The 461373-nt window shown below is 46.8% G+C and carries 375 protein-coding genes, 28 tRNA genes, 7 rRNA genes, 3 riboswitches and 1 other annotated feature; of the genes, 335 read left to right on the top strand and 75 right to left on the bottom strand.

The window, feature by feature from the left end:
• Positions 1-3: 3 nt before the first annotated feature.
• The 41 genes from rpoB to rpsI all read left to right on the top strand — a co-directional run bounded on the left by rpoB (position 4) and on the right by rpsI (position 30026).
• Positions 4-3549: a DNA-directed RNA polymerase subunit beta gene (rpoB, locus tag MHI48_RS27155; RefSeq protein ID WP_036607171.1), complete on the top strand. Its 3546-nt coding sequence runs from the start codon at positions 4-6 to the stop codon at positions 3547-3549.
• A gap of 113 nt (positions 3550-3662) precedes the next feature.
• The gene (gene rpoC, locus MHI48_RS27150; protein WP_036607173.1) at positions 3663-7277 is read left to right on the top strand and encodes a DNA-directed RNA polymerase subunit beta'; all 3615 of its coding nucleotides are present in this window, start codon (positions 3663-3665) and stop codon (positions 7275-7277) included.
• Between the two features lie 204 nt (positions 7278-7481).
• Positions 7482-7733 (top strand): ribosomal L7Ae/L30e/S12e/Gadd45 family protein, encoded by a 252-nt coding sequence (locus MHI48_RS27145; protein ID WP_036607175.1) that lies wholly within the window; start codon positions 7482-7484, stop codon positions 7731-7733.
• A 150-nt stretch (positions 7734-7883) separates the two neighbouring features.
• Positions 7884-8306, top strand: a complete 423-nt coding sequence (gene rpsL / locus MHI48_RS27140) for a 30S ribosomal protein S12 (RefSeq protein WP_017692070.1) — start codon at positions 7884-7886, stop codon at positions 8304-8306.
• A gap of 87 nt (positions 8307-8393) precedes the next feature.
• Complete coding sequence (gene rpsG / locus MHI48_RS27135) at positions 8394-8864, top strand: 30S ribosomal protein S7 (RefSeq protein ID WP_017692071.1); 471 nt, start codon at positions 8394-8396, stop codon at positions 8862-8864.
• Between the two features lie 49 nt (positions 8865-8913).
• Positions 8914-10992: an elongation factor G gene (fusA, locus tag MHI48_RS27130; RefSeq protein WP_036607177.1), complete on the top strand. Its 2079-nt coding sequence runs from the start codon at positions 8914-8916 to the stop codon at positions 10990-10992.
• Between the two features lie 95 nt (positions 10993-11087).
• Positions 11088-12278 carry an elongation factor Tu gene (tuf, locus tag MHI48_RS27125; protein WP_017692073.1) on the top strand — a complete coding sequence of 397 codons (1191 nt, stop codon included), beginning with the start codon at positions 11088-11090 and terminating at the stop codon, positions 12276-12278.
• Between the two features lie 436 nt (positions 12279-12714).
• On the top strand, positions 12715-13023 hold the full coding sequence (gene rpsJ, locus MHI48_RS27120) for a 30S ribosomal protein S10 (protein WP_017692074.1): 309 nt from the start codon (positions 12715-12717) through the stop codon (positions 13021-13023).
• Positions 13024-13069: 46 nt separating this feature from the next.
• A complete protein-coding gene (gene rplC / locus MHI48_RS27115; protein ID WP_017692075.1) occupies positions 13070-13693 on the top strand; it encodes a 50S ribosomal protein L3 in 624 nt (207 codons plus the stop codon).
• A 25-nt stretch (positions 13694-13718) separates the two neighbouring features.
• Positions 13719-14342 carry a 50S ribosomal protein L4 gene (gene rplD, locus MHI48_RS27110; RefSeq protein ID WP_017692076.1) on the top strand — a complete coding sequence of 208 codons (624 nt, stop codon included), beginning with the start codon at positions 13719-13721 and terminating at the stop codon, positions 14340-14342.
• The gene (rplW, locus tag MHI48_RS27105; protein WP_017692077.1) at positions 14342-14632 is read left to right on the top strand and encodes a 50S ribosomal protein L23; all 291 of its coding nucleotides are present in this window, start codon (positions 14342-14344) and stop codon (positions 14630-14632) included. Before rplD ends, rplW begins: the two co-directional genes overlap by 1 nt.
• Before the next feature lie 30 nt (positions 14633-14662).
• Positions 14663-15493, top strand: coding sequence for a 50S ribosomal protein L2 (rplB, locus tag MHI48_RS27100; protein WP_017692078.1), 831 nt, complete (start codon positions 14663-14665; stop codon positions 15491-15493).
• A gap of 71 nt (positions 15494-15564) precedes the next feature.
• Positions 15565-15843, top strand: coding sequence for a 30S ribosomal protein S19 (gene rpsS / locus MHI48_RS27095; RefSeq protein ID WP_017692079.1), 279 nt, complete (start codon positions 15565-15567; stop codon positions 15841-15843).
• 35 nt (positions 15844-15878) lie between these two features.
• Complete coding sequence (rplV, locus tag MHI48_RS27090) at positions 15879-16211, top strand: 50S ribosomal protein L22 (RefSeq protein ID WP_036607180.1); 333 nt, start codon at positions 15879-15881, stop codon at positions 16209-16211.
• Between the two features lie 15 nt (positions 16212-16226).
• Positions 16227-16892, top strand: a complete 666-nt coding sequence (gene rpsC / locus MHI48_RS27085; RefSeq protein ID WP_036607182.1) for a 30S ribosomal protein S3 — start codon at positions 16227-16229, stop codon at positions 16890-16892.
• 2 nt (positions 16893-16894) lie between these two features.
• Positions 16895-17329, top strand: coding sequence for a 50S ribosomal protein L16 (gene rplP, locus MHI48_RS27080; RefSeq protein WP_017692082.1), 435 nt, complete (start codon positions 16895-16897; stop codon positions 17327-17329).
• Positions 17319-17516, top strand: a complete 198-nt coding sequence (gene rpmC / locus MHI48_RS27075; protein WP_017692083.1) for a 50S ribosomal protein L29 — start codon at positions 17319-17321, stop codon at positions 17514-17516. Before rplP ends, rpmC begins: the two co-directional genes overlap by 11 nt.
• Positions 17517-17564: 48 nt before the next feature.
• Positions 17565-17831 carry a 30S ribosomal protein S17 gene (gene rpsQ / locus MHI48_RS27070; protein ID WP_017692084.1) on the top strand — a complete coding sequence of 89 codons (267 nt, stop codon included), beginning with the start codon at positions 17565-17567 and terminating at the stop codon, positions 17829-17831.
• 35 nt (positions 17832-17866) lie between these two features.
• On the top strand, positions 17867-18235 hold the full coding sequence (gene rplN, locus MHI48_RS27065) for a 50S ribosomal protein L14 (protein WP_017692085.1): 369 nt from the start codon (positions 17867-17869) through the stop codon (positions 18233-18235).
• A 39-nt stretch (positions 18236-18274) separates the two neighbouring features.
• A complete protein-coding gene (rplX, locus tag MHI48_RS27060) occupies positions 18275-18628 on the top strand; it encodes a 50S ribosomal protein L24 (RefSeq protein WP_017692086.1) in 354 nt (117 codons plus the stop codon).
• A 32-nt stretch (positions 18629-18660) separates the two neighbouring features.
• Positions 18661-19203 (top strand): 50S ribosomal protein L5, encoded by a 543-nt coding sequence (gene rplE, locus MHI48_RS27055; RefSeq protein WP_017692087.1) that lies wholly within the window; start codon positions 18661-18663, stop codon positions 19201-19203.
• 73 nt (positions 19204-19276) lie between these two features.
• The gene (locus tag MHI48_RS27050) at positions 19277-19462 is read left to right on the top strand and encodes a type Z 30S ribosomal protein S14 (RefSeq protein WP_013312154.1); all 186 of its coding nucleotides are present in this window, start codon (positions 19277-19279) and stop codon (positions 19460-19462) included.
• A gap of 32 nt (positions 19463-19494) precedes the next feature.
• Positions 19495-19893, top strand: coding sequence for a 30S ribosomal protein S8 (gene rpsH / locus MHI48_RS27045; RefSeq protein ID WP_017692088.1), 399 nt, complete (start codon positions 19495-19497; stop codon positions 19891-19893).
• Between the two features lie 30 nt (positions 19894-19923).
• Positions 19924-20466, top strand: a complete 543-nt coding sequence (gene rplF / locus MHI48_RS27040; protein WP_017692089.1) for a 50S ribosomal protein L6 — start codon at positions 19924-19926, stop codon at positions 20464-20466.
• Between the two features lie 117 nt (positions 20467-20583).
• On the top strand, positions 20584-20952 hold the full coding sequence (gene rplR / locus MHI48_RS27035; protein WP_017692090.1) for a 50S ribosomal protein L18: 369 nt from the start codon (positions 20584-20586) through the stop codon (positions 20950-20952).
• Positions 20953-20979: 27 nt separating this feature from the next.
• On the top strand, positions 20980-21477 hold the full coding sequence (gene rpsE / locus MHI48_RS27030) for a 30S ribosomal protein S5 (RefSeq protein WP_017692091.1): 498 nt from the start codon (positions 20980-20982) through the stop codon (positions 21475-21477).
• 13 nt (positions 21478-21490) lie between these two features.
• Positions 21491-21676, top strand: coding sequence for a 50S ribosomal protein L30 (gene rpmD, locus MHI48_RS27025; RefSeq protein ID WP_017692092.1), 186 nt, complete (start codon positions 21491-21493; stop codon positions 21674-21676).
• Between the two features lie 43 nt (positions 21677-21719).
• Positions 21720-22160 carry a 50S ribosomal protein L15 gene (rplO, locus tag MHI48_RS27020; RefSeq protein WP_017692093.1) on the top strand — a complete coding sequence of 147 codons (441 nt, stop codon included), beginning with the start codon at positions 21720-21722 and terminating at the stop codon, positions 22158-22160.
• Positions 22160-23458: a preprotein translocase subunit SecY gene (gene secY / locus MHI48_RS27015; RefSeq protein WP_017692094.1), complete on the top strand. Its 1299-nt coding sequence runs from the start codon at positions 22160-22162 to the stop codon at positions 23456-23458. The genes rplO and secY overlap by 1 nt, the downstream gene beginning before the upstream one ends.
• A 90-nt stretch (positions 23459-23548) precedes the next feature.
• Entirely contained in the window at positions 23549-24193 is a 645-nt protein-coding gene (locus MHI48_RS27010; RefSeq protein WP_036607188.1) for an adenylate kinase, read from the top strand.
• Positions 24194-24196: 3 nt separating this feature from the next.
• Positions 24197-24949 carry a type I methionyl aminopeptidase gene (map, locus tag MHI48_RS27005; RefSeq protein ID WP_036607191.1) on the top strand — a complete coding sequence of 251 codons (753 nt, stop codon included), beginning with the start codon at positions 24197-24199 and terminating at the stop codon, positions 24947-24949.
• Positions 24950-24959: 10 nt separating this feature from the next.
• Complete coding sequence (locus MHI48_RS27000; RefSeq protein ID WP_036607194.1) at positions 24960-25268, top strand: KOW domain-containing RNA-binding protein; 309 nt, start codon at positions 24960-24962, stop codon at positions 25266-25268.
• 3 nt (positions 25269-25271) lie between these two features.
• The gene (gene infA / locus MHI48_RS26995; RefSeq protein WP_017692098.1) at positions 25272-25487 is read left to right on the top strand and encodes a translation initiation factor IF-1; all 216 of its coding nucleotides are present in this window, start codon (positions 25272-25274) and stop codon (positions 25485-25487) included.
• Positions 25488-25639: 152 nt separating this feature from the next.
• Complete coding sequence (gene rpmJ, locus MHI48_RS26990) at positions 25640-25753, top strand: 50S ribosomal protein L36 (RefSeq protein WP_003333770.1); 114 nt, start codon at positions 25640-25642, stop codon at positions 25751-25753.
• A gap of 20 nt (positions 25754-25773) precedes the next feature.
• Positions 25774-26142, top strand: coding sequence for a 30S ribosomal protein S13 (rpsM, locus tag MHI48_RS26985; RefSeq protein WP_036607200.1), 369 nt, complete (start codon positions 25774-25776; stop codon positions 26140-26142).
• Positions 26143-26161: 19 nt separating this feature from the next.
• A complete protein-coding gene (rpsK, locus tag MHI48_RS26980; RefSeq protein WP_017692100.1) occupies positions 26162-26557 on the top strand; it encodes a 30S ribosomal protein S11 in 396 nt (131 codons plus the stop codon).
• 136 nt (positions 26558-26693) lie between these two features.
• Entirely contained in the window at positions 26694-27638 is a 945-nt protein-coding gene (locus tag MHI48_RS26975; RefSeq protein ID WP_017692101.1) for a DNA-directed RNA polymerase subunit alpha, read from the top strand.
• Between the two features lie 34 nt (positions 27639-27672).
• Entirely contained in the window at positions 27673-28038 is a 366-nt protein-coding gene (gene rplQ, locus MHI48_RS26970; RefSeq protein WP_017692102.1) for a 50S ribosomal protein L17, read from the top strand.
• A gap of 159 nt (positions 28039-28197) precedes the next feature.
• Complete coding sequence (gene truA / locus MHI48_RS26965; protein ID WP_017692103.1) at positions 28198-28971, top strand: tRNA pseudouridine(38-40) synthase TruA; 774 nt, start codon at positions 28198-28200, stop codon at positions 28969-28971.
• A gap of 205 nt (positions 28972-29176) precedes the next feature.
• Positions 29177-29614: a 50S ribosomal protein L13 gene (rplM, locus tag MHI48_RS26960; protein WP_024633564.1), complete on the top strand. Its 438-nt coding sequence runs from the start codon at positions 29177-29179 to the stop codon at positions 29612-29614.
• Between the two features lie 19 nt (positions 29615-29633).
• Positions 29634-30026: a 30S ribosomal protein S9 gene (gene rpsI / locus MHI48_RS26955; protein ID WP_017692105.1), complete on the top strand. Its 393-nt coding sequence runs from the start codon at positions 29634-29636 to the stop codon at positions 30024-30026.
• 420 nt (positions 30027-30446) lie between these two features.
• Here rpsI and MHI48_RS26950 read toward each other — a convergent pair whose 3' ends face one another.
• Positions 30447-30680: a hypothetical protein gene (locus MHI48_RS26950; RefSeq protein WP_235193841.1), complete on the bottom strand. Its 234-nt coding sequence runs from the start codon at positions 30678-30680 to the stop codon at positions 30447-30449.
• 161 nt (positions 30681-30841) lie between these two features.
• On the opposite strand from MHI48_RS26950, the gene MHI48_RS26945 reads away from it, so the two are divergent.
• From MHI48_RS26945 to MHI48_RS26930, 4 genes are all read left to right on the top strand, one after another.
• Positions 30842-31534: a phosphoadenylyl-sulfate reductase gene (locus MHI48_RS26945; RefSeq protein WP_036607207.1), complete on the top strand. Its 693-nt coding sequence runs from the start codon at positions 30842-30844 to the stop codon at positions 31532-31534.
• A gap of 23 nt (positions 31535-31557) precedes the next feature.
• The gene (sat, locus tag MHI48_RS26940; RefSeq protein WP_036607210.1) at positions 31558-32727 is read left to right on the top strand and encodes a sulfate adenylyltransferase; all 1170 of its coding nucleotides are present in this window, start codon (positions 31558-31560) and stop codon (positions 32725-32727) included.
• Between the two features lie 68 nt (positions 32728-32795).
• Complete coding sequence (cwlD, locus tag MHI48_RS26935) at positions 32796-33551, top strand: N-acetylmuramoyl-L-alanine amidase CwlD (RefSeq protein ID WP_036607212.1); 756 nt, start codon at positions 32796-32798, stop codon at positions 33549-33551.
• A gap of 79 nt (positions 33552-33630) precedes the next feature.
• Entirely contained in the window at positions 33631-34731 is a 1101-nt protein-coding gene (locus MHI48_RS26930; protein ID WP_036607214.1) for an Mrp/NBP35 family ATP-binding protein, read from the top strand.
• Positions 34732-34819: 88 nt separating this feature from the next.
• Here MHI48_RS26930 and gerD read toward each other — a convergent pair whose 3' ends face one another.
• Positions 34820-35569 (bottom strand): spore germination lipoprotein GerD, encoded by a 750-nt coding sequence (gene gerD, locus MHI48_RS26925; protein WP_036607216.1) that lies wholly within the window; start codon positions 35567-35569, stop codon positions 34820-34822.
• A 125-nt stretch (positions 35570-35694) separates the two neighbouring features.
• Here gerD and MHI48_RS26920 point away from each other — a divergent pair, with 125 nt between their 5' ends.
• A complete protein-coding gene (locus MHI48_RS26920) occupies positions 35695-36327 on the top strand; it encodes a KinB-signaling pathway activation protein (protein ID WP_405142258.1) in 633 nt (210 codons plus the stop codon).
• Positions 36328-36427: 100 nt separating this feature from the next.
• On the opposite strand, the gene pdaB is transcribed toward MHI48_RS26920, so the two are convergent.
• A complete protein-coding gene (gene pdaB / locus MHI48_RS26915; protein WP_036607219.1) occupies positions 36428-37204 on the bottom strand; it encodes a polysaccharide deacetylase family sporulation protein PdaB in 777 nt (258 codons plus the stop codon).
• Positions 37205-37326: 122 nt separating this feature from the next.
• Here pdaB and MHI48_RS26910 point away from each other — a divergent pair, with 122 nt between their 5' ends.
• The 19 genes from MHI48_RS26910 (at position 37327) to MHI48_RS26820 (ending at position 45161) form a co-directional block, all read left to right on the top strand.
• Positions 37327-37944: a stage II sporulation protein M gene (locus MHI48_RS26910; protein WP_036607221.1), complete on the top strand. Its 618-nt coding sequence runs from the start codon at positions 37327-37329 to the stop codon at positions 37942-37944.
• Positions 37945-38100: 156 nt separating this feature from the next.
• On the top strand, positions 38101-38331 hold the full coding sequence (locus MHI48_RS26905; protein ID WP_017692114.1) for a hypothetical protein: 231 nt from the start codon (positions 38101-38103) through the stop codon (positions 38329-38331).
• A 467-nt stretch (positions 38332-38798) separates the two neighbouring features.
• Positions 38799-40351, top strand: a 16S ribosomal RNA gene (locus MHI48_RS26900).
• A 158-nt stretch (positions 40352-40509) separates the two neighbouring features.
• A 5S ribosomal RNA gene (rrf, locus tag MHI48_RS26895) occupies positions 40510-40626 on the top strand.
• Positions 40627-40662: 36 nt separating this feature from the next.
• Positions 40663-40739 (top strand) — tRNA-Ile (locus MHI48_RS26890).
• A gap of 21 nt (positions 40740-40760) precedes the next feature.
• A tRNA-Ala gene (locus MHI48_RS26885) sits at positions 40761-40836 on the top strand.
• Between the two features lie 206 nt (positions 40837-41042).
• Positions 41043-43968, top strand: a 23S ribosomal RNA gene (locus MHI48_RS26880).
• A gap of 79 nt (positions 43969-44047) precedes the next feature.
• Positions 44048-44164, top strand: a 5S ribosomal RNA gene (gene rrf, locus MHI48_RS26875).
• The 16S, 23S and 5S rRNA genes sit together here with 13 tRNA genes alongside, the layout of an rRNA operon.
• Before the next feature lie 84 nt (positions 44165-44248).
• Positions 44249-44324: transfer RNA gene (locus tag MHI48_RS26870), tRNA-Asn, on the top strand.
• A gap of 3 nt (positions 44325-44327) precedes the next feature.
• Positions 44328-44400, top strand: a tRNA-Thr gene (locus MHI48_RS26865).
• 10 nt (positions 44401-44410) lie between these two features.
• Positions 44411-44482 (top strand) — tRNA-Glu (locus MHI48_RS26860).
• Between the two features lie 7 nt (positions 44483-44489).
• Positions 44490-44565: transfer RNA gene (locus MHI48_RS26855), tRNA-Val, on the top strand.
• Between the two features lie 9 nt (positions 44566-44574).
• Positions 44575-44649 (top strand) — tRNA-Gln (locus MHI48_RS26850).
• Between the two features lie 9 nt (positions 44650-44658).
• A tRNA-Lys gene (locus MHI48_RS26845) sits at positions 44659-44734 on the top strand.
• A gap of 6 nt (positions 44735-44740) precedes the next feature.
• Positions 44741-44821: transfer RNA gene (locus MHI48_RS26840), tRNA-Leu, on the top strand.
• A 10-nt stretch (positions 44822-44831) separates the two neighbouring features.
• Positions 44832-44906: transfer RNA gene (locus MHI48_RS26835), tRNA-Gly, on the top strand.
• A gap of 8 nt (positions 44907-44914) precedes the next feature.
• Positions 44915-44991, top strand: a tRNA-Arg gene (locus MHI48_RS26830).
• Between the two features lie 14 nt (positions 44992-45005).
• A tRNA-Pro gene (locus tag MHI48_RS26825) sits at positions 45006-45079 on the top strand.
• Positions 45080-45090: 11 nt separating this feature from the next.
• Positions 45091-45161 (top strand) — tRNA-Gly (locus MHI48_RS26820).
• 234 nt (positions 45162-45395) lie between these two features.
• Here MHI48_RS26820 and MHI48_RS26815 read toward each other — a convergent pair.
• Positions 45396-45743 (bottom strand): WGxxGxxG family protein, encoded by a 348-nt coding sequence (locus MHI48_RS26815; protein ID WP_339195711.1) that lies wholly within the window; start codon positions 45741-45743, stop codon positions 45396-45398.
• Positions 45744-46320: 577 nt separating this feature from the next.
• Between MHI48_RS26815 and ppc the strand changes: the two genes are divergently transcribed.
• The 13 genes from ppc (at position 46321) to MHI48_RS26750 (ending at position 101636) form a co-directional block, all read left to right on the top strand.
• Positions 46321-49113, top strand: coding sequence for a phosphoenolpyruvate carboxylase (gene ppc, locus MHI48_RS26810; protein WP_036668150.1), 2793 nt, complete (start codon positions 46321-46323; stop codon positions 49111-49113).
• A gap of 260 nt (positions 49114-49373) precedes the next feature.
• Positions 49374-49940: an RNA polymerase sigma factor SigW gene (gene sigW / locus MHI48_RS26805; protein WP_036614044.1), complete on the top strand. Its 567-nt coding sequence runs from the start codon at positions 49374-49376 to the stop codon at positions 49938-49940.
• Positions 49941-50076: 136 nt separating this feature from the next.
• Positions 50077-50691: a zf-HC2 domain-containing protein gene (locus tag MHI48_RS26800; RefSeq protein ID WP_036614042.1), complete on the top strand. Its 615-nt coding sequence runs from the start codon at positions 50077-50079 to the stop codon at positions 50689-50691.
• A gap of 315 nt (positions 50692-51006) precedes the next feature.
• A complete protein-coding gene (cdaA, locus tag MHI48_RS26795) occupies positions 51007-51843 on the top strand; it encodes a diadenylate cyclase CdaA (RefSeq protein WP_017692119.1) in 837 nt (278 codons plus the stop codon).
• On the top strand, positions 51836-53326 hold the full coding sequence (locus MHI48_RS26790) for a YbbR-like domain-containing protein (RefSeq protein ID WP_405142254.1): 1491 nt from the start codon (positions 51836-51838) through the stop codon (positions 53324-53326). The genes cdaA and MHI48_RS26790 overlap by 8 nt, the downstream gene beginning before the upstream one ends.
• Positions 53327-53398: 72 nt before the next feature.
• Positions 53399-54739 (top strand): phosphoglucosamine mutase, encoded by a 1341-nt coding sequence (glmM, locus tag MHI48_RS26785; protein ID WP_405142252.1) that lies wholly within the window; start codon positions 53399-53401, stop codon positions 54737-54739.
• A 922-nt stretch (positions 54740-55661) separates the two neighbouring features.
• Complete coding sequence (gene glmS, locus MHI48_RS26780; RefSeq protein WP_036668148.1) at positions 55662-57494, top strand: glutamine--fructose-6-phosphate transaminase (isomerizing); 1833 nt, start codon at positions 55662-55664, stop codon at positions 57492-57494.
• 1196 nt (positions 57495-58690) lie between these two features.
• Positions 58691-59974, top strand: a complete 1284-nt coding sequence (gene ectB / locus MHI48_RS26775) for a diaminobutyrate--2-oxoglutarate transaminase (RefSeq protein WP_047841662.1) — start codon at positions 58691-58693, stop codon at positions 59972-59974.
• A gap of 706 nt (positions 59975-60680) precedes the next feature.
• Positions 60681-75689, top strand: coding sequence for an amino acid adenylation domain-containing protein (locus MHI48_RS26770; protein ID WP_405144741.1), 15009 nt, complete (start codon positions 60681-60683; stop codon positions 75687-75689).
• A 152-nt stretch (positions 75690-75841) separates the two neighbouring features.
• Complete coding sequence (locus MHI48_RS26765; RefSeq protein WP_036668146.1) at positions 75842-79120, top strand: non-ribosomal peptide synthetase; 3279 nt, start codon at positions 75842-75844, stop codon at positions 79118-79120.
• On the top strand, positions 79110-80936 hold the full coding sequence (locus MHI48_RS26760; RefSeq protein ID WP_036668145.1) for an ABC transporter ATP-binding protein: 1827 nt from the start codon (positions 79110-79112) through the stop codon (positions 80934-80936). Before MHI48_RS26765 ends, MHI48_RS26760 begins: the two co-directional genes overlap by 11 nt.
• The gene (locus tag MHI48_RS26755) at positions 80933-82666 is read left to right on the top strand and encodes an ABC transporter ATP-binding protein (protein WP_405142249.1); all 1734 of its coding nucleotides are present in this window, start codon (positions 80933-80935) and stop codon (positions 82664-82666) included. The genes MHI48_RS26760 and MHI48_RS26755 overlap by 4 nt, the downstream gene beginning before the upstream one ends.
• Before the next feature lie 85 nt (positions 82667-82751).
• Entirely contained in the window at positions 82752-101636 is an 18885-nt protein-coding gene (locus MHI48_RS26750; RefSeq protein WP_405142247.1) for a non-ribosomal peptide synthase/polyketide synthase, read from the top strand.
• Positions 101637-101748: 112 nt separating this feature from the next.
• Here the strand turns inward: MHI48_RS26750 and MHI48_RS26745 are convergent, their stop codons facing one another.
• Both MHI48_RS26745 and MHI48_RS26740 read right to left on the bottom strand, forming a co-directional pair.
• Positions 101749-102423, bottom strand: coding sequence for a VOC family protein (locus MHI48_RS26745; protein WP_076328836.1), 675 nt, complete (start codon positions 102421-102423; stop codon positions 101749-101751).
• A 21-nt stretch (positions 102424-102444) separates the two neighbouring features.
• Positions 102445-103326: a LysR family transcriptional regulator gene (locus MHI48_RS26740; protein WP_083677463.1), complete on the bottom strand. Its 882-nt coding sequence runs from the start codon at positions 103324-103326 to the stop codon at positions 102445-102447.
• 169 nt (positions 103327-103495) lie between these two features.
• Here MHI48_RS26740 and MHI48_RS26735 point away from each other — a divergent pair, with 169 nt between their 5' ends.
• Positions 103496-104677 carry a CynX/NimT family MFS transporter gene (locus tag MHI48_RS26735; protein ID WP_405142244.1) on the top strand — a complete coding sequence of 394 codons (1182 nt, stop codon included), beginning with the start codon at positions 103496-103498 and terminating at the stop codon, positions 104675-104677.
• 38 nt (positions 104678-104715) lie between these two features.
• On the opposite strand, the gene MHI48_RS26730 is transcribed toward MHI48_RS26735, so the two are convergent.
• Positions 104716-105684, bottom strand: coding sequence for a YafY family protein (locus MHI48_RS26730; protein WP_076328838.1), 969 nt, complete (start codon positions 105682-105684; stop codon positions 104716-104718).
• An 87-nt stretch (positions 105685-105771) separates the two neighbouring features.
• Here MHI48_RS26730 and MHI48_RS26725 point away from each other — a divergent pair, with 87 nt between their 5' ends.
• The 8 genes from MHI48_RS26725 (at position 105772) to mmuM (ending at position 115286) form a co-directional block, all read left to right on the top strand.
• Positions 105772-106215, top strand: a complete 444-nt coding sequence (locus MHI48_RS26725) for a VOC family protein (protein ID WP_076328839.1) — start codon at positions 105772-105774, stop codon at positions 106213-106215.
• Positions 106216-106443: 228 nt separating this feature from the next.
• Positions 106444-106968: a VOC family protein gene (locus MHI48_RS26720; RefSeq protein ID WP_179086536.1), complete on the top strand. Its 525-nt coding sequence runs from the start codon at positions 106444-106446 to the stop codon at positions 106966-106968.
• Between the two features lie 490 nt (positions 106969-107458).
• Positions 107459-108364 carry a PAS domain-containing methyl-accepting chemotaxis protein gene (locus MHI48_RS26715; protein ID WP_076328924.1) on the top strand — a complete coding sequence of 302 codons (906 nt, stop codon included), beginning with the start codon at positions 107459-107461 and terminating at the stop codon, positions 108362-108364.
• A 148-nt stretch (positions 108365-108512) separates the two neighbouring features.
• Complete coding sequence (locus tag MHI48_RS26710; RefSeq protein ID WP_036668138.1) at positions 108513-110225, top strand: spore germination protein; 1713 nt, start codon at positions 108513-108515, stop codon at positions 110223-110225.
• Positions 110226-110264: 39 nt separating this feature from the next.
• Positions 110265-111365, top strand: a complete 1101-nt coding sequence (locus MHI48_RS26705; protein WP_047841650.1) for a spore germination protein — start codon at positions 110265-110267, stop codon at positions 111363-111365.
• Complete coding sequence (locus MHI48_RS26700) at positions 111362-112564, top strand: Ger(x)C family spore germination protein (protein ID WP_051447013.1); 1203 nt, start codon at positions 111362-111364, stop codon at positions 112562-112564. The genes MHI48_RS26705 and MHI48_RS26700 overlap by 4 nt, the downstream gene beginning before the upstream one ends.
• Before the next feature lie 70 nt (positions 112565-112634).
• A riboswitch (SAM riboswitch) is annotated at positions 112635-112736 on the top strand.
• A gap of 92 nt (positions 112737-112828) precedes the next feature.
• Entirely contained in the window at positions 112829-114241 is a 1413-nt protein-coding gene (gene mmuP / locus MHI48_RS26695; protein ID WP_076253521.1) for an S-methylmethionine permease, read from the top strand.
• The gene (mmuM, locus tag MHI48_RS26690) at positions 114219-115286 is read left to right on the top strand and encodes a homocysteine S-methyltransferase (protein WP_076328840.1); all 1068 of its coding nucleotides are present in this window, start codon (positions 114219-114221) and stop codon (positions 115284-115286) included. Before mmuP ends, mmuM begins: the two co-directional genes overlap by 23 nt.
• Positions 115287-115369: 83 nt before the next feature.
• Here the strand turns inward: mmuM and MHI48_RS26685 are convergent, their stop codons facing one another.
• From MHI48_RS26685 to MHI48_RS26665, 5 genes are all read right to left on the bottom strand, one after another.
• Positions 115370-117772 (bottom strand): ABC transporter permease, encoded by a 2403-nt coding sequence (locus MHI48_RS26685; protein ID WP_076328841.1) that lies wholly within the window; start codon positions 117770-117772, stop codon positions 115370-115372.
• A 2-nt stretch (positions 117773-117774) separates the two neighbouring features.
• Positions 117775-118533 (bottom strand): ABC transporter ATP-binding protein, encoded by a 759-nt coding sequence (locus MHI48_RS26680; RefSeq protein ID WP_076328842.1) that lies wholly within the window; start codon positions 118531-118533, stop codon positions 117775-117777.
• A gap of 103 nt (positions 118534-118636) precedes the next feature.
• Entirely contained in the window at positions 118637-120079 is a 1443-nt protein-coding gene (locus MHI48_RS26675) for a HAMP domain-containing sensor histidine kinase (protein ID WP_076328843.1), read from the bottom strand.
• 20 nt (positions 120080-120099) lie between these two features.
• A complete protein-coding gene (locus MHI48_RS26670) occupies positions 120100-120801 on the bottom strand; it encodes a response regulator transcription factor (RefSeq protein ID WP_076328844.1) in 702 nt (233 codons plus the stop codon).
• Between the two features lie 236 nt (positions 120802-121037).
• Positions 121038-121868: an AraC family transcriptional regulator gene (locus MHI48_RS26665; protein WP_036668130.1), complete on the bottom strand. Its 831-nt coding sequence runs from the start codon at positions 121866-121868 to the stop codon at positions 121038-121040.
• 198 nt (positions 121869-122066) lie between these two features.
• Here MHI48_RS26665 and MHI48_RS26660 point away from each other — a divergent pair, with 198 nt between their 5' ends.
• Both MHI48_RS26660 and MHI48_RS26655 read left to right on the top strand, forming a co-directional pair.
• On the top strand, positions 122067-122843 hold the full coding sequence (locus tag MHI48_RS26660) for a sugar phosphate isomerase/epimerase (RefSeq protein ID WP_036606781.1): 777 nt from the start codon (positions 122067-122069) through the stop codon (positions 122841-122843).
• 55 nt (positions 122844-122898) lie between these two features.
• Positions 122899-123918, top strand: coding sequence for a Gfo/Idh/MocA family protein (locus MHI48_RS26655; protein WP_036668128.1), 1020 nt, complete (start codon positions 122899-122901; stop codon positions 123916-123918).
• Between the two features lie 127 nt (positions 123919-124045).
• On the opposite strand, the gene MHI48_RS26650 is transcribed toward MHI48_RS26655, so the two are convergent.
• Together MHI48_RS26650 and MHI48_RS26645 are read right to left on the bottom strand one after the other, a co-directional pair.
• Entirely contained in the window at positions 124046-124993 is a 948-nt protein-coding gene (locus tag MHI48_RS26650; RefSeq protein WP_076328845.1) for an aldo/keto reductase, read from the bottom strand.
• A 20-nt stretch (positions 124994-125013) separates the two neighbouring features.
• Entirely contained in the window at positions 125014-126018 is a 1005-nt protein-coding gene (locus MHI48_RS26645) for a Gfo/Idh/MocA family protein (RefSeq protein WP_076328846.1), read from the bottom strand.
• Positions 126019-126136: 118 nt separating this feature from the next.
• On the opposite strand from MHI48_RS26645, the gene MHI48_RS26640 reads away from it, so the two are divergent.
• From MHI48_RS26640 to MHI48_RS26530, 23 genes are all read left to right on the top strand, one after another.
• Complete coding sequence (locus MHI48_RS26640) at positions 126137-126976, top strand: AraC family transcriptional regulator (RefSeq protein ID WP_076328847.1); 840 nt, start codon at positions 126137-126139, stop codon at positions 126974-126976.
• Between the two features lie 106 nt (positions 126977-127082).
• A complete protein-coding gene (locus MHI48_RS26635) occupies positions 127083-127490 on the top strand; it encodes an Rrf2 family transcriptional regulator (protein WP_017692155.1) in 408 nt (135 codons plus the stop codon).
• Between the two features lie 213 nt (positions 127491-127703).
• The gene (locus MHI48_RS26630) at positions 127704-128153 is read left to right on the top strand and encodes a nuclear transport factor 2 family protein (protein ID WP_074096526.1); all 450 of its coding nucleotides are present in this window, start codon (positions 127704-127706) and stop codon (positions 128151-128153) included.
• 302 nt (positions 128154-128455) lie between these two features.
• The gene (loaP, locus tag MHI48_RS26625) at positions 128456-128974 is read left to right on the top strand and encodes an antiterminator LoaP (protein WP_076328848.1); all 519 of its coding nucleotides are present in this window, start codon (positions 128456-128458) and stop codon (positions 128972-128974) included.
• Positions 128975-129275: 301 nt separating this feature from the next.
• On the top strand, positions 129276-130271 hold the full coding sequence (locus tag MHI48_RS26620; protein WP_036668122.1) for a 3-oxoacyl-ACP synthase III family protein: 996 nt from the start codon (positions 129276-129278) through the stop codon (positions 130269-130271).
• A gap of 16 nt (positions 130272-130287) precedes the next feature.
• Positions 130288-131004, top strand: coding sequence for a thioesterase II family protein (locus MHI48_RS26615; RefSeq protein WP_051449553.1), 717 nt, complete (start codon positions 130288-130290; stop codon positions 131002-131004).
• 25 nt (positions 131005-131029) lie between these two features.
• Complete coding sequence (locus MHI48_RS26610) at positions 131030-131899, top strand: acyl carrier protein (RefSeq protein WP_036668121.1); 870 nt, start codon at positions 131030-131032, stop codon at positions 131897-131899.
• 3 nt (positions 131900-131902) lie between these two features.
• Entirely contained in the window at positions 131903-135691 is a 3789-nt protein-coding gene (locus MHI48_RS26605; protein ID WP_076328849.1) for a type I polyketide synthase, read from the top strand.
• A 19-nt stretch (positions 135692-135710) separates the two neighbouring features.
• Positions 135711-143417, top strand: a complete 7707-nt coding sequence (locus MHI48_RS26600) for an SDR family NAD(P)-dependent oxidoreductase (protein WP_076328850.1) — start codon at positions 135711-135713, stop codon at positions 143415-143417.
• A gap of 13 nt (positions 143418-143430) precedes the next feature.
• Complete coding sequence (locus MHI48_RS26595; RefSeq protein ID WP_076328851.1) at positions 143431-147462, top strand: type I polyketide synthase; 4032 nt, start codon at positions 143431-143433, stop codon at positions 147460-147462.
• Between the two features lie 14 nt (positions 147463-147476).
• Positions 147477-156593 (top strand): SDR family NAD(P)-dependent oxidoreductase, encoded by a 9117-nt coding sequence (locus MHI48_RS26590; RefSeq protein ID WP_076328852.1) that lies wholly within the window; start codon positions 147477-147479, stop codon positions 156591-156593.
• 47 nt (positions 156594-156640) lie between these two features.
• Positions 156641-157486: a 3-hydroxyacyl-CoA dehydrogenase family protein gene (locus MHI48_RS26585; protein ID WP_036668119.1), complete on the top strand. Its 846-nt coding sequence runs from the start codon at positions 156641-156643 to the stop codon at positions 157484-157486.
• Between the two features lie 84 nt (positions 157487-157570).
• On the top strand, positions 157571-157813 hold the full coding sequence (locus MHI48_RS26580; protein WP_036668118.1) for an acyl carrier protein: 243 nt from the start codon (positions 157571-157573) through the stop codon (positions 157811-157813).
• 77 nt (positions 157814-157890) lie between these two features.
• Positions 157891-159048, top strand: coding sequence for an acyl-CoA dehydrogenase family protein (locus tag MHI48_RS26575; RefSeq protein WP_235193722.1), 1158 nt, complete (start codon positions 157891-157893; stop codon positions 159046-159048).
• Positions 159045-160070 (top strand): HAD family hydrolase, encoded by a 1026-nt coding sequence (locus tag MHI48_RS26570; RefSeq protein ID WP_076328853.1) that lies wholly within the window; start codon positions 159045-159047, stop codon positions 160068-160070. The genes MHI48_RS26575 and MHI48_RS26570 overlap by 4 nt, the downstream gene beginning before the upstream one ends.
• 30 nt (positions 160071-160100) lie before the next feature.
• Positions 160101-161360, top strand: a complete 1260-nt coding sequence (gene fabD, locus MHI48_RS26565; RefSeq protein ID WP_036668114.1) for an ACP S-malonyltransferase — start codon at positions 160101-160103, stop codon at positions 161358-161360.
• A gap of 108 nt (positions 161361-161468) precedes the next feature.
• Entirely contained in the window at positions 161469-165104 is a 3636-nt protein-coding gene (locus MHI48_RS26560; RefSeq protein WP_218641004.1) for a non-ribosomal peptide synthetase, read from the top strand.
• Entirely contained in the window at positions 165105-165374 is a 270-nt protein-coding gene (locus MHI48_RS26555; protein WP_051449549.1) for a phosphopantetheine-binding protein, read from the top strand.
• Positions 165361-165834, top strand: coding sequence for a hypothetical protein (locus MHI48_RS26550; protein ID WP_036668112.1), 474 nt, complete (start codon positions 165361-165363; stop codon positions 165832-165834). Before MHI48_RS26555 ends, MHI48_RS26550 begins: the two co-directional genes overlap by 14 nt.
• An 11-nt stretch (positions 165835-165845) precedes the next feature.
• The gene (locus MHI48_RS26545; protein ID WP_036668111.1) at positions 165846-167591 is read left to right on the top strand and encodes an ABC transporter ATP-binding protein; all 1746 of its coding nucleotides are present in this window, start codon (positions 165846-165848) and stop codon (positions 167589-167591) included.
• The gene (locus MHI48_RS26540) at positions 167588-169354 is read left to right on the top strand and encodes an ABC transporter ATP-binding protein (protein ID WP_051449548.1); all 1767 of its coding nucleotides are present in this window, start codon (positions 167588-167590) and stop codon (positions 169352-169354) included. The genes MHI48_RS26545 and MHI48_RS26540 overlap by 4 nt, the downstream gene beginning before the upstream one ends.
• Before the next feature lie 32 nt (positions 169355-169386).
• Positions 169387-169950: a hypothetical protein gene (locus MHI48_RS26535; RefSeq protein WP_036668110.1), complete on the top strand. Its 564-nt coding sequence runs from the start codon at positions 169387-169389 to the stop codon at positions 169948-169950.
• Positions 169947-170969, top strand: a complete 1023-nt coding sequence (locus MHI48_RS26530; protein WP_076328854.1) for a BtrH N-terminal domain-containing protein — start codon at positions 169947-169949, stop codon at positions 170967-170969. Before MHI48_RS26535 ends, MHI48_RS26530 begins: the two co-directional genes overlap by 4 nt.
• A gap of 85 nt (positions 170970-171054) precedes the next feature.
• Here MHI48_RS26530 and MHI48_RS26525 read toward each other — a convergent pair whose 3' ends face one another.
• The gene (locus MHI48_RS26525; protein ID WP_076319698.1) at positions 171055-172422 is read right to left on the bottom strand and encodes an MFS transporter; all 1368 of its coding nucleotides are present in this window, start codon (positions 172420-172422) and stop codon (positions 171055-171057) included.
• A gap of 206 nt (positions 172423-172628) precedes the next feature.
• Here MHI48_RS26525 and MHI48_RS26520 point away from each other — a divergent pair, with 206 nt between their 5' ends.
• The 6 genes from MHI48_RS26520 (at position 172629) to MHI48_RS26495 (ending at position 176801) form a co-directional block, all read left to right on the top strand.
• A complete protein-coding gene (locus MHI48_RS26520; RefSeq protein WP_036606795.1) occupies positions 172629-172952 on the top strand; it encodes a helix-turn-helix transcriptional regulator in 324 nt (107 codons plus the stop codon).
• Between the two features lie 142 nt (positions 172953-173094).
• Positions 173095-173283, top strand: a complete 189-nt coding sequence (locus tag MHI48_RS26515) for a hypothetical protein (protein WP_074096524.1) — start codon at positions 173095-173097, stop codon at positions 173281-173283.
• 83 nt (positions 173284-173366) lie between these two features.
• Positions 173367-174287 (top strand): YafY family protein, encoded by a 921-nt coding sequence (locus MHI48_RS26510; protein ID WP_076328855.1) that lies wholly within the window; start codon positions 173367-173369, stop codon positions 174285-174287.
• Between the two features lie 28 nt (positions 174288-174315).
• On the top strand, positions 174316-175314 hold the full coding sequence (locus MHI48_RS26505; RefSeq protein WP_405142228.1) for a hypothetical protein: 999 nt from the start codon (positions 174316-174318) through the stop codon (positions 175312-175314).
• A 24-nt stretch (positions 175315-175338) separates the two neighbouring features.
• On the top strand, positions 175339-176361 hold the full coding sequence (locus MHI48_RS26500; RefSeq protein ID WP_076328856.1) for a hypothetical protein: 1023 nt from the start codon (positions 175339-175341) through the stop codon (positions 176359-176361).
• Positions 176362-176609: 248 nt separating this feature from the next.
• On the top strand, positions 176610-176801 hold the full coding sequence (locus tag MHI48_RS26495) for an aspartyl-phosphate phosphatase Spo0E family protein (protein ID WP_076328857.1): 192 nt from the start codon (positions 176610-176612) through the stop codon (positions 176799-176801).
• Between the two features lie 45 nt (positions 176802-176846).
• On the opposite strand, the gene MHI48_RS26490 is transcribed toward MHI48_RS26495, so the two are convergent.
• On the bottom strand, positions 176847-177725 hold the full coding sequence (locus MHI48_RS26490) for a carbohydrate ABC transporter permease (RefSeq protein ID WP_036606808.1): 879 nt from the start codon (positions 177723-177725) through the stop codon (positions 176847-176849).
• 132 nt (positions 177726-177857) lie between these two features.
• Positions 177858-178778, bottom strand: coding sequence for a sugar ABC transporter permease (locus MHI48_RS26485; protein WP_036668173.1), 921 nt, complete (start codon positions 178776-178778; stop codon positions 177858-177860).
• Between the two features lie 319 nt (positions 178779-179097).
• Between MHI48_RS26485 and MHI48_RS26480 the strand changes: the two genes are divergently transcribed.
• The 3 genes from MHI48_RS26480 to MHI48_RS26470 all read left to right on the top strand — a co-directional run bounded on the left by MHI48_RS26480 (position 179098) and on the right by MHI48_RS26470 (position 184317).
• Positions 179098-180858, top strand: a complete 1761-nt coding sequence (locus MHI48_RS26480) for a sensor histidine kinase (protein WP_076328858.1) — start codon at positions 179098-179100, stop codon at positions 180856-180858.
• Complete coding sequence (locus MHI48_RS26475; protein WP_076328859.1) at positions 180833-182425, top strand: response regulator; 1593 nt, start codon at positions 180833-180835, stop codon at positions 182423-182425. Before MHI48_RS26480 ends, MHI48_RS26475 begins: the two co-directional genes overlap by 26 nt.
• A 239-nt stretch (positions 182426-182664) precedes the next feature.
• A complete protein-coding gene (locus MHI48_RS26470; RefSeq protein WP_076328860.1) occupies positions 182665-184317 on the top strand; it encodes an extracellular solute-binding protein in 1653 nt (550 codons plus the stop codon).
• Positions 184318-184439: 122 nt separating this feature from the next.
• Here the strand turns inward: MHI48_RS26470 and MHI48_RS26465 are convergent, their stop codons facing one another.
• Positions 184440-184682, bottom strand: coding sequence for a hypothetical protein (locus MHI48_RS26465; protein WP_036606815.1), 243 nt, complete (start codon positions 184680-184682; stop codon positions 184440-184442).
• A 293-nt stretch (positions 184683-184975) separates the two neighbouring features.
• On the opposite strand from MHI48_RS26465, the gene MHI48_RS26460 reads away from it, so the two are divergent.
• The 3 genes from MHI48_RS26460 to MHI48_RS26450 all read left to right on the top strand — a co-directional run bounded on the left by MHI48_RS26460 (position 184976) and on the right by MHI48_RS26450 (position 190012).
• A complete protein-coding gene (locus tag MHI48_RS26460; protein ID WP_076328861.1) occupies positions 184976-186694 on the top strand; it encodes a DUF6138 family protein in 1719 nt (572 codons plus the stop codon).
• Positions 186695-186779: 85 nt separating this feature from the next.
• A complete protein-coding gene (locus MHI48_RS26455) occupies positions 186780-187832 on the top strand; it encodes a hypothetical protein (RefSeq protein ID WP_076328862.1) in 1053 nt (350 codons plus the stop codon).
• Positions 187833-188053: 221 nt separating this feature from the next.
• Positions 188054-190012 (top strand): hypothetical protein, encoded by a 1959-nt coding sequence (locus MHI48_RS26450; protein WP_076328863.1) that lies wholly within the window; start codon positions 188054-188056, stop codon positions 190010-190012.
• Positions 190013-190086: 74 nt separating this feature from the next.
• Here MHI48_RS26450 and MHI48_RS26445 read toward each other — a convergent pair whose 3' ends face one another.
• Positions 190087-191196, bottom strand: coding sequence for a stalk domain-containing protein (locus MHI48_RS26445; protein ID WP_245838362.1), 1110 nt, complete (start codon positions 191194-191196; stop codon positions 190087-190089).
• Positions 191197-191386: 190 nt separating this feature from the next.
• Between MHI48_RS26445 and MHI48_RS26440 the strand changes: the two genes are divergently transcribed.
• A complete protein-coding gene (locus tag MHI48_RS26440; RefSeq protein WP_076328865.1) occupies positions 191387-192277 on the top strand; it encodes a phosphotransferase in 891 nt (296 codons plus the stop codon).
• On the opposite strand, the gene MHI48_RS26435 is transcribed toward MHI48_RS26440, so the two are convergent.
• Complete coding sequence (locus tag MHI48_RS26435) at positions 192274-192480, bottom strand: hypothetical protein (protein WP_017692174.1); 207 nt, start codon at positions 192478-192480, stop codon at positions 192274-192276. The genes MHI48_RS26440 and MHI48_RS26435 overlap by 4 nt on opposite strands.
• Positions 192481-192811: 331 nt before the next feature.
• On the opposite strand from MHI48_RS26435, the gene MHI48_RS26430 reads away from it, so the two are divergent.
• The 11 genes from MHI48_RS26430 to MHI48_RS26380 all read left to right on the top strand — a co-directional run bounded on the left by MHI48_RS26430 (position 192812) and on the right by MHI48_RS26380 (position 204778).
• Positions 192812-194440 carry a copper amine oxidase N-terminal domain-containing protein gene (locus MHI48_RS26430; protein ID WP_342744278.1) on the top strand — a complete coding sequence of 543 codons (1629 nt, stop codon included), beginning with the start codon at positions 192812-192814 and terminating at the stop codon, positions 194438-194440.
• Positions 194441-194628: 188 nt separating this feature from the next.
• Complete coding sequence (locus MHI48_RS26425) at positions 194629-195078, top strand: disulfide oxidoreductase (protein WP_076328866.1); 450 nt, start codon at positions 194629-194631, stop codon at positions 195076-195078.
• 19 nt (positions 195079-195097) lie between these two features.
• Entirely contained in the window at positions 195098-195541 is a 444-nt protein-coding gene (locus tag MHI48_RS26420; protein WP_076253541.1) for a FixH family protein, read from the top strand.
• 92 nt (positions 195542-195633) lie between these two features.
• Positions 195634-196614, top strand: coding sequence for a LacI family DNA-binding transcriptional regulator (locus MHI48_RS26415; RefSeq protein WP_036607071.1), 981 nt, complete (start codon positions 195634-195636; stop codon positions 196612-196614).
• A 162-nt stretch (positions 196615-196776) separates the two neighbouring features.
• Entirely contained in the window at positions 196777-198102 is a 1326-nt protein-coding gene (locus tag MHI48_RS26410; protein WP_081745855.1) for an ABC transporter substrate-binding protein, read from the top strand.
• A gap of 147 nt (positions 198103-198249) precedes the next feature.
• Entirely contained in the window at positions 198250-199134 is an 885-nt protein-coding gene (locus MHI48_RS26405) for a carbohydrate ABC transporter permease (protein ID WP_036606829.1), read from the top strand.
• Positions 199134-199961 carry a carbohydrate ABC transporter permease gene (locus MHI48_RS26400; RefSeq protein WP_036607075.1) on the top strand — a complete coding sequence of 276 codons (828 nt, stop codon included), beginning with the start codon at positions 199134-199136 and terminating at the stop codon, positions 199959-199961. The genes MHI48_RS26405 and MHI48_RS26400 overlap by 1 nt, the downstream gene beginning before the upstream one ends.
• A gap of 42 nt (positions 199962-200003) precedes the next feature.
• On the top strand, positions 200004-201566 hold the full coding sequence (locus MHI48_RS26395) for a glycoside hydrolase family 32 protein (protein WP_083677467.1): 1563 nt from the start codon (positions 200004-200006) through the stop codon (positions 201564-201566).
• Between the two features lie 84 nt (positions 201567-201650).
• Positions 201651-203129, top strand: a complete 1479-nt coding sequence (locus tag MHI48_RS26390) for a prolyl oligopeptidase family serine peptidase (protein WP_036606831.1) — start codon at positions 201651-201653, stop codon at positions 203127-203129.
• Positions 203130-203154: 25 nt separating this feature from the next.
• On the top strand, positions 203155-203556 hold the full coding sequence (locus tag MHI48_RS26385; RefSeq protein ID WP_036606833.1) for a MerR family transcriptional regulator: 402 nt from the start codon (positions 203155-203157) through the stop codon (positions 203554-203556).
• A 166-nt stretch (positions 203557-203722) separates the two neighbouring features.
• Complete coding sequence (locus MHI48_RS26380) at positions 203723-204778, top strand: serine hydrolase (RefSeq protein WP_036606834.1); 1056 nt, start codon at positions 203723-203725, stop codon at positions 204776-204778.
• Positions 204779-204864: 86 nt separating this feature from the next.
• Here the strand turns inward: MHI48_RS26380 and MHI48_RS26375 are convergent, their stop codons facing one another.
• The 4 genes from MHI48_RS26375 to MHI48_RS26360 form a co-directional block, all read right to left on the bottom strand.
• Positions 204865-205542, bottom strand: coding sequence for a succinylglutamate desuccinylase/aspartoacylase family protein (locus MHI48_RS26375; protein WP_036606836.1), 678 nt, complete (start codon positions 205540-205542; stop codon positions 204865-204867).
• Between the two features lie 96 nt (positions 205543-205638).
• Entirely contained in the window at positions 205639-206607 is a 969-nt protein-coding gene (locus tag MHI48_RS26370) for an ATP-binding cassette domain-containing protein (protein WP_036607080.1), read from the bottom strand.
• Between the two features lie 22 nt (positions 206608-206629).
• On the bottom strand, positions 206630-207430 hold the full coding sequence (locus MHI48_RS26365) for an ABC transporter permease (protein ID WP_036606837.1): 801 nt from the start codon (positions 207428-207430) through the stop codon (positions 206630-206632).
• Entirely contained in the window at positions 207427-208203 is a 777-nt protein-coding gene (locus tag MHI48_RS26360) for an ABC-2 family transporter protein (RefSeq protein WP_036606839.1), read from the bottom strand. Before MHI48_RS26360 ends, MHI48_RS26365 begins: the two co-directional genes overlap by 4 nt.
• A 305-nt stretch (positions 208204-208508) precedes the next feature.
• Here MHI48_RS26360 and MHI48_RS26355 point away from each other — a divergent pair, with 305 nt between their 5' ends.
• From MHI48_RS26355 to MHI48_RS26310, 10 genes are all read left to right on the top strand, one after another.
• Entirely contained in the window at positions 208509-209360 is an 852-nt protein-coding gene (locus MHI48_RS26355; protein ID WP_036606840.1) for a DegV family protein, read from the top strand.
• 204 nt (positions 209361-209564) lie between these two features.
• Complete coding sequence (locus tag MHI48_RS26350; protein ID WP_051447024.1) at positions 209565-210230, top strand: response regulator transcription factor; 666 nt, start codon at positions 209565-209567, stop codon at positions 210228-210230.
• Positions 210227-211159, top strand: a complete 933-nt coding sequence (locus MHI48_RS26345) for a sensor histidine kinase KdpD (RefSeq protein WP_076328867.1) — start codon at positions 210227-210229, stop codon at positions 211157-211159. The genes MHI48_RS26350 and MHI48_RS26345 overlap by 4 nt, the downstream gene beginning before the upstream one ends.
• Positions 211160-211285: 126 nt before the next feature.
• Positions 211286-212209, top strand: coding sequence for an ABC transporter ATP-binding protein (locus MHI48_RS26340; protein ID WP_036606847.1), 924 nt, complete (start codon positions 211286-211288; stop codon positions 212207-212209).
• Positions 212202-212900, top strand: coding sequence for an ABC transporter permease (locus MHI48_RS26335; protein ID WP_076328868.1), 699 nt, complete (start codon positions 212202-212204; stop codon positions 212898-212900). Before MHI48_RS26340 ends, MHI48_RS26335 begins: the two co-directional genes overlap by 8 nt.
• A gap of 105 nt (positions 212901-213005) precedes the next feature.
• Complete coding sequence (thiD, locus tag MHI48_RS26330; RefSeq protein ID WP_017692191.1) at positions 213006-213818, top strand: bifunctional hydroxymethylpyrimidine kinase/phosphomethylpyrimidine kinase; 813 nt, start codon at positions 213006-213008, stop codon at positions 213816-213818.
• Between the two features lie 249 nt (positions 213819-214067).
• Positions 214068-214748 (top strand): response regulator transcription factor, encoded by a 681-nt coding sequence (locus MHI48_RS26325; RefSeq protein ID WP_036606855.1) that lies wholly within the window; start codon positions 214068-214070, stop codon positions 214746-214748.
• A complete protein-coding gene (locus tag MHI48_RS26320) occupies positions 214745-216493 on the top strand; it encodes a cell wall metabolism sensor histidine kinase WalK (RefSeq protein WP_036606856.1) in 1749 nt (582 codons plus the stop codon). The genes MHI48_RS26325 and MHI48_RS26320 overlap by 4 nt, the downstream gene beginning before the upstream one ends.
• 21 nt (positions 216494-216514) lie before the next feature.
• Positions 216515-217060: a CDP-diacylglycerol--serine O-phosphatidyltransferase gene (gene pssA / locus MHI48_RS26315; RefSeq protein WP_036606859.1), complete on the top strand. Its 546-nt coding sequence runs from the start codon at positions 216515-216517 to the stop codon at positions 217058-217060.
• Positions 217061-217073: 13 nt separating this feature from the next.
• Entirely contained in the window at positions 217074-217559 is a 486-nt protein-coding gene (locus MHI48_RS26310) for a DedA family protein (RefSeq protein WP_036606861.1), read from the top strand.
• A 496-nt stretch (positions 217560-218055) separates the two neighbouring features.
• Here MHI48_RS26310 and MHI48_RS26305 read toward each other — a convergent pair whose 3' ends face one another.
• Together MHI48_RS26305 and MHI48_RS26300 are read right to left on the bottom strand one after the other, a co-directional pair.
• Positions 218056-218709 (bottom strand): transcriptional regulator, encoded by a 654-nt coding sequence (locus MHI48_RS26305; RefSeq protein WP_076328870.1) that lies wholly within the window; start codon positions 218707-218709, stop codon positions 218056-218058.
• Positions 218710-219623: 914 nt separating this feature from the next.
• A complete protein-coding gene (locus MHI48_RS26300) occupies positions 219624-220814 on the bottom strand; it encodes a cation:proton antiporter (RefSeq protein ID WP_076328871.1) in 1191 nt (396 codons plus the stop codon).
• A gap of 375 nt (positions 220815-221189) precedes the next feature.
• Here MHI48_RS26300 and MHI48_RS26295 point away from each other — a divergent pair, with 375 nt between their 5' ends.
• The 6 genes from MHI48_RS26295 to MHI48_RS26270 all read left to right on the top strand — a co-directional run bounded on the left by MHI48_RS26295 (position 221190) and on the right by MHI48_RS26270 (position 224872).
• Positions 221190-221762 (top strand): DUF420 domain-containing protein, encoded by a 573-nt coding sequence (locus tag MHI48_RS26295; protein ID WP_074096493.1) that lies wholly within the window; start codon positions 221190-221192, stop codon positions 221760-221762.
• A 73-nt stretch (positions 221763-221835) separates the two neighbouring features.
• On the top strand, positions 221836-222579 hold the full coding sequence (gene gpmA, locus MHI48_RS26290) for a 2,3-diphosphoglycerate-dependent phosphoglycerate mutase (protein ID WP_076328872.1): 744 nt from the start codon (positions 221836-221838) through the stop codon (positions 222577-222579).
• Positions 222580-222795: 216 nt separating this feature from the next.
• Complete coding sequence (locus tag MHI48_RS26285) at positions 222796-222966, top strand: hypothetical protein (RefSeq protein ID WP_017692200.1); 171 nt, start codon at positions 222796-222798, stop codon at positions 222964-222966.
• A 180-nt stretch (positions 222967-223146) separates the two neighbouring features.
• On the top strand, positions 223147-224055 hold the full coding sequence (locus MHI48_RS26280) for an aldo/keto reductase (RefSeq protein WP_076328873.1): 909 nt from the start codon (positions 223147-223149) through the stop codon (positions 224053-224055).
• A gap of 85 nt (positions 224056-224140) precedes the next feature.
• Positions 224141-224467, top strand: coding sequence for a thioredoxin family protein (locus tag MHI48_RS26275; protein ID WP_017692202.1), 327 nt, complete (start codon positions 224141-224143; stop codon positions 224465-224467).
• 222 nt (positions 224468-224689) lie between these two features.
• Positions 224690-224872 (top strand): hypothetical protein, encoded by a 183-nt coding sequence (locus tag MHI48_RS26270; RefSeq protein ID WP_036606873.1) that lies wholly within the window; start codon positions 224690-224692, stop codon positions 224870-224872.
• Positions 224873-225153: 281 nt separating this feature from the next.
• Here the strand turns inward: MHI48_RS26270 and bacA are convergent, their stop codons facing one another.
• Complete coding sequence (gene bacA / locus MHI48_RS26265; RefSeq protein ID WP_017692204.1) at positions 225154-225963, bottom strand: undecaprenyl-diphosphate phosphatase; 810 nt, start codon at positions 225961-225963, stop codon at positions 225154-225156.
• A 214-nt stretch (positions 225964-226177) separates the two neighbouring features.
• On the opposite strand from bacA, the gene MHI48_RS26260 reads away from it, so the two are divergent.
• The 33 genes from MHI48_RS26260 to MHI48_RS26100 all read left to right on the top strand — a co-directional run bounded on the left by MHI48_RS26260 (position 226178) and on the right by MHI48_RS26100 (position 268166).
• Positions 226178-226810, top strand: coding sequence for a TetR/AcrR family transcriptional regulator (locus MHI48_RS26260; RefSeq protein ID WP_036606875.1), 633 nt, complete (start codon positions 226178-226180; stop codon positions 226808-226810).
• 114 nt (positions 226811-226924) lie between these two features.
• The gene (locus MHI48_RS26255) at positions 226925-227776 is read left to right on the top strand and encodes an ABC transporter substrate-binding protein (RefSeq protein WP_036606877.1); all 852 of its coding nucleotides are present in this window, start codon (positions 226925-226927) and stop codon (positions 227774-227776) included.
• A gap of 32 nt (positions 227777-227808) precedes the next feature.
• The gene (locus MHI48_RS26250; protein WP_017692207.1) at positions 227809-228453 is read left to right on the top strand and encodes an amino acid ABC transporter permease; all 645 of its coding nucleotides are present in this window, start codon (positions 227809-227811) and stop codon (positions 228451-228453) included.
• A gap of 16 nt (positions 228454-228469) precedes the next feature.
• On the top strand, positions 228470-229216 hold the full coding sequence (locus MHI48_RS26245; protein WP_036606880.1) for an amino acid ABC transporter ATP-binding protein: 747 nt from the start codon (positions 228470-228472) through the stop codon (positions 229214-229216).
• Between the two features lie 230 nt (positions 229217-229446).
• The gene (locus MHI48_RS26240) at positions 229447-229869 is read left to right on the top strand and encodes an OsmC family protein (RefSeq protein WP_036606882.1); all 423 of its coding nucleotides are present in this window, start codon (positions 229447-229449) and stop codon (positions 229867-229869) included.
• A 325-nt stretch (positions 229870-230194) separates the two neighbouring features.
• A complete protein-coding gene (locus tag MHI48_RS26235; RefSeq protein ID WP_076328874.1) occupies positions 230195-231985 on the top strand; it encodes a sensor histidine kinase in 1791 nt (596 codons plus the stop codon).
• Positions 231978-233576 carry a response regulator transcription factor gene (locus MHI48_RS26230; protein ID WP_036606887.1) on the top strand — a complete coding sequence of 533 codons (1599 nt, stop codon included), beginning with the start codon at positions 231978-231980 and terminating at the stop codon, positions 233574-233576. Before MHI48_RS26235 ends, MHI48_RS26230 begins: the two co-directional genes overlap by 8 nt.
• Positions 233577-233751: 175 nt before the next feature.
• Positions 233752-236661, top strand: coding sequence for a glycoside hydrolase family 2 protein (locus tag MHI48_RS26225; protein ID WP_036606889.1), 2910 nt, complete (start codon positions 233752-233754; stop codon positions 236659-236661).
• A 278-nt stretch (positions 236662-236939) separates the two neighbouring features.
• Positions 236940-237923 (top strand): sugar ABC transporter permease, encoded by a 984-nt coding sequence (locus MHI48_RS26220; protein WP_036606891.1) that lies wholly within the window; start codon positions 236940-236942, stop codon positions 237921-237923.
• 15 nt (positions 237924-237938) lie between these two features.
• Positions 237939-238841 carry a carbohydrate ABC transporter permease gene (locus MHI48_RS26215; protein WP_036606894.1) on the top strand — a complete coding sequence of 301 codons (903 nt, stop codon included), beginning with the start codon at positions 237939-237941 and terminating at the stop codon, positions 238839-238841.
• 187 nt (positions 238842-239028) lie between these two features.
• Entirely contained in the window at positions 239029-240717 is a 1689-nt protein-coding gene (locus MHI48_RS26210; protein WP_076328875.1) for an ABC transporter substrate-binding protein, read from the top strand.
• Between the two features lie 374 nt (positions 240718-241091).
• The gene (locus MHI48_RS26205) at positions 241092-242795 is read left to right on the top strand and encodes an ABC transporter substrate-binding protein (protein WP_036606898.1); all 1704 of its coding nucleotides are present in this window, start codon (positions 241092-241094) and stop codon (positions 242793-242795) included.
• A 321-nt stretch (positions 242796-243116) separates the two neighbouring features.
• A complete protein-coding gene (locus MHI48_RS26200) occupies positions 243117-244814 on the top strand; it encodes an ABC transporter substrate-binding protein (protein ID WP_405142209.1) in 1698 nt (565 codons plus the stop codon).
• A gap of 189 nt (positions 244815-245003) precedes the next feature.
• Positions 245004-247385 (top strand): glycosyl hydrolase family 95 catalytic domain-containing protein, encoded by a 2382-nt coding sequence (locus tag MHI48_RS26195; protein ID WP_405142207.1) that lies wholly within the window; start codon positions 245004-245006, stop codon positions 247383-247385.
• Positions 247386-247401: 16 nt separating this feature from the next.
• The gene (locus tag MHI48_RS26190) at positions 247402-248763 is read left to right on the top strand and encodes a GH1 family beta-glucosidase (protein WP_036606902.1); all 1362 of its coding nucleotides are present in this window, start codon (positions 247402-247404) and stop codon (positions 248761-248763) included.
• Between the two features lie 361 nt (positions 248764-249124).
• Positions 249125-249388, top strand: a complete 264-nt coding sequence (locus MHI48_RS26185) for a hypothetical protein (RefSeq protein ID WP_036606904.1) — start codon at positions 249125-249127, stop codon at positions 249386-249388.
• Between the two features lie 318 nt (positions 249389-249706).
• Positions 249707-250681 carry a ubiquinol oxidase subunit II gene (gene cyoA, locus MHI48_RS26180; RefSeq protein WP_076253565.1) on the top strand — a complete coding sequence of 325 codons (975 nt, stop codon included), beginning with the start codon at positions 249707-249709 and terminating at the stop codon, positions 250679-250681.
• Positions 250682-250702: 21 nt separating this feature from the next.
• Positions 250703-252673, top strand: a complete 1971-nt coding sequence (locus MHI48_RS26175; RefSeq protein WP_036606909.1) for a cbb3-type cytochrome c oxidase subunit I — start codon at positions 250703-250705, stop codon at positions 252671-252673.
• The gene (gene cyoC / locus MHI48_RS26170; RefSeq protein ID WP_036606911.1) at positions 252674-253294 is read left to right on the top strand and encodes a cytochrome o ubiquinol oxidase subunit III; all 621 of its coding nucleotides are present in this window, start codon (positions 252674-252676) and stop codon (positions 253292-253294) included.
• Positions 253295-253624, top strand: a complete 330-nt coding sequence (gene cyoD / locus MHI48_RS26165; RefSeq protein WP_076328878.1) for a cytochrome o ubiquinol oxidase subunit IV — start codon at positions 253295-253297, stop codon at positions 253622-253624. It begins immediately after the preceding gene.
• Between the two features lie 224 nt (positions 253625-253848).
• Positions 253849-254832: a zinc-dependent alcohol dehydrogenase family protein gene (locus MHI48_RS26160; RefSeq protein WP_076328879.1), complete on the top strand. Its 984-nt coding sequence runs from the start codon at positions 253849-253851 to the stop codon at positions 254830-254832.
• Between the two features lie 70 nt (positions 254833-254902).
• On the top strand, positions 254903-255475 hold the full coding sequence (locus MHI48_RS26155; protein WP_340018540.1) for a biotin transporter BioY: 573 nt from the start codon (positions 254903-254905) through the stop codon (positions 255473-255475).
• Positions 255476-255553: 78 nt separating this feature from the next.
• Complete coding sequence (locus MHI48_RS26150) at positions 255554-256363, top strand: energy-coupling factor transporter ATPase (RefSeq protein WP_076328881.1); 810 nt, start codon at positions 255554-255556, stop codon at positions 256361-256363.
• On the top strand, positions 256348-257211 hold the full coding sequence (locus MHI48_RS26145; RefSeq protein WP_036668054.1) for an energy-coupling factor transporter ATPase: 864 nt from the start codon (positions 256348-256350) through the stop codon (positions 257209-257211). Before MHI48_RS26150 ends, MHI48_RS26145 begins: the two co-directional genes overlap by 16 nt.
• Positions 257212-257213: 2 nt before the next feature.
• Positions 257214-258017: an energy-coupling factor transporter transmembrane protein EcfT gene (locus MHI48_RS26140; RefSeq protein WP_076328882.1), complete on the top strand. Its 804-nt coding sequence runs from the start codon at positions 257214-257216 to the stop codon at positions 258015-258017.
• Between the two features lie 83 nt (positions 258018-258100).
• On the top strand, positions 258101-259765 hold the full coding sequence (locus MHI48_RS26135; protein ID WP_179086540.1) for an adenine deaminase C-terminal domain-containing protein: 1665 nt from the start codon (positions 258101-258103) through the stop codon (positions 259763-259765).
• A complete protein-coding gene (locus MHI48_RS26130; protein WP_083677470.1) occupies positions 259762-261267 on the top strand; it encodes an AMP-binding protein in 1506 nt (501 codons plus the stop codon). Before MHI48_RS26135 ends, MHI48_RS26130 begins: the two co-directional genes overlap by 4 nt.
• Positions 261264-262442 (top strand): thiolase family protein, encoded by a 1179-nt coding sequence (locus MHI48_RS26125; RefSeq protein ID WP_405142202.1) that lies wholly within the window; start codon positions 261264-261266, stop codon positions 262440-262442. Before MHI48_RS26130 ends, MHI48_RS26125 begins: the two co-directional genes overlap by 4 nt.
• Before the next feature lie 13 nt (positions 262443-262455).
• The gene (locus MHI48_RS26120; protein ID WP_076328884.1) at positions 262456-263313 is read left to right on the top strand and encodes an SDR family NAD(P)-dependent oxidoreductase; all 858 of its coding nucleotides are present in this window, start codon (positions 262456-262458) and stop codon (positions 263311-263313) included.
• Positions 263314-263353: 40 nt separating this feature from the next.
• Entirely contained in the window at positions 263354-264562 is a 1209-nt protein-coding gene (locus tag MHI48_RS26115) for a glycosyltransferase (RefSeq protein ID WP_405142201.1), read from the top strand.
• An 18-nt stretch (positions 264563-264580) separates the two neighbouring features.
• Positions 264581-265813: a sugar efflux transporter gene (locus tag MHI48_RS26110; RefSeq protein WP_036668049.1), complete on the top strand. Its 1233-nt coding sequence runs from the start codon at positions 264581-264583 to the stop codon at positions 265811-265813.
• Positions 265803-266939 (top strand): glycosyltransferase family 2 protein, encoded by a 1137-nt coding sequence (locus MHI48_RS26105; protein ID WP_076319657.1) that lies wholly within the window; start codon positions 265803-265805, stop codon positions 266937-266939. The genes MHI48_RS26110 and MHI48_RS26105 overlap by 11 nt, the downstream gene beginning before the upstream one ends.
• Before the next feature lie 54 nt (positions 266940-266993).
• The gene (locus MHI48_RS26100; RefSeq protein ID WP_076328887.1) at positions 266994-268166 is read left to right on the top strand and encodes an acyl-CoA dehydrogenase family protein; all 1173 of its coding nucleotides are present in this window, start codon (positions 266994-266996) and stop codon (positions 268164-268166) included.
• Here MHI48_RS26100 and MHI48_RS26095 read toward each other — a convergent pair.
• Positions 268163-269011 carry a MaoC family dehydratase gene (locus MHI48_RS26095; protein ID WP_405144737.1) on the bottom strand — a complete coding sequence of 283 codons (849 nt, stop codon included), beginning with the start codon at positions 269009-269011 and terminating at the stop codon, positions 268163-268165. The genes MHI48_RS26100 and MHI48_RS26095 overlap by 4 nt on opposite strands.
• A 241-nt stretch (positions 269012-269252) precedes the next feature.
• On the opposite strand from MHI48_RS26095, the gene kduI reads away from it, so the two are divergent.
• The 7 genes from kduI to MHI48_RS26060 all read left to right on the top strand — a co-directional run bounded on the left by kduI (position 269253) and on the right by MHI48_RS26060 (position 277578).
• Positions 269253-270092 carry a 5-dehydro-4-deoxy-D-glucuronate isomerase gene (kduI, locus tag MHI48_RS26090; protein ID WP_076319655.1) on the top strand — a complete coding sequence of 280 codons (840 nt, stop codon included), beginning with the start codon at positions 269253-269255 and terminating at the stop codon, positions 270090-270092.
• An 87-nt stretch (positions 270093-270179) separates the two neighbouring features.
• A complete protein-coding gene (locus MHI48_RS26085) occupies positions 270180-270938 on the top strand; it encodes a DeoR/GlpR family DNA-binding transcription regulator (protein WP_076328930.1) in 759 nt (252 codons plus the stop codon).
• A gap of 77 nt (positions 270939-271015) precedes the next feature.
• On the top strand, positions 271016-271768 hold the full coding sequence (kduD, locus tag MHI48_RS26080) for a 2-dehydro-3-deoxy-D-gluconate 5-dehydrogenase KduD (protein WP_036606921.1): 753 nt from the start codon (positions 271016-271018) through the stop codon (positions 271766-271768).
• Positions 271769-271805: 37 nt separating this feature from the next.
• Positions 271806-272651 (top strand): sugar phosphate isomerase/epimerase, encoded by an 846-nt coding sequence (locus MHI48_RS26075; protein WP_076328889.1) that lies wholly within the window; start codon positions 271806-271808, stop codon positions 272649-272651.
• A gap of 239 nt (positions 272652-272890) precedes the next feature.
• Positions 272891-274198 carry a homocysteine synthase gene (locus tag MHI48_RS26070; protein WP_036606925.1) on the top strand — a complete coding sequence of 436 codons (1308 nt, stop codon included), beginning with the start codon at positions 272891-272893 and terminating at the stop codon, positions 274196-274198.
• 422 nt (positions 274199-274620) lie between these two features.
• Positions 274621-276636 (top strand): heavy metal translocating P-type ATPase, encoded by a 2016-nt coding sequence (locus tag MHI48_RS26065; protein WP_076328891.1) that lies wholly within the window; start codon positions 274621-274623, stop codon positions 276634-276636.
• Positions 276637-276768: 132 nt separating this feature from the next.
• A complete protein-coding gene (locus MHI48_RS26060) occupies positions 276769-277578 on the top strand; it encodes an alpha/beta fold hydrolase (RefSeq protein ID WP_076328892.1) in 810 nt (269 codons plus the stop codon).
• Between the two features lie 122 nt (positions 277579-277700).
• Here MHI48_RS26060 and MHI48_RS26055 read toward each other — a convergent pair whose 3' ends face one another.
• Positions 277701-278432 carry a ZIP family metal transporter gene (locus tag MHI48_RS26055; protein WP_036606933.1) on the bottom strand — a complete coding sequence of 244 codons (732 nt, stop codon included), beginning with the start codon at positions 278430-278432 and terminating at the stop codon, positions 277701-277703.
• Positions 278433-278688: 256 nt separating this feature from the next.
• Here MHI48_RS26055 and trxB point away from each other — a divergent pair, with 256 nt between their 5' ends.
• Both trxB and MHI48_RS26045 read left to right on the top strand, forming a co-directional pair.
• A complete protein-coding gene (gene trxB / locus MHI48_RS26050; RefSeq protein ID WP_036606934.1) occupies positions 278689-279630 on the top strand; it encodes a thioredoxin-disulfide reductase in 942 nt (313 codons plus the stop codon).
• Between the two features lie 61 nt (positions 279631-279691).
• Positions 279692-279922, top strand: coding sequence for a glutaredoxin family protein (locus MHI48_RS26045; protein ID WP_036668031.1), 231 nt, complete (start codon positions 279692-279694; stop codon positions 279920-279922).
• A 1023-nt stretch (positions 279923-280945) separates the two neighbouring features.
• Here MHI48_RS26045 and MHI48_RS26040 read toward each other — a convergent pair.
• Together MHI48_RS26040 and MHI48_RS26035 are read right to left on the bottom strand one after the other, a co-directional pair.
• Positions 280946-281143 (bottom strand): hypothetical protein, encoded by a 198-nt coding sequence (locus tag MHI48_RS26040; protein ID WP_017692236.1) that lies wholly within the window; start codon positions 281141-281143, stop codon positions 280946-280948.
• A 147-nt stretch (positions 281144-281290) separates the two neighbouring features.
• Entirely contained in the window at positions 281291-282457 is a 1167-nt protein-coding gene (locus MHI48_RS26035) for an ROK family protein (RefSeq protein ID WP_076328894.1), read from the bottom strand.
• Positions 282458-282655: 198 nt separating this feature from the next.
• Between MHI48_RS26035 and xylA the strand changes: the two genes are divergently transcribed.
• The 11 genes from xylA to MHI48_RS25980 all read left to right on the top strand — a co-directional run bounded on the left by xylA (position 282656) and on the right by MHI48_RS25980 (position 301341).
• Complete coding sequence (gene xylA / locus MHI48_RS26030; RefSeq protein WP_036606941.1) at positions 282656-283972, top strand: xylose isomerase; 1317 nt, start codon at positions 282656-282658, stop codon at positions 283970-283972.
• A 435-nt stretch (positions 283973-284407) separates the two neighbouring features.
• Complete coding sequence (xylB, locus tag MHI48_RS26025) at positions 284408-285901, top strand: xylulokinase (RefSeq protein ID WP_076328895.1); 1494 nt, start codon at positions 284408-284410, stop codon at positions 285899-285901.
• A 221-nt stretch (positions 285902-286122) separates the two neighbouring features.
• Positions 286123-286839 carry a glycosyltransferase family 2 protein gene (locus MHI48_RS26020; RefSeq protein ID WP_243391505.1) on the top strand — a complete coding sequence of 239 codons (717 nt, stop codon included), beginning with the start codon at positions 286123-286125 and terminating at the stop codon, positions 286837-286839.
• A gap of 1070 nt (positions 286840-287909) precedes the next feature.
• Entirely contained in the window at positions 287910-288980 is a 1071-nt protein-coding gene (locus MHI48_RS26015) for a glycosyltransferase family 2 protein (protein WP_036607090.1), read from the top strand.
• Between the two features lie 183 nt (positions 288981-289163).
• The gene (locus MHI48_RS26010) at positions 289164-289562 is read left to right on the top strand and encodes an Rrf2 family transcriptional regulator (RefSeq protein WP_036607093.1); all 399 of its coding nucleotides are present in this window, start codon (positions 289164-289166) and stop codon (positions 289560-289562) included.
• Between the two features lie 117 nt (positions 289563-289679).
• A complete protein-coding gene (locus MHI48_RS26005; RefSeq protein ID WP_036606945.1) occupies positions 289680-290831 on the top strand; it encodes an MFS transporter in 1152 nt (383 codons plus the stop codon).
• 151 nt (positions 290832-290982) lie between these two features.
• Positions 290983-291609 (top strand): bifunctional 4-hydroxy-2-oxoglutarate aldolase/2-dehydro-3-deoxy-phosphogluconate aldolase, encoded by a 627-nt coding sequence (locus MHI48_RS26000; protein WP_047841586.1) that lies wholly within the window; start codon positions 290983-290985, stop codon positions 291607-291609.
• A 169-nt stretch (positions 291610-291778) separates the two neighbouring features.
• Positions 291779-292705, top strand: coding sequence for an alpha/beta hydrolase (locus tag MHI48_RS25995; protein ID WP_245838369.1), 927 nt, complete (start codon positions 291779-291781; stop codon positions 292703-292705).
• 227 nt (positions 292706-292932) lie between these two features.
• The gene (locus MHI48_RS25990; RefSeq protein WP_076328897.1) at positions 292933-295326 is read left to right on the top strand and encodes an S-layer homology domain-containing protein; all 2394 of its coding nucleotides are present in this window, start codon (positions 292933-292935) and stop codon (positions 295324-295326) included.
• Positions 295327-295526: 200 nt separating this feature from the next.
• Positions 295527-296654 carry a transglutaminase domain-containing protein gene (locus MHI48_RS25985; protein WP_076328898.1) on the top strand — a complete coding sequence of 376 codons (1128 nt, stop codon included), beginning with the start codon at positions 295527-295529 and terminating at the stop codon, positions 296652-296654.
• Between the two features lie 175 nt (positions 296655-296829).
• Positions 296830-301341, top strand: coding sequence for a collagen binding domain-containing protein (locus tag MHI48_RS25980; RefSeq protein WP_405142192.1), 4512 nt, complete (start codon positions 296830-296832; stop codon positions 301339-301341).
• Between the two features lie 126 nt (positions 301342-301467).
• Here the strand turns inward: MHI48_RS25980 and MHI48_RS25975 are convergent, their stop codons facing one another.
• The 3 genes from MHI48_RS25975 to MHI48_RS25965 form a co-directional block, all read right to left on the bottom strand.
• Complete coding sequence (locus MHI48_RS25975; protein ID WP_047841584.1) at positions 301468-302109, bottom strand: class D sortase; 642 nt, start codon at positions 302107-302109, stop codon at positions 301468-301470.
• A 195-nt stretch (positions 302110-302304) separates the two neighbouring features.
• Positions 302305-303783 carry an amino acid permease gene (locus tag MHI48_RS25970; RefSeq protein ID WP_076328900.1) on the bottom strand — a complete coding sequence of 493 codons (1479 nt, stop codon included), beginning with the start codon at positions 303781-303783 and terminating at the stop codon, positions 302305-302307.
• Positions 303784-303902: 119 nt separating this feature from the next.
• Positions 303903-304117: riboswitch (Lysine riboswitch) on the bottom strand.
• A gap of 147 nt (positions 304118-304264) precedes the next feature.
• Positions 304265-305407: a virulence factor gene (locus tag MHI48_RS25965; RefSeq protein WP_076328901.1), complete on the bottom strand. Its 1143-nt coding sequence runs from the start codon at positions 305405-305407 to the stop codon at positions 304265-304267.
• A 241-nt stretch (positions 305408-305648) separates the two neighbouring features.
• On the opposite strand from MHI48_RS25965, the gene MHI48_RS25960 reads away from it, so the two are divergent.
• Positions 305649-306068, top strand: coding sequence for a hypothetical protein (locus MHI48_RS25960; RefSeq protein ID WP_076328902.1), 420 nt, complete (start codon positions 305649-305651; stop codon positions 306066-306068).
• A gap of 48 nt (positions 306069-306116) precedes the next feature.
• Here the strand turns inward: MHI48_RS25960 and MHI48_RS25955 are convergent, their stop codons facing one another.
• Complete coding sequence (locus tag MHI48_RS25955; protein ID WP_017692253.1) at positions 306117-306815, bottom strand: response regulator transcription factor; 699 nt, start codon at positions 306813-306815, stop codon at positions 306117-306119.
• 344 nt (positions 306816-307159) lie between these two features.
• On the opposite strand from MHI48_RS25955, the gene MHI48_RS25950 reads away from it, so the two are divergent.
• The 6 genes from MHI48_RS25950 (at position 307160) to MHI48_RS25925 (ending at position 315892) form a co-directional block, all read left to right on the top strand.
• The gene (locus MHI48_RS25950; RefSeq protein ID WP_076328903.1) at positions 307160-310006 is read left to right on the top strand and encodes an ATP-binding protein; all 2847 of its coding nucleotides are present in this window, start codon (positions 307160-307162) and stop codon (positions 310004-310006) included.
• A 385-nt stretch (positions 310007-310391) separates the two neighbouring features.
• Entirely contained in the window at positions 310392-311738 is a 1347-nt protein-coding gene (locus MHI48_RS25945; RefSeq protein WP_036606964.1) for a cytochrome ubiquinol oxidase subunit I, read from the top strand.
• Positions 311735-312769, top strand: coding sequence for a cytochrome d ubiquinol oxidase subunit II (locus MHI48_RS25940; protein WP_076328904.1), 1035 nt, complete (start codon positions 311735-311737; stop codon positions 312767-312769). Before MHI48_RS25945 ends, MHI48_RS25940 begins: the two co-directional genes overlap by 4 nt.
• A gap of 8 nt (positions 312770-312777) precedes the next feature.
• Positions 312778-312933: a cytochrome bd oxidase small subunit CydS gene (gene cydS, locus MHI48_RS25935; protein WP_165790098.1), complete on the top strand. Its 156-nt coding sequence runs from the start codon at positions 312778-312780 to the stop codon at positions 312931-312933.
• A gap of 71 nt (positions 312934-313004) precedes the next feature.
• Entirely contained in the window at positions 313005-314051 is a 1047-nt protein-coding gene (locus tag MHI48_RS25930; RefSeq protein WP_076328905.1) for an MBL fold metallo-hydrolase, read from the top strand.
• A gap of 215 nt (positions 314052-314266) precedes the next feature.
• A complete protein-coding gene (locus MHI48_RS25925; RefSeq protein ID WP_036606972.1) occupies positions 314267-315892 on the top strand; it encodes an ABC-F family ATP-binding cassette domain-containing protein in 1626 nt (541 codons plus the stop codon).
• 113 nt (positions 315893-316005) lie between these two features.
• Here the strand turns inward: MHI48_RS25925 and MHI48_RS25920 are convergent, their stop codons facing one another.
• The gene (locus MHI48_RS25920; protein WP_017692261.1) at positions 316006-316194 is read right to left on the bottom strand and encodes a hypothetical protein; all 189 of its coding nucleotides are present in this window, start codon (positions 316192-316194) and stop codon (positions 316006-316008) included.
• 290 nt (positions 316195-316484) lie between these two features.
• On the opposite strand from MHI48_RS25920, the gene MHI48_RS25915 reads away from it, so the two are divergent.
• Positions 316485-317372, top strand: coding sequence for a cation diffusion facilitator family transporter (locus MHI48_RS25915; RefSeq protein ID WP_036606974.1), 888 nt, complete (start codon positions 316485-316487; stop codon positions 317370-317372).
• A gap of 91 nt (positions 317373-317463) precedes the next feature.
• On the opposite strand, the gene MHI48_RS25910 is transcribed toward MHI48_RS25915, so the two are convergent.
• Both MHI48_RS25910 and MHI48_RS25905 read right to left on the bottom strand, forming a co-directional pair.
• Positions 317464-317982 carry a hypothetical protein gene (locus MHI48_RS25910; protein WP_143781127.1) on the bottom strand — a complete coding sequence of 173 codons (519 nt, stop codon included), beginning with the start codon at positions 317980-317982 and terminating at the stop codon, positions 317464-317466.
• Positions 317983-318355: 373 nt separating this feature from the next.
• Entirely contained in the window at positions 318356-318520 is a 165-nt protein-coding gene (locus tag MHI48_RS25905) for a DUF1328 domain-containing protein (RefSeq protein ID WP_017692264.1), read from the bottom strand.
• A gap of 220 nt (positions 318521-318740) precedes the next feature.
• Between MHI48_RS25905 and MHI48_RS25900 the strand changes: the two genes are divergently transcribed.
• The 11 genes from MHI48_RS25900 (at position 318741) to MHI48_RS25850 (ending at position 331010) form a co-directional block, all read left to right on the top strand.
• Complete coding sequence (locus tag MHI48_RS25900; RefSeq protein WP_036606976.1) at positions 318741-319250, top strand: DUF948 domain-containing protein; 510 nt, start codon at positions 318741-318743, stop codon at positions 319248-319250.
• Between the two features lie 68 nt (positions 319251-319318).
• Positions 319319-319852, top strand: a complete 534-nt coding sequence (locus MHI48_RS25895; protein ID WP_076328906.1) for a hypothetical protein — start codon at positions 319319-319321, stop codon at positions 319850-319852.
• Between the two features lie 94 nt (positions 319853-319946).
• A complete protein-coding gene (locus MHI48_RS25890) occupies positions 319947-320291 on the top strand; it encodes a general stress protein (protein WP_017692267.1) in 345 nt (114 codons plus the stop codon).
• Positions 320292-320632: 341 nt separating this feature from the next.
• Positions 320633-321802, top strand: coding sequence for a PP2C family protein-serine/threonine phosphatase (locus tag MHI48_RS25885; RefSeq protein WP_036606980.1), 1170 nt, complete (start codon positions 320633-320635; stop codon positions 321800-321802).
• A complete protein-coding gene (locus MHI48_RS25880) occupies positions 321799-325524 on the top strand; it encodes a response regulator (RefSeq protein WP_405142185.1) in 3726 nt (1241 codons plus the stop codon). The genes MHI48_RS25885 and MHI48_RS25880 overlap by 4 nt, the downstream gene beginning before the upstream one ends.
• An 86-nt stretch (positions 325525-325610) precedes the next feature.
• Positions 325611-326483 (top strand): protein-glutamate O-methyltransferase CheR, encoded by an 873-nt coding sequence (locus tag MHI48_RS25875; RefSeq protein ID WP_036606984.1) that lies wholly within the window; start codon positions 325611-325613, stop codon positions 326481-326483.
• A gap of 16 nt (positions 326484-326499) precedes the next feature.
• Positions 326500-328176: a response regulator gene (locus MHI48_RS25870; protein WP_076328907.1), complete on the top strand. Its 1677-nt coding sequence runs from the start codon at positions 326500-326502 to the stop codon at positions 328174-328176.
• A gap of 86 nt (positions 328177-328262) precedes the next feature.
• Positions 328263-328601 (top strand): STAS domain-containing protein, encoded by a 339-nt coding sequence (locus tag MHI48_RS25865; protein ID WP_036606989.1) that lies wholly within the window; start codon positions 328263-328265, stop codon positions 328599-328601.
• An 18-nt stretch (positions 328602-328619) separates the two neighbouring features.
• The gene (gene rsbW / locus MHI48_RS25860; protein ID WP_036606993.1) at positions 328620-329072 is read left to right on the top strand and encodes an anti-sigma B factor RsbW; all 453 of its coding nucleotides are present in this window, start codon (positions 328620-328622) and stop codon (positions 329070-329072) included.
• Entirely contained in the window at positions 329069-329842 is a 774-nt protein-coding gene (locus MHI48_RS25855; RefSeq protein ID WP_036606995.1) for a sigma-70 family RNA polymerase sigma factor, read from the top strand. Before rsbW ends, MHI48_RS25855 begins: the two co-directional genes overlap by 4 nt.
• 133 nt (positions 329843-329975) lie before the next feature.
• The gene (locus MHI48_RS25850; RefSeq protein WP_076328908.1) at positions 329976-331010 is read left to right on the top strand and encodes a magnesium transporter CorA family protein; all 1035 of its coding nucleotides are present in this window, start codon (positions 329976-329978) and stop codon (positions 331008-331010) included.
• Positions 331011-331027: 17 nt separating this feature from the next.
• On the opposite strand, the gene MHI48_RS25845 is transcribed toward MHI48_RS25850, so the two are convergent.
• The 4 genes from MHI48_RS25845 to MHI48_RS25830 form a co-directional block, all read right to left on the bottom strand.
• A complete protein-coding gene (locus MHI48_RS25845; protein ID WP_017692276.1) occupies positions 331028-331393 on the bottom strand; it encodes a DUF5665 domain-containing protein in 366 nt (121 codons plus the stop codon).
• Between the two features lie 84 nt (positions 331394-331477).
• The gene (locus MHI48_RS25840; RefSeq protein ID WP_076319638.1) at positions 331478-331885 is read right to left on the bottom strand and encodes a YtxH domain-containing protein; all 408 of its coding nucleotides are present in this window, start codon (positions 331883-331885) and stop codon (positions 331478-331480) included.
• Between the two features lie 64 nt (positions 331886-331949).
• Positions 331950-332207 (bottom strand): GlsB/YeaQ/YmgE family stress response membrane protein, encoded by a 258-nt coding sequence (locus MHI48_RS25835; RefSeq protein ID WP_017692278.1) that lies wholly within the window; start codon positions 332205-332207, stop codon positions 331950-331952.
• 134 nt (positions 332208-332341) lie between these two features.
• Entirely contained in the window at positions 332342-333043 is a 702-nt protein-coding gene (locus MHI48_RS25830) for a phosphatase PAP2 family protein (protein ID WP_076253597.1), read from the bottom strand.
• A 177-nt stretch (positions 333044-333220) separates the two neighbouring features.
• Here MHI48_RS25830 and MHI48_RS25825 point away from each other — a divergent pair, with 177 nt between their 5' ends.
• On the top strand, positions 333221-334240 hold the full coding sequence (locus MHI48_RS25825; RefSeq protein ID WP_036606999.1) for an asparaginase: 1020 nt from the start codon (positions 333221-333223) through the stop codon (positions 334238-334240).
• Between the two features lie 139 nt (positions 334241-334379).
• Positions 334380-335105, top strand: a complete 726-nt coding sequence (locus MHI48_RS25820; RefSeq protein ID WP_076328909.1) for a pirin family protein — start codon at positions 334380-334382, stop codon at positions 335103-335105.
• A 97-nt stretch (positions 335106-335202) separates the two neighbouring features.
• Here the strand turns inward: MHI48_RS25820 and MHI48_RS25815 are convergent, their stop codons facing one another.
• A complete protein-coding gene (locus MHI48_RS25815; protein ID WP_036607002.1) occupies positions 335203-335427 on the bottom strand; it encodes a DUF1128 domain-containing protein in 225 nt (74 codons plus the stop codon).
• Positions 335428-335585: 158 nt separating this feature from the next.
• Between MHI48_RS25815 and yyaC the strand changes: the two genes are divergently transcribed.
• The 5 genes from yyaC to MHI48_RS25790 all read left to right on the top strand — a co-directional run bounded on the left by yyaC (position 335586) and on the right by MHI48_RS25790 (position 342131).
• Positions 335586-336143: a spore protease YyaC gene (gene yyaC, locus MHI48_RS25810; protein ID WP_083677477.1), complete on the top strand. Its 558-nt coding sequence runs from the start codon at positions 335586-335588 to the stop codon at positions 336141-336143.
• A gap of 60 nt (positions 336144-336203) precedes the next feature.
• Positions 336204-336995: an alpha/beta fold hydrolase gene (locus MHI48_RS25805; protein ID WP_036607004.1), complete on the top strand. Its 792-nt coding sequence runs from the start codon at positions 336204-336206 to the stop codon at positions 336993-336995.
• Positions 336996-337266: 271 nt separating this feature from the next.
• Entirely contained in the window at positions 337267-337971 is a 705-nt protein-coding gene (locus MHI48_RS25800) for a DUF6483 family protein (protein ID WP_076328910.1), read from the top strand.
• A 96-nt stretch (positions 337972-338067) separates the two neighbouring features.
• The gene (locus MHI48_RS25795) at positions 338068-339315 is read left to right on the top strand and encodes an SAM-dependent methyltransferase (protein WP_051447021.1); all 1248 of its coding nucleotides are present in this window, start codon (positions 338068-338070) and stop codon (positions 339313-339315) included.
• Between the two features lie 191 nt (positions 339316-339506).
• On the top strand, positions 339507-342131 hold the full coding sequence (locus MHI48_RS25790) for an O-antigen ligase family protein (RefSeq protein WP_076328911.1): 2625 nt from the start codon (positions 339507-339509) through the stop codon (positions 342129-342131).
• A 666-nt stretch (positions 342132-342797) separates the two neighbouring features.
• Here the strand turns inward: MHI48_RS25790 and MHI48_RS25785 are convergent.
• Positions 342798-343145 (bottom strand): dehydrogenase, encoded by a 348-nt coding sequence (locus MHI48_RS25785; protein WP_076328912.1) that lies wholly within the window; start codon positions 343143-343145, stop codon positions 342798-342800.
• A 160-nt stretch (positions 343146-343305) separates the two neighbouring features.
• Between MHI48_RS25785 and MHI48_RS25780 the strand changes: the two genes are divergently transcribed.
• The 17 genes from MHI48_RS25780 to MHI48_RS25700 all read left to right on the top strand — a co-directional run bounded on the left by MHI48_RS25780 (position 343306) and on the right by MHI48_RS25700 (position 356800).
• A complete protein-coding gene (locus MHI48_RS25780) occupies positions 343306-343920 on the top strand; it encodes a DedA family protein (protein WP_036607012.1) in 615 nt (204 codons plus the stop codon).
• A gap of 2 nt (positions 343921-343922) precedes the next feature.
• A complete protein-coding gene (locus tag MHI48_RS25775; RefSeq protein ID WP_017692292.1) occupies positions 343923-344492 on the top strand; it encodes a thioredoxin family protein in 570 nt (189 codons plus the stop codon).
• Between the two features lie 6 nt (positions 344493-344498).
• A complete protein-coding gene (locus MHI48_RS25770; protein ID WP_036607016.1) occupies positions 344499-345131 on the top strand; it encodes an MBL fold metallo-hydrolase in 633 nt (210 codons plus the stop codon).
• A gap of 329 nt (positions 345132-345460) precedes the next feature.
• Positions 345461-345706: a hypothetical protein gene (locus MHI48_RS25765; protein ID WP_179086543.1), complete on the top strand. Its 246-nt coding sequence runs from the start codon at positions 345461-345463 to the stop codon at positions 345704-345706.
• Between the two features lie 103 nt (positions 345707-345809).
• Positions 345810-346340, top strand: a complete 531-nt coding sequence (sigY, locus tag MHI48_RS25760; protein ID WP_076328914.1) for an RNA polymerase sigma factor SigY — start codon at positions 345810-345812, stop codon at positions 346338-346340.
• A 2-nt stretch (positions 346341-346342) separates the two neighbouring features.
• The gene (locus MHI48_RS25755) at positions 346343-346678 is read left to right on the top strand and encodes a YxlC family protein (RefSeq protein ID WP_076328915.1); all 336 of its coding nucleotides are present in this window, start codon (positions 346343-346345) and stop codon (positions 346676-346678) included.
• Positions 346671-346901: a hypothetical protein gene (locus MHI48_RS25750; RefSeq protein WP_174806499.1), complete on the top strand. Its 231-nt coding sequence runs from the start codon at positions 346671-346673 to the stop codon at positions 346899-346901. Before MHI48_RS25755 ends, MHI48_RS25750 begins: the two co-directional genes overlap by 8 nt.
• 131 nt (positions 346902-347032) lie before the next feature.
• Positions 347033-347416, top strand: coding sequence for a hypothetical protein (locus MHI48_RS25745; protein ID WP_024631336.1), 384 nt, complete (start codon positions 347033-347035; stop codon positions 347414-347416).
• A 205-nt stretch (positions 347417-347621) separates the two neighbouring features.
• Positions 347622-347909, top strand: a complete 288-nt coding sequence (gene gatC / locus MHI48_RS25740) for an Asp-tRNA(Asn)/Glu-tRNA(Gln) amidotransferase subunit GatC (RefSeq protein ID WP_036607033.1) — start codon at positions 347622-347624, stop codon at positions 347907-347909.
• Positions 347910-347936: 27 nt separating this feature from the next.
• Entirely contained in the window at positions 347937-349394 is a 1458-nt protein-coding gene (gene gatA / locus MHI48_RS25735) for an Asp-tRNA(Asn)/Glu-tRNA(Gln) amidotransferase subunit GatA (protein ID WP_036667997.1), read from the top strand.
• Positions 349395-349420: 26 nt separating this feature from the next.
• Entirely contained in the window at positions 349421-350860 is a 1440-nt protein-coding gene (gene gatB, locus MHI48_RS25730; RefSeq protein WP_036667996.1) for an Asp-tRNA(Asn)/Glu-tRNA(Gln) amidotransferase subunit GatB, read from the top strand.
• A 96-nt stretch (positions 350861-350956) separates the two neighbouring features.
• Complete coding sequence (locus MHI48_RS25725; RefSeq protein WP_036607041.1) at positions 350957-351421, top strand: GNAT family N-acetyltransferase; 465 nt, start codon at positions 350957-350959, stop codon at positions 351419-351421.
• A gap of 32 nt (positions 351422-351453) precedes the next feature.
• Entirely contained in the window at positions 351454-352164 is a 711-nt protein-coding gene (locus tag MHI48_RS25720; protein ID WP_017692302.1) for an MgtC/SapB family protein, read from the top strand.
• Between the two features lie 146 nt (positions 352165-352310).
• A complete protein-coding gene (locus tag MHI48_RS25715) occupies positions 352311-352904 on the top strand; it encodes a hypothetical protein (protein WP_076328916.1) in 594 nt (197 codons plus the stop codon).
• A 26-nt stretch (positions 352905-352930) separates the two neighbouring features.
• Entirely contained in the window at positions 352931-354319 is a 1389-nt protein-coding gene (locus MHI48_RS25710; protein ID WP_036607044.1) for a DUF4097 family beta strand repeat-containing protein, read from the top strand.
• A 188-nt stretch (positions 354320-354507) separates the two neighbouring features.
• The gene (gene perR, locus MHI48_RS25705) at positions 354508-354930 is read left to right on the top strand and encodes a peroxide-responsive transcriptional repressor PerR (protein ID WP_026081471.1); all 423 of its coding nucleotides are present in this window, start codon (positions 354508-354510) and stop codon (positions 354928-354930) included.
• Between the two features lie 139 nt (positions 354931-355069).
• Positions 355070-356800, top strand: a complete 1731-nt coding sequence (locus tag MHI48_RS25700) for a glycosyl hydrolase family 18 protein (protein ID WP_083677479.1) — start codon at positions 355070-355072, stop codon at positions 356798-356800.
• A 263-nt stretch (positions 356801-357063) separates the two neighbouring features.
• Here MHI48_RS25700 and MHI48_RS25695 read toward each other — a convergent pair whose 3' ends face one another.
• Complete coding sequence (locus MHI48_RS25695) at positions 357064-357444, bottom strand: DUF2614 family zinc ribbon-containing protein (protein WP_017692307.1); 381 nt, start codon at positions 357442-357444, stop codon at positions 357064-357066.
• Between the two features lie 122 nt (positions 357445-357566).
• On the opposite strand from MHI48_RS25695, the gene MHI48_RS25690 reads away from it, so the two are divergent.
• The 20 genes from MHI48_RS25690 to MHI48_RS25595 all read left to right on the top strand — a co-directional run bounded on the left by MHI48_RS25690 (position 357567) and on the right by MHI48_RS25595 (position 366825).
• Positions 357567-358445 (top strand): nucleotidyltransferase-like protein, encoded by an 879-nt coding sequence (locus tag MHI48_RS25690; protein WP_036667991.1) that lies wholly within the window; start codon positions 357567-357569, stop codon positions 358443-358445.
• A gap of 459 nt (positions 358446-358904) precedes the next feature.
• A 16S ribosomal RNA gene (locus MHI48_RS25685) occupies positions 358905-360457 on the top strand.
• 310 nt (positions 360458-360767) lie between these two features.
• Positions 360768-363693 (top strand): 23S ribosomal RNA (locus MHI48_RS25680).
• Positions 363694-363771: 78 nt separating this feature from the next.
• Positions 363772-363888, top strand: a 5S ribosomal RNA gene (gene rrf, locus MHI48_RS25675).
• 83 nt (positions 363889-363971) lie between these two features.
• Positions 363972-364047: transfer RNA gene (locus MHI48_RS25670), tRNA-Asn, on the top strand.
• 4 nt (positions 364048-364051) lie between these two features.
• Positions 364052-364123, top strand: a tRNA-Glu gene (locus MHI48_RS25665).
• Positions 364124-364129: 6 nt separating this feature from the next.
• Positions 364130-364205 (top strand) — tRNA-Val (locus MHI48_RS25660).
• A 17-nt stretch (positions 364206-364222) separates the two neighbouring features.
• Positions 364223-364296, top strand: a tRNA-Met gene (locus MHI48_RS25655).
• A 27-nt stretch (positions 364297-364323) separates the two neighbouring features.
• Positions 364324-364401, top strand: a tRNA-Asp gene (locus MHI48_RS25650).
• Positions 364402-364496: 95 nt separating this feature from the next.
• Positions 364497-364572: transfer RNA gene (locus tag MHI48_RS25645), tRNA-Phe, on the top strand.
• A gap of 20 nt (positions 364573-364592) precedes the next feature.
• A tRNA-Thr gene (locus MHI48_RS25640) sits at positions 364593-364668 on the top strand.
• 9 nt (positions 364669-364677) lie between these two features.
• Positions 364678-364763, top strand: a tRNA-Tyr gene (locus MHI48_RS25635).
• Between the two features lie 6 nt (positions 364764-364769).
• Positions 364770-364843, top strand: a tRNA-Trp gene (locus tag MHI48_RS25630).
• A gap of 29 nt (positions 364844-364872) precedes the next feature.
• Positions 364873-364945, top strand: a tRNA-His gene (locus tag MHI48_RS25625).
• A gap of 22 nt (positions 364946-364967) precedes the next feature.
• Positions 364968-365042: transfer RNA gene (locus MHI48_RS25620), tRNA-Gln, on the top strand.
• Positions 365043-365046: 4 nt separating this feature from the next.
• Positions 365047-365121 (top strand) — tRNA-Gly (locus MHI48_RS25615).
• Between the two features lie 6 nt (positions 365122-365127).
• Positions 365128-365201: transfer RNA gene (locus tag MHI48_RS25610), tRNA-Cys, on the top strand.
• A gap of 6 nt (positions 365202-365207) precedes the next feature.
• Positions 365208-365286, top strand: a tRNA-Leu gene (locus MHI48_RS25605).
• Between the two features lie 183 nt (positions 365287-365469).
• A complete protein-coding gene (locus tag MHI48_RS25600) occupies positions 365470-366396 on the top strand; it encodes a bifunctional 2-polyprenyl-6-hydroxyphenol methylase/3-demethylubiquinol 3-O-methyltransferase UbiG (protein WP_083677482.1) in 927 nt (308 codons plus the stop codon).
• Positions 366397-366744: 348 nt separating this feature from the next.
• Positions 366745-366825, top strand: a tRNA-Asn gene (locus MHI48_RS25595).
• 56 nt (positions 366826-366881) lie between these two features.
• Here the strand turns inward: MHI48_RS25595 and MHI48_RS25590 are convergent.
• Positions 366882-369272, bottom strand: a complete 2391-nt coding sequence (locus tag MHI48_RS25590) for a helix-turn-helix domain-containing protein (RefSeq protein WP_076328934.1) — start codon at positions 369270-369272, stop codon at positions 366882-366884.
• Between the two features lie 556 nt (positions 369273-369828).
• Between MHI48_RS25590 and MHI48_RS25585 the strand changes: the two genes are divergently transcribed.
• The 12 genes from MHI48_RS25585 to MHI48_RS25530 all read left to right on the top strand — a co-directional run bounded on the left by MHI48_RS25585 (position 369829) and on the right by MHI48_RS25530 (position 380508).
• Positions 369829-370137, top strand: coding sequence for a LiaF transmembrane domain-containing protein (locus tag MHI48_RS25585; protein WP_017692311.1), 309 nt, complete (start codon positions 369829-369831; stop codon positions 370135-370137).
• Positions 370138-370172: 35 nt separating this feature from the next.
• Positions 370173-370844: a PspA/IM30 family protein gene (locus MHI48_RS25580; RefSeq protein ID WP_017692312.1), complete on the top strand. Its 672-nt coding sequence runs from the start codon at positions 370173-370175 to the stop codon at positions 370842-370844.
• 5 nt (positions 370845-370849) lie between these two features.
• Positions 370850-371083 (top strand): PspC domain-containing protein, encoded by a 234-nt coding sequence (locus MHI48_RS25575; RefSeq protein WP_036673255.1) that lies wholly within the window; start codon positions 370850-370852, stop codon positions 371081-371083.
• 17 nt (positions 371084-371100) lie between these two features.
• A complete protein-coding gene (locus tag MHI48_RS25570) occupies positions 371101-371610 on the top strand; it encodes a PspC domain-containing protein (RefSeq protein ID WP_017692314.1) in 510 nt (169 codons plus the stop codon).
• A 1-nt stretch (position 371611) separates the two neighbouring features.
• Positions 371612-372319, top strand: a complete 708-nt coding sequence (locus tag MHI48_RS25565) for a PspA/IM30 family protein (RefSeq protein ID WP_017692315.1) — start codon at positions 371612-371614, stop codon at positions 372317-372319.
• Between the two features lie 150 nt (positions 372320-372469).
• Positions 372470-373117 carry a cell wall-active antibiotics response protein LiaF gene (liaF, locus tag MHI48_RS25560; RefSeq protein WP_036605686.1) on the top strand — a complete coding sequence of 216 codons (648 nt, stop codon included), beginning with the start codon at positions 372470-372472 and terminating at the stop codon, positions 373115-373117.
• A 31-nt stretch (positions 373118-373148) separates the two neighbouring features.
• The gene (locus MHI48_RS25555) at positions 373149-374264 is read left to right on the top strand and encodes a sensor histidine kinase (protein WP_036605687.1); all 1116 of its coding nucleotides are present in this window, start codon (positions 373149-373151) and stop codon (positions 374262-374264) included.
• Complete coding sequence (locus MHI48_RS25550; protein ID WP_091020933.1) at positions 374206-374874, top strand: response regulator transcription factor; 669 nt, start codon at positions 374206-374208, stop codon at positions 374872-374874. Before MHI48_RS25555 ends, MHI48_RS25550 begins: the two co-directional genes overlap by 59 nt.
• A 407-nt stretch (positions 374875-375281) precedes the next feature.
• Positions 375282-376031 carry a YwmB family TATA-box binding protein gene (locus MHI48_RS25545; protein WP_405142173.1) on the top strand — a complete coding sequence of 250 codons (750 nt, stop codon included), beginning with the start codon at positions 375282-375284 and terminating at the stop codon, positions 376029-376031.
• 215 nt (positions 376032-376246) lie between these two features.
• Positions 376247-377797, top strand: a complete 1551-nt coding sequence (zwf, locus tag MHI48_RS25540; RefSeq protein ID WP_076328936.1) for a glucose-6-phosphate dehydrogenase — start codon at positions 376247-376249, stop codon at positions 377795-377797.
• 377 nt (positions 377798-378174) lie between these two features.
• Positions 378175-378573 carry a DoxX family protein gene (locus MHI48_RS25535; RefSeq protein WP_024634146.1) on the top strand — a complete coding sequence of 133 codons (399 nt, stop codon included), beginning with the start codon at positions 378175-378177 and terminating at the stop codon, positions 378571-378573.
• Between the two features lie 351 nt (positions 378574-378924).
• Positions 378925-380508 (top strand): peptide chain release factor 3, encoded by a 1584-nt coding sequence (locus MHI48_RS25530; RefSeq protein WP_237178507.1) that lies wholly within the window; start codon positions 378925-378927, stop codon positions 380506-380508.
• 228 nt (positions 380509-380736) lie between these two features.
• Here MHI48_RS25530 and sspI read toward each other — a convergent pair whose 3' ends face one another.
• On the bottom strand, positions 380737-380970 hold the full coding sequence (gene sspI / locus MHI48_RS25525; RefSeq protein WP_017692323.1) for a small acid-soluble spore protein SspI: 234 nt from the start codon (positions 380968-380970) through the stop codon (positions 380737-380739).
• 128 nt (positions 380971-381098) lie between these two features.
• Between sspI and MHI48_RS25520 the strand changes: the two genes are divergently transcribed.
• From MHI48_RS25520 to MHI48_RS25485, 8 genes are all read left to right on the top strand, one after another.
• The gene (locus MHI48_RS25520) at positions 381099-381800 is read left to right on the top strand and encodes a TrkA family potassium uptake protein (RefSeq protein WP_076254620.1); all 702 of its coding nucleotides are present in this window, start codon (positions 381099-381101) and stop codon (positions 381798-381800) included.
• A gap of 26 nt (positions 381801-381826) precedes the next feature.
• Positions 381827-382621, top strand: coding sequence for a TrmH family RNA methyltransferase (locus MHI48_RS25515; RefSeq protein WP_405142170.1), 795 nt, complete (start codon positions 381827-381829; stop codon positions 382619-382621).
• 217 nt (positions 382622-382838) lie between these two features.
• Positions 382839-383342, top strand: a complete 504-nt coding sequence (locus MHI48_RS25510; RefSeq protein WP_405144733.1) for an SMI1/KNR4 family protein — start codon at positions 382839-382841, stop codon at positions 383340-383342.
• Positions 383343-383673: 331 nt separating this feature from the next.
• Entirely contained in the window at positions 383674-384432 is a 759-nt protein-coding gene (locus tag MHI48_RS25505) for an SDR family NAD(P)-dependent oxidoreductase (protein WP_405144731.1), read from the top strand.
• 60 nt (positions 384433-384492) lie between these two features.
• On the top strand, positions 384493-385578 hold the full coding sequence (locus tag MHI48_RS25500) for an alkene reductase (protein WP_405142168.1): 1086 nt from the start codon (positions 384493-384495) through the stop codon (positions 385576-385578).
• 175 nt (positions 385579-385753) lie between these two features.
• Positions 385754-386752, top strand: a complete 999-nt coding sequence (locus MHI48_RS25495) for an NADP-dependent oxidoreductase (protein ID WP_405144729.1) — start codon at positions 385754-385756, stop codon at positions 386750-386752.
• A 61-nt stretch (positions 386753-386813) separates the two neighbouring features.
• Positions 386814-387392 (top strand): TetR/AcrR family transcriptional regulator, encoded by a 579-nt coding sequence (locus MHI48_RS25490; RefSeq protein ID WP_405142166.1) that lies wholly within the window; start codon positions 386814-386816, stop codon positions 387390-387392.
• An 89-nt stretch (positions 387393-387481) separates the two neighbouring features.
• Positions 387482-388264: an SDR family oxidoreductase gene (locus tag MHI48_RS25485; protein WP_076328956.1), complete on the top strand. Its 783-nt coding sequence runs from the start codon at positions 387482-387484 to the stop codon at positions 388262-388264.
• 18 nt (positions 388265-388282) lie between these two features.
• Here MHI48_RS25485 and MHI48_RS25480 read toward each other — a convergent pair whose 3' ends face one another.
• The 5 genes from MHI48_RS25480 to MHI48_RS25460 are packed head-to-tail and all read right to left on the bottom strand — an operon-like array spanning position 388283 to position 391858.
• The gene (locus tag MHI48_RS25480; protein WP_076328957.1) at positions 388283-388882 is read right to left on the bottom strand and encodes a class I SAM-dependent methyltransferase; all 600 of its coding nucleotides are present in this window, start codon (positions 388880-388882) and stop codon (positions 388283-388285) included.
• 34 nt (positions 388883-388916) lie between these two features.
• On the bottom strand, positions 388917-389960 hold the full coding sequence (locus tag MHI48_RS25475; RefSeq protein ID WP_083677496.1) for a cell wall metabolism sensor histidine kinase WalK: 1044 nt from the start codon (positions 389958-389960) through the stop codon (positions 388917-388919).
• A gap of 49 nt (positions 389961-390009) precedes the next feature.
• Positions 390010-390690 carry a response regulator gene (locus tag MHI48_RS25470; RefSeq protein ID WP_405142163.1) on the bottom strand — a complete coding sequence of 227 codons (681 nt, stop codon included), beginning with the start codon at positions 390688-390690 and terminating at the stop codon, positions 390010-390012.
• A gap of 57 nt (positions 390691-390747) precedes the next feature.
• Complete coding sequence (locus MHI48_RS25465) at positions 390748-391314, bottom strand: class I SAM-dependent methyltransferase (protein WP_405142161.1); 567 nt, start codon at positions 391312-391314, stop codon at positions 390748-390750.
• 40 nt (positions 391315-391354) lie between these two features.
• On the bottom strand, positions 391355-391858 hold the full coding sequence (locus MHI48_RS25460) for a DedA family protein (protein WP_405142159.1): 504 nt from the start codon (positions 391856-391858) through the stop codon (positions 391355-391357).
• A gap of 868 nt (positions 391859-392726) precedes the next feature.
• Here MHI48_RS25460 and MHI48_RS25455 point away from each other — a divergent pair.
• Together MHI48_RS25455 and MHI48_RS25450 are read left to right on the top strand one after the other, a co-directional pair.
• Positions 392727-393314, top strand: coding sequence for a sigma-70 family RNA polymerase sigma factor (locus tag MHI48_RS25455; RefSeq protein WP_076328962.1), 588 nt, complete (start codon positions 392727-392729; stop codon positions 393312-393314).
• Entirely contained in the window at positions 393301-394065 is a 765-nt protein-coding gene (locus tag MHI48_RS25450; protein WP_076328963.1) for a DUF3600 domain-containing protein, read from the top strand. Before MHI48_RS25455 ends, MHI48_RS25450 begins: the two co-directional genes overlap by 14 nt.
• Positions 394066-394123: 58 nt before the next feature.
• On the opposite strand, the gene MHI48_RS25445 is transcribed toward MHI48_RS25450, so the two are convergent.
• The gene (locus MHI48_RS25445; RefSeq protein ID WP_405142157.1) at positions 394124-394999 is read right to left on the bottom strand and encodes an AraC family transcriptional regulator; all 876 of its coding nucleotides are present in this window, start codon (positions 394997-394999) and stop codon (positions 394124-394126) included.
• A gap of 108 nt (positions 395000-395107) precedes the next feature.
• Between MHI48_RS25445 and MHI48_RS25440 the strand changes: the two genes are divergently transcribed.
• A complete protein-coding gene (locus MHI48_RS25440) occupies positions 395108-396265 on the top strand; it encodes a Gfo/Idh/MocA family protein (RefSeq protein WP_076328965.1) in 1158 nt (385 codons plus the stop codon).
• Between the two features lie 238 nt (positions 396266-396503).
• On the top strand, positions 396504-396635 hold the full coding sequence (locus tag MHI48_RS25435; protein WP_245838400.1) for an AraC family transcriptional regulator: 132 nt from the start codon (positions 396504-396506) through the stop codon (positions 396633-396635).
• A gap of 356 nt (positions 396636-396991) precedes the next feature.
• Here the strand turns inward: MHI48_RS25435 and MHI48_RS25430 are convergent, their stop codons facing one another.
• Positions 396992-397312 (bottom strand): helix-turn-helix domain-containing protein, encoded by a 321-nt coding sequence (locus MHI48_RS25430; protein WP_036605715.1) that lies wholly within the window; start codon positions 397310-397312, stop codon positions 396992-396994.
• Between the two features lie 415 nt (positions 397313-397727).
• Here MHI48_RS25430 and zwf (MHI48_RS25425) point away from each other — a divergent pair, with 415 nt between their 5' ends.
• The 4 genes from zwf (MHI48_RS25425) (at position 397728) to yunB (ending at position 402485) form a co-directional block, all read left to right on the top strand.
• A complete protein-coding gene (gene zwf / locus MHI48_RS25425) occupies positions 397728-399182 on the top strand; it encodes a glucose-6-phosphate dehydrogenase (RefSeq protein ID WP_076328966.1) in 1455 nt (484 codons plus the stop codon).
• A 535-nt stretch (positions 399183-399717) separates the two neighbouring features.
• Positions 399718-400611: a phosphogluconate dehydrogenase (NAD(+)-dependent, decarboxylating) gene (gene gnd, locus MHI48_RS25420; protein WP_017692367.1), complete on the top strand. Its 894-nt coding sequence runs from the start codon at positions 399718-399720 to the stop codon at positions 400609-400611.
• A gap of 86 nt (positions 400612-400697) precedes the next feature.
• Positions 400698-401342, top strand: coding sequence for a fructose-6-phosphate aldolase (fsa, locus tag MHI48_RS25415; protein WP_036605718.1), 645 nt, complete (start codon positions 400698-400700; stop codon positions 401340-401342).
• 264 nt (positions 401343-401606) lie between these two features.
• Positions 401607-402485, top strand: a complete 879-nt coding sequence (gene yunB, locus MHI48_RS25410) for a sporulation protein YunB (protein ID WP_076328967.1) — start codon at positions 401607-401609, stop codon at positions 402483-402485.
• 88 nt (positions 402486-402573) lie between these two features.
• Here the strand turns inward: yunB and MHI48_RS25405 are convergent, their stop codons facing one another.
• Entirely contained in the window at positions 402574-403644 is a 1071-nt protein-coding gene (locus tag MHI48_RS25405) for a M23 family metallopeptidase (RefSeq protein ID WP_076328968.1), read from the bottom strand.
• A gap of 242 nt (positions 403645-403886) precedes the next feature.
• Here MHI48_RS25405 and lipA point away from each other — a divergent pair, with 242 nt between their 5' ends.
• Positions 403887-404786, top strand: coding sequence for a lipoyl synthase (gene lipA / locus MHI48_RS25400; RefSeq protein WP_017692371.1), 900 nt, complete (start codon positions 403887-403889; stop codon positions 404784-404786).
• A 14-nt stretch (positions 404787-404800) separates the two neighbouring features.
• Entirely contained in the window at positions 404801-405220 is a 420-nt protein-coding gene (locus MHI48_RS25395; protein WP_245838390.1) for a YutD family protein, read from the top strand.
• A gap of 28 nt (positions 405221-405248) precedes the next feature.
• Here the strand turns inward: MHI48_RS25395 and MHI48_RS25390 are convergent, their stop codons facing one another.
• The gene (locus MHI48_RS25390) at positions 405249-406052 is read right to left on the bottom strand and encodes an NAD kinase (RefSeq protein ID WP_036673293.1); all 804 of its coding nucleotides are present in this window, start codon (positions 406050-406052) and stop codon (positions 405249-405251) included.
• Between the two features lie 104 nt (positions 406053-406156).
• Complete coding sequence (gene ylbJ, locus MHI48_RS25385) at positions 406157-407410, bottom strand: sporulation integral membrane protein YlbJ (RefSeq protein WP_076328969.1); 1254 nt, start codon at positions 407408-407410, stop codon at positions 406157-406159.
• 152 nt (positions 407411-407562) lie between these two features.
• On the opposite strand from ylbJ, the gene MHI48_RS25380 reads away from it, so the two are divergent.
• From MHI48_RS25380 to MHI48_RS25370, 3 genes are all read left to right on the top strand, one after another.
• Positions 407563-407727, top strand: a complete 165-nt coding sequence (locus tag MHI48_RS25380; protein ID WP_155984997.1) for a hypothetical protein — start codon at positions 407563-407565, stop codon at positions 407725-407727.
• Between the two features lie 244 nt (positions 407728-407971).
• Complete coding sequence (locus tag MHI48_RS25375; protein WP_036605723.1) at positions 407972-408349, top strand: globin; 378 nt, start codon at positions 407972-407974, stop codon at positions 408347-408349.
• 43 nt (positions 408350-408392) lie between these two features.
• Positions 408393-409124 carry a DUF2225 domain-containing protein gene (locus MHI48_RS25370; protein ID WP_036605724.1) on the top strand — a complete coding sequence of 244 codons (732 nt, stop codon included), beginning with the start codon at positions 408393-408395 and terminating at the stop codon, positions 409122-409124.
• Positions 409125-409136: 12 nt separating this feature from the next.
• Here the strand turns inward: MHI48_RS25370 and MHI48_RS25365 are convergent, their stop codons facing one another.
• Positions 409137-409370 carry a hypothetical protein gene (locus MHI48_RS25365; RefSeq protein ID WP_017692378.1) on the bottom strand — a complete coding sequence of 78 codons (234 nt, stop codon included), beginning with the start codon at positions 409368-409370 and terminating at the stop codon, positions 409137-409139.
• Entirely contained in the window at positions 409367-409537 is a 171-nt protein-coding gene (locus MHI48_RS25360; RefSeq protein ID WP_017692379.1) for a YycC family protein, read from the bottom strand. Before MHI48_RS25360 ends, MHI48_RS25365 begins: the two co-directional genes overlap by 4 nt.
• Positions 409538-409655: 118 nt before the next feature.
• Between MHI48_RS25360 and MHI48_RS25355 the strand changes: the two genes are divergently transcribed.
• Together MHI48_RS25355 and MHI48_RS25350 are read left to right on the top strand one after the other, a co-directional pair.
• Positions 409656-411455, top strand: a complete 1800-nt coding sequence (locus tag MHI48_RS25355) for a M3 family oligoendopeptidase (protein ID WP_405142151.1) — start codon at positions 409656-409658, stop codon at positions 411453-411455.
• Positions 411456-411730: 275 nt separating this feature from the next.
• Entirely contained in the window at positions 411731-412141 is a 411-nt protein-coding gene (locus tag MHI48_RS25350; protein ID WP_282320259.1) for an O-methyltransferase, read from the top strand.
• Between the two features lie 85 nt (positions 412142-412226).
• Here the strand turns inward: MHI48_RS25350 and MHI48_RS25345 are convergent, their stop codons facing one another.
• Together MHI48_RS25345 and MHI48_RS25340 are read right to left on the bottom strand one after the other, a co-directional pair.
• A complete protein-coding gene (locus tag MHI48_RS25345; RefSeq protein ID WP_047841310.1) occupies positions 412227-412460 on the bottom strand; it encodes an alpha/beta-type small acid-soluble spore protein in 234 nt (77 codons plus the stop codon).
• A 205-nt stretch (positions 412461-412665) separates the two neighbouring features.
• Positions 412666-413640: an aldose 1-epimerase gene (locus MHI48_RS25340; protein WP_036673298.1), complete on the bottom strand. Its 975-nt coding sequence runs from the start codon at positions 413638-413640 to the stop codon at positions 412666-412668.
• A 245-nt stretch (positions 413641-413885) separates the two neighbouring features.
• Positions 413886-414154, top strand: a binding site (T-box leader).
• Positions 414155-414226: 72 nt separating this feature from the next.
• Between MHI48_RS25340 and trpS the strand changes: the two genes are divergently transcribed.
• Entirely contained in the window at positions 414227-415219 is a 993-nt protein-coding gene (trpS, locus tag MHI48_RS25335) for a tryptophan--tRNA ligase (RefSeq protein WP_036605729.1), read from the top strand.
• 115 nt (positions 415220-415334) lie between these two features.
• Here the strand turns inward: trpS and MHI48_RS25330 are convergent, their stop codons facing one another.
• Positions 415335-415535 (bottom strand): hypothetical protein, encoded by a 201-nt coding sequence (locus MHI48_RS25330; RefSeq protein WP_017692385.1) that lies wholly within the window; start codon positions 415533-415535, stop codon positions 415335-415337.
• A 120-nt stretch (positions 415536-415655) separates the two neighbouring features.
• Here MHI48_RS25330 and MHI48_RS25325 point away from each other — a divergent pair, with 120 nt between their 5' ends.
• Entirely contained in the window at positions 415656-415874 is a 219-nt protein-coding gene (locus MHI48_RS25325) for an alpha/beta-type small acid-soluble spore protein (protein ID WP_017692386.1), read from the top strand.
• Between the two features lie 116 nt (positions 415875-415990).
• On the opposite strand, the gene MHI48_RS25320 is transcribed toward MHI48_RS25325, so the two are convergent.
• On the bottom strand, positions 415991-416971 hold the full coding sequence (locus MHI48_RS25320; protein WP_036605731.1) for a metal-dependent hydrolase: 981 nt from the start codon (positions 416969-416971) through the stop codon (positions 415991-415993).
• A 424-nt stretch (positions 416972-417395) separates the two neighbouring features.
• Here MHI48_RS25320 and MHI48_RS25315 point away from each other — a divergent pair, with 424 nt between their 5' ends.
• A complete protein-coding gene (locus MHI48_RS25315; RefSeq protein WP_405142147.1) occupies positions 417396-418007 on the top strand; it encodes an SCO family protein in 612 nt (203 codons plus the stop codon).
• 71 nt (positions 418008-418078) lie between these two features.
• Here the strand turns inward: MHI48_RS25315 and MHI48_RS25310 are convergent, their stop codons facing one another.
• Both MHI48_RS25310 and MHI48_RS25305 read right to left on the bottom strand, forming a co-directional pair.
• Positions 418079-418426 (bottom strand): toprim domain-containing protein, encoded by a 348-nt coding sequence (locus MHI48_RS25310; protein ID WP_405144726.1) that lies wholly within the window; start codon positions 418424-418426, stop codon positions 418079-418081.
• Positions 418427-418952: 526 nt separating this feature from the next.
• Positions 418953-420128 (bottom strand): MFS transporter, encoded by a 1176-nt coding sequence (locus MHI48_RS25305; RefSeq protein ID WP_047841308.1) that lies wholly within the window; start codon positions 420126-420128, stop codon positions 418953-418955.
• A gap of 190 nt (positions 420129-420318) precedes the next feature.
• Between MHI48_RS25305 and MHI48_RS25300 the strand changes: the two genes are divergently transcribed.
• The 11 genes from MHI48_RS25300 (at position 420319) to MHI48_RS25250 (ending at position 433572) form a co-directional block, all read left to right on the top strand.
• Positions 420319-420801, top strand: coding sequence for an ATPase (locus tag MHI48_RS25300; protein WP_174806458.1), 483 nt, complete (start codon positions 420319-420321; stop codon positions 420799-420801).
• Positions 420802-420819: 18 nt separating this feature from the next.
• The gene (locus MHI48_RS25295) at positions 420820-421965 is read left to right on the top strand and encodes a transglutaminase domain-containing protein (protein ID WP_036605735.1); all 1146 of its coding nucleotides are present in this window, start codon (positions 420820-420822) and stop codon (positions 421963-421965) included.
• A 105-nt stretch (positions 421966-422070) separates the two neighbouring features.
• The gene (locus MHI48_RS25290; protein ID WP_405144724.1) at positions 422071-424110 is read left to right on the top strand and encodes a peptidoglycan D,D-transpeptidase FtsI family protein; all 2040 of its coding nucleotides are present in this window, start codon (positions 422071-422073) and stop codon (positions 424108-424110) included.
• Positions 424111-424506: 396 nt separating this feature from the next.
• The gene (locus tag MHI48_RS25285) at positions 424507-426456 is read left to right on the top strand and encodes a peptidoglycan D,D-transpeptidase FtsI family protein (protein WP_405142144.1); all 1950 of its coding nucleotides are present in this window, start codon (positions 424507-424509) and stop codon (positions 426454-426456) included.
• A gap of 237 nt (positions 426457-426693) precedes the next feature.
• Positions 426694-427638 carry a metal ABC transporter solute-binding protein, Zn/Mn family gene (locus tag MHI48_RS25280; protein WP_405144722.1) on the top strand — a complete coding sequence of 315 codons (945 nt, stop codon included), beginning with the start codon at positions 426694-426696 and terminating at the stop codon, positions 427636-427638.
• Positions 427639-427669: 31 nt separating this feature from the next.
• Positions 427670-428491 carry a metal ABC transporter ATP-binding protein gene (locus MHI48_RS25275; protein ID WP_338588493.1) on the top strand — a complete coding sequence of 274 codons (822 nt, stop codon included), beginning with the start codon at positions 427670-427672 and terminating at the stop codon, positions 428489-428491.
• Positions 428492-428494: 3 nt separating this feature from the next.
• The gene (locus MHI48_RS25270) at positions 428495-429454 is read left to right on the top strand and encodes a metal ABC transporter permease (protein WP_017692397.1); all 960 of its coding nucleotides are present in this window, start codon (positions 428495-428497) and stop codon (positions 429452-429454) included.
• Positions 429454-430326 carry a metal ABC transporter permease gene (locus tag MHI48_RS25265; protein WP_405142141.1) on the top strand — a complete coding sequence of 291 codons (873 nt, stop codon included), beginning with the start codon at positions 429454-429456 and terminating at the stop codon, positions 430324-430326. Before MHI48_RS25270 ends, MHI48_RS25265 begins: the two co-directional genes overlap by 1 nt.
• Positions 430327-430637: 311 nt before the next feature.
• Entirely contained in the window at positions 430638-431387 is a 750-nt protein-coding gene (locus MHI48_RS25260; protein WP_036605740.1) for a Cof-type HAD-IIB family hydrolase, read from the top strand.
• Between the two features lie 54 nt (positions 431388-431441).
• Positions 431442-431882 carry a DUF456 domain-containing protein gene (locus tag MHI48_RS25255; RefSeq protein ID WP_047841365.1) on the top strand — a complete coding sequence of 147 codons (441 nt, stop codon included), beginning with the start codon at positions 431442-431444 and terminating at the stop codon, positions 431880-431882.
• 61 nt (positions 431883-431943) lie between these two features.
• Positions 431944-433572, top strand: a complete 1629-nt coding sequence (locus tag MHI48_RS25250) for a polysaccharide biosynthesis C-terminal domain-containing protein (protein WP_405142139.1) — start codon at positions 431944-431946, stop codon at positions 433570-433572.
• Between the two features lie 201 nt (positions 433573-433773).
• Here the strand turns inward: MHI48_RS25250 and MHI48_RS25245 are convergent, their stop codons facing one another.
• On the bottom strand, positions 433774-435060 hold the full coding sequence (locus tag MHI48_RS25245; RefSeq protein WP_405142137.1) for a DUF2515 family protein: 1287 nt from the start codon (positions 435058-435060) through the stop codon (positions 433774-433776).
• 141 nt (positions 435061-435201) lie between these two features.
• On the opposite strand from MHI48_RS25245, the gene MHI48_RS25240 reads away from it, so the two are divergent.
• The 6 genes from MHI48_RS25240 (at position 435202) to MHI48_RS25215 (ending at position 440671) form a co-directional block, all read left to right on the top strand.
• Entirely contained in the window at positions 435202-435546 is a 345-nt protein-coding gene (locus MHI48_RS25240; RefSeq protein ID WP_017692403.1) for a thioredoxin family protein, read from the top strand.
• A 299-nt stretch (positions 435547-435845) separates the two neighbouring features.
• Complete coding sequence (locus MHI48_RS25235; RefSeq protein WP_036605745.1) at positions 435846-436784, top strand: heme A synthase; 939 nt, start codon at positions 435846-435848, stop codon at positions 436782-436784.
• Positions 436785-436947: 163 nt separating this feature from the next.
• Positions 436948-437664 (top strand): Cthe_2314 family HEPN domain-containing protein, encoded by a 717-nt coding sequence (locus tag MHI48_RS25230; protein WP_047841300.1) that lies wholly within the window; start codon positions 436948-436950, stop codon positions 437662-437664.
• A gap of 129 nt (positions 437665-437793) precedes the next feature.
• A riboswitch (SAM riboswitch) is annotated at positions 437794-437937 on the top strand.
• A 125-nt stretch (positions 437938-438062) separates the two neighbouring features.
• Positions 438063-439097 carry a methionine ABC transporter ATP-binding protein gene (locus tag MHI48_RS25225; RefSeq protein WP_405142134.1) on the top strand — a complete coding sequence of 345 codons (1035 nt, stop codon included), beginning with the start codon at positions 438063-438065 and terminating at the stop codon, positions 439095-439097.
• Positions 439098-439757, top strand: coding sequence for a methionine ABC transporter permease (locus tag MHI48_RS25220; protein ID WP_036673326.1), 660 nt, complete (start codon positions 439098-439100; stop codon positions 439755-439757).
• A gap of 74 nt (positions 439758-439831) precedes the next feature.
• A complete protein-coding gene (locus tag MHI48_RS25215) occupies positions 439832-440671 on the top strand; it encodes a MetQ/NlpA family ABC transporter substrate-binding protein (protein WP_076319818.1) in 840 nt (279 codons plus the stop codon).
• 118 nt (positions 440672-440789) lie between these two features.
• Here MHI48_RS25215 and MHI48_RS25210 read toward each other — a convergent pair whose 3' ends face one another.
• Positions 440790-441749, bottom strand: a complete 960-nt coding sequence (locus MHI48_RS25210) for a DUF2167 domain-containing protein (protein WP_405142131.1) — start codon at positions 441747-441749, stop codon at positions 440790-440792.
• 212 nt (positions 441750-441961) lie between these two features.
• Between MHI48_RS25210 and MHI48_RS25205 the strand changes: the two genes are divergently transcribed.
• Entirely contained in the window at positions 441962-442741 is a 780-nt protein-coding gene (locus tag MHI48_RS25205; protein ID WP_036605749.1) for an SDR family oxidoreductase, read from the top strand.
• 138 nt (positions 442742-442879) lie between these two features.
• Here the strand turns inward: MHI48_RS25205 and MHI48_RS25200 are convergent, their stop codons facing one another.
• Positions 442880-443125 carry a NifU family protein gene (locus MHI48_RS25200; protein WP_017692412.1) on the bottom strand — a complete coding sequence of 82 codons (246 nt, stop codon included), beginning with the start codon at positions 443123-443125 and terminating at the stop codon, positions 442880-442882.
• A 78-nt stretch (positions 443126-443203) separates the two neighbouring features.
• On the opposite strand from MHI48_RS25200, the gene MHI48_RS25195 reads away from it, so the two are divergent.
• The gene (locus MHI48_RS25195; RefSeq protein ID WP_036605750.1) at positions 443204-443458 is read left to right on the top strand and encodes a YuzB family protein; all 255 of its coding nucleotides are present in this window, start codon (positions 443204-443206) and stop codon (positions 443456-443458) included.
• On the opposite strand, the gene MHI48_RS25190 is transcribed toward MHI48_RS25195, so the two are convergent.
• Both MHI48_RS25190 and mqnE read right to left on the bottom strand, forming a co-directional pair.
• On the bottom strand, positions 443455-444516 hold the full coding sequence (locus MHI48_RS25190; protein ID WP_036605751.1) for an NAD(P)/FAD-dependent oxidoreductase: 1062 nt from the start codon (positions 444514-444516) through the stop codon (positions 443455-443457). The two genes, MHI48_RS25195 and MHI48_RS25190, sit on opposite strands and share 4 nt — an antisense overlap.
• Positions 444517-444752: 236 nt before the next feature.
• Positions 444753-445859 (bottom strand): aminofutalosine synthase MqnE, encoded by a 1107-nt coding sequence (gene mqnE / locus MHI48_RS25185; protein ID WP_047841294.1) that lies wholly within the window; start codon positions 445857-445859, stop codon positions 444753-444755.
• 630 nt (positions 445860-446489) lie between these two features.
• On the opposite strand from mqnE, the gene MHI48_RS25180 reads away from it, so the two are divergent.
• From MHI48_RS25180 to rarD, 8 genes are all read left to right on the top strand, one after another.
• Entirely contained in the window at positions 446490-446846 is a 357-nt protein-coding gene (locus MHI48_RS25180) for an iron-sulfur cluster assembly accessory protein (protein ID WP_036605753.1), read from the top strand.
• 223 nt (positions 446847-447069) lie between these two features.
• Positions 447070-447711, top strand: a complete 642-nt coding sequence (locus MHI48_RS25175; protein WP_076319814.1) for an NAD(P)-dependent oxidoreductase — start codon at positions 447070-447072, stop codon at positions 447709-447711.
• A gap of 303 nt (positions 447712-448014) precedes the next feature.
• Positions 448015-448362: a hypothetical protein gene (locus MHI48_RS25170; protein ID WP_143781132.1), complete on the top strand. Its 348-nt coding sequence runs from the start codon at positions 448015-448017 to the stop codon at positions 448360-448362.
• A 99-nt stretch (positions 448363-448461) separates the two neighbouring features.
• Positions 448462-449001, top strand: coding sequence for a 2'-5' RNA ligase family protein (locus MHI48_RS25165; protein ID WP_405142128.1), 540 nt, complete (start codon positions 448462-448464; stop codon positions 448999-449001).
• Positions 449002-449161: 160 nt separating this feature from the next.
• Positions 449162-449683 carry a hypothetical protein gene (locus MHI48_RS25160; RefSeq protein ID WP_340907015.1) on the top strand — a complete coding sequence of 174 codons (522 nt, stop codon included), beginning with the start codon at positions 449162-449164 and terminating at the stop codon, positions 449681-449683.
• Positions 449684-449812: 129 nt separating this feature from the next.
• A complete protein-coding gene (locus MHI48_RS25155; RefSeq protein ID WP_339195412.1) occupies positions 449813-450697 on the top strand; it encodes an AraC family transcriptional regulator in 885 nt (294 codons plus the stop codon).
• 173 nt (positions 450698-450870) lie between these two features.
• Positions 450871-451449, top strand: coding sequence for a hypothetical protein (locus tag MHI48_RS25150; RefSeq protein WP_405142125.1), 579 nt, complete (start codon positions 450871-450873; stop codon positions 451447-451449).
• 151 nt (positions 451450-451600) lie between these two features.
• Positions 451601-452479 carry an EamA family transporter RarD gene (gene rarD / locus MHI48_RS25145; RefSeq protein WP_017692421.1) on the top strand — a complete coding sequence of 293 codons (879 nt, stop codon included), beginning with the start codon at positions 451601-451603 and terminating at the stop codon, positions 452477-452479.
• A gap of 545 nt (positions 452480-453024) precedes the next feature.
• On the opposite strand, the gene MHI48_RS25140 is transcribed toward rarD, so the two are convergent.
• From MHI48_RS25140 to MHI48_RS25130, 3 genes are all read right to left on the bottom strand, one after another.
• Positions 453025-453480 (bottom strand): hypothetical protein, encoded by a 456-nt coding sequence (locus MHI48_RS25140; RefSeq protein ID WP_221823564.1) that lies wholly within the window; start codon positions 453478-453480, stop codon positions 453025-453027.
• A gap of 1019 nt (positions 453481-454499) precedes the next feature.
• On the bottom strand, positions 454500-455549 hold the full coding sequence (locus tag MHI48_RS25135) for an arabinogalactan endo-beta-1,4-galactanase (RefSeq protein ID WP_405142123.1): 1050 nt from the start codon (positions 455547-455549) through the stop codon (positions 454500-454502).
• A gap of 347 nt (positions 455550-455896) precedes the next feature.
• A complete protein-coding gene (locus tag MHI48_RS25130; protein WP_017692425.1) occupies positions 455897-456124 on the bottom strand; it encodes a hypothetical protein in 228 nt (75 codons plus the stop codon).
• Between the two features lie 248 nt (positions 456125-456372).
• On the opposite strand from MHI48_RS25130, the gene ppk1 reads away from it, so the two are divergent.
• Complete coding sequence (gene ppk1 / locus MHI48_RS25125; protein WP_076328987.1) at positions 456373-458454, top strand: polyphosphate kinase 1; 2082 nt, start codon at positions 456373-456375, stop codon at positions 458452-458454.
• On the opposite strand, the gene MHI48_RS25120 is transcribed toward ppk1, so the two are convergent.
• Both MHI48_RS25120 and MHI48_RS25115 read right to left on the bottom strand, forming a co-directional pair.
• The gene (locus tag MHI48_RS25120; RefSeq protein ID WP_076328988.1) at positions 458414-459943 is read right to left on the bottom strand and encodes a Ppx/GppA phosphatase family protein; all 1530 of its coding nucleotides are present in this window, start codon (positions 459941-459943) and stop codon (positions 458414-458416) included. The genes ppk1 and MHI48_RS25120 overlap by 41 nt on opposite strands.
• Before the next feature lie 26 nt (positions 459944-459969).
• Positions 459970-460224 carry a hypothetical protein gene (locus MHI48_RS25115; protein ID WP_017692428.1) on the bottom strand — a complete coding sequence of 85 codons (255 nt, stop codon included), beginning with the start codon at positions 460222-460224 and terminating at the stop codon, positions 459970-459972.
• Between the two features lie 238 nt (positions 460225-460462).
• Between MHI48_RS25115 and MHI48_RS25110 the strand changes: the two genes are divergently transcribed.
• A complete protein-coding gene (locus MHI48_RS25110) occupies positions 460463-461122 on the top strand; it encodes a YheC/YheD family protein (RefSeq protein WP_076328989.1) in 660 nt (219 codons plus the stop codon).
• The last annotated feature ends 251 nt before the right edge of the window (positions 461123-461373 follow it).

Below are 461373 nucleotides of genomic sequence, written 5' to 3'. Positions count from 1 at the left end.
AAGTTGGCAGGACATCTTGTTCAATATGGTCGACGCACTCGGCGCAGTTATGCACGAATTAACGAGATACTCGAAGTTCCGAACCTGATTGAAATCCAACAAAAATCCTATGATTGGTTTTTGGAGGAAGGGTTGCGCGAAATGTTCCAGGATATCTCGCCGATCCAGGATTTTACAGGTAACTTGATTTTGGAATTTATCGATTACAGTCTCGGTGAACCGAAGTATACAGTAGACGACGCAAAAGAGCGTGACGTTACGTATGCAGCACCGCTTCGGGTCAAAGTCCGGCTCATTAATAAGGAAACCGGCGAAGTCAAAGAGCAGGAAGTATTCATGGGAGATTTCCCGCTGATGACCAACACGGGCACATTTATTATTAATGGTGCGGAACGGGTTATTGTCAGCCAGTTGGTTCGCTCTCCTAGCGTTTACTTCAGTACCAAAGTAGATAAAAACGCCAAAAAAACGTATACCGCTACAGTTATTCCTAACCGCGGCGCTTGGTTGGAACTGGAGATGGACGCGAAGGATGTTGTTTATGTCCGGATCGACCGTACACGTAAAATACCGGTTACGGTTCTCCTGCGTTCACTTGGTTTTGGCACAGATGCTGAGATTCTGGATCTGCTCGGTAATGACGAATATATCCGCAACACACTGGACAAAGACAACACGGATTCCACGGAGAAAGCACTCATTGAGATCTATGAGCGTCTTCGTCCGGGCGAGCCGCCAACGCTGGATAATGCGAAAAGCTTGCTCGTAGCACGTTTCTTTGATCCAAAACGTTATGACCTGGCTAATGTAGGTCGTTACAAAATGAACAAAAAGCTTCACATCAAAAACCGTTTGTTTAACCAGCGTTTGGCTGAATCACTTGTTGACGCTGAAACAGGCGAGATTATTGCTGAAGCAGGTCAAATGGTGGATCGTCGCTTGTTGGATGAAATCATGCCGTATCTGGAGAAGAGCGTTGGTTTCCGCACGTATCACGTGGGTAACGGTGTTCTGGATGCTAATGATGTTCCTATGCAAACGATCGATGTATTTTCACCAACAGAAGATGGTAAAGTAGTCAAACTGATTGCCAATGGAATCATTGACAAGTCCGTTAAAAACGTGACGCCGGCGGATATCATTTCGTCCATCAGTTATTTCCTTAACCTTCTGCAGGGAATTGGTAGCACGGATGATATTGACCATCTGGGTAACCGTCGTTTGCGTTCGGTGGGTGAACTCCTGCAGAATCAGTTCCGTATCGGTTTGTCCCGTATGGAGCGTGTGGTTCGTGAGAGAATGTCCATTCAGGATGCTAACGTAATTACACCACAGGCATTGATCAACATACGTCCTGTTATTGCATCGATTAAAGAGTTCTTTGGTAGCTCTCAGTTGTCACAATTTATGGATCAAACGAACCCGCTGGGTGAGTTGACACATAAACGTCGTTTGTCCGCACTCGGACCCGGTGGTTTGACACGTGAGCGCGCAGGTATGGAAGTGCGTGACGTCCATCCATCCCACTATGGCCGTATGTGTCCAATCGAGACGCCAGAGGGACCAAACATCGGTTTGATCAACTCCTTGTCTACGTTCGCCCGTGTGAATGAATATGGCTTCATTGAAGCTCCATATCGTTGGGTTGATCCGAAGACAGGTATTGTAACCGAGCAAATTGATTACCTGACAGCGGACGAAGAGGACAACTATGTTATCGCGCAAGCGAATGCGAAGCTGAATGAAGATAGTACATTTGAAGAAGAAGCGATCATTGTACGTTATAACAAACAGTCGGATAACATCCTTACGATGCCGAGTGAGCGCGTTGACTACATGGACGTATCTCCTAAGCAAGTTGTATCCGTCGCTACAGCGCTTATTCCGTTCCTTGAGAACGATGACTCCAACCGTGCGCTCATGGGATCAAACATGCAGCGGCAGGCCGTTCCACTTTTGATTCCTAAAGCACCTCTTGTGGGAACAGGTATGGAACACAAAGCCGCGAAAGATTCCGGTGTATGTATTGTCTCCGATTATGACGGAATTATTGAACGATCTACTGCGAACGAGATTTGGGTCCGTCGTGTTGAAGAAGTGGACGGTCAGGAAGTTAAAGGCGATATCGTTAAATATAAATTACACAAATTTATGCGTTCGAACCAAGGAACATGCATTAACCAACGTCCGATTGTCAAAAGAGGTGTCGCTGTCAAAGCTGGTGATATCCTCGCTGATGGTCCTTCAACGGAAATGGGTGAATTGGCTCTGGGACGTAACGTTGTTGTTGCCTTCATGACTTGGGAAGGTTACAACTACGAGGATGCGATCTTGCTCAGTGAAAAACTCGTTAAGGAAGATGTATATACATCCATCCATATCGAGGAGTATGAGTCAGAAGCACGTGATACCAAGCTTGGACCTGAAGAGATCACACGTGATATCCCTAACGTTGGGGAAGAAGCGTTGCGTAACTTGGATGAGCGCGGTATTATCCGCATCGGTGCTGAGATCAGTGCTGGCGACATTCTGGTTGGTAAAGTAACACCTAAGGGTGTAACAGAGCTGACAGCAGAAGAACGTCTCTTGCATGCGATCTTTGGTGAGAAAGCACGTGAAGTACGTGATACTTCCTTGCGTGTACCACATGGTACTGACGGTATCGTAGTAGACGTGAAAGTATTTACCCGTGAAAACGGTGATGAGCTGCCTCCAGGTGTTAACCAACTCGTTCGTGTATATATCGCTCAAAAACGGAAAATTTCCGAGGGTGATAAAATGGCCGGACGTCACGGTAACAAAGGGGTCGTGGCCCGCATCTTGCCGGAAGAAGATATGCCTTTCCTGCCAGACGGTACACCGGTTCAGATCGTTCTTAACCCACTGGGCGTACCTTCCCGGATGAATATTGGTCAAGTACTCGAGGTTCACTTGGGTATGGCGGCGATGCAACTGGGTATTCACGTAGCAACTCCTGTATTCGACGGAGCGAAGGAGTATGACGTCTTCGATACGATGGAAGAAGCGGGTATGCAACGTAATGGTAAAACTGTCCTGTATGATGGTCGTACAGGTGAAGAGTTTGAACGTGAAGTTACCGTAGGTGTCATGCACATGATCAAACTGGCACACATGGTTGATGATAAGATCCATGCCCGTTCTACAGGTCCTTACTCACTTGTTACGCAACAACCATTGGGTGGTAAAGCTCAATTCGGTGGACAGCGTTTCGGGGAGATGGAAGTATGGGCGCTTGAGGCATACGGTGCTGCTTATACACTGCAAGAAATCTTGACTGTTAAATCCGATGACGTTGTTGGTCGGGTTAAAACGTATGAATCCATTGTCAAAGGTGAGAATGTTCCGGAACCAGGTGTTCCTGAATCATTCAAAGTATTGATCAAAGAGCTGCAAAGCTTGGGTATGGACGTTAAGATTTTGAGTGAAGATGAGCAAGAGATTGAAATGAGAGAAATGGACGATGAAGATGACGCTGCGAGCGATAAGCTCAGCCTCAACCTTGAGGGTACAGAGGTCGGAGCGGAATAAACCGCTTCGAGCGCATGATGACCGGCGTTTTTCATCAGGCTCACGTCTTGCTCCGGCTTCGGCCGGAGTGGGCGTAACCTAGATTACAGGAATTGGTTAAGGAGGGTTGCTCCTTGTTGGACGTCAACAATTTCGAATACATGAAGATCGGGCTTGCTTCCCCAGAGAAAATTCGTTCTTGGTCCCGCGGAGAAGTGAAAAAACCGGAAACGATCAACTATCGTACGTTGAAACCGGAAAAAGAAGGGCTGTTCTGCGAAAAGATTTTTGGCCCTACAAAAGACTGGGAATGTCATTGCGGTAAATACAAACGCGTCCGTTATAAAGGCGTTGTCTGTGATCGTTGTGGCGTTGAAGTAACACGTGCGAAAGTACGCCGCGAACGGATGGGCCACATTGAGCTCGCTGCTCCGGTATCGCATATCTGGTACTTCAAAGGTATTCCGAGCCGTATGGGTCTTGCTCTGGATATGTCTCCAAGATCTCTTGAAGAGATTATTTATTTTGCATCATATGTTGTAACTGATCCAGGAGAAACTCCACTGGAGAAAAAACAGCTGTTGTCCGAGAAAGAATACCGCAGCTACCGTGAAAAATACGGCTATGGTTTCCATGCTGGCATGGGCGCAGAAGCGGTTAAAAAATTACTTCAAGACCTTGACATAGACAAAGAGCTCGAGTTCCTGAAAGAAGAGCTCCGGACTGCGCAAGGACAACGTCGTAATCGTGCAATCAAACGTCTGGAAGTTATCGAAGCATTCCGCAACTCCGGCAACAAGCCAGAGTGGATGATCATGGATGTACTTCCTGTTATCCCGCCGGAACTTCGTCCAATGGTACAGTTGGATGGTGGACGTTTTGCAACGTCTGACCTGAATGACTTGTACCGTCGTGTAATCAACCGGAATAACCGTCTGAAACGTCTGCTTGATCTGGGCGCGCCAGATATTATCGTGCAAAATGAAAAACGGATGTTGCAGGAAGCTGTTGACGCATTGATCGATAATGGTCGTCGTGGACGCCCGGTAACGGGTCCTGGTAACCGTCCATTGAAATCTCTCAGCCACATGCTGAAAGGTAAACAAGGACGTTTCCGTCAAAACTTGCTCGGTAAACGGGTTGACTATTCTGGTCGTTCCGTTATCGTTGTTGGACCTTACCTGAAAATGTATCAGTGTGGTCTGCCAAAAGATATGGCACTTGAATTGTTCAAGCCTTTTGTTATGAAAGAGCTTGTAAATAAAGGGCTTGCCCACAACATCAAGAGCGCAAAACGTAAAGTTGAGCGTGTAAGTCCTGAAGTATGGGATGTTCTTGAAGAAGTAATCAAGGAGCATCCGGTTCTGTTGAACCGTGCCCCTACGCTTCACAGACTCGGTATTCAAGCATTTGAACCGATTCTCGTTGAAGGTAAAGCAATTCGTCTTCACCCGCTCGTATGTACGGCATACAATGCCGACTTTGACGGTGACCAAATGGCCGTGCACGTTCCCTTGTCCGCTGAAGCTCAAGCGGAAGCACGTATCCTGATGCTTGCATCGGGTAACATTTTGAACCCTAAAGACGGTAAACCGGTTGTTACTCCTTCCCAGGATATGGTGCTTGGTTCTTACTACCTTACTATGGATAACAAGGAAGAAAAGGGCACAGGTATGATCTTGCGTACAGTTAACGAAGCTGTATCGGCATACCAACGTGGTACTGCTGGTCTGCATGCGCGTGTAGCTATTCCGGTTAAGGCGCTTGGTAAAACAAGCTTCACGGAAGAACAACAAGAAGGAATGTTGCTGACAACTGTCGGTAAAATTATCTTCAATGAAATTTTCCCGGCAAGCTTCCCGTATATCAATGACGCGACTCGTGCTAACCTGTACCAAGGTACTGCAGATCACTCATTTGTATATGAAAAAGGTGCTGATCTCAGAGAAGCTATTATGAATGCTCCTCTGGCTGGCGGTGTCGGTAAAGAATACCTCGGCTCCATCATTGCACGTTGTTTTGAAATTTATCACACAACGGAAACAGCCGTTATTTTGGATAAAATCAAACAACTTGGTTTCACATACTCTACACGTGCCGGTATTACGGTTGCGGTATCTGATGTTATCGTTCCACCTGAGAAGTTTGAAATTCTTAGACAATCTGAGGAAAAAGCACAAATCGTTACGAATCAGTACCGTCGTGGTCTGATTACGAATGAGGAGCGCTATGACCGTATCATTGATATCTGGTCAAAATCCAAAGATGACATCACTGAGATTCTGATGAAGTCCATGGATCGTTACAACTCGATCATGATGATGGTAGACTCCAAAGCACGGGGTAACAAATCGCAAATCACCCAATTGGGCGGTATGCGTGGTCTGATGGCCAACCCATCCGGTCGAATTATCGAACTCCCAATCAAATCGAACTTCCGTGAAGGTCTGACGGTACTCGAGTACTTTATCTCCACTCACGGAGCGCGTAAAGGTTTGGCGGATACAGCCCTGCGTACAGCCGATTCAGGTTACCTGACTCGTCGTCTCGTAGACGTAGCCCAAGACGTAATCGTGCGTGATGATGATTGTGGTACAGATAAAGGCTTTACGGTAAGTCGTATCCAGGATGGTAAAGAGGTTATCGAAGATCTCTACGACCGTATTGAAGGCAGATACTGCTTCGAGACACTTCGTCATCCGGAAACGAAAGAAATCATTGTAGGTCGCAATGAATTAATTGACTCCGATAAAGCAGAAGCGATTATCAAAGCAGGTATTACTAAACTGCAAATCCGCTCCGTCCTCAGCTGCCGTGCAAGTCATGGTGTCTGCAAGAAGTGTTATGGTCGCAACCTCGCGACTGGTAAACACGTGGAGATTGGTGAAGCAGTTGGTATTATCGCAGCACAGTCCATTGGTGAGCCAGGAACACAGCTTACAATGCGTACGTTCCATACCGGTGGTGTAGCCGGAGACGATATTACGCAAGGTTTGCCACGTATCCAGGAGTTGTTCGAAGCTCGTAATCCTAAGGGTCAAGCAACGATCAGTGAAATCGATGGTGTGGTTAAAGAGATTCGCGAAGCGAAAGATCGTCGTGAAATCGAAATTCAAGGTGAAGCGGAATCCAAAGTATACGCCGTTACCTACGGTTCCCGTGTGCGCGTAAGCGAAGGCGCGGAAGTTGAAGCGGGTGACGAGTTGACAGACGGTTCCATTGATCCAAAAGAGATGTTACGGATTAAAGGTATACGTGGTGTACAAAACTACATTCTGCAGGAAGTACAACGCGTATATCGTAACCAAGGCGTAGAAATTAACGATAAGCACGTTGAAGTTATGATCCGTCAAATGCTGCGTAAAATCCGTATCGTAGATGCAGGAGATACAACGCTGTTGCCAGGATCGTTCGTGGATATGCATGAGTACGAAAGAGCTAACAAAATTGCGATTCTTAGTGATAAAGAGCCGGCGGTTGCTAAACCAATCCTGCTCGGTATTACGAAAGCATCTCTGGAAACAGACTCCTTCCTCTCGGCGGCTTCGTTCCAAGAAACTACACGTGTATTGACAGATGCAGCGATCAAAGGTAAAGTCGATCAGTTGCTCGGTCTGAAGGAAAATGTAATCATCGGTAAATTGATTCCTGCAGGTACAGGTATGCACCGTTACCGCAGCATCAAATTTGCTGAGCCAGAAGATGGCCAATCTTCAGTAGAAGAACTTGAGCCAGTTTCGGTTGATTAAATATATTTCTCCTCATTAGAGGAGAGTGAAAGTTTTGTGCGTCAGGAGACGGACGTTTGTATGATACAGGCGGACGAATCCTGATGTACGTAAACTTTTAAAAAATGTTTTAGGATTAGCATTGACAATGCTTGCGCTAGATGCTAATATATCAAAGGTGCGTGGGCAGCTGATTGTACATGGTTCTATTCGGAGGAATACACAATGTCTAATGAAAAAGCCTTGCAAGATGCTCATGTCAAAATAGGTACCAAACAGACCATGCGGATGGTGCAGACAGGTATGGCTTCTGAAGTCTATGTCGCAGAAGATAGTGATCCGCAGCTTACTTCCAAAATCATTGCTTTGTGTGAACAACACAATGTAAAATGCACGAAAGTGGATACAATGAAAAATCTCGGCAAGGCTTGCGGGATTGGAGTAGGAGCAGCTATGGCTGCTGTCGTAAAATCATAGGGTAAGGAACGTTTTTGTCCGAGAACTTTTAAGGATTCTCCAAGGCAAAAACTTTTCATTTGTCTTTTTATGAACCGCCTGGGTCTGTGGACTTAGTGCAAAGAGGTTTGTAAAGAAACATGAATATTTGAGGAAGGGGGTGGCAATCACATGCCAACTATTAACCAACTGGTTCGTAAAGGACGTCAAGCAAAAGTTGAGAAGTCAAAATCTCCAGCTTTGCAAAAAGGATTCAACGCTTTGAAACGTGAATCTACTAACATCAGTGCCCCACAAAAACGTGGTGTCTGCACTCGTGTAGGTACAATGACTCCACGTAAACCAAACTCTGCACTTCGTAAGTATGCCCGTGTTCGTTTGACGAACCGTCTCGAGGTTACTGCTTATATCCCGGGAATCGGACATAACCTTCAAGAGCACAGTGTGGTATTGATCCGCGGAGGTAAAGTTAAAGACCTTGCAGGAGTTCGTTATCACATCGTTCGTGGAGCTCTCGATACTGCTGGTGTAAACAACCGTATGCAAGCTCGTTCGAAATACGGCGCTAAGCGTCCAAAAGCTAAAAAAGCCTAAACTATTATAGGCAGATAGCCTGAAAGCCTTCTGGTCTAAGTCTGGAAGGTACAGGATCTGCTGAACAAGAAAGAAAGGGGGATATCCATGCCACGCAAAGGTCCAGTTACGAAAAGAGACGTTCTGCCTGATCCGTTATATAACAGCAAGTTGGTTACTCGTTTAATCAACCGCATCATGATCGGCGGAAAACGCGGTGTTGCTCAAAGCATTCTGTATAATGCGTTCAAGTTGATTCAAGAACGTACGGGTAATGACCCTATGGAAGTATTTGAAGCAGCAATCAAGAACATCATGCCAGTCCTGGAAGTTAAAGCTCGCCGTGTCGGCGGTGCCAACTACCAAGTACCAATCGAGGTGAAACCAGAGAGACGTACTGCTCTGGGATTACGTTGGCTCGTGAACTACTCCCGCAACCGCGGTGAGAAAACAATGGAAGAGCGTTTGGCGGCTGAGATCATCGACGCTTCCAACAACACAGGTGCTTCCGTTAAAAAACGTGAAGATACGCACAAAATGGCTGAAGCGAACAAAGCGTTTGCTCACTACCGTTGGTAGGATTCAGTTCACAATAAAAAAACTTCAATTTTGAAGGGAGACCCATTTCATGGCTAGAGAGTTCTCCTTAAAAAATACACGTAATATCGGGATCATGGCTCATATTGATGCGGGTAAAACCACGACAACTGAGCGGATCCTGTTTTACACAGGACGTACGCACAAAATCGGTGAAGTACACGAAGGCGCTGCGACAATGGACTGGATGGAACAGGAACAGGAGCGCGGAATTACGATTACTTCCGCTGCAACTACCGCTGCTTGGAAAGGCCACCGCGTTAATATTATTGATACCCCGGGACACGTTGACTTCACTGTTGAAGTTGAACGTTCCCTTCGTGTATTGGACGGAGCAGTTGGTGTATTCAGTGCGAAAGAAGGCGTTGAGCCTCAGTCCGAAACCGTATGGAGACAGGCTGACAAGTACGGCGTACCTCGTATCGCATATGTAAACAAAATGGATATCATCGGTGCTGACTTCCTGAACGTTGTATCTGACATGCGTGATCGCCTTCAAGCGAACGCTGTTGCGATTCAACTTCCAATCGGCGCTGAAAATGATTTCAAAGGTATCATCGATATCGTTGCACAAAGAGCTCATATGTACAAAGATGACCTTGGTCAAGATATCGAAGAAACCGACATTCCTGCAGAGTTTGCAGATCAAGTTGAAGAACTTCGCAACGAGTTGATTGAGCGCGTTGCTGAACTGGATGAAGATTTGACAATGAAATACCTGGAAGGCGAAGAGATCACAATTGATGAGATCAAAACCGTACTCCGTAAAGGTGTTGTAGATGTTAAGATCTTCCCAGTTATCTGTGGATCCTCATATCGTAACAAAGGTGTTCAACTGATGTTGGATGCTGTTATCGACTACTTGCCAGCTCCAACAGATGTTGCATCGATCACGGGACATCTTGAAGATGGAACTGAAGCAATTCGTAAGTCATCCGATGAAGAGCCATTCTCCGCATTGGCATTCAAAATTATGACTGACCCTTACGTTGGTAAATTGACATTCTTCCGCGTATACTCTGGTGTTCTTCAATCCGGATCATATGTATTGAATGCCACTAAAAACAAACGTGAGCGTATCGGTCGTATCCTTCAAATGCATGCGAACAGCCGTCAAGAAATCACTGTAGTTTACTCCGGTGATATTGCAGCTGCCGTAGGTTTGAAAGATACAGGTACAGGTGATACACTATGTGATGAGAAAAATCCGGTTATCCTGGAGTCAATGAACTTCCCTGATCCGGTTATCGAAATCGCTGTTGAACCTAAAACCAAAGCTGACCAGGATAAACTGGGTGTTGCTCTCGGTAAGTTGACTGAAGAGGATCCAACTCTTCGTGCTCATACTGACGAAGAAACAGGCCAAACGATCTTGGCAGGTATGGGTGAGCTTCACCTTGATATCATCATCGACCGTATGCGTCGTGAGTTCAAGGTTGAAACTACTGTGGGTAAACCACAAGTAGCTTACCGTGAAACATTCCGTGCTCCAGCGCGCGTTGAAGGTAAATTCGTACGTCAATCCGGTGGTCGTGGTCAATACGGTCACGTATGGGTTGAATTCGAACCTCTCGAGCCGGGTACAGGCAGCCAGTTCGAAAGTAAGGTTGTCGGTGGTTCCGTACCAAGAGAATACATTCAACCTGCACTGTCAGGGATTGAAGAGCAAATGAAAAACGGCGTTATTGCAGGCTTCCCGCTTGTTGACGTTAAGGCTACAATCGTAGACGGATCTTACCATGATGTCGATTCCAATGAGATGGCATTTAAAATTGCCGGATCTATGGCGCTTAAAGCGGCTAAAGACAAGTGTAAACCAGTTCTGCTTGAGCCTATCATGAAAGTAGAAGTAACTGTTCCAGAAGAGTACATGGGTGACGTAATGGGTATGTTGAACTCCCGTCGTGGCCGCATCGAAGGTATGGATTCCCGTAGTGGAGCTCAAATCATCCGTGCTAAGGTACCTCTGTCTGAAATGTTTGGTTACTCTACAACTCTTCGTTCCGGTACTCAAGGACGCGGCGTATTCTCCATGGAACTCTCTCACTATGAAGAAGTTCCTAAGAGCATCGCTGAAGAAATCGTTGCCAAAACAAAAGGCACCGAGTAGTTTTCTCACACTGGATGCAAGTGCATAAGAATTAAATTCGGAGCACTTCATTCAGTGAAAACATAAAATTATAATTTTAAGGAGGCCACGTTCAAATGGCAAAGGCTAAATACGAACGTAATAAACCCCACGTTAACATCGGTACTATTGGTCACGTCGATCACGGTAAAACAACTCTGACTGCTGCAATCACAACTGTATTGTCCAAAACTTACGGTGGTGCTGCAATTGCATTCGACCAAATCGACAAAGCTCCAGAAGAGCGCGAACGCGGTATCACAATCTCCACATCACACGTTGAGTACGAAACTGACACTCGTCACTACGCTCACGTTGACTGCCCAGGTCACGCCGACTATGTTAAAAACATGATCACTGGCGCGGCTCAAATGGATGGAGCTATCTTGGTAGTATCCGCAGCAGACGGCCCAATGCCACAAACTCGTGAGCACATCTTGCTCTCCCGTCAAGTAGGCGTACCTTACATTGTTGTATTCTTGAACAAATGTGACATGGTTGAAGACGAAGAGTTGTTGGAATTGGTTGAGATGGAAGTTCGCGACCTTCTTAACGAATATGAGTTCCCAGGTGACGATACTCCAATCACTCGTGGATCCGCTCGTGAAGCTCTGGCAAACCCAGATGGCGAATGGGCTCAAAAAATCGTTGAGATGTTCAAAGAGATCGACACTTACATCCCACTGCCTGAGCGTCAAACTGACAAGCCTTTCTTGATGCCTGTCGAGGACGTATTCTCCATCACTGGTCGTGGTACTGTTGCTACTGGCCGTGTAGAGCGTGGTACTGTTAAAGTCGGCGAAGAGATCGAAATCGTTGGTATCACTGAAGAAACTAAAAAATCCGTTGTAACAGGCGTTGAGATGTTCCGTAAATTGTTGGATTCCGCTCAAGCGGGTGACAACATCGGTGCATTGTTGCGTGGTGTTGACCGTACTCAAATCGAGCGTGGTCAAGTACTTGCAAAACCAGGTTCTGTTAAGCCACACACAGAATTCACAGCTCAAATCTACGTTCTGACTAAAGAAGAGGGCGGACGTCACAAACCATTCTTCACTGGTTACCGTCCACAGTTCTACTTCCGTACAACTGACGTAACAGGCATCATCAACTTGCCTGAAGGTACTGAAATGGTAATGCCTGGTGATAACATCACTGTTACTGTTTCCCTGATCTCCCCAATCGCGATTGAAGAAGGAACTAAATTCTCCATTCGTGAAGGCGGACGTACAGTAGGTGCCGGTTCCGTAGCATCTATCCAAAAATAATTCGGCTTAACGCTGAATAAAGCATATGTAACAGTGTACTGGAACGAGTAACATTGTATTGTAACGAAGCTTCGGAAGAGTTCTTTATCCGACATCGGATAGAGAACTCTTTTATTATGTTTAAAGTTCGGAACCTGCGTCATACGAAATGAACATCATTTACGTGTTTAGAAGGATTGGCAAGGCAGCCTGGATATTGAAGATTAACACTGCAATAAACGAAGTCATTTCATCAGAAAAGATAAGTTTAAATGTTTTTCTTAAATATGCTTGCAATACGCCTATCTTTTCTATATAATAATGAATGTTGTTCTGTGACGTTGCGATGATGTGAGAGGTTACTGGCACACCCGGCCCCTTTGCCATGGGAGAGTGGCTAGAAAATTTTCACGGAGTATGTCCGATAAAAAATTGGGCGATAGAAGGAGGGACTAAAATGGCAAAGCAAAAAATTCGTATTCGTTTGAAAGCTTACGACCACAGAATTCTTGATCAATCCGCGGAGAAAATTGTTGAAACAGCAAAACGTTCGGGTGCTGGTGTATCCGGTCCGATTCCGCTTCCTACTGAAAAACAAATCATTACTATTCTTCGTGCGGTGCACAAGTACAAGGATTCTCGGGAACAATTCGAACAACGTACACATAAACGTTTGATCGACATCGTTAACCCGACTCCACAAACTGTGGATGCCTTGATGCGCTTGGATCTGCCGTCCGGTGTAGATATCGAAATTAAATTGTAATATAAGCTACAACAAAGACCATGTATAAAGGAAAAGAGGTGTCAACATGAAAGCAATCTTAGGAAAAAAACTCGGAATGACTCAAGTATTTACTCCTGAAGGTAACGTCGTTCCAGTAACGGTTATCGAAGCAGGCCCTTGTGTTGTTTTGCAAAAGAAAGACATTGAGAACGATGGCTACGAAGCAATTCAAATCGGTTACTCCGATAAGAAAGAGAAAAATGCTAACAAGCCAGAAGCAGGTCACGCTAAAAAAGCGAACACTGCCCCTAAGCGCTACGTTCGTGAAGTTCGCGGTATCAACATCGCAGAATATGAAGTTGGCCAAGAACTGAAAGCTGACATTTTCGCTGAAGGCGAATTCGTTGACGTAACGGGTATTTCTAAAGGTAAAGGTTTTGCCGGCGTTATCAAACGTTGGGGACAAAGCACTGGACCTATGTCACACGGTTCGCGTTACCACCGTGGCCCTGGTTCAATGGGTTCGATCCAAGCTAACCGCGTTCCTAAAGGCAAACGCCTGCCAGGACACATGGGACATGACACTATTACAATTCAACGTCTTGAAGTAGTTAAAGTAGACGCTGAGCGTAACGTGTTGCTCGTGAAAGGTTCCATTCCTGGACCGAAAAACAGTCTCATTAGAGTTAAAGAAACGGTGAAAAAATAACCACTGAAGAAAGGAGGAACACAAAATGCCAAAAGTATCAGTTTACAATGTAGATGGTAGCCAAGTAGGCGAAGTTGAATTGAATGATGCGGTTTTCGGAATTGAGCCGAACCAACACGTTCTGTACGATGCAGTTCTTATGCAACGCGCTTCCCTTCGTCAAGGTACCCACAAAGTAAAAGGACGTTCTGAAGTTCGTGGCGGTGGACGTAAGCCTTGGAAACAAAAAGGTACAGGTCGCGCTCGTCAAGGTTCAATTCGTTCACCACAATGGAAAGGCGGCGGTATCGTATTTGGTCCAACACCACGGAGCTATGCGTATAAACTGCCTAAAAAAGTTCGTCGCTTGGCGATCAAATCAGCCCTTTCATCCAAAGTGCTTGACAATGACATTATCGTTTTGGACGCTCTCACGTTGAGTACGCCTAAAACTAAAGAATTTGCAGCCATCTTGAGTAACCTCAAAGTGGGACGTAAAGCTTTGATCGTAGCTCCTAGCTATGATGATAATGTAGCTCTTTCCGCACGGAATATTCCAGGCGTGAAATTCGTAGCTGCTGACGGTATTAATGTTCTTGACGTGCTCTCGCACGACAAATTGATCATTACGAAAGAAGCAGTTCAGAAGGTAGAGGAGGTGCTCGCGTAATGAAGGATCCTCGTGATATTGTAAAACGTCCGATTATTACGGAACGTACTGCTGACATGATGAACGACTTGAAATATGTATTTGAAGTCGATATCCGTGCAAACAAAACCGAGATCAAAAAGGCAGTAGAAGCTATTTTCAATGTAAAAGTGAAAAACGTGAACACGCTTCGTGTTCCAGCTAAGCCGAAACGGTACGGACGTTATTCCGGATATACTAGCGAATGGAAAAAAGCGTTTGTAACGTTGACAAAAGACAGCAAAACGCTTGAGTTCTTTGAAACTGTATAATTGAATTTTTGAAGTAAGGAGGGAAACCCAGTGCCAATCAAAAAGTATAAACCAACATCCCCGGCAAGACGGAACATGTCCGTTTCTACATTTGAGGAAATCACCACAAATCAGCCGGAGAAATCGTTGTTGGCCCCGTTGAGCAAACAAGCAGGCCGCAACAACCAAGGTAAAATTACAGTTCGTCACCATGGTGGTGGACACAAACGTAAATACCGTATCATTGACTTCAAACGTACTAAAGATGGAATACCGGGCCGCGTTGCTACGATTGAGTATGACCCGAACCGTACATCCAACATCGCTCTGATTCACTATGCTGATGGTGAAAAGCGTTATATCATCGCTCCTAAAGGTTTGAAAGTTGGAGATCAAGTGTTCTCCGGACCTGAATCAGACATCAAAATCGGTAACGCACTGCCACTCGAAAACATTCCAGTAGGTACCGTTATCCACAACATCGAGTTGAAACCAGGTAAAGGCGGACAATTGGTTCGTGCTGCTGGTACAGAAGCTCAATTGCTTGGTAAAGAAGAAAAATACGTTTCCGTTCGTCTCTCTTCCGGAGAAGTTCGTCGTATTTTGAAAGTTTGCCGCGCGACAATCGGATCTGTAGGTAACCAAGACCACGAGCTCATCAAAATCGGTAAAGCCGGTCGTAGCCGTTGGTTGGGTAAACGTCCTGAGGTTCGTGGTGTAGTAATGAACCCTAACGATCACCCACACGGTGGTGGTGAAGGTCGTGCTCCAATCGGACGTAAATCGCCAATGTCACCATGGGGTAAACCTACACTTGGTTACAAAACGCGTAAGAAAAATAAAGCTTCTGATAAATACATCATTCGCCGCCGCACGAAGTAATACACACTGTGCATAACTTCGTGAGGCATCTGCGGATGCATAATAGCTATGTTTGAAGGGAGGATCTCCACATGGGTCGCAGTTTGAAAAAAGGGCCATTCATTGATGGCTACATGCTTAAAAAGGTAGAAGAGATGGAAGCTTCAGGTAAGAAGAATGTGATCAAAACCTGGTCCCGTCGTTCTACAATTTTCCCGCAATTCATCGGACACACATTTGGCGTTTACGATGGTCGTAAACACGTGCCAGTGTATGTAACTGAGGACATGGTCGGACACAAACTGGGTGAGTTCGCTCCAACCCGTACGTACAAAGGCCATACTGCTGATGATAAGAAAACAAGAAGATAAATGAATATCTTTAATGTTTGAAAGGAGGTTACACAATGGAAGCAAAAGCACATGCTAAGTTTATCCGGATTGCTCCTCGTAAAGCTCAACTCGTTGTTGACTTGATTCGTGGCAAGCAAGTAGGTGAGGCGGTTGCCATTCTCCGTCACACTCCGAAATCTGCTTCTCCAATCGTTGAGAAGTTGCTTAACTCCGCTATTGCGAATGCGGAACATAACTATTCTTTGGATGTTAACAAATTGGTTATCTCGCAAGCTTACGTGAACCAAGGACCGACAATGAAACGTTTCCGCCCTCGTGCAATGGGACGTGCAAGTCGTATTAACAAACGTACTAGCCACATTACTTTGGTGGTATCTGAGAAGTAGAAGGAGGGGAAATGTGTGGGCCAAAAGGTAAATCCAGTCGGACTCCGTGTCGGAATTATCCGTGACTGGGAATCTAAGTGGTATGCAGGCAAAGACTTCGGTGATCTTTTGATGGAAGACGTGAGAATTCGTGAATTCCTGAAAAATAAATTGAAAGACTCCGCTTTATCTCGTGTAGAAATTGAGAGAGCGGCTAACCGCGTAAACGTAACGATTCACACTGCTAAACCAGGTATGGTTATTGGTAAGGGTGGTTCGGAAGTTGAAAATCTTCGTAACCAAATTACGAAAATTGCTGGCGGTAAAAAAGTACACATCAACATTTCTGAAATTAAGAACCAAGATTTGGACGCTGTTCTTGTAGCTGAAAGCATTGCACAACAATTGGAACGTCGTGTTTCTTTCCGTCGTGCTCTGAAACAAGCAATTCAAAGAACTATGCGCTCCGGTGCTAAAGGTATCAAAACTCAAGTAGGCGGACGTCTTGGCGGTGCTGAGATCGCACGTTCTGAAGGCTACAGCGAAGGAACTGTTCCACTGCACACACTGCGTGCTGACATTGACTACGGTACAGCAGAGGCTCATACTACTTACGGACTTATCGGCGTAAAAGTATGGATCTATCGTGGAGAGGTTCTTCCTACGGCTAAGAAACAAGCTGCTAAGGAAGGAGGCAACTAATCATGTTGGTACCAAAACGCGTAAAACACCGTAAGCAACAACGTGGACATATGAAAGGCCAAGCTAAAGGCGGAACGACTCTGAACTTTGGCGAATACGGTCTGCAAGCTACGGAACCGGCTTGGATTACGAACCGTCAAATCGAAGCGGCTCGTATTGCGATGACTCGTTACATCAAACGTGGTGGTAAAGTTTGGATCAAAATTTTCCCAGACAAACCAATCACTCAAAAGCCTCTCGAGGTTCGGATGGGTAGCGGTAAAGGTAACGTAGAAAAATGGGTTGCAGTAGTGAAACCAGGTAAGATCATGTTTGAACTTGCTGGTGTACCGGAGGAAATTGCACGCGAAGCAATGCGTCTTGCCGCTCACAAACTGCCAATCAAAACGAAGTTCGTGAAACGTGAAGAATTGGGTGGTGAAGCAAATGAAAGCTAGTGAATTTCGCAACCTAACCTCTGCTGAAATCGAGCAAAAGATTGCCGGATTTAAAGAAGAACTCTTTAACCTCCGCTTTCAATTAGCTACCGGTCAGCTGGATAACCCGACTCGCATCCGTGATGTGCGGAAAGAAATAGCTCGTGCTAAAACCATTATCCGTGAGAGAGAATTGGGAATCGGTTAATTAGGGATAGGATGGACAATCCGTCCGTAATCAGGAAGGAGGCCAACAATGAGCGAAGAACGTAACGCACGTAAAGTGCAAACTGGTAAAGTGGTCAGCGATAAAATGGACAAAACGATTGTTGTTGCTGTAGAAACTTACAAAAAACACAACTTGTACCATAAACGCATTAAGGTTACTAAAAAATTCAAAGCGCATGACGAAGAAAACACTGCGAAAATCGGTGACACGGTGAAAATCATGGAGACTCGTCCGCTTTCGAAAGATAAACGCTGGAGACTTACTGAAATCGTAGAAAAAGCGGTTATCATCTAATGCATCAGCAGCATTGCTGAAAGGAGGAATACTAAATGATTCAACCATTTACACGTTTGACTGTGGCCGACAACTCCGGTGCGAAGGAACTGATGTGTATCCGCGTACTCGGCGGTACGGGACGTCGTACAGCTCAAATCGGTGATCTGATCGTTTGTTCTGTTAAACAAGCAACACCAGGCGGCGTTGTCAAAAAAGGTGATGTAGTTAGAGCGGTTGTCGTTCGTACGAAACGTTCTGTACGTCGTAAAGACGGTTCCTACATCGGTTTTGATGAAAATGCAGCGGTTGTTGTAAAAGACGACAGAAGCCCACGTGGAACACGTATTTTCGGACCAGTTGCTCGCGAACTTCGCGATAAAGACTTCATGAAAATCGTTTCCTTGGCTCCAGAAGTTATCTAAAGCTTAATCTCGTGATGTTAGAAACAGGAGGTGTACGAAATGCCAAGAGTGAAAAAAGTTCTGGAATCCCATAACAACAAACTTCACGTTAAAAAGGAAGATACGGTTATGGTGATCAGCGGTAAAGACAAAGGTAAAAAAGGCCGTGTCATCGCTGCTTATCCTCGTGAGAACCGCGTCCTTGTGGAAGGTGTTAACATGGTGAAAAAACACCAGAAGCCTAACCAGCAAAATCCGCAAGGCGGCATTATCGAGAAGGAAGCTCCGATTCACGTTTCCAACGTAATGCACATCGATCCGAAGAGCGGAAAAGTAACCCGTGTAGGTTACAAAGTTTTGGATAACGGTAAGAAAGTGCGCGTTGCTAAACGTTCCGGAGAAATTATCGACTAATTGAACCGAATGAGAAAGGAGGGCTATGATTCATGGCATCAAGAATGAAAGAACGTTACCTGCAAGAAATCGCTCCTGCTTTGATGCAGAAGTTTAACTATACAACGGTAATGCAAGTGCCGAAAATCGAGAAAATCGTTATCAACATGGGTGTGGGCGACGCTGTCCAAAACTCTAAAGTGTTGGATTCTGCAGTAAACGATTTGCAACTGATCGCGGGTCAAAAACCTGTAATCACTCGTGCTAAAAAATCTATCGCAGGTTTCAAACTGCGTGAGAATATGCCTATCGGTGCGAAAGTTACATTACGCGGTGAGCGTATGTACTTCTTCCTAGATAAGCTGCTCAACGTAACGCTTCCTCGTGTCCGCGACTTCCGCGGTGTATCGAGTAATGCTTTTGATGGACGTGGTAACTATACACTGGGTCTGAAAGAGCAATTGATCTTCCCGGAGATCGAATACGATAAAGTTGATAAAGTCCGCGGTATGGATATTGTCATTGTAACAACGGCGAAAACAGACGAAGAGTCCCGTGAATTGCTTACGCAAATGGGAATGCCTTTCGTTAAGTAATGTTGGCATAACGTTTCCGGGTGTCTGGAAAGACTCCCTTTTCTCCGAAATTATTTAGGAGGTGTCAGGCTAAGTGGCAAAAACTTCGATGAAAGTTAAACAACAACGTACACCTAAGTTTAAAGTACGTGCATATACACGCTGTGAGCGTTGCGGACGTCCACATTCGGTCCTGCAAAAGTTCAAAATTTGCAGAATTTGTTTCCGTGAATTAGCTTATAAAGGCCAGATCCCTGGCGTGAAAAAAGCAAGCTGGTAAAAAGTCCTGAACGGGAAGGAGGTTAACTCACAATGACTATGTCTGATCCAATTGCAGATATGCTTACTCGTATTCGTAACGCGAACACTGTTCGTCACGAAACGGTAGAAATGCCTGCTTCAACAATGAAAAAACAAATCGCCGATATCCTGAAGCGTGAAGGTTTCATCCGTGACGCTGAAGTTATCGATGATAACAAACAAGGGATTATCCGTGTTTTCCTGAAATACGGTCAAAATAACGAGCGCGTTATCACTGGTCTGAAAAGAATCAGTAAACCTGGTCTTCGTGTTTACACGAAAAGCAACGAAGTACCTCGTGTACTTGGTGGCCTGGGAATCGCGATCATCTCGACATCTAAAGGTATCATGACGGACAAAGAAGCTCGTCAATCGAAATCCGGCGGAGAAGTCGTTTGCTACGTTTGGTAATATAACGTCACAAGATAGGAGGTGCAACATATGTCTCGTATTGGTCGCAAACCAATCACAGTACCAAGTGGTGTAGACATCACCCTGGACAACACCGTTATTACGGTAAAAGGACCTAAAGGAACTTTGACTCGTGAGCTTCATAAAGACATGAAGGTTACAGTTGAAAATAACGAAATCACAGTTGTGCGTCCTTCCGATAACAAAACTCACCGTTCTTTGCACGGCACAACGCGTAGCGTTGTAAACAATATGGTGAGCGGCGTTACTGAAGGATTCGCGAAATCTCTGGAATTGGTTGGGGTCGGATATCGTGCAAGCAAATCCGGAGATAAAATCGTTCTGAACGTTGGTTACTCTCACCCGGTTGAAATTACACCGGAAGCGGGAATCGAATTCGAAGTACCTTCGAATACAAAAATCATCGTTCGCGGAATTGACAAAGAGCGTGTAGGTGCTTACGCTGCTAAAATCCGTTCCGTACGTGAACCTGAGCCGTACAAAGGTAAAGGTATTAAATATGAAGGCGAGCGTATCATCCGTAAGGAAGGTAAAGCCGGTAAGAAGAAATAAGATTTCTCTTACCGCCTTTGCGCGGCTTTCGGCTTGCTTGCTTCGTGTGTTTCTAATATACCCCGTGGCTTCTGCTTTGAAGCCAGCGAGGTAACCTGAAAGGAGTGAATCTTTGAGATGATTACGAAACCAGATAAAAATAAGGCTCGTCTGAAAAGACACCTTCGTGTTCGTAAGAAAATCCAAGGAACGGCAGCACGTCCTCGTTTGAACGTATTCCGTTCTGGTAAACATATGTATGCTCAAATCATCGATGATGTTGCTGGTGTAACAATCGCTTCCGCGTCTACCGTAGACAAAGAATTGAGCACTGACATCAAAAATGGTGCATCTGTTGAATCAGCTCGTAAAGTTGGCGAACTCGTTGCTAAACGTGCGAAAGACAAAGGTGTTTCCAACATCGTATTTGACCGTAGCGGTTATCTGTACCATGGTCGTATCGCAGCATTGGCTGAAGCGGCTCGTGAAGCAGGACTTGAGTTTTAAGATATTTTTCAAAAGGAGGTTAACGACTTGCGTGTAGATCCGAATACTTTGGAACTGACTGAAAGAGTTGTAAATATTAATCGCGTAGCTAAAGTAGTAAAAGGCGGACGCCGTTTCAGCTTTAGCGCACTGGTTGTAGTCGGCGACGGCAACGGCTGGGTTGGAGCTGGTATCGGTAAAGCGGGCGAAGTACCTGATGCAATTCGCAAAGGTATTGAAGACGCTAAGAAAAACCTTGTACACGTTCCACTCGTAGGAACATCGATTCCTCACTTGGTAACAGGTAAGTTCGGCGCAGGACGCGTGCTGTTGAAACCAGCATCTGAAGGTACTGGTGTTATCGCTGGTGGTCCTGTACGTGCGGTTCTCGAACTTGCTGGTGTAGGTGACATTTTGACAAAATCTCTGGGTTCTTCGAATTCCATGAACATGGTCAATGCGACTTTGGAAGGTTTGTCCCGTTTGAAGCGTGCTGAAGACGTGGCTAAACTGCGCGGAAAATCCGTCGAAGAGCTTCTGGGTTAAGGAGGGAATTCTCATGGCTAAATTAGAAATTACCCTCGTCCGCAGCTTGATCGGACGTCCGGAGACGCAAAGAACAACTGTGAAAACATTGGGTTTGCGCAAAATCAATAGCAAAGTGGTACAAAACGATAATCCTGCCATCCGTGGTATGATTAACAAAGTAAGCCACTTGGTTGCTGTTAAAGAAGTAGAAGCTTAATATCGGGTTAATCCCACAAATCTTTAAGGAGGTGCAACGAACGATGAAGTTACATGAGCTTTCACCATCTCCTGGATCCCGCAAAGAACGTAAACGTCTTGGTCGCGGTCCAAGTAGTGGTACAGGTAAAACATCAGGTCGCGGTCACAAAGGACAAAATTCTCGTTCTGGCGGTGGAGTACGTCCAGGCTTCGAAGGTGGACAAAATCCATTGTATCGTCGCTTGCCAAAACGTGGTTTTGTAAACCCAACTCGCAAAGAATATGCAGTTGTGAATACTGAAGACCTGAACAGTTTTGCTGCGGGTACTGAAGTAACTCCAGAATTCTTGATGACGAACGGCGTAGTTAAAAACGCTAAATCCGGAATCAAAATCCTGGGTAACGGTGATGTCACTGTGAAGCTGACTGTTAAAGCTAACAAGTTTTCTCAATCTGCTATTGAGAAAATTGAAGCTGCCGGCGGTACAACCGAGGTGATTTAATGTTCAAGACCCTAAAGAATATCTGGCGGGTTGAAGATCTGCGCAAAAGGGTATTATTTACCCTTTTTGTACTGATCATTTACCGCATCGGCTCCTTTGTTCCCGTACCGGGTGTTAACAAAGATGTGTTCGAAGCGACAAATTCTGCGGGTAAAGAAGTTTTTGGACTTCTCAATACGTTCTCGGGTGGAGCGCTCTTCCAGTTCTCGATATTTGCGCTCGGGATCGTGCCTTACATCACTGCGTCTATCATAGTACAGTTGCTTTCCATGGACGTTATTCCTAAATTAGCGGAGTGGGCAAAGCAAGGTGAACAAGGTAAGAAGAAATCTGCACAATTGACCCGTTATTTAACGATTGGCCTGGCATTGATTCAAGCGTTTGGTACGTCGATCGGATTCAACCGCTTGTACAATACAGACATGATTCCTAACGCTACATTTGCAGATTATATCTTGATCGCGATTGTACTTACGGCCGGTACTTCATTCCTGATGTGGCTTGGTGAGCAGATCACCGAGAAGGGCATAGGAAACGGGATTTCGATCTTGATCTTTGCGGGTATCCTATCTACGGTGCCTAACATTATCAAACAAACGATCGAATCCGACTTCATTCAACCTGACCAACTGTTTATGAATATTCTTAAAGGTGTTATCATCGCAATTGTTATTGTGTTGATCATCATAGGGGTCATTTACATTCAGCAGGCGATTCGGAAAATTCCGGTACAGTACGCTAAACGTGTCGTAGGTAACAAAATGTACGGTGGACAGAATACACATATCCCGCTGAAAATTAATGCAGCAGGTGTTATCCCTGTCATCTTCGCATCATCGCTGTTGATGTTCCCGACGATCATCGCCAACTTCTGGGCAGATCGCCTTTGGGCACAGTGGATCGGACAGAACCTGACTACACACAAACCTCTGGGTATGTTGTTGTATGTCGTGATGATCTTCGGTTTCACATTCTTCTATACTTTCGTACAGATGAATCCACAGCAGATGGCTGATAATATGAAAAAGAACGGCGGTTACATCCCAGGCATTCGCCCGGGTAAAGCAACCGAGAAATATCTGACCCGTGTCATGACTCGTTTGACAATGGCCGGTGCCATGTTCTTGGCAGTCATTTCCGTTCTGCCTGTAATCTTGGGGGCACTGTCTGGTTTGCCTCAATCTGCGCAAATTGGAGGAACATCCCTCCTGATCGTTATCGGTGTTGCGCTGGATACGATGAAGCAAATCGAAAGCCAATTGATCAAACGCCACTACAAAGGTTTTATCAATAAATAGGCAATAGGTACCGGTCGAGTGAAGATTTACTTGCCGGCACCTATTGTGCTGTTTGTTGATGTAGGGTAGTCTTGGAGGGAGTGACATAACGTGAACATCCTATTCATGGGCCCTCCGGGGGCAGGAAAAGGAACGCAAGCAGACGTCATCGTGAAAGAGTTCGGTATTCCCCATATTTCAACAGGCGATGCATTTCGTCTCGCGATCAAACAGGGAACTCCCATTGGCATGAAAGCCAAGGAATATATGGATCAAGGATTGCTTGTACCAGATGATGTAACCATTGGCATCGTTGAAGAACGTTTGCAGCAGCCTGACTGCAGAGAAGGTTTCCTCTTGGACGGATTTCCAAGAACCCTTTCGCAAGCAGAAGCGCTCGATGGCATTCTGGATCGATTGAACTCAGGTCTCGATCATGTAATCAACCTGAAAGTGGATCGCAACAAATTGCTCGCTCGTTTGACGGGTCGTCGAATTTGTAAAAACTGTGGTTCCACTTATCATGTGGTATTCAATCCGCCTAAGCAGGAAGGTATTTGTGATAAATGCGCTGGTGAGTTGTATCAACGCTCTGATGATAATGAAGAGAGTGTAGGTACACGACTGGACGAGTATATCAACAAAACAGCACCACTCCTCACGTTCTATGAGACTAAAGGTCTTCTTCGTCAAATGAACGGAGAACAGGATATCGATCAAGTTTCTCAAGAAATCGTGTCCTTACTGAGAGGTTAATTGATGATCATTGGTAAGTCCGAAACGGAACTGGGCTTGATGAGGGAAGCAGGGAGAATTGTTGCGGAAACGCATCGTCTCTTGGCAGAGCATATCGCTCCCGGTATTACGACTGGAGAACTTGACCATATGGCTGATCAATATATCCGCAGTCAAGGAGCTGTGCCGTCTTTCAAAGGTTATAACGGTTTCCCTGCCAGTGTGTGCGCTTCAGTCAATGAAGAGTTGGTACATGGATTTCCCGGCAAACGCAAGTTGAACGAGGGCGATATCGTTACGTTTGACATTGGCGCGCAGTACCAGGGGTATCATGGAGATTCCGCCTGGACTTATCCGGTCGGCCGTATTTCCGAAGAAGCCCGTCGTCTTCTGGACGTTACCGAGGCTTCGTTATACGCAGGTCTGGCGCTGGTAAAACCGGACGTTCGCTTGTTTACAATATCTCATGCGATTCAGAAATATATTGAAGATGAAGGGTTCTCCGTAGTTCGTGAATATGTCGGTCACGGCATAGGCGCAGATCTGCACGAAGAACCACAGATTCCGAACTATGGTCTTCCCGATCGGGGACCACGGCTTAAAGCGGGCATGGTGCTGGCCATAGAGCCGATGGTTAACGTAGGTAGACGGTATGTGAAAACGTTGGAAGATAACTGGACTGTCGTCACGGTTGATGGTAAGTTATGTGCACACTTTGAACACACCGTAGCAGTTACACCAGATGGTATGGAAATTTTCACGAAACTGAATGCGTAGGTGATGAGGCATGAACAGTCAGTCTAATCCGCAGCTCGGTCAACTTGTGAAGATCCGTAAAGGCCGCAATGCGGACCAAGCCGCAGTAATTGTTGCTATAGCGGACGGTAAGTTCGTATATATTGCGGATGGAGACAAACGTAAGTTTGATCAACCAAAGAAGAAGAATCTTCTTCATCTTGAGCTCCAGCCCATGATTAGCAGCGAGGTTGTGAACAGTTTAAACGAGAGTGGTCGGGTGACAAATGGAAAGCTCCGTTACGCGGTTCATTCATTTCTGGAATCCACCAACATTCAAGCTGAAGAGAAAGGAGACTGACTAATGGCTAAGGAAGATGTCATTGAAGTGGAAGGTACGGTTCTCGAACCGCTACCGAATGCAACATTCAAGGTTGAGCTTGAGAACGGTCATCAAATTCTCGCTCACGTTTCCGGAAAACTGCGGATGCACTTTATCCGTATCCTGACTGGAGACAAAGTAGTTGTTCAGTTGTCGCCTTATGATTTAACAAAAGGTCGCATAACTTACCGTAAATAGTAGTAGACAGTTGCAATGAACTGTGAAGCTTATGTAGCGGGTTTTGCCCGGCAAAACTTGCGAAAGCTTCGAAGCCGGTTTTACAATAGTAGAACAAGGTCAATGCTTACGAAGAGGGTTTTGCTTAGCAAAACTTTGAGGAGGTAATTCACATGAAGGTAAGACCTTCGGTCAAGCCGATTTGCGAAAAGTGCAAAGTCATTCGCCGCAAAGGGAATGTTATGGTTATCTGTGAAAATCCGAAACACAAACAAAAACAAGGTTAAAGAAGGGGGTGTAGCGTAAAATGGCACGTATATCTGGTGTGGATTTGCCACGTGATAAGCGCGTTGAGATCGCCTTGACTTATATTTTCGGAATCGGTAAAACGACTTCCCAGAAAATTCTGAGCACAACAGGCATCAATCCGGACACTCGTGTTCGTGATTTGACGGAAGATGAAGTCAGCAAATTGCGTGAAAGTATCGATAAAGAGGTCAAAGTAGAAGGTGACCTGCGTCGAGAAATCTCTTTGAATATTAAACGTTTGACGGAGATCGGTTGTTACCGTGGAGTTCGTCATCGTCGTGGTCTGCCTGTTCGTGGACAACGTACGAAAACGAATGCTCGTACTCGTAAAGGTCCTCGTCGTACAGTAGCGAACAAGAAGAAATAATAAGGGGGGATAAGAGAAAATGGCTAAACCGAAAAAAGTCGTACGTACTAAACGTCGTGACCGTAAGAATATTGAATCTGGCGTGGCGCATATCCGTTCCACTTTCAATAACACTATCGTTACTATTACGGATCCTCACGGAAACGCAATTTCGTGGGCAAGCTCCGGCGGCCTCGGATTCAGAGGTTCCCGTAAATCGACTCCGTTTGCTGCACAAATGGCTGCTGAGACTGCTGCCAAAGCTGCAATGGAACATGGGATGAAAGCCGTTGAGGTTATGGTTAAAGGACCAGGCGCAGGCCGTGAAGCAGCGATCCGCTCTTTGCAAGCTGCTGGTCTTGAAGTTAACCTGATCAAAGACGTAACTCCAGTCCCGCATAACGGATGCCGTCCTCCAAAACGTCGTCGTGTCTAATGAGATTTGCCCCTGCGTGTGGTATATTTCCGGCACAATCTGCTAATAATGGTTGTTTAGGCATACTACTACATGTTTTCGCAAGAGAAGGTAAATGTTTCATAGAGGACCGACGTTTTGAAGGAGGGGTATTGCAGTGATTGAAATCGAAAAGCCGAAAATTGAGACGGTAGACGTCAACGATGATGGCACCTATGGGAAATTCGTAGTAGAACCGCTTGAGCGCGGATACGGTACGACGCTTGGAAACTCGCTTCGCCGAATCTTGCTCTCGTCACTGCCGGGTGCGGCAGTGTCTTCGGTTCAAATCGATGGCGTTCTGCATGAATTTGCTACAGTTCCTGGCGTAATGGAAGATGTAACGGAGGTTATTCTTAACCTGAAAGCTTTGTCGCTTAAGATTCATTCAGACGAGGAGAAAGTGCTCGAGATTGATGCTGAAGGCGAAGGGGCAATTACGGCTGGAGATATCCGTGCTGACTCCGATGTGGAAATCCTTAACCCGGATTTGCACATTGCTACGCTCGGACCAGGTTCGAGACTTCACATGCGTATTTTTGCCAATCGCGGTCGCGGCTACGTCCAGGCAGATCGGAATAAACGCGATGACCAGCCGATCGGCGTCATCCCAGTCGATTCCATCTTCACCCCGATCAGTCGCGTTAACTACGCTGTGGAAAATACGCGTGTCGGTCAAGTGACCAACTATGACAAGCTTACGTTGGAAGTTTGGACTGATGGAAGTATTCGTCCTGAAGAGGCTGTAAGCCTCGGCGCTAAAATTTTGACTGAGCATTTGATGCTCTTCGTGGGTCTTACAGACGAAGCGAAAGATGCAGAAATCATGGTCGAAAAAGAAGAAGACAAAAAAGAAAAAGTACTCGAAATGACGATCGAAGAGCTGGATCTCTCTGTTCGTTCCTACAACTGCCTCAAACGTGCCGGTATTAATACCGTGCAAGAGCTGACTACGAAAACGGAAGAAGACATGATGAAAGTCCGTAACCTCGGACGCAAGTCTTTGGAAGAAGTTCAAGAGAAGCTTGAGGAACTTGGTTTGGGACTCCGTACAGAAGAATAGACAGCCGAGTGCTTGAAGTGAAGGAGGGAAAACAATGGCATACCAAAAGTTGGGCCGTAATTCCAGCGCACGTAAAGCTTTGTTCCGTGACCTGGTAACCGACCTGTTCTTATACGAACGCATTCAGACAACTGAAGCGAAAGCAAAAGAGGTTCGCTCTATTGCTGAAAAACTGATCACTAAAGCGAAAAAGGGAGATCTTCATGCCCGTCGCCAAGTGGCAGCTTATGTTCGCCGCGAAACTATCGATGGTGAGCAAGATGCAATCCAAAAACTGTTTAGCGAATTGTCCGGTCGTTACGCTGAGCGTCCAGGTGGATACACTCGTATCTTGAAACTGGGACCTCGTCGTGGTGACGCAGCGCCAATGGTTTACTTGGAACTGGTAGACCGCGCGTAAAACAGATGAGATGAGGAAAGGGGACAGAATCAACGGTTCTGGATTAACCCTTTTTTTCTCTTCATTTCGGAATTCGTGCTGTAATAGAAGCTCCGTAAGGGGCTTCTTTTGCTGTTCGGGATAGGGATATGTATAGTATGGAACAAAGGTGTGGTAATAATGCGGAACTTATGTATGACGTTAACTTATGATGGCACTGCCTATTTCGGCTTCCAAGTACAGCCGGGTGGGAATACCATTCAGGATCATCTTGAAGATGCGATTCGTGCTTTAACCGGTGAGAAGGTTAAAATTACAGGTTCAGGCCGAACAGATGCAGGTGTTCACGCCCGCAGACAAATCTTCAATTTTCCTACGGAGTCCCAGATCCCGATTGAACGTTGGTGTATTGCACTCAACTCCAGATTACCCTCCGATATTGTCGTTATTGATGCGATTGAAGTTTCGGCTGATTTTCATTCTCGCTATGCAGCGAAAAAGAAAACGTATCGTTATACAGTCAATGCGAATCAATTTCCGGATGTATTCAACAGAAGACTGCAATATCATCATCATGCGAAGCTTGATATTATGGCAATGCAGGAGGGCTTACGACATTTCATAGGGACGTATGATTTTACCTCTTTTGCTTCACGCAAGTCTCAGAAAGAGAATCATGTCCGTTCGGTGTATGAAGCATGGATGGAAGTGGACCGATCAATGTGCAGAGACCATCCGCGCGATCAGGGTGTCATTCACATTTATGTGAGTGGTAACGGCTTTTTGCAGCATATGGTTCGTATCATTGTAGGGACACTGCTGGAGATCGGAGAGGGCAAACGGAAAGCCTCTGATGTACCAAATATGATTGCTGCATGTAATCGATCTGCTGCAGGACCTACTGCAGTTAGCTGCGGTTTAATGCTCTGGGATCTTGAATACAAAAAAGATTAAATTTGGTGAGTGAAAAGCTTAATTAACACTTGCGATTTAATCGCCTATCATGTAATATAAAAGTTGTGTTTTCTTAATGGCTTTCCCACAGCCCCAATTAAGAGGTTCACATCAAATTTACAATCCATCAACACCTAAAGTTATAACTTAACGAACGAAGATAAATGAAAATGATGATTTTGAACATTTTAAGGAGGAACTTTTCATGCGTACTACGTACATGGCGAAGCCTAACGAAGTTGAGCGCCAATGGCACATCATTGATGCTGAAGGCAAAACCCTCGGACGTTTGGCGAGCGAAGCAGCAGCTTTGATTCGCGGCAAACACAAGCCACAATTCACTCCACATGTGGACACTGGCGATTTCGTTGTTATCATCAATGCTGAGAAAATCGTATTGACTGGTAAGAAAATGCAAGGTAAAAAATACTACCGTCACTCAATGCACCCAGGTGGTTTGAAAGTAACTACAGCTGAAGAGATGGTTAAAAACAAACCTGAGCGTATGTTGGAATTGGCTGTTCGCGGTATGCTTCCTAAAACTCGCATGGGCGAGAAAATGAAGTTGAGACTTAAAGCGTACAGAGGCACTGAGCATCCACATGCAGCACAAAAACCAGAAGTTTACGAACTTCGCGGTTAATTAAAAGGAGGACAGTTTCATGGCACAAGTACAATACTATGGGACAGGTCGTCGTAAACATTCGGTAGCACGTGTTCGCCTTGTACCGGGTGAAGGACGCATTGTCATCAATAAACGTGATATTAATGAATACTTCGGTTTGGAAACACTCAAACTGATCGTAAAACAACCACTGAACTTGACAGAAACGCTCAACAACTATGACGTTCTTGTTATTGCTCATGGTGGCGGAATCTCCGGTCAAGCCGGCGCAATCCGTCATGGTATCTCCCGCGCTCTGCTCAAAGCAGATCCGGAATACCGTGCATCCCTGAAAAAAGCAGGATTCCTGACTCGTGACCCACGTATGAAAGAACGTAAAAAATACGGTCTTAAAGCGGCTCGTCGCGCACCTCAGTTCTCCAAACGTTAATATTAAAAGCCTTTGGCCTCGGTCAAAGGCTTTTTTATATATTCATGATTATTACGCCATATATTATATTAGTTTATGCGGTAGCTCTTATATTTCTGATGTCTCTCCCCAAGCTTCTGCATTTTTCCTTCATTGCCTTTTCAATGTGCCCTTAATGTCCCTCAATACAGTCCTATAATATGTACGTTAATACATCCACATTTTACTGAACCTCTCTAATCGTTTAGATCATTGAATATGCTCATACCCATCGCTCACCACTCACCACTCACCACTCACCACACATTTTATAACAGCTCTTTTATAATCATCGATTAGAACTCATGCGTGATTTCTTGAATGCACTCGGCTTACTGTTTTTGCACTTAATTCTTTATTGCAAACCTTATCAGTATTTCTTATGGAAACGATAAAAGTCCCTTACATATCAACAGCTAAAATTCGCAACGTTGCTCCCCTTAAAACTTTAGCTTTTCTTCCTTTATTTTCAATCACCCAGTGTTTTTTTGATGCAGTTCTCGATGACAAGAACTGTCCAAACCCAGTAACAGCAAAGGTTTCCCAGGCTAAGCGATGTATTTTTACCTGTCTAATGACCTGGGCCAACATCATTGTTTTTATCTCATTAACAGAGAAATGGATAAATTGAACCAAAATAATGTTTGAGAGCGACGATAAGTAATGGGCAAAAACTGATTTATTTTACCATATGGCAGGCATTGACATCCCCAATGAAAGATTTATACTAAACATAATTCATATTAGATTAGTCGGCTTTAAGATGTATTGAATTGCAGAATGGGGGAAATTCACAGATGAACTTGTTGGAGAAAGAAGATTTGGCACGGACGAAGGCAGAGGAACTGGAACATGCTAGTCCAGAGGATATTATTCGGTATGCTATTGAAACATTCCCAAATATCACTTTTGCATGTAGCTTTGGTGCAGAAGATGTTGTACTTGTAGATATGGTGCAGAAAATCAGCCCATCCACAGATATTTTTTATCTGGATACAGATTTTCACTTTAAAGAAACATACGAAACACGTGATAAGATGCAGGAGAACTACAATCTTGAATTTGTACGTGTGTCTCCTAAGATTACTCCGGAAGAGCAGGCAGCTGAGCACGGTGAAGAGTTGTGGAAGTCTGATCCCAATGGGTGCTGTAACATTCGCAAAGTCGAACCGTTAACACGTATTCTTTCTCAGTATGATGCATGGATCACAGGTATACGTAGAGATCAAGCACCAACTCGTGCAAACTCAAAGAAGGTTGAATATGATTCCAAATTTGGCCTGATGAAGTTTAATCCGATTGCACACTGGACGACTGAGGATGTATGGCAATATATTCGTGACAATAACGTTTTATATAACCCTCTTCATGATCAGAACTACCCAAGTATTGGTTGTGAGCATTGCACACGTCAAGTGATGCCTGGAGAGGACCCACGTGCCGGACGCTGGTCTGGTAATGATAAAACGGAATGTGGCCTTCATAAATAATAGCTATACAAGGAGCTGACAAGATGACATCGATTCTGCCTCATGGAGGTACGTTGGTTCAACGTATCGTACAAGGAGAAGAACGGGAGCAATTGTTACAAGACAGTAAAAACTTATCCTCTTTGCGTATTAATACCTGGACAATATCAGATTTGGATCTAATTGGTGTAGGTGCGTTCTCACCACTTCAAGGTTTCTTGAATGAGGAAGATTACCTTTCGGTGGTGTCTCGCATGCGTCTCGCCGATGGAACAGTCTGGAGTATACCGATTACACTTGCTGTTGACGATAAACAAGCCGCATCCCTCCAGATTGGTGAACGTGTGAAACTTGTTGGTGATCAAGATGGAGTCACTTATGGATTGCTCGAAGTCCAAAGTATATACCAGGTGGATCAGGGTGAAGAAGCCCGGCGTGTATTCAAAACAGATGATCCCGAGCACCCGGGCGTTAAAAAACTTTTGGAGCGTCCTGCAACATACGTAGGAGGTCCAATCCAAGTGTTGAACCGTCCAAAACCTTCGAAATTTGAGGAATTCTATTATGATCCTGCAGATACCCGGAAGATTTTTCAGGAGAAGGGTTGGAAGACCGTAGTTGGTTTTCAGACACGTAATCCGGTCCATCGGGCTCATGAATACATTCAGAAGAGCGCTATGGAGATTGTAGATGCACTCTTCCTGAATCCGCTTGTTGGAGAGACGAAGTCGGACGATGTACCTGCAGATGTTCGGATGAAGAGTTATCTGGTATTACTGGAGAACTATTACCCGGCTGATCGTGCGTTCCTTGGTGTGTTCCCCGCAGCCATGCGGTATGCTGGTCCACGTGAAGCTATTTTCCATGCGATGGTTCGCAAAAATTACGGGTGTACCCACTTTATTGTTGGTCGTGACCATGCGGGTGTTGGTGATTATTATGGAACATATGAAGCACAGGAGATCTTTACTAACTTTACAGCAGAGGAACTGGGGATCACTCCGTTGTTCTTCGAACATAGTTTCTTCTGTACCAAATGTGGAAACATGGCATCGAGTAAAACTTGCCCACATGATAAAGAACATCATATGGCGCTTTCCGGCACCAAAGTACGCGGGTTGCTCCGTGACGGCCAGTGCCCTCCACCTGAATTTACACGTCCTGAGGTAGCTGAGGTGCTGATTGAAGGAATGGCGGAGCAAGTCCGCTCCTAGCGGTATATTTGTCCATCTTGTCCCATATAGATGATTAGAGTCATTTATAGGGACGAGGTGGTTTTTTTATGCGTAAAAATATGGGGAAACACTTTGTAGTCTGGATTAGGCTAAAAACAATCAAAAGGGTCATGCTGAGTCTCTGTCTACTGGCCATGTTAGTGGCGGTAATGTCCTATGAACTGCCTTCCGCTAAGACGTCAGGTTATTGGAGTTTGCCGATGGCGGGTAAAGTCATTGCCATTGATGCAGGACACGGAGGTCCAGATGGAGGAGCGGTAAGTAAACAGGGGGTTATTGAAAAAGATATCAATCTGTCTATCGCCCTGTATGTGAGAGATTATTTGCAACAGGCAGGGGCCTTAGTGGTTATGACACGAGAAATAGACACTGATTTGGCGGAATCGGACACCAAGGGGTACTCCAAACGAAAGACGGAAGATCTGAAACAAAGAGTACGGCGGATAGAGGATAAGCAAGCAGATCTCTTTATTAGCATTCACATGAACAGTGTCCCATCCAACCGATGGAGTGGAGCGCAGGTTTTCTATACAACGAACCATCCGGATAATGAAGGTTTGGCTAATCTGCTTCAACAAGAGATGGTTCGTAACCTGGAGAATACAGATCGGATCGCCAAAACGGTGAATACGGTTTATCTGTTACAGGCTCTGAAGATCCCTTCAGCGCTGGTAGAAGTGGGTTTCCTTTCTCATCCGGAAGAGGCACGTATGCTTGCTGACGAAGCTTATCAACGTAAGGTAGCTGCTTCGATCTATAATGGAATTCTCAGATATTCCTCAGGAGAACGGCCTAAAAGTTAGTCAGAACAAGAAAGGTAATGATATAATTGGATCAGCATACCTAATTACATGCCAATAGATAAAGCTGAGGTGCTGTCTGATGTTATCAAAAGAACAGATACTTGAACTATTACAGCCATTACAAGAACCACAATTGGGAGTAAGTCTGACCGAACTGGAATGGGTTCGAGATATTATGGTGAAAGAAAATCATGTGGCTCTGACCATAGTGACACTGGAAAATCGACCTGAGGATACAACAGCCTTGACTGATGCAACGCGTAATCTGTTGTCCCAGCACGGAATGAAGGATGCCCATATTCGTGTGCGTGCAGCTTCTGAGCATGATCGTGAGAGCCTGAATATGGGACAACCCGATAATGAGCCAGATCGGGACGAAGTGCTCGTAAAAGGTCACGCAGCGGGTCTGGATGGACATGAGCTGTTAAGTCCTGAATCAGGTGTTCGTTTTATTGCTGTGGCCAGTGGTAAAGGTGGCGTTGGTAAATCAACGGTAACCGTTAATCTGGCTGCAGCCTTGGCACGTCAAGGCAAGAAAGTGGGCTTAATTGATGCGGATATCTATGGCTTCAGTGTACCCGACATGATGGGGATTGAAGAATATCCGGTCGTTGAAGATGGCGTTATTCAACCGGTTGAACGTTTTGGCGTCAAAGTCATGTCGATGGGCTTCTTTATTCGGGAGAACAATCCGGTAATCTGGCGTGGACCCATGCTAGGTCGGATGTTGCGTCAATTCTTTACGGATGTCCAGTGGGGCGAATTGGATTATATATTACTGGATTTGCCACCAGGTACGGGAGATGTTGCTTTGGATGTGCATCAGATGTTGCCACAGAGTAAGGAAATCATCGTTACCACGCCGCATGCAACGGCAGCTTTTGTCGCAGCACGTGCGGGTGCAATGGCCATTCAGACCGATCATGAGTTACTTGGTGTGGTTGAGAATATGGCTTATTATGAGTGTGGCAGTTGCGGAGAGAAGGATTATGTCTTTGGTCGTGGAGGCGGGGGAAGACTTGCGGAAAGTCTGCATACAAGCCTGCTTGCCCAGATTCCATTAGGCACGCCGGATAATCATCCTTCCGAGCCTGATTTCTCACCTTCGGTTTACAAAGCAGATTCCCGTATAGGGGCTATCTACGATGAAGTTGCCCGGTCCATTGAATCCAAATTCTAATGGTATGAGTGTTATAAATACAAATAAAGCCTGCGTCCATTTGGATGCAGGCTTTTCAGTATCTGTGGTGCGTATTAACACCTACTGTTTATGATCCGCCGCCCGAATCTCCACTGCTTCCACCATCTCCGCCATCACCACCACCTTCGCCCTGACCCTCTTGCTGTCCGCCTTGTTCTTGCCCCTGTTGTCCGCCACTTTGCACTTTAGGTTGCAATTCGTCCTGTACTACCTTCTTGAGCAAAGTGAGTACTTCCATGCGGAACAACGGGTTTTGCATCACTTCCTGCATGACAGTCATCGTCTGTTTACGATAATCCGGAGTCTTCGTCATATCCATGAACATCTTGGATACCTCAGGTGACTTCATGATGTCTTCAACAGACTTTTGATATGTGGGATCTTTAATCAATTGCATATGAAGCTGTTTACTTTGTGCGTTGATCACTTTGGCAAATTCACCCGCAAACTGCGGATCGGTCATGATCTTTTCGAATTCCTTCTTATATTCGGGAGCTGTGATGGTATCTTTTACTGCAATACGTATTTGTTCCGAAGATTGCACAGGCATTAACATTTTCATACCAATGGATCCCGAAGCACCACCCGAACCGCCGCCTTCTTCAGAACCGCTGCTTCCGCTGGATGAGCTTTGACCTGTAAGAGCTTCCTCCACCGCTTTCTTGCCTTCATCACTTTTTAAGATATCTACAACCATTGTTTTCATCTCTTTATAACTGCCCTGAGGAGGCGAAGAACTCTGATCTGAACCGCAGCCGGCAAGCATGACGGATAGCCCCAGTACGACACAGCATAGCTGCCACAAAGGCCGTTTCATGTGTACAATCCCTCCTTGATTAGATACTGGATGTAGTATGTGATGGGAAAGGGGGAAATATGTTGAGCAATGATGGTTTTTTGCTGAGAAGGTTGGTAAAATAAACACTCGGGGGTGGAAAACTTTTGAATTTACGTAAATGGTTTTTCCTGTTTTGGACAGCCTTGCTTATTGGGGCCGCGGGAGCATTGGGTACAGGATTGATTATGATGCTGGTGAACGGGGAGAAAACAAATGGATTGAATGATTTTCTTCTGTATCTTTTGATCTTATTTGGATCAGGGGTTATGATCAGCGTGTATTCACAAATGGGTTTCTTTGCATATCTGATATTGAATTATATGGGTAAAGGTGTATTTCCAAAGCGCGGTTGGCAGATCGTGCAGATTGTACTAACGGTGTTAGCCCTGCTTGACGTGATGTTTTTACGCCTGTTTGTTGGGGGAGACCGGGAGCGCATATCGGATATTGTGTTAGGTATCATTATTTTGGCAGCTGCAATTGTTACCGCTTACGTTAAAGTAAAGTTGACTCATATCTCTGCGCTCGTACCTACACTCTTTTTCATGATTGCCGTCTCCATAGTGGAGACGATCGGCGTATTACGTATTGATGTGAATGCTGCAACCATATTTATTGTGGTTCCCTTGCTCCTATGTAATGCATACCAAATGCTGATATTGCACAGGCTGGTGGATGTATCGACGAACCGGAGTGTAAGTGGAAAGGCAGAACAGTTGAAAGAAAGCCGAGCATAGAATTCATTTTGCATAAAAAACATACCAAAAAGAGCTAACCTGGTTAGCTCTTTTCAACTTTTAAGCACCTATTTGAGCTATGGCTCAAATGATCTAGTAATCATTGACCGCTGGCTTGGTCACGAACTTCTTTGCCCTCGACACTAGAATGGTTCAGCAGTTCCGAGACGGTAACGAATTCATAGCCCTGGTTTTTTAATTTGTCGATAATGACAGGGAGTGCCTCATGAGTTTGTTTAGAAGAATCGCTTGCATGCAGCAGTACGATGTCACCCGGATGTGCTTTGCTTACTACGCGATCAACAATGGTCTGTACACCAGGGTTTTTCCAATCCAAGGAGTCGGTATCCCACTGCACAACCTGATAATTCAGACTATTGGCTACCTGAAGCACTCGCTTGTCAAAGTCCCCGTTGGGCAGACGTAGTAATTTCGGTTCTTTTCCCGTTAAATCGGTTAAAATGCTATGAGCTGTCGAAATTTCTTTGCGAATTTCTTCTTCAGTCAGGCTGCTGTAGTTCTCATGTCTGTGACCATGGCTGCCAATTTCATATCCTGCCTCTTTGATGGCAGTAACAATTTCGGGGTGTGTCTTGCTCCAGGGGGAGGAAAGGAAAAAGGTTGCCTTCTGCACTTTATTCTCCTGAAGAACTTTCAGAATTGGCTCCGTCCGTTTATCCCCCCAGCTAATGTCAAAGGTAAGTGCGATTACCTTCTTCTCGGTTGGAACGCTGTAGACGGCGGATGGTGCTTCCTCCGAGAATACGGAGACATTGCCTCTCTCCAGATAGATAATACCGATCGCAAAGATGGCAGCAACGAGGACAATCAGGTACCGTTTAATCTTTTTGCCGCTAAATACATAGAACGAGTTCATTTCAATAAGCGCCCCTCTCCCATAAGAAATGCTTGTTTACTCTCCAATGTATGCTCGTACTGCCCAGTTATTCGTCACTGATCCTTGTTTGTCCATCATTTTAGATTCTACAGGAGGTTATTATGTTAAAATTCAGTACATTTCTTAAAGATCTTGGTTCCATCCGTAGTGCATTAATCTGGTCCGTAGTTTTATTTGCTGTTGGTATAGGGGCAGGATGGGTGAGTACAGGGCCACTGGAAGAACTGTTGTTGAACCAAATCGGAGGATTACGTGAAGTCAGTGAACGCTTGGAGCAGGGGGGCAATGTGCAATGGAACTTCTTCCTGTTCATCTTTTTCAATAATGCTATTAAAAGTGTACTTGTTATCTATGCCGGTATATTCTTCGGAATTCTGCCTGTCATCTTCCTGCTGATCAATGGGATGGTCCTTGGATTTGTGGTGCACACCACGATGAATTATGGAGCAAGCTTCTATGACATTGTGGTTAAAGGTTTACTTCCGCATGGCATTATTGAGATTCCGGTCATTATCATTGCTTGCGCCTTCGGACTGAAGTTTGGTGGTCTGGTTATCAAAAGCCTTGCACAACTTGGAAGTGACAAGCGAAATACGATGGGTACCCGGTGGAGAGCATTCATGAATAGGACGTTAACGGCATCCTTTTGGGTTGTCATCTTGCTTCTTGTTGCCGCAATCATCGAAAGCACACTTACGTATACTCTGGTGAGAGGATAAAATTTTGTGATGGTTGGCATTCATAAATTTTCAGAAAGTTGACCATAACAATAAAACGGGTTTCAGCAGCACCCACAAAAGCGAGAATGCACGGGGTGTTGCATGAAACTTGTGTAAGTGTGATAAAGAGGCTATGCACAAAAAAGGAGAACTCTAATGCTGGGTATGTTGTTTAACGAGAAGGAATGCAAGGAACTAGACTATGTGCTGCGTAAAGAATTAGATGAGATGCTTTTCGATCTAAGTGATAATCGTCTTGACCAAGAGATCAAATATGCTATCGCGAGCCGATATAAGACTGTGTTCCGCATGTATGCACGCTTTGCCCCGCCAAAAGAGTTGTCCAAGTATGCCAGAGGTGGGAAGCTGAAAAAGTCGAAGCCATAATGCTGAAGCTGGTCATATATTCGATTTACAGTAGTGGAAGTGAGGTGCGGCTCTTCATAGCGGGTGCTGTACCTCTGAACTATGAGAATGTGAAATTGTTAAGAGTTTCATTCTTTTTGTCGAAAAAAGGTTGACCTTTCTAATTTCATATGGTAAATTAATTTTCGTTCCTTTTTTAGGAGCGGTTCACCGAAACAAGCATGAAAATAAAGCGATTGAAAATAATGCTTGCAAAGAGAACTTCAACATGATATATTATAAAAGTCGCCGCTGAAACGACGACAACATGAAAAACAGCACTAAATTGAATGTTTGATCTTTGAAAACTGAACAACGAGTGAGTAAACATTCTGCTTGCAGAATGAACGCGAAAGTTTGAGACAAGCCTTGGCTTGAATTGACTGGAGCACAAATGAGATTTTTAATCTCGTCAGATTCAAAATGAGCTTATCGCTCTTTTCAATACTTTATTGGAGAGTTTGATCCTGGCTCAGGACGAACGCTGGCGGCATGCCTAATACATGCAAGTCGAGCGGAGTTGATAGGAAGCTTGCTTCCTTGATACTTAGCGGCGGACGGGTGAGTAACACGTAGGCAACCTGCCCTCAAGTTTGGGACAACTACCGGAAACGGTAGCTAATACCGAATAATTGTTTTCTTCGCCTGAAGGAAACTGGAAAGACGGAGCAATCTGTCACTTGGGGATGGGCCTGCGGCGCATTAGCTAGTTGGTGAGGTAACGGCTCACCAAGGCGACGATGCGTAGCCGACCTGAGAGGGTGATCGGCCACACTGGGACTGAGACACGGCCCAGACTCCTACGGGAGGCAGCAGTAGGGAATCTTCCGCAATGGGCGAAAGCCTGACGGAGCAATGCCGCGTGAGTGATGAAGGTTTTCGGATCGTAAAGCTCTGTTGCCAGGGAAGAACGCTTGGGAGAGTAACTGCTCTCAAGGTGACGGTACCTGAGAAGAAAGCCCCGGCTAACTACGTGCCAGCAGCCGCGGTAATACGTAGGGGGCAAGCGTTGTCCGGAATTATTGGGCGTAAAGCGCGCGCAGGCGGTCATTTAAGTCTGGTGTTTAATCCCGGGGCTCAACCCCGGATCGCACTGGAAACTGGGTGACTTGAGTGCAGAAGAGGAGAGTGGAATTCCACGTGTAGCGGTGAAATGCGTAGATATGTGGAGGAACACCAGTGGCGAAGGCGACTCTCTGGGCTGTAACTGACGCTGAGGCGCGAAAGCGTGGGGAGCAAACAGGATTAGATACCCTGGTAGTCCACGCCGTAAACGATGAGTGCTAGGTGTTAGGGGTTTCGATACCCTTGGTGCCGAAGTTAACACATTAAGCACTCCGCCTGGGGAGTACGGTCGCAAGACTGAAACTCAAAGGAATTGACGGGGACCCGCACAAGCAGTGGAGTATGTGGTTTAATTCGAAGCAACGCGAAGAACCTTACCAGGTCTTGACATCCCTCTGATCGATGCAGAGATGTATCTTTCCTTCGGGACAGAGGAGACAGGTGGTGCATGGTTGTCGTCAGCTCGTGTCGTGAGATGTTGGGTTAAGTCCCGCAACGAGCGCAACCCTTATATTTAGTTGCCAGCACTTCGGGTGGGCACTCTAGATAGACTGCCGGTGACAAACCGGAGGAAGGTGGGGATGACGTCAAATCATCATGCCCCTTATGACCTGGGCTACACACGTACTACAATGGCCGGTACAACGGGCTGCGAAATCGCGAGATGGAGCCAATCCCAACAAAGCCGGTCTCAGTTCGGATTGCAGGCTGCAACTCGCCTGCATGAAGTCGGAATTGCTAGTAATCGCGGATCAGCATGCCGCGGTGAATACGTTCCCGGGTCTTGTACACACCGCCCGTCACACCACGAGAGTTTATAACACCCGAAGTCGGTGGGGTAACCGCAAGGAGCCAGCCGCCGAAGGTGGGATAGATGATTGGGGTGAAGTCGTAACAAGGTAGCCGTATCGGAAGGTGCGGCTGGATCACCTCCTTTCTATGGAGAATCGTTTCCTGCAACGGAAACATTCAAATAAGCAGGTTCTAAGAACCTGCAACAGCGATTCATTTCGGTACGTCACTTCGGTGTGGATGAAATGAAGAGCAAAAGCAACTCACTCGTTGCTCAGTTTTGAGAGCTCAAACTCTCAAACGTTTGGTGGCGATAGCGAAGGGGTTCCACACGTTCCCATCCCGAACACGACCGTTAAGCCCTTCAGCGTCGATGGTACTTGGACCGCAGGGTCCTGGGAGAGTAGAACGCCGCCAAGCGTAACCCATTTTGGGTTCAAATAGTATATGTAATGTGGGCCCTTAGCTCAGTTGGTTAGAGCGCACCTCTGATAAGGGTGAGGCCGGTGGTTCGAGTCCACCAGGGCCCACCATCTATACCTTAAACTTTATATGGGGCCATAGCTCAGCTGGGAGAGCGCCTGCCTTGCAAGCAGGAGGTCAGCGGTTCGATCCCGCTTGGCTCCACCAAAAATGTTTTACAAGTTTGTTCTTTGAAAACTAGATATCGAAACGAAACAAACGCGAATTAGAACATTCCTTTAAGCTGAACTTGTGCAAACAAGTCAAGTGTATAAAGGTAGTTAAATTGCTTTTGTGAGGGTATCGGGTGAGAGCGACTTTTGGCTTTGCGCAAGCAAAACAAGGGAAGCGAGCGACCGAAACCGGAACAAAATGGTTAAGCTACTAAGAGCACACGGAGGATGCCTAGGCGCTAGGAGCCGATGAAGGACGTGGCGAACAACGAAACTGCCTCGGGGAGCTGTAAGCAAGCTTTGATCCGGGGGTGTCCGAATGGGGAAACCCAGCTGGGGTAATTTCCAGTTACTCATAACTGAATACATAGGTTATGTAGAGGCATACCAGGGGAACTGAAACATCTAAGTACCCTGAGGAAGAGAAAACAATAGTGATTCCGTCAGTAGCGGCGAGCGAACGCGGAGAAGCCCAAACCAGAGAGCTTGCTCTTTGGGGTTGTGGGACGTCTCACATGGAGTTACAAAGGAACCGGTTAAGCGAAGAGGTCTGGAAAGGCCCGCCAAAGAAGGTAAAAGCCCTGTAGTTGAAAGTCTGTTCCCTCCGAGACGGATCCCGAGTAGTGCGGGGCACGTGAAACCCCGTATGAATCCGGCAGGACCATCTGCCAAGGCTAAATACTTCCTAGCGACCGATAGTGAAGCAGTACCGTGAGGGAAAGGTGAAAAGCACCCCGGAAGGGGAGTGAAATAGAACCTGAAACCGTGTGCTTACAAAAAGTCAGAGCCCGTTTTAGGGGTGATGGCGTGCCTTTTGTAGAATGAACCGGCGAGTTACGTTCCCGTGCAAGGTTAAGGTGAAGAGCCGGAGCCGCAGCGAAAGCGAGTCTGAATAGGGCGAATTAGTACGTGGACGTAGACCCGAAACCGGGTGATCTACCCCTGTCCAGGGTGAAGGTGCGGTAACACGCACTGGAGGCCCGAACCCACGCATGTTGAAAAATGCGGGGATGAGGTGGGGGTAGCGGAGAAATTCCAATCGAACTCGGAGATAGCTGGTTCTCCCCGAAATAGCTTTAGGGCTAGCCTCGGAAAACAGAGTCGTGGAGGTAGAGCACTGATTGGGTGCGGGGCCCGCAAGGGTTACCAAGCTCAGTCAAACTCCGAATGCCATAGACTTACTTCCGGGAGTCAGACAGTGAGTGCTAAGATCCATTGTCAAAAGGGAAACAGCCCAGACCATCAGCTAAGGTCCCCAAGTGTGTGTTAAGTGGGAAAGGATGTGGAGTTGCACAGACAACCAGGATGTTGGCTTAGAAGCAGCCACCATTGAAAGAGTGCGTAATAGCTCACTGGTCGAGTGACTCTGCGCCGAAAATGTAACGGGGCTAAACACACCACCGAAGCTATGGCTTGATGCTTTGCATCAGGGGTAGGGGAGCGTTGTATAAGGGTTGAAGGTGTACCGTAAGGAGCGCTGGACATTATACAAGTGAGAATGCCGGTATGAGTAACGAAAAGATCAGTGAGAATCTGATCCGCCGAAAGCCTAAGGGTTCCTGAGGAAGGCTCGTCCGCTCAGGGTAAGTCGGGACCTAAGGCGAGGCCGAAAGGCGTAGTCGAAGGACAACAGGTCGAAATTCCTGTACCACCGTAAGCCGTTATGAGCAATGGGGGGACGCAGTAGGGTAGTGACGCGGACTGATGGATGTCCGTCTAAGCAGTAAGGCTGATGTGTAGGCAAATCCGCACATTGTAAGGCTGAGCTGTGATGGGGAGCGAAAATTATAGTAGCGAAGGTCATGATCTCACACTGCCAAGAAAAGCCTCTAGCCAGGTGATGGTGCCCGTACCGCAAACCGACACAGGTAGGCGAGAAGAGTATTCTAAGGCGCGCGGAAGAACTCTCGTTAAGGAACTCGGCAAAATGACCCCGTAACTTCGGGAGAAGGGGTGCCCCGGTAGTGTGAATAGCACGAGGGGGCCGCAGTGAAAAGGCCCAAGCGACTGTTTAGCAAAAACACAGGTCTGTGCGAAGCCGTAAGGCGAAGTATACGGGCTGACGCCTGCCCGGTGCTGGAAGGTTAAGGGGAGTGGTTAGGAGCAATCCGAAGCTGTGAACCGAAGCCCCAGTAAACGGCGGCCGTAACTATAACGGTCCTAAGGTAGCGAAATTCCTTGTCAGGTAAATTCTGACCCGCACGAATGGCGTAACGACTTGGGCGCTGTCTCAACGAGAGATCCGGTGAAATTTTAATACCTGTGAAGATGCAGGTTACCCGCGACAAGACGGAAAGACCCCATGGAGCTTTACTGCAGCTTGATATTGAATTTGGGTACGATCTGTACAGGATAGGTGGGAGCCTTTGAAGCATGAGCGCCAGCTTGTGTGGAGGCAACGTTGGGATACCACCCTGATCGTATCTAGGTTCTAACCTGGTACCGTAATCCGGTGCGGGGACAGTGTCAGGTGGGCAGTTTGACTGGGGCGGTCGCCTCCTAAAGAGTAACGGAGGCGCCCAAAGGTTCCCTCAGAATGGTTGGAAATCATTCGAAGAGTGCAAAGGCATAAGGGAGCTTGACTGCGAGACCTACAAGTCGAGCAGGGACGAAAGTCGGGCTTAGTGATCCGGTGGTACCGCATGGAAGGGCCATCGCTCAACGGATAAAAGCTACCCTGGGGATAACAGGCTTATCTCCCCCAAGAGTCCACATCGACGGGGAGGTTTGGCACCTCGATGTCGGCTCATCGCATCCTGGGGCTGAAGTAGGTCCCAAGGGTTGGGCTGTTCGCCCATTAAAGCGGTACGCGAGCTGGGTTCAGAACGTCGTGAGACAGTTCGGTCCCTATCTGTCGTGGGCGTAGGAAATTTGAGAGGAGCTGTCCTTAGTACGAGAGGACCGGGATGGACGTACCGCTGGTGTACCAGTTGTTCCGCCAGGAGCACCGCTGGGTAGCTATGTACGGACGGGATAAACGCTGAAAGCATCTAAGCGTGAAGCCCCCCTCAAGATGAGATTTCCCAGTATGTAAGACCCCTTGAAGACGACGAGGTAGATAGGCTGGGGGTGGAAGTGCAGCAATGCATGGAGCTGACCAGTACTAATCGGTCGAGGGCTTATCCAATAGCAAGTTGTAATTCGCATGTTTCGTTTCGAATCTAGTTTTCAGAGAACGATCTCTGAAATGTAAGCTAAGCTATGCGTTTGGTGGCGATGGCGGAGGGGTTCCACACGTACCCATCCCGAACACGACCGTTAAGCCCTCTAGCGCCGATGGTACTTGGACCGCAGGGTCCTGGGAGAGTAGGACGCCGCCAAGCGAACTCTTTCATCATACATAGAAAACAGGCTCTGCATGTGGACGTTGTACGATGAATTGCATTTGCCCTGCAAATGCATATTATTCCCTGATAGCTCAGTTGGTAGAGCACTCGACTGTTAATCGAGTTGTCACAGGTTCGAGCCCTGTTCGGGGAGCCATTTGCTCTCATAGCTCAGTAGGTAGAGTGCATCCATGGTAAGGATGAGGTCACCGGTTCGATCCCGGTTGAGAGCTTTGGAAATGGGGCCCGTTGGTCAAGGGGTTAAGACACCTCCCTTTCACGGAGGTAACAGGGGTTCGAATCCCCTACGGGTCATATAGTTGGAGGCTTAGCTCAGCTGGGAGAGCATCTGCCTTACAAGCAGAGGGTCGGGGGTTCGATCCCCTCAGCCTCCACCATATTTTTATTGGGGATTAGCCAAGCGGTAAGGCAACGGACTTTGACTCCGTCATGCATAGGTTCAAATCCTATATCCCCAGCCATTTTAGTATGAGTCATTAGCTCAGTTGGTAGAGCACCTGACTTTTAATCAGGGTGTCGAAGGTTCGAGCCCTTCATGACTCACCATCATATGCGCGTGTGGCGGAATTGGCAGACGCACTAGACTTAGGATCTAGCGTCTTTGACGTGGGGGTTCAAGTCCCTCCACGCGCATCCTTTATTTGCGGAAGTGGCTCAGCGGTAGAGCATCGCCTTGCCAAGGCGAGGGTCGCGGGTTCGATTCCCGTCTTCCGCTCCAATATTTTTGCGCCCTTAGCTCAGCTGGATAGAGCGTTTGACTACGAATCAAAAGGCCGGGAGTTCGAATCTCTCAGGGCGCGCCATTATTTTTTAGTATCGGGATGTAGCTCAGCTTGGTAGAGCACCTGGTTTGGGACCAGGGGGTCGCATGTTCAAATCGTGTCATCCCGATTTTTGTTTATGCGGGTGTAGTTCAATGGTAGAACTTTAGCCTTCCAAGCTAATAGCGTGGGTTCGATTCCCATCACCCGCTTACAGGATATAATGAAAGACCCTTTGCAGATGCAGAGGCTTTTTTATTTTTATTAACGTAAGAATTAGCAGTTATTTTATGTAATATTTTATATAAAGTACAGTACAGGTTTATTTAAAAAAGAGCCAAGACCTCCCTACTTTAATAGTAAAGGGGTCTTGGCTCTTCTGTTTACCTCTGTGGATGAGCTGCCTCTAAGACGTAGCAGCTATTGTATAGTGAAGAGCGCACAATTTAACGTTCGTTGTGGTCCGTCACTCTTTTACGCATGCCTGCTAATCCAAGCAGTCCCAACAAACCAAGCCAGCCCCAATCCATGCCGTTGTCACGGTCGGTTGTTGTGGCGTTTGCCCGAACATTGTTGGTACGATAGTCACCATTGTTGCGGTAGTTTCCATCCATGTTCATATTCATGTTAGAATTAGTTTTTGTGCGGTCCATGTAGTTGGTGTCCTGATAAGACCGGACACGTGAGCCGGTTGTATCCATTCCTTTGGACATATGACCATCAGCAGCAGCAGGGCCAGCCATCGCGGCCACCAGAAGCACGGAAGCAATAATTGTTGTACCTTTCTTCATCATGTGGATTCCTCCTTTTTAGTAAGAGCTACAGATTAATCTGCCCAAGAAGACAAGTACAATATGTAGAAAAAGTCTGTTAAGATATACCTTTGAGTCCAATTGAATAACAACATACATAAGAAACTTGCCTAGTAAGCAGACTGTAGTGGGAAGAAAATTATAATTACACCTTTAATTTATTGCGTCACTGTGGTAAAGTATACAAAAGCTTGCTTTGCCGGTCATGTTTCTTTGTATATCATCTGTTCTCAAACAATGAAATTATGCGGTTTAACCTTAATATCAGGTACATGGGATCATATCTAAAAGAACTGTATATTTATGAGTTTTTAAGAATAGGTATGAGACTTTTGATTTATCTAAAGTACGTGAAAAAGGTATCATGCGACAGTATATGACCATTAATTGAAGCAGAACAAGAAAATGAATAAAAAAGCGTGTTTTTGTGCTGTAAATCGGGGATAATCCCCATTTTTTCTAGTAGAAAAATAAAGATTTTCGTACCATTTTATTGTATGATGTTATGAAGGTGTCAAATTTACGTGTACGAATGGAACGATCAGATGGGAGGATAAGCATGACTGAAACTATGGTAACCGCCAGCAAAAGCCAATCCAACAACCTGCTTCGGCGAGACGTGCGGTTCCTGGGCAATATACTCGGAGAAGTTCTTGTCCATCAAGGCGGCACGGAGCTTCTAGATATCGTTGAGAAGATTCGGGAAACGAGCAAGTCGTTGCGTGCAGAATTTCTGCCAGAACTCTATGCAGAGTTCAAAACGATGATCCAGGAATTAGACTCGGACAATCGTCACCAGGTTATTCGGGCTTTCGCTATTTATTTTCAATTAGTTAATATTGCTGAACAAAACCATCGGATCCGGCGTAAACGGGATTATGAACGTTCTGCTGGGGACGCTGTGCAGCCAGGATCGATTGAGAAAGCAGTACAGGATCTTAAGGAACGTGGACTGTCTCATACAGAGGTGGAAGAGATTCTCGACGATTTGTCGTTGGAACTCGTTATGACAGCTCACCCAACCGAAGCTATGCGCCGGGTTATTCTGGACATCCATAAACGGATATCCGAAGATGTCATGTCACTTGATAATCCTACGCTGACGTTGCGTGAACGTGAACAGTTGCGTGAGAAGCTGCTGAATGAGGTTATTACACTCTGGCAGACAGATGAACTTCGCGACCGCAAACCGACTGTACTCGATGAAGTGCGGAACGGGATGTATTACTTTCATGAAACGTTGTTCCACGTACTTCCGGATGTATATCAGGAGCTGGAACGCTGCCTGAACAAATTTTATCCTGACCATGACTGGCATGTGCCGACGTATTTGCGGTTCGGTTCCTGGATCGGTGGAGACCGGGATGGAAATCCTTCGGTAACTTCAGATGTAACATGGCAGACGCTGTTGATGCAACGCAAGCTCGCTTTACGTGAATACCAACGGATTATGATTGAACTTATGGGCCATCTCAGCTTCAGCACAAACATCATTCATGTATCGGATGAGCTGGTGCAGTCGATTGAGCAGGATCGTAATTCTGTTACATTGAAAAAAGTGGATATCTGGCGGAATGAAAAAGAGCCATACCGCATCAAATTGGCTTATATGATTGCCAAGCTGAACAATGTACTGGATGAAAACAAATTAGGTCAGCCTGACCGTTATCATAGCGCACAGGATTTGATTGATGAACTGATGATTATTGATCGAAGTCTGCGCCATCATTTTGCCGATTACGTAGCAGATACGACCATTCGCAAAATGATTCGTCAAGTCGAGTTGTTTGGTTTCCATACCGCAGCATTGGATGTGCGTCAGCACAGTAAGGAACATGAAAATGCGATGTCGGAGATTTTGGCGAAAATGAACATTGTAGAAGATTATGCGCGTCTGACTGAAGACGGTAAAATCGATCTGCTTGCTCGTTTGCTGGATGATCCACGTCCGCTTACTTCTCCTTATCACCAATACACGGAGGGAACCAAAGAGTGTCTGGAAGTCTTCCGTACCATCAAACGTGCCCAGAACGAATTTGGGAACGGCTGTATCACAAGTTACCTGATCAGTATGACGCAGGGCGCAAGTGATTTGCTGGAGGTTATGGTATTTGCCAAAGAAGTGGGCTTATTCACCAAAGGTCACAACGGTGACGTTGTATCTACACTTCAAGCGGTACCGCTGTTTGAAACGATTGATGATCTACATGCGGCTTCGGACATTATGCAGAAGCTGTTCAACCTTCCTGTATACCGCGCAAGCGTAAAAGGACGGAATGAACTGCATGAAATCATGCTTGGTTATTCAGACAGTAACAAGGATGGCGGCGTGGTTACAGCCAACTGGGAATTGCGTGTAGCAATGAATGCCATCACGGCTGTAGGTAATGAACACGGCGTTAAGCTGAAGTTCTTCCATGGACGTGGCGGGGCTCTTGGACGTGGCGGCATGCCACTCAACCGCAGTATTCTTGCTCAACCACCACATACGATTGGTGGGGGCATCAAGATTACGGAGCAGGGAGAGGTTATTTCTTCCCGTTATTCCCTTCAGGGGATTGCATACCGCAGTCTGGAGCAGGCAACTTCGGCTCTAATCACAGCAGCACTTAATGGGCTTGAGCCGCAAGAGTCAGCATCCGAACGTCATTGGGACAGCATCATCAAAGAGATTTCGGAAGTATCTCTGACGAAATATCAGGATCTGATTTTCCGTGATCCAGACTTCTTCACCTTCTTCAAAGAATCAACGCCGCTTCCGGAGGTTGGTGAGCTGAATATTGGTTCTCGTCCATCCAAGCGTAAAAATAGCGATAAGTTTGAAGATCTGAGAGCGATCCCTTGGGTATTCGCCTGGACTCAAAGTCGTTATCTGCTTCCGGCATGGTATGCGGCAGGAACAGGATTGCAAAGTTACTATCAGGATAAAGAGGAAAATCTGGTTGTCCTGAAAGAAATGTATGCAAGCTTCCCATTCTTCCGTACATTAATTGATACGGTACAGATGGCCGTAGCCAAGGCTGATTTGGTCATTGCCAAAGAATATTCAGCCATGACTTCGAACAAGGAAGCCCGTGATCGCATCTACGGTCAGATTGAAGCCGAATTCAAGCTCACAAAAGAGCTGATTCTGAAAATTACCGGAGAAGCTGAAATTCTGGATGATGTACCGGTTATTCAAGAATCCATCCGCCTTCGTAACCCTTATGTGGATCCGTTATCCTACATGCAGGTTCAACTTCTGAGCGAGCTCAGAGATATGCGTGAACGTGGTGAGGATGATACGGAACTGCTTAGAGAAGTGTTGCTGACAATCAATGGAATCGCTGCAGGACTTCGTAATACAGGTTGATTATCAATTTGTTGTGAATGATGATTATATGTAACAAAGTACCCATTACTTTGTTAACTAAAAAGCTCTATTCTCTGCTCTACGGAGTAAGAGATGAAACGGGACTCCTGCGGGAGTTCCCGTTTTTACTGTTTTTGGCGGATATTTGTCATACAGTCTTGATTTTTGACCAAAGTTGATTTACGATTTGATTGGTGAATTACAAGTGTGGACGGGTATCAGAAGACGGAAGACCCATCAGCATGTCTGGGGGAATAAGGGTGGACAATTTGGAGAATAGGCTTATTAAACTGGTGCTCAAGGGCGACCAGAGAGCCTTTGCAGAAATCGTTGAACTATATAAGGACAAGCTATTTCATTTGGCATACCGGATGCTGAACAATCGTCATGAAGCTGAAGACGTTGTGCAGGAGACGTTTTTGCGTGTGTTTCGTAATATGGAGAAGTACGATCCGAACCAGAAGTTCTCAACCTGGATATACCGGATCGCAACGAATCTGTGTATTGACCGACTGCGCAGAAAGAAACCTTCATACTCATTGGATGCTGAACTGAATGATCAGGAAGGATCTGATGGTTATGCGATGCTCCCGAGTGATGATCGTACACCGGAGAGTGAAGCGCTCCTGTCAGAAACGCAGACACTCATTCGTGAGGCCATTGACAGTTTGCCAGCCAAGTATAAGTCCGTTATGATTCTGAGATATTTACAGGACTTGTCGCTACAGGAAATCAGTGATGTGACAGGTATGCCCGTAACAACGATCAAGACACGCGTTCATCGGGGCCGTGATTTTCTACGTAAAAAATTGGAGTATAAGTTATAAATGTTAAGCGCCTTTAAATATGGGCGAAATTATTTGAAACATATCCGAAACGGATGCGTATGTAATGTATGCAAGTCTTATGCGTGCTTTTTAATGGCACATGGACTAAGTGATTTAAGAAAGGATTGGCTCTCATATGGATTGCAACTCGGCCGTCTCTTTAATGCATGAATGTTTGGATGAGTCGTTGTCCCCGGCCCAGAAGGTTGAACTGAAAAGTCACCTTGTGATCTGTCCGGATTGTCGCATGCGCTTTAAAGAGTTGGAACAGACGGAAATGTTACTCTTTGCCATGAAACACTATTCACCGTCTGCCTCTGATGAGCTGACCAATCGAATTATGAATGCTCTGCCCCAGCCCAAGAGACAGCAAGCATGGCTCAAATGGGTCAAAGGACATCCCGCGCTGACGGCGGCAGCCTTCTTTTTGGTCGTGATGCTCTTTAGCGCCTTGAATTTCTGGAATCAGAATAACGAAATGGTTGTTAAGGGAAATAATCTGGACCAGATCGTGATTCAGGGTAACACGGTTATTGTTCCTGAAGGTAAGTCAATTGCAGGCGATCTTACGATAGAAAATGGAACCGCACAAGTATATGGTGATGTGAACGGCAATCTGACGGTTATCGACGGACAACTGTTTCAGGCTTCAACGGCGCATATTTCAGGTCAGGTGAAAAGTATTGATCAGGCGCTGGACTGGTTCTGGTACAAAATAACCAATATGGTAAATGAAGTGGCTTATCGCTAGAACAGGGTAAAATTCTTCAATGGTATATACCAAGCAGGGTACCTCCAGATTGCATGGGGTACTCTTTTTTTATACGCAAACTTTGTAATTCATGGTAAATGTGATGTTTATGTGCAGTTTGAGACTGCCGTAACTTGCAACCTGAACGTTAACGTTATAACCTAGATACTAAAGAGAACATACTACTACATATAGATAAGCATTTTGCACAAATCAAATAATGCAAAAATGCGGAGACAAAGGATTATATAAAATCCTAATGGGTTAATATGAGATCAGGGTTTACTCATCAATGGGGATAGCGGGGGCTGGCTTATGAATTATTTTGCTGACTTAACGTGGACAGAGTCCATTAAGGACGTTATCGATATATTGATCGTTACCTATATTATGTACAAACTGATTTTGCTTGTGCGGGGGACACGTGCGGTTCAGCTCCTAAAAGGGATTCTGTTCCTTGTGCTGATCTGGGCATTAAGTACGTGGCTAAACTTGTATACGCTCAAATGGTTAATGAACCAGATGTTTACGTTTGGTGTCGTTGCGGTCTTCATTATCTTTCAGCCGGAACTACGTCGTGGTCTGGAGCAATTGGGACGCGGTAAGCTGTTTGGACGTTCAGCGGCAGCGAGTGATGAAGAACTAACCGTGTTAATTGGTGAGATTATTAAGTCAGTTAATTATTTGTCACGGCGTAAAATTGGCGCTTTGGTCGTATTTGAACGTGAAACAGGTCTGAACGATTACACGGAATCGGGCATTAAGATGCACTCTCTGGTCAGCTCGGAGCTGATGATTAACATCTTTATTCCAAATACACCGCTCCATGATGGAGCCGTTATTATACAGGGAAAACAGATTTCGGCGGCAGCTTGTTATTTGCCATTATCAGAGAATCCTTTTATCAGTAAGGAATTGGGAACACGCCACCGTGCAGCAATCGGTATTACCGAAGTTGCAGATGCGATCTGTTTGGTTGTCTCCGAGGAGACAGGACAAGTGTCACTGGCAATGAATGGACAGGTCGTTCGTGATATTAAGGAAGAATCGCTGATTGCCAAACTGTATGAGGAGTTGCGCCCAACATCCAATCTGAAAAAGAATGGCTGGACAACCTTCTGGAAACGGAAGGGAGGACGTAACAATGGATAAGTGGTTTAACAATAATAACTTTGCCAAAATACTTGCACTTGCGGTGAGCCTGCTGCTCTGGTTCATGATTCATCTGGATGAAGTACCAACCACCCCTACGATTACAACAGGGACAACCAACAAGGTTGTGGAACGTACGGTGCCTGTTCAACCTTATGGATTAGACAGCACTAGCTATGTGCTCACTTCATTAAGTACGGATGAGGTCCGGCTGGAGATCAAAGGACAGCGCTCGATGCTAACATCGATTTTTACGAATGATGATTACAAGGTACTGGTCGATCTGAGTCAGGTGAAAGATGGGTCCAATACACTGCCACTTGTACCTGATCTGCCTTCCGGGGTAGAAGTGGTCAGCATGGAACCTTCAATGGTTACGGTGAACGTAGAAAAATTGGGCACCAAATCCTTCAATGTGAATATTGTACCCGAAGGGGAACCATCCGCCGGATACAGCGCTGGAACGCCCGTAACTGAACCTTCGACGCCGGTTAAGGTAACTCTGCCCGAAGGGCAACTCGAGGCTGTAGCGAAGGTCCAGGGCAGTGTGAGCGTGAAAGATGCCAAGGAAGATGTCATACAGAAAAAAGTGAAACTTCAAGCCTACGATGCTGAAGGTAAGGTCCTTGAAAATGCGATTATAACGCCTCAAACGGTTGAAGTCCGAGTTCCAGTCAATCAGCCCTATACATCTGTACCCTTAAGAATCAAATATTCGGGACAGCTTCCGGAAGGCCTGGTACTCTCCACGGTAGAGCCAAACGTGAAAGAAGTCTCGGTTTATGGATCAGAGGATGCGCTTGCAGGTATACAGTCCTACGACCAAGTAACCCTTGATCTTACACAGTTTGATCAGTCGGGTACATCGACAGTTAACGTGGACTTGACGCCGCCTTCCGGTTTTGAGAAAATCGAGCCTAGTTCGATTCAGATCAAGGTAACCATATCACCATTTGACGAGGCAGAGGAGACAACCAAAGTCTTTCCGAACGTCCCCATCACACTTACCGGTGCGGGGAATGGACTGGAAGGGACGCTGGTTACGCCTCGAAGCGGCGGTCTGAACCTCACACTTACAGGCTCAGCAAGTATGCTTGAGGGTCTGAGTAGTGATGATCTCACGTTAACCGGGGATCTTGCTGGACTTGCGGTCGGAACGCATGAGATCAAGCTTGAAGCCGACCTGCCCCGTTATGCCAAACTGGATGAATCATCCACTGCATTAAGTGCGACGGTCAAAATTAGCGAAAAGGCTGAAGATACCACGACCACTCCTGGCGAAGAACCGACGGACGAGGGAACGGTAGCACCTGACCCAACACCAGCCGAGGTTGAAAATGGGGAAACAGAGCCTGTTCCTGATGAAGAAGAAACGGAATCGAATACGGATACTCAGGATCAGGGCCAACAGGGGAGCACAAGCAGTCGAGGTAATTTAAATAATAACAGCGGTACTGGCAGTAAAAGTGGCGCTAATCCGTAAACGTTCTAATTTTAAAATTCTCAAAAAATAATAATAGTGCTCGTATATGATGCGAATAGAAGGAGTTAAATCATGGGGAAATATTTTGGTACAGACGGTGTAAGAGGGGTTGCCAATAAAGAGTTAACGGCAGAGCTGGCTTACAGCATTGGACGTTGTGGTGGTTACGTGCTTGCAGGTGGTGTGGAAAGACCAAAAGTGGTTATCGGCATGGATACTCGTATCTCGGGATTGATGTTGGAATCCGCACTGGTTGCAGGTCTGTTGTCCATTGGCGCTGATGTGATCCGTCTGGGCGTTGTATCCACTCCGGGAGTGGCGTATATTGCACGTTTTTTGAAAGCTGACGCGGGCGTGATGATCTCGGCTTCCCACAATCCGGTTGAGGATAACGGAATCAAGTTCTTTGGTGGAGATGGCTTCAAGCTGTCTGATGAAACAGAGAACCGGATTGAAGAACTGATGGATGCGGAGACAGATCAATTGCCACGGCCAGTTGGTGGCGGGCTGGGTACTGTAACGACAGATGAAGAATCCCGTTATCGTTACCTTGATTTCCTGAAAACGACTGTAAATGAATCGTTCTCTGGACTTAAAATTGTTTTGGACTGTGCAAACGGAGCAGCTTATGAGCTGGCACCAAAATTGTTCAGTGAACTAGGTGCAGAAGTCATTGCCATTGGCGCTGAGCCTAACGGCCTGAATATTAATGAGCAATGTGGATCAACTCATCCAGAGAACCTGAAACAAGAAGTGCTCAAACATAAAGCGGATCTGGGTCTTGCTTTTGACGGGGATGCAGATCGTCTGATTGCTATTGATGAGACAGGCGCTGAGGTGGATGGAGATTTCATTCTGTGTATTTGTGGAGATGCGATGAATCGTGCAGGCAAGTTGAAGGACAGTACTGTTGTATCAACCGTTATGAGTAACATCGGATTCTACAAAGCAACAGAGAAACTTGCACTGAAAACAGCTAAAACGGCAGTAGGTGATCGTTATGTGATGGAAGAAATGCGTCGCGGCGGTTACAACTTGGGTGGAGAACAATCTGGCCATGTTATTTTCCTGGATTACAATACAACTGGAGACGGTATGCTGACTGCGATTCAACTCGTGGATACGCTCAAGGCTTCCGGTAAAAAACTGAGTGAACTAAAAGCGCTAATGACCCAGTACCCACAAGTATTGGTGAATGTGCGTGTTGAAGATAAGAGCAAATACGAGGGTAATGCTGCAATCGAGCAAGCTATTGCTACAGTAGAACAACAACTCGGGGATAATGGACGTGTACTCGTTCGTGCTTCAGGTACTGAATCTCTGATCCGTGTTATGGCGGAAGGACCAGATAAAGACGAACTTGAACAATTTGTGTCTCAAATCGCAGATGTGGTGCAAAAAGAGCTGGTATAGGACCGGAAGAAATCCCATGTGCATACGGTTTTCTAAAGGGAATTGTTGTGTATAAAGGGTATGATATAACAGGATTTAGGACATATAGTGCGTGTTCAAAAAGTCTGGTTTTCAGTACCGAGAAGATGGAATGAAGATAGAAATGGAGTAGCGGAGCGTAGGGAAACTACGTGAGCAACGGACATTTCGGCTGAATTTCATATTCGATGCTGATTATGCCAATAGGCATGATTCGTAATCAAAAGCGGACTTTTTGAATTTCCTCTAAAGATGGATATTCCTGCGTCCCGGCCTGATGAGACCATAGGTCCGTTTATCCGGTCGGGATTGTAGGTAAATATGCTAAAATTGTCACAGGTACTTTGCTCCATTGCAAAATGGACCTGACGTGCATATAATGAGTGGAGTCGTCATTCAGACACAGAAAGTGAGGAACGTAAGGTTACAGTTATACAAGCGCCAGAGCTTGGAGTTGCGCGGGATGATGTTGATCAGGATTTCTTCTAGGTTGAAGAACGCTGATTAAGATCAACGGCAATCAAGCTGACGAGGTGGAGGTGTTCGGATTGTTCGGCGGGGACCTCCCGGTGAAGCACCAGAGCCGTAAACCGGATTGCGGAAAATGGATAGGTGACTGTCCACACAACGCGCCGGTGCAGGTGCAAGAGTTAAACTAAAATTCAAATGAATGTGCGTGAAGAGCGTAAACAGTACGCGGACGGGAAAATGATGTACATTCATGATTGCATTCATTACAGCTTATGATGACAGCGGGGCGACACGAGGTCGCTCTGATCATTGATAATTGAATAAGTACCAAGTATTCATGAAACGCTAGGCAATCACTCATTTTTCCGATATGCCGCCTCTGCCTGTTTCTCTTCGTGACACAGTATTCATATACAAACGGAGGAAATAAATTATGTGCGGTATTGTTGGATATATTGGTAATAAGAACACTCAGTCGGTATTGGTTGAAGGATTGAAGAAACTCGAGTATCGTGGTTATGATTCTGCAGGTATCGCAGTATTCACACCGGAAGGTCTGCAAATCACGAAAGCTCTTGGTCGTCTTGCGAACCTTGAAGCCAAGCTGGATGGTGCACCACTGGTAGGTAATGCCGGAATCGGACACACACGTTGGGCAACTCATGGTAAACCATCGGATGAGAACTCTCATCCACACACAGATGGAAGCCAGAAGTTCTCTGTTGTGCATAACGGTATTATTGAGAACTACCTGGATCTGAAGGACGAATTGATGGCTCAAGGTCACACGTTCACTTCCGAGACAGATACTGAGGTTATCTCTCACTTGATCGCACGTGAATACAATGGTGATATCGTCAAAACAGTTCAAAAAGTGATCACGTTGTTGCGTGGCGCATTTGCACTGGGTGTATTGACAGAGCATGAGCCAGAGAAACTCGTAGCAGTGCGTCAAGCAAGCCCATTGATTATTGGTATTGGTGAAGGCGAGAACTTCATTGGTTCCGACATCCCGGCAATTCTGGAACATACACGTAACGTGTACATTCTGAATGATGGCGAAATGGCTGTATTGACACATGATGCTGTCGAATTGATGACGATTGAAGGCAACTTTATTTCTCGGGAAATGATTCGTGTCGATTGGGATGCTGTAACCGCAGAAAAAGGCGGATTTGAGCACTTCATGCTGAAAGAAATTCATGAGCAACCAAAAGCATATCGTGATACTATGCTGGGTCGCATCGATAATGAAGGCAAAAAAGTTCAACTTCCTGAGTTGAAAATGACTGAAGAACAAATTAAAAATATCCGTAACGTTCAAATCATTGCATGTGGTACAGCGTACCATGCAGGTCTGGTTGGACGTACAGTGATTGAGCAATTGGTACGTATTCCGGTTGAAACAGATGTGGCTTCCGAGTACCGTTACCGTTCCCCAATCGTGCACAAAGATACACTTGTAATTGTAGTGAGCCAATCCGGTGAAACTGCCGATACGCTTGCTGCATTGCGTGAAGCACAATCCAATGGTGCACATGTACTGGCAATCACAAACGTAGTGGGCAGCTCCATTGCACGTGATGCAGATGATGTTATCGCAACATTGGCAGGTCCTGAAATTGCAGTAGCTTCTACCAAAGCGTATACTTCGCAATTGATCGCGTTTAACTTGCTTGGTCTGTACCTTGCACAAGTTCGTGGTACTCAATCTGCAGAAGAGATTGAACACACGCTGGCAGCAATGCAAGCATTGCCTGAGCAAGTGGAATCCATGTTGGAGCAAGCGGAAGCAATCAAAGGATATGCAGAGCAAATCTCCAAACATGAACATCTCTTCTTCATTGGCCGTGGTCTTGACTATGCAGTAGCTCAAGAAGGATCTTTGAAGCTGAAAGAGATCTCTTATATTCACTCCGAGGCGTATGCTGCGGGTGAGTTGAAACATGGTACGCTTGCATTGATCGAAGACGGTATCCCTGTTATTGCCCTGGCAACGCAGGAGAACGTACTTGAGAAAACAGTGAGCAACATTAAGGAAGTAAAAGCACGTGGCGCAGATGTATTGGCAATTACGTATGAAGAGCACGTAGCACCATTGCTGAAATCCGTAGACCAAGCGTTTGCGATTCCTAAGACGCTGCCACTGCTTAGCCCTGCTTTGTCTGTAGTTGCGCTGCAATTGCTGGCATACTATGCTTCCCTGGCACTGGGTCATGATGTAGATAAACCACGTAACCTGGCGAAAAGTGTAACGGTTGAGTAAGGTAAGGAATTCAGTAAACTAATAAAGTATGGACAAAATAATGGTCCTGATGACTCTAAGTCATCAGGACTTTTTTGATGTTTCAGGAGGGTGGTTCTGAATATTAGAACCACCTTATTTGTGTTTTTGCATTGTAAATTGCGGTCAGTCATTGAACGAAAATCCACCAGATTATAGAGCACCTTAGGAAGAGTACTTTTTGTAATTCTCACATTGAAATATTCTTCGTGCACGAATGTAATCAATTTCTTAAAGAGAGTCCTTAACATTCGCAACTCGTAAGTGCAAATATATCCCCAAGAAGGATGCGGATCGGGCATAAAAGATCATTTGAATGGTAAAGGAAGATGACTGAACGTGACGGGTACATCTTTCAGCAACTCACAAAATGGTATGCCAAGAAGCAACAATGCGCTCGATGAAGAAGCTTATTACGCGAAGTAAAATTATTGACCGTTCAATTCGGACTCAGAACGCGATTGTAATCTGCATGTAAATGAGTGAAGGACATCGGAAAGCGTATAAGGGAAAACCTCACCTACGGTTTGATGAGGAGGAGAAGAATATATTTACCCTTTACTCTAACAGAGGCGTAGAGAAGAAGGCGTGATACAAAACGATGTCGGCTACCATCCGTGTGGACGCTGTGGCCAGTTTCCAGCCAGGCTTTCAGAAATTGGTCAGGTAATCATGTTAAGTTATTACAAAGTGCAAGGAATCGGAACACCGGCAAAGAATATTTAAAGGGAATATGTACCAAATTTACCTGTTAAATGACTGAATGTCAACACTCGTCGAATTCCTCGATTGATGTCAAATCATTCCCAACGTTTCTTCTACATTCGCTCTTTTTAACGAAAAATGTTAACACATAATGTTTTATGAACCAAATTTAACAATATAATGACTATATTTAACAAAAATTTCACTATACATTCTTGTAAATTTTGATATAATTCAACCTAGGTCTTATTCCCTATTATTCTAATAAATGGAATTGTAGGGTTTTTTATACCCATCCAAGCTGTGTGCGAGAGACCAGTATACTGGCTAACCAACAAGCCGGCATGTGGGGACCAACAATTGTGGAAAATGACAGCCTAGAATATGTTACTCCATGACGTCAGAAGGTTTAGAAAGGAAGGTTCGGATAGATAGAGCCAACCTTATCCCAATTCCGATGGAGGATGAAGCGAGTGAGCATTTTTGAAAAGCTGGAATCCAACGTAAGATCTTACTGCAGAAGCTTTCCGGTGGTATTCGACCGGGCCAAGGGAGACCTTTTATATTCTGAGGACGGAAGAGCATATATTGATTTCTTTGCAGGTGCCGGGGCACTCAATTACGGCCATAACAACGATTATATTAAAGACCGGGTTCTCGATTACTTGACCTCCGACCGGATTATGCACGGTCTGGATATGTATACAATGGCCAAGCGTGAATTCATCCAGAGCTTCTCCGAGCGGATCCTGGAGCCGAAGAAGCTGAATTACAAGCTTCAATTCTGCGGTCCAACAGGGACGAATGCGGTGGAAGCGGCCCTGAAGCTCGCACGCAAGGCGAAGAAGAGAAGTGGAATATTCGCATTCATGGGTGGCTTCCACGGCATGTCGCTCGGCAGTCTGTCGGCGACAAGCTCCAAGTCCATGAGAGAAGGGGCGGGGCTTCCTCTGGACGGAGTTACGTTCATGCCGCACCCGAGCGGGGCTTTCGCAGAAATGGATACGCTCGGTTATATCGAGAATATCCTGACTGATTCGCACTCCGGAATCGACAAGCCGGCCGCGATCCTGCTTGAAACGGTACAAGCCGAAGGCGGAATTCACGTTGTCGACGCACAGTGGCTACGTGAGCTGCAGCAGCTTTGCCGCAGGCACGATATTCTGCTCATTACAGACGAGATTCAAGTAGGATGCGGCCGGACAGGCGAATTCTTCTCCTTCGAACGTGCGGGGATCGAGCCGGATCTCATTACCCTGTCGAAGTCGATCAGCGGGTACGGCCTGCCAATGTCCCTCCTGCTGCTGAAGCCCGAACTGGATATCTGGACGCCGGGCGAGCACAACGGCACCTTCCGCGGCAACCAGCTGGCTTTTGTGGCCGCGAAGGCTGCTCTCGAGTTCCGGGACAGAACCGAACTGGAAGCTCAGGTGAAGCAGAAGGAAGAATATGTGCGCTCGTTCCTTGATCAAGAAATTAAGCCTCTGCATCCGTCCATCGCCATCCGCGGACTCGGCCTGATCTGGGGCATTGACGTCTCGGGGTTCATGGATGAAGCCGGGGCGAAGCGGGTGACGGATATCAGCTTCGAGAACGGGCTCATCATTGAAAGAGCCGGCAGAGGAGATTGTGTGCTGAAGATCATGCCTCCGCTGACCGTCTCGATGGAGCATCTGGCCGCCGGCTGCGACATTATCAAGTCCAGTATGCAGCGGGTTATCTCTCAGGAGACCAAGGATTTGTTAGTAACGACCTAAGCTTGGCCAAGCCGATGGCCGCCCCCGGCAAGAGGCATGAAAGTGCCTTCCGGAGGGCGTGCGGACTTGATGTTAAGGTAGCGCTTTCACCTCATGCTACCTGCTGTAACGTCAATCAGCAAGGAATTCTCCGGCAAACCAAGGGCAGTCCCGTTCGTGCCATACGGAGCATTCTTTGAGCCTCATGCAGTACCCTCGTTAAATTTAATCGTCAGGAAAAGCTCACTACCCCGCAGCCGAATCTTTACTTATCCACACCAGGGCTGTGGGGGAATAATCAAATCGTACATAGAGTGTATCAATACCCCTTAAACATAGGCTTCGTCAAAGGTAGCTCGGGTACCAAATCAGGAGGTACGATCGACTTCCTGCTGGGCGGCCGGAACCCTGCGGCAAGCCTTACATCGACAGGAGAAACATTCCTTGTCGTCTATCCCCAAATCCAATTCCGAACCCCAAGTTAAACCAAATCCCGTCTTCGGGTGGCTCGTCCGCAGCAATCTTATTGAAGCAGAGGAGTCCGAAGTAGCCGCATCTCTTGCGTAGAACGATGTTTGTTGTCCTCTACGCATGGGAGCCGAGCGGTACAGCTGCTAGGCAGAGGATTGCCGTATGCGATCAACCGGGCAATCCAAGCGGTGACATGGCGTAAGCCATTGATATTGTTGTCAGATGTTTGAAAAGGAGTGAAGCGTTGCTTCGGCATATGCTCTGCCGGATTGCTTTTACCGATGAAGAGAGGGGAACGATCCAGATGGCTTTTGAAAAAGAAACGTTGTTTTGGAACGAAAAATTCGGTAGTGACGATTATACCTTGACGCGGTTGCCTTACAGCAAAGCTCCAAACTCCCTGGTGCCCAATGTGAAAACCGTTGGCGGATCGCTTTCGGAGGAAGCGGCGCAGCGGGTCCTTCAAATGAGCAAGGGTGCTCCGCTGGCTGCTTTTATGATTTTGCTCGCAGGTGTTCAGGCACTCTTGCATAAATATACAGGTGCTTCAGACATTCTGGTTGGCATGCCGGTTGTGCCGAAAAAGGGGGAGACGCGTCGATCCGTTAATCATACGGTCATTTTGAAAAACTCGCTTTCGGTGGGGGCAACTTTTAAGACGCTTCTGAGCGAACTGAGGACTTCCTTGCCGGAAGCCATTCAGCATCAACATATTCCGTTCTTGAAAATGACGGAGAAGCTGGATCTGCAATATGCAGAAGGGATACCCTTCGTCCATACGCTAGTATCCCTTAAGGAGTTGCATCTGGACGAAATTGGGCAAAACGTGGTCACGGACTGTTCCTTTGAATTCAGTTTAGCCGGCGGGACGATACAGCTAGCGCTGTCATATAACGAGCACTTATATGACTCCGAGTTCATGAATCGGGTCGTCGGCCATCTGAATCGCCTACTGTCCGTGGGGCTTCATGAGTTGGAGCTGGACATCGTACGAGCGGACATGCTGTCGGAGGACGAAAAATATCAATTAATACAAAGCTTCAACGATACCGAGAAGGACTATCCTCGTGATCGGACGATTCATCAACTTGTGGAGGAGCAAGCGAAGCGTGTGCCCGAGGCGACGGCGGTTGTCTTTGAGGGGCAGCGGCTTTCATACGCAGAGTTGAACGAACGGGCGAACCAGCTGGCGCGTACGCTACGATCGGTCGGTGTGCTGCCCAATCAGTTGGTAGGCTTGATGGTTAGGAGATCGCTGGAGACGGTCATTGGCATTTTGGCGGTTCTGAAAGCTGGCGGTGCCTACGTGCCGATCGACCCGGAGTACCCGGAAGAACGTATTCGCTACATTCTGGAGAACTCGAACGCGCAGCTGCTGCTGACTCAAAGAGAGCTGTTACAGCAAGTCCCGTTCGAAGGGACCGTATTGGCGCTAGATGACAAGCAGGCCTATAGCGACGATGGCTCGAACCTGGAGGCGGCCAGTGGTCCACATGATCTTGCTTATGTCATTTATACGTCAGGTACAACGGGCAAACCCAAAGGGGTCATGCTGGAGCATCGTGGTTTGGTCAGCTTGAAGTTGATGTTCGCAGACAGGCTGGGCATTACGGAGCATGACCGGATCGTTCAATTTGCGAGCTTGTCCTTCGACGCATCCTGCTGGGAAGTGTTCAAAGCACTCTATTTTGGCGCGGCTTTGTACATCCCGACGGCCGAGACAATTCTCGACACACGTCTGTTCGAGAGTTATATGAACGAGCATGCGATTACGGCGGCGATTTTGCCTCCGACTTACAGCGCTCATTTGAACCCGGACCGTCTTCCCAGCTTAACAAAGCTTGTAACGGGAGGTTCGGCGGTATCGGCCGAATTCGTGCAGCAGTGGAAATCGAAGGTTCACTATTTCAATGCTTACGGCCCTACCGAAGCTTCGATTGTTACGACGCTTTGGGATGCGGATGAGCAGCAGCCGGAGCGTAGAGTCATTCCGATTGGGCGCCCGCTGTCTAATCATCAGATTTTTATTTTGGATGCCCACCTGCAACTTGTGCCTCCAGGAGTGGACGGCGAGCTGTGCGTTGCAGGCGTGGGGCTTGCGAGAGGTTACCTGAACCAGCCGGAGCTGACGGCAGAGAAATTTGTGGAACATCCGTTTGCGCCGGGAGAACGCCTTTACCGGACAGGAGATCTCGCCCGCTGGCTGCCGGACGGTAATATGGAGTATTTGGGCCGGATCGACCATCAGGTGAAAATCCGTGGATTCCGAATCGAGGTCGGTGAGATTGAAGAGCAACTTCTGAAGATCGACTCGGTGCAGGAGACGATTGTGATTGCGCGGGAAGGCAAAAGTGGGCAAGAACTGTGCGCTTACCTGGTGGCTAGTCTCCCTCTTACGCTCGGCGAGCTGAGAAGCGCGCTGGCGCAAAAATTGCCGAATTACATGATTCCGGCACATTTTGTTCAGCTTCCGCAGATGCCGCTCACCCCGAACGACAAAATCGACCGCAAGGCTTTGCCTGCCCCGGAAGGAAACGCACTGACCGGCGGCGAGTACGTAGCTCCACGCAATGAAGCCGAGCGGACGCTTGCCGATGTGTGGCAGGCGGTATTGAACGCCGATCGCGTTGGGGTAACGGATCATTTCTTCGAGCTGGGCGGAGATTCGATCAAGTCCATTCAAGTATCTTCGCGGCTTCATCAAGCCGGGTACAGGCTGGAAATCCGGGATTTGTTCAAATATCCGACGATCTCACAGCTTAGCCTGCATGTGATACCGATCGGACGTACCATTGATCAAGGCGAAATTACGGGTGAAACGGCGCTGACGCCGATTCAGCATTGGTTTTTCGAGAGCTCCTTTGCGGACCCGCATCATTTCAACCAGTCGGTGATGCTGTACCGGAAGGAACGCTTCGACGAAGAGATGGTACGTCAGGTGCTGCAAAAGCTGGCCGAGCATCATGATGCCTTACGGATGGTGTTCCGCAAAACGGAACAAGGGTTTAGCGCACGGACCCGCGCGATTCAGGAAGACGAGATGTTCACGCTGGACGTGTTCGACTTCAAAGATGCGGAGAATCCCACGCAGACTGTGGAAGCGAAGGCAACGGACATTCAAGCGGGCATCGATCTGGAGAACGGGCCCCTCATGAAGGCGGGACTGTTCCAGTGCGCGGACGGTGATCATTTGCTGCTCGGGGTTCATCATGCTGTGGTAGATGGCGTGTCTTGGCGCATTTTAATGGAGGATTTCGCTCTAGGTTACGAGCAGACTGGCAAAAGCGAAGAAATTCGTTTCCCGGCGAAAACAGATGCGTACCGCACTTGGTCCGAGCAGTTGGCTGCTTACGCGCAAAGCCCGGAGATGGAGAAGGAACGGGCCTATTGGCAGGCCGTGGATCAAATGGAGGTTCCGGCCGTGCCGAAGGATATGGAGGCGGACGTTACGACGCAGCAGGACAGCGAATCGCTGTTTGTCCGTTTGGCTCCCGAAGAAACGGAGTTGCTACTGAAGCGGGTTCACCGTGCCTTCAACACCGAAATGAATGATATTTTGGTAACGGCGCTCGGCATAGCCTTACGCAAATGGACGGGGCACGAACGGGTGCGGATCAATCTCGAAGGACACGGACGTGAATCGATCGGAACGGATATCGACATCACGCGTACAGTTGGCTGGTTTACGACCAAGTTTCCGGTCGTCCTAGAGCCGGAAACTGACCGGGATTTGACCTATCAGATTAAACAGGTCAAGGAAAACTTGCGCCGCATTCCGAACAAGGGGCTTGGGTACGGCATATGCCGCTATCTTTCGAAATCGGAGGAAGGCTTGGTTTGGGGCGCAGAGCCGGAAATTAATTTTAACTACCTCGGCCAGTTCGACGATGATGTCAACCAGGGCGAGATCGGCATATCTTCTTATTCCAGTGGCAGCCCGGCTAGCGACCGGCAGGCCCGCAGCTTTGTGCTGGATATCAACGGTATGGTGCTGGACGGTGCTTTATCGCTCGATCTCAGCTACAGCCGGAAGCAGTATCGGAAGGAAACGATGGAAGCCTTCGCTCAGCGGCTTGAGCAAAGTCTCCGAGAGCTCATTACCCACTGCGCAGGCAAAGAGAACACCGAAATGACGCCAAGCGACGTGCAATTTAAAGGCTTGACCATCACAGAATTGGAGCAAATCGCCCAGCGCTCGAGTCATCTCGGGGAAATCGAAAATATTTACTCGCTGACGCCGATGCAAAAGGGTATGTGGTTCCACAGCGCGCTTGACCGGCAAACGGCAGCTTACTTTGAGCAGACGCGGTTTACGATGCGGGGAGCGCTCGACGTCCAGCTTTTTGAGAGGAGCTGGATGGAGCTTGCAAAACGTCATCTGGTGCTACGGGCGAATTTTGTGAATGGACCAGCGGGCGAGCCGCTGCAAATCATATACCACGATAAGCCAGTCGGCTTTGAATATGAAGAGCTGCTTCATTTGCAGGTACATGAGAAACAAGCTTACTTGGATGAAAAGGCCGAAGAGGACAAGCTTCGTGGCTTCGACATGGAACATGATGCGCTCGTTCGGTTTACGATTCTGCGCACTGAAGAGCAAAGTTATCACGTTCTGTGGAGTTTCCAGCATATTTTAATGGACGGCTGGTGCCTGGCTCAACTGACGCAGGAGTTGTTTGAGATATACTCGGCCCTGACCTCTGGGAAGCAGCCAGCGGGAGGTAAAGGATCGGATTATGGCGATTATATCGAATGGTTGGAGAAACAGGACGATCAGGCGGCATCCGGCTATTGGACAGCGTTCCTGGCAGGCTACGAAGGGCAAACCGTACTTCCGGGGCAAAAGGAACCAGCGCCGAGCGGCAGATTTACAGCTGATCACGTCACCGCCGAACTAGGCAAGGACTTGAGCAAACGGATGGACCTGGTGGCGAAACAGCACCTAGTTACAGTCAATACGCTGTTGCAAGCCGTTTGGGGCGTAATGCTGCAAAAATATAACGGAACAAACGATGCCGTATTCGGCAGTGTCGTTGCCGGAAGACCGGCGGAAATCCCGGGCATTGAGTCTATGATCGGGCTGTTCATCAATACGGTGCCGGTCCGCGTCAATAGCGAAGTGGACACCGTGTTCGCCGACCTGATGGCGAAGCTCCAAGAGCGGGCGCTGGATTCCGGGCGTTATGATTACTATCCGCTGTATGAAATTCAAGCTCGTAGCGTGCAAAAGCAGAATCTGATCAACCATATCATCGCTTTCGAGAACTATCCGGTGGACGAGCAGATGGAGCAGGCGGGGGACCAGCAGCACGGCGGCCTGACAATTGCTGACGTTCAGATGGAGGAGCAGACGAACTATAACTTCAACGTGACTGTGATGCCGGGAACCGAGATCGAAATTCGATTCGACTTTAACGCCGAAGTGTTCGATAAAGACAGCATCGAGCGGCTCAAGGGGCATCTCGTGCATCTGCTGGAGCAGGTAACGGATAACCCGGAAATTACCGTGGGCGAGCTGGAACTTGTGACGGAGGCAGAAAAGGCCGACCTTCTCGGACGTTTTAACGACACCACGACGGAATTTCCGCGCGGGCAGACGCTCATTCAATTGTTCGAAGAGCAGGCGGAGTACATCCCGGATGCAGCCGCCATCTCCATGAATGAGCAAGAGATGACTTACCGGGAGCTGAACGAACGTGTCAACCGCCTTGCCCGTACCTTGCGCAACCAGGGGATATCCCAAGGGCGTCTGGTCGCCATTATGGCTGAGCGTTCCATCGAAATGGTTATAGGTATACTGGCAGCACACAAAGCCGGAGCCGCTTACGTACCGATTGACCCGGAATATCCAGAGGAGCGTATCCGTTTCTTGATAGAGGATTCAGGAGCGCAGGTCATGCTGACACAAAGCCGCTTGCGCGAGCGACTGGCGGGTTTGGACTCGTTGATCTTACTGGATGAAGAGTCCTTCTATCACGAGGACGGAACAAACCTAAATCCAGGGATTGAAGCGACAGATCTGGCCTGCGTGATATATACGTCAGGCACGACGGGCAAGCCGAAAGGAAACCTTGTTTCGCACCGCAACATCGTGCGCGTTGTGCAAAATACAAATTATATCGACATCACCAATCGCGATCATGTCCTCCAGCTTTCGAGCTATTCGTTCGACGGAGCGATTTTCGATATTTTTGGTGCTTTGACCAACGGGGCGCGGCTGGTGCTGGTTCCCCGCGAGACGTTGCTGGAAATTGGTCTACTGGCGGATCTCATCCAGCGCCAGCGCATATCGGTCATGTTTATTACGACGGCGTTCTTCAACGTGCTTGTAGATGTGAATGTCAATTGTTTTCGGGATGTCCGGGCGATTTTGTTTGGAGGAGAGCGTGTCTCGGTTGGTCATGTACGTAAAGCACTCGCCCATCTTGGAGCGGGTAGGCTCAACCATGTATACGGACCGACGGAAAGCACGATATTTACCACGTACCTTCCGGTCGACTTCGTTGATGAGTCGGCGCTTACCGTTCCTATCGGACGACCAATCAGCAATACGACGGTGTATATCGTCGACAGCCGGAATAAGCTGCTGCCGATCGGCGTGGTCGGGGAGCTATGTGTCGGCGGAGAAGGTTTGGTACGGGGCTACAATAACCGGCCGGAACTGACGGCGGAGAAATTTGTGCACAATCCTTTTACGTCAGGAGAGCGCATGTACCGGACGGGGGATTTGGCGAAATGGCTACCGGACGGCACGATTGAATATGTGGGACGAACGGACGACCAAGTGAAAATCCGTGGCTTCCGCATAGAGCTGGGCGAGATCGAAACTCAGCTTCAGAAAGTGGAGGGAATTCGGAAAACGACAGTATTTGCGCGGGAAAACGTGTCCGGGGAAAAGCAGCTTTGCGCCTATTATGAAGCGGACTGTGAGCTTCCGGCGGCCGAGCTGAAGAGCGTGCTGTCTCAGGAACTGCCGGCCTATATGATCCCGACGTACCTGATCCAGTTGGAGCGTCTCCCGCTGACGACGAATGGCAAGGTTGACCGCCGCTCCCTCCCGGCACCTGAGGAGAGCTTGCAACCGGGCGAAGGACATACTCCGCCTCGGACTCCGCTCGAAGCCAGCTTGGCTGAAATATGGAAAAGTGTGCTTGGATTGGAGCACATCGGGGTTCATGACAACTTCTTTGACTTGGGCGGCCATTCCCTGCGGGCAACGACACTGGTGAGCAAGGTGCATCAGGAGTTGAACGTCGAGTTGCCTCTGCGCGACGTATTCCGCTACTCAACGATCGAACAGATGGCTCTCGCCCTCTCCCGGATTGAACAGCAGTTGTTCTCGGCGATTCCGATGGCAGATGAAAGAGCGTATTATCCACTTTCCTCAGCTCAGAAGCGGTTGTTTATCCTGAATCAGCTGGAAGGAGCCGATCAGAGCTACAACATGCCGGGTGTGCTGCTGCTCGAAGGATCGATTGATCATAGCCTGCTGGAGAAAGCTTTCCGCGGACTGATCCAACGTCATGAAACGTTGAGAACCGGATTTGAGGTCGTGCAAGGCGAAGCGGTACAGCGTATTTACGAGAGCGTTGATTTTTCCGTCGTGTGGCGACATGCGAACGAGGAAGAAGCATCTGCAGTCGTGCAGGCTTTTATCCGACCTTTCGACTTGGCGAAGCCACCGCTGCTGCGTGCCGAGCTCGTAGAGCTGGCCGCCGATCGTTATTTACTGATGTTTGACATGCACCATATCATCTCCGACGGGGTTTCGATGGACGTGTTCGTTGAGGAACTCGTTCGTCTGTATGGCGGTGAGTCATTAGAGCCTTTGCACATTCAGTACAAGGACTATGCAGTATGGCAGCAATCGGACGAGCAAAAAATTCAATTGAAACGCGAGGAAGCTTACTGGCTGGACCGTTACCGGGGCGAGATGCCGGTTCTGGAAATGCCAACGGACTATCCGCGTCCTGCTGTACAGAGCTATGAGGGACATACGCTGACGTCCTTCGTGGACGAGGCAACGAACGAAGGCTTGAAACAGCTGGCCGCTCAAAGAGGAACGACGCTATATATGGTGTTGCTTGCCGCATATACCGTGCTTTTGCATAAATACACAGGTCAGGACGATTTGATCGTCGGAACGTCGATTGCGGGCAGAACGCACGGCGACACGCAGCCTTTGATCGGAATGTTCGTCAACACGCTGGCGATCCGCAATTATCCGGCTTCGGAGAAGACCTTCCTGTCGTATTTGGAAGAAGTGAAAGAAACGACTTTAGGCGCTTACGAGCATCAGAATTATCCGTTCGAAGAACTCGTCGATAAAGTACAGGTTAGCCGGGATTTGAGCCGCAACCCGCTGTTTGACACGATGTTCTCCCTGCAAAACCTGGAGGAGTCAGAGTTTGAGCTGGAAGGGCTGAAATTGTCCCCGTACCCTAGCGAATATGGTATGGCCAAGTTCGACCTGAGTGTGGATGTTACGGAAGAAAATGGCGGACTGGAGTGCAACTTTGAATTCGCAACGGCTCTTTATAAAGAAAGCACGATCCGGCGGCTGTCGATTCATTTTGGACATTTGCTTGCGGCGATCGTAAGCCATCCGAATGCGAAGATTGCCGAGTTGGACTTGTTGACAGCAGATGAAAAAGAGAAGATTCTCGGCGCGTTTCACCCGATGCAATCGGAAGTGGCTCCTGTGGCCGCGTTTCACCGACTGTTTGAGGAACAGGCGGAGAGCACTCCGGAAGCGGAAGCCGTTGTATACGAGAACGATCGGCTGACGTATGCGGAGCTGAACGTACGGGCGAACGGCTTAGCGGCCACACTGCGCGCAAGTGGAATCGGCCGGGAGGAGATTGTTGGCATTCTCGCCGAGCGCTCGGTGGACCTGCTGGTGGCCGTGCTGGCCGTCTGGAAAGCAGGCGGGGCATATGTACCGCTTGACCCGGATTATCCGGCGGACCGCGTGCGGTTTATGCTTGAAGACAGCGGAGCGAAGGTGCTGCTGACACAAACGCTGCTGAGAGAGCGTGCTGAAGCCTGGCTCAGCCAAGAGGAACTGGCACTTGCAAAGGTGTTGTACCTCGACGACGAAATGTCATACAGCGAAAACCGGGAGAATGCACCGCTTGGCTCCAGCATGGTTTCCGGTAAAGTCTCCGGCGAGCTGACGGGTGCTGTGAACAGCGATGATCCGAGTCATCTGAAGGTTGCTGGCTTGGACAGCTTCCATGAAGCTCGTCCTGAGGACCTAGCGTACGTGATCTACACGTCGGGGACAACAGGCAAGCCGAAGGGTGTAATGATTGAGCACCGCAGCTTGGTGAACACGGCAGCGGGCTACCGGCGGGAATACCGGTTGGATCAGTTCCCAGTCCGGCTACTGCAACTCGCCAGCTTCTCGTTTGACGTGTTCGTGGGTGATATCGCACGCACGTTGTATAACGGAGGCACCATGGTCATTGTACCGAAGGATGATCGGATTGATCCGTCTCGCCTTCACCACTGGATAGAGCGGGAGCAAGTGACGATCTTTGAATCAACACCAGCACTGATCGTACCGTTTATGGAATACGTGCACGAGCAAGGGCTGGAGTTGAGTGGGATGGAGCTGCTCATCACAAGCTCGGACAGCTGCAGTGTGGCGGATTACCGGACCTTGCAGGAGCGTTTTGGCTCATCGTTCCGCATTATTAACGCCTACGGCGTGACGGAAGCGGCAATTGACTCCAGTTTCTATGACGAAGAATTGAAGGAGCTGCCGCAGACAGGCCATGTGCCGATTGGCAAAGCGTGGCTGAATGCGAATTTCTACATCGTGGATGCACAACTGAACCCAGTACCGGTCGGTGTGTTGGGCGAGCTGGTTATCGGCGGAGTCGGGGTAGCGCGCGGGTATTTGAACCGTCCAGAGCTGACGGAAGAGAAGTTTGTAGACAGTCCCTTCACCGCTGGTGAGCGGCTGTACCGCACAGGAGACTTGGCGCGGTGGATGGAGGACGGCAACGTGGACTTCATCGGCCGAATCGACAACCAGGCGAAAATCCGGGGCTACCGGATCGAGACGGGTGAGATCGAGTCACAGTTGCTGCGGGTGGAAGGTGTGCGCGAAGCGGTGGTGCTGGTTCGAAGTGATGCGAACGGTCAGAAGGCGCTGTGTGCGTATTACACGCCGGATACCGGTGCGAAGCTGTTGGTGAACGATCTGCGCAGTGCCCTGGCACAGGAGTTGCCGGGTTACATGATCCCGTCGTACTTCGTGGAGCTGGAGCGTCTACCTTTGACACCGAACGGAAAGATAGACCGGAAGGTGCTGCCAGCGCCGAAAGGGGAAGCGGAAAGCGGAACGGAGTACGTCGCACCGCGCAATGAGCTGGAAACGAAGCTGGCGGCGATTTGGCAGGAGGTGCTGGGGCTTGCGAAGGAGATTGGTGTTCACGACAACTTCTTCGACATCGGTGGCCACTCCCTGCGCGCGACAACGTTGGTCAGCAAGATTCATAAAGAGTTGAACGTGGATCTGCCACTGCGCGACGTGTTCCGCCATTCCACGATCGAGAGCATGGCTACCGCTATTTCTCGGCTGGATCAGCAGATATTTGTTTCCATTCCGGTGACGGATGGCCGAGAGGTGTACCCGCAATCTTTTGCTCAAAAACGTCTCTTTATTCTGAATCAGCTGGAAGTTGCGGAGCTTAGCTACAACATGCCGGAAGCGATGCTGCTGGAGGGTGCTTTGGACCGGGCAAGGTTCGAAGAAACGTTCCGTAAGCTCGTGGCGCGGCATGAAATGTTGCGCACCGGGTTTGAAATGGTGGATGGAGAAGCATCACAGCGGGTTTACCAGGACGTGAATTTTGCGGTGGAGTTCTATCAAGCGGATGAGCAAGAGGTCGAAGCGGTGGTTCACGGTTTCGTCCGTCCGTTTGACTTGGCTAAGCCACCGCTGTTGAGGGTAGGCCTTGTTGAGCTGGCTCCGGAACGCCATATTCTGATGTACGACATGCATCATATTATTTCTGACGGCGTTTCAATGGAAATCTTTGTTGAAGAATTCGTACGTTTGTATGGTGGAGAGCAATTGGAGCCGCTACGCATTCAGTACAAAGACTACACCGTTTGGCAGCATTCGCAGGAACGGCTTCAGCATCAGGGGGCGTATTGGCTGGACATGTTCCAGGGCGAGCTTCCGGTGCTGGAAATGCCGACCGACTATCCACGTCCGGCTGTACAGAGCTACGAAGGTCAAACGCTGGAGTTTTCCTTCGACGCTTCAAAAACCGGCGGCCTGAAACAGCTGGCTTCGGAAACGGGCACGACGCTGTTTATGGTGCTGCTTGCGGCGTATAACGTGCTTTTGCATAAATATTCAGGTCAGGAAGACGTAATCGTTGGTACGCCGATTGCCGGAAGGAATCATGGAGATGTGCAGCCGTTGATCGGGATTTTCCTAAACACGCTGGCGATTCGCAGTTATCCGTCTTCGGAGAAAACATTCCTGTCATATCTGAACGAAGTCAAAGAAACAACTCTGCGTGCCTTTGAGCATCAGAACTATCCGTTTGAACAATTGGTGGACAAGGTGCAAGTCACCCGTGATTTAAGCCGCAATCCGCTCTTCGACACGATGTTTACGATGCAGAATACGGAGAACGAGCAATTTGAGCTGGAAGGGCTTCGCCTGATTCCTTATCCGAGCGTACTTGATACTGCGAAGTTTGATATCAGCTTGGATGTGGGCGAGGAGAACGGCGGCTTGGATTACAGCTTTGAATATGCGACAGCTCTTTACAAAAGGGAGACGATTGAACGGCTGGCAAAACATTACGAGCAGTTGCTCCTGACAATTGTAAACCGTCCAGATGCGAAGATTGCCGAGCTGAACTTGCTGACAGCAGAGGAAAAAGAACAAGTTCTCAATGCGTTTAATCCAGCGCAGCTAGAAGCGGCTCCTGCGGCTACGTTCCACCGTCTGTTTGAGAAACAGGCAGAGTGTACGCCGGAAGCGGAGGCCGTTGTGTATGAAAATAACCGCCTAACGTATGTGGAGCTGAACGAGCGAGCGAACCGCTTAGCGGTCACGCTGCGTGCAAATGGCATCGGCCGGGAGTCAATCGTTGGCATTCTCGCCGAGCGTTCGGTGGACTTGCTGGTGGCCGTGATGGCCGTCTGGAAAGCCGGCGGGGCGTATGTACCCCTCGACCCGGATTATCCGTCGGACCGCGTGCGGTTTATGCTCGAAGACAGCGGAGCGAAGGTACTGTTGACACAAACGCCGCTGCGAGAACGTGCCGAGGCCTGGCTCCGCGAAGAGGAGCTGGCGCTGATGTCGGTGCTGTACCTCGACGACGAAGCGTCGTACAGCGAAGATCGGGCAAATGCCCCGATGTGCTTTGATCAAGGCTCCTGCATGGCTTCCAGCCGGGACTCTGGCAAACTAACGGGGGCTGTGAACAGTGCGGATCGGAACCATCTGGATGTTGTCGATGATGTTGATTTTGATGTTGTTGGCATGGACAGCTTCCATGAAGCCCGCCCAGAGGATCTGGCGTACGTGATCTACACATCGGGAACGACGGGCAAGCCAAAAGGTGTGATGATCGAGCACGGCAGCCTGGTGAACACGGCAGCGGGTTACCGGCGGGAATACCGGTTGGATCAGTTTCCGGTAAGGCTGTTGCAGCTCGCGAGCTTCTCGTTTGACGTGTTTGTGGGCGATATCGCGCGGACGTTGTACAACGGAGGCACGATGGTGATTGTACCGAAGGACGACCGGATCGATCCGTCTCGTCTGCACTACTGGATAGAGCGGGAGCAAGTGACGATCTTTGAATCAACACCGGCGCTGATCGTGCCGTTTATGGAATACGTACATGAACAGGGGTTGGAGTTCAGCGGGATGGAGCTGTTGATTACAAGCTCGGACAGCTGCAGTGTGGCGGATTACCGAACCTTGCAGGAACGCTTCAGCTCGTCGTTCCGCATCATTAACGCTTACGGTGTGACGGAAGCGGCGATCGACTCCAGTTTCTATGACGAACCGCTGATGAAGCTGCCGCAGACAGGCCATGTGCCGATCGGCAAAGCGTGGCTGAATGCGAAATTTCACATCGTGGACGCACATCTGAATCCCGTACCAGTCGGCGTGCTGGGCGAACTGGTCATCGGCGGCGTCAGCGTGGCGCGTGGGTACTTGAACCGACCGGAGCTGACGGAAGAGAAGTTCGTAGACAGTCCGTTCGCTGTGGGCGAGCGGTTGTACCGCACGGGAGATTTGGCGCGGTGGATGGAGGACGGCAACGTGGACTTCATCGGCCGGATCGACAACCAAGCGAAAATCCGGGGCTACCGGATTGAGACGGGAGAGATCGAGTCGCAGCTGTTGCGGGTGGAAGGTGTGTGCGAAGCGGTGGTGCTGGTTCGAAATGACGCGAACGGGCAGAAGGCGCTATGTGCGTATTACACGCCGGATACCGGAGCGAAGCTGGCAGTGAACGATCTGCGCAGCGCGCTGGCACAGGAGCTGCCGGGTTACATGATCCCGTCGTACTTCGTGGAGCTAGAGCATCTGCCTCTGACACCGAACGGGAAAATAGACCGGAGGGCGCTGCCAGCGCCGGAAGGGGAAGCGGGAAGTGGAACGGAGTATGTCGCACCGCGCAATGAGCTGGAAATGAAGCTGGCGGTGATTTGGCAGGAGGTACTGGGGCTTGCGAAGCAGATTGGCGTTCACGACAACTTCTTCGACATCGGCGGTCACTCCCTGCGGGCGACGTCACTGGCAGGCAAGGTATTTAAGGAACTAAACGTCAACCTCCCGCTGCGCGACGTATTCCGCCACTCAACGATTGCGGCGATGGCCGAGGCGATCGCCCGGATGGAACGGCGGGAGCATGAGGCCATTCCTCAAGCGGAGCAGAGAGAGTATTACCCTCTGTCCTCCGCGCAGAAACGGCTGTTCATTCAGCACACGCTGGATGGAGCAGATCAGCTTTACAACATGCCGGAACTGGTGCAGGTGGAAGGTGAGTTTGATTTAGACCGGTTGGAAGCCGCCTTGCGGAAATTGATAACACGGCATGAATCGCTGCGCACCGGTTTTGAAATGATGAAGGGCGAAGTGGTTCAGCGGATATACCCACAGGTCGATTTTGCTATCGAGCACCATCAAGCGGATACAGAGGATTCAGATCAAATCGAGCAGATCGTCCGCAACTTCGTTCGTCCGTTTGATCTCGGCCAACCGCCGCTGCTGCGCGCCGGGGTCATCGAGTTGGAGCCGCACCTGCGTATTCTCCTTTTCGATATGCACCATATCGTGTCCGACGGTGTATCAATGGAGATTGTGATGGAGGAGTTCTCGAGTTTCTACGCCGGAGAACAGCTGCCACCCCTGCGCATTCATTACAAGGATTATGCCGTTTGGCAGCAGTCGAAGGCCCACCGAGAGCGAATCGGGCGGCAGGAAGCGTACTGGCTGCAAACCTTCGAAGGCGAGCTGCCCACGGCGGACCTGCCGATGGATTACGAACGGTCTGCCGTTCGTAGCTACGAAGGCGCGCATGTGGAGTTCGACGTCGAAGCTTCTCTCTCTGCGCGGTTGCGCGAATTGGCTGCCGAGTGTGAAAGCACACTGTTCATGGTGCTGCTTGCGGCCTATACTGTGTTGCTGTCCAAGTACAGCGGTCAGGAGGACTTGATCGTGGGCACCCCGGTGGCTGGAAGAACTAACGCCGATTTGGAGCCGGTCATCGGCATGTTTGTTAATACGCTGGCGCTCCGCAATCGCCCAGCGGGTAACAAAACGTTCCTGTCCTACCTGGAAGAAGTGAAGGAAACGGCTTTGGGTGCTTTTGAGAACCAGGATTATCCATTCGAGGATCTCGTGGAGCGTTTGAATGTGAAGCGGGAGCCGGGCCGATTCCCGTTGTTCGATGCCGTTTTCGACTTGCAAAATATCGAAGAACGAGACGCCGAACTGGAAGGGGTCAGCCTGAAGAATTACGAGCTTGACCATTTGGAAGAAGCGAAGTTTGATCTGACGCTGTTTATGTATGAAAACGAAGGGGCGTTGAGCGGGGGCTTTTTCTACGCCACCAAGCTGTTCAAAGAAACGATGATCCGCACCTTGACTGAGGATTACCCGCGGGTACTGTCTCAAATTGCGGAAAATCCACAACTCGAGCTAAGCCGAATTGAATGTCATAAACCGGCGGCAGGCGCAAAGAGTGCTGTTGATACGATCGAATTCGCATTCTAATGTTACAAGCGCGCTTCCGTCATCAAGCGACAGCGCGTGTATCCCAAGGAAGACGCGAACAACATGCAAGCCCGTAAACGCGCAGGTCGAAAGCAAGCCTTTCCAGACCTGCGTCGGGGTATGCGGTCACTTCATTTTTAGGGGAGGTACGAATGAAATCTTTATTTGAAAAGGAAGAACGGTACTGGAGCGGCAAGTTTGACGCAGATGATAGCCTGAGCTTCCTTCCATACAGTCAATCCTCCAAATTATCTGTGGGTGGCGAAGCTGCGGCAGAGCCGGACTTGCTTCACCGTACTCTGCCGAGCGAACTCTCGGAGAGAATCATTGGTCTCGCCAGCGGTTCGGATTTGGCTCTGTACATGATTGTTTTGGCAGGAGTTAAAAGCCTGCTGTTCAAATATACCGGGCGGGACCAAGTGCTGGTCGGCATGCCTTCGTATAGCGCAGACCAGGGCGAGACGCCGCCGCATGACATCTTGGTGATCAAGACATCGGTAAGCAGCCAGACTACGCTGAAAACGCTGCTTGGGGGCATCAAAGGCTCCATCGGCGAGGCGCTGGAGCATCAGCACCTGCCTTTTCGAAAAATGGTGGAGCCGCTCCATCTGAACTATACGGGGCATGGCCTCCCGGTCGTCAACACCATCGCATCCTTCGCCCCGATTCATCCTGGACCGCTGGGTAACCGTGTGGCGGCTGATACCGTTTTTCGCTTCGACCGCCAAAACGACTCCATCAAGCTGGAAATAAGCTTTGACGGACAGCGGTACGAGCGGGCATTTATGGAGCAGGCGGCCGACCATCTTGTTCGGTTGCTGTCCATGCTTTTATTTCAGCCGGATCTGGAGCTTGGACAAGTCGATATGCTGTTCCCAGTCGAGAGGGAGATGCTGCTCAAGGGATTTAATGACACCGAAACCGAGTTCGAGCGGGGGAAAACGATTCATGGCTTGTTCGAAGAACAGGCGGAGCATCGCCCGGATAACGTGGCCGTCGTCATGAACGAGCGGCAATTGACCTACCGCGAGCTGAACGAGCGATCCAACCGCCTTGCGCGGAAGCTGCGGGAAAAAGGAGTAGAAGCAGACCAGCTGGTAGCAATTCTGGTCGAACGCTCGCTTGATATGGTCGTCGGCATTCTGGCAATTCTTAAAGCGGGCGGAGCCTTCGTGCCTGTCGATCCCGACTACCCGGAGGAGCGCATCCGCTTCATGATCGAGGATTCAGGCACACCGTTATTGCTGATTCAAAAACATCTGCACGAGAAGACCGACTTTGAAGGAACACGCCTTGAATTAGACGATTTTGTTTGGGGCGATAGCGGGGCGGAATCCACTGGTGTGCTGGATGCTTCGAATCTGGAGCCGGCCAGCGGTCCGAATGATCTGGCTTATGTCATCTATACATCAGGTACGACGGGCAAACCCAAAGGGGTCATGCTGGAGCATCGTGGTTTGGTCAGTTTAAAGCTGATGTTCGCGGACAGGCTGGGCATCACGGAGCATGACCGGATCGTTCAATTCGCCAGCCTGTCATTCGACGCGTCCTGCTGGGAAGTGTTCAAAGCGCTCTATTTTGGCGCGACTTTGTACATCCCGACGGCCGAGACGATTCTCGACAACCGCCTGTTCGAGAGTTATATGAACGAGCATGCGATTACGGCGGCGATTTTGCCTCCGACGTACAGCGCATATTTGAACCCGGACCGCCTTCCCAGCTTAACGAAGCTTGTAACGGGAGGTTCGGCGGTATCGGCCGAATTTGTGCAGCAGTGGAAGGAGAAGGTCCACTATTTCAATGCTTACGGGCCTACCGAAGCTTCGATTGTTACGACGCTTTGGGATGCGGTTGAGCAGCAGCCGGAGCGCAGAGTTATTCCGATCGGGCGCCCGCTGTCCAATCACCGGATTTTCATTTTGGATGCCCACCTGCAGCTTGTGCCTCCTGGAGTGGACGGAGAGCTGTGCGTGGCAGGCGTGGGGCTTGCGAGAGGTTACCTGAACCAACCGGAGCTGACGGCAGAGAAATTTGTGGAACATCCGTTTGCGCCGGGAGAACGCCTTTACCGGACGGGAGATCTCGCCCGCTGGCTGTCGGACGGCAACATCGAATACCGGGGGCGGATCGATCATCAGGTGAAAATCCGCGGCTACCGGATCGAAATCGGCGAGATTGAAGAGCAGCTGCTGAAGATCGCCGCCATGCAAGAAACGGCGGTGCTCGCCCGCGACGACGCAAACGGCCATAAGCAGCTTGTTGCTTATTACGTTGCGGAAACGAGGCTGGCGGCGCATGAACTCAAGGAGCAGCTCGCCAAGCAGCTTCCAGGATATATGATTCCTTCGTACCTCGTGCAGCTTTCGCGGATGCCGCTGACTCCGAACGGGAAAATCGACCGCAAAGCGCTACCCGCGCCAGAGGAAGCCGCCACTGGAAGAACGGAATATGTCGCGCCGAGAACGCTGCTCGAGATGAAGATTGTCCGTGTTTGGCAGGATACACTTGGCATTCCACAGGTTGGCGTAAAGGATAACTTTTTTGAGCTGGGAGGCAATTCCTTAAGTCTGATTAGGCTCGTTCAAGCCGTTTACGATGAAACGGGCATCGAGATACCGCTGAATCGCCAATTCCATCATGTAACCGTTGAAGCCATGGCTTTTGGAGAGGAAGATCTGGGTCTGGATAAAGGGGGAGACTCCTTCATTAAGCTAAATAAAACAGGGGATCTGAACGTGTTCTGCTTCCCTCCAGGCAGCGGCTTCGGCATCGGTTACCGAGAGCTTGCAAGCAGACTAGACGGCCGATTCGTGCTTTACGGCATTGATTTTATCGACGATGTCATCGATTACGAGGCCATGCTGAACCGTTATGTGGATGAGATTGTTCGTATCCAGCCTGAAGGACCCTACGTGTTGCTCGGTTACTGCTTCGGAGGCAACCTGACGTTCGAGGTAGCCAAATCGATGGAAAGAAGAGGGTACTCCGTAACGGACATGCTCATGGTGGACTCGTGGATTAAGGACACACTCACACCTTATGAAACGTCTGAGAAAGAGCTTGAAGAGATGCTTGCGGATTTCGACGAAGAAGAGAAGGAATTAATGAGCAATCCGCTCGTGCGGGAGCGTGTTCATCGGAAGATCAAAGCCACATTGACGTACGAAGCGCAGCTTATTAATTCAGGAACGATAACTGCCCGGATTTACGAACTGATTGCGAAGGACAGTGAAGCGTTCCGCCTGGAGCACCAGTTGCCGTCTTGGCAGAGGGCAACGACGCAAGCTTACGCCGATTACCGGCTGGAGGGCGCACACGAGGAGTTACTGGAACTCGCGCGCGTGGACGAAACGGCCGTTGTCATCCGTGACATCTTAGTGCAAATCAAGCAGCAGATCGAAGCGGAGGCAGGGGTCCTGCATGGGAGCTGACCGGCAGACGTCTGTTCAAGGACAAGGCACAGCGGCGCCTTCCAAGCGCCGAACCGCTTATGCCACCTGGAAAGCGTTCCGCTGGCTGATGTCCTATGTAAGCCGTCACAAAGGCTGGATGATCGTCGGTATCCTGTCCGCAATTGCCGCCGCGGTTATTGAGATATGGACGGGACGTTTGGTCGAGCAGCTGACCACACAGGCCGAGAATGGGGCGGGGCCTATCGTTCTGCAGATCGTGTACACGGTCTTTGTGGTCATCTTGATCGGTGTGCCGGCGAAGTTTTTCATGAGCTTTGGTGTGGAGCGAAGCAGTGCCTCTGCGGTGCAGGATATCCGCAACCATGTCATGCGTCATATCGGCAAACTCCCGGTCCCCTATTTGGAAAAGCAGCACTCCGGCGACGTGTTGTCGCGGATCAACAACGATCTGCAGCTCATCCAGCAATTTATGATTCGGGACCTCGCCCAGTGGTTTTATCATCCGCTATTATTTATCGGCTGTTTCGCTTATTTGATGTATCTCCAATGGGAGCTGATGCTGTACAGCCTGCTGTTATTTCCCGTAGCACTGCTGGTTTCCCAATGGATCGGCAAGCAGTTGGAACAGTTGACGGAGGAAGCCCAGGCGAACATGGGCCGAATGAACGTCAACCTCCAGGATACGCTTGGGGGGATGCCTATTGTAAAAAGCTACCTGCTATCCGGTATGTTATCTCGCTCCTACCAAGTGCTGTTGCAATTGACAGCTCAAAAAAAGCTGGCCGTGAAAAAGCGGGAAGCCTGGGTCAACCCGCTGCTTTCTACGCTGATGATTAGCCCGATCATTTTCGCCGTCAGTTACGGAAGCTATTTGATCTACAACGGGCAGCTAGGCGCGGGAGAACTGATCGCCTTCCTGTACTTGCTTAATCTGTGTCTGGAGCCGCTGGAGCATATTCCCGAGCTCATAACGCGCACGTTCGAAATGACCGGTGCCCTGAGAAGGGTCTCCGAAATCGTCGAGCAGCCGACCGAAACGGAAAATGGCCGTTTGCTTCCAAAAGCAAGCGCCGCCCCCATCCAGTTTCAGAACGTAACCTTCGGGTATGAAGAGAGTTCCCCGATCCTGCGGAATGTTAGCTTCTCGGTGCCAGAAGGCAAGACGATTGCACTTGTCGGAGCGAGCGGCGGAGGGAAGAGTACGGTGTTTAAGCTGGTATGCGGCTTTTATCCACTTCCGGAGGATCAGGGCGAGATCCGCGTGTTCGGAAGCCTGATCCACGGTGCAGATCCGGAGCAGCTTCGGTCGCATTTTTCCGTGGTAACCCAAGATTCATATTTGTTTAGCGGTACGATCGCCGAAAATATCGGCTATGGGCGGGAAGAAGCGTCGATGGACGAGATTATCGAAGCCGCCAAAGCCGCTCAGGCTCATTCTTTCATTATGCAGCTTGAGGACGGTTACCAGACGTATGTCGGAGAGCGCGGCGGGTTTTTGTCCGGTGGGCAACGCCAGCGCATTGCAATGGCTCGGGCGTTTCTGAAGGATGCTCCCGTTCTGTTGTTGGACGAGCCCACATCGGCACTTGATCCGGAGTCGGAAAGCGCGGTTCAGGAAGCGTTGGGCGTATTGATGAAGAAGAGAACGACCATGGTTATTGCCCACCGGCTCTCTACGGTACAAAACGTCGATGAAATTTGGGTTATGGAACAAGGAAGTATTGTCGAAAAGGGCACTCATGAACAATTGCTCGAGAGGAAGGGACTGTACGCCCAGTCGTATTACCAGGAGTTTACCGAGTCTGCCGAACGCAGGGAGGTGTCGTACACATGAAAAAGGGCGGAAGGCTATCACAAGTGAAAGAACTCGGCTACTTGCTGACGTTTATGAACCGCAAGCGCAAAAACCAGTACGCGATTGGCCTTGCTGTAACGGCGCTCACCCAGACATTGTTTCTGATCGCCTTCAGCTTGGTCGTACATAACTTGGTTGATTTCGCCGTGTCCCGAGATACGTCCCTGATGGTAGAAGCTTTTGTTATTTTGGGCGCGGCCCTGTTCCTGGAAAATATAATTTCTCCCTGGTTCATTTACTTATACCAGCGCAGTGTCGAGCTGACTGTGCTGAATATCCGCAAACGTCTTTATGACAAGCTGTGCCGGGTGCGGCCGAGATTCCTGGAGCAGAACCATCATGGGGACTTGCTGTCGCGAGTGAACAACGATGTAACGACCGTTGAGTTTACATTCTCGCAGGTTTACTTCGTTTTGCTGCTTCAAGTTGTCTTCTGCATCGGCTCCATTGTCTCTATGGCGGTGATCGATTGGCGGTTTGCTGGCGTATCCTTCGTCATTCTGCTGCTGTCTTCTCTGGTCAGCCTGAAATTTGCACGGGATATCCGCGCTTTGTCCGAGCAAGGCTTGCGTACGCTCGGTAAAATGACCGAAAAATTTAAAGATTTTATGGGCGGCATTCAAATTGTGAAGCTGTTTCGCATCCGCACGATTTACGGCCAGTACGAGGCGTTGAACGAGCAAATGACGCAAACGCTTCGGCAAACGGCGAAAAAGAACGGTATGCAGGCTGCGGTGAACCATTTTATCAGCTATGTCACGTTCTGCGGCATCATCGTCATCGGCAGTCTTCTTTATGCTTACGGATTGATGGGAATGGGAAGTGTCGCCGCTCTGGCAGTTTTGCAAGTGAATCTGACGCACGCCTTGTTGAACCTGGGGATGGTTCTGTCGATGACCCAAAATTCGCTCGCGGGCGCTCACCGGATTCAAGAGGTACTAAGTGAGGAAGAGGAACCGGAGCGTTTGGGATCTTCTCGTAGCGAGCTTGTATCGGAGGCTGCGGTGGAGTTTCGCGATGTGGAATTTTCCTATCAGGCGGATAAAAAGGTACTTGTCGACATGTCCATGCAAGTGTTTCCTGGTCAGGTGGCTGCGATTGTAGGAGCCAGCGGCAGCGGTAAAAGTACGCTGATTAAGCTGTTGCTCGGCTTTTATCCTGTGGACAGCGGAAATATCCTGCTTCAGGGTAAACCTTTCGGCCATTACACGCTGGAAGAAATCCGCAGGCAGATTGCATACGTTCCGCAGGAACCGTTTTTGTTTACCGGCACGATTGAGGAAAATATCCGCTATGGCAACCCGGATGCAACGGATGAAGAAGTGGTGGAAGCGGCCAAAGCGGCGTACGCTCACCATTTTATTCAGGAACTTCCTGAACAGTATAAAACGCCGGTGGGAGAGAGGGGAGCGTCATTGTCAGGTGGACAAAGGCAGCGAATTGCGATCGCCCGGGCGATTCTCAAAAACGCCCCGATTCTACTGCTGGACGAAGCGACTTCTGCATTGGATAACGAATCCCAGCATTGGGTACAGCAAGCTCTGAACGTATTGATGAAGGGGCGCACCACCATTCTGATTGCCCACCGTCTCAGCACTGTGGAACATGCGGATTTGATTACGGTCATGAATCAAGGAACGGTCGTGGAACGGGGCCGCCATCAGGAACTGCTGGCGCTCGGAGGTTACTACGCGCGGCTGTACGGCTAGACTCGCTTTTCGGCGGGCGGCTTCCTGCTGATATTCAGGTATAAAGCCTATCTACAAACAATCTCTAATACGGGAGTGTGTCGATGTGAGAGAGAATACGAACAAGCAATATGGATTAACGCAAGCCCAGCGCCGGATATGGTTCATGGAAATTATGAATCCGGGCACATCCATCACGATGCTTTCCGCGACCTACCAGATTACGGGCGAGATCGACACCAAGCTGCTTGAGCAAGCGGCGGCAGAGATTGTAAAAACCTATGACGCTTTCCGAATCCGCATTAGCGGGGATATGCAAAATCCAACGCAGTGGTTCGAAGAGCTGGAGAATGTCCAAACCAGGATAAGCCACCTCGAAATAGGCACAACCGAACAATTCTATGCTTGGGTGAAAGAAGTAACCGAAAAACCGGCGAGTGTGTTCGACGAACACCTCTATCAATTTACGATGATCCATTTTGCGAACGGCCAAGTATGGCTTAATTTGACTATAAATCATATCATCGCCGATGGCTTGTCCGTCACTGCTTTGCTGCATGCGGTGATGGAAAAATACCTGGAACTGCGCAATGGCATCTTCAGCAGTTACCAGGCCCCATCCTATCTGGATTATATTTCAACTGAGCATGAATATGAGCAATCGCAGCGTTATCAAAAAGGCAAGGAATATTGGCTAACCAAGTACAAGACTTTGCCTGAAACGAGCGGCATTAAATCAGTTCCGCCATTCTCGATTGGTAGCGAATCGAATAAACGTTCCATCACTTTGGATGGTTCCCGCTATGACCGCATTCTGGCTTTTAGCGAACAATATCAGGTTAGTTTATATACGTTATTTTTGTCCGCCATGTACGTCTTATTGTATAAGCTGACCGACAGCACCGATGTTCCAGTCGGCACGGTTTTTGCCAATCGCACGAGCAAGAAGGAAAAAGAAACGATCGGTATGTTCGTCAGCACCGTGGCTACGCGGATTAGTCTGAATCCAGTTGGGTCCGTGCTTTCCTTGATCCAAACCGTTTCCAAGGAAAATACGGCGGATCTGCGGCATCAGAAATATCCTTATAACCAATTGATTCAGGATTTACGCGAACAACACGGCCGCAACGATCTTTCGGAGTTGTTCCGCACGTCTCTGGAATATCTACCTTTGAAAATCGTGGAGTACGAAGAAATCAAGGTACGTCTGGAGGCTCACTTTGCTAGACACGAGATGGACGATCTACTGCTGCGCTTCGACCATATGCTGAATGAAGGCCATGTCATTCTCCATGCTTCCTATCGTACCGGCCTGTTCGAGACGACCGAGATTGATCGCATTATGGAACAGTATGTAACCGTTTTGGACCAGTTTCTTGAGACTCCCGAACTGCGGGTGAGCGAGATTTCTCTGTTGAGCGATGAGGAGAGACACCGTATTCTGGACGTGTTTAACCCGCCGGTGGAAGCACTGAGCGAGGGAATAGCGTTTCATCGGTATGTCGAAAAGTTTGCCCGAGACATTCCGGATCACCCGGCAGTTGTTTACATGGACAAAAAGCTGACTTACGGCGAATTGAACAAACGCGCTGAGCGGCTGGCTGCGCTCCTTCGTGAACAGGGCGTGGGAAGGGAGACGATTACGGGGATCTGGGCAGAGCGTTCGGTGGAACTTCTGGTCGGTGTGCTCGCCGTATGGAAAGCCGGCGGAGCTTATGTACCGCTGGACCCCGATTATCCAGCGGAGCGGATTGAGTACATGCTCAGCGATAGCGAAGCATCGGTGCTGCTTACGCAGCGTCATCTGTTGGAGGGGGCCGGAGGTTGGCTGGCCGATGACCGGCTGAAGCTTCAAGCTGTCTATGCGATGGACGATGAACAGATGTATAACGAGGATACCTCAGCCGTGGAATTTGAATCCGCTGACAGTGCCCCACATGACTTGGCTTATGTGATTTACACCTCCGGTACGACGGGACGCCCAAAAGGCGTCATGATCGAGCATGGTAGTCTCGTGAATACGGCGGATGCGTACCGCCGTGAGTACCGGTTGGATCAGTTCCCGGTGCGGTTGCTGCAACTGGCGAGTTTCTCGTTTGACGTGTTCGTTGGAGACATCGCGCGGACGCTGTATAACGGAGGAACGATGGTAATTGTGCCAAAGGATGACCGGATTGATCCGAACCGCTTATACGGCTGGATTCGGGAGCAAAACATTACGGTATTTGAATCGACGCCTGCGCTTATCCTGCCGTTCATGCAGCATATTTATGAAGAAGGGCTGGACGTCAGCTCCATGCATTTGCTGATTACCAGCTCGGATGCTTGCAGTGTCACCGATTACCGATTGCTGCAGGAAAGATTCGGCGGACAATTCCGCATCATCAACAGCTACGGCGTTACCGAAGCGGCCATTGACAGCAGCTTTTACGATGAGCCGCTGGACAAGCTGCCATCGTTGGGTCATGTGCCGATCGGCAAAGCCTGGCTGAACGCCCGGTTTTACATTGTAGATGCCGGGTTAAAGCCGGTTCCTGTAGGGATTCCGGGGGAGCTTGTCATCGGCGGCGCCGGGGTGGCGCGCGGGTATTGGAACCGTCCGGACCTAACCAGCGAGAAGTTTGCAGACAGCCCGTTTGTGCCTGGAGAACGTCTGTATCGTACAGGAGATTTGGCCCGCTGGCTGGAAGACGGCAACGTTGACTTCATCGGCCGGATCGACTATCAGGTGAAAATTCGCGGGTTCCGGATCGAACTCGGCGAAATTGAAACGGCCCTGCTCAGTTTCCCGGGGGTCAAGCAGGCTGTGGTGACTGACCGTACGGATGAGCAGGGGCAAAAGTATTTGTGCGGTTACGTGGCGGGGGATGTTTCCTTGCAACTGAGCGATCTGCTGTCCCAATTGAAACAAGAGTTGCCTGCGCATATGGTTCCGGCCCGGTTGGTGTCTCTTGATCAGCTTCCGCTCACACCGAACGGCAAGATTGACCGTAAAGCGCTACCTGAGCCGACCGGAGAGATAGAAGCCGGCCGTGAGTATGTGGCTCCTCGCACAACGCTGGAAACAAGACTTGCTCTTATTTGGCAGCAGGTGCTGGGTATTGCGCGAGTTGGAGTCCAAGACGATTTCTTTGACCTGGGTGGTCATTCCTTGCGGGCCTCCGCGCTTGTTTCCAAGATTCGAAAAGAGCTACAAGTCGAGGTTCCGCTGCGGGACGTTTTCCGCTACACCACGATCGAACAGCTTGCCCAAAGAATTAGCGGTTTAAAGCAGCAGGAAACCTATGAGATTACAAAGGCGGCAGAGACCGAGTACTATCCGGTTTCATCCGAGCAAAAGCGTCTGTACGTCCTGCGCCAGCTTGACGCGGCCGAGCGTAGCTACAATATGTCGGCGGCGCTTCTTCTCGAAGGCAAGCTGGACCGCACGCGCGTAGAGTACGCATTCCGGGCGTTGATTCAGCGCCATGAGACGCTGCGTACCGGGATCGAGCAGGTTCAAGGCGAGCTTGTGCAGCGCATCTATGACGAGGTGGAGTTTGCTGTAGACTATTTCCAGGCGAGCGAGCTAGAAGTGGACCATATGGTGGAAGCATACTATCACCCGTTTGATCTGACTAAGCCGCCACTTCTTCGCATCGGCCTGATCGAAGTCGCCGAGGATCGCCACATCCTGTTGTTCGATATGCATCACATCGTCTCGGATGGCATCTCGACAGCATTGCTTTTCGACGAGTTCAGCCGCCTGTATCGTGGTGAGGAGCTGGCTCCGTTGCGTATTCAATACAAAGATTATGCCGTTTGGCAGCATTCCGAAGCCTACGGGCAGTTGATCCAGCCGCAGAAGGAGTATTGGCTGGAACAGCTGTCGGGCGAGCTGCCTGTATTGGAACTTCCGACGGACTTCCCGCGGCCTGCGGTGCAAAGTTTTGACGGCCGGACCGTGAAGTTTGATATTGGGAAAGAACGGACGGAGAAGCTGAAAGAACTGGCCGCACGGACGGGCACGACCCTGTACATGGTGCTGTTGTCAGCTTACTCGATCCTTATGCATAAATATTCGGGTCAGGAAGAACTGATCGTGGGAACGCCGATTGCCGGAAGAACGCAAGAAGAAGTGCAGCCAATCGTAGGTATGTTTATCAACACGCTTGCCATTCGCAGCCATCCGGAGCGTTCCAAGTCGTACCTTAAGTACCTGGAAGAAATGAAGGAAATCACACTCGGGGCTTTTGAACACCAAAATTATTTGTTCGAAGATTTGGTGGAAAGTCTTCATATTCCGCGCGCGACCGGCCGGAATCCGCTCTTTGATACGTTCTTCTCCCTGCAAAATACGGAGAATGAGCAAATTGTCATCGAGGGGCTGGAGCAATCGTTTTATCCGTTGGAAAACCGAACGTCCAAGTTCGAGCTGCTTCTGGACATTTCGGAACTGGATGGCCAGCTCGAATGCCGGTTGGAGTACGCTACGGCTTTGTATAAACAGGAGACCGCGGAACGGTTCGCCAGACATTATGACAAGCTACTCGAAACTATCGCAACAGCGCCGGAAGGGGATATTGCTTCGCTGGAAATGCTAACCGAGCAGGAAATCCGTGAACTGGTGCGCGGTTTTAATGATTCGGAGGCAGACTACCCGCGTCAGCAGACGATTCATGGCTTGTTCGAAGAGCAGGCGAAGCTTTACCCGGATAACGTGGCCGCCGTCATGAATGAGCGGCAGCTGAGCTACCACGAACTGAACGAGCGATCCAACCGCCTTGCGCGTAAGCTGCGGGAGACAGGAGTCGAAGCGGATCAGTTGGTAGCGATTCTGGCCGAACGTTCACTTGATATGGTCGTCGGCATTCTGGCGATTCTCAAAGCGGGCGGAGCCTACGTGCCTGTCGATCCCGACTACCCGGAGGAACGCATCCGCTTCATGATTGAGGATTCGGGCGCACCGTTATTGCTGATTCAAAAGCATTTGCATGAGAAGACCGATTTCGCAGGAACGCGCCTTGAATTGGACGATTTCGTTTGGGGCCACAAAGGGGCGGACTCCGCTGATGCACTGGACGCTTCGAATCTGGAACCAATTTCTGGCCCGGGTAACTTGGCTTATGTCATCTACACATCGGGAACGACCGGCAAACCCAAAGGCACGTTGATTGAGCATAAAAACGTCGTGCGCCTTTTGTTCAACGACAAGAACCTGTTCGACTTTGGGCCGTCCGACACGTGGACGTTATTCCACTCGTTCTGCTTCGATTTCTCCGTCTGGGAGATGTACGGAGCACTTCTGAATGGAGGAAAGCTGGTTATCGTACCGCCACTTACGGCGAAAAATCCAGCCGAGTTCTTGGCACTGCTGAGCCGCGAACGGGTCACGATTTTGAACCAGACGCCAACATATTTCTACCAACTGCTGCGTGAGGTTTTAGCGGACCATCCGTACAATCTGCGGATTCGCAACGTCATCTTCGGCGGCGAAGCACTCAGCCCGCTGTTGCTCAAGGGTTTCAAGACGAAGTACCCGGAGACAAAGCTGATCAATATGTACGGTATTACCGAGACGACGGTTCACGTGACGTATAAGGAAATTACATGGATCGAGATGGAGGCGGCAAAGAGTAATATCGGCAAGCCGATCCCGACACTGAGCGTGTATGTTCTGGATGAAAACCGTCGTCCTGTTTCGATCGGCGTAGCAGGCGAAATGTACGTGGCCGGTGAAGGCCTGGCAAGAGGATACCTGAATCGACCGGATTTGACGGCGGAAAAGTTCGTTGATTCCCCGTTTGCGGAGGGGGAAAAACTGTATCGCTCAGGCGACTTGGCGGCATGGCTACCGGACGGCAATATTGAATACCTCGGCCGGATCGACCATCAGGTCAAAATCCGCGGGTACCGGATCGAGCTGGACGAAATCGAGACGCAACTTCTGAACGTGGAGGGCGTGGAAGAAGCGGTGGTGCTCGCCCGTCAGGACAACGAGGGAGAGAAGGCACTTGTTGCCTACTTTGTTGCAGACCGGACGCTGACAGTCAGCGAAATGAGAACCTCGCTGGCACAGGGAATGCCGGGATACATGATCCCGTCGTATTTCGTGCAGCTGGAGCGCATGCCGCTGACGTCTAACGGCAAAGTGGACCGCAAAGCGCTGCCGGAGCCGCAAGGTAGCCTGCAAACGGGCGTCGAATACGTAGCCCCTCGTAACCTTACGGAGTCCCAGCTTGTGAAGATCTGGGAGGAAGTGCTGGGCAACTCCGGCATTGGAGTCCTGGACAATTTCTTTGAGCTCGGAGGGCATTCCTTGCGGGCGACAAACCTTGTCAGCAAGATTCGGAAGGAAATGAACGTTGAACTTCCGCTGCGCGATGTGTTCCGCTATATGACGGTAGAATCTATGGCAGAAGCTATTGCCAGCTTGAAAGAATCGCAGCACAGCTCGATTCCAAAAGCGGAAGAGAAAGCGTACTATCCAGTTTCCTCTGCGCAAAAAAGGCTGTATGTCCTGCACCAGCTAGATAGCTCGGAGCTGAATTACAACATCCCGAGCGCCTTGCAATTGAAAGGGAATTTGAACGAGGCCAAAATGGAAAAGGCGCTGACTACTTTGGTGGCCCGGCACGATATGCTGCGCACCGGTTTTGAAATCGTGAATGGAGAGCCGGTTCAGCGTATTCATCCGCTCGTAGATTTCAAGGTCGAGAAGCTTCAAGCAAGCAAAGATCAGGTCGCGGCCATTCTGGAAGGCTTCATTCAGCCTTTTGACTTGACCCAGCCGCCTTTGCTACGCGCCCTGCTGATCATACTTGAGAAAGAGAAATTCCTGCTTGCGCTGGATATGCATCATATTGGTTCCGACGGTCTTTCCATGGACGTGCTACTACGCGAATTTGTGGGGCTTTACAATGGGGAAGAATTGCCGGAGCTGCGGATTCAATACAAGGATTACGCCGTTTGGCAGCAATCCGACGAGCAATGTCAGCGTATCAAACGGCAGGAGGAATACTGGCGCGGGGTATTCAGCTCCGAGCTTCCGGTTCTTGAGCTGCCTCTTGACTTTTCCCGCCCAGCCGTCCGGCAGTTTGACGGTCAAACGCTCACGTTTGCGCTGGATGCGGAGAAAAGCGAAGCTCTAAAACGGCTTGCCGGAGATTCGGGGGCGACGCTGTACATGCTTCTGTTGGCTTCTTACTCCGTATTGCTTCATAAATACGCGGGACAGGAAGATATCGTAGTCGGCACTCCGATTGCCGCTCGTTCTCACGCCGACCTGCAACCGATTATCGGCATGTTTGTCAATACGCTGGCCCTTCGCTTGGGTCCGACGGCAGAGCAGACGTTCCTGGATTACTTGCAGGATGTGAAGGAAACGACGCTTGGAGCCTACGAGCACCAGGACTATCCGTTCGAGGAGCTGGTAGAAGCCCTTCAGGTGAGCCGGAATTTAAGCCGGAATCCGCTGTTTGACACCATGTTTTCTTTGCAAAAGCACGAAAGCCTGGATTTAGCCCTGGAAGGCTTGCAATGGTCGCTGTTTGACATCGAGGAAAAGAGAGCAAAGTTTGATCTTAGCCTGGATATCGTGGAAGAGGGTAACGAGCTGGTTTGCAAGATCGAGTACGCTACCTCGTTGTTTAGACAGGAAACGATGGTACGGCTGGCGGGTCATTACGAGCAGCTTTTGGCATCGATCTTGGCTCAGCCGGGTGCGAGGATCTCGGATTTAAATATCTTGAAGGACAGCGAAAAGCATGATTTGCTGGTCGGGTTTGCCGTGTCGTCTTCGGCTCTGGCGAAGCAATCCGCCTCAGAGGGTCCAGGCTTGGAAGCGGATGAGTCGTGGAGAGAGAGAACGATCCACGAGCTGTTCGAGGAGCAAGCAGAGCGAACGCCTGAGCAGGTGGCCGTTGTCTATGGGGACAGCAGCCTGACTTACCGGGAGTTGAACGAGCGGGCGAACCGGCTGGCGCGATCCTTGCGTGCCTCTGGCGCGCAGGCCGATCAGCCGATCGCGATCATGGCCGAGCGCTCGCTGGAGATGATCGTGGGCATCTATGCGATCTTGAAGGCCGGGGGCGCCTACGTGCCGATCGACCCGCAATTCCCGCAGGAGCGCATCCGCTACATGCTCGAAGATTCGGGCGCTAGGCTGCTGCTGATTCAGAGCCATTTGCGGGAAAGCGCGTCATTTGCCGGGACAGAGCCACTTGGCGGTCTATCGCTCGTCGATCTGAACGATCCATCCGCGTATGATGAAGACGGCTCGAACCTGGAGCCGGCGAGCGGACCGGAGCACTTGGCCTACGTCATTTACACATCGGGCTCGACAGGCAAGCCCAAAGGCGTCATGGTGGAGCACCGTCCGGTGATCAACCGGCTGCTGTGGATGCAGAATGCATACCCGATCGACTCCAGGGATACGATTCTGCAAAAGACGGCGATCACCTTCGACGTTTCCGTGTGGGAGCTGTTTTGGTGGGCTTGGACGGGGGCCAAAGTTTGCTTGCTGCCGCCGGGCGGAGAGAAGAATCCCGAGACGATTCTGGACACGATCGAACGGCAAGCCGTCACCACGATGCACTTTGTGCCGTCGATGCTGCACGCCTTCCTCGAATATGTCGAGCGTCAGCCGAGCGAAGATCTGGGTAACAAGCTCTCTTCGCTGAAACGGGTGTTTGCAAGCGGGGAAGCGCTGGCGATATCGCATGTGAGCCGGTTCTGGCAGTGGATTTCGTCATCCGTGAATCAAGCGCAGCTGATCAACCTTTATGGGCCTACGGAAGCGACGGTTGATGTCTCGTACTACGATTGCGGACCGGAAGAGGCGTATGTATCGGTGCCGATCGGCAAGCCGATCTCGAACATCCGGCTGCATATTGTCAAGGAAGGGACGACAGCGCTGCAGCCGGTCGGCGTGCCGGGCGAGCTGTGCATCGCGGGCGAAGGTCTGGCTAGAGGCTACTTGAACCGTCCCGAGCTGACCGCGGAGAAATTCGTAGAGTGTCCGTTTGCGCCGGGCGGGCGGATGTATAGGACGGGCGATCTGGCCAGATGGCTGCCGGACGGCAACATCGAGTATATGGGCCGGATCGACCATCAGGTGAAAATCCGCGGGTACCGGATCGAACTCGGCGAGGTGGAGGCGCAGGTCCTGAAAGCGGCGTCCGTCCAAGAGGGGGTTGTCATCGCCAGAGAAGACGAAGCCGGTCAGAAGCAGCTCTGCGCGTACTTCGTGGCGGACAAGCCGCTTGCGGGGAGCGAGTTGCGAAGCGCGCTGGCGGAGGATCTGCCTGCGTACATGATTCCGTCCTACTTCGTGCAGCTGGAGCGGATGCCCCTCACACACAGCGGGAAGCTCGACCGCAAGGCGCTGCCCGCACCGGAAAGCAGTATGCTCGTTGGAACGGAATACGTGGCGCCCCGGACGGCGGCGGAGCAGACGCTGGTTGCGGTGTGGCAAAAGGTGCTGGGAGCGGGTCGTCCGATCGGCGTGATGGACAATTTCTTCGAGCTCGGCGGGGATTCAATTAAATCGATCCAGGTGTCGTCCAGGCTACATCAGGCCGGGTACAAGCTGGAAATTAAGCATTTGTTCAAATATCCGACCGTAGCGGAATTAAGCCCGTATCTCCAGTCGGTCTTAAGACGCGCCGATCAGGGAGCAGCTACGGGAGAGACGGGGCTGACGCCGATTCAGCGCTGGTTCTTCGAGCAGTCGTTCGCCGAGCTGCACCACTTTAACCAGGCGGTGATGCTGTACCGGGAGGAAGGCTATGACGAAGCGGCGCTTCGTCAGGCCGTGCGGAAGCTGGCCGAGCATCACGATGCGCTGCGCCTCGTCTTCAGCCGGACCGAGAGCGGGTATGCGGCATGGAACCGGGCCATCGAGGAAAGTGACGGCGAGCTCTACAGCCTGGAAGTGATCGATTTCCGCGGAATGACGGACTGCGCGCAGGTGATCGAAGCCAAGGCGAACGAGCTTCAGCGCAGCATTGACCTGCAGGTAGGGCCTTTGCTGAAGCTCGGCTTGTTCCGCTGTACGGATGGAGATCATCTGCTGATCGCGATCCACCACTTGGTCGTAGACGGCGTATCCTGGCGGATTCTGCTTGAGGATTTTGCTGCCGGCTATGAGCAGGCGCTGCAAGGGCAGCTGATCCGTCTGCCGCTCAAAACGGATTCATTCCAAACGTGGGCGAAACAGCTCGCTGATTATGCGAACGGTCCGGCGATGGAAAGCGAGAGAGCGTATTGGCAGCATATCGAGCAATTGACCTATGAGCCGCTTCCGAAAGATTTTGAACAAGGCACATCCAAGCTGAAGGACAGCAGGCTCGTGACCGTCCGCTGGACGGCGGAGGAAACCGAACAGCTGCTGAAGCAGGCACACCGTGCTTACCATACGGAAATGAACGATTTGCTGCTTGCCGCGCTTGGCCTCGCGGTACAAGCTTGGAGCGGTCGGGAACGCGTGCTGGTGAATCTCGAAGGCCACGGTCGGGAAGAACTTTTGCCGGATGTGGACATTACGCGGACGGTAGGCTGGTTTACAAGCCAATTCCCTGTCGTTCTGGAGCCGGGTCACGTCCAGGCGCTCGGTCATCAGGTGAAACAGGTGAAAGAAAGCTTGCGCCGCATTCCGAACAAAGGAATCGGCTACGGCATCCTGCGTTATTTGTCGGCGCCGCATGACGGCGAGCGCTTTGCTTTAGAGCCGGAGATCAGTTTCAACTATCTGGGCCAGTTCGACCAGGATTACGAAAGCAGCGGCTCGCAGCCGTCTCCGTTCAGTCCTGGCTCAGATTCAAGCCCGAATGCTGTGATGAATTATGTCCTCGATATCAACGGTATGGTATCGGAAGGCGTGTTGGAACTTACGATCCGTTACGGGGAAACCCAGTATCAACGGGAGACGGTTGAGCGCCTGGGCACCCTGCTTCAATCGAGTTTGCGTGAAGTCATCAGCCATTGCGTATCGAAAGAGCGGCCGGAGCTTACGCCTAGTGACGTACTGCTTCAAGATGTGACGGTGGAGGAACTGGAGCGGCTGTCCGAACATACGACGGCACTCGGCGAACTGGAGAATGTATACACCCTGACTCCGCTGCAAAAAGGGATGTTGTTCCACAGCTTGCTGGATGCCGATTCGGAAGCCTACTTCGAACAGGTGACCTTCGATCTGTATGGAAGCCTGAATGTGGAAGCCTTCACCCGCGGATTGGATACGCTGGTACAGCGAAATGAGGCGCTGCGGACCAATTTTATTACCGGCTGGAGAGACGAGCCGATTCAAGTGGTATTCCGCGAGCGGAAGTGTGAAGTGTACTTTGAAGATATTCGCTTGGTAAGCGATGAACACCCGGAGAAGACGATAGCCGATTTTGTCAGCGCGGATAAAGCGAACAAGTTCGATTTGGCTCAAGGCTCTCTGATGCGCGTTACAGTTTTGCGTACGGGCGAAGAGTCCTACCAAGTGATCTGGAGTCACCATCACATTTTGTTGGACGGCTGGTGCATGTCCTTAATGATCAAGGAAGTGTTCGACACCTACTTCGCGTTCCAGGAGCAGAGGACGCTGGAGCTTCCTCCGGTTACCTCGTACTCTCGGTATATCGAATGGCTGGAAGCTCAAGATGCCGCGAAAGCTTCGCGTTACTGGTCCGAGTATTTGGCGGGTTATGATCAGCAGACCAAGCTGCCTCGGGAGAAAACAGGGCTGAAGCAGGGCGCTTTTGAAGCAGCTGAGATCGATGTGGAACTCAGCAAGGAACTGACTGGGCAAATCGAGCGGGTGGCGCGCCAGCATCAGGTGACGCTTAATACATTCATGCAGACCGTATGGGGACTGGTTCTGCAGGTATACAACAACAGCGAAGATGTTGTATTTGGCTCCGTCGTATCCGGGCGTCCAGCGGAGATTCCGGGTATCGAAAGCATGATCGGTCTGTTTATTAATACGATCCCCGTCCGTATTCAAGGCAAAGCCGAGGAGACGGTAGCCGATATTTTGAGAAAAACCCAGGATCAAGCGCTGACATCGGGAGCTTACGAAACGTTCCCGCTGTTCGAAATTCAGTCGCTGAGCGAGCAAAAGAGCGACTTGATCAACCATATTATGGTCTTTGAAAATTATCCGATGGAAGAACAGATTGAGCAGGTTGTCGGCGGAGGACAAGAAGCGCTGAAAATCGCTAATATCCAATCGCCGGAACAAACGAACTACGATCTGGACATTACCGTCATTCCGGAAGAGCATATTTTGCTGCGGTTTACGTACAATGCACTGACATTCAGAGAGCAAGACATCAGGCAGATCCACGGTCATTTTGCCCGTGCATTGGAGCAGGTTGCGGCTAATCCGAATGTTCGTGTACATGAGTTAGAGCTTTTGACGGCGGCGGAAAAAGAAGAAATTGTCGGCGTGTTTAATCCGGTGCAGCCGGAAGTGGCTCCTGTGGCAGCGTTCCATCGACTGTTCGAGGAACAGGCGGAACGCACGCCGGAAGCGGAGGCCATCGTATACGAGAACGATCGGCTGACGTATACGGAACTGAACGAGCGGGCGAACCGCCTGTCGACCACGCTACGTGCAAGCGGAATAGGCCGGGAGACCATCGTTGGCATTCTCGCCGAGCGTTCGGTCGATTTGCTGGTGGCCGTGATGGCCGTCTGGAAAGCGGGAGGGGCGTATGTACCGCTTGACCCGGATTATCCGGCGGACCGCGTGCGGTTCATGCTGGAAGACAGCGGAGCGAAGGTACTGCTGACACAAACGCTGCTGCGAGAGCGTGCCGAATCCTGGCTCGGCGAAGAGGAACTAGCACTGGAGAAGGTGCTGTATCTCGATGACGAAACGTCATACAGCGAAGATCGAGCGAATGCACCAATGGACTTCGGCCAAGGCTCCAGCATGGTTTCAGGTCTGATCTCCAGCGAGCTGACGGGTGCTGTGAACGACCTTAATGAGAGCCATCCAAATGTTGTGGGCATGGACAGCTTCCATGAAGCCCGTCCTGAGGACTTGGCGTATGTCATCTACACGTCGGGAACGACGGGCAAGCCAAAAGGCGTAATGATTGAGCACCGCAGTCTAGTGAACACGGCGGCGGGTTACCGGCGGGAATACCGGTTGAATCAGTTCCCGGTAAGGCTGTTGCAGCTCGCCAGCTTCTCGTTTGACGTATTCGTGGGCGATATCGCGCGGACGTTGTACAACGGCGGCAGCATGGTCATTGTACCGAAGGACGATCGGATCGATCCGTCTCGTCTGCACTACTGGATAGAGCAGGAGCAAGTGACGATCTTTGAATCAACACCAGCACTGATCGTGCCGTTCATGGAGCATGTGCACGAGCAGGGGCTGGAGATGAGCAGGATGGAGCTGTTGATCACAAGCTCGGACAGCTGCAGTGTGGCAGATTACCGGACCTTGCAGGAACGGTTTGGTTCGTCGTTCCGCATCATCAACGCCTACGGCGTGACGGAAGCGGCAATTGACTCCAGTTTCTATGACGAGGAGTTGGCGAAACTGCCGCAGACAGGCCATGTGCCGATTGGCAAAGCGTGGTTGAATGCGAAGTTTTACATCGTGGATGCACATCTGAACCCGGTGCCAGTCGGCGTGCTGGGCGAATTGGTTATCGGCGGAGTCGGTGTGGCGCGCGGGTACTTGAACCGTCCAGAGCTGACGGAAGAGAAGTTTGTAGACAGCCCTTTCACCGCGGGTGAGCGACTGTATCGCACGGGAGATTTGGCGCGGTGGATGGAGGACGGCAACGTGGACTTCATCGGCCGGATCGATAACCAGGCAAAAATCCGGGGTTACCGGATCGAGACGGGCGAAGTCGAAGCAAAGCTGCTGAGTGTAGGTGGCGTGAAGGAAGCGGTCGTTGTTGTCAGGGAAGATCAAGAAGGGCAGAAAGCGTTGTGCGCTTATTATACAGTGGAAAAAGGCTTGACGGCGGCAGATTTGAAACGGGCTATCTCCAGCGAGCTACCGGGATACATGATTCCGTCGTATTTCGTCGAACTGGAGCAATTGCCTCTAACGCCAAATGGGAAAATTGACCGGAAGGCGCTGCCAGCGCCGGAAGGGGGAGCAGGCGGAGGCTGCGAATACGTGGCGCCGCGCACCGAACTGGAGGCAAAACTGGCCGCCATTTGGCAGGAGGTACTTGTTCGGGATAAGGCGGTAGGCGTAACGGACAACTTCTTCGACCTCGGAGGACACTCCCTACGGGCGACAACACTTGTCAGCAAAATGCATAAGGAGCTGGGCGCCCAATTCCCGCTTCGCGACGTATTCCGCTACTCGACAGTTGAGGAAATGGCTGTGGCTATGGAGCATTTGGAGATCGGCTCGTTTATGGCTATTCCGGATGCGGAACCTAGCGAGTATTATCCGCTCTCTTCTGCGCAGAAACGTCTCTATATCTTGAACCAGCTGGAAGGAGGCGAGCTGAGCTACAATATACCGGGAGCTATGCTGCTCGAAGGACAGCTCAACCGGCAGCGGTTTGAAGAAGCGTTCCGCGAGCTTGTAGCTCGTCATGAAACGCTGCGTACCAGCTTTGAGATGGTTGAAGGCGAAGCGGTTCAGCGGATTTACGAAGAAGTCACCTTCCAGGTGGAATATGTGCAGATCAGCGGGGAGCAGGCGGAAGAAACGGTGCGCCAATTCGTTCGTGCGTTTGATCTGGCGAAGCCGCCACTTCTGCGGGTGGGCATTGCCGAACTCGCGCCGGATCGTCACATCCTGATGTTCGATACACATCATATTGTATCTGACGGCGTTTCAATGGACGTACTGATCGAAGAGTTTGTGCACTTGTACAGCGGGGAGCCGCTCAAGCCACTCCGCATTCAGTACAAAGATTATGCAGTATGGCAGCAATCGGACGAGCAGAAAACGCAGCTTGCCAAGCAGGAAGCCTACTGGATTGACATGTTCCGCGGAGAACTGCCAGTTCTGGAAATGCCAACGGACTATCCGCGCCCGGCTATGCAGAGCTACGAGGGCCGTACGCTGCAATTGTTTATGAATATTGAGAAAAGCGAAGGTCTGAAACGGCTTGCAGCTGAAAACGGCGCAACGCTTTACATGGTTCTGCTTGCGGCGTATAACGTGCTTCTGCATAAATATTCAGGTCAGGAAGACGTGGTGGTTGGTACGCCGATTGCGGGCAGAAATCATAGCGACGTTCAACCGCTAATCGGGATGTTCGTTAATACATTGGCCATCCGCAGTTACCCGGCTGCCGGTAAAACGTTCCTTGACTACTTGAAGGAAATCAAGGAGACAACGCTGGGTGCTTTTGAACATCAGAATTATCCGTTTGAGGAACTGGTGGATAAGGTAAACGTGGCTCGTGATTTACGCCGTCATCCACTGTTTGATACGATGTTTGCTTTGCAGAATACAGAAAATGTGGAAATTCAGCTTCCGGGACTGCATCTGTCGACGTGTGCCAGCGAAGAAATTGTTTCCAAATTCGATCTCAGCTTGGACGTTACGGAGATTGAGGACGGCTTGGAATATCTGTTTGAATACGCCACGGCTCTATATAAAACCGAAACGGTGGAGAAGTTGGCTGCCCACTACTTGCAGCTGCTTGAATCCATTCTCCGCAACCCGTCGACGACTATTGCCGAGCTGAACTTGTTAACGGCAGAGGAAAAAGAAGCAATTATCGGCGCGTTTAACCCAGCGCAGCCGGAAGAGGCTCCTGTGGCAGCGTTCCATCGACTGTTCGAGGAACAGGCGGAACACACGCCAGAAGCGGAAGCCGTCGTATACGAGAACGATCGGCTGACGTATGCGGAGCTGAACGAGCGGGCGAACCGCCTGTCGGCCACGTTGCGCACAAGCGGCATCGGCCGGGAGTCAATCGTCGGCATTCTCGCCGAGCGTTCGGTGGACCTGTTGGTGGCCGTGCTGGCCGTCTGGAAAGCAGGCGGGGCGTATGTACCCCTTGACCCGGATTATCCGGCGGACCGCGTGCGGTTTATGCTGGAAGACAGCGGAGCGAAGGTGCTGCTGACACAAACGCCGCTGCGAGAGCGTGCCGAAGCCTGGCTCGGTGAAGAGGAACTGGCACTGGCGACGGTGCTGTATCTCGACGACGAAACGTCATACAGCGAGGAACGAAGCAATGTGTCAATGGACTTTGGCCAAGGCTCCAACAGTGCTCCCGATCGAGTCAACGGCAAGCTAACGGGGGCTGTGAACGGTGGTGGCGAGAGTCATCCGAATGATGTTGATGTTGTCGGTATGGACAGCTTCTCTGAAGCCCGTCCGGAGGATCTGGCGTACGTCATCTACACGTCGGGAACGACGGGCAAGCCAAAAGGCGTGATGATCGAGCATCGCAGCCTAGTGAACACGGCAGCGGGCTACCGACGGGAATACCGGTTGGATCAGTTCCCGGTGCGACTGCTGCAACTCGCAAGCTTCTCGTTTGATGTTTTCGTGGGCGATATCGCACGCACGTTGTATAACGGAGGCACAATGGTCATTGTACCGAAGGACGACCGGATTGATCCGTCTCGTCTGCACCACTGGATAGAGCAGGAGCAAGTGACGATCTTTGAATCAACACCAGCACTGATCGTGCCGTTTATGGAATACGTGCATGAGCAGAGGCTAAAGTTAAGCGGTATGGAGCTGTTGATCACAAGCTCGGACAGCTGCAGTGTAGCGGATTACCGTACCTTGCAGGAGCGGTTTGGCTCGTCGTTCCGCATCATTAACGCCTATGGTGTGACGGAAGCGGCAATCGACTCCGGTTTCTATGACGAAGAATTGGCGAAACTGCCGCAGACAGGCCATGTGCCGATTGGCAAAGCGTGGTTGAATGCGAAGTTTTACATCGTGGATGCACATCTGAATCCCGTACCCGTCGGTGTGCTGGGCGAGCTGGTCATCGGCGGCGTTGGCGTAGCACGTGGGTACTTGAACCGTCCAGAGCTGACGGAAGAGAAGTTTGTAGATAGCCCTTTCACCGCGGGTGAGCGGTTATATCGCACGGGAGATTTGGCGAGGTGGATGGAGGACGGAAACGTGGATTTCATCGGCCGGATCGACAATCAAGCGAAAATCCGGGGCTACCGGATCGAAACGGGTGAGATTGAGTCGCAGCTGCTGCGGGTGGTAGGTATACGCGAAGCGGTGGTGCTGGTTCGAAGTGATGCGAACGGTCAAAAGGCGCTGTGCGCCTACTACACAACGGATATCGAACTGACGGCGGCCGACCTGAAACGAGCGATCTCCAGCGAGCTGCCAGGTTACATGATCCCGTCGTACTTTGTGGAGCTGGAGCATTTACCTCTGACACCAAACGGGAAAATCGACCGGAAAGCGCTGCCGACGCCGGAAGAGGGAGCAAGTGCAGGACGCGAATACGTGGCGCCGCGCACCGATCTGGAGACGAAACTGGTCTCCATCTGGCAGGACGTGCTTGGGTCAGTTACGATTGGTGTGACGGACAACTTCTTCGACCTCGGCGGTCACTCGCTGCGGGCGACGACGCTGGTCAGCAAGGTGCACAAGGAGCTGCACGTGGACCTGCCACTGCGCGATGTATTCCGGTACTCGACTATTGAAGCGATGGCTGAAGTGATTAGCCGATTGGAGCAGCAGGAGTTCCTTTCCATTCCGGTTCTGGATAAAAGGGAGTATTATCCGCTTTCCTCTGTGCAAAAGCGGCTGTACATCCAGCAGCAGATGGAAGGCGCCGAGCTTAACTACAACATGTCCGGCATGACGGTTCTTGTCGGGCGCTTGGATCAGAATCAATTCGAGGCGGCGCTCCAAGGATTAATCGCTCGTCACGAAGTTTTGCGAACTGGCTTCGAAATGGTCGACGGCGAACCGGTACAACGGATTTATTCGGACTTGGAGTTTGCCGTCGAGTATACACAGGCGACGGAAAGTGAAACGAAAACCATTGCGGATGCCTTTGTACGTGTCTTTGATTTGGAGCGGCCGCCGCTGCTGCGTGTGGGCTTAGTTGAATGGGAAGCGGAACGTCATCTGCTTATGCTGGACATTCATCATATCGTCACGGATGGCATGTCGATGGGTATCTTTATCGAAGAGCTGCTACGCCTATATAACGGTGAGACGTTGGAACCGCTTCGGATTCAATACAAGGAATTTGCCACTTGGCAGCAGTCCGAACCTGTAAAAGAACGGCTGAAACGCCAGGAAGCCTACTGGCTGGACATGCTGGAAGGTGAACTGCCAACGCTTGAGCTACCTACGGACTTTGTCAGACCTGCCGCTCGCAGCTTTGAGGGAGATGTGCTGCCTTTCAGTATCGACAAGCAGATGACGGACAACTTGCAGCGCATTGCCGATGAGAACGGTGCTACCCTATATATGGTGTTATCGGCGGCCTATTCAATCCTGCTCAGCAAGTACTCGGGACAAGAAGACTTCATTGTAGGCACACCGGTTTCAGGCCGCACACATGCCGACCTGGAGCCACTCATCGGAATGTTTGTCAACACGTTGGCGATTCGTCATTATCCATCCGGGGAGAAGACGTTCCTTGCTTACTTGAACGAAGTCAAAGAAACGATGCTGGGGGCCTACGACCACCAGGATTATCCGTTTGAAGAGCTTGTGAAAAAGCTGCAGGTGCCGCGAGATCAAAGCCGCAATCCTGTATTTGATGTCATGTTTGCGCTGGAAACGAAGGAAGATAACGTTCAAAGCTTCGGGGATATCCAGATCGAATCTTATCCGGAAACGCATGCGGTTGCTCAATTTGACCTTACCTTGGTCATTTCGTTGCTGGATGAGGGAATGAACGGGCAGTTTGAATATGCTACCAAGTTGTTTACGCGCAATCTGATCGACAATTTCGCTCAGGACCTGCTCGTGATCATCACCCAAATTGGCGAACAGCCTTCGGTGCTGCTCAAGGATATTTCCCTGAACGGGCAATCCGAACAGGAGCAAGATGAGCTAGAGGCTATTGATATTATTTTCTAATTCTTAGAAGTAATTGCCAATTGTTGCAGACGAGTTTAAAGTCAAGTCATAGAAGCCGAGTGAAGTCAGGATCATATTCCTGACTTCATTCGGCTTTTTTAGTTGTTCTCCTTTAATTAGATACAATCGAGTACATATCGTCCTGTATACGCAGACTACCGGGCTGCCCAGTTTCCACCTTCACCTCCGTAGCAAATACACTAGGCATGCGTCCGTCTGGGAACCAGGGCATCTGTTTATCAATGACAATAAACATGCCTTCTGCATCACCCGTGGGGGAGAATTGTTTTCCGTCTCCGGCAAATGGTTCAAGTTGATAATGCTCATTCAATGTGTTCATCGTCTCAGGAACATCATCGACAGGCAGACCGATTTCACTAATGCATAACAGATGCTTCGCTTCGAAAGTTTCATCAACTGCATTATCGAGTGAATGGTGAGTGATAAATTCCATCAAGTTGCCGCTTGGATCATAGAAATAGAAGGCTGTTGCATCCCAGTAGGGGAAATAAAATTCATCTTGTCCATCTTTGGATAGCAATGAAATGTTACGGTCTTGAGCCCATCTTTTTGCATCAGCAAGTTTATTCGTTGGAATCGTAAATGCTACATGATAGCAAGGCTTCTCTTGTTCTGGCGCCTTCTTGAAAGAGAGGACTGAGTTCCCCGCACGGAATGAAACGCATGTTGCATTATCCTCCACAAGATTCAATTCCAGTAGTGTACCGTAAAACTCTTTTATGGCCTCGACCTGATGTGTCAACAAAACAACTTCTCTTATTATCATTTCAATATCCTCCTTTTAATCTCACCTTTGATTGAAATACTCGATTGTTTTCTCAATAAATGCCTTGGCCGATTTCGTCAGATAACGGTCGGACCGATGGATGATCTCAAAGTGCCGGTATGGCGGATCGTCTGTAATTCGGATGCAACGTAGCGTAGGTTCATTCATGGCTTGGATCAGAGGATAAGGCAGCAGTGTTCCTCCAACGTTGGCTTTGACCAGGCTAATGATGGAGGTTGCTGAACTGGTCTCCATGATGGTATTTAGGCTAAATCCATATTTACGGCAATAGCCGTCAACCAATTCTCTGCCTGTGAATCCTTCGGGGAACATCACCGTTTGGATATCACGTAACTCCTGAATTTCAATTGTGCTTCGTTCAGCCCAATCATGATTCTCGGAAACGACGAGTACATATTCTTCACTGCACAAAGGAATGCGTACAAGCCGCCTATCCGGGGCAGACGTGATCTCGATGCCGATGTCGACTTCATTTTCCAACACTTGATTTACGACATAGATCGAAGAGATAACCTTCAATTGTACCTTGGGGAATCGGGCATGAAAATCAACGAGCAATGGAGTGATACGGTAATCCAAATCCGACGGAAGAACACCAATAACCAATCGTCCCCGCTGATCATTCCGAAATTCAGCTAGAGCATCCTGGGTATTCTGTAAATGCCGGATCATCTGTACACAGTGCTCCAGAAACAGAGTGCCTGCCTGGGTCATCACAATCTTTTTGCCGACACGGTCAAACAAAGGAACACCAAGTTCATCTTCCAACCCACGTATTTGTTGACTCAACGTAGGTTGAGATATGCCAAGTTTCTCCGCTGCCCGTGTAAAATGAAGCTCCTCGCACACCGTAATAAAGTTTTCCATTTGACGAATCTCCATGAATTCACCTCTAATCATTGGTTTTAGTAATCATTTTAATAGAAACAATAGTATTGTTCAATCATTATAATGATCCTATACTTAATTCGTGCACCACCCGAAGATCTTGTCATTAAAGAATAGGATCTTTGGTGAAGGCAACGAGACTACTCCCATGAGGTGATTCATAATGAAACTTTTTTATATTGTATTGGCGCTTATTCTGGCTTCACTGAACTTAAGACCACCGATTACTTCCATTTCTCCTCTGATGAGTACCATACAGAATGATCTGGGTTTGAGCGGCATGACCGCCAGTCTGTTAACTACACTACCGGTATTATGTATGGGTATATTCGCTCCATTCTCTGTAAGACTAAGTAGAAGGTGGGGGAATGAAGGAGCCATTGTGCTGGCTTTAATCCTTATTGGGATAGGTACGGGATTACGATTGTTCGTAGGCGCAACTCCGTTGATGATGTTCACTTCTTTTCTGTCTGGTGTAGGGATTGCATTGGCAGGGCCGCTGTTCTCCAGCTTCATTAAGCAGTATTTCCCTAACCGAGTGGCAGCCATGGTCGGCATCTACTCTACAGCAATGGTGATGGGGGCCAGCATTAGTGTGGGGTTATCGGTTCCGCTCCAGCATACGCTGGGTGGATCTTGGAGAGGTTCTTTGGCTACATGGGCATTACTCGCAGCAATTGCATTGCCGATCTGGTTAAAATTAGCTTGGTCTGCGCGTACAGAGCGGCAATCCGGACAAACTTCGGCTGTAGTCCATGCACCACTTCCGGTGAAGAACAGGCGTGCATGGGTGCTGACACTGTTCTTTGGACTGATGGCCGCGATCTTCTATTCATTAACTGCCTGGCTTGCGCCAGCCATTCAGAGTCATGGATATAGCCAAGAGACTGCTGGCAACATCCAAACGTTATTTACATTGATATCACTGCCCTCAACGTTATTCATTCCCATGCTTGTACATCGGTACCAAAGACGTGTCTTCTGGCTTGTTGGATGTGCGATGTTGGAGTTAATAGGTGTCCTGATGCTGAATCTCTCTGTCAGTCCGTGGCTTGCGGCGATTCCGCTCGGTATTGGTGCAGGTGGACTGTTCCCAATTGCACTCATGTTGCCGATTGATGAGACAAACAATGCTCAGGAAGCGAGTAGCTGGTCCGCTATGACTCAATCTGGTGGCTACATTCTTGGAGCACTTGGGCCGCTGGCGATTGGTTGGCTCCGCGATCTAACAGGCAGCTTCGTGCAAGCATTTTATGGTTTGGCTATCATCATCGTGTTGCAGATTATCGTTCAATTGGCTATTGGTAATAAAAAAAGTTTGAAAGTTAGCCGGGAGCAGAGCTAAAAGGCATGTAAAGTAAAATGGATATAGAAATATGATCTTTATACATGATCCAACAAGTCCAGATAGTACTGCCTTAATGCTTTCTGTAAGATGACGGGCTCCATAATCTTAATCGATTTACCATAGCCTGCAAGATATCTCACTATGAAATCAAGCTCGTGAGGTTCATATGAACCGACAAGATACATGTGTCCCATCTTCTCGGTGATCTGCATAGATGGAAAATGTTCTTGCTGGAATAGTTCCATCCCGGCTTCGTCCATAAGGCATTTGAATGGAATTGCTTGTTCCGATGGTTTCCATAGAGATTGGGCATCCTGTGAATAGAGTTCCTTTACATGAGTTAAAGGTTCAATCTCCGTTGTTTCGGCTGAAATGATACGGTCGCAGCGGAATACACGATACGCTTGTTTATGCAGATCATAGGCCTGACAATACCAATAACCTTTCCTGGCATAGAGCGCGATGGGTTGAATGGTGCGGATATTGGTGTTTGTAGAAGATGGCCTTTGATCAGAGGATCTACGCTGATTAGCGTACGTAATCTGGATCACTATATTCTGAACAGCAGCCATCAACAGAAACTCCAAATGTGCACTGTCGCGGATCTGCTCGGTATGTTGGAAGTAAACCCGGTGTTGGATGTTCTCAATATCCTGTCGTTGCTTGTCGGATAACGCGCTCATAAATTTCTCATGAATGGTCCGGAAAGAGACTTGAAAGGGTAAGCTGGAGAAGCTGCGGAGAGCCTGCATCGCAAAATAAAGGGCATGAAGCTCCCCCGTATTAAACGAAATGGGAGGCAGCTGCATCTGTTGCAGCAGTCGATATCCGCCGTAGCGTCCATATTCGACATAGATGGGCGCACCTAACTCTTCCAATGAAGCGATATCTCTTAACGCGGTTCGTTTGGATATCTGGAACTCCTGCATGAGATCTTGCAGGGTGAACTGTTGTTTTTGATTAATAAAGCGTAGCATCTGGTTCATACGTTCTGATTTTTTCATATCAAACCCTCTTAATGGTGCCATGGATTGGCACCTTTCGTTGTTATAGTGATAAGTGTAATTCAATAGGAACAAGGAGGCAATATAATGAATTTTGAAGTGATACCATTTTTGTCGATGAACGGGGATGCGGCGGCAGCCATTGCTTTTTATGAGGAGTTTCTGGACGCCAAGGTGATATTCAAGAAAAGTTATAAAGAGATGAAGGAGATGAACCCAGGTTTCGAGTACCCTGCCGGTCAAGATGAGTATATTACACATTCGGTGCTGGAGATTGGGGTTAACAAAGTCATGATTGCGGAAGAAGCAATGGACACGGAGAGAGCATGGCAGCTGGGGAACAGCACGTCACTATGTATTCAATCCAAGGATAAAGATACCATCGATCAACTGTATCATTCTCTGATGCAACATGAGGGTGTGAAGATACTGGTACCGTATGAACAAAATGAATTCAGCCCAGGATACGGTATTGTACGGGACCCATTTGGCATTGCGATTCAGCTATGTGTCACTGTACACGATTTTTAAAATGAGTTCAGGCCCCCGGTTAAGCACTCGGTATGTAAACCTGTAACTAACTTAAAAACATCAAAAAAAGAAGAGCCATGGATATCATGCGCTCTTCTTTCTTCGGTTTCAATACAAGGTTGTTCGAGCAACCGATGGTTATAGCGGACCCCTTTTCGTGTAAATCATATAGGTACGGATGTCGCTGTGTACAAGCAAGTTCAATGGGTAAAGGAAAGAAGGGATAACATGATTACGAGAGGAATTGACCATATTGGAATAACTGTACCGGACATGGAGCAGGCGACACTATTTCTACAACAGGCGTTTGGAGCTCAACTTGCCTATGACCATATAACGCCGGATGATCCCCCACAGGAAGGACCCGAGGCAGAGCTTAAATTAGGACTGCGTTCAGGAGCAAAGGTTATTCATATTCGGATGTTATCGCTCGGGGAGAGCGCCAGTATAGAGTTATTTCAGTACGCGAATACAGCGCAATCGGAGCCAGTTAGGGCATCAGATTACGGATTGCAACATATGGCGTTGTATGTGGACGATATGCAAGAAGCTGCACTACACTTCGAGGAAGCGGGCGGGGTGTTGCTAACAGAGCCTGGGGCGTTGACCGGTCATATTGAAGGTGGGGAAGGCAATCAGTTTGTGTATGGAAGAGCACCTTGGGGGATGCTGATCGAGCTGATCTCCTATCCTGCGGGCATTCAGTATCCGAATCACAGTGAAACGAAGCGCTGGACACCACGAAAAAAATAATAAAGATGAGACTGGATAAGAAACAGGACGATGCACGACAAATCGTTCTGTTTTTCTTGTATATAGGGGTTAAACGGTTATTAAAAAACAGAAATTATGTTACAAATACGTTACAAATACAGAAGTGTATACCTCTTTGCCTTATGTTACGATACGTACTAGTAGATACAGAGATATTTTACGGATAAGATAAGTTATAACGTCTCTTTTCTGGACGATGAACATGCTCCGAAAGTATTTTGATGGAAGCCTTTTATCCAGGATTTTGAAGAAGCATTGAAACGAAGGAACAACTATATATTTTGACTGAACAGGGTTGCAATAAAAATAAATGACAACAGGTGATCCAAAATGCTGCAAATCGGGTATCCATAGTAGAGCCATCTAGAACCTGATGGATACATATGTTGTTATGATCGTTTTTGCTAGTTAAATAAAGGCTGTCTATTATGGAATGAACTGTGGGGGTTATCAAGTGTCTATATTAGATATGGAAAAGAAAGATGTTGTCACCGATGCAATGGTCATCAAGTCGATGGAGAAAAGTCTTGCTATCATTCGATTTGATCTGGATCGCCGGGTAACCTACGTGAATGAAGTCTTTGCCCAGACGATGGGATATACGGTAGATGAGATGTACGGCATGAAGCATCAGCAACTGTGCTTCGGTCAATTTGCAAATACTCCGGAATATGATGCTTTTTGGAATAGCATATTTAATGGTGTCAGCTTTCAGGACAAGGTTGAACGCAAGGATGCAAAGGGGAATTCCGTATGGCTTGAGGCGACATATATGCCGGTGTACGATGAGACAAATCAGAAGATACTGGGTGTATCCAAAATCGCCACCAACATTACCAACCGTCAGAACAACATTTCGGTCGTAGTGAATGAGCTGAAAACGATGTCCCATGAACTGAATGGGCAGGCAGATGTAGGCATTGAACGGAGCCAGGAATTAATGTCCAGTATCTCCTATATCTCAGAGGTGTCAACTTCTAACCGTGCAACGTTGACCCATCTGCAGGAACAGGCCGGATCGATTCAGGGCGTGGTACGAACGATACGCGAGATTTCGTCTCAGACGCAACTGCTCGCGTTGAATGCTGCCATTGAGGCTGCACATGCAGGAGAATACGGACGAGGATTTGATATCGTGGCCAAGGAAGTTAAGAAACTATCTGCAATGGTGGAGAGTTCGATTAATGAGATTCGTGATAGCGTGACTGGAATAACCAAGGAGATTGGTAATATCACGGGTGGTACCAAAAAAGTAGAAGAATATGTGGAGCAGAGCCAGAAGCAGATTGAGATCGCATTGAATGATTTTACAGCAATTGCTGCTTCAGCTCACTTGTTGGATGCCAAAGCGGAGCATGTGACCAGAATCGTATAACAATATATAGTAATAGCGGTTCCTTGCACAGGAACCGTTTTTTTGTCGTTCAGTACTCAAAAAAACGGGAATTATTGTGATCAAACGGGGACACAATACTTGGGAATACCTGCAGCTATGTCATGCAGAGAAATGTTGGGGTGGGAACATGTGGTCAACAATTGTATCCTACGTGCCGGATTGGTCCATATGGATTCAGGCATTCTTGGTCTTCATCATTCCAATTGGTATTACATTGAGCATGCGCTGGATCAATGCTGCCATTAAGCGCGGAAGCTTCTCTCGTTCCAAGCCATCGTCCATATCCTCGAAGGATATCTCGCCAGCAGCCAAAGGGCAGGGTGAAGGGACCGAAACAGGCCACTATGCCAATATTAAATTAACCGAAAAGTACAGCATAAATCTGACGAGTGTGAAAGAAAGCTTTGGACTCAATGCAGACGTGCATATTCGGGAATTTATTATTAGGGGAACGAATACACGGGCTGCGGTCATTTATACCGAAGGCCTGGTAGATCAGGACTTAGTTGATGATCACTTGATTACACCGTTGATGTTCGAAGGTGTTCCTCTACTTAAGCAGGAGGGTTTCCTTCATCCAGACAACGCACACTTACTGTCGGCATATCTGCAAGATCAATTACTTCCTGTCAGTCTGGTTGAGGAGACGAAGTCCCTCCAAGAACTCGCAGTTGGTGTGTTGTTTGGGAAAAATGCACTGCTGGTTGATGGTTTGCCAGGTGCTTTATTAATTGGAGCTCATAAGATCAAAACAAGAGGTATGAATGAACCCTTGTCAGAGGGATTGCTTCGTGGGCCTCGTATTGGTTTTACAGAGCAATTAAGCGATAATACAGGCATTTTACGTCGTTATGGAAGTGATCAGAGCCTGTTTATTAAGAAGTATGAAGTGGGTTCACGGATCAAAAAAGATTTGGCGATAGCCTATATTCAGGATATTGCCGATCCAAATCTCGTTGCAGAAGTATGCAAGCGAATCGAAGAGATGGATATGGATTCAATGCTCGAATCAGGTTATGTGGAACAACTCATCGAAGATAATACACTGAGTCCTTTTCAGCAGGTACTGAATACAGAAAGACCTGACCGGGTGATGGGTGCCCTTCTGGAAGGCCGAGTGGCAATTTTGTTGGATGGAACGCCATTTGTATTAATTGTACCGGTGACCTTTAGCATGTTGCTTCAGTCTCCAGAGGACTATTATGAACGCTGGATTCCCGGAACATTTTTGCGAGTGCTGCGTTTTATGGCCGCGATGCTGGCATTGCTTGCTCCTGCGCTCTATATCTCGTTTATCTCGTTCCATCCGGGTCTTATTCCAACCAAGCTGGTATTGACGATTATTGAAACGCGTACCGGAGTGCCATTCCCCTCGATTATTGAGGTACTCATCATGGAGCTTTCAATTGAAATCTTGAGGGAGGCCGGGATACGCTTGCCCAAACCGATTGCGCCAGCGATGGGTATCGTTGGAGGTCTGATTATTGGCCAAGCAGCGGTGCAAGCGGGAATAATAAGCCAATTTCTGGTCATTGTCGTTGCGGTAACAGCCATCTCTTCCTTTACGATTCCGGTCTATAGTGCGGGATTAACGCTAAGGATTCTACGATTTGCCGCTATGTTCAGCGCAGCCGTACTTGGATTGTTTGGCGTGGTTATGTTCTTTCTGCTTGTGTGTACACATCTGGCACGACTCTCAAGCTTTGGCGTACCTTATGTTGCACCAGCCGTTCCTTATCACATGAATGAATGGAAGGATTTTGTTATCCGTGCACCGCTAAATATGATGAGAATGCGTCCCAAAATGACTAATCCGATAGATGATGATCGGAAAAAATAAATGGAATTCCATCTACTGAAGGTCTGGAGGTGAACTAAAGTGAATGGCTCCCAAGGAAAGCTAACCACGACACAGGCTGTTGTAATTATTGTCAATTACATGCTTGGTGCCGGGATATTGACGTTACCTCGAACGACCAGCAAAGCTGTCGGAACACCGGATGTCTGGATTTCCATTATCCTATCTGGATTCATTATCATAGGTGTCGGAATAATTCTGGTTACCCTGTGTCGCAGATTTCCAGAGAAAACCGTCTTCCAGTTCACCCGTGAGATTACGGGCAGCTGGATTGCTTACATACTGGGATTGTCTATGATTATGTATTTCATAGTTATTGCCGCATTCGAAATCAGAGTTATGGCTGAAGTGACTGGGATGTATCTGCTCGAACGCACCCCCACCTGGGCGATTGTGATGGTCTTCATGTGGATCGGTGTATATATGATTTCAGGCGGGCTTGGCGTTATCGTACGCGTGTTTGAGATCATCCTTCCAATTACGATTATTATATTTGTGATTGAAATTTTGCTTAGTAATCAGCTATTCGAAATTGGCAATCTGAGACCCGTACTCGGTGATGGGGTCATGCCGGTTTTCCAAGGGTTGAAGCCTTCACTATTATCTTATACAGGCTATGAGGTGATGTTAATCATGACTGCCTATATGAAAAATCCGAAGAAGAGCAATAAAGCGATGACCTGGGGGATACTCATATCCACTATTATCTACTTGATCACGGTGGTGATGGTTATAGGGAGTTTATCGCTCGATGGCATTAAAACTCGAACCTGGCCAACGCTGGATTTGGTAAGAAGCTTCGAAATTCAGGGTCTGATATTTGAGCGTTTTGAATCCTTATTACTGGTCATCTGGATTATGCAAATCTTTTCGACTACAGCAATTACACATTACTGCGCTTCGGTGGGTATTCGTGATTTGTTTCGTTCCAAAAAAATCAAAGGCATCATGTACGGCCTGCTTCCGTTCATTTATCTGACAGCAATGATACCCAAAACAGTGGATGATACTTTTGCACTAGGAGATATGCTGGGCAATGTGTCCGTATTTTTGTTTGGCATTTTACCTCTGGTACTACTGTTGTTAAGTCTGATTCGCAAAAAAGGAGGCAAGCATGCATGATTACATTCCGTATGTTGTTACGCTTAGCCACTGTATTATGCATTCTCTTAACGATATCCGGATGTTGGAGCAGTCGGGAGATAGAGGATCTAAGTGTCTATGTCGGTCTTGGAATTGATATCGGTAAAGAGACGGAATTTGAGGAGAACATCGCCAATCAGGGAGGAGGGTACTCCAAGCAGAACAATTTGACGGCCACGGTACAGATTGCTCCCGGTAATTCCAGCAGTCAAAAGAGCCAACAATCCGGTTCGCCTGCTTCTGGTAAAACGTCCTATTCCAATGAACAGCTTACCGGAGATTCCTTGCTGCAAATCTTTCGTCAGTTTGCACTGAGACGAGATCATCCGCTCATCGGACATCATCTGAAGGTTATCGTTGTGTCCAAGGATATCGCCAAAAAGTATGGTTTGGACCAGCTGCTGGATTTTGTACTTCGGGATAACGATATTCGTCCTAACTGTCTGGTGTTGATTAGCCATCATCGCGCTGTTGATGTACTGACTTCAGATGATCCTTCCCGGATTCCAGCATTTTATCTTACAGGTATTACCGGTAATTCATACTTGTCCAATAAAATCCTGGACCCCGTTCTACTCTCCAAATTAGATGCTCAAATGCAATCCGGTTCCAGCTTTTTGCTCCAGAATGTACTGAACTTCAATGGAGAGGACAAGTTCTCCGGTGCCAGTATCTTTGATGGGAAAACAACAAAATTCATCGGGGAACTCAGCCAAACGGATCTAGAAGGGCTATCTTGGCTCAGACCTAAAGAAAAAGGAGGTATCTTGAAGACATACAATAAAGAGGGGTTCACTGTTGTATATGAAATGAAGAAGAAAAAAACAACAATAATTCCAAAAGTGGTTGGCGATGATATTTCATTCCATGTGAAAACTGAATCCGAAGGCTGGTTGATGGAGGATTGGCGTGCTCCCGAGGAAGAGGAAAAAGGTGCGTATCTCAGTGAATTGGAAAAAGAATTTGCTGAACTTGCCAAACAACAGATTCGACAGTTGTTATACAAACTGCAGCATACCTATAAAGTAGATGTTGCGGATTTTCGGGATAGCTTGCGTATTAAAGAACCTAAAACATGGAAAAAAGTCAAAGACGATTGGGATAAAATTTTTAGCACCGTGCCGATCACCTATGAGGTAAAGACCACCATCACGAATCCGGGGTCTTCCACCGAATAGCGAGGTGTGCCATATATTATTTAATTGTTGACACATTCATGATAGATCGCTATATTAGTAAAAAATCATTTTCTTATCCAGAGAGGTGGAGGGACTGGCCCTTAGAAACCTCAGCAACAGATCTGAAGGATACTGTGCTAATTCCAGCGGGTGAAAGCCTGATAGATAGGAGCGTTTGTTTTTATTTGTCAGTAACGGCGCACTCTTTAGGCAGAGTGGGTCTTTTTTGTTTTTTCTGGATGAAGAAGTAGGGGAGCAGCAGGTATGGAGAACAACAACGACAAAGGGCATTTTCAGCGGAAAATGCAGGCACGGCATGTGGTCATGCTCTCTCTCGGAGGAGTCATTGGAACGGGATTATTCCTCAGCTCAGGTTACACCATTCAGCAGGCGGGACCACTGGGAACCATTCTGTCCTATCTGATTGGAGCCATCGTTGTATATCTGGTGATGCTCTGTCTTGGTGAACTGTCTGTTCATATGCCAGAGACGGGAGCATTTCATAGTTATGCAGCCAAATATATCGGACCGGCAACAGGTTACACGGTGGCTTGGTTATACTGGTTAACCTGGACTGTTGCGCTTGGCTCCGAATTCACAGCCGCCGGATTGCTTATGCAGCGCTGGTTCCCATCGGTAAACGTATGGATATGGAGCGCGGTTTTTGCACTGATGATCTTTCTGTTTAACGCTCTAACGGTGAAATTTTTTGCGGAATCCGAGTTCTGGTTCTCATCTGTAAAAGTAGTGACTATCGTAATCTTCATTATTATCGGTGGCGCAGCCATGTTTGGGTTCATTCCCATGGCGGATTCTGAACCGGCTCCATTTCTATCGAATATTACCGCATCCGGGTGGTTCCCTCATGGGGCTACAGCGATATTGATGACCATGCTTGCTGTAAACTTTGCCTTCTCAGGCACCGAGTTAATCGGCATTGCCGCCGGTGAGACGGAGAACCCGGAAAAGACGATACCAAAGGCTATTCATACAACGCTGTGGCGTTTGGTTATTTTCTTCATCGGAACGATTATTATCTTGTCGGCCTTGCTGCCCATGTCGGATGCCAGTGTACTGGAAAGTCCGTTTGTAGCGGTAATGGAGCGGGTGGGTGTACCCTATGCAGCAGACATTATGAACTTTGTTATTCTGACGGCGATTCTCTCTGCTGCCAATTCAGGCCTGTATGCATCTTCACGTATGCTCTGGTCTCTGGCTGACAAAAGAACGATCTCTCCGTGGTTTGCCAAATTGACCAAAAGCGGAGTACCGCTGAATGCACTTCTGATTAGTATGGTGGGTGGTGCGCTGGCCTTGCTGTCCAGCATCATTGCGCCAGGTACCGTGTATATTACACTGGTTTCCATTTCAGGTCTGGCTGTCGTTGCAGTATGGATGAGTATCAGTGCCTCCCAATACATGTTCCGCAGACAATATATCCGGGAAGGACATGCGGTCAAAGATCTGGTCTACCGCACACCACTGTATCCGGTGGTACCAATTGTTTCATTTATATTATGCCTGGCTTCATGCATAGGTATTGCCTTTGACCCGACACAGCGAATTGCGCTGTATTGTGGGGTTCCGTTTATCGCAGTATGTTACGCTGCTTATTATCTGACAGAACGTGTGAATAAGAAAAGAGGACAAGTACATGACGCAAGAACAACAGACTAACCCCATAGAACAGATCCTTCGTGAACATCCGGTCATGATTCTGGATGGAGCGTTGGCTACGGAACTCGAACAGCATGGATGTGATCTCGATGATCCACTATGGTCTGCTCGTGTGTTGCTTGAGAATCCGGATGTTATTGTTCAGGTCCATGCAGATTATTTTCGAGCAGGAGCCGACTGTGCGATTACATCCAGTTATCAGGCGACGGTGGATGGTTTCCGTAAGAGAGGGATCGATGAACAGTCAGCACTGGAGCTGATCCGGAAGACGGTGGAACTGGCTGTACAGGCGAGAGATGACGTGTGGGCAGAAGTGCAGAGTAGTTTAGTAGGGAGAGAAAGCTCGACAGGTCAGCTTGTAGAAGCTCCTTCGGTACGTTCCGAGAACGTAGAGAATGAGGAGCATATAACAGATCGTACAGTAGATCGGGAAGGAGACAGTTTTCGTCCACGTCCAATTATTGCCGGGTCCGTTGGTCCGTACGGCGCCTATCTGGCGGATGGTTCAGAGTATGTGGGACATTACGGCGTGTCGGATGAGACGCTGGCCGCATTTCACCGTCCACGTATGGCGGCGCTGCTTGAAGCGGGTGCTGATATTCTGGCGTTTGAGACGATTCCTTCCCTGCAGGAAGCACAGGTGCTGGTTGATGTACTGAAGGAGTTCCCTCATGCGTATGCCTGGTTATCATTTTCTTTAAAAGACGGGACAAGCATCAGCGAGGGCACACCGCTTGAGGTATGTGCACAGACGTTTGGCTCCGAGCCGCAGATTGCGGCGATTGGCCTGAACTGTGCTCCGATGGAAGTGGTGACGGAAGCAGTGGGTATTCTCAGCAGTGCTAGCGACAAACCTGTTATTGTGTATCCGAACTCAGGTGAGACGTATGATGCAGTGACGAAGACGTGGAGCGGACAGGGTACCTGTGGCAGCATGAGTGATGCTTCGAAACAGTGGGTTGTTGCGGGCGCGCAAATTATTGGCGGCTGCTGCCGTACTACGCCACATCAGATTGGTGCACTTGCGAAGAAATGGCGGAATTAGTTCATATCATGATAACAAGCCCTTCCACATCCTATAGAGGTATGGAAGGGCTTGTTTTATTGTGTTAAGGCATTCTGATTACATTATTCGATAACCAGTATACGTGGCGATGCTTCCCGAATGATTCTCGAAGAGAACCACGAGCCAAGACTGGCTGCAATGATGCTTAGACAGGTGAACAGTACCATTCCACCCCAATGCAGGATCAGTGGAAGCTGTACGATACCATAACCGGAAAGGACCATTTCGAGTAGAAGAGGCAGCAGGTATACGCCGACGAAAATACCCAGTATGGCTCCCACGGAGGACAGTATGAACATTCCCATGGTGAGCGACAACCGGATTTGGCGAGATGTCATTCCCAGCGATTTGTATATCCCGTACGTTCTGCTCTCTTTACGGATATTGATTCTACAGGTACTGAAAATAATGATGAACGTCACAATGATAAACAGCAATCCGATCAGGCTCATCGGATAGATCAGGATGTTAGCGGCTTCCGCGTAAACCGAATCAAGCAAAGTCTTTTGAGTGACTACCGAAGCAAAATCTTTAAATTGCTCATTTAATTCAGAGGCAACCTTACCCGCTTGTGCCATATCGTTCACATTGATGAAGATAACATCAAATTCACTATAATCCGGGTTCACACTTCTCATGGCATCAATGGTGATTCTGCCTGAAACAGACATGTTGGCGAACGCCTGATAGATGCCTGTGATGAGGAATGTACGCTTTTCTCCTTCAATATAGATATCGATAAGATCACCGAGATCTTTATTTGATGTTTTGGCTACACTTACACCAATGGCAATTTCATTCGCATGTTGTGGGTTAACCCCTTTTAACGTTTCGAATCCAAGTTCCTGATAACTCCCGTCCAGTACACTCAAGTTGAGACTGATGGATTGGCCCTCTACTGCTGCCAAAGACTCCGGGCTAATTACACCCGTTGTGTTCCCTTGCCAGCCTACATTGCTGATCCTCGAATCCTGCGCTAACACGTGCTTTAGTTCAGCCTTGGGGAAGTTACTTTTGTTCACTACGACTGTTGCGATATTGGCATTGTCATACCCCCATTTAGCTGCGGTCTGTTCAATTCCGTTTATACTGGTCAGCAGAACATAACCCAGAACAAGTACGGAGGAAGCCATGGTAGTCAGCAGGATTGTTAGAACAGAGCTTTTGGTGTTTTTGAACACATGTCGGAATCCAAGCACGGCGGTCACAGGCAGTCGTGTGAACCCGATCCAGTGCGCCAATGGCGAATTCATTTTGCCAGCCATCCGGCTGTGATCTGTCTCCGACATACCATACCGAATAGCCTGCACGGGCTGTATGCTGCGTGCCTTTTTGGCATATAACACAGTGAACAGAATCACTAGAGTAAATAGTAGTACGCCGGCCAGTATGGCCGCATCCAATCCTTGGACTGGAATGTTCTGATTCCCCACTCGAAGAGAGGATACAGAAATATTAATGATCCATTTGGATATCCATATACTGAGTGCAAATCCTGGGATAATGGCTACGATGGATATCAATGCATATTGAATAACATAGGTGCCTATCGTTTTTCGGGAAGTCAGACCTAGTGATTTGAGGATTCCTATCGTTCTGTAATTGGCCAGGATGGCATCCGCAATCGTAAATCCGATGGTCATCAGGGCGATAGAGAGCATGACAACACCCATGAATATCATGATGAATCCAATAACCTGATTGATGATCAGATAAAAAGAGGCAATGGCCTCGAACTCCATTTTCGATTCCAGAAACGGAATACCTGTCTCACGATTGTACCGTTCCCAATACACCGAATTCATGCTGTAATCGTTAAAATGGATGCCCATCATACGATTCTCGTTGCCAGCAAGTGTAGCGAGATCATGTTGATAATCGGCAGGATTCATCCAGACCCGTGCTGTATTGGAGAAGGGTGCCCCGTATGGTACATCGATGACAATGCCCGATACATTCAATTCAAGTGTGCTTGAGCCGGTTTTGAAGCCAATGGTATCACCTACGGAAATATGATAAGCATTCGCCATGGACGTTGGAATCCAGACGGAGCCTTGTTCGGGAACTGTGTCGGGCGTCCCGCTTGAGAAAATTAGTTCATCCACACCCCAAGGCGGCGGAGGCGTATTAAACATGTACAGGTAGATGTTAGGGATGTGAGTTTCATTCAAAATGATGCCTGACAATGTACGATACGTTAGCAAAGGAGACACCTGAACTCCATCCTGAGAAGCCCACCAGTTGTGCACAGCGTCAGGGTCATTCAGTCCTTTTTCAAATGTCAGGATCTGATGAGATCCATGGGTTCGGGTATGCATTTCATAAAACTGATTGCCAGTGTTCGCCAGAATGACAATAGCTGTAGATACAAGAACTGTCGAGAGTAGCAGGAGCAGCGCAATCAGCGCATTTTGTATTTTGTTCCTACTCAGATACGACAAGCTAAGTTTAAATATGACTGCCATCGTTATTCCTTCCCCGTAACCAAAGCGAAGATAATCGCTTCACGATCCTGAATTTGATGTTCGTCATAGGTGTCAAATTCAAGGATTCCGCCAATCTTGCCGTCTTGAATATAGATCAGGCGATCTGCCCGACAGGCGGCCTTGATATCATGCGTCACCATAACAACAGACTGTCCTTTTCGATGAATATCTGTAAGGGTATCGAGAACGGCTGTGCCATGTTCCATATTTAAGCTTCCGGTCGGTTCATCCGCAAAAATGATATCCGGCGAATTGATCAAAGCCCGTGCAATCGCAGCTCGTTGTTGCTGTCCTCCGGAAGTTTGGGATGGGAGGCGGTTACGCTGTCCATCAATATCCATGGCATTCATCAGCTCAGCAGCGCGGGATAGGATGTCCTTCTTTTTGTTTCCTGCAATATATCCCGGTAAAGCAATGTTCTCTTTGATGGAAAGGTCTGGGACCAGATTGATACTTTGATAGATATAACCGATCCGGCGGGTGCGGAAGTCGGACATTTGGCGTTCACTGTAAGCGTCAATCCGCTGGTCGCGAAAATAGACCTCACCTGCTGTAATCTGATCCAGTCCGCTTAGCAGATATAAGAGGGTTGATTTGCCAGAGCCAGAGTTACCCATGATGACCGTGAATTCCCCTTCATAGATGTCAAGATCAACATTACGGATGGCATGATGTTGTTCACTTCCGCTGTTGTACGTTTTGCACAGATTCTGTGCACGGATAATCACCTTTTTGGACAAGTCGAATCACTCCCGAGTGCAATATAGGATTCATTCTAGAGGAGGGATGTTGAGGAAGCCTTATCAAATTATGAATAAAGTATTACAGCTGTTGAGTGTGGGCTCAGCAGATCGGCAGATAGAACCGGAAGGTTGTACCTTGTCCTTCTTTACTAGTAAAGGAAATATGGCCGCCATGTGCTTCAATAATGCTTTGGCAGATAGAAAGGCCCAGCCCTGTACCTTCCTGAACACGTTGTTCTGCATGACTTGCCTGTCCTCTGAAGTAACGCTGGAAAACAAACGGCATGTCCTGTACACGTATTCCCTGACCCGAGTCGACAATCGTCACTTTCAAGTGTCCGGATTCCAGTTCCATATCTATACGTATCGTGTCTCCTGGAGCTGTATGCTTAAGGGCATTGGCGGCAAGATTGGAGATCACCTGTTCAATTCGAGTGGGGTCGATAGCGATTAACACATTGGGGATGTAGTTGGGTCCTTTATAGCTAAGCCCCTTTGTTAGGACAACATGTTCAATAGGTTTCAACAACGTCTCTAGTATAGGCCCACTGTATATTTCACGGGTTTCCACCGAAATTTGCCCCAGTTCCTGAAGTGCATGAACCAGCAGGTCCTCCACAAGGCGGGCCGTTTTATCCGTATGGGTTCGCATGACTCCCATGTATTCCATTAGCGTCTCCTGATCGTTGCATAGTCCTTCCTCAATAGCTTCTATGTATGCTTTTATCGTGGTAATTGGTGTTTTAATGTCATGAGATATATTGGTGATGAGTTCTTTTTGTGCTTGTTCCTGCTGAATACGCTGCTCGCTCATATGTTTAATCTCCGTGCGCATGAGATCAAACATGGTATATACTTCGAGCAATTCATCGTTCCGGTTGTACTGGATTTTTTCTTCATAATTGCCTTTAAGCATGGATTCCGCATGTTGCTTCAATTGATGGATGGGAGAGAGCAGGTGTTTGTCTAGTTTTCGTTTCATCCAGAATAGAAATAAGCTCAGAATCAGTGACAGGAGCAGGAGTGCGCTAATCAATATAACCGGAAAGGTCATCGATTGCTGAACCGTAACCATGGCTTGGGGGATTGAAAAGATGGCATTGCCGATCTGACTTCCCACGGGTCCATCCATCACGGGAAAAGCAATATCAAGCAAATCGTTACCGTCCACGGCCTGCGTGGCATGATGCAGATCATAATGGAGAGCTGTACGCAGATTAACTTGCTTTCCTTCAGAGGTGGGGTCGGAGGACAGAATGACTTTTCCATCCAAGTTTAGATAGGTAAGCAGAACCCCGGTCTCTCTTGCGGTGGAACGTATGTCTTCACGAATATTTTGTTCATTAAGATGCTGATAATTTTGCTCCAAAGCGAGTAAGATCGGATTGACCTTGAGTCGAACCTGATTCAGGGACAGATTGGATTGTTCAGAATTTCGATCTTGTAACAGCATCATCGACAGCGCGAGGATACTTAAAACGATAATAATGAGAAGCCCAAGTGTTGTTAACAACCAGCGTTTGAACCAGCTGTTCAATGACATGTGTGTGCCTCCAATCTCACTTATTCGTAATTGAATTTGTAACCGACACCCCATACCGTCTTCAGAACGGTCGGATGCGAGGCATCTGCCTCAATTTTTTCACGCAGTCTGCGAATGTATACGGTTACGGTATTTTCATCACCGTAGGTTGCATATCCCCAGATGGCGTCGAGCAACTGGGCTTTGGAGAATACCTGATTCTTATGGCTTGCCAAGTAATGAAGTAATTCGAATTCCTTGGCAGACATAGAAACTTCCGATCCGTTTAATGTAACTTTATAGGCTTTTTTATCAATCACCAGGTTTCCAAGATGCAACAGATCTGTTCTGTCTCCAACGGATGTCATACTGTCATAACGCCTGAAGTGGGCATTAATTCGTGCTAACAATTCGCTCAGCGAGAAGGGCTTGGTCATATAGTCGTCTGCTCCAAAGCCAAGACCAAGTACCTTATCGGTATCACTGCCTCTGGCACTTAGAATGAGGATGGGGATATTGTTGCGCCTTCTGATCTCTCGACAGACCTCGATCCCGTCCATGTCCGGAAGCATAATGTCCAGAATGATATAGTCTGGTTGAATAAGCTCCATAATCTGAAGTCCATCTTGTCCAGTGGCTGCCACGGCGGTTTCATATTGATTTTTGGTTAAATAATCTCGCAGAATGCGCGAAATATCTGATTCATCCTCAATGATGAGGACTTTGCGCTGGTGGGTTAGCATATGTATCGCTCCAGTATGATAGATATGGATTTAATGGATATGTATGAATTTGTAAAAAAACTGTCTCTATAATTGTACAGTCTTGTTCTGTGGGAGTCACATGAAAAAATATTGAAGTGAACTTCATTCTTATAAAAAACGTTCTGACTTCCAGTCGTACTGAGAGTTGATCACAGTTCAATGTATCAAAATAACCCATGAACCTCTTTAAGGTCATGGGTTTCTGATACTGAACATCATACATGCTCCAGATCATCGATAGGCTCATGCTGCTTGGATTTGAGATATTCCGCCGGAGACACACCGAAGTGCGCCCGGAATACCCGGTGGAAATAGGAGTAACTTGCAAAACCGCAGGATTCGGCAATATGCTCCAGTGTCATTTCACTGTATTTCATTCGTTCCAATGCCGCATTCAGACGGATCTCAATCGCATATTGAATCATGGTCTGATTGTAGTGCTCCTTAAATAAACGGACTGCACGTGACAGGCTGAGGCCCGCATAACGAGCCGCTTCATCAAGCTTGAACGTAACAGTGGCATGCTCCTCAATGAAACGTTTTAACTTCAGCGCAGAGGAAACTGCCCGATCGGTCTGTATATTCTCTTTAATTGCCCGGTCGATATACAGACATAATCCGCGTAGTAACGCATCCTTTAGCTCCGCATTTTCCTCAAGAGGCCCGCGACGTTTCTCAAGTAACATATTTCTCCACAGGCTGATGAGTTTGTCATCCAGTCCAATTCGGCTCACGGTAGATCGATGCTGCCGTTTCCACCAGTTCTCGATCCAGCTGCCCTCGCAGAACAGATAATAATCTCCGCTGGACAAACGTCCTTCCTTATGTGGTTCATCGACAACGAGATGGTAGTCGTCACCAGGCTTTAAGAGCAGCAAGTCCCCGCTCGTCATCCTGAATTCCTCATCCTGTACATACACTTTGCACGAGCCTTCGGTCTGCAGACGGAACAGATAGGTTTGCAGCTCGCCCTTCATATTATGAGTGAACGCTTTATAGTGGTATGAGTAGTCACAGATCAGTACAGATGTCTCTAACGTATCCAAAGATAAAATCCCCCAATATGTACATCCTGCATGCATTCAAATGGGCTACATTCAATTGATGCAAAATGATGGAAATAAAATTTGATCAGATAGTTCATGTTCTGACTATATTGTATATGTTCATTCTAGCCTGTTTTGCGTTAGGATGATACCAGATAGAGCAATGAAAGCAAATTTGAGAACAGAGGTGTATCCTACATGAAAAAACTTAATATTGGTTTGCAATTGTTTACACTCCGTGATGAAACTGCAGCAGATTTTCGTGGTACGTTGCGTAAGGTAGCGGCCCTTGGATATGAAGGTGTGGAGTTTGCCGGATATGGCGATATTCCAGCTGAGGAAATGAAAGCGCTACTAGATGAACTTGGACTGAAAGGATTCAGCAGCCACGTTTCACTACATGCAATGCGCGAAGACTTGCAAAAACAAATCGATTACCTAAAAACAATTGGTGCACAATATATCATTTGCCCTTACCTGATGCCAGAAGATCGTCCTGAGAATGCAGAAGGTTGGACCAAGCTATTCGCTGAGTTACAACAATATGGAGCTGAAGCAGCGAAACAAGGATTGATCTTCGGATACCATAACCATGACTTTGAATTCCATGGCCAGGTTGGCGATGCCAATGCCTTTGATGCCATGTTCGCTCAAACATCACCGGAAGCGGTAAAAGTGGAAATGGACGTATGTTGGGTACAATTTGCGGGACAAAATCCGATCGAGTATATTAATAAATATGCGGGTCGCTTGCCGCTGCTTCATCTGAAGGACTTCAGCAAAGACGAACAGGGCCAGATGAAAACACTGGAATTGGGACAAGGTTCGGTTGACCTGCCAGCTGTTATTGAAGGCGCTACGAATGCAGGCGTGGAATGGCTGATCGTGGAACAAGACGTATGTCAGAATCCTCCGCTTGAGAGCGTATCCAATAGCTACAACTGGTTGAAAGAAAACTACTTGAATCAATTCTAATGGACCATCGAACCATGAAAAATGCTAATCTATTTGTCAAAGGAGACTTATGTACATGAGTAAAATTAAAGTTGCTGTATTCGGCTGTGGAGCCATTGCCGAGCGCAGACATATTCCAGAGTACGCTGCCAATGAGAACGTAGAACTTGTCGCTTTTGCCGATCCGGTTGTGGAGCGTGCGGAGAAGATGGCCGAGACTTACGGCGGTAAAGCGTATTCCAGTTACGAAGAATTGCTTGCAAACGAAACGGTGGATGCCGTTAGTGTGTGTACACCAAACTATCTGCATGCGCCAATGGCGATTGCTGCTGCAAATGCAGGCAAGCATGTATTGGTTGAGAAACCAATGGCAGTATCCACTGAAGAAGGCGAGCAAATGATCGAAGCTGCCAAGAAAAATGGCGTGTATTTGATGGTTGGACACAACCAGCGTTTGATGCCTCCTCACGTAAAAGCAAAAGAAATTCTCGAATCCGGCAAACTCGGTAAAGTCCTGAATTTCCGTACATCATTTGGTCACCCGGGTCCGGAAGGATGGAGTGTGGACGGAGCTGAAAGCTGGTTCTTCCGTAAAGAAGAAGCGATTATGGGCGCAATGGGCGATCTGGGCGTGCACAAATCCGACTTCATCCGTTATCTGCTGAATGATGAAGTATCTGAAGTGGCTGGTTTCATCAGCACACTGCACAAGGAAGGCACTAAAGTTGACGATAACGCAACTTGCTTGCTGCGTATGAAGAGCGGAGCGATCGGAACGCTCGTAGCGAGCTGGACACAATACAGAGCTGGAGACAACAGTACAGTGCTGTGGTGTGAGAATGGCGTTATGAAGATCGGAACAGTGGAAGGCGATGAAGTTATCGTTGAGCTGACCAATGGTACAGTTGAGACGTACAAAGTTGGTGCCATGGCTACCAACGAGAAACAAGTGCCGAGTGGTGTAATTGACGCATTTGTAGAGTCGATTGTCACTCAGACACCTCCAGCGATTTCAGGGGAAGAGGGCTTGCGTTCCCTGCAAGTGATCTTGGCAGCATTCGAATCCGAGAAAACAGGTCAGATCGTTAAACTGTAATCCAACCGAATGACAGTGCAATTTCTAACATTCTATATGGCCTAATCTATGATATAAAGGACTTACCTTCAGAGATGTGCTCTGGGGTAAGTCCTTCTGTATTTGTTGATGGAATGATTAATTTTCTTTAGGTGCCAGCCGGTACATCACTGCCCAGATCCAACCATGCGATTTCAGCAGGAGTCAGCGTGATGCGTGATCCTTCGTCACAGGAGAGCAGTTCTGCCTGATTCTGGGCTCCGATCAGCGCACAGGTTGGGAACGTCTGATTCAATACATAAGCAAGTGCAATCTGGATTGGTGTTGTTTTCTTGGAATTAGCCAATTGTTCAGCCCGATGCAACCGTTCCCAGTTGTCATCACTGTAGAATACACGCACCAGATCTTCGTTATCCCGAACTTCAGGTGTGAATCTTCCAGTGAAGAAACCACGTGCTTGGGAGGACCAGGATAGCAATGGTAGTTTGGTTTGCTCATGCCATGCCAGCGTCTCTGCATCTGCTGACACACAGCCTTCCCAGAACGGTTCGTTTGCTTTGGCGAGACTGAGATTTGGACTGCTGAATGTGAAGCCCTTCAGGCCATTTGCCTCAGCGTATGCATTGGCTTCCTCGAGCCGCTGCCAGGTCCAGTTGGATGCGCCAATTGCGCCGATTTTTCCGGATTCAATATGTTCGTTCAGTGCTTCAAGAATAACACTGACAGGGGTATTGGGATCATCGCGGTGCAAGGCATACATCTCTACGTGATCTGTCTGAAGACGCTCCAGACTTTCCATCAAGTCACTGCGGATGGCATCAGCGTTCACACGTGGCCCATTCTGGTCATGATGCGCGCCTTTGGTGAGAATGACGATCTGGTCGCGGTTACCACGTTCCTTCATGTAACGACCAAGGACTTCTTCACTCTGTCCACCACAATAAATATGTGCTGTATCTACAGTGTTACCGCCAATCGACAGAAAAGCATCCATGTTCGTAGCTGCTTTATCGTAGGCATTATGCACGAAATAATCGGTTCCTTTAATCAATCTGGAGACACGTTTACCTGTACCAGCAATTTCGATATATTCCATAAGTCAGTTCATCCTCTCAATTATAGTGTAATTCGTGTACGTTCTTCCGCTGAACGAAGGCAAGCTTCCAGTACTTTCATATTAGCTACCGCATCGGAAGGGGCGAAGCGCAGATCCTTGCCCTGAAGTACAGCACGTGCCATATCATCTCCCTGTAGAGAGTAGTGGTTCACTTGCGGGACTTCAATCTCTCTGCGTTCACCACCAGCCGTTACATAGAAGTTGGAACTGCGGTCCTGTCCGCTGATAAATGCCGAAGGGACTTCAATAATACCGTCGGATCCCAATACTTCCAGCGTGTTGCGGAAGGCTGCCCACATGCTGCTGTCAAACGTCACGCCAACGTGATTATCGAATTCCAGCAGTCCGGAAGCCATCATATCGACTTGATCATGCTGTGGGGAGAACATGCCAATAACAGTGGCTGCACTTGGTTCTTGACCAAGCAGCAGACGTGCTACACTGATGGAATAACATCCGATATCATACAGTGCACCTCCGCCCCAATCCCGCCGAAAGCGGACATTGCCGGATGCATTGGAGTTATTAAATGAAAATGTGCTGTGCATACCACGAATCTCACCAATCTCACCGCTGGCAATGATATCTCGGATCTGCTCATATCTTGGATGATGGCGGTACATGAATGCTTCAGCCAGATGCACACCTGCATCTGCACAAGCTTGAACCATCTCCTGAGCTTCCTGTTCTGTCAGAGCCAGTGGTTTTTCGCACAAAATATGTTTGCCTGCTTCAGCAGCCCGGATCGTCCATTCCCGATGCAGATGATTCGGCAGTGGGATATATACGGCATCAATGGAATCATCAGCGAGCAAAGCTTCATAACTGCCATAAGCCTTGTCGATCCCAAGTTGTTCGGCCGTCTGTTTGGCTTTATCTTCGTCTCGACTGGCAATCGCGGTTACTTCATTTAACTCGGATTGCTGCAGGCCTGGAATGACGGATTCCACAGCAATGCTAGCGCTACCAAGAATGCCCCAACGCAATTTTCGAACTGAATTCATGTGTTGTATCCTCCCGTTTATGAATGTATATTGTGATTATAAAGAATAGATCAATGAATTAAAATGATAATATATTGAAGTTAGTTAACACAATATTGTTGATCAAGGAGAACCGGCTATGATGAGACAAACCGTATTGCTTACCCTGCAGGATATTCCATATTTTTGTTATCCCGAGTCCGTTGGACATTATATGGACCACGTCCAGCATGCCGTGTTGCGTGAGGCCGGCGCACTGAACAACTTTAATATTCACTACGTGGCTTCGGGCAAGGGATATGTGGAAGTGGACGGGGTGGTACATGAGCTTCGCGCAGGTCAGGCGTTTCTCTATTTCCCGCAGCAGCGGCAGCATTATTATAGTAGTGAAGATGATCCATGGGATGTACGATGGGTTCATTTTTACGGTGAACGTCTGCATGATTATATGATCGAGCGGGGGTTACATCGCAATCTATTGTGGACACTGCGGCAACGCAACTCTTGGGAAGAGGCTCATCTGGCCTTGCTCACTGAAGCGGAACAGAACACCATGCTGCGTCCAGCTCAGCTATCCACACTGACCTATGCCGTACTTGCCGAGTTCGTGCAGCATGCAGTACCTTTAAAGAGCACACGTACCACAAGTAAGGCGGAGAATCGGGTTCTTGCACTTCTTCCACAGATGCAGCAGGAGGCCTGTCAACCTTTCCTGTTGCAGGACTGGGCGGATCTTGCAGGTGTGAGTTCGTATTACTTTTGCAAAATGTTCAAGAGCGCTGTGGAGATGACGCCCATGGAATTTATCACTCGTTCACGACTACAGATGGCGAAGCAATGGTTACTCGAACGGCCTACGGCCAACATTGGACAAATCGCGGAGGAAGCGGGGTATCCCAATGCCAGTTATTTTAACCGCCAGTTCATGGCCCATGAGGGGATGACACCTACGGATTACCGCGGATTGTATCACAATTAACCCGTATCCTTTCGATGTTGCCAGCGCTTGAGGTATAGTGGTTTGACACAGAGCTCAATCAAGTCTATTATGGATAAATTAAATCCGTGTATAATGAGGTGCCCTCATGAAATATTCAAAAGCGACAAATTATGCTTTGCATACGATGCTTCATCTTGTAAGTACTGCCCCTGAGCAGCTTGTTAGTGTACACCAACTTGCAGAATTGCAGAAGGTATCACCAACATATCTGTCCAAAATTTTGACCAAATTGGTTAAGGCGGGCATGATCGAATCGACTTCTGGCGCCAATGGTGGCTACCGGCTTAGTCGTAAAAATCCGGATCCTTCTTTCCTGGAGATCATTCATGCGATTGAAGGTCAGGCGTCCCTGTTCGAATGTTCCCAGAATCATAACGCAGGCTGTTTGATCCAGCAGGTGATGGTGCAGGCGGAAGAAGAGATGGAAAGTTTTTTGAACAATAAAAAAATGTCAGAACTGGCTTCCCAGATGAAGGGTGCACATTCCCTGTAACTTGCACTAGAAGTGAAGTTTCGATGGACGCTGTTAACTCGTCTGGCACATAGGTATATCCAGATCTTTCCCCAACTTCGCGAGAGGTAAGGAAAGATTTTTTTGTATCGTTGTACCTAATAGAAGGCGAATGGTACAATAAGGAAGGTATAGTATGCATACATACATGATCCTAATATTACATCACATTTTACATCTCTGGAGGGACAACACATGAGCCAATCAACGATCACAGGACTGGAACAATTGCTCGCGCTTGAAAACATTAGGAACACCAAGGCGCGTTATTGCCGCTATATTGATACGAAGCAGTGGGATACCTTGGGTGATGTGTTTGCTCCGGATGCAGTGGCCGATTTCAGCACAGAAGGCAATCCAATTCCGGTATTAACAGGCCGTGATACGATCGTACAAGTATTCCGTGATCTGGTGGATGTTGCCGTAACCGTGCACCATGTTCATAGCGCCGAAGTTGAATTTGTATCTGAGAACGAAGCAAAGGTCATCTCCCCAATGGAAGATTGGGTCACGTTCCCGGAGGGCAATGAGAACAAATCATTCCACGGATTTGGGCATTACCACGAAACTTTTGTCAAAATCGACGGCCAGTGGTACATCAAACATACAAGTTTGAAACGTCTTCGTTTGGACCTGTTTGAATAGTATAAGGATGGAATAATAATCACTTACAGATGCTTGATGCTGTAAGTGATTTTTTGGTTACAATGGAGACGAGTAACGTCCCGGAGTTGGATATCAGACAAAATGTGAGTGTTTTATGTGAATTGTAAGGTTATTTTACATAAAATTGAATTAATAGCATTGACGTTCCAAAAGTCATGAGTTAAGATACTTACAACAAATAAAATACATTTTATTACACAAATTGAAAATTGGGGTCTTTGTTCTTTCTTATGTATATGTATATTTCCGCTTGGCTAATTTGTTAATCAGAGGATGATGCCATGAACTGGTACGCATTGTTTGTACACACAGGAAGCGAAGAAGTCATTAGGAAATACCTACATATGTATCTAGGAACCTCCATTCGAGTTTTAGTCCCCAAGAGAAAAGTTCCGGAGAAGAAATCAGGTATTTTTGAAGCCTGCACCAAAAAGGTCTTTCCTGGCTATGTATTAATTCAAGTCAACATGACCGCCGAAACTTACCACTTAATCTGTTCTATTCCTCATATCATTAAAATGCTGGGAACTAACGCAAACTGCACGCCAATCCCGGATCATGAAATGACCACATTGCTAAACCTCATCAATCCGGAAGATATTATCGATTATTCAACCGTATATATGGAAAATACCAAAGTTGTGGTGTTAGATGGCCCGTTGATGGGACACGAAGGCATCATTAAGAAGATTGACAGACATACGCGCAGAGCAAAGATATGGCTTCACCTAACAGGTAATGATAAACCCAGATTAGTTGATTTGGGTGTTGAAATTTTATATGCAAAACAAGAAAAATGATAATGTACTCAGATATGCTATGGTCACATACGACAACCAAAACCGGAGGAGCAGAATGAAGCTTAGGCACATTATGCAACCAAAGGAGTCATATGCATAAACTCTGAAATACACAACGTGTATCAACAGGGCGAAGCTGTGTAGTTAGGAGTGGTCCTGACTACATTTTGTTGAAAAAGGTATTCCTGAGACAGTACAGCGCGAGTAAGCTGCTGAACTGTTTTTTTGTTGTCTTCAAAAATTTTTTATAGTTTTCAGAGAGGGCTACTCACCTTAGATTCAGGAAAGGAAGACGTGATGCATGAGAAAAATGACCATTCGGGGTATTGGCATGTATGTGCCGGAATCCGTGTTAACGAATCAGGGGCTGGAGGCTATGAACATTAACGCAAATGCGGACTGGATTTACCATAATCTCGGAATCCGTGAACGAAGAATTTCGCATGAGCATGAGTACACCAGCGATTTGGCATTGGAAGCTGCGAGACAAGCTATAGAACAGGCTTCGATTGATGTCGAGGATATTGATATGATCATTATGGCGACGTTCACACCGGATCGTTTAATACCTCATCCGTCGGCTCTCGTGAAGGAAAAGCTCGGAGCGGACCAAGCCATTTGTCTGGATCTCCGCGCGGGTTGTGCCGGGTTCAGCTATGGATTATTGAATGCGTATTATACGTTCCAGGCTGAAGAAGATATAAGCAATATTCTAGTCATCGGCGCAGATACCTACTCGAAAGTAACTGATTGGCAGGATCGAGCAGCGTGTTCCAGTGTAGGAGACGGAGCAGGGGCATTTGTCTTACAGGAATTAGATGAGAATGATTCCTATCACAGCGTTTTTCTGAACGGAATTATGCATCACGAGAATATGGAAGATATCAGTTATGGAACACTGCCTGTTCATTATGGACACATTTCTGATGGATCTGCTTCCGTCTATACGTCCAATGGTCGATATTTATATGAACAATTGGTCAGAGGTATTCCGCGGCTCGTGAACCGTCTTTTGCGCAAAGTAAAATGGAATATGGGGGAAGTAGATTTGTTTATTTTCCCACAAACAAACAGTAATCTGATTAGAGAACTGGCCGTTGCCTTGGGTATCCCACAAGAAAAGGCCTATATGACGATGGAAAAATACGGGTATACCTCTAATGCTTGCTTGCCAATTGCGGTGACCGAGGCTGTGAATCAAGGGGCACTGAAAACGGGTGACCGTGTCGTGTTGGTTGGGGCTGGGGCTGGAACGTATTATTGCGCTACAGCAATCAGATGGGGAGAAGTCGTGTAAGTGGAGAGGAGATTATATGGCCAAGATGCGATTATATTGTGTCCCTTATGCAGGAGGGTCAGCATCAATATATAACAAATGGAAAAAGGGGTTATCCGAGTCCATTGTGCTGAACCCTGTTGAACTTGCAGGACGTGGATTGAAATTCTCTAAGCCGCTCTATGAGAGTATTCAGCAAAGTGTAGATGATGTATTTGATTATATATCTCGCGATTTGCCAGATGAGGAGCCATATGCTCTATTTGGACATAGTCTCGGAAGTCTGATTATCTATGAACTGTATAACAAAATGCATGAAGAGCAGTTCAGGAAACCCATACACATGTTTTTCTCGGGGCGAGAGACACCGGATTATAAAAAAGACCAGGTCTATTACCATTTGCCCGAAGGACAGTTCATAGACCGCATTAAGGAAATGGGCGGTACCCCGGATGAGTTCTTTGAGAACCAGCAACTTATGGATATGTTCATCCCCATATTACGTAAGGATTTGGAGATGAATGAGACGTATACTTACGAAGAGAAGCCTTATAAACTGCAATGTGATATCACGATACTGAACGGAGCAGAGGATGAGGGCTACATTCTGGATTGTGCAGAACATTGGAGAGGTTATACGGAACAAGGAAGTGCCGCCCGGATATACAAAGGGGGGCATTTTTATTTATTCGAAGGCAGTATGCATCGGGTTACCAGCATGATCAATCAGACATTAACAAGTTATATGGAGTAGATCCTATACGGAGGTGAGGTGTCCAATGAATCAACGGCAAATTACACCAATAGAACAGCTGGAGGCAACCATTCTGGACGTATTTCATGTGGTGCTGGGAGCCGATGCGGGAGTCACCACCACGATTAACTTTTTTGACTTGGGGAGTGATTCGCTGCTTCTTGCTCAGATCTATAATCAACTTGAAAAATTATATCCAGCTCAAATTACGTTAACCAATATGTTTGCCTATCCTACGATCTCCAGACTTGCGAAATTCATCGCAGATCAGGAAGGCATGGAACTGGAAGCCTATCCTGTTCCGTTGGATTACATGCAGAATACAGGACAGGTCCTTCAAGACCATCGATATGAATTCAGGATCGAGAAGGATCGCTTTAATGAAATCAGAGACTTATCCAGAATTGCAGGTTGCACGCCTGTGGAATGGTTGTGGTCTTTGTTCGCATATCTGTTGACGGAGATTGGCAATCAGCCACAACTTACGGTCTATACACTGATTTATCGAATGAACCATATCAGTTCCATTTCGCTGGATGTGCAAGAGGTACAGGATTTTAATGAGTTGTTTGTTATAGCGAAACAAGCTTTACATACAGCAGACGAACAGCCTGGTCACCATATCCAGGATCTGGTTAGAACAGGTATGAAATCACAACATGTCGCCATTCGTCCGCTATTCTATGAGGCTGATTATGTCAGTGGAGGCAGGGTGGCGCTGGAGGAGCTGTTTGATGTCATCTGTGAAATTCAAAATGAAAAACGAAATATGCTGGTAACGATGTATTGCAAACCCCGAATGAACACCATTCAATGGAATCTTTTTTTCAGAACCTATGATCAAATGCTTGCCAAAGTGTTTGAAAGTCTCCGCCCAGCGGCTGAAAGGGGATAAATAATGAAAAACAAACTGATGGATTTCAGTGAACTGGGTATTCGTGACACCAATCAGACGGAGTCGTCTGGTCAGACGCCTCCAGCCCCAACTACAACTGCCATCCGTCCGGGTGATATCGCCATCGTTGGACTCAGTGTTCGTATGCCCTTGGCAGATGATGCGGAACAATTCTGGGATAACTTGTTACATGGTCTGGATTGTACGAGGGATCTGCCGGAGCAGCGACGCCAGGATGCCGATAATTATATCTCTCGTAAAATGAACACTGGTGAAGATGCCCAATACTTGGACGGTTCTTATCTGGAACATATCGATACCTTTGATTATCCTTTTTTTCGATTTACACCGAAAGAAGCCAGTTTGATGAATCCGGCCCAACGTATCTTTATGGAGACGGCTTGGGCCGCTTTTGAAGATGGAGGATATACCAGTGAGAAGCTGGCGGGCAGCAACACAGGAGTATATGTGGGATTGGTCTCGGATCTGGAAGGTTATCGGTATAAAGAAATGATTCATGATGTGGAACCACAGTCTTTGCCGATCTCGGTCACAGGCAATTTGTCTTGCATTTTACCCAGCCGTCTATCATACCTTCTTGATTTGAGAGGACCGAGTATGGTGGTGGACACGGCCTGTTCTTCATCTCTGGTTGCAGTCCATCATGCCTGTAATGCCATTCGTTTGGGTGAGTGTGACATGGCGCTGGCAGGAGGCGTAAAACTGAATGTGCTTCCTCTGGACAAGGATTACTACCGAATGGGCATCGAATCGTCCAATGGCATGACACGTCCCTTTGATGATAGCTCAGATGGTTCCGGAATAGGTGAAGGTGCGGCGGTTATTATGCTAAAACCACTTCAGGATGCCATCAAGGACAAGGATCAGGTATATGCGGTCATTAAGGGCAGTGCCATTAATCAGGACGGGAACTCCATGGGGATTACAGCGCCGAATGCCAGAGCCCAGAGTGAGGTCATTGTGAAGGCGTGGAAAGCTGCGGGGGTCGACCCTGAAAGTATTTCGTATATTGAAACCCATGGAACAGGGACTGTCTTGGGGGATCCGATTGAAATCGACGGCATTAAGGGGGCGTTTGAGCAATACACCGATAAGAGGCAATTTTGTGCCATCGGTTCAGTAAAGTCCAATATCGGACATTTGTATGAAAGCGCTGGCATTACAGGGCTTGTTAAATCTGTATTGTCCTTAAAAAAAGGGATTTTACCAGCGGTTCAGCATTTTGATCGCCCCAATCGCAATATTGATTTTAGTGGAACGCCTGTGTATGTGAATACACGTAACCGGATCTGGCCTGCTGAGGGTGCACCTGCGCGTATGGGTGTCAGTGCATTTGGTTTCAGCGGAACCAATTGTCATCTCATACTGGAGCAGGCGGGTGCAGTGGAAACCACCAGCGAAACTGAGATGCGGGAGTATCTGTTCCCCCTTTCAGCGAAGACGCTTCAATCACTGCAACAATATATATCCAAATATACGAAGTATCTGAAAACAACCGATCACACGTTAGCAGATATATGTTACACGGCAGGCACATCCCGAACCCATTATGAACACCGTCTGGTACGGATTGCTTCAAGCAAAGAGGAGTTGCTCGCCCAACTGGTTGCACTTGAAGAAGACGGGTTGCACTCCATTCGAGAGCAGCCAGTCCCGGAGTCGAATCAACTGCATTTAACGGATCATTGTGAAACCTATCTTGGTGGTGGGGAGGTAAGTTGGCCAAGTCTGTATTCGGGTGAGGATGTTCGCCGAATCAGCATTCCAACGTATCCATTTGAAGCTCATCGGTGCTGGATTGAGCTATCTGCTCCTTATACCCAAACCAAGACAAGTGCCATCACTATGGAGAACATACACCATTATGAGTTGGGCTGGGTCTGTGAACCGGAACGCAATTCAGATCGGAAGTTATCGGAAGGTCATGTCGTTATTTTTATGGATGAAAAAAGAGAGGACCGCTCTCTGCGTAAGGCACTACAGAAGCAGGGTCGTCAGCTCATTGAAGTGTTTGATGGACCTTCATTCCTTCAAGTATCTTCCGGGGAGTACGTCATTTCACACCAGCGTGAGAGCATGGAGCAATTATGGGCTCACTTGGGAGAATTGATGATCACCCAGATCATCTATATTCAACAGCAACAGTCCTTTCATCCATTTTTCTATCTTCTTCAGGAAATGATCCGTACGAAATCGTCGGAGCCTGTTGATGTGGTGTTGTTGACGAATCCAATCCATTCCATTACCGGAACCGAAGAAAATGTATTTCCTCAGGCTGCCCTGATGTTTGGTCTGGGTTTGGCTGGGCGCAAAGAAGACTCACGTCTGCAATGCCGTTCCATCCAAGTGGATGCGGAAACTTCGCTCCAGGATATTCTGGCCGAACTGGATCATGAAAGTGATGATTATGGTGTAGCTTATCGTGCGGGCACTCGTTACATTCAGCAGTTTGAAGCGATGGACCCTAGTCAATATCCTAAGCGGGACTACAAGATTCGCAATGACGGATTGTATCTCATTACTGGCGGACTGGGCGGTATTGGGCTGGAGATTGGATTACAACTTGCGGAGCGATACCCGGGAATCACACTTGCGCTGGTGAATAGAACTGCGCTTCCTACTCGAGGGGAGTGGGACAGCATTGTAGCAGCAGATTCCAACGATGCGTTAGTTCAGAAAATCCGATCTGTGCAACAAATGGAGGCTGCTGGGGCCACGGTTCTCTCTTACCAAGCAGATATTTCAGATGAAGCATCCATGCGAGTCATTCTGAGTGAACTGCGTCAGCAATACGGCCGCATTGCAGGTGTCATTCATGGGGCTGGGGTCGCTGTAGGTGGAGATCATCCGCTTAAGGACAGAACGATAGAAGAAGCTGAATGCGTATTACGCCCTAAAGTGCAAGGAACCCAAGTTGTGGATCAACTCACCAGAGAGGACAATCCAGACTTTTTTGTGATGTTCTCATCCATTGCAACGTTATTCAGCGGGCCGGGACAGGCGGATTATGTCGCTGCCAATGCGTATCAGGATGCCTACGCAGCCTACCGCAACCGGGAGTTGGACGGAACGATGACCGTCAACTGGTCTACCTGGAAAGAAACAGGCGCAGCTGCTGCAACCGGGTACGGAGTGGACACCTTATTCAAAGCCATGACCAATAAAGAGGCTCTGGCGTGGCTGGATCAGGTGGAAGGGCGTCAGATTGAACGTGTATTGATAGGACAGATGTCGACAGACCGTGGCATGTTGAAGATGATCCGCAACTATCCGTTCAGACTTTCTCCTGAACTGGAGAACTGGATTGATTCACGTCTACAGCAGACATCATCACCGAAGGCTCCAGTGACCCCGCAAAGTGTAGCCCGACAGGATGCCGTACTGAATGGTGCGGATGACGGAGAATACACTCCATGGGAGAAGCAGGTTGCGGATGTGTGCCAAGCCGTACTGGGCTTTAATGAAATTCATATTCATGACAGTTTCTTCGAACTTGGAGCTGATTCGATACTGGTGAAACAAATGTATGCACAACTTGACCGTCAGTATCCGGGAGTACTCGTTGTTGCAGATCTGTTCGAACATCCGTCTGTGCATAGACTGGGTGGATATCTGGCTGATAAAACAGGCAATAAACGGGAGAGCAAGCAGGTAGAGGCGCCTACAGGTGGTGCAATTGCGCTGGACGAGGAAGTCCATTCTCTTTTTGATCAGTTGGAAGATGGCACGATCAGCATGGAGGATATGCTCAAAGGATTAAAACATATCTGATATGTAAGGGGACGATACATTGGAACAGTTGCTTAAATATATTATTGAGAATACATCTGGTGGCAAAATCGACAAAAAAACGGCGATTGATATGATCACACTGTTGAAACAGCAGAAAAAGAACACTCGTGAAGATATTGCCATCATCGGCATCTCTGCGCATATGCCCATGGCTGATCATGTGGAGGAGTTCTGGAGCAATATTGAGAACAAAGTGAATTCAATTGTGGAGTTCCCTGAAGCGAGACAAGAGGATGTTCTGAAATATGTACGTTTCAAACAGCAGGATGAAGACGGGTTAAGCTTTATTAAAGGCTCTTATCTGGATGAAGTGGACAAGTTTGATTATCGCTATTTTAAGCTGACACCCAAAGAAGCAGCCCTGATGAGTCCTGACCAGAGAATTTTTCTCCAGACAGCATGGGAAGCTGTGGAAGATGCAGGTTATGGAGGTGCGAGGTTATCCGGCAGCAATACCGGATTGTATGTAGGATATTACAGCAGCACCCGAGATAATTATGCCAATATTATCGCCGATGTAGAACCGGAATCCATCTCCATCTCGGTAACGGGCAATGTGACGGCGGTACTGGCAGGAAGAATATCCTATTTGCTGAATTTGAAAGGCCCCAGCATGGTGGTGGATACCGCATGCTCCTCATCCCTTGTTGCCGTCCATATGGCCTGTCAGTCGATCCGAAGTGGTGAATGTGATGCAGCGATAGCGGGTGGGGTGAAGGTGAATACGCTCCCTGTTTTTAATAAATATGAGCAATTTGGCATTGAGTCCTCGGACGGGGAGACGCGGACATTTGATGATGCCTCAGATGGGGCAGGTGTTGGTGAAGGTGTGGCTGCCATTCTTCTGAAACCGTTAAGTCGGGCCATTGAAGATGGGGATCATATCTACGCCGTCATTAAGGGTACTGCTGCCAATCAGGACGGAACATCCATTGGACTAACCGCACCGAATCCACGGGCCCAATCGGAAGCGATCGTGAAGGCTTGGGAAGAAGCGGGGATAGACCCCGAGACGATCCGTTATATTGAAGCCCATGGTACAGCAACAGAATTGGGAGATCCGATTGAGATTAAAGGGATTACCAACGCTTTCGAACAGTTTACATCCAAAAAACAATTTTGCGCGATCGGCTCTGTGAAATCCAATATCGGTCATTTATATGAATGTGCAGGCGTGACAGGATTACTCAAAGCGGTGATGGCCTTGAAACATCAGAAGCTCCCGCCATCCCTTCATTTTGCCAAACCCAACCGCAACATCCGGTTTGAGCAGACACCAGTGTATGTAAATACACAACTCCGACCCTGGGAGGCGGAGGAGGGAATCCCGCGCAGATGTGGTGTCAGTGCTTTTGGATTCAGCGGAACCAATTGCCATGTCGTGCTTGAGGAAGCTCCGGCTGTTACTGTAAAAGACCCGGGAGATAATCTGGGTTCAGGCAAGCATCTGTTTGTGTGTTCGGCTCAGACGGAAGAAGCACTGGTTCGATTGCTCCAGCGGTATGAACGTTTCTTGAAGGAGAATCGTGAAGCTCCTGTTGCGAGTGTGTGTTATACGGCAGCTACAGGACGTGGACATTATGAACATCGCTTGTCCCTGCTTGTGGAGGATACAACTCAACTGATCCACTTGTTGGAACAACCTTGGGCACAATTGAAGACACAAGAAGGAGTCTATGCCGGTGCTCCTGCTCCTAAGCCTACGGGAGCCGAGCGAATGGATTCGGAAGAACGTGAGCGCACCAGACGTCAATCATCTCAGGCACAAGAGAGGATCAAAGAACTGGCTGCCAGTCTACTTTCGTGGGATGAAACAGCACTCGGGGATTTGGCTGTACTCTATGCTGAGGGTGCAACGATGGATTGGGGACAGCTATATCAAGGGCGACAGGTCAAGAAGCTGAGTTTACCTACGTATCCGTTTGAGCCCAGCAGATGCTGGATTGATATTCAGGACCCGTCAGCTGTTTCGTTAAAAGACTACTTTCATACCGTTCGCTGGGTAGAGGATCGTGGGGATGCGACTTCGGATACCTCGGCACCTTCCTCTTCAGGCACAGTAATGATTATCGGTAACGGAACCGAACTGGAACAGGAATTGTCGGCTGGGCTGAAAGGCGAAGGCAGCCGGGTAGTCCATGTGAGACCGGGTGACCAGTTCCAGCAAATATCGGAGGACCAATACGAAGTTGGCGGAGATATGCCGGGAGCTTATTCGCAGCTATTAAACATGTACACAGACGGTGAAATTACTGAAATCATCTATATGTCCATGATGGGGAGTTCATTCTATCCCGAAGATTTGGCATCTATTGAAGCCAGGCAAAAGGAGGCTTTCTACTCACCTGTCTATCTGGTTCAGGCACTGATGAGCAAAGGCTTCGCCGAAGAGATTCATCTGAACCTGATTGCTGAATACGCCGGACACGTCACAGGCAGAGAAGAGAGGATCACCCCTCATAATGCACTCTTGATGGGACTGGGTAAGGTGATCCAGCAGGAGTATGGACATATTCGGAGCAAATTTGTAGATGTGGATCAGTCCATATGTACGGAGGACATCCTCAGGGAAAGACATATAAACGGTGAAGCTTATGCTGTTTCGTATCGTGAAGGACAGCGTTATACGGAGACGTTCACAGAGATAGACCTTAATGAAAGTGAGAGCGTGCCTTTCGAGGTGCGTCCAGATGGTGTATATCTTGTGACGGGTGGTACAAGCGGTATTGGTCTGGAAGCAGCACGGTTTCTGGCTTCTTCGAAGCCAGTGAAGCTGGCGCTTGTTGGTCGGACACTTCTTCCAGCAAAGGAAGAATGGGAAGGCATACTGCAAACAGGCCAAGACTCCCGCTGTACCAAAATGCAAGGCATCCTTGAACTGGAAGCATTGGGTGCAACCGTTCATTATTACAGTGCGGATCTGGCCGATGTTGTGGGCATGACGGAAGTGATTCAGGATATCACTCACCGCTATGGAAATATAAATGGTGTTATTCATGGAGCAGGTATTCCCGGAGACGGATTTTTATATCGCAAAAGCGATGATGAGTTCCAGACCATTCTTGGACCCAAGGTGAAGGGAACCTGGATTCTGGAGAAACTGACGCGAGATCAAGACATGGACTTTATGGTATTGTTCTCCTCCGGTATATCTGTCATCGGTGAAATTGGACAAGGCGATTATACGGCTGCCAATTGTTATTTGGACTCCTTCGCGGCATGGAGGACGGGACAGGGACGTAGAACACTTTCCATTGATTGGGTATCGTGGAAGGAAACTGGAATGTCCGTGGAATTTGGGATCAATGTGGATGGCATGTTCAAGACCATTCCGACAACGGATGGGATTGCAGCGATGGAAGCGGCCATGAGCAGACGGCTCTCCCGAGTGTTTATCGGTGCAATGAATTATGGAAGCAAACATCTTGCTGCACTTGGGCAGTTCCCGTTCCGGTTGTCTGATAAGCTGGAAGCCGGAGTGAAGCGCAGTAAGGAAATCGCTGACCAAGGAGCGCAACATCGTCCGAACCGAACCATACCACAGGAGAAACATACGGGGCCCGTAGATCTTTCCGGGAATGAGGAAGGTCGCTATTCGGAAACCGAGCAGCAGGTTGCGCGCATATACAGTGAGATACTGGGCTATCAGGAGATCAATATCTACGATAATTTCTTCGATCTCGGGGGCAACTCCATCATGCTGATCCGTATGCATGAGAGGCTTAACGAGGAGTTTCCCGGGAAAGTGAAGATAGCTCATTTATTTGCACATACATCCATTCATAAGCTGGCACTACATGTGAATCAGGGTAACGGCGCCGCTGTAAAAGCAAAAGCTGCTGCTCCTCTGGAGCAAAAGAAACCAACTGTTGAAGAGGATGAGGCCATCGCCATTATTGGGATTGCTGCTGAAATGCCAATGGCAGATACGGCAGAGCAGTATTGGGACAACATCCTGAACGGTGTGGACTGTACAACGGATTTTCCAGAGGGACGCAAAAAAGACATGGATGCCTATCATCAATGGATGAATGCAAGACTGGGTTCGGACAAAGAAGTACAGTACCTTCAGGGTGCATTTCTGGATGATATTGATCAATTCGATTATAAATATTTCCGCTTGTCTCCGAAGGAGGCCGGATTAACGGACCCGATTCAGCGGTTATTCATGAAGACGTCATGGCATGCGGTAGAGGATGCAGGTTACGGGGGACGCATCGAAGGAACAAATACGGGTGTCTATATGGGTTTTGCCAGTAGCCTGAACGATTCTTATCTCAAAATGATCTGTGATCTTGATCCTTATCAATATCCGATGTCCATTGTAGGGAATATCACAGCCATGATGCCGACCCGTATTGCCTATCCACTGGATCTCAAGGGGCCTACGATGGTCATCGACACGGCATGTTCTGCATCACTTGTCGCTACCCATCTGGCCTGCCGGGCCATTCGTAATGGTGATTGCGAGATGGCGATTGTTGCTGGTGCACGGATCAGCCTCAGTCCGTTGGATCATGATTATTTGAAAGTCGGCATTGAGTCTTCGGATGGATTAACCAAGCCATTTGATCAGGAAGCAGATGGTTCGGGGCTTGGTGAAGGCGGAGCCGCCGTGGTATTGAAGTCACTAAGCAAAGCGATTGCAGATAAAGACAATATTTATGCAGTCATCAAAGGAAGTGCCATTAATCAGGATGGAGCTTCGATTGGCATTACGGCTCCGAATCCTGAAGCGCAAACGGATGTTATTGTGAAGGCATGGCAGGATGCCGGTATTGATCCATCTACCATTGGTTACGTGGAAACGCATGGTACAGCGACGAAACTTGGTGATCCAATTGAAATGGATGGACTTACTACGGCCCTGCGCCGATATACAGACAAGAATCAGTTTGTTGCTATAGGTTCGGTCAAGTCCAATATAGGCCATTTGTTTGAAGCAGCTGGTGTGGGCAGTCTGGTTAAAGCGGCTATGGCCTTGAAACATCGGATATTGCCACCCACGCTTCATTTTGATAAGCCCAACTCATCCATTTCGTTTCAGGATTCACCGTTGTATGTCAATACGAAATCGAGACCATGGGATGGAAACGGCGAGCCGCTTCGCTGCGGAGTCAGTGCCTTTGGGTTTAGCGGAACCAACTGCCATCTGGTACTGGAAGAGCCGCCTATTATTCAGGAGCGGAAGATTTCGAGAGAAGTGGAAGTATTCACGCTAAGTGCCAAGAGCTGCAAGTCGTTACTTGCGCTGGTTGATAACTATATTCGTTTTATCTCGGAACGTCACCAGGAACTTCCGCTCAAAAACATCTGTTATACCGCGAATACGGGGCGCTGGCATCATGTTTATCGTGTCGCCTTTGGCGTGACGGACACGTCCGATCTGCTCGTGAAGCTGAGACGACTCGCTACATCAGATCTCGAATCCGTAGGTGAGCATCAGCTCTATTACGGAATGCATAAGGTCGTAACAGAGAAGAACGAAGGGAAGAACTACGAATTGACGGGCCAGGAGAAGTCCATTTTGAAGCAGGAGGGTAGAGAGTGCCTATCCCGATACATGGAATCTTCAGATCCGGGAGTACTACATGAATTATGCAAATTGTACACCACAGGCAGTGACGTGGATTGGAGCCTGATGTACAGGGAAGAAGAAATTCGTAAAATCAGTCTTCCATTGTATCCATACGATAATACACGCTGCTGGGTGGATCTTCCCGAGCAGTCTTCGGTATACACGCAAGTGAGCACCAGAGCGGTACCGGAAGCCTACGAGCTGGTATGGCAACAGAAGGGGATAGCGAAAGGGGATTCCGATCAGCAGATCGAAGTGAGCGACGGCACAACACTGGTACTTCTGGATGGGTCCGATTATGCAGCTGAGATAGCGGCACGTATGGAGCAGTCGGGGATGCAGGTATATTCCGTACTTCAGACGGATGTTCTGCGATCTGACCCGGACAGTCGAAATGTGGAACAAGTGGAAGCCTATGAGCGTGTGCTGCAACAGGTGGGCCTAGACCAACTTTCAAGAATTGTGTATCTGAACGGTGTTGGTAGTGAGGAACATTCAGCAAGTAAATCCAGTGACATGGAATCATTAGAGTCTGTTCTAAATGAACGTGTGTATGGGTTCTTCCGGTTTATTCGAGCGTTGTTGTCCAGTTCTCTGAGTCAACCCATCGAGTTAGTTCTGATTTCCCGTGAGGTCAATTCCATTACGGGTACGGAGCGGATGAAACCTCATCTGGCTTCTGCCTTTGGAATGGGCAGAGTGGTAGGCAAGGAAAACATACAGATTCATTACCGTTGTATTGATATCGATGAAGGTTCGTCTCTGGATCTGTTGCTGAAAGAGATCGGCACTTCATCTTCCTATTATGAGGTAGCCTATCGAAATGGAACTCGGTATGTTCAGGAGTTCAGAGCGTTGAATGAATCAGCACCTCCTGAAGACGAACTTGTTTTTGACAACGATGGTGTATACATCATTACAGGCGGTACAGGTGGAATTGGACTGGAAACCGCGCGGTATTTGGCTTCCGATGCTCCAGTAAATCTTGCATTAATCAGCCGTACACCGATGCCTGCACGTGAGCAATGGGATGCCATTGTTGCAGAACAATCCAAACTCAAAGTGATTCATCAAATCACAGTTATTCGTGAACTGGAGAGCCGGGGACATCAGGTTAGTTGCCATGCTGCAGATGTGTCGGATCTAGATGCCATGCGTGTACTTCTGGATCAGCTTCGGGTTACATTCGGGAAAATCAAAGGGATTGTCCATGGTGCAGGGGTCGGAAGCTCTGAAATGATCACAAGCCGTTCTCAGGCAGGATTCACCGAGGTCTTCTCTCCCAAAGTGCATGGCACTTGGGTATTGGATCAACTTACTGAACAGGATCATCTCGATTTCATGGTGCTCTATTCATCGATTGCTTCGGTCTTCAGCGCCCCGGGACAGGCGGATTACATTGCGGCGAATGCCTACTTGGATGCGTATGCTGACTACAGATCGATGATGGGCAAGCGCACACTGACTGTGCAATGGTCTACCTGGAAGGAGACCGGCATGTCAGCCGAGCACGGGTTTGCTGTAGATACGTTGTTCAAAGCCATGCCGACAGAGCAGGCGATGAATCAATTGTCTCTGGTGATGCGGCAATCCTCGGTTCGCCGAGTACTTATTGGCCAGATTCATTATGAGGGTCAATTGATATCCGCACTGGCCAAAAGTCCGTTTGATCTCTCTTCCTCTATTCGCGTTCAACTGGACCAACGGATGAAGCAGCTGGCAAGCAAGCGTCTTCCAGCATCCTCGTCAGAGGATCGTGACGGAGAAGTCGTTTTGACAGGTAAATCAGATGCATCCTATACACCGACTGAAAAGGCACTCGCCACCATCTGTAAAACGATGCTTGGTTTTCATGAAATTAATGTAGGGGATAGTTTCTTCGAAATGGGTGCCGATTCCATCGTCCTTATACAGGTACAGGCCCGGATCGATCAGCAGTTTCCTGGTCTGACCAAAGTCACGGATTTGTTTGCGAACTCCAATATTACTAGGTTGGCTCGTTTTATGGATGAGAAGTCTACTTCGAAGCCACAAGACATGGAGCAGGATTTGAAGCGTGTAATCGACCAGATGGAAAGCGGCGATGTTACGCTGCAGCAGGCATTGAATAACCTGATTAACCTGTAAAGGAGGAACTGTGGTGGAGAGTGTATACAAGTTTGTCATGGAACATCTGCAAGACGGAAGCTTGGATAAAACCGTGGCCGTGCAGCTACTCAAAAAGCTCAAAGCGGAAGAGGACGCTTATACGGCGTCCGGGTCAACCAATGCTGCCAAAGATATTGCCATTGTGGGCATGGCTTTGAAGTTGCCGCAGGCTGAATCTCCTGTCGAATTCTGGGATAACATCGTCAGTGGCACGGACAGCATTCGTTCCTTTCCCGAATCCAGAGTGCCGGACATCCAGTCGTATCTGCAATATTTGGGCATGTCGCCAGACGAAATTCAATTTAATGAAAATGCCTATCTGGATGAGATTGATAAATTTGATTACGCCTATTTTAAAATGTCACCCAAAGAAGCTAGTCTTACAGACCCCAACCACAGACTGTTTCTGGAAACGGCATGGAAGGCGATCGAGGATGCAGGGTATGGAGGCGGAAAACTGACGGGCAGTCGTACCGGTGTATATCTGGGCCTGTCCAACAATATTAGGGATTTGTACTCACGTTTTATCTACGATGCGGAACCGGAATCCTTTGCGTACTCGCTTGTGGGTAATCTGGCTTCTGTAGCGGCTGGTCGGTTATCCTTCTTACTGGATTTGAAAGGGCCGAGCATGGTGGTGGATACCTCTTGTTCATCCTCTCTGGTGGCCATTACACTGGCCTGTCAGGCGATCAAGGAGGGGCAATGTGATCAGGCACTCGTTGGGGGAATCAAGATTAATCTGGTTCCTTTAAAGAGTGATCATATCAAAATCGGGATTGAGTCGACAGATTGGAGAACCAAAGCTTTTGATGACGATTCGGACGGATCGGGCATTGGTGAAGGCGCAGGAGTAGTGATGCTCAAACCGCTGGATAAAGCGTTGGAAGATCGTGACCAGATCTATGCTGTCATTAAAGGTTATGGCGTAAACCAGGATGGTAAATCTATTAGTATCGCCGCCCCGAACCCAGAGGCGCAGACCGAAGCGATTCTTCAAGCCTGGGCAGATGCGGGTATCGATCCCGAGACGGTCTCTTATATTGAGACGCATGGCAGTGGCACCATGCTGGGTGATCCCCTAGAGGTACAAGGGATTGAGCAGGCATTCCGGCGTCACACCGGCAAAAGTCAATTTTGCGGGATCGGCTCGGTCAAAACCAATATCGGCCACCTGTCGGAGGCGGCTGGGGTCGTGGGTTTGATCAAATCTGCTCTGTCACTGCAACACAAACAGATTCCTGCTTCCAAACATTTTCACAGACCGAATCGGGCCATCGACTTTGCGGCTTCCCCGGTCTATGTGAATGCCCGATTGCGGGAATGGGATACCGATGCAACACCACGACGTAGCGGTGTTAGTGCATTTGGCATCAGTGGAACCAATTGCCACATCGTGCTGGAAGAGGCGCCGACGACTACGGTTAAGGAGCAGGAAGTGGAGGGAGGACATCTTCTAACCGTATCGGCCAAAACGGAGGCAGCTCTCCAGACCCTGATTACGGAATATGCTAACGTGCTCTCTCAAGTTGAATCTCAGCATGTACCTTCTGTATGTTATACCGCCAACACGGGAAGGGGCCACTATTCATACCGTTTACTGGTCACCGGGCAGGATGCGGAGGAGCTTCAACTTCGCTTAATTGAGGCTGGACGAATGATCGGATCGGCGGATGAGAATTTAAGCAAAAGTGTAGGACCCAATGGACATCGAAGTCCAGGGATTTATTACGGTTATCACAAGGTCAGCAACGATCAAAACCGTCCAGATTCACCAGCCATAGGTGGAGAAGAAGGGCATACGGGCCATCGGTCTATGAGTCTGAATCCGGAACTGGCGAAGATGGGTAAGGGGTATCAGGCTGAACAGGCCATACTGGACCAGATTGGAATGCATTATATACAAGGTGCAGAACTGAACTGGGAGCTTCTATACACAGGGGACGGGCTACGCAAAACAAGTCTGCCGACCTATCCATTTACCCGGACTCGCTGCTGGTTTGAAGTTCCTGAGGCAGCTCGTACCGCCGCTATCGCGAATAACAGCAATGCGGACTCGGAAGAACCGACGCCAGCCCGATTCTATCGGATGAACTGGAGGAGAGCAGATCTAACAGAGCCGGAGCCGATTCAAGGAACAGGTGCAGTGCTGGTTTTGAAGGATGAGGGTAACAGAGGAAGTGAATTGATTGAACGTCTTAAGCAGTCGGGGCGCCAAGTGATTGAGGTCTGTTATGGAGAATCTTTCAATCAGGGACCGGACGGATCATTTACGGTAAATGGTTCGGAAGGCAACTTTGGGGAGTTGTTTGCAGCGTTGGGAGAAACGTCCATCAGTGACATTGTGCATCTCTTTGCAGTCCCGGATTCCACGGAAATTCGTACACTTCAGGCTTTGGAACAACGTCAGCAAAAAGGGGTATATAGCCTGTTTTATCTGATTCGTGCCTTGATTGAGCACGGAAGTGACAACGCACTGAATATGATGCTGGTCTCCGAACAGGTCTACGAAGTCACAACCAGTGAAAGCCGACTCTCTCCAGAAGCGGCCTCGTTATACGGTTTGGGCAAAGTACTCGCCCTGGAATATCCGCATATTACTTGTAGAAGCATTGATCTGGACGAGAGTACGGGGGCAGATGAACTGCTTCAGGAAATAGGTTCCCAAGATCAGAGTTATACCTCTGCCTATCGTAATGGGATTCGTTATATCGAGGAATTGGGTGAGGTTCCAGCCGATGAGTTGACAGATTCTCCTGTCCATATTCAACAGGATGGTGTGTACGTCATTACTGGGGGTACAGGCGGGATTGGTCAGGAAATGGCAAAATTCTTCGCTTCCCAAGCAGACGTCAAGCTTGTACTGATTGGGCGTACCCCAGTTCCGGCAAGATCGGAATGGGAGACACTTCTTAACGACCCTGAGCTAGAATCCAAGATGGCTGCTCGTCTCCGCAATTTCCTGGAGATTGAACAACAGGGTTCGGAAGTGTCCTGTTATGCAGCCGATGTATCGGATCATGCAGCGATGCAGGATGTACTGGCCGATGTCAGGGAGAAGCATGGGTCCATCACGGGTGTGATTCACGGTGCAGGGGTACCGGCGGTTGGATATTTGATCCGCAAAACCCAGGAAACGTTTGACGAAGTCCTTCATCCCAAAGTGCAGGGAGCCTGGATACTGGACCAACTGACCCGGCAGGATGAACTTGATTTCATGGTCTTTTTCTCGTCCGGTCTGTCTCTGTCAAGTGAGGTTGGACAAGGAGATTATTCAGCGGCCAATGCATATCTGGATGCTTTGTCTTACTCACGCAGCAAAAGTGGTCTGAAGACCTTGTCTATCAACTGGTCTTCTTGGAAAGAAGCGGGTATGTCTGTTGATTACGGTTTTAATGTGGACGCCATTACGAAAGCCCTTCCGACCGAACAGGCAACGGCCGGATTCTTGGCAGCATTGAACAAAGAGGTGCCGCGTGTGTTAATCGGGGAATTTACATACCATCCACGGTTTGCCAAAGCGCTATTGACCAAGTTTCCATTCCGATTCTCGGAAGAGATGACGAACAGGCTGAAGGAAGCCGAGAAGTTGGAAGAGTCGCGGCAGGTGGCTCCTGTTGCAGCCAAACGAAACAAATCGGCGAATGTACATGTTGAGCTCAAAGGGAAAGACGGCGAGGATTACAACAGCATCGAACGGCAGATTGCAGGCATGTATAACGAAGTACTTGGTTTTGAAGAACTGGATATCCACGACAGCTTTTTTGATCTGGGCGGAGATTCCATCCTGTTAAACCGTTTATTTTCTTTGCTCGAAGATGCCTATCCAGGCAAGATGAAACTGATCCATCTATTTTCGTACACCAGTGTACATGCGCTATCCCAATTTGTAATGACCAAGCTGGAAATAAAACCGGCTGCTGAGCCAGTCCAACCGGTGGATGATTTTGAACAGCTGTTTAAAGATATTGAAGCCGGTAGTCTGAGCATTGACGATGCAGTCAAGAGCGTCGAGGATCGTTGAGGAAGGAGAACCCGATGAACCAAACAAGCCAAATGCTGAGAATGATTATTGAGAATGCAGCCGCGGGCAAAATTGACAAGCAGGTTGCTGGCCAGCTGCTCAAAGGATTGAAATCGGAGGGTAGGCGGAACGACTCTGAGGGAATCGCCATTGTTGGCATATCGGCCATGCTTCCGTCCGCGGACAATATTGGCGAGTTTTGGGACAACATCCGTGATCGCTGTGATTCCATTGCTAATTTTCCGGACTCTCGTCGTCAAAATATTGATGCATATCTCCAATATGCAGGATATGGAGAGGACATCAAATACAGTGATGGTTCTTATCTGAAAGACATTGACCAATTTGATTACAAATTATTTCGGATTCCGCCGCGGGATGCGGCGCTGATGGACCCTTTTCAAAGACTGTTTCTACGAACAGCCTGGAGTGCCCTCGAAGATGCAGGATATGGTGGGAAAAGTCTGGCTGGCAGCCGTACAGGCGTATATCTGGGATTCGCCAGCAACATTAAGGACAGCTATCTGCGAATGATTCAGGACATCGATATTCAATTAACTTCCGATGCAGCCGTCGGCAATATTGCCGCCATGATGCCTGCACGAATTTCGTACCTTCTGGATCTGAAGGGGCCTTCAATGGTGGTGGACACGGCCTGTTCATCCTCATTGGTTGCCGTGCATCTCGCCTGCCAATCCATTCGGAATGGCGATTGTGATATGGCACTTGCCGGTGGATTACGTGTGAACCTGATGCCACTGGATACGGAATATTACCGTGGGGGGCTTGAAGCATCGGATGGACGAACAAGAGCCTTTGACCATTCATCGGATGGGGCTGGAATCAGCGAAGGGGTTGCTACGGTATTACTGAAACCGTTGAGCAAAGCGCTCAGGGACAAGGACCAGATCTATGCGGTTATTAAAGGCAGCGCCATCAATCAGGACGGAGCTTCTATTGGGATCACCGCTCCCAACCCGGAGGCCCAGGCCGATGTGATATCAAGAGCGTGGGATCAGGCCGGAATTCACCCGGAGACCCTGTCTTACATTGAGACACACGGAACGGGTACGAAGCTGGGAGATCCGTTGGAACTTGAAGGCTTAGAGCTTGCTTTCCAGAAGTATACGGATAAAAAGCAATTTTGTCCGATCGGTACCGTGAAATCGAATATTGGTCACCCCTATGAAGCGGCAGGTCTGGTCAGTCTGATCAAGGCGGCACTGGTTATCAAAAACCGTGAAATCCCGCCATCTCTTCATTTTGACAGACCCAATGCACAGATCGACTTCAAGACATCACCCGTGTATGTAAACACAAGACTTCGTAAATGGGAAGCAAAAGGATCTCCGATGCGCTGTGCAGTAAGCAGTTTCGGTTTTAGCGGAACGAACTGTCATCTGGTGCTGGAAGAAGCCCCGGTTGCTACAGATGTTGACTCTTCTTATGCGAAGGAAGGTCTGGTTGTGTTGTCCGCCAAGTCTGAGCCAGCTCTGCGGGAACTGGTCGCCACATATAGCCGATTAATGCAGGAAAAACCGCCTGCATGTCATCTGCAGGATCTGTGTTATACCGCGAGTGTCGGCAGAGGACACTACAACTTCCGATTGGCTGTATTAGCAGAGAGTCTCGCGGATCTGGGACTGAAACTGCAAGTCCTATCCTTGGCGGAAACGTGGAATGAGCCTGAGTCTTGGTTTAGCTTCGGGGAGCACAAAATCGTTCCTGCCAGTAAATCACAGCTTGAGCCAAGTGATATGACGGAAGCGTCACGGAAGAAGCTTGATCGACGGGTACAGGAGCTTACGCAAGAGGTTACCCTCTCCGAGTGGACTGATGAGGCTGGCGTGTCCGAACTTGGTTCGTTATACGTACAAGGGGCAGACGTAGACTGGGTGGAACTGTACAAAGGTACCGGTGTGCGTCGGGTCAGCCTGCCCGTGTATCCTTTTGAATCCCATCGCTGCTGGATTGATCTGCCCGAGGATCTGGTTTCGAGTCGTATCGATAGAGGTGCAGCAGTGCCTGTTCAACAGACAGAATATTTTCATTATACGATGCAATGGAGAGTTGCTGAACGGAAACGTTCGGGCAGCGGGATCTCCGTTTTACCGGGAACGGTATTGCTGATTGCAGGCAAGCCTGGTGCAGATGATTCTGTAGCTCGTGTGCTTGAGCGCACGGGCGTGAATATAATCCGGGCTGTAGTGGGCTCTGCTTATGCACATGTGAGCGACAATCGGTATACGCTTGGTGACGAGGAAGCGGATTACGACCGTCTCTTCGCAAGCCTTCGGGACAAGTCGGTGGATCACATCATTCATGTTGGCTGTTCTTTGGATACCCCGCAATCGGGTATTCACAGTCTGAATGAATTGCAGAACAGCCAGCGCCAAGGTGTGTACAGTGTGTATTATTTAGTGCGTGCTCTGATGAGAAGTGATTTTGCCGAGATTGCTGGTATTACACTGATTGCATTGAACGCCCACAATATTACGGGAGACGAATCCGCTCAGCGGCCGGAACATGCGCCATTCCTGAGTCTAAGCAAGGTATTGAGCCGTGAGCATCCATCCATCTCTTTCCGCTCCATAGACGTAGATGCAGACACCGCCACAGATGACTGGGTGGAGGAAGCGCTGGAGACAGAAGGTCAGGGGGATTATCTGGTCGCGTACCGTGGTGGACAACGTTATGTTGAAGAATTTACGCGTGTGCAGGTTGCTGAGGATGCCCCATTATCTGTACGCCATCAGGGCGTATATCTGATTACTGGGGGTGGCGGTGGTATTGGTCTGGAAACTGCGCGTTTCCTGGCTTCCAAAGCACCTGTGCGCCTGGCTCTGATCAATCGGACCCCGATACCGGATCGTATACATTGGGAGAACTTGATGAACCAGCCCGGTCAAGCCAAGCTTCGGCGATTCATTACAGCCGTTACGGAGCTGGAGGCTAAAGGTTCAGAAGTGTCTTGGTACAGTGCGGATGTAGCTGACTGGGAAGCCATGGATATGGTGATTCGGGATATGCGTACACGTTATGGGGCCATTCATGGAATTATTCATGGGGCGGGTGTCGGAGGAGATCAGCTTCTGTTGGATCGGAGTGAAGAACGATTCAGCGAAGTGCTGGCATCCAAAATATATGGTACCTGGAATCTGGATGAACTGACCCGCAGTGATGATCTGGATTTCTTTGTAATGTACTCTTCTGTAGCCACGATGTTCAGTGGTGTAACGCAAGCAGACTATGTGGCAGCCAATGCCTACCTGGATGCCTTTGCTGATGAACGTACCTTAAGAGGAAAACGCACGCTCACCGTGAATTGGACCACATGGAAAGAGACGGGCATGTCGGTGGATGCCGGTTTTACCGCAGACACCATCTTCAAAACGGTCCTTACGGCACAGGCGATACAGGGTTTGGCACAGGCGATGAACTCTTCGATCCGCAGGGTGCTGATCGGGCAACTGAACTTCAGTGGAGGCGGCGTTCGCTTGCTGGATAAAATGCAGGTTCGGTTGTCAACAGAACTCAGCGGCAAAGTGGCCGAATATCTGCAAAGCGCTGCTTCCAAAACGAGGTCGACCAAGAAGGCTGGCAGCACTTCAAATGGTGAAGTGAAATTATCAGGCAAGAGCGGGGGCGGATATACGGCTACCGAACGCCATGTCGCCAGCGTATGCAAAGAAGTTCTTGGATTTGATGAAATCGATATCTATGAGAATTTCTTTGAGTTGGGTGCGGATTCCATTCTGCTGCTGAAAATTCACGCGGGGCTCTCCAAGAGGTACTCTGGTGTTCTTGCCGTGACGGACTTGTTTGAATTTTCTACGATCCATAAGCTGGCTGAATATATTTTCAAAGAACATGGTGAATCGGAAGAAGACGCTAATCCTGTATTGAGTGATATAGATGATGCATATGCGACCAGCGAAAAACAGGAATCCACGCATGTTGCGGAGCAAGCAGAGGCAGGTTCCCAAGATCAGCAGCGTCCAGGACAAACTGTGCCTGGACCTTTGTCAGGAGATTTAGCCATCGTAGGGATGGCTCTGAATGTAGCTTCCACAACTGATGTATCCGAATTCTGGGAGCATATTCAAGGCAAGGTAGATCATATCCGTCCTCTCCCGGAACGAAGACAACAGGATCTGGACTGGTATTTGCAAAATACAAGGCTGGATCTCCCGGAACTGGATTCCAAAGCGGGAGCTTTTATTGAAGACATTGACTTATTCGATTATTCATTTTTCAAATTATCACCTAAGGAAGCCAGTCTGACAGATCCGAATCAACGTCTCTTCCTGGAGACGGTGTGGAGGGCCATTGAAGATTCGGGTTATGGCGGCGGGAAATTGGCCGGGTCAGATACCGGTGTCTATTTGGGTTATTCAACCAACACAGTCGATATGTATTCACGATTCATATATGAGACGGATTTGGGTGCTCTGCCGGATGCTGTGGTGGGTAACACACCATCGATCATTCCGGCCCGCATATCGTATTTGTTGAATTTGAAAGGGCCAAGCATGTTGGTAGATACGGCCTGTTCTTCGTCTCTCACAGCGGTGCACATTGCTTCGCGTGCCCTGTTAAGTGGAGAGTGTAGCATGGCCGCAGTCGGTGGAATCAAAATCTCAACCATGCCGATCACCAAAAAGAATGAAAACATGCTCCAGGGACTGGAGTCCGGTGATGGAAAGACCCGGGCATTCGATGATGATTCCGATGGTGCTGGACTTGGTGAGGGCATCGGGGTAGTGATGCTAAAAAGGCTGGATCATGCCTTGAGGGATGGGGATCAGGTATACGCCGTTCTCAAAGGCACTGCGATGAATCAGGATGGCAGTTCAGCCGGTATTACGGCTCCCAATCCAGCGGCTCAACAGGAAGTCATCACCAAGGCCTGGAAACAGGCGGGTATTCATCCCGAGACCATTACTTACATGGAAACGCATGGCACGGGAACCGCACTGGGTGACCCGATTGAAATCAAAGGCATCCAAAATGCGTTCCGACAATTCACGGACAGACGCCAATTCTGCGCGGTCGGTTCCATTAAAACCAATCTGGGTCATACCTCTGAGGCAGCAGGCATGATCAGTCTGATCAAAGCTGCACTGGCTGTCAGACATGGTGTGATTCCGCCGAATCTTCATTTCAATCGTCCGAACCGGAATATTGATTTTCATGCATCGCCTGTATATGTGAATACACGATTACGACCGTGGAAAGTGAAGGACGGACCGCGTCGCTGTGGTGTCAGTGCGTTCGGTATTAGTGGTACGAATTGCCATGTCATTCTGGAAGAACCCCCGGTGACAATACCCGTATCTGCACCAGTAACAGCACGTCCTCATTTGCTGGTATTGTCTGCCCGATCCGAAGAGGCACTTCAGCGGCTGGTTGCCGACTATGTTCGCCTGCTTGAACGGAACGAGCAATATGCACTCGCAGATATTTGCAGTACAGCAAGCACGGGACGAGGGCATTACCCGTTCCGGTTGTCACTTATGGGGCGGGATACGGAAGGGCTGCTGAACACGCTTAGACAGTTGGAGAACAAACCGTTTCAATCCATTGCACAACTAGGTGTAGAGTTCGGTGAACATCGGACTGTTCCCAAGAGCAAGAAGGATAAGGCTGCTGGTGAAATGACCGAATCGGAAAAAATGGGTCTGAGCCAATTAATGCGTTCAGCGATCCAGAGCTTTGTACAGGATGGACGCGAGTCGGAGTATTTGTTAAAGCAGATCGCCCATCTGTATGTACAGGGAGCAGATGCGGACTGGGAAGAACTGTACGCAGGTGAACACCCTCGTAAAGTCAGCTTGCCCGCGTATCCGCTGGAACGGAAGCGCTGCTGGATTAACATTCCCGAACGTCCACAGCTGCGTGAGGTCTCGATAGAAGAGGTCCCGGCTCCTCTGCACTATGCCGCTATGTGGAAAGAAATGAATCGAATATCGATTGGTCAACAGGGTGGCAGTACAGAACCGGTTGTAATGTTAATGGATAGAAATGGCACAGCCTCATCCGTAGCTGGGAAACTGGAAGCGGAAGGCCGGCTTGTGATCAAGGTTTACCGCGGAGAGTCCTACACCAATCAAGCCAATGCCGAATTTACCATTCGATCATGTGAAGAAGATTATGAACGGTTAATCCGAGCGGTAGAGCCTTATAAAATCTCGCAGCTTCTTCATTTCTTTGCACTGGATCAGGATGCGGATGAAGGTACTGTAGGGGAATTGGAAGAATCGCTTGATCGTGGCGTGTACAGTCTGTTTTATTTGTCCAAAGCGATGTCCAGGGTTCATTTCAAACGTCCGGTCGACTTGGTACTGGTGACATCTTGTACACAAAGCGTTACGGGCAGTGAGCTGTACATTCGTCCAGAACACGCACCCATGGTTGGGCTTGGCAAGACCATCTGTCATGAGATGAATCAATTCCGTTGCCGAAGCATTGATATTGATGCCGAGACACCGATGGAGCAATGGCTACAGGAAATTCGCGACCCGGACACGTTATATCTTGCTGCGTACCGGAAGGGGCGGCGATATGTTCAGGAGTTGGGCGAAATCCCGATGTCCTTGCTGCCGGAACGACCGATACACATGCGTGAAGGCGGTGTGTATCTCATTACTGGAGGGACAGGCGGAATTGGAATGGAGACGGCGAGTGCACTATCTTTAGCGCCGGAGAAAATCAAACTTGTATTGATGAACCGCTCACCGTTTCCAGAACGGGCAACATGGGAAGAGGTGCTGTCCTCAGGTGAGGAAACGAAGTTAACCGCTCAGATTCAACGGATCAAAGAGATGGAAGCTCAGGGCACAGAAGTACATCTATACAGCGTAGATATTGCTGACCCCATTCAGCTTGCTTCGGTGCTCAGCAAAATCAGACAGCAACATGGTCTGGTGTCTGGTATTATCCACGGCGCTGGTGTGGCTGGCGAAGGTTTCCTGATGAATAAAGACCGTGAAGCCTTTGAACGCGTGATGCGGCCTAAAGTGCTGGGAACATGGAGTCTGGATCAGCTGACACGGGCGGATCAACCGGACTTCTTTGTCATGTTCTCCACAGCTACCACGTTCTTTAGTGAACCTGGACAAGGGGACTATACCGCTGCCAATGCCTATATGGATTCGTTCGCAGCTCATCGCAGGCAAGCAGGTTTGTCCACCCTTGCGGTGAATTGGACAGCATGGAAAGAGACCGGCATGGCCCGGGATTTTCATGCCAATTCAGATGGAGGATTCAAGGCGATCACAACAGCCCGAGGCATCCAAGGGCTGCAAGAAGCCATGCGCAAGGATATAACCCAGGTTCTGATCGGGGAACTCAACCGGGAAGGGATTTATCAGCATGTCTCTGATGATATGCCGCTCATGCTGTTTTCTTCCGATATTAGCGAGGCCATTGAGACAGGACGTAAGGGAGATTCAAGTCGTTCACATGAATCATCAGGCGAGATGAAGTTGCTGGGCAGGATGGACGAAGTTTATTCCGTCATTGAGAGCGCCTTAGGCCGACTATGGAGTAAATCGCTTGGGGTCAATGAACTCAGTATTTATGATGATTTCTATGAGTTGGGTGGAGACTCCATTCTGGGTCTCAAGATCGCCAATGGTCTCACAAAAGAGTTGTCGATTCTCGTGAATACAGCAGAGATCCTGATGTATCCAACCATTGCGGAATCGGCTGCCTATCTGGAGGAGTCTTACGGTCTTTCCATAGGTGAAGATTCTGTGGGAGCACTGCCTGCTCTGACTCGCGTGGAGAACCAACCGTATTACCCAGTCTCTTCTGCACAGAAGAGATTCGTCGTTCTGGACCGACTGGAGGGTCAAAACACCAATGCAAACATACCAAGAGCCTCCATCATGGAAGGGGACTTTGAGCATGGGGCATTTGAACAGATCATTCGCAAGCTGATTCAACGTCATGAATCCTTCCGGACTTCGTTTGAGATTCTGGACGGTATTCCTTATCAGAAGTTATGGGATCAGGTCGACTTCAACGTGGGTTATTCAGAGTGTACCCGGGAACAACTGACCGAGAAGCTCCTTGGTTTTGTGAAACCTTTTGAGTTGGATCAGGCACCATTATTCCGTTTTGAAGTGGTTAAGCTTGCAGATCGTGTACACGCCGTATTTTTTGATATGCATCATATCATCACAGATGGCATGTCCATGGACATCATTATGCAGGAAATCATTGATCTGTACGAAGGGCGTGAACTGCAACCACTCACCATTCAGTACAAAGATTATGCCGTGTGGCATAATGCCTTGCTCTCCTCTGGTGCTCTGCTCAAACAGGAAGAGTATTGGTTGAACCTGTATCAGGATTCCATTCCACAGCTCAAATTGCCTACCGATTATCCTCGTCCTTTGGCTAATGAATTCGAAGGAGATCAGGTCGTGTTTATCGGCAATGAAACCTTGACTATGGATCTGGAACGTATGGCTGCGAAGACAGGAACAACCTTGTTTATGCTGCTGCTTGCAGCATATAACGTTTTACTGGCCAAATATGCAGATCAGGAGGATATCGTTGTGGGCTCTCCCATTGCGGGCAGATCTCACGCCGATCTGGAGGATGTCGTTGGTGTTTTTATTAACATCATCACGATTCGTACCAAGCCACAATCCGGGAAAACGTTCCTGGAGCTGCTGGCTGAAGTTAGGGAAGGCGCCTTGAGGTCTTATGAGAATCAACAATTTCAGTTTGAAGACCTGGTGCGGAAGCTTAACTTGAACAGAGACAGACACCGTAATCCTTTATTCGATGCGATGTTTGCCCTTCAGAATGTAGGTACAGTGGACGTTACTGTGGGCAAATTCACTACGACTCCATATGAGTTTGGAGCTGCGGAAAGTCGTTATGACGTGTATCTCGAAATCATCGAGAAGCATGACAAGCTGCGATTTAATCTGGAGTATCGTACCAAGCTCTTCAAGCGGGAAACGGCGGAGAAAATGCTTAACGATTATGTAGAGCTGCTGCAACAGTTATTGCTTCATCCGGAACAAAAACTCGGCGAGATTGAACTGGAAAGCAGCAAGCATATGCTGGTTTCTTACGATACGGCCTCAGAAGATCTTGATTTTAATTTCTGATCAGGGAGAGCATAGCCTCTCCCCCACAAACAGGAGGAACAGGGACAATGAAGAAGATCGGGGTAATTGGAGCAGGCGTGATGGGCCGCGGTGTAGCCCAGAGTTTTGCACAGACAGGTCATGAGGTTGTCTTGGTGGATATCAAGGATGAAGTGCTGGAGAGCGCTGGAGAAGAGATCTATAACAATATCCGGATGCTGAGGTTATTCAAGAAAGTAGAGGGACTGGAAGACCCGGAGATCATCATGGAGCGCATCCATATGACGACGGAACTGGAGATGCTTCGTGAAGCTGATATTATCGTTGAAAATGTGAATGAACAGTGGGACATCAAAAAGGAAGTGTACAGCCTGATCGATCCGATCTGTCATGAGGCATGCATATTTCTGGTGAACACTTCGTGTATCTCCATTACCAAAATTGCAGCACTAACCAAGCGGCCTGATCGGGTCATTGGTACTCATTTTATGAATCCGGTTCCCCTGAAATCAGCAGTTGAAGTGATCAAGGGTATGCACACCTCGGATCGTACCATTGAAGAAGTAACTGAACTATTGTCATCCATCGGTAAAGAGACGATTCTGGTTAACGACTTTCCCGGATTTGTCTCGAACCGGATTTCCCATCTGTTTATGAATGAAGCTGCTTTTGTTCTACAGGATCAGGTGGCTACAGCACGTGAGGTGGATGATATTTTTGTGAAATGTTATGGACACACGATGGGACCGCTGGAGACAGCAGATTTAATCGGCTTGGATACTGTTGTGGATTCGCTCGATGTGCTGTATGAGAGCTATCAGGACCCGAAATTCCGTTGCTGTCCTTTACTGAGAAAGATGGTGCACGCCGGACAGACTGGAAGAAAGTCGGGGGAAGGTTTCTATAGTTACTAATCAACTGCATGAATCGTTCATGGCATGAAAAGCTTTATTGCGTATTCAAAACACCATTTTAATGAGGGAAAGGGAGTAATACACATGGAAGAAGTTAAAGGTAGAGTTCGCAAGTTTCTGGGTCGTTTTTTCAAAAAGCACGAGCTTCAGGACGACGAGGATATCTTTGCCCTTGGTTTTGTGAATTCGTTGTTTGCGATGCAACTAGTTATGTTTCTGGAGAAGGAATTCTCCATTCGTGTCGACAATAAAGATCTGGATTTGCAGAACTTCAAGTCCATTAACGCCATCGTTGAGCTTATTGAGAGCAAGATGGTCAGTTCTTAGGAAGCTGATTCGGTCCACAGTCCAGTGTACCGTTTGCATTCATCCAGTCCCATTCTAAGGAGGTTAACGTGTTGAAAATGGAATTGAGCGAACAGCAGCTCCAATGCAAGCAGGATGCTGCATCATTTACCAATCAATATATCGTCCCATACGCAGGCTTGCACGATAGAGAGGAACGGCTTCATCCAGAGGTTATCGATTCGCTGAAATCCTCCGGTTATCTGGGTTCCATGATTCCTAGGGAGTATGGAGGCATGGGGCTTGATCCGATATCGGTTGGGGTGCTGAATGAGGAGATCGGAAGAGGATGTTCATCCGTCCGGAGTCTGCTTACTGTTCACGGTATGGTAGCCATAGCCATTCAGAAGTTTGGTTCCGAAGATATGCGGTCCTATTGGTTGCCACGACTGGCCTCGGGTGAAGTCATTGGAGCCTTTGGACTGAGCGAACCGGGAGTGGGCAGTGATGCCAAAAGCATCGAGACTATTGCCGAATTGGATGGAGATGGGTATCAGCTGAACGGGAAGAAAAAGTGGATCACGATGGGTCAGCTTGCTGACCTGTTTCTCATCTTTGCCCAAGTGAATGATAAACCAACCGCATTCTTGGTGGAACGGAATAATTCGGGATTGAAGACGCAGCCGATCAACGGAATGCTGGGGGTTAAAGGCTCGATGCTCGCGGAACTGCATCTGGAGCATTGTTATGTTGGCCCGGATCGTATGGTAGGGAGCCCAGGTATCGGTGTTTCCATGGTAGCCTTGCATTGTTTGGATTATGGTCGCTACACCGTAGCTTGGGGCTGTATTGGACTGGGACAAGCCTGTCTGGATGCTTCACTGAGTTATGCAGGCAGCCGCCGTCAGTTCGGAACTCTTTTGCAGGAAAATCAGTTAATTCAGAAAATGCTGACAGAAATCATTGTGGATGTGAGAGCAGCGAGGCTCTTATGTTATCAATCCGGTTATCTGAAAGAAGTAATGGACCCGGATTCCATTATGGAGACCTGGACGGCTAAATATTATGCGGCTGATATGGTCAACAAGGTAGCGCACCGTGCGGTACAGATTCATGGAGCCAAGGGCTGTAGTGCGGAGTATCCAGTGGAGCGCTTCTATCGGGATGCCCGCGTGAATGAGATTATTGAGGGCACCACACAAATGCATGAGATGGTTATTGCTTCATACGCTGCGAGTACCCATGAATCCGTACAAGAGGAGGCTGTTTTGTCATGAAAAAAATTAAATGTGTGATCTGGGATTTGGACCATACCATTTGGAACGGAATTTTGCTGGAGGATGAAGAGGTCACGCTGAAAGAAAATATTGTAGAAGTAATCCGTACACTGGATGAACGGGGCATTCTGCAATCGGTTGCCAGCCGTAACGATCATGAACTGGCAATGGCCAAATTGGAAGAATTCGGCTTGCGTGAATATTTCATCTATCCACAAATCAATTGGAATGCCAAATCCCGATCGGTAAAAACGATTGTGGAGTCCATCAATATCGGAATGGACACGATTGCCTTTATCGATGATCAGCCTTTCGAACGTGAGGAAGTATTATTCACTCACCCCGACGTGCTCTGTATCGATGCGCTGGCCTACCTTGAATTAACGGATATGGATGAGATGAACCCACGTTTCATTACCGAGGATTCTGCCTTACGCAGAAAGATGTACATGAATGATATTGCTCGCAATGAGAAGGAGGAGGAATTTGAAGGTACTCAAGATGAATTCCTGGCCTCTCTTGGCATGATCTTCACGATCTCCGAGGTGAAGGAAGGGGATCTACAGCGTGCAGAGGAACTGACGGTGAGAACACATCAACTGAATGCCACAGGTTATACCTACTCTTACGAGGAACTCGATCAATTCCGGTACTCTCCACGTCACAAACTGCTGATTGCAGGATTGGAGGACAAGTACGGCACATATGGAAAAATCGGACTGGCTCTGCTCGAATTAAATGACGAAGTTTGGACGCTTAAACTACTACTGGTCTCCTGTCGCGTTATGTCTAGAGGAGCAGGTACGTTGCTGCTGCATCATGTGATGCGTATGGCTAAGGAAGCGAACGTCCGTTTGCAGGCCGAGTTTGTATCAACAGATCGCAATCGTACGATGATGATCACTTACAAATTTGCTGGATTCCGTGAGATTGAGCAGAACGGAGATTTTTATTTGTTTGAGAGTGATCTAAGCATGATTCAGGATCAGCCTGCGTATGTGTCCATGGAAGTTATCGCGTAAACCCAATCTAAGAGGCGAGGTGTTCAATCAATGGAAAAAATAGCATTTCTGTTTCCAGGGCAAGGTTCCCAATATATAGGTATGATGAAAAACTTCTATGATCAGTACGAGATTGCAAGACAAACGTATGAAGAAGCTAATCATATTCTGGGCTTTGATCTGGCCAAAATGAGTTTTGAAGGCAGCCTGTTTGATCTGAACAAACCTTCCAATATGCAGCCGGCATTGCTGACAGCAAGTGTTGTTGCCTATCGTGTCTACATGGAGGAGATCGGGATCAACCCGCAGTTCTGCGCGGGTCACAGCCTGGGTGAATATGCAGCACTAACATGCTCCGGTGCCATGACATTTGGTGATGCTGTGCGGATCACCAAGCGGCGTGGCGAATTGACCGAACTCATCGCAGATGAAGCAGATGGGGGAATGACCATCATTGATGGTGCAGATGAGGGTATGATCCGCAGAGCCTGTGAGCAAGTGTCAACCGATACGGCCTGGTCTGCGATCTCCTGTTACAATGCTTCAGGTCAGTATGCCATATCCGGTCATCAGGATTCGATTGAACAAGTTGAATCCCTCTTGCTGGATCAAGATGCCCAGACGACCCCGTTGATGATGAGTGCGCCGTTTCATAGCCGTTTGATGGAGCCGGCCGGTGAACAGCTTGCGGTAGAACTTGCCAATTATCGTTTCCACCCATTCAAGTGGCCCGTCGTATCTAATGTGACCGCTACTCCGTATACCGAAGCTGAGCGAATTAAGGGACTGCTCCAAAGGCAATTATCCCAGCCGGTGAAGTGGACACAGACGATGCAATATCTCAAAAAGCATGGTGTCACGCTGACGATTGAACTTGGACCAAAGAATGTCCTGAGCGGACTGGTGGAGCTGGACAAGCTGGGCATGAAGTCTTTTGCCTATGGACAGAAAGAGGACCGCAAAGCATTGAAGGAGTTGCTGGATCAGGCTGTTGTATCCAGACCGAGACCAACGGTAGTGACCAAATGTATGGCCGCGGCGGTAGCCACACCGAACCGGAATTGGGATCAGGAGCAATATCAAAAAGGAGTCGTTGAGCCTTATAAACGAATCCAGCAGCTTCAAGAAGAACTTGAGGCAGCGGATCGGGCACCGACTACGGAGCAGATGAAATTGTCTCTGGAATGGCTGGGTACCATATTCGAAACCAAACAAGTAGAGCAGGAAGAGCGGGATGACTGGTTCCACCAGATCCTGGACGAGACGGGACAGTATTATTTGTGGAGTGACGATAAAGTTCCTACGGCATAACAAGTACGTGTACACCAATCAACCGGCATGACAGGTGAGATCAACACTTGTTGTGCCGGTTTACTATGTATTCGGGGTGAGATCATGGATATCCATCTACTCAATGTTATGATGTCGAGTGATAAATTTAAGGAAGAACGAACGTACTGGCAGGAACAACTAGATGGCGATATTCATATAGGAACTTTGTTTGACGGAATTCTACAACCTTCGATCCAGACTGGGGAACCAAACGTACAGGTTCTTTCCTTTTCCTTTCCAGATGAACTGTCCGCAAGATTGATCCGCATGAGCGGGGGATCGAATCTGGCGTTGTATATATTGCTTTTATCGGGATTTCAACATCTGTTGTATCGTTATTACGGACACCAGAATGTGTTGTTGGGTATGCCTCTAACTCCAGAACAAGTCGAGGATTTTCGCAGTTCTCACTTGCTTGCGATTCGTGGAAAAGTAGACGAGGCAGCATCGTTCAGACAACTGGTATTGGATACCAAGGCTGAAGTCATGTCGGCCCGAACGTACTGGCATTTTCCTTACGATAAGATGGCAGAGAAGCTGGGACGACTTCCCGAGGAGTGCGAGTTGAAGACGGTTTTGTATATGAAAGGAATTCATGAGGAGCCTGTTCTGGATGAAGGAACCCATTGTTCACTGGAGTTTGATCGCGTAGACCAACGACTTCACATGACCCTCCGTTATGGTGCAATACCTCTTGAACCCAGTCAACCCGAGCGTTTATGTTCCCACTACATACGATTGCTGGAACAGACAACAGCCTTACCAGACCAACCCTTATCCATAAGTTGGCTCCTTTCTTCGGAAGAGGAGAATGAAATCATGGAAAGCTGGAACAAAAGTCCACGTTCTTCCCTGCCAGAGGAACGTTCTGTCTGTACTTTATTTCTTGAACAAGTGAACAGAATACCCAACCAGACTGCGGTTATAGAGGGAGATCGCCAAATTTCGTATCAGTCCCTGGAGGAGCAATCCAATCAACTGGCCCGTCTCTTGCTTGCCTCTGGAGTGACTGCCGAAAGTCCAGTGCTTGTCATGATGGCAGGTTCCGTGGAATTAATCATTACGATCCTGGCAGTGTTCAAGGCAGGCGGAACCTATATTCCTCTTCATCCTGAATATCCCCTGGAGCGTATACGTCATATTTTAATGGAATCGGATGCACGTATTTTCCTGACGGGAAAGTTGGAAACGGAGGTACAACAGGCTCTAGAGGAGATGACATTGGCTATGCCCTCAGGCTCAGGCATAGAAATGATTAAGCTGGATGATGCCCCATGGGGAGCAGAAGATGGAAGTGGTTTAAGTACCTTACCTGATATGAGTGGTCTAGCATACATTCTATACACCTCCGGATCAACGGGTCAGCCCAAAGGGGTCGGAGTAGAGCAACGAAATCTGAGTGCATACGTGAACGCTTTTCAAGCCGAGTTTCAACTAAATTCAACAGACAAGGTGCTTCAACAAGCCGCCAGTACCTTTGATACTTATATGGAGGAAGTGTTTCCTGCATTAACTGCGGGGGCAACACTTGTTGTGGTTCAGCGGGAACAACTGTTAGATATTCACGGACTGGTGCAGTTACTGGACCGACACAAGGTCACCCTTGTCAGTACTACACCTCATATTCTGAGGGAGCTTAACCGGATGCCCAATCTTGCGAGTGTTCGCACCTTTATCAGCGGTGGGGATGTGTTGAAGATGGCGGACATTGGACATCTGCTCACCTATACCAATGTATACAATACGTATGGTCCCACGGAGACGACGGTATGTGCGCTCTATGAGAAGCTGTCATCAGAGACTGTTGATCCGATTCCGGTAGGTCGCCCCATTCAGGGTTATTTCGTACATATTGGAGATTGGCATGGACGAATGTTACCCGTGGGCGTACCCGGAGAAATATGTATTTCAGGCAAAGGGGTATCCCGAGGATATGTAGGATTGCCGGAATTGACGGATCAGAAGTTTGCCGAGTCACCGTTTGTTGAAGGAGAGCGGATGTTCCGCACAGGCGATACGGGGATGTGGACAGCGGAAGGCCGCGTGTTGTTTCTGGGAAGGATGGACAAGCAGGTTAAAATCAGAGGTCATCGGATTGAATTGGCAGAAGTTGAGCGACATCTGAACCGTTACGGTCCGATTGGCGAATGTGTTGTACTGACGATCGGAGTCGAAGGTGAAAAGGTGCTAACCGCTTATATCGTGGCAGATACGGAGCTGTATGTCATGGATGTTCGCCAATATCTGATGTCATTGTTGCCCGAATATATGCTGCCTTCAAAATACATTCAAATATCACATATGCCGCGGACGATCCACGGGAAGATAGATACACGAGAGTTATTGAACCAGAAGCAGTCTTTACATTTTGGAATGAACTATGCACCGCCTGAGAGTGAGCTGGAGCACCAACTGGTACATGTCTGGTGTACATTACTGGAAATGGAACGGATCGGTATCGACGACGACTTCTTTCAGCTTGGAGGGCACTCCCTGCTTGTGATTCGAATGGAGGTCGAACTGGAGAATCTCGGTATTCGGGTACTGCCTTCCATTTTGTATGACAATCCGACCATAAGGATGCTTGCAACGGTTCTGAAAGATAATCCCGGGCTTGCAGATTCAGATGAAAGTGAAAATAACGGGCAGGCATCTGACGTTGTACAGGTTAACAAGACGTTATCATCATCTATAGGCATGGAGCATTCATGGGGAGCCCATTCCGATGGATACCATCCTTTTAACGATGTCTTCTTCAAATTATGTTTCTATAACTCTTTATTCCCGATTGTATTGCAGCAGAAAAAAAGCATACATCCGTTCTTCATCCATCATGTGGACGAGTATCTATGGTCTGACAATGAGCAATTTCTTGTGAATGGTTTCTTCTCCTGCCGCAAAGATACGGACATTCTGGACGATCTGGGCATTGGCTATGAAATGGTGAAAATCAGCGAGGACATTATACAGGATGTCAGTCGAGCTGTACTGAATGCCAGACCGGTTATTGTCTGGGTTGACGTCTATTACACATCCATACGCAATGATACCTATCTCAAAAAGCATATTCCACATACCTGGCTTGTATACGGTGTTGATCCGATCAACCAGACGTTTACCGTGATGGAGCATAAGCATCATGATAACTTGTCATATGAAGAACGAACCGTCAGTTACCAGGATCTGATGGACAGTTATCATGGTTATATCGATCATTTTAATATGGAAGTAAACACCTTCTATACGTTCTACAACAAGCATAATCCGGTGATACATCGAAGAGATTCCAGTCAGGAGCAGTTGGAGGCATACTGGCAGATCTATGTGAGTCACATGGAAGAGCAACAGGAGCGGGTGGAGAGCAGTTTGGCAAGGCTGGTGGAGAGTGTGCCGCAGTTCGAGGCCGTTGTTCATGATCAACAACTGGTGTCTTCAATGGCTGAGGATTGGGTCATTTCGCTTCATAAATTGATTAGTGCCAAAAAGGCAGAGGTGTATCGTTGTGCCAATCTAACGGGTGCGGATTCCAGATTGACACATATTCGTGAGCGTATTGTCATGGAGTGGAGTGATATTCGCGCAGTTCTGGCCAAGTACGTGCTTACTTCTTCATATAAACCAACATCGTTTCATAAACTCCCGGAGATATACAGGAATATAAGCTTGCTTGAACGGGAGTATTACGATGAGTTGGCTAAATCTCACATGATGGGGAGGATCTGAATGAGTGAAATCATGACATTGGAGACCCGAATAATACAGGTCATCGACAAGGTTATGGCGTGTGGAACGGATACTCAGATGGATCAAGCCTGGGGCGAACTGGGGACGAATTCGCTCGATTACATTAAAATTGTGGTTGAGATGGAGAAAGAATTCGACATTGAAATAGACGACGACCGATTGACCTTTGTGCAAACCGATACGATTGCCGATTTCAGGGATTATCTGGTCAGTCTCATTGAAGGAGATTCGGAACATGAGCCGGACTAGACGAATAGGACAGATCTGGTTCAGGCTTTCTATTCAATTACCCGTGGCGGCACTTGTTATTATTGGATTAACCGTAACCGCATTAGTGACACTAGCCATGCAATTCCATACGACCTCCTATCTGCGCAGTGAGACCGCCAGTGCAAGTGCAGTGGCTGAATCTCTGCAAGGGGAGAACACCAAAGTACACATTATAGCTGAATTTACAGAAAAGCCTGATTCGGGATTTAAGAAAGGCGACTCCTTGATCTGGTACACAGAAGAACAGGGTAAACGTTATGCTGCGCAGATTCTTGAGGTTAATCAAGACCCCACATCAGCTACCACTCGTATTACAGCCGAAGGTGTATGGAATGAAGAGCTGGGGGAGCGGATGAAGTCCTCCCATACAACCGAGATCTCGATTGTTACGGAGGTACAGTCCCAGAGCCAGACCGTACTTGAGAGCTGGATATCCTAGAGGAGGATGGCATGGAGAATATTTCACTGAGCAAACGAATCCGTACATTCGCCAAACCTTACCGGATCAGCTTGATTACCATGCTGTTTTGTGAGCTGATCATGGTGGTGGTGGATCTGATTGGACCGCTTATTTTTGCCATTTTGATCGACGAAGTGTTCTATCACCGTAATCTTCATTTCTTCGGCTATGTTATTTTGACTTATATTGCTTTGTATGTAGGTGTAAGGGCTCTGAGTTGGATCATTAAATCCATCTGGATTTATTTGAATGTTAAATTTCTGTTTGATATTCGAAAAAGTTTATTTGATCGCATTCTTCATTTTAAAGCGTCTTATTTTCAAAAAGTCCAGACCGGTGATCTGGTCACACGTCTAACAAGAGACACGGATTCTGTCATGCAGTTAATAGAGTTAATCATTTTTCAGATGGCTGCTCCGTTCACGAAATTGCTGGTATCGTTTGTTTTTTTGTTTTATCTAAATCCGTATATCGCCTTAGCCATGATGGTGTTAGTTCCGGTTTCGGTCTGGGTATCACAGTATTTTAATCGTAAGATGACCAAGCAGCAGACGATTTTGCGTGAGAAATACGGGCATTTTGTCAGCTGGATGCTGGAGATGCTTCAAGGCATGAGAGATATTCGTTTGTTGGGGAGTGGTAAACGGGTCACTACACTGTTTACGGGACAGAGTGCAGATGTGATTCGTCTCGACAATCAGACAGAAGTCATGAAATGGATGTCGACCCGCTCTAATGCATTTATTTTTTTGCTATCGGATCTGTCTATCTACGCCATTGCTGGTGTGCTTATTGTTCAGGGACAGCTTACGGCAGGAGCCTTTGTTGCCATTATGTCGTATCTGACCAAGAATAATCAATCCATGATGATGATCTACGAGGCGGTTGTGAATCTGCCCAAGCTGACGGTACAGTCACGCAAAGTCTTTGAACTTCTGGATGAAGAGACGGAAAGAAGCGGTGGTCACTCGGAAGTGGATATGGAAGATGGGGAGACGTCATTCGAGCAAGTAAGGTTTCGGTATGAGGAACAGGGTCCCTATGTGCTGAACGGTCTCACCTTGGAGATCGGTGCCCATGAATCCGTTGCGCTTGTAGGAAAAAGTGGCTCGGGCAAAACAACGATTGTGAACATGCTGCTCGGTTTCTATGCCCCGGAAGAAGGGCAGATTCGCATTGGCGGCAGGCATATAGATGACTATGCTCTGTCTCGACTGCGTAAGAGAGTAGGGATCGTGCAGCAGGAAGCCATACTGTTCAACGAAACCATTCGTTACAACCTGATGCTTGGCAGCGCTCATGCGGATGACGACCACTTGTTGGAGGCATGTGATCAGGCCTTTATTGGAGACTTTATCCGTTCGCTTCCTCAGGGTCTGGACACCGTTATTGGCGCAGGGGGAATGGAGTTCTCTGGAGGACAAAAGCAACGTCTGTCTATTGCACGAATTTTTCTAAAGCAACCCAAATTGATTATATTCGACGAAGCCACTTCCGCTTTGGACTATGAAGCTGAACAAGCGGTCCAGCGTTCCTGGCAGCAATTGAGCAAGGATCGGGCTTCGATTGTCATCGCCCATCGCTTATCCTCTATCCTGAATGCTGATCGGGTTGCTGTTGTGCATGAGGGACGCATTGTAGCTACAGGCACACATGGATATCTGCTGGAGAATAGTGAGCACTACCGTGAGTTATTTGCAGAAGATTTCATCCGGAAGGAGGGACTGATGTCGTGACCAAGGCACCGTCAACTTCCCGGTATGCACTGTTTAAACAGATTAAGCCGTTTATCAAAAATGCGAACCGTCAAATCTTTATTCTGGGTGCACTGAAATTGGCCCTGACCGCTATTGCCCTCATGATTCCTTATCTGTACAAGCTGCTCATTGATCATGTCATGGTTGGACGGGAGCTTGGAATGTTGCCCTATATCCTTGCCGGATACCTGGGCTTATTTGCTTTGGAGACAACCGCTCTGGGGCTGCAAACCCTGTTCAGTAACCGGTTATTAGGCCGGACCAAGTTGGATTTACAACTGAATATGTGGAAAAGATTAGTGCGCATGAAGCCGATTTTATATGAGCGCTATAGTGCGGGAGATCTGAAGAACAGGCTGGATGGAGACGTCACACTGGTCAAAGACTTTATCTTTTTGCATTTGATTGATTATACATTCAAATGGATCAGTGTAGGGGCGTATGCGGTTATTCTGTTGTCGCTGAATTGGAAGATGGCTTTGCTGGGTTTTATCATGCTTCCCATTTCCTTTGTGATCAGTTCCCGATTGGGCAAAAAGGCCAAAGTGCTGGTCTCCGAATTCCGTCAGACTACCGGAGAATATGAGACATGGATATCGAACAGCTTCAGACACTGGAAGGAAATCAAGGCACTGAATATGCAGCGCAAAGAATCCATTAAGTTTGTGGGATATTGGAAGAGATTTGGAAAAATCAAGTTCCGGCATCTGGCGTACACCTACGCCAATGAGCTGTATTACACCTTCCAGGATGACTTTATTAATAAGATGAATCTTTATTTTATCGGTGGTTTGCTAATTTTTCAGGGGGAATTAACGATCGGGGGATTGCTTGTCTTTCTGACCTACTATCAACAGATGATTAACAACATTAATGAGATTAATGCCTCCAATGTTCAACTCCATGATGTGACACCTTCCATTGAACGGATCGTTGAATTGCTGGAACTTCCGGTTACACCACAGAGAAAGCTCGCATTACAGCCAGAGTTCCAAGGGCATCTCGAATTCAGGGATGTCTCCTTTCGTTATCAGGAGAATCAAAGTAATGTCTTGCATGAGATTAATCTGAACATCCAGCCCGGTGATTATACGGCTATCGTAGGCAGAAGTGGTTCGGGGAAGAGCACGTTAATCAAACTTATTCTGGGGCAGAACGAAACACAGCAAGGGGCCATTCTTGTTGACGGACAGCCCATTGGTGACTTGGGATCAGAATATCTTTATCAACATATTGGGGTCGTTATGCAGGAGAATGCCTTGTTCAGTATGTCCATCATGGATAATCTCAGACTCGTACAGCCTCTGGCAACAGAAGAAGAGGTACGAGAGGTATGTCGTATGGCTTTACTGGATGATTTCATTGAAGGGTTGCCCGACCAGTATAATACCATCCTGGGTGAGTCAAGTATTAAGCTATCGGGAGGGCAGAAGCAACGCTTGGCTCTTGCCAGGGTGCTGTTAACAAGACCCCGAATGCTGATTCTGGATGAAGCAACATCTGCACTGGATAATGACTCGGAACGGAAAATAAATGAGGTGATCCGCGGGATCGCAGAAGATATGACCGTGCTTGTAATCGCACACCGTTATTCAGCTATTCAGGATGCCGAGCAAGTTATTGTGCTCGATCAGGGAGAGATCGTTGCTACGGGCACTCATCTGGAGCTGGCTGGACGACATGAGGTGTATGACACGTTATTCAAGAATCAGCGTCAAGGTATCGGGTCAGTGGTCACCTGAAATAAGTAGAACGATCCTAGGAGGTTTATGACATGACCATCTATTGTCCACTACATTTGGAAGAACACTATAACAACAATGGATTCAGTTATCTTGCTGCAAACCAAATTGGTAATTTCACGACCTTTGGTTCCTCGTACCCTGGAGACGAACTGCCTGATCAGGAGAAGGTACAATGGCAGGATGTTCCGTTTCATTTTCCTCTACACAGACAGGCGTTTAATAATATAGAACTGGATAGCCAGCACATTCCGGTACCTATCGATCTATATTCGACACTATACATTCTGGGTGCAGCAGATAATGGTTCATACCATGAATTCATTTATTTCGAACGAAATGGAGAGCGGATGGGGAGAGCATCATTGGACCTGACCAACTGGACCGAGACGGTTCCACATTATAATGAGGAAATGATGTTTCAATGTAGTGGGGTGTGTACCCAAAAGGGGGCCTTACTGACATCCAAACAGCCTATTATCTGGTTTCAGAAGATTACACTCGAAGAACCCATTTCATTTGACAAGATCCTATTGCCGGACAATCCATGCATGCATATCTTTGCACTAACCTTGGGGAAGGAGTGGAGTATATGAATATTCAGCCCAGAGAAGCACATGAAGAAGGTGAAGATTGCTTTACCTTATGTGTAAGCAGCATTCTCAACTATAAACAAATTACGAATTTTCTTGCAGTGTGGAAACAATGCGGGATGATGTACCATGAAGACCCGGAGAGGGGCACCCCGAAGCTTGTTCCCACGTATATGTCGGTTGAAAATGAGTTTCAACATATTCATCATATTGATTTGAATATCGTCAGAAAAAATGATCGGGCCGAGGTTATAAAGGAAATCATGACGTTGCTTCAGCAAAAAGAAGCAGTTATTGTATGGGTTGATGTATTTTATATGCAGTATAATTCACTGTATCAATTACTTCATTCGTCGCATTGTATTGTATTGTCCGACTATACAGATGGACAGTTTGAGTTTATTGATGATTTTTATCATTTGAAAGGCAATATGGATGAACAGACGTTATTTGAAGCTCTTGATCTAGGTCAGACATCGTTGATTCGTGAGGGAACGCGTTATCGTTATGCTATATTAGATGTTGGGAGTGCCGTCCAACAGGTAAAAGAGAGAGAATTCTACGATATGCTTCATCAAAATCATGAAATAATGGATGGAAAATCCGGGCAACTGGTGAATCAGGTTGAGTGGTATGAATTAGTTAATCCGCATGTAGGCCTGCCTGCAATTGAAAGATATATAGACTCTACACGTCAGCATATGCAAGATTCATCAGTGTTGACCGAAGAATATCTGGACAATATGTATGGCGACTTGGCTGGCATAAGTAATAACAGATATTTGTATGGCCACTTCCTGAGAGAGGGAATACCATATAATCCGGATATTCATCAACTGGTGGAGGCATACGAATATGCTGCGCAACGATGGAATCTCGCCGCTAATATGACATTGAAAAGTCAGTACCTGGATATGGATAGTCGTTATCACATGTTGAACCGAGTGTTGAGTAAAATTGGAGAAATTATAGTTGTAGAACAAGAGGCACATGACATGGTAAAACATCTTGTTGCGAGTTAAGGTGTCAATAAATCTTACAAAAATTATAAAAAAGGCCCATAAAGCGAACATCGCTTTATGGGCCTTTTTTATGACTTGCTTCATATTAAGCAGCAGCTTGTTTTCGTGACTGCATTCTCAGATACACCTGAGAGAAAATAACGGATGCAAGTGCAACTACGGTCATACCCCAGAAAATATTGGTGTACGCTGAGGACAGTGGCATGTTTTGCATCGCCGTTAATGCTACGCCGGTAACAGCAACACTGAAAGCACCGCTGAAGAACTGACTGAGTTGGAACAGCCCCATACCTGCGCCCACCTGATCCATAGTCAGATTGCCAGACAATTCATTGGACACGCTGGTGGTTAGGGAAGAGAAGCCTACGCTGAGCAAGACATACACGGCCATAATGGCGTAGATGTTATTGTCTGCAAATAAGGCGAATAACCCGGCAGCTGCCAGTAGTAGCCATGGTGCAAACTTCAGCAGCAACGTATTGCCATGTCGGTCAATCATACGGCCGATCCGGTTGGACAGCAGCATGGACACGACTGCACCAGGGAAGATGACGAGTCCCGATTGAGCAGGGGTCAGTCCATATAGATGCGCCAAAATTTGAGGTAACAGGAACAACGTTGAGAAGTTATTAATGTACGATACAATCCCCAGCGAGCTGAGCATCATATATTTTTTGTCTTTAAACAAAGCAGGTTGAACAAACGGATCTGCCGCGCGCCGAATTCGGAGCCAGAACAGAAGCAGTGCCGCAGCACCGATGACAAGCGTGAACCACTGACGGGAAGTCAGGAATAACAGCACACCCGTAGTACCGATGGCGAGAAGCACGGCACCCAGCAGGTCAAATGAACCTTTTTGCGGTGTTTCCCGCGGAAGCAGTTTGAAAAATACAGGAATCAAGAATAACGTTAATCCTGTAACGATAAACAGATCATGCCATCCCAAAAATTGTGTAATACTTCCGCCGATGACGGGACCGAGTCCAAGACCCAGTGAACTGGCGGACATGATGACAGCCATCGATTTACCCCGGCGATCATGTGGAATGTACCGGGTAATCAGTACAATGGCAAGCCCCGGAACCGATGCAGCACCCGCAGCCTGGATCAGACGTGCAATGAGCAAAATGATGAAATGATTACTGAAGAACCCGAGAACGGATGCCGCGCCAAGTAACGTAAGCCCGGTTGTGAATAATGTACGAATAGGTATGAAATCCGATAGACGTGAGAACGTAATCGAGGAAATGGCAAATACAATGGAATACCCTGTAACAATCCATGAGGAAGCGACGGATGTAAGCATAAATTCGGCTGCAATTTTGGGCAGGGCTAGATTAAACATCATTGTATTCATAACAACGAGTACAACGGTGAAGCCAAGCAAGCTTACAATTAATCCTTCCTGTATTCCGGTCCGTTCCCCTGATGATGCGGTTGCGGTGTTGTTCATAAAAAACCTCCTGGAGTGATGTGTATTTCGCAACATTTCAGAAACGGTGTGTAACATTTGCAAAATGTAGTATGATGTCAATCCCGTGCCTGACAGCAGGGGTTACATAACGAAATCATTAAAGTTCGATTGGTGTCGAACATTAGAAATATATCATGGATCTGTGTTAAAATACAATGGATAGTCTGAGAAAAGGGGACTACAGTATGAAAATTTTACATCATCCACAGGTGTCAGATATTGAACTTTCCTCCGTATTGTATGCGTTAAGCGACCCGACCCGTCTTGGGATTGTTGCGGAAGCAGCGAGAAGCGGAGAACAGCCGTGCAGTCATTTTCATGCACCTGTTGTGAAGTCAACGATGTCGCATCACATTCGTACCCTGCGAGAAGCTGGAGTCATTCGGGTCAGAGTGCAGGGTACACAGCATTTTCTCACCCTGCGATCCGATGATTTGGAAACGCGCTTTCCAGGACTCCTGCAACCGTTATTGCAGGCCGCAGCTCAGTCGAGCACAGATCCTTCCTAAATGTTGTCCTTTCTTCAGGTCGAAGAGAGGACATTTTTATTTTTTGAAATACTTCTAATACTGATGCGACATTCTGTGTCGTACCATGCCCTATATAATAACGGTGAACACACAAACCATATCGAAAAGAGGTTCACAACCATTGGCAAAAACCAAAAGAGGACGCGTTTTGTGGAGTCTTCCTTCCAGGGGCCGGGGAACATGCCCGGTGTGCAGCAGTACCCGAATTAAATTGTTGTATACGCAAACAAAAACAGACGGTACAAGTCTGAAAGTATGCAAGAAATGCTTCAAAGCCGTGCAATCCAGAGTGGATAAGGCACATGTATAACATAACTGGCCTGTTCTTCGGAACGGGCCATGTCTTTTGATATAATCGAATATATTAAGAATGGATGAGATGGGGGCGGGAAGATGAGTAACATGCATCGGATTCACTGGTTTGACGAACAGATTCGGGGTGGACGTTTTCCGAATAGCAGCTGGCTTGCCCGTGAATTTGAAATCTCCCGTCGTCAGGCTCAGCGTGATATTGAATATATGGCAAGTTCCTTGCGAGCCCCTTTGGTGTATATGGCAAAATATCGGGGCTATTGTTATGAGGATCAGACTTTTCGATTGCCCCATTTGTATATGACCGAAGAAGAGCAGCGTGTGCTGAAATATCTGGCGCATCGTTACCGGCATTACGATTATGATCAATCGGACGCGGTGAAACGTGTAGCGCATTTGCTGGAGCGTTTTACGTTGGAGGAACAACAGATGGGAAGTAGTGAGCTCCCAGTGTTTTCGGCGCAACCGAAGCAACTGCAATTCTTTGAATTATTGTCCCATGCCATAACTGACTTGCGTAGAGTACATATTCATTACAGGGATCACGATGGAGAACGGCAGTTTTCCTTGTGTCCATTAAAGATGATATCCCAGTTTAACGCCGATTACGTGGTGGGTTATGAAGCAGATCCTGTGCAGCAAGTGGCGATTCGCTTGGAGGGCATTGTTCATGTATCGATCTTGGATGAGAGATTTGAGTACAGGTCAGATACCCTCCTAGGTGGATGGGAAGAACCACTGCCTGTGCGTAAACCGTTTGTAGCTGAGATTCGCTTGAAGGAATTGCAGCAAATGGACCTATGGCAAGGGTATCGTATCCAGGCTAGGCACGATCAGATTTATTCAATTGAATTTTATGACACGGATGCTTTCTTACAGCATTTGTTTGTTAGCGAATGGGAGGAACTTTTGTCTCCTGGGTGGCTTAGACGCAAGCTTCAGCAAAGCGCGGAAGGATTAATTGACAGGCTCGCGATAAAACGTAAGCAAAACGTGGAATAAAGCAGCATAGAGAGGAGAAGATCCGTCCTTGGCTGAGAATATTTTAGATAACCTCATCATGAAGCGGGAGTCCAAATCGTACGTGGATAGTCTGCATGCGATACTAACCCATACAGGCCAGTTTCAAGGTTCCAAGGTTGTACTTGCCGGATATACGGGCATGGCTTTCAAGCTGTCGGTGCATCGCAGACTACTTCCCATGTCGGTTACAGCATATGGACAATGGGGGGAAGCACATCGTCCTGGAGTCGATAACCTGGGGATATTCACGATCTGGGATGGGGGACGTACACGTCATTCCACGTTCGGTTATTATCAGCAGGATGCAGTGAATTGGGTGAGACGGAGTATTGATGAAGGCAATGGTGTGATTTACTGGATTCCTGAGTTTGGTGTTATTCATGGATATGATGACAGTGACCGCATCTTTTATGTGCAAGACGGATGGAGCAAGGAACCGCAGATTTTGCTATATGATAATTTCGGATTGAACTTTTCCGGATTTTGGTATTGTCAGGTGTTTGGTGATCAGGTCCGCATCCCTGAACAGCAGATGCTGCTGGAATCCCTGCGACTGGCGATTGAGAATTGGGATATTCCCTATCGTCTGTTACCTGATCAGAATATTGCTTCAGGTAAAAAGGCATATGATGTGTGGGTGGATGCCCTGCGGAGTGGGGATTTCGATGAATCCGGTGCAGGTTATATTTTGGAATCCTTCTGTCATTCGCGAACCGAAATAAGGATGTATTTGCAGGGTGTTCGAGGGATATGGAACGAACTGGACCAGGCTTGTGCATGTTATGAACAGCTTGGGACGTTAATTGACCAAATGAAAGGATATATAGTTCAGCAGGAAAATAGACGTGTCTTGCGATCAGATACAACAGAAGATCTAGCACAGGTACTAGTGAAGGCGAAAGCACTGGAAGAACAGGCTATTGATTATTTTCGAGTGATATCCAGGAAGTATCCTGACCGTAAAAGGTCCACTATACCACGGTGGGGAGCACATTCCGCACGATAGGATGAGAGAGGAAGGGAGTGAAGGATGATGGCGACAAAAGTAGTACTGCAGGACTGGATTCAATCCCCGCAAGCTGTAAATTTTGCTGATGAAGATAGATCATGGAGTGGTGTGAGCGCATATACAGATGCGTTGTTTCGCATTTTATTACATAAACAGTGGACGGTTTTCCCACACCACATGATTGCAGGTATGACAGCAAGTGCATTCCGATTAGTGGTGGATCGGCGTCTGACGTCAGAGTCAATCTCCGCATACAATTGGATGGCAGAGAACTTTGTCGCAGCAGACTTCATTGGTGTGACAACGGGACAACATGGTGGATTTTCATTTGAACCGACTTTCCCGCTCTATCAGAAGCAGGCTCTGCTGGATATCAAAGCTTCCATTGACCGGGGCGTAGGTGCGATTCTCTGGCACGATCAATTTGTCATTGTTACTGGATATGATGATGTGGAACGGGTCTTATTCATCTGTGAAAGTCAAGGTGATGAAATCATTCGTCTGCCCTATGATTCATTTGGGAGGAACAGTACACCCTACTGGTATTATCAGATTCTGGAAGCCTGTGCATCTATCGATTTATGGGAAGTCTGCAAGGAATCGTTAATCCAGGCCGTGTACAAATGGGAAACTCATGACTATATGCTGCCGCCCCAAGATTATGCCTGTGGGGCGGCTGCGTATGCCGCTATTGCTGCTGCTTTGCAGTCAGGAACATATGACGCAGAACAAGCGGCAACTGTACTTCGCTATTATGCCAAATCAAGATTGGATATTGCCTCTTATGTTGCAGGACTTAAGCATCTGTCCATTCAAATGGACCAGGTCATAGACGAGTATGAGCTACTCGCAAACCTGTACACAATGATCATTGAGGAAATAGACAACTTCATCTCTTGGGATTCGAGAGAACCGGAATGTGTGCAAAGGGTAATTGAGCTTATCCGGAAGGCAGGGGCTACGGAACAACGTGCCATTGATGCGATTAAACGTGCCTTTCCAGAGACGATAGGCAATCGTTTTAAGGATGTTGGATTAAGATGAATGGAGCATGATAGAGAAAATTGAAAAACTCAGCAGGAATAAAACCGGACAGGCCGCAACCGATCCGGTTTATTTGTATTGAACATATATGCACATCAACCCATGTGATCCACGCTAATAATAAATTTTACAAGAAAAAATAACCAAAATTTTAATTTTGGGGTAATCCAAATCCCCTCTTGTTCCGAATATTATATTAGATGGTCTTTTTTGGATGATGATATTCAAGGACAACAGGGGGCGGGAGTATGGTACATAATCCGGAAACCATTCAGGAATGTATCGAACATGCACGGCAAAGGCTCTACCAGATTGCAGCTCAATACCCGGAACTATGGCATCCGGAGGTTATTCGCCAATCCATGGTGCTGGATGAGTTAATTAATGAATATAACAACGCAACTCGCGGGAGAAAGATCTCGAATCAACTGAAATCATGATCTTTCTGAACAAAGAATTCCAAGAAGGGATTCCGTGTGTTTGCCTTACTCTTTTACCGCCCCGAGCACAATCCCCTTGACGAAGAAACGCTGCAAGAACGGATATACGAGCAGAATCGGCAGAGCCCCAATAAAGATCTGAGCCGCGTTCACCGTACGTTGAGACATGTTCTGGAGCTGCGTTGCATCCACGTTCATGTTGGAGAAATCTTGCTGTACAATTATGGTCTGCATTAACGTGGCGAGTGGATATTTGGAAGCATCATTCATATAGATCAAACCGTCAAACCAGGAATTCCATTGACCTACCATGGTGAATAAGGAGATCGTGGCAATGGCGGGCATGGAAACAGGCAGATAGATTTTGAACAGGGTTGTGATATGGTTGGCTCCATCGATAAATGCGGCTTCTTCCAGCTCTTTTGGCACGTTGCGGAAAAAGTTCATCATGAGAATCAGGTTCCAGACAGCCACCGCTCCCGGCAAAATGAGAGCCCACATCGTATTCATCAATCCAAGCTTCTGGATCAAAATATAGGATGGAATCAATCCCCCGCTGAACAGCATCGTGAAGATGAAAAACCACGCATATAACGAACGTCCTTTAAAGTGCAGACTCTCCTTGGATAACGGATAAGCCGTCAGGAAAACAAGTGTCATACTGAGCAGTGTGCCAAGAACGGTACGTTGGACTGAAATCCAGAGTGCGCTGATAAAGTTACTGTTACCAAATGTTTTGGTATAGGCGTCCACCGTAAAATCAATCGGCCACAGTGTTACCAGATTGGCGGATGCTGCCGCTTTACCACTGAAGGAAACCGCCAGAATATGGACGAGCGGCAGGATGCACAGGATCGAGACGGCCGCGATGAATATCAGGTTGAAACCATTGAATATACGGTACCCGGTTGTTTTGTGATACACCTTGATTCCTCCTCTGCATTTTGCATAATTCGATTTGAATCGCTCGCGTGTACAAGATATAGACGAACTGAACCATTTCGATCTCTATCTTTCTTATTGAAAGTCGCTGTCTGGATTTATGCAAAATGCTTCTTAAAAAATACGGTAATTGGCGATTTTGTACGCCATCCGGTACGCAGAGATGACCAGGAACATCGCGACAAATGATTTGAATAGTCCAACAGCGGTCGCAAAGCTCATTTTGCCATTCAGAATTCCCATCCGGTAAACAAAGGTATCGATAATATCGCCTTTTTCATATACCAGCGGATTGTACAGGTTGAAGATCTGGTCAAAGCCTGCATTCAGGATATTGCCCAGCGATAACGTACCTACCACGATAATCATCGGCACGAGCGCAGGCAGGGTAATATGTAATGTCTGTCTGAGTCGTGTTGCCCCATCCACCTCTGAAGCCTCATACAATGCCGGGTTAATACCCGCAAGTGCTGCCAGAAATACAATTGTCCCGAATCCAAACTCCTTCCATACATCACTGACAACTACCGTTACACGGAACCAGTCACCATCTCCCAGAAAGAAGATTGGTTCAACACCAGCCGCGGCTAAAACCTGGTTTACCAGCCCACCTTCCGGTGATAACATGTCGAGCAGAATTCCACCAAGGACAACCCAGGACAGGAAATGGGGCAGATACACCAAGGTCTGTGAGAAACGTTTGAACGTGGAGTTCCGAACCTCATTAAGCAAAATGGCGAATACCACGGGGGCCACAAGTCCGGCCACAATTTTCATCGAAGCGATCAGTACCGTATTCCAGATGACCTGAACGCTGTCGGGATATTCGAACATGAACCGGAAGTTGTCCCAGCCCACCCATTTGGATCCAGTGAACCCCAGCCACGGTTTGAAGTCTTGAAAAGCAATAATAATGCCGCCCATGGGCACATAGGCGAACAGTAAAGTGAGCAGTACAGCAGGCAGCAGCATCAGATGCAACGGCCACGTGCGTTTGAAATTCCAGCGGGTACGTTTGCGTGGATGGGGTGTCATTTTTCGCACCGGCGTATTGGTTGTCAACGGTTGTTCGATAGCCATCAGGGTCCCTCCTTTATCTCGTCCACCCCCGGCATTAATGAGGCAAGCAAACCTCTGCACAGAGTGGAGCAACTGAATTATAGCAACGGAAAAGGGTGGACTATAGAACAACATTTCAATGCGGATGTTGAAATATTAACTTGTTGATGGAAACGGAGGATTTCAAGTCACAGGAAAACGGGAGAACAAAAAATCATATAGAATTGTAAGGGCTTTCAATATAAAATAGGACTTCGGTGTAGAACGACTCCAAATTTAGGGACAGGGTGAAACGATGAAATTCACAGTATTTGCGAAGACGGTCATTCTTTTAATCTGCCTGCTCGTACCCATTCTGCTGCTCTATACATACGCGAATCAGGCAAATGTGGACATGGTCGTTGAAGAGAAACAACAGTCGAGTCTGAACCAGTTCAATTATTTCAGTTCCCAGGTGGATAAAAATATCGAGCAGCTCTCGCTGTATGGCCTGACATTGTTGCGAGATCCGAGTATCCTGCACTACCGTTACATGACGGATTCAACCAGCCAATATGAGAAAAACAGTATCTATCTGGATATTCTCGACAAATTATCGTTGTACCAGTCCACCAGCCGCTGGAAGAACGATATTACCATTGTCCTGCCACAAGCGGAACTTGTGTTATCCACCATGTCCAGCCGGACGGTCTACGATGAGAAGATGTTGACGTTTCCGCAACCTGGCCAATGGCAGCTGGAGAAGGGGAGTTTCACCTATTTTTTCACGGATAACTACGAGTGGAATGAAAAACCGATGAATACAGGCGTGCGAACGGTGATGGAGATTAATTTTGACCCGATGAACGTGGTTGCCATGTTGGATGATTTTAAAGAAACGCAGGGAGGAGATCCTTTCTTGCTGGTACCAGGTAACGATCCGTTGCTGAACCGTACGGCGGACCCCGAACTTGTCGAAGCGATTATGCGTGATATGCCTTTTAACGGGCCGGAGAGAGAAGGCAATCATCAATTGGAGGTGGGCGGCAAACAATATCTGGTCAGTTACGTGCACTCCAAACAACTGCAAGCAGTATACGTGAACCCGGTGGTATTGGATGATTTGCTAACCCCGATGGACAAGAGCCGAAATATGTTTATTACTTCCATTTTGTTACTGCTCGTGCTGAGTATCGGTGCTGCACTGCTTTTGTATCGAAAAGTTCAGGTGCCCATCCACCGTTTGATGAGAGGACTGCAACAGATTCGCAAAGGACAGCTGTCCACACGGATTCCGGTCGATCACTCTCGTGATGAATTCGCGTACCTGACCCAGAGCTTCAACCATATGGCGGAGCAGATTCAGGAACTGATCGAGAAGGTATACGAGGAACGTATTCGCTCACGGGAAGCGACATTGAAGCATCTGCAGTCGCAGATCAATCCGCATTTTCTATACAACTGCCTGTTTTATATCAAAAATATGACCCAGCTGGGCAACCGTGAAGCGGTTATTGCCATGTCGCTAAGTCTGGGAGACTACTATCGCTACATTACGCGGGGCGAGAATGACATGACGACAGTGGAAGAAGAGATCCGGTTGCTGGACCATTATTTGTCCATTCAACAGATGCGAACCAACCGGCTGACCTACGAGATTGCCGTACCGCAGCAACTGATGTTGCTCCACATTCCGCGGCTGCTCATTCAGCCAATCGTAGAGAATGCGGTGATCCACGGCATTGAGCCGATGGAAGGCAGTGGGCATGTCGTCGTAACGGGGATGGCGGTACCCGAACATATTGAGGGACGAAAATATACAAGATACAGCCTGTTTGTTGACAATGACGGTGTCACACTGACAGCGGAAGAGATTGCCGAATTGGAACGGGAGATCAATGAACCAATGGGCGAGGAGATTGGAACAGGGACATGGAATGTGCACCAGCGTCTCGTTACGCGATATGGGCTGTCGTCGGGGCTTCATTTTGGAGCGATTCCTTATGGTGGACTTAGTGTAGAAATTCGATGGTTTGAGGAGGAACAACCGCATGATGAATCTGATGGTCGTGGATGATGAACATTCGGCAGTAGAGTCGATCGCTGTCTCGATACCGTGGAGAGAACACGGGATTGGGCAGGTATTCAAAGCCTATTCAGTCAAACAAGCTCTGGAACATATGGCATCACATCAGGTCCATATTATTATCACGGATATCCGCATGCCGGGTCTGTCCGGTCTGGATCTGGTCAGTCACATCAGGCAAAAGTGGGAACAGACCAAATGTATTATTTTATCGGGGCATGCTTCCTTCGATTATGCGAAGCAGGCGCTCAAACATGGGACGGTTAGTTATCTGCTCAAGCCGGTCCGGGATGAGGAACTGATTGAATCCGTGCAACAGGCAGCCGTGCAGATTCGCCTTGAGGGTGAGAAACAAATGCTGCATCAGCGGGCCATGTATTCCGTGAGGGAACATCTACCCGAGAAGCGGGCGGAGCTGATGAAGGATGTATTGTTAGGGCATAAATTTGCGGATGCTGAACTTGAAGGCAAGCTGGAGCAACTGGAGATCGGGTTCCGTCCACAGGATAAAATGCAACTGTTGCTCATCCGGTATGATGACCATCAACCCACACATAAAGCGTTTCGATTGATGAAGTACGCCATCTCAAATGTGGTGGAAGAGATCTGCGGGAGTACCTATCATCTCTGCCATACGGATGACGCCTATGATGATCTGGTCTTCATGGCCAGTCCCAAACAAACTCAGGCCGAACCTGAAATGTTAATGGGCCGACTTGGAGAGCGGTTGATCCACAGTGTGAGGCAGTATCTGAACGCGACCATTTCCCTGTCCGTTAGTCGTATGGGGCGTTTCCCAGATCAGGTGCCGCAGCTATATCATCAAGCTGTGAGTGCACTTCGCAAGCAGGCCGAGGCAGGCAAAGGATTACATCTGAATGCGGCGGCGGGAACCAATGGGGCCACGTTAAAGTCTCTTGCAGCGCTGTATGAACCACCGGGTCTAACGACGTTACTGGAAGCGGGGCGCATGGAGGATGCACACCGCAAGATTGATCAGATCTTTGCCGAACTGTCGAACAGTGTGTTCCCGGAGCATGTGTATGTGGCTTTTCATTATTTGGCGGCAGCATTCTCCTATATGGCTCATCGGGAAGGAAGGCAGTTAACCGAAGTGCTTGGCGAGCAATACCAGCAGCTGCTCAAGGATGGATATGGTATCTCGCTGCGTAGTCTGGAAACGTGGACCAGATGTGTGATGAAGCAGTGGGAAGAGAGCACAAGCGATGCGGGACAGGATGCCGGATCAACGCTGATTCGGCAGGTGCAGCAATGGATTGACCATCATCTGGGTGAGGATCTATCGTTGCAGGTCATTGCCGGAGAGGTTCATTTGCACCCCGTATATCTGTCGAAAATGTACAAACAATCCACAGGTGAGGGCATTAGTGATTATATTATCCGTTCCAGAATGGAACGTGCGGTTCATTTGCTGAAGCATACGGCGATGAAGATCTATGAAGTTGGTCAGGAAGTGGGGTACAATAATACACCTTATTTCATTCAGGTGTTCCGCAAACATTATGGACTGACCCCGCAAGATTTTCGGAACGGTTAACAAATCGATATGAACATTGAAATTGTGATATATGTTTGCCTCCCCGGCTGCACTATCCTTTTCATGTAAGGTGCATTTGGCATCAATCCAATCAGCGACTTGCATCAGCAAAATAAGGATCGAAATGGTGTTGTTCGTCCATATTTTGTACCCGTGAGCGGTTGAAATCGAATGATGGCAAATGCAGAGGTGCATTTGGCACGAAAGGGTATCCAAGTTACCTGAGGAGGGGTTAGTTCATGTATAGAAAAATGATGACGGCATTGCTCGCAATCACGATGGTTGCTGTAACGGCATGTAGTTCGGGGGCCAAGGAAGAACCGGCGAAGGAAGCCGCTGCACCACTTGCTCTGCAAGATGGGAAGTATGAACCCGCGGTACAGATGAGTTATTTGCGGGCCTGGAATGATGATACGAAATTCAAGAATGGGGAAACGGCCCAGAACAATGTGCATACCAAATGGGCTAAGGAACGACTTGGCATCGATCTGACTACGCCATGGGCTGTATCGGTGACCAATGATGCATTTTACACGAAATTACGCTTGTCCCTGTCCGCTAACGAAGAACTGCCGGATATCGTCTCCATTCGGGGAGACTACAATCTGGTCCGGGAATTAATTGAGTCCGGCAAATTTGCCAATGCAGGCGAGTTGTTTGACAAATATGCTTCAGACACATGGAAACAGGCATCCGAATCAGCATCCGAGGAATGGTATCCATACATGTATGAGGGCGAGCGTTATGGCATTCCAATCTTCGATTATGCTTACAACGGCGATTCGGTCATGTTTATCCGGGAAGACTGGCTGAAGAAGCTGGGACTGGAAGAACCAAAAACCATGGATGAGCTGGTTACGGTCATGGATGCTTTTACGAATCAAGACCCGGATGGGAACGGCAAGAAAGATACGTATGGTCTGACCGTGGGCATGAAAAATGCGCTCAATACCTGGATGACGGAATCCGGCTGGATCTTCGGCATGTACAACACCATGCCTGGACAGTGGAATGATGCCGGAGATGGAACACTGCAATATGGCTCCATTCAGCCAGGTGTGAAGGAAGGTCTTGCAACGATGAAAGATTGGTTGTCCAAAGGTTACCTGCCCAAAGAAGCGGGTGTCTATGATGAGATCAAGGCAGCAGAACTGTTCACCGCAGGTAAAGCAGGCATTATTGTGGGGCCACACTGGATGCCAAACTGGCCGATTGATGATGTGAAGAAAAATGTGGACGGTGCCACGTACAAGGCCATTGCTTTACCTACAGGACCAACAGGTGAGAGCCACCAGCATGGTTCTGGTGCAAGTAACGGCGTTGTACTGATTAACAAAGACATGGCGAACCCGGAGATTTTCTTTACGTATCAAAATTATCTGTTCGACAACTTTGCCAACCCGGAAGTGGGCAGCGAGTTCGAACATGGCTTCGCACAAGGATATGACTATGACATCGTGGATGGCAAAGTCGTTGGTGAAGCTGAAGTGAAGGACGGCGTATCACCACTCAAATATACGATTACGTATGATGGTGCACGGATTCCGAATCTCATGATGGATACGCTGGCGGAACTTGCGAAGGGCAAAGAACCGGAGACTCCTTTTGAGAAAAATACGAAGATTGCCAACAAACCGGAAGTATTTGTAGCCGCTGAGGTGGTTGTTGCGAATAAAGATAACGCGATCAAGAACAAGTTCACCGGGGCACCAACCGAGACGATGAAAATGAAGAAGGACGCAATCGACAAGTTGGAGAAAGATACGTTCAGCAAGATCATCTATGGTCAGGTAGGCATTGAGGAATTTGATGCGTTTGTGACGAAGTGGAAATCCATGGGCGGCGATGATATTACCGCCGAAGTGAACGAGTGGTATAAGACAGTTAATTAATTTACAAAGCAGGGGAGAACTGATGAATTCATCAGTCTACCCTGCTTTTTTTGTCTCGAATAACATTTATGGAAAATAGAACCTTTGGAGTTATAACTATTAATCTATATCGTACAGATCGATTATGACTCGCAGCGGACAAAAGTTACTTGTTTTCCTAGAATCACATTCTCAACCTTCCATCCGGCATTTAACCAGGATAGTGCCTGTGTATGATTATTGGAATTATTCACCCACCATTGTTCGCGATTATACGCTGTAGGGGGTAACGTAAATCCGAGAATCTCCTCAAGCTCTGCATATGTAAGGGTGATTGAAACTTGATTCAAATAGTTTTCCAAGGGGAAGTATTTGCTGTAGCTCATTTATTCGAACCTCCTGAGAAGGAATATAATAATTATACAACGTGGGGATGACGATAGCGAGGGCATGCCGAGAGCGTACATAGTTATGAAAGGAATCTGTAGATCTCTTTGACTAGCAAGCAACCGTGCGTAAGCCTTATTGTTCCGGGTGTACTTGAGAGAGTAAAATAATAGGTAGTATACGAACATCAATACGTATGTATAACATAGATGTCCCGGATTGACCCGGGATTCATAGAGGTTCAAGTGTGTTTGATGAACATCATAAGATGCATGGGAAGGCAGGAGATTAGATGAGTACACTTTATGATCAGGCGATGGAAGAGATGATGACGACGATCCATGAATGGTTTGATGAACAGGAAAAGCGGGATGACTTGGAAAGTGTTGTGAAGCGAACCACGCTGCAAATGGGTATTTTTAATGATATTGTACTGGATTACAAACCTGGACGGACCACGGTAGACAGCCTGGATCTGGGTTTGGATGATGATGATGTAAAATCAAAGCAGGGAAGAGTCTTTACCGAGGAACAGGTACGGAACGAGATCGGGCCTAAGCTTGCAGAGGTTGTTCAGGGAAGATTGGACAAGCTGGCAGATACTCCGTTAATTGACTACCGCTTCACCTTGCGAGGGAAATTCCCAACAACCGAAGGTAAGCTGCAACTGACTTTATTGGAATGGATAAACGAAGAGAAAAGAGCGATGCTCCTTGAGCGTATTCATACCTATGTAGACAAGAATCTGGAGAACAGTACATATCCAACGAAGCCATTGGAATCCTTCTTTTTGACAAGTCATCTGCTCGATCCAAAGCTGTTCCCGGAGTTGGATGTAGCATGGACGATCAGGCAGTATGACCAGATTCAAGAGTTGAATCAGGGGCGTTCGGATGCACTTGCGGAACATCGTCGTGAGATTACTCATGCAGTGACGGCATGGGTGGAGAATCAGTTTTTGCCACAGTATTATGATGTTCAGTCTTCGCCTTATCGTACCAATGAATATTCACTAAAACCTGGAGCAACGCTGGAGTCGAACATTGAGACACAGGCAGGCCAACATTTGAACGAGCCTGGGGAGGAGCAAACATCCGAAACTCAATCAATCGATCTGCTATTATATGCGGCGGTCATGATTCTACGTTTTGAGCCCAGTTATAGCAAATCCAAAGGTGTGACTTTTCTGGAACTCGCGAAGCAACTCGGTAGCAAACGTGCGGCACGTATGATGACAGAAGGTAGCGGAACGTATGCGAAGGACGATATTCATGTGAAAACGGAAGAAGTAGAATGCAAAGCAAATGATGTATTTGCTCTGATGACCATTCACATTCGTAAGGAAGAGCCGGGTGCCTATCAACAGGCACTTACCTTTATCACTCATTTATTGAAACAGGGCTTTCCGAAAAGTTATAAGATCAAGCTCAAGTCCAGCGTAAAGCAGTATTTGCCGATCAAAGGGCTCGCGAAGTCGGATACCCACCGATTCTTTGCCAATGCACTGGAGTACCCGGAATTGCATCCACTTCTGGAAGAGTATGCGCGTGAGGCTATCCAAGAGTTTGAGTTCTACGAGGATACCGAGGGAGAGAAAAGCTGTATGCCGGGCAGTTATGCAACCTTTGGACTGGGGCTTGTGGATGAGCAGTATTTCCCGTTGGTTGAATATTACATGGGTGAAGTGGATGATGAGCATCAGTTGATTCAGGATAAGTTCATTGCGGCATTTGTAGAACAACAGGGTGTAACGGCTCAATCCATACCTGCGTTAGTCGCCAGCTTGCGTCGTTCGACCGATAGTCTGAAGTTGAAGATTCAGCCCGAGCTGGAGAATGATGAAATACTCGAACTGTTGGTTAGGCAGATTCAAAAACTTGAGTATTATGAAGCGGAACGTGTACTCTATCCGATCTTTGGCAAGGTGGAGAAGCTCTCAACGCTTGCTCGCAAGGCCGAGGGAAGACGGAAGGAATTATTGATGGAACTTTTGCAGGCCGCAGAGAAATAAAAATGTAAACAACACAAGTAAGATTGTGCTTCGCTAGTAAAGTATTTTAGAGAAGTGAATGTGCATAAGGAGGGTGGAGAAAGTTATGGAAGCATTGAGACGAGACATCTGGCAGGGGTTGAATGCTCAGGACAAAGAGGCTTGGATGCGTAAGCTTGTTCGTCAGTTACCAGACGGTATGGTATATGAGGGTCTCGAGACATTTGAACGGTTTGGTCAGCGAATAGAGACAGGTGTATTTACGGAGGATGGGCTGAGATTTGTGTTTGTGCCTGGGGATCAAGTAACACTCGGCTGGGATCGTTGGCAGCATGGTATGAACGAAGAGACATCAGCCGACCTGCATGAAACGGTCAGTGAGTATGGTGTGGAGGACGTGGATTCTTTTCTGGCGAGTCAAATGTCACCTGTAAGAACGGTCAACATTGCGCCGATGCTTGTTGAATGCGAACTGATCTCACTTGGCTGGATTGAAGTGTCCAAGGAGGAAGCATTTGCACAGGAAAATCCTGATTTCCCTTCAGCACTGGAGCAGTTTAAGCAGTCGGAGATCCGTGAATATGAACTGCATCAACAGTTTCGTCTGATTCGCCAAAGTGAGAATGAAGTCCGAATCCTGTGGTTCAACGAAGGAATAGAGTTGGAAGACGTTGTGAGGGAGGAAGCTGCAGCGGGTTTTGGTTTACTAACCGAAGACGAATGGGAGTATATCTATGGCGGCGGTTGTCGCACGTTATTTCCCTGGGGTGACAGCTTCGACTATACGATGAGATTGAAGCACTTTGGAAGTCTGGAAGGCGTGGATGAAATTGTGGATGGATTGGCAGAGACGGCCTCTTCACGGGGTGAAGAAAAGGATGATTGTCCTTATGATCTGGAACTGCCAAATTTCTTCGGAGTGCAATTTGCCGGTGATCCCTACAAGTATGAGCTTACACTGGATTCGGTTGGAGATGTGATGCCCAAAGGCGGAGACGGCGGTAGCCTGATATGTGGCGGTACAGGACCGCTGGTTGGTTTCTTGCCTGCTTCTGCGGTCTATTATCGAGACGTTAATGCCAGTGAACTTGACTGGGAGGATTTGATGGATGCGATGGTCTATCGCAGGGTTATTCGTTTGGCTGAACTAAAGGTTTGATGGGTTAACCGAAACAGCTATTAAGCGGTAGCATCCATACGTAGAAAGAGATTTAGTGAATTCTAAAGGGCAGTTGACAGATAAATGAATAGATCTGTCGCTGTCCTTTGGAATGTTCCATTAGGGCCAGAAGATGGAAGAAAAAGTAATGAATATTTAGATCAAAAGTTCTATACTTAACGAGTCTCAACCAAATCCATTACACAGAGAAGGAGTTAAGTATGTCCAGAGGATCCAAATGGCTCATCGTCAGTTTAGTTTCAATTTTTATACTCAGCATGTCGCAATTCACAGTCTCAGCGTCCACTTCAATAACTCAAACGGCTCAGAACGCAGAGCGATCCATTTCATCCACAGATCGGGTGCAACATAACATTCGTTTTGCAATCAGAGGCACGGAGGTGACCGTGACTACGCTTCGAACGAGTTTTGATACTGGTGAACTCAAAGAAAATGAGTACCATTTTACCGATCCAGCTATTCTCCCTAGAATACATACCGGTCTGACGACAACTTCCCATCAGTATGATCCTATCGTTAGTGACACACCAGCAGGGTTAAAAGGATACATAACTTATTATGCCACGGATGATAAGCAGCATTATTACGTTTTGTACGAGTATGACTATAGCTCGAACACACTTCGCAAGGTCCATGAGGGCGAAAACCGTATCCACTTGGAACCTCAAATCGGAATATATTATACGATCTATGAGAAAAACGTACCTAAATCCAACTACTATTCCATGGTCACAGGAAAAAAAGTATACACTCGCGGAAAGCTTTTGCTGGAAAGGGATTTTACAGATACCAAATATGTGGTATCACCGATTCCACAAACCCGTAATTTTGGGGTTTATTGCACAGATACTTTAGATTGTCACTATCTTGAATATGGCGGTATAAAGGGGAAGAAGGCCAAAGTAAGCGACTTGTGGATGAAGCCCGACCAGAAGACGGGCTTGTCTACTAAAGCTTTTCAGGTAAGTGCAGATGTTCATCTAAATGTTTCTCAAGGCAACACGAGGGATCGGAAATCAGACTGGACTGTGGTTGTAACCAAAAATGGCAAAAAAACTACACTGATTAAAGAGCGAGTGGGCTATGTGCAATCATTTATCTCACCCGAAAGAAAAACATTGGTTCTGGTCACAGAGAACGGTCTGGATAGTAAAATGGAGTCGTCCAAGGTACAAGTCTATGATTTGAAGACCCTTAAGCGGATTCGTTCCTATGATTCTCCTTATCGCGCTCGTACCGAAAGTATCCAGTGGATTACTGAGGATGAGTATATTATTGAACAGTATTTTTCCAATCCAGGCTCTTACCCGCCATCCTTATATGTTATTTCAGAAAATAAACATCTTAAATTGAATTATGGTACGTACAGTGACTGGAAAAAATATTGGAATTCTTTTCAGTTCTCTAATGTGTTTTTCCCGATGGAACCTGTAGCTATTAAGTCTGATCAGGGTGTATTGGAGTATAAAGGGCAGCCCACCTTCTATATGGAAGGTCAGCATTATGTTCCTTTAGAAGAATTCACTAAAGCATTTCATATTCAATATAATCTCAGGAAGGATCGGCTCACCTTCACTCGTGGTCAGCGTTCTTCCAGTGTGAATCAACCTTCAAAACAATTGTTGACGCTATACAATCAGACCTTTATTCCTTTAGGTCAGTGGAGTAAGGACTTGGGGCTCAAAGTGTCGGAAACAAAAGCAACTGGTTACAACAAACAATTAAGCATGAGCGATGAAGAAAAGGGAACTGATCTAGCCATGGATTCCAAAATTCTTCCTTTTCATGCAAGAGCACGATGGATGGATCGGGTAGGGGAGAGTTACCAATTAGATCCGGTAAATACAAGGCCGATGGAATCAGCTGTGCCAGACCGAATTGATGGTGTGGTGCTTAATTTTGATCGAACATTGACCATTTCCTCCTCTAAAGATTCAATTACAGAGTTGCTGTTCATCAATCCAGACTACACTTCGGTGCTCGGGAAAGTATCTTTAACGGACATACCTGAGAGGAAGTGGGGATTTAGCACAGCCAAGATTCCAGAAAACATGTTACAAGATGGTGTGCTTAACGTGATTGTTCCCGTGAAAGAAGGAAAATCAACGATGGTGTACTCCTTAAAGCTTCCAGAACCATTTGATAAAAATAAATTCTAAAGATTCAAAAAAACACACATCAAATCAGCCCCAGCTCATGGAGCGGGACCGAAATGATGTGTGTTTATTTTTGTTTATTTCACTTTTTGTACGGATACTGCCATTTGCTCCAGTTGAGTGTGAGTCAATTGGTTATTCGGCGAGCTGATGGTTACATAACGATCGTCCAGCTTGAATGTGAGCATATCCGTTTGGTCTGGTGTATACCATTTGGCTGATACGCCATTAGGCAGTTTTACCGTTTTGCCATCATAGCTGAACGAGTAGTCTTTAGGGGATACCGTGACATTCATACGATTGAAAACAAAGTTTACACCATCACCGCCTGCACCTACGCTTTTGAACGTATCTCCAGCAACCATATGTTGTGGGGCATAGGCTGTTGTGAACCCGTCAAACTTCGCAAATGCTTTGCGAATGTTATCCAATTGTTGTTTGCTATAGTTCACATCTGCGAATGCAGTGATCCCTTGATCATTGTTGCTGTTGGCTTTTTGAACAGAGACAGCGACTTGTTGCAACTGAGCTTGGCTCAGCTTATGATCCGGGGAGCTAAGGGTAACGTAGCGATCATCCAGTTGGAATGTGAGCATGCCCGTTTGATCTGGTGTGTACCATTTGGCAATAACACCATTGGACAGTTTCACGTCTTTGCTCGTATAACCGTCCGAATAATCTCTTGGAGACACATCCACTTTCATATGGTTAAAAACAAAGCTGACGCCGTCGCCACCCGCACCTACACTTTTGAACGTGTCACCTGCGAGCATCTGCTGAGGTGCATAAGCTGTCTCGAACCCATCGAATTGTGCAAAAGCTTTTTGAATCGCCTCTTTTTGTGCTGCGCTATACGTTACATTCGTCAAGGCTGATGGATTGCTTGTTGCTTGGCCGATAATGACCTGTCCTTTTTTGCCGTCATAGGATACAGGCACATGCAGTGCATCGGCAAGCGCTCGTACGGGCAGATAAGTGGAGTTGTTATAAGTAATTGGCGCAAGTTTGTTGCCATTGCCATCCGTTGGTGAGTAAGCCGCGCCATCAACATTAAAGCTGATTCCATGGTTAAGGTATGCAGAGATTTTCTCCAGTTGCGTTCCGGCAAATACACCCGTTGCTCCTGTTAATGTCATGCCCAGTACCATCATCGTTGCTACGGATTTCTTCATGTTTTTTTTCATCATATATCTCTCCTTCAAGTTGGGGTTTAGTTTTGTTTAATGGGCTCGCTGTCCCTTATGGCTTTATATTAAACCCCGAACATATCCAGAATAATTCTGAATTATCTCCAACTTGTAAACATGTGTATATGAACAGGAGACTAGCATCTGTCTGTTGAATAGATCGCTTAGGATCAGGAAACGAGGTGAAGGCATGACAATTTTTCATTACGTGGCAGTTCAATATGATATTGGGAATATTGTAGGATTTAATGCCATAGAACACGGTAATAGTTCTAAAGCGATGCTGATCGAGTCTACACAAGGTAAGTTCGTTTTACGTAAACTGAGGAACGAACAACAGGCGTGGATTGAGTATGAAATGGTTCAGGCATTGGCATCAGTAAATATTTCGCCATCCATGGTACAGACAAAATACAGGATTCCGTATATTACATATAATGATGAGATTTATAATTTGCAGATCTACATAGAGGATTTGCTTCCACGTTCCCAAAGTAACATTGACTTTGTTCGGTTAGGTCAGGTGGTCGGTCTTTTTCATCGTATGACGAATCATCTTAAGGTTGCTGGTATGGAAGATCGTTTCGAGTTATCTCAATTATGGCGTGAGGTTTCCAATGTAGTGTTAGCCTCTTCATCCGAACAAATTCGTATGTTAGCGCAGCTTACAGAGGAGTGTCTGAAATTTCGCAAGACGAACCATTCAGTCATTCATGGGGATCTGGGCATGTGGAATTTGTTGTTTACAAAAGAGTCCATCTACATTATTGATTTCGGTGAAGTAAGAATGGACGATCATCATTTCGATCTTGCAGCTGTACTGACTTCTACAATTCCCTCGTCAACACATAGGCAAGAACTTGGAAAGATTATGGCTGACTTTGAAGATGGTTATGTGCAGGAGAATGCTGATTTTAACAGGAGGCAGCTTTACGAACAGTTACAAGTATGGATGTTACGCGGATTTTTGGCAGTAATCAGGGAGAGGGGAGATGGCCCCTCAACCATTGGATATGTAGAACAAAAACTGAAGCTGCTTGGCGTGTTTGAACGTATTCTTTGCCGAATCGAAACATTTTAGTTAAAAAGATAGAGGATTAGTCCGCCAAAACCAAGTACAATCGCACCAACATATACATAGGAAAGTTTGCTTAGGTTTTGCTTTGTGCGGCGGTCATATTCGGGGTTGCTGGTCTGATTGGCTTTGGAATTACCGATGATCATGGTAGCAATACCTCCAAACAAGGCGATACCCACAATTAAAACATAAGGCAACCAGGTCATGAATGGACCTCCTTCGCGAATAATATGATATGTCCTTATTGTACTTCAGGATAACCTTTGATGTAAGCTTTAGTTGAGAAATAAAGGAAAATGAAGTATCTATATTACAGTATGTATGTGGTCTTGGATCGGAAAGATCACTACAATTTTATATTTTTTTAATTCAAAAAAACCTTGATACAACAGGCGTTCGCAGCTTTCTTCACTGAAGGTTGCGAATTTTTTTTTACCCACAGAGTGATCCAGAATAGAGAACCCTGCGTTACACCCTATGAAGACGACGACGAGGAAAGAAATTATACACACAACATAATCGAGGAGTGAACACGTAATGAAAATGAAGATGAAGAAGTTTATCGCACCTGTACTTAGCTTGACACTGTTGATGCCGGGGATCGCTGGAGCAGCTGCCGCACCACAGACACCAATGACCATGATGAAAGCATCCGTTAACACACCTGCGGCTGACCTGAGAGCAAACCTGGACCACCTGTTGTCCGAGCACTTTGCACTCGCAGTAACGGCAATGGCGAAAGCCTATGACGGAGCAAAAGATGCAGATGCAGCCTACAAAGCACTTGACCAGAATGCACTGGATATGCAACCAGCAATCGCTTCCCTATACGGTGACGCAGGTGCCAAAGAATTCGAACGCATCTTCCGCGCTCATAACAAATACACAGATGATCTGGTGAAAACAACCAAAATGGGCAACCAGGCTGGAATCAAACAAGCACAAGCAAACATCAACGGTTTCGTGGATGAGTTCTCCACATTCCTGAGCACAGCTACCGAAGGCAAGTTGCCAAAAGCAGCAGCCAAACAGGCGCTGAAAGTACATGAAGATCTCGTGCAAAAAGTATTTGATGAGTATGTAGCTGGAGATTACGCTGATGCATACAAGGCTTACCGTGAAGGTTTCAAAGAAATGTTCGACGTAAGTAAAGCACTCTCCACAGCAATTACGACACAAATGCCTGAGAAATTCGAAAATACCAAAGCGGATACAAAAGCAGCTGATCTGAGATCTGCACTCAACCACTTGGCTTCCGAACACTTTGCACTTTCGGCTCTGCAAATGCAAGAGGAGTTTGATGGACGCACAGCAGCTTCCAACGCACTGGTTACAGCTGAAGCTGGAAACACAGCTGACTTCAAAGCAGCGATTGCTTCCATTTACGGTAACGATGGTTCCAATGCTTTCGAGAAAATTTGGGTTACGAACCACGTTAACGCACAAAGCGACTATGTAAAAGCTGTTAAAAACAACGATGCTGCGGCTCGTGCAGCAGTAGAGAAACGTATTGATGGATTTACAACAGAATTTGCTACATTCCTGGATTCAGCAACAGCTGGAAATCTGCCAAAAGCAGCAGGACAACAAGCGCTGACAACGCATGAAAATCAAGTACAAAACGTATTGAATCAATATGCAGCAGGTAACTATGATGCTTCGTACACAACAAATCGTGAAGGCTTCAAAGTGATGTTTGGTGTAGGTCAAGCTCTGGGTAACGCCATCGTGACTCAATTCAACGATAAATTCCAAGAGCCAGCAACACCAGCACCAGCGCCAGAAATGACAACGGTGTGGATGCAACTGAACAGCAAAATGCTGAAAATTAACGATAAAACAACCAACATGGATACCACACCAGTGCTTTGGAAAAACACAACATACATTCCATTGCGTTTCCTGAGTGAAGGTATTGGTGCAACGGTGAAATGGGACAAAAAAGCACAACAAGTAACCGTAATGGCTGGCGATGATACCCTTGAATTCTGGGTGAACAACAACGTTATGGAAGTGAACGGCGTGAAGAAAAACGTGGGTGCAACTGTATTTGTAAACAAAGATGGACGTACGCAAGTACCTCTGCGCTTCATCGCTGAACTTCTGAACTGGGACGTGAAATGGGCGCAAAAAGATGGTTCCATTACGCTGACGAAATCGATGTAATAGTAGAGTGAAACAAGATTAAAACAAAAAGAGCTGCCCCATACGGCAGCTTTTTTGTATTCACCCAAAAGTTCAAATATTTGGTATAATCATCGAGTAATGACCTACATAACAGCTTGAATAGCCGATGGAGTCTAGAATGATGTATGATAATTTGGTATAAGCAAAATGAAGAGGGGGACAGAGGAATGAGTACATCATCAAAATCGGAGCGTCCAGCGAGACATGTCGATACCCGGTTATTTATTGCTTGGGCCGTTTCCGTTATTGCAACAGGGGGCAGTCTCTATTTCAGTGAGATCAAGGGATATCTTCCATGTGATCTATGCTGGTACCAGCGTATATTCATGTATCCACTAACCATCTTGTTGGGCATTGCCTACTTTAAGGATGACGTGGGCATCACCAAATACGTACTCCCACTGAGTTTCGTCGGTGGCGGCATTTCGTTATATCATGTAACGATCCAGCGTATTTTTTCAGCTACAGGTAATGCCGTCGCGTGCGGTAAGGTTCCATGTTATACCGACTATTTGAACTGGTTTGGTTTCATCACGATTCCATTACTGGCACTGATCGCCTTTATTATCATCATCGTGATGCTGTGGGGTATCGGCAAAACACCAAAATCTTCTTAATAAGAAAGGATAGATGGTGATGAGCGGACAAGCTCGTTGGTTCATGCCCTTCGTTATTCTGCTCCTCCTGACGGTGGGATGCTCTTATGAAGAACAGTCACAATCGGGCGAGATGCCGGAGATGATCAAAGTGAAACTTGACGTTCCAGAGAAAGCTTCTCTTCATGAACCAACACGGTTGCAGGTGAAGCTTACACAGGGAGATGCACCGTTAAGTCATGCTGACCATGTGCAATTCCAGATCTGGAATGAGCTTGATGATCCGCCTTCTGTATCTCCGGAACAAGGTATGATGACAGCGGACGAACTGGAGAATCAAGGGGCTATAACTGCCAAGGAGGCAGAGGAAGGGCAGTATGAAATCCAGCATACCTTTGAAGAACCAGGTACGTATGTGGTACAGGTCCATGTTACGCACGGAGCTATGCATAGCATGCCGAGAGCGAGAATTGTAGCGGAATGAAGCAGCTGGCGGGTACCAAGGCTTTGGTTCAGGTTTAACAATAGGTTTATAATGTTAAAGGTATGAAGAATGTTGTAGGAAAAGAGGCTGTTATGGCAACTATTCATGATGTTGCACTCAGGGCAGGAGTTTCTGTAACTACCGTCTCGCGTGTATTAAACAACCGGGGATATATCAGTCAGAAGACTCGGGACAAAGTGTATCAAACCATGGACGAACTGAACTATCGACCCAACGAAATTGCCCGTTCTCTTCTGCGTAAGCAATCCAATGTGATAGGCTTGATTATTCCCGATGTATCCCATCCGTTTTTTGGAGAACTGGCTAGCTATGTTGAGTATCATGCTTACCAGAATGGGTTTAAAATTATGTTATGCAATTCCCACATGGACCCTTCCAAAGAGCGTGAATATGTGGAAATGCTCAAGGGTAATCGCGTGGATGGCATTATTATGGGAAGTCATACACTGGAAGTTGATGAGTATATGAATCTGCATTCCCCAATCGTGACCTTTGATCGTAAGATCGGTGAAGACATCCCGTTTATCTCATCTGATAACTATCAGGGAGGGGTTATGGCTGCTGAATTGTTGCTCTCGAAGAACAGACGACATTTGGCACATATCTGCGGTAATTTGGAATTGCAAATGCTGTCCAATCGCCGGACGACAGGTTTCGTTGATACATTGCAGGCTCATGGAGTCAAACCGGTCATGATTCATGAAACCGATCTGAATGTGTTTGATCAGCATCAGTATACGGAATTGGTGGATAAGCTGCTTGCACAACACCCCGAGGTGGATGGGCTCTTTGTAACGAGTGATCTGATGGCGGTGCATGCGCTGAAGCAGATCGTGTTAGGTGGGCGCAAGGTACCCGACGATATCGCTATTATAGGTTATGATGACAGTCGTGCGGCAGCGTATACGATGCCTGGCATAACAACGATCAGGCAGCCGGTGGAGGCCATGGCTAAGCTGGCGATTGATCTGATTCGGCGCCAACTCGCGGAAGAGAAGATCGGAATGGAGCATATTTTGCCAGTTACTATCGTGGAGAGAGAGACGACCTGATACAGGTCGTTTTTTCATATTCGTCCTTTTGCAACGGAAAAATGAAGTCGTAGAAATTTTTTTTTGAATGGTATGTCAAACGATTGACATGTCAAACCTTTGACATTATAATTCGATTTGTAAGCGTTTCCTTTTAAACTATTGATCGGGGGCCATAACAAGATGAAAAGAGAACAGAGATGGATGAAATTATCGGTATTGTCATTGACTATGATGCTTGTATTGTCGGCATGTGGAGGTAAAGCAGCGACGGAGTCCAACTCCTCCTCAGAGGGTAGCAGCAGTGAGAGTGTCAAAATCACCTTGCTTAATTCAAAGTCGGAAATTAACAGTCAGTTGGAACAAGTGGCTAAAGACTTTCATGCCGAAAATCCAAATATAACACTTGAAATTGTACCTGTAGGCAGTGGACAGTCTCCGTTTGAAAAAGCGTCTGCTTTGTATGCCTCTGGCAGCCCTACAACGATGATGATGCTGGATACAGGGGATGTCGAGAAATTCAAAGATCGTGTTCTGGACCTCACATCCGAGTCTTGGATGAAGGATGCTGTGGAGAATAGCACAGCGGCTACAACGTTTGATGGCAAAAATTATGCCTTCCCGTTCTCTATTGAAGGATATGGATTCATCTATAACCAGAATGTCTTGGATCAGGCGGTAGGTGGGACATTCGATCCAAAGTCTGTACAGACCACTGCACAGCTTGATGAGTTGTTCCAAAAGATCGCTGCTACTGGAAAATCACCTTTGATTGTATCTCCGATGGATTGGTCGCTTGGTGCGCATTATCTGGGGCTTGCATATGGTGGGCAGTCTTCAGACCGTGCGAAGGTGGATCAATTCATTACTGATCTGAAGGCAGGTCAAGTGCACCTTTCTTCCAATGCCGTGTTTAATGGCTTGTTAGATACATTTGATCTGATGAAAACCTACAATATTGACAAGGCTTCTCCACTGTCCGGAACCTATGAGCGTGGACCTGAAGTGCTTGGCAAGGGTGAGGTAGGTATCTGGTTCCAGGGCAACTGGGCATGGCCACAAATTTCAAGCTTTGATACAGCAGATGGAAAATATGGCTTCCTCCCGGTACCTGTGAGCAATAATCCAGATGATTTCGGTAATACGCAAATCTCTGCTGCCGTATCCAAACGAATATTGCTGGATAAGGAAAAGAGCACACCAGCGCAGCAGGAAGCAGCGAAGAAATTTTTGGACTGGATCGTTTATAACGAAAAAGGTCAGGATTTCCTGGTGAATCAAGCCAGTATTATTCCGGCATTCAGCAACATTACATTGGAGCCAACCGATCCACTTGGCAAATCCATTAGTGAATACATCAAGGCAGGCAAAATCGAGGAATCAATGAGCACACTTCCTGCGGATCACTGGTCCAAACTGGGTGCATCCATGCAGAAATATTTGGCTGACGTCATTGACCGTGCCGGACTTGCCAGTGAAATTCAGGCATACTGGAGCAACGTGAAATAAAGGAATTAATCATAGCCCTGTGCAGCACATAGAGAGAGACTTGCGGTACGCCGGAGATGGTGAACATACAGCTTCCACACGAGGTCTGTTCGACTTGTTTCCGGTATAACCGCCAGGCTAATCATTTGGATAGAGTGGAGGTTGACAATGCTGACCGAAAAAGGATTATGGACACGTTTGCGAACCCGCCTGATCTTTACTGGCCCGACATTATTTGCGTTTGCTACAGTGATGATTATTCCATTTTTGTATGGTATTTATTTGACGTTTACGAACTGGGATGGCATTGCCATCGATCAAAACTTTGTTGGCTGGGATAATTATATCGGTGTGTTCAAGGATACCGTGTTCTGGAAATCATTTGGGATGACGCTGGAGTACGTATTTATTACCGTTGTGCTGACCAATGCGGTTGCCTTCCTGCTCGCTTACGTTGTAACTCGGGGAATGAAGGCACAGGGCTGGTTTCGGGCTGGATTTTTCCTGCCAAATCTGGTGGGCGGAATCGTGCTTGGTTTCATCTGGCAGTTTATTTTTAATCAGGTACTCGTCTTTGCAGGACAAAAAATGAATCTCACGCTGTTCTCCACCTCTTGGTTGGCTGATCCGGATAAAGCGTTCTGGGCTCTCGTTGTGGTGACCGTTTGGCAGTATGCCGGTTATATGATGGTTATCTACATTGCAGGACTGATGAATGTGCCGAAGGATGTTATGGAGGCAGCCAGCATTGATGGGGCAAGTAATCGCAAAATGCTGGCGCGCATTGTATTGCCACTGATGGTTCCTTCGTTTATTGTATGCATCTTTTTGTCACTGCAACGGGGATTCATGGTGTATGATCTGAACGTCTCTTTGACCAGTGGCGGGCCCTTCAAGAGCACAGAGATGGTATCCATGCATGTTTATGAGCAGGCCTTTCTTGCTCGTGACTACGGATTGGGTCAGGCAGAAGCCTTTGTTCTGTTTATCCTTGTAGCCGCCATTACATTGCTCCAGGTCTATTTCAGCAAAAAACTGGAGGTCGAGGCATGATGGCTGGACAATCGCGCATTCTCAACTGGATGAAGTTTATTGCATTAATCATTGTGATGATTTTGTTTGTATTTCCGTTTGTGCTTCTAATCGTCAATTCGTTCAAGGCTAACCAGGCAATTACCTCCGATCCGCTGGGCTTGCCAAGCTCCTTTCAATTTGATAATTACGTCAATGCGTTTGACAAAATGGGATATGTATCCGCATTCAGCAATTCGTTGCTCATTACCATTGCAGGTGTATTACTGATTGCTCTTTTTGCGGCGATGACAGCCCATTACTTTGTTCGTCACAAAAGCAAGGTGAATCAGTATCTCTTTTTCCTGATGGTAGCTGCGATGATTATTCCGTTCCAGGCCATTATGATTCCATTGGTTAAAATATACGGCTCGCTCAGCCTGCTGGATAACAAGTGGTCGCTGATCTACATGTATATTGGCTTTGGCAGTCCGCTCGCCGTATTTATCTACCATGGCTTTATCAAAAGTATTCCCCTGGAGCTTGAAGAAGCGGCTCTAATGGATGGCTGCGGCAGAGTGCAGACCTTTTTCCGTATCGTACTGCCAGTGTTACTGCCAACAACCGTAACGATTAGCGTGCTGAATGTATTGTGGATATGGAATGATTTTTTGCTGCCTTCTCTGGTACTGACTTCATCCGAGCAGCGTACGCTGCCGTTGTCCACGTTTTATTTTTATGGGACATATACAGTGGATTACGGTCCATTGATGGCTGGTCTGGTGTTGACCCTGCTACCTGTCCTGATCGTTTATCTGTTTGCGCAGAAGTACATTATTCAGGGGGTCATGCAAGGGGCAATAAAATAAGTTCAGTCGGGTGATATAGAGAGAGACAGGAGTGAAGGACATATGAACCAGGAACGACACGAGAAGCAGGAAATAGACACAAGGCAAGAGACAGACCTTGGACTGACGAGTTCTTCGGCTCAAACGAAGGAGAGGTATACACTCGCCCGGGCCAACGCATATATCAAGGAGCATCGACATCAGGTTGATCCAACCTATCGAATGGCCTATCATTTGATGCCAGAGGTGGGCTGGATGAATGATCCCAACGGCTTCATATACTTCGGTGGGATGTATCATTTGTTCTATCAGCATTATCCCTATGAACCGGTATGGGGGCCGATGCACTGGGGCCATGCGGTGAGCCGTGATTTGGTTACGTGGTCTTACCTGCCTGTTGTACTGGCGCCCGATCAGAGCTACGACAGTGGAGGCTGTTTCTCCGGAAGTGCAATCGTGCAGGATGGCAAGTTGGTGCTGATGTACACGGGACATGTCGTGACTGGACCTGACAAGGATAACGATTACTTGCAGACACAGAATATCGCTGTCTCGGACAATGGGATTGATTTTGTCAAAAGCACGATGAATCCGGTCATTCGGCTGGATCAGATTCCGGAGCATACGAGTACGAAGGACTTCCGTGATCCGAAAGTGTTTGAACGAAACAGTGTGTACTATTGCGTCCTTGGATCGAATGATGCTGCGGGCAAAGGTGTCATTCTGTTATACCGCTCAACGGACTTGCTGGATTGGAGTTATGTCAACATTATGGCCCAGAGTGACGGGACGCTTGGCGACAATTGGGAATGTCCCGATCTGTTCACACTGGATGGCCGAGATATTCTGATCATGTCTCCGCAACGCATGCCTGCTCAGGGAGATAACTATCGCAACTTGCATTCGACCGTTTATATGATGGGAACGCTGGATGAAGACCAGGGTGTGTTGAAGTACGAGCAGTACGTTCCGTTGGACTGTGGCTTCGACTTTTACGCACCTCAGACGATGGAGGATGCACAGGGACGACGAATCATGGTGGCTTGGATGGATACGTGGGAAACGGAAATCCCGACACAACAGTCCCATGCCTGGGCTGGAGCGATGACGTTGCCAAGACAATTGATTCGTAGGGGAGAACGATTGATATTCCAGCCTCTTTCCGAACTTATACAGTACAGGTCGGAAGGCACCGAGCAGTATGGTATACATTTAAATGGTGATGAACATGATTTTGATCTTGGAATCAGTGGAGACCGTTACGAACTGTATGCTGTATTCGAAGCGGAACAGGCACAACACTTTGGGTTAAAGCTGCGCACGGGTGAGGATGAAGAAACCGTGATTTCCTATGATGTAGAGCAGCGGCGTTTATGCTTGAATCGCGAGCAGGCCGGACAAGGGCCGGGCGGAGAACGAGCTGCAACAGTGGAACTGCTTGACGGGAAACTGGAACTTCATATTTTTATGGATGTCAGCTCCGTTGAGGTGTTCATTCAGCAGGGAGAGCAGGTAATGACAGGGCGGATCTATCCTGGGCCGAGCTCAACAGGTATTAAGGCTTTCTCATCCGGAACGTGTACGTTGACCGAACTTCGCAAATGGGATTTACGAATTCCTCGATAAAATCTTTTCTAAAATACAGCCTTGACCTTGAAGTATACTTCAAGGTTTATTCTTTTTTTATCAAGAAATATTGGAGGCTGAATAATGAGAATTTTAGAATGGATTTTGGTAATCGTGACAGTTATTAGCGCAGTGGTTATTTGGGTGGCTCCCAAACATCGGGTAGTGGGGGGCGGTACGTTGTCGGCACTGGCACTGGCTATCCTTTTGCATGGGGGAATGGATCATTTTCGTTTGCAGTTGATGCCTACCTATATCGTGGCCTTTGTTTTACTGATTGTATTGTCCGTTCAATTATGGAAGTCACGGCGCAATATTCAGAATACACAGAAACAGAAACGTCGATCGTGGTTCAAAACCATTTTGGCATCCATTCTGGTGCTCGCTCTTAGTGCAGGTACAATGGTGTTGACGTCGTTATTCCCTGCATTCACGATGCCCGAATCGACGGGTTCATTTGCCATAGGAACCTTTTCGCAGCAGTTAACGGATGATTCCCGGGAAGAAACGAAATCGGTTGAACCGGGCGACAAGCGGGAACTCATGATCAATGTCTGGTATCCTGTAGATCAGGAAACAGCCAAAGGATTGCCGCTAGAGCATTATCCTGCCGAATTGGGAGAGGCGATCAGCCTGGTATTTGGTATTCCACCAGTGGTATTCAGTTACCTTGACACGATTCCGACGCATGTTGTTAAAGGTGCCGAGGTATCTGCCGCACAGAGCAAGTATCCTGTTTTACTGTTTTCACCAGGGATACGTTCTACTCGCTTTCAAAGTATGACCGCGATTGAGGAACTTGTGAGCCACGGCTACATTGTGGTTGGTATCGACCATCCGTATACATCTGCACAAGTTACATTCTCGGATGGCCATGTCGCTTCTTATCAGCCGGACCCTGACTTCCCAACCTCCAAAGAACTATATCAATATAATATAAAAGGTATAGGTATTCGTGCAGAGGATGCAAGCTTTGTACTGGACACTCTCACACAGTGGAATTCACATGATCCGAATCAATTGCTCGAAGGCAAGCTTGATCTGGATTCTGTCGGTATCTTTGGTCACTCCTACGGCGGTGCAACCACAGCGGAAGCGCTGGCTCAGGATGACCGTTTCAAAGCAGGACTTAGTTTGGAAGGCGGTTTCTGGGGTAAAGTATCCACAACAGCCTTGAAACAGCCATTTATGTATATCATGTCGGGTGGGACAGCCAAAAGTCTGGACCCGGACGCCACTGCCAAGGATAAAGTATTTTATCCCGAGTTTGAGCCTGATTTGGATCGGGTGATGTCAAACAGTCTTAATGATACCTATTATCTGACAGTGGAGAATTTATTTCATCAAAGCTTTACGGATATTTCGTTAATTTCACCAAAAATGTTTGCCAGAGGTATGACGCCAGAACATAATGTGGATATTACCAGATCCTATACGCTGGCCTTCTTTGATCATTATTTGAAGGGGGAGGAGCAGCCGTTGTTGCAAGGCCCTTCATCTAAATTCCCTGAGGCCACTTATGATACCAAGTATACCAAGCTACGTCACCAAAAAGCGGAATAACCCAGCAGAAGGATGGAGAGTATCTATGGAAACCATGACAAGAGGAGAGCTGGCTAAGCGTACCGGTGTAAGTATGGCAACCCTCCGTTATTATGAGGACAGCGGGATTCTGCCCGCTCCCGGTCGTTCCTCCAACGGATACCGGGTGTATACTGAGGATTATTTGGTGAAGATTAAATTTATTAAGGATGCCCAGTCGCTGGGTTACTCTCTAAAGGAAATACAGGATACGTTACAGTTACTCAGTCAGGAAGACATGGAAAAGGAAACGTTAAAAACCCTTGTACGCGAACGCATCACTGACATTCAGAAGCATATTGACCATCTGGAACAGCTGCAGATTAATCTGGCACGACTGTTGCATACACCGGAGGACGATATCGACAATTATATTCAATCGTTCAGGGTGCAAAAGAAAGAGCCGTAATCGCGGCTCTTTTCCTGTTTAGCAGAAAACAGGAGTTGACTAACGAGCAGGGAATCGGAGATTTAGAAAGAATACATAGTGTAGTTTGCCAATACATAATGGTGTTTAACGTGATTTCAATAATTTCAATAATGAAACTCACACCACAAAAGGAGTAACATTTTCTATGAGGGATTTGCAAGGTTTTGTATCCGATTACATCAAAGGAAAGAAACATCTGCATCTTGAGATTGGCGTTATTACAAAGGGAGATATCGAATATCATTCATTGGGCAATCCCAAAAAGAAGAGCGTGGCTGCTCCCGAACACAGATTGTTCGAAATCGGCTCTGTAACCAAACTTTTTACATCGATCCTTCTATTAGAATTGGAGCGTCAACAGCAGCTTTCCACGGATGACACGGTTGGCAAGTACATACACAATGGCAAAAACGATTATTTGAATAAGGTTACCTTAAAAAGTCTTGCGACACATACCTCTGGATTACCCGGAGTTGCCACAAACCTGTCCTCGAAGAAAAATCGATACAATCCGTATTCAAATTATACGGAGGATGATTTACTTGCTTTTTTATCGGATGCTGACTATACGGATCAGATGGGTTCATTTGAGTATTCCAATACCGGCGTGGGCTTACTGGGCTATATCCTATGTAAAGTATCAGGCAGTACATATGACGATCTGCTGAAAAAATATATCACAGGTCCATTAAACATGACGGAGACAGCAGCTATGCTGAATCCAGAACAGAATGGCAGATTTGTAGATGGACATACGTCAACGGGGAAAAAGATGCCTCACTGGGATACTGGTGTACATGAAGGGGCAGGAGCGATCAAGTCTTCTCTTTACGATATGAGTTTATTTGTACAGGCCAACCTGAATGAAGATCATCCGCTAGCCTCTGCAATACAACAAAGTCACACGCCTGTGATGATTGGAGATTCAACCCATCATTACGCCTGGTTTAGTGATAACATCTCGGATCAGAATATACTCTGGCATAACGGTGGCACATTTGGTTTCTCCAGTTATTTGGCTATAAACAAGGAACAGGATATAGGCATCGTATTATTGTCCAATTATTGTTTTGGATCAGCCTCAATTGTGGATGAGTATTTGGATGCGATATTCAAGTTTATAACTAAAAAAGACCTTTATCCACTCATGCCGCTGGATCCCGTGGGTAATAAAATACTGGAAGCCATGATGCAGAGATAAAAAAAACCTCCAATAGAGATCACCTGAGGATGTACTTCGGCGCTCTCTGTTGGAGGTTTTTTTTCGTTCTATCTTAATAGTCTTGATCATGACATACCCGCTTCACGCAGAAAATGGTGCACAATCTTCGTCTGATACTTGATACGGGTCGAGCGTTTCAGACTCCAACAGGTCTCCACTGTGACGGAACGGGCTTGTAATAGTCTTGAAGCCGCTGTACGGGCAGATCCCGGCAATTCATGCTGCTTGAGGTTGAAATGACGATCACGAATGGCAATCGACCGATTCATCCGTTCGATAACTCTTCTGCAAGCTGGAATCGTCTGACTGCCGGGATTGGTGATCAACGTCTGTCCAAGCACTCGTGAACTCAGTTGAGACAGGCCGTTGGCTTCATGCAGATCAAGCCACCAGTCGGCCCGATGTTCACGCGCCAGCTGAAAAACTGCCGCAGCGAGCGGATGCTTGGCCTTGCCTGACATACGGCGTGGAAACGTACGATTCAGATCTGGCTTGCCTCTGATTTTCTTTGCGTAGGCTTGTTGGTTCACGCGTGGCACGATAATTAACAGCCCTCGCTGAATGGCGTGACGACCTGTCGCAATATCATCTGCGAGTTTTTGCGCAGCGGCCATACTCGCCGTTTCATTCCCGTGAATTCCGGATGTAATGAACATCACGGGTCCCGGCATCATGCCACGTACGATGAAGTAGGGAGTAGCGTGTAGGCTGGATGCTAGAAGGACATGTTTGGTCACAAGCATGACGCTTCACCTCCGTTATTACAGTACGCCATGTCCCTCTTTCATGTAACGGCGTAAGAACAGGTCTTCATCTTATTTCCTCACAAAACGGGCCGACTAATACACCCGATGAATGATATCTTCAAAATCGGGTTCTTTCATCTCTACATCTTCAATCTCACCCCAGTGCTCCAACTGTTTCAGAATGTCCATTGTGCTCCATTCCTTCCGGTTCACTTCGACGGTGACAATCTGCCCTTCCACTCCTGTAATATGTATCGCGGACGACACAACATCCGGGATGTGAAACGCTCCTCGGAACGTTACCCGAATCAGCGTAGGTAGTCCGATGGTTTCGCGAAGCGACGAGATCGTGCCGTCATATGTCAGTTGACCCTGGTTAATCACCATGACCCGGCTGCATAACTGCTCAATGTCGTCCATGTCATGTGTGGTCAGCAAAATCGTTTTGCCAAACACTTCATTTAATGTGCGTAGAAATTGACGAATATTCCGCTTTGCGTTCACATCCAGTCCGATCGTTGGTTCATCGAGAAAAAGCAGTTCCGGATCATGCAGCATGGAAGCTGCGAGATCGGCACGCATGCGTTGCCCAAGCGAGAGCTTGCGGACAGGCGTGGCCCAGAACGATTCAAGGTCCAGCAGCTCGGCGAACTGGGACAGCCGTTTCTTTTTATCCTCGGCACGAACGCCGTACATCTCGGCCAGAATATCATATGAATCTTTCACGGGCAGATCCCACCAGAGCTGACTGCGCTGTCCAAACACAACACCTAGTCGACCAACGGTCCTGCGCCTGTCCTGATGTGGGTTCATACCGTCAAGCTTTACCTCACCCGAGGTTGGGTGCAGGATACCTGTCAGCATTTTGATCGTGGTAGACTTTCCAGCCCCGTTCGGACCGATGTAACCCACAAATTCCCCTGGGCCGATATCAAAACTGATATCGCGTACCGCTTCCTTGGACACATATTCACGTGAAAATAACGTACGTAGACCGGAGAAACGTCCTTCGCGAATAACAGGGGTCTTGAATTCCTTTTGCAGATGCCGTGCTGTGATCATGTTCATGATTCGTTTCGCCTCCTTAGCTACCTGTACTTTGATATTTGGTCATGCCGAATTGCCAGAAACGCAGACTTGCAACCAAGCTCAGTACGGCAACCGCCGCAACAGCAACAAGAATCCACGCTCCTCCTTCACCCCGTAACAGGTAAAGTGACGGAATGTAGTTGACGAATCCCACGGGAATTACCGTCAGCAGAATACCAGACATCCATTTGGGATATAACGTTAGCGGATATTGGGCAGCCGTTCGTGCGGCATCTTCAGTGATCGTCTGTAATTCCTCGATGCGTGTGGTCCAGAATCCGAGCGTGGCAGTAGCGAGTCCGATGGAAAAGAGAATGACTGCGCCCGTCAGGATAATGAGCAGGGAGAAGGGAATGGCTATCCAGCCAATCTGTCCGCTATGCATCATGCCTGCCAATGACCAGCAGAGAATGAACCCGCCTTGCAGGACTTCTCCAGCCATGATGCGGAAGTTTTGCGGCAGCAGTGCCAGCAATACGGGCATGGGACGTGTTAACAGTTGATCAAGCTCACCATTAACCAGGTATTTTTCCAGATGGTGAACCTCATTGCCAAATGTGCGATACAGTGTTTTGGATAACGTCATGATGGCAAAGAGATAACCGATCTCATGGAGGGACCAGCCTTTAATTGCTCCGAATTTGTGCAACACGAGAGCAACCATCAGAAACTCGGAGATCTGAATTAAAGCGGCCAGTACGGACGCCATGATGAAATTGAACTTGTATTGCATCCGACTGCGGATGCTTGTTCGAATGAGCATTTTATATAAATTGAACCAGGAAGTCCGTTTCATCCGCCTTGTACCTCCACTTTACGACGTAACACTTGGGTGATGGCAAGACAGATCAACGTCATAAAGACACACCAAAGCAAGGTTCCCCATAACAAGGAGCCATCTTCGAAACCAAGATAGATTCGGGTAGGTACATAGAGCAGGAAAGGGTAGGGTGATATCCAGGCAAGTTGTTCAAGCCAGTTCGGTAGCCATTCCAGCGGAATGAAAAAACCAGCCAGCAGATTCATCATCGCGTGATTGCCCCAGTGAAGCCAAGAGGACTCCGTGGTCCACATCGACGTAGCACCAATGATGTAGTTCATACAGATGGATAAGTATGCGGCGCCGGCAAGACCAAGTGCGGCATAGAATAGTGTTGAAACGTCTGAGGGCCAATGCAGGGAAAAGACAATGGAGAAGAGCAGGTAGATCGGAATACTTTTGTACACAAACTGGTAGGCAATCTGCCCCCATTCGCGTGCCATCAGGTGGGTGAACAGATGAACAGGCCTCATCAGATCCAGTGCGATCTGCCCTGTCCTGACGGATAAGGGAATACCCAATCCGTTCGTGAGAAAACCCGAGATCCAGAGAGAGGATTGCGTGAACGCAATGTAACTGATCATCCCCTGTGTCCCATATTCTCCGAGAGTATGGTCGGCTCCGATGCCGATCCAGAGGCAGGCATACATGTAACCAAACATGGCGCTCGCCAAGTTATGTACCATGTGTGCCCCGCGGTATTGCAGATTCCGGGAGTAGGCTTTGGAAGCCAGAGTGAAATAAAGCATGTGACACCTCCGATAAGTGGATTGAACGGCGTTTCCGTTCACTTCAGTCAAGGCGAAAAAGAGAGAAGGACAACAGCATACCAATTTATTCCTTCACAGGCAAGACATTTTTTTAGCTAATAATGGTATTAACAGGGGTGTTCATGATTGCGCCACAAGACAACGGTCTGTCCGTTCATTTATAATTGAGAGGTAGTATCGCAAACGTTTACAATGTGAAATATTCAAATTTTAAATAAACCGCCGGGCTTGTGCTTGACGATTGAAGATACAGAACGAACAATCCGGCAAGAGAGAAGGATGTCATGAAGAAAATTGCATGGGTCACCGATAGTACCAGTACACTGGATCCCGTTTTTGCGGAGCAAAATCATATCTACATCGTACCGCTGCGCATCGTATTTGGAGAGGAATGTTACCGGGAAACCGATGACATTACATCTGAAATGTTCTATGAGAAACTTGCGGAGGCTTCACGTGCGAGCAGTTCGCAGCCACCCATTGGCGAATTCATTGAACTGTATGAGTCGCTCAAAGACAAGTACGATGAGATTATTACGATTCATTGCTCTACAGAGCTTAGCGGAACGCTGCATACGTCCATGCAGGCTGCAGAGATTGCAGGAGTGACGGTGACCGCAATTGATTCGAAGGCAGGTGCCTATCCTCACCGTGAGATGATTATGCAAGGACTGGAATGGCAGAAGCAGGGATGTTCAGCTGCCGAGATCAAAGTAAACATTGAACAGATGATTGATAACATGTCCTTTTACCTCATACCGGCCAGTCTTCAACATCTTCACCGCAGTGGCCGGGTGTCGGGCACACAGCTGATCATCAGTCAACTGCTCAAGATCCATCTGCTGCTTCGATTTGAAGAGGGCAAAGTGGTTGTGAATGAGAAAATTCGCACGTTCAAGCGGACAAAAGAGCGCATGCTGGATATGCTCAAGCTGGATGTGGAGAAAGTAAAGCATGTGTGCATTATGCATGCGAACAATCAGGAAGAAGCCGTCACGATCAAGAAGCAGATTGCCAATCTGCTCCCTAAATTAAAGACCGAAATCATGCCGTTTATCCCTGTGGTGAGTATTCATGCAGGTGCAGGAACCATTGGACTGTGCTGGATACACAGCGAGAACGGATATAGAGACTAGAAGCAACAGCATTGATCTATAAACTCTCATAGACCTGGCAGGAAACACACTTGATGTCAAAGTGTTGCTCCTGTCAGGTTTTTTCGTATGTCATTGCCAATTCAAACAAACTGTGAGGTAATAAAGAAAACTGTTCATGTTGGAGGGAAACATGTGTTAAGTCACCGCTTGTTGCTTGTTGAAGATGATCGTTCAATTAGTGAGATGGTCGGGCCATACTTGGAAAAAGAGGGCTACGACGTCACTTATGCATATGACGGCTTAGAGGCAGAACGTCAGTTCAGCCAGTCACAACCCGGGTATGATCTGGTTATTCTGGATCTGATGCTGCCCCGCAAAAGTGGGATGGATGTGCTGCAAACCATTCGGGCAGTCAGTCTGGTACCTGTGCTCATTCTGTCTGCGAAGGATGGGGAGGTGGACAAAGCATTAGGTCTGGGCTTCGGTGCAGATGATTACTTGAGCAAACCTTTCTCGTTAATAGAACTGACTGCCCGCATCAAAGCTGCGATTCGCCGCGCCAATTATACTACTCAGCCTGTGGCTGAAGTGGCTAAAGATCAACGTATTCACATTGGAGGACTCGTAGTTGACATGGAGACGTACGAGGTGGAACGTGAAGGTACACCCGTCAAGCTGACATCCAAGGAATTTGGAATTCTGAAGCTGTTGGTTACCCATCCTGGCAAAGTGTTCACCAAGGCGCAGATTTACGCTTCCGTCTGGAACGATCACTATTATGGAGACGAAAATATCATTAACGTACATATGCGTCGTCTGCGTGAGAAACTGGAGGTAGACCCTTCGGCTCCCCAGTATATCAAGACACTCTGGGGCATCGGGTATAAGCTGGAGGCGGAGCAGGGATGACACTGATTTTTGCCATCACGACGGGTATTCTGGCCATTGCCTTCATTGTATTGTGGTTGAAATTCCGGAAAAGAAACCAACACCTGACCTATATTCATCAGAAAATATCCGATATTTTGGATCAAGGCACCTTTGAGCGCTTGCTTGTATTCAATAGTGATGAACAAGTCAGTCAGCTTCTGAAAGACATGAACCAGCTGCTGGATCATGCGCACCGCGCGAAGGCTGGTTATACGAACCAGGAGAAGGAGATGCGTAATATGCTCTCCAACATTTCTCATGATCTGAAAACGCCACTCACGGTTGTGCTGGGTTATAGTGAGACCTTACTGCACAGCCCATCATTGACCGATCAGGAACGGAAGATGATGACGGAGAAAATACAAGATAAGGCGCAGGAAGTGCTGCGTTTGATCCATTCCTTTTTTGATCTGGCGAAGCTGGAATCCGGAGATACGGAACTGGTACTTAGTCGGGTGAATTTAAGTGAATTATGCCGGTTGAAGATGCTTTCCTTTTATGAAATGTTGACGAATCTGGGGTTGCACGTGGAGCTGGAGATACCTGATGGTGATATCTTCGTGCAAGCGAATGAAGAAGCATTGGACCGTGTGCTGGATAATCTCATTACCAATGGAATGAAATATGGAGCAGAGGGTAAGGTACTGGGACTTTCACTTGATCATTCAACAGGTGCACCTGTGACGTTACAGATCTGGGATCAGGGAAAAGGGATTCCTGAGAGCGAGCATAGCCGTGTGTTTGAACGCATGTATACACTGGAGGATTCCCGCAATCGACTCTATCAAGGCAGTGGCCTGGGTCTGACCATTACGAAACGGCTAGTTGAGCGGATGGGTGGAAGTATTCACTTGCATAGTGTGCCACATCAACGGACTGTATTCTCGGTTACCTTAAAGGCTTGGTAGACCCTGCGTTGGCATGTCCGGTCAGACTTAAGGTTTTTGTAAGATTTGATTAATAAAAAAGAAGACTTTTCTCTTTACAATATAGATATAGGAACCCGGACAGGGGACGTAAAGGAGAACAAGACGATGAATTATATCGCACGAACAATAGATGTGACCAAAGTATATGAAGGGGTGGAGGTTGTATCCAACGTCAATATGAATATCAAGCAAGGTGAGATCTATGGATTCCTCGGTCCGAATGGTGCTGGTAAAACAACCATCATGAAGATGCTCACCAATCTCGTCAAACCAACCACAGGGGAGATAGAACTGTTTGGGGAGAAGCTAACGCCGACCTCCTATGAAGTGCTGAAGCGAATGGGCAGCATTATTGAATATCCTTTTTTCTACGATAGACTCTCTGCTCGCGAGAATCTGGAGCTTCACTGTGAATACATGGGATTCTACAACAAAAAGATCATCGACAACACTATGGAAATGGTAGGGCTGAAGGATACGGGCAAGAAACCGGTCAAGGACTTCTCCTTGGGCATGAAACAGAGGCTGGGACTGGCTCGTGCACTTATAACCACACCAGAACTGCTCATTCTGGATGAACCAATCAACGGATTGGACCCTGTAGGGATCCGGGAGATGCGTGATTTGTTCAAGCGCCTTAGCAATGAGTATCGCATTACCCTGCTGGTCTCCAGTCACATTCTTGGCGAGATAGAGCAGATTGCGGACACAGTTGGTGTCATTCGCGGCGGTCGCTTGGTGGAGGAAGTATCGATGGAGAGCATTCGTGGAAGTCAAAATGAGTACATCGAGTTACAGGCGGTGGATATCCGCAAAGCGACCTATGTCATTGAACACCAGCTTGGTTTGAGTAATTATAAACTGGTTGATGACCAAACGTTACGCATCTATGATCCGGGAATCATTCCATCGGAACTGAACACCAAGCTGATCCAACACGGCATTGAGATCGAATCGATATCCAAACGGGCTCATTCCCTGGAAGAACACTTCATGAAGCTTGTGAAAGGGGATGAAGACGTTGCTTAAACTAATCAGACTTGAGATGCGGAAGCACCGTTTTGCACATAATTTTGCAGGTGCAGGTATTGCCAGCATAGCCATTCTTCTTTTCCTGATCATGATTGGATTCGTGGATGTGGGAGCAGAAGATTATGCCTATGCCGATTACCAGACCGCCTTTATGATTATTGATACGTTTGTGAGAGCGACCTTTATCATATTTGCAGGAGCTTTATTATCCAAGCTGGTGATCAGTGAGTATAGAAATAAAACGATGAACGTCATGTTCACCTATCCCATCCAGCGTCATAAAATCATCGCTGCCAAATTGATTATCGTGTTTGGTTTTACATTTGTGATGATTATGGTTAACGATCTGTTCATGGGCTCACTATTGTTGATTGTTAATCAATTCTACTCCTTCATTCCTGAATCACTGACGAATCGGGATATATTGGGACTTCTGGTGAAGTACAGTATAAGTTCTTTATCGGCTGCGTGTATGGCACTCATTCCCCTATTCTTCGGTATGCGTAAGCATTCTGTTACAACTACAATGGTCTCGTCCATTTTGCTGGTTTCGATTGTCTGCTCCGGATTCAACGGGTCGGAAGTTTCCATTCATTCTCTTATTATTATTCCTCTGACCCTTGGAGCAATAGGGATATGGATTGCTTCGATGTCCATGGTTCGTCTGGAGACAAAAGATGTGAACTGAATCATTCGGAAAACCATGCTCTGTATGGCTTCAGATGCCATTGACATCCGCTCGTACAAGGGATAGGATAATGTCAACTGAGACACGAAGGAGAATGCAACTACCATGACGATTCCAAAAACATTAACAATAGCTGGTTCGGACACGAGCGGCGGTGCAGGTATTCAAGCTGATTTGAAAACTTTTCAGGAGCTGGGTGTGTATGGCATGACCGTACTGACTACGGTTGTGGCAATGGAGCCCGAAACTTGGGATCACCAGGTCTTTCCTGTTGAATTAAATGTGGTTGAAGCGCAGCTTCGCACGGTTCTGGACGGCATCGGTTTCGATGCAATGAAGACAGGTATGCTCGGTTCTGTAGATATTATTGAACTGGTAGCAAAACATATTCGCCGCAGCGGTCTGCCACAGATCGTTATCGATCCGGTAATGGTCTGCAAAGGTACAGACGAAGTACTGCAACCGGAAAATACGGAAGCGATGATCGAATTCCTGTTGCCAGGTGCTGATCTGGTTACACCTAATCTGTTCGAAGCATCCCAACTGGCGAAGAGCGGACCTATTCGCTCCAAGGAACAAATGGAAGCAGCGGCAGCAGCAATTCATGCCCATGGCTCGAAACATGTTCTGATCAAGGACAGAGGTGTCATTAGCCCGGGTAAAGCAATGGATCTACTCTATGATGGAACCAACTACGAATGGTTTGAAGCCGATGTTGTCGGCTCCGGATATACTCATGGTGCGGGCTGCACAACGTCTGCGGCGATTACCGCAGGATTGGCTCGTGGTCTTTCAGTGAAAGAGGCTGTTCGTGAAGGTAAAGCCTTCGTGACCAAAGCGATTGCCGGCGGATTCCCGCTAAACCGTTTTGTTGGCCCGACACTGCATGTGGCACACCGTCTGGAGCAACAACGTTAAGTGTTGCCAGGGAGCGCGCAGTAGCGCATCAATTCTGGATAACACACTTCGATTTCATTCAAGTAGCTGTCAATGAGCAGGAGCTTGCTCGTTGATGGCTTCTTTTTTATGCGAATTTTTATAAAAAATAGTAACTTTTGGCTTATATTAATCGTATATATCATGGGAGCATTCCAAAACATGTGTGGACACATGAACGACACATGGAATAGGTATGTTATCATCAGAAATCTAAAAGGAGAGTCGGCCATGATCAGAACAGTGCTTCTGGTGGAAGATGAAAGCCGCATTCGTGAGATTGTGGCCGATTATTTCATAAAAGAACAATGGAACGTCATAGAAGCAGAACATGGAGTACAGGCACTGGAACTGTTGGCTCTGCATGAGGTGGATTTGGTTATTCTGGATGTTTTGATGCCTGAAATGGATGGATGGACGTTATGTGGGCATATTCGATCCCAATCCACCGTACCTATTATCATGCTGACTGCACGGTCCGAGGATGACGATAAAATTCATGGATTTCAGCTGGGCGTAGACGATTACGTTACCAAGCCGTTTAGTCCACGTGTGCTGGTTGCACGTGCAGAGACATTAATGAAGCGTGTTGAAGGTGCATTTGGACGAGAGCAGGGTGTGATTCGCTTCGGACAGGTAACCCTTGATCCATGGGCCAGACGTCTGGAGAAGGACGGAATTGAAGTGGAACTTGCACCAAAGGAATATGATCTGTTGCTTTATTTGGTACGTAATGCAGGCATTGTGTTGTCCCGGGATGCCATTTTGAATCGGATCTGGGGATTTGATTTTGAAGGGGACTCACGTGTTGTAGATACCCACATCAAGAAGCTGCGGAGCAAATTGGGTGATGAAGCCAAGTGTATCCGGACGGTGATTGGCACTGGATACCGTTTCGAGGCAGAAGCATGAGAAGAAATGGAGTAACGATGAAGCTTTTCCTGGTCATGGCAGGATGTCTGGTTCTTCTATATGGGACGACGGTTTTTGCCCAGTTGGTCTGGTTCCCCGACTTCTATCAGCATCAAAAGGTCAGCAGTATGAAGAAAAAGCTGTCCAAGTTCGAACAGCAATACTCCAATGGGCATTGGAGTGATTTACAGCTAGCCAAGGAGACCGGGAAGTTCATGCGTCAGAATCAATCACATCTGGTCATTCTGACGAATACCGGAAGACTGGTTAATGACCCGTTCCACATTACGTTGCTTCAAGAGGATGGAAGTCAAGTGAAAGTGTCCTTGTCCTTGTTTATCAATAGTGAGAATGCTGGCTGGATTACATCCCATCTGAAATATGGGCAAGAACTGACGGTGAAAGGTCCGGCCAGCGAATCCATGGTCTATCCATTCAAAATCCAGGATGCCACTTCTGCCGCATGGGGAACAGAAAGCTTTCAGGAATCAATTGAACCGGTAAAGGAATGGTCAGGCGTATTAACCGAGGTAGTTCTTCCCAATCTGGCAACGTGGAGTCAGAGGCAGGGACTGCTGGTGCAAGCACTGGATAGCCGGTTCCCATTATCTACCGAAGACCAACTTGCCTTGGCGAATGGCAAAATGCTCAATGAAGAATGGATGGATAGCTGGAGCGGTGTTCGCAATGTCATCACCATTGCTCCAGTGCATCGTTCCGGACCCGAGCAACAACTGATCTTTTCGCTCACCTCTCTACAGGAGATGAGGGAAGCGAATGAGGCAACACGTTTGTTCTATGCGTATTTCGGCATAGGGGCATTTATATTGATTCTGTTGCTGGCGTTACTCCTGTCCCGAATTATTACGAAGCCGCTCTTGGCGTTGAACCATGTCGCCAAGAAAATGTCTACGCTGGATTTCACGGTGAAATCACCCATCCGGCGTAATGATGAGATCGGGAGTCTGTCTAACAGCCTCAATGCCTTATCGGGAACCTTGGGTCAGACACTGGAAGAGCTGAGGCAGGCCAACACGCAGATGCGTACAGATATGGAAATGAAGCAGGAGATTGAACAGCGTCAGCGCAAGTTTTTTGCCGATGCATCACATGAACTTAAGACACCAATCAGCATTATTAAGGGATATTCTGAAGGGCTGAAGGATGGCGTCAGTGAGAGCAAACGGGAGCGTTACATTGAGATCATTGCCGATGAGACGATCAAAATGGAAACGATGGTTGAAGAGATGCTGGATCTGGTGCGACTGGAATCCTCAGCGGTTCAATTGAATACGGATGCTGTTGCACTGGCTGACATGATTGAAGATATCGCCGGCCGTCTGGGTCCGCAACTGAAGGACAAAGGATTGGATGTAGTGCTTGTATCCACAACAGAACAGACGGTTGAGGGTGACCGAAGCAAACTGGAGCAAGTTATTTTCAATATCATGATGAATGCTATACGTCATGCGATACCACATACCGATATAACTATTGAGATTAGCAGGCGTGAAGGTTTTGTCCATATTTCCATTGAAAACAAGGGTGAGCACATTGCTGAAGCTGAGCGGCAGTATATATGGGAGAGGTTCTATCGGGTAGAGCGCTCACGTAATCGTAAAATGGGGGGGACCGGGCTTGGTCTGGCCATTGCGAAGCAGATTCTTGATCTGCATGGGTGCAGTTATGGAGTGGAGAATACACCGGATGGAGTCCGTTTTTATATTATTTTTCCTAAAGCCTAGTACGAAAGGGAGTCAAATATTATGAAGTCTTTACCATCGATTTTAACCTTGGGGAATCTGAGTTCAGGCATGCTGGCAGTCATTATGGCTATTCATGGTGAATTTGCCCTGGCTGTGATGATGATATGGGTAGCGATGTTCTTTGATCTGTTTGACGGGTATGCGGCTCGTAAATTGCATTGTGAGGGTGAGTTCGGCAAGTCCTTGGACTCGCTTGCGGATGTAGTTTCATTCGGAACAGCACCCGTGCTGATTCTGTACCTGAATTCCATGATTGAAGTGAGTGTGCTGGGGATGGCACTGACTGCATTGTTTCCGATTTGCGGTGCTTTGCGTCTGGCCCGTTATAACTGTCAGAAGACAGCAAGCAGTGGTTTTGTCGGAATGCCGATTACATTTGCGGGAGGTCTGATGTCCTTTTTCGCACTCTGGAGTCCTTATTTCACACATGGTGTAGCCTATCTTGTCATTATTGTATTATCCGGTCTCATGGTGAGCCAAATCCGATTCCCGTCTCTAAAACAAGTGCTAGCCTCACATGAGAAGGATATTGTGGAACCGAAATAAGGAGCGAGTCAGTATGGAATTTGCAAAAGAATTTATTGGTCAATATGGTTATTTCGCAATATACGGACTACTGGCTCTTGGCGTTATTGGCATGCCGATTCCGGATGAGGTGATGATGACTTTTGTTGGTTATCTCGCCTCCATCTCGGTATTGAATTACTCCGTATCCATCGCCGTCAGTTTTGGTGGTGCATTTACCGGAGGGCTGCTTAGCTACATGATTGGCAAAAAAGCGGGCAGGCCGCTGGTTGAAAAATACGGTAAGTGGGTTGGCGTTAATGCCAAACGATTCAGCAGGGTGGAGTCGTGGTTCCTCAAATATGGGTATTGGTCCATCATCCTGGGTTACTTCATTCCAGGCATTCGTCATCTGATGTGCTGTTTCTCTGGAATTAGCAAGATGGCAATTGGCAGGTACGTAGTTGTATCGGGCATTGGTGCATTCGTCTGGTGTGTTGTCTTTATCTCGATTGGTTTTTATGTTGGTGTGCTAACTTAAAATGGGACAGCCTGTTGTAACAACAGGCAAGGATGGAAGACCTCTTGAGTGTAAGGTGGTCTTTTTTTGTTTTTCTATATATGGTCGGAGACCTCATTCTAAGTAATTTAATCGACTACAAGTAACTTACCCTTGGAGCTGTAGGCTAGCCCGCAAGCTATTTCAAGTAAATTCTAGCTCAGAGCTATTCCTCCGTGTAAATCTCCATGTAAACTCGATATTGATGAAAGTATCTGACACTCCAGTATCTAAAGTGGTTCGCAATTAGGTTTAATAGTAGTAACTCCAAAAGTTTAGGAGTCATTTCTAAAATTCTAACGAACTCAGGTGAGCTTATTATCGAGATAAGAGGCATGTTGGAATTCTAACGAATCCCAGCAAACTTATTTCACGAAAAGGCCCGAAAAAGTGCCCTGATCTACTTCATATCATCACAATAAGATGTCCTGAGTTCGTTAAAAAATCGATATGTACGATATCAGCGAAATAGAGTGTCTCATGTTCGTAAGATATACGTTCGATATCGTTGAGCGCCACTAGCGACATGAAATACTTGTTGATCGATCAAGCTGTGAAGAACTCTTCGAGCATGTTGATCCGTGATTCGCAGGTGTGTTGCTAGTTCCGAGGGGGCAAATGGACGGATGATGCGTCTGGCATAACGAACAGTCTCGGCTTCTAGCCAATTTAAGGATGTGGGAACGTCCGTAGCAATGAATTTTCCCATAAAAGAGAGCACAAGCTGTTGGCACCGTTTTGGTTCGTCTTTAATGGAGAGATACGCGATCGGCAGAAAAATCCAATCATCAAGTGTTAGCAGACAATGCCGCCAGCATAAATCTTTAAAGCGCCGTACATCCAGATCACGGGCATGTGGCCCGTATCCCTGAATCTCAATACCTCCCTTAACGCCGTTACCTGGCGTGTATGCAAGATCCAGATACCGATAGCCGTTATGAAAGTCTCGAACTTCCCATTCGGGTTGCAAATGGTTAAAGTTTTTCATCACCGGAAACCAGACTGAACGCAAAAATTCCAACGTGCCATGTTCAAGTCCATTTTCTAGTCTGGACAGCACTCTGGGGTTCGTTTCCTTCTCCAGAAGGGAGTGCATCCAAACTTCGTAAGCCTCCTCAAAATCAATGCTCATCGTCTTCATCTCCTCTAAAAATAAAATAAACGAACGTGAACGGGATTCAGGTCGTCATGTCAAAATAAAAAAAGCCGCTCTGACCATTTCCAACCTTCGCGTTGAAGGGGAGAATGGATCAAAGCGGCGTGTGCTTCACGACCGATATGTTACATTTCTAGATCAAGTATAGCTTTAAATATGGAATGATTTCAATACCTTTTCCAATAGAGGATATCTCAAGCCAAGGTCTGAATGCCAGAACGAGACTGGACGTATTCCGAGCTAGTAGGTGCTACACTTTAAATGTGTGAGAACGGGTCCCTTAATGTGCGAGTAAGCGATATAGACGCTGTAAAAGTAGATTATTCTCGCCTTCAAGGCTGTTTACATTTAAATTAAGTTCTTCGTACCGCGGGGTATGCGTCTTCTCTTGCTCATGCTTGGAAAGAAGCGTAGAGCGGGCAATAAGAGCTAAGGAATCTGAGACGTCTTATTCAGGGCGTTGAAGCACTCGCAGAAATGTAAGGAACCTGAGAAACGTTATTTCGGAATGTACAGCCATTTTCAGCGTTTTGTTATGAAAATTTGGGAAATAAGGTGTCTGATGTTTCTTACAATTGAAAAAGAGAGCCAGAGGACCAAATAAGATGTACTGGGTTCCTTAGAAAAAATGAAGGGTTATTCTTAAGGCGCAGCCGGCCTACATTTCAGGAATTTTACGCCCGTTGATGCTTCAAGACCGTGTTAGTATGTGTGACGACTGGATGCCTTGGGTGTGCCAAATGCGAAAAGCTAAAAGTGCAGCATATCATCAAGACACAGCTTACCTGAGTCGCAAGACACTCATAGTAATTCTAGGGACACAACTGAAGTCTAGAGTTCAGAGTGCCACAATGGAATCTTTATTGTTAAGTTTTGAACTGAGACATACCTCACCCGTTCAAATGAGAGTCTTCAATTCCTTTTTCAACCCGCTGCTCCCCTTTTTTACGTGCAAAGGTGATTTTGAGGAGTGGCGGAGTAACCAGTGTAGTCACAATAACCATGATCACAACGCTGGTAAAGTACTCCGAATCAAGCAAGCCCGAAGCAAGTCCGGTCGAAGCAATAATTAGAGCAACTTCCCCTCTGGAGATCATGCCTGCACCAATAGCAATAGAAGAGGAACGGTCGAACCCGGTCAGCCGGGCACCAGCTCCACCACCGATAAGTTTGGTAACAATAGCGATAAGGCTTATAACAACAATAAACCAAATCTGTGAACCCACACCATCAAAAGTGACATTTAAGCCGATACTGACAAAGAAAACCGGGACAAATATTCCGTAAGCAATCGGCTCGATTTTAGTTTCAACCTCATGTTTGAATTTGGTTTGGGAGATCGCGATACCAGCGGCAAATGCACCAATGATTCCAGCAACACCCATCCACTCTGCAAAGTACGAGAAGCCAAAACAAATAATCAATCCCGCAGTAATGACGGTCTCGGTAACTTTCAGTGGTGCCATCCACTTCATGATGCGTGGAACAAGGAACCAGCTGGCAGCGATGATGATCACAAAGAATAACAGCTTCTTGCCGATAAGCAGAGAAATCGAAGTGTCTCCTCCACCAGTACCCAGCAAGCTCATCATAACGGCAAGAATGACAACGACCAGGACATCATCAACGACAGCTGCTCCAAGGATGGTTGTACCCTCACGAGAGCTGAGTTGATCCATATCCTTCAACGTCTGAACCGATATACTGACGGAAGTAGCACAGAATAAAAGTCCAAAGAACAGCGCGTGTGTCTGTGACATACCAAATGCTATGGCTGAACCGTATCCTCCGATAAAAGGCAAAATAATACCGCCGACCGCTACCGCAAAGGCCGCCTTCCAGTTTTTCTTTAACTGTTCCAGATCGGTTTCCAGTCCCGCAATGAACATTAACAGCAATACCCCGATCTCAGCCATATAATGTACGAAATCACTTTGCTGAACCCAACCGAGCAGCGCAGGTCCGAGGATGACACCGACAATCAGTTTCCCCAAAACGGATGGCTGGCCTAATCTTACGGATAGATCACCAGCAAGTTTGGTAAAGATTAAAATAAGTGCAAGAACCAAAATAAATTCCATAGGTGTTCTTCCCTCCAGTAGTAGCGTCTATAGGTTAACCAACCCAAGGGCGATCCATCCTCCGCTTCAAACAGACAAAAAGGCACAGAACGGCATTAGCAGAGTGCCGTTCTGTGCCTGAAAAAGACAAAGAGGGGCCCTTGGTGACAGGCTCCTCCAGTTTCAACGCGTATGTGATTAATTGCGTTAATTATACCACAAATGAAGGATTCGGTAAATGGGAGCCGGATTGGATTTGAGTGAAAATAGCCGCAAAGGGGCATTTTATAGGGGAGTGAAGCGGTTTTTGTTCAGAGTGTTGTCACTTAACAGCCCGGAATTGGCGAGATATAATGATATAGAACATAGAAGTTAGGATATGAGGAGGATTTTGCATTGGGCAAAAATAACAAAGGGGAGCCGAACATTCAGTCCCCGACGAGTAATAAAAATTTCGCAGGCATCATTATCACGATTTCCATTCTCGCTAATGTCATTATTTTATTATTGTTCTTCGCACCGTCGATTGGTTACAAAGGTGATGTAACCTTTGATATTACGGTGTTGCCGCGGTTTAATGCCGTGTTTAACAGCTTTACCTTCATCTTCCTGCTCGCAGCGCTTATTGCGATTATTAAGCGGAATGTGAAGCTGCACAAACGATTTATTCTTGCTGCATTTTCAACAACACTGTTATTCCTCGTGACCTATCTGACGTTTCATTACCTCTCACCAGAGACGTCCAAATACGGCGGCGAGGGCATCATTCGTTCGATCTATTTCTTCATTCTGATTACCCATAGTATACTGGCAGCCCTGATTGTTCCATTGGCGTTGTTCACACTTGTGTGGGGTTGGACGAATCAATTGAAGAAACACCGCAAAATTGCACGTTGGACGATGCCAATCTGGCTGTACGTCAGTTCTACAGGTGTCGTGGTATACCTGATGATGGCACCATATTATTAATGTGATGAACGTTTCATTGTGCTAATTAGTTTGACTTGCGGGTAATGTTTCCATGGAAGGAGGGTTCACATTTATGTACAGAGTTGTTTTGATTCGCCATGGACAGAGCATGTGGAATGTAGAGAATCGTTTTACCGGATGGACAGATGTGGATCTGACGACGGATGGTTACGCAGAAGCACGTAAAGCAGGTAAGATCATGAAGGAACAGGGATTTGATTTTGATTACGCCTATGCATCCGTGCTGAAACGTTCTATCCGAACACTCGATATTGCGCTGGATGAAATGGACCTCATGTGGATTCCTATTACGAAGACTTGGAAGCTGAATGAACGCCATTATGGTGCACTGCAAGGACTGAACAAACAGCAGACTGCTCTGAAGTACGGGGAAGACCAAGTAAAGGAATGGAGACGATCCGTGAACGTATCTCCCCCTGCACTGGACGAAACCGATGACCGATATGTGCAGGATCTGGACAAGTACAAGCGGCTCGGATGCACCATCCCTTTTACGGAGAACCTAATGGATACCTCGAAGCGTGTTCTGGAGTACTGGAATGCGGAGATTAAACCGATGGTGTCTGCTGGCAAAAGAGTGCTGATCTCTGCGCATGGGAACACGCTCCGTTCACTCGTCATGCATCTGGACCAATTGTCCGAAGCAGACGTGATGGCGCTCAATATCCCAACGGGCATTCCGCTTGTCTACGAATTGGATGAAGATCTGCATCCCATCGGACACTTTTATCTGACCGCGGATGGTTCTACCTACAAACATGAAGAAATGACCCATGTGGCAACGCCATCTGATTAATTGGACATGGACGTTTGTCTTGATTGTACGAAAGCTTGTATGATTTATCTCGTTGGGTTGATGTTTCAACAGGACGATTGGAAGATGACCGCTGAATTTTTATTCGGAGGTCATCTTTTTTTCTGCGATCAAGCCTGTACTTCGTTTCGTTTTGCTCCCACAGGGTAATTGTCAAACAAGACACGATGTACATTTATCCTGAAGGAGGAGAAGCACATGTCTAAAAGAAGAGGAATTATCATGACGGCTATCGGCGCAGGTGTGACTTATCTGATGAGGAACAAACAAGCAAGAGATAAGCTGTTTAGCACTGTCTCGGGTATGATGAAAAACTCCAATTCGTCCAATGGAACAAGTAAAACCAGACCACGTGTGGAAGTGAAATAGATTGCGATAGTTCGTTTATCGATTGAATTTAAATGATGATCATGAGAAACCTGGAGATGAAGTCGTTCCAGGTTTTTTTGTGCAGTTGAAAACTACCCTTTGTTTCGGTGAGGCATGCGATTTTTGCCAGTAAGAATGATACAATGGATACTTGCAGAACGTATGGAGGGAGATGCACATATGAAGAAAAATCGTCTGGGTACATCCGAACTGATGGTGTCTGAGATTGGGCTGGGATGTATGTCACTTGGAACTGAAATGGAGCACGCTGTGGGCCTGGTTCATGAGGCTCTGGATCATGGGGTCAATCTGTTGGATACAGCCGATCTGTATGACGAAGGGCGTAATGAAGAGATTGTAGGACAAGCTATTAAAGGGCGTCGGGACCAAGTCATTGTGGCGACCAAAGTAGGTAATCGTCGTCTGCCTGGCAAAGAGGGCTGGTCATGGGACCCGTCCAAAGCCTACATTAAGCAGGCTGTACATGAAAGTCTGAAGCGTCTGCAGACCGATTACATCGATCTGTATCAGCTACATGGCGGGACCTTGGACGACCCCATCGAAGAGACGATCGAAGCGTTTGAGGAACTGAAGAAGGAAGGACTTATCCGATATTACGGAATTTCCTCCATTCGTCCCAATGTGATTCGGGAGTATGTAAAGAGGGCATCCATCGTCAGTGTGATGAACCAGTACAGCATTGCTGACCGCAGAGCGGAAGAAGAAGTGCTGCCTTTATTGGAACAAAAGGGGATCAGCGTAATTGCCCGTGGACCAGTAGCTAGCGGTGTGCTTGCCGATTCCGGATCTGCCAAGGCAGACAAAGGTTATCTGGACTATACGCCAGAGCAACTATATACCATTCGGCAAGGGCTAAGTCGTCTTGTTACAGACCAACGCAGTATGGCTCAGACGGCTATTCGCTACGCGTTATCCCATCCTGCCGTAGCAGCTGTTGTCCCTGGTGCCAGTTCAAGAGAACAGTTGTTGCATAATATTGCTGCTTCGAATTCGCCTGAACTCACCCCTGCGGAAATTCAGGAAATACGAGAACTCAGTCCCGCTAATCTGTACAAGCAGCATCGTTAACTCCATTAAGCCTATTTTCAATTGTAACTATACGAGGTACAATGAAGATCAGCCAAAAAAGGAACATATAAGGGAGAGAAGACATATGGAAAGAATTCAAAGTGAACAGCAATATTTGGATACAATTAACTCTGATGGTTTTACCGTCATTAAATTTGATACAACCTGGTGTCCGGATTGCAAAAACCTGGATCGTTTTATCGGGGATGTTATCGACCAACATACGGACAAAACCTTCTATGCCCTGGATGCAGAAAAGTTCCAGCCGTTTGCCGAAGAGAATGGTGTACGCGGCATTCCAAGCCTGCTCGTCTTCCAGAACGGCAAGAAAATCGCACATCTGCATAGCAAATGGGCTAAAACACCTGCTCAAATCTCCGAGTATCTGGAGACGCTTGAATCCAAAGTTTAAGTGTACGAGACTCAGCAGCTTGTCTAATTAATTTAGCTAAGGAGACCTCTTCTTGTCCTGCGACAGGAAGGGGTTTTTCTGTTTCATTCCAGCCCGCATGATGTGCATTCAAATGTGCATTTGAATAACTGAAGTTGAGAAACAGCGCTTGTTTAGAATTTGTTCAGTGCTCCCATGTATACTGTGAGAACAAACTGAATATTTGGAGTGAACAAGATCCGTATGAAGAATGAAATTTTTGAAGAAATGCACCAATTAAGTCACAATGATGACCGAAGATACCGATTGTTGATGATCGGGGTGAAGCAATTGCTGCAGGAACAAAAGGAGAATAGATATAATCTGCGTGAGAGATTGAAGAGTCGAAAGAAACACCGGAACTTTCAAGTAAAAGAGTGGTACTAGCCAGACTGCTTTTCAGAAGTGAACATAAATATGGTTGTCCATGATACATAGTAAACCTAGTCGGCATCACCAATGATCCAACCCACTAAAGAAGGAAGTAATGAAGAATCAGACTTCTTCTAATTACGGATGTTCCTGTCTCTGGAGCAGTAACAGAATCGTGAAGCAACAGAAACATGAAGTAAAGGAAGTATAGCAATATAAAATATGGCGGCCTCGCTTCCCAAGGGAACGTGAGGCCGCCATTGATTTTGCCTGTCTAATTACTTGAATTGTAATGCTTACATCAAAATAATAAAGAACACGGCTGCCAAGACAAAGCGATACACAGCAAAGACGGTCAGGCTCAATTTTTTCAAAATGGACAGGAACGTCTTGATCGCAAGCATGGCGACGATGAAAGCAGCGATGAATCCAATCGCGAAGATTGGGAAATCACTGCCGTTCAGGTGATCGATACTTTTGTACAGGTCATATCCCGTAGCACCAATCATAATTGGCACAGACACGAGGAATGTGAACTCCGCAGCGGCTACACGGCTTACCCCTGCAAAGAGACCGCCTGAGATCGTTGACCCGGAACGGGAGAAGCCTGGCCACAACGCCAAGATCTGAAATATACCCACCGCGAATGCCTGTTTGTAGGAAATATCATCGACATCATGGGTAGTAATCCGCCCACTCTTCCGGCTCCAGCGTTCGGCTACGATCATCAATATACCACCTATAACGAGGCTGTACAGCACTGTTTCCGGACCAAACAAATGTGCTTTGATCCAGTCGCGGAATACAAGTCCGATGACTACGGCAGGAACCATCGCCAGGAAAATATGTCCCAGATTGAGGCGGCGGGAGTAAGGCCTGCTCCCTCCGGTGAAGCGGAACATATCAATGAATTTGTTCCAATACAGTACAACAACAGCAAGTACAGCTCCGAGTTGAACAACCACCTCAAACGTTTTGACTGACTCGTTGTCCTCCGATAAACCCAGCAAATGGGCAGTCAGAATCATGTGTCCAGTAGAGGACACGGGCAAAAACTCAGTCAAACCTTCGATGATGCCCATAATAATGGATGATATAATGTCCAATTCTCTTCCTCCTTGAAATGCAGGTGACAGCACAGGCTGTCCTGCTTGACCATGCCTGTTCATTTGAACAAGGCTATCACCTATTATGATCACAAATGCACTCAACTTCAACTTATGCTTGTAACCATTTGTTTAAAACTATATTGACAAAAACCTAGTTATCCCATAGGATATAACTTAACTGACTGACTGATCAATCGGGAGGGTTACATGAATGACCAAAATTAACGGTTTGGAACCCGGTGAAGAACGCCGGGACCAAATAATACGCATAGCGATGGAACGTTTTGCAACCCAAGGTTACCATCAGACGAAAATTTCCGATATCGTCCGCGAGGCTGGTGTGGCGCAAGGGACATTCTACTGGCACTTCAAGAGTAAAGAAGCCATTGCTTCGGAGATTGTCTTAACGGGCAAGGAGAAGTTACTTGAGTCGATTGGACAAGGGTACCGCAAGGATGCCGGATCAGTAGAGGATATGGTGAAAGCATCAGAAAGGCTGTTCACTGACTTGTTTTTGTTTGCCGCGCAGAATCGTTATTTTATGGAACTGTTGCTCAAAGGCATCGTGACGGAAGAGTCCGTACAACGCCTGGTCGAGGAGACACGTAATGCCGTGGAAACTGCGTTTCGTCACAATATGGAACGTGCCATCGAACTCGGCATGTTGCCTAAGGGCATGGATGTTCCACTTCGAGCAGCCCTATTGGTAAGCATGATTGAAGGCATGATATCACGCTGGTTGTTCGGTTCCGATGAGTTACACAGCAAATTTTCAGCCATGACAGCTTCATCGCTGGCAACTGAAGCAGCAAGCTTTGAGTTTTACGGACTGCTAGGCACATAAGATTCACATGATTAAACAAATAGCAGGGAATAATGGGTACAACTGCGGTTTAGTCACAATAAAGTAACCCAATGTACATCCAGATTAATACACGACTGAGAGGAAGTTAACGTAATGAACAACACATATGGATCGAAAACTCGTAAAGGCTGGTCTTTGACAGCAATTCTGCTGATGACCGTGCTGGTACTTAGTGCTTGTGGAAGTAAAGCAGCAGACAATGGAAGTACAAATGGTGCACAGGCAAGCAATGAACTGGAGCAAATCAAGTCTGCTGGCGTTATCAAAGTGGGCATGATGGGCACATACGCACCGTACAACTTCCTGAACGATAAGAAAGAAATGGACGGCTATGATGCCGATATCGCACGTGAAGTTGCGAAGCGTCTGGGTGTAGAGGTTGAATTTGTATCCCAAGAGTTCTCCGGTCTGACACCAAGTCTGCAAGCGAAGAAGCTTGATGCCATTATCAGCCAGATGACGATTACCGATGATCGTAAGAAAGTACTGGATTTCAGTGATCCGTATATTACGAACCAAGTTAAAATTATTGTAAAAGAAGACAATAACGATATTACCAAGCTGGAAGACTTCAAAGGTAAGACGATTGGCGTAGGTCTGGGTACAAATGATGAATCATATCTGCGTAATGAAGTGTTGCCAAAAGTGGGAGACTTCACGATTAAAACCTATGACGATGTCATCTCTTCACTCAAAGATCTGAATGCTGGGCGGATTGATGCAACAATCAACAATATGTACGCTCTGAAACCGATTGTGGATGCCAACGGATTGAAAATCAAAGCTGTAGGTGAAGCTATTAAGAGTGACCAGGCAGGTATTGCTGTTCGCAAAGACAATCCGGAACTTGTAGCAGCATTAAATGATGCTCTCAAAGGCATGAAAGATGATGGCACGTACAATACCATTTTCAAAAAATGGTTTGGTGAAGAGCCTGCGCAATAATGAACCTGCAAGGCGAAGGGAAGATTTGACCCATGGAACTGGTATTTGAGAATATCCCCTTCTTTCTGAAGGGGGCTTATTATACGCTGTATGTAACTGTGATCTCCATGTTTTTTGCGTTCATCATCGGGGTGCTTGTTGCGATTGCTCGTCTGAAGGGACCGATGTGGCTTAGGTTGATCGCAAGGTTTTATGTATCCATCATGCGGGGAACCCCGCTGCTGGTGCAATTATTCGTTATTTATTACGGATTGGTCGATTATGGAGTGACCTTGGGATCACTCACCGCAGCATGTCTGGGACTGAGTCTGAATGCAGGTGCGTTTCTATCGGAGACGTTCCGTGGAGCCATTCAGGCTGTGCCTAAAGGACAGACTGAAGCTGCATATGCAACGGGAATGACCCCGGCTCAAGCGATGAGACGGATTATCTTCCCGCAGGCTGTGCGCATTGCGATTCCGCCGATGGGGAACACGTTTATTGGCATGTTGAAGGAAACATCACTTGTGGCGGCGATTGGTGTTACCGAGTTGTTGCGTTCAGCACAACTGCTGGTATCCCAATATGCATTGAATATGCCTTTTTATCTGGCCATCGGTGTGATCTACTGGATTATGAGTATCGGCTTCTCGGCCATTCTGGAACAAGTGGAGCGCCGGTTGGCCCGGGCTTACTGATGGGAGGAGAGAACCGATGATTACAACAACTGGACTTACCAAACGTTTTCAGAAAAATGAAGTACTTACGAACATCGATCTGCATGTCGATGCCAAAGATATTGTTGTATTGCTTGGCCCAAGTGGTTCAGGCAAAAGTACCTTGCTGCGCTGTCTGAATGGGCTGGAAGAGCTGTCCGGAGGACAGATCGAAGTGAACGGCATTGTGGTCAACAGCGCAGATCCGCTGCGAGTCCAACGTGCCCGGGTACTGGAGATTCGTCGCCAGACCGGCATGGTATTCCAGCAATTTAATCTGTATCCGCACAAGACAGTGCTGGGTAATGTGATAGAAGGCCTTGTTACGGTGAAAAAAATCAAAAGGGACGAGGCGGCTGAACGCGGCCGGATTCTTCTGGATCGGGTCGGCTTGTCGGACAAGCAGGATGCGTATCCATCCCGATTGTCCGGTGGACAACAGCAGCGGGTCGCCATTGCGCGTGCACTCGCGATGGAGCCGGAAGTGATGCTGTTTGATGAGCCAACTTCAGCTCTTGATCCTGAATTGGTCGGAGAAGTGCTTTCCGTTATGAAGGAACTGGCAGAGGAAGGCATGACGATGCTGGTTGTGACACATGAATTGAAGTTTGCCCGTAATGTGGCGAACAAAATCGTCTTTATGGCGGACGGGTCAATTGTGGAAGAGGCAAGTCCACAAGCCTTTTTTGAACATCCAACGCAAGAACGCACCCGTCGTTTCTTGCAACAGATTACTGAATTCTAATTACATTACTACAATTTACTGATTGATACGATCGATTATAGCGATAAGCTGCTGAGTGAAGGGGACGGAATCGATTCTGAAGAAGCGTAGCGCTCGCCTTTGTCTCCGAATATTGTCCTTTGTGAATAAAAATCAAAAATATTTGGAGACAACAGCGATCGGAAGAACGAGCCGTACCCGGAACGGATTTCTGCAAATCGTAAACTATTGTAAGAAAGAAGGATAACATCATGAATGTAACAACCGTATGGAAAGGCAAACGCGCGTTTACTTCCGAAGGACCCTCTGGCTACGCCGTTGGCATGGATGCCACTGCTGCTTATGGTGGTGACAGCAAGGGTGCGACCCCGATGGAATTGTTGCTGGCGGGTCTCGGGGGCTGTATGGGAATCGATATTACGATGATTCTGGACGCTTTCCTGGACAAAATTGAGTCGATTGAGATTGAAGCGCAAGGCACACGCAGTGAAGAGATGCCCAAAGGCTTCACATCCATTGATCTGATCTTCAAAGTCGATGGCGATATCCCGGATTATCGCATCTGGAAAGCCATCCAGATGGCTGAGGAAAAATATTGTGCAGTTTCCGCTTCGCTGAGCGCCGATATTCATCCTAAACTGATCCTCAATGGGGTAAGTACACCTCGTCCTTAATAACATATGAGTAAATCTGATACTGAGAGGCACTTCCAATCGTGGGAGTGCCTTTTTTTGCTTTTCCAACACTTCAACAGGGATTTCGCCCATCTAGGAGTCACTAAACTTCTGTCAGTAGAAAATAATTCGGTAAGCCCGGTCGCCATGTTAATGGCGGCTTCTTCTACTAGAGGTAGGTTGGCTTGCAGCCTGGCAATATAGTACCCATTGCAATGACAATCCGAATTCTGACGGTTCTGTGGTATGATTAATTCTGAGGACAGAACATCCTGATCCTGCTGTTTATATGTAAGCGCTTATACAGATGACGGAAGGTGCAGACATGTTGAAAAGGTTGATACGAACCACTAATAATCTCAAATTAAAGCATAAATTGCTCATTTCCTATGTACTGGTTGTCATGATTCCGGTCCTGATTGTTGGTCTTGCTGTGACCAGTTATTTTCGCCAGCAAGCCCTGGACAATGCGATAGGACAGACGATCATCAATGTGGACAAGATCAAGAGCCAGACGGCAACCATGCTTCGTGTACCAACCGATATATCCAATCTTTTAATGTTTAATGCGGATCTTAAGGAGATCGTAAATAAACGGTACAAGAGCGTTGTGGAGTTAACCTCAGCGTATCTTGCATACAAAGACTTTCAGGAGTACAGGCGTTTGTACCGTGAGATAGCAGGCATTCGTTTTTACTCGACTAACCCAACATTGATCAACAACCTCGAATTCATCCCGGTAGACAAGCAGACGGAAGAGAGCTACTGGTACCAACAGGCACTGAAAACAACCAGCATCGGGTGGTTCTACATCCCAGACAAGGAAGATAATCCTGTACACAAGCTCAGCCTGGTGCGCAAAGTACCTTTTGCCGAGTATCGGACCGAGGGCGTGTTGATGATTGTGATCAATCAGGATGAGCTGAATGGATTATTGCGTCAGGAACAGTTTGAGACGATGATTACGGACGAGCAGGGGTATGTGGTTGCAGCCAAGAATACCGAACTGGTAGGAAAAACGCTGGACGAGCTTGATTTTGGCGTTGATCTGCAGAATCAGGCGAAAGGCACCATAGAGGGTGATTTCCGGGGGGAACCATCTAATATTGTTATTGATGAGCTGGGCCCTGGATCGAGTATGAACAGCCTGAAGGTGATTTCGGTTTTTGCCACCAAAAATATCGTCAAAGACGCCAACACGGTCAGCTTGATCGGCATGATTTTTATTATACTGGTGCTGGTGATCGCCCTACTATTCGTATATATCATCTCGTTCCTCACTTCCAATCGATTGCTCCGGCTGAGTAAACACCTCAACAAGCTTGCATTAGGAGACCTGAACGTGACTTCACGAATTGATGGAAACGATGAGATTGGGCAACTATCACGACAGTTCAACTATATGGTGAAAAGTATCAATGAACTCATGACGCAGGTGGTAGAAGCGACCGAACAGAACAATCAATTGGAAATCGCCCAAAAAGAGATTAAACTGAAAATGATGGCGAGCCAGATCAATCCACATTTCTTGTTTAATGCACTGGAGTCCATTCGGATGAAAGCGCATATTAAGGGAGAAGCAGAGATTGCTAACATCGTCAGGCTGTTGGGCAAGCTGATGCGCAAGAGTCTGGAGATTGGCAGTGGAAAAACAACCTTCCGGGCTGAACTTGAAATGGTACGTTCTTATTTGGAAATTCAGAAATTTCGTTACGGCGACCGCCTTGCATTCCAGATCCATATCGATCCCGAGGTGGAGAAGATGTACATTCCGCCTTTGATTATTCAACCTTTGGTTGAGAATGCGATTGTCCATGGTCTGGAGAACAAAGAGGGCACAGTCCGTGTTCATATAAGTATTCGTTTAGTAGAGAACATCGTGCAGATCCGTGTGGATGACAATGGTGCAGGTATAACGCCAGAACGACTGGCTGAGGTGATGCAGTTTATCTGTGGACCGGAGGAACAGGAGAAGAGTCGGATCGGCATGCGTAATGTACATCAACGCTTAACATTGACGTACGGCGAGCCATATGGAATACAGATTAAGAGTGTATATGGGGAAGGAACAGAGGTTTCTTTCACTTTGCCAGCAGGAGGGGACCAACATGTATAAAGTGTTTTTGGTGGATGACGAACCGAGCATACGTGAGGGACTGACAACCATTATTGAGTGGGAAAAATACGGATTCCAGGTCATCGCTACAGCTGCCAGCGGGCGTGAGGCCATCTCCCGGTTTGAGGAATTGGAGCCTGATCTGACGATTATTGATATTCGCATGCCCGGTATGACCGGGCTGGATGTGATTGAAGAAGTGCGCCGGAATCATCCGGATTCGCACTTTTTGATATTAAGTGGTTATGCAGATTTTGATTATGCCAAAAAAGCCATCAGTTTTGGTGTGGATGGTTATCTGCTCAAACCGGTGGATGAAGAAGAGATTATTGGTGAACTGGAGCGTATTGCTACAATCCTGACCCGTGAACGGGAGACAATGGCACGTCATGCTGGTGAAGATACCGTCTTTAGGGAGCATCAGATCGAGGCTTTGCTCTTTGACAGTCTGGAGGGTGCGGGTAGCATGGAAGAAGATAGCCTGGGGCTGCACTGGCCTCACTATCAGATTGTGCTGCTTGAGATGCATGTAACCCCTGATCTGCAACGGGGAAGTGTTATGAAACGCAAACTGATTGAAGCATTTGACCATAAAGACCGAGGCATTGTATTCTCGTTCCATTCTGGTCTGGGGCTGTTAAGTAAGGAAATAATCACATCCGAGTCATCAGCAAGAAATCTGTATGATGAGCTGGAAGGACTGCTAGGAGAATGGGAGGTTCACATGTACGGTGCTGCGGGAGAACCTGTACATTCCACTTCTGAAATTGCGCGGTCATACACGCAGGCGAATCGTTTACTCGGGGAACGCTTCTTGTTCACGGAGCAACGCATCATTCTGTGGACTGAAGGTAGCGAAGGCGAAGGCGTTGTTAGACCAGAAGTTGAAGCTGTGGACGGAGCACATGAGCCAGTTGAGGACGAACTCGCGGACAAACTGTATTATGCGTTAGACATCCGCAGTAGTGAGTCCGTTATGCGGGTGCTGGGTGAGATGGAAGAGCGCCTTGTTCCATATCACCGAACAGAGCAAGCGATCAAGACGGCGTTCTCACAGGTATTTTCCCTGGCGTTCAACAAGCTTGCGGCGACGAATCAACATATGCACTCCATTATGCAGGAACATTCGGTTCTGATTAATGAAGTCTATCATCAATTTACGATGTCTGATCTCAAAGTCATGGCATCGGAACATTTGAATCGACTTATTCAACGTATGGGTGGGGGAAGCAAGGATACTGTATTGAAACAGATGATTGAATTTATCCAGCGTAACCCTGGCGAGAATCTCAAGCTTGAAGTACTAGCAGAAGTGTTTAACTATAACAGCAGTTACTTGGGTAAGTTGTTCAAGAATCATACTGGAGAGTATTTCAATGCATTTCTGGACAAGGTTCGTATGGAAAAGGCCAAGGAATTGCTGGACGAAGGACTGAAGGTTCATCAGGTCGCGGCGAGAGTGGGATATGCTAATGTGGACTACTTCCACGGCAAATTCAAGAAGTATGTAGGGGAGAGCCCTTCCGCTTACAAACAGGCCAGAACCCAATCATCAATTAAAGGAACGGCTACAGATATAAACGAGGAATAAGTACGGAGTGCTGGGCTTTGCCCCTGCCTATTGTGTAAAACGTTTTCGATACTCCTGAGAAATTTCCAGATTCATCATATTGTCCATGCACTTCCCATGATAAGCAATGGTCACCGAATGTTTCACATTTTAGACTGGATTTACAAGAATCCAGATGAAGGGATGGCTATACGATATGAATTTGTCTGATATAGGCGCTGTACGTCATACATTGAACTTAAATGGAACATGGCAGTTTTGTTTGGATCTGGAGTCCGATATACTCGTTGAACAAGAGATATTACCGCCTTCACAGTGTAAAAATACATCATGGGAGACCATTCAGATTCCCGGTTCATGGGAAGAGCAAGGATACGGAGATGAGCCTGAATACGAAAGGCTCGATACTTGGACCAAGGTACGCGAATTTGAAGGCTCAGCCTGGTATGCTCAGGATGTTCATGTTCCATCAGACGATCCTGGATGCCACTATGTATTCAGATTGGAAGGTGTCCGATGGACAACGTATCTCTGGATCAATGGACAGTATGCCGGGCAGCAGGATAGTCTGGTGAATCAACAGAAGTGGGATGTTACCTCTCTGGTGAAGCAGGGAGAAGTGAATCGTGTGGAGATCCGCGTGGACAATACGATGAAACTTCCGCTGGCGGGTAGCCATATTCATTCATTGCATACGGCCACAGCCTGGGGTGGCATCACGGGTGGTGTTTATCTGGACAGTCTGCCCCCATGCCGATTACAGACGTTACGTATTCAACCAGATGCTGAAACTGGAACTCTTCTGATTGATTGTACTGTAAGCGCTCCCGCAGATGATTCCGCTAGATCGATGCAATTACATGTGGATATCCAGCAACCGGACGGCACCTGGCTTGATCGATATAGTTGTAATGTGAATCTGAGTGATCCATCACATGTGGATATAAGCTCACCAGGTTTAACTGAAAGTAACGCTGTAATAACTCAGTGGCGATTGGAACTTGGAACAGAAAAGTCTATCGCAAGATGGTCGGATGAATCTCCTGAATTATACAAGGCTATGATCCGTCTCTATGACGGTGAACGGGAACTGGATCGGCTGGAGCAATCGTTTGGTGTACGTTCCTTTGCAACAAACGGGAAGCAGCTTGAACTGAATGGGATACCAGTATATTTGCGTGGATACGTCGATTGCTGTATCTTTCCACTGACGGGTTATCCCGTCTGGGACAAGGAGCATTATCTTCAGCAATTTCGAATCGCCAGATCGTATGGCTTCAATCATGTCCGACTGCATGGGTGGAGCGCGCCGGAGCCTTTCTGGGATGCTGCTGATGAAGCGGGCATGCTGGTGCAGGCTGAACTTCCCCATTGGTCTCGTTTCTTTGAGCAATCGGATCAGTCTGCGCCAGTTGAAGTATTGTCCTATCTGACACAAGAACTGGACGGGTTGCTTCAGTCGCTGCATAGACATCCTTCATTCGTCATGTTCTCCATGGGGAATGAACTTATTGGTCCGAATGGCCACCCAGAACTCAATGCATTGGTCTCAAGGGCAAGGGATATGGACCCGACCCGGTTATATACGGACAATACAGGTTTTGGACAGCTTCCGGCGCAAGGGCGGGAAGGTGATTATTATATTCAGTCGTTGAACTGGCATCCCCCGTTGGAATCCGCATATTCTGCTGTGCCGGATACCACGCTGGACTATCATGCAGTCACTCGGCTCGCGGAGCATCCCGTCATTGGGCACGAACATGCACAGTACACCATGTATGTGCGGCCCCAAGAGCGAGCGAAGTATACTGGCGTATTGCGTCCTAGCTGGTTACGACCGATCGAAGAATCGTTAACAAACAAAGGCATGATCGAGGATCTGGAGCATTTTCAACAGGTCAGTGGTACCCATCTGGTACGTTCCTTAAAAGAAGCCATGGAGCGGATTCGGCGAACACCGGACGCTGCGGGCGTACAACTTCTGGACATTCGCGATTTTCCAGGACAGGGACATGCTACGACGGGCATTCTGGATGTGTTTTGGGATGACAAAGGCATTACAACACCAGAAGAATTCATGTGTTTCAACGCAGATGTGGTGCTGTTGTTAAGCTGCAAAGAGCGTACATTTTACGCCGGAGAATCCATTCATGTCGATGTACGCATCTCTCACTACGGTAAGGAGCCGCTTGAGGACGCGGTCATTCAGTGGAGGTTAATAAGCAATGATGTGATACTTAATGAAGGGGAATGGAAGACCGGAAATATCCAATGTGGGTCTGTCATATCACTGGGAAGTATCGTCGCTACCGCTCCTCATGAAGGGGCAGCAGCTTTTCGGATCGAGGCGGAGCTGATATCAGGCGATTTGGAAAGAACTGTAGCGAATGTATGGCATGGCTGGTCGTTTCCTTTTTATCAGTCTCATCCGAGTTCGAATCGGTTCTGGAATACCGTGGCAGAGTTGAAGCCATTCCTAGGTGAAGCGCATGATGATTGCGTAGATCGCATCGATGGATTCCAGTTGTTGAAAAATCGGGAGATTGACTTGGTTATCGTTCAGTCGTTAACACCCAATGTCGTTGATTATGTGGTCAACGGGGGAAGTGTTTGGCTACAGCCAACCGCAGAAGGGTTATATGATTCAGTGGAGACCAAGTATCTGCCTGTATTCTGGAATTACCTGATGTTTGCTACGCAGCCTGGTGCAACGATGGGCATGTATCTGAGAGATCGGCTAGCACTACTAGGCACCTTCCCGCATGATGGGGCTTCGGACTGGCATTGGTATCACTTGGTGAACGGTACACCAGCGATATGTTTGGATACGTTGCCCGGGGTTGAGCCGCTGATCGAAGTGCTGGACCATTTCCATCGGGCCAAACGACTCGCTTATGCCTTTGAGGCAAAAGTAGGGAAGGGCAAGATTTTGGTATCCTCACTTCCGTTTGCCAATCTGGCTGTAATGAAGCGTCCGGAAGCCGCCTACTTATTTAAGGAGATACTTGCCTATCTGAATGGAGATCAATTCCGTCCAGCAACCTCCATATCCGTAGCGCAACTACTCGGCATCGTTAAACTGCAAACCATTCAATTTACATTGTAATCATAGGGACCCGAAAGGGTCCTTTTTGCATGACATGTAGTTGAAGTAAACGATTACTATAAAACGTTTTCGATATTTACCACTTCCAATAGTATTTTACCTTAATATTACTTTTATATCATTTAAAAGTATAATTTATCACTGATTTTAACGAATTAATGTCTGATTATATATGTCTATATCTAATTTTTATATGATTTTCTCTAAAATCCAGATGGTATTTTGAAAACGCTCTATCGAGTATGATTATTTTATAAAACAGAGGAGGGGGAACGGAGATGGAAACGCTAACAAAAAAATCCGCTTCCGCGAACAGAAGCAGTGACCCCAAACCGCCTTTAAAGAATCGGCGGAACGGAATTTGGGACAGAATGAAACAGCAGAAATATCTCTATCTCATGTCATTGCCATTCGTAGCTTGGGTTTTCGTATTTAACTATCTGCCACTATGGGGATGGACGATGGCTTTCCAAAATTATAAACCTGCCAGATCATTTGGTGATCAAGAGTGGGTTGGTTTTAAACACTTTGTAGAGCTGTTCAGTGATGATCGTTTCTATCTGGTACTTCGTAATACGCTTGCAATGAGCTTGATGGGACTAGTTGTCGGTTTTATCGTACCGATATTCTTCGCTATTCTCCTGAATGAAATGAGAGGCATGTTCTTCAAACGTGCCGTGCAAACGGTATCATATCTGCCTCACTTTGTATCCTGGGTTGTTGTAGCCGGGATCATTACGAAGATGCTCTCCACCGATGGAGGGATTATCAATGATCTATTGGTAGGACTGAACATTATCGATCAGCCAATCCAATTCATGGCCAAGGGGAACTTGTTCTGGTACATTGTAACCGCTTCAGATATGTGGAAGGAAACCGGTTGGAATGCCATCATCTATCTGGCGGCGATTACAGGTATCGACAATGAGTTGTATGAAGCTTCCCGTGTAGATGGAGCCAACCGCTGGAGACAGATGTGGCATATTACGCTGCCTGGCATACGGACCACGATTTCTGTACTTTTCATCATGTCGATTGGACATCTTATCAGTATCGGTTTCGAGAAGCAGTTCTTGCTTGGCAACAGTCTGGTCACAGACTACTCGGAAGTACTTGATCTATACGCGCTCAATTATGGTTTGAATATGGGACGATTCTCGTATGGTACAGCCATAGGTATATTCAACTCCGTTGTCAGTATCATCCTTCTGTTTACTGCGAACGGCTTGTTCAAAAAATTCACAAAAGAAAGCATCATGTAGGGAGGGGACGACATTATGGCGAACAAAGCATTCAATGCTACTCGGGGCGATAAACTGTTCGATATATTCAACATCCTCGCGATGACCATGGTGCTGGTTGTAACACTTTATCCATTCCTTAACGTACTAGCCATCTCACTCAATAACTCGACAGATACAGTACGTGGCGGAATTTACTTGTGGCCTCGCGAATTCACATTACAGAACTACAAAACGATTTTCCAATATGATGGATTGTTACAAGGTTTGCAGATCTCCATTCTGCGTACACTTGTAGGTACCGTGCTCGGATTGATCAGTTCATCCATGATCGCCTTTACACTGAGCAGACCTGATTTTGGACTTAGAAAATTTGTTTCCACAACGCTCGCGCTCACGATGTATTTCTCCGGTGGTCTGATTCCGGTGTACATTCTGATGCGTGACTTGAACCTGATCGGTACATTCTGGGTATATGTATTGCCTGGCATGATCAGTGCATTTAACGTGTTCATTATCCGTTCATTCATTGATGGCCTGCCATACTCATTGCAGGAATCCGCGAAGCTGGACGGAGCGAATGACTTTACAATCTATTACAGAATCATCTTGCCACTGTGTAAACCAGTGCTTGCTACCATCGCATTGTTCCTGGCTGTAGGTCAATGGAATGCGTGGTTCGATACGTACCTGTATAATGGTTCAAAGGCACATTTGACCACGCTCCAATATGAGCTGATGAAAGTATTGCAAAGTACACAGCAGGGCTCAGGTGCTGGACGAAATGCCAATGATATGGCGCAGCAAATGACACAGATTTCACCGGAATCGATCAAAATGGCGATTACGATCGTTGTAACGGTTCCAATCCTCATTGTATATCCATTCCTTCAGAAGTACTTTGTTGGTGGTATGACACTGGGCGCAGTAAAAGGTTAAACAATTGGGTACAGGCTGCCACATAGAGCGGCCGTACATCTACAAATGAAGCATCAGGATACCCGAAGCGCAGCCATGTGGTCTGCGCTTCACCGTATAGGGCTGCGGTGTGGTATTCATGAAGCTATAGACAGGGACAAAAAAGTCCCGGATAAGACAGACATATGAAACAGGGAGGATTACCATTATGGCAAGTTCCAAAATGAAGATTGCACTGGCACCAGTGCTTGCAATGTCTTTACTCGCAGGTTGCGGTGGAGGAAGCGGCAGTGATACGTCGTTCAAGGATACAAGCGCAGAGACAACTCCACTTACTTTTGATTTCTTCAGCGTTGACCCCAGTCCGAACTGGAATGGCATGAAGGATGAAGTAGGTAAAGTCCTTACGGAAAAAACAGGGATAACCCTTAACGGTGAATTTGCCGTTAGTGGTGGTCAAGATAAAATATCCTTAATGGCGGCGAGCGGAGACTATCCGGATATTGTCTCCCCCAAAGGAGAACTCAGCAAACTGGTGGATGCCGGAGCAATGCTCGATCTGACAGATCTGATCGACCAATATGCTCCCAATCTGAAGAAGCTGTATGGTAATTACATGGACCGGTTGAAATACAGTAATGAAGATCAGGCTATTTATGTGCTGCCAACGTATTATGCGGTAGACCAAAAGTACTTTGATGCAGGTGGTGGATTTGGCATTCAGCACCGTGTACTGAAAGAACTCGGATACCCGGAAGTACGTACACTTCAGGATTACGAGAATGTATTGAAGGCGTACAAAGAGAAACACCCAACGATTGATGGTCAGCCAACGATCCCGTTAACACTGGACGCGGATGATTGGAGAATCATGATTACTGTAACGAACCCTGCCTTCCAGGCAACAGGAGCTCCGGATGATGGTGAATACTACATCGATCCAGAGACGTATGAAGCAAGTCTGCATTACAAACGTCCAGAGGAAAAAGAGTACTTCCGCTGGTTGAACCATATGTACAACACTGGATTGCTGGATCAGGACAGCTTTATCCAGAAAACAGACCAATACAAATCCAAAATTGCAAGTGGACGTGTTCTGGGTGTCATTGACCAGGATTGGGGTTATTCCGATGCAGAAAATGCATTGAAATCCGCTGGTAAGACTGAAGCAACGTATTCACACTTTCCAGTAACCCTGTCCGAGGATATCAAGGATCATGCCTACCAAGACCCTGGTTTTGTATCCGGTTGGGGTGTAGGGATTACAACATCGAATCCTGACCCGGTTCGTACGATCAAATTCTTCGATTACCTGGCTTCTGAAGAAGGGCAAGTGCTGATGAACTGGGGAATTGAGGGCAAACAGTATGAAGTGAAGGACGGCAAACGTGTCATTCCTGCCGACATTCTGGATCAGAAAACCAATAATGCAGCTGTATTCCAGAAAGAAACGGGTATCGGACTGTACACCAATATGTCCGGTCACTATGGAGACGGTGTGAAGGATTCAACGGATAACTACTACACTACGAATTTCCCTGAACAGATCGTTGCAGCATATTCCGATGCAGAGAAAGAAACACTCAAAGCTTACGGTGCTACGACGTGGAAAGATCTGTTCCCGAGTGAAGATGAGTTCCCAATCAAACCATGGGGAGCAGCATACAATCTGCCAACACCAGGTGACTCCAACTACAACGTCATCTTCAAGAAAACACAGGATATCATCCGGAAGCGTATCCCGGAAGCCATTCTGAGTACTCCTGAACAGTTCGATGCGATCTATGACGGCATGATTACAGAAGTGAACCAAGCAGGCGCAGAGGATATGGAGAAACAATACACAGAACTCGTTCAAAACCGTGTTCAATTGTGGAGCGGTGAAGAAGCTAAATAAACGATTAGCAATTCAGATCTAAAACGAAAAAGAACCCAGAATATTTGGGTTCTTTTTTTATCTAAAACGTTTTCTAAAAAACGTTTTCAATTTTATAAATTCACTATTGACAAGGGATATAGGAGCGATTATTATTCAATTATGAAAGCACTTACATTTGCTTGTACAACACGTGGCATACACCTGAATCTCAAAGTAAACATTTGCAAAATGAAGAGGAAATAAGGCAAGAAGAACATTTTTTTATTTTTAAGAAAACGCTTCTAATGTTATAAAACAAGAAAATTACATTTGTTTCATCTGGTTACGGTATTTGCAGGTCAGCCTGTTATACAAATATACAGCTTCATTAATATCCATAAGGGGGATTACACATGAAGGGCAAAACACCAAAAACATTCGCAATGCTTCTGTTAGCCAGTGCTCTTGCAATTACAGCAGGATGCAGCGGCAGTGGAGGAGGAACTAACGCTTCAGAGAAACCGGTTGATTCCGGAGATACAACCAGTCCAGTGACCTTTACATTCTTTGGTGCAGACGCGAGTCCGAACTGGAATAACATGAAGGATGCTGTCGGTCAAGAAATTACTAAGGCAACGGGAGTTACAATTGAAGCTGAGTATGATGTGAATAATGGTGGTGACCAAAAGATTCCTTTGATGGCTGCCAGTGGTGATTACCCTGATATTATCTATCCTAAAGGCAATTTGTCTAAGCTTGTGGATGCAGGCGCGATGCTGGACCTGACCGATCTAATTGAGGAGCATGCTCCCAACTTGAAAAAAATCTATGGTGATCAGATGAACCGTCTGAAATACAGTCTGGAAGATCAAGCCATTTACACGATCCCGACGAATATGGGTGTAGATAACGTTGAGTTTGACGCTAGGGGCGGATTCGAAATTCAACAAAGAGTATTGAAAGAGCTTGGCTACCCTGAAGTAAAAACGCTTGAGGACTACGAGAACGTACTGAGAACGTATTATGAAAAACATCCAACGATTGATGGTCAACCGACTATTCCGTTAACATTGAATGCAGATGACTGGAAAATTATGATTACGGTAACGAACCCTGCATTCCAAGCTACGGGTGGACCGGATGATGGTGAGTATTATATCAATCCTGAGACCTATGAAGCCGTTCTACACTACAAACGCCCTGAAGAAAAGGAATATTTCCGTTGGTTGAACAAAATGTACAATGAGGGTCTGCTTGATAAAGATACATTTGTTCAAAAGGATGACCAATACAAATCCAAAATTGCCAGTGGCCGTGTACTTGGTCTAATTGACCAAGAGTGGAACTATGGTGAGGCGGAGAATGCTTTGAAATCATCTAACGGTGGAGACAAAACATATGCCCACTTCTCCGTATCCTTGAACAAGGATATTGTGGATCATACGTTCCAACCGACGGGATTTGACGGTTATGGTATCGGAATCACAACTTCGGCCAAAGATCCGGTACGTATTATCAAATTCATGGATTGGCTTGCTTCCGATGAAGGTCAGGTCCTGAGAAACTGGGGCGTTGAAGGCCAACATTACCAAGTCGAGAATGGGAAACGCATCATTCCGGCTGACGTACAAGATCGCAAAACCAATGATAACTCTGCTTTTACCAAAGAATCAGGCGTAGGTATGTATAACATATTTAGCGCCAGATATGGTGATGGTGTGAAAGATGCCACGGATAACTACTATACAACGAACTTCCCTGAACAGATTCAAGCTGGTTACACTGCCGCTGAGAAGGAAACGTTGAAAGCCTATGGTATTACAACATGGAAAGATTTCTATCCTTCCGACGATGATCTGAAGCTGAAAGATTGGGGTGCAGCATACAACATGCCTGTACCATCTGACACGGATTACAACGTAACGTTCCAGAAAACACAGGATATTGTACGTAAACGTATTCCAGAAGCGATCCTTGCCAAACCTGAGAACTTCGACAGCGTATATGATAGTCTTCTGGCTGAACTCGATAAAGCGGGTGCAGTGGAGATGGAGAAACAATACACGGTTTGGATCAAAGAACGTGTAGCTCTCTGGACTGGAAAAGATGTGAAATAAGCTTGAAAACCAAGCATTAAAGTTAAGGATTTTCATAGCAAAAAAAGCCCTTTCTCAAGGGCTTTTTTTATTGTTGACGTGAGGTGATGGATAGCCTATAATCTATCATGTAAGCACTTTCAGTAAGCGGTTTATTCCATTTACGAAAACGTTTTACGTTTGTTAGAAGAAGAATCTTTCTTTTTGCAGAATCGAAACGTCAGCTTCAGTAAATACGTCGGAATGAACGATACCGAAAGCGTATTCAAAAAAAGTGGTATCCTCAGGTATAAAGCCTGTTATACAGATAAAACCTTCATAAATAATAGGGGGAACTAGACAATGAGAGGCAAAATGAAAGGCAATACACCCAAGACGTTTGCAATGTTGATGCTCGCAAGTGCAATGTTGGTTACAGCAGGTTGCGGGAATTCGGGAACCAAAGAGACTTCGGAATCCAGCGGAACCGAACCGATCACAGTTACATTCTTCGGGGCGGATGCTAGTCCAACCTGGAACAAGATGCAAGATGCTGTTGGTAAAAAGATTACGGAGCAAACTGGCGTTACTCTTGAAGCAGAGTATGATGTAAACGATGGTGGTAACCAGAAGATTGCACTAATGGCTGCCAGTGGTGACTTTCCTGATATGATTTACCCTAAAGGTAACTTATCTAAGCTTGTGGATGCAGGCGCGATGCTGGATCTCACGGATCTGATTGAGGAGCATGCTCCCAATCTGAAAAAAATCTATGGGGAACAGATGAACCGTTTGAAATACAGTTTGGAAGATCAAGCGATCTATACCATTCCAACCAATATGGGTGTTGATAATGTTACGTTTGACGCTACAGGTGGATTTGAAATTCAGCAAAGAGTATTGAAAGAGCTTGGATACCCTGAAGTGAAGACACTTGAGGATTACGAGAATGTACTCAGAGCCTATTATGAAAAACATCCAACCATTGATGGTCAACCAACCATTCCATTAACATTGAATGCAGATGATTGGAAAATCATGATCACGGTAACGAACCCGGCTTTCCAGGCAACAGGTGCACCGGATGATGGTGAATATTACATTGACCCTGAAACGTATGAAGCAAAATTGCACTACAAACGTCCAGAGGAAAGAGAATATTTCCGCTGGTTGAATAAAATGTACAATGAAGGCCTACTGGACAAAGATGCCTTTGTTCAAAAGGATGACCAATACAAGTCCAAAATTGCCAGCGGCCGTGTCCTCGGTCTGATTGACCAAGAGTGGAACTATCAAGAAGCGGAGAACGCGCTCAAATCATCGGGTAAGGATGATGCCACATACGCTCACTTCTCTGTATCACTTAACGATGAGATTGTGGATCACACGTTCCAACCAGCCGGATTTGACGGTTATGGCATCGGGATTACAACTTCGGCCAAAGATCCAGTGCGTATCATCAAATTCATGGATTGGCTTGCTTCCGATGAAGGACAAGTTCTGAGAAACTGGGGTATCGAAGGTGAACATTACAACGTAGAAGATGGTAAACGCGTGATTCCAGAAGACGTTCAAGACCGCAAAACGAATGACAACTCCAATTTCAGTAAGGAAACAGGAATTGGGATGTATAACATATTTAGCGCAAGATACGGTGATGGTGTAAAAGATTCAACGGATAACTACTACACAACCAACTTCCCTGAGCAGATTGTAGCTGGTTACACGGCTGCAGAGAAAGAAACGCTGAAAGCTTACGGTATCACGACTTGGAAAGAGTTCTATCCGGCTGAAGAAGATCTGCCAGTTAAGGATTGGGGCGCAGCGTATAACATGTCCGTACCATCCGGTACAGACTATGAAGTAACGTTCCAGAAAACGCAGGATATCATCCGTAAACGGATTCCGGAAGCTGTTCTGACTACACCAGCCAACTTTGATGCAACCTATGATGCTTTACTGGCTGATTTGGACAAAGCGGGTGCAGTTGAAATGGAGAAACAATTTACGGTTTGGGTTAAGGAACGTGTCTCTCTGTGGACAGGAAAAGACGTAAAATAATATGGATTGTCTGTGATCCATGGTTACACAAGGAAAGGGCCCTATATGGGGCCTTTTTTTGTGGAATGATGTGATGATTTGCATTGACGCAAATTTTGAAATCACATATAATTTTATTATTGTAAGCACTTACCGAAAACGTTTTATGACATAAGGAATATACAGCTGATTCAGGAACAGGAGCTAATCATGTCCCAACACAATAAACAAACTAAAATCAATCGTCTATGGTATCAACAACCGGCAAAACGCTGGGAAGAAGCATTGCCCATCGGAAACGGCCGTCTTGGAGGCATGGTGTACGGAGGCGCAGCAGATGAACGAATTCAGCTCAATGAAGATACATTATGGTCAGGGTTTCCACGGGATACGATTCAATACAGCAGTCAGCGGTATTTGAAACAGACGCGAGAGTTGATCATGTCTGGGCAGTATGGTGAAGCTGAGGATTTGTTGAACCGTGAAATGCTTGGTCGTGATGTGGAGGCTTACCAGCCGATGGGTCATTTTCTATTGCACCATGAGGGTCTGGATGATCTTTCATATGATGCATTTGAACGGGAGCTTGATCTGGAATCGGGTATTGCAACCACAACCTACTCATTGGAAGGAACTCAATACGTACGTGAAGTGTATTCAAGTGCTTCGGATGATCTGATGGTCTGCACATTAACTGCTGATCAGAAGGGCACTGTGAGTGTAAGTGTTACGCTAGACAGTCCCCATCCCTATCGCGTTGAGACTTCGGGAGATGCTCTAACCATGTTCAGTCGGTGCCCAAGTCATGTGGAGTCCAATTACTTCAGAGATCACCCGGAATCCGTTCTCTATGAAGAGGATCGGGGAACGGCTTATGCTGTTCGTGTAGCATTTACGGCATCTGGCGATCAGATGAAGGTCTCCAATCTGGCAGGCAAGTTACATATTCAGGGTGCTAATCAGGTTGTGTTTTATCTGGCAGCGGCTACCTCCTTTGAGAGTTACGATGTGTTACCTGTGAAGGATCATCTTGTATTGGAAGAGGAATGTAAGGAGATGATCTCCAAAGCGACCATACATGGCGCGGAAGCGCTTCGTGACCGACATATTCAGGATCACAGCGCGTTGTTTAACAGAGTCTCTATTGATTTAGGGGTATGGGCTAACGCCGAATTACCTACAGATGAGCGGCTGCAGGCTTATCAGGCAGGGCAACAAGACCCTGGACTGGAGGCACTTTATTTTCAATATGGAAGATATCTGTTAATGGCTAGTTCGCGTCCGGGTAGCCAGCCTGCCAATCTGCAGGGAATCTGGAATCATCAGGTAGAGCCGCCATGGCACAGTGACTACACGATCAACATCAACACGGAGATGAATTACTGGCCAGCAGAAGTCTGCAATCTCAGTGAATGTCATGAGCCACTGTTTGATATGCTGACCGATCTCAGTGATACAGGACGAAGAACGGCGCGGATTCTGTATGGAGCCCGTGGATGGACTGCCCATCATAACGTGGATATCTGGAGAACCTCTACACCGACAGGTGGAGATGCAAGCTGGGCTTTCTGGCCGATGGGTGGCGTGTGGCTGACCTCGCATCTATGGGAGCATTACCAATTTACCGGGGATCAGCGTTTTCTTGAGGAACGTGCGTATCCCATCATGAAAGAGGCGGCGCTGTTCTGTCTCGATTGGCTGGTGGAAGGGCCCGATGGTTATCTGGTTACGATTCCATCCACTTCACCAGAGAACAAGTTTCTCACAGATGCTGGGGAGGCACGAAGTATATCCATGGCTTCAACGATGGATATGACGTTAATTCGTGAACTGTTCAGCCGCTGTATTGAGGCCTCGAAGCAACTAAATATAGATGAGTCGTTGGCAAGCGAGTGGAGTGAGGCTCTGGAGAAACTCTATCCATTCCGAATTGGAAGCGAAGGACAATTGCTGGAGTGGTTTAAGGATTTTGCCGAATCCGAGCCAGGGCATCGTCACGTCTCCCATCTGTATGGACTGTATCCGGGAGAGCAGATCAATCGAGTGCACACACCAGAACTTGTGGAAGCTGCAAGGGTATCGCTTGAACGTCGTATCTCACAAGGTGGTGGGCACACAGGATGGAGCTGTGCATGGTTGATCAATCTGTATGCACGACTGCTGGATGGCAGCCAGGCACATCAGTTTGTGCGCACGTTGCTGGCCCGATCCACACATCCGAATCTGTTTGACGATCATCCGCCGTTCCAGATCGATGGTAACTTTGGAGGCACGGCTGGAATAGCCGAGATGTTATTGCAGAGTCACTTGAACGAGTTACATTTACTGCCGGCACTGCCTGAACTCTGGACTCAAGGTCGAGTTGAAGGGCTTCGTGCAAGAGGTAGTTATACAGTGGGAATAACATGGGCGGACAACAAGCTTGCGTCAGCAGTCATCAAAGCAGAACGAAGTGACACGCTGACCGTTCGCAGTGCTTATCCGCTGCGTGTGGAAGGAAACGAACAAGCCAAGGCAGAGCTTACGCCTCAGGGCGATTATGTAATTATTTTAACGATGACCGCAGGACAGACGATCCGCGTGTCATCATGAGACGGAGGAGCCAACCATGACCATTTTTAAATTTCCGCAAGATTTTCGCTGGGGTACAGCAACAGCTTCCTATCAAATAGAAGGAGCGGCACAGGAAGGTGGACGCGGGGTATCCATCTGGGATACGTTTGCGCGCACACCTGGCAAGGTATATAACGGAGACAATGGGGATGTCGCATGTGACAGTTACCACCGTTACGAGGAAGACATCGAACTGATGAAGAAACTCGGGATTAATACGTACCGGTTCTCCATTGCGTGGCCGCGCATTATTCCTGACGGAGATGGAGAGATCAATCGGGAAGGACTGGACTTCTACCACCGCTTCGTGGATGCATTGATCGAGGCTGGAATTGAACCGTTCCTCACACTGTATCACTGGGATCTTCCGCAAACGCTGGAGGATGACGGGGGCTGGGGTAACCGCAGAACTGTGGATGCTTTTGTGAAATATGCCGAAGTGATCTTCAAAGAATTCTCTGGCAAAATCAACTTCTGGCTGACATTCAACGAACCATGGTGTATCGCGTTCCTGTCGAACCTTCTCGGGATTCATGCGCCAGGAAACAAAGACCTGCAAACTTCAATCAATGTTGCTCATGGATTGCTGGTTGCTCATGGTAAAGCTGTTCAATCTTTCCGTCGCTTGGGAACAACCGGTCAGATTGGTATTGCTCCGAACGTGTGCTGGGCTGAGCCGTACAGCAAATCCCCCGAGGACCAAGCTGCGTGTGACCGATCAATTGCGCTTAATACCGATTGGTTCCTTGATCCAATCTACAAAGGTTCATATCCGCAGTTTATGGTGGATTGGTTCGCAGAAGCGGGGGCTACTGTGCCAATTCAGGAAGGCGATATGGAGATTATCTCGCAACCGATCGATCTGCTCGGCATTAACTATTACACGATGGGCATCAATCGCTTCAATCCGGAGGCAGGTGCTCTGCAATCGGAAGAAGTTGATATGGGCCTCACCAAAACTGATATTGGCTGGCCTGTGGAATCACGTGGTTTGTATGAATTTATGCATTACTTGCAAAAGTACGGCAATGTGGATGTATATATCACAGAGAATGGTGCCTGCATCAATGATGACCTGGAGAACGGGAAGATTAACGATGATCGCCGGATTTCATATTATGAGCAGCATTTGGCCCAAATTCACCGCATCATTAATGACGGGATTAACCTGAAAGGGTACATGGCATGGTCACTGATGGATAATTTCGAGTGGGCAGAAGGCTACCGAATGCGTTTTGGTCTTGTTCATATGGACTATCGTTCACTCGTGAGAACACCGAAGGAGAGTTATTACTGGTATCAGAGCGTCATCAAGAATAATTGGTTGGAGACACGGAACGAACATAATCCCCAATAGTTTGGGTGGCAGGTTTTAAGGGTAGAGCAGGTCCACATTATATATGGTTCCCTTATTAAAGCTGAGAACGACGGTAACATTGGAGTATTCCAATGTGCCGTCTTTTTTTTTTGTTTTTACCGTTGGAAATGAGTAGTTCATAAAGGTTTCATAAGGTCAAGTGCAGTTCCTGTTATGAAGAGACGTTTTTTGGGTTATAAGAAGTATGAAAGAATTTAATAATGTTTTGTCAATGGTCGAAATGAAAATAAAGTGTCCAAATTGCGAATAAAATTTGAACATTTGTTGACTAAAAATCATACTGATGTGGTATATTGGTATAAGGAAAGCACTTACAAAAAGGGAAAAGGAAGTGTTTACTATGGCATCGAAGACAGCAATGGTCAGCCAATTGGAGCGCAAAGACAAAAATATGCGGCGCGCCGTCTTGACGATGACAGTTCTGGCATGGGTCGCACTCATTACGGGAGTGATCATGTGTCTGATCAATCTGAACGAATTTAATGATCGTAATCTTGGCTTGATGGTTGGTATTGGATTCCTTGTAGGTAGTGTGTTTATTTACGTTATTGCCAAAGCGATTGGCCTTGTTCATACACGCCGGGAAGACGAAGGCGCCGATTGATTATAATCCTGCGTTAATTCGTTCATAATAAGACTGGATAAGTTCCCGGAATCCAGTCAATAAAGCCCTTTGCGGATTCGTTGACACTGTTCAACGGGACTGCAAAGGGTTTTATTTTGTGACTTGATGTGTAAAGATTACGAAGTACAAATATCAAGCATGCAAGCGATTTGTGAGAAAAAATTCACACATTTAAGGTGTAAAATCGACAAATTTGTTAACAAGAACAAAAAAGTTGTTCATTTCTGATATCTTTAGTAGGAAGAGAGTAGTATACTGATTTTTCAGTATGAGCGAATTTAAGGAGAGGGGATCAAAATGAACAAGAAACCTAGGTCGCTAATCCGGATTATCATTCCGGTTGTCCTGACGTTGGTTACAATTGCATTGATTGTCTGGCCAATGCTGGCAGGCGGACAGTACGTTGTTCTGGATCCGAAGGGGCCAATTGGCGCTTCGCAGAGAGATTTGATTGTCATCTCGACAATTTTGTGTGCTGTCATTATTGTGCCAGTACTCATTTTGGCTGCCGTAATCGTATGGCGTTACCGTGAGAAACCGGACAACAAAGCAGCATATGAACCTAACTGGGCTCATAGCACCAAAGCGGAGGTTGTATGGTGGACCATTCCAATTATTATTATTGGAATACTTGCAATTGTAACGATTCGTTACACGTATGTTCTGGAACCTTCGAAGCCGTTGGCTCACGAGAAAGCACCAATTACCATCCAAGTGTCATCACTGGACTGGAAATGGCTGTTTATGTATCCAGAACAAGGAATTGCAACGGTTAATACGTTGAATATTCCGGCAGACCGGCCCGTGAAATTTGAACTCACTGCGGATTCACCGATGAACTCATTCTGGATTCCGCAACTTGGAGGACAGATTTATACGATGTCGGGTATGGCGATGACCTTGTATCTGCAGGCAGATCATGAAGGCAAGTACTGGGGTTCAGGCGCTAACTTCACAGGTGAGCATTTTGGAGAAATGCGTTTTGATGTGAATGCTACATCGGACGAAGATTTTGACAATTGGGTAGCTGAAGTGAAACAGAGTTCTCAGGCGTTGACTACAGAAGGTTACAAAGCACTGGCTGAGCCAGGCACAAGCAACGTTGCTTATTATTCTGCCTTCCCAGAAGGATTGTTCCAAAATATTGTGACCAAGTATGTAGTAGATGGTCAAAGTGCTCACAGTAAGCATGGAACTTCAAAAGAAGCTTCTGGAGCCATTCAAAATGCAACTGATACGTCCAATCAAGACGAGGACGAGAGTGCTAACTAAAGATTCGAAAGGAGGCCCCCAATGTTAGAGGGACTTAAAGAGTTTGCATCGGAGTTTTTCGTAACCGGTGATCCGCTCATTTATGGTGCGATGGTAGCTATCGGAATTACCATGATTACTATTGTAGCGGTGCTAACTTATTTCAAAAAATGGGGCTGGCTCTGGCGTAACTGGTTAACGACTGTCGATCACAAAAAGATCGGTATCATGTATATCATTGCTTCCATTATCATGTTGTTCCGTGGTGGTGTGGATGCGCTAATGATGCGCCTTCAGCTAGCTATGCCTAACAATGAATTTCTGAATCCTGAGCATTATAATCAGGTCTTTACAACTCACGGTACGATCATGATCTTGTTCATGGCGATGCCATTTATGTTTGGTCTATTTAACGTTATCGTGCCATTACAGATCGGAGCAAGGGACGTTGCGTTCCCGTTCCTGAATGCACTGAGCTTCTGGTTATTCTTCCTGGGAGCAATGCTGTTTAACCTGTCATTCGTTATCGGTGGTTCACCGGATGCAGGATGGCTGAGTTATCCGCCTCTATCGGAGCTGTCACACAGTCCCGGGGTAGGACAGAACTTCTATATATGGGGTATACAGATATCGGGTATCGGTTCCTTGGCTACCGGTATCAACTTCCTGGTTACCATCATTAAAATGCGTGCGCCAGGCATGAGATGGATGAAAATGCCGATGTTCACATGGTCGGTATTCTCCACTTGTATCATTATCTTGTTTGCTTTCCCGATCTTGACCGTGACACTTGCATTGTTATTCCTCGACAGGTTTGCCGGGGCGCATTTCTTCACACTTGATCTGGGCGGTAACCCAATGATGTATATCAACTTGATCTGGATGTGGGGTCACCCTGAGGTATACATTGTCGTCTTGCCGGCATTCGGTGTTTTCTCCGAGATTGTGAGTACCTTCTCTCGGAAAAAACTGTTTGGTTACAAATCGATGGTGTTCGCGATGTTGATCATCAGCTTCCTGTCCTTCTTCACATGGGCGCATCACTTCTTCACGATGGGTTCCGGAGCAGACGTGAATGCATTCTTCGCCGTAACTACGATGTTGATTGCTATTCCAACAGGGGTTAAGATATTCAACTGGCTGTTTACCATGTATCGAGGAAGGATTCGCATGGCGACTCCGATGATGTGGACACTTGCCTTTATCCCGTGCTTTATTGTCGGGGGTATGACAGGCGTTCTGTTATCCGTTGCTCCTGCTGACTTCCAGTTCCACAACAGTTACTTCCTGATTGCCCACTTCCACCAAGTATTGATCGGTGGCGTTGTCTTCGGATACTTCGCAGGTCTGTACTACTGGTGGCCTAAAATGTTCGGTTTCCAACTCGAAGAAAAACTGGGCAAATGGGCATTCTGGACTTGGAATATTGGTTTCTATGTCTGCTTCATGCCGCAGTACGCTGTTGGTCTAATGGGTATGACACGTCGTCTGAGCACATACGGCTGGGATACTGGCTGGTGGGAACTGAACTTCGTATCCACAATCGGGGCATTCCTGATGGGTGTCGGATTCCTGTTCCAAGTTGCACAAATCGCAGACGGTATTCGCAAATACAAATCACTCAAAGCTTCCGCCGATCCATGGGATGGCCGTACGCTGGAGTGGTCAATTCCTTCACCAGCTCCTGAATACAACTTCGCCGTTACACCGCGCGGAGATGATATTGATGAGTGGTGGGAAGAGAAAGAACGTCGTGCCAAAGGCATCTATCCGCCAGAGCAACCGCTTGAGCCGATTCATATGCCGAAGAACTCTGGAATTCCGTTCATCATGTCTGTCTTCTGGTTCATCGCCGGTTTCGGCTTTGTCTTCGGATGGTTGTGGATGGCAATTCTCGGACTCGCTGGCGTAGGGATCTGTATGATCGCCCGTTCATTCTCATATGATACGGATTATTACATTCCGGTCGACGAAATTAAACGTACCGAAGCGTCGTTAAGGGGGTCGGTATAGATGGCTCAAGCAGCCGCTAAGCACGGTGAGAATCATGCACATGGTCACGACCATGGACATCATGATCCACAGGAAATGAAAATTCTCGGTTTCTGGTTCTTCCTGATTTCCGACGTTATCCTGTTCTCCGTATTGTTCGCAACCTTCATTGTGTTGCGTGACAATACGGCGGGCGGACCGATTTTGTCTGAATTGATCAAAATGCCTGGTGTTATTGCCGAAACATTTATCTTGCTCACAAGTTCATTCACGAGCGGACTAGCCGTACTGGCGATGAATCAAGGCAAAGTAAAACAATTAATCAGTTGGCTGGCAGTTACAGCCGTTCTGGGTGCAAGCTTTATCGCACTGGAAGTATATGAGTTTATTGAGTTGATTCACGAAGGGTTCAGCTTTACAACGAGTGCTGCTTCTGGCGCATTCTTCACCCTTGTGGGAACTCACGGACTTCACGTATCGCTCGGTCTGATCTGGATGATTGGACTTATGTTACAACTGAAAAAACGTGGTATTACCGATGTTACTCGCGGTAAAATTAACGTCATCAGTTTGTACTGGCACTTCTTGGACGTCGTATGGATCTTCCTCCTGTCGATCGTCTATCTCATGGGGGTGATGTAGATGGCAGAGCACAACTCACATGATTCCCACGGCCATGAACAACATGGCTCACTGAAGTCTTATGTCATCGGCTTCATTCTGTCCGTCGTTCTGACAATCATTCCACTTGTGGTGGTTCTCAATGATATGATGGAAAGAACAGGAACACTCATTGTTGTTCTTGGCACGGCAGCACTTCAGTTTGTGGTTCAACTCTTCTTCTTCATGCATATCCGTGAAACAGAGAAACCACGCTGGAATGTGATGGCTCTTATCTTCGGTTTGCTGATTATGATGACCATCGTAATTGGTTCGATCTGGATTATGCTTAACAATGCTGTTGCACATTAATTGATATGATGAAAGAGCTTCACGACCTTGGAATTCAAGGTTGTGGGGCTCTTTTTTTTCTAAGCAGAAGTTATCGCATTTTTTAATGAAAAAAAAGTTGTATTATATCATAATAAGTCGTTGATGAAATAATTTACCAGTGATACTATTGTTATACACTCTGGAAATATATTCAATATTTTAGTTAGAGCAATTTTAGCAAAATTATTTTAGGAGATGTACTAATGAAAGCAAGGGTAATCCGTTATTATCGTTTTGGCGAACCAAGTGAAGTATTATGTATGGAAGAAAAAGATGTGATCCCCCCTGGCCCCGGTGAATTAGCAGTGAGGATGTATGCTCGACCTATTAATCCCTCCGATATTATTCCTGTTCGAGGAGCTTACCCGCATCGTACCCGATTACCAGCTGTTCCCGGGTTTGAGGGTGTGGGGGTGGTAGAAGCAGTAGGGCCGGGAGTTTCCAATCAAATGTTGGGTCGCCGTGTCTTGCCACTAAAAGGCGAGAATACTTGGCAGGACGTCGTGAAGACTTTGGAGCGACATACAATCATTGTGCCGAATGATATCGATGATCACTCAGCAAGTCAGCTCTATATTAATCCGGTTACGGCTTGGTTGATCTGTACAGAGGTGCTTAAGCTTACGTATGGTGATACCCTGATTGTGAATGCAGGGGGATCTGCAATCGGGCGAATCTTTGCACAGATCTCAAAAATCTATGGATTTAAATTGATTGCGCTTACGAGAGATGATCGTCATACTGCTGAACTGTATCGTCTTGGAGCAGCTTCTGTTATCAGTACAACGAAAGAGTTGCTACAGGCTAGAATCACGGAATTAACAGAGGGCTACGGTGCAGATGCAGCCGTGGATTGTATTGGAGGGACAGATGGGGAACAGTTGGTGAGTTGCCTTAAGCCAAATGGGACGGTCATCAGCGTAGGATTGCTTTCGGGGATCACACCATTATGGCATGAAGTAACCCGGGGGACACAAGTTCATGTGAAACTTTTCTGGTTAAAGCATTGGGTTGAACGCTGTACGCAAGAACGCTGGGAACAGGTATTTCATGAGGTGATGGAGCTGGTCAGAGCAGGGAGGCTGGTCATGGCAAACATTGGGACGACGTATGAACTAACGAATGTACAACAGGCTATTGCAGCGGCTGAATCGGGTATCGAGGGGAAGGTTCTCTTAATACAGTAATACATAAGACTTGGAAAACTCAACATAAAGAATGCGTAATTAACAACTAATTCATATTGGGGGCCTTGTTGTGAAGATTAAAGATATGATGTTTACTGCGATTATGGCAGCCGTTATTGCAGTACTTGGACTGTTACCGCCGATTCCACTACCATTTATACCTGTGCCAATTACAGTCCAAACGCTGGGCGTAATGCTGGCAGGCAGTATCCTTGGTGCTCGATTGGGAGGGATAAGTCTCTTACTCTTTGTTGTTCTGATTGGTTTAGGAGCTCCATTGTTGTCCGGTGGCAGAGGGGGCTTGGGTGTTCTGGTTGGACCTACAGGCGGGTATGTTCTCAGTTATCCGATTGCTGCTTTTGTGATTGGGTTGTTAGTTCAACGTACATCCGTTGCAGGCATTAAATTTTGGAACTTTCTACTGAGCAACATCGTGGGCGGAATCCTTGTTGTGTATGCAGTGGGTATTCCATTCCTGTCCTTTATAACGGATGTACCAATTACACAGGCTATCATAGGCAACCTTGTTTTCATTCCAGGCGACTTGCTCAAAGCAGTGCTTGCTTCACTTATTGCTGTTAGAATCCTCAAGGTAAGTCCTACAATGATCCAGGATACGAAAAGGCAGACTCCGGGGGTCTAACATTATGATATTCAGAGACTGCACATTCTTAAACACTTCTGTACAAGTAAATCGCGCCCAAGTGATGGAGGTACTACAGTGATTCATTTTTCCAATGTAACGTTTGGTTATGCAAACCGAGCAACAATGTTAAACGATATTAACCTTCATATTGGTTCTGGTGAATATGTGGCGTTTGCTGGAAGGAATGGAGCAGGGAAATCCACCATAGCTAGGTTAATGAACGGGTTACTCCTTCCAACCACAGGCCAAGTAACTTTTAATGATTATGTGACATCCAATGAAAATGATTTAAGTATCATTCGTCAGAGAATTGGAATGATCTTTCAAAATCCAGAGAATCAAATTGTAGCATCTACAGTGTTTGAAGATATCGCCTTCGGCCTGCAAAACGTTTGTGTCCCTACTGAAAATATCGAGCGTCATGTAACAGAGGCATTGAGCCAAGTGGGGATGCTGGATTATTATAATTCTGATGTATATTCGTTATCAGGAGGGCAAAAACAGCGTATCGCTATTGCGGGAGTTCTCGCTATGGGACCAGAAGTTATTGTTTTTGATGAATCTACCTCAATGCTCGACCCGGAAGGCAAAGATCAGATTGCATTGCTGATGGGAGAGTTGCATAAACAAGGAATTACGATTGTAACAATTACGCATGACTTAGAGGAGATTGCAGCATCTTCGAGGGTTATTGTACTTGATCAGGGTGACATTTGTTATGATGGATCGCCCGAGGCCTTGTTTCAGGGGGAATACTGGCGTTTTCCCGGGATAACGGCTCCTTTTGTTGTCGAGGCAAGAGAGACATTGAACCGGAAGGGGCTGCACTCTTCTTCGGCACTCACTCTGGAAGATTTGGTGGATGATTTATGCAAATTACACTAAAAGAAGTGGACTTCTCGTATCATGTTGGAACACCACTGGAGAACAACGTATTGAGCAACATTACACTCACCATGGGCGATAATCGCATTTTTGCTGTTGTGGGAAAAACGGGATCTGGCAAGTCAACTTTTGTACAGCTGCTCAATGGGCTTCTGCAACCTACAAATGGAACAGTTGATATAGGGGATTTTCGAATGACAACCGATCGAAAGAAAACGTACGTTCTCTACGATAAAGTGGGTATTGTATTCCAATTTCCGGAGCATCAATTATTCGAGGATACGGTAATAAAAGACATATCCTTTGGTCCCAAGAACTTGGGCTGGTCAGCTGAAAAAGTTCGTAGTACATGCTTGGATGCATTACACATGGTAGGTCTGGACGAATCTTTCTGCAATAGATCACCGTTTGAATTAAGTGGCGGAGAGAAGCGGAGAGTGGCAATTGCAAGTGTGTTAGCGATGAACCCGGAGGTGCTTATTCTCGACGAGCCAACCGTAGGGTTGGATTCGGAAGGGAAAGAGCAGCTGATGGAACTCTTTTGTTCCTGGCAGCAGGAACAGGGGAGTACGATCATTATGGTGACGCACGATATGGAGACTGTTGCCGAGTACGCCGAAGAAGTGATTATATTTGAACGTGGTCAAGTGCAAAGACATACGACTCCGCTCCAATTGTTCACTGAATATCAAGTTGAGTTGAAAGATATGGGATTAAAGCTGCCTAAAGCGCTCCAGCTCGTGGAAGCCATAAATGTAAAATTGAACGTTGAATTGCAGCTGGAGTCGGTAAAGAAAGAATGGATTTTGTCATATATTGCTGATTTTTTTCAGAGGAAGGAATTGTAGTTATGTCCTTATCTCAATCCTTTATCATTGGTCAGTATGTCCACAGAAACTCCATCATTCACCGGCTTGATCCAAGAGCTAAACTCGTCATCGCGTTCCTGTTCATGTTGTCTGTCATGCTGTTGAACTCAGGGCTTTCATACGTATTGTCTGCGGTGTTTGTGGTGTGTGTAGTCACTATATCGCAAATACCACCCTCCTATATTGTTAGAGGATTGAAACCTGTTTGGCTAATAGTCATTGTCACATCTGTGTTTCACATTTTTCTGACACAAGGGGGGCAGTTATGGCTTGAAGCGGGAGTGTTTTCGATCTACGAGGAGGGTGTCATTAAAGCAGGTAATATAGCCATTCGCATCATTCTTCTTCTCGTCATCGCTTCATTGTTGACACTTACGACAAAGCTGGGTGATCTCGCACAGGCTATTGAAGATCTGTTGAAGCCTGCCAAGCGGTTGGGTGTTCCTACACAGGAATTTGCGTTGATGATCTCGTGGACGATCCGCTTTATTCCAATCCTGTTGAATGAAACCGACAACGTGATGAAGGCACAGCGGGCAAGAGGTGTTCGTTTTAATTCCGGTAATATCGTTCGTCGTCTGCAAAGTTTTATCCCAATTGTAGTCCCTATCCTTCTATTAGCATTCCAGAAAGCCGAAAGCGCTTCACTGGCCGTTGAGGCACGCGGATATAGCCCTGGCATGAATCGAACGCAACTGAGAACGTTAGCTTTCAAAAAGCTCGACTATAAAGTGCTGATCATATCCATTTTTTGTTTCGCACTTTTGTTGGCATTACGAAAGTGAGGTAAGCTATGAGGATTTACCCGACAAATCTACATGAATATCACAGACTTATTTCAGTATCTAAAGGTGATCAGCCTGCGACAATGTGGTTTAGACAGGCATCTTACTTGAACGTATACACAGGGGAAGTTGAACAAGCGAATATCTATCTGTCCGGAAGTCGTATTGCCTACGTTGGAGCCAAGGAACTACCCACTTCAGACCAGACCCAGGTCATTGAATTGGAGAAAGATCATGTTGTTGTTCCAGGATATATTGAACCTCATGCACACCCATGCCAAATGTACAATCCTTATACATGGGGAGAAGCTCTGTTACAGAAGGGTACGGTCTTGTCCATTAATGATAATCTGTCTCTGTTAACGTTTCTAGGAACTGAAGCTTTGTCATTCATTGAGAAGCTGGAGGAGACAAGTCACCATATGTTCCTATGGTGGTGTAACATTGACCGTCCTGATCGAGCTGATCCAATGACTATGGACAAGTGGCTACAACATAACCTTGTGATACAGAGCGGGGAACTGACCGAATGGCCCAAACTGCTGGCGAACGACGAAGTATTGGTAGAGCAACTTTATCTAACGAAGGCTCATCATGGGATGAGGGCGGAAGGACATTTGCCGGGCGTATCTTATGAAAAAATAAGTACTATGGCTGCAGCGGGCATCACAGCTGACCACGAAGCTCTCCATGCCGAAGATGTACTTAGACGATTAAAAGCGGGGCTGTACGCCTCTCTTCGATACTCATCTATTCGTCCTGATTTGCCACACCTCCTTAAAGGGATGAAAGGTGATTCCCGATTCAATATGAACCGAATGATGCTTACCAGCGATGGCCCGTCACCAAACTATGTGAAGAGGACGAGCTGTGCCAGCATGATCAAGATCTGTATGGAGACGGGAATATCTGTAGCGGATGCCTATCGTCTTGCTACCTTAAATCCGGCAGTATATTACGGTCTGGATGAAGACTTAGGCGGGATTGCACCAGGCAGACTGGCTTGTTTGAACGTCTTAACCTCCATAAATGAACCTGATCCACTGCATGTCCTGCAACGAGGTGATTGGGTGGTCCAAAATCAAAGGCGAGTAGTAGAGCCAGATGAAGCAGAGATACACACTTGGTTGCGCTCCACTTTTCGGTCTCGTCGAACGATCGGTAACCTGAGGCTGGACCAGATGGAAACTCGAACCGACATCGGTATTGAATTGGTGAACGATGTCATCACCCAATCGTACCATTTTGATCCCCGAGCGGAATTGGAAACGGATGAGAACTGGATGACATTACTGGATGTTAACGGAAGTTGGGTGATTAACACCCGAATCAAAGGTTTAGCGTGTGGGATCAAGGCATTAGCAAGTACTTACAACGCTTCGAACGATACACTTTTACTTGGGCGATCTCTGTCTGTCATGCGCGAAGCATCTCAGGAGTTGGAAGTTCGCGGGGAAGGAATATTAGTATATTTCGTGGATGGGGAGCAACTGTACATTCCTCTTCCTCTCAGTGGAGCTATGAGCTTGGAGAGCGTGGCATCAATCGGCGCTAGTGTGGATCATTTCAATGAGAAAATGCGTGTCCACGGTTACCGATTTGGTGATCCTCTGTATTCTCTTTTATTTCTGACAGCTTCACATTTGCCGCATATTCGTGTATCGGACAAAGGGTTGTATCTGGTTAAAACAGGTGAGATAGTGCTCCCGGCTACCCCCTTAGTTAATACAGTAAGGAAGGTGAAATGATGTTACTGGCTGATGCGATACGCATGCATGCTTCCCAGAATCCTGAGAAAACTGCCATCTTTGATGATGCCCGGCAGATTTCGTACGCCGAGCTATACCATGGAATAAAGCTGGCAGCAAATACAATTCTGGCTACTGAGGAAGATTTCGAAGCCGATGAACTTCCTCTTGTCGGCCTGCTGATGAACAATAGTGCCGTGATGATCGAATACTTTCTTGCAGCCACCAAAATTGGAATGTGTGCTGCTGTATTTGATCCCAAGTGGAGCGATGCAAATCTGACGGAGGTTATTAATGAATGTGAACCTCGTGTGCTTGTCATAGATGTGGAGTTCAAAGCCAGAATACCTCATATTCCATCGTCAACAAGGGTGATTACTGTGGATACAGGTGAACCTCGTTCTCTCAGAAGGGAAGAAGCCGAACCACAGCGATCCTCAACTGAAGATAGCCTGTTCTACATGGGATATACCTCCGGGACGACCGGACGACCGAAAGGCTATCTCCGTTCTCAGCGTTCATGGATCGAGAGCTTTGCATATGCGCGTGAAACATTCGTGCATGATGCAGGAGACCATGTATTGGCGCCGGGTTCTTTGGTCTATTCACTTACGTTATATGCGTGCATTCAAACGTTGTATATTGGCGGGACATTCCATCTAACAAGCAAATTCCGAGCGGAATACGTATTGGAGACGTTAGCAACACATGCGGTTACACATCTTTATCTTGTACCTACGATGTTTGAAGCACTCTACAAAGCGTTCATGGCTTCTGATTCAGTTATTGCGCTGCCATCTGTCAGATCTCTCATTACGTCAGGTGATAAATGGTCACCAGAATCAAAACGGAAGGTGAAAGAGGTATTTGAAAATGCAGGTTTGTATGAATTTTATGGTGCCTCCGAGCTAAGCTTTGTCACAGTACTTGATCCGGAAGGAAATCGGTATAAGCCTGATTCAATCGGTAAACCGTTTGCCGGTGTGCAGGTATCCATTCGTGAAGCGGATAGTACGGAAGTAACCGAAGGCGCAGTAGGACAATTGTTTGTAAAGAGCCCGATGATCTTTACCGGATATTATGGTTCCGAGGAAGAAACCAGCCAAGTTGTACATGGTGAATGGGCAACTGTGGGAGACCTTGCAACACGAGATTCCGAAGGTTATTTATATCTGGTTGGTCGAAAGAAAAACATGATTATTAGCGGAGGGCTTAATATATATCCGGAGGAAATCGAGAAGCTGTTGTTAACATTGGAAGGCATTGAGGAGGTCATCGTTGTAGGTGTACCCGATGTATACTGGGGCCAAAAGGTGAGCGCACTTATCAAGCTCAGAATGGGTAGCGAGGTTAGTGATGATGAGATTGTATCATTGTGCCGTCGTGAGCTTGCTACCTACAAGTGTCCAAAGGAAATTATGCGGGTGGATGCCTTCCCCTATACAACGAGTGGAAAGATTTCGCGAACAAAACTGAACGAGTTACTGAAAATAAAGATATGAACAATATGTTGATTCCTGTTATTCTTTCCGCGAAGCGAACTGCAATCGGTAAATACGGGGGGATGTTTAAGGAGACACCGCCGGAGATACTGGCTGCAGAAGTCATTCAGGCCATTTTAAGCGAAATTCCCATCCCTCCCGGTGACATTGATGATGTTCTATTGGGGAATGCAGTAGGTGGGGGAGGTAACATCGCCAGGTTATCCGCGTTACAAGCCAAACTCCCAGTAGAGGTCCCTGGCGTGACGATTGATCGTCAATGCGGATCTGGTCTTGAAGCCATTCATTTAGCAGCGAGGCTGATTCAATCAGGTGCCGGGGAAGTGTATCTGGCTGGTGGTGTCGAAAGCACAAGTCGTGCACCCTGGAGATTGGAGAAACCCTTGTCTCTGTACGGGAGTGTAGTACCTCAAGTAATCACTCGCACACGATTCTCTCCGGAATGGATCGGAGATCCGGATATGGGGAAGGCGGCTAACAACGTTGCTAAGAAGTACGGTGTGACTCGAATGGACCAGGACGAATATGCGCTTTCCAGTCATAGGAAAGCGATTGCTTCAATACAAAGCGGGCGTTTCGACAACGAAATCGTTCCATTGTCTATCCCGGAGGGTAAGCAACTTAGAATCATTCATACAGACGAATGTCCTCGGGCGAATACAACACTTACGAAGCTTGCAGCATTGCCATCTGTTTTCGAACAGGATGGTACAGTGACGGCTGGTAATGCATGTCCATTGAATGATGGAGCCGCTATCGTTTTAATCATGTCAATGGGAAAAGCATTATCGTTAGGACTTACACCACTAATGAAATTTATCGACAGTGTGGCAGTGGGCGTTGACCCGAACTACTTGGGTATCGGTCCGGTTCCTGCCGTTACCAAGTTGCTCAGCCGAAATCGCTTGGCAATGGAAGACATTGATCTTGTGGAATTCAATGAAGCGTTCGCTTCACAAGTTCTGGCCTCTTTAAGAGAACTGCATATTCCAACTCACATTGTTAATGTGGGGGGCGGGGCACTGGCGCTTGGACACCCGTTCGGTGCATCGGGAGCCATCCTGGTTACACGCCTATTCAACGAGATGAGGCACATAAATGGGGCTCGGGGAATCACAACACTGGGTATTGGTGGCGGGATCGGGCTTGCATCATTGTGGGAGAAGTGCGAATAGGAGGAAACAGCCTTTGTTGTTAGAGGGACAGGTAGCAGTCATTACGGGTTCCAGCCGCGGAATTGGGCGTGCAACCGCAATACGTATGGCACAAGAAGGAGCCAAGATAGTTGTCAACGGTGTACAAGAAGGTGGGGTATGGGACGTTGTTCAGTTGATTCGGAATCAGGGAGGGACCGCTATTGGGGTCGTTGAATCCGTCGCAAGCATGGCCGGTGGTGAACGCATCATATCGGAGGGTCTTCGCGAATTCGGCAAAGTTGATATCCTGGTGAACAACGCCGGAGTTGTTCACGATAAGATGGCCCATAAAATGAGTGAAACCGAGTGGGATCTTGTATTGAATTCGCATCTTAAGGGAGCCTTTGCTTGTATCCGGTCCGCTCTGCCGGGCATGAGGGAACGAAGGGAAGGCAGCATTATTAATATGATCTCCGTGGCGGGCTTGACCGGAATGATCGGACAATTAAATTATAGTGCTGCCAAAGCAGGATTGATAGGCATGACGTGGACACTTTCGCTGGAACTTGAATCTTATGGTATTAATGTGAATGCAGTTACTCCCGCAGCGCGTACTGACATGACAATGCCCTATATCGAACGGGCGAAGCAGAACGCTGAAATGAAAGGTGAGTCGTTTCCCGAGTACTGGAAAGTAGGTTCAACGGAAGATGTGGCCGAATTGATGCTTTCCTTATGTCTGCCGCGTTGCCGTAAGGTTACCGGTCAGATCTTCTCTGTTAATGGTGGAAAGATCGGTGTGTGGTCCCCTCCAGAGCACCGTATAGTTGCCACCCAATCCAGTAGGGAGAACGGTTGGGAAGCAGGCGAACTCTTTGAGCAAGTGTTGTCAGCCTACGTGAAAGTGTAGAACTATTTCCGAAATATACGAATTGATGGAGGAAATTTTGTTGAAGAAAAAACGCATTTTTATTGGGATGATGGCCGGGATGGGGAGAGTGAATCGTTGTCTTCCCATAGCACTAAAGTTACGAGAGATGGGACATGAGGTGGCGTTCACAATCTGGGGAAATGCCGGGGTCGCGATGGAACAGATGGGTTTTACCTATATTCCGATTCCAGTTATTCCTGCTCCCAAGGGACAGGTTTTCCACCCAAACTTCAAGGATATGAATCACTTTTTGTCCATGATGGGGTACTCGGACCCTGTTTACATGCGAAATGAGCTTGAAGCTCGTCTGCGGGTAACCATCGGTTTTAAACCGGACCTTGTTATTTCCGATTCGAGTGTCCCCGCAGCGTTCATTGCCTGTAAGCTGGACATTCCTCTCGTTTCTATAAATCAGTCCAGCACACTTCCAGGTGGTCTTCCTTTTACAACGAATTATGGATTATATGGAGACATACCAGATGTCACGAATGTGTTGAACGGAGCGTTGGTTGAGTATGGTCTGCCTGAAACGGACAACCTTCTCACATTTCTGGCGGGTAATCTTGCCCTTCTTCCGAGCATACCGGATTTTGATCCGGTACAGATCGGGAAGCTGCCCGTTCCAATTGAATATATCGGTCCCGTGGTATGGAGAGATACAAATGAGACAGGAATGCCTGCGAACTGGTTGAAGAAATCAGACAACGACAGGAGGCCACGTGTATTTGTGTACACAAGTCGTCTCGTGGAATGGGGGGTGGAGAGTGGTGGTCATATTTTCAGGGAAGCCGTTAGAGCACTCGGTAACACTTCGACGGAGCTTTTGATTGCTACTGGTTTTAATCCATTGGAAGGGGACAGCGTGGAAGTTCCCCCTAATGTACACTTCACCTCATATGTATCGGGAGTTATGGCAGCCGAGCATAGCGATGTCATGATTCACCATGGCGGACATGGAAGTTGCATGACGACGATCTTAACAGGCACGCCGTCGTTGGTCATTCCGACCTGGGCAGAACGTGAGTTTAACGCCAAGCAGTTACAGGACGTTGGCGGTGGCAGAGTAATGTCCCCAGATGAGGTTACGGGATCCGCTCTAGCTGAGACTGTTAACGCGATGATGACTAATGGAGACATGGATAAGGCTATGTCGCTGAAGGAAAACGTCTGTACTTCGCAGTACGGAGGAGCCGAGCGTGCAGCTGAACTCATTCGTCGGTTGTTGTAAAGAGGGGGCAAGGTTCTATTGAAAAGTCTTTTGGTTGTCCTGAGAAGCCCGGCCTTACTTTTATTATCCGTATGCATTTTTTTTATTGGTTTGGGATACGGATTAACGCTACCATTCATGCCATTATTCGGAGTAGAACGGGCTGGAATGAGCCCCTTATCATTAGGGATCTTTATGGCGTGTGGATCGTTAAGCGGCATTATCATTAGTACGCTGTTTAGTCGATTGTCCGATAAAAAGCCTGTGCGCAAGTGGATCATTGTTGGATCATGTGTATCTGCTTCTGTAGGCTATGTATTCTATGCAAATACGGACAGTTACATTGTGTTAATGCTGGTTTCCTGTACTTTCATGGCCTTGTCATTCTCGGCCTTTCCGCAATTATTTGCTCTTGCGAGAGAAGTAGTCGAGAGGGAGGCGAGTGAAGATGTCACCGTTGTTATGGCTGTATTGCGAGCTCTGGTGTCTCTGGCCTGGATTCTTGGTCCTGTAATGGCGTCTTTTATAATCTACCAGTTCTCGTACACAGGCCTGTTTCTGGTTGTTTCGTTGATGTACATGCTCGTTGCCGTATTTGTACTGATGATTCGAGCAGACGAGAGTCGGGAACCGGGGGGCGGAACGGAATTATCATCTGACTCAGTACGTAGCTTCAAGCGCCTGCTGATGGCACCGCAGATTGTATTTTCATTACTTGCTTTCATGGCATTTGAGTTGGCTAATACGATGGGGGGCATTGTAACTCCCTTATATGTTACGCAAGAGTTGCAAGGCGGGAAGTTGGACGTTGGCATGATCTCGGGAGTTAACGCAGCCTTGCAGGTTCCCACCATGATCATTTTGGGAATACTGGCCAAAAGGTTTGGTAGTATCACAGTTATGAAATGCGCGGGATTGTTTGGAGTCGCCTATTTTTCACTATTTTGGTTTACCCAATCGGGATGGCAGATCATTGCTATCCAGATATTCAGTGCCATTTTTATCGCGATTGTACTTGGAGTTGGAATGACTTTTTTTCAGGATTTGGTTCCTAAAATGACAGGTACGGCCACAACGTTGTACAACAATGCAAACATCATTGGTTCCATGGGTGGTGGATTACTAGCCGGAGCAGTCGGAAATTATTTTGGTTTTAAAATAGTGATTGCCTGTTCGGCAGCACTTGCCTTCCTGGGATTTGTACTATTATTGGTGCCAAACGCAAATAAAAAGGTAGTCCGGCATGTGGGAGGAGATACGTATGAAAGCTAGTGTAATTATTCTATCGCATAATCAGAAAGAAGTGATTCAGGCCTGTTTGTCTTCCTTATCGAGACAGCGTTTGTGTGAAGGCGATCAATACGAAGTTGTAGTTATCGATAACGGGTCTATAGACGGCACGGGCGAGATGATCGGCAGGCTTACGTATGATTTTCCTATACGATATAATTACATTCCTTCTACGGAGCAATCAAGTCGGGCAGCGGCACGAAACAAGGGGATTACTATCTCGAATGGAGATGTGATCGTGTTCCTTGACGGAGATCAACTCGCCGGACCGGACTTTATCTATGAGCATTTGAGAGTGCACAAGCTAGCCGAGGGGAAACTTGTCATAGGGTTTCGAAGATATTTGGGTGAAGAGAGCATCGATATAACGTCGTTAAATCCGGGATGGGTGCATGCTGCTATTACATCATCAGAAGCAGATGAACGATTTCAGCTCATGGAACGTTTTTCGGAAAATGGAAGCGTATTCCGTACAGCGTGGCATCTGTCTTTCAGCTGCAATTTCTCGGTAAACAGAGAAGTACTGATCCGATCGGGTATGTTTGACGAAGGGTTCAAGGGATGGGGGTTGGAAGACAGTGAGCTTGGCTATCGTCTGCAACAGGCTGGAGGAACGTTCGTATTGAACAAAAAAGCGTTAACCTTCCATATCTTTCACCCTTCCGAGTTTGATGAGAATCGTTATGATGGTTGGAAAACGAATCTGGATTATTTCCTCGAATGTCATCCGATGTTTGAAGTACAGGCGCAAAGCATCTTAAAGGAATTTTTTGACCCAGAGATTAGAAAATCATGGTGGGATTGTTATATTCGCTTTGAGAAGGTTGTAAGAGCACATCAGGGTTACGAGGGGGATCGATTACCTGTCAGCATCATTGTTGTCTATGCCGAGGGCCCAGAACTGATCCAGACCATTTCGGCAGAAGCTGCCCATAGAGAAGTGTTGGTTATAGATAAGACACCATCATCGGACCTGGATATCTTGTGCCAATGTATTAACGAGAAATTTGATGTTTTGTATTACAAGCATCCTTCGGAAGATCAGTTAATTGACTTGTACCATCAGTATGCAGTCAGGGGAATTGTGAAACATGAAATTTTCAAGTGATCATGGATCAGCTGTTCTGGCCCCAAATGATGACATTTTATACGGGAGGTTGACATGAATTTTGAATTGACAGAGCAACAGAAGCAGATTCAATCCGCCGCACGCCATTTTGTGGATGAGCTACTGATTCCGTTGGAACCTGAATTATTGCGTAACGAGCGTGAGGGAAGACCCGGGATCGAACTTAGACAGATTAGAGAGCTTCAACAAAAGGCGAAAACACAGGGCCTATGGGGTATTGAGACACCAGAAGAGTATGGGGGAGCAAATCTTGGGACGGTCACTAGTGCACTCCTGAAAATGGAGCTAGGACGCACATGTATTCCGTTTGTCTTCGGGGGGGAAGCGGACAATATTCTGTACCTTTGCAACAGCAAGACACAACAGAACAAGTATTTGCTTCCCGTTATTGCGGGCGAGAGACAGTCCTGTTTTGCAATAACGGAGCGTTCGGCAGGTTCCGATGCAAGTCGAATTCAGATGAGTGCTGAGCGTGTAGCGGATGGTTGGGTACTCAATGGAGAGAAAGTATTTATCACAAACGGAAACGAGGCGGATTTTGCAATTGTTTTTGCAGTGACTGATGTCCAGGCAGAGCCGGGCAAAGGGATCACTTGCTTTCTGGTGGACCGGGACATGGGGTGGACGTCAGAGCCGATTCCTACGATGGGTGGGGATAAAAGTCCTTCTGTACTTACGTTTAACCAAGTGTTCGTGCCAAACGGAAATGTGCTCGGTGAAGAGGGGCAGGGGTTAACAACAGCGATGCAGTGGATCAGTCGAGGGCGTTGGGTGATTCCGGCTATTGCTGTGGGTGCATCTGGCAGGCTGATCCATATGGCCATTGATTACGTTAAAGAAAGGTCGACATTTGGAGAGCAGTTGGCAAGTCGGCAGAGCATCCAATGGATGATTGCCGACTCTGCGGTTGAGCTGGAGGCTCTGAAATGGCTGGTATTATATACTGCTTGGAGGGTGGATCAGGGGCTGGATGCAAGACATCATGCAACGATGTCCAAGTTGTACGGTGCAGGTAGAGCAAACGATATTGTGGATCGGGTCCTTCAGATTTTTGGTGGAATCGGATATTCGAAGGACTTGCCGATCGAGCGTTGGTATCGGGAAATGCGAGTATGGAGAATCTTCGAGGGCACAGACGAGATTCAACGCATGATTATTTCCCGTAATCTGCTTAAGGGTCATGTCCGAATTGGAGAGTGGGATTAACGGGCCGTGTAACGAACGGATCCTTCATAGGCTAGCAAGTTAGAAGGAACACCCGCTCGATGTTCAATATAGACTGTGATACTGCATGCCAGATGGGAGAGGTTATCCGTGTTGATGACACTCACGAGGACACGGACGACGTCCCCTTCCATCACGGGTGAGCGAAATCGGTATTTTATATCGCATAGAATCCAGTTATCCAACCCCAGCATTTGTAGTCGGTTTCCAATCATGCCACCGATAAGCATACCTTGTGCAATTCGGCGAGGTGCACCTGCTTCATGTGCTTTGAGAACATCCAGATGAATTGGGTTGTTATCGCTCGATGCGGCTGCATAGGCGATGAGCATAGAACTGGTTATGGTTCCAAGACAAGCGTCGAACAGGAGTTCACCAGATGAGAGACGGTGTTTCCCATCCCATTGATAATAAATCTCCGAGGGATATTGCGGATACACAGGCTCGAGTTCGGAGTACGAAGGCTGCAACGCTGGAGAGTCTAGAAGTATTAATGTGGTGTTAGCAACGAGTACGGGTTGTTTCATGACGTTCGTAACCTTCATTGTACAATCAAGGAGCTGAATCTTCCCCAAAGATCCAGTTGTTTCGCGTACGTTTGCAAGTTCAATCCTGTAAAATAAAGCTGCATCATACTTCAATTTACGTTCGTATGTAAACGATTGTTGGCCATGGATCATAATTTTCCTAGGAAGCTCCATCCAGGGTAAGTGTGTCTGTTGCCACCATATCATCGGAAAGGTGAGAGGAATGGATCTTGCGTCGGGACGAAATTCTTCTGGAAAGCCTTGTGTGAACTGGACAATCTGATCTGTGGTAATAACCATTTTCTTGGGAGGAGTAGGTACTCCGATCCACGATTGGTAATCCATAACTTGCATCTCTCCTTTGACTGACCATGTCTTGTATTATATCGAAGGCAGTTAGAATCATAAATGTTTTATCACATAAATTACTTTTTCGAAAATAAAGGTACACAAAAGATACATAATGAACTAAAATGAACTTATATGAACATTATCAAACTCAATCCCAACTAATTTAAATGACGAAAGGAATGGATTAATAATGGAAAATCGTTATGCTGCACATCCCAATGAAGTGAAAACGTATGATACATCTCGCCTGCGTGAGGAATTTTTGATGGAGCAACTGTTTGCAACTGATGAATTGGTAACGGTGTATTCTCATGTGGATCGTTATATTGTGGGAACGGCTGTACCTGAGAGCAAGGACATTACCCTTGAAGTAAACCTGAAAGATATCGGAACGAACTTTTTCCTAGAGCGTCGTGAAATCGGTATCATTAATGTCGGTGGTCACGGAACAGTGACAGCGGACGGACAAGGTTATGAGATTGGAGCGAAGGAATGTCTCTACATCGGTAGAGGTGTGAAGGAAGTTGTGTTCACAAGCAGTGACAAGGCTCAACCTGCCCAATTCTATTTTGTATCCACACCGGCTCATCACACCTATCCAACAGTAAAAGCAACACAAGAACAAGCTCAGCCAAATCATCTGGGCAGCATCGAAACTTCCAATGAGCGTACGATCTATCGTTACATTCACCAAGGAGAAGGCGGAATTCAGAGTTGTCAGTTGGTGATGGGCATTACCGAACTCAACAAGGGTAACATGTGGAACACGATGCCTGCACATACCCATAACCGCCGTTCCGAAGTATACTTGTACTGGAACTTGTCTGAGGACGGTGTTGTATTCCATATGATGGGTGAGCCAAACGAAACACGCCATCTGGTTGTACGTGATCGCCAGGCGATCATTTCCCCAAGCTGGTCCATTCACAGTGGTGTGGGTACAAGCAATTACACCTTCTGTTGGGCGATGGCTGGTGAGAACCAGACGTTCGAAGATATGGACGGCGTAGCGATGAAAGACCTGAAATAATAAATTACAGATGTCTGAGTTAAATGGACAGGGTAGACACTAGAACACTCATTCATTTGACTCAGGTGGTATAGGAAGTTGATTATGATGAATCCATTGAAAAGACATGAAAAAATTATGGAGGCTCTGCTGGAACGCCAGGAAGTAACCGTCAGTGATCTGAGTGAGTTGTTGCAGGTGACGGGGAAGACTGTGCGAGAGGATCTCGACAAGTTGGAGAGTATGGGGTTACTCGTACGTGTCCATGGTGGTGCTATGCTGGCTCAGAATGACCAGTACGGCATCTTGAATAGCCGCGGAGTTACCGAGAAGCATCATACGGAGAAGACGGAGATTGCTGAACGTGCCCTTGCTTACATTCGACCTGGAGATATCGTTGCCCTCGATGGTGGCAGCACTACGCTAGAGATGGCCAAACGTCTCGATAATCAACCGCTGACGGTGGTGACTAATGATCTATTCATCATTGCGGAGTTGACCAAAAAGGAGCAAGTGCGACTGGTTGTGCCTGGCGGGGCGCGTGTACGGAATATGTTGGTTGGGGATGATACGGCTGCGTTTATATCCAGTCTTAACATTCATAAAGCCTTTATATCCACGACAGCCCTTCATCCGGAATTTGGATTATCCATATACACGGGAGATCTGGTTCCTTTGAAAAAAGCAATGATATCTGCCTCGCAGCAAGTATACGGCGTTGTGGATCATTATAAATTCGGACAATTTGCACTGCGAACTTTCGCCCAGTGTTCGCAACTGGACTATATTATCAGCGATAGTCGTTTGGATGAAGAGACGGCTGCCTTATACGAGCAGAGCGGTGTCACAGTGGATTATCAAAGTTAACCTCATTCATTATTCATGGGATTAAAGAACGGACGGATCTAAGGATTGCATATCAAAACCATGCGGAGGAATCATTCATGAACCCATTTGATTTAAGCGGACAAGTTGCACTGGTGACAGGTACCTCGGGAGGACTTGGACAAGGGATGGCCATTGGTTTGGCAGAAGCAGGTGCTGATGTGGTGCTGGTCTCTTATTCCAAGCCTGCGGCAACGGCAAGTGCCATTGAAGCACTCGGACGCAAAGCTTATGTGATTGAAGCGGATTTAAGTCGTGAAGATGAGTTGTCGGCTGTGTTCGAACAGGCGCTTGCGTTCCAGGGCAGAATTGACATTCTCGTCAACAATGCCGGAATCATTCGTCGCACACCTGCGGCTGATCATGCAGTTCAGGACTGGCATGATGTAATTGGTCTGAACCTGAACACTGTATTTTTCCTAAGCCAATTGGCAGGCAGACATATGATTGAACGCGGAAGTGGCAAAATCATTAATATTGCATCCATGTTGTCCTATCAAGGTGGGATCAACGTGCCAGGGTATACAGCCAGTAAACATGGCGTTGCCGGTTTAACCAAAGCACTCGCCAATGAATGGGCAGGTAAAGGAATCCAGATTAACGGTATCGCACCTGGTTATATGGAAACCGATAATACTACCCAGATCCGTGCGGACGAGAATCGTTACCGGGATATTACAGCCCGTATTCCTGCTGGGCGTTGGGGAACACCTGAAGATCTGAAAGGCCCGGTTGTCTTTCTGGCATCTGCCGCTTCGGATTATCTGAATGGTCATGTGCTGAATGTCGATGGCGGCTGGATGGCACGTTAATCACTTGATAATCGGATTAGCATAAGGAGGCAGTGAGATGAAACTTGGTATTCTGGCGCATACATTTGGCAAACAGCCTACAGCACAGCTTGCGCAGACGATTGCGGATAACGGATTTAATTCCGTACAGCTGGCGCTGGCCAAAGCATTATCCGATGTGGACTCATCGAATGGCAAGTTGAGCCCAGGGCTAGCGAATGAAATCGGAGATCAATTTGCACAGCGCGGGGTGAAGATTGCGGTACTGGGCTGTTATATTAATCCGATTGACCCTGATCCGGTAAGACGACGTGCGGACATTGATCGATTCAAGGAGCATCTGCGTTATGCGCGGGATTTTGGCTGCAGTATGGTTGCAACGGAAACCGGAGAACGGACCACCTATCAGGGTACGCACCCGGATGGATATGAAGAGAAGGCGTGGAGTGTGCTGAAAGAAACGGTTGAGGAGTTGGCTGAGGAAGCGGAGAAGTGGGGCGTGCATGCGGCGATTGAGCCTGTGTCCACCCATACTCTTCATACCCATGAACATATGACACGTTTGTTTGAAGAGATTCCTTCATCCAATCTGGGGATGCTGTTCGACCCGTGTAATCTGATCAAGCAACCACATGCTGCAGATCAAGGGGCTTTCTTGCGCGAGGTGATGGAATCGCTGTATCAGCGCATGATTGTGATCCATGCCAAGGACGTAGCCTTCGATGCACAGGGAGAGAAATTCAATCCGGTACCTGGGGCAGGTATACTGGACTACCCGTTATTTTTTGAATTGCTAAAAACGTATAAGCCACATATCGATATTTCACTTGAAGGCGTAACTGCGGAGGAAGCTGTACCTGCGGCCAAACATTTGCGTGAAGTATGGAGTGCAGTTCGGGTCTAACCAAACCCAGGATGAGGTATTGCATACCGAAGCCAACGTAGCTGAAAAACCTTTGCGAGTGCAAAGGTTTTTTTTGGTACAGAAATCGATAATGTACATATTTAATATTTCTTATCGGAACAATCGGAAATAAGTCTTTTCAAATGCGACATCTTGTGAGAGAATATGGAAAACATACGCCACCATGCGAAGACATCAGGAACTTAAAGAACGTATACATTGAGGGAGGATTCAGATTTATGTCAAACGAACGTGAGCTTTCATTTGAAACATTGGCAATTCATGCAGGCCAGGAGATTGATCCAACCACCAACGCACGAGCTGTGCCCTTGTATCAGACAACATCCTATGGATTCAAGGACACCGAGCATGCAGCTAACTTGTTTGGTTTGAAAGAGTTTGGCAACATTTATACCCGTCTGATGAATCCAACAACCGACGTGTTTGAGCAACGGATTGCGGCGTTGGAAGGCGGAGCTGGAGCGCTGGCTACAGCTTCTGGTCAGGCAGCCATTACGTTTTCACTTCTGAATATTGCTGGTGCAGGTGATGAGATCGTATCTTCGGCGAGTTTGTATGGAGGTACATACAATCTGTTCTCGACGACTTTGCCGAAACTGGGTCTGGACGTAAAATTTGTGGATTCCAGTGATCCTGAGAATTTCCGGGCAGCGATTACGGAGAAAACGAAAGCATTGTATGCCGAAACGATCGGTAATCCAAAGGGGAATGTACTGGATATTGAAGCGGTGGCAGCCATCGCTCATGAACATGGAATTCCTTTGATCGTGGATAACACATTCCCAAGTCCGTATCTGCTTCGTCCAATCGAACATGGCGCAGATATTGTCGTTCACTCTGCAACGAAATTTATTGGGGGTCATGGTACATCCATTGGTGGCGTTATCGTGGATAGCGGGAAATTTGACTGGAAAGCAAGTGGCAAGTTCCCTGGATTGACGGAGCCGGACTCCAGTTATAACGGTGTTGTATATACGGAAGCGGTTGGACCGATTGCTTATATTATCAAAGCTCGCGTACAACTTCTGCGTGACCTGGGTGCAACGATCTCTCCATTCAACTCCTGGTTGTTGCTGCAAGGACTCGAGACATTACATCTGCGCGTAGAGCGTCATAGTAGCAACGCCCTTGCGGTTGCAGAATTCCTTGAGAAACATGAGGATGTGTCTTGGGTAAGTTATGCAGGTCTACCGAGCCACGGTTCTTATGAGCTTGCACAGAAGTATCTGCCAAGAGGGCAGGGTGCGATTCTGACCTTTGGCATCAAAGGTGGTGCGGATGCAGGCCGCAAATTGATTGAAAGTGTCAAACTGTTCTCTCACCTTGCAAACGTGGGCGATTCCAAGTCACTGATTATTCACCCGGCAAGTACAACTCACGCGCAGTTGACCGAAGATGAACAAACTGCAGCAGGGGTTAATCCGGAGTTGATTCGTCTGTCTGTGGGTACTGAGAACATTCAAGACATTATCTATGATCTGGAGCAAGCCATCAAAGCAAGTCAGGGAGCAAGTGTAGGCGCATAAATAGTATTTGGTGAATGTGTGAACAATCACTTAAGTGGTATGCCATAAACAGGTCATATTGAATATTAAAATGATGGTTAAAGCCGTTGTCCTCCGGGACAGCGGCTTTTATCTTTTTGAACACGCATTTATGACTATCCATCTGAAAAAGCCCATTTACAAATGTGGATCACAGGCATATACTGATTAAAAGTTGTATTGAGTAAACACAATTGCATAAGCGCAAAAATGATTATCATTCTCATTCGAGATTATTTCAAAATCATTCTCAAAACCATGCTGCTGCGGGATTCCCGCAGCAGCATGTGTCATTTTTAGGGCATTAACAATGGCTCTCATTCTCAATACAACTTCATTTTTGGGAGCGGAATTTAGCAGACTCTTCATCCGCAAACCTACCATTCGAAAGGAACGTGATTTATATGCAAGCGATACATCAACCACTACACAGACAGAAACAAGCGGGACAGCGCTCATCCCAAACACCCGGCTCCAATGGGAGCAAGAAGCCTGATTTCCGAGCCATGTTGCAGAATAAAGAGATGCAATCTGCATTGGGCAGCGGGCTGTTGATGCTGATTGCCTGGGGAACTGCACCTTATTTTGGTACCTTATCCATCATGCTCTACATTGTGGCGTATGCCGTTGGCGGTTGGACCAAAGCGAAGGAAGGCATCGAGACACTGGTCAAGGAACGTGATCTGGATGTAAACCTGCTGATGATTGCAGCATCCCTCGGGGCAGCAGCCATCGGTTACTGGAATGAAGGTGCGATGCTGATCTTTATTTTTGCACTCAGTGGTGCGTTGGAAAGTTATGCGACAGAGCGCAGTCATAAGGATATCTCATCTTTACTGGCGCTGAAGCCAGAGACTGCACTGCGTATTGAGGATGGACAGATGAACCTCGTGGCTATTGATGATCTGCAACCTGGTGATCTGCTATTGGTCAAACCGGGAGAACTCATCCCAGCAGATGGTGTCGTGTACCGTGGGAGTTCTTTTATCAATCAGTCGTCCATCACCGGAGAATCCCTGCCTGTGGACAAAGTTGCGGGGGATGAAGTCTATGCAGGTACGGTAAACGGGGAGGGTGCTTTATACGTAGAGGTTACAAAATCGGCTGAAGGGTCACTGTTTGGCAAAATCATTAAAATGGTGGAAGAAGCGCAGGCAGAAGTGCCGGATTCCCAGCGTTTCATGGAGCGGTTTGAAGGAATTTACGCACGTATTGTTGTAATGGTGACCTTACTTGTCATTGCAGGAACTCCACTACTGTTTGGCTGGACATGGAATGAGGCATTTTATAAAGCCATGGTGTTTCTGGTTGTTGCTTCACCTTGTGCATTGGTGTCTGCCATCATGCCTGTCATGTTGTCCGCGATGTCCAGCAGTGCGCGCCGTGGCATTCTCTTCAAGGGTGGTGCCCATATGGAGAATATGGCTCGCACGCGGGTCGTGGCTTTTGACAAAACAGGTACATTGACCATGGGCACCCCGCAAGTCACCGATATTATTACGGCTGAACATGTAGATCGTACCCAGCTGTTAGCTGCGGTAGCGGCGATTGAGAACCTCTCCATGCACCCCTTGGCTCGTGCCATCGTAGATCAGGCGAACAAGGAAAACATTACACTTCAGGAAGCAGAGCACGTACAGGCTCTAACAGGCTGGGGCATCGAAGGAACGGTAAACGATGTGGTCTGGAGCATTGGCAAAACAAATGTAATGGAATCGTTGCAGTTAGAGAAGATAAAGGACGCTAACGTTGATGATTCAGATGAACATGATGTTAACCCTGTGAAAGTATCTTCTGAGTGGGGTGATGTATGCTCTCGTCTTGAAGGGGAGGGAAAAACCGTATCCGCTGTTATGGCTGATGGTGAATTAGTCGGGCTGATCGCGATGCGGGACACGGTACGGCCACAGGCAGCAGCTGCAGTGAAAAAGCTTGAAGCGATGGGTGTAAAAGTTGCCATGTTAACAGGAGATCGAGCCAGATCAGCTTCTGTAATTGCGCGTGAAACTGGAGTAAGCATGGTCTATGCAGACTTGCTGCCTGGAGATAAGGTGAAGCAGGTACAAGCACTCCGCAAACAGTATGGTCCTGTGCTGATGGTAGGGGATGGTGTCAATGATGCACCGGCACTTGCAGCAGCTACTGTGGGTATGGGGATGGGATTGTCCGGCAGCGGGACTGCACTGGAGGTCGCTGATGCGGTACTTATGAACGATAACATTGAAGAGATCGCTTGGGTGATTGGGCAGGCTCGTCGAGCACAGCGCACGGTGAAGCAGAATATGTTTTTTGCCATCACCGTTATTCTGGCTTTAATTGTTGGTAACTTCCTCCAAGACGTTGCATTGCCTCTGGGTGTGGTAGGTCATGAAGGCAGTACAATTCTGGTTATTCTAAATGGGCTTAGACTGCTACGGTAATAAGATTTGAAGAGGAAAATGAGTAATTGGTTTCGCTGGTAGTATGCGGCTGGTGGAACAGCTTACGTTTGAACCTTGGGTCAGCGGGTAATGATTCGAAGAGACGATTCGATAATAAGGGAGCTGTGAAATATGGGACGTTATGTACAAGTGGAACCAAATGTAAAAGTATATGTTGAAGATATTGGCGAAGGAACCCCGGTTGTCTTTTTGCACGGCTGGCCTGTTAATTATAAAATGTTTGAATACCAATTGAACGTACTGCCGAACCATGGCATTCGTGCCATCGCGATAGATTTTAGAGGATATGGCTTATCGGATAAGCCTTCCACAGGATATGATTATGATCGCATGGCAGACGATGTTCGTGCCGTTATTGATGATTTGGAGCTGAAAGACGCGGTACTCGCAGGATTCTCTATGGGTGGAGCGATCGCAGTACATTACATGGCTCGCCATAAGGGACATGGCGTCTCCAAGCTGGCCTTGTTATCTGCGGCAGCACCTGTGTTCACACAGCGTGAAGGTTATCCGTATGGATTGACTCCAGAGCAGCTGAACGAGCAGATCATTGAGCCGATCTTTGCAGATCGTCCGAAGTTGCTGGAGACGTTTGGCGGCATGTTCTTCGCGAAGAAACACAGCCAGCCATTCATGGATTGGTTCCACGCCCTCGGCATGGAAGCTTCATCTTATGGTACCATTTGCAGTGCAATTGCGTTGCGGGATGAGGACTTGCGAGGTGACCTGAGTTCCATTCAAGTGCCAACAGCCATTTTGCACGGGAAAAAAGATGAGATCTGTCCGTTTGAGTTCGCCGAGCAGATGCACCAAGGCATCGCTTCGTCTCAGCTGATTGCTTTTGAAGAGAGTGGTCATGGTGCATTCTATGATGAATTGGAAAAATTCAATTCGGAATTGATTCGTTTCATCCAATCCTGATCAGGAGAGGGCATAATACCTCTGACAGACGATCCCAGTAATTTCATGGAATCTTCATTTGTGGCTAAACAAAGAACCCGGTTGACAGTCTTGGACTGTTCGCCGGGTTCTTTAGTCTTCAATTAAAACAGTTCGGTCAGACCAATCATCGTGATGAGCCCGAGTAAAAAGGACATCGTCGCAACACGTGCATTGCCATCGCCGTGACTCTCGGGAATAAGTTCCTTATAAACAATGAACATCATCGCACCGGCTGCAAAGGCCAGACCATAAGGCACAAGACCAGCTACGAGACTGCTCAAGGTGTAACCAATCATAGCTGTAATAATCTCTACCGCTCCGGTCAGGGTGGCAATACCCAGCGCTTTGAAGCGGCCAATGTTCTGGTTTACTAGGAAAAGGGCCACCAGAAATCCTTCCGGCGCATTCTGCAATCCAATGGAAAAGGCAATGAGATTGCCAAGGTTCTCATCCGAGCTTGCATAGCTGACTCCAACGGATAACCCTTCCGGCAGATTATGCATGGTGATGGCTGCAATAATCATGAAGGCTTTGGTTTCAATTTTAAAAGGCATTTTCTCGGGATTCTCCAGATCGACGTGTGGAATCTTCATCTCCAGCACCAGTAGAACCAGGCTACCAAGCATAATACCAAATGCAAGTACAAAGAGATTCGATTGGCCAAGCGCTTCCGGAATGAGATTATACACCGAGGCTGAGGTCATAATACCTGCGGCGTATGCCAGCAAGATATCACGCAGACGGTGTGATATTTTACGCATAAATAGAATCGGTACGGCCCCTAGGCCGGTAGACATGGCTGATATAAAACTGCCAATGAGTGCATCGTTCATGCTTCCATTTTCCCTCCTGATGAAGACTTCTTCATAATCGCTGCCGAGCATTGACACCGTACATAAAAGAGATCATAATGAACAACAGATTAGAATGATTATAAATTAGAATTCCGTTTCTGCATAGGGCCATTGTCATATCACAGGCAGGTCTTGTGGACATGATGTGGGCTTTTCGTTCTAGTGTATGCAAAAGCCTAAGCTTTTGATGCCGGAGGGTCTAACCTTTTTGCAGAACCCGGGGGAGGAACTATACATGTATAAATCAATCATTATCGGAACAGGCCCTGCAGGGCTGACAGCAGCAATCTATCTGGCACGTGCCAACATGAACCCACTCGTTATTGAAGGACCACAACCTGGTGGCCAACTGACAACAACGACTGAAGTGGAGAACTTCCCAGGTTTCCCTGATGGTATTATGGGTCCTGAACTGATGGACAACATGCGTAAACAAGCGGAGCGCTTCGGTGCTGAATTCCGCACAGGCTGGGTGAACAACATCGACATGAGCGAGCGTCCATTCAAGATTCAAGTTGAAGGTATGGGTGAACTCGTATCGGAAACATTGATCCTGTCCACAGGCGCAACTGCTAAATACCTGGGTATCCCTGGCGAAGAAACGAATATAGGCCGCGGTGTCAGCACATGTGCAACATGTGATGGATTCTTCTTCCGTAACAAAGAAATCATCGTCATCGGCGGTGGTGACTCTGCTCTTGAGGAAGCAAGCTTCCTGTCCCGTTTCGGTTCCAAAGTAACGCTGGTACACCGTCGTGAAGAACTGCGTGGCTCCAAAATCATGCAGGATCGTGCACGCAGCAACGAAAAAGTAGAAATGGCTTTGAACCGTACACCACTCGAAGTACTTGCTGGCGACAACGGCGTAACCGGATTGAAAGTGTTGAACAACGAAACAGGTGAAGAAGAAGTGATTCCAGCAAGCGGCGTATTCGTAGCTATCGGTCACACACCAAACACGGGATTCCTTGGCGGACAGATCACTACGGATGAACATGGTTATATCCTGACTACACCAGGCACATCCGAGACAAACATCCCAGGCGTATTTGCATGTGGTGACGTTCAAGATACTCGTTACAAACAAGCGATCACAGCTGCAGGTAGCGGATGTATGGCTGCTATGGACACAGAGAAATACATTGAAAGCTTGGAGCACAGCGCAGTTGTTCTGTAATAGAATGAGCTGATTCCAACCAAACGATAGATTAATAAAAAACATATGAGGTGAATTAAACATGGAAAACGTAATTGTATATACATCTACCAACTGCCCGAACTGTAAATCCGTAAAAACGTTCCTGGCTGACAAAGGTATCTCTTATGAAGAGCGCAACATCGAAACTAGCGATGAATTTGCGCAACAAGTATGGGACATGGGCGTACGTGCTGTGCCATTGACTGTCATTGGTGAACATCGCATTCTGGGTATGAATAAAACCCAATTTGCCAAAGCATTGGACGCTTAAATCTGGCTGATCATCTGGATCATCATGTGTTGAAAGAAATTTTCGATTCATATGAAATTCCGGTTTTCGCGAGCCGTTAGGATATAGAAAGAACCGTACCCGGCAGGGTACGGTTTTTTGTGCGTTTTCTATGAGTGGTTCGGATGAATTGGTATCTTGTCACAAACATCATTCGCAATTGTCCGATGTACAGAAGTGCGATATCATTTTCTTAAGTCGCAGAGCATAATTGAGGTGAACAAGCAGCATGATTATAGATCAGGAGGAGCATTTTCGCTTCTGGGAACAGGCGAGTATACGAGATATCCATGCTCACATACTAGTTAAAACAACTGGAATTAAGGCCATTATAATAATAACTGACATTACTTTTTTATTAGTTCGGGATTTGATCATTAGTTTTCGTGAGGTATACCAATTCCCAAAATTATAAAATCTAGAATGAATAAGAAAAGTTATCAAAGAATTAATTACAAAGAATATCAAAATATAATCTTTTGGATTAACACTCATCATAGGATAAACTTGCATTTCTATACCCCATAGTAGGGTTATACCAATAAAATAAAGAATAGAACAAAGTATAAAATCAAACAGGAAACCAGATGTCTTTTTAAGCATATTAAAGCTCCTCTCTAATCTAGTGGTAAATCCAATATTAATTTCCAACCAACAATCATTTTACATTGAAAAAGTAAAAAAAACATACTGGTTTGACTACTTTTGTTCCTTTAACTAGGATTAAAGAGTAAGTCAAAAAACTCCATTGCTTATCTTCTGCAGAGGTCAGATCTCAAAACAACGTAAACGTATTAAATATATAGGTACTCAATCCAGAATATCGTTTATATGATTGAAGAACGATTTAAAGAAAGTTCGAGTTGTCCATAATTCAGCATCAATGTTAAGAATGGGCAAAAATATGCAGAAAAATCCCCTTGCGTCTGTAATTCAGAGTACATGATAACGTGTACCCATGAATTACTGCGAAAGGGGATTTTGCATGAAAACAAATAATTACATCTAGAAAAAAATACTCATGAAAGTCTGAAATACAACATACACCAGCAATCCTGACAGCATGTACATGAAACCAGCCTTCTTTTTGCTCTGGAACAATCGGAGTATGCCAAGGCTGAACAGGGGCGCAAGCACAATCAGGAACAGGAGGACGGTGACAAACATTTGCGCCGAGATATCTGAAGTATCCACGTAGGTCACGCTTTTTTTCACTCCGTTTCGTTATCGGAATTAACACAGCTTGATTCACACAGCCATGACAAAAATCACATAACCCCATTATACATCTGGATTTCTTTAACAAAAAGGGAGGAAATGGGGCGAAATGATGTCAATTTTCATCTGTTATTAGACAGACACCCTAATTTTACCTAAAAACTGGGATATAGCAGAGTAAGCGGCACCAACGCGGGTGGAACGGCTGCCCAGAGCTGCCCATTCAATCTGCAAACTGCGGCGGTGATAAGGTAATGTACGTTCCTCGACAACTTGTTTTAACGCTGTTTCAATCCATGGACCTGCTTCAGAGAGCGGACCGCCAATGATAATACGTTCCGGGTTGAAACTGTTAACGATATTGGTAATGCCAATCCCCAGTTTGCGTCCAATCGTGTTGTATAATTCTTGAACAGCATCGTGGCCTTGCTCCGCATGATGAATAAGCTCTCGTGTGGTATGAGCAGGTAATTTTAGCTGGTGATCCGGGTGCTCGTAGGCTTTTTCCGATGCGTACAACTCCCAGCAACCACGATTACCACAGGAGCAGGGCAGACCTTCCGCTTCAATGGACATATGGCCTGTTTCTCCTGCGTAGCCCCACGCGCCTTTGTATAATTCACCATCTACCATGATGCCTGAACCAATCCCCATGCCTGCACTGATGTAGATCATGTGACGTACACCGATACCTGCCCCAAAATTCAACTCTCCATGAGCACCAGCATTGGCTTCATTATCGATCGTTACAGGCAGTTGAAATTCTTCTTCAAGCATCGAGCGCAGAGTTACCTTCTCCCACCCCAGGTTGGGTGCAAACAGGACCGTTCCTGCCTCATCCACCATGCCGGGCACGCCGATGCCAATACCAATGACTCCATGAGGGGAAGCAGGAGCTGCTTCAATGAGCTGTTTTGCTGCCAATTTCAATTGCTCCAGTACAGAGGACACGTCGTGATGTTCCAAGGTCACTGCGTACTCTGTAATGATGTGTCCTTCCAGATCTGTAAGCACGCCTTTCAAGTGGGTCACACTGAGTTCCAGACCGACTGCATAGCCTGATGTCCCTCGGAACAGCAGCATGAGTGGTTTACGTCCGCCGCTGGATTCACCAGGGCCAATCTCCTGCACCAGGTCATCACTGATCAGATCAGCAACCAGGTTGGATACCGTTGCTTTGTTCAGCCCCGTAACCTCGGACACTCGTGCGCGAGAAAGAGGGGCATGGCGCCGGATCGTATCGAGAACGATCGACTTGTTTATTTTTTTGACCAGCATCTGGTCTCCGGTAATTTTCATATGGTTAAGGCACTCCTATTCTTCTGATAAAAGGGTTCTGACCCACATCCGAAACAAGTTATTCGACTATTATAGCGTAAACAACCATGTAAAAAACAATTTTATTTTACTTTGTTTAACCAATAGACAAAGTAAATTCGATGTGATAGGATAACGGTGTAAACGATTTCTTAAAACTATTGAGGAGGCATTTTACACATGGCCTATTTTGAATCCGTTAATAAAATTGCATTCGAAGGTAAAGATTCCAAGAATCCTTTTGCTTTTAAACATTATAATCCGGAAGAAGTGGTAGCCGGCAAATCGATGGAAGAACATTTCCGTTTTGGCATGGCTTACTGGCATACATTAACTGCAGGCGGCAGTGACCCGTTCGGTGCGGAGACAGCTGTTCGTTCGTGGGATAAATACTCAGGTCTGGACCTCGCGAAAGTACGCGTGGAAGCGGCATTTGAATTTTTGGAAAAAATGAATCTTCCATTCTTCTGTTTCCACGATGTGGACATTGCACCAGAAGGCAACAACCTGCGCGAGTTCTACAGCAACATTGATACGATTGTTGATCTGATTGAAGATCACATGAAATCCAGCGGCAAAAAACTGCTCTGGAACACGGCGAACATGTTCTCGAACCCACGCTTCATGTTTGGTGCAGCATCCACTTGCAACGCAGATGTGTATGCTCACGCAGCAGCACAGATCAAAAAAGGTCTGGAAGTGGGTAAACGCCTGGGCGCTGAAAACTATGTATTCTGGGGCGGTCGTGAAGGTTACGACACATTGTTGAACACAGACATGCAACTGGAGCAAGACAACATTGCTCGCATGTTCCACATGGCTGTAGACTACGCGAAGGAAATTGGCTTTGATGCACAATTCCTGATCGAGCCTAAACCAAAAGAGCCAACGAAACACCAATATGATTATGATGCAGCAACTTCGATTGCTTTCTTGCAAAAATACGGTTTGGACAAACACTTCAAACTTAACCTGGAAGCAAACCATGCTACACTGGCTGGTCATACATTTGATCACGAAATCCGCGTTGCTCGTACAAACGGTATGCTCGGTTCCCTCGATGCGAACCAAGGCGACATGTTGATAGGTTGGGATACGGATGAGTTCCCGGTTGATATGTACGATGCTACATTGACAATGTATGAAGTATTGAAAAACGGCGGTATCGGCCGTGGTGGTGTGAACTTTGACGCGAAAGTACGTCGTGGTTCCTTCGAAGCTGACGATCTGTTCCTGGCACACATCGCAGGTATGGACACGTATGCAAAAGGTCTGAAAGTAGCAGCGAAGTTGATTGAAGATCGCGTATTCGATGACTTCATCGAAAAACGTTACAGCAGCTTCAGCGAAGGTATTGGTGCAGATGTGGTTGCAGGTAAAGCAACATTGGCTTCCCTTGCTGAGTACGCGCTCAACAATGAAAGCCCACGCAAAAACCAATCCGGACGTCAGGAATTGCTGAGAGCACAACTTAACCAGTACATCTTGGCTGACTAATAGCGCATTAGGTAGGGTTGGTGCACGTCGACCACCAATGGTTATTCAACTCATATGTGTTGGACATTAGTATCCAAACTAGCCTGTGCACAAGATTAGCTTGTACCATGGAACGCCTGAACAAGCATGACATTCGGACCGTCCCCGACTTTCCCTTGGGAAGACGGGGGCGGTTTTTTGATTAAACAAACAACGCTATTTTTTAAAATTTTTGATATAAATGTTTGTCTAAGATGGTGCATGCAGAACGAAGTGAGCAGAAAGGACCCGAGGAAGCGGAGCGTGCGCATTTATCCCCGGATTTCTCCCTTGTCAAAGGGATTAAAGGAAATCCGGGGGTAACGGCGATCCAAGGGTTTTCTGATCACGAAGTGACCATATGAGCATCAAAGGTTTCATTTATACAATCTTGTTACAAACGAGAGGAGTTAACCTATGAGTTACGTAATTGGTGTCGATCTTGGAACCAGCGCGGTCAAAACCGTGTTGGTCAATCGCGAAGGAAAAGTGGCATTTGAAGCATCCGAGGCATACCCGTTGTACCAGCCCAAGGCTGGATACAGTGAACAAAATCCCGAAGATTGGGTAGAGCAGACCATTGTTTCCTTGCGTAAATTGCTTGAAGTGTCTGGCGTGCAGCCTTCGGAAATCGAGGGATTGAGCTTCTCCGGTCAGATGCACGGACTGGTCTTGGTAGATGCTGAAGGCAAACCGCTGCGTAACGCAATCCTGTGGAACGATACACGTACTACGGCTCAGTGCCGTCGCATCGAAAAAGTGCTGGATGGCAAGCTGTTAAGTATTGCCCGGAACCGTGCACTGGAAGGATTCACCTTGCCGAAAATTCTGTGGGTTCAGGAGAACGAGCCGGAATTGTTACAGCAAGCATCCTTGTTCCTGTTGCCTAAAGACTATGTGCGTTATCGCCTGACCGGGGATTACGCTATGGATTATTCTGATGCAGCGGGAACTTTGCTGCTGGACGTTGCAGGCAAACAGTGGAGCAACGAGATTGCAGAAGCTTTCGAGCTGCCAATCTCTCTTTGTCCACGTCTTGTGGAATCGTTTGAGGAAGTGGGCACGTTGCTGCCTGAGATTGCGGATCAAACGGGTCTAGCTGCTGCAACAAAAGTATACGCAGGTGGTGCGGATAATGCGTGTGGTGCCATTGGCGCAGGCATTCTGAGTGAAGGACAGACGATGTGCAGCATCGGAACGTCCGGGGTTGTGCTTTCCTACGAAGAGCGTAAAGATCTCGACTTCGAAGGCAAAGTGCACTTTTTTAACCACGGAGAGAAGGATGCCTTCTATATTATGGGGGTAACGCTTGCGGCAGGATATAGCCTGTCTTGGTTCAAGGATACGTTTGCAGCGGACAAATCATTTGATGTGCTCTTGCAGGGCATTGATCAGATTCCGGCGGGCAGCAACGGATTGTTGTTCACACCATATATCGTTGGGGAGCGTACACCTCATCCGGATGCGAATATCCGTGGCAGTTTCATCGGTATGGATGCAGGGCACAAGCTGGAGCACTTTGGACGTGCGGTGATGGAGGGCATTACCTTCTCGCTGCGCGAGTCCATTGATATTCTGCGTGGTGCAGGCAAAACCGTCAATGAAGTCATCTCCATTGGTGGCGGTGCCAAGAACGAAGCTTGGTTGCAAATGCAGGCGGATGTCTTTAACGCCACGATTGTGAAGCTGGAGAGCGAACAGGGTCCTGCGATGGGTGCAGCGATGCTGGCTGCCTATGGCTGTGGCTGGTTCCCGTCTTTGCAAGAATGTGCAACAGCGTTTATTCGTCCAGCGAAGTCCTATGAGCCGAACCCGGAAACGGTTGCCGTCTATGATGGACTGTTCGCACTGTATCAGGAAGTCTATGGACAGACACGTAGTCTCAATGATCGTTTGGCTGAATATCGTTAATTCATTTATTTCACTACATTAATCTTGTGATTACCTTAAAAGCATCCGCGAAGGCGGGTGCTTTTTTTGTCGTTCATCAAGATTAACCCCATGAAAGGTTTACTTGGTCTGCATATCCGCATTCCGGCTCTGCATAGATTGGAAATAGAGGATTGTGATTCGTCCAGGCATCGTGTGTCGGACATTTTAATAGGTAGAAGTTTGAGCATGGGGGTGAAGCTTTGGATGGACATGAGGAACATGGAAGACCACATATTACCTTGTCGATGATCGTTCGTAATGAAGAGAATCGTTATCTCAGGCAGGCACTGGAGAGACATCGTCCCTGGATTGATCGTGCAGTAATCATTGATGACGGAAGTACGGATGCAACGGTCGCGCTGTGCAGGGAACTTCTGGACGGTATTCCACTCGTATTAGTGGAGAACGCTGCTTCACGTTTTGCAGACGAGGTAAGCCTGAGAAAACAACAATGGGAAGAGACGGTGGCGACCAATCCGGAGTGGATTTTGAATCTGGATGCGGATGAGATTCTAACTAGTGACTTTGGGGTGGTACGTGATCTGCTGCTCAGTGGCAATGAAGATGCGATCTATTTCAGATTGTTTGATATGTGGAGTGAGACGCATTACCGGGAAGATGAGTTCTGGCAGGCGCATGCCTATTATCGGCCATTTCTGATTCGTTATCACCCGGGGATGAACTATGAATGGAAGGAGACACCGCAGCATTGTGGTCGTTTTCCGTTAACGATCCAGCATTGGTCCTATGGATGTCATGCTCCCCGGGTGAAGCACTATGGTTGGGCGCGGGAAGAAGACCGTATCCGCAAATATGAACGCTATCAAGCACTGGACCCTGAAGCAAGATACGGTTGGAAGGAACAGTACGAATCGATATTGGATCAAGAGCCACGACTGTTGGCATGGTTCGAATAAGGAGAGGGGGAGTGAGCACGTTGAAGAAAGAACCGTTACGCAAATCGCAAGAAGAATCCCAACCTCAAATAGAGCTGAATTCACAAGAAAAAGAGAATGAGAAAGAACATCAAAAAGAGGAGCAACATGAGAGCCAGAGTAAACATCGACCATCCAGACATTCTGATAATTCGCTGGAAACCCGCCAATCGGAAACGCTTGAAGCGCCTGGCCAGGAAAGAATACTGATCGCCAGCCCGGTTCGCCAGACAACTCCGGTGCTCCGTGAATTTCTGGATTCTCTGCATGCACTGGAACGAACAACAGTGAAGACGGATTATCTGTTTGTTGACGATAACGTGGAAGAAGCCGCATCAAATATATTGCATGAATTTGTGCTTCAGCATGAAGGGACGGTTATTCAAGCAGATGAACATGGTAGCGGTAGTCCTGACAACAAAGGGGTGTACAGCAAGGATGAGGGAGGACACTATTGGCAGGATGAGCAGATTTGGCGTGTAGCCGGTTTGAAAAATCGCATATTGCAATATGCACGCGACAATCACTACGATGCGGTGTTCCTGATTGATTCTGACTTGGTGCTGCATCCGCGGACGCTGGAGCAACTTGTATCGAGTGGCAAAGACATTGTATCCAATATTTTTTGGACCCGCTGGCAGCCGGATGCCAGGGAAATGCCGCAGGTATGGCTGCAAGATGAGTATGCTTTGTTTCGCCGCGGTGGCAAAACAGTAGACGGAACCGAGACGGAGGACGAGGGCACGCAAACGACTGCTTTTCTAAATCAGCTACGGATCCCGGGTTGTTATGAAGTTGGAGGGCTAGGGGCATGTACTCTTATTCGCAAAAATGTTCTGGCAGCAGGAGCTTCATATGACCAGATTCCCAATGTATCCTTCTGGGGCGAAGATCGTCATTTCTGCATCCGTGCTCAAGCACTGGGTTTTCGTTTGTTCGTTGATACTCATCTCCCCGCATACCACATCTATCGATTGTCCGAACTTCCGGGGGTTTCCGCCTTTAACCGCAGGGCGAGACGAGGGGAGGAGACGATCAGTATTACCCTGTGTATGATTGTGAAAAATGAAGAAGCTTCCCTTGCGAGATGTCTGGACTCGGTCAACGGTATCGCCGATGAGATTGTAATCGTGGATACCGGATCAACGGATCGTACCCGTCAGATTGCTTCTAGATATACGGATCGTATCGTTGATTTTGAATGGGTGGATGACTTTGCAGCAGCACGCAACTATGCCTTCGATCAGGCAAAGAGTGAATATATTCTGTGGCTGGATGCAGACGATGTGTTCGAACCGGAAGATCGGGCGAAACTGATCGCCTTGAAACGTTCGCTGGACCCGGATGTTGATAGTGTCACAATGGATTATAATCTGTCATTCACAGCAGATGGCAAGGTAGCCTACAGCCTGCGTCGAAATCGTCTGGTGCGTCGGGATCGGCAATTTCGCTGGATTGGCGCGGTCCATGAATATCTGGCTGTAGCGGGCAATCTGCTGCATAGTGATATAGCGGTTACCCACAAGAAAGATAAGGTGTATACCGATCGTAATCTGCGGATCTATCGCAAAAGGGAACAGGCCGGAGAGGAATTCGGGCCGCGTGACTTGTACTATTTCGGTAATGAGCTGAAGGACCATGGACAGCATGAGGATGCGGTGAAGTACTATGAGAAGTTTCTGGATACCGGATTGGGCTGGGTGGAAGATCAGATCGCTGCTTGCCAGAAAATTGCGGATTGTGAAGCTGCACTTGAACATCCGGAACAGGAAGTCACGGCGTTGTTCCGATCATTTGCCTATGATTTGCCAAGAGCCGAGATTTGCTGTCGATTGGGTGGTTATTTTGCCGACCGTGAAGATTATCGCAAGGCCCTGTTCTGGTACGAACAGGCGACTCGTGCTGTACGTCCTGATGACCCTATGGTAGTGCTGAATGAAGCAGCTTGGACCTGGATGCCGCATCTGCAACTATGTGTGTGTTATGACCGGATGGGTAACCGTGCCAAGGCCCGGGAACATAATGATATCGCACTCGCCTATCATCCAACACATCCAAGCATGTTATATAACGATCGATACTTTAAAGATTTGGAGAAGGATAACGTATTGGAAAATGCCTAAAGCATGCATATAGATTGGAACTGTAGGTATAGATATTGCTGGAACAGTTGTTTGTGACAAGAGCCTCCTCTGATGAAAGAGTGGATGCAATGTGCCACTTTTATGAGAGGGGGTTATTGACGTAATTGTATCAAAGGAGTTATTGTAGATATATTAAGTCTTTTATTAAGGAGGAATGAGATGATGAAGTATTCCAAAGCTACCAATTACGCCCTGCACACGATGCTTTTTCTTGCAGCATCCAATTCAGATAAACCTGTGGGTGTGCAGCAACTTTCAAAGTGGCAGAATGTTTCACCCACATATCTGTCCAAGATTTTAACTAAATTGACAAAAGAGGGGATGATTCATTCTTCATCTGGTGCCCATGGCGGGTATACACTTCAGGAGAAGTGGGAGGATCTTACGTTTTTGGACATCATACAGGCCATTGAGGGTACAACCTCTCTGTTTGATTGCTGTCATCATAAACAGGGATGCTTAATTCAAGAAACCATGATCACTGCCGAAGGACAGATGGAAGAAGTGCTAAAAAATCGAAAATTATCTTCAATTGCCGGTAAAATATCAATGATGCATTAAGTATTTTTTTTGTATTTATAATAGATATAATTTGTCTTTTATATCTATTATAAATTTCAACAAACGAATATATCCAGAAGATTTCACACACTATTCTTTTGAATAAAGGAGACTGAAATGAATTCATTTATTATCTATTTATTGGCTTTAGGAGCCTTTGTTGTGGGAACAGCCGAATTTGTCGTATCTGGTGTTTTAGATATCATTGCCCGCGATTTACAGGTTTCGATCTCATTAGCGGGACAATTGGTCACCGTATATGCACTATCTCATGCATTGGGAGCCTGGGCTCTGGTCATGCTGACTTCCAAGTTACAACGTAAAAAAGTACTTCTGTATTCCATGCTTATTTTTATCTTGGGAAATATCATTGCATTCTTCAGTTTGAACTTTGGCATGCTTATGTTCTCACGCATCGTATTGGCCATGAGTGGTGGTCTATATTTTGTCCTAGCCACGAACTATGCTGCAAGACTAGCTCCTTCTGGCAAACAGGGTAGTGCCATTGCAACTGTCATCACAGGATTCACCGTTTCATTGGTATTAGGAGTGCCGATTGGTACCTTCATTGCTGCCTACATGGATTGGCACTATGTTTATATCATGATTGCAATTATCGCATTTATTAATTTCATGCTGTTGTACAGATTTATTCCTCGAATGGAGGGTAACCCGTCTCTCTCCCTGAAGCAACAATTATTGATTATCAAAGATAAAAAGGTTATCACCGGATTATTAACGACTGTTTTCTGGATTCTGGGCTACACCATGGTATTTGCTTATATCGCTCCACTTTTAAGTTCAGTAGCCGATTTTTCAATAGAAATGATTAGTACGGCGTTACTTGTATTGGGTGTATTTGCATTCATAGGTTCTCGTCTTGGCGGCTATGCGGTAGATCGATGGGGACCTGTTCGCACGATTCCAATCAGTTTGATTATTCATGCTGGTGCCCTCTTTATTTTGCCAATCACAGCAGGTTCCACAATAGGTATTCTTCTGACCATCATGATTTGGGGAACAGCTGCCTGGATAACAACGCCTGCGAATCAGTTCTATTTGATAACATTGAGACCACAGTCTTCTGAAACAGTCCTGAGTTACAATACGGCAGTAATGAACATAGGTATGACTTTCGGTGCCGGATTGGGAGGTGTAGTTGTGAAATACAATTCCGTTCAAAATTTGGGGTGGATTGGTGGTATGGTCCTGCTGTTGGCGTTGGCGATTGCCCTTGTTTCCTTCAGGTTAACTACAAAGCCAAGTTGAATTCAATGTCTTTTTAAAAGGAAGAAGTGAATATTGGATCAAATGATTTCATCCAGGAGAGGATATGCTTTACAATAATGAATAACGGAAAAGCGGTGACGATGATTGCCTGTCTTCGGCTGCCGAATTGATGAATCAAGGGGAACTGGATATGAATTTGACGGAAGTACTATTGGAGTCGAGGCTGGTCGCGATTGTGCGCGGTATAAGCCGCGAAGCGGCAGTAACAGCTGGACAAGGTATGACAGGTGGTGGCATCCGGCTGATGGAAGTCACACTGAACACACCTGGAGCACATGATATTATTGCAGACTGGCGTGAGCGGCATGAAGGAAAGGCTTATGTTGGAGCGGGTACGGTACTGAATGTGCAGATGGCGAAGGAAGCCGTCGCTGCAGGTGCACAATTTCTGGTGTCTCCCAATGTCGATCTGTCTGTCATTGAATATGCTGTAGAACATGGTGTCGAGATCTGGCCTGGAGCCATGACACCTACGGAGATTGTCGCTGCCCATGAAGCGGGAGCACGAGTTGTGAAGTTGTTTCCGATGGCGAGCCTGGGCATACCGTATCTGCGGGAGATCAAAGCTCCACTGAATCATATTCCACTGCTGGCAACAGGTGGTGCCACACTGGAGAATATTGCTGATTATTACGCAGCAGGCGCTGCTGCAGTGGGTCTGGGAAGTGCACTTTTACCACGAGAAGCTCTTGTGGCAGGAGATCATGAGCAGATTGCAGCATGTGCACGGAGATTTGTGGAAGCAGCTGAAGCCTAGGATTCCAGCATCAGATGAGGGATATGTATACTTGGGTATATATATGAAGGTGCCTTTAGATTAATTGTTGGATCAATCTTTATCATAAAAACCCATGTCGCTTAACGTGCCGTTCATTCTATTGTTTTATGATGGATGTATGCCAGAATTCGGAGAGGAGAGATGCCCTGTGAAAGCTAAAACAATGATAGGCGGCATGCTCGCCGTGGCCGCAGTAACGGCAGGTGGTTTATGGAAGGCAGCGGTAAAGAGCCAGACACCCAAGAAGATTCCAATCACACTGATACCCCCAATGCCATTTGAGGATGTGACCTTTGACAGTGGGGGAGGTCGGGTGCATGGCTGGTTCATCCCGGCCAGAGCCGACATTCCGAACCCATGGCCGCTCGTTATTATTGCACATGGCTGGGGCTCCAATCGCTCCCGTGTTCTTCGTTACGCACGTCCGATCTGGGAAGCTGGATATGCCTTATTTATGTATGATGTGCGTAGTCATGGGGCCAGTGATCCGGTTCGTGCTGCATCTGCCTACCTGTTCCGGGATGATCTGCTGGCGGCATTGCAGTATACGACTGCACGACCAGAGATTGATGCGGATGCCATCGGAGTACTTGGACATTCTTTGGGTGGACTGGGTACGATTCTTGCAGTGACGGAGGGAATTCCTGTATCAGCAGTGATTACGGACTCGATGCCATCGCAATTTGAGGTAATCGTCAGTTCAGAGCTGAGACGCCGGCGTCTGCCCTTGTTTCCACTGGCCCAGTTAATTCCGAGAATCTGGTTCTGGCGACTGGGTGAATCTCTGAAATCTTATCGTCAGCGTGATCCGGTGATCATGCTGAATGAACGGCGCAGGGGGATGCAACTGCCGATGCTTATGGTGCACTCCAAGGGAGATAATTTCATTCCCCCGAGTGAGCTTGAATATTTTATGTCCAAAGCCGATCCGCCTGTTGAACATCTATGGGTCAACAGCGGAGGACACAGTTGTTCCGAGGAAGATCCCGCCTTCTGGGACACCGTTATTCCATTTTTGAAAACCCATGTCCAAGGTCAGGCGAAGTTGAACGATTCGTCTAAAGCGAGTAGTTGACAAGGTAGATTCAGCCTACATAAGAGTGCAGGCTAACAGAGAAAACGCCAACGTAATTGGCGTTTTTTTTGCTGTTACTAGCAATATGCAGAAATTCACATTTGTAAAATTGCCCCGAAAACGACGATTAAAAAGGAAGCTTATGGTATCATAGAATAGACTGGCAATATTCATGCGAGGTTATTTGTTATGCTTCTTTGTATGAAATTGAAGGGAGAGGTCCAGATTTGAGTTTGAATTGGAAGTTTAATCTACGTTTGAAAATGTTCGCAACCAAAGCAACAACCGCAGCGATGGCAACACTGCTGCTTGCTTCGCAAACACCAGGTTTTGCAGGCAGTGCATCAGCCGCGCAAGCAGAGCAGTCGACCGCAGCGACAACGGGGGAAAATGAACAACTAGACGCAACGAGCAATGACGTGCCTGAGGGAGCGAAAATCTCATCCAGGCAAGCCAGTGAAAATATACTGAAATTATTTCCATTATTAAAAAAAGCAACGATCTCATCTGCACGATTCGATTCACCTAATTCCTATCCACCGCCAGAATACAAGGCGTGGGAGATCGGGTTCCAGATTACACAAGGCAATCATACTTCGGGATTCAGTGGAACTGTACATGCAGGCACAGGGGAAGTGTTAAGTGTACATTTGCCGTCGGATATCCTGGATAAACATGTCTCGGAATCAGATGTGAAGTTAACCAAAGCTCAAGCTGAAGAAAAGGCCGTGGCACTGTTGTACCAAGCGATTCCAGGTCTTAAGGAAAGTGAATATGCTCCGCTTGGAGATCTGTATTCTTCCATCGAACAAGAGTCATTGTTTGGCAGAACAGAGTACCGATACGGGTACCAGTTAAAACATGATGGATTGTTAACTGACGCAGAGACAGTCTACATTAATGTGGATGAAAGTGGTTTGGTGACAGGTTACTCCCGAGGTACTATTGAAGCCAAGTATCCCTCATCGAAACCGGCAACTTCAGAAGAGAAGGCCAGACAGCAGTTTGAAGAACAGTTCGATGTGGAGCTGGCTTATATCGCCAAAGATCGTCTATCTTCCAAACAGGGTCAGCAGTATTACCTTGCATATACACCCAAAAATATCAGTATCATTCCGATTGAAGCCAATACGTTGGAACGGATTAATACATTAACAGGTAAAGCTGTAGATGAAGATTCTTTGCAGCAGGATAAGAAGTTGAAAGGTGATGTAACGCCTTTTGTCCCGGCCAATGGTACGAGGTTAAATGTTCAGCAGGCCGCCAATCGGGTCGCAACAAACTTTGATATTCCCAAGGGTTATAAGCTGGAGCATAACCAGTTGGGCAAGGGATATTACTCAAGTCCGAACAATCAGGTGTGGAGTCTGAGCTGGAGCGATCGAAGTGCCAATATGTCCTATATGTTCATGCGGGATATCTCAGCACAGGTAGATGCAGTTACCGGGCAGATCTACAGTTATACGATGATGCAACGAATGGGTCCGGAGATGGAACAGGAGAAGCCGGCTGAGGAGAAGGCAGGCAAATTGGTAACCCGGAAGCAGGCTGAGAAACTGGCGATGGACACGGTGATTGCGCTAGTTCCAGACGCAACGGAGCAGTTCCGACTGGCTAACGTGATTGAGGTGGATGATGCTCGCACATTTTTGTTCCAGCGTTATCTGAACGGAATTCCGGTTAAGGAAGATACGGCACAAGTACAGGTGTTAAACAACGGGACGATTAACGAGTTCTATACACGTATTGCGGCAACGCCTGAACAACTGCCAGCAGATGTTAAGCCAGCCATCAGTTATGAAGAGGCCAAGGCACTCTATCTGGAGGAGTTCAAGCTGATCCTCGCATATTCCCGTTATGGCGGATATGGTATGAACGGTGGTCAAGTCATCCCAGCGGGGGTGAACCTTGCTTATATGCCCACACGTGATGAGAATTCGATCTATGGCAACTATGAAGCGCTGGATGCGAACACAGGAGAGTGGAAGCTTTTATACGGGGACACAAGCTCTGCAACCAAAGCCGAACCTACGGATATCTTGGGTCATGTGGCCGAAGCAGCTTTACGCAATATGACACAGCATGGCGTATTGCTTGCTGATGAGCAGGGACGCGTATTCCCGGATCGTGTGATCACCCGAGGAGATTGGTTTAACTATCTGGCAAGAGCGATTAATCCAAATATGGATCTGTACTACAGTGGGGACGGAGATGACAAGTTATACGCTGATGTGAAACCTGACAGCCCGTATTATAAGGCAGTTCGGGCATTAATCGATCAGCGCTGGCTTGCCGGAGCGGACCCTGAACAGAATTTGAATCCGCAGGAAGAGATGACACGTGAAGAATTGGCAGTGCTGCTTGTACGTATTTTACGCTATGAGAAGCTGGCCGGATTCTATACGTTGCCATCCGATCTTCCCAACATTGCGGATGCCAGTGCCGTTACAAGTAAGGGAGCGGTCTCCCTGAGTCTGAAGCTGGGATTGCTTCCTTCGATTGAAGGACGATTCATGCCTGCACGCAAAGTGACGGTAGCTGAAGCGTCACAGGTATTGGAACGGTTGGCGAAGCTTCAAGGTAAAACAGATACGTTTATGAGTGGTAATCGTCTGTATTAGATGATGAACCACTCATATCGTGACCAAACGAATCATAGGATGAAGATAACAGGTAATCGTGATTCAATGAACTAAAGATATCAAAGGGACCTTCCATAGAAGGTCTCTTTTGATTTGCTTTGACAAAACTACAATGACGACAGAGCCTTTTGTGATACAATAGGGCGTGAGAACTTTGCAAAGAAGGGTGGGTTCCTTTCATGGGTAAGAACGGGAAACGAATTATCACCATACTGCTGGCAGGCTGTCTGATTGCTGTAGCGTTACCACGTACGGTTGATCTGGATCAACTGTATGCTGCATCAGGAACATCAGATATATCCACGGCAACAGATTTGCGCCAGACCTTGCTTACCGCAATGTCACAGCGAACGGAGGAACTTGTTTTTACATACAAAGGCAATGTGAAAGGCCTCAAAAAACAATTACAAACCTCCATCGATGAGGCAATGAAGAGTGACCCCTATATCCAATATACCGTTAAAAGTTATGCATTTAATTATAAAGGCTCCAATGTGTCGGCTGAGGTGCATGTGACTCTCTCCTATCGGGAGACCAAGGAGCAGACCGATTATGTGAATCGTAAAGTCACAAACGTGTTGAAAGAAATCATCAAACCAGGCATGACGGATCATGAGAAGGTCAAGGTCATCCATGATTGGATTGTACTTAACCTTTCCTACGATACTTCGTTGAAGAAATATACGGCCTACGACGGGCTTGTTACAGGCAGTACCGTCTGTCAGGGATATTCATTGCTGGCTTATCGGATGCTGGAGCGAGTAGGTATCGATAACCGGATTGTGGAAGGTACAGCAGGGGGGCAGCTTCATGCCTGGAATATCGTGAACCTGGACGGCAAGTGGTATCACATGGACACCACTTGGGATGATCCTACCCCTGACCGCAAAGGTAAGGTTAGCCACAGCTATTATTTGCTGAGTGATGATGAGATGGCACGTGACCATATCTGGACAGGCAAAAGCAAGTACCCCGCTGCGCCAGCCCCATATCGAGAAGCTTTATTAAAGCTGGTGAAGGCCGGAGATAGCAAAAAATCCGCATATCAGAAGCTGTACCATGCTCTGGACTATTCACTGTATGACGAACAGGATGCCGTTAAAGGCCATGCTGCGCTGAAGACCAAAGTTCAGAGTAAGCTGAAGGAAGGCGGAACCTCGCTCACGTTCAGGTACAAGGGTACGGAGGCTGGACTGATTGAAGATTTGCAGGATTTGTACCAGCTTGGCATGAAATCGATATCTTATTATGTATCCAAAATGGAAGGTACTACGGATCTGCGCGTCAAAATTAACTGGACACTGTAACAACCGTTTGAACAGGATGCTCCGATTGAGGAGTATCCTTTTTTGCGTTCAATTTTGCGTTCAATTTTGTGTTCAAAAACGAGGATTTTAGTGTTGTCTATTTTTTGTATATGTCGCTTTGCTATTCTAATCTTCGGCGTATGCCAACACTACGTACGAGGAGGATATGCAAACAATGAGGAAAAAAGTGAGCATAGTGATCATTGCTCTGTTACTGGTCACGCAAATGATGCAGGGTTGGATATTTACACCAACAATGCATGCTCAGGATGAATTAACTAATTTGCCAGCCAGTGCAATCAGCGATACAGCATCAGAAGAAGGTTTGGCAGGTTCGGAAGAGGTCAACAACGTTGACGTTGTTGCCACTCCGGAAGAAGAGGGGGAGGGAAACCTCAACCAGAGCAGTTTAGCAATCGCAGCTGCAGGCCCGGTAATTACAGATCAATTGATTAACAGTGTGCAGATGTACAATCAGGCACCAGAAGACAACGGGAATGGCACGATTGAAGTCAAAGGAGATAAAATCGAGGATATTCGACCACGCATCCAGGATGAGGTGGCTGTAGTCTTTACATGGGGACTTGCAGATGCCAACCACAACTACAGTGATGGCTCTACGTTCACCTTTAACTTGCCCGATAAATTCATCATCGGATCGCAGCTTAAGGGTAATCTAGATGGCGGTGTTGGAGAGTATGTGGTGAATCCAGATGGCACAATCATCTTTACCTTTAATGAACTGATCGAGCATGCGAAGCTGGAAGGTAACTTCTACGTGTGGATTAAGTTCGATGAGAGCAAGATGGAAGATGGCTTGAAACAACAGATAGACTTTAGTTCCGTGGGGCAGGGCATCATTGATGTACATTTTGCCAACACAGCCGTAGATAAGTTGAAGAAATCGGGAAGCGCAAACAAAGAGAACTTCAACTCGGATGAAATTAAATGGACTGTAGATTTTAACCAAGGCGAGAAGGCTATGAAAAATGCTGTTCTTGCAGACACGTTCCCAGCAGAGCTGGAGCTCAAGGGCGATATCGAAATTCGCGAATTGGAAGTGCAATTGAATGGATCTGTAAAAGAAGGCCCAGTAGTTCAAACGGAACCACATTTTCCAATTCAATTGGGAGATACAGATAAGGCCTATCGTGTAACCTATACGACAAGTGTTAAAGCACCAACCACTGCTCCGTTCACCAACGTGGAGTATCAAAACCAGGTTGCGCTTACAACAGATCAGAGCGAGCACAACGAAACAGATATTGGCCGAGTTCGTGTGAGTTTTAATGAGCCTTTGAACAAATCAGGGCAAGATAGTGCGTATGATCCGGTGACACAGACGATCACATGGAAAGTGCAATATAACTACAATCAGCAAGAAATTATGCAAACGAATGCATGGATTGAAGACCGCTTTGATACGGCAAAACAGCAACTGATCAACAATTCCGTCAAAGTGTATCAAGTGGACATTAATACAAGTGGAGCGGCTTCGAACAGAACACTGATCAATCCAAATGAATACACACTCGAAGCGATGGGTACAGGGTTCGATGATGGCTTCAAATTACATTTTAAGAATGATATTACAAAGGCCTATGAGATCGAATATGATACTCAATCTATTCATCGTGTTTATACAAACGACACCATTACGAACACCGTGAACATGTATGATGGCGCTTCCAAAACAGGCCGAAGAGACATTCAGGAAGTCATTTTTGCAAAGAGTGTAAAAAGTGAAAACTTCAACACAAAAGAAATCGAATGGCAGATTGTTGTGAACCGTGATTTGCAGGACATGACGGATATCGTCATCACCGACAATTACGAAGGCAGACATATGAAACTGATTCCGGGTAGTCTTCAAGTGAGTGGTGTTAACAAAGACGACTTTGAACTGACTCCAGACCCGGCTGATCCAACGTATGAAAAAGGATTCTCACTTCGCTTGAAGGACGGCGTAACGCTCAGTACGGAGCATGTTATTACTTATAAGACAAGCTTTGATCCCACAGCGGGTATGCCAACGAATGATGAATATCGCAACTCAGCCAAGATCGATTGGGAAGAGTCTGATGTAAAACAGACTGCGATTACCAAAACTGCTGCGGTCAAACCGCAAGACTACACGATTCAAAATGGTAACAAAAAGGGTGAATATAGCGCCAAAGATAAAAAGATCACCTGGACAATCGATGTAAACTACAATTTGTTTGATATTCAGGATGCAATCCTTAAGGATGCTTACACTGGAAACCAATCTTTCGTAGACGGCTCATTGAAAGTTCATGAGTTAGAGTTGCAGGGAGCCAATAATGTTACTGCTGTGGGTAGCGAGGTTCTGCTCACACCTGGTCAATTCCAGTTGAACCCGGACGGTAAGGGTTTTGCGTTGGATCTGGGTAACATGGGCAAAATGGCTTATCGCATTCAGTACCAAACAAGTCTGGATGGACCATATTCTGTCGCAGGCGCATATGCCAACCAGGCTGTTCTGACGGATGGTGAGGGTGGTGCAATACGATTTAATAGATCAGCCAGTGTTACACCTGCCAACGGTGGTGTATACGTGCGCAAAGCAGGCAAGCAAGAAGGTACAACGGATAAAGCATCATGGACGGTAAATATCAATCCAAGTCAATCTTTCATTCCTGCGGGTAATCAATTAACAGATACCTTGTCAGAGAACCAGATTTTATTGGCTGATTCATTGAAATTATATGCAACCAATTTACCTGCCAACAATTCAGGCAATGTATCCACCAAAGCTGGACTTGTTGATCCGGCTGATTATGAATTGGACGTGGAGGGCAATACATTTACCTTCACCTTCAAGAAAGATATCCATACTGCATTCATTTTGGAATATCAGTCTTATATTAATGCCGATCATGGCGCCCGAATTGAGAATAAGGTTGAATTTGCAGGCCAATCTTCCTCGGTAATCGGAGAAGGTAATCAGTCGGGAATCAAAGTTTCCTTGGCTGGAGCTGGTGGAGGAGCCTCTACAGGTCTGGGCAAAATCAGAATTCACAAAGTCAGTGATGCAGGAGTTCCGCTGGAGGGTGCAATATTTGCAATCTATAATGCGTCTGGAACTACGCTTCTGGAAACATTGAACCCAACGGACGAGAATGGTGTGGTTGAAAGCTCCAGAAACTATCGATTAAACAATCTAACCAACGGTGTACCTTATAAGTTAAAAGAATTATCTGCACCGGCAGGATATTTGGTTGATCCTGAATATGGCTCTGCCTCAGGTAAAACGATTGAATTCAAGGATGCGGATATCGCTTTTGAAATTGAAAATAAAAAGATTCGTCAAGGGTTTGAATTAACCAAGGTAGATGCGGTGGACTCCTCCAAGACACTTAAGGGTGCAACTTTCGAATTGTACTCCAAGGACGGCGCAACGCGAGAGAAAATCGATGAGTTAACGACAGGGGAAGATGGAAAGATCGCCAAAGGTGGACTGTCGCCAGGGGATTATGAGCTGGTAGAAGTCGTGGCACCTGAGTTTTATCAATTGGATGCTACACCAATTCCGTTTACGATTGTAGAGAATCAGACGGAGAGTATTACCTTGACGAAGTCTAATGCAATGGGTGTAGGTGGTAAACTTGTCGTTACCAAAGTAAATGCCAAGGATAAGTCCGTATTAAGCGGAATTGAATTCGAATTGCGTGATCGTTCCAACATTGTCATCGATACAAAAGTAACCGACCTAAATGGGGTCATTGAATTCGATGGTTTGGATTATGGTTCATATACATTGGTAGAGACCAAGGCAGAAGGCTTTGTTATTGAACAGCCGGAGACCCTTGTATCTATTATCAAACCGGAAACTCAATTAACCATTGAAAATAAAAAAAATGATCGTTCTGTGAAATTGATTAAAACCAATGCGGGTCGAACTCAGTACCTTCAAGGAGCTGTATTTGAATTACGGGCTCAAACTGCATTGATGGATGCAAATGGGAATTGGGAGTTCCACAAGGTAACAGGTCTAGATGAAGCTACATTGACAACCAATCAACAAGGTGAAATTGTACTTGAAGGCTTGGATATCAATAAATATCAGTTGGTTGAAATAAAAGCGCCTAACGGATACATGTTGGAAACAACACCAGTACCATTTGAAATTACGAATATACAAACCGAAGCTGTAGTTGTGGAAAAAACAAATCAGGCTATCCCGGTATCGGGTGGTGGGTCTAGTGGACCTTATAATCCGGGAACACCTACTACGGGTGTAACACCAGATCCAGAGAAACCAGTAACTCCGGAACCAGGAAAACCAATTCCGTCGGTTCCAGGCACGGTTGTAACTGAACCTACAGAGTCTGGGGGAGGAACCGAAAGTCCGACAGATGAAGATTCCGGGGGAGTGACACCGACACCAGGCGATTCGAACGGTGACGACACTGCACCTCCAGTTGGGGATACAGATGCACCTGATGGGGATGGTGCACTCGCACCTCCTGCTGGAACGGATACAGATGGATCACAGGGCAATGGAAATTCTGCATCACAGCCAAACGGAAATTCTGGATCTCAGGGAATGCTGCCACAAACAGGTGAAGAGAGCACAATGGCTTACACTGCTGTGGGCATGATGCTGATGGCGCTAGGTAGCGCGGGATTCATGTACTTCCGCCGCAGACAACAGCTTCATCGCTAGATCGAAACACGCAGTATCTAAAATTCATCGTGTGTAGATAGAAATACCCTCTAGCAATCACTACGAAGACTTAGCGTCGACGTGTGAATATGCTAGAGGGTATTTTTGGGTGATATTTAGGGAGGATCAGGTCCCCGTAACAGTTGGTTTCACTGCAATAGCTCTTACAATTAGGCGATGTGTTGGATTGACGAGTGGATCACAGGTAATCAAGGTAAGGACCTGTCCAAGCCCGGGATCCTCCAGCACAGATAAGTCAGTTGGCTCCACAACGGATATCTGATCTACCTTGTATTGGATAATCGTTCGATCTGCCAGGGTGACTTCCATAGAATCACCAATCTGGAGTTCTCCCAGACGATTGAACAGCCGTCCTTTTTTGTGGGCGCGATGAGCCGCTATGGCAGCATTACCTTTGTTCCCGATACGGGTGGTTTCAACAAGATGGGTTGCAGCTACCTTCATGTTGGCTTCCGTTGCACCCTCCAGAATCGGTAAACGGACATCAATCTTGTCAATCGATAGTACCCCCAACGTATCCGAGGAGGCCTCTTGCACTGTACCTGTATTGTCAGTAGTTGGCTCGGCAGAAACTGCATCCTGTATGCCTTGTTCGAAGGAGTGATTAAGCTTAGACAAGCCGTTTTGCAATTGCTCCAGATCGTTCATGACACGGGTTTGCTGCCAGTCATAATACGTTTCCCGCAGGAAAGGAAAGCTGATGATCAGGATGCCCAATAGAACGAGCAGAATAGAGAATTTTTTCATTATACATCAACTCCCGTTGTCCAAGAAAAATAGTATACCTTTCTCTATTCTACTTACCGACCTATACAAAATATGGACAGGGACGAAAGGACGTACAGGAATTGATCAGGGAAAGAGTAGACCCAAAACAAAACCTCCCCGTTTCACTACAGTAGGAAAACTGCAACGCCACGGGGAGGTTTTACTAAATAGCCACTATTTATCAGCTGGTGAATCCGTAGGTGTGAAATCACATTCCTGCAGCGGCACCACTTTGGTCTTTTTGATCCATTTGTAACCGAGCCACAACACCAGGAACAGGGGTACGCTCAAGTAGGCAACGATGGCTCCACTCCAGTCGATCTGATCACCCGTGAATGCCTGATAGTTCTGTCCGATGATCACGATGATACACAGGACAAAAGCAAAGATCGGCCCAAACGGGAACCAGCGTGCACGGTAAGGCAGATCGCTCAGATCCCTGCCTTGTGCAACGTATGCACGACGGAAGCGATAATGACTGATAGCGATACCCAGCCAAGTGATAAAACCACACATCCCGGATGCATTCAACAACCAGGTGTACACAATCCCATCTCCAAACAGGGAGGCAAGGAATGCCAACATACCAACGGCTGTTGTAAGCAAAAGTGCATTCATTGGAATGCCTTTTTTATTCAGCTTGCCGAGGAAACGAGGGGCTTTACCATCACGGGCAAGGGCATAGAGAACCCGGCTTGAAGCATACATGCCTGAGTTACCGGCAGAGAGTACAGAAGTCAGAATAACGGCATTCATGACGGAAGCCGCAATGGCGAGGCCAGCTTTCTCAAACACCAGTGTGAACGGGCTGACACCGATATTTTCCAGGTCACCTTTGAGCAGATTCGGATGAGTATACGGGATGATCAAACTGATCACGGTAATCGCCAAAATGTAAAAAATCAGAATGCGCCAAAATACCTGACGAATTGCACGAGGGACATTCTCGCGCGGGTTTTCACTTTCACCGGCAGCTACTCCGATAAGCTCGGTACCTTGAAATGAGAATCCAGCAGCCATGAACACACCAAGCACAGCGAAGAATCCGCCATGGATGGGCGCATCACCGATGGTGAAGTTGCTGAAACCAACGGCTTCTCCGCCCATAATACCAAAGATCATGAGCACACCAACGGCCAGGAAGATGATAACAGTAGCGACTTTGATAATGGCGAACCAGTACTCGGACTCTCCATAACCTTTAACAGACAACACGTTCAAGGAAAAGATCAGCACGAGGAACAATAAGCTCCATAACATGGATGAACTGTCGGGGAACCAGTATTTAATGAGTACAGTAGCGGCAGCAAGCTCTGCTGCAATGGTTACCGCCCAGTTGTACCAAAAGTTCCAGCCCATGGCGAACCCGAGAGCAGGATCGACAAAACGTGCGGCATACGTATTAAATGAACCGGAGTCCGGCATAAAGGTAGCAAGCTCACCAAGGCTGGTCATTAGGAAATAAACCATGATGCCAACGGCCACATAGGCAATTAATGCTCCACCAGGGCCTGCGGTTGAGATGGCGGTACCACTTGCGAGAAACAGCCCGGTACCAATTGAGCCACCGAGGGCGATCATCGTCATATGGCGTGCGCGTAATCCTTTTTTCAGGGAAGGTCCAGTTGTTGTTGGGTTACTGCGGTCTTGCATGGAAACACTCCTTCATTCGATATACTGATGTTTGCGATACTTGAATTCATAAAAACAAAAAGACCACAGGCATCAGCCTGCGGTCTTTAATATTTCAATGTCCGCACCATGTCCCAGATGATTAAGATAGCTCAACACAGAAGAATTCATACCTTATATAAAGGAAATGTACTTCCGTGACAGTTCTGCGCCTTTCGACAGCAGCCCCAGCTCACTGGACCGTATAAGGAACGTCCAGCGAGCTTCGGCGGGTACACCTTTCGGCTGATCTCATAAGCGGCTCCTTAGCGCCTCCATCAGCGTACTGATCGCACCCGCGACCTCTACCTCACCATCAATGGATGAGGTGTATCTATTGTCTATGAAATTATGAACAACACAACTTAACACCGTGTGTCCTGTTTAGTAAACAGACAATCAGTATAACGCGCATGGTTTTCCAGTGCAATAACAATTGTTGGATATGAGGTCTGAGAGACGACTATTCCTCTTTTTTGTTACGGCCAGCCATCTGCTGCCATACCGTTCCAGCAGCCTGTTCGCCCGATTCGATCCGCTCCAGAGCCATCTTGGCCTGCAGGCTGACTTCAAATTCAGGATCATCGGCTGCAACGCGCAACGCTTGTTCTGCTTCTTCAGTTCCGACCTCATAGAGAAAACGTGCTGCACGCCAGCGTACAAGTTTACTTTTATCGGATAACGTAGCTGTCATGGCTGGAGTGGCGGCAGGATCACCGATATCCGACAAGGTATCCCCGGCAGTACGGCGTACCGCAGGAGAGCTGTCCTGAAGTGCTTCATACAGTAATTCCATCGCTTCCGGTGTACGAATGTCACCCAGGTATACGACAGCCAAGCGACGTATCTGCATTTTGTTGTCATGCAAGGCATGGGCTACGAGAGGCAGTCTTTCTGCCGTAGGCTCCATGCTGTCAAATGCCGCATAGCGAACATTCCAGTCTTCGTTTCGCAGAGCCTCTTCAAGTTCGGCTCCATCCAATTCACGGCGGCGCTCGACAAACTCTTCGGATTTGGTACCATGTTCAATGGCCTGTTTAATGACTTGCTCCAGCCGTTCCGGCGGGTAAGCGGCTTCCAATTCCTGCTCGACTTCACGTGCAATATCAGGCAATTCACCATATCGAACACCGTAATCACTCAATTTACGTTCTTTGATCATCGTTGCACTGGCGACTTCTGTTACGGCTTTGACAAAGCGGTCTGACAACGAAATTCGTTCTTCCTTGACCCCGGCCTTGACCCTAATTTGCATCGGTACACCTCGGAAGAATTGTACAAATACCTGTGCTTCTCCGAAGTGCTCGCCTGAACCATCTTCGGATTCAATCCAGTCCAGATCGATGCCGTGCTGTCCAAGGCGATGTTGGACTTCGCCCAAGATAACGGACCAGTCGGCATTCCCTTTACGATCAAGTGCGACAAAGTCTGTTGTGTGGAACACACTCTTTACACCGGGAATATGAAGCATCTGGCGAATGAACGCCGGAGCAGATCGTTCGTTGTCCAGTGTATATGTTTTGCGAATTCCGTCCTCCAGACGTTCATCGAGATGTAACATCATCGTATTTGGACTCGGTGTTGGTTCAATGGAAACAATATTCATCAATGTAACCTCCTATAGTACCAGATTCATCTTTAACTTCCCGTAAATTAAATCACACGGGTATTTCTCTATTTTACATCAATGTGTGGAATCTGCGAAATCATCCAGAAGTGAAGTGGACGTGTCTAACACTTAATGTGAAGAAGTGCGAAATTTGTTAACACTTCTTTCATGTTCACGCACAAACATTTTTAAACGAAAATTGGCACAATAAAGATAAGAATCAACTGGAGGTATACCTATGGAACCCATTACCGTGCTCTCGGATGGAAAACGTCGTATTGCATATGAGAATATTATTCAATTGTTCAGGAACTGGATTGAGGACTCAACATCTGGTTCAGCGATAGAAACACATCGGGGAAGTTGGGAAAATGCCCGTTATTGTATTGTTGATTATCAGATTGCCGAAGAAGCGGTGTCAGCAGCAAATGCCATTCGGGCTTTTATGCCACAACTTCCGTTACTGGTCATTACGGATTTCCAATCCCTTATTCGGAAGCGTCACCTGCAAGAAATTACAGGTACGGGTGAGATGAAGATGATTCTCTGGAACGAGCAAGACCCGAATCAACTAATCAAGGATATGGAAAATTGGTTTCATTCGTCGTCTGTCCATAAATCAGAAATAGCCATACCACCCATCTTATCCATGAGATAAAAGAGGGATATGGCCAAAGGTGTTTAACTTTCAAGCGTTACGATCGTATTAGATCACATATTTATAGCCTGTTCCCCAAACCGTTTTAATATAACGTGGGTTCTTGGGGTCAGGCTCAATTTTTTTACGTAGACTTGAGATATGAACATCAATGGTACGATCCAGATAGGCGCGTTCGGAGCCTTTGATCCGATCCATCAGTTCATTGCGGGTGAACACTTTACCCGGATTGCGGTACAATTCCTTCATAATCTCAAACTCAATATGAGTAACCTCGATTTCAACGCCATCCACAAACAGGGTTCTTCTGTACTCATTCACATTCACATGTCCAGTAACCTCTGCCTGCTTGTCTTCTTTTACCGGTTTATCCTGATAGGAAATGATTGATCTTCGCAGCAGTGCTTTAATCCGGGCATCCAACTCTTTCAAACTAAATGGTTTGCACAGAAAGTCATCCGCACCATTATGCAATGCACGAAGTCGATCATTCAGCATGGTGCTTGCCGAGATCATCAGAATGGGCACAGTGGAGTGCTGGCGAAAGGCTTCTACGAGATCATTTCCATCCATTTCAGGAAGCATGAGATCCGTTACAACAATATCCGGCTGGAATTGTGGAAACAGTTGAAGTGCCTCGCGGGCATGATGAACCCGTTCAGTGATGTATCCTTCCTCCTCAAGAAAGAAAGCAATCATGTCGGCCAGATTTTTCTCATCTTCTATAAGAAGTACTTTGATAGTCATAGGGTCACACTCCTGGTGAAAATAATATGTTAAGAAAATGCTAAAAAAACAAGGTGAATTGCGAATAAATGCCGCAAATTTTTTAATGTTTCTATCCCAAAATATAGGATGTATATGTAGAGAAGAAATAAGCTTTTTGAGTGAACTTCAATATTCTAGCATGAATGTAGTTTGGTTGCCGATCAATCAGAATTTCCCAAAGCTACACCAAGTACTAATTACAGTATAATGGATCAGAACGAGTTAAGGGGAAAAAAGTAATATTGTATCCGCTTAAGTTTATAGGGGGAACCAACGTTGTTGTTGAAAACAGAAGAAAAAATGATCCATGAGGGCAATTGCTTATGGATCGTATAAAGGCAAGACAAATGCTGGATTGGGTCGTGTTGAAGCTGAGAATACCCTGGATTGGGACCAGCATTCTGATCATCCTGGGCTCACTAAGCACTATTTTTCCGTTTACTTTATTCTATGGTGTACAGTTTATGATTGGTAGCGCGGCAGCACTCATTGCTCTTCGTTTGCATGGGGCCATCTATGGATTTGTCACCCTTACAGTTATCCATCTCCTGAATACCGTCTTTGTCGGCTTTGTGCCGCACAATTTAACTGTCATGCTTGCCCACTTCATGGAATTAATTTGGATGCTCGGTTGGCAGATCCGCTGGAAGAATGGTAGCTTAATCAAGGCTAATGCTGTCTTTTGGGTAGTGATGTTACTTCCTGTTATCTATGGCGGGCATTTTATGTTGGGTCTAAATATAGACGATTTGAAGTATGAGTATATGTATATTGCTGTGATTGGTATGGTGAATGCGCTGATTGCGGGAATTGTAGTTGATTTTTGGATCACCACGGGTGAACACAAGTCAAAACGCATGGGAACCATTCCACTAACAAGAATTGCGTTTAAATACGTAGTCGCCTTTGTGGTATTTGTTTCTCTCGTACTGTTATCCGCAGATAGCCGCAGACAATTGGGGCAAATGAATGATGCCATATTACGTGATATGAAATATGCAGCAACTGCGGTTGTTCAGGATCTTGATGAAGAGTACGTTACCTCTGAGAATATGGATCAGAATATGGCGCGTTATCATCATCTACTGGGTGTGAATGTGATTCTGCTGAATCGCAATGATACAGTCGTCGCTTCTGGTTTGAATACACTACAGGTGGGCGAGTATCTGGACATGGACAGATTCCGTCTTCTGAAGTCGAGGGATAACCTCATTCTGTTAAGTTCCGCAAATATCCATTACAGCGATGTATTGAATCATTGGAAACAAGCCTCTTTTATCTATGAAGCAGAAATGACAAGGTTAACACCTTATCGGGTATTCATTGTGACTGACTCGTCCGAGTATTACCCCCGAATCGAATCCATTTATCTGACCACGCTGCAATCCCTGTTCATCATCATCGTGGCTTCCATGATCGTAGCGGCTCCTCTCAGCAGTAAGGTTGTTAGCCCGCTGTTAAGACTGACCCGAATGACAGGCTCTCTTCCGAGACTGCTGTTTCGAAATGGGAAGATGGAGTGGCCAACCAGCCATGTAACCGAAGTACAGATCCTGATTGGTAATTTGCGCAAAATGGCCGATGTGCTGCTGGAACAATTCGAACAGATTCGTCACGACAAGTTAACGCTGGAGGACAGGGTTATCGAGCGTACCAAGGAACTCAAGAATAGTGAAGAGGTCAAACGTGCCATTATTGAATCCTCTATTGATGCGATTATCGCTGTGGACTCCAATGGGCTGATCGTTGAGTTTAATCCGGAGGCTGAAAGAATGTTTGGATTGCGTCGGGAAGAAGTGATCCTGCACAAGGAAGCGCCATCTCTTTTTCAAGGGGCCAGCTGCAAGGAGATCAAGAATTTGCTGGAGCGATTTGAATATGTTGAAGGTAAAAGATACACCATCGTTGAAGAAATTTCAGGTATCCGACGGGATGGTTCCGTATTTCCGATTGAGTACAAAATTGTTGAGATCCAGTTGGGCAAAAATGAGACATTATATAACCTGTTTATTAAGGATATTACGGAGCGGACCAGAGCAGAAGAAGATCGTGTACGTCATGCCCTTGCGCTGGAGAAGCTGAACTCGGAGTTGTTCAATGAGAAGATTGCCATTCAGGAACAGCGAGATATCAGTGAGCAATTTATTGAATCTGTACGAGAAGGGCTCGTGATGTCTGATCGATCAGGGACCATAACTATCGTCAACCGAAGGATAGAAGAGATGTTTGGTTTGGGTGATTTTATGGGCAGATCCATTGAAGATTTGGCGCAGGCCATTGATACGATGGTATTAACGGACAACTTCAATCTGATGGAACAGACGAGAGCATTCCTGAATGGAGAAACGGCGTTTATCGAGACCGAATTTATATTCAATAATGTGGATAAAAGTGTATTTTCCTTGTACATGAAGCAGATGGATGTCCCCGGTAAAAACCATGGGTTTCTGCTGGTGTTCCGTGACCGAACAGGAGAAGAACGGCTGGATCGGATGAAAAATGAGCTGATCAGTGTGGTATCTCATGAGCTTCGAACGCCTGTAGCCACCATTATGGGATATGTGGAACTTATGATGATGTATGACCTTCCGGCAGCTCAACAGCGGGAATTCATGCAGACCATCTCCTCGGAGGGCAAGCGGCTGAGCAGTTTGCTCGATGATGTACTGGATATTCAGCGCCTCGACAACGAAGGTATGACTTACCACATGACGTATGTACCGCTGGTGGAGTTGGTAGAAGGGGTTGCCGAACAGTGGAATATGAAGTCTGCCCAACGTATCTACGTGCATACGTTTAATGGAGACTTTTTTGCTTATGCTGACCAGAACAGGATGGTTCAGGTTCTGCATAATCTGGTGGGCAATGCAGTTAAGTATTCGCCGGGAGCCGATCGTATCGATGTTACGTTATGGGAAGAAGAGGAATGGTTATGTCTTGATGTGCGTGATTACGGAATAGGTATTGCGGAGCAAGAGAAGGACATGCTGTTTAATAAATTCTATCGGGTCGATAATTCGGATCATCGGCAGATTGGTGGAACAGGAATTGGGTTGTACATTTCCCGTAAAATTGTAGAGGATCACAAGGGTACGCTGACTTTTATATCTGCACCGGACAAAGGAAGTACGTTCAAGGTCCGACTGCCCAAGCAGGACGTATTGGTGTGAATTTAAGATTGGATGAAGAAATGTATTTCACTTTTTTTATGAACCAAGTTTATGTACGAGACCTACGAATAGAGCCTTTGCCCTTCAACGCGTGAGCGTGATAAGGGGAAAGGCTTTTTTTGTTTTTCAATTTCCCCGGATAAAAAAACAACTTCTTTTGCAAACTGTCTATAGAGCCATAATTTGCATCCCATGCAAAAGGAGGACGGCAGGTATATGTTCCGTAAACAAGAGAAAACACTCATTATCGTCTGTCTGGTTGCAGCTGTGGTTGTGCTGTATGCCGTTGTGAAGAGCATCATCCGAATCATGAGTTATTGAGATACACGTTCAAGCAGAGTAACTGCTGTCGTACATAACGATTATGTGAAAGAGGAGTGTAACCATGTCATCCCTGGACCCTGTTTTGCTCAGCCGGATACTAACCGGCCTTACCCTGTTTGTACACATTATTTTTGCCTCTATCGGTGTAGGTGTTCCACTTATGATTGCCTTGGCCGAGTGGCGAGGACTCCGAACCAATGATATGCATTACACCTTGCTGGCACGCCGGTGGGCACGAGGTTTTGTCATCACCGTTGCCGTTGGCGTTGTTACAGGCACCTCAATCGGATTACAGCTCAGTCTGTTGTGGCCGATGTTTATGCGGGTAGCGGGTCAGGCAATCGCCCTGCCGCTGTTCATGGAGACGTTTGCCTTTTTTATAGAGGCGATCTTTCTTGGAATTTACCTCTATACGTGGGATCGTTTCAAAAAGAAATATACGCATATGCTGCTGTTGATTCCGGTCGCTCTCGGCTCATCAGCATCTGCGATTTTTATTACAACGGTGAACTCATTCATGAACCAGCCTCAGGGATTCACCCTGATTAATGGCATCATGAAGGACATCCATCCGATTGCTGCCATGTTGAATCCGGCAACGCCAACCAAAGTGTCCCATGTACTCGCCTCATCCTACACCTTGAGTGCAGGTATTCTGGCGGGGATCGCCGCCTTCAGTTTGCTTCGGGGACGGGATCATGTGTATTACAAAAAAGCACTGAAACTCACGACGGTATCTGCGCTCGTATTTGCCATCAGTACCGTCATGATCGGCGATTCCTCCGGTAAATTCCTCGCGAAATATCAGCCGGAGAAGCTGGCTGCCGCAGAATGGCATTTCAAGACGATGAAAGAGGCACCCCTCGTCTATGGGGGTATTTTGGATGAGAATAATGAAGTGAAATATGCGATTGAGATACCGTATGCCCTTAGCATTTTGGCGGGTAATCGACCAGATACGGAAGTGAAGGGTCTCGAAGAATTTCCGGCGGATCTGAGACCACCGTTGTCTATTCACTATATGTTCGACCTGAAGGTCACAACGGGAGTGATTATACTGATGATTCCTGTGTTATATGTACTGCGGCGGTGGTTGCCAGGGCGCAAGCCCTATCCCAAATGGCTGCTGCTTGGCATCGTCTTGCTGGGGCCTCTGGCCATGATTGCGATCGAGTTGGGGTGGATGTTCGCTGAAGTTGGCAGGCAGCCTTGGATCTTACGCGGATATATGAAGGTGGCGGAAGCAGCCACGACGTCAACTTCGGTAGGATGGATGTTAGTGTTGTTCATCTTGCTGTATCTGATCCTGTGTTTCTCGTGCATTCGGGTACTCAGCAAGCTGTTCCGTAACAAGGAAGCAGAGAAGGAACTAGAGTCTCTGGGGCTTGAAGGAGGGATCGTGCATTGAGTTTCGAAATTGCAGGCATCGCAATATTATGGACGTTTTTGTTCGGTTACCTGATCGTTGCTTCGATTGATTTTGGCGCCGGGTTCTTCAGCTTTTATAGCATTTTGACCGGGCATGAGAACAAAATTCATAACATCATTCAGCGCTACCTGTCTCCCGTGTGGGAAGTGACGAATGTGTTTTTGATCTTTTTTGTGGTCGGACTGGTCGGGTTTTATCCGGATAGCGCCTTTTATTACGGGACTGCTTTGCTGGTTCCGGGTTCCCTGGCCATTGTACTGCTTGCGATCCGGGGCGTGTATTACGCCTACAATACCTATGGCAATCATGGGCAGAACAGCCGGATCTATATGGCATTGTACGGGGCGACGGGATTGCTGATTCCAGCCGTGTTCTCCACCATTTTGGCAATATCCGAAGGCGGGATCATTGAAGAGGTGGGCGATCAGGTATTTTTTCGCTGGCGTGAATTTTTGACGAATCCCTATACATGGTCGGTTGTTTTGCTTGCACTGGTTAGTGTGCTCTACATCTCGGCGATGTTTCTATCCTATTATGCAAAACGGGCGGGGGATGAGCCGGCATATGAGGTGCTTCGAGAGTACGCGCTGCTCTGGAGTTTGCCTACCATTTTTGCAAGCTTTCTGGCTTTTCTGCAGATTAACAAACAGAATCCCGCACACTTTGAGCAGATGGTGAATATTTCGTGGATGTTCATCGCTTCGTTTATTTGTTTTGTCATTGCCGTGTCGCTGGTGTGGAAAAGTAAATATCTAGGTTGGTGTTTTGTTGCTGTCATGCTTCAGTTTGCCTTTGCCTGGTATGGTTACGGGCGATCCCACCTTCCGTACATTCTGTATCCTTACATCAATATTTACGACGGCTTTACGAATCGCACGATGGGGATTGCGCTCATTACAGCGTTTAGTCTGGGGCTACTCGTGCTCATTCCTTCGCTTGTGCTGATTATGAAGCTGTTCCTGTTTGATGCCAATTATGTGCGCGGTAATTCTGGTAAAAAGAAAGGATGAGTCTGTTCATGGTCACTACTGAGGGAGTCACGGGAATACCCGGTATAACCGGATTGAGCTTTTTTGAGACATTCACCATTATGTACGCCCCTCCACTGATCATTGCGGCTGCTATTGTCTTTCTGTTTATATATCTGGCCGTATATAAGAACCCAAAGGATTGATTGGTTGGTACGTCCATTCCCGTTTGGGGTAATCTGTTGTTAAGAAATGAGGAAGGGAGGAGGGCCCTTTCATGCCGAAAATCCGTTATAACAATATCGATAATGTAAGTACGGACAAAACGCTGAAGGAATTCAAACAATGGAGGGAGCAACGGCGGAGCAAAGTGAAGGACTACACCTACACCGTGCCCAAACACCCGCCTGAACTGGATTATCTGCATGCCAACCGGGATGACACAAGTATTACCTGGATTGGACACTCCACGTTTTTCATTCAATATTATGGATTGAACATCGTGACTGACCCGGTGTGGGCCGAAAAAATGGGATTTCAACGAAGGCTCGGTGCCCCCGGCATTCCGATTCAGGATATTCCACCGTTGGATGTGATTCTGATATCCCATTCCCACTATGATCATCTGCATCTGGCTTCCTTGCGTAAGCTGATTACAGCCAAGACGTTGCTCATCGTACCCGATGGTCTGAAGCGCAAGATGATTCGCAAAGGATTTCATCGATGCCAGGAGATGAAATGGTGGGATCATATGACACTTGGCGGAGTCAAAATAACTTTTGTTCCTGCACAGCACTGGACGCGCCGAACGTTGTTTGATACCAATACGTCTCATTGGGGCGGTTATGTATTGGAATCGAATCATTCGGCAACGAATTCAGCAGCGGAAAGTGCTGCAACAACGAACAATCAGGATGAATCATCCACGGAATCAGGGAAGGACGAAACATCCAAAACATCCGGCGGTCCGCCTGTGTTGTATTTTGTGGGTGATACAGGTTACTTCCAGGGTTTCAAAACGATTGGAGAACGCTTTGACATTGGGGTTACCCTGATGCCCATCGGTGCCTACGATCCGGAATGGTTCATGACTTCTCAGCATGTGACACCCGAAGAAGCGCTGCAGGGGTTCGTTGAATCCGGTTCACAGCTCATGGTTCCAATGCATTACGGCACATTCAAGCTGGCGGATGATACGCCCAAGGAAGCGCTGGATCGGCTGGAAGTTGAACGTGAACGGCTAGGCATTGGTAAAGAGCGGATTCGAGTGCTTGGTCATGGCGAGACACTCCGCATTCACCACGAGGAAGGTAAACAGGGCTAACAAAAGCGAGCCAAATATGTTAATGTAGGGGTATGCCTGCATGAACAGTACATTTACCAAATCTTTAATAAGTAAAAAGCGGCCAATTTTCGAATTTGCCGCTTTTTTGTGTTATAATATGGTGCCAGAATAGGCATCGGGATATTGAATCCATGATTTACGCAACTTGCTATTCATGCAGTATGCAGATTAACCAATAAAGGATGGTATGCTTAATGATCAGTACAAGCGGCATCACGCTCCGCTACGGAAAACGTGCACTTTTTGAAGATGTAAATATCAAATTCACACCAGGAAACTGTTACGGCCTCATCGGCGCCAACGGAGCCGGCAAATCAACATTCTTGAAAATTTTGTCTGGTGAGATTGAAGCCAACTCGGGAGAGGTGCACATCACCCCGGGCGAACGTATGGCCGTTTTGAAGCAAAACCACTTTGAATATGATGAGTATCCGGTTCTCGAAACGGTAATTATGGGTCATAGTCGTCTGTATTCCATCATGAAAGAGAAGGATGCTTTGTATGCGAAGGCAGACTTCACAGAAGAAGACGGTTTGCGTGCAGGTGAGCTTGAAGGGGAATTCGCTGAGCAAAACGGCTGGGATGCTGAACCAGATGCAGCGGCGCTCCTGATCGGTCTTGGCATTGTTCGTGACATGCATGACAAAAAAATGATAGAGCTGAGCGGAAACGAAAAAGTCCGTGTATTGCTGGCACAAGCGTTGTTTGGCCGTCCAAACAACCTGTTGCTCGATGAGCCTACCAACCACTTGGATCTCGAATCCATTCAATGGCTGGAGAACTTCCTGATGGATTATGAAGGTACCGTTATTGTGGTATCCCATGACCGTCACTTCCTGAACAAGGTATGTACGCATATCGCAGATATTGACTTCGGTAAAATCCAGATGTACGTAGGTAACTATGACTTCTGGTATGAGTCCAGCCAATTGGCACTTGCTCTGCAGCGGGATGCCAACAAGAAAAAAGAAGAGAAGATTAAAGAGCTACAAGCCTTTATTCAACGTTTCTCTGCGAACGCTTCGAAGTCCAAACAGGCGACTTCCCGGAAGAAAACACTCGACAAAATCACATTGGATGACCTTCGTCCATCCAACCGTAAATACCCGTTTATCAACTTCAAGCCTGAACGTGAAGCAGGTAAACAATTGCTGACGGTAGATCGTATTGACAAATCCATCGATGGTGTGAAAATGTTGAATGATGTGAGCTTTGTGGTGAACAAAGGTGACAAAATTGCATTTGTTGGCCCGAACGGAAATGCCAAATCACTGTTATTTGATATTCTCATGGGTGAAACCGAAGCAGATAGCGGCGAATATACTTGGGGTATAACGACGACTCAGGCTTATTTCCCGAAAGACAACTCTCAGTATTTTGACGGTGTAGACATGACTCTCGTGGATTGGCTCCGTCAGTATTCGAAAGATCAGGATGAAACGTATCTGCGTGGATTCTTGGGCCGTATGCTGTTCTCCGGTGAGGAGTCCCAGAAGAAGGCTAGCGTACTCTCCGGGGGGGAGAAGGTTCGTTGTATGCTGGCGAAAATGATGCAGACAGGTGCAAACGCACTGATTCTGGATGAGCCAACGAACCACTTGGATCTTGAATCCATCACAGCACTGAATAACGGTATGATTGACTTTGACGGCACAATGCTGTTTACATCCCATGACCATCAGTTCATCCAAACGATTGCTAACCGGATTATCGAAATTACGCCAACAGGCATCATCGATCGCCAAATGAGCTATGACGAATATCTGGAAAGTGATGAAATCAAAGAACTGCGCAATAAAATGTATCCGGTAGAAGCTTAATCTAAGCATCATCTGCGGCACATGATTATAGGAACACCAAAGAACCGCAAGCCTCTGTGAAGAGGGCTTGCGGTTCTTTTTGTAATTCAATGGTTTCTCGGCGGCTTTAAGACCTAAGATCCACCAGTACGGCGACGTTGGTTGTTAGGCTTTTTGTTGTTTTGACTCTTCATCGCTTTAGGTCCGCCTTCAAAGTAGGCGCTGGATTGGTTACCAGAATTTGCTTGTTCTTTCTTTTGCGCCAGTTTTTGGCGTATAGCATCCTGCAAACTGACCTTTTTCGGTTCGTTATTTTCGCTCATCGTTATTTCCCTCCCGGTCTTACAGTGAGCCGTCCAGATTGGACGGGATGTACCTATTTTATACGTTTTACAAAAGCCCTACAAGGGCAACCTGATAAAATGCTCAAAACCTTTGGTTTTACCCAGGCCAACATTTTTTCTCAATAACTACAGCCCTGCCGTCTGGCAACTTTGTTTCGGCTTGCCTACAGCAATGCAACCTGGCAACACTGTTTCTGTAGACCCACACGCTCCGCATTTGGTAACATGGAAAAACCGTAATACGAAACGTTAAAGGGGTGTCGCCCGGTTTGAACGCTTATGAAGAAATTCGAAAAGGGGAGCGAGGGGCTTGGGTTAGTATCGTAGCCTATCTCGTCTTGTCCGCTTTTAAGCTGATCTGTGGATATTTATTTGCTTCCAGCGCCTTGCTGGCCGATGGTTTTAATAACCTTACGGATATTGTGGCATCCATTGCTGTATTGATCGGGCTTCGGATCTCGCAGAAACCACCTGATTCGGATCATGCCTATGGTCATTTTAGAGCGGAGACGGTTGCTGCTTTGGTAGCTTCATTTATTATGGCTATGGTTGGGCTGCAAGTATTGGTTGAAGCCGTTCGCTCCTGGTATGAAGGAGCCTTTGTTGCTCCAAACCTGTGGGCGGCAGCGGTGGCTGTAGTCTGTGCTGTGGTGATGTTAGGCGTGTACCGTTACAATCACCGTCTGGCAAAACAAATTAATAGTCAGGCTCTGATGGCTGCGGCGAAAGATAATCGTTCCGATGCCTGGGTCAGCATAGGTGCTGCAATTGGAATTATAGGTGCGCAGTTTGGACTTCCATGGCTGGATAAAGTAGCTGCCATTGCTGTAGGTCTGTTGATCTGCAAAACGGCTTGGGAGATTTTTCGGGATTCTACACATCGTCTTACCGATGGATTTGACCAGAAGGAACTGACGGATCTCAGATCCTCCGTAGCACGCGTTCCCGGTGTTGAGATGATCAAGGATGTGAAGGCACGTGTGCACGGCAGTCATGTACTTGTGGATGTAGTCATTGAAGTGGACGGAGGCCTAAGCTTGATTGAAGGCCATCAGATCTGTGACCGTGTTGAAGAGCGGTTGAAGCGATCGCATAACATCATGCATGTACATGTACATGTGGAACCAAAGACGGAAGAAGTCACAAGGAACCCTTGAACAGGGAGTGAACATCTTGGAAAATGAAAAGAGGACAGCCGCGATTGTGCGTGCTGTCCTCTTTACTTATCGTTAGAACGATTATACGATGTTATTGAATGGCAACGTGGATCCACGCTTTGCCTTTCCAAGTGTATACTTGTACCCACTCGCCGCCATCGAATCCATCAACCACTTCACCTGTTGTATCGATGACTTGGGAGCCTAATGCACCGATTGGTTTACCGTTAGGTGCATCATAGAACCAAGTGCGCTCCAGAAGGTTCAGCAACATCGTTGGTGCCAGTACTTCATCACCTGGTTTTACGAGTGGCTCTTCAAACATTTTCTCATCTGTAGTCGTAGCTGGCGTTTCAGTTGTAGTTGAAGTACCTTCTGCACCTGTAGTGTCTACTGTTGTACCTGTTACCGTCTCAGCAGTACCTTCTACTGTTTCTACAGCAGGTTTGTTGACTTCAACAGCTGGAGTTGTTGTGGTCGTTGTCGTTGTTGTAGCCTCAGTTCCTGTTTCCGGATTTACCGTTCCAGTAACCGCTTCCTCCGCACCCGCAGCGGCAGCCATCGAACCCATCAACGTTAAAGCAGCGGCAAAACTTACGATTTTTTTCATTTTGTTTTTCCTCCTCGGTAGGTATGTAAAATGTTGTCCTGATTACAAGTAACCAAGCAAGCACCCTTATGAATCACAAATTATAACAATATTTTCTTGCATTCTCCAGTGTCAACTGGCTCATATGTGGGTATATAGCAAGCCTGTAAATATCATACTTCAGTGGGATAAAACCGGGTTGGCTATCTCAAAAAGGTCCTGTTTTTTTTGGGATTCATACGAGAGCGGATTGGAATAAAGCAGAAGGGAGTGCAATACATAATATAGAAAAGTTGACCTATGCCTGAACGCACAAAAGCCAATCGGCTTGGGAGCACGATCGGCTTTTGTATGTAATCGTTTAGTAAACACTCAGACATATCAGAGCCTGAGGTTATCGCATTCGGCTACGTCCCGTAATCAGGGAGATTACGAACAGTACAACAAAGATGAAGAAGAGTACTTTCGCGATTGAAGCAGCTGCTTCAACAATACCGAAGAATCCAAAAATACCTGCTACCAGTGCAATAATTAGAAATAATACAGACCATTTCAACATAAGTATTCATCCTTTCGTATAATTGATTGTGGAGTGAGTTGTGTTCACCTCACCGCCTTGTGTAGTCTAACTTTAACCGAGTGCTAACCGCTTGAAACATTGGTTTTTTTTCCAAGCGAAGGCATATATGAAGGGATATATAATATTGTTTCGTCCGGGAAATCGCCGGGTAACTATAGCAATAACAAACTGATGCACATATGGAAAGAGAGGTTCTTCTATGATCTATCAAATTAGTGTGGCCCTGATTGCAGTGGCATTTGCAGTACTGGTATTCTTTTTAATTCGTACCTTGAAATCCGCTCAGGGTTCTTTGGACAATGTCTCACAGACATTGCAGGAGGTACAGAAAACCATTGATGAACTTAGTTATGAAGTGAAGCAGACGGTAAGACATGCCAATGATATTACGGTGGATGTACAACACAAAATGAAAAAAATTGATCCTGTTATGGAATCTGTTGAGAATCTGGGAGAAGTGTTGAATGAAGTGACGGCAGCAGCCAAACAAGTCTCCACAACGCTGATGGCGAAATTTCAGACCAAACGTAACAACGCTGAACAGACCAAGCATGCTGAAGCGGTTCATGTAACTGCACCGCCTGCTACATCAACGGATCGTACCCTGCAATCCTATGAAGCTACATATAATGGTGAAGCTAAGGGCGGGAAAAACTGGATGAAGTATGTTGATGTTGCAGCGAACGTATGGCAACGGATGCGCAAGTAACATGACCGCTTTGTAACCCATGAAGAAGCCTTCAGAGCGGTGATGAACCTGATGAAAGGGTGAGAATCATGATGAAACTACTGCTTGTGATGTTTAGCGTAATTTCTCCCTTTTCCGTTCAACCGGCAGCGGTACCCGCTGCTCACGATATGCAATGGACGGTAATGGAAGAGAAGGCGTCAGAGGTAACTCTGGCTGTTGATCGATCCGAGACTTTCCAGCATTTTCGGACTCTGAATGGCATTTCTCTGGATGACACCATGGATGATTTGTTGGCCAATAAGGGCCAGCCGGGGCATAAGCAGGAAGATCCTTATCTGGGATGTCCTGAATATCACTTTCATGATGTGAAGGTTGGCTTGTGTGAAGATACGGATGTCATTCAATATGTGCATATCGATGCATCTGAGAATCACATCATGTTAAACGGAAAGAGAATTGAGATGAATATTGAAGCGATCCATCATGCTCTAGGGAAACCTTATTATGTGGCAGAGGACGGAGAAGTGTTTCTCCGTGGAGACCAGGCTCTGAAGGTATATATGAAGTCAGGATCTCAGCAGATTGAAGGCATTGATCTTTTTGATGACACAGTTTCCTAGGATTGGTTATTACCAAATCGTTTCAAACCCATATAGTATGGTTATATACTAAGTAGCTCGATACAGAAGATTAAATCAGAGGAGAGTGGAAACGATGAATTCAACCAATGAGCAAGCTTATGCAAAAGTGGTAGAAAACGGAGTCCAGGCGGTAGAAGCGGTGAAAGAATTGCAGATTACCGGATACCTTGCTGATCAAATCTTTGTTCTCGCCCATGAGAAGGATCGTACAGATCGAATTGCCGATACAGCAGATGCCAAAGAAATTGGCATAAAGGAAGAAGGCGTATTTGATTCCTTGGCGAATCTGTTCCGCTCACGTGGTGATGAACTCCGGGCCAAAATTGTTTCGATGGGCTTTACCGAAGCCGAAGCGGACTTCTACGAGAGTGAACTCGACAAGGGTAAAGTACTCGTTATTGCTAAAAAGAAAGATTAACTCGATAAGTTGAAGTTTGCTGAACATGGACAAGCTTCTGAATCATTTATGTAAAATGCTTAATCAAAAACATAGATAAGGAATGGGGCTTTCCCCATTCCTTATCTATGTTTTTGCAAGTTTGGAAGCGGGATCAGGGCGCTGCAAAAACAGGGTGAGTCGCGGGGATATTCCCCTACGATGGTGCCATTTACTGATAGAAGTTTTTTGTTTTTACGATTATAGTTATACTAGGAATTATTATGTCTACTGCCGTTTTGTATGCAAAATTTGTATAATCAACGTTTGTTTTAACCTAATAAGAATCGACAAACCCGGACGCCACAGATAAGGAGATATCAATGAGAATACTTATTGTTGACGACAATCCGACGAATGTCATTATCATTCGAGAAATTCTGAAAAAAGAAAACTATCGTGACATTGTAACGGCGAGTTCCGCCATGGAAATGTTTGAAGTGTTAGGAATTGGGGAGGAAAGCAACGAACTTCGTCCAAGACCGTCGGATATTGACCTGATTTTGCTAGATATGATGATGCCTGAGATGGACGGTATCGAAGCCTGCAGTATTGTGCAGAAATTTGAGAATCTGAAGGATATACCGATTATTATGGTGACTGCCATCGGAGACTCCAAGAAACTTGCCGAAGCATTGGATGCTGGTGCATCTGATTATGTGACCAAGCCGATTAATAAAGTCGAACTGATGGCCAGAATTCGACTCGCACTTCGTTTGAAACAGGAGAAGGATTGGCATAAAGAGCGTGATCAACGTATTCAGGATGAGCTCAAGTTGGCAGCGATGGTCCAAAATGCTGTATTAAGTCCGGCAATTAGGGACCCGTTGTTCCAAGTGCATGCCATCTATAAACCATCCTTTGAGCTTGCGGGTGATCTGTATTCTTGGTACCCCCTTGGGGAAGGCCGTTACGGAGTACTGCTGCTCGACATGATGGGACACGGGATATCTTCATCCCTGTTTACCATGTTTATTGCTTCTGTGTTGAAAGATACGGTTACCACTTATGTGGATCCAGAGAAGGTCATTCAGGAGTTGAACCGTCGTTTTAACCAGCTCCATCTGGAAAAACAATTGGTGCAGTATTATTTCACGGCAATTTATCTGGTCGTTGATACACGGATGAAACGTATTGATTATGTTAATGCAGGGCATCCACCTGCTTTATTTTTCCGAAACGACGGCAGTGTCACCACATTTGACAGCGTCTGCTGTCCTGTTGGTTTATTTGACAAGATGGATATTGAACCACAAACGATCCATTATGAGGGTGACGGGCATATTGCACTCTATACGGATGGATTATTGGAAGCTGTTCAGGGCGGGCAGGAAGAACAACATGAATTCCTGATCGAAAAACTGACCGGCTCACATCAGTGGAATGAAGCTGCTATGCAGGCCATGTTTTTTGACGACGAAATTCCCCAAGAGCGGGATGATGATAAATGTCTGGTCTGGATTACTTTGAATAAAGGGGCGGGGGATGAATGAAGATCAGGAATAAACTGCTGATTGGTTTTACCGCTCTGATGGCCATTTTGATCGTGCTCACGTTTGTGAGTTATGAACGGTTAAACAGCAGTAATCAACAGATTGATCAGATGTATCAGGAACGTTATCTCAAAGTAAGGTTCACTTCTGCTGCACGTGGAGAGGTCAATGATATAGCCAAAGTGCTGGCTAACTTGTTATTGAATCCGAACAATTCGATTAATGCTGCTGAGGGTGACCTGAAGGAGATGAAGGATCGGGGGGATGGTTACCTCGCAGAAGTGAGAAACCGGGCAGACAGTGCACCTGAACATCAACTGGTGGATCGTGTGAATACGGCGTGGACCGCTTATACATCTTATGCAACGAGACAGATCAACCTGATGTCCCAAAACCGGGTAGAAGATGCGAATAACTACCGCAATTCAACAGGACTCGCGGTGCAAAAAGAAACTGTGGATAGTTTGAATGCTCTTTCACGTTATCAGGACCAAGAGATTGATGCTGAGATCAAGAACGCTAACGAAGCGTATACGAGAGCAGTACAGATCACGATAAGTATCATGATTGCCGGGTTGTTGCTTGCATTGGGTGTCATTCTGTGGGTGCTGCCGAGTATTACACGGGGTCTGAACACTGTATCTATGATGATTACCAGCTTTGGTAAAGGGCGTTACCGAACCATTCGGCGCATACAGGTCAAATCAACCGATGAGATTGGTCAGATTGCCAGTGTGTTCAAAGATGTATCCAGTGATCTGGAAGAAAAACTGGAGATCGAGAGGGCTTATGTGCAGGCTCAGCAGGATCAAAACTGGATGAGTTCGAACATCGCAAGAGTCCCGGAGCTGCTTCGGGGGATTGGCTCCATTCGCCAAATTTCACAGATGTTTATCAGTGAGTTCACACCTGTGCTTGGTGCTCAGTTGGGTGTCGTCTATCTGATCGATGAGGAGAAACATCCCGACGAACTGAGACGTTACGGTGCATACGCATTTGAAGAGAACGAAGATGTTGGTAAGGAAATGTATCGCATCGGGGAAGGCCTGATTGGTCAAGCCGCGCTGGATATGACACCGATTATTCTGGAAAATACGCCCGAAGATTACGTGCATATTGGTTCAGCTTCAGGCTCAACACGTGCTGCGGGTATCATGATCTATCCTGTCGTGTTTGAAGATGAACTGATTGGTGTAGTTGAAGTGGCTTCCTTTGAAGGTTTCAATGAACTGCACAAGCAGTTATTCACACAACTGATTATGAACCTGGGCGTAATTTTGAACAACGTTCGACGTCGTTTGCGTGTGGAGGAGCTGCTACGTGAATCCCAGGCACTGACTGAGGAACTGCAGGTTCAATCGGAAGAATTGCAGACACAGCAAGAAGAACTTCGTCGTTCCAATGAGAATCTGGAGGAGCAGACAGAGGCGCTTAAACGATCTGAGGAGTTGCTACAGCGTCAGCAGGAAGAACTGGAACATTTTAATACGGAACTCATTGCCAAGACGCGGGCGCTTGAAGAGCAGGTGCGTGAAGTTGAAGAGAAAAATGACGAAATTGAGAAAACGAAGACACAGTTGGAACAGCAAGCTACACAGCTGTCGATGACAAGCAAGTACAAGTCCGAATTTTTAGCGAATATGTCACATGAACTCCGTACACCATTGAACAGTCTGCTCATTTTGTCCCAGTTATTGTCGGAGAACAAGGGTGGTAATCTGACTGACAAGCAGCAGGAATACGCACAAACCATCTACATGTCGGGTGCGGATCTGCTGAAGATGATTGATGAGATTCTGGATCTGTCCAAAGTGGACGCAGGCAAGATGGATATCAATTATGAGACGGTTCGAATGGAAGAACTGACCAGCTTTGTTCAGCAAAACTTTGGACCGATGGCGAATAAAAAAGAGCTGAATTTGAACATCGAGTTCGACAGCGATTTACCGGAATGGGTCTACACCGACAGTCATCGCGTCAAACAGATTTTACGGAATTTGTTGTCGAACGCGTTCAAGTTTACCAATCGTGGTTCGGTCAGTCTGATTGGACGACGGATGAAACCGGAAGAGCTGCCGGGTTACATGAACACGAATCAGGAATATCTCGGATTTAGTGTAAAAGACACCGGCATTGGTATTCCATCGGACAAGACGGATCTGATCTTTGAAGCGTTCCAGCAAGTGGATGGGACAACAAGTCGGAAATACGGCGGAACTGGTCTGGGATTGTCCATTAGCAGGGAACTGGCACGTTTGCTTGGTGGTGCAATACAGGTGGAATCATCGGAGGGCGAAGGTAGCTGCTTTACCTTGTACCTGCCGGATAATCATGAAGAGGAAGCCCTGGCCGAGGAAGGTGCTTCAAAAGAAGCTGCAGTATCTTCAGAGGGGCTGTATGAACAGTCCATGGAAACACGGACCATGCTTTCAAGTCATCAGTCCATTCTCTCTCCTGATCCGGAGCGTAGCGTAGGTACGGACCTTTCTCCTACCCATACGCCTGAAGTAACGCAGATCGAAGATGATCGGGAAAATCTGATGGAAGGTGACAAAATCCTTCTCATTATTGAGGATGACGTGAACTTTGCACATATTTTGATGGATATGGCCAGAGGAAGAGGATTCAAGGCACTTGTTGCCCTGCAAGGGGATAAAGGACTTGAAATGGCACGTCAATATCTCCCGGATGCCATTATTCTGGATATTCAATTGCCGGTTATGGACGGTTGGACCATTCTGGGTGAGCTGAAGAGCAGTTCGGCAACACGCCACATCCCGGTACATGTCATTTCGGTTATTGATGATATGAAGCAAGGTCTGATGATGGGCGCTATCGCGTATCTGAAAAAACCTTCCAGCAAGGATTCACTGGATAAAGCTTTCTCGCATATCAAATCCTATACCGAGAATCAGTTGAAACAATTGTTGATTGTGGAAGATGATGAGATTCAGCGTAAAGCCATTATTGAATTGATTGGTCATGACGATGTGGCAATCACAGCAGTATCCACAGGCAGTGAGGCTTTGAATGAGTTACACACCCAGCGTTATGACTGCATGGTACTGGATCTGATGTTAACGGATATGACCGGATTCGAGTTGCTCGACCAGATTCGGGATGATGAATATCTGAACGATCTGCCGATTATAATTTATACAGGCAAAGAACTGGATTCCAAGGAAGAAATGAAGCTGCGTAAATACGCGGAATCGATCATTATCAAGGATGTGAAGTCACCGGAACGTTTGCTGGATGAAACTACATTGTTCCTACATCGGGTAGAGGCCAATTTGCCGGAAGACAAGCGTCGAATCTTGCAGAAGCTGCACAACAAGGAAACGTTGTTTGAAGGCAAGAAAATATTGCTTGTAGATGACGATATTCGTAATGTATTTGCCCTTTCAAGTGTCCTTGAAGGCTATCGCATGGATGTAACGTTTGCAGAGAACGGCCGTGAGGCTCTGGAGATTCTGGAGAAAAATCCGGAAATTGATCTGGTACTGATGGACATGATGATGCCAGAAATGGACGGTTATGAAGCGATGACACGAATCAGACAGATTCCGCAGTTTGAAAAGTTGCCGATTATCGCGCTTACGGCTAAAGCCATGAAAGAGGATCGAGGCAAGTGTATTGAGGCCGGAGCATCTGATTATGTGAAAAAACCGATCCAGACGGATCAATTATTATCCTTAATGCGCGTATGGCTGTATTCGTAAGTTCATTATTCGTAAGTACATTGTTTGGGTAATGAAAGACAATACGACGAATACGCAAGTAACAAATGAAGAAGTGGAGAGAATTTATGACACCGTGGGAACCTACCGAGACGGGGGCAGATTTGGTCCGTATGCCGCAAGATGAAGAGCGCGAGCTGATCGAGATTGAGTTGCTGTTGGAAGGCATGCACCGTTTATATGGATATGATTTTAGAAACTATGCACTGCCATCCCTGAAACGAAGAATCTGGCATCATGCACATGCCGAAGGTGTTAAGAGCATATCCGGCTTGCAGGAGCGTGTGCTTCATGACCGTTCCGCGTTTGAACGTTTTGTACAGAATTTGTCCATCCCTGTGACGGAAATGTTTCGAGATCCCTCGCTTTTCCGAATGTTTCGGGAACAGATTATTCCTATTCTGAGAACCTATCCGTATATCCGAATATGGCATGCGGGTTGCTCTACGGGAGAGGAAGTCTATTCCATGGCCATCATGTTGCATGAGGAAGGGCTGTATGACAAGGCAAGAATCTACGCAACGGATATGAATGATCGCTCATTGCAGCAGGCCAAAGAAGGCGTCTACGGTATTGAGAAAATGAAACTGTTTACTACAAATTATTTGGAGGCAGGGGGTACCAGAGCCTTCTCCGAGTACTATACAGCGAAATATAATTCGGTGATATTTCATCCTTTTCTAAGGAAGAACATCATATTCGCCGAGCACAATCTGGCAACAGACCGGTCATTTAATGAGTTTAATGTTATCTTTTGCCGCAATGTCATGATTTATTTCAATGATGAATTGCGGAACCATGTGCATGGGCTGTTTCACGAGAGCTTGAGCCACTTTGGTATTCTGGTTCTGGGGTCTAAAGAATCGATACATTTTACAGAGTTCAGTGATACCTATGAGCCATTAGACCGGACCGAAAAAATATACCGGAAGATCAAATAGGGGGTTAGGGTTAGCCATGGGGCTCAATGAACCAATCCATATATTATTGGTAGATGACCGCCCTGAGAACTTGCTTGCTCTTGAAGCAGTTCTGGAATCGGAACAATATAAACTCGTTAAGGCAACTTCTGGAGAAGAGGCACTCCGCTGTCTGCTAAAAGACGAATTTGCGGTTATCGTACTTGATGTACAGATGCCTGGAATGGACGGAATTGAGACAGCAAAGTTAATTAAGGCACGGGACAAGTCCAAGGATGTGCCGATCATATTCATCTCTGCGAATAGCAGAGAGGCTGAGCACTTGTTTGCCGGATATTCGGCCGGGGCCATTGATTACATGGTTAAGCCATTTATTCCTCAGATTTTGAAATCCAAAATCGAGGGCTTTGTGGAGATGTTTATCACCAATAAACGTTTGAAGACACAGACCATGCTTCTTCACCAGAAGACACAGGAACTGGAGAAGATGAACCAACAACTCATTCAGGCCAAGGAAGAAGCAGAAATTGCAGCCAATGCAAAGACTGAGTTCCTGGCAATGATGAGTCATGAGATTCGTACACCGATGAACGGAGTTATCGGTATGGTTGATCTGCTGATGGAAACGGAACTGAGGGAAGATCAGAAGGAATATGCAGACATCGTTCGTCGCAGCGCAGATGCACTTGTCACGGTTATCAATGACATTCTTGATTTTACCAAGATGGAATCAGGCAAAATGGAACTTGAAGAGCATCCTTTTGAACTTGTCTCCTGTATTCGGGAAGTGCTGGGATTGTTTGCTGCAGAAGCAGGCAAAAAGAATCTGGAACTGGATTATTTCCTGGAAGATTCTGTACCTGAATTAATCTATGGGGATATGGCAAGGCTACGTCAGGTTCTCTTGAATCTTATTGCCAATGCAATCAAATTTACAGACCAGGGTGGCGTATATTTGATTGTGTCAGTGAATGAAGAAAAAGAGGGACAAATGGCATTGGAGTTTGCTGTTAAAGACACCGGGATAGGTATCGCTTCAGACAAAGTGGATCGCCTGTTCCAGCCTTTTTCCCAGTTGGATACATCCATGACACGTAAATACGGTGGAACTGGCTTAGGACTGGCAATATGCAAGACTCTGGTTGAAATGATGGGTGGACAGATCTATCTGGATACAACAGAGCAACGGGGAGCGACGTTTGTATTTACAATTCAGGCGAAACGTTATGTAGAAACTGAACTGGTCCAGAGGAACGGGGAAGAGAAACCAACGGATGTGAAAAATGAGAATAAATATCCTACGGTATTAATTGTGGATGATCATCCGATCAACCAGAAGTTGATGGCGATTATGCTTGGTAAGCTGGGGTTGCTCTCAGACATTGCTGAAGATGGACAGAGCGCACTCGATATGGTAAACGGCAGCCGTTATCCCTATGACTATGTGTTTATGGATCTGCAGATGCCTGTGATGGACGGTTTGGAATGTACACGGCGGATTCGAGAGAGTCTGTCCCAGTCTAATCAGCCAATCATTATAGCCATGACTGCTAACGTAATGGAAGGTATTCAGCAGCGCTGTATTGCTGCCGGCATGGATGATTATATTAGTAAACCGGTGAAAATGGGCAATGTAAAACAGAAAATAGCCCAGTTTCAGAAACAACGACAAATGTTAGAACCAGGCCCTTCAGCCATGAATCAGGCCAATTGAAACATTTTCCAAACTTCTTTCTGATTCACTCATGCTGAAGTTGGGTTATTAGGTAAGGAAACCATTGATCAGGAGAGAGATGTCTAATGAATACAAATAAAAATGAAAAATTCAATGCAAGAACTGAAACTCAGGACGGCGTGTGCACGGTGTATCTGACTGGCGAACTGGATTTGTCGGTTGCTCCTGACTTCCGCTTGGTGATGGAGCCGCTCGTGGATAACAAGGAACAGGATCTTGTGATTAACATGAAAGAATTGAAGTATATCGATAGTACAGGGATTGGTATCCTGTTATCTGTTCTGAAGGCCAGACATGGAATGGAAGCTCGCTTTGAAGTACAGGAAGTTCCTGCGCAGATTCAGAAACTTTTTGACATGACGGGCATCGCCAAATTCTTTGTCACACAGAAGAATTCCCAATAGGAAAGGATCGAAAAAGGAATGAATGCAGAAGTTCAAAGAGTCACCCTTAATTTACCTGCGACAGCTGATTACGTTGATATTGTAAGACTCAATCTCTATGGAGTAGCATCCAAAATGGGATTTTCCTACGAAGACATTGAGGATATGAAAGTTGCTGTATCCGAGGCCTGTAACAACTCTGTATTGTATGCCTACTCACACGAAGGCGGCATGGTTGAAGTTGTATTCGAAGTGGATGGCGAAACATTGTCCATTATTGTCAAGGACGAAGGTGCCAGCTTCGAGAACATGAACCCTGCTGTGTCACGTGCCGGTCTACACGACAAAGAACTGACGGAAGCACAGATTGGCGGACTTGGGTTCTACCTGATGCAAGCCTTGATGGATGATGTCAGTGTGGAAAGTGAGACGGGCAAAGGTACGAAAGTAGTACTCGTAAAACGTCTTGCAAGAAGTGAGGAGAAAGTATGAATGAAAAAGTGACTCCCCCAGAGTCCATGTCTGAAGCTATAGGTTTGATCTGGGAATACCAGCAGACCCTAGATAATGAAATTGCAACAGTTCTCATCCGTAAATATGAACCAATGGTCAAGATGGCAGCAGGTAAAATCGCTCGGAATCGCCCCGATCTATACGAAGACTTGTATCAGACCGGGCAGATGGCTTTGATTCGTTTGCTTAAGCAATACGATATCAACCTGGGTATTCCGTTTGAACCTTATGCCATGAAGAGCATGATCGGTCATATGAAGAACTACTTGCGTGATAAATCCTGGTATATTCAGGTGCCCCGGAGGATTAAGGAAAAGGGAGCCCTTGTGCAACATGCCATTGATGAGTTAACCGTTAAGCTGGAGCGCTCACCCGGTGTGAACGAAATTGCTGAATACCTTGATCTGACTGCAGAAGAGACAATTGAAGTTCTGGCTGGTCGGGAATGTTACCACTATGTATCACTGGATTCTCCTTTATCTCAGGATGACAGTGCAGCAACATTGGGAGAACTGATCAGTGCAGATGTGAATGACTATGATTCGGTCGAAAAACGGATGGACTTGCAACAGGCATTGGGACAATTGAAGGAACAAGAACAGCAGGTACTTATTCTAGCATTCCAGGATGGCCAATCTCAGCGGGCAATTGCCCAAAAGCTTGGTGTTTCACAGATGAGTGTATCTCGGATTCAGAAGCGAGCTACAGAGAAACTGAAACAGATCATGTCTAATGCTTCAATGTTATGACAAATGGAACCCTAATGTTGTTGAGTACGGCATAAAGAAGGACACGTCAATGCGCTGAAATGCATACGTGTCCTTTTTGGGATCAAAAAGATATGGGTATGCAATGAAGAACATGAGTGCAGGAGTGGATAAAGTGATTGTGAACCAAATCAAGTTGGAAGCTCGCCGTGACAAGTTATCTTGCTCGGACCATTGGCAATGGTGGGATTGGGTTGCGCCGCCTGACACCGATAGCATGAAGGATGCGTTGGAGGAGCTGACAGAGGCGTTTCCGGATATGCGGTATTGGCTTCATAAGATTCCGGAAGTGGAATCAAATTATTTGTCCGTCCGTTTCATGAATGGTACAGAACCAGTCATATTTGGTTCATTGTTGTATGCGGTCAAAAATGAGAGAGATGACAAACGTCAAGATAATCAGATGTTTTTCTATGTCGATCGCAATAACCTGGTTACCTTGAATATGGATGACAATACACGAGGCATTATGAAGACGGATGAACGTGCCCATATGTTACAGCAATGTAGTGAAGCCAGGGACGGGATGTTTGTACTTTTTCGAGCTATACTGCATTACTACCATGTGGGGATGGATCATTTTGAGATGAACCTGCGTGAACTGGAACGGAAGATGGAATCCCGCAATGCCCGAACTTTAATGGACCAGATTTTGGCCGCCCGATTTGAACTGTTATACTGGAGCAATCTGTTTATCCCCTACTCGGAACTGATGGCCGCTGCCCATGAGGCTTATCTCAGTGAAATCAACGAAAATCGATATTTCCAGCAGCTCCAACATCGAGTAGAGCGAATGGAACGTTTGTTTAGTCACTACGAGAAAGAGATCGATACGTTAATATCTATTGATAATGCCATCTCAGGGGTTCGTGGGAATGAGATTATGAAGACGCTAACCATAGTTACCGCTGTGTTCATACCTGCCACGGCAGCTGGCGCGATATGGGGGATGAACTTTGAGAACCTGCCCTTTATCGACAAATCATGGGGAGTTGTACTGGTCCTTGTCGTCATTATTTTAAGCATGATCAGCATGTATGTATGGCTGATGATGAAAGGCTGGACAGGAGATCTGCTCAAAGTGAAGTCTTCCCAGCCTTCAGCTGAAGAGACAGAGAAAAAAGGAGCAACTGAAACGCGTAGGGGATAGCCTTTTGGCTAGTCCTCTTAGTTTTTGTAATCTTCAATATAACCAAGCAAGTCAGCGATATATTGGCCCACAATCGGCATATTCACGAATTGGCTGAGAATGAATGCCAGCAAACCGAGAACAACAAAGGTACCCACAGTCAGACCAAGACCTCGTGCCATGCCCGCTGTGAAATTGGTAATAATCCGCTTTTTGGGACTGCTGTAATTCTCAATAATATCCTTGATCTGTGCTCTCTCCAGACTGTCCGCAATCTGGTCCAGACGGGTGTTTAATCGCTTTACCTCATGACGCAATTCAAAAGGATGCTCGCTTGTATCATACTGCTGTGCCGGTGTTCCTCCCGTAATTGGAGTGTTACCATTAATTGTAACTTTACTCATATTATTCGTCCTCCTCAACTCGCTTTGGATAAAAAATAGCCAGCTGAAGTGCAGCTGGCTATTGGTCTCTCGATCTGTATCGCCTTACAGGCTGGTCGAGTTAAGTTCTTTACGTGCATCTTCCTTCGCTTCAACGGAAGCGGCAGCCACTTCATCAGATGCACGGGATGCTTCGTTAGCCACATCAGCGGACGCTTTTCTCACAGAGTCCATTACATCATTACGGCCTTGATTTACCGTTTTTGCAATGTCTGAAGTTTTGGAAGAGACCGTTTTAGCCAGTTCAGAGGCTTTGTCACTTACAACAGTTGCCACTTCTTTGGTGCGGTCAGTAACGATGCCCACTTTCTCGGAAAGGTCACCACGCAATTCACGTCCCGGTTTAGGCGCAAAGAGTAGTGCTGCTGCAGCTCCCAGCAAACCCCCGATGAAAATACCTTTTGCAAAAGTCGAACCCGTCTGTACAGGATATTGCTCTTCTGCTTTATTCATGTCTAATCACTCCTTCTTCAATTTAAGAAACAAATACGAAACAACGAACACCTTGTTGCCCGAATCAGGCAGCCTGTCTTAGCAGTCTGGACACAAGCCCCAGCAAGAAAACAAAGAGCGCTGTACCAATGATGGCAGGGATAATGGCAAAGTTACCGATAACTGGTCCCCAGTTACCAAGCAAAAGTGCTCCCAGCCAGGCTCCGGCAAATCCGGCAATCATTGCACCGATTATGCCTCCAGGCATGTTGTGACCGGCAAGTGCATCTCCGATCAAACCGATGATGACAGCCATCACAATGCTGATAATGATGCCCCACATAACAACCGCCTCCTTTAAACTTGATGTAGGATGTTGTCTGTTCGCGTTTGCTTACTTCGTATATAAACCCCGTGCAACCCTGTGAAACAATAAAGATGAGGAGGAATGAACTGGAAATTAGAGGAATTCATTCTTTAGCGGCTTTGTTTAATGCCTTTAACCATGCAGAAGATCCATGCCAATCCAGCAGTAAATCCAGTAAATACATCCGTAGGATAATGAACGCCCAACATGATCCGGCTGAGGCCAATCAAGAAAATAAAACTAATACCACCTAGAACAGGAAGCCACACACCGGAAGAGTTATGTCGCTGTCTTTCAATGGCCCAGATTACAAAGAGCATGCCGTAGAAGCCCATGGAGATCATGGCATGTCCGCTGGGAAAGCTGTACCCGTGAACGACCAGCAGATGATCCAGTTCAGGTCTGCTTCGTCTGAAAAATTCCTTCAATAACGTGTTCAGAATCCACATCATGGCAAAACTTCCCGTGAGCGCATATCCATATACAACAAACCTTGGACTGCGTTGAATGAAGAAAAGAAGAGCAAAACCTCCTGCAGCCACAGCAGAGATTTTGAATGAGCCCAGTGCGGTTATGAATGCAGTGTAAGGGAATAGATGAAGACGTGAATCTGAATTCAGATAAAATAATTGCTGAATTTGATCATCCAGACGAATAATAACATCAGCACCCAACCAGGCACCCAGACCTGCCAGGATAAATACGACCGATGCGCTGAGGGCCAGGCCAGCCATACCCCAGTTGAGGAGTGGACGTAATAACGTACCGGAATTTGAACTGAATGAGGCTGGTGAATACGTTTTGCGCGGCATAATGAGTTTCTCCTTCAGTTATTGTAGTAGATGAACATAGATGATAAAGCTATACCCGAAATGCCTGTCGAAAAAACTGTAAAAACGTCGCTTTTGTACTATACTATTTAAGATATCCCATGCGGCGTCATGACGCAAAGCAGAGATGAAATCGGGAGCACAAAGGAGAGAACTCGCATGGAGAGTGCCTTGTTAATTAAAGAATACCGTGCAGGCGTTATGGAATGCGCCCATTACGGACACATAAGTATTACGGATGAGTATGGCCGAATCGTATACTCGGCTGGTGACCCTCATTTTAGAGCGTTCACTCGCTCATCTGCCAAACCTTTTCAAGCCATTCCGGGTATTCGAGCAGGAATTGCCAGTCACTATGGCCTATCGGCACAGGAGATTGCCATTATGTCCTCTTCGCATCGTTCGGAACCGGAACACATTCGGGTGCTGGAGCAGTTATCTGGTAAGATCGGATTGGGAGAAGAATGCCTGATCTGTGCACCAAGTTATCCGCTTAATGAAGAAAGCCGTAATCAATGGTTACGTGGACAAGGAGAGAAACGGCGCATCTTGCACAACTGCTCCGGAAAACATCTGGGAATTCTGGGGTACAGTCAGATGAAGCAGGTTGATTTGGGCAGTTATGCTGAACCGGATCATCCGGTACAACGAGAAATTCTTGAAACCTTTGCCGACCTGGCAGGTATTGAAGAAAAAGAGATTAAGCTTGGGACGGATGGCTGCGGCTTTCCGGTATTTTCTTTGCCGTTGTCGGCATTATCGAACGCTTATCTGAAGCTCGCTTGTCCAGATCTTATCGCTGACCCTTCCACAAGAACAGCTGTAGAGACCATAACATCAGCTATGAATGAACATCCGTTGATGGTTGGTGGCACGGAGCGTGTAGATTCAGTGCTGCTGGAAGACAATAACATTGTAGCGAAGGGTGGATTCAAGGGGGTATTCGGTTTTGGTCTGAAAAAAGAAAGACTGGGAATCACCTTCAAGGTGCTTGATGGTTCTGAGGAAGAGTGGGCCTTCATTACCCAATCCATCCTGAAACAGATTGGTTATTCCAATGAAAGAACCATTGCACGATTGGCTGAAGTGTTCCCTTCGGACATCCGAAATGATGCGGGTACCCTTGTAGGTCATGCAGATAGTGAGTTCATTCTCCACTCACTTGAAGATAGCGTATAACCTTAAGAAGGGGCGTGATTAGAGTTGCCGGACCCCGGGTAAAGATGACATACCAACTGGTATTCATCTATACAATTCATATACACGCATGGACTGCCGCGGTAATGTGGCAGCTCTAAACCCTCGGAGGTGGATGAACATGATTAAAGTGGTGACATCGGAAGAAAGGCACACGTCGGATCGAGGTTGGATACACAGTGAATTCAGCTTTTCGTTTGCGGATTATGATGATCCAAGCAACGCCCATTTTGGCTGTCTGTTGGCTCATAATGAAAACACGCTGATGCCGCAAGAAGGCTTTAAGAAACATCCACATCATGATCTTGAACTTGTCAGTTATGTCATATCAGGTACACTCAAACATACGGATAGTATGGGAACAGAACAATTGCTTGAACCGGGAGCGGTCCAGGTGATGAGTGCGGGTACGGGAGTGGAACACTCCGAGACCAATCCGTCAGCGGATGAACCGGTACGTTTCCTCCAGATGTGGTTTTTGCCATCGGAGCGTATGCTGAAACCTTCCTATACGAATCGGAGAATAGAGCCGCAGGAGCATTTGAATCGTCTATGTCCGATTGTATCCGGGCAAGGGGGCGAGGGAAGCGAAGGCGCATTGCCTATTTCCCAGGATGTAACCTGTTATCTGTCCCATTTGGAGTCCGGGAAAAAGTTGATGTACCCGCAACACGAAGATCGACGGACACATCTTTTCCTGATCAGTGGACATGTGGAGATTCATTGTTCGGATGGTAACTTCAACCTCAAGCCGGGGGATGCCGCACGAATTCGCAAAAGCTGTGATCTGCAAATCACGAGCACAGACAGTGAACCTGCCGAATTTGTTTTGGTTGACCTGCCTTAAGGATGGGATGTATTCCGTAAAAGATAGTCTGGAAATATAAACATGTGGAAAAAGGACCTGTTCCCACGGTGATGTGGAAACAGGTCCTTTTTTTTGCTTAGGATTTACGAAGATTACCCAGTTCCGAAGCGACAGCTTCCACTTCAGAGATACTGAGATGTTCCTTGCTCAAAATCATTTCATACAGGTCAAACAGATCTTCATATTTCTCAAGTGGGAATGAAGAAGCTTGCATGGCGGCACCGCTTGCCATACGAAGTTTGGTTTTGATCGCTTCAATCATATATTCCATATTGGCTGCTGTTGCTTGTGATAAATCCATCGTTAAGTTCATCCCTTCCGTATCGGAAACTCTTGTTATTGTATCATGATTGGAAGCGCTCAGGCTAATGCTTTTGCGAGGAAACCAAGCATCGGTTACAATGATGGATACAACAACAGGATTTAACGGAAACCTGAGTGTACTGGAGGGAATACAGCTTGGCAGCGTATAAGCGAGAAATGGTTCGCCATCAAGGAAGGGAAGTCCACAAAGGCGTGCCTGCAGAGAATCTGGTCTTATTTTTCAAAAACATCATTCAACTTCATTCTCCAGCTGAAATCACGTTTGTCTGCATCGGTACTGATCGTTCCACCGGGGATGCTCTGGGTCCACTGTCAGGAAGTTTACTGCAAGAGAGCGGAATGGAGAACGTGATTGGCACGCTGTCTTCCCCTTGTGATGCAGATACGCTGGAAAAGAAATTGGCACTTATTCCTGCACACCATGCCATCATAGCGATTGATGCATGTCTGGGTCCAAAGCAGGCGGTAGGTACATACTATCTCTCGAATAACCCACTCATTCCGGCCCAATCGGTCGGAGGCAAGCTACCCCCTGTTGGACAATACAGTGTAGCAGCTGTGGTTAATGCGAATGGACCAAGGCCCTATTCCATTTTGCAGATGACCTCGCTTCACTTGGTTATGGGGATGTCCCGAACGATTGCAGATGCCGCAATTGAAGCATGGAAATGGAGACAAACGTTTCATTCATGATATGTAGGCTTAATAATATACAACCTGAATTATTTAATTCGCGCAGAGAGAGGGATTCATATGGAAAAAGTGATGTGTGATGGAACGACGATTTGTTATGCCGAACAAGGTAAGGGAGAAGCACTCATTTTGCTCCACGGATACTGTGGCAGTTCATCGTATTGGGATGAGGTCGTACCTGAACTGGCACGCAGCTATCGCTGTATCGTACCTGATCTGCGTGGACACGGAAAAACAGATGCACCTGTAGGAAGTTATACCATCGAACAGATGGGCAACGATGTATTACAGTTGATGGATGAGTTGAATGTGGAAAAAGCGGTCCTTCTGGGACACTCGATGGGGGGATACATTGCGCTCTCGATTGCACAACGTCACCCGGAGCGTTTGAATGCATTTGGTCTGATTCATTCGACAGCCTATCCGGACAGTGAAGAAGCCAAGGAAAAACGCCTTCGTGCTGTATCCACCATTCAGACCGAAGGTATCGTGAATTTTGTAGATGGACTGGTTCCCGGACTGTTTGCACCGGAACATGTGGAATCGTTATCTAAGCATGTAACACGTGTGAAGGAAATTGGATACCAGACTGCTCCTCAAGGTGCTGTTGGTGCTGCACTTGCTATGCGAGAACGCCCGGATCGCCGCGATGTGTTATCGGCTACACCTTTACCTGTATTGCTGGTTGCAGGAGAGAAGGATGCTGTTATCCCGCCAGAACGTACATTTACAAGTGACAAGCCACATATCGTGCAAGCCGTGATTGCGGGTGCAGGTCATATGAGCATGTATGAAGCTCCTGAAGAGTTAATTCAGGTCATTAAACAATTTATGGCTGGATTATCGAAGTAATTGATGAAGTGATTAATGTTGATATCTTTAGAATATAGTTTGGTTTCTGGATGATTCAACCTCTTGTGGAGGAGGAGTAACCAGTTCCATTTCAACCGAGCCCCTGCCACGTCCCTTTGGGATAGGCGGGGGCTTGGTGTGTTCATGTCCAGAGCAAAGACACGTGTGTCTTGTTTTTGGCTTTTTGTGATGGCATGAATTAAAATAAATATAAAGGAACGATATGAGGGCGATTGAATGTATAGGGTCGAATGATGAGGGGGCATACAGCATGTTCAGAAAAGATTATCTGCTCCGCATGATGGAGGAAATGACTGAAGCAATAGGCAAAGTGTTCACGCTCAAACAGCAGCGTAAGCACACCGAGGCATTGTCTGAACTGGATGAGTTGATGCGCAGGCAGTTTGGGTTGAACTTATCTCTACTGAACTCATTGCCAGCAGAGGATGTTATTGAAATGTTCCGTTTTCGCGGAATAATTGAGGTAGATAATCTGCAGCAAGCCGCGAGGCTGATTGAAGAAGAAGCTTACATCTATCAAGAGAAGGCCAAAGTGGAAGGCATAGATGATCAGGAGAGAATGGACGCAGAGGATGACGCCCTCATTCGATTGATGAGATCACTTCATTTTTACCTGTATGCATTGAATCATGGCGCTAATCCCAAGTTGTTGGACGCACCGGAACGGGTGGAGGGTGTGTTGGGGCTTACGAAAGAATATGAACTCCCTGCTCGAACCGAAAGACAGCTTGCCCTTTATCGTGAACAACAAGGGCGTTATGACCAGGCAGAGAACAGTTGGTACAGGCTGCTACAGCTTGGTGCTGAATTCCCGGTGAGCTACCGATATGATGTACAGGCGTTCTATGGAAGGTTGAGCCCACTCACGGATGAACAACTGGAGCAGGGCGGTCTGCCACGGAACGAAGTTGAAGAGGGACTAGCTGAACTAAGTCGTAAAGAGATGAACTCATAAAATATGGATTGGATCAAGGCCTGTTACATGCCTTTACTTGGAGAGGGAACGGAATTGTGGTATGGTAACGGTTGACCAAACCAAATCGAAAGTGAGATGTACCCCGTGGATTCATTGCGAAAGCTTATACAAGACATCTTTGAACAGAATTCGCTGATTACAGCGACCTGGAGCCAGCTGCGCAGACGGGACAATGTCTCGTATACCAAAGTGCAAGTCAAGCCGGTGACACTGAAGAATCAGCTGCATTATCAATTTGCATTTCATTATAACAACAAAGTGCTGCACGAGAATTTGACTCCGGCTGAAGCGGCTGAGCGCATGACTTTGTTATGCGAAGAGACGTTTCGTCAAGGGCTGCTCTGTACGACCGAGGCAGACTATCAAATTTTGATCAGCAAAAAATATAAAGTATCCATTCTGACCAAATCTGCTTCCAAAACTGCGGTGGATCTGTCGCATAATCGCAAGAAACAATATGTACTAGAAGAAGGCGTACCTGTATCGTTCCTCGTTGAACTTGGTATTATGAACGAAGAAGGTCGTGTGCTGGCCCGCAAGTATGACAAGTTCAGACAGATCAACCGTTTCCTCGAAATGGTGCAGGATGTCATTCCACATCTGCCGGAAGGACGTCCACTGACCATCGTTGATTTTGGTTGCGGCAAGTCTTATCTGACATTTGCGTTATATCATTATTTGTCTGTACAACAACGTCGTTCACTCAAGATTATTGGGCTGGACTTAAAGGCAGATGTAATTGAACACTGTAATGACCTGGCTAATCGATTGCATTATGGCGATCTGAAGTTTCTGGTTGGAGACATCGCGGACTACGATGAATTGAATGAAGTGGATATGGTTGTCACGCTGCATGCCTGTGATACAGCTACCGATGCTGCTTTGGAGAAGGCAGTTCGTTGGGGGGCTTCTGTTATTCTGTCTGTTCCTTGCTGTCAGCATGAACTGTTTGATCAAGTAGAGGCTTCCGTGATGAATCCGTTGTTGTCCCATGGCATCCTCAAGGAACGTTTTTCCGCACTGGCTACGGATGGGATTCGTGCCAAGTTGCTTGATCTGATGGGATACAAGACACAATTGCTTGAATTCATCGATATGGAGAATACGCCTAAAAACATATTGATTCGTGCTGTTCGCGGTCAGGCTGGCGAAGTGACGGAGATGTGGAATGAATACACAGCTTTCCGTGATTTCATTCATGCTGATCCATATTTGGAGCGGGCTTGTGCCGATTTGCTTCCTGGCGATGGCAAGCAGGCCAACGGGAAATCAAAATCGAGCAAAGAAACCGTTCAAGATTCCGCAAATTGCGACCTTTGCTGAGTGTGCCAACGCCAATCCAGGGACATACTGCAATTAGGGTCCCTGAATGTAAAATGATATTCTATGCACATACTTCGTAGCAATCAACATTATAACTTTCAGATGTATATCAGGCAGAAGGACCCGTTATCGGGATCTTCTGTCTTTTTGTTATGCATATGGAGTGCTGGAAGGAAGGAGGGTGTATAAGGATGAAGAATAGGACAATGCATAAGGGAGTTGTAAGGTATAGACGAGGGTATGCGGCGAATGAGGAAGTGATGGAACAGGCGTTTGAAAGGTCTCACCATGCAAATGGTACAGAATCTGTAGATAACAAGGACTTATGTAATGGGGGCAAGAGGGACGGTAGAGACAGTAAAGGCAGTAGAGACAGTGCATATCATAGGGAAAATACATACAACAAAGATGATATGAAAGATGATATGTATGAAAAAGATGATACATATCAATCAAATGAAGTTATCCAAATTGATGGGTCAGGTCGTTTTCCTTGGATCTTGAGAAGTGAACATTATTCAGGGTCGGGAGGGACTGTTGGGCTGGGCATACTCTCAATTATCTTGCTACTTGCAGGGTGTCTGAGTCGGGGACTATATTATTCGGCGGATCTGTATCCTGTCATTCTGATCGCAGCAGGAAGCATATTGATTATGTTTTTGCTTTTCCTTGTAGGTATTCGACTAGAGAAAGAGCAAGAGCAGGAGCAAGGAAGAAAACAAGTACCTCTGTCACCGGTACATTGGCTAGGGAACAATGAACGAATGGTTTGGCGAATGATTCGAATCCCGGGAATATTGCGGGTGTTGTGGCCGCTGGGGATGATGACATGTTTTGGGCTACATGCATGGGTAGGCTCGGTGAGTAAACAGGGCAGCATGGATGAAATGCTGCGGTGGAGCCTACTTGCGATGTTTACGCTACTCACTGCAATACTGGCTACGCGCACGGATGGTGCGCGTTGGTTAGCTTGCGGTTGGCAGATGGCAGGAGGCTTGCTTGTGCTAAGCGGCATCCTTGCCGTATGCGGGATATTGCCGCTGCCCTTCGGGGTGATGCGGACTGCTGACCCCGAGATCAGCTCCGCCGGAGCAAGGCTCGGCGGACTATTGCAGTACCCGAATGCGTACGGTGCCGTTGTAGGCATGTACGCATTGGAGCGGCTAACAGCCGCCGCACGAGTCATAGCCCGGCCTGTGCCGGCCGGGCGACTCATCGCGGCAGTGCTGCCGCTCATGCCCGCGCAAGCCGCGCTCCTGCTGAGCGAGTCGCGCGGCGCTTGGCTGGCGACCGGCTGCGCCGCGGTCGCCGCCTTTGCTTTGCAGCGGCGCGGTGCCCGCCTGCCGCTGCTACTGGCCATGGCCGCGCCACTGGCGTGCGCGGCCTGGCTGTACCGCCAGCTGGCTGCTGCCCAGCTGGCGCCTGCACCAGTGCCCGGCCTGCTGGCACTGGCCGGGGCATGGGCAGCTGCGCTGCTCGGCACGCTGCTGCTGTGCCGCCTATGGCACAGCGGCGCCGCCAAGGCTCCGCGCGCCGCTGCCCTGACGGCCATTGTGCTGGCGGGAGCCGCCGCCGCACTGATGGCCGTGGCCTCCACCGCCGATCGCCTCGCGGCGGGTGTCGGCACTGGGGTGTCCCGCCTACAGATGTGGCGGGACGCCCTCCAGCTGTGGACCGAGGCCGCATGGCTCGGCCACGGTGGGGATACATGGCGCAACATATTCCGCGCCATTCAATCCTCGCCTTATGTCGGAGGCGAGGTCCACAACGGCCTGCTCGATCTCGCCCTGGACACGGGCATGATCGGCATCGTGCTTGTCGCAGGGTGGTTTCTCCTCACCCTGCGAAGCATCTTTCATTTTGCACCGCAGCTCATGCCTTCTGTGCTTATTTTTGGCCTGCATGGGGCGATGGACTTTGACTGGAGCTTTACACTATTTTGGATGCTCTTCATCTGGCTCGGTGCCTGGGCAGTCGCATTGAAGACGGAAACAGAGGGGGTCCAGCGATCCGGCGTAACTGTGAAATACACTCCTATCAGATCCAAATCGGGATCTAAATTGAGATCTAAATCCAGATCTCTTTTCTTGCGATATTTATCAACCCAATCCCACCCATCAGCTGTCCCGATGCGTTCCTTCTTTCATATTTTTCAGCGAGTAACTGCTCGGCTAATAAGGGTATCCACAGTGATGATCATCCTTTTCTGGATTGGTGGAACAGTCTGGCTGACCTCTCGATATGCCGTAGCAGAAGTGCAGTACCGTCAGGCGATGTCTGAACCGGATGGCACTCCAGCACAGAAGGTGCATCTTGTGGCTGCCCTTCAGTCTAACCCGAATCGACCGGATATCGTGATATCCCTTGCACGATCTCTTCCGGGACGAGAAGCAGAATCATTCCTTATGAACAGCTTGTCCCATTCCCCGATGCACCCTCAGATTTACATCGAACTGGGACGATTGGTAGCCCAATTCGGCGAAGGACAGCAGGCTGGAGAATATTTTGAACAAGCGATCGCATTGAATCGGTATGATGGCATTGGCCAATCCTCGGCTTTGTATTGGATGGAGCAGGTAGCGAGGCGGGAATGGAAGGCAGGATTCACGGATCGAGCCCAACAGACTGCCGCCGCTGGTGTCCAGATGTATGAACGGTATCAACTGCTGGCTGAGGAAGTGGAAGCAGGAAACGTTCGCAATGATCGTCGTTTTGTACTGGAAGAACATGCTCCAGGCTATGGAGAGAACCTGCGCAGGCTTGCTTCGGGTTCTTCTCCTCCGTTTACTCCAGAGTTGACTAAGCGGAGCCCTTGAATCACTGCTGGATCTTGACGCTAACCCAAGCGAAATGATGATGGATGTCAACGTCTAAAAATTCTGGGAGTCCAAGCTGGCTGCTCCTCGCGGATGGGTATGCGATTTTCTAAGGAACACAGGACGTCTTATTTGGCCTTTAGCTCCTCCTTTTAAATTGTAAGGAACATCAGACACGTTATTTCCGGAAATTCCCTAACAAAAACCCTATAAAAGTCCAAAAATTTCGATATAACGTGTCTCAGATTCCTTAGATTTCTAAGAGTGCTTCAAATCCTTGAATAAGACGACTCAGATTCGTTACCGCTCATGGGCTTGGGCTTGAGTTATGAGTATGGGCTTGAGCATGAGCATGAAAATATAATCCCAGCTTATGTTCATGCTCCCCGTGGTGGTCGGCTCCATGCTCTGCTCGATCCGCAAGCCAGAGGACGACCCTGAACTCCGCCCAGAGCGAAGCTTTACATCATAAGTGAGCAATTCGCATTTATGTTGTCTCTATCGCTTGCTCGTACGTGAAGGGGCATTAACATCACACGTTAAGGACACAGTGCCCGTGCCCTCACCCGTTCCTAACATGTTCAGATTCGCTTAAGATTCGCTTCAGCTTTGCTGCGTCTTTCAGTAGGTTTGAAGACACAGCTATCTGCCTCATTCCTCCATAATCTACAGACGATAACCGCCAAATGCGTGCTGAAACGCATCTTTTAATGGTTCAACGTCTACTTCCCACATCGTGGCGATCTCTGCACTGACATCTGTGTTCCACCACTCACATAATTTCTTGCGGTTGTCGCGATTCTCCCCAATCCAGAGCAGATTTGTAATCACCTTACCGTAATAATATTCTTCCGCCTGTTTCATTCGTTCGGGAGAGACATATACTTTTAGCCTTTTGGCTGTCCGGTACAATTCCTTGCTGCATGCTCTGCGAATTCCTCTGGCGGAAGGAAGGTTTTGACCAGATTGCTTATGTTTGACCGGCGGAGAACCGGGTATTGACTTGTGTGACATCTTCTCACGCTCCTCTCCCCATACCATATGCGGACTGTTACGAACGGGACACTATCCTAACCTCGTGATGTAGCAACGTCCACAGCCCTGTGATAAAATAGGGACGAACATCCATGGTGCGGAGGGGCACCGCCAATCAGGATGGAGAAAGAGGGTTGAGATGGACTTTATTCATAACCTTGTTGGCCAATTGTTCGATTGGATTCAAAGTCTTGGGTACTTTGGAATCATGCTTGGATTAATGTTGGAAGTTATCCCAAGCGAAATTGTGCTGGCGTATGGAGGTTTTCTCGTTTCACAAGGTAATATCAACTTCTTCGGTGCTATGATTTTTGGTACTGTGGGCGGTGTGATTGCCCAGTTATTTATTTACTGGATTGGCCGTTATGGCGGCAGACCTGTACTTGAACGCTACGGTAAATACATACTCATCCAGAAAAAACACATCGACCATTCCGAGGAGTGGTTCCGCAAGTATGGTACAGGTGTCATTTTCACAGCGCGTTTTGTTCCGGTGGTAAGACATGCAATCTCCATCCCGGCTGGCATCACGAAAATGCACACAGGCAAATTCATCTTGCTTACTACACTCGCTGTTATACCTTGGACTGCATTGTTTATATATTTAGGGATGATTCTTGGAGATCAATGGAAGCATATTGATGAGAAAGCGGCACCATATGTTATGCCTATTTTGCTTGTCGCTCTCGCCCTTATGATCGTTTATGTACTTATTAAATGGATGAATGTTCGTAAAAAGAAAGGAAGTGTCTAGTCATGGGTAAACCCAACTTGTCTCACAAATTCGGTAAAGGTCTTCCACCGAAAGATTTTATCGAGAGTATGACCAAGAACCAAAGTGAATTCCAGGCCAACTATGATAGCTTTACTTGGTCGAACGAAGAGGATCGTGAGTTCTTTGAGAGCCTGAACCATCGCGATGATCTGCGTGTGTTAATTTTGGCTGCTGACTGGTGCGGGGATGTTGTCCGTAATATTCCGGTTGTGTTCCAGGCGCTTGAAATCTCAGGAATTCCAACAGAAGTTCTGATTATGGAGAACCATCCGGAAGTGATGGATGAGTTCCTGACGATGGGTGGCCGTTCCGTGCCAGTCGTTATTTTTGCAGATACAGGTGGTCATGTGTTAGGTCAGTGGGGACCTCGTCCGCAGCATGTACAGGAAGTCATGATTGAATTCAAACGCCTTAATCCGGATCGTGAAGCAGCAGATTATCAAGAAAATTTGGCTGTAGCGCGTCAAGAGATTGGTAAACGTTATGGGGAAGGAACGGAGTCACATGCGGCCATTATCCGTGAGCTGCGTGAACTGATTTCGGGTTACTAAGCCGATATGCTTAACATTCGTACGTTTACACTAGGCCCGCTTCAGACCAACGCGTATCTTTTACAAGGAGATGATCCGGGCAAAGCCGTCATTATCGATCCAGGCATGAATCCAGGGCCGCTGCTTAAGGCGATCCAAGACTTGGAGATCGAAGCCATTCTCCTCACTCATGCTCACTTTGATCATATGGGTGGGGTAGATGAGATCCGTAAATTGAAGGGATGTCCCGTTTATCTTCATGACTTGGAGAGTGACTGGCTGACCACCCCGAAATTAAATGGATCTTTGAATTGGCCACAGGCGACACCACCGCTTTCGACAGATCCTGCTGAATATGCCATGGACGAAGGGCAGAAGCTGAATCTGATTGGTCATACGTTTAAAGTGTTCCATACACCTGGACATTCACCAGGCAGTGTAAGTTTGCTTTGTGATAACGACCTGTTTGCCGGTGATGTGCTGTTCCGCATGGGTGTGGGCAGAACGGACCTGACAGGAGGGCGTGAACGGGATCTGATTGATTCAATCCAGAACAAGCTTTACACCTTTGCTGATGAAGTGAAAGTATATCCAGGTCATGGTCCCAAAACGACCATTGGTTATGAGAAACAGAACAATCCTTACGTGTCCGCAAGATAATCCGACATGATATGTGAAGAAAGTCTGGACAAGTGACAACTTTTTCATTAGAATAGCAATTAGTTGTTACAAGCGTTAAGGCATCATCTAACTGAAGCATTACCAAGAAACACCCAACCTCGCGAAGCACGCAGACTGTGGTCTATACCCGGTTTGCGTTCTTTTTTTGTTTTCAGCCCCTTTTTATCACAGAATTAGCCTTTTTTACGCTACATAGAGATGCAAGATGCGCTTCATCACAATCCAGTTTTAGACCAATAGCAAGTACAGATTGATTTAGAAATAATAAATTTAAGAAATAGTAGATCATGAGAGTGGGGAATATCAAAGTGGAGAAAACAAGAGTTATTCCGTTGAATCAGCGTGTCGAGTATCCGATCATTGAAGAAAACCGTCGCATATTGGAAAGTGGGAAAAGAGAAACAGGTACTGAGCGAACTTTAATACATAACCCCAGCGTGACCAATGAAGTGATGAAGTCTCAGCAGAATATATGGGCAAGCCGTGTTTTAAGAAACGGAGCCCGCAACCAACCGTGGTTCGACAAGCTGCAAGATTACCGGAATCAAGTCTGATTGCCCGGGAAATTGTCGGGTTTAATTTTTTTTTTGATTTCATTGAACGTTTTTGCAGAGCCTGTCGTATTAACTCCAGATTGAACGGGAAGCAGGTGATTTCATGATAAAGGTAGCTGAGCTGGAAGAGGTACGCAGAGCAGTATCGGGAGACGATAGCGCACTCGCAGCGTTGTTGCAACGTCACTACACGTTTGTGTATAAGTATCTTGTCAAAGTGACAATGGACGCTAACCTCGCAGAAGAGACGGTGCAAGATACGATGATTCGTTGTATGGAAAATATCCATCGATATGATGGCACGTCTGCCTTTTCATCATGGATGATCACCATTGCGACCCGCATCTATATCGATAAGACAAGACGTAAGAAGAGAGAACAGAACTGGCTTGCTCTCATCCGGGATCAGGCTGTACGTCGATTCCGCTGGCAGCTTGAGACTCGGAATGAAGAATGGACAGATGTCATGGATGCGATGACAAGACTGACACCCGAACATCGTGTTGCAGTGCTACTGAAGCATTATTATGGATACGGATATGACGAGATCGGGGAAATGCTGGGTATTCCTGCGGGAACGGTGAAGTCACGCACAGCTTATGGTCTCCGTCAGTTAAGAAAGGAGCTGGAATAAGGATGAGCAGATCAGATGATGCACAAGAACAAGAAGTTGTAGAACGATTGCAGCAACACATGAAAGTGCTCGATGATGCATTTGAGCCGACAAGTATTCCTTCTTTGGGTGCACTTGAAGCCCAAGTCAGGGAACGGAGACAGATTAGACGTCGAGCCAATTGGATCGAGATGATATGTTTCTGGTTGGTTGGATTGCTTGCCATAACCTTTGGGGCATTATTTTTTGTATCTGCTCCAGCTCTTTATCTGGGAATCCAGGCTCTTGGTACAGCTGTTGCGGTGATTTTGGCTGTGATTTGGGCCGGACGGCGCCGGAAGGAGGTTCATCATGAATAAAATACATTATTCATTGGATGAGATTTCTCCACTGTGGCTGGCATTGCTTGGCATTTTCCTTCTGGTTCAGGGCACATGGATCTTTCAGGACGCACGCAGACGTGGACGTTTCCCTTGGTTATGGGGATTATGGGGAATCACAGGATTTCCCACGCCACTTATAATATATTGGTTTGTCGTGATTCGATCACAGCGCAAGCCAGGTGCACGGAATCAGAAATAACATCATTTTAAAAATGGAAAAAAGATTTTGCACAAATATGTTGTTTAATTCTAGTATTCCTAGACATCGTTATTCTTTTCTAGTAGACTATACAAATAAATATTAATGATAGACTACCAGGAGGTTAGACGATGCTGCGATTAGGAGAGAAGGTTGTCATCGTCGCGGATGCGTTTGAGCAGAATCTTCCTGTGGGGGAATATGGTTTCATCATCGCTTATGACCGGAATCCGGACAATGCGTTCGATTACGTGCTTCGAGTGCCGCAGGTGAACCGGAACTTTTTTGTTCCATCCGGCGACGTCGATCTGGAAGAGGTTCTGCTGAAGCAGGAAGCTGAGCGGGTCGAGCGAGAAGCGTTGATAGATTACGCCCTTGCGACACACAATGAGAAGCTGTTTCATCATCTGATGAACGGAGATTTTCAAGCTGTGGAAGAGGAAGAGGAAACCGCGAACGATGTTATGTCACAGGCGGATTTTATAAAGCAGGTTAATCTGCGTGCATGGATTTAGAATTTTAAGAGTCGGCTGATGCCGGCTCTTTTTTATTTTATAAGTTTGATTTTAGCTTCCCGGAAGCCTGTCAGGTCATTTGCATTGAATTGTCGAACTATCTCACCTATAATGAAAAAAGTTATCTTGAGACTTTAGCCCGTTAAACGAGCGATTCGTTTCAGGTCGTTTCGGGAATCAGAACGAATGAAGGAGGCATCCGCTAATGAGTATTTCGAATAATGACGTTCAGCATGTGGCCAAGCTGGCCCGGCTCAACTTGACTGCTGAAGAAGAACAGACCCTGACAGGTCAGCTGAACGCGATTTTAAAATATGCAGAAAAGCTGAATGAGCTGGATACAGAAGACATCGAGCCCACCACTCACGTTCTGCACGTAAGCAATGTTATGCGTGAAGATGAGACCAAAGAAAGCCTGTCGATTGAACAGGTGATGCGCAATGCACCGGAAGAAGAAGACGGGCAGTTTAAAGTGCCTGCAGTAATGGAATAACGGATAACCGGAAGGAGGACAAAAACTGTGAGTTTATTTGAACAATCGTTGCCTGAGTTACATAACAAGCTGCATGCCAAAGAGCTGTCGGTCAGCGATTTGGTGGATCAGGCGTATCAGAACATTGGCGCGCATGACGATAAAGTTAAGGCATATTTGGCACTGGATGAAGAACAAGCACGCGCTCGTGCACGTCAACTGGATGACCGTCTGGTTAGTGGCGAGGAGAAAGGTTTGCTTTTTGGTCTGCCAGTAGGTATTAAGGATAACATCGTTACGAACGGACTGCGCACGACGTGTGGTAGCCAATTCCTTCGTAATTTCGACCCGGTGTATGACGCGACAGTTGTCGAGAAATTGAAAGCTGCGGACACCGTAACTATTGGTAAACTCAACATGGACGAATTCGCCATGGGCGGCTCCAATGAGAATTCAAGTTTCTCCCCTGTACGTAATCCATGGGCACTTGATCGTGTTCCAGGAGGTTCCAGCGGTGGTTCTGCAGCAGCTGTAGCTGCGGGAGAAGCATACTTCACGCTTGGATCAGATACAGGTGGCTCCATCAGACAGCCTGCTTCGTATTGCGGTGTTGTTGGATTGAAGCCGACGTACGGACTTGTTTCCCGCTTTGGATTGGTTGCATTTGCATCATCCCTGGATCAGATTGGTCCTTTGACGAAAAATGTTGAAGATTCGGCTTATGTATTGCAGGCCATTGCTGGTTATGACGCCAAAGATTCGACATCTGCAAAAGTAGAGATCCCGGATTATTTGAGCGGACTGACAGGTGATGTCAAAGGGCTTCGCATTGCTGTTCCGAAGGAATACATCGGTGAAGGCGTCGATCCACAAGTGAAAGAGACAGTTTTGTCTGCATTGAAAGTTCTTGAAGGGCTCGGGGCAACATGGGAAGAAGTATCCCTTCCGCATACCGAATATGCGGTGGCTACGTATTACCTGCTGGCATCTTCAGAGGCTTCTTCCAACTTGGCTCGATTTGATGGTGTACGTTATGGCGTGCGTGCTGACAATCCGGATAACTTGCTGGATCTGTACCATCAGTCCCGCAGTCAAGGTTTTGGTCCGGAAGTGAAACGACGTATCATGCTCGGAACGTATGCACTCAGCTCGGGTTACTATGATGCCTATTATCTGAAAGCACAGAAAGTACGTACATTGATCAAACAGGATTTCGACAATGTATTTGCCAAATATGATGTGATTATCGGACCAACTGCGCCAACTACGGCGTTCAAACTGGGTTCACAGGTGGATGATCCACTTACGATGTATCTGAACGATATTTTGACTATTCCGGTTAACCTTGCTGGTGTACCTGCTGTTAGCATTCCATGTGGATTCTCGGATGGATTGCCTGTTGGCCTGCAGATTATCGGTAAAGCCTTTGATGAAACAACCGTATTGCGTGTAGCGCATGCGTTTGAACAAAATACAGAATTCCACAAGCAGCGTCCGCAGCTGTAGACTGCCAGGAACGGAGGAATATAGAAATGTCCGCATCTAAATATGAAACGGTCGTTGGACTTGAAGTCCACGTGGAGTTGCATACCAACTCCAAAATTTTCTGTGGCTGCTCCACAGCTTTTGGAGCTCCGCCGAACACGCATACCTGCCCGGTCTGTCTCGGACATCCGGGTGTACTGCCTGTACTGAATCGTCAGGCGGTAGACTACGCCATGAAGGCAGCGATGGCCCTGAATTGTACGATTGCTGATGTCAGCAAGTTTGACCGTAAAAACTACTTTTACCCCGATTCACCCAAAGCCTATCAGATCTCGCAATTCGATCAACCGATCGGTGAGAATGGCTGGATTGATATCGAAGTGAATGGTGAAACGAAACGAATCGGCATTACACGTCTTCACTTGGAAGAAGATGCAGGGAAGCTTACCCATATCGATGGCGGATACGCGTCTTTGGTGGACTTTAACCGTGTTGGTACTCCACTTGTGGAGATTGTATCCGAACCTGAGATTTCTTCTCCGGAAGAGGCACGTGCGTATCTTGAAAAAATGCGTGCAATCATGCAGTACTGTGATGTGTCGGACGTGAAGATGGAAGAAGGATCACTGCGTTGTGACGCCAACATCAGTTTGCGTCCACATGGACAGGAGAAGCTGGGAACAAGAGCCGAGCTGAAGAACATGAACTCCTTCCGTGGTGTTCAGCGTGGTCTGGAATATGAACAATACCGTCAGGCTGAGATCCTGGATGATGGCGGTGAAGTGGTTCAGGAGACGCGTCGCTGGGACGAAGCTCAAGGGAAAACACTGTCGATGCGTGGTAAGGAACAGGCGCATGACTATCGTTATTTCCCGGACCCGGATCTGGTGAATTTGCATATTGACGAAGCCTGGAAAGAGCGGATCAGAGCTACCATACCGGAGCTTCCAGACGAGCGCAAGGCGCGTTACACGGCTGATTATGGATTGCCTAGTTATGATGCAGAGGTTATTACCTCCTCCAAAGCTGTGGCAGATCTTTTTGAAGATAGTCTGAAATACACTCAGGATGCGAAGTCCGTATCCAACTGGATCATGGGCGACTTGCTGGGTTACCTGAATACGAGCAACCTTGAAGTGACTCAAGTTCCACTGACAGGTCAAGGCTTGGGTGAGATGATTGGCCTGCTTGAGAAGGGCACAATCAACAGCAAAATCGCCAAAACGGTATTCAAGGAAATGCTGGAGAGCGGCAAGCTTCCACAGCAGATCGTTGAAGAGAAGGGTCTTGTGCAGATTAGTGATGAAGGCGCCATTCTTGCCATCGTTGAGCAGGTTGTAGCGAATAATCCTCAATCCGTGGAAGACTATAAAGCTGGTAAACAAAAAGCCATTGGCTTCCTTGTTGGTCAGGTTATGAAAGAAAGTAAAGGCAAGGCGAATCCCGCTCTAGCCAACCAACTGCTTGCAGATGTACTGAACCGCTAATCCTTCCGGTGAGGCCGGACAGAAAGAGGCTCGTCCCTGTGACAGCCTCTTTTTGGTATTGATAGATACAAATGTATTTCGGACGGGGGAACGGATATGAACATTCAACCATTGTCACTGAGTGATCTGGAGACGTTGGGACAGTTATGGAGACTACAACATGTGGCCTATCGATTGGAAGCCGAAATCATCGGATTTCAGGAGATTCCTCCTTTGATGGATACGATGGAGACACTTCGGGATTGTGGAGAGAGTTTTTATGGTTGTATCCATGATGACGGAGAGCTTATCGGGGCTGTCGCTGTAGCGGAGGAAGAGGAGAATACACTGACCATTACACGAATGATGGTGCACCCGGATCACTTTCGCAAGGGAATTGCGGCATCTTTGATGACATATGTGTTGGAACAACATGCGGATCTTCCGCGTTATATCGTCTCCACAGGAACGCTGAATCAACCCGCAGTGAATCTGTACACCAAATTTGGTTTTAATCCCGTGGAGGTCACACAGATTGCACCTGGAGTGGAATTAACGACTTTTCACAAGAATAAACTTTAATAATATTAACAACTTGAGGAGGAATACCGACTTTGGGCGATCCCTGGTTCATTGATGAGTGGCACATTTTATTACGATTATTGCTGGCTATGCTGCTTGGAGGGCTCGTAGGCCTGGAGCGGGAACGGTCCAATCATGCTGCCGGTTTGCGTACCCATATCCTGGTATGTCTTGGTTCTGCATTAATTATGATGTTATCTGTTTATGGCTTTAAAGATTTTGCTAATGAATTAAATGTAAGGATTGATCCAGCCCGTCTGGCTACTGCTGTAATTACTGGTGTCGGATTCTTGGGAGCAGGGACAATTCTCTTCACGGGAAAATCCATTACCGGACTGACTACAGCAGCTTCAATCTGGGTTGTTGCAGCCATTGGGCTCGCAGCAGGTGCGGGATTCTTTTTTGCCTCTATCGTATCCACCGTTCTGGTATTGCTTAATCTCTGGGTATTTAACAAATTAGAGCTAAGGTATCTACGAGGGAACAAACTACATGTTGTTACACTTCATACCTTGTCAGAACCCGGTTTTCTCGAACAACTGTCTTCATGTATGGAGCAGGAGAAGATCAAAATTCGTAAAATTACCGTGAATGAACAAGACTTGGCTTATGCAGAGATGGTGTCGGTTGAACGTAAAATTGAGATTGTGTTACATGTTCAGGTACCGCATGATTTCCAAACGGTAGGCTTGGTATCCAAGTTAAGACAATGGGAACACGTTACCAAGGTGTCGATCGAATAATGAATTACAACCCTCCCCAGGCCAGTAGTGCCGGAGGGTTTTTGGTCATATCCATATTTCTTCCAGTTACTCTCCTTGCTCTTTAGGGTACTATCTAACCAAATGCATGAAGAGCGGAAGGTCAGATCAGAAGAGAGGAGTATGTTATGAAACGGAGACGTCAATTAAACCAAAAGACTCGTGCAGTTCAGACCAAACCGGTCAGAAATCGGACTCACAAGTTTATTGCGGGATTACTGAGTGCCATTATTCCTGGTCTGGGTCATATTTATCTGAGATTGTACATGAGGGGTTTGACCTTTATGCTGCTTGTTTTGCTTGATCTGTCAGCAGTGTTGTACTTCTCATCTATTGGTATACAGATCAATGTGCCATTGCTCATCTTGCTGGCTTTGTGTATTCCGGTTATTTACTTTTACAATGTATATGATGTGTTGCAATCTGCAGACTGGGTCATGATGCGCAGACGTAGAGCAGTAACCCAGGCAACTTCGGACAAGCCGATAACCAATGAACGTTCTACACGAGATGCAATGATGGTCTGGGAGAGAGGCATATCGTTTGGATTACTTCTGATTGTGGGAGGATCTTTAATGGTACTTTTTTTCCGCAAACCACGTTGGTTTCAAGAGCTTCTCGCCATGTACGGCGGATATTCATTTGCGGTTCTCATGATCGTAGGCGGTTTGCTTCTGTTTGGTCGTGAGTTCTGGGTGATGTTGAACAAGAAAAAAATGTAGTGGAAACGATACAAGGAGGGAACGTGATGAACCGTAAAGTCCGGGTTGGCCGCTATACGGCTGCCGCCTTAATCATAGCGGTCGGTGTGCTGTTGATTTTGGATAAACGGTGGGGAACGGACTACGTATATGAGATGGTGGACTGGTGGCCATTTTTGCTCGTTGTTTTGGGTGTTGAATATATTGTGCTGTTCCTGTGGACACGCAGAAGAAACAAGGTGCAATCGGATAACCCGAGCAATCCTGATGAGCAAATCAAAGTACGTTTTAGACCCGATGCCAAAGGCATTCTAACCTCACTGATTTTGGCAGCTTCCGTATTTATCGTCACCGAGCAGGATCATTACATGCACTTATGGAATAGAGTGAGTCTAAATCTCGGAGCGGCATCCATGGACTACAGTCAAGCGGCAGGATATATGGAGGATAAGGGCACGATTCGTGTACCTGTTCGCATGGATACGTCAGACCTAGTGGTTGAAGGTGTCAACGGAGATATCTCGGTACAACGCGGAGATACGGATGAGATTGAAGTACGGACGGTGATCTGGGTAGATCAGACGACGGAAGTACAGGCAAAGGCCGTTGCAGCAGCCTCTTTTGTAGAGGCCGATGGTACAAAAGTGATTTATATCAAAGCTACAGGCAAGACGTATGGAGACAATGAAAAAACGCAGCCGCGTATGAATCTTACCATAACGATCCCGGATGATCGTCGTTTTAATCTGGATATTCGAACTTCCAATGGAGCCATATTATTAAATCGTCCGGAAGCCATTAGTACCATACTGGCCGAAACGGGTAACGGACGTATTCGGATTACCAATGCTGTTGGAGATATCTCCGGGAAAACGTTGAACGGGGATGTCATTGTGGCCAATGCCATTGGTAATGTCGATCTGGACAGTAACCGTGGAGATATGAAGGCTCGCGGTATTTCCGGCGATGTAGATCTTGCTACACAAGTGGGAAGTATCAGTATTGCGGACTCCGTTGGTGAATTCATCGCAGAGACACGCAACGGCAATATTACGCTGGATGGAGCCAATCTGGGAATCAAAGCCCAATCACTTAATGGCAGTATTAACATCGTATCTACCAAAGTCGGAGGGGACTGGGATGTGTACAGTGCGGTGGGAGCCATTAACGTATTACTTCCTGATCGTGGAGACTACAGTCTTGCGGGTTCCAGCAGTTATGGAGATCTAAGTACGGATCTGCCGTTCAAAGTACAGAATAAAACCATAGAAGGCCAGCTCGGTGAGGGCGAGTACAGGGTGAAAATTGAAGGCAACAGTGATCTCACCATTCAGAGCAACCCGGCTGTGTCTACACCTGAAACAGTTACACCTGATTCTGAAGATACGGCTGAGAATCTGGAACAGACTACCGAGGACGGACCAAATTCCCAGTAGGATTCTACAGAGGTTCCTTGACTGCCGCGTTGACAATAAACTTGTAATCGCCGTACAATAAATGTACACTGGCAAGATTACACGGCATGAAAGATGGATTGTCGTTCTTAATGGCCGGGAATCAACTCTGAGCGAGGAGACAGTAACTTACTCTTCACCAGAGAATGAAAGGTAAGGCGGTGGGTTTTATGGCAACACGTGTCCAACATGCGTTGGAGCATCTGAAAACGACCGGTGTCCGTATTACACCCCAGCGTCATGCCATATTGAACTATCTGATGGAATCCATGGGGCATCCGACAGCCGATGAAATTTACCGAGCCCTTGAACCCCAATTTCCCAGTATGAGCGTGGCAACGGTATATAATAATTTGAAGATGTTTCTGGAAGCTGGCATGGTCCGGGAATTGACATACGGAGATAATTCAAGTCGCTTCGATGCCAATGTGACGGATCATTATCATGTTATCTGTGATCAATGCGGCAAGATTGAAGACTTCAGCTATCCTTCACTCAAAAGTGTAGAGCTTCAGGCGGAGTCTAGTACAGGATTCGAAGTACACGGTCACCGATTGGAAGTATATGGCGTTTGCAAAAGTTGCAGGGATTAAGAGAGTTGAATTACAATATTAACGTGAAGAATTCAGTATGGATTCTTCACGTTTTTTTTAGCATTTATGCAAAATGCTCATCTTTATAACAACTTATGCGCACATCCTTATGATCAGCATAATTAACGGAGGTAGACGTTTGGGTAGAAAAAGCAGATATACACGTCAAAAGCGACGTTCATTTTGGCCCGGTTTTCTCGGGGCTTGTCTGATCGCCGGGGGGGCTTACTGGCTTATAACAAATGTATGGTTGAACCAGACCCATGAAGACCCCGACTGGGTAGGAAGAAGCCAGCCTATTTTTGTAGATGGGCAACTGATGGATGGAGACGCTCTGGGTACAGGAGATCAACTCAAGTTGCCTGTAGATGTGCTGCAAGAAGCGATTGATGCAGGCATACGTTATGAATCAGAATCGGGAGATATCATTATTGCCTCTCCTCAGCGAGTCCTTCATATGAAAGATGGAAGCACACAAGCAGAACTTAATCACAAAGATTATCCTATGACAGTTAAGCCTGAGGTTAAGGACGGAGAAGCCTATATTCCGCTCAAACCTTTGAAAGAAGTATATGGCATAACCGTACAGGAAGATTCAGTAACAGGTGCTGTGCTGCTGATGCGTGGTGGAGACATGATACAGTATGCAGAGATTGATACGTTATCATCCAAAGCGGACAAGACCGTGCCGTTATATAAACGTGGGGGAGAATCCTCACCAATCATTGCCGACATGGAAAAGGATGCAAGGGTACGTGTATGGCAGACGGGTGATAAACAGAGTTTTGTTCAACTCGATAATGGATATGCCGGATATGTAGATAATGATTATATTGTCCTCACCGAGAAAAAGAAGGTGGACTTGCCCAAGTATACGCTGACTGCAGCAGAGAAGAAGTGGCAGAATAAACCGGTAAATCTGGTTTGGGAAGCCGTGTACAATCGTCAGCCTGATGTGGGCTCTATCGGTAAAATGCCAGGTGTGAATGTGGTCAGCCCCACATGGTTTCATATTACGGATGGACAGGGCACTGTGAAAAGCAAGGGAAACCAAGCTTATGTGAACTGGGCTCACCGTTCGGGTATGGAAGTATGGGGACTCATGGATAACAGCTTTGATCCGGACGTTACAAAAGAAGCTGTAGCTTCTTACGAGACACGCACGCATATTATTGAGCAGATGTTAGAGTATGCACAGACGTATCAACTGGATGGTATCAACATTGACTTTGAGAACGTGTATACCGATGACGGGCCGAATATTACGCAGTTTGTGCGCGAGATCAAGGCGATGGCACGTATACATGGATTGATGTTATCAATCGATGTAACACCGAAATCAAACAGTGAGATGTGGTCTGCCTTTCTGGATCGCCGTGCATTAGGTTCTTTTGCAGACTATGTTATTGTGATGGCTTATGATGAACATTGGGCGGCCAGTCCCAAGGCAGGTTCGGTAGCATCTCTGCCTTGGACCGAGGCTTCCATGAGACGCATACTTGAGGAGGATGAAGTCCCTTCTAACAAGTTGATCATGGCGGTTCCGCTCTATACCCGGATATGGACGGAAGAGACGAATGATCAGGGTGAGGTCAAAGTGTCTTCCAAAGCGGTGGGCATGAATACCATTGTGGAGCTGATCCAAGAGAAGAAACTCAAACCTGAACTGGATCAGGCAAGTGGACAGAACTATGTGGAATATAAGGAAGACGGAGCCACCAAGAAAATATGGATCGAAGATGCCGTGTCCCTTCAGGCACGTGTGGATTTGATTGCTTCGTTGAAGCTGGGCGGAGTAGCAGCATGGAATCGGAGTTTTGCTAATGCCTCTGCATGGGAGGTATTAAAGCAGGCTGGTTACCAGAAATAATTTACTCGAACTCAGAGTGTCTGATTGCTTTAATTTATTTTCGCTAAGCTCAAAGTTTCTCCTTGGGTACCATCATACGTGCAGTCTACCACTTTATTGGTCGTAGAACTTATAACTTACTTCATATTTTAGCTATTGATAACAGCAATAAGGGCTCACTTATAAACCAAGTCCAAAAAAGGTCCGGTAAACATACCGGGCCTTTTTTTGTTCTTCAATGAAATTAAGGTAAAAGACATTTAACGGTTGGAGACCATTTTGTGCTAACCATCGGTGGGGGGAGCTTGTGTAGAAGGCGCTTTCAGTTGTTGACTGGTCATGTTGGCTTTATTAGGGTCCAGGGTGAGGATGGTATGACAGAACATACAACGATCCGTTTTGCCAAGCATTTTGGTTAACTTCCCGCATTCCGGACAGTCGACTTGTACTGCACTGGTGGAGAGCATACCCGCCCAGAAATAAATGGCTAGACTGGCCATCATGGCAATCAGTCCGATGACGAGTCCTACAGCTGCGAATACCTTGCCTGCATGTCCCCAGAAAACAATCCCGGCTGTTCCCAGTATCATTAGGCCCATACCTAGCATGGTCAGTAGTAATCCCCAAGTGCGAAAAGCATTAATTTTTGCTGATTTAAAAATCATGAAAAATGCTCCTATCGTATGAGTAGTATTGGACCTGGAAAAGAAGGAAACTTCAGTCTGGATGTAGAATTACATTATAACTGACTTGGCGCTTATCTGCCATGAAATGTATGGAGGGAATCGTGGAATTAAAGAACCTTGCTTTTTTGTCCGAACAGTCGGAAGAGACAGGGGCAGTTGGGGCTATCGCTTATTCCCACCCGGGAGAGCGATTCCACGGCTCCCTAATTCAAGATTTCGAATTATTAGTACTTGTTGTTCATAATGATGATCAATTGAAGTCGACGGTCGGACATTACAGATATGGTGATCTTCGTTATCAGATGATCTATGCGAGCCGTCATGAATTAAAGAGTAGTGTAGTAACCGGGAATCATAATAATCTCACCCAGTGTCTGATTGAAGGTGAGATTATCTGGGAAGCGGACAGCGCCTTAAGTGATTTGCGAGAAGAACTGTCTACCTTTGGGGCAGAATTGCGTGAGCAGAAGCTGCTTCATGAATTCACCAGTTTCTTGAGAATGTATGTGGAGGCCAAACGTCATATTCAGGAAGGTCATGTTGTAGATGCCTACTACAATGTATTAGAGGCTCTGGGGAACTGGGCAAGAATTGTATTGATTGAACAGGGGATATACCCGGATCATGCCGTCTGGACACATGTGCAGAATCTGGATCGCGCTTTATGGAAACTTTATCAAGAGCTTACCGTAAGCTCGGAGACGCTGGAGCAGCGAGTAGAGCTTGTCCTGCTTGCCTGTGAGTTTTCCGTAATGTCCAAAATGAGTGAGTGCTCAGAACTGCTGCTGCGTGTGTTAAGAAGTCGCAAGGAGCCGTGGAGCATGAATGAACTTGTTCATCATCCACAGTTAAGATTTGTTCGAGAAGATCTGCCTTTGGTAATACGTAAGCTGGTCTTTCGTTCTATTGTAAAAGAATCGGCAGGATGGCCATCAATCGGAGGAGAGGGCCGGGAAATTCGGTATTGGATTGAGGCATAACCTTCTCCAGAGGCCTGACATTATATTGATCACATAAGGGAGGGGAAACCTTCCTTTTTTGTTTGTTTAATAATTTATAAAAAGATGTTGACTCTCATTCACGATATATGATACATTATATTTCGTTCCTCAAACGAGATTGTCGCCAACAAAGGATAAATTCTTCAGAGGAAAAGTGAAGAACTAAAGCTTCGAAAAAGAAATTAAAAAAAAGTTCTTGACGAAAACAAACGAAATGTGTTACATTATTTAAGTCGCCGCCGAAACTTGGTTGAGACGAAAAAAGAAGTAAAACAAATCGTGTTTGATCTTTGAAAACTGAACAACGAGTGAGTAAACATTCTGCTTGCAGAATGAACGCGAAAGTTTGAAACAAGCCTTGGCTTGGATCGGCTGGAGCACAAATGAGATTTTTAATCTCGTCAGATTCAAAATGAGCTTATCGCTCTTTTCAATACTTTATTGGAGAGTTTGATCCTGGCTCAGGACGAACGCTGGCGGCATGCCTAATACATGCAAGTCGAGCGGACTTGAAGAGAAGCTTGCTTCTCTGATGGTTAGCGGCGGACGGGTGAGTAACACGTAGGCAACCTGCCCTCAAGTTTGGGACAACTACCGGAAACGGTAGCTAATACCGAATAATTGTTTTCTTCGCCTGAAGGAAACTGGAAAGACGGAGCAATCTGTCACTTGGGGATGGGCCTGCGGCGCATTAGCTAGTTGGTGAGGTAACGGCTCACCAAGGCGACGATGCGTAGCCGACCTGAGAGGGTGATCGGCCACACTGGGACTGAGACACGGCCCAGACTCCTACGGGAGGCAGCAGTAGGGAATCTTCCGCAATGGGCGAAAGCCTGACGGAGCAATGCCGCGTGAGTGATGAAGGTTTTCGGATCGTAAAGCTCTGTTGCCAGGGAAGAACGCTTGGGAGAGTAACTGCTCTCAAGGTGACGGTACCTGAGAAGAAAGCCCCGGCTAACTACGTGCCAGCAGCCGCGGTAATACGTAGGGGGCAAGCGTTGTCCGGAATTATTGGGCGTAAAGCGCGCGCAGGCGGTCATTTAAGTCTGGTGTTTAATCCCGGGGCTCAACCCCGGATCGCACTGGAAACTGGGTGACTTGAGTGCAGAAGAGGAGAGTGGAATTCCACGTGTAGCGGTGAAATGCGTAGATATGTGGAGGAACACCAGTGGCGAAGGCGACTCTCTGGGCTGTAACTGACGCTGAGGCGCGAAAGCGTGGGGAGCAAACAGGATTAGATACCCTGGTAGTCCACGCCGTAAACGATGAGTGCTAGGTGTTAGGGGTTTCGATACCCTTGGTGCCGAAGTTAACACATTAAGCACTCCGCCTGGGGAGTACGGTCGCAAGACTGAAACTCAAAGGAATTGACGGGGACCCGCACAAGCAGTGGAGTATGTGGTTTAATTCGAAGCAACGCGAAGAACCTTACCAGGTCTTGACATCCCTCTGATCGATGCAGAGATGTATCTTTCCTTCGGGACAGAGGAGACAGGTGGTGCATGGTTGTCGTCAGCTCGTGTCGTGAGATGTTGGGTTAAGTCCCGCAACGAGCGCAACCCTTATATTTAGTTGCCAGCACTTCGGGTGGGCACTCTAGATAGACTGCCGGTGACAAACCGGAGGAAGGTGGGGATGACGTCAAATCATCATGCCCCTTATGACCTGGGCTACACACGTACTACAATGGCCGGTACAACGGGCTGCGAAATCGCGAGATGGAGCCAATCCCAACAAAGCCGGTCTCAGTTCGGATTGCAGGCTGCAACTCGCCTGCATGAAGTCGGAATTGCTAGTAATCGCGGATCAGCATGCCGCGGTGAATACGTTCCCGGGTCTTGTACACACCGCCCGTCACACCACGAGAGTTTATAACACCCGAAGTCGGTGGGGTAACCGCAAGGAGCCAGCCGCCGAAGGTGGGATAGATGATTGGGGTGAAGTCGTAACAAGGTAGCCGTATCGGAAGGTGCGGCTGGATCACCTCCTTTCTATGGAGAATCGTTTCCTGCAACGGAAACATTCAAATACGCAGCTTAGCTGCAAAACACTCACTCGTTGTTCGGTTTTGAGAGCTCAAACTCTCAAAACAGCTTGCTTTTGCATGGAGCTTGTTCTTTGAAAACTAGATATCGAAACGAAACAAACGCGAATTAGAACATTCCTTTAAGCTGAACTTGTGCAAACAAGTCAAGTGTATAAAGGTAGTTAAATTGCTTTTGTGATGGTATCGGGTGAGAGCGACTTTTGGCTTTGCGCAAGCAAAACAAGGGAAGCGAGCGACCGAAACCGGAACAAAATGGTTAAGCTACTAAGAGCACACGGAGGATGCCTAGGCGCTAGGAGCCGATGAAGGACGTGGCGAACAACGAAACTGCCTCGGGGAGCTGTAAGCAAGCTTTGATCCGGGGGTGTCCGAATGGGGAAACCCAGCTGGGGTAATTTCCAGTTACTCACAACTGAATACATAGGTTGTGTAGAGGCATACCAGGGGAACTGAAACATCTAAGTACCCTGAGGAAGAGAAAACAATAGTGATTCCGTCAGTAGCGGCGAGCGAACGCGGAGAAGCCCAAACCAAAGAGCTTGCTCTTTGGGGTTGTGGGACGTCTCACATGGAGTTACAAAGGAACCGGTTAAGCGAAGAGGTCTGGAAAGGCCCGCCAAAGAAGGTAAAAGCCCTGTAGTTGAAAGTTGGTTCCCTCCGAGACGGATCCCGAGTAGTGCGGGGCACGTGAAACCCCGTATGAATCCGGCAGGACCATCTGCCAAGGCTAAATACTTCCTAGCGACCGATAGTGAAGCAGTACCGTGAGGGAAAGGTGAAAAGCACCCCGGAAGGGGAGTGAAATAGAACCTGAAACCGTGTGCTTACAAAAAGTCAGAGCCCGTTTTAGGGGTGATGGCGTGCCTTTTGTAGAATGAACCGGCGAGTTACGTTCCCGTGCAAGGTTAAGGTGAAGAGCCGGAGCCGCAGCGAAAGCGAGTCTGAATAGGGCGATGTAGTACGTGGACGTAGACCCGAAACCGGGTGATCTACCCCTGTCCAGGGTGAAGGTGCGGTAACACGCACTGGAGGCCCGAACCCACGCATGTTGAAAAATGCGGGGATGAGGTGGGGGTAGCGGAGAAATTCCAATCGAACTCGGAGATAGCTGGTTCTCCCCGAAATAGCTTTAGGGCTAGCCTCGGAAAACAGAGTCGTGGAGGTAGAGCACTGATTGGGTGCGGGGCCCGCAAGGGTTACCAAGCTCAGTCAAACTCCGAATGCCATAGACTTACTTCCGGGAGTCAGACAGTGAGTGCTAAGATCCATTGTCAAAAGGGAAACAGCCCAGACCATCAGCTAAGGTCCCCAAGTGTGTGTTAAGTGGGAAAGGATGTGGAGTTGCACAGACAACCAGGATGTTGGCTTAGAAGCAGCCACCATTGAAAGAGTGCGTAATAGCTCACTGGTCGAGTGACTCTGCGCCGAAAATGTAACGGGGCTAAACACACCACCGAAGCTATGGCTTGATGCTTTGCATCAGGGGTAGGGGAGCGTTGTATAAGGGTTGAAGGTGTACCGTAAGGAGCGCTGGACATTATACAAGTGAGAATGCCGGTATGAGTAACGAAAAGATCAGTGAGAATCTGATCCGCCGAAAGCCTAAGGGTTCCTGAGGAAGGCTCGTCCGCTCAGGGTAAGTCGGGACCTAAGGCGAGGCCGAAAGGCGTAGTCGAAGGACAACAGGTCGAAATTCCTGTACCACCGTAAGCCGTTATGAGCAATGGGGGGACGCAGTAGGGTAGTGACGCGGACTGATGGATGTCCGTCTAAGCAGTAAGGCTGATGTGTAGGCAAATCCGCACATTGTAAGGCTGAGCTGTGATGGGGAGCGAAAATTGTAGTAGCGAAGGTCATGATCTCACACTGCCAAGAAAAGCCTCTAGCCAGGTGATGGTGCCCGTACCGCAAACCGACACAGGTAGGCGAGAAGAGTATTCTAAGGCGCGCGGAAGAACTCTCGTTAAGGAACTCGGCAAAATGACCCCGTAACTTCGGGAGAAGGGGTGCCCCGGTAGTGTGAATAGCACGAGGGGGCCGCAGTGAAAAGGCCCAAGCGACTGTTTAGCAAAAACACAGGTCTGTGCGAAGCCGTAAGGCGAAGTATACGGGCTGACGCCTGCCCGGTGCTGGAAGGTTAAGGGGAGTGGTTAGGAGCAATCCGAAGCTGTGAACCGAAGCCCCAGTAAACGGCGGCCGTAACTATAACGGTCCTAAGGTAGCGAAATTCCTTGTCAGGTAAATTCTGACCCGCACGAATGGCGTAACGACTTGGGCGCTGTCTCAACGAGAGATCCGGTGAAATTTTAATACCTGTGAAGATGCAGGTTACCCGCGACAAGACGGAAAGACCCCATGGAGCTTTACTGCAGCTTGATATTGAATTTGGGTACGATCTGTACAGGATAGGTGGGAGCCTTTGAAGCATGAGCGCCAGCTTGTGTGGAGGCAACGTTGGGATACCACCCTGATCGTATCTAGGTTCTAACCTGGTACCGTAATCCGGTGCGGGGACAGTGTCAGGTGGGCAGTTTGACTGGGGCGGTCGCCTCCTAAAGAGTAACGGAGGCGCCCAAAGGTTCCCTCAGAATGGTTGGAAATCATTCGAAGAGTGCAAAGGCATAAGGGAGCTTGACTGCGAGACCTACAAGTCGAGCAGGGACGAAAGTCGGGCTTAGTGATCCGGTGGTACCGCATGGAAGGGCCATCGCTCAACGGATAAAAGCTACCCTGGGGATAACAGGCTTATCTCCCCCAAGAGTCCACATCGACGGGGAGGTTTGGCACCTCGATGTCGGCTCATCGCATCCTGGGGCTGAAGTAGGTCCCAAGGGTTGGGCTGTTCGCCCATTAAAGCGGTACGCGAGCTGGGTTCAGAACGTCGTGAGACAGTTCGGTCCCTATCTGTCGTGGGCGTAGGAAATTTGAGAGGAGCTGTCCTTAGTACGAGAGGACCGGGATGGACGTACCGCTGGTGTACCAGTTGTTCCGCCAGGAGCACCGCTGGGTAGCTATGTACGGACGGGATAAACGCTGAAAGCATCTAAGCGTGAAGCCCCCCTCAAGATGAGATTTCCCAGTATGTAAGACCCCTTGAAGACGACGAGGTAGATAGGCTGGGGGTGGAAGTGCAGCAATGCATGGAGCTGACCAGTACTAATCGGTCGAGGGCTTATCCAATAGCAAGTTGTAATTCGCATGTTTCGTTTCGAATCTAGTTTTCAGAGAACGATCTCTGAATGTAAGCTATGCTATGCGTTTGGTGGCGATGGCGGAGGGGTTCCACACGTACCCATCCCGAACACGACCGTTAAGCCCTCTAGCGCCGATGGTACTTGGACCGCAGGGTCCTGGGAGAGTAGGACGCCGCCAAGCGAACTCTTTCATCATACATAGAAAACAGGCTCTGCATGTTGATGTTGTACGATGAATTGCATTTGCAGTGCAAATGCATATATTCCCTGATAGCTCAGTTGGTAGAGCACTCGACTGTTAATCGAGTTGTCACAGGTTCGAGCCCTGTTCGGGGAGCCATTAGGGCCCGTTGGTCAAGGGGTTAAGACACCTCCCTTTCACGGAGGTAACAGGGGTTCGAATCCCCTACGGGTCATATTATGGAGGCTTAGCTCAGCTGGGAGAGCATCTGCCTTACAAGCAGAGGGTCGGGGGTTCGATCCCCTCAGCCTCCACCATATAAACTTTATAACGACGCGGGGTGGAGCAGCCCGGTAGCTCGTCGGGCTCATAACCCGAAGGCCGCAGGTTCAAATCCTGCCCCCGCAATTATACTTTCCTTTGAGAAAGTGATCTGGAACCGTGGTGTAGTTGGCCTAACATGCCTGCCTGTCACGCAGGAGATCGCGGGTTCGAATCCCGTCGGTTCCGCCATTTAATCTTTACATGAGGCAAACTGTTCACTACATCTGCTGTATGGCACTGATGCCCTATATAAAGTGTAAGGAATTAAGATTAGACTTTATTATGGCTCGGTAGCTCAGTCGGTAGAGCAGAGGACTGAAAATCCTCGTGTCGGCGGTTCGATTCCGTCCCGAGCCACCATTTTTAAAATAATTTAATAAGCCGGTGTAGCTCAACTGGTAGAGCAACTGACTTGTAATCAGTAGGTTGGGGGTTCAAGTCCTCTCGCCGGCACCATTTAATCCTGGAGGATTAGCGAAGTGGCCAAACGCATCAGACTGTAAATCTGCTCCCGTACGGGTTCGGTGGTTCGAATCCATCATCCTCCACCAGTTTTTAGGGGCATAGTTTAAAGGTAGAACAACGGTCTCCAAAACCGTTGGTGTGGGTTCAATTCCTGCTGCCCCTGCCAATTAAATTTTTAGAAATTAACCTTTTATGGCGGTCGTGGCGAAGTGGTTAACGCACCGGTTTGTGGATCCGGCATTCGGGGGTTCAATTCCCCTCGATCGCCCCTTTGTTTTTTCATTTTTTATTGGGGATTAGCCAAGCGGTAAGGCAACGGACTTTGACTCCGTCATGCATAGGTTCAAATCCTATATCCCCAGCCATTATGCGGACGTGGCTCAGCGGTAGAGCATCGCCTTGCCAAGGCGAGGGTCGCGGGTTCGATTCCCGTCGTCCGCTCCAAAATATGGCGCCATAGCCAAGTGGTAAGGCACAGCTCTGCAAAAGCTTTATCCCCAGTTCGAATCTGGGTGGCGCCTCCAGCATATGCCGGCGTGGCGGAATGGCAGACGCGCTCGACTCAAAATCGAGTGGGAAACCGTGGAGGTTCGAGTCCTCTCGCCGGTATATTGAATAGCCCTACATGTTGCTTATGCAATGTGTAGGGCTATTTTTATTTTATATGAAACGATTTATGTGCAGTAAGAAAATCTAGAGTAAGAGAAGATGGACGTTAATAAAGATTGACGTATGATTATATTGAGTATATTGTAGATAAGTAAAGTCTTTAATATGGAGGAGTGAAGTAGAGTGACTAATGGAAAAAATGTATCGGATACCGATCTGTTATTTGATCTTTCTGTATGGGAAGAGGCATGGAAGAATCGTCCGAGAAGTTCAAAATATAAGAAGAAAAGCGCCCCCTTTAATATAGAAGAAGCTTTTGAGCGATGGGCCAGGGATTATCATGCACAGTCGTTCACCGAAGAAGGAAAGCAGCGTTCTGAACGCATTATGGGCTGGATTGAAAACCAGGGTGTGGAATTTGCAGGGTTATCCATTTTGGACATTGGAGCAGCCTCAGGCATATTTACCATTCCTTTTGCGGAAAAGGGGGCAAGTGTGACGGCAGTTGAGCCTTCTGAGTTGCTTGTCTCCCTTATGAAAGAGACGATACCTCCAGCTCTGGAATCCAAAATCGAAATCGTAAACGAACGATATGAGGAAATCTCTATTCAGGATAAAGGCTGGGAGAAGAAATATGACTTTGCATTTGCATCCATGTGTCCAGCGATGTCGGATTGGGAAACGATTGAGCAGGCGATCAATTGTGCCCGGAAGTATGTGTATATAAGTACTATGGCGGGACAGAAGGAACACACACTAATGGATGAACTTAAGGATGTACTGGGTGTAACTTCTTCACACAAGGTCGATGATATGGGGTATATCCAACAGTTGCTGTATTTGAAGGGTTATTCTTATACGATGATCATTACGAGAGAAGTTAACTCATTTGAAGTACCGGTGGAAGAGATTATCGAGAAGCTGCCAGAATGGCTTAATACGTATGAGTTACCATCGGATGAAGATTCCCTCAGATTGGCTGAGGATTACATTAGCGATACGTACAAGGATAGTACTGTGACCTTCTCACGTGGAGGAAGATTTGGTAAAATTCTAATTCAACTTGAACAGCCCAATATGAAAACAGTTCGCACTAAGGATAAGCGATAAATCGCATAAGCGTGGCACGTGTACTGATAATCAGGAATTGAGACTGAGACAATGTAGTCTAACGTCTAAGATGGCACTAGGAAGCATCACAACGCTGTGCCAAAAGATGAACGTTTGAAACATATGAAGTTAAGATTATAGAAGTGAAATTGTAAGTGAAGGGAGCAGATATGTGCTCCCTCTTTTTTTGAAGCGAATAATTAATTGAACAAAATCCTCGGTTACTTGAAGATGTTAAGCTGCTTCATGAGAATGCGCATGGGCTAAAGCCAACCTTAATTCAAAAATCGAGACAACGAAAAAACAAAACACAGACCTCGTTTTCAGAGAATGATCTCTGAAGCATATTCCCTGATAGTTCAGTTGGTAGAGTACTCGACGGTTAATTGAATTGTCACAGGTCCGAGCCCTGGCCCTGTTCGGGAGCCATATGGATAGGTATTTGAGCTGGCTGAAGGAGTACGACTTACAATCGTGCTCCTTGTCTAATTTTTGTTCGATACTTCTGCTTTTTGCTTACGCTCCCGATACTGGCCGGGGGTGATCCCTTCCCATTTACGGAATGATCGGATAAAGTTTTGCGGATTATTGTACCGAAGTCGTGCTGCGATATCTTTAACGGTTAGATCACTTTCGTCCAGCCATTTTTTAGCGATGTTAAATCGGTACTTGGTCAGATATTCACTAAATGCACAGCCTGTCTCTTTGCGGAAAACACTACTTAAGTAGTTGGCATTGTAGTGAAGCTTCAAGGCACATTCCTCAAGCGTCAGATCCTTATCATAATCTTGATGAATCATGGCAATCATTTTCTCAGATATATGCTGATACTGGGCATATTGTCTCGCTTTAAAAACCTGAATGACGGGCAAGATGACTTGATATTTAAACCAATCCTCAACTTCAGCAGCGTACTGCAAACTATGAAGTTCATGAAACATCGAGCCACGACCTTGGGAGATCTGTCCGAGTCGTATGCCGGATTCCTGAGTCATTTGCAAAATATGCGTGAGCAGCCTCGTAAGAGCCACCTCATACTCCTCGGGTGTAACCTCCATACCAAAGATTACTTCAAGCAGTTGTTTCAGAAGAGCAGAGGCCTGAACTTCATCCGCACTTTGAATAGCTTGGATCAACGAATATTCCAATGATTCCGGGTAGGTCATGGACCAAGTGGGAGTGTAATGATCTATGTTCTCATATTGAAAAATAATGCCTGTTCCCAGCTTCATCCGATGCCTCAGTGCTTCCAAGGCTTCTGTGTAAGCTTGAGGGATGTGATGTAGAGAGCTGTGCGACTGGCTGAATCCTATACTGACTTGAAGAGCTAGAATCTTATCCATCTGTTGTTGTAACTGGTCTGTTAATACATATAGCTGCTGTGAAAAAATAAACTGATCCTGTTCAACGGTCCCAATCACCGTGACTACCGTATGTTCCAGCACAATGGGAAGCAATTGTTGGTTATGCACAACCGTTTCCTCCAATATATTTTGAATAGCGAATAATAAGAGATCACGATCACTAGCTCTATATTTTGTATGATTAACAAGATCGGCCTGTAGTGTAATAACAGCAATTTGTTGCCATTCCCGAACCTGATGCGTGTAGCCATATTCATTCAGGGCGTCATGAAGAGTATGAACAGGGATCTTACCCTGGAACAGATTCATCATAAAATGATTGCGAATCTGCAATAGATGCACATTAAGTGTGTTCTCTAATTGGGAGTGAGAGGCAGATAATTGTGAGACCCCTGCTCTGATCTGTTCGAACTCATCAGAAAATGGTGGTGATTGCTGAGCTACCGTGTTTCCTTCTTTGGACAGGTGGTTGTCACCAAGTTGGGTTAAAAGTTTACGAATCGGGACATGCATTCGCTTGGAGCCGAGCCAGGCGAGTAATAATGAAAGTAAAAGTAAGCAGATACTGATATACAAGGTGTGTAATCCGATATCGATATATTCTTGTGTCAGAATATTGGTAGGTGAGATTAGCACATAAGTCCATCCCTTTAAGGTAGAAGGGCTATACGTCAGGGAATAATGTGTATCGGCGATCTTAGCTTCCCGTTTTTCAAAGCCTGTTGAAAATGTGATGGGTGATAGTTTGGTTATGTTGGCTTCCGTATCCCGATCCTGTAATCCAATGGCAGACAACGGTTGTCCAATGTATACAGGATCGGGATGCACCAAGATACGTTGTTCCCGATTCAAAATGATCAGTCCAGAGGCAGCATTGCCTATGGAGGCTTCTCCTAGTGTATTTTGCAAAGAACATGCAGGAATTCCGGCAATCAATGCAGCGTCGGATGACGTATTCAGATTCGGAATAGATCTCGCAAGGGCAATATGATAAATACAGCCTGTACCGGGTGAGCGCTCGTCATTACTGAACACCGATGAAGGGGAGAGCTGCCATCCAGAGGTTAACGTATCCGATATCAATTCCTTCATGGGAAGAGCCAGTGGAAAATCCGTATTACGATATAATCCGGCATGATCAATAAGCCAATTCTGAGATTGATTCACCAGAGTAATATCCAGCAAAGGTTCCCATGACCTCATATTCTGAAATTCGCTCTGTAGCTTGTCGGCAAGCAAAGGCCCTTTCCCCTCTAGTGAAGAAGAAGCAGACAGGGAGCGGAGGGTTACTGGAGAGCGAACGGCCTGATCAAGCATATAACTGACTGTAGCAAGTTTGTGCTCTACGTTGGATTGCATTTGTTCCAGCAACTGTCTGTTGGCCTGCGTACGATGCAGCTCAGTTTGGTTTGATGAATAGATAAATGCGGCAATTCCCGTTAACAAAATGGGCAGGGTGCTTAACAGGATTCCGAAGATGATCATTTTATGGAGATAGCTGATTGGTCGCACAGTTTCAGTTCCACCCCTGACATTAGAAATAGTAACACTTTCTATTTTAGTAAACGCTTACATATAGAACAATCTAAATTTTGTTTATTTGGATAAATAAGTAATTTAACAAAAGTGTATAGAAGTAGAGATAAGGGATTGCTGATAGATGATTTTGCAGAAAAGGCTAGAGAAATGGCTTGGACTGACTATCCAATACGGAATCATGAGAAACGAAATTGCAGTGTGAACGTAAATAGAGACATGGACAACATTCTCTCTACAGGTCGATATCTGCTAAAGGGTAGCCTGAATACGGGGAATAGAAGGTATCTGGAGTGCTATTCAGCTTAGGTGGAACGTTGGTCTTATATAGGGACAGTCAAAGGTCCAACTAGATCCCCGACCTGAGTCTAGGATGAAAAACCGTCCACGGTCTGTTTTGAAAAGTCGCGGAATCCCCTAGAATAAGGACATAAGGTTAAACAAGAAACACGGAAACAAAAAACAAGAAACAAACGAACAAATGACTCAACACATTAAAAGGAACGAATGGAAAGGGCGGTGAACAACAATTATGAGATTGAATAAGGGAAATGGCTGGGCGATTGTATTGATTGCGCTGGGTGCACTACTCCTCTTCGGAAAGTTAACTCCACTTCTTGGACACTTAATGGGTTATCTGATTCCGGTCCTGATGATTGCACTGGGATACTACGGAGTTAAACGAGGGAATGTGATGCTTGGCTGGATTGTTCTCATCATCGGTATCATCTCACTGATGGGTAAACTGGCATGGTTGATCGGACCGATCATCGCGATCGGGTTAATCATCTTTGGTATCTCAATGCTAAGCAATAACCGCAGTCGTCGTGGTCGGTACTAAGCTTTCACGATTATGAAAAGGAGGGACAGAACATAATGAGTGTATTTCGTCGAATGCGGGATATTACCGTAGCTAATCTGAACGAACATTTGGAGCAAAGTCAGGACCCAGTCAAACTGATTGATCAGTTCCTGGTCTCGACCCGCCAAGACATCGGTGAAGCCGAGAAACTTCGTCATCAATATGCAAGCCATACCAGACAAATGAAACAACAAGCCGATCAGGCAGCAGGTATGGTGAACAAACGGGAAGAACAGGCTTCCATGGCTCTGAAAGCAGGGGAAGAACATCTCGCTAAGCTGGCCTTGCAGGAGAAAATCCTCCACGAGGAAAAAATGGAACAGTACAATGAATTGTATGCACAAAGTTATGCGGCATTACAGGAGTTGGATGAACAGATCGACCAGCTGAAGGTTGAATATCAGAATGTATACAGCAAACGCCAATATTACTACGCTCGTATGCAGACGATTCAGTTACAGCAACGTATGAACCAGAGAGGCAATCACAACGGTCAGAATGTACCCCGTATGTTTAACCGACTGGATGATCAAGTCTCTGATCTCGAATATGAAGCACAAAGTCTCCGCGATATCCGGCGGATGAATCAAGATGGTTCAGGAGTGACTGGCAGCATGTCATCCTCTACGCTGGATAAGGAACTGGAACGCTTAAGACAGAAATTGAACAATGACAGAAAGGAGTAGTCACAATGAATAAATTATACCGCTCGGCGCGTAATCGAAGGCTAACAGGTTTGATCGGTGGCATTTCTGAAAATCTCGGATTGAGTACCACGCTGCTACGTATCATTTTCTTCATCAGTATTTTCGCTACGGGAGGTACATCATTGTTGATCTACTTCATCGCTGCATTGGTGGTACCAAAGGAATCCAATCACGTTGATCCATATGCTTATGATTCCAACGTAAGAGGATACAAGTAAACGAAAGGAGCAAGCACATGAGCAAATTATACCGCTCAACGCGTGACCGGATGTTAACCGGCTTGTGCGGCGGAATTTCCGAAACCATCGGAATGGATTCCACCCTGCTGCGTATCATCTTTGTTATCAGTATCTTCGTAACTGGCGGCACGTCGTTGTTAATATACTTTATTGCAGCACTGGTGGTACCAAAAGAACCGTATCCGCCTTATGATCCATATGGCTACGGTCCGGGCCAAGGCCCTGGTCCTGGCAGAGGATACGACAACTATGATCATCAGCCACCAAGAGGTCCTTTTCAAAATAATCACAACCAACAAGGTCCTGGTAACTTCGGTCCCGGCCCTGGATTCAACGGCAGACCTCAATCTGGTCCCCGTTCTTATGACAACAACGCCTACGGAGCAGGAGCACCGCAAGAAAGTGAACTTGATTCCATGATGAAAGATATCGAGAAAAAAGCACTGAAAAAAGAAGTTGAAGAGCTTCGCCAAAAATTATCTCGTTACGAGAAGGGAGAAAAGTAAAATGGGAGTATTTAAACGGATTAAGGATATGACGAAAGCATCGGTAAATGATATGTTGGATAAAGTAGAGGACCCGATTGTAATGTTGAACCAGTACTTGCGTGATATGGAGGCTGAGATTCATGAGGCAGAGGTAACTGTTGCTAAACAAATGGCAAATGAGCGCCGCATGAAACAACGTTTGGATGAAGCGGAGCGTACTTCGGTACAACGTGAGTCCCAAGCAGAAGCTGCTCTGTCTAACGGTCAGGAAGAAGTGGCACGCAAATTGTTGGAAGAGAAAATCTACTTTGATCAAAAAATTACGGAGTACAGCGAACTGCATGCACAGTCCGAAGCACAAGCAAAAGATCTGTTGCAACAGTTGCATGATATGAAAGATGAGTTCTACAAAATGCGTAACAAACGTAATGAACTTGTATCCCGTGCACAAATGGCAAAAGCTAAAAAACAAATGTCTTCCATCAACAGCTTGCATTCGATCGAAAGTGGCGGCGCATCACTTGGATTCCACCGCATGGAAGAGAAAATCATGCAACTGGAAGCTGAGGCTGACGTAGCTCGTGCACCTTATCGCAACACATCATCCACGTATACGAATCCTGTAGATGTGGAAAAACAATTCAAAGTGGATCAGCAATTACAAGCCCTCAAAAATAAAATGGGCAATGGTTCCAAGAATGAAGCGAACGGAACTTCAAAAGAATAACTGTTCGCTTAGTGGACAATATGATATTCTATAAATCGTGTATAATGTACGGTTGGTAGAACAAAAGTTAAGCCATACAGGACTTCATTGCCTGGTATGGCTTTTCCGTTGAATAAAGAGAGATTAACTTACAGAGGAGGTGCGGCGGGGATGAATCAAAAGAGTAAATGGCTTGCAGTTGTCATTATGATTATTGGCACAATGATGTTATTGAATGACAATATTAACTTCCTGACCGCTGCCGCACTGATTCTGTTAACGGTTGGAATGCTTCAAGTCCGCAATGGGGATACCCGCAAAGGTCATCGGTATCTTGGCATTGGTGCGGCACTGTTATTGCTGGATAATTTAATGATTGTATTTTTGATTGTACTGGCTTCTTTAGCTTACTTTTATTCGAAAAACAAAAAGATTCATCTGGACGAAGGCGTTATGAAGAAACAGAATTTCATGGCTCGGTACTACTGGGATCAATCATCCTGGACGTTACGTAGTATGAGTCTGTGGCATGCCATAGGTGAGGTTAACGCGGATCTATCTCTTTCGATTCCGGAGGAGAAACAAACAATTGTGCTGCTGCAAGGAGTTATGGGTAATGTTCGCCTTACACTACCAGAAGATTATGGTGTGGAGATTGAAGCATCGGTTCTTTTCGGCCGGATTAATCTTCTTGGAGAACAAGATAGCGGCATGATGAACAAATTAGTATGGAGAACGCCTGGATATGAATCCAGTGAACATAAAGCAAAATTTGTCATTTCTTATATTGTTGGCGACCTAAACATCAGTAATCCGTAGTAAAATAGATGAAGAGAAGGAGGAGACCCCGATGAAGACAAAACGACATACCGACATGGTAACCCGAAGTATGGGTGAAGGGATCCTCCTGGTTTTCATTGTGCTAGCTGTTATTTTGTATGTATTGTATACATATGGTTATCTTGCTCCGTTTACAGGCTGGCGGCATCTGATTCAATCGGGTCTGGCCTTATTGCTGCTTCTGATTGGGATTGGTGCGGTCTTTGGGTTCTATCAGAGTTACCGGGTTAAACGCCGGCTTGAACTGCTGCGGGAAACACTTCTACTGTGGGAGAAGGGCTCTCTATCACGCACTGTACCTGATCTGGGCGATGATGATGTGGGCCGTTTAAGTGAGCAACTCGGACGAATCGGCAAAAAGTGGGAAGATCAGATATCTACGCTCCAGCGATTGTCTACTCATAATGCACAGCTTGCTGAACAAGCCAGAATTACGGCTATTGTGGAAGAGCGGCAACGTTTGGCACGGGAACTGCATGATGCGGTATCGCAACAATTGTTTGCGATATCCATGACAGCAACGGCCGTTGGACGGAAGATGGAGAAGGATTTTGAACGTGCTCAGCGGCAGGTGGCTTTGATTGAGGAGATGGCTTCGGTAGCCCAGTCCGAGATGCGTGCGTTACTGTTACATCTGCGTCCAGTCTATCTGGAGGGTAAACATCTCGAACAAGGTCTGCGTGATCTGGTGATGGAACTGAAAACAAAAGTACCCATGGACATTGTGCTCGAAATGGACGAAGACATTGATCTGATCAAAGGCATCGAGAATCATCTGTTCCGGATCGTTCAGGAGGCTATGTCCAATACGTTACGGCATGCAAAAGCGGAAAAAATGGAGATACGGATCCAGCGCCGTACTGATGCGATCCGGGTATTGATTCGTGATGATGGGCAAGGCTTTGATCTGGATGAGAATAAACAAGCTTCTTACGGTCTGGCTAACATGCGTGAACGTGTTACGGAGATTGGCGGGGCCATACATTTTGTAACAGCGCCTGGTAAGGGAACGCGGATTGAGATTACGATACCTTTGATGAACGATGAAAGCGAGGAAGAACATGTCAATGGAACCGGAAGTCGAAACGGAGACGGAAACGTCGATCAAAGTATTGCTCGTGGATGATCATGAGATGGTACGTATTGGTCTTGCAGCGGTACTGGATACCGAAGATGGAATTGAAGTTGTTGGTGAAGCAGGTAGTGGAGAGGAAGGCATTCGGCTCGCACAGGAATATAAGCCTGATGTTGTTCTGATGGATCTGGTTATGGAAGGAATGGACGGCATTGAGGCTACTCGTCAGGTACTTAAAATGTATCCAGAGTGCAAAGTCATTGTATTGACCAGTTACTTGGATGATGAAAAAATGTATCCTGTCATTGAAGCAGGCGCATTCAGTTATCTGTTGAAAACATCAAGAGCCAATGAAGTGGCAGATGCGATTCGCGCAGCAGCTCGCGGGCAATCCGTTCTGGAGTCACAGGTGGCTTCGAAAATGATGAATCGCTTCCGGCAGCCACAGGCAGCAGCTCCTTTGCACGATGAATTAACAGACCGTGAAATGGATGTGCTGCGGTTGCTCGCCAAAGGTAAATCAAATCAGGACATCGCTGATGATCTGATCATTGGTATCAAAACAGTCAAGTTCCATGTTACAAACTTACTGGCAAAATTGGGCGTAGACGACCGTACACAGGCCGCGATCTATGCTTATAAAAATGGACTTGCAGAGTAATAAGAATCATATGTAATAACATAATGAAGCCAAAGAACCGTGCTTTCATGTGCGGAAGTTATAGATAAGAGGACAGAAAGAACCTGAAGAAGCGAAGCTAAAAGCTTTCTGAAAGAAAGCTACTTCGGAAGCATAAACTTCGCCTTTATCCCCGGATTTTTACCTTGAAAAAGGGAATCAAAAAATCTGGGGATAACAGCGATCAGAAGGTTGTTCTGTCATCGGAGTGGCGAGTGTAAATATTGTGTAGTTCAATTTATATAGAAAAGATGAATGGAAAGCTCTGATCTGCCATGCAAGTGGCGGGTGGGGCTTTTTTGTTGTGTGCAGAAGAAGTATAGCAAATATGCGAAAGGGGCATGCTGTTGATAGATTCATAGAATGCAAGAAAGAAGCGGGGGATTCAAATGTTAAATCGTTGGATGACAGCAGGTATATTGGCAATGGCAATCATTATTCTTATCGGTGTGACACAGGTATATGCAGAGAAGAATGAATCCAAAGCAGCCCAACTGGAACAGTTAATCTATACTGCTGACAGCGTGATTGATAATGTGGATCGTCTAGTTATTAAATGGCAAGGAGAAAGCAAGGGAGATGCACAAGCGCAGGCCGTGTTACTGGCTGGTCACTTGGGACTGGAACAACCTGTGCGGGTACGCCAGACGGGTCATGATGTTTACCGTAGTGAAGAGATTGTCGATACAGCTAATGGTGGCGTAGGCATGTTGGTCAATGTCGTCGATACAGGAGACAATGGTTACTATGCCATCGTACAACTCTCAGGGGATGCACACACGGATCGGAAGGCATTAATGACATTACATGAAGAGGTCGATCAACTGCTTGTAGACTCAGGGATGAAGGCAACCTGGAATATGTCTGTGCAAGGTACAGCAGTTACTGCTACTGAACATGATGCGAGTCAGCAACTGGAACTGATCGAAAAACAGCTGTCCACAAAGGTGGATATCGCCTCAGTTGAACGTTATACAGATGTAGCCAGCGGAAGTGTCTCTTATAAGGCGGCTGAGCTGCCCCTATCGATCAAGAGTGGCTCGCACATGTTGAATATGCAACTCGCAGTTCACCAGGTTGGAGACGAGGCCGACAATCGAATTACAGTGGGGTTTCCGGTGATTACGATTGAATATTAAGGAATGGTTTTTTCATGAATTAGGACCCAATATTGAGAATCTTTATCAGAAAAATGAGTTTGAAATAGTGCATCCATTCAGTTGATATGCTAAAATGGCATCACATCCAAGAAGGAACTTGCTGGTAATTGACAGTTGTATGTCGTGCATATATAACACCATTACATAGCTCGGGGAGAGCATGAAGGTTATCTTCCCGGAAGAAAGAGGAGCCCATGGTTGAAAAACAATTGCAAGATGAAGTACAGACACCAGGCGCAGTATTTTTCATTTTTGGAGCAACGGGTGATTTGGCCCGCCGGAAGCTGTTTCCGGCTATCTACAGTCTTTACCGTGAAGGCAAGCTTGCCGAAGACTTTGCGGTTATTGGCGTAGCACGTCGTCCGAGGTCCCCAGAAGAATTCCGGGAAGACATCTATGAATCCATTAAAGAGTTCTGCCGTTATCCAGCGGGGGAACCTGATGAGTGGAACGCTTTTGTCGATCATTTTGAATACAAAGCACTGGATATCAATAATGTGGAAGGATTCAAAGAGCTGCGTGCGCAGACGGAGCATCTGGAATCAAAGTTTAACACGCCGGGGAACCGGCTGTTCTATCTGGCACTGGCACCTGAGCTGTTTGGCAGTGTCTCGTACAGTTTGCGGGACGGTGGTATGTTAGAAAGTAAGGGTTGGAACCGTTTGGTGATCGAAAAACCATTTGGTTATGATCTGCAATCCGCCGAACATCTGAATGAGCAGATTCGTGAGGTATTCCGTGAAGAGGAAATCTATCGTATTGATCATTATCTGGGCAAGGAAATGGTGCAAAATATTGAAGTGATTCGGTTTGGAAATGCTTTTTTTGAACCGCTCTGGAATAACAAACATATTGCCAACGTTCAGATTACGCTTGGTGAAACGGTAGGCGTGGAAGAACGTGGTGGTTATTATGATCACTCCGGTGCACTGCGTGATATGGGGCAGAATCATATGCTCCAGATGCTGACGATGATTGCGATGGAACCGCCGAGTCGCCTATTCCCGGAAGACATTCGGGATGAAAAGGTGAAGGTATTACGCTCTCTACGGGCGTTCACCTCGGATGAGGAAGTGAGCAACAACGTTGTGCGGGGGCAGTATGCCGAAGGGGAGTACCGTGGCAAGCAGCTTCCGGGGTATCGCCAGGAAGACAAGGTTGATCCGCAGTCGAATACGGAGACGTATTTTGCAGCACGTGTATTCGTGGATAATTTCCGCTGGGCGGGTGTGCCATTCTACATTCGGACAGGCAAGCGACTTCCGGTGAAAACGACCGAGATCGTAGTTGAGTTCAAGTCGATGCCAAACAACGTGTACCTTGGGAAAAAGTATAAGCTCGAACCTAACCTGCTGGTCATTCGGGTGAATCCGATGGAAGGCATATATATCAAAATCAATGCCAAGAAACCAGGCTCGGATTCCGAGATTCAGCCACTCGCGATGGATTTCTGTCAGAGCTGCATGATTGGAATTAACTCGCCTGAAGCATATGAACGTCTGCTGCACGATGCGGCAGAAGGGGATTCTACGTACTTCACCCGTTGGGATGAAGTGGCAACAGCCTGGTCTTTTGTGGATCGGATTGCAGCAGCCTGGGGGCAGAATCAAGGAGAGCTTCATACGTACCCTGCTGGAACATGGGGGCCAGAAGCGACAGATAAGCTGCTGGAGCAGGACGGATTCCACTGGTGGCCGGTGAATGGTCAGGATGAGGACAGCGTGATCTGGCAAGTGAATGGTTAGGGTAGGGTAAGGGCATTAACAACAGTATTAACAACATACACAACATGACTGAGCCTGGGGAAATCGCAAATTTTGCGGTGTACCCAGGCTTTTTAGTGGGGGAAAAGGTAGGTATCCATCATAAGGAAATAAGTAATTTAAATTAAGTTGTTGACAAAAAGTAAGTATGTAACTTATACTCAACACATGAGTTAAAGAGTTACGCAAATGACAAACTTCATTCGGGCAAACGTTTCGGATAAGTTATCATTCATGAGATAAAATGTAAACCAGTTGAAGGGGTTTACGTCACAGAGAATCATGAAGAAAAAATGTGCATAATATCTTTAATCTAAGAATACTATTTTGTATATATCGAATGGAGGAAAAAGAAAATGATGTTGGATGTAGGATTGTTGTTGATTCGTTTGGTGATTGGATTGTCGTTCATGGCGCACGGGGCTCAAAAGCTGTTTGGTTGGTTCGGAGGTTACGGGATCAAGGGTACAGGTGGCTGGTTTGAGTCGATGGGCATGAAGCCCGGTGCATTGGTGGCGTTGCTGGCTGGACTCGCGGAATTCGGTGGCGGATTGCTGTTGGCTCTGGGTCTGCTTACACCAGTAGGTGGCATTCTGATTGCATTGACGATGGTCATTGCCATTGTGAAAGTCCATGGAGCGAACGGATACTGGTCCACACAGAACGGATTCGAATATAATCTCGCGATTCTGGTGATTGGTGTAGCGCTGGCATTGACAGGTGGCGGACAATACGCGCTGGATGCATTGATTTTCTAAAACCGATAAATAAAAATGAATGAGGAGTGCCTGGATGCCATGGAAACGGCTGAAGGGTGCTTTTTTTTGCAAGTGAAAAGAGAAGAATCTGCGGTAGTAATCGGTTATTTTCGGTACAGATTATGGTACAATAGGAGAGTTGGGTTAAGAAGCAGTTCACGGTATGCATGAAAGCACAGATTTGAGGAGGATGAACTCCATTGTAAATGTGTAAAATTAATCTAGTGTGTAAATACCTAGTACGTAAAAACTCGTGTACAATCAACCGGCCTCGCCGGATTGCATAAAGATTGAATGATGGACCGGCCATGCCGGATTAACGTGAATGAACGGACGAAAGGGATTAAACCTATGAGCAAAGCTGCAAATGAAATTCTTCAACAGGAAGTGGACAAACGCCGGACGTTTGCCATTATCTCTCACCCGGATGCGGGTAAAACTACATTGACCGAGAAACTGTTGCTGTTCGGGGGCGCGATTCGCCTTGCGGGAACGGTAAAAGCTCGGAAAGCCAGCAAACACGCAACAAGTGACTGGATGGAAATTGAGAAACAACGGGGGATCTCGGTTACCTCTTCCGTAATGCAATTTGATTATCTGGATCATCGCGTCAACATTTTGGATACACCGGGTCACCAGGATTTCAGTGAGGATACGTATCGTACACTGACGGCTGCCGATAGCGCGGTAATGTTGATTGACGTGGCAAAAGGTGTCGAGGCACAAACGATCAAGTTGTTCCAGGTATGTGCGAAGCGTGGCATTCCAATCTTTACGTTCATCAACAAACTCGACCGTGAGGGTAAAAGCCCATTTGACCTGATGGAAGAGCTTGAAAATGTACTGGGTATTCGTTCGGTTCCGATGAACTGGCCTATTGGTACAGGTCGCGAGCTGTGTGGTGTCTATGACCGGATGAAAAATCAGGTGGAATTGTTCCAAGGGGACGATCACTCGACGATTAAAGTACAAAAGGTAGATGGCTACAAAGATCCGATTATCCGTGAGATGGCAGGAGAATACCTGCATGATCAATTGTGTCAGGATCTGGAGTTGCTGGATATTGCGGGCGACCAATTCGACATGGAGAAAGTTCAACGCGGCGAATTGACACCTATTTTCTTCGGTAGTGCGATTAACAATTTCGGCGTACAGACTTTCCTGGAGAACTTCCTGGAACTGGCACCGAAGCCTGAACCACGTCGCAGTACGGCAGGAGAGATTCAGCCAACAAATGAGAAATTCAGCGGTTATGTGTTCAAGATTCAGGCAAACATGAACCCGGCACACCGGGATCGTATTGCGTTCCTGCGTATTGTGTCAGGCAAGTTCCAACGTGGAATGAGTGTGAAGCATACTCGTGTGGGCAAAGAGATCAAGCTGTCACAGCCACAGCAATTCCTGGCACAAGATCGGGATATTGTCGAAGAGGCATATGCTGGCGATATTATCGGTTTGTTCGATCCGGGTATCTTCCGGATTGGCGATTCACTGAGCCAAGGCAGCGAGGTTGTCTTTGAGGAGTTGCCAACGTTCTCACCAGAGATTTTCGCCAAAGTTACCGTGAAAAATGCGTTGAAACATAAACAGTACCAAAAAGGAATTGATCAGTTGACGGAGGAAGGAACCATTCAGGTGTTCCAGACGGCAAGTTTCGACGAGACAATCCTCGGCGTAATTGGTCAACTTCAGTTCGAGGTATTTGAATACCGGATGAAAGGTGAGTATGGGGTAGATGTGCAATTGCAGCGCATGCCTTATCAGTTCGCTCGCTGGATCGTGGACGAGAATCTGGACCCAAGCAAATTCCGGATTAACTCTGCGCTTGTAAAAGATAAAAAAGGGAATTATGTGGTGCTCTTCGAAAATGAGTATGCAATGAGAACGGCTATGGATAAAAATCCTACAGCTCAATTCCTGGAGACTGCGCCTTAAGTGAAGACAGAAGTATTTCGTGGGAATTGTTAAAAAATTAGTTAAACGTGACAAGCTCATGTGATGAGATAGAGTTTGTTAAAAATAAGATCCCTCCGCCAATTGGCGGAGGGATCTATTGCTATACACCTTACCTGGAGGCGGGTATGATCCAGCCGAATAAGGGAAAGCTTTCTTTTGCAGACAGAACAAACGTAATGATGGTTACCTTACCCTCCACTGCTTCGATTAGCTAAGCGGTTGGACGGGAATGGTGTGCAGATGCTCTTGCGCGATTTGAATGAGTTCTTCCTGCTTGGCAGGTTCTGTGTTCTTCCAGATCATCTCGAAAATGGCGCCAAGTCCAGGTAATGCAGCTTCCGGTCCATCTACTGAACCTTCAATCATCTCCCGGAGCTGATCATCACTCTTGTCATGAACTTTATGAACAATCGCTTCACGCAGGCTTAATGTAATGGGCATCGCAATTCCCTCCTCGTATATTCGGCTGCTCTAATACTGTTCCCTGGGAAGCACGAGCGCATTCAAGTTTATCGGGCTTTGTGGTATACTACGAAGGATTATTTACGTTAGCATGGGTATCCGTAATGATGCGTCATGCTGAAGAGCAACGGGAGGTTAAGACCCTAATGGCCAAGAAACAGTATGCCGTAATTGGCATGGGACGGTTCGGATCAAGTGTTGCCAATGCACTGAGTGGCATGGGATTCGATGTGCTGGCAATTGATGCGGACGAGCAGCGGACTCAGGAAATGTCCAATGTGGTGACCCATGCGGTATCGGCAGATTCAACAGATGAAGAAGCGCTGCGTGCGCTGGGCATACGGAATTTCGACGTTGTCGTTGTGGCGATTGGTGAAGATATTCAGGCGAGTATTCTGACAACCCTGATATTGAAAGATATGGGCGTACCGGTGCTGATCGTAAAAGCTCAAAATGAGCTTCATGGTAAGGTATTGCAGAAGATTGGGGCGGATAAAGTCATCTATCCTGAGCGGGATATGGGACTACGCGTAGCCCATCATCTGACCTCGCCTAATATACTGGATTACATCGAGTTATCTGAGGATTACAGCATTTTGGAGATGAGAGCCTCCGAGCAAATGATCGGTAAAAACTTGATGGAATTAAACATCCGTGCACGTTTTGGTTGTAACGTGATGGCGATCCGCAGTGGGAACTCGATGAACATCTCGCCGTACGCTGAGGATCGGATCGAAGCTGGAGATGTGCTGATCATTGTGGGTCACAAGGATCATTTGACGAAAATGGAGCTTGCGTATCCGAAGTGATGGATGCAGATGGGAAGGATGGAAAGATGGATATTGTATCACCGCAAAATACACGTGTAAAAGAATGGGCGCAGTTGCTGGAGAAAAAGCATCGTACCCGTCAACATAAATATATCATTGAGGGCATTCATTTGGTCCAGGAAGCATTGCGCGCTGGAGCGGATCTGGAGTGTATTGTGTACGATGGAGAGCAAGGCGTACCGAATGAGCTTGCCGGGCTTGAAAACCCGCTTCAGCGTGTGGAGTGGGTCAGTGTATCTCCTGCGGTTATCGCCAAATGTACGGATACAATGACTCCACAGCCTGTATTCGCGATTGTGCGTAAAGGCAGTGAGCCACTGGAAAGCCTGATTACCGGAGCGCGCGGGCTTGTTGTGGTGCTGGATGGTGTGCAGGACCCAGGGAATGTGGGGACAATCATCCGTAGTGCGGATGCAGCTGGAGCTGCTGGGGTGGTACTTGGCGCTGGCTGTGCCGATGTCTATAACCCAAAGACGATTCGTTCGACGATGGGGTCATTGTTTCATCTGCCCATTGTGGAGGGACAGTTGGAATCCTTGCTTCCCGAAGCGAAGGCTGCGGGCGTGAAGCTGGTAAGTACTTCTTTGCAGGCAGAACATTCATGTTATAGTTATGATTTTACGCAGTCGGTATGGCTTGTGATCGGTAACGAAGGCAAAGGTATCTCGGACGCTACAGCACGCTTGGTGGATGATGCAATTACGATCCCGATGCAGGGACAGGCAGAATCGCTTAACGCGGCAATGGCGGCAACGATTCTGTTGTTTGAGGCGATGAGACAGCGGATATTTAATAACTAAAAAATTCCTGTCCAATTTCAAATTAACCGTTCCTAACTAAAATTAACTTTCCGCAACTCACCAAAGGCTGGAACCTGGTTGCCGCTTTTCTCGGGCCATGTTCCCAGTCTTTTTGTCTTTCTTTTTGAAGCACCACAGCAGGGATTTTCCATTCAAATCCCGAATAGGTGATATAGTTTCTATTTCTTAAGCTGATGGGCAGGTGTATGAATTGGAAGTGAATAATGGAAAAGGAAACACTCACTTTAGGGAATTTATGACTTGGGCCGGGGAAAAAGGCTGGGACATAATGAGTAAATCCGGTTCGCAGTCACATTTAAACAGCAGCATTACTTCAAGATATAAAGGACTTCCGGATGAATATTTAGAATTTCTAAATGTAGTTGAAAAATGCGTTGCACCGGATGAGCAAACCTGGTTTATTTGTGAGGCTGAGTTCAACAATAGCACGGAGACTGCATTCCAATGGAATGAATTTGAAATGCTTAGTTTGGAGGCAGCAGAGGGTGATTCTATTTGGCAGTCAGAGATAACGGCCTGGTGGGATCATCACTTGCCGATCGTAATGTCTGTGGAGGATGGATATACATTCTATGCCATTGACTTAACAACCGACAGTGGGGCTATTGTCCGTGGATGTGAGCCTGAATTTGAAGAGGTTGAAAAGGTATCCGATTCGTTTGGAGAATTTCTGGCATGGATGATGTCGAATTCAGATTAGCGTAGCTAGGAAAGGTTGATGGTATACTTGTGGCCATTGGCCTGACATTAGATTATTCAATGAAAGAAAAGTTAGTTCTGCTTAATTTGAAGGAGTGAAACATGTAGGAATTCTTAATTTATGATATAAAAATGGTTTATATAGCGTTATTTTATTCTCATTTAAGTGTGTTCCAAGCATATTTTCTATATAAAATAATTCTTTACTGTTCGTTCTAGAAATGATATGCTAACAGCAAGTTAGATCTAACTACTTTTTTTTGCACAATAAAGAACGATCGTTCTCAAAACTGAGATTACACTAATCTAAAGAATATAAGGGAGAGAATATGATGAAATACACAGTGATTACAGGAGCAAGTTCAGGAATTGGATATGAAACAGCATTGGCATTTGCAGCACGGGGCAAAAACTTGATTTTGGTAGCCAGAAGATTGGATAAGTTGGAAGAACTTAAATCAACTATTCAGGGTATCGATCCTAAAGTAAATGTTGTCGTTCATACAAGCGACCTGTCTGTTACCGCAGAGGCGTACGAACTGTATAACGATTTGAAGGAATATGAAATTGAGACTTGGATCAATAATGCAGGGCTTGGAGAAGGCTCGTTCATTGCTGAACAGAATTTGGATAAAGTGGAGACCATGCTGCGTGTTAACATCGAATCTTTGACCATTCTATCTACACTGTATGTGCGAGATTATGCGAATGTGGAAGGCACTCAATTGATTAACGTCTCATCCGCACTCGGATATGCCATTGCTGTAGGCAGTGTTGCTTATTCTGCATCGAAATACTACGTTAGTGCCTTCACAGAGGGCCTTGCCAAAGAACTGGAATTGAAGGGTGCAAAACTAAAAGCGAAGGTGCTTGCACCAGCGGTCACGGAAACAGAATTTGTGCAAAAATCAATAGATGCTGAAGGATTTGATTACAAGGCAAACATGTCTAAGTACCACACTGCTAAAGAAATGGCAGGCTTCATGATCGATCTGTATGATCACAATGAAGTGGTCGTGGGAATTGTAGACCAGAACTATGAGTTCCAACTGACAGGTGCGATCTACCCGGTGATTTCAGAATTGAATTAATACAGCAGAATCCAGAGGATACATTTACAAAATCTCAAATAAGAAGAGGAGTACATTCAATTGGAAAAGATATGGAGTAAAACAAAGATTGGCAACATGGAATTGCCTCATCGACTAGCGATGGCACCTATGACACGCAGTCGAGCACAAGAAGATGGTACACCTGGAGAGTTGGCGGCACTTTATTATGCTCAACGCGCAACGATGGGACTCCTGATTACGGAAGGAACACAACCTTCCGATGATGGACAGGGTTACTTATGGTCACCGGGCATCTACACCGATAAGCATATTGAAGGATGGAAGAAGGTAACGGATGCGGTGCATGAAGCTGGCGGTTATGTATATATCCAATTAATGCATGCGGGTCGCATGTCACATCCGGACAATACCCCGCATCATCGTCAACCGGTTGCTCCGTCAGCAATCGTACCGGGTGTAGAAATGTTTACGGCTACAGGGATGCAGGATATCCCCGTTCCCCGGGAATTGAGTCAGGAGGATATTCAAACGACCATTGCCGATTTCCGAAAAGCAGCAGCCGCAGCGATCGAAGCAGGGGCGGATGGCGTTGAAATTCATGGGGCCAACGGATACTTGATCAATCAATTTTTAGGAGAAAATTCGAATACACGCACAGATGAGTATGGCGGATCTATTGAAAATCGTGCTCGCTTTGCGATTGAAGTAACCAAAGCCATTGTGAAGGAAATAGGTGCAGAACGGACAGGCTTCCGTATCTCACCAGGCACACCACTGGGTGGAATTCAAGATGGCGAACAAGGTCCTGAACTGTATCGCTATCTTGTAGAAGAATTGGCTCAATTGGATTTGGCTTACCTTCATGTTATGCATCTTGGAGATGAACAACTGCTCCAAGACATTCGTTCGATCTGGCAAAATCCATTGTTGGTCAATCGGGCTGGAAGAACGTTGGAGGATCTCAGTGTCGATTTAGATCGTGGTCTCGCTGATGTGGTACCGGTTGGTGTATGGTCCTTAGCTAATCCAGATTTGGTGGAACGACTTCGACAAGGTGCGCCACTGAATGAAGCAGATCCGACAACCTTCTTTGGATTGGGAAGTAAGGGCTACACGGATTATCCTACGTTGGAAGAATTAAAGTCGCAAGAGGGGCTACACTAGCACAAACCATGGAGCATGGCGTACAACTGAACATTGCGCGCCATGTTCCTACATAAGTTGAACTACTTATTTACACGATAACAGCGATTGGAGGGTTGTTCTGTCATCGTAGTGTCAGTGTAAATAATCTTTAGTTCAACTTATATAGTCTATAAGCAAAGGAAGAGGATAGATGATGAGAGCAGCTCAAATACAGAAATACTCTAAAAAAATCCAGGTGGAAATCAATAATATTGAGACACCTCAGATTCAGAGCCATGAGGTCCTTGTCAGAGTGAAAGCTGCAGGTGTAAATCCGCTGGATATCTTGAATATGAATGGTAGTGTTCGGATGATTGCCGACTATACGTTACCTTTAACTTTAGGGAATGAATTATCGGGTGTCATTGAAGCTGTCGGTGATGATGTTTTGAAATTTAAAGTGGGGGATTCGGTCTATACCAGGTTGCCACTAAATAAAATTGGTGCTTTTGCTGAATATGCGGCTGTACATGAGGATGCCTTATCCATTATGCCTGAGAATCTGTCTTTTATCGAAGCTGCTGCGGTACCCCTTACTGCCCTGACCGCATATCAAGCATTGCATGATGTACTCCGAGTTGAACCGAATAAAAAGTTGTTTATTCCTGGCGGAACCGGGGGATTCGGTGCGATGGCTATCCCGATTGCCAAGTCCATGGGATTAACGGTGATTACAAGTGGCAGTGAAAGGGGCAGAGCACGTAGTTTATGCATTGGAGCAGATCAATTCATTGATTATAAGACCGAGCACTATGCTGATATTCTGTCCAATATTGATTATGTGATCGACACCTTGGGTGCGGACGAGATCAAAGCTGAACTGAGCATTTTGAAACCACAGGGGAAATTAGTCTCTTTGAAAGCAGGACCCAATTATCGCTTTGCAGTGGACAGTCAATTCCCGTTGTGGAAAAGAGCATTGTTTGGTCTCGTAGGTGCACGCTTGGATTCCATGGCACGGAAGACTGAAACTGAATACCGTTTTTTATTTGTGCATTCCAGTGGGATTCAATTGCAAGAAATCACTTCTCTTGTAGAAAAAGAAGACATTAAACCTTCGATCGATTCTACGTATACGTTTGAGGACATTGAAAAGGCATTGATTAAAGTATCAACGGGTCACTCCCAGGGCAAAGTCATTGTTACCTTTTAAAGGCTCGTTAAGATCATGCTTGTGTTATTTAATGTTCGTTTTCTGAACAGGAGGGAAACCAATGGCGAGAAGCAAAGAGTTCGAAGAGTCTGTTGTACTGGATAAAGCGATGAGACTTTTTTGGGAACAAGGTTACGAGAAGACGTCTATGACGGATCTGGTTAATCATATGGGAATTCATCGTAAAAGCTTGTATGACACATTTGGTGATAAACATACCTTGTTTCTAAAGTCAGTAGATCTGTATGATCACAAAATCAGCTCCGCTCTTGCAGCAGGCGTAACGCGTTCTACAACGGCAACGGAAGCACTTCAGTTTATATTTCTTTCTTTAATTCATGGAGAGGAATCTCCAGCATCAGGCTGCTTCATTGTTAATTCGACGGTAGAATTGGCGGCACGTGATAAAGACATGAACCACCGATCGACGGAGATGTTTGCAAATACGGAGAAACTAATCAAGGACATTATTGTGTGGGGACAGCAAGAAGGTGAATTCACAACGGAGTACAACGGCGAAGTATTAGCGGAATATCTGCATAACGTAAGCATTGGGTTAAGGGTGATGGCCAAGACCTCGATGACCAAGGAAAAACTTCTTCGTATAGCGACGCTATCCTTGGATCTCATACGGAGGTAGTCTATTTTTTTCACTATTATAGAACGTTCGTTCAAATATTGATATTCCAGATGAAACATATTTTATAGAAAAGAGAGGCAGGTAACGATATGAGAAAGACAGTTCTAATCACAGGGGTATCGGGTGGGATCGGTAAAGAGTTAGCAGATCGGTTTGCCAAAGGTGGACATCATATTGTGCTGGTAGCACGAAGTGAGGGTAAAATACAGGGTCTAGCTCAGGAGTATCGGAAAAAGTATGGCATTCAGGCGACGGTTATTGCCAAAGATGTAGCGGCACCTGGGGTACCACAGGAGATTTATCATGAGCTGAAGGAAAAGGGCATTGTTGTTGACTATCTTGTCAACAATGCAGGTTTCGGTCTGTTCGGGACGTTTATGGAAACAGATATGGAACAAGAAGTTAATATGATTGACGTGAATATCAAGGCTTTAACCGTCATGACAAAGCTGTTCTTACCGGATATGATCCAACGTGGGCATGGCGGTGTGATGAATGTGGCTTCGTTGGTAGGTTTTTTCCCTGGGCCGATGATGTCGGTATATTATGCAACAAAGGCATATGTACTATCGTTCACTGAGGCTTTGGAGAATGAAGTAAGCGGTACTGGCGTTACAGTGACAGCACTGTGTCCAGGTCTGACATCTACTGGATTTGTTGATCGTTCGGGTATGGGTGTCTCCAAGATGTTGCAAGGCCCGATCATGGAAGCTGGACAGGTGGCGCAAGAAGGGTATCAAGGCTTCTTGCGTGGCAAGACATTAATTATGCCTGGTGCTCGAAACCGATTCATCGCGTTTATGCCGCGGTTGTTGCCGCGTAAGATGATGACTCGCATAATTAGATCCTCACAGGACAAGACAGGACATTAAACATATAAAGAGGATAAATCAGATCTTCCCCAATTCGATCGCTTCACGTTGTCCTTCATCTTGTCTTTTACGACAAACATATACAAAAACAGGAGGGAAGCTGAAGGGCACAAATTGAATTTTTTCCATCTCAAATAACTCAGCTAATTGTTTCCTCATATGAAGGGAGTACTGGTACAAAACTAACGTGCCTCCAGGTCGGAGCGCTGTATCGATCTGTGACAGGATGTTTTGTCTCATTTCTCTGGAAAAATTAAAAAAGGGCAGTCCGCAAACGATGCTATCCAACTGATGCACATGTTCTTGGTTGATCCTTTTTAAAAGATAGGATGCATTGGAATGGAACATGAATTCAGGATATGTTTTCTTCAGATTACTTCTCATTTTGGTGTCTCTTTCAAATAAAAACACGGTTGCCGATTTCGGTAATTGTGATCTTATAAGCCGGGTGATGGCCCCTGTTCCTGGCCCCAGCTCAGCAATGGTTCTTACCTCATCCCATAGTACAGATTGGACAATTTTCTTAGCCAAATATTTGGAGCTGGGGAGGATACTGCCTACTCGTTTGGGGTTTCTCAGAAATCCTTGCAGGAAAAGAAGTGGTTCGGATGTTTTCATCGCGGTATCCTCCATTATCAATGCTATTGATGTTTCACTGGATGTTAGAAGGCAAGCTTAGTTGGAATATAAATACGTTACGCGTATGTTTTAGTGTTAAAGTCCCCTGATGTAAATCCGCAATGTTTCTCGCAATAGAAAGTCCCAGACCAGATCCTGATTGAATACCTTCGCTATTCCTCGAATAATCCACCTTATAAAAGCGATCAAACAGTCTGTTTTTTTGTTCTATCGTTAGTGGTATGCCTTTATTCTCTACTTCAATGGTAACGTGATTATGCTGCACACTCATTCGAACATGAATCGTGCCCGGTTTAAAGGAATACTTGAGTGCATTCATGAGGAGATTGTCGATGGCTCGAGCGATCTTATCACTATCTAGGGAAACCATGATTGGAGCATTACCGAGAGTTTTTTCAATACGAATCCCATGCTCCTGAGCTAAAGGTTCGAATTCAAACAACAATTGGTCCAATAGCTGACAGAGGTCAACATTTTTTAAATCCAATTGGGTGTTCACTTCGTTAAGACGCGTATATTCAAATAAATCATCGAGTAACTTCTTCAAATGCGTTGCTTTGTTATAGGTATTTTGGATGAAACGATCATACTCTGCTTTGTCTTGAAATGATTCTGATTTGAGAAGCTCAATATAGCCAATTATGCTGGTAAGCGGTGTACGCAGGTCATGTGAGATGCCAGTGATCATGTCCATCTTGGATTGCTCCAATTCACGTTCTTTAGCAATCTGTTGCTTTAACTGTTCTGTCATATGATTGATGTTGGAAGCGACGCGTCCAAGTTCATCTTGTCGATTGACAGGTACCCGATAGTCCAGATTGCCCTCAGAGATGAATTGAAGTCCTTGCTCCAAAGTAATGAGATCTCTCACAATTTTTCGTGTGGAAAACAAAAAAATTAACGTGAAAATTACGATGAAAATTGGTGTTAGAACATAAGGAAAGATGTAGAGGAGCGAAGGCCAATTAAATCTTTCACTAATTTTTGCGGCAGCTATGATCAACATATTATTTACACCCACAGAGCCAACAAACGAAATCAATAAACTGATCAACATTTGATATAGGATGTTAATCTGTATCTTTTTTTTAAAATGTGGTAATCGTTTAATCAATTTTATATCCCACTCCCCATACCGTTTTAATGTAATGAGGTTCCCGCGGATTTACTTCCAATTTCTCTCGCAGGTTACGAATATGAACCATCACCGTATTATCTGAATACCCGTAAGGTTCTTTCCATACGGTTTCGTAAATTTTCTCGGAGCTAAATACTTGTCCAGGATGGCTGGCAAGCAACACCAGAATGGAGAACTCCAGTGGTGTAAGCGAAATGTCATTATCTTGGAGCTTCACAGAATGTTTACTCGTATCAATGACAAGGTCCTTGATTAAAATAAGTGAATTGGATTCTGGTTTCCCGATCAGTGTTTGACGTCGTAACTGAGCTTTAACGCGAGCAAGTAACTCTAATGGATTAAACGGTTTGACCATGTAATCATCGGCCCCGGTAGTCAGGCCCGTGATTTTATCAATGTCTTCTTCCTTGGCGGATAACATAATAATGGGAGTGGGTGATACTTCTCTTATTTTGAAGCAGGCTTTGATTCCATCCATAATGGGCATCATAACATCCAGAATAACGAGTTGAACCGATGTTGTTTTGATAATATTTAGCGCTTCCTCACCATTGGCTGCTTCAATGACATGATATCCTTCGTTACGTAAATAGACATGAATGACATCCCGGATATCGGGTTCATCATCAACAACGAGAACGGTATTCATAATTCAACACTCCTTAAAAATTAGGATAACATCAGTGTAAACGATAGTCTGGAATGTTTAAATTGTTTCCTTTTTGCGACAGACATAAACGAAAGCAGGTGGGATATTCAAAGGCACTAATTCTATTTTTTTGATGATAAAGTGTTCGGATAATGTTTTTTTCATTTGAAGTGAATATTGAAAGGCGATGAATAATCCTCCAGGTTTGAGTGCCTTATGGATCTGGTCTACCAACGTATTTCTTAATTCAGGCTCAAAGTTGAAGAAGGGCAATCCGCTAAAAATGTAATCCAGTTGCTCAACGCCCTCTTGATTCATGGATTCTACCAATCGAGCGGCGTCTGGATAACAGGAGAACTCCGGGTATGCCGTCTTAAGAGTATTCCTCATCGTTTCGTTCATCTCAAACAATAGGACTTTGGTGGAATCGTGTACTTGTTGATGAATATAGCGAGTGATAGGACCTGTACCCGATCCAAGCTCGGCGACTGCTTTTGCCTCTAGCCAAGAGGCTTGCTTCACCATTTTGCTGGCGAGAAACCGGGAACTGGGTATGATACTGCCGACATGTTTAGGGCTTTGCAGAAAGCTTTTCAAAAATAAAACAGGTTCATTGGAATTCATAGGGTTCCTCCATAATGTGATGGTATGTTATCCAAACCAGTTAGAAATGTAATAAATGAAGCGTCGATAGAATGGGGCCGCCGAAGTAAATTCCCGCTGTAAAATACGTTATGGTCCATAACAAAGCACTGAAATAGGAGATGAGAGCAAATTTTCTATATTGCACGCCACTGAGTCCCATCACTAAAGGGAGAATATATCGCACGATTGGAATGAACAAACCGATACACATCGCCCAATTGCCACTTTTATTCAGAATCAGTTCAGCCTTGACGAAGTGTTTATGATGTTGAAACTTGTGTTTTATCTTGCTTCCAAATAGCTTCCCTGCAAAATAAGCAAAGGTAATGGCCGTTAATAGTCCAGATAAAATACAGAAGTATGTGATCCATGAATTGATAACTCCTGTGTGGCTCAGAATGGCACCGCTGATAATCGTGATTTCATTTGGGATTGGAATACCGAAAGGCCCTAATGAGAAGGCAAAATAAAAAATCAGATAACCATACTGATGAAGTAGCTCTAAGATCGTATTACTGATCATTGTTTTGCCTCCTCTCTTGTTGATATTGACATCATAATGAAAAAAACTAAGGAATTAATGAGCATATTTCTGAAGAAAATCTAAAGAATACATAAGCAAAGCCAAACAACTTATGTTTAAGAGAAAAAAGCCTTGCCAACGTACTGGCAAGACTTGAACAGGTAGAACTATTCAGAAGCGGTGATCAAGTGATATGAATTTCTGAATATCAAATAAAGTTTGCCTCAAAAAGGAACGTATAAGCTAGCTCGAGTTGATTACCTATATCTTTATCTGTAAGGAAGAGGATGAGCATCAAAGAAGAGCCGAGACGTCATAATGACGACTCAGCTCTTTTTTTATGTCCCAGGGGATCAGACTTCTTTGAATCAGCTTATTGTAGGAAGTAGAACCATCTGAATTTGGTACCAGCAACAATAAACAAAACAATCCATCCCCATAAAAACAACAAACGTAGAGGTCGTGGAATCAGGAGATATTCTGAGTACAATTTGCTGAAAAGTTTCATTACAGTAGTGACCACCCCTGCTAAGTTACTCCCTTATATCCGCTTTCGCAAGAAAAAGAAGTAAGAAGATAAGATAACCAAGATCCCAATAAGTCTATATACCGTAGCGTAGGCCTCAAGCTTGCTTCTGGCAATTACAAATCCGATGATCGAAATAGATAATATCAAAAGACCAAAGGTGTTTTTATTACTCAGATGCAGAGAACCTCCAATTATATAAAAATTAGGTATATTATATCATGATAAACACCAGAGGACCTTTTTGTATCAGATTCAGCCATACCTACTCATTCAATAAATAAATCGAACGATATGATGCTGGCATGCCAATATATAGTGTAAGGAGGAGGGGAATGGATAATGAGTGAACAAGATGAGTACATAGAACTTGTAACGTTAATACGGGCGGGGCATGAAGAAGCATATGGAGAATTATATGAGAAAACAGTGACGAGGATATATCAAACTGTGCGATTTCTCATCAAGGACAAGTCTGACGCGGAGGATGTGGTACAGGAGATTTACATTCAGGCGTATCGATCATTGGCGCGATATGATGCGGAGCGTGCTTTTCGTCCCTGGTTGATGGGGGTGACGATGCGACAGGTTCAGAGTTATCGACGCAAAAGATTGATGCAGTTTCGGTTTGGCAAGCGGATTGAAAAATCTGACGTGGGACTAGAATATGATTTTTCCACTGATCTGGTCAACAAACTGGCAAATCGTCCTTTGCTGGAACAGGTACGCCGTTTGCCGTACAAGCTGCAGCAGGTGGTCACACTTCATTATTTGAATGAATATACGCAAGAGGAGATTGCTGGCATATTGGAGATTCCGCTTGGAACCGTAAAATCGCGCATACATGCGGCGCTGGCGAAGTTAAGACAGAAAGAGAAGATGAATCCAAGATTGCGGGGAAAGGTGGAGGATCTGCATGAAACTCGATGAACAGTTGCGAACAGCCTACCAGGAAGAGACCAAAGACTGGTCCGTTCCTGTGAGAATTAAACATGAAATGATGGATGGTATTCGAAGTGATTCGCACATCAGAAGAAATCGAAAAAAATGGCTGATCACGGGGCTCTTGGCTGTTGTGCTCATTATTCCCACCGGAGCCTACGCAGGATACACCTATCTCGCAGATGGAATATATGGTTCGCAGGAGAATATCAAAGCTATGGGGGGAACAGCTGAGGATTATATGAGGTTGGAAGCAAAGCTGCAGACGGCCAAGGCCCATTTCAGCGAAGAAGAATTTGTTCAATATATGGACTTGCTGAAGCAATTAGGGCAAATGGCCGTGAAGTATGCGGATTCTCAGGGCAATATGCATCCAGAGCAGTGGAGTACAGTGGAGCAGGAACGATATAACCTTCTTGTAGCCGAGCTGGAACCGTTTTTTGAGAAGCTGGAAGCTGTGAGTATAGGGTCCTCCAAAAGACTGATGGACGAGCAGCAATTTTGGACGGAACAGTTGGAACAGGCAGAGAAGACATTCACCAAGGAACAATATCGTGAGTTCAAGTCTGTCTATGAACAAATGAAGAAATACAAAGTTATGGTGATGGACAAGGGTGGAAGTATCCATGAGGAACGCTTGTCAGCGGAGCAGAAGGATGATTTAAGGTATCTAGAGAGACGCCTAATTCCCTATTTGAAACGGTTGGAGCTCAATGTCGTTGAGTCGGGTGAACTGTGAAAGAGGAGCAGAAGCGGAGAAGTGAATTCTTTCGCTTCTTTCTTGTTGTTGTGATCCATTACTTCCTCCCCTGCACCTTCAGCCGATATTGATGTGGTGTAGAGCCTGTGGTAGTACGGAATACTTTGCAAAAGTAGGAGGGGCTGGTCATACCGACACGGTGACCGATTTCGGGAACGGTGAGCGAGGATCGAGTGAGCAGCACACAGGCATGACGGATGCGGGTGGCTTGAGCATAAGCAACGATGGTGGTGCCAGTCGCTTTTTTGAATACATGAGATAGATGATAGGGGGACAGATGAAGTGTATCTGCGATATGCTCCAAACGAAAAGGCTCCTGGTAATGCTGTTCAATCCATTGCATGATGGCTTCGGCATGAGGGTGAAGAACGGTTGCACTGGACGAAAGTACATCTTGGGAGCGGCTTTGCTGCCCGTCCTGCCACAGATAGCGAAGTTGTGCGAGCAGATCCAATAAAAAGAGGCGTGTATCCTCCTCTATTACGTGGGGAAGGAGAGCTGGATACGTATCTGCATATTGTTCCATTCGTTGAACGAGTGGGGATGTGGCAGCAAGTCGGATGGGCTGAATGGGGGATTGCTCTTCCAGCAGATCCTGTATGAAGTCGTGAGTAACGATAAATTGGGGCCAATGTGCCTTCAGTAGATCAAGTTCAACCATGAGTACATTTCGAATGAAAGGCTGCTGTCTGGATACTTGAATCTGGATGTGATGCAATTGAAAAGGTCGAAAAATCATGAGCATACCGGGTTCAAGGGAGAAAACCTGACCTTCGGTTATCAACTGCCCATATCCTTCGTGAATATAGGTTATCTCCAGCTGCGAATGAGCATGGAACACTTCGCGAGACGTAGTGTTGGATGTACGACGACAGACCAGATTAAATTGTTCTCCCAGAAAGATGGACTTCATGAATGCCTCCCTTATCATGCGCAAGATAGTTTTATTTTAGCACAAGATGAACGCATAAAAGCGCTTTATTATTGTGTATTGTGAAGGGAATAAGGGAGGTATGCAACGATGTTAAAAGTGGCGATTATCGGAGCAGGTGCAATTAGTGGAGCACATATCTCAGCATATTTGGCGTTCCCTGAGCGATGTCAGATTGTTGCTGTGGTCGATATCTACGTGGAAAAAGCACAGAAGCGAATTAATGAATATGGTCTGGAAGGTGCACAAGCTGTCACGGATTACACAGAGTTACTTGCCCTAAACATTGATCTGGTATCAGTCTGTACACCACCGTATACGCATGCTCCCATTGCGTGTGATTTCATGCAAGCAGGCTCACATGTGTTGGTCGAAAAACCGTTGGCTTCTTCCCTGGAGGAAGCGGATCTGATGTTGAGGGCAGCGCAAGCAAGTGGCAAGTTGTTATCCGTAGTAGCACAGAATCGGTTTACGACACCAATGATGAAGCTAAAAGGTGTGCTGGACAGTAAACGGATGGGACCGATTGTACATGTGCAGGTTGATTCGTTCTGGTGGCGGGGCCACAATTATTATGATCTGTGGTGGCGCGGGACATGGGAAAAAGAAGGCGGAGGCTGTACCCTTAATCATGCGGTGCATCATATTGATGCCATGCTTTGGATGATGGGACCTCCAGTGGAACTACAGGCGATGATGGCAAATACGGCACATGATAATGCCGAAGTTGAGGATATATCCATGGCGATGCTTCGCTTCCAGGAAGGGGCGCTTGGCATGATTACCAGTTCCGTCGTACATCACGGAGAGGATCAACAGTTAATTTTTCAGGGCAAAGAAGCCCGGGTATCTGCACCTTGGAAAGTGGTTGCTTCTACCGCGCGGAATAACGGATTTCCGGAACCAAATCGAGAGTTGGAACACCAGATTCAGAAGCTCGCTGACGAATTACCGGATGTTACTCATGTCGGTCACGCTGGGCAAGTTGAGAATGTGTTAAACGCTATTGAGACAGGATCACCCCTTCTGGTGGATGGCCAAAGTGGTCGGAATACGCTTGAACTGATTGTGGGTATCTATAAGTCGGCGAGTACGGGAGAAAAGGTTGTTTTCCCACTAGGGGCGGAAGACGCGTTTTACACAAGAGAAGGAATTATGCAACATGCCGTACACTTTTATGAAAAAAAGAAGACGGTGGAGAACTTCGAGGATTCGAGTATTACACTCGGGAGCAAGTTGGATTCGTAGTGTTTTCCGTGAAAAGGATGCTCCTCACATAAGTGAGAATGGGCATCTTTTTTTGTACTAGATCCATTACACCTACCTCACGATAAAAAATTAATACACCCGGTTTTTCCATCCATTTAACTCGCAATCGCTTCAAGATAATAATCTCCATAGTCATGGATTGGATCAATAAAAAGAGAGCGCGAATGAAACGCTTTCGCAGTTAGCGGATTCACGTCATCTGAAACACTTGGAGAAGATGATGCAATGGGTTGAAGAGCATTTCAAATATGAGATCAGATTGGACCAGATGGCGGCAGATGTTCATCTGTCCAAATCATATGCTTCCCGCATTTTTCATCAAGAGACAGGTAGCAGCATAACGGACTAGGTTTAGTCTAGAGGTTGAAGCAAGCCTATTTTCTCCCTGAGACAATAACACTTTTGATGAAAAAGAGTGGCAGACGTGCGGAATTTCAAGTGAATCGGATTTCCAGTTATTTCGCAAATCTGCCGGGACGAGCCCGCTGTATTATCAGCAACAATTTGAACGGAACAGTAAGCATTAATTTGGTTTGCAAAATAATAGCGTTATTACGTCTCTATACACAATTAGTATTTACCGTTTGAATTAAAAAAATCCCGGATGCGGATGGCACTAGCCAGTTGCTAAATGCGATACTCCAACCTCCGGGATTGCACATCGGTAACTTCAAGCTAAATAAACATTAAGGATTCCTCAAGCTGTTACAGCCACTTATCAGCCCAACGTTCCACGGCGCTTAAAGCTCTCCCCAGTTCCGTTCCTTTTCGTGACAACATATATTCAGTTCGAACTGGACGTTCCGTGACCACATGGCGAACCACAAGTCCTTCTTCCTCCAATTCCTTCATTCGCTCATTTAACACACGTTTGCTCAAGTCAGGGATATAAGCGTGAATCTCACTGAAGCGTTTGGGTTCCTCCATCAACGCATGGATAATGAGGGCTACCCATTTTCGGCCAATGATCTGATAAGATTGTTCCACTTTTGTGCATATTTGCTTGGCATTCTCATCATCGCTCATGATTGTACTCCTTTGATTTAGTATTGCTTGTAATATCATTAGTATACTTATTGTAACCTACTTGTCCACAGGCCATATGTGTAAAATGTCACATACCAATTGTTCTTAATGTTACCACATAAAGCGTTATCATCAAATAAAAACCCTATAAACACTGGAGTTCACAGGTTCGACACGATTGTTGACGAATTGTGACGACAGGTGTAATATGGGTAACGTTAATTCAAATGGTTACAATTTATAACCTAAACACAGGTTGTGGAGAGAAGGAATGTTCCATGGTTGAATTCAGGTGTGTTATATAAACGGAGGCAAGGCGGGGACCATACCCACTTATTCCGTCTTTTGTCATGCTTGGATTTGAACATTTTGCAACATCATATACTATACTGCACAGATCACAGGAGGCACTCCAATGGATGCAATGACATTTGTCCTGTTCGGGGCAACAGGCGATTTAGCCAAACGCAAGATTTACCCTGCATTATATAATTTGTACATGGATCAGAAAATGCCGAAATCCTTCTCCGTTATCGGTTTGGGACGACGTGAGTTGTCAGATACGGACTTCCAGGCGAATGTTGAAAAGTCACTGCATGAATTCTCACGTCAGACGCCGGAAGAAGCATCTCAAGTTCGTGATTTCATTGGAGCTTTCCGTTATTGTTCTTTAAATAATACGAAGCTTGAAGATTACACCAAACTGTTGGAGTTGGTTCAACAGCGTGAACAAGAGCTTAACATTCCCGAAAACCGCATGTTCTACATGTCGGTGGCACCGGAGTTCTTTGAGCCAATCGCATTAAACATTCAAGAAAGTGGCCTGGGCAACACCAAAGGCTGGAAAAAACTGATTATCGAAAAACCATTCGGACATGACCTGCAATCGGCTCGTGATCTGAACGAAAAACTGAGCAACACCTTTGCGGAAGAAGAGATCTATCGCATTGACCATTTCCTTGGTAAACCGATGGTTCAAAATATTGAGACGCTCACTTATGCGAATCCGGTAATTCAGGCGTTGTGGTCTAACCGTTATATTGCCAATGTACAGATTACGGCAAGTGAGACGGTGGGTGTTGAAGAACGTGCCGCGTATTACGACCAAAGTGGTGCTCTTCGTGACATGTTCCAAAACCATATGCTTCAGTTGCTGATGATGATTGGTTTGCATTTGCCAAAACGTTGCACACCGGAAGAAATTCAATTCAAAAAGCAAAAAATTGCTGAAGCACTTCGTCCGTTGACAAAAGAAAATATCGCTTCTGAAGTTGTTCGTGCGCAATATGCAGCAGGTGAGTTGCAAGGTTCCTCGGTTGTTGGATATTTGGACGAGCCTGGCATTCCAGCCGGATCTCAGAATGAGACCTATGTTGCTGCAAGACTTTGGATCGATGATCCGTTCTGGAGCGAGGTTCCATTTTATATCCGTACAGGTAAACGCCTGGCTGAGAAATCCACCCGAATCGTTGTTGAGTTCAAGGCTCCACTGAAGACCGGTCATGAATCCGAAAACACAACAGAACCTAACCTGCTGACGATTGAAATTGGTCCGGGAGAAAGCATCTCGCTTCAATTAAATGCGAAGAATCCATTGAACCATGGTGAAGTGGAACCAATGCATATGACCTTCAACTCAGGTAAACGTAACATCCCTGAAGCTTACGAGAATCTGATCTTTGATGCAATGCGTGGAGATTCCACCTTCTTTGCACACTGGAACGAAGTGGAGCTGGCATGGCAATGGGTGCAACCTATTCAGGAAGCATTCGAAGCGGGCAGCGTGCCACTGGATACGTACAGTGCAGGTTCGCATGGACCAGAGTCAGCAGATCGCCTGACAGCAGCAGACGGCTTCCGTTGGTGGTAAGTGAAACGAAAGAGTGAGCATAAGAGAACACAAATAGTAAAAACAACTTTACAATCCGTTCTGCTCACAAATAATCATTTGCACAAATCCAAACAAACCTTTCCAAGTTAACAGGATATAGAACGAAATGTTTTATTCCCCTAGAGCTTGTACTCAGAAGCGAGTTGGATGGAAGCAAATTGCTGATATAACAAAGTAACTATTACGAATCATACCGTTCCAATTTTGCATAAGCCCTTCCGGTTATGATTGCCGGAAGGCCGTGAAAATTTTTGAATATAGATTAGCGGACGCACTGAATTTTTTGCCTAAGTAGCGACGTAGTGTAGGGGACGGAATCGATTCTGTAGAAGCAAAGCGTTCGCCTTTGTATCCAAATTTCATCAATTTAAAGGTTGATGAAAAGAAATTTGGATACAACAGCGATTGAAAGAACGAGCCGTAACCGGAACGGTTGCTGCGAAACGGGAATGTAGTCTGGCGCTCTGCAACAAAAGTGAAATTTAAACATTGTTCATAACAGGAGGATTTTGAAATGAAACTTGGACTTGTCGGATTAGGAAAAATGGGATTGAACCTGGGTAGAAACCTGATTGATCACAAACACGAAGTGGTTGCTTTTGACCTGAACGCTGAAGCAGTAAATGAAATGAAAGAATACGGCGCTGAAGGCGTATCTTCATACGCAGAGATGGTGGCTTCGCTCGAATCCCCACGTGTATTGTGGATCATGGTCCCTCACAACGTGGTAGATGCTGTGCTGGCTGAAGTTAGTCCATTGTTGTCCAAAGGCGACATCATTATTGAAGCGGGTAACTCCCACTATAAAGAATCCATCCGTCGCTACGAAGAGATGAAACCTAAAGGCATTCACTACATGGATGCAGGTACATCTGGCGGTATGGAAGGTGCACGTAATGGAGCATGTTATATGATCGGTGGAGACCCGGAAGCTTGGGCAATCGTTGAACCGGCATTCAAAGATACTTCCGTTGAGAACGGCTATCTGTATGCAGGTAAAGCGGGCAGCGGTCACTTCCTCAAAATGGTTCACAATGGTATCGAGTACGGTATGATGGCATCCATCGGTGAAGGTTTTGACGTATTGGAGAAAAGTGGATTTGACTTTGACTTCGAACAAGTGGCTCGCGTATGGAACAACGGTTCCGTTATCCGCTCTTGGTTGATGGAGCTGACAGAACGTGCCTTCTCCAAAGATGCAAACCTCGATGAGATTAAAGGCGTAATGCACTCTTCCGGTGAAGGACGTTGGACGGTAGAAACGGCCTTTGACCTTCAAACCGCTACACCGGTTATCGCGTTGTCCTTGCTGATGCGTTATCGTTCCCTGGAAACAGATACATTCACAGGTAAAGTGGTAGCAGCATTGCGTAATGAATTTGGCGGTCACGCTGTAGAGAAAAATTAATTTTATATATAAATGTTAACATATGATGAGAATCGGGTAATGACTTATATCGTGTTTACGAATTCATCAAGTGGAGGTAACATATCATGAAATTTTTCTTAGATACAGGGAATGTGGAAGAAATCAAACGGATCGAACGTTTGGGTCTGGTGGATGGAGTCACGACTAACCCGTCTTTGATTGCCAAAGAAGGTCGCGTATTTAAAGAAGTCATTCAGGAGATCTGTGGCGTTGTTAAAGGCCCGGTCAGTGCTGAAGTCATCGGTCTCAAAGCCGAGGATATGTTGAAGGAAGCTTATGAAATTGCAGAATGGGCACCGAATGTAGTCATTAAATTGCCGATGACCGAAGATGGGCTGTACGCTTGCCATGAGTTGACGCAAAAAGGGATTAAAACCAACGTCACGCTGATTTTCTCCGCAGCACAGGGCCTGATGGCGGCGAAAGCCGGTGCAACCTACATCAGTCCATTCGTTGGTCGCTTGGACGATATTGCGGTGGATGGTATGAAATTGATTCGTGATCTGCGTCTTATTCTGGACATGTATGATCTGCCTTCCGAGATTATCGCAGCAAGCATTCGCAATATCAAACATGTAGAGGATGCAGCCCTTTCCGGTGCGCATATTGCCACCATCCCAGGTTCGCTTCTGCCAACACTTTGGAAACACCCACTGACGGACAGCGGGATTGAACGTTTCCTGAAAGACTGGGAATCTGTTCCGAAATAAAAGGAAAGACATTACCTGAATCTTTGGGTGGTCTGAACATAGAGCCTTTCGCCTTGCAGAGTAATCTGCGGGCGAAAGGCTTTTTTATCTCGAGCTTATGTAGTTTCCGATTTCCGGTTAGGTTAGCCAAAGAGGAGTACTTGTCCCTTTCATGTTGTTGTTACTTTCTGTCCAGTGTCCACGCACTGTCCTTCTTTTTCGGGACAACGGTGCATAAGGTTAACATATAGCCTATAGCTCATCCCGCAGGGGAGGGACACTTCGATGATGAGAAGAAAATGGCGAAGCCGGAGACGCCGTAAGCCGCCAAGCGGCAAACGCAAAATGTGGTTGATCATTTTATTGGTCACCGCGTTTTGTTTGATGCAGGGCTTTGCTTATGTGGATAAAAAGATGAAGCCCCCCATCATGCATTTGGCCAAGATCAGAGTGAAGCAGATTGCAACTGAGGCGATCAATAAGGCGATTACAGCACAGGTTGCAGATGGCAAAACCAACGAAGGGCTGATTGACTGGAAGACGGATACCGCAGGGAAAGTGTCCGGTTTCATGCTGAACTACAATGAACATATGCGAATCACAGCAAGTACGATGAATATCGTGCAATCCACGCTGCAGAATGTACACATGTTAAAAGAAAAAATCCCGCTGGGTCAGGCGCTGGGCAGTCCGGTGTTGGCTTCATTTGGCCCGAGTATACCGGTTCGTATTGAGCCCCAAGGTGCTGTCAAAGTGGATCTGAACACCCGTCAACAGAATGCGGGTATTAACATGATTTTGGTGGAAGTGTACATTCACATCATTGCTGAGGTCGCGGTCGTGGTGCCATTCGACATGGAGCCGGAAACGGTCGATACGGAAATCCCGATTTCCTACCTTCTGGTTGTCGGGGATGTGCCAATGTATTATTACGATAATCAGGGCAAGCCAGTGGGCAGTAACGGCAGTAATGCTCCAGCTATTGCGCTGCCATCAGGTCATACGGGTGTATCAAGCGGTAATGGAGTAACTACGAATCCCCCAAGCGAGAACCAGCAACAGACGCCGTCAGACCATTTGCAAGGGAATGAACTTGAAATTGAGCCGGATGATCTGCCTGATGTGAATGGGGGATTGCAGCTCAATAAGGACGCGCACCCATGATACACACAAATTTGAATTGCAAAGCAAAGAAAGGGGCCTCTATTAAAGAGGTCCCTTTTTCGCTTTGCTGATCGTGCATATCCTCGTCTCACTTGCTTTTCTTGCTCTTTTGTTTGCGTTCATCCTGTTCCCAATGTTTCAGCTGTGGATAAGGATCAAACGACCATTCGTGCAGTCCGCTGTCGCGATAGATCCCATAGTGCAGATGTGGAGGGAATTTGCCCTGTGTCCCAGGTTTCCCGTAACCCGAACTGCCAACCCAACCTACGACCTGACCGGGGATCACAACTTCACCGATGCGTGCACTTTTGTCAAAACCCGAAAGGTGGGCGTAATAGTGATAATGATTGTTCAAATCACGGATTCCGATGCGCCAGCCACCAAACGGATTCCAGCCTTTGATTTCCACGACCCCGTAACAGGTACTGCGCACAGGCAGGCCATGCGGAGCGAAAATATCTGTTCCCTCATGAATGCGATAACCGCCCCAGCTTCTTTTTGTCCCCCAGGTACTGCGATAGGAGTAGTTGGTTCCGAGCGGGACCGGAAAGGCATGTCCGAATAGATCCAGATTGTCAAAATGCTCATATAACTTCGCGAATTGTTGTATCCGTTGCACAGCACGGGAGTTGTGATAATATTCCCACAAGGCAATGTTGAAGTCCTCTTGTTTGTTCCCGTAACCTTGAATAACAGAAGCCATGCTGTACAGCACATCCTGATCATTGTTGGCATCCGCTATACCGTCTCCTGAACCATCACGTCCATATCCTTTGAAAAAAAGAATGGATTCCGGATGTTGATCCGTCTCATCGGGATTTAGCCATCCTCTCCAGGCCGGAGGGGTCATGAAGATACCCGTAAGCCGCTCCGGATGCTTACGATCCTTTGGGTGTGCACGAGTAATCGTACGTTCATACTGATCAATGGCGGCCAGCCTGTACCAGGGAATCTGGGTCATCTGACCAATGGTTTCATATAAATGGCGACGTGCAGCGAAAATTTCTGCGGGTTTTAACTCGGCAGCCTGTGGTTTGGGAGCGGCCTGGGCGGGTTCACCGTAAACTTCAACAGGCAAGAATGGGAGAAGCAGAGTACCTGCAAGTAATGTTTTGATCCAAAAGCGGTACGTGTGCCTGAAGGTCACGCGTTGTTGCACTGGGATGCAGCCCCTTTCCATTAGAATGATACAAGGTACCCGATGAACCAAGCTAAAGGTTAGCGTTCTTCAAAAGTTCTCATTTTATCCATGTAAGCTCTTGGGGGGGGAATCCAATTATACAAATTGTCCATATCAGGCATGAATGCACATGATGTGACAAATGGGGGTTTTTCCAGCGCTTTCATGGTATAATATGTTCCGAGCAACAGCCTAACTTCAGTAGAAAGAAGGTTTATGCATTGGCTAAACGTGTTAAAGAACCGAAGCCGGATTGGATTCGGATCAAATTGACAACCGGCGATAACTATCAGGAAATGAAAACGATGATGCGTTCCAAAACGCTGCATACGGTATGTGAGGAAGCACGGTGTCCGAATATTTATGAATGCTGGGCCAATCGAACGGCCACTTTTATGATTTTGGGCGACATTTGCACAAGGGCATGCCGTTTTTGCGCGGTGAATACAGGCTTGCCAACGGAGCTTGATTTACAGGAACCAGAACGTGTGGCGGAAGCAGCAGAGCAGATGAATCTGCAACACTGCGTAATTACAAGTGTAGCCCGTGATGACCTGAAGGATGGGGGAGCTACGATTTTTGCAGAGACCGTGAAGGCCGTACGGCGTCGCCTGCCATTGTGCAGCGTTGAAGTTCTCATTCCAGACTTTCTGGGTGATCGGGAATCTTTGCAGATTGTAATGGATGCCAAACCGGACATTCTGAATCACAATATTGAGACGGTTGAGCGGTTGTCAGACAAAGTGCGTGCCAAGGCAAAATATAAACGTTCACTGGAATTGCTTGCTCGTGCCAAAGAAATGCAACCTAACATCCCTACGAAATCAAGCATTATGCTTGGTGTAGGTGAGGAATATAATGAAATTTTATCAACAATGGATGATCTTCGTGCGGTGAACTGTGATATTATGACGATTGGTCAATATTTGCAGCCATCGGAGAAACATCTGTATGTTGAAAAGTATTATCCGCCAGAGGAGTTCGCTGCATTGAAACAGGAAGGATTAAAACGTGGGTTCAGCCACGTCGAATCCGGCCCGATGGTACGCAGCTCCTACCATGCGCATGAACAGGTGAAATCGGCTACCAAACATGCTGAACAGGCGGCAACACACGCGTGATGGAGGATACCGGATTGGAAGAAGAAAAAATCACAGAACAGATTCAGGACCAACTTCAGGAGCAGATCGAGGAGCCGGTTCAGGAATCAGTTGTTGAATCGGTTGAAGAAAAGCCCAAAGAACCGGTCATTGTACAAATCGGCGGCAAAAATTATGAAATCGTCCAGAACCACAAAGAAGGCTGGAATCCAGAGGTTTTCCGTGATCGTTACAGTGAAGTGCTGGAGCGTTATGATTATATTATCGGGGACTGGGGTTATAGCCAGTTAAGGTTAAAAGGTTTTTACCGTGATAACCATCCAAAAGCGACGAAGGATTCCACAATCGCCAGTATGGTGGATTATATCAATGAATATTGTAACTTTGGCTGTGCGTACTTTGTGCTTCAGAAGAGCAAGGATCAGCCTCAAGCCAAAGCAAAAAGCGGTTCCTGAGAAGGACCGCTTTTTTGGTGTGTTTATTTTAGTCAAGAAATGCCGTGCGAACCCGGTTCCAGAATGGATAAGGGCGGAAACGTGCGAAACTGACCTTGTGACTGGATACCTGACAACGGACGGAGATCAGATCCTCCACCATCACGTTCACATGATCAATCGTCATCAATAACCGCTGATCCTTGCGGGAGAAAATATCACAATGATGATGCTTGGGCAAAATAACCGGTGAACCAAGTGTCCGATAGACCCGGTTATTAATCGATGCAATCTCCGCAATCTGAATCGCCTCGATGGTCGGATGAACCATGGCGCCGCCAAGGGCCTTGTTGTATGCCGTACTGCCTGATGGCGTGGATACACAGATGCCATCCCCACGGAACATCTCAAATGTCACATCATTAATATCAACCTGGGCCACGACGGTACCGTCTACACCTTTTAACGTGAATTCATTAAGGGCGATGTAAGAGGAATTCCCTGACTTTTTACGAATCTCAAGCTCCAAGAGTGGGTATTGTACAATACGTGGTTTGAGACGCTCCGGATCTCCCTTGCCACTCATCAGCCTGACTAACTCCCGTAATTCTTCCTTCTTCCAATCGGCGTAAAAGCCGAGATGGCCTGTATGAACCCCAACAAAAGCAATATCCGGAATACGGTCGATGAAATTGTGAAATGCCTGTAGCATCGTACCATCGCCCCCGATGGAGATAACAATCTCCGGCGATTCTGCATCCAGCTTGAACCCTTCTTCCTTCGCCAGCGCATGAAACTGCTGACTGAGATCAATCGATAACTGGTCTCCGCGGTCTTGAACATAGTATCTCAAGATGAAAGCTCCTTTGTGGTCATTATACTACCGATGATAATCAATTCCGCTGAAGAACACAACGTTTGGGCGCATATTCAGTTAAATATAGATGAATCGTTCACTTATTTTTTGGCATGTCGTCTAGGTTTGAGAATGGAACTTAATATCGCAAGGAATAACAACAACACGATGAGGCTTACAAAAACAATCATTCCGGATAAAAAAATCAGTCCCCAGTCCGGTGTATACGTTGATAACGATGGGATGAAACCGGGCTCCATGAGAACGGGTGAAGAGGAACGTCCCATCATGGGTGTCCACAACAGCAGGACCAGCATAGGTGCGATTAGCGCATGGATTGCTCTGGCAAATAGAAATGGACCGTATCTCATGGGTGTGTTGCTAAGAACACTCATAATCTGTGCATGGACGGATAATCCACCCCAAGAGAGAACAAAGGCTGCTGCTGCTACTTTATAGACGAGTGGGATGGATGCCCCGGCACTCCCAGCCTCTTTGTTCCCCAGCGTTACTTCAAACAGCCCACCGACCAAGCCAGGAGATAAGGATGGAGGCAGTCCGCTATGTCGTAACAATTGCTCGGTTATCCCGTATAATCCGCCAAGCCAACCGGTCTGGACAAGTAGCTCCATCATGACCGAGAAGAATACAACCAGCCCTCCTACGATAATAATAAGGCGAAGGGATGAGGAGACTGCCTGGCGCAGCAGTTCACCAAATGCCCGCCCGTCAGCTTTTCTTGCTTCATGCATCGCATAGATGGCCCGGACCAGTCTGTTTCTAGGTATCCCCTCCGTTGGAGATCCAGAAGAACTGTCTGGGTGTGAGCCTTTTGCTGTACCCCCGTGAAAACGCATGAGCATACCCACCAGAAAAGCTGCAGCGTAATGGCTCGCAACCAATACTGGAGCAATGGCGACATTATGGAAGAACCCAACCGATACCGCTCCAATCATGAAGATCGGATCGGATGATGTAGTGAAGGCAACGAGCCGTTCTCCTTCTTCCCGGGTAACCAGCTTTTGTTCCCATAACTGAGCGGTCAGTTTCGCCCCTGTAGGATAACCGGATGCACAGCTCACGGCAAATACAAAACCACCGCTTCCGGGAACACGAAACAATGGACGCATCAGTGGATTCAGCAAGGTACCTAGAAAATGCACAATGCCAAAGCCGAGCAGCAGCTCGGACAGCACCAAAAAAGGAAAAAGGGAGGGAAACAATACGTCCCACCAGATGGACAGTCCGCGTACACCTGCATGCCAGGTTTCCGCTGGATACAAGACCATTAACACACAAAGGGTCAGGAGAGCGAGTGTGACCAGGACATGGGTGAGTCGTTGTGAAGCAGCCATGAATTCTTCTCCTTTATTTTTGGAATGGTCGGTGTGCGGAAGTCTGTGGTGTTATTGCCATCAATATATGAAAAAAAGTGGACAAACAGTACAAAATTATACGTAGAAAGCGCTTGCAAAAGTGGCTGTGTTTTTGAGTGATGTGTGCTAAAATGAGAAAAACGCCTGAACGTCACCTAATTGTCTCCAAGGTGGAATTCAATTCGGATGGAGTGATGATCATGAGTCTTGTCACCGGAATCCTGGTCTGTGCTTTTGTATATGTGATACGTGCCTCGCTGGTACGCTCTGAGGAAGAGGACTGGCGGAGTTATTAATGAAATATCTAGTGCGCCAACCCAAGCGGTTGGCGCTTTTTTTGTGTTACATTTTGAATAAGGTCCTATACACAGATGGCAGGTTACATGTCCTGATGATTTCATGTTATATAGGACTTTTTGGTTTTTTTTGATAGAATGGAGATAAAGGCTTTTGTGGCCTGGATATTGTTACTGTTTTCACAATGTTCACGGAACGTGTAATATATGGCAAAATTCGACATCAGAAAGGGGAATCAGACGAATGAATCCCAGTTTGAGTATTTATGACAATCTTGGCGGTGAGAAAGGTGTTCGCGCATTGGTCGAGGCTTTCTATCCGATCGTTCAGCAGAATGAGCAGCTGGCTCCGCTTTTCCCGGAAGATATTCAGCCGGTCATCGACAAGCAGTATATGTTTTTGTCTCAGTTTTTTGGAGGACCAGGGCTGTTTTCCGAGGCGTTTGGACATCCGATGATGCGTGCCCGTCATATGCATTTTGAAGTGACGGTTGAACGGGCTGAGGCTTGGCTTGCATGTATGGATCAAGCCTTAACACAGATTGGTGTGGAGGAGCCCTTGCATTCGTTTATCCTGCAGCGTTTATCCGGGCCTGCACATCATTTTGTGAATACACCGTAGATCCGAATATGATTACAAGCGTACGGGAGAGGGATGGAATAGATTGGAATTAGAGCCGCTGTATAAGGTGAAAGTGACCTGCCATTATTGCGAAACCGAGTATGAAACCTCACGGGTAAGACCGAGTTTGAAAAGGCCCTACCGGACGGATTCGGATTTTTGTGCTTACTACAAGCTGGAGAATCCAGATTTTTATGTGGTTCGCATCTGTCCGCAGTGCGGGTTTGCCACGACGGAGAACGCAACGGAGCATCTAAATGATGCTCAGCGCAAGGCTTTTAAGGAACAGATCGGTAACCGCTGGGTTAAACGTGATTATAGCGGAGCACGAACACTGGAACAGGCGCTGGCAACGTACAAGCTTGCCTTGCTGTGCGCACAGGTTATCCGGGAGAAAGATCGTGTCGTCGCTGGTCTGTTGCATCATATAGCTTGGTTGTATCGTTATATGGAGGACCATGCACAGGAACATCGTTTTCTTGAATTTAGCCTGGAAGCCTATGTGAAGGTGTTCGAACGTGAAGGAACGGGTGGCAATGAAGCCAAACTGTTGTATTTGCTCGGGGAATTGAACCGCAGGGTAGGACGGTTTAATGAAGCAGTGCAATGGTTCAGCAAGGTCATTCATGACAAGCGGATCACAGATGCGGCCATGATTCGTGCTTCAAGGGAACAGTGGGCCGTGCTGCGTGAGCAGATGATTTCAAGTAAGTTGGAACTCCCTGAAGAGATGCTGGAAACAGACAAAGAGGCTGCAAAGCGCAGCCCCCTCTAGGTTGATCTTACATTAGTTACGGACAGGACGGCTGGATAACAAATAGTCACTGTCGTTGTCGATCACGGTCATGCTTGTATTACAGCAGGGAAAGACCAGTAATTTCTTTTTGCCTTCGCGAATGAGCACAAGCTCTTTGGGTTTGAGGGGGAGCAGCACGTTGCTTGCATGACAGTAGGGACATTGCTGTACATAGATGTCTCCCATCACAATATCGTAAGGCCAGCTGTTCTCAAACGGAATCATTCTTGTTCGCCTTCTGGTGCGGAAGGTTTGGAGGCTTCTTGTTTGGCGAGTTCCGCAATCTTCTGCATCAGGATATGTTGGGGCATGTGCATCAGGTGCTCCAAAGGTACGCCCAGGGATTCTGCTAATTTGACGGCTGTATCAGCCGATACTTGTAAAGGTTTCATACGTTTACCTCCTGAAAGTTGCTATAAGTATTTCTCTAGTATAGAGATATGGCTGACAGAAAACCAGTTTTTAATTCAATCCTAACCATCCAATTTATAGAGAGAGGTGCCTTATTAAATGAAAACGCCATTACACCCCGTGTGGGACCTGGAGTCCATTTTTAGTGGAGGTTCTTCCTCCGAGACATTTGCTGCGTATCTGATTGAACTGGAAGAGGATGTACGTAAACTGCAACATCTGTTGAACGAAACAGATGCACCGACTTCATTAGAAGAGACGGCTGCATTTGATCCGATTTTGGAACTGCTGCAAAGCTGTTATATCCGCATATCGGAAGGATCTGCGTTTGTATCCTGCCTCTCATCGCAAAACCAGAAGGACAAAAAGGCAACGCAGCTTCAGGGCGCCATCAGTTCTATTGCAGCGATGCTTAACGGCAGCAAATCGAAGTTTGATAATACACTCAGTCAGACATCGGATTTGGTGTGGGACGCTTGGATTGCTAGGGAAGATATTCAGCCGCTGGCATTTGTACTGAACGAGAGTCGTACGCTGGCTCGTGAGAAGCTGTCGCCTGAACTGGAAGGCCTTGCACTGGATCTGGGTGTGGATGGTTACCATGGTTGGGGCAAATTCTATAACACGATTGTCAGCAAGGTGAACATTCCATTTGAGCAAGATGGGGAAACGGTGATGCTCTCCGCAGGACAGGCTGCCAACAAGCTGAGCGATAGTGATCGGAATGTACGCGAGACGGTATTCGCAAACTGGGAGCAGGCTTGGACCGATGTCGAAGATTTCTGCGCTGACACGCTGAATCACCTAGCGGGATTCCGTCTGAAGTTATATGAGAAACGTGGCTGGGATGATATCCTCAAAGAACCTCTGGCCATCAACCGGATGTCACGTCAGACACTGGATACGATGTGGGATGTGATTAATGGTGCCAAACCTGCGCTTGTTCAATATCTGGAGCGCAAGGCAGAACTGCTGGGGGTAGACAAGCTCAGCTGGAGCGACGTAGATGCACCTGTAGGTAAATCAAGTGGCAAAATCACTTACGATGAGGCAGCCATCAATATTGTTGAACAGTTTGCCAAGTTCAGTCCTAAACTTTCCTCGTTTGCAGAGATGGCTTTTGAGAAACGCTGGATCGAAGCAGAAGACCGTCCTGGCAAGCGTCCAGGCGGATTCTGTACGTCTTTGCCACTTAGCAAAGCAACCCGAATTTTCATGACCTTCTCCGGGACACCATCTAATGTGTCGACTCTTGCACATGAACTTGGTCATGGATATCATCAACACATTATGGAAGAGTTGCCTGCATTGAATCAACGTTATGCGATGAATGTGGCTGAGACAGCATCCACGTTTGCTGAACTGATTGTAGCAGATGCCCTGGTGCAGGCGGCAACAGATGAGCAAGAGAAGCTGGCTTTGCTGGAAGACAAGATACAGCGAAGTGTGGCTTTCTTTATGAACATCCATGCCCGGTTCCTGTTTGAGAATCGTTTCTATGAACAACGCAAAAAAGGTCTGGTCAACGCGGATGAATTATCCAAATTAATGGTGGAGGCGCAGCAGGAAGCGTTCTGCGGTGTACTTGCATCAGATCATCCTCATTTCTGGGCATCCAAACTGCATTTCTATCTGACGGGTGTGCCATTCTATAATTTCCCATACACGTTCGGTTATATGTTCAGTGCGGGAATCTATGCGAGAGCACAGCAAGAAGGAACGGCATTTGGAGATAAATACGATGATTTGTTGCGGGATACAGGGCGTATGACGGTCGAAGAACTTGCTCAGAAACATCTGGGTACGGACCTGACACAACCGGAATTCTGGCAAAATGCTGCGGACTTGGTTATTGCCGATATTGAGCAGTTTCTGCAGATGACAGCAACCGAAAAATAGGTTGAATATATATGAAAAGGCTGCAATTCCGTGTTAACAGACACAGGATTGTAGCCTTTTTTTTGTACAGAATCCTCATTTTCGATTCTCGAAGATTTTGTCGTAATTAATTGAAAAAGCTCAGTTTAAGGGAGCGGAATGGCAATTAATTGTGCAAATCATAGTTAGAAATACCCAACTTTGCCGTTCTTTGTTGAATGAGCACATATGATGTCATATAATGAGTCGTAAGTCCTTGCTGTATAGGACTATAAGCATATAAGGAGAGTGTTAATATGAAAATTGATGAGCTTTCATTAGCGAGACAGTTGGATCTGGTATTCAAAGAACTTGATAATGAGTTATCAGGGTTAGATTCAGGGGTAGTTTTTGTGCAAATACGAAACAACGTAATTGGGAAGTTCGGTATTCGACATAATCCGATAGCTGGACGAGATGGGCAGATGGATGTGGAGGAAGGGGGGCTAAACGTAACCCAGAGAACTTCTTTCCGGGCGATGGCGCTGGAGACGTTGAAATTCAAACGCAATTGGACGCATGGCGAAATATCGTACGACTTCACAGTAAGACAAGGTATGATTTTGGTAGATGCAACGATGGAGTCTAATTACAATATGGCGAGCCTGATGATTCGTTACCCTAGAACCAATACATACAAGGATTCAGATATGGAGTCGACCTCCTAATTAGTTGCACAAGAGAAAGCGGCACTTCCGAAGAAGGCCGCTTTTACTTTTGGATTCTGCTTAGGCTCAAGCAATAATTACGAGCTTACGAACGACCCGATAATTGCTGCTCAGCGATTTGCACCAGACGTTTAGTGATGTATCCACCCAGAGAACCTGTCTCACGGGAAGTATAGTTACCGTAGTAACCATCTTGTGGAATAGTTACACCCAGCTCTTGAGCAGCTTCAATTTTCAATTGTTGCAATGCTGCTGTTGCTTGGGGAACGACCAGGTTGTTGGAGCGGCTACCGCTACCTTGGTTTTGACTTCCGTACATATGTGTCACCTCCTTATGGGTTGGTGATGTTAGTATGGTTAGAGAATACGGAAATATACATGATATGGCGTAAGGGAAAATATGGATAACTATCAGTGCACAGGACACATAAAAAAGCCGACCCAATGCGGGTCGGCAAGTTGTATTTGGATATCAAAATATAGGGTGATATGCGTAAAAGCAAAATAGAGCATGATCAGCTCGCTTAGTCTGTAGGAGGTATAACCTCAATACGTGTAAATAACTCAACAGGCTGTTCCGGTTCCAAGCGAATCAACCCGGTTTGTTCATCCGATAAAGCCAAATTAGGTGCATCCGGGAGCCAAGTGTACGGTTCAATGCATAAGAACTGATCGGATTCACCTTTGGTAAAGAGAACCCAATGTTTGAAAAATGCTTCATCTGCTGAATATTTCAATGTATATCCATCTTGCCTGCGTAAGTAAGCCGTAGCCGGTTCACCTTCGGTAGCTTTCAACAGGGTATCCCAGTTACGTCCCTGCAAATTGATGCCTTCGTTCAGAGCAGACCATTCACCCAGGGATTCCAGTTCACCTGTCGGTAGTTGTTCTTCATTCTGTCCGTATATTCCGGAAACAGGAAGTTGCAGTGTCCAGTCGGCAGGTTTGCCGTCTAACAAAAACCATGTATGATATCCCATCCCAAAAGGAGCAGGCGTTGAGCTCAGATTGGTGACTCGCAGACGCTGGCTAAATACAGCGTTTTGCAGACTGAACGTCATCTCAAGTTTTAGGGGAATCGGGAATTGGGCCATCCAATGCTCTTCATTTTCGGTCAGTAATTCAGTCGTAATTGCACAGCCGTCTTCATCTTCCTCAATGTCACTGACACACCAGGATTGGGTACGGTGGAGACCGTGAATATGGTTGTCATTCGCCGTGTTCTGATCAAACTGGTAACGAACGCCTTCATATTCGAATTGTCCACGATGAATGCGCCCTGGTGGAATCAGGAGAGGAACGCCAAAATGGTACGGCTTCTGCAGATAAAAGGCAAGATCGTCTTCATCCGGACGGCGGACGACATCTCTGTCCTGCACTAAATCGCGAATAGAAATAATATTATTTCCAAGACGCGGCAGCAGGGTGATTTCCAATTCACGGCTATGTAGGATATACGTGTCGTAACCATTCCATTGGCCTTTGGTCACTTGTTTCATATCGATGCTCCTTTTCCCACTTGAAATCTGTCTGCAAGCAGTTGTGATGAAGGCACTGCTGCAGGCGTGTCGTTGTGTACATGCCAGCTATTTCCTGCGCTATTTCGTGTGAAGCAGGCAACAGGATAAGCAATTCCATCATAACAGATTTTGATGTCTCGGGTAAAAAAGTTCAACTCATTTTGACATTCACGCCTGTGCGCATTAAGATGGAACTCTGAAAGCATTTATTAGAATTAAATGACATGAAATCGATGACAGGGATAAGTAGGCCAAGAGAATCCTCTCCAGAAAGCCGGTGGTTGATGTGAACCGGTGTGAGCTCTTTACCGAATGGACCCTTGAGTGTAGGTTTGAACAGGTTAAGCCAGAGATGGGCTTGCCCCACTAGAGTCTGCCGTATAATCCACGTTACGGAACAATGAAGGCATTTCTTCAGCTTGACTTGATTTCAGGGTCAGGAGCAATCGAAGAAAAGCGAATAAGGGTGGCACCACGGTCTCACGTCCCTTGCGGATGTGGGGCCTTTTTGCGTTCGCAGAGAATGGCAGGAGTTTTTTATATACAATCAGGGAGGCGTTATGTTATGAAAACAGTACTTTCAGGTATTCAGCCAAGTGGTAAGCTCACATTGGGCAACTATATTGGTGCAATCAAAAATTTTGTAAAACTCCAGCATGACTATCAATGTCATTTCATGGTGGTTGATCTTCATGCCATCACCGTGGCTCAGGAGCCAGCAGCATTGCGTGAACAGTCTGAAGCGGTAGCTGCGCTGTTTATTGCAGCAGGCATTGATCCTTCGAAATCTAACGTATTTCTGCAATCCCATGTACCGCAGCACGCCGAATTGGGCTGGTTGATGACAACGCTGACCTCCATGGGTGAGCTTGAACGTATGACTCAGTTTAAGGATAAATCATCCGGTAAAGATTCGGTTGGTGCCGGACTGTTTGTGTATCCATCATTAATGGCGGCTGATATTTTGTTATACAATGCTGACCTTGTACCAGTAGGTGAGGACCAGAAGCAGCATCTGGAACTGACACGTGATCTGGCAGGACGTTTTAACCACCGTTATGGGGAGTACTTCACCATTCCAGATCCGTATATTCCGCAGGTGGGTGCACGGGTAATGTCACTTGATGATGCCTCTTCGAAAATGAGCAAAAGTAACCCTAACGCTGGCAGCTATATTGCCCTGCTGGATCCGCCGGATGTGATTCGCAAAAAAATCAGCCGTGCCACTACAGATTCGGGACGTGAAGTCGTATATGATCCGGCAAACAAACCGGAAGTCAGCAATCTGATGAGTATTTATGCTGAATGTGCAGGTATGACACTTAAGGAAGTAGCTGAGCGTTATGAAGGCAAGATGTATGGTCCGTTCAAAAAGGAACTGGCTGAAGTGGTTGTATCTGTGATTGAACCGCTGCAACAACGATATAATGAGATTCGTGAGTCTGGCGAATTGGCGGATGTTCTGGATACGTCAGCCCGTCGTGCAGAAGAAGTTGCTGCTCAAACGTTGGATGCAGTTAAAGAACGTATGGGATTTGTTCCGAGACGTAAACAGTAGTCCTGAACAAAGATCTTCATTTCATGCAATGAATAGTTAACATGAATAAAGAGGAGCCTTATTGAAGGACTCCTCTTTATTCATGCGTTCATTATTGAACTATCAAATGACCTGCTCAAGAAGTGGGCTCTGAAGCAGCCGAGCGAACTTCCTGACGTTCTTTTTTGGCGCGAATCACAAATCCCCAGCCAATGTTGGCAATGGACAGGACAAACAGTAGTGCAGCAAACCAACCGGAGTAGGAGATCATAATTGCTGAAACCGTTAACAAGATAATCGAAGAGAATGCGAACCATAAAGACAAGCCTTTACTCATTGGGAAAAACCTCCATCTACAAATTTAGTAAAACTCCGTATAACCTGTAGCCTACGAGCCATAATAATCTTGCAAGCTTGCAATTACATTACAGACACAGATTGAAGGGAGATTATAAATATGGCTCAAGGATCTCGTTCTAACAACTTGGTGGTACCTCAGGCAAATTCAGCACTGCAACAATTGAAAATCGAGGCTGCACAGGAACTGGGTGTAACTATCCCACAAGACGGTTACTATGGTAACTACACTTCCCGTGAAACAGGATCTTTGGGTGGATATATCACCAAACGTCTGGTACAAATCGCTGAGCAGTCTCTGGCTGGGTCTGGCAAATAATTTATTTTAACCAACAGCAACAAAACAGGATAAACGGAAAGCCCGGAGCGGAAACGCTCCGGGCTTTCTCGCGTATCAGTTCCTATGTCTGATTGTGCCTTGCCATGCTCACTTCGTCAAGGGCGTGCAGATAAAAGTTTTTTATCCATTTTCTCATCGCTTAACCAGCCTACATACGTATCAATTGTCTCGAAATTCCGATCCATCACAATCACAGCGACAAATGGATATTGTTTCCGGTGTCGATAACGTACATCTGCCCAACGGACCTTGTAACCGGCAGGCAGTTCTTCAACCTCTGCCACCGCATAGGAGGTGAAATAGAGGAAGGCACTGACTTCCGGTGATTTGCGTGAAGCAGCAACGGCCGCATGAGTAGAAGACGAGGCGTGCAGACTCCATACCAGGTTAGAACCATCCATTTTACCGATCACATAACTGCCGTCCTCAACTCGTTTAACCACATGCCAGCGGTTCCAGGATATCGTTGGAATGACGATGTATCTTGCCTGCTCTGGGCTGTTGTCGAGACGTCTAACTTTTCTGACCGCTTGTGCACGAGCAATCGTTCGCCATATATAATATAAACCGGTCAAACTATACAACGTAACGAAGAGTGGTGCAGGGGCGATCAGATCAAAGGCCCATAACAGGATAGCTATGACATGTGTAGTGAATAGAAACGGATCAAAAATATGAATGATGTTCCAGGCGATCCAGCGTTCCGTAAAAGGCCGGGCGGCTTGGGTTCCATAGGTGTTGAACAGATCGGTGAATACGTGAAAGCCTACGGCCACAGCGGTCCAGGTGGCAACGTGTCCAATAGGGACACCAGGGAATATCAGTGCAATGACGCCGGTGATGAGCAAAACCCATAACAGGAGAAATGGCAGAGAGTGTGACAAACCCCGATGATTCCGAATGTAAAGCGAATTGCTTTTGAGACGTAACGCAGTATCAATGTCAGGAGCCTGGGAACCGGCGATCGTGCCAACCATTACTGCAGCTGCAAGCATGGGACTAGCCGCGACGACAGGATCGACATAAGCCAGACCGGCTAGACCAATCCCCATGACAAAATGTGTAGAGGTATCCATAAACGTCTCCTTTGTGTGGTGTATCGTTCTAAGGCATATTACTTCTCTATCTAGGTGATACCCATATATAGTGTATAATATCCGTTTTCCAGGATGCAAAACATCCCTAATTTCAAAGTTATGACAATTTCCTGTGCCATACCCAATAAATGTACGTAGTTTGTCAAACTATTTTGGCATTTCCTATGATAAACTTTATATCGGATACTGAGAAAAAATGTGGCAGACAATGCGCGGTCGGTTATATTACATAAATATTTATGGGCATTGTTCCTTTAAACCGTTACAATAATATAGAATCTCATAAAAAGTAGGTTTCTTTGAATACATATGTCACAGTAGATGGATAAAGCGAAACAAACGTGATTTTGGATTCACATATGTATGCGTATTCATAAGAGGAAATACAGAAGGGACGAGGAAAATGTTGAAAAAGTACAAATGGACATGGATGCTGCTTGGGCTCGCACTAATAATGGCTGTGTATCTGATGTGGGGCACTGTATTTGCCAGTAAGGAAAAATTACCCGAGATTCGTGAAATCCAATCCTTTTCTATGGAAAATGTAGATGGCAGTACAGTATCACTGGAGGATACTCAAGGGAAAGTCCGCTTGTTCTACTTTTATTTCACCAGTTGTCCGGATGTCTGCCCCATTACGACCTTTACGTTATCTCAGGTGCAGGATCTGTTGAAAGAGGACGATACCTTTGGTAAAGATGTCTCATTTGTATCTATTTCATTCGACCCCAAAGTCGATACAAGAGAGAAGATTAAGACGTTTGCAGACCGTTTCCACGCGGATTATTCCGGATGGTACTTCTTGCGAGGGGATATGGACAAAACAAAACAGTTCGCCAGGGAATCATTCCAGATCCTGATCGATGGGGAGAGTAAGGATGATTTTGCCCATATGAATATGATTGGATTGGTGGATGGGAACAACCAGCTGCGTAAGGTATATAACGCATTTAATACAGAGGACGTTGTGCCAGCTGTCATTGCCGAGGATATTCGCAATCTGATCAACGAATAACATGACACTCATATTGTAAAGGCTGCCTTCTGGTTGGATACCAACCCAAAGGCAGCCTTTTGGTATTCATTTTAATAGGAAGGATGTTTAGGGTATTGGATGTATGTCTCTAACCCGGCTTTCTCCAGCTGGGCAATGATATACTCATCAGGTGTTCCTTCCACACCCGCATATCCTCGTCGTGTATACATCTGTACTGCATCCGGGAAAGCATCCCGAAGTACACCTCTAATTTTTTTGCCGGAACTGTCATTATCCATAAATAAAAAGACTTCGTCGTAACCGACTTGCTTGCGCAGGGTCTCCAACTTGAGGGAATTAAGTGTTCCAAACGTACATAGAATGTTGATTTCGGGTCCAACCAGACGTTTCAGTTTGCTTCGGTCATTCTTACCTTCCACAATGACATGAATAGGCATGATATTCACCTCTTGTTCGAGAGCTTATGTCGACATTCCCCGGGAAATGTTGCAGCGAAAATCGACTGATTATATAAAATGGACTCCTTTCTTTACACTGTTCACCACGCGGACAGGAGCACCTCTGATTTCTAAATTCTTTTTCACATACATCAGGAATTAATTCTGATCAGTAGTGGCCGTTACGGTTACGGATCGTTCATTCGATCGCTGTTGTCTCCAAATTTCTGATTGATTTTATTTTTTATAGGTTGAAATATGGAGACAAAGGCGAACGCTACCGCTTCTTCAAAATCGATTCCGTCCCCTTCACTACTTCCAATGATCATCCATACCCAATGATGGTATTCAAGAAAAAGATGAAATCTTAAAGACGGTGCTGATGATCCCTAGGTCGTTCCGTTCGAGTGTAAAACGTTAGTCCATTTTATATAGTTTAGCTGTAAATGGGGGAATGATGCAAAGCTAATGAAAATACTGGCCTAATTGATGCCATTACGGTAAGGACACAGAGTCTGATCGGAATTTAATTCAATATACTTTTCGGATCGGACAGGGGAGCTTCGCGTCTGGATGTATAGTATGGAAGCAGTAGCATACCAATCATTAACAAAAGAAACGCGATGAAATAGGGTGATAACCCGACACGAAGTTGCCCGGCTGTGATGGGGCCGATGAAAGAGCCGATGGAGGTGGCTATGGATTGCAGCGAGAAAATGCGGCCCAACTTGCTTCCTCCGCTCAGACGGATAAATAGGGTTGCCATAGCTGGAAAGATGATGCCTTTGGACATCCCAAGTACAAATAATACAGTAGACAACGGAACTTGCGGAATGGCTGCCATCACAAAAAAACACAAGGACATTAACAGCACGCCCGCAACCAGACGCAGCTTGGGGGAATACCGGTTGAGGAATAACATGCTGAGTGTGAAGAGTGCCCCAATACTTATTATAGAGAACAGCAGTCCGGTAGACATGATGGACGATTGTCCTCCGCCCCGCAGGGGTAATTCGAAGAAGAGAATCCCTTGGGCACAGGCAATCACCAGAGGCAAGGCGAAGTATCGCCAGGACACCGGCAGGAATGCGCTTGTGGCATCTGCTGGTGAAGCGTCAGGTTTAGCAGGTTCAGTTACTCTCTCCTGCTGTTTGACGATACCACGGGGCATGGTCATGAAAGCAATGACACCTGTGAGAATAAGCAGATAGCCCAAACCTGAGAATGTAGCAGAGAATCCCATGGAACCCACAATGATCGCACCGGCTGCTGGTGATACGACAGATGCAAGGGTATGCACTACCCCGTGACCCGACATATACTTACCCTGTTTCACCGGATCGCTGGATAACTGTGCAAGCAGGGCGAGACATGCAGGAGACAGGAAGGCCAGCACAAACCCGCTGATGGAACGCAGCGCCAGCAGTTGCCATGGTGTTTGGACATAGGCTTGTAAGAGCAGGATGAATCCTGCACCGAGCAGACTGAATACAATGTAGCGGCGACTGCCATGTTTATCGATTTGTGTTCCAGCAATCAGATTGCCAGGAAGATGTGTTAAGGAATAGATGCCCATCATCCAGCCAATGAAAGTAGGGGCGGCTCCCAGCGAGATGGCAAAAGGGGTCAGAATGGGATACTGGGCGTGCAAATCAAATACGGCAAGGAACAAAAACAGGTATAGCCAGATGGCCGTTTTCACATAAGCCCCTCCTTGTTAAGCGATGCATGTTCAAACTACAGGTCTTGAACGTGTTCCCCGTTCGCCCGGCAGAACCTCATGGTACTACTTGTACGCCCGGCGGGACGAACTTAGACCGTTTATTTTTAAGGGAGAGGGCTTAGCTGACAGCAGCTTCGGAAATCATGTATAATATTCGGGAGTGTTACGAATGAATTCTAATACGGAAGGTGTAGTCATGAACATAGAAGTAATCAAAGAGTTTGTGATGCAGAACTGGCTGGTGATCGTGGTTGCATTGATCATATTGTTCTTTGTTCTAAATGTGGTCAAAACCGTATTGAAATGGGCGATTGCCATCATCATTATTGCGGCTCTACTGATATACAGCGGCATCTCCATTGATCAGATCAAACAGACAGTGACAGACGTACAATCCAGCACGATGGACACATTGAAGAAGGAAGCAACCAGCATGATGCTTAAGGAGGCTTCCAAAGCGAAATACGTCAAAGGACAGGATGGAGCGTTCACCATCACAAGTCCCAATGTGGAGATTAAGGGCAGAACTCAATCGGATAAAGTTGATGTGACCTTCCGCGGAATTTCACTTGGCGAATGGAAACTCGACAATGAAACTATACGTACGTTTGTCGAACAGGCACAGGAGAACAAAACAGCACCAGCATCGTAGTAAAGGGGGAATCGGTACGTGCTGCAGAATTGGCTGGACAGCCTGAAGGAATTGAATGGCATCACGATTATGCTGTTGCTGATTGTGGCTGCTTCATTATTGCAGGGTTGGTCCAGAGGGGCTTCGCGTTCAGCAGGCAGACTCTTTGGGTTCCTGATGGATGGCATTATGGCGGTCATTGGTATTCTGTTGTCGATCGGTTTAACGTTGTGGCTTGCGCCATATGTACAGCAGTGGCTGTCTGAGTATGCTTCAGCCATGCCTAACCGTGAGTTGAACCGGTGGGAACAGATGTATTATACGTTGGTTACGGCGATTGCAGATTTTCCGCTGATGCGGTTCGCTGTATTATTTGTACTTAGCTATGGACTCATCCGACTGATTCTCGGGTTTCTCTCTTCATTTATTTTTAGTAGCAGGCAGAGGTCAGCCGAGGAAAGTGCGCCTAAAGGTATGTTTAGTCGCTTGACGGGTGCATTCATTGGCACGATCATAGGCTCCGTCCGCGGAATGATTGTCATCGCAGTTTTGTTCATGATTGTCAGTCTTTACCCTGGAAGCATGTTCAGCCGATATGTGGAAGCATCCCCGATCTATATGCAAGGGGCCAAATCAGTCATCGAACCGTTGTCCGGCACGTTCATTAAGGACAAGCTACCCGTATTTACGCAGGCTGTGCAGAAGGAACTGGGCGGCATCCTGCAACGCAAATATGAAGTCATCGACCACAATATTCCGACGGACATTGAATCTGCAGCGAGTGAGATTGTCAAAGGCCAATCGACAGATGAAGCCAAAGCAAGAGCGCTTTACGACTGGGTAGGTTCACGTATTCAGTATGACTATGGTAAAGTGGATGACTATGAGCAAAAGGGCATATGGCATGAACAAAATCCACAGAATACATTTGATACACGCAAAGGCGTATGTATTGATTATGCCCGTCTTTATGCCGTGATGGCCCGTTCACAAGGACTTGAAGTCAAAGTTGTTACAGGACTTGGTTATAACGGCCAGGGAGGGTACGGTCCGCATGCGTGGAATGAGGTGTATTTGAGTGGTTCCGAGAGCTGGGTTCCGCTTGACCCGACATGGGCGATCAGTGGAGACTGGTTTAATCCTCCGAATTTTGCCGACACCCATCTAAAGGATCAATCAGCTTAGCAATACAACGGACATGGGTCCGGAATATGACGACGTTGCCAGGTTATCATGCCGCGGAGAATCAGTTTGAGCGGTATGCATCAAGTCATGAAAGAGGTAGGATGGATGAAAAAACATTCCAATGAGAAGGATGAACTTACGGACAAACGGCGCTTCAGTTACCGAATGAACGTATTTTTCTTCGCTTCCTTTGTTATTTTTAGCGTTATTATTGTACGCTTGGCCTTTTTACAATTTGTCGAAGGGCCTGAGCTTAGTCAGGAAGAAGCAAGTAACATTACCAAGGATGTACCACTTCCTCCTGTGAGAGGCACGATCTATGATTCTACAGGTGAAGTGAAGCTGGCTTATTCTAAGCCCATTCAGTCGCTATACTTGACGCTGTATAAAAACTATGGGGATGTTGATGGGAAACCGAGTCCCAATATAGGGGAAGTGCAAGATATTGCAACCCGGTTGCATGATGTGTTTGAACAGTACAAGCTGAAGGATTCAGAGTCACTTACAGTGGAGAAAATTATAGAAGAGATGGACTTGAACTCCCGCAAAGCGAACGGTTTTATGCCGCGTCTGATCAAGAGTGATCTGTCCGAGGAAGAGGTAGCTTATTTCCTGCAACATAAGGACGAGTTCAAAGGTATTCAGATCGTCGAAGAGAGTGTGCGATTCTACGATCCGGATACGGTAGCGGTTCAGACCATCGGTTATCTGAAGAAGTTCAGAAGTTCGAAGTCCTTGAACAAATACAAAGAGGTGGATGAGGCCAATAAAACGCAAACGGATCCGGGCCTGGTGTATACAGAGAATGAATTTGTAGGCTTTGATGGACTGGAACTGCAATATCAGGATGCTCTCCGCGGCAAAAGCGGATATACATCCGTTGATGTTGATTTGCGTAACTTGCCTGAAGGTGTAGCGGGTTCTACCCCGCCGCAGAAAGGGTACGACCTGATTTCCAGCATTAACAAGAATGTTCAGGTGAAAACAGAACAGGCCATTCTGGATCAGTTGAGTTGGCTTCATCGGAATCCGGTTTCCGGTAAATTGCATCCGAATGCAAAGACCGGATTTGCAGTTGCAATGGAAGTGGATACCGGGAAAATCGTATCTGCTGCGAGTATGCCGGATTATGATACCAACGTATGGAGAACTGGCGGTATAAGTTCTGAAGATTACGACAACATAAAATATATTTATCAAAATGGTACCATTCGTGGATTCCCGCCAGACGATTCAGGTAAACGGGCGGAATCTGTTGTATTGCTTGGTTCTACAATTAAACCGCTTAGTGTATTGATCGGTTTGAAAGAAGGTTTCTTCACTACAAATACCGTATATTCAGATAGAGGTTCAACGACCTTTGGTGGAGACAATCGCAGAGTGCAGAATTCATCAGGGCATGTGTATGGTGCAATGTATCCTCGTGATGCGATTCGTCATTCCTCGAACGTGTTCATGATTGACGAAATTGGTAAAAAGCTTTACTCCAAGTATGGTGCAAAGGGTGTCGACGTGTGGGACGAATACATGGAGAAATTTGGGTTAGGTATCTCCACAGGTGTTGACCTGCCTAATGAATATCTTGGGCGCAAAGAATATGGTAAGGAGAGCATCGAGAGTTCTTTGACCAAGCTGGTGTATGCCTCCTTTGGTCAACAAGGAAAATATACAACGATGCAGCTTGCTCAGTACACGACAATGCTGGCGAACAAAGGAAAGCGGATGGAGCCACAACTGGTTAGAGAGTTCCGGGATTCTGAAGGCAACGTGGTCGAGAAGGTAAAACCGAAGGTACTCAGCACGGTAGAGTTTAACGATGCCTACTGGAATGAAGTGCAACGAGGCATGGCCACCGAAGTTTCGGCATTTAGCGGATTCCCTTATGACTTTGCCAGAAAAACAGGAACATCGACACAGGTAGTAGGTGGCAAACCCGTTGATAATGGGGTGTTCATTGCCTATGCACCACGTAATAATCCAAAGCTTGCTGTCGCTGTGGTTATCCCCGAAGGGGGCTTTGGTTCCAGTAGTGCGGCTCCGGTTGCACGTGCGATCTTCGATGCCTATGACGAGGAGTTCGGTCTCGACGGTGTACCGAAAAAGGACAAAAATAAAGATTCAGATTCGGAATCAGGCACACAGTAATGTGAGGCATTGGTTACAGAGGGGACCCTTCGTGGGTCCTCTTTTTTGTTTTTACGTGGAGAATGGATTGTAAGAGTGAACTAATTCGTTGCATTAATATGTAACCATATGAGCTGTACCACGTTTATATAAGGGAAGGGTAAACGCGATCTGGAGAACGGGATAACGTTGATATGTCAGTGTTTACATTGAAATCGGTAGATAGGGTAGTGTAAAAGTTCTGTTTACGAAAATGTAACCAAATATTGAAAGACGTGACAGCTAACCTTTGGTAGACTTGGTTGAGAAAGGATTAAATATCGGATTGAACGCGTTCACAAGACGGATTAAATATTTTATTTTTATAGAGGAACGGGAGAGGCTTAAAACATGTTTAACCGATTGAGGAAGAAACCCATGACTGAGGAAGATACACCCGTCAACAAGCCTTCCACCGCAAGGCTGAATCTGTTTTTTTTCGCGGCATTTGTCATATTTAGTATCCTTATTTTCAGATTAGCCTTTGTGCAATTTGTCGAGGGTCCTGAACTGACGTATATGGAAACGAGTCGTAATACCAAAGACATTCCACTCGCACCTGTTCGTGGTCCCATCTATGATGCGACAGGGGAAGTCGCGCTGGCTTATTCCGAACCTGTACAGTCCCTGTATGTACTGTTATATGAGGATTATCGGAATGATGAACGTAGACAGGAAGCAGAGGAACTGGCTCATGATCTGGCGGCTGTGTTTAAGCAGTTTAATCCAGGGGACAAAGAGCAGCCGGATGCGGAAGAGATCATCAAACGATTGGATCTGGATTACCAGAAAACGTTCGGGTATGTGCCGAGGCTCGTGAAGTCGGATCTATCGACCAAAGAAATTGCTTTTTTCATGGAGAAAAAAGCAGATTATCCAGGCGTTATGGTGCTGGAAGAAAACATAAGAAAATATGACCCGGATGGTGTAGCCGTTCAGATTGTGGGTTACACAAGAGAGTTCAAACGGGCACCAGATTCCATTGCCAAATATAAGGCCATCCGCGAGGGGGCAAGTACCCAGCGTGATCCTGGTCTTGTGTACCATGAAGAAGAGAAGGTTGGCTTCGATGGGCTGGAGCTTCAATATCAGGAAGCACTTCGTGGACGAAGCGGATATCAGTCCATTGATATTGACGCACGTAATCTGCCAGATGGGACGATGTTACAAACACCACCGGAGAAAGGCTACAGTCTGGTTTCCACCATTAACAAGGAAATTCAGATGGCTGCACAAGAGGCGATAACGGACGAATTGCGCAGACTTCCCAAGGCAATTACAGGATACGCAGTAGCCATGGAAGTGGATACGGGGAATGTGGTGGCTATGGCGAGTATGCCGGATTATGATCCGAACGATTGGGATTATGACAAAATCAAATATGTATTCCGGAACGGAACCACCGAGTCGTTCCCACCGAATGATGCCAAGCCTAGTCGGGCGGAATCCGTTATACTTCTTGGATCAGTAATCAAGCCGTTAAGTGTCCTAATTGGATTGAAAGAGGGATTATTTACAGCAGGACAGACCTATCATGATCAGGGATATGCGGTTTTGGGGAAAGATGGCCGACAAGTGAAGAACTCGCATTCTGCTTATAATGGTTCTATTACGGCGAGAAGAGCGATTGAGAAATCCTCCAATGCCTTCATGATTGATATGGTGGGGAAACGTTTGTTAAGTAAATATGGCTCAGAGAAAGGTATCGATGTCTGGCATAAACACATGCAGGAATTTGGCTTGGGTGTGTCCACTGGTGTAGATCTGCCTAATGAATTTCTGGGTAGGTTAGAATATACTAATGAAGACGAATCAGCTCTTACACGTTTGGCGTTTGCCTCATTTGGGCAACAAGCCAAGTACACTACGATGCAACTCGCCCAATACACGACCATGCTTGCCAATAAGGGCAAACGGATGGAACCACATCTGGTGAAGGAAATCCGTGACGCGGACGGCAATGTGGTGAAAGAGATCAAACCGAAGGTGCTTAATGAAGTTGATTTTGCCGAGGCGCACTGGAATGAAGTGCACAAAGGAATGGTTACCAAAGTAAGTTCATTTGACGGTTTCCCTTACGATTATGCTCGGAAAACAGGAACATCAGAGCAGGGGACCGGACCGAACAAAAAAGAGAATGGTGTATTTATTGCCTTTGCACCACGAGATAATCCGAAGCTTGCTGTCGCCGTTGTTGTACCGGAAGGTGGATTCGGGTCAGTCAGTGCTTCACCAATAGCACGGAAAATCTTCGATGCATATGATGAAGTGTATGGTCTCGATGGAACGCCAAAAGGTAAGAAAGACGAAGGGAAAGACAAAGAGTAATGTAAAAGAAACGAGGCAGATGTAGCGCTTTTACATCACATCTAACACGTTAATGAAGTGAACAACATATGAATTTGGACAGGCAGGGGAAATAATCCCTTGCCTTTTTTTTTGGCTTCGGATAAAATTTGCACAAGGGAAACATTATTAGTCTTGATTAAAATTTAATACCTTGTACAACAAAATTAGATGTAGACAAGTATTTTAGGAGAGGGAAAGGGGTCGGTTGAATTGTTAATGGTGAAAATGAGGAGTATTCAGAGGGGGGTCATTACGCTAGCGGCTCTGGTTCTGGTTGTTGTACTTACGGCATGTTCCAGTGATGCAGAGACGAGCAGTGGTGGCAAGCTACAAGTAACCGCTACAACGGGAATGATCGCTGACGTAGCACGTGAGGTAGGCGGGGCATATGTTGATGTTACCGGGCTAATGGGCCCGGGCGTTGATCCCCACTTGTACAAGGCATCCCAAGGTGATATTCGCAAGCTGGAACAAGCAAAAGTCATTTTCTATAATGGACTGCATCTTGAAGGCAAAATGACAGACATTTTGGAGAAAATGTCCTCAAGCAAGCTGGTTACTGCTGTTACAGAGACTATTCCAGTCGAGGAGTTACACTCAGGCAAAGATACAGGCGGCACCGAATATGATCCACACGTCTGGTTTAACGTCAGCCACTGGATGCATGCGGCAGAAGCCGTACGCGATACGCTCGTGGAGGCGGACCCGGACCATGCGGAAGAGTACAAGGCTCAGGCAGAGGCGTATCTGGCGAAGCTCGAAGTACTGGATGCCGAGGTGCGTGAGAAGATTTTGGAGATTCCGGAAGCAAGCCGGGTATTGGTTACGGCGCATGATGCATTTGGATATTTCGGTCAGGCTTATGGCATGAAAGTGATGGGGCTTCAGGGCATCAGTACAGCAGCCGAATACGGTGCAAAAGATGTTAGCGAACTGCGGGATTATCTCGTAGATAACCATATCAAAGCAGTATTTGTTGAATCGAGTGTACCTGCAAAAGCGATGGAAGCCATTATTGCCGGAGCAGCTCAAAAAGGGCATACAGTCAACATTGGTGGAGAACTGTTCTCGGATGCCATGGGGGCTGAAGGAACGGAAGAAGGCACATATATCGGTATGATTCGCCACAATGTTGAGACGATTGTAGAAGCCCTAAAATAATGAATCACATGAAGAGAGGAGTTACAGGATTATGGAAGATACAATTTTATCGAAACAAACTCCTACAAATCTGAACAACAGTCACTTGCAGGGAACGCAGCCAACATCGGCTCCTCTTAGTGTGAGGGATCTGGCTGTTGCGTATCACAAAAAGCCGGTGCTTAGCAGCGTATCCTTCGATATTCCGGAAGGACAGCTCATCGGAATCCTTGGACCGAATGGTGCGGGGAAATCGACCCTGATCAAAGCTGTTCTGGGACTGGTACCGAAGATGCATGGAGAGGTACGGATCTTCGGTCAATCGTACAGGGAACAACGTCGCCGCATCGGTTATGTGCCCCAACGGGAATCGGTGGACTGGGATTTTCCAACGCATGCACTCGATGTGGTGATGATGGGACGGTATGGTCATCTAGGCTGGTTCCGTCGTCCGGGGAAAAAGGAGCGGGACCTGGCGGCACACTGCCTGGAGCAAGTCGGCATGGGTGATTACATGTACCGCCAGATCAGTCAGTTGTCCGGTGGACAGCAGCAACGTGTCTTTCTGGCGCGGGCACTCGTGCAAGACGCAGATCTGTATTTCATGGATGAGCCATTTGCAGGTGTGGATGCCACCACAGAGAAAGCGATCATTTCGCTTTTGGAACAGTTGAAGAAACAAGGCAAGACGGTACTGGTCGTTCACCATGATCTGGCGACAGTCGAGGAATACTTCGACCATGTGCTGCTACTCAATGGACGACTGGTGGCAGGTGGACCGACAAGTGAAGTATTTGTACCGGATACACTGCAAGAGACGTACGGAGGCCGGATTGCGATGATCGGAAGCCGGACGGAGAAAGGCCAGGTGTAGTGCATGTGGAACTGGATCGTTGCCATCTTATCTGACCCCAATACACGTTGGATATTGCTTGGCTGTCTGTTGTTAGGATTCAGTAGCGGGATTATTGGCTCCTTCACCTTTCTTCGTAAACAGAGCCTGATGGGGGACACCCTTGCTCATGCTGCTCTGCCTGGGATCTGTATTGCATTTATGTTGACGGAAACGAAGTCGGTCGGATTATTCCTGTTCGGTGCTCTGGTGGCTGGCATTGTCGCTACCTTCGGAATCTCGTGGATTACGCGCTACTCCCGAATCAAGCAGGATGCGGCGATGGGAATTGTGCTGACCGTCTTTTTCGGGGTTGGTGTAGTGATGCTGACGCGCATCCAGCATGGGGCGAGCGGAAGTCAAAGCGGACTCGATAAATATTTGTTTGGGCAGGCGGCATCTATGGTCATGACGGATGTGTATGTCATGGGTGGCGTATGTCTCGTATTACTGATTGCCTGTCTTGCCTGGTTCAAGGAATTCAAACTGGTGAGTTTTGACCCGGGATTTGCACGTGGTATGGGACTGCCAGTTGCGATGTTGGAGCAGCTCATCCTGCTCTTGACGGTAATCGCAGTGGTGGCCGGGATTCAAGCCGTTGGTGTGGTGCTTGTTGCAGCCTTGCTGGTAACTCCGGCAGCAGCGGCACGTTGCTGGACCGACTCACTCGCACTGATGGTGGTGTTGGCCGGTATATTTGGTGCATTGAGTGGTGCAACAGGCACCATCTTCAGCACGCTTGTACCTAATCTGCCGACAGGACCTGTAACCGTTCTTGCGGCTACGGTGTTGTTTGCCGGATCTGCCTTGCTGGCTCCGCGTCGTGGATTATTAGCTCGACGGTTGCGCAGTATTCAGGCAAAGTCCGCGTATATGCGTGAAGAGCGGGCTACACTTCAGACTCTCGCCACACAGCGAAATCAGCAGGAACGGGGGGAGATGTAATGGCAACGTTTTGGATTATCTTGACGGCCGTATTAGTTTCTTCTGCTTGCGCCATCCTCGGTTGTTTTCTGATTCTGCGGCGAATGGCTCTGGTCGGTGATGCGATCAGCCATGCAGTTCTCCCCGGTATTGCGATTGCTTTCCTGTGGAGCGGTTCCAGAGATTCATTGTGGATGCTGCTCGGCGCAACGGTGTTTGGACTACTGACGGTGTTCTTCATACAGAGTTTGCAGGCGGGTGGACTCTCGTCTGATGCCTCGATCGGAATTGTGTTTACAGCACTCTTCGCAGTAGGTGTCATTCTGATTAGTCTGAACGCCCAGCATATTGATCTGGATCTGGATTGTGTCTTGTTTGGTGAGATCGCTTATGTACAGTGGGATACGCTAACCCTTGGGGGTACGGATGTCGGTCCGAGGGCAGTTTGGATGCTGGGTATCACTTTGCTAGTCATCCTCGTCGTCATTGGGCTGTTCTACAAACAGTTCAAGCTATGTGCCTTCGATCCGGCGCTGGCTGCGGCCTGCGGCATTCCAGTAGTGCTGTTCCACTATCTGCTCATGGGACTCGTTTCGATGACGTCCGTGGCTTCATTTGAAAGTGTTGGTTCGATTCTCGTTGTGGGCATGCTGATTGTACCTGCGGCGACGGCTTACCTGCTCACAGATCGTCTGGGCAAAATGATACTGTATGCCGTCCTGATCGGAGCAGCATCCTCGGTTGGAGGTTATGTCATGGCATATGCCCTGGATGCTTCCATTGCGGGCTGCATGGTAGCTGTTGCTGGAATTTTGTTTGTTCTCGCACTGTTGCTGTCACCGAAACATGGCATTGTATTCCGTTACGCTCGTCGCAAATTCGCGGCACGTTAATTGGATTTCAAGTAGATAACAGGTGAATAAATAAAGTTATAAGAAGCCGTCTGCATCGCAGGCGGTTTTTTTGCGTGTCTGGTCGTATTACTTTGACAAGGGCAACCGGATATAACATATGCAATATAAATTGATAATGTAGCGTCATCCTGCTGATTACGGGTTATTTTGTTGCATACAGATGATCTGTGGTAAAATGTCGTTAGCTGTGACGTCCGGAGCGTCCGTTTTACGGATGCCGGGCGATCTTGTTGTGAAAGAATGTTTAAAATTAGGGAGAAATAGAGAGACAACCTAGGAGGAACTACTGTATGAGTGAACTGAAATACAAATTGCTTGCATTGGATATGGATGGAACATTACTTAACGATAATCATGAAATTACACAGGAGACCGCCAAGTGGATTCAAATTGCCATTCGTCGGGGTGTACATGTGTGCCTTTCTACGGGAAGAGCGGTATTCCACGCCATGCCTTATGCGGTCCAGCTTGGGCTGGAGACACCGATGGTTACTGTTAATGGTAGTGAGGTCTGGAAAGCCCCGCATGACCTGCATATGCGTCATCTGATGGACCCGGCATTGATTCGCAGAATGCAGGAAATCGGTGAAAAATATAATAGCTGGTACTGGGCATACTCCGTGGAAGAACTGTTCAATCGTGACCGCTGGACGGACAATATTGAAGGTCTGGAATGGTTGAAATTCGGCTTTAATACGGAAGTGGATGAAGTTCGTCACCAGATCATGATGGAACTGCAACAAATGGGTGGCCTGCAAATGACGAATTCTTCACCCGTTAATATTGAGATCAACCCTGCTGGCGTATCCAAAGCCAGTGGTGTAGCGGAAGTCTGCAAGCTGCTGGGCATAGAGATGTCCGAAGTTGTTGCTGTTGGAGACAGTTTGAATGATCTGGCTGTCATTGAGGCCGTGGGTCTTGGTGTAGCGATGGGTAATGCGCAGGAGCAGGTGAAGGAAGCGGCTGATCTGATCGTAGCGAGTAACAATGAAGACGGTATTGTTGAAGTGATCCGTGAACATATTTTGAAGGGGGAGTAACCTTTGCTCGCAACCATTGCCTGGATTTTAATTGTGCTGCTGTTTGCAGTGGGGATGGCTGGAACGGTATATCCCATACTGCCTGGTGCTGTAGCGATTTTCTTCGCGTTTCTGGTCTACGGCTGGTTCTTCAGTTTTGATCCGTTTGGTGTGTGGTTCTGGATCATCCAGATTCTGATTGTTGTTGTGTTGTTTGTGGCTGATTATGTCGTCAGTGCATGGGGCGTGAAGAAGTTCGGTGGCTCCAAGTTATCAACAACGCTGAGTACTATTGGTGTTATCATTGGCCCATTTGTCATTCCGGCATTTGGACTGGTGCTGGGACCATTTATCGGTGCTTTTATCGGGGAACTGATCGGAGGGTCTTCACCTTCCAAAGCGTCGAAAGTTGGATTTGGTTCCGTTGTGGGGCTATTTACGAGTACTGTGATGAAAATTATTTTGCAAATCGTCATGATTGTTCTCTTTATTATCTGGGTGGTAAGATTCGCCTAAACGTTCAGGATTAGCTTCAACGGGATGCACGTCCGGTGTGGAGGAAAGAAGGGGAATTCGTTTGTCTAAGAAAGAAACATTCATTAGGGGTACGCTCATTCTGGCGGCCGCTGCACTGATCGCAAGAGTACTCGGATTGGTTCAACGGGTGCCGCTGGAGCATATCCTCGGCGATATCGGTAACGCATCGTTTACCATCTCCAATACGGTATATTTAATGCTGTTAACTGTAGCAACGGCGGGCATACCGAGTACACTTAGTAAAATGGTATCGGAACGTTATGCGCTCGGACGCGCGAGTGAAGCCCAACAGATCTACCGTGCAGCCCTGATCTTTGCCGCTGTGGCCGGGGTAGTCATGTCTGCTTTGTTGTGGTTCGCGGCACCTTATTATGCTACGTATGTGTCCAAAGTACCGGAGTCGGTCAGCGCCATTCGCGCCTTGGCTCCAGCGTTGCTGCTCTTCCCGGCCATTGCGATGATGCGTGGATATTTCCAGGGACGCGGCAACATGACAGCAGGCGGTATTTCACAGATCGTGGAACAGTTCGCCCGTGTAGGTACAGCCATTATCGTGGCTTATGTCATGCTGCAATGGAATTATGATGACCAGACGATTGCTGCGGGTGCTTCATTTGGTGGGGTATTAGGAAGTGTGGGTGCCTTCGGTGTCATGCTGTACTTCACCTTGAAGCTACGTCGTAGCGACCGTGCGGCCCAATTGAATTACGAGCGTGCAGAGCAGTTGCCGATGCGAGGTATCTACAGTGATATCTTCAAGCTGTCTATTCCAATTGTGCTGTCCTCACTTGCAGTTCCAGCCATTAACTTCATCGATTCATCCCTTGTGGTACCACTGCTTAGTGGCCAGATCGGACTCGAAGAAGCGACTGGTGTACTTGCGATCCTCGGGGCGAAGGCCCAAAGTATTGCGGGGATTCCTCCGATTCTGGCTATCGCTTTGAGTCAATCGTTGGTGCCTGTCATTTCAGCAGCATTTGCCCGCAAGGATGAAGCGCATCTGAAAAGTCAGGTTACACTTGCCTTGCGCATTTCGATCCTTACAGGTATGCCGATTGTCATTGCACTTTGTGCGGCAGCGTATTCTGTTAACGGATTGCTGTTTACCAATTTGGATGGAACGCCGATCATTGCCTTGTTAACATTCGGTACCATTTTCCAGATTACAATGATGACCACCAACTCCATTTTACTCGGGGTAGGGAAACCGCGGATTACGATGATCAGTGTCGCAGCAGGTGTTGTGATCAAATTGATCGTAAGTCTTATTCTGGCGCCGATCTTTGGGATTTACGGTATCATTATTGCAACAGCCCTTTGTTTCTTGGTCATCACGTACCTGAATCTGCGGGTCCTTCGCAAAATCGTTGATTTCTCCATCATGGGAGATCGTTGGAAAGGGTTTATCATTACAGTGTTGCTTGCAGCAGGTGTAGGATTTGCAACGAACTGGATTGGCAATACGATCTTTGGACTGTTCCTGCCAGCGCGTGTATCCTTCTTGCTTACCTGCCTTGTGGTTGGTTTACTTGTTGTGGTGGTGTATCTGGTTCTCATGGTTGTGCTGCGTGTACTGCGCAAGGACGAGCTGGGCAGTTACCCCCGTATTCTGCAAAAAATTCTTCGTCCACTTATGCGTCTTCAACGTGGAGCTGGGCAAAGAGGTTAAACAAGCAAGGAGCATCATCCATGCTCCAATATTTTGTGAAAATAGGATACAAGCTCTGTCTGCTATTGAAGCGGACAGGGCTTTTTGTTTAGCTAAGGAGAGCCGAGCGACTGAACTCGACATTAGCCCAGCAAGCGAGGATTAGCGGTACATCGGGATATCATATCATCCGTCTTTGTCTGCTCTATATGATTTTTATCATTAGTGTGTGATGGCTTTAGCATCATGAGCCAGTGCTGTTTTCAGCATGCCATACCGGTGTTCGTGACTCATCTCAAACAGCCATGGCCGACGTGGTGCCGTCAGATAACCGAGACTATCCCGAGTCTGAAGCCAGTCATGTCTGGTGATCGGTTCATAAGGCGTGTCCCCCCATACGGAAAGCAGTTCCGGACTATATAATCGTTGCCCTTCTGGAAGCCATTCTTCATCCATTAGCTCCTGAGCATAAAGTGTATGTTCCCCTGCCTCGTCTTCACGATTGGTAAACAGCCCAGGCCAATATTCAGCGCGCGAGCCACGATGGGAAACCGAACGTGCGAACTCCAACACTTGTGTGTGTACTTGCTCCACGCCAAACAACAGGGCATATAGCCCTTTGCCAAACATGATTCGCTCATCCAGTTTGCCAAAATGTTCAATGACGCGTCCTGCGAGTCCTGCTCCCTGTCCAAGAGGAAAGACGATATGATTCAGACCGGCCAGATTATGCAGATGGAATGCGGGTTTGGAAAGTACTTCTTTTTGAAAATAAGGATGTTGCACCACCCGGCTCTCGATATAGTTCTGCTCATTAATAATTAATGCCACACTTAGCAGTGAACTGCATCGTTCCAGCCAAAAGCGTTCCCAAAACGGCGTCATAAACGCCGATACGTGAAAGTGCGACAAGAGATGGAAACAGCTACGTCCGATCCGGCGACTGTTCATATACAGCAGAAGCTGGGGATATGCATCCTGGAAAATGAGTGCATTGCACCGCTCCAGCAGCCGATACATATGCTCGCGATCGCTTTGATTCTGTAGATTATGCATTAAGTCACTCTGAAGATCTGTCATGTGATATCCACCATTGCGAGAGACCATATGGGCCAGCAGTGCCCAATGAAGTTCGGGATATTGCTCATAACATTCCAGATAGGCTGCCGTGCGGGTGATATTACTCCGATTATTCTCCTGAGTCAGTGTCTTAATCTCTTCCAGAATGATGCAATCTTCTTCGCAGACGAGTGCGCTTTGAACCTGGTCCGTGCGTGCAAAAGATTTGTTGCTGGCAGGTAACAAACGCTCCACCTCAGACTGTAAGGCAGCTGCCGTATCGGTATCCCACTCGATATCACGCAAAGGGTGACGAAGCTGTGCAGAAGCTTGCCATGCAGCCGGTTTGCCACGCCAGATTTCCCGGGCAGCACCCGGAATGGAACGGACCATCTGCAGGAGGGACCCGTGATGTTGTTCGCTGGAAGAATCGGTTCTGGTGGAAGTCATGATGTGACATCCTTTCATGATGTTCTGGGTTTATTTTCACAGACCATGTGGTTATTCTAAGTATGCGCTGATTATTTGACTTCCACTCGCCAATTTGCTTCACTTAGGGTAAGACAAGGTACAGAAAGGGAGATGAACCGAATGGAACAGATTACTTCCAAACCGGCTTTTGATGTAGCCATCCAATCCCCACGTTTGACGATTGCCGTATTCAAGGCAGACTGGTGTGGTGACTGCAAATACATCGATCCGTTTATGCCTGAGGTTGAAGAGAAATATGCACGTGAACTGACCTTGATTGAGGTTGACGTGGATCAGGTTGGAACCGTTAGTGAAGAGCAGAATATTCTTGGCATTCCAAGCTTTGTGGCGTATACAGATGGCCGCGAACTCGTACGGTATGTGAACAAGCTGCGCAAGTCGAGAGAAGAGATTGAGCAGTTCTTAGATCGAGCAGTTGAAGTGTACAACACGATCCATAAATGATAATAAAAGTATGACAGGTTCATGTTGTAAAAGGGTATAATAAAAAGAACGCCATTTCTCTTGAAATAGGGAAATGGCGTTTGTGTGTTCGACTTGTTCTATATAAGAAACGTTTCTGTACATATCCCCAATGACCTGTGGGTCATTATTTCACCAGACGTTAACATTTTGTCACAAAGCGCGACGTCAATGAACATTTTATCCGGTATAATGAATTTAGTTGTGAAATAAGTGTCAAAGTACCGAAACAAGCGGAGAATATTCTTCGCCATCTTAAACCAACAGCGGGTGAGAAAAAATTGAAACACTTAACTTTGTTTAAATGGTTAACCGTATTAACCTGTCTTGTCATGTTTCTGGCCACTTTTGGTGGAGGCATCGTAACCAAAACGGAATCAGGCCTTGGCTGTGGAACAGAATGGCCTTTATGTAACGGAAAACTCGTTCCCGCACATACTGTGGCTTCACTCATTGAATATTCCCATCGCGCTGTAAGTGCACTGGCTGGACTGTTGTCCATTGCCTCGTTTGTTGCTTTTCTGCGGTTTGGCAAGTCACGCCGTGACCTGCAATTGTTTTCTTTCTTAACTCTGGTATTTGTTATCGTCCAGGGAATCATGGGGGCTTTTGCCGTTGTCTTCTCCCAATCTTCAGCAGTCATGGCACTGCATTTTGGTTTTGCACTGATTGCTTTTGCCAGTTCTCTAATGATGGCGCTGGGCATAAGGCAGGAGGCCAAAGATGGCGGATTGGAGCGCCTGAATAAATACCCTCGGGTTAGCAAAAAATTCAGGAATCTGGTCTGGTTCTCCACCATTTACACATATCTCGTGGTATACACAGGTGCATTTGTGAGTCACACGGATTCTGCCGGCGGATGTTCTGGATTTCCGCTTTGTAACGGTCAGATTATTCCTGAGCTTTCGGGTGGGGTAGCGGTTGCTTTTGCTCACCGTGCAGCAGCTGCGTCGCTCGTGATTGTTATCGCAATCCTGGGTCATTTCGCTTACCGTAATCATCCGGACAACAAGGAAATGCGTACTCTGGGTGTGGTATCCGTTGTTCTTATTCTGATGCAAGTAGTCATTGGTATTTTCATGATGGTGACAATGAACCGTCCGGAAGTATACATGTTCGTAGCTCTTGCTCATATGCTGGATATCGCCATATTGTTCGGAGTCTTAACGTATATGAGTTTCCTGGTGTACAAGCTACATCGCCCGGCTAATCGTTTTTAAATATGAAAGTCCACCATCCAGTGATGTACATCATTGGACAGGTGGACTTTGTTTGATGTCAGAGGGATCAGGGCAACCTATGGCAAGCAGCAATTACACGGAATGAATGATGTTTCGTTTACGGTGATGAATTCTTGTTGATTTGGAAAAGAGGAGGTTAGATATGCTGCGAACGTTGTTGGGGGAAAAGCCACGTATAAACGAAGGTAAATTGAAGGCAGCGATGGACGCAATGGCGCATACGCTTGAGCTATTTCAACGACAAATGCATGTGGACCATGATCCCACGCATGACTATCGGAAACTGTATGTGTGGACTCAGGGACTCATCTCCTCACTGGATGAACTGGAGCAAAGCTGTTTCGCTGCTGCTCATTTTCGCAAAAAGGTCGTTGCAGGTTCAACGGATGATATGACGGCGACTGAAAAAGCCGAGTATGCACGTTATGTGTATTTCTACAAAGATGGCTTTATCCGCTGCTTTGCCATTCTGGATAAAGTCGGCACAGTATTAAATGAAATATTCCAGCTGAATACTTCCAATACCAAAGCGCATTTTTCTTATTTTACTGTGTTAAGGCAGTTCGACTATGCAAGGGAGCATCATGATCTTGCATTGCAATTAATACAGATCAAGGACTCTTATCGTGAGCCGATGAGCAAGTTGCGCAAGCGACGTAATATGGAAATTCACTACATGAACTCAGAAATGCACGATGACCTGTGGCAGTTACACCAGACCTTGCAAGGTAAAGTGAAATTGGAGGATCTGAATCAGCATGTGCAGGAAATGCGTCAGGGCGTGGATATGGTCTGTGAAACGTTAACAGCCTCTTATAGTTATATCAATAAAATATGGAAAAGAAATAATTCCCTTTGACAAATCGGAATACTTGGAATATACTGAGTTTCAATCGAATGTTACACGGATATAACTGATATTTCGGAAGTTACGTTCACATTATAAAGCATAAACTACATGAACTTATAAAATCCTACAACAACATATTTCTTATCGAGAGCGGCGGAGGGACAGGCCCGATGAAGCCCGGCAACCGATTTGTAACGACATGATACATGTATCATTCGCGTTATAGATGTTAGGTGCTAATTCCTACAAAATGGTGCAAGACACGATTTTGGCAGATGAGAAGGTATATTCTTTCACGTGAAGAGCCCTCTTTGTATCTGCAAAGGGCTCTTTTTTTGTACTTAAGGGGAGTTTTCCTTTAGATCGGGTAAAGATACATGTAGGTGGTTGGAAAGGGGCAAGTGCGATTGATTGAATTAAAAGGTTTAACGAAAACGTACGGCAAAGGGGCAAAATCTACAACAGCGTTATCCGAGCTGAATTTGAGCATCCAAAAGGGTGAAATCTACGGTGTGATTGGCCATTCCGGAGCGGGCAAAAGCACATTGATTCGCTGCATTAATTTGCTGGAACGGCCTACGGAGGGTGAGGTATGGGTCGACGGAATCAACCTGACTGAACTGAGCAAAACCGAATTGCAGCAACAGAGACGTAAGATCGGGATGATTTTTCAACACTTTAATCTGTTATCTTCGGCAACGGTATATGACAATGTAGCTTTTCCACTAAAGCTTGTGAATACACCCAAGGATGCCATTGATCGCAAAGTGAAGGAAATGCTTGCACTGGTTGGTCTGGAGCACCACAGCAGCAAATATCCGGCTCAATTATCGGGTGGCCAGAAACAACGTGTAGGGATTGCGAGAGCACTTGCAAGTGATCCAAATGTACTTCTCTGTGATGAGGCTACTTCGGCACTTGATCCGCAGACGACAAATTCAATCCTGAAGTTATTACTCGACATTAATGAAAAGTACAACCTAACGATTGTGCTGATCACACATGAGATGCATGTCATTCAGAACATCTGTGACAAGGTGGCTGTCATTCATCAAGGTGGCATTGTGGAACAAGGACCTGTAACAGACGTGTTCCTGAAGCCGCAGCATGCGATCACGCGGGACTTCATGATGCGTGACCATGAAGCTGGGCTTGCTCTGGAAGAGACCGCTCTGGCAAATGCAGGCGTTGAATTGCAGGCAGGTGCTGCTTCCAAACTTGTGAAGATATCCTTTCTGGGTAACAAAACGTATGAAGCGATTTTGTCTAGAACGGTACGTAAGACAGGCGTGGATTTTGCCATCCTGCAAGGTACAATCTCTACGATCAAACAGGTTCCTTATGGGCAGCTGACCGTTCGGTTCGAGGGTGATTCAAAAATGATTGATCGGACGATATCAGAATTAACCGCTGAGGGACTTGATGTGGAGGTGCTTCGTTAGATGGATTTTTCAACAGTTCGCTGGGAAGAGGTTGGTAAAGCCTCCATTGAGACACTGCAAATTTTGGGTGTATCAGGCTTGTTTACCGTTATCTTAGGTTTACCGCTCGGAGTACTGCTGTTCATGACAGCCCGATCTGCTTCGATTAAGTCACGGGCAGTGTACACTATACTATCCCTGATTGTGAATATTTTGCGCTCAGTCCCATTTATCATATTGATTGTTGCTCTTATTCCATTCACTCGTATACTCGTCGGTACAGCTACGGGGGTGCTCGGCGTTATACCTCCTTTGGTGATTTCAGCAGCTCCTTATTTTGCTCGTTTGGTGGAGACGACGTTGCGAGAAGTTGATCGTGGTGTCATTGAAGCGGCACAGTCGATGGGTGCATCGACCGGACAGATTGTAAGACGGGTGTTACTGCCTGAGGCACTGCCTGGACTGCTTGCTGGTATAACGATCACCATTGTTACGCTCGTCTCCTATACGGCGATGGCGGGCATGGTTGGCGGTGGAGGTCTGGGAACACTGGCAATCAACTATGGATACTTCCGTTATCAAAATGAAATTATGATCATATCCGTAGTGTCGATGATCATTCTAGTGCAAATTCTCCAGATGGCTGGAGATCGCTTGGTTACATTTTTCACCAGGAAATAACACATAGATAACATGATGGATATGCATTAATGCAGATGCCACATGACAAAATGATTAGAGAAGGGGTTTTACACATGAAAAAATGGTCTTTTGCTCTACTTAGTCTTATGTTGATTGCGGTTCTCGCAGCTTGCGGAAACAACAAGGACGCCGATAGCGGCGCAGACAATTCAGCAGGTGCACCTCGTACAGTTGAATTGAAAGTTGGAGCTTCACCTACACCACACGCAGAGATTCTGGAAAGCATCAAGCCTGAACTGGAAGCACAAGGTATCCGTCTGCAAGTCGTTACATTCAACGACTATGTTCAACCCAATCAGCAACTTGCTGACAAAAAATTGGATGCAAACTTCTTCCAGCACCAACCATATCTGGACACAGAGAATAAAGAACGTGGATTCAACCTCGTTTCTGTAACACCTGTTCATGTTGAACCTTTTGGTGGATACTCCAAAAAGATTAAGTCTTTGGATGAATTGGCAGACGGCGCAAAAGTAGCAATTCCAAATGACCCATCCAATGGTGGACGTGCTTTGTTGCTGCTTGCGAAGGAAGGTATCATTACGCTGAAAGACAACACAAATATTACATCTACGATTCAAGATATCACAGCCAATCCGAAGAACCTGGATATCATCGAGCTGGATGCAGCCATGATGCCTCGTCAATTGGATGAAGCGGATCTGGTATTTATCAACGCTAACTATGCGCTCGAAGCGAACCTGAATCCGGCGAATGATGCTTTGCTGATCGAAGATCTGCAAGGTAACCCATACGCAAACATCCTCGTTTCCCGTGAGGACAACAAGGATGCAGATGCAATCAAAAAACTGGCTGCTGCTTTGCACTCCGAAGAAGTGAAAACATTCATCAAAGAACGTTATAAAGGTGCAGTTGAACCTGCAACTGAATAATTCACAATATGTATGATGTGAAGCTATTAAGAATAAGCCGTATATCTCTTCTGAAGAGATATACGGCTTATTTTATGTTTCCTAATCTGTGCTGACGTGGGGATAAACAAGGGAAGGGTTAGGGCTTATCTTGTTTCTCCGCGTTGGATGGATGCCCAGATTGGAGGTAGTAGGATAATTCATTCTGATCAGCATACTGCTGTTCATCGGCTTCTTGCAGGTACGTCCTCTCGGAGGGAGAGAGTTTCTCTTCTTCTCCGTGTGAGCTTTTTATTTTGTATCTGATCCAACCGATCAACCCAAGGACGACAACGAGGATCAACGCCCATCCTTTTTTGAGCAAAAGAAGAGCACTGAATTTCTGGGAAGCCGTGTACCCGATCCCGCCCATCAGAAGACTGTTGAGCCCTATGGTGGATGTTTTGTCAGTCGAAGCATTGTACTCCTCGTAGGTGTATCCTGCATTGATGCTAAGCTTATGAAGTACGGTTTCCTCGAATGCCTGACGGCTCTGTTGAAAGTTGGCCGTATCTGTAACCAGAATGGCTGTGATGTACCCTTCGCGTGTCAGGAGTTTTACATTGTAATTGACCATGGCTTGCTGATCAGCATTCTTGAAACCAAGGGAGTAAACCAACTGATGTTTGGTACTGTCATATGCCGGTTCGATTTCCCACCCCGTTATGTACGTTCTATATTCAGGATCAAGTTCTCTGTTATCTTCTTCTGTGCCTCGGATATAACTGCTTAACAGCTCTTCGGCATTCAAATTTTGATCGTCATCATGGATATGACCTGTCTTCACGTACTCGAAAACTACATACCACGAGCCGAATTCGCTATTGCTGGTTAGGCTTCCGATTTCGTTCCCATTAGGCTTTCCATCACTGTTAAGTATCGATCGTTTGGTATTGGGCTTATCCAGATAGGAATGGCTTTCAGGGACTTCCAGGGTGGCCTTACCGTCCAGAGAGACAGATGCTGGTCCAGTAATCCAATCGTACTCATCAGGTGCTTGCTCATTCTCACTTGCCGCTGATACCTGTAAGGCACTAGAGATTGTGAATAAACTCAACATTAAAAGTGTAAGAAATGATATCCATCTTTTGTTCTTCATATTCATGTAGAGGTCCTTTCGGGTTATATCCTCGACAGTACCATAGGTGTTTGATTTCAATCAAGATATATTTGGAATTAAAGGTGGATAATCCCTTGTGGATAAGCGAGTTGTAGGAGGACGATAAATCTTTTATACTGGATAGTGACTGCTCTTTGAAGAGGGGGATGAACGTGAAGGGAAAGATTGCCCTCATAACGGGAAGTGCCAAAGGTCTTGGTAAAATGACGGCCCTCAGTCTGGCAGATCAAGGGTGCCATATTGCCCTGAACTATGTACACAGCAGAACAGAAGCTGAGGCTTTAAAGGCTCAGATTATAGCCAAGGGTGTGCGGTGCATTGCCATCCAGGCTGATATATCCAAGGTGGAAGATATCTCTTCATTGGTTGAGCAGGTGGAAGGTAAGCTGGGCAACATTGATATTTTGGTGAATAACGCAGGTCCATTTGTCCGTGAACGACGATTATTTGCGGATTATTCTGAAGCTGAGGTCCAGATGCTTGTGCAGGGAAATCTGTTGGGACCGATGTTACTGGATCAGCGTGTATTGCCAGAGATGAGACGCAAGCAATGGGGACGCATTATCCATTTTGGCTTCAGTCATGCTGGAGAAGCGAGATCTTGGCCTCATCGCGCCGTATATGCGGCTGCCAAGGTGGGTCTGGTTTCGTTCACAAAGACACTCGCGGTTGAAGAAGCCCCGTATGGAATTACGGTTAACATGGTATGTCCAGGTGACATTCGTGGTGCGAACAAAGAGAAAACGATTGATGAAATGGCAGGCATCATCGACGAGGAAACACCAAGAGGGCGTCCAGGCAGCGGTGAAGATATTGCACGAGTGATTACGTATCTGTGCCTTGATCATTCCGATTTTATAACAGGCAACATTATGGATGTATCTGGAGGACTTGATCCGATTCGTCCGACCATACAGCGTGAGGATACTTAAAAGGTGAATTGAAGGATTGTACGTGGAAACGGGTCAAGGTGACTGTGAACATGGACTCTCTGCATATGCACACAAAAAAAGAGCCCTCCGCTTCATGCGAAGCGAAAGGCTCTTGAGGTTTATTTCGTGAAGGATTGATTAGAATACTTGTACGACTTCTTGTACACCCTCAACTTCTTCGAGAAGGGCACGTTCAATCCCGGCTTTTAAGGTAATGGTGGAGCTTGGGCAACTGCCGCAGGCACCGACCAGTTTCAGCTTAATAATGCCGTCTTCCACGTCGACCAGTTCCACGTCACCGCCATCGCGTTGCAGAAACGGACGAAGTTTGTCAAGCACATCAATTACTTCATCATACATGGTGCTTTGTGCGTTTTCGCTCATTTTTTTCAACTCCTTTCCCCTATATTATATTACAAATGGCCACAAATTAAAATGGTCAAACAAAGCAGGTGAACCTATATGAGACCGATTATTGAATTTTGTGCCAATAATATGCATTTTGGCACAGATGAAGTCATGGATCAACTGGAAGAAAATCCAGACTATGACGTGATTGAATACGGCTGCCTCACCAACTGCGGCCAATGTTCTATGACTCCTTTTGCACTGGTGAATGGTGAAGTTGTCATCACGGACAAAGTGGAAGATCTATATAACGCCATTCTGGCCAAAATTGCCGAAGCCGATGTCTGGGACGAGCTCGATCTCGACTAACCGAGATGGCGCTTGGACATCCAGAGCACACCACTTTTCAAAATACGAGGTACACGTCCCATCATGGACGTTTTGCCCATCAGCCCAAACCCAGACTTCTTGCCGAGTGCACCCAGTGTGCCACGAAGCTTGAGTGGATGTGGATTGGGCTTTTCGCCTTTCCAGAGGGCATGCTGAATATGGGCGATCTGCTCACCCTGTACTTCCGCAGCTTGACCACTAGGTGCATAAGGTACACTGGCACAGTCACCAACGACATACACATCGGTATATTCCGGGATTTGGTAGTATTCATTCAGGACGACACGTCCTTGAGGGTCTTTGGTTACGTCCAGATCCTGTACCACTTTTACGGGCTGAATGCCTGCAGTCCACACGACAGCATCCGTTAGAATCTGTTCATCCCGGTTATAGATGGCGTTAGGTTCAACACGTGAAATGGCGATATGCCCGCGTGTCTCTACCTGATGTTCGTTGAACCATTCATGCACATACACGGATAGACGTTGCGGGAAAGCGGATAATACACGTTCACCACGATCCAAAATGCTGATGTTCAGATCCGGTCTGCTCTCACGAAGTTCGGCTGCTATCTCGACACCACTTAATCCGCCACCTACGATATGCACATTGCCATAGGCTTTGACTTCATTAAGGCGCAGGTAGGTCTCGCGTGTTTTGCTAAAGCTCTGAATGGTACAGCTGTAGTCTTCGGCGCCTGGTGTGTTGTGGAAACGGTCTGTACAACCAAGTCCAATGACAAGTTTGTCGTACACGAGCGGGTCTTGGCCTTCAAATTCAATCTGACGCTGTTCCAGGTCAATCGAAGTAACTTCTCCATAACGGTAAGTGACTTTATCGCTCACTGGAAATTGGATACGCAGGTCATAATCAGATACGGTTCCTGCTGCGAGTGCGTAATATTCTGTCTTTAATCCCTGAAAGGGGCTGCGGTCCACCAAAATAATTTGTGTATCGGATGGAATTTTACCCTCCAGAAGTTCCTTGATGATGGTGAGGCCGCCATAGCCGCCTCCAAGAATGACGAAATTTTTCATGACTCGGCTTCCTTTCTGCATCAGTCCCACTGAAATGGGGCTGTAAACTGTGGAGCAGCTATGCAATAACATAGCTGCTCCTTTTGTTATGATTTGAATAATTGAAAAGTAGATATTGAAAATTGAAGATATTATTCAGCAGTTTTGCACCACTCGAATTCAAACGTCTCCCTATTAATGAAAGCTGCGTTCTGGAGTGGTGCTGGTGCAATATTGGTTGTGAATGGAGTTATATCCTATTCGTACACTTGAATTTCATTGTAGAACGTATCACGTTCTACTGGAATACGTCCTGCACCTTTAATGAGCCATATGAGCTCTTTACGTGTAAGGCCTTCAGGTGTGAGTGCACCTGCCGCATGACTAATCCGTTCGCGAACGATCGTACCGTGTGCATCCGAAGCACCGAATCCAAGGGCAACTTGAGCTAGCTGTGGACCGATGTTAATGAAGTATGCTTTGATATGATCGATGTTATCCAGCATCAGACGGCTGATCGCAATTGTTTTGAGATCCTCATAAGCCGAGTTACGACGCATAATGCTTGCGTTTTTACTTTTTGGTTGCATGGAAAGTGGGATAAAGACCATGAATCCGTTGGTCTCGTCTTGCAATTCACGGATCTGCACCATGTGGTTGACGCGGTCCTCATAGGATTCAATCGATCCATACAGCATCGTTGTATGGGTACGCATGCCCAGGTTATGAGCAGTACGGTGCACCTCAAGATAACGATCTACGTTCGCTTTGTCTACACGCATTTTTTTGCGATATTCATCCGACAGAATCTCAGCGCCGCCACCAGTCAATGTTTTCAAACCTGCTTTTTGCAGCTCCTGCAGAACTTCCTTGATACTGAGTCCGCTGATGCGAGTGAAGAAATCAATCTCGGCTGCTGTGTAAGCTTTCAGTGTAACATCCGGATATTTCTCGTTTAAAGCACGCAGGGAATCGACATAATATTGAAAAGGAACATGGTTGTTATGTCCGCCTACGATATGGAACTCACGTACGCCCGGATGAATATGCTGTTCTACATAATCGATCATTTCCTGACCGGATAATGTATAGGAGCCTTCTTCACCCTGGTCTTTACGGAAATTACAAAAAGCGCAGTGAGCTTCACATACGTTTGTAAAATAAAGACTCATGTTTTCGATGAAATATACTTTCTTACCATTTTTCCGCAAGTTGGCCTCATTGGCCAGCTGGCCCAAAGTTAGCAGATCATCTGTTTCATACAGATATACGCCGTCTTCTACGTTCAGCCTTACGCCGTTCTGCACTTTCTCAACGATTTCAGCCATTCTTTTGTCTGTGAACGGTGTTACCAATGTAGACATACTGTTTCCTCCTGTTCTTAACCGGATTTGAGTTGTGTGTAGGATCTGCATACAGAACTACATAGAAAAGATGCGGTCAACTGCCGCCTTCTTATATGGACTAACTCTTATTTACCCGGTGCAGCGTGTGCTGCGTACGTAAAGCTAATTTTTTCATTAAAGTGAGTCTTGTGACTCTATATGCATTGGGGACTGCGGACAGTCTCGAAATGTGAAAAAAATTACAACTCTATATATGATCGTCACCTGAATAAGTCATGACAAAATATCGACATTTCAGTGCGACCACCTATTCATTATAAACCTCGTGTCGCGGGGGTTCAATACACTGGGAAGAAAAAGGAGTTCAGGGGGAACGCGGAAAGAGGCAAACATGACTTGAGACCCTTGACGGGGTGGAGTATAATTTAAAGAAGAGTTAATGAAAGGTAGTTCAAAAAGTCCGCTTTTGATTACGAAGGATGCCTAGCGGCATCTCAGCGTCGAATATGGGATTCAGCCGAAATGTCCGTTGCTCACGTAGTTTTGCCTACGCTCCGCTACTCCATTTCTATCTTCATCCCATCTTCTTGGTACTGAAAAGCGCCCTTTTTGAACATGATTTTATATGAAAAAGGAGAGTGACCTGGCATGATTAACATCAGCGAAACGGCTGCTGACAGATTGAAAGAGATGCTTGCACAGCAAGAGACACCTGGTATGTTCCTGCGTCTTGGCGTAGCACCGGGCGGTTGCACCGGATTTTCGTACGCCATGGGCTTTGACGATAAAGAGTCCGATGAGGACCTGTATATGGATATTCAGAGCATGAAGGTTGTAGTCGAGAAGGAAAACCTGAAGTATCTGGATGGTCTCGAAATTGATTTTGAAGAGTCCGGTATGACGGGTGGGTTCACCATCCATAATCCGAACGCGGTAGCCACTTGTGGCTGTGGATCTTCTTTCCGTACGAAGGAAGATGCGGGTGTGCCGGATAAGGATTGTTAAGAAACGTAGTTACAGCGGTTTCCCAATTCTGTTTTGAAAATAAGTAGTTTGCAATCCCTTTAATAGATAGCCTCTGAATTGTATCCGTTTTGCACGGGCATGATATCAGGGGCTTTTTTGCGTGTACTGATTGTGCATGGTTGACAAACTTAGTTGTAACAACTATAGTTACAATATAAAGTTCAAATATAAACAATATCGATAATTTAAAGGAGAGATCATGATGAACATTGCAATCATTGGTGCAACAGGCAAAGCAGGAAGTGTAATTTTGAAAGAAGCAGCAGACAGAGGGCATAAAGTAACGGCAATCGTTCGTAATGCATCCAAATTGGAAGATAAAAGCCTGAATACGCTGGAGAAAGATGTATTTGATCTTACAGCTGAAGATCTTAAAGCATTCGATGTGGTTGTAAATGCATTTGGTGCTCCAGCTGGTAAAGAAAACCTGCATGTGGAAGTAGGACAAGCGTTGATCAACAGCCTGAAAGATGCACCAAACACTCGTCTGATCGTGGTGGGTGGAGCAGGAAGCCTGTTCACAGATGAGTCCAAAACATTGCGTGTCTTTGAATCCCCAGGATTCCCGGATGCTTACAAAGCAACTGCAACGAACCAAGGCCAAAACTTGCAGGATCTGCAAGCATCTTCGGGTATTCAATGGACGTTCCTGAGCCCGGCTGGATTCTTTAATCCAGAAGGTGCACGCACCGGCAAATATCAAGCAGGCAACGACGTTATTCTCGTGAATAGCGAAGGCAACAGCTACATCAGCTATGCAGACTATGCGATTGCTTTGGTTGATGAGATCGAAAATCCACAACACAAAAACGAGCGCTTTACCGTTGTTGGCGAAGTGAAGTAACACTTTTAAATGATAATATGGAAATACAAACGGACGCTGATCTCCACAGATCAGTGTCCGTTTTTTTTATGTTATCGAAGAGTGAAGTTCTGCAATACCGTTAGACAGTTTAGAGGATTATCGCTCAACTTCCAACTACTCCTTTGAATCTATGTTATATTATTCTAAAGATGGAAAGGAAATGTGATTATATGAAAACCATCTTCTCTTCATTGGAATTTCTGCTAGTTCAAAAGTATGAGGGAGTGAACAGTTGTGAAGATGTATTCTAATGGAGTTATACTATTGATATTTGCGGTTTTTATGATTAGTGTATCGAGTGGTTCAGGGTTATCCCAATATACAAACGTTAAAAATAAGATGAATCAATTTCACATCACTTCTTTTTATCCGAAAAATAAGAATGGACAGACATATGGTTCTGCCGCATATGCGACTTCTCCAGAAACGGAACCTGATTTAATCTTGGCTACTGGTGTGGATGGTACAGACGGATATCTGCTGAAAAAAGACATGGATGGCGAGCAACCCAAAACACCTGAAGAAGCTATTGCGATACAGAACAGCAGATCACCAGATGGTCGTGATATTCCACTGTATGACAAGGATGGTGAAACCGTAATTGGTGTGTTTCATGTTGGAGGAAAGTGAAACGTTACTGAAATGAACACCATTCGGCAGTTGATTAAAAGGGTCGGCTGTTTTTTGATTTTAAGATTTATTTAGTTTGCTAAAGGATGTGACAGTAATATGAAATACTTCATTGGAATTACCCCTCCGGATAATTATAAAGAAAAGATTGTGGCATTTCGTGATCGTTGGTCAAGTAATCGTCTTAATGATGTAGTCGAGCCTCATATCACTGTAAAAGCACAGGGTGGTCTTACCGTTGATCTTCATTGGTTAGAAAGTGTGAGACAGACATGCTCTTTAATGCCAAGTTTTCAATTATCGTTATCAGAACCGGGATCGTTTGGAAGTGATGTTACATTTCTTAGTGTTGAAACGAGCAATGTCATCGAGTTACATCGAAATTTGGTGAAAGCGATTTCTCCATCACAAGAACTTTTAGACCTTTACTTTGAAATGGATAAGTATCATCCTCATTTAACCTTGGGGCAAACCTATTGGGGTTTGAACGAGATTGAAATTGAAGAAATGAAACTCTTAACAATTAAGGAATTGGCTCCTTTTCCAACCTTTGATGTCAATTATGTACGCGTATATAAAGAAGTTGAACTGAATAAATACGTACCATTTGAAGACATCCAATTGGGAACTGAAAAGTAAAGCGATTCAAATAACAGGAGCATTAGTTCAATAAAACAAGGAAACTCCCGATCAAAGGAATTGGCTGTTTCCTTGTTTATGTAATGGCAGAATAACGCAACTAGTTAATGAACGAATCGTCAAAATGATGAATATACTTCTGCACATTGGAGGGAACTTGATGTATTTTAAACCCATCCGTATTGTAATGGGGCTAGTTTTTTTTATCATTGCTGGGTGCAATAACGAGGTCACGATGATGGGTACAGATGAACTCACGATTACAGGTGATCAAAAGACTGCCACAGAATATGTTAAGGCAAAAGGTTATAAAATTTCTTCGTACGATGGTCAAGTTCAGAAATACACTCTAAACAAAGATAAACTACTCTACGGGATAACGGAAACGATACCATATAGACAGGCCTGGGGGGTTCAAAAAGTAGAACCCGAACAGTATTTCGGAATGGAAATATCGGTATATAGCTTTACAGTAACAAACCATCCTCTGGGAACGTTTGACGATAGTAAATCCAAAGTTTCAATATTACTTTGTGAAGGCAAAGTTATAGGGGGAACATCCTTCCCGAATACAGCAATGGATGGGGCACCATATTCATTGGATGGAAAAACATTGGAAGAAGTAACGGGGAAAAGTTTTCAAAAATGGAGTGAAGAATGGGAAAAGAAATACGGGACTTAAAAAGCCAAAGCTAACGGACAGGATATTTACAACATAATATCTTTCGACGGATACGAAACTTAATTGCGCACAAATAGTTGCGATACGAAAACCTAACGAAACTATACTTTTGTTGAGAGGAGGGATGAGATGGATTGGCTTATGAGGATGAATCGAGCATTGGATTATATTGAAATGAACTTGGTCGGCGAGATCGAGTTGAAGGAAATTGCTCAATGTGCATATTGTTCTTCACATCAGTTTCAGAGGATGTTCTCGTTCATTACCAATGTTTCACTTGCGGAATATATACGAAGAAGACGGCTGACTCTCGCTGCAATTGAATTGCAGAATAGTGATAGGAGAGTTGTTGATATTGCCATAAAGTATGGGTATGAATCACCGGTATCATTCGCAAGAGCTTTTCAATCATTGCATGGTGTTAATCCAGCGATGGCTCGTGAAGAAGGGACTGCTCTCAAAGCCTATCCTCGGCTTTCCTTCCTTATCTCAATTAAAGGGGAAGAGCCTATGAACTATCGTATCGAAACAAAAGAATCTTTCGAAATATTTGGAATTGAGAAAGTGTTTCAATTAAACGGAGTAGAGACACCAGCAGAATTATGGAAGCAAAGCCACGAAAATGGCGAGGTTGAAAGACTTGCTACAAATGCCGGTGATCTACCGAACTCTTTGAATTCGAATTATCATAAAGTGCATGCTGTGTGTAGCTACAAAAAAACTGGGGAAGATACTTTCCCATACATGTTGGGTGTATTTAAAGGTGAAACAAGTAAACCCGATGGTTACACAAGTATAACGATACCAGCACATACGTGGGCGATCTTTTCCTCTGATCCCTTTACATGGGATAAATTCGATGCAACCATTGAAACCTTATATAGACGATTCTTTTCTGAATGGCTTCCTACTACAGGATATGAACAGGTCGACGGAATGGAATTTGAAATTACTGGAGTTAAAGATGGACTGAATTTTGTTGAGTTATGGTTTGCTGTAAGAAAAATATCTTAGTTTTATTTCTTTTAGATTAGTCTTGAATAATAACTTAATAAAGACAAATGGAGCAAACAATTGTGTCCGATTGGTTGCTTCTTTGTTCATTCACCTAACGGCCAGGGAAAATGCAACATTTTTCCTGTTAAACAGGTCAATATAGATGTACCAATTAACATTATGAGAAGAAGGTGGAAAAACTGAAGCTTCGTATAATCACGTTAATTTTTTTTATATCTAGCGTGTTCTTTATCTCAAATGCACAAGATGTTAACGCTTTGTCATGTGTTGAATCGGGAAGCCCCCAAGAAGAGTTAGAAATATATGATGGAGCTGTTTATGGTGAAATAAAGCAAGTAAAGGTCGACTTGAAGCAAGAGGGATTTACGGGGACCAAAGAGAAAATTAGATATATTTTAGTGGAAGTTGAGAGGAGTTGGAATACTGAAGTTGACTCTCAACTAATTATTGCAACTAACTTCACATGGGGATTTGATTTCAAGGAAGGTAACAAATACTTAATATACTTTAGCGAAGTGGATGGTGAATTAAGTAGTAGTCCGTGCAGTTCAACCATCGAAATGAACAATATTAATCAAGCAACTGAACTATTCGGGGAAGGCTTTCCACCAAAACAACAAGTAAACTTAGAACACAAAATGTGGTTTATGTTTGAGCAAGATATTGATTTGTTTATCGTAGGTGTGGTCGTATTTGCGGCGATCTTTACCTTCATCATGAGAGTAAGAAAGAAAAAGCGCAAAGCATAATTTGGTAGCGCTAAACGTGAAGCTTTTGCTCAAACCAAAAGTCATTTGAACTAGGCATGGATTCCTGTATGACCTATTACCCCCTTTACTTAAATGAGGATCGAGGCGTATAATCCGTTGAGATATCAGAGCAATAAGAGGGGATACAGTTATGAATAGTGGATTAATCAACGCGATCATTGCGTATATCATGTGGGGAGTTCTCCCGCTGTATTGGAAGTTGTTTGAAAATGTACCGGCAGGCGAGATTTTATCGCACCGGGTTGTCTGGTCATTTGTCTTTATGGGGATTTTCGTTGCCGTCCAACGTCGTTGGAGTGACATGAAGCGCATTCTGACCAGTCGTTCGACCCTGCTGTCCCTTACCGCGAGTGGGCTGCTAATTGCTATTAACTGGCTTATCTTCATTTGGGCGGTTAATAACGGTCATGTCGTTGAGACAAGTCTGGGCTATTATTTGAACCCGTTGCTGAACGTGTTACTGGCAGTTGTCTTCCTTCATGAAAAGCCAAACCGTGGACAGTGGCTCGCGATTGCCATCGCTGGTGTCGCGGTGCTTATCATCGCTATCGACTACGGACGATTCCCATGGGTTGCGATCTCATTGGCCGTGTCATTTGGCTTGTACGGTCTGGCCAAGAAGAAGATTAAGCAAGACGCTTCTGTGGGTTTATTTTCGGAGACAGCTGTAGTTCTGCCCGTCGCACTGGGCTACTGGATATACTTAGCCATAGTAGGAAAAGCAACGGCATGGACGTTGCCTGCACCGATGTTCTTCGAACTGCTGCTTTCCGGTGTGGTGACGGCGTTGCCGCTGCTGTTCTTTGCACGGGCGGCTGCTCGAATGTCATTGTCCACACTCGGCTTTGTACAGTATATTGGGCCGACAATCATGCTGATCCTGAGTGTGTTTGTGTTCAAGGAAACGGTCTCGCCAGTTCTGCTTGTTGGTTTCGCACTCATCTGGACAGCGCTCATCGTATACGCTGCCGCATCGATACGTGCTACGAGACTCGCTAAGGTAAGCTGAACGGATGTATCTGGTATCGCCATAATTGCCCTTCCCGCCAATGAGGTGGAGAGGGCAATTTTTTGTTTGTGGGGGAGCGATAGGTCGATAAAAACTAAAAAGGAAGGCTGATCAACGTTATGGTAAAATACAGGAGTAGTAATCAAAAATAGTAACCAAAAAGAGTAATAGAAAAACGAGGAGGCGAGAGATATATGATGGTTAATAACCGTTACCGCAAACGTGATCCATTCTTTGTAAAGAAGGCTGTAGTTCAGATAACTATTTCAGTTTGCAGTTTCAGCAATAATCGGTAGTATATATGGGTTCATGATGGTCAACGAGACGATAGGTAGATATATTAGTAAACTATTACCGAGCACGGATGGTCCGGACCTTCATTTATATCTGCCCATTGTGATAACGGTGTTCATCTACTCGTGTTTAATTCAGAAGAGACAACAGATTTTACTTGAAAAAATCTCATTTAGTTTTCTCCATATTTTTGTTGCCCTGCTAGGCTGTATTTCTTCAGTTGTTGTGTTATTGGTGATCTAAACCAAATCCTACGTATCTACACCTTCAGCCCCATCAACTGCATCAATGACACCGACAGCGAGTGTTGTTACCGCAGCAGCAGCTAAAAGATTCTTGGCACCAAGCTTCACTCTGTCCTTATCTTCCTCTTTCATGCCCACAACAACATCTTTACCGCTGTTATATACATACTTGGCTGATATCGCTACACCTTTTGCAGTATTGGTTACAGCACCTCCAATATCGGCAAGCCCCGCGTCTATGGCGGTATCATCTTTTCGAATCGCACCACTCGCCAGATCATATGTCCCGCTAGCTAGTTGTCCCACGGTTTTGCCTGTATTAATCGTGGCTTTCTCTACGCCGTTCCCGATTTCTTTGATAAAGGGACTTCCCGCAATTTCACCAACAACCCTCACGCTGCCGCCCAACACTTTTCCGGTAACTTCCCCAGCTAACTGACCGAACCCTTTTAAAAAACTCATCCTTATGCCTCCTCTCCAATTAGAAGTTGATCCTATGGGTTATCTCAATAAACTTATTATATTCATATGTAAGCCAAAAGAACATCAGTCTCCAGCCCGAGTGATGAACCCCTCCTCGATTGATTGCGACACGCTTTAGGAGTGCCCGATCCGCCCCCGGAACGCCGACCACGCTGCCCCCTCAACGCACTTCATCGCCAAAAGGCGCTGATCCCCCCGGGAACAGCGCCTCAAGCTCTTGTTTTACCTTACTACTTACCATTTGACTACCCACGGTTTTAGAAGTGCCTCATAGAGCAGCAACGTAGTGGAGGGGGCGGAATCGATTCTGAAGAAGCGGAGCGTTCGCCTTTATCCCCGGATTTTCCCCTTATCAGGGGAATTCATAAAATCTGGGGATAACAGCGATCATAAGAACGATCCGCCCCCGGAACGCCGACCACGCTGCCCCCTCAACGCACTCCATCACCAAAAGGCGCTAATCCCCCCGGGAACAGCGCCTCAAGCTCTTGTTTTACTTTACTACTTACCATTTGACTACCCACGGTTTTAGAAGTGCCTCATAGAGCAGCAACGTAGTGGAGGGGGCGGAATCGATTCTGAAGAAGCGGAGCGTTCGCCTTTATCCCCGGATTTTCCCCTTATCAGGGGAATTCATAAAAATCTGGGGATAACAGCGATCATAAGAACGATCCGCCACCGGAACGCCCACCACGCTGCCCCCTCAACGCACTTCATCGCCAAAAAGGCGCTAATCCCACCGGGAACAGCGCCTCAAGCCCTTGTTTTACCTTACTACTTACCATTTGACTACACACGGTTTTAGAAGTGTCTCAAGGAGCAGCAACGTAGTGGAGGGGGCGGAATCGATTCTGAAGAAGCGGAGCGTTCGCCTTTATCCCCGGATTTTCCCCTTATCAGGGGAATTCATAAAAATCTGGGGATAACAGCGATCATAAGAACGATCCGCCACCGGAACGCCACCATTGCTCCAAAGCCCGCACTTCTACCCACCGCACCTAGTCAATAAATCCTTCCATGACAACAGTTGGCATCATATTCGACTGCCAAGCGCCCTTACCATATCCACTGTTATAACCTGGTGTAGCCTGAGGCTCCCAGTAGAATACACCTTTACCTTTGCCATTTGGCAGATTGCGAATTTGGTTTTTCATCGCGGTAACAAAACTTTTGCCAGCTGCAGCCTGGTTATTGTCCATGCCAATTTCGGAGATGATGATCTCTTTGCCATAACGGTTGATCATATCCTTGGCGTTGTTTACCGTATTTGTCACAGCGGTGTTCCAGCCCGAAGCTGAAGGATAGAGGGACATGGCAATCATGTCAAAGTTAGCTCCGTTATTGATCAGACCACCAATATTCCATACATAGAGGGCGTTATCATCTCCACCTGCCAGATGCACAATGGTTTTGGTGCCGCTGCTCAGGGATTTCACTGCGTTATGGCCTGTATTCACCAGCCACGCATAGTTTTTCATGTTGGTGGATGCTTTGCCATCTTCCCATAACATACCGTTGCTTGTTTCATTACCGATCTGTACCCAGTCAGGGGTAACGCCTTTGCTTTGCATCGCCGTCATAACTTCACGAGTGTGGTTCCATACCGCATCCATGAGCTGTTGGAACGTATAGTTTTTCCAGGCAGCAGGTTTGGTTTGCTGACCAGGGTCTGCCCAGGAATCGCTGTAGTGCAGGGTAAGCATTACACTCATGCCAGCATTCTTGGCGCGTTGAGCGAGTGCAGCCGCACGATCCTTATTCATGTAACCGTTCCCATAATCATTCGAAGGATTAACGAATACCCGAATGCGAACGGAGTTGATTTGATAGTCTTTTTTCAAAATATCAATGATGTCGCGCTGTACGCCGTTTTTATCTTTCCATTTGTAACCTTGGGCTTCCATTCCGGGAACCCAACTGATGTCGGCTCCTTTGGCGAAACTTGGTGCTGCGCTGGCATGCTGACCTGCGGGCAACATGATGGAGGTGAATAACAAAACAAAAGCTAACATGATGGATGTCTTGAAACCCCTTACATTTTTGAACATTACAAGATGCCTCCTCGGATTTAGGTTGAGTTGCATCCTAATTATAGCCATCCTGGTTTGCTCTACTAAAGGGTCCATTTCCAATATTTTGGGTGTTTTCTCAACCTCTCTACAGAAAAAGAGAAAACAAAAAGCCGTCCGAAGACGGCTTTTCTACCCGTGGCGCTTTTTGAAACATTGATCCGTATCCCGCGCCTCCACCAGACTCTTTTAATTTGAGCTAGTGGATCGGGTAAGGGACACGTTCAACATGACATTAGAAATGTTGACGCACCTCCTTTCCTTGTGGCAAGAGTATACAACACCTTGTTTCGGAAAGCTAGTCTTTTTTACGTATTTACGAAAAATTATTTTTCAGTCTGGAACATCGTGATATCTCGTGCATAATGGCTCTTGGTTCCGTCATTGTTTCGGATGCGCACACTGTCTTCACTGATCCGCTCCACAATGCCACAACCGACCTCGCAATAGACGCCAGCCGGGTCTTCCTGCCATGCGCTTACCATACATTGGGATAGTGCAGCCGTGAAAAACTCTATATTTTTTTGTAACGTTCTAGGTTTGTTGGATTTCATTATATACTCCTTTAATCAACTATATTTGGAATGAGAACAAGCAACCGGACCAAATCACACTGTACTTCACTTTACTCTGTCTATTGACCTTTGTAAAGGGATGGAAAAAGTTGCGGCCATGAGGTATCATTTACATAAATTTTACGTAGCGTTTACACTGCGCTGACGCTTGATGTTGATTACGAATAGTACAATTATATGAGAACTTCTAACCAAGAATAGATATGCAACACATTCGGAGGCCATACATGCATAGAGACGTCAAAACAGGCAACTACGTTAATCGTGATTTGAGTTGGGTTGAATTTAATCGGCGCGTACTTCAGGAGGCCCAGGATCCAACAACGCCTCTGCTGGAACGCATGAGATTTCTCGGCATTGTCGCTAGTAATCTGGACGAGTTCGTCAGTGTAAGGGTGGCGGAGACAAAAGAGAAGATCAAGGCCGGATTCACGCAAAAAGATTTTACAGGATACACGCCTTCGGGATTGTACCGCAGATTGATCAAACGAACCGGGACCATGGTCGCCGAACAGTATAAAACGTATCGTGAACTCATTCGTCTACTCGCCAAGAAAGGCGTGAACATTCAGGAATATACAGATCTTAATGTGACACAGCAGCGCGCAATGGACCAGTACTTTCATGAAATTATTTTTCCGGTACTCACACCGATGGCGATTGACCAGAGTCGTCCGTTCCCACTGGTACACAACAAGTCTGTCTATCTGTCCGTGATGTTACAGAAGGAAGGGGAGCAAGAGGGCGAGCCATTTATGGCTATTGTTCAGGTGCCTTCCAATCTGCCGCGGGTAGTTCAGGCTCCCATTCGGGCGAATAGCAAAAAGAAAACATTCATACTGATTGAAGATCTTATCAAACATCATATCCATACGCTCTTCAGCGGATATATCTCGCTTGCTGCACAGGAATTCAGAGTGACCCGTAATGCGGATCTGTTTATTAATGAAGAAGAAGCGGAAGATCTGCTTGAGGCTATTGAAAAAGAATTACGCCGCAGACGCCGCGGGGCTCCTGTACGACTGGAAGTCTGCAAGGATTTTCGTCAGGATGCCTTATTGGAATTGCAGGATGAATTTGATATTCACGACCCGGTATATGAAATTGATGGACCACTTGATCTGAGTTTTCTGGCGGGATTCGTGGACAGTCTGGAAAGTTTCTCACATCTGAAATATAGTCCGGTGAAGCCAGTCTACCCACTTGAGTTTCTGCCAAGAGAAAGTCATTTTGAGCTGCTCCGCAAACGCGATGTACTGGTGCATCATCCGTACGAATCGTTTGAACCAGTCACTGATTTTATATTGGAGGCTTCGGAAGATCCAAGAGTTCTGGCCATCAAGATGACATTATATCGGGTCAATGGCGATTCACGCCTTATTCCGGCACTTGCACTTGCCGCTGAGAGTGGTAAGCAGGTCACGGTGGTGGTGGAACTGAAAGCCCGGTTTGATGAAGAGCGCAACATTGCTTGGGCCCGTAAGCTGGAGAAGGCCGGATGTCACGTGGTATATGGACTGGTTGGACTCAAGACCCACGCCAAAATCATTCTTGTTGTACGCAGGGAACAGCAGGGGCTGAGACGTTATGTTCATGTAGGAACGGGTAACTATAATGAGAGTACAGCCAAAGTGTATACGGACGTGGGACTGTTCACCTCTAATCCGATTATTGGGGAAGATGCATCCGAATTGTTCAATGAGATTACCGGATACTCCGGTCCGAAGGCATTGCAGGCGTTCCGCGTAGCTCCGGATGGTATGAAGGATGAGCTGTTTGCACTGATTCGTAGAGAAACAGAGCATGCACTGAAAGGCAAACCTTCCAGAATTATTGCCAAGATCAACTCCTTATCCCATCAGGAAATGATTGATGAATTGTACGAGGCTTCTCAAGCCGGCGTGCAGATCGATCTGATTGTGCGTGGGGTATGTTGTCTGCGTCCGGGGGTAGAAGGGCTCAGTGAGAATATTCGGGTCATTAGCATTGTGGATCGTTTTCTGGAGCATTCACGGTTGTTTTATTTTGAAAATAGCGGCAACCCCGATGTATTCATCTCCAGTGCAGACTGGATGACACGTAACCTGAATCGAAGAATTGAACTGATGTGTCCCGTATTTGATCCAGAGCTGAAAAAGATGCTAGTGGATATCCTTAATCTGTCCCTTATGGATAATGTCAAAGCGAGACAACTTATGCCTGGTGGCAATTATGTATTTGTAGAAAATGAAAAGCCCCCGCTGAGAAGTCAGACGGAGGCCATGGGTATTATCCCTTGGAAGCCTGCTGAATGGAGTGCGTTAACGTAACTCCCCAGGCTTCCTTCAGATCCTTGACGGCCTCTTCCAGGCCATCAAGTTCCAGTAACGGCTCAGCTGTACAGGTGAATTGCACCTGCAGCGAGTCGTTTTCTTTTGTTGCTTTGATCGCAGCGATGCTTTCGGATCGATTGATGGCTTCAGCTACGCGCAGCAGAGAGCCTAAACGATGAGCATGCCGCTCATCCGAGTTTTTCAGAATGTCCCGGTGCTTATTCAGCAGCTGGGGCGTTCTTTTTTTGGGATGATAATCAGCTGCACTGGCACTTAGAATGGTCTCTCGATGAGAAAGTCCATAAATGCTCGAATTCATAATCCAATAGGCCGAGTGCTGTGTATAACGGAAATAGTTAATCTGTTTACCTGCCATGTGCAGCATGGAGGATGCATACAGGATTCGGGCATCTGCTTGATCAGGAGGGGTACCTTGTAATGCCGTATACAGGGTAACCATATCCTGATGAATCCGTTGCAGACGTTTCTCTGGAATAGGCGGACCAAAATGGATAAAGTTGCGGATACTGTCCTTCAGCGCGTCTGGAACGACCGGCTGCCCTCCAGCCATGTAATCACGCAACAACCCGTCTCGTAGACCCGCGCCACTAACCACATAACGATCTCCCTGTATTATCTGGAAGACAGTTCGTAGGATCAGTACGCCGGGCACAATGATGTCAGCGCGATCTTTGGCGAGCCCAGGTACCTTTTTGCGCTGTGCCGAGGTGAGATGTGGTAAGGAGCGAGCGATGTTCTCCATCGCTTCCTCACTGATCTCATAATGATGGCTGACAGGCAAAGAATACTGGGTACGCTTCTGTTCCACTTTGGCGAGTGTACGCATTGTGCCGCCAAGTCCGATGAGTGGCAGACCAGGATGCTCACGAATCCAATCCTGTCCGCGGAGAGCCTCAGTGACTTCGTTGCATAATGCATTTGCATTCTCCTCAGTCCACTGATCTTCGCCCCCGTAACGGGCATGTGAATTCACTGCACCAATAGGGAGGGAGATGCTATGTAACCTTTTCCGATCCCGAAAGACCGTGATCTCTGTGCTGCCGCCTCCAATATCCACGACGTAACCGTCTGCCAGATCAATGGATTGAGTGACACCAAGGAACCCATAATAGGCCTCCCGATCTCCCGATACACATTCAATGGTAAGCCCCGTCTCTGTCTCCAGCCATTCAATAATCTCCAGGACATTGCTTGCATTACGAATAGCTGCGGTAGCTGCTGCGCGAATCAGTTTGGTCTGGTACGCTTCACAGGTCGCTTTGAATTGACTCAAGATGGTGATGGCTTTATCCAGAGAATGGCGCAGAATGGTTCCATCGGACTCAACAACGCTGCTCAGACGAGCGGCGTATTTGTCTTCATGAATGATGCGATAGGCTTCGTCCTGGTCCAGTTCATAGATAACTAGACGAATGGAGTTCGAGCCGATATCAATAATTCCTAAGGTTTCATTAGTATGTGTCATAAGCATCTCCTTCTACAGAGGTTCAACTACCCGAAGTGAAGAAGGGCAGCCATGGCTTCCGGTGAACCCGGCGGTGTGGCAGAGAAGGGCGTAGTTAACATAACAACAATGATAAATACGATGAAACAGGCAAATATAAGACAACTCACGGCAAAGCCGCGATTACGCTTTTGCATAAACAGTCGAATACCTGTGACAAAGAGAAGTACCGTAACAGCTACCAGAACGATCGACATTGCAAAATAGGCTACGCCATAAAGTGATTTGAAAAATGCTTCCATTTGTTCTTAACGCTCCTTAGATCCTCATATTTAAGCCCTTCCAAGCCATTCCTTAGTAGCATACGACAGATTGACTTGTTTGAAAAGTAAACCGGGCGCTTGTTCCCGTTTCCGCCATCTCCCCTGGGACAGGTTACATGGAAAAGGGGCCCTTGCCGCGGACAAACATCCAAGAAAGCAAGGCTTCTGTTGAGTATGTATAAGGAAGGACTATTGTTTCAAGGAAGGAGATCAACCCATGTCGAGACAACTTGCAAGCAAATGGCGGAAGACAGCGGCTCTGATGAAATACCCGGTAGCTGCTGTCCATATCCCACAGACCAAGGCATTCAACTCGGGTAATCTGCTGCAAATGCTCAGTCGTTATGGAATGGTGTATGTCAAACCTATTGTAGGAGGCGGAGGTTACGGTGTTATCCGGGTATCGGCCAGTGGTGGAGCTTATCGATACACCCATATGAAAACGACCCGTTCTTTCGCCAGTTTCAGCCAGATGTATCGCTCTCTGGTGCGTGTAAAGGCTAGACGCAAGTACTTGATCCAGCAAGGCATTCATCTGGCAACAATTCAAGGGAGACCTGTTGATTACAGAGTCAAAGTTGTCAAAACCCAACGAGGCTGGGTATTCCGTTCATTAGTAGGGCGAATCGCTCGTCCCGGACTCTGTGTGACAAATCTGAGCAAGGGTGGCACCATGTTATCAGGAAGGCGAGCTCTTGGTTTATCCCTGCCACATATATCCGGTCGGCACAAACGCCGGGAGATGCGTTCCCTTACAATGACATGTACGTACATTATGGAAAGTCAGTTCCCTGGTGTAGGTCAGCTTGGATTTGATTATGGACTGGATTATTCAGGCAAGATCTGGATTCTGGAAGTGAATACCAGACCCCAATAGAAAATGAATGGGAAAACTCAAGAAAATTCAAGAAAAACCGATAATATATAAAAGAAAACGGTATGAAAACCGTTTGAAATTTTACATTACCGGGTAATTTACTCGCAACAAGTCTTGAAACTATGAATTTATTCCAAAAAAAATACGCTGATAAACGTTCTGACAGTAGTACAAACTCCCTGTGCATAAATATTGTCCACACTATACACGTTGATTACTCTATATTTTTTCCATTTATCAACAAACTATGC

Origin of the sequence: Paenibacillus sp. FSL H7-0942, from assembly GCF_045040715.1 — a bacterium.
In the GTDB taxonomy this organism is placed as follows: domain Bacteria; phylum Bacillota; class Bacilli; order Paenibacillales; family Paenibacillaceae; genus Paenibacillus; species Paenibacillus amylolyticus.
This window is presented reverse-complemented; position numbering and strand designations above follow the sequence as displayed.

What these genes read in the sequence shown, in the direction of transcription:
- MHI48_RS27145 (WP_036607175.1), top strand. Translation starts at nt 7,482, where the DNA reads ATGTCTAATGAAAAAGCCTTGCAAGATGCTCATGTCAAAATAGGTACC.
- rpsL (WP_017692070.1), top strand. Translation starts at nt 7,884, where the DNA reads ATGCCAACTATTAACCAACTGGTTCGTAAAGGACGTCAAGCAAAAGTT.
- rpsG (WP_017692071.1), top strand. Translation starts at nt 8,394, where the DNA reads ATGCCACGCAAAGGTCCAGTTACGAAAAGAGACGTTCTGCCTGATCCG.
- fusA (WP_036607177.1), top strand. Translation starts at nt 8,914, where the DNA reads ATGGCTAGAGAGTTCTCCTTAAAAAATACACGTAATATCGGGATCATG.
- tuf (WP_017692073.1), top strand. Translation starts at nt 11,088, where the DNA reads ATGGCAAAGGCTAAATACGAACGTAATAAACCCCACGTTAACATCGGT.
- rpsJ (WP_017692074.1), top strand. Translation starts at nt 12,715, where the DNA reads ATGGCAAAGCAAAAAATTCGTATTCGTTTGAAAGCTTACGACCACAGA.
- rplC (WP_017692075.1), top strand. Translation starts at nt 13,070, where the DNA reads ATGAAAGCAATCTTAGGAAAAAAACTCGGAATGACTCAAGTATTTACT.
- rplD (WP_017692076.1), top strand. Translation starts at nt 13,719, where the DNA reads ATGCCAAAAGTATCAGTTTACAATGTAGATGGTAGCCAAGTAGGCGAA.
- rplW (WP_017692077.1), top strand. Translation starts at nt 14,342, where the DNA reads ATGAAGGATCCTCGTGATATTGTAAAACGTCCGATTATTACGGAACGT.
- rpsS (WP_017692079.1), top strand. Translation starts at nt 15,565, where the DNA reads ATGGGTCGCAGTTTGAAAAAAGGGCCATTCATTGATGGCTACATGCTT.
- rplV (WP_036607180.1), top strand. Translation starts at nt 15,879, where the DNA reads ATGGAAGCAAAAGCACATGCTAAGTTTATCCGGATTGCTCCTCGTAAA.
- rplP (WP_017692082.1), top strand. Translation starts at nt 16,895, where the DNA reads ATGTTGGTACCAAAACGCGTAAAACACCGTAAGCAACAACGTGGACAT.
- rpmC (WP_017692083.1), top strand. Translation starts at nt 17,319, where the DNA reads ATGAAAGCTAGTGAATTTCGCAACCTAACCTCTGCTGAAATCGAGCAA.
- rpsQ (WP_017692084.1), top strand. Translation starts at nt 17,565, where the DNA reads ATGAGCGAAGAACGTAACGCACGTAAAGTGCAAACTGGTAAAGTGGTC.
- rplN (WP_017692085.1), top strand. Translation starts at nt 17,867, where the DNA reads ATGATTCAACCATTTACACGTTTGACTGTGGCCGACAACTCCGGTGCG.
- rplX (WP_017692086.1), top strand. Translation starts at nt 18,275, where the DNA reads ATGCCAAGAGTGAAAAAAGTTCTGGAATCCCATAACAACAAACTTCAC.
- rplE (WP_017692087.1), top strand. Translation starts at nt 18,661, where the DNA reads ATGGCATCAAGAATGAAAGAACGTTACCTGCAAGAAATCGCTCCTGCT.
- rpsH (WP_017692088.1), top strand. Translation starts at nt 19,495, where the DNA reads ATGACTATGTCTGATCCAATTGCAGATATGCTTACTCGTATTCGTAAC.
- rplF (WP_017692089.1), top strand. Translation starts at nt 19,924, where the DNA reads ATGTCTCGTATTGGTCGCAAACCAATCACAGTACCAAGTGGTGTAGAC.
- rplR (WP_017692090.1), top strand. Translation starts at nt 20,584, where the DNA reads ATGATTACGAAACCAGATAAAAATAAGGCTCGTCTGAAAAGACACCTT.
- rpmD (WP_017692092.1), top strand. Translation starts at nt 21,491, where the DNA reads ATGGCTAAATTAGAAATTACCCTCGTCCGCAGCTTGATCGGACGTCCG.
- rplO (WP_017692093.1), top strand. Translation starts at nt 21,720, where the DNA reads ATGAAGTTACATGAGCTTTCACCATCTCCTGGATCCCGCAAAGAACGT.
- secY (WP_017692094.1), top strand. Translation starts at nt 22,160, where the DNA reads ATGTTCAAGACCCTAAAGAATATCTGGCGGGTTGAAGATCTGCGCAAA.
- map (WP_036607191.1), top strand. Translation starts at nt 24,197, where the DNA reads ATGATCATTGGTAAGTCCGAAACGGAACTGGGCTTGATGAGGGAAGCA.
- MHI48_RS27000 (WP_036607194.1), top strand. Translation starts at nt 24,960, where the DNA reads ATGAACAGTCAGTCTAATCCGCAGCTCGGTCAACTTGTGAAGATCCGT.
- infA (WP_017692098.1), top strand. Translation starts at nt 25,272, where the DNA reads ATGGCTAAGGAAGATGTCATTGAAGTGGAAGGTACGGTTCTCGAACCG.
- rpmJ (WP_003333770.1), top strand. Translation starts at nt 25,640, where the DNA reads ATGAAGGTAAGACCTTCGGTCAAGCCGATTTGCGAAAAGTGCAAAGTC.
- rpsM (WP_036607200.1), top strand. Translation starts at nt 25,774, where the DNA reads ATGGCACGTATATCTGGTGTGGATTTGCCACGTGATAAGCGCGTTGAG.
- rpsK (WP_017692100.1), top strand. Translation starts at nt 26,162, where the DNA reads ATGGCTAAACCGAAAAAAGTCGTACGTACTAAACGTCGTGACCGTAAG.
- rplQ (WP_017692102.1), top strand. Translation starts at nt 27,673, where the DNA reads ATGGCATACCAAAAGTTGGGCCGTAATTCCAGCGCACGTAAAGCTTTG.
- truA (WP_017692103.1), top strand. Translation starts at nt 28,198, where the DNA reads ATGCGGAACTTATGTATGACGTTAACTTATGATGGCACTGCCTATTTC.
- rplM (WP_024633564.1), top strand. Translation starts at nt 29,177, where the DNA reads ATGCGTACTACGTACATGGCGAAGCCTAACGAAGTTGAGCGCCAATGG.
- rpsI (WP_017692105.1), top strand. Translation starts at nt 29,634, where the DNA reads ATGGCACAAGTACAATACTATGGGACAGGTCGTCGTAAACATTCGGTA.
- MHI48_RS26945 (WP_036607207.1), top strand. Translation starts at nt 30,842, where the DNA reads ATGAACTTGTTGGAGAAAGAAGATTTGGCACGGACGAAGGCAGAGGAA.
- sat (WP_036607210.1), top strand. Translation starts at nt 31,558, where the DNA reads ATGACATCGATTCTGCCTCATGGAGGTACGTTGGTTCAACGTATCGTA.
- cwlD (WP_036607212.1), top strand. Translation starts at nt 32,796, where the DNA reads ATGCGTAAAAATATGGGGAAACACTTTGTAGTCTGGATTAGGCTAAAA.
- MHI48_RS26930 (WP_036607214.1), top strand. Translation starts at nt 33,631, where the DNA reads ATGTTATCAAAAGAACAGATACTTGAACTATTACAGCCATTACAAGAA.
- gerD (WP_036607216.1), bottom strand. Translation starts at nt 35,569, where the DNA reads ATGAAACGGCCTTTGTGGCAGCTATGCTGTGTCGTACTGGGGCTATCC.
- pdaB (WP_036607219.1), bottom strand. Translation starts at nt 37,204, where the DNA reads ATGAACTCGTTCTATGTATTTAGCGGCAAAAAGATTAAACGGTACCTG.
- MHI48_RS26910 (WP_036607221.1), top strand. Translation starts at nt 37,327, where the DNA reads ATGTTAAAATTCAGTACATTTCTTAAAGATCTTGGTTCCATCCGTAGT.
- MHI48_RS26905 (WP_017692114.1), top strand. Translation starts at nt 38,101, where the DNA reads ATGCTGGGTATGTTGTTTAACGAGAAGGAATGCAAGGAACTAGACTAT.
- MHI48_RS26815 (WP_339195711.1), bottom strand. Translation starts at nt 45,743, where the DNA reads ATGATGAAGAAAGGTACAACAATTATTGCTTCCGTGCTTCTGGTGGCC.
- ppc (WP_036668150.1), top strand. Translation starts at nt 46,321, where the DNA reads ATGACTGAAACTATGGTAACCGCCAGCAAAAGCCAATCCAACAACCTG.
- MHI48_RS26800 (WP_036614042.1), top strand. Translation starts at nt 50,077, where the DNA reads ATGGATTGCAACTCGGCCGTCTCTTTAATGCATGAATGTTTGGATGAG.
- cdaA (WP_017692119.1), top strand. Translation starts at nt 51,007, where the DNA reads ATGAATTATTTTGCTGACTTAACGTGGACAGAGTCCATTAAGGACGTT.
- MHI48_RS26790 (WP_405142254.1), top strand. Translation starts at nt 51,836, where the DNA reads ATGGATAAGTGGTTTAACAATAATAACTTTGCCAAAATACTTGCACTT.
- glmM (WP_405142252.1), top strand. Translation starts at nt 53,399, where the DNA reads ATGGGGAAATATTTTGGTACAGACGGTGTAAGAGGGGTTGCCAATAAA.
- glmS (WP_036668148.1), top strand. Translation starts at nt 55,662, where the DNA reads ATGTGCGGTATTGTTGGATATATTGGTAATAAGAACACTCAGTCGGTA.
- MHI48_RS26770 (WP_405144741.1), top strand. Translation starts at nt 60,681, where the DNA reads ATGCTCTGCCGGATTGCTTTTACCGATGAAGAGAGGGGAACGATCCAG.
- MHI48_RS26765 (WP_036668146.1), top strand. Translation starts at nt 75,842, where the DNA reads ATGAAATCTTTATTTGAAAAGGAAGAACGGTACTGGAGCGGCAAGTTT.
- MHI48_RS26760 (WP_036668145.1), top strand. Translation starts at nt 79,110, where the DNA reads ATGGGAGCTGACCGGCAGACGTCTGTTCAAGGACAAGGCACAGCGGCG.
- MHI48_RS26755 (WP_405142249.1), top strand. Translation starts at nt 80,933, where the DNA reads ATGAAAAAGGGCGGAAGGCTATCACAAGTGAAAGAACTCGGCTACTTG.
- MHI48_RS26745 (WP_076328836.1), bottom strand. Translation starts at nt 102,423, where the DNA reads ATGATAATAAGAGAAGTTGTTTTGTTGACACATCAGGTCGAGGCCATA.
- MHI48_RS26740 (WP_083677463.1), bottom strand. Translation starts at nt 103,326, where the DNA reads ATGGAGATTCGTCAAATGGAAAACTTTATTACGGTGTGCGAGGAGCTT.
- MHI48_RS26735 (WP_405142244.1), top strand. Translation starts at nt 103,496, where the DNA reads ATGAAACTTTTTTATATTGTATTGGCGCTTATTCTGGCTTCACTGAAC.
- MHI48_RS26730 (WP_076328838.1), bottom strand. Translation starts at nt 105,684, where the DNA reads ATGAAAAAATCAGAACGTATGAACCAGATGCTACGCTTTATTAATCAA.
- MHI48_RS26725 (WP_076328839.1), top strand. Translation starts at nt 105,772, where the DNA reads ATGAATTTTGAAGTGATACCATTTTTGTCGATGAACGGGGATGCGGCG.
- MHI48_RS26720 (WP_179086536.1), top strand. Translation starts at nt 106,444, where the DNA reads ATGATTACGAGAGGAATTGACCATATTGGAATAACTGTACCGGACATG.
- MHI48_RS26715 (WP_076328924.1), top strand. Translation starts at nt 107,459, where the DNA reads ATGGAAAAGAAAGATGTTGTCACCGATGCAATGGTCATCAAGTCGATG.
- MHI48_RS26710 (WP_036668138.1), top strand. Translation starts at nt 108,513, where the DNA reads ATGTGGTCAACAATTGTATCCTACGTGCCGGATTGGTCCATATGGATT.
- MHI48_RS26700 (WP_051447013.1), top strand. Translation starts at nt 111,362, where the DNA reads ATGATTACATTCCGTATGTTGTTACGCTTAGCCACTGTATTATGCATT.
- mmuP (WP_076253521.1), top strand. Translation starts at nt 112,829, where the DNA reads ATGGAGAACAACAACGACAAAGGGCATTTTCAGCGGAAAATGCAGGCA.
- mmuM (WP_076328840.1), top strand. Translation starts at nt 114,219, where the DNA reads ATGACGCAAGAACAACAGACTAACCCCATAGAACAGATCCTTCGTGAA.
- MHI48_RS26685 (WP_076328841.1), bottom strand. Translation starts at nt 117,772, where the DNA reads ATGGCAGTCATATTTAAACTTAGCTTGTCGTATCTGAGTAGGAACAAA.
- MHI48_RS26675 (WP_076328843.1), bottom strand. Translation starts at nt 120,079, where the DNA reads ATGTCATTGAACAGCTGGTTCAAACGCTGGTTGTTAACAACACTTGGG.
- MHI48_RS26670 (WP_076328844.1), bottom strand. Translation starts at nt 120,801, where the DNA reads ATGCTAACCCACCAGCGCAAAGTCCTCATCATTGAGGATGAATCAGAT.
- MHI48_RS26660 (WP_036606781.1), top strand. Translation starts at nt 122,067, where the DNA reads ATGAAAAAACTTAATATTGGTTTGCAATTGTTTACACTCCGTGATGAA.
- MHI48_RS26655 (WP_036668128.1), top strand. Translation starts at nt 122,899, where the DNA reads ATGAGTAAAATTAAAGTTGCTGTATTCGGCTGTGGAGCCATTGCCGAG.
- MHI48_RS26650 (WP_076328845.1), bottom strand. Translation starts at nt 124,993, where the DNA reads ATGGAATATATCGAAATTGCTGGTACAGGTAAACGTGTCTCCAGATTG.
- MHI48_RS26645 (WP_076328846.1), bottom strand. Translation starts at nt 126,018, where the DNA reads ATGAATTCAGTTCGAAAATTGCGTTGGGGCATTCTTGGTAGCGCTAGC.
- MHI48_RS26640 (WP_076328847.1), top strand. Translation starts at nt 126,137, where the DNA reads ATGATGAGACAAACCGTATTGCTTACCCTGCAGGATATTCCATATTTT.
- MHI48_RS26635 (WP_017692155.1), top strand. Translation starts at nt 127,083, where the DNA reads ATGAAATATTCAAAAGCGACAAATTATGCTTTGCATACGATGCTTCAT.
- MHI48_RS26630 (WP_074096526.1), top strand. Translation starts at nt 127,704, where the DNA reads ATGAGCCAATCAACGATCACAGGACTGGAACAATTGCTCGCGCTTGAA.
- loaP (WP_076328848.1), top strand. Translation starts at nt 128,456, where the DNA reads ATGAACTGGTACGCATTGTTTGTACACACAGGAAGCGAAGAAGTCATT.
- MHI48_RS26620 (WP_036668122.1), top strand. Translation starts at nt 129,276, where the DNA reads ATGAGAAAAATGACCATTCGGGGTATTGGCATGTATGTGCCGGAATCC.
- MHI48_RS26615 (WP_051449553.1), top strand. Translation starts at nt 130,288, where the DNA reads ATGGCCAAGATGCGATTATATTGTGTCCCTTATGCAGGAGGGTCAGCA.
- MHI48_RS26610 (WP_036668121.1), top strand. Translation starts at nt 131,030, where the DNA reads ATGAATCAACGGCAAATTACACCAATAGAACAGCTGGAGGCAACCATT.
- MHI48_RS26605 (WP_076328849.1), top strand. Translation starts at nt 131,903, where the DNA reads ATGAAAAACAAACTGATGGATTTCAGTGAACTGGGTATTCGTGACACC.
- MHI48_RS26590 (WP_076328852.1), top strand. Translation starts at nt 147,477, where the DNA reads ATGAACCAAACAAGCCAAATGCTGAGAATGATTATTGAGAATGCAGCC.
- MHI48_RS26585 (WP_036668119.1), top strand. Translation starts at nt 156,641, where the DNA reads ATGAAGAAGATCGGGGTAATTGGAGCAGGCGTGATGGGCCGCGGTGTA.
- MHI48_RS26580 (WP_036668118.1), top strand. Translation starts at nt 157,571, where the DNA reads ATGGAAGAAGTTAAAGGTAGAGTTCGCAAGTTTCTGGGTCGTTTTTTC.
- MHI48_RS26575 (WP_235193722.1), top strand. Translation starts at nt 157,891, where the DNA reads ATGGAATTGAGCGAACAGCAGCTCCAATGCAAGCAGGATGCTGCATCA.
- MHI48_RS26570 (WP_076328853.1), top strand. Translation starts at nt 159,045, where the DNA reads ATGAAAAAAATTAAATGTGTGATCTGGGATTTGGACCATACCATTTGG.
- fabD (WP_036668114.1), top strand. Translation starts at nt 160,101, where the DNA reads ATGGAAAAAATAGCATTTCTGTTTCCAGGGCAAGGTTCCCAATATATA.
- MHI48_RS26560 (WP_218641004.1), top strand. Translation starts at nt 161,469, where the DNA reads ATGATGTCGAGTGATAAATTTAAGGAAGAACGAACGTACTGGCAGGAA.
- MHI48_RS26555 (WP_051449549.1), top strand. Translation starts at nt 165,105, where the DNA reads ATGAGTGAAATCATGACATTGGAGACCCGAATAATACAGGTCATCGAC.
- MHI48_RS26550 (WP_036668112.1), top strand. Translation starts at nt 165,361, where the DNA reads ATGAGCCGGACTAGACGAATAGGACAGATCTGGTTCAGGCTTTCTATT.
- MHI48_RS26545 (WP_036668111.1), top strand. Translation starts at nt 165,846, where the DNA reads ATGGAGAATATTTCACTGAGCAAACGAATCCGTACATTCGCCAAACCT.
- MHI48_RS26535 (WP_036668110.1), top strand. Translation starts at nt 169,387, where the DNA reads ATGACCATCTATTGTCCACTACATTTGGAAGAACACTATAACAACAAT.
- MHI48_RS26530 (WP_076328854.1), top strand. Translation starts at nt 169,947, where the DNA reads ATGAATATTCAGCCCAGAGAAGCACATGAAGAAGGTGAAGATTGCTTT.
- MHI48_RS26525 (WP_076319698.1), bottom strand. Translation starts at nt 172,422, where the DNA reads ATGAACAACACCGCAACCGCATCATCAGGGGAACGGACCGGAATACAG.
- MHI48_RS26520 (WP_036606795.1), top strand. Translation starts at nt 172,629, where the DNA reads ATGAAAATTTTACATCATCCACAGGTGTCAGATATTGAACTTTCCTCC.
- MHI48_RS26510 (WP_076328855.1), top strand. Translation starts at nt 173,367, where the DNA reads ATGAGTAACATGCATCGGATTCACTGGTTTGACGAACAGATTCGGGGT.
- MHI48_RS26500 (WP_076328856.1), top strand. Translation starts at nt 175,339, where the DNA reads ATGATGGCGACAAAAGTAGTACTGCAGGACTGGATTCAATCCCCGCAA.
- MHI48_RS26495 (WP_076328857.1), top strand. Translation starts at nt 176,610, where the DNA reads ATGGTACATAATCCGGAAACCATTCAGGAATGTATCGAACATGCACGG.
- MHI48_RS26485 (WP_036668173.1), bottom strand. Translation starts at nt 178,778, where the DNA reads ATGACACCCCATCCACGCAAACGTACCCGCTGGAATTTCAAACGCACG.
- MHI48_RS26480 (WP_076328858.1), top strand. Translation starts at nt 179,098, where the DNA reads ATGAAATTCACAGTATTTGCGAAGACGGTCATTCTTTTAATCTGCCTG.
- MHI48_RS26475 (WP_076328859.1), top strand. Translation starts at nt 180,833, where the DNA reads ATGATGAATCTGATGGTCGTGGATGATGAACATTCGGCAGTAGAGTCG.
- MHI48_RS26470 (WP_076328860.1), top strand. Translation starts at nt 182,665, where the DNA reads ATGTATAGAAAAATGATGACGGCATTGCTCGCAATCACGATGGTTGCT.
- MHI48_RS26465 (WP_036606815.1), bottom strand. Translation starts at nt 184,682, where the DNA reads ATGAGCTACAGCAAATACTTCCCCTTGGAAAACTATTTGAATCAAGTT.
- MHI48_RS26460 (WP_076328861.1), top strand. Translation starts at nt 184,976, where the DNA reads ATGAGTACACTTTATGATCAGGCGATGGAAGAGATGATGACGACGATC.
- MHI48_RS26455 (WP_076328862.1), top strand. Translation starts at nt 186,780, where the DNA reads ATGGAAGCATTGAGACGAGACATCTGGCAGGGGTTGAATGCTCAGGAC.
- MHI48_RS26450 (WP_076328863.1), top strand. Translation starts at nt 188,054, where the DNA reads ATGTCCAGAGGATCCAAATGGCTCATCGTCAGTTTAGTTTCAATTTTT.
- MHI48_RS26445 (WP_245838362.1), bottom strand. Translation starts at nt 191,196, where the DNA reads ATGATGAAAAAAAACATGAAGAAATCCGTAGCAACGATGATGGTACTG.
- MHI48_RS26440 (WP_076328865.1), top strand. Translation starts at nt 191,387, where the DNA reads ATGACAATTTTTCATTACGTGGCAGTTCAATATGATATTGGGAATATT.
- MHI48_RS26435 (WP_017692174.1), bottom strand. Translation starts at nt 192,480, where the DNA reads ATGACCTGGTTGCCTTATGTTTTAATTGTGGGTATCGCCTTGTTTGGA.
- MHI48_RS26430 (WP_342744278.1), top strand. Translation starts at nt 192,812, where the DNA reads ATGAAAATGAAGATGAAGAAGTTTATCGCACCTGTACTTAGCTTGACA.
- MHI48_RS26425 (WP_076328866.1), top strand. Translation starts at nt 194,629, where the DNA reads ATGAGTACATCATCAAAATCGGAGCGTCCAGCGAGACATGTCGATACC.
- MHI48_RS26420 (WP_076253541.1), top strand. Translation starts at nt 195,098, where the DNA reads ATGAGCGGACAAGCTCGTTGGTTCATGCCCTTCGTTATTCTGCTCCTC.
- MHI48_RS26415 (WP_036607071.1), top strand. Translation starts at nt 195,634, where the DNA reads ATGGCAACTATTCATGATGTTGCACTCAGGGCAGGAGTTTCTGTAACT.
- MHI48_RS26410 (WP_081745855.1), top strand. Translation starts at nt 196,777, where the DNA reads ATGAAAAGAGAACAGAGATGGATGAAATTATCGGTATTGTCATTGACT.
- MHI48_RS26405 (WP_036606829.1), top strand. Translation starts at nt 198,250, where the DNA reads ATGCTGACCGAAAAAGGATTATGGACACGTTTGCGAACCCGCCTGATC.
- MHI48_RS26400 (WP_036607075.1), top strand. Translation starts at nt 199,134, where the DNA reads ATGGCTGGACAATCGCGCATTCTCAACTGGATGAAGTTTATTGCATTA.
- MHI48_RS26395 (WP_083677467.1), top strand. Translation starts at nt 200,004, where the DNA reads ATGAACCAGGAACGACACGAGAAGCAGGAAATAGACACAAGGCAAGAG.
- MHI48_RS26390 (WP_036606831.1), top strand. Translation starts at nt 201,651, where the DNA reads ATGAGAATTTTAGAATGGATTTTGGTAATCGTGACAGTTATTAGCGCA.
- MHI48_RS26385 (WP_036606833.1), top strand. Translation starts at nt 203,155, where the DNA reads ATGGAAACCATGACAAGAGGAGAGCTGGCTAAGCGTACCGGTGTAAGT.
- MHI48_RS26380 (WP_036606834.1), top strand. Translation starts at nt 203,723, where the DNA reads ATGAGGGATTTGCAAGGTTTTGTATCCGATTACATCAAAGGAAAGAAA.
- MHI48_RS26375 (WP_036606836.1), bottom strand. Translation starts at nt 205,542, where the DNA reads ATGCTTGTGACCAAACATGTCCTTCTAGCATCCAGCCTACACGCTACT.
- MHI48_RS26370 (WP_036607080.1), bottom strand. Translation starts at nt 206,607, where the DNA reads ATGATCACAGCACGGCATCTGCAAAAGGAATTCAAGACCCCTGTTATT.
- MHI48_RS26365 (WP_036606837.1), bottom strand. Translation starts at nt 207,430, where the DNA reads ATGAAACGGACTTCCTGGTTCAATTTATATAAAATGCTCATTCGAACA.
- MHI48_RS26360 (WP_036606839.1), bottom strand. Translation starts at nt 208,203, where the DNA reads ATGCTTTATTTCACTCTGGCTTCCAAAGCCTACTCCCGGAATCTGCAA.
- MHI48_RS26355 (WP_036606840.1), top strand. Translation starts at nt 208,509, where the DNA reads ATGAAGAAAATTGCATGGGTCACCGATAGTACCAGTACACTGGATCCC.
- MHI48_RS26350 (WP_051447024.1), top strand. Translation starts at nt 209,565, where the DNA reads ATGGTCGGGCCATACTTGGAAAAAGAGGGCTACGACGTCACTTATGCA.
- MHI48_RS26345 (WP_076328867.1), top strand. Translation starts at nt 210,227, where the DNA reads ATGACACTGATTTTTGCCATCACGACGGGTATTCTGGCCATTGCCTTC.
- MHI48_RS26340 (WP_036606847.1), top strand. Translation starts at nt 211,286, where the DNA reads ATGAATTATATCGCACGAACAATAGATGTGACCAAAGTATATGAAGGG.
- thiD (WP_017692191.1), top strand. Translation starts at nt 213,006, where the DNA reads ATGACGATTCCAAAAACATTAACAATAGCTGGTTCGGACACGAGCGGC.
- MHI48_RS26325 (WP_036606855.1), top strand. Translation starts at nt 214,068, where the DNA reads ATGATCAGAACAGTGCTTCTGGTGGAAGATGAAAGCCGCATTCGTGAG.
- MHI48_RS26320 (WP_036606856.1), top strand. Translation starts at nt 214,745, where the DNA reads ATGAGAAGAAATGGAGTAACGATGAAGCTTTTCCTGGTCATGGCAGGA.
- pssA (WP_036606859.1), top strand. Translation starts at nt 216,515, where the DNA reads ATGAAGTCTTTACCATCGATTTTAACCTTGGGGAATCTGAGTTCAGGC.
- MHI48_RS26310 (WP_036606861.1), top strand. Translation starts at nt 217,074, where the DNA reads ATGGAATTTGCAAAAGAATTTATTGGTCAATATGGTTATTTCGCAATA.
- MHI48_RS26305 (WP_076328870.1), bottom strand. Translation starts at nt 218,709, where the DNA reads ATGAGCATTGATTTTGAGGAGGCTTACGAAGTTTGGATGCACTCCCTT.
- MHI48_RS26300 (WP_076328871.1), bottom strand. Translation starts at nt 220,814, where the DNA reads ATGGAATTTATTTTGGTTCTTGCACTTATTTTAATCTTTACCAAACTT.
- gpmA (WP_076328872.1), top strand. Translation starts at nt 221,836, where the DNA reads ATGTACAGAGTTGTTTTGATTCGCCATGGACAGAGCATGTGGAATGTA.
- MHI48_RS26285 (WP_017692200.1), top strand. Translation starts at nt 222,796, where the DNA reads ATGTCTAAAAGAAGAGGAATTATCATGACGGCTATCGGCGCAGGTGTG.
- MHI48_RS26280 (WP_076328873.1), top strand. Translation starts at nt 223,147, where the DNA reads ATGAAGAAAAATCGTCTGGGTACATCCGAACTGATGGTGTCTGAGATT.
- MHI48_RS26275 (WP_017692202.1), top strand. Translation starts at nt 224,141, where the DNA reads ATGGAAAGAATTCAAAGTGAACAGCAATATTTGGATACAATTAACTCT.
- MHI48_RS26270 (WP_036606873.1), top strand. Translation starts at nt 224,690, where the DNA reads ATGAAGAATGAAATTTTTGAAGAAATGCACCAATTAAGTCACAATGAT.
- MHI48_RS26260 (WP_036606875.1), top strand. Translation starts at nt 226,178, where the DNA reads ATGACCAAAATTAACGGTTTGGAACCCGGTGAAGAACGCCGGGACCAA.
- MHI48_RS26255 (WP_036606877.1), top strand. Translation starts at nt 226,925, where the DNA reads ATGAACAACACATATGGATCGAAAACTCGTAAAGGCTGGTCTTTGACA.
- MHI48_RS26250 (WP_017692207.1), top strand. Translation starts at nt 227,809, where the DNA reads ATGGAACTGGTATTTGAGAATATCCCCTTCTTTCTGAAGGGGGCTTAT.
- MHI48_RS26245 (WP_036606880.1), top strand. Translation starts at nt 228,470, where the DNA reads ATGATTACAACAACTGGACTTACCAAACGTTTTCAGAAAAATGAAGTA.
- MHI48_RS26240 (WP_036606882.1), top strand. Translation starts at nt 229,447, where the DNA reads ATGAATGTAACAACCGTATGGAAAGGCAAACGCGCGTTTACTTCCGAA.
- MHI48_RS26235 (WP_076328874.1), top strand. Translation starts at nt 230,195, where the DNA reads ATGTTGAAAAGGTTGATACGAACCACTAATAATCTCAAATTAAAGCAT.
- MHI48_RS26230 (WP_036606887.1), top strand. Translation starts at nt 231,978, where the DNA reads ATGTATAAAGTGTTTTTGGTGGATGACGAACCGAGCATACGTGAGGGA.
- MHI48_RS26225 (WP_036606889.1), top strand. Translation starts at nt 233,752, where the DNA reads ATGAATTTGTCTGATATAGGCGCTGTACGTCATACATTGAACTTAAAT.
- MHI48_RS26220 (WP_036606891.1), top strand. Translation starts at nt 236,940, where the DNA reads ATGGAAACGCTAACAAAAAAATCCGCTTCCGCGAACAGAAGCAGTGAC.
- MHI48_RS26215 (WP_036606894.1), top strand. Translation starts at nt 237,939, where the DNA reads ATGGCGAACAAAGCATTCAATGCTACTCGGGGCGATAAACTGTTCGAT.
- MHI48_RS26210 (WP_076328875.1), top strand. Translation starts at nt 239,029, where the DNA reads ATGGCAAGTTCCAAAATGAAGATTGCACTGGCACCAGTGCTTGCAATG.
- MHI48_RS26205 (WP_036606898.1), top strand. Translation starts at nt 241,092, where the DNA reads ATGAAGGGCAAAACACCAAAAACATTCGCAATGCTTCTGTTAGCCAGT.
- MHI48_RS26200 (WP_405142209.1), top strand. Translation starts at nt 243,117, where the DNA reads ATGAGAGGCAAAATGAAAGGCAATACACCCAAGACGTTTGCAATGTTG.
- MHI48_RS26195 (WP_405142207.1), top strand. Translation starts at nt 245,004, where the DNA reads ATGTCCCAACACAATAAACAAACTAAAATCAATCGTCTATGGTATCAA.
- MHI48_RS26190 (WP_036606902.1), top strand. Translation starts at nt 247,402, where the DNA reads ATGACCATTTTTAAATTTCCGCAAGATTTTCGCTGGGGTACAGCAACA.
- MHI48_RS26185 (WP_036606904.1), top strand. Translation starts at nt 249,125, where the DNA reads ATGGCATCGAAGACAGCAATGGTCAGCCAATTGGAGCGCAAAGACAAA.
- cyoA (WP_076253565.1), top strand. Translation starts at nt 249,707, where the DNA reads ATGAACAAGAAACCTAGGTCGCTAATCCGGATTATCATTCCGGTTGTC.
- MHI48_RS26175 (WP_036606909.1), top strand. Translation starts at nt 250,703, where the DNA reads ATGTTAGAGGGACTTAAAGAGTTTGCATCGGAGTTTTTCGTAACCGGT.
- cyoC (WP_036606911.1), top strand. Translation starts at nt 252,674, where the DNA reads ATGGCTCAAGCAGCCGCTAAGCACGGTGAGAATCATGCACATGGTCAC.
- cyoD (WP_076328878.1), top strand. Translation starts at nt 253,295, where the DNA reads ATGGCAGAGCACAACTCACATGATTCCCACGGCCATGAACAACATGGC.
- MHI48_RS26160 (WP_076328879.1), top strand. Translation starts at nt 253,849, where the DNA reads ATGAAAGCAAGGGTAATCCGTTATTATCGTTTTGGCGAACCAAGTGAA.
- MHI48_RS26145 (WP_036668054.1), top strand. Translation starts at nt 256,348, where the DNA reads ATGCAAATTACACTAAAAGAAGTGGACTTCTCGTATCATGTTGGAACA.
- MHI48_RS26140 (WP_076328882.1), top strand. Translation starts at nt 257,214, where the DNA reads ATGTCCTTATCTCAATCCTTTATCATTGGTCAGTATGTCCACAGAAAC.
- MHI48_RS26135 (WP_179086540.1), top strand. Translation starts at nt 258,101, where the DNA reads ATGTGGTTTAGACAGGCATCTTACTTGAACGTATACACAGGGGAAGTT.
- MHI48_RS26130 (WP_083677470.1), top strand. Translation starts at nt 259,762, where the DNA reads ATGATGTTACTGGCTGATGCGATACGCATGCATGCTTCCCAGAATCCT.
- MHI48_RS26125 (WP_405142202.1), top strand. Translation starts at nt 261,264, where the DNA reads ATGAACAATATGTTGATTCCTGTTATTCTTTCCGCGAAGCGAACTGCA.
- MHI48_RS26105 (WP_076319657.1), top strand. Translation starts at nt 265,803, where the DNA reads ATGAAAGCTAGTGTAATTATTCTATCGCATAATCAGAAAGAAGTGATT.
- MHI48_RS26100 (WP_076328887.1), top strand. Translation starts at nt 266,994, where the DNA reads ATGAATTTTGAATTGACAGAGCAACAGAAGCAGATTCAATCCGCCGCA.
- MHI48_RS26095 (WP_405144737.1), bottom strand. Translation starts at nt 269,011, where the DNA reads ATGGTTATTACCACAGATCAGATTGTCCAGTTCACACAAGGCTTTCCA.
- kduI (WP_076319655.1), top strand. Translation starts at nt 269,253, where the DNA reads ATGGAAAATCGTTATGCTGCACATCCCAATGAAGTGAAAACGTATGAT.
- MHI48_RS26085 (WP_076328930.1), top strand. Translation starts at nt 270,180, where the DNA reads ATGAATCCATTGAAAAGACATGAAAAAATTATGGAGGCTCTGCTGGAA.
- kduD (WP_036606921.1), top strand. Translation starts at nt 271,016, where the DNA reads ATGAACCCATTTGATTTAAGCGGACAAGTTGCACTGGTGACAGGTACC.
- MHI48_RS26075 (WP_076328889.1), top strand. Translation starts at nt 271,806, where the DNA reads ATGAAACTTGGTATTCTGGCGCATACATTTGGCAAACAGCCTACAGCA.
- MHI48_RS26070 (WP_036606925.1), top strand. Translation starts at nt 272,891, where the DNA reads ATGTCAAACGAACGTGAGCTTTCATTTGAAACATTGGCAATTCATGCA.
- MHI48_RS26065 (WP_076328891.1), top strand. Translation starts at nt 274,621, where the DNA reads ATGCAAGCGATACATCAACCACTACACAGACAGAAACAAGCGGGACAG.
- MHI48_RS26060 (WP_076328892.1), top strand. Translation starts at nt 276,769, where the DNA reads ATGGGACGTTATGTACAAGTGGAACCAAATGTAAAAGTATATGTTGAA.
- MHI48_RS26055 (WP_036606933.1), bottom strand. Translation starts at nt 278,432, where the DNA reads ATGAACGATGCACTCATTGGCAGTTTTATATCAGCCATGTCTACCGGC.
- trxB (WP_036606934.1), top strand. Translation starts at nt 278,689, where the DNA reads ATGTATAAATCAATCATTATCGGAACAGGCCCTGCAGGGCTGACAGCA.
- MHI48_RS26045 (WP_036668031.1), top strand. Translation starts at nt 279,692, where the DNA reads ATGGAAAACGTAATTGTATATACATCTACCAACTGCCCGAACTGTAAA.
- MHI48_RS26035 (WP_076328894.1), bottom strand. Translation starts at nt 282,457, where the DNA reads ATGAAAATTACCGGAGACCAGATGCTGGTCAAAAAAATAAACAAGTCG.
- xylA (WP_036606941.1), top strand. Translation starts at nt 282,656, where the DNA reads ATGGCCTATTTTGAATCCGTTAATAAAATTGCATTCGAAGGTAAAGAT.
- xylB (WP_076328895.1), top strand. Translation starts at nt 284,408, where the DNA reads ATGAGTTACGTAATTGGTGTCGATCTTGGAACCAGCGCGGTCAAAACC.
- MHI48_RS26015 (WP_036607090.1), top strand. Translation starts at nt 287,910, where the DNA reads ATGATTGTGAAAAATGAAGAAGCTTCCCTTGCGAGATGTCTGGACTCG.
- MHI48_RS26010 (WP_036607093.1), top strand. Translation starts at nt 289,164, where the DNA reads ATGAAGTATTCCAAAGCTACCAATTACGCCCTGCACACGATGCTTTTT.
- MHI48_RS26005 (WP_036606945.1), top strand. Translation starts at nt 289,680, where the DNA reads ATGAATTCATTTATTATCTATTTATTGGCTTTAGGAGCCTTTGTTGTG.
- MHI48_RS26000 (WP_047841586.1), top strand. Translation starts at nt 290,983, where the DNA reads ATGAATTTGACGGAAGTACTATTGGAGTCGAGGCTGGTCGCGATTGTG.
- MHI48_RS25985 (WP_076328898.1), top strand. Translation starts at nt 295,527, where the DNA reads ATGGGTAAGAACGGGAAACGAATTATCACCATACTGCTGGCAGGCTGT.
- MHI48_RS25980 (WP_405142192.1), top strand. Translation starts at nt 296,830, where the DNA reads ATGAGGAAAAAAGTGAGCATAGTGATCATTGCTCTGTTACTGGTCACG.
- MHI48_RS25975 (WP_047841584.1), bottom strand. Translation starts at nt 302,109, where the DNA reads ATGAAAAAATTCTCTATTCTGCTCGTTCTATTGGGCATCCTGATCATC.
- MHI48_RS25970 (WP_076328900.1), bottom strand. Translation starts at nt 303,783, where the DNA reads ATGCAAGACCGCAGTAACCCAACAACAACTGGACCTTCCCTGAAAAAA.
- MHI48_RS25965 (WP_076328901.1), bottom strand. Translation starts at nt 305,407, where the DNA reads ATGAATATTGTTTCCATTGAACCAACACCGAGTCCAAATACGATGATG.
- MHI48_RS25960 (WP_076328902.1), top strand. Translation starts at nt 305,649, where the DNA reads ATGGAACCCATTACCGTGCTCTCGGATGGAAAACGTCGTATTGCATAT.
- MHI48_RS25955 (WP_017692253.1), bottom strand. Translation starts at nt 306,815, where the DNA reads ATGACTATCAAAGTACTTCTTATAGAAGATGAGAAAAATCTGGCCGAC.
- MHI48_RS25950 (WP_076328903.1), top strand. Translation starts at nt 307,160, where the DNA reads ATGGATCGTATAAAGGCAAGACAAATGCTGGATTGGGTCGTGTTGAAG.
- MHI48_RS25945 (WP_036606964.1), top strand. Translation starts at nt 310,392, where the DNA reads ATGTCATCCCTGGACCCTGTTTTGCTCAGCCGGATACTAACCGGCCTT.
- cydS (WP_165790098.1), top strand. Translation starts at nt 312,778, where the DNA reads ATGGTCACTACTGAGGGAGTCACGGGAATACCCGGTATAACCGGATTG.
- MHI48_RS25930 (WP_076328905.1), top strand. Translation starts at nt 313,005, where the DNA reads ATGCCGAAAATCCGTTATAACAATATCGATAATGTAAGTACGGACAAA.
- MHI48_RS25925 (WP_036606972.1), top strand. Translation starts at nt 314,267, where the DNA reads ATGATCAGTACAAGCGGCATCACGCTCCGCTACGGAAAACGTGCACTT.
- MHI48_RS25920 (WP_017692261.1), bottom strand. Translation starts at nt 316,194, where the DNA reads ATGAGCGAAAATAACGAACCGAAAAAGGTCAGTTTGCAGGATGCTATA.
- MHI48_RS25910 (WP_143781127.1), bottom strand. Translation starts at nt 317,982, where the DNA reads ATGAAAAAAATCGTAAGTTTTGCCGCTGCTTTAACGTTGATGGGTTCG.
- MHI48_RS25905 (WP_017692264.1), bottom strand. Translation starts at nt 318,520, where the DNA reads ATGTTGAAATGGTCTGTATTATTTCTAATTATTGCACTGGTAGCAGGT.
- MHI48_RS25900 (WP_036606976.1), top strand. Translation starts at nt 318,741, where the DNA reads ATGATCTATCAAATTAGTGTGGCCCTGATTGCAGTGGCATTTGCAGTA.
- MHI48_RS25895 (WP_076328906.1), top strand. Translation starts at nt 319,319, where the DNA reads ATGATGAAACTACTGCTTGTGATGTTTAGCGTAATTTCTCCCTTTTCC.
- MHI48_RS25890 (WP_017692267.1), top strand. Translation starts at nt 319,947, where the DNA reads ATGAATTCAACCAATGAGCAAGCTTATGCAAAAGTGGTAGAAAACGGA.
- MHI48_RS25885 (WP_036606980.1), top strand. Translation starts at nt 320,633, where the DNA reads ATGAGAATACTTATTGTTGACGACAATCCGACGAATGTCATTATCATT.
- MHI48_RS25880 (WP_405142185.1), top strand. Translation starts at nt 321,799, where the DNA reads ATGAAGATCAGGAATAAACTGCTGATTGGTTTTACCGCTCTGATGGCC.
- MHI48_RS25875 (WP_036606984.1), top strand. Translation starts at nt 325,611, where the DNA reads ATGACACCGTGGGAACCTACCGAGACGGGGGCAGATTTGGTCCGTATG.
- MHI48_RS25870 (WP_076328907.1), top strand. Translation starts at nt 326,500, where the DNA reads ATGGGGCTCAATGAACCAATCCATATATTATTGGTAGATGACCGCCCT.
- MHI48_RS25865 (WP_036606989.1), top strand. Translation starts at nt 328,263, where the DNA reads ATGAATACAAATAAAAATGAAAAATTCAATGCAAGAACTGAAACTCAG.
- rsbW (WP_036606993.1), top strand. Translation starts at nt 328,620, where the DNA reads ATGAATGCAGAAGTTCAAAGAGTCACCCTTAATTTACCTGCGACAGCT.
- MHI48_RS25855 (WP_036606995.1), top strand. Translation starts at nt 329,069, where the DNA reads ATGAATGAAAAAGTGACTCCCCCAGAGTCCATGTCTGAAGCTATAGGT.
- MHI48_RS25845 (WP_017692276.1), bottom strand. Translation starts at nt 331,393, where the DNA reads ATGAGTAAAGTTACAATTAATGGTAACACTCCAATTACGGGAGGAACA.
- MHI48_RS25840 (WP_076319638.1), bottom strand. Translation starts at nt 331,885, where the DNA reads ATGAATAAAGCAGAAGAGCAATATCCTGTACAGACGGGTTCGACTTTT.
- MHI48_RS25835 (WP_017692278.1), bottom strand. Translation starts at nt 332,207, where the DNA reads ATGTGGGGCATCATTATCAGCATTGTGATGGCTGTCATCATCGGTTTG.
- MHI48_RS25830 (WP_076253597.1), bottom strand. Translation starts at nt 333,043, where the DNA reads ATGCCGCGCAAAACGTATTCACCAGCCTCATTCAGTTCAAATTCCGGT.
- MHI48_RS25825 (WP_036606999.1), top strand. Translation starts at nt 333,221, where the DNA reads ATGGAGAGTGCCTTGTTAATTAAAGAATACCGTGCAGGCGTTATGGAA.
- MHI48_RS25820 (WP_076328909.1), top strand. Translation starts at nt 334,380, where the DNA reads ATGATTAAAGTGGTGACATCGGAAGAAAGGCACACGTCGGATCGAGGT.
- MHI48_RS25815 (WP_036607002.1), bottom strand. Translation starts at nt 335,427, where the DNA reads ATGGATTTATCACAAGCAACAGCAGCCAATATGGAATATATGATTGAA.
- MHI48_RS25805 (WP_036607004.1), top strand. Translation starts at nt 336,204, where the DNA reads ATGGAAAAAGTGATGTGTGATGGAACGACGATTTGTTATGCCGAACAA.
- MHI48_RS25800 (WP_076328910.1), top strand. Translation starts at nt 337,267, where the DNA reads ATGTTCAGAAAAGATTATCTGCTCCGCATGATGGAGGAAATGACTGAA.
- MHI48_RS25795 (WP_051447021.1), top strand. Translation starts at nt 338,068, where the DNA reads ATGTACCCCGTGGATTCATTGCGAAAGCTTATACAAGACATCTTTGAA.
- MHI48_RS25790 (WP_076328911.1), top strand. Translation starts at nt 339,507, where the DNA reads ATGAAGAATAGGACAATGCATAAGGGAGTTGTAAGGTATAGACGAGGG.
- MHI48_RS25785 (WP_076328912.1), bottom strand. Translation starts at nt 343,145, where the DNA reads ATGTCACACAAGTCAATACCCGGTTCTCCGCCGGTCAAACATAAGCAA.
- MHI48_RS25780 (WP_036607012.1), top strand. Translation starts at nt 343,306, where the DNA reads ATGGACTTTATTCATAACCTTGTTGGCCAATTGTTCGATTGGATTCAA.
- MHI48_RS25775 (WP_017692292.1), top strand. Translation starts at nt 343,923, where the DNA reads ATGGGTAAACCCAACTTGTCTCACAAATTCGGTAAAGGTCTTCCACCG.
- MHI48_RS25770 (WP_036607016.1), top strand. Translation starts at nt 344,499, where the DNA reads ATGCTTAACATTCGTACGTTTACACTAGGCCCGCTTCAGACCAACGCG.
- sigY (WP_076328914.1), top strand. Translation starts at nt 345,810, where the DNA reads ATGATAAAGGTAGCTGAGCTGGAAGAGGTACGCAGAGCAGTATCGGGA.
- MHI48_RS25755 (WP_076328915.1), top strand. Translation starts at nt 346,343, where the DNA reads ATGAGCAGATCAGATGATGCACAAGAACAAGAAGTTGTAGAACGATTG.
- MHI48_RS25750 (WP_174806499.1), top strand. Translation starts at nt 346,671, where the DNA reads ATGAATAAAATACATTATTCATTGGATGAGATTTCTCCACTGTGGCTG.
- MHI48_RS25745 (WP_024631336.1), top strand. Translation starts at nt 347,033, where the DNA reads ATGCTGCGATTAGGAGAGAAGGTTGTCATCGTCGCGGATGCGTTTGAG.
- gatC (WP_036607033.1), top strand. Translation starts at nt 347,622, where the DNA reads ATGAGTATTTCGAATAATGACGTTCAGCATGTGGCCAAGCTGGCCCGG.
- gatB (WP_036667996.1), top strand. Translation starts at nt 349,421, where the DNA reads ATGTCCGCATCTAAATATGAAACGGTCGTTGGACTTGAAGTCCACGTG.
- MHI48_RS25725 (WP_036607041.1), top strand. Translation starts at nt 350,957, where the DNA reads ATGAACATTCAACCATTGTCACTGAGTGATCTGGAGACGTTGGGACAG.
- MHI48_RS25715 (WP_076328916.1), top strand. Translation starts at nt 352,311, where the DNA reads ATGAAACGGAGACGTCAATTAAACCAAAAGACTCGTGCAGTTCAGACC.
- MHI48_RS25710 (WP_036607044.1), top strand. Translation starts at nt 352,931, where the DNA reads ATGAACCGTAAAGTCCGGGTTGGCCGCTATACGGCTGCCGCCTTAATC.
- perR (WP_026081471.1), top strand. Translation starts at nt 354,508, where the DNA reads ATGGCAACACGTGTCCAACATGCGTTGGAGCATCTGAAAACGACCGGT.
- MHI48_RS25695 (WP_017692307.1), bottom strand. Translation starts at nt 357,444, where the DNA reads ATGATTTTTAAATCAGCAAAAATTAATGCTTTTCGCACTTGGGGATTA.
- MHI48_RS25585 (WP_017692311.1), top strand. Translation starts at nt 369,829, where the DNA reads ATGAGATTGAATAAGGGAAATGGCTGGGCGATTGTATTGATTGCGCTG.
- MHI48_RS25580 (WP_017692312.1), top strand. Translation starts at nt 370,173, where the DNA reads ATGAGTGTATTTCGTCGAATGCGGGATATTACCGTAGCTAATCTGAAC.
- MHI48_RS25575 (WP_036673255.1), top strand. Translation starts at nt 370,850, where the DNA reads ATGAATAAATTATACCGCTCGGCGCGTAATCGAAGGCTAACAGGTTTG.
- MHI48_RS25570 (WP_017692314.1), top strand. Translation starts at nt 371,101, where the DNA reads ATGAGCAAATTATACCGCTCAACGCGTGACCGGATGTTAACCGGCTTG.
- MHI48_RS25565 (WP_017692315.1), top strand. Translation starts at nt 371,612, where the DNA reads ATGGGAGTATTTAAACGGATTAAGGATATGACGAAAGCATCGGTAAAT.
- liaF (WP_036605686.1), top strand. Translation starts at nt 372,470, where the DNA reads ATGAATCAAAAGAGTAAATGGCTTGCAGTTGTCATTATGATTATTGGC.
- MHI48_RS25555 (WP_036605687.1), top strand. Translation starts at nt 373,149, where the DNA reads ATGAAGACAAAACGACATACCGACATGGTAACCCGAAGTATGGGTGAA.
- MHI48_RS25550 (WP_091020933.1), top strand. Translation starts at nt 374,206, where the DNA reads ATGGAACCGGAAGTCGAAACGGAGACGGAAACGTCGATCAAAGTATTG.
- MHI48_RS25545 (WP_405142173.1), top strand. Translation starts at nt 375,282, where the DNA reads ATGTTAAATCGTTGGATGACAGCAGGTATATTGGCAATGGCAATCATT.
- zwf (WP_076328936.1), top strand. Translation starts at nt 376,247, where the DNA reads ATGGTTGAAAAACAATTGCAAGATGAAGTACAGACACCAGGCGCAGTA.
- MHI48_RS25535 (WP_024634146.1), top strand. Translation starts at nt 378,175, where the DNA reads ATGTTGGATGTAGGATTGTTGTTGATTCGTTTGGTGATTGGATTGTCG.
- MHI48_RS25530 (WP_237178507.1), top strand. Translation starts at nt 378,925, where the DNA reads ATGAGCAAAGCTGCAAATGAAATTCTTCAACAGGAAGTGGACAAACGC.
- sspI (WP_017692323.1), bottom strand. Translation starts at nt 380,970, where the DNA reads ATGCCCATTACATTAAGCCTGCGTGAAGCGATTGTTCATAAAGTTCAT.
- MHI48_RS25520 (WP_076254620.1), top strand. Translation starts at nt 381,099, where the DNA reads ATGCGTCATGCTGAAGAGCAACGGGAGGTTAAGACCCTAATGGCCAAG.
- MHI48_RS25515 (WP_405142170.1), top strand. Translation starts at nt 381,827, where the DNA reads ATGGATATTGTATCACCGCAAAATACACGTGTAAAAGAATGGGCGCAG.
- MHI48_RS25505 (WP_405144731.1), top strand. Translation starts at nt 383,674, where the DNA reads ATGAAATACACAGTGATTACAGGAGCAAGTTCAGGAATTGGATATGAA.
- MHI48_RS25495 (WP_405144729.1), top strand. Translation starts at nt 385,754, where the DNA reads ATGAGAGCAGCTCAAATACAGAAATACTCTAAAAAAATCCAGGTGGAA.
- MHI48_RS25490 (WP_405142166.1), top strand. Translation starts at nt 386,814, where the DNA reads ATGGCGAGAAGCAAAGAGTTCGAAGAGTCTGTTGTACTGGATAAAGCG.
- MHI48_RS25485 (WP_076328956.1), top strand. Translation starts at nt 387,482, where the DNA reads ATGAGAAAGACAGTTCTAATCACAGGGGTATCGGGTGGGATCGGTAAA.
- MHI48_RS25480 (WP_076328957.1), bottom strand. Translation starts at nt 388,882, where the DNA reads ATGAAAACATCCGAACCACTTCTTTTCCTGCAAGGATTTCTGAGAAAC.
- MHI48_RS25475 (WP_083677496.1), bottom strand. Translation starts at nt 389,960, where the DNA reads ATGTTGATCAGTTTATTGATTTCGTTTGTTGGCTCTGTGGGTGTAAAT.
- MHI48_RS25470 (WP_405142163.1), bottom strand. Translation starts at nt 390,690, where the DNA reads ATGAATACCGTTCTCGTTGTTGATGATGAACCCGATATCCGGGATGTC.
- MHI48_RS25465 (WP_405142161.1), bottom strand. Translation starts at nt 391,314, where the DNA reads ATGAATTCCAATGAACCTGTTTTATTTTTGAAAAGCTTTCTGCAAAGC.
- MHI48_RS25460 (WP_405142159.1), bottom strand. Translation starts at nt 391,858, where the DNA reads ATGATCAGTAATACGATCTTAGAGCTACTTCATCAGTATGGTTATCTG.
- MHI48_RS25455 (WP_076328962.1), top strand. Translation starts at nt 392,727, where the DNA reads ATGAGTGAACAAGATGAGTACATAGAACTTGTAACGTTAATACGGGCG.
- MHI48_RS25450 (WP_076328963.1), top strand. Translation starts at nt 393,301, where the DNA reads ATGAAACTCGATGAACAGTTGCGAACAGCCTACCAGGAAGAGACCAAA.
- MHI48_RS25445 (WP_405142157.1), bottom strand. Translation starts at nt 394,999, where the DNA reads ATGAAGTCCATCTTTCTGGGAGAACAATTTAATCTGGTCTGTCGTCGT.
- MHI48_RS25440 (WP_076328965.1), top strand. Translation starts at nt 395,108, where the DNA reads ATGTTAAAAGTGGCGATTATCGGAGCAGGTGCAATTAGTGGAGCACAT.
- MHI48_RS25435 (WP_245838400.1), top strand. Translation starts at nt 396,504, where the DNA reads ATGATGCAATGGGTTGAAGAGCATTTCAAATATGAGATCAGATTGGAC.
- MHI48_RS25430 (WP_036605715.1), bottom strand. Translation starts at nt 397,312, where the DNA reads ATGAGCGATGATGAGAATGCCAAGCAAATATGCACAAAAGTGGAACAA.
- zwf (WP_076328966.1), top strand. Translation starts at nt 397,728, where the DNA reads ATGGATGCAATGACATTTGTCCTGTTCGGGGCAACAGGCGATTTAGCC.
- gnd (WP_017692367.1), top strand. Translation starts at nt 399,718, where the DNA reads ATGAAACTTGGACTTGTCGGATTAGGAAAAATGGGATTGAACCTGGGT.
- fsa (WP_036605718.1), top strand. Translation starts at nt 400,698, where the DNA reads ATGAAATTTTTCTTAGATACAGGGAATGTGGAAGAAATCAAACGGATC.
- yunB (WP_076328967.1), top strand. Translation starts at nt 401,607, where the DNA reads ATGATGAGAAGAAAATGGCGAAGCCGGAGACGCCGTAAGCCGCCAAGC.
- ylbJ (WP_076328969.1), bottom strand. Translation starts at nt 407,410, where the DNA reads ATGGCTGCTTCACAACGACTCACCCATGTCCTGGTCACACTCGCTCTC.
- MHI48_RS25380 (WP_155984997.1), top strand. Translation starts at nt 407,563, where the DNA reads ATGAGAAAAACGCCTGAACGTCACCTAATTGTCTCCAAGGTGGAATTC.
- MHI48_RS25375 (WP_036605723.1), top strand. Translation starts at nt 407,972, where the DNA reads ATGAATCCCAGTTTGAGTATTTATGACAATCTTGGCGGTGAGAAAGGT.
- MHI48_RS25365 (WP_017692378.1), bottom strand. Translation starts at nt 409,370, where the DNA reads ATGATTCCGTTTGAGAACAGCTGGCCTTACGATATTGTGATGGGAGAC.
- MHI48_RS25360 (WP_017692379.1), bottom strand. Translation starts at nt 409,537, where the DNA reads ATGAAACCTTTACAAGTATCGGCTGATACAGCCGTCAAATTAGCAGAA.
- MHI48_RS25355 (WP_405142151.1), top strand. Translation starts at nt 409,656, where the DNA reads ATGAAAACGCCATTACACCCCGTGTGGGACCTGGAGTCCATTTTTAGT.
- MHI48_RS25350 (WP_282320259.1), top strand. Translation starts at nt 411,731, where the DNA reads ATGAAAATTGATGAGCTTTCATTAGCGAGACAGTTGGATCTGGTATTC.
- MHI48_RS25345 (WP_047841310.1), bottom strand. Translation starts at nt 412,460, where the DNA reads ATGTACGGAAGTCAAAACCAAGGTAGCGGTAGCCGCTCCAACAACCTG.
- MHI48_RS25340 (WP_036673298.1), bottom strand. Translation starts at nt 413,640, where the DNA reads ATGAAACAAGTGACCAAAGGCCAATGGAATGGTTACGACACGTATATC.
- trpS (WP_036605729.1), top strand. Translation starts at nt 414,227, where the DNA reads ATGAAAACAGTACTTTCAGGTATTCAGCCAAGTGGTAAGCTCACATTG.
- MHI48_RS25330 (WP_017692385.1), bottom strand. Translation starts at nt 415,535, where the DNA reads ATGAGTAAAGGCTTGTCTTTATGGTTCGCATTCTCTTCGATTATCTTG.
- MHI48_RS25325 (WP_017692386.1), top strand. Translation starts at nt 415,656, where the DNA reads ATGGCTCAAGGATCTCGTTCTAACAACTTGGTGGTACCTCAGGCAAAT.
- MHI48_RS25320 (WP_036605731.1), bottom strand. Translation starts at nt 416,971, where the DNA reads ATGGATACCTCTACACATTTTGTCATGGGGATTGGTCTAGCCGGTCTG.
- MHI48_RS25315 (WP_405142147.1), top strand. Translation starts at nt 417,396, where the DNA reads ATGTTGAAAAAGTACAAATGGACATGGATGCTGCTTGGGCTCGCACTA.
- MHI48_RS25310 (WP_405144726.1), bottom strand. Translation starts at nt 418,426, where the DNA reads ATGCCTATTCATGTCATTGTGGAAGGTAAGAATGACCGAAGCAAACTG.
- MHI48_RS25300 (WP_174806458.1), top strand. Translation starts at nt 420,319, where the DNA reads ATGAATTCTAATACGGAAGGTGTAGTCATGAACATAGAAGTAATCAAA.
- MHI48_RS25290 (WP_405144724.1), top strand. Translation starts at nt 422,071, where the DNA reads ATGAAAAAACATTCCAATGAGAAGGATGAACTTACGGACAAACGGCGC.
- MHI48_RS25285 (WP_405142144.1), top strand. Translation starts at nt 424,507, where the DNA reads ATGACTGAGGAAGATACACCCGTCAACAAGCCTTCCACCGCAAGGCTG.
- MHI48_RS25280 (WP_405144722.1), top strand. Translation starts at nt 426,694, where the DNA reads ATGGTGAAAATGAGGAGTATTCAGAGGGGGGTCATTACGCTAGCGGCT.
- MHI48_RS25275 (WP_338588493.1), top strand. Translation starts at nt 427,670, where the DNA reads ATGGAAGATACAATTTTATCGAAACAAACTCCTACAAATCTGAACAAC.
- MHI48_RS25270 (WP_017692397.1), top strand. Translation starts at nt 428,495, where the DNA reads ATGTGGAACTGGATCGTTGCCATCTTATCTGACCCCAATACACGTTGG.
- MHI48_RS25265 (WP_405142141.1), top strand. Translation starts at nt 429,454, where the DNA reads ATGGCAACGTTTTGGATTATCTTGACGGCCGTATTAGTTTCTTCTGCT.
- MHI48_RS25260 (WP_036605740.1), top strand. Translation starts at nt 430,638, where the DNA reads ATGAGTGAACTGAAATACAAATTGCTTGCATTGGATATGGATGGAACA.
- MHI48_RS25255 (WP_047841365.1), top strand. Translation starts at nt 431,442, where the DNA reads ATGGCTGGAACGGTATATCCCATACTGCCTGGTGCTGTAGCGATTTTC.
- MHI48_RS25245 (WP_405142137.1), bottom strand. Translation starts at nt 435,060, where the DNA reads ATGACTTCCACCAGAACCGATTCTTCCAGCGAACAACATCACGGGTCC.
- MHI48_RS25240 (WP_017692403.1), top strand. Translation starts at nt 435,202, where the DNA reads ATGGAACAGATTACTTCCAAACCGGCTTTTGATGTAGCCATCCAATCC.
- MHI48_RS25230 (WP_047841300.1), top strand. Translation starts at nt 436,948, where the DNA reads ATGCTGCGAACGTTGTTGGGGGAAAAGCCACGTATAAACGAAGGTAAA.
- MHI48_RS25220 (WP_036673326.1), top strand. Translation starts at nt 439,098, where the DNA reads ATGGATTTTTCAACAGTTCGCTGGGAAGAGGTTGGTAAAGCCTCCATT.
- MHI48_RS25215 (WP_076319818.1), top strand. Translation starts at nt 439,832, where the DNA reads ATGAAAAAATGGTCTTTTGCTCTACTTAGTCTTATGTTGATTGCGGTT.
- MHI48_RS25210 (WP_405142131.1), bottom strand. Translation starts at nt 441,749, where the DNA reads ATGTTGAGTTTATTCACAATCTCTAGTGCCTTACAGGTATCAGCGGCA.
- MHI48_RS25200 (WP_017692412.1), bottom strand. Translation starts at nt 443,125, where the DNA reads ATGAGCGAAAACGCACAAAGCACCATGTATGATGAAGTAATTGATGTG.
- MHI48_RS25195 (WP_036605750.1), top strand. Translation starts at nt 443,204, where the DNA reads ATGAGACCGATTATTGAATTTTGTGCCAATAATATGCATTTTGGCACA.
- MHI48_RS25190 (WP_036605751.1), bottom strand. Translation starts at nt 444,516, where the DNA reads ATGAAAAATTTCGTCATTCTTGGAGGCGGCTATGGCGGCCTCACCATC.
- mqnE (WP_047841294.1), bottom strand. Translation starts at nt 445,859, where the DNA reads ATGTCTACATTGGTAACACCGTTCACAGACAAAAGAATGGCTGAAATC.
- MHI48_RS25180 (WP_036605753.1), top strand. Translation starts at nt 446,490, where the DNA reads ATGATTAACATCAGCGAAACGGCTGCTGACAGATTGAAAGAGATGCTT.
- MHI48_RS25175 (WP_076319814.1), top strand. Translation starts at nt 447,070, where the DNA reads ATGAACATTGCAATCATTGGTGCAACAGGCAAAGCAGGAAGTGTAATT.
- MHI48_RS25170 (WP_143781132.1), top strand. Translation starts at nt 448,015, where the DNA reads ATGATTAGTGTATCGAGTGGTTCAGGGTTATCCCAATATACAAACGTT.
- MHI48_RS25165 (WP_405142128.1), top strand. Translation starts at nt 448,462, where the DNA reads ATGAAATACTTCATTGGAATTACCCCTCCGGATAATTATAAAGAAAAG.
- MHI48_RS25160 (WP_340907015.1), top strand. Translation starts at nt 449,162, where the DNA reads ATGTATTTTAAACCCATCCGTATTGTAATGGGGCTAGTTTTTTTTATC.
- MHI48_RS25155 (WP_339195412.1), top strand. Translation starts at nt 449,813, where the DNA reads ATGGATTGGCTTATGAGGATGAATCGAGCATTGGATTATATTGAAATG.
- rarD (WP_017692421.1), top strand. Translation starts at nt 451,601, where the DNA reads ATGAATAGTGGATTAATCAACGCGATCATTGCGTATATCATGTGGGGA.
- MHI48_RS25140 (WP_221823564.1), bottom strand. Translation starts at nt 453,480, where the DNA reads ATGAGTTTTTTAAAAGGGTTCGGTCAGTTAGCTGGGGAAGTTACCGGA.
- MHI48_RS25135 (WP_405142123.1), bottom strand. Translation starts at nt 455,549, where the DNA reads ATGTTCAAAAATGTAAGGGGTTTCAAGACATCCATCATGTTAGCTTTT.
- MHI48_RS25130 (WP_017692425.1), bottom strand. Translation starts at nt 456,124, where the DNA reads ATGAAATCCAACAAACCTAGAACGTTACAAAAAAATATAGAGTTTTTC.
- ppk1 (WP_076328987.1), top strand. Translation starts at nt 456,373, where the DNA reads ATGCATAGAGACGTCAAAACAGGCAACTACGTTAATCGTGATTTGAGT.
- MHI48_RS25120 (WP_076328988.1), bottom strand. Translation starts at nt 459,943, where the DNA reads ATGACACATACTAATGAAACCTTAGGAATTATTGATATCGGCTCGAAC.
- MHI48_RS25115 (WP_017692428.1), bottom strand. Translation starts at nt 460,224, where the DNA reads ATGGAAGCATTTTTCAAATCACTTTATGGCGTAGCCTATTTTGCAATG.
- MHI48_RS25110 (WP_076328989.1), top strand. Translation starts at nt 460,463, where the DNA reads ATGTCGAGACAACTTGCAAGCAAATGGCGGAAGACAGCGGCTCTGATG.